Annotated in this window: 415 protein-coding genes, 2 tRNA genes, 15 pseudogenes, 1 CRISPR repeat array, 2 riboswitches and 2 other annotated features (2 of these 437 only partly in view); of the genes and pseudogenes, 145 read left to right on the plus strand and 287 right to left on the minus strand. The window is 31.3% G+C overall.

Annotated elements, in window-relative coordinates; all coding sequences use genetic code 11:
* Positions 1 to 944 carry the 3' portion of a metallophosphoesterase gene (locus ACWJKP_RS13445; RefSeq protein ID WP_165412284.1) on the plus strand. The gene continues 217 nt to the left of window position 1, outside the view, so only the last 944 of its 1161 coding nucleotides appear in the window; its start codon lies off the left edge, out of view; it ends in the stop codon at positions 942 to 944.
* Between the two features lie 240 nt (positions 945 to 1184).
* Entirely contained in the window at positions 1185 to 2405 is a 1221-nt protein-coding gene (gene fliB / locus ACWJKP_RS13450; protein ID WP_165412283.1) for a flagellin lysine-N-methylase, read from the plus strand.
* Positions 2406 to 2475: 70 nt separating this feature from the next.
* On the opposite strand, the gene ACWJKP_RS13455 is transcribed toward fliB, so the two are convergent.
* Positions 2476 to 4215 carry an ABC-F family ATP-binding cassette domain-containing protein gene (locus tag ACWJKP_RS13455; RefSeq protein WP_462961209.1) on the minus strand — a complete coding sequence of 580 codons (1740 nt, stop codon included), beginning with the start codon at positions 4213 to 4215 and terminating at the stop codon, positions 2476 to 2478.
* 310 nt (positions 4216 to 4525) lie between these two features.
* Here ACWJKP_RS13455 and ACWJKP_RS13460 point away from each other — a divergent pair, with 310 nt between their 5' ends.
* The 4 genes from ACWJKP_RS13460 to ACWJKP_RS13475 all read left to right on the plus strand — a co-directional run bounded on the left by ACWJKP_RS13460 (position 4526) and on the right by ACWJKP_RS13475 (position 6749).
* Positions 4526 to 4906 carry a GntR family transcriptional regulator gene (locus ACWJKP_RS13460; RefSeq protein ID WP_165412281.1) on the plus strand — a complete coding sequence of 127 codons (381 nt, stop codon included), beginning with the start codon at positions 4526 to 4528 and terminating at the stop codon, positions 4904 to 4906.
* Positions 4903 to 5763 carry an ABC transporter ATP-binding protein gene (locus ACWJKP_RS13465; RefSeq protein WP_165412280.1) on the plus strand — a complete coding sequence of 287 codons (861 nt, stop codon included), beginning with the start codon at positions 4903 to 4905 and terminating at the stop codon, positions 5761 to 5763. Before ACWJKP_RS13460 ends, ACWJKP_RS13465 begins: the two co-directional genes overlap by 4 nt.
* Positions 5763 to 6404, plus strand: a complete 642-nt coding sequence (locus ACWJKP_RS13470) for an ABC-2 transporter permease (protein ID WP_165412279.1) — start codon at positions 5763 to 5765, stop codon at positions 6402 to 6404. The genes ACWJKP_RS13465 and ACWJKP_RS13470 overlap by 1 nt, the downstream gene beginning before the upstream one ends.
* Positions 6405 to 6515: 111 nt before the next feature.
* Positions 6516 to 6749: a hypothetical protein gene (locus ACWJKP_RS13475; protein ID WP_165412278.1), complete on the plus strand. Its 234-nt coding sequence runs from the start codon at positions 6516 to 6518 to the stop codon at positions 6747 to 6749.
* A gap of 111 nt (positions 6750 to 6860) precedes the next feature.
* On the opposite strand, the gene ACWJKP_RS13480 is transcribed toward ACWJKP_RS13475, so the two are convergent.
* From ACWJKP_RS13480 to ACWJKP_RS13530, 11 genes and pseudogenes are all read right to left on the minus strand, one after another.
* Positions 6861 to 7067, minus strand: a complete 207-nt coding sequence (locus ACWJKP_RS13480) for a hypothetical protein (protein WP_165412277.1) — start codon at positions 7065 to 7067, stop codon at positions 6861 to 6863.
* A gap of 175 nt (positions 7068 to 7242) precedes the next feature.
* Entirely contained in the window at positions 7243 to 7413 is a 171-nt protein-coding gene (locus ACWJKP_RS13485; RefSeq protein WP_165412276.1) for a hypothetical protein, read from the minus strand.
* Between the two features lie 268 nt (positions 7414 to 7681).
* Entirely contained in the window at positions 7682 to 8068 is a 387-nt protein-coding gene (gene gloA2, locus ACWJKP_RS13490) for an SMU1112c/YaeR family gloxylase I-like metalloprotein (RefSeq protein ID WP_165412275.1), read from the minus strand.
* A gap of 765 nt (positions 8069 to 8833) precedes the next feature.
* Complete coding sequence (locus tag ACWJKP_RS13495; RefSeq protein WP_224578879.1) at positions 8834 to 9994, minus strand: cell wall hydrolase; 1161 nt, start codon at positions 9992 to 9994, stop codon at positions 8834 to 8836.
* Positions 9995 to 10275: 281 nt separating this feature from the next.
* Positions 10276 to 11229: a TDT family transporter gene (locus tag ACWJKP_RS13500; RefSeq protein WP_462961210.1), complete on the minus strand. Its 954-nt coding sequence runs from the start codon at positions 11227 to 11229 to the stop codon at positions 10276 to 10278.
* 12 nt (positions 11230 to 11241) lie between these two features.
* The gene (locus tag ACWJKP_RS13505; RefSeq protein WP_165412273.1) at positions 11242 to 11706 is read right to left on the minus strand and encodes a C-GCAxxG-C-C family (seleno)protein; all 465 of its coding nucleotides are present in this window, start codon (positions 11704 to 11706) and stop codon (positions 11242 to 11244) included.
* Between the two features lie 247 nt (positions 11707 to 11953).
* The gene (locus ACWJKP_RS13510; protein WP_165412272.1) at positions 11954 to 13366 is read right to left on the minus strand and encodes a phosphoglucomutase/phosphomannomutase family protein; all 1413 of its coding nucleotides are present in this window, start codon (positions 13364 to 13366) and stop codon (positions 11954 to 11956) included.
* A gap of 40 nt (positions 13367 to 13406) precedes the next feature.
* Positions 13407 to 15809 carry a GH36-type glycosyl hydrolase domain-containing protein gene (locus ACWJKP_RS13515; protein ID WP_165412271.1) on the minus strand — a complete coding sequence of 801 codons (2403 nt, stop codon included), beginning with the start codon at positions 15807 to 15809 and terminating at the stop codon, positions 13407 to 13409.
* Positions 15810 to 15951: 142 nt separating this feature from the next.
* A complete protein-coding gene (locus tag ACWJKP_RS13520) occupies positions 15952 to 16833 on the minus strand; it encodes a carbohydrate ABC transporter permease (protein WP_165412270.1) in 882 nt (293 codons plus the stop codon).
* A 23-nt stretch (positions 16834 to 16856) separates the two neighbouring features.
* Positions 16857 to 17726 (minus strand): carbohydrate ABC transporter permease, encoded by an 870-nt coding sequence (locus tag ACWJKP_RS13525; RefSeq protein ID WP_165412269.1) that lies wholly within the window; start codon positions 17724 to 17726, stop codon positions 16857 to 16859.
* A 108-nt stretch (positions 17727 to 17834) separates the two neighbouring features.
* A pseudogene (locus ACWJKP_RS13530) lies at positions 17835 to 19100 on the minus strand (ABC transporter substrate-binding protein).
* 360 nt (positions 19101 to 19460) lie between these two features.
* Between ACWJKP_RS13530 and ACWJKP_RS13535 the strand changes: the two are divergent.
* Together ACWJKP_RS13535 and ACWJKP_RS13540 are read left to right on the plus strand one after the other, a co-directional pair.
* Positions 19461 to 21221: a cache domain-containing sensor histidine kinase gene (locus ACWJKP_RS13535; RefSeq protein ID WP_165412267.1), complete on the plus strand. Its 1761-nt coding sequence runs from the start codon at positions 19461 to 19463 to the stop codon at positions 21219 to 21221.
* A 17-nt stretch (positions 21222 to 21238) separates the two neighbouring features.
* Positions 21239 to 22060, plus strand: a complete 822-nt coding sequence (locus ACWJKP_RS13540; RefSeq protein WP_165412266.1) for a response regulator transcription factor — start codon at positions 21239 to 21241, stop codon at positions 22058 to 22060.
* Between the two features lie 56 nt (positions 22061 to 22116).
* Here ACWJKP_RS13540 and brnQ (ACWJKP_RS13545) read toward each other — a convergent pair whose 3' ends face one another.
* Both brnQ (ACWJKP_RS13545) and ACWJKP_RS13550 read right to left on the minus strand, forming a co-directional pair.
* Positions 22117 to 23391 (minus strand): branched-chain amino acid transport system II carrier protein, encoded by a 1275-nt coding sequence (gene brnQ, locus ACWJKP_RS13545; protein ID WP_165412265.1) that lies wholly within the window; start codon positions 23389 to 23391, stop codon positions 22117 to 22119.
* A gap of 392 nt (positions 23392 to 23783) precedes the next feature.
* Positions 23784 to 25280 carry an amino acid permease gene (locus ACWJKP_RS13550; RefSeq protein ID WP_462961211.1) on the minus strand — a complete coding sequence of 499 codons (1497 nt, stop codon included), beginning with the start codon at positions 25278 to 25280 and terminating at the stop codon, positions 23784 to 23786.
* 301 nt (positions 25281 to 25581) lie between these two features.
* Here ACWJKP_RS13550 and ACWJKP_RS13555 point away from each other — a divergent pair, with 301 nt between their 5' ends.
* The 3 genes from ACWJKP_RS13555 (at position 25582) to ACWJKP_RS13565 (ending at position 27708) form a co-directional block, all read left to right on the plus strand.
* Entirely contained in the window at positions 25582 to 25980 is a 399-nt protein-coding gene (locus ACWJKP_RS13555) for a hypothetical protein (RefSeq protein ID WP_224578878.1), read from the plus strand.
* Between the two features lie 28 nt (positions 25981 to 26008).
* Positions 26009 to 26500: a hypothetical protein gene (locus tag ACWJKP_RS13560; protein ID WP_165412263.1), complete on the plus strand. Its 492-nt coding sequence runs from the start codon at positions 26009 to 26011 to the stop codon at positions 26498 to 26500.
* Positions 26501 to 26886: 386 nt separating this feature from the next.
* Positions 26887 to 27708, plus strand: a complete 822-nt coding sequence (locus ACWJKP_RS13565) for an endonuclease I family protein (RefSeq protein ID WP_224578876.1) — start codon at positions 26887 to 26889, stop codon at positions 27706 to 27708.
* Positions 27709 to 27803: 95 nt separating this feature from the next.
* Here ACWJKP_RS13565 and ACWJKP_RS13570 read toward each other — a convergent pair whose 3' ends face one another.
* Positions 27804 to 29348, minus strand: a complete 1545-nt coding sequence (locus ACWJKP_RS13570) for a M4 family metallopeptidase (RefSeq protein ID WP_165412262.1) — start codon at positions 29346 to 29348, stop codon at positions 27804 to 27806.
* An 880-nt stretch (positions 29349 to 30228) separates the two neighbouring features.
* Here ACWJKP_RS13570 and ACWJKP_RS13575 point away from each other — a divergent pair.
* Both ACWJKP_RS13575 and ACWJKP_RS13580 read left to right on the plus strand, forming a co-directional pair.
* On the plus strand, positions 30229 to 30969 hold the full coding sequence (locus ACWJKP_RS13575) for a LytR/AlgR family response regulator transcription factor (RefSeq protein WP_165412261.1): 741 nt from the start codon (positions 30229 to 30231) through the stop codon (positions 30967 to 30969).
* A complete protein-coding gene (locus ACWJKP_RS13580; RefSeq protein WP_165412260.1) occupies positions 30960 to 32237 on the plus strand; it encodes a sensor histidine kinase in 1278 nt (425 codons plus the stop codon). Before ACWJKP_RS13575 ends, ACWJKP_RS13580 begins: the two co-directional genes overlap by 10 nt.
* Before the next feature lie 6 nt (positions 32238 to 32243).
* Here the strand turns inward: ACWJKP_RS13580 and ACWJKP_RS13585 are convergent, their stop codons facing one another.
* Positions 32244 to 32393: an AgrD family cyclic lactone autoinducer peptide gene (locus tag ACWJKP_RS13585; RefSeq protein ID WP_165412259.1), complete on the minus strand. Its 150-nt coding sequence runs from the start codon at positions 32391 to 32393 to the stop codon at positions 32244 to 32246.
* Positions 32368 to 32979, minus strand: coding sequence for an accessory gene regulator B family protein (locus tag ACWJKP_RS13590; protein WP_165412258.1), 612 nt, complete (start codon positions 32977 to 32979; stop codon positions 32368 to 32370). The genes ACWJKP_RS13585 and ACWJKP_RS13590 overlap by 26 nt, the downstream gene beginning before the upstream one ends.
* A 248-nt stretch (positions 32980 to 33227) precedes the next feature.
* Between ACWJKP_RS13590 and ACWJKP_RS13595 the strand changes: the two genes are divergently transcribed.
* Both ACWJKP_RS13595 and ACWJKP_RS13600 read left to right on the plus strand, forming a co-directional pair.
* Complete coding sequence (locus ACWJKP_RS13595; protein ID WP_224578874.1) at positions 33228 to 34169, plus strand: papain-like cysteine protease family protein; 942 nt, start codon at positions 33228 to 33230, stop codon at positions 34167 to 34169.
* Between the two features lie 70 nt (positions 34170 to 34239).
* The gene (locus ACWJKP_RS13600; RefSeq protein WP_462961212.1) at positions 34240 to 34872 is read left to right on the plus strand and encodes a hypothetical protein; all 633 of its coding nucleotides are present in this window, start codon (positions 34240 to 34242) and stop codon (positions 34870 to 34872) included.
* A gap of 146 nt (positions 34873 to 35018) precedes the next feature.
* On the opposite strand, the gene ACWJKP_RS13605 is transcribed toward ACWJKP_RS13600, so the two are convergent.
* Positions 35019 to 35177 carry a hypothetical protein gene (locus ACWJKP_RS13605; RefSeq protein ID WP_165412256.1) on the minus strand — a complete coding sequence of 53 codons (159 nt, stop codon included), beginning with the start codon at positions 35175 to 35177 and terminating at the stop codon, positions 35019 to 35021.
* A gap of 278 nt (positions 35178 to 35455) precedes the next feature.
* Positions 35456 to 36931 carry a sodium/proline symporter PutP gene (gene putP / locus ACWJKP_RS13610; protein WP_165412255.1) on the minus strand — a complete coding sequence of 492 codons (1476 nt, stop codon included), beginning with the start codon at positions 36929 to 36931 and terminating at the stop codon, positions 35456 to 35458.
* Between the two features lie 289 nt (positions 36932 to 37220).
* Between putP and ACWJKP_RS13615 the strand changes: the two genes are divergently transcribed.
* Entirely contained in the window at positions 37221 to 38081 is an 861-nt protein-coding gene (locus tag ACWJKP_RS13615) for a mechanosensitive ion channel family protein (RefSeq protein WP_224578872.1), read from the plus strand.
* 455 nt (positions 38082 to 38536) lie between these two features.
* Here ACWJKP_RS13615 and ACWJKP_RS13620 read toward each other — a convergent pair whose 3' ends face one another.
* Positions 38537 to 38692, minus strand: a complete 156-nt coding sequence (locus ACWJKP_RS13620; RefSeq protein ID WP_165412254.1) for a hypothetical protein — start codon at positions 38690 to 38692, stop codon at positions 38537 to 38539.
* A gap of 305 nt (positions 38693 to 38997) precedes the next feature.
* Positions 38998 to 39252 (plus strand) — a binding site (T-box leader).
* A 111-nt stretch (positions 39253 to 39363) separates the two neighbouring features.
* Here ACWJKP_RS13620 and brnQ (ACWJKP_RS13625) point away from each other — a divergent pair.
* Complete coding sequence (gene brnQ, locus ACWJKP_RS13625) at positions 39364 to 40701, plus strand: branched-chain amino acid transport system II carrier protein (protein WP_462961213.1); 1338 nt, start codon at positions 39364 to 39366, stop codon at positions 40699 to 40701.
* Between the two features lie 465 nt (positions 40702 to 41166).
* Complete coding sequence (locus tag ACWJKP_RS13630; protein WP_165412253.1) at positions 41167 to 42552, plus strand: L,D-transpeptidase family protein; 1386 nt, start codon at positions 41167 to 41169, stop codon at positions 42550 to 42552.
* Between the two features lie 136 nt (positions 42553 to 42688).
* Here ACWJKP_RS13630 and ACWJKP_RS13635 read toward each other — a convergent pair whose 3' ends face one another.
* The 12 genes from ACWJKP_RS13635 to ACWJKP_RS13690 form a co-directional block, all read right to left on the minus strand.
* Positions 42689 to 44101, minus strand: coding sequence for an alanine/glycine:cation symporter family protein (locus ACWJKP_RS13635; RefSeq protein ID WP_165412308.1), 1413 nt, complete (start codon positions 44099 to 44101; stop codon positions 42689 to 42691).
* Positions 44102 to 44857: 756 nt separating this feature from the next.
* A complete protein-coding gene (dltD, locus tag ACWJKP_RS13640; RefSeq protein ID WP_165412252.1) occupies positions 44858 to 46051 on the minus strand; it encodes a D-alanyl-lipoteichoic acid biosynthesis protein DltD in 1194 nt (397 codons plus the stop codon).
* Positions 46051 to 46290 carry a phosphopantetheine-binding protein gene (locus ACWJKP_RS13645; protein WP_165412251.1) on the minus strand — a complete coding sequence of 80 codons (240 nt, stop codon included), beginning with the start codon at positions 46288 to 46290 and terminating at the stop codon, positions 46051 to 46053. The genes dltD and ACWJKP_RS13645 overlap by 1 nt, the downstream gene beginning before the upstream one ends.
* 13 nt (positions 46291 to 46303) lie before the next feature.
* The gene (gene dltB, locus ACWJKP_RS13650) at positions 46304 to 47449 is read right to left on the minus strand and encodes a D-alanyl-lipoteichoic acid biosynthesis protein DltB (protein ID WP_165412250.1); all 1146 of its coding nucleotides are present in this window, start codon (positions 47447 to 47449) and stop codon (positions 46304 to 46306) included.
* Complete coding sequence (gene dltA, locus ACWJKP_RS13655) at positions 47450 to 48925, minus strand: D-alanine--poly(phosphoribitol) ligase subunit DltA (RefSeq protein ID WP_165412249.1); 1476 nt, start codon at positions 48923 to 48925, stop codon at positions 47450 to 47452. It lies immediately after the preceding gene.
* A gap of 708 nt (positions 48926 to 49633) precedes the next feature.
* Positions 49634 to 51007 (minus strand): sensor histidine kinase, encoded by a 1374-nt coding sequence (locus ACWJKP_RS13660; RefSeq protein WP_165412248.1) that lies wholly within the window; start codon positions 51005 to 51007, stop codon positions 49634 to 49636.
* A complete protein-coding gene (locus tag ACWJKP_RS13665) occupies positions 50998 to 51657 on the minus strand; it encodes a response regulator transcription factor (RefSeq protein ID WP_462961214.1) in 660 nt (219 codons plus the stop codon). Before ACWJKP_RS13665 ends, ACWJKP_RS13660 begins: the two co-directional genes overlap by 10 nt.
* 117 nt (positions 51658 to 51774) lie before the next feature.
* The gene (locus ACWJKP_RS13670) at positions 51775 to 52278 is read right to left on the minus strand and encodes a NisI/SpaI family lantibiotic immunity lipoprotein (RefSeq protein WP_165413965.1); all 504 of its coding nucleotides are present in this window, start codon (positions 52276 to 52278) and stop codon (positions 51775 to 51777) included.
* A gap of 12 nt (positions 52279 to 52290) precedes the next feature.
* On the minus strand, positions 52291 to 53046 hold the full coding sequence (locus ACWJKP_RS13675) for a lantibiotic immunity ABC transporter MutG family permease subunit (RefSeq protein ID WP_165413964.1): 756 nt from the start codon (positions 53044 to 53046) through the stop codon (positions 52291 to 52293).
* A gap of 1 nt (position 53047) precedes the next feature.
* Positions 53048 to 53773 (minus strand): lantibiotic immunity ABC transporter MutE/EpiE family permease subunit, encoded by a 726-nt coding sequence (locus ACWJKP_RS13680; protein ID WP_165413963.1) that lies wholly within the window; start codon positions 53771 to 53773, stop codon positions 53048 to 53050.
* The gene (locus ACWJKP_RS13685) at positions 53773 to 54480 is read right to left on the minus strand and encodes a lantibiotic protection ABC transporter ATP-binding protein (RefSeq protein ID WP_165413962.1); all 708 of its coding nucleotides are present in this window, start codon (positions 54478 to 54480) and stop codon (positions 53773 to 53775) included. The genes ACWJKP_RS13680 and ACWJKP_RS13685 overlap by 1 nt, the downstream gene beginning before the upstream one ends.
* Positions 54481 to 54691: 211 nt before the next feature.
* On the minus strand, positions 54692 to 55918 hold the full coding sequence (locus ACWJKP_RS13690) for a D-alanyl-D-alanine carboxypeptidase family protein (RefSeq protein WP_165413967.1): 1227 nt from the start codon (positions 55916 to 55918) through the stop codon (positions 54692 to 54694).
* A 401-nt stretch (positions 55919 to 56319) separates the two neighbouring features.
* Between ACWJKP_RS13690 and ACWJKP_RS13695 the strand changes: the two genes are divergently transcribed.
* Positions 56320 to 56460 carry an aspartyl-phosphate phosphatase Spo0E family protein gene (locus ACWJKP_RS13695; RefSeq protein WP_224578870.1) on the plus strand — a complete coding sequence of 47 codons (141 nt, stop codon included), beginning with the start codon at positions 56320 to 56322 and terminating at the stop codon, positions 56458 to 56460.
* A gap of 48 nt (positions 56461 to 56508) precedes the next feature.
* Here ACWJKP_RS13695 and ACWJKP_RS13700 read toward each other — a convergent pair whose 3' ends face one another.
* Both ACWJKP_RS13700 and tlp read right to left on the minus strand, forming a co-directional pair.
* Positions 56509 to 56682, minus strand: a complete 174-nt coding sequence (locus ACWJKP_RS13700; RefSeq protein WP_165413960.1) for a hypothetical protein — start codon at positions 56680 to 56682, stop codon at positions 56509 to 56511.
* Positions 56683 to 56785: 103 nt separating this feature from the next.
* Positions 56786 to 57013, minus strand: a complete 228-nt coding sequence (gene tlp / locus ACWJKP_RS13705) for a small acid-soluble spore protein Tlp (protein WP_165413959.1) — start codon at positions 57011 to 57013, stop codon at positions 56786 to 56788.
* Between the two features lie 202 nt (positions 57014 to 57215).
* Between tlp and ACWJKP_RS13710 the strand changes: the two genes are divergently transcribed.
* On the plus strand, positions 57216 to 58274 hold the full coding sequence (locus tag ACWJKP_RS13710) for an AI-2E family transporter (RefSeq protein ID WP_165413958.1): 1059 nt from the start codon (positions 57216 to 57218) through the stop codon (positions 58272 to 58274).
* A gap of 213 nt (positions 58275 to 58487) precedes the next feature.
* Here the strand turns inward: ACWJKP_RS13710 and ACWJKP_RS13715 are convergent, their stop codons facing one another.
* Positions 58488 to 59387: a LysM peptidoglycan-binding domain-containing protein gene (locus ACWJKP_RS13715; RefSeq protein ID WP_165413957.1), complete on the minus strand. Its 900-nt coding sequence runs from the start codon at positions 59385 to 59387 to the stop codon at positions 58488 to 58490.
* Between the two features lie 265 nt (positions 59388 to 59652).
* On the opposite strand from ACWJKP_RS13715, the gene ACWJKP_RS13720 reads away from it, so the two are divergent.
* From ACWJKP_RS13720 to ACWJKP_RS13730, 3 genes are read left to right on the plus strand one after another with little or no spacing between them, the layout of a single operon-like run.
* A complete protein-coding gene (locus ACWJKP_RS13720; protein WP_165413956.1) occupies positions 59653 to 60591 on the plus strand; it encodes an acyl-CoA dehydratase activase-related protein in 939 nt (312 codons plus the stop codon).
* Positions 60545 to 61642: an acyl-CoA dehydratase activase-related protein gene (locus ACWJKP_RS13725; RefSeq protein WP_165413955.1), complete on the plus strand. Its 1098-nt coding sequence runs from the start codon at positions 60545 to 60547 to the stop codon at positions 61640 to 61642. Before ACWJKP_RS13720 ends, ACWJKP_RS13725 begins: the two co-directional genes overlap by 47 nt.
* Positions 61623 to 62579 (plus strand): acyl-CoA dehydratase activase, encoded by a 957-nt coding sequence (locus ACWJKP_RS13730; protein WP_165413954.1) that lies wholly within the window; start codon positions 61623 to 61625, stop codon positions 62577 to 62579. Before ACWJKP_RS13725 ends, ACWJKP_RS13730 begins: the two co-directional genes overlap by 20 nt.
* Positions 62580 to 62745: 166 nt before the next feature.
* Here the strand turns inward: ACWJKP_RS13730 and pcp are convergent, their stop codons facing one another.
* Together pcp and ACWJKP_RS13740 are read right to left on the minus strand one after the other, a co-directional pair.
* Positions 62746 to 63387, minus strand: a complete 642-nt coding sequence (gene pcp / locus ACWJKP_RS13735; RefSeq protein ID WP_165413953.1) for a pyroglutamyl-peptidase I — start codon at positions 63385 to 63387, stop codon at positions 62746 to 62748.
* Between the two features lie 28 nt (positions 63388 to 63415).
* Positions 63416 to 63577, minus strand: coding sequence for a 5-oxoproline transporter, DUF979 family subunit (locus ACWJKP_RS13740; protein ID WP_411955878.1), 162 nt, complete (start codon positions 63575 to 63577; stop codon positions 63416 to 63418).
* A gap of 271 nt (positions 63578 to 63848) precedes the next feature.
* On the opposite strand from ACWJKP_RS13740, the gene ACWJKP_RS13745 reads away from it, so the two are divergent.
* Positions 63849 to 64610: a DeoR/GlpR family DNA-binding transcription regulator gene (locus ACWJKP_RS13745; protein ID WP_165413952.1), complete on the plus strand. Its 762-nt coding sequence runs from the start codon at positions 63849 to 63851 to the stop codon at positions 64608 to 64610.
* A 200-nt stretch (positions 64611 to 64810) separates the two neighbouring features.
* Here the strand turns inward: ACWJKP_RS13745 and ACWJKP_RS13750 are convergent, their stop codons facing one another.
* Positions 64811 to 66226: a S41 family peptidase gene (locus ACWJKP_RS13750; protein ID WP_165413951.1), complete on the minus strand. Its 1416-nt coding sequence runs from the start codon at positions 66224 to 66226 to the stop codon at positions 64811 to 64813.
* Positions 66227 to 66476: 250 nt separating this feature from the next.
* On the opposite strand from ACWJKP_RS13750, the gene ACWJKP_RS13755 reads away from it, so the two are divergent.
* From ACWJKP_RS13755 to ACWJKP_RS13765, 3 genes are all read left to right on the plus strand, one after another.
* Entirely contained in the window at positions 66477 to 66860 is a 384-nt protein-coding gene (locus ACWJKP_RS13755; protein WP_165413950.1) for a BlaI/MecI/CopY family transcriptional regulator, read from the plus strand.
* Between the two features lie 5 nt (positions 66861 to 66865).
* Entirely contained in the window at positions 66866 to 68617 is a 1752-nt protein-coding gene (locus ACWJKP_RS13760; protein WP_165413949.1) for a M56 family metallopeptidase, read from the plus strand.
* 98 nt (positions 68618 to 68715) lie between these two features.
* Positions 68716 to 69810: a stage II sporulation protein P gene (locus tag ACWJKP_RS13765; RefSeq protein ID WP_165413948.1), complete on the plus strand. Its 1095-nt coding sequence runs from the start codon at positions 68716 to 68718 to the stop codon at positions 69808 to 69810.
* 55 nt (positions 69811 to 69865) lie between these two features.
* On the opposite strand, the gene ACWJKP_RS13770 is transcribed toward ACWJKP_RS13765, so the two are convergent.
* Both ACWJKP_RS13770 and ACWJKP_RS13775 read right to left on the minus strand, forming a co-directional pair.
* The gene (locus tag ACWJKP_RS13770) at positions 69866 to 70993 is read right to left on the minus strand and encodes an aminopeptidase (protein WP_165413947.1); all 1128 of its coding nucleotides are present in this window, start codon (positions 70991 to 70993) and stop codon (positions 69866 to 69868) included.
* Positions 70994 to 71125 carry a hypothetical protein gene (locus ACWJKP_RS13775; RefSeq protein WP_263492346.1) on the minus strand — a complete coding sequence of 44 codons (132 nt, stop codon included), beginning with the start codon at positions 71123 to 71125 and terminating at the stop codon, positions 70994 to 70996.
* 190 nt (positions 71126 to 71315) lie between these two features.
* Here ACWJKP_RS13775 and ACWJKP_RS13780 point away from each other — a divergent pair, with 190 nt between their 5' ends.
* The 6 genes from ACWJKP_RS13780 (at position 71316) to ACWJKP_RS13805 (ending at position 80693) form a co-directional block, all read left to right on the plus strand.
* Positions 71316 to 72035, plus strand: a complete 720-nt coding sequence (locus tag ACWJKP_RS13780) for a response regulator transcription factor (RefSeq protein ID WP_165413946.1) — start codon at positions 71316 to 71318, stop codon at positions 72033 to 72035.
* Complete coding sequence (locus ACWJKP_RS13785; protein WP_165413945.1) at positions 72032 to 73435, plus strand: sensor histidine kinase; 1404 nt, start codon at positions 72032 to 72034, stop codon at positions 73433 to 73435. The genes ACWJKP_RS13780 and ACWJKP_RS13785 overlap by 4 nt, the downstream gene beginning before the upstream one ends.
* Positions 73436 to 73695: 260 nt before the next feature.
* On the plus strand, positions 73696 to 75783 hold the full coding sequence (locus ACWJKP_RS13790; RefSeq protein WP_165413944.1) for an ABC transporter ATP-binding protein/permease: 2088 nt from the start codon (positions 73696 to 73698) through the stop codon (positions 75781 to 75783).
* A 12-nt stretch (positions 75784 to 75795) separates the two neighbouring features.
* Positions 75796 to 77862 (plus strand): ABC transporter ATP-binding protein/permease, encoded by a 2067-nt coding sequence (locus tag ACWJKP_RS13795; protein ID WP_165413943.1) that lies wholly within the window; start codon positions 75796 to 75798, stop codon positions 77860 to 77862.
* Between the two features lie 463 nt (positions 77863 to 78325).
* The gene (ltrA, locus tag ACWJKP_RS13800; RefSeq protein WP_165415056.1) at positions 78326 to 79735 is read left to right on the plus strand and encodes a group II intron reverse transcriptase/maturase; all 1410 of its coding nucleotides are present in this window, start codon (positions 78326 to 78328) and stop codon (positions 79733 to 79735) included.
* A 343-nt stretch (positions 79736 to 80078) separates the two neighbouring features.
* Positions 80079 to 80693 carry a manganese efflux pump gene (locus ACWJKP_RS13805; RefSeq protein ID WP_165414457.1) on the plus strand — a complete coding sequence of 205 codons (615 nt, stop codon included), beginning with the start codon at positions 80079 to 80081 and terminating at the stop codon, positions 80691 to 80693.
* 233 nt (positions 80694 to 80926) lie between these two features.
* Here the strand turns inward: ACWJKP_RS13805 and ACWJKP_RS13810 are convergent, their stop codons facing one another.
* The 4 genes from ACWJKP_RS13810 to ACWJKP_RS13825 form a co-directional block, all read right to left on the minus strand.
* Positions 80927 to 81580: a (Fe-S)-binding protein gene (locus ACWJKP_RS13810; protein ID WP_165414458.1), complete on the minus strand. Its 654-nt coding sequence runs from the start codon at positions 81578 to 81580 to the stop codon at positions 80927 to 80929.
* 338 nt (positions 81581 to 81918) lie between these two features.
* A complete protein-coding gene (locus ACWJKP_RS13815; protein WP_165414459.1) occupies positions 81919 to 82653 on the minus strand; it encodes a polymer-forming cytoskeletal protein in 735 nt (244 codons plus the stop codon).
* Between the two features lie 196 nt (positions 82654 to 82849).
* Positions 82850 to 83470, minus strand: coding sequence for a YhbD family protein (locus tag ACWJKP_RS13820; protein WP_165414460.1), 621 nt, complete (start codon positions 83468 to 83470; stop codon positions 82850 to 82852).
* A 233-nt stretch (positions 83471 to 83703) separates the two neighbouring features.
* Positions 83704 to 84471 carry a helix-turn-helix domain-containing protein gene (locus tag ACWJKP_RS13825; RefSeq protein WP_165414461.1) on the minus strand — a complete coding sequence of 256 codons (768 nt, stop codon included), beginning with the start codon at positions 84469 to 84471 and terminating at the stop codon, positions 83704 to 83706.
* 621 nt (positions 84472 to 85092) lie between these two features.
* On the opposite strand from ACWJKP_RS13825, the pseudogene ACWJKP_RS13830 reads away from it, so the two are divergent.
* Positions 85093 to 86237, plus strand: a pseudogene (locus ACWJKP_RS13830) (IS3 family transposase).
* Positions 86238 to 86301: 64 nt separating this feature from the next.
* Here ACWJKP_RS13830 and preA read toward each other — a convergent pair.
* Together preA and ACWJKP_RS13840 are read right to left on the minus strand one after the other, a co-directional pair.
* A complete protein-coding gene (gene preA, locus ACWJKP_RS13835) occupies positions 86302 to 87540 on the minus strand; it encodes an NAD-dependent dihydropyrimidine dehydrogenase subunit PreA (RefSeq protein ID WP_165414462.1) in 1239 nt (412 codons plus the stop codon).
* Positions 87541 to 87543: 3 nt separating this feature from the next.
* Positions 87544 to 88851: an FAD-dependent oxidoreductase gene (locus ACWJKP_RS13840; RefSeq protein WP_165414463.1), complete on the minus strand. Its 1308-nt coding sequence runs from the start codon at positions 88849 to 88851 to the stop codon at positions 87544 to 87546.
* Between the two features lie 293 nt (positions 88852 to 89144).
* On the opposite strand from ACWJKP_RS13840, the gene ACWJKP_RS13845 reads away from it, so the two are divergent.
* Positions 89145 to 90092: an L-lactate dehydrogenase gene (locus ACWJKP_RS13845; protein WP_165414464.1), complete on the plus strand. Its 948-nt coding sequence runs from the start codon at positions 89145 to 89147 to the stop codon at positions 90090 to 90092.
* A gap of 98 nt (positions 90093 to 90190) precedes the next feature.
* Here the strand turns inward: ACWJKP_RS13845 and ACWJKP_RS13850 are convergent, their stop codons facing one another.
* From ACWJKP_RS13850 to ACWJKP_RS13865, 4 genes are all read right to left on the minus strand, one after another.
* Complete coding sequence (locus ACWJKP_RS13850; protein WP_165414465.1) at positions 90191 to 92101, minus strand: FtsX-like permease family protein; 1911 nt, start codon at positions 92099 to 92101, stop codon at positions 90191 to 90193.
* Entirely contained in the window at positions 92088 to 92861 is a 774-nt protein-coding gene (locus ACWJKP_RS13855; protein WP_165414466.1) for an ABC transporter ATP-binding protein, read from the minus strand. Before ACWJKP_RS13855 ends, ACWJKP_RS13850 begins: the two co-directional genes overlap by 14 nt.
* A 158-nt stretch (positions 92862 to 93019) precedes the next feature.
* Positions 93020 to 94039: a sensor histidine kinase gene (locus ACWJKP_RS13860; protein ID WP_165414467.1), complete on the minus strand. Its 1020-nt coding sequence runs from the start codon at positions 94037 to 94039 to the stop codon at positions 93020 to 93022.
* Complete coding sequence (locus ACWJKP_RS13865; RefSeq protein WP_462961215.1) at positions 94036 to 94710, minus strand: response regulator transcription factor; 675 nt, start codon at positions 94708 to 94710, stop codon at positions 94036 to 94038. The genes ACWJKP_RS13860 and ACWJKP_RS13865 overlap by 4 nt, the downstream gene beginning before the upstream one ends.
* Before the next feature lie 444 nt (positions 94711 to 95154).
* Here ACWJKP_RS13865 and ACWJKP_RS13870 point away from each other — a divergent pair, with 444 nt between their 5' ends.
* Both ACWJKP_RS13870 and ACWJKP_RS13875 read left to right on the plus strand, forming a co-directional pair.
* Positions 95155 to 95661, plus strand: a complete 507-nt coding sequence (locus ACWJKP_RS13870; protein WP_165415031.1) for a flavin reductase — start codon at positions 95155 to 95157, stop codon at positions 95659 to 95661.
* A 126-nt stretch (positions 95662 to 95787) separates the two neighbouring features.
* Positions 95788 to 95904: pseudogene (locus ACWJKP_RS13875) on the plus strand (nitroreductase family protein); the annotation flags it as partial.
* Between the two features lie 35 nt (positions 95905 to 95939).
* Here the strand turns inward: ACWJKP_RS13875 and ACWJKP_RS13880 are convergent.
* Entirely contained in the window at positions 95940 to 96698 is a 759-nt protein-coding gene (locus tag ACWJKP_RS13880) for an ABC transporter ATP-binding protein (protein WP_165415029.1), read from the minus strand.
* 115 nt (positions 96699 to 96813) lie between these two features.
* Between ACWJKP_RS13880 and ACWJKP_RS13885 the strand changes: the two genes are divergently transcribed.
* Positions 96814 to 97922 (plus strand): IS3 family transposase gene (locus ACWJKP_RS13885; RefSeq protein ID WP_165415076.1). Its coding sequence is split into 2 segments (ribosomal slippage): positions 96814 to 97060 and positions 97060 to 97922, totalling 1110 coding nucleotides; the frame shifts between segments, so codons are not numbered across the junction.
* Here the strand turns inward: ACWJKP_RS13885 and ACWJKP_RS13890 are convergent.
* From ACWJKP_RS13890 to ACWJKP_RS13920, 7 genes are all read right to left on the minus strand, one after another.
* Positions 97875 to 98402 (minus strand): CatB-related O-acetyltransferase, encoded by a 528-nt coding sequence (locus tag ACWJKP_RS13890; RefSeq protein ID WP_462961216.1) that lies wholly within the window; start codon positions 98400 to 98402, stop codon positions 97875 to 97877. The two genes, ACWJKP_RS13885 and ACWJKP_RS13890, sit on opposite strands and share 48 nt — an antisense overlap.
* A 166-nt stretch (positions 98403 to 98568) precedes the next feature.
* Complete coding sequence (locus ACWJKP_RS13895; RefSeq protein ID WP_165414834.1) at positions 98569 to 99126, minus strand: cysteine hydrolase family protein; 558 nt, start codon at positions 99124 to 99126, stop codon at positions 98569 to 98571.
* Between the two features lie 403 nt (positions 99127 to 99529).
* Complete coding sequence (locus ACWJKP_RS13900) at positions 99530 to 100507, minus strand: DUF4367 domain-containing protein (protein ID WP_165414833.1); 978 nt, start codon at positions 100505 to 100507, stop codon at positions 99530 to 99532.
* The gene (locus tag ACWJKP_RS13905) at positions 100497 to 101072 is read right to left on the minus strand and encodes a sigma-70 family RNA polymerase sigma factor (protein ID WP_165414832.1); all 576 of its coding nucleotides are present in this window, start codon (positions 101070 to 101072) and stop codon (positions 100497 to 100499) included. Before ACWJKP_RS13905 ends, ACWJKP_RS13900 begins: the two co-directional genes overlap by 11 nt.
* Before the next feature lie 243 nt (positions 101073 to 101315).
* Positions 101316 to 101474 carry a DUF523 domain-containing protein gene (locus ACWJKP_RS13910; RefSeq protein WP_165414831.1) on the minus strand — a complete coding sequence of 53 codons (159 nt, stop codon included), beginning with the start codon at positions 101472 to 101474 and terminating at the stop codon, positions 101316 to 101318.
* Positions 101475 to 101507: 33 nt separating this feature from the next.
* Positions 101508 to 102203, minus strand: a complete 696-nt coding sequence (locus ACWJKP_RS13915) for an aspartate/glutamate racemase family protein (RefSeq protein ID WP_165414830.1) — start codon at positions 102201 to 102203, stop codon at positions 101508 to 101510.
* Between the two features lie 352 nt (positions 102204 to 102555).
* Entirely contained in the window at positions 102556 to 103719 is a 1164-nt protein-coding gene (locus ACWJKP_RS13920) for a dicarboxylate/amino acid:cation symporter (RefSeq protein WP_165414829.1), read from the minus strand.
* Between the two features lie 418 nt (positions 103720 to 104137).
* Here ACWJKP_RS13920 and ACWJKP_RS13925 point away from each other — a divergent pair, with 418 nt between their 5' ends.
* The 6 genes from ACWJKP_RS13925 (at position 104138) to ACWJKP_RS13950 (ending at position 109529) form a co-directional block, all read left to right on the plus strand.
* On the plus strand, positions 104138 to 104533 hold the full coding sequence (locus tag ACWJKP_RS13925; RefSeq protein WP_165414828.1) for a ribosomal maturation YjgA family protein: 396 nt from the start codon (positions 104138 to 104140) through the stop codon (positions 104531 to 104533).
* A gap of 193 nt (positions 104534 to 104726) precedes the next feature.
* A complete protein-coding gene (locus ACWJKP_RS13930) occupies positions 104727 to 105407 on the plus strand; it encodes an NAD(P)H-dependent oxidoreductase (RefSeq protein WP_165414827.1) in 681 nt (226 codons plus the stop codon).
* A gap of 122 nt (positions 105408 to 105529) precedes the next feature.
* A complete protein-coding gene (locus ACWJKP_RS13935; RefSeq protein WP_224578778.1) occupies positions 105530 to 106990 on the plus strand; it encodes an IS1182 family transposase in 1461 nt (486 codons plus the stop codon).
* A gap of 316 nt (positions 106991 to 107306) precedes the next feature.
* On the plus strand, positions 107307 to 107552 hold the full coding sequence (locus tag ACWJKP_RS13940) for a hypothetical protein (protein WP_165414746.1): 246 nt from the start codon (positions 107307 to 107309) through the stop codon (positions 107550 to 107552).
* A gap of 26 nt (positions 107553 to 107578) precedes the next feature.
* Positions 107579 to 108223 (plus strand): YidC/Oxa1 family membrane protein insertase, encoded by a 645-nt coding sequence (locus ACWJKP_RS13945; RefSeq protein WP_165414747.1) that lies wholly within the window; start codon positions 107579 to 107581, stop codon positions 108221 to 108223.
* Positions 108224 to 108437: 214 nt separating this feature from the next.
* Positions 108438 to 109529 carry a hypothetical protein gene (locus ACWJKP_RS13950; protein ID WP_165414748.1) on the plus strand — a complete coding sequence of 364 codons (1092 nt, stop codon included), beginning with the start codon at positions 108438 to 108440 and terminating at the stop codon, positions 109527 to 109529.
* A gap of 145 nt (positions 109530 to 109674) precedes the next feature.
* Here the strand turns inward: ACWJKP_RS13950 and thrS are convergent, their stop codons facing one another.
* From thrS to ACWJKP_RS13990, 8 genes and pseudogenes are all read right to left on the minus strand, one after another.
* Positions 109675 to 111444: a threonine--tRNA ligase gene (gene thrS, locus ACWJKP_RS13955; protein ID WP_462961217.1), complete on the minus strand. Its 1770-nt coding sequence runs from the start codon at positions 111442 to 111444 to the stop codon at positions 109675 to 109677.
* 39 nt (positions 111445 to 111483) lie between these two features.
* Positions 111484 to 111710, minus strand: a binding site (T-box leader).
* A 195-nt stretch (positions 111711 to 111905) separates the two neighbouring features.
* Positions 111906 to 112040: a hypothetical protein gene (locus ACWJKP_RS13960; protein ID WP_263492343.1), complete on the minus strand. Its 135-nt coding sequence runs from the start codon at positions 112038 to 112040 to the stop codon at positions 111906 to 111908.
* 74 nt (positions 112041 to 112114) lie between these two features.
* Positions 112115 to 114748, minus strand: a complete 2634-nt coding sequence (locus ACWJKP_RS13965; RefSeq protein WP_165414750.1) for an ABC transporter permease — start codon at positions 114746 to 114748, stop codon at positions 112115 to 112117.
* Positions 114745 to 115427 (minus strand): annotated as a pseudogene (locus ACWJKP_RS13970) (ABC transporter ATP-binding protein). The gene ACWJKP_RS13965 and the pseudogene ACWJKP_RS13970 overlap by 4 nt, the downstream one beginning before the upstream one ends.
* A gap of 113 nt (positions 115428 to 115540) precedes the next feature.
* Positions 115541 to 116758 (minus strand): sensor histidine kinase, encoded by a 1218-nt coding sequence (locus ACWJKP_RS13975; RefSeq protein WP_165414752.1) that lies wholly within the window; start codon positions 116756 to 116758, stop codon positions 115541 to 115543.
* Positions 116751 to 117014, minus strand: coding sequence for a winged helix-turn-helix domain-containing protein (locus ACWJKP_RS13980; RefSeq protein ID WP_224578864.1), 264 nt, complete (start codon positions 117012 to 117014; stop codon positions 116751 to 116753). The genes ACWJKP_RS13975 and ACWJKP_RS13980 overlap by 8 nt, the downstream gene beginning before the upstream one ends.
* Positions 117015 to 117220: 206 nt before the next feature.
* Positions 117221 to 119041, minus strand: a complete 1821-nt coding sequence (ltrA, locus tag ACWJKP_RS13985) for a group II intron reverse transcriptase/maturase (protein ID WP_224578720.1) — start codon at positions 119039 to 119041, stop codon at positions 117221 to 117223.
* A 693-nt stretch (positions 119042 to 119734) separates the two neighbouring features.
* A complete protein-coding gene (locus ACWJKP_RS13990; RefSeq protein ID WP_165414796.1) occupies positions 119735 to 120070 on the minus strand; it encodes a response regulator transcription factor in 336 nt (111 codons plus the stop codon).
* A 621-nt stretch (positions 120071 to 120691) separates the two neighbouring features.
* On the opposite strand from ACWJKP_RS13990, the gene ACWJKP_RS13995 reads away from it, so the two are divergent.
* The 6 genes from ACWJKP_RS13995 to pknB all read left to right on the plus strand — a co-directional run bounded on the left by ACWJKP_RS13995 (position 120692) and on the right by pknB (position 129039).
* Entirely contained in the window at positions 120692 to 122359 is a 1668-nt protein-coding gene (locus ACWJKP_RS13995) for a PTS transporter subunit IIBC (protein WP_165414797.1), read from the plus strand.
* Position 122360: 1 nt separating this feature from the next.
* The gene (locus ACWJKP_RS14000; RefSeq protein ID WP_165414798.1) at positions 122361 to 123170 is read left to right on the plus strand and encodes an endonuclease/exonuclease/phosphatase family protein; all 810 of its coding nucleotides are present in this window, start codon (positions 122361 to 122363) and stop codon (positions 123168 to 123170) included.
* 18 nt (positions 123171 to 123188) lie between these two features.
* Entirely contained in the window at positions 123189 to 124076 is an 888-nt protein-coding gene (locus ACWJKP_RS14005) for a DUF4380 domain-containing protein (protein WP_165414799.1), read from the plus strand.
* Positions 124077 to 124142: 66 nt separating this feature from the next.
* The gene (gene pgmB / locus ACWJKP_RS14010) at positions 124143 to 124790 is read left to right on the plus strand and encodes a beta-phosphoglucomutase (RefSeq protein ID WP_165414800.1); all 648 of its coding nucleotides are present in this window, start codon (positions 124143 to 124145) and stop codon (positions 124788 to 124790) included.
* Between the two features lie 23 nt (positions 124791 to 124813).
* Positions 124814 to 127111: a glycoside hydrolase family 65 protein gene (locus ACWJKP_RS14015; RefSeq protein WP_165414801.1), complete on the plus strand. Its 2298-nt coding sequence runs from the start codon at positions 124814 to 124816 to the stop codon at positions 127109 to 127111.
* 251 nt (positions 127112 to 127362) lie between these two features.
* Positions 127363 to 129039 (plus strand): Stk1 family PASTA domain-containing Ser/Thr kinase, encoded by a 1677-nt coding sequence (gene pknB, locus ACWJKP_RS14020; protein WP_462961218.1) that lies wholly within the window; start codon positions 127363 to 127365, stop codon positions 129037 to 129039.
* A 225-nt stretch (positions 129040 to 129264) separates the two neighbouring features.
* Here the strand turns inward: pknB and ACWJKP_RS14025 are convergent.
* Together ACWJKP_RS14025 and ACWJKP_RS14030 are read right to left on the minus strand one after the other, a co-directional pair.
* Positions 129265 to 129807: pseudogene (locus ACWJKP_RS14025) on the minus strand (glutathione peroxidase); the annotation flags it as partial.
* A gap of 329 nt (positions 129808 to 130136) precedes the next feature.
* Entirely contained in the window at positions 130137 to 131864 is a 1728-nt protein-coding gene (locus ACWJKP_RS14030) for an oleate hydratase (RefSeq protein WP_165413817.1), read from the minus strand.
* A 205-nt stretch (positions 131865 to 132069) separates the two neighbouring features.
* Here ACWJKP_RS14030 and dhaS point away from each other — a divergent pair, with 205 nt between their 5' ends.
* Positions 132070 to 132624 (plus strand): dihydroxyacetone kinase transcriptional activator DhaS, encoded by a 555-nt coding sequence (dhaS, locus tag ACWJKP_RS14035; RefSeq protein WP_165413816.1) that lies wholly within the window; start codon positions 132070 to 132072, stop codon positions 132622 to 132624.
* A 123-nt stretch (positions 132625 to 132747) separates the two neighbouring features.
* Here the strand turns inward: dhaS and ACWJKP_RS14040 are convergent, their stop codons facing one another.
* The 11 genes from ACWJKP_RS14040 to ACWJKP_RS14090 all read right to left on the minus strand — a co-directional run bounded on the left by ACWJKP_RS14040 (position 132748) and on the right by ACWJKP_RS14090 (position 144849).
* Positions 132748 to 134406, minus strand: coding sequence for an oleate hydratase (locus tag ACWJKP_RS14040; protein WP_165413815.1), 1659 nt, complete (start codon positions 134404 to 134406; stop codon positions 132748 to 132750).
* 234 nt (positions 134407 to 134640) lie between these two features.
* Entirely contained in the window at positions 134641 to 135006 is a 366-nt protein-coding gene (locus tag ACWJKP_RS14045) for a hypothetical protein (protein WP_165413814.1), read from the minus strand.
* A 162-nt stretch (positions 135007 to 135168) separates the two neighbouring features.
* A complete protein-coding gene (locus ACWJKP_RS14050; RefSeq protein ID WP_165413813.1) occupies positions 135169 to 135987 on the minus strand; it encodes a nucleotidyltransferase domain-containing protein in 819 nt (272 codons plus the stop codon).
* A 50-nt stretch (positions 135988 to 136037) separates the two neighbouring features.
* Positions 136038 to 137135 (minus strand): radical SAM protein, encoded by a 1098-nt coding sequence (locus ACWJKP_RS14055; protein WP_165413812.1) that lies wholly within the window; start codon positions 137133 to 137135, stop codon positions 136038 to 136040.
* 125 nt (positions 137136 to 137260) lie between these two features.
* A complete protein-coding gene (locus ACWJKP_RS14060; protein ID WP_165413811.1) occupies positions 137261 to 137506 on the minus strand; it encodes a hypothetical protein in 246 nt (81 codons plus the stop codon).
* Positions 137507 to 137518: 12 nt separating this feature from the next.
* On the minus strand, positions 137519 to 138607 hold the full coding sequence (locus ACWJKP_RS14065) for a DUF871 domain-containing protein (RefSeq protein WP_462961219.1): 1089 nt from the start codon (positions 138605 to 138607) through the stop codon (positions 137519 to 137521).
* 49 nt (positions 138608 to 138656) lie between these two features.
* On the minus strand, positions 138657 to 139967 hold the full coding sequence (locus tag ACWJKP_RS14070) for a 6-phospho-beta-glucosidase (protein WP_165413809.1): 1311 nt from the start codon (positions 139965 to 139967) through the stop codon (positions 138657 to 138659).
* A 16-nt stretch (positions 139968 to 139983) separates the two neighbouring features.
* Positions 139984 to 140292 (minus strand): PTS lactose/cellobiose transporter subunit IIA, encoded by a 309-nt coding sequence (locus tag ACWJKP_RS14075; protein WP_165413808.1) that lies wholly within the window; start codon positions 140290 to 140292, stop codon positions 139984 to 139986.
* Positions 140293 to 140342: 50 nt separating this feature from the next.
* Positions 140343 to 140642, minus strand: a complete 300-nt coding sequence (locus tag ACWJKP_RS14080) for a PTS sugar transporter subunit IIB (RefSeq protein WP_165413807.1) — start codon at positions 140640 to 140642, stop codon at positions 140343 to 140345.
* Positions 140643 to 140737: 95 nt separating this feature from the next.
* Positions 140738 to 142003 (minus strand): PTS sugar transporter subunit IIC, encoded by a 1266-nt coding sequence (locus ACWJKP_RS14085; protein ID WP_462961220.1) that lies wholly within the window; start codon positions 142001 to 142003, stop codon positions 140738 to 140740.
* A gap of 167 nt (positions 142004 to 142170) precedes the next feature.
* A complete protein-coding gene (locus tag ACWJKP_RS14090; protein WP_165413806.1) occupies positions 142171 to 144849 on the minus strand; it encodes a sigma 54-interacting transcriptional regulator in 2679 nt (892 codons plus the stop codon).
* A 347-nt stretch (positions 144850 to 145196) separates the two neighbouring features.
* Here ACWJKP_RS14090 and ACWJKP_RS14095 point away from each other — a divergent pair, with 347 nt between their 5' ends.
* Both ACWJKP_RS14095 and ACWJKP_RS14100 read left to right on the plus strand, forming a co-directional pair.
* The gene (locus tag ACWJKP_RS14095) at positions 145197 to 147125 is read left to right on the plus strand and encodes a DUF2207 domain-containing protein (RefSeq protein ID WP_462961221.1); all 1929 of its coding nucleotides are present in this window, start codon (positions 145197 to 145199) and stop codon (positions 147123 to 147125) included.
* Positions 147126 to 147162: 37 nt separating this feature from the next.
* A complete protein-coding gene (locus ACWJKP_RS14100) occupies positions 147163 to 147705 on the plus strand; it encodes a LemA family protein (protein WP_165413804.1) in 543 nt (180 codons plus the stop codon).
* Positions 147706 to 147834: 129 nt separating this feature from the next.
* Here the strand turns inward: ACWJKP_RS14100 and ACWJKP_RS14105 are convergent, their stop codons facing one another.
* Positions 147835 to 149487, minus strand: coding sequence for a thiamine pyrophosphate-binding protein (locus ACWJKP_RS14105; RefSeq protein WP_462961222.1), 1653 nt, complete (start codon positions 149485 to 149487; stop codon positions 147835 to 147837).
* Between the two features lie 576 nt (positions 149488 to 150063).
* Between ACWJKP_RS14105 and murQ the strand changes: the two genes are divergently transcribed.
* From murQ to ACWJKP_RS14125, 4 genes are read left to right on the plus strand one after another with little or no spacing between them, the layout of a single operon-like run.
* Positions 150064 to 150969: an N-acetylmuramic acid 6-phosphate etherase gene (murQ, locus tag ACWJKP_RS14110; protein ID WP_165413802.1), complete on the plus strand. Its 906-nt coding sequence runs from the start codon at positions 150064 to 150066 to the stop codon at positions 150967 to 150969.
* Between the two features lie 17 nt (positions 150970 to 150986).
* Entirely contained in the window at positions 150987 to 152348 is a 1362-nt protein-coding gene (locus ACWJKP_RS14115; protein ID WP_165413801.1) for a PTS transporter subunit EIIC, read from the plus strand.
* Between the two features lie 28 nt (positions 152349 to 152376).
* Positions 152377 to 153456, plus strand: coding sequence for a DUF871 domain-containing protein (locus ACWJKP_RS14120; protein ID WP_462961223.1), 1080 nt, complete (start codon positions 152377 to 152379; stop codon positions 153454 to 153456).
* Between the two features lie 33 nt (positions 153457 to 153489).
* Complete coding sequence (locus tag ACWJKP_RS14125; RefSeq protein ID WP_165413799.1) at positions 153490 to 154335, plus strand: MurR/RpiR family transcriptional regulator; 846 nt, start codon at positions 153490 to 153492, stop codon at positions 154333 to 154335.
* Between the two features lie 198 nt (positions 154336 to 154533).
* Here ACWJKP_RS14125 and amrS read toward each other — a convergent pair whose 3' ends face one another.
* Both amrS and amrA read right to left on the minus strand, forming a co-directional pair.
* Complete coding sequence (amrS, locus tag ACWJKP_RS14130; protein ID WP_165413798.1) at positions 154534 to 155520, minus strand: AmmeMemoRadiSam system radical SAM enzyme; 987 nt, start codon at positions 155518 to 155520, stop codon at positions 154534 to 154536.
* Positions 155521 to 155531: 11 nt separating this feature from the next.
* A complete protein-coding gene (gene amrA / locus ACWJKP_RS14135) occupies positions 155532 to 156698 on the minus strand; it encodes an AmmeMemoRadiSam system protein A (RefSeq protein WP_165413797.1) in 1167 nt (388 codons plus the stop codon).
* Positions 156699 to 157091: 393 nt separating this feature from the next.
* On the opposite strand from amrA, the gene ACWJKP_RS14140 reads away from it, so the two are divergent.
* Positions 157092 to 158552, plus strand: a complete 1461-nt coding sequence (locus tag ACWJKP_RS14140) for an IS1182 family transposase (RefSeq protein ID WP_224578778.1) — start codon at positions 157092 to 157094, stop codon at positions 158550 to 158552.
* Between the two features lie 570 nt (positions 158553 to 159122).
* Here ACWJKP_RS14140 and ACWJKP_RS14145 read toward each other — a convergent pair.
* The 6 genes from ACWJKP_RS14145 to ACWJKP_RS14170 form a co-directional block, all read right to left on the minus strand.
* The gene (locus ACWJKP_RS14145) at positions 159123 to 159410 is read right to left on the minus strand and encodes a hypothetical protein (RefSeq protein WP_165415035.1); all 288 of its coding nucleotides are present in this window, start codon (positions 159408 to 159410) and stop codon (positions 159123 to 159125) included.
* Positions 159411 to 159582: 172 nt separating this feature from the next.
* Entirely contained in the window at positions 159583 to 159855 is a 273-nt protein-coding gene (locus ACWJKP_RS14150; RefSeq protein WP_165415036.1) for a hypothetical protein, read from the minus strand.
* Positions 159856 to 160575: 720 nt separating this feature from the next.
* The gene (locus ACWJKP_RS14155) at positions 160576 to 161304 is read right to left on the minus strand and encodes a hypothetical protein (protein ID WP_462961224.1); all 729 of its coding nucleotides are present in this window, start codon (positions 161302 to 161304) and stop codon (positions 160576 to 160578) included.
* Entirely contained in the window at positions 161297 to 162223 is a 927-nt protein-coding gene (locus tag ACWJKP_RS14160) for an ABC transporter ATP-binding protein (protein ID WP_462961225.1), read from the minus strand. Before ACWJKP_RS14160 ends, ACWJKP_RS14155 begins: the two co-directional genes overlap by 8 nt.
* Entirely contained in the window at positions 162201 to 162350 is a 150-nt protein-coding gene (locus ACWJKP_RS14165) for a hypothetical protein (RefSeq protein ID WP_462961226.1), read from the minus strand. Before ACWJKP_RS14165 ends, ACWJKP_RS14160 begins: the two co-directional genes overlap by 23 nt.
* Positions 162351 to 162508: 158 nt before the next feature.
* Positions 162509 to 163228, minus strand: coding sequence for an ABC transporter ATP-binding protein (locus tag ACWJKP_RS14170; protein ID WP_462961227.1), 720 nt, complete (start codon positions 163226 to 163228; stop codon positions 162509 to 162511).
* A 224-nt stretch (positions 163229 to 163452) separates the two neighbouring features.
* Between ACWJKP_RS14170 and ACWJKP_RS14175 the strand changes: the two genes are divergently transcribed.
* A complete protein-coding gene (locus ACWJKP_RS14175; protein WP_462961228.1) occupies positions 163453 to 164127 on the plus strand; it encodes a response regulator transcription factor in 675 nt (224 codons plus the stop codon).
* Positions 164124 to 165200, plus strand: a complete 1077-nt coding sequence (locus ACWJKP_RS14180) for a sensor histidine kinase (protein WP_462961229.1) — start codon at positions 164124 to 164126, stop codon at positions 165198 to 165200. The genes ACWJKP_RS14175 and ACWJKP_RS14180 overlap by 4 nt, the downstream gene beginning before the upstream one ends.
* Before the next feature lie 299 nt (positions 165201 to 165499).
* On the opposite strand, the gene ACWJKP_RS14185 is transcribed toward ACWJKP_RS14180, so the two are convergent.
* From ACWJKP_RS14185 to ACWJKP_RS14195, 3 genes are all read right to left on the minus strand, one after another.
* Complete coding sequence (locus ACWJKP_RS14185) at positions 165500 to 166009, minus strand: Tn3 family transposase (RefSeq protein ID WP_165415015.1); 510 nt, start codon at positions 166007 to 166009, stop codon at positions 165500 to 165502.
* Between the two features lie 58 nt (positions 166010 to 166067).
* Complete coding sequence (locus ACWJKP_RS14190) at positions 166068 to 166382, minus strand: hypothetical protein (protein WP_165415014.1); 315 nt, start codon at positions 166380 to 166382, stop codon at positions 166068 to 166070.
* A gap of 298 nt (positions 166383 to 166680) precedes the next feature.
* Positions 166681 to 168441 carry a reverse transcriptase domain-containing protein gene (locus ACWJKP_RS14195; RefSeq protein WP_224578852.1) on the minus strand — a complete coding sequence of 587 codons (1761 nt, stop codon included), beginning with the start codon at positions 168439 to 168441 and terminating at the stop codon, positions 166681 to 166683.
* A gap of 1156 nt (positions 168442 to 169597) precedes the next feature.
* Here ACWJKP_RS14195 and ACWJKP_RS14200 point away from each other — a divergent pair.
* From ACWJKP_RS14200 to ACWJKP_RS14210, 3 genes are all read left to right on the plus strand, one after another.
* Complete coding sequence (locus ACWJKP_RS14200) at positions 169598 to 170080, plus strand: DUF2975 domain-containing protein (protein ID WP_165415061.1); 483 nt, start codon at positions 169598 to 169600, stop codon at positions 170078 to 170080.
* A gap of 481 nt (positions 170081 to 170561) precedes the next feature.
* Positions 170562 to 171176 (plus strand): DUF2812 domain-containing protein, encoded by a 615-nt coding sequence (locus tag ACWJKP_RS14205; protein ID WP_165413968.1) that lies wholly within the window; start codon positions 170562 to 170564, stop codon positions 171174 to 171176.
* 290 nt (positions 171177 to 171466) lie between these two features.
* Positions 171467 to 171877, plus strand: coding sequence for an alpha/beta hydrolase (locus ACWJKP_RS14210; RefSeq protein ID WP_165413969.1), 411 nt, complete (start codon positions 171467 to 171469; stop codon positions 171875 to 171877).
* A gap of 310 nt (positions 171878 to 172187) precedes the next feature.
* On the opposite strand, the gene ACWJKP_RS14215 is transcribed toward ACWJKP_RS14210, so the two are convergent.
* Complete coding sequence (locus ACWJKP_RS14215; protein ID WP_462960723.1) at positions 172188 to 172490, minus strand: hypothetical protein; 303 nt, start codon at positions 172488 to 172490, stop codon at positions 172188 to 172190.
* Positions 172491 to 172849: 359 nt separating this feature from the next.
* On the opposite strand from ACWJKP_RS14215, the pseudogene ACWJKP_RS14220 reads away from it, so the two are divergent.
* A pseudogene (locus ACWJKP_RS14220) lies at positions 172850 to 172957 on the plus strand (C45 family autoproteolytic acyltransferase/hydolase); the annotation flags it as partial.
* Positions 172958 to 173100: 143 nt separating this feature from the next.
* Here the strand turns inward: ACWJKP_RS14220 and ACWJKP_RS14225 are convergent.
* The 4 genes from ACWJKP_RS14225 to ACWJKP_RS14240 all read right to left on the minus strand — a co-directional run bounded on the left by ACWJKP_RS14225 (position 173101) and on the right by ACWJKP_RS14240 (position 175832).
* Positions 173101 to 173970 (minus strand): SPL family radical SAM protein, encoded by an 870-nt coding sequence (locus ACWJKP_RS14225; protein WP_165413971.1) that lies wholly within the window; start codon positions 173968 to 173970, stop codon positions 173101 to 173103.
* 35 nt (positions 173971 to 174005) lie between these two features.
* On the minus strand, positions 174006 to 174275 hold the full coding sequence (locus tag ACWJKP_RS14230) for a YoaP domain-containing protein (RefSeq protein ID WP_462961230.1): 270 nt from the start codon (positions 174273 to 174275) through the stop codon (positions 174006 to 174008).
* Between the two features lie 152 nt (positions 174276 to 174427).
* Positions 174428 to 174868: a GyrI-like domain-containing protein gene (locus tag ACWJKP_RS14235; protein ID WP_165413972.1), complete on the minus strand. Its 441-nt coding sequence runs from the start codon at positions 174866 to 174868 to the stop codon at positions 174428 to 174430.
* 67 nt (positions 174869 to 174935) lie between these two features.
* Complete coding sequence (locus tag ACWJKP_RS14240; RefSeq protein ID WP_462961231.1) at positions 174936 to 175832, minus strand: helix-turn-helix transcriptional regulator; 897 nt, start codon at positions 175830 to 175832, stop codon at positions 174936 to 174938.
* Between the two features lie 283 nt (positions 175833 to 176115).
* Between ACWJKP_RS14240 and ACWJKP_RS14245 the strand changes: the two genes are divergently transcribed.
* Positions 176116 to 176607: a hypothetical protein gene (locus ACWJKP_RS14245; RefSeq protein WP_462961232.1), complete on the plus strand. Its 492-nt coding sequence runs from the start codon at positions 176116 to 176118 to the stop codon at positions 176605 to 176607.
* A 232-nt stretch (positions 176608 to 176839) separates the two neighbouring features.
* Here ACWJKP_RS14245 and ACWJKP_RS14250 read toward each other — a convergent pair whose 3' ends face one another.
* Positions 176840 to 177439 carry a sugar O-acetyltransferase gene (locus ACWJKP_RS14250; protein ID WP_165413975.1) on the minus strand — a complete coding sequence of 200 codons (600 nt, stop codon included), beginning with the start codon at positions 177437 to 177439 and terminating at the stop codon, positions 176840 to 176842.
* 91 nt (positions 177440 to 177530) lie between these two features.
* Between ACWJKP_RS14250 and ACWJKP_RS14255 the strand changes: the two are divergent.
* Positions 177531 to 177623 (plus strand): annotated as a pseudogene (locus ACWJKP_RS14255) (MerB-like organometallic lyase SaoL); the annotation flags it as partial.
* 160 nt (positions 177624 to 177783) lie between these two features.
* Here ACWJKP_RS14255 and ACWJKP_RS14260 read toward each other — a convergent pair.
* On the minus strand, positions 177784 to 178986 hold the full coding sequence (locus ACWJKP_RS14260) for a NupC/NupG family nucleoside CNT transporter (RefSeq protein WP_165413976.1): 1203 nt from the start codon (positions 178984 to 178986) through the stop codon (positions 177784 to 177786).
* 384 nt (positions 178987 to 179370) lie between these two features.
* Between ACWJKP_RS14260 and ACWJKP_RS14265 the strand changes: the two genes are divergently transcribed.
* On the plus strand, positions 179371 to 180693 hold the full coding sequence (locus tag ACWJKP_RS14265; protein ID WP_462961233.1) for an IS3 family transposase: 1323 nt from the start codon (positions 179371 to 179373) through the stop codon (positions 180691 to 180693).
* 128 nt (positions 180694 to 180821) lie between these two features.
* On the opposite strand, the gene ACWJKP_RS14270 is transcribed toward ACWJKP_RS14265, so the two are convergent.
* Together ACWJKP_RS14270 and ACWJKP_RS14275 are read right to left on the minus strand one after the other, a co-directional pair.
* A complete protein-coding gene (locus tag ACWJKP_RS14270) occupies positions 180822 to 181157 on the minus strand; it encodes a cupin domain-containing protein (protein WP_165413977.1) in 336 nt (111 codons plus the stop codon).
* Positions 181158 to 181313: 156 nt separating this feature from the next.
* Positions 181314 to 181568 (minus strand): hypothetical protein, encoded by a 255-nt coding sequence (locus tag ACWJKP_RS14275; RefSeq protein WP_165413978.1) that lies wholly within the window; start codon positions 181566 to 181568, stop codon positions 181314 to 181316.
* 194 nt (positions 181569 to 181762) lie between these two features.
* Here ACWJKP_RS14275 and ACWJKP_RS14280 point away from each other — a divergent pair, with 194 nt between their 5' ends.
* Entirely contained in the window at positions 181763 to 182197 is a 435-nt protein-coding gene (locus tag ACWJKP_RS14280) for a MarR family winged helix-turn-helix transcriptional regulator (protein WP_165413979.1), read from the plus strand.
* A gap of 19 nt (positions 182198 to 182216) precedes the next feature.
* Positions 182217 to 183647 (plus strand): MFS transporter, encoded by a 1431-nt coding sequence (locus ACWJKP_RS14285; RefSeq protein WP_165413980.1) that lies wholly within the window; start codon positions 182217 to 182219, stop codon positions 183645 to 183647.
* A 254-nt stretch (positions 183648 to 183901) separates the two neighbouring features.
* Here the strand turns inward: ACWJKP_RS14285 and pepF are convergent, their stop codons facing one another.
* Positions 183902 to 185725, minus strand: coding sequence for an oligoendopeptidase F (gene pepF, locus ACWJKP_RS14290; RefSeq protein ID WP_462961234.1), 1824 nt, complete (start codon positions 185723 to 185725; stop codon positions 183902 to 183904).
* Between the two features lie 413 nt (positions 185726 to 186138).
* Here pepF and ACWJKP_RS14295 point away from each other — a divergent pair.
* Both ACWJKP_RS14295 and ACWJKP_RS14300 read left to right on the plus strand, forming a co-directional pair.
* A pseudogene (locus ACWJKP_RS14295) lies at positions 186139 to 186306 on the plus strand (IS1595 family transposase); the annotation flags it as partial.
* A gap of 168 nt (positions 186307 to 186474) precedes the next feature.
* Positions 186475 to 186810: a DUF3784 domain-containing protein gene (locus ACWJKP_RS14300; protein WP_462961235.1), complete on the plus strand. Its 336-nt coding sequence runs from the start codon at positions 186475 to 186477 to the stop codon at positions 186808 to 186810.
* Positions 186811 to 186867: 57 nt separating this feature from the next.
* On the opposite strand, the gene ACWJKP_RS14305 is transcribed toward ACWJKP_RS14300, so the two are convergent.
* From ACWJKP_RS14305 to ACWJKP_RS14330, 6 genes are all read right to left on the minus strand, one after another.
* Positions 186868 to 187152, minus strand: coding sequence for a hypothetical protein (locus ACWJKP_RS14305; protein ID WP_462961236.1), 285 nt, complete (start codon positions 187150 to 187152; stop codon positions 186868 to 186870).
* 256 nt (positions 187153 to 187408) lie between these two features.
* On the minus strand, positions 187409 to 188245 hold the full coding sequence (locus ACWJKP_RS14310; protein ID WP_462960711.1) for an ABC transporter permease: 837 nt from the start codon (positions 188243 to 188245) through the stop codon (positions 187409 to 187411).
* 7 nt (positions 188246 to 188252) lie between these two features.
* Positions 188253 to 189167 (minus strand): ABC transporter ATP-binding protein, encoded by a 915-nt coding sequence (locus ACWJKP_RS14315; protein WP_165413986.1) that lies wholly within the window; start codon positions 189165 to 189167, stop codon positions 188253 to 188255.
* 428 nt (positions 189168 to 189595) lie between these two features.
* Positions 189596 to 190234 carry a hypothetical protein gene (locus tag ACWJKP_RS14320; protein ID WP_462961237.1) on the minus strand — a complete coding sequence of 213 codons (639 nt, stop codon included), beginning with the start codon at positions 190232 to 190234 and terminating at the stop codon, positions 189596 to 189598.
* 142 nt (positions 190235 to 190376) lie between these two features.
* A complete protein-coding gene (locus tag ACWJKP_RS14325) occupies positions 190377 to 190658 on the minus strand; it encodes a hypothetical protein (RefSeq protein ID WP_462961238.1) in 282 nt (93 codons plus the stop codon).
* 84 nt (positions 190659 to 190742) lie between these two features.
* On the minus strand, positions 190743 to 191018 hold the full coding sequence (locus ACWJKP_RS14330) for a hypothetical protein (protein ID WP_462961239.1): 276 nt from the start codon (positions 191016 to 191018) through the stop codon (positions 190743 to 190745).
* Positions 191019 to 191416: 398 nt separating this feature from the next.
* Between ACWJKP_RS14330 and ACWJKP_RS14335 the strand changes: the two genes are divergently transcribed.
* Positions 191417 to 191791, plus strand: coding sequence for an Rrf2 family transcriptional regulator (locus tag ACWJKP_RS14335; RefSeq protein ID WP_462961240.1), 375 nt, complete (start codon positions 191417 to 191419; stop codon positions 191789 to 191791).
* A gap of 224 nt (positions 191792 to 192015) precedes the next feature.
* On the opposite strand, the gene ACWJKP_RS14340 is transcribed toward ACWJKP_RS14335, so the two are convergent.
* The gene (locus ACWJKP_RS14340) at positions 192016 to 192429 is read right to left on the minus strand and encodes an Lrp/AsnC family transcriptional regulator (protein WP_165413989.1); all 414 of its coding nucleotides are present in this window, start codon (positions 192427 to 192429) and stop codon (positions 192016 to 192018) included.
* A gap of 109 nt (positions 192430 to 192538) precedes the next feature.
* Here ACWJKP_RS14340 and ACWJKP_RS14345 point away from each other — a divergent pair, with 109 nt between their 5' ends.
* From ACWJKP_RS14345 to ACWJKP_RS14370, 6 genes are all read left to right on the plus strand, one after another.
* On the plus strand, positions 192539 to 193297 hold the full coding sequence (locus ACWJKP_RS14345; protein WP_165413990.1) for an MBL fold metallo-hydrolase: 759 nt from the start codon (positions 192539 to 192541) through the stop codon (positions 193295 to 193297).
* A 144-nt stretch (positions 193298 to 193441) separates the two neighbouring features.
* The gene (locus ACWJKP_RS14350) at positions 193442 to 193975 is read left to right on the plus strand and encodes a cysteine hydrolase family protein (protein ID WP_462960709.1); all 534 of its coding nucleotides are present in this window, start codon (positions 193442 to 193444) and stop codon (positions 193973 to 193975) included.
* Between the two features lie 290 nt (positions 193976 to 194265).
* Positions 194266 to 195240, plus strand: a complete 975-nt coding sequence (locus ACWJKP_RS14355; RefSeq protein ID WP_165413992.1) for a DUF4097 domain-containing protein — start codon at positions 194266 to 194268, stop codon at positions 195238 to 195240.
* A 5-nt stretch (positions 195241 to 195245) separates the two neighbouring features.
* Positions 195246 to 195791 (plus strand): RNA polymerase sigma factor, encoded by a 546-nt coding sequence (locus ACWJKP_RS14360; protein WP_165413993.1) that lies wholly within the window; start codon positions 195246 to 195248, stop codon positions 195789 to 195791.
* Positions 195767 to 196084 (plus strand): hypothetical protein, encoded by a 318-nt coding sequence (locus ACWJKP_RS14365; RefSeq protein ID WP_216303638.1) that lies wholly within the window; start codon positions 195767 to 195769, stop codon positions 196082 to 196084. Before ACWJKP_RS14360 ends, ACWJKP_RS14365 begins: the two co-directional genes overlap by 25 nt.
* Complete coding sequence (locus ACWJKP_RS14370) at positions 196068 to 196577, plus strand: hypothetical protein (protein ID WP_462961241.1); 510 nt, start codon at positions 196068 to 196070, stop codon at positions 196575 to 196577. Before ACWJKP_RS14365 ends, ACWJKP_RS14370 begins: the two co-directional genes overlap by 17 nt.
* Positions 196578 to 196741: 164 nt before the next feature.
* Here the strand turns inward: ACWJKP_RS14370 and ACWJKP_RS14375 are convergent, their stop codons facing one another.
* The 3 genes from ACWJKP_RS14375 to ACWJKP_RS14385 form a co-directional block, all read right to left on the minus strand.
* Positions 196742 to 197269: a GNAT family N-acetyltransferase gene (locus ACWJKP_RS14375; RefSeq protein WP_462961242.1), complete on the minus strand. Its 528-nt coding sequence runs from the start codon at positions 197267 to 197269 to the stop codon at positions 196742 to 196744.
* A 204-nt stretch (positions 197270 to 197473) separates the two neighbouring features.
* Positions 197474 to 198268 carry an ABC transporter permease subunit gene (locus ACWJKP_RS14380; RefSeq protein WP_462961243.1) on the minus strand — a complete coding sequence of 265 codons (795 nt, stop codon included), beginning with the start codon at positions 198266 to 198268 and terminating at the stop codon, positions 197474 to 197476.
* A 16-nt stretch (positions 198269 to 198284) separates the two neighbouring features.
* Positions 198285 to 199202 (minus strand): ABC transporter ATP-binding protein, encoded by a 918-nt coding sequence (locus ACWJKP_RS14385; protein WP_462961244.1) that lies wholly within the window; start codon positions 199200 to 199202, stop codon positions 198285 to 198287.
* Between the two features lie 268 nt (positions 199203 to 199470).
* On the opposite strand from ACWJKP_RS14385, the gene ACWJKP_RS14390 reads away from it, so the two are divergent.
* Positions 199471 to 201006 carry a transposase gene (locus tag ACWJKP_RS14390; RefSeq protein WP_224578784.1) on the plus strand — a complete coding sequence of 512 codons (1536 nt, stop codon included), beginning with the start codon at positions 199471 to 199473 and terminating at the stop codon, positions 201004 to 201006.
* Between the two features lie 322 nt (positions 201007 to 201328).
* Positions 201329 to 201604: pseudogene (locus tag ACWJKP_RS14395) on the plus strand (type I restriction-modification system subunit M N-terminal domain-containing protein); the annotation flags it as partial.
* 337 nt (positions 201605 to 201941) lie between these two features.
* Here ACWJKP_RS14395 and ACWJKP_RS14400 read toward each other — a convergent pair.
* From ACWJKP_RS14400 to ACWJKP_RS14425, 6 genes are all read right to left on the minus strand, one after another.
* Positions 201942 to 202385: a flavodoxin family protein gene (locus ACWJKP_RS14400; RefSeq protein ID WP_462961245.1), complete on the minus strand. Its 444-nt coding sequence runs from the start codon at positions 202383 to 202385 to the stop codon at positions 201942 to 201944.
* 176 nt (positions 202386 to 202561) lie between these two features.
* The gene (locus ACWJKP_RS14405; protein WP_165414617.1) at positions 202562 to 202927 is read right to left on the minus strand and encodes a VOC family protein; all 366 of its coding nucleotides are present in this window, start codon (positions 202925 to 202927) and stop codon (positions 202562 to 202564) included.
* A gap of 158 nt (positions 202928 to 203085) precedes the next feature.
* Entirely contained in the window at positions 203086 to 203955 is an 870-nt protein-coding gene (locus ACWJKP_RS14410; protein ID WP_165414618.1) for an SDR family oxidoreductase, read from the minus strand.
* 32 nt (positions 203956 to 203987) lie between these two features.
* A complete protein-coding gene (locus tag ACWJKP_RS14415; RefSeq protein ID WP_224578846.1) occupies positions 203988 to 204470 on the minus strand; it encodes a MarR family winged helix-turn-helix transcriptional regulator in 483 nt (160 codons plus the stop codon).
* Positions 204471 to 204881: 411 nt separating this feature from the next.
* Complete coding sequence (locus tag ACWJKP_RS14420; protein WP_462961246.1) at positions 204882 to 205403, minus strand: DUF3189 family protein; 522 nt, start codon at positions 205401 to 205403, stop codon at positions 204882 to 204884.
* A gap of 225 nt (positions 205404 to 205628) precedes the next feature.
* The gene (locus tag ACWJKP_RS14425) at positions 205629 to 206384 is read right to left on the minus strand and encodes a PHP domain-containing protein (RefSeq protein ID WP_462961247.1); all 756 of its coding nucleotides are present in this window, start codon (positions 206382 to 206384) and stop codon (positions 205629 to 205631) included.
* Positions 206385 to 206872: 488 nt separating this feature from the next.
* Here ACWJKP_RS14425 and ACWJKP_RS14430 point away from each other — a divergent pair, with 488 nt between their 5' ends.
* Positions 206873 to 207424, plus strand: a complete 552-nt coding sequence (locus tag ACWJKP_RS14430; protein ID WP_462961248.1) for a DEAD/DEAH box helicase family protein — start codon at positions 206873 to 206875, stop codon at positions 207422 to 207424.
* A gap of 318 nt (positions 207425 to 207742) precedes the next feature.
* Here the strand turns inward: ACWJKP_RS14430 and ACWJKP_RS14435 are convergent, their stop codons facing one another.
* The 5 genes from ACWJKP_RS14435 to ACWJKP_RS14455 form a co-directional block, all read right to left on the minus strand.
* Positions 207743 to 208123, minus strand: coding sequence for a transposase (locus tag ACWJKP_RS14435; protein ID WP_462961249.1), 381 nt, complete (start codon positions 208121 to 208123; stop codon positions 207743 to 207745).
* Positions 208124 to 208381: 258 nt separating this feature from the next.
* Positions 208382 to 209401: a sensor histidine kinase gene (locus ACWJKP_RS14440; protein ID WP_462961250.1), complete on the minus strand. Its 1020-nt coding sequence runs from the start codon at positions 209399 to 209401 to the stop codon at positions 208382 to 208384.
* A complete protein-coding gene (locus tag ACWJKP_RS14445) occupies positions 209398 to 210069 on the minus strand; it encodes a response regulator transcription factor (RefSeq protein WP_462961251.1) in 672 nt (223 codons plus the stop codon). The genes ACWJKP_RS14440 and ACWJKP_RS14445 overlap by 4 nt, the downstream gene beginning before the upstream one ends.
* Before the next feature lie 297 nt (positions 210070 to 210366).
* Positions 210367 to 212313 (minus strand): FtsX-like permease family protein, encoded by a 1947-nt coding sequence (locus ACWJKP_RS14450; RefSeq protein ID WP_462961252.1) that lies wholly within the window; start codon positions 212311 to 212313, stop codon positions 210367 to 210369.
* Complete coding sequence (locus ACWJKP_RS14455; RefSeq protein ID WP_462961253.1) at positions 212288 to 213067, minus strand: ABC transporter ATP-binding protein; 780 nt, start codon at positions 213065 to 213067, stop codon at positions 212288 to 212290. The genes ACWJKP_RS14450 and ACWJKP_RS14455 overlap by 26 nt, the downstream gene beginning before the upstream one ends.
* A gap of 545 nt (positions 213068 to 213612) precedes the next feature.
* On the opposite strand from ACWJKP_RS14455, the pseudogene ACWJKP_RS14460 reads away from it, so the two are divergent.
* Positions 213613 to 214842, plus strand: a pseudogene (locus ACWJKP_RS14460) (transposase).
* Between the two features lie 364 nt (positions 214843 to 215206).
* Here ACWJKP_RS14460 and ACWJKP_RS14465 read toward each other — a convergent pair.
* The 12 genes from ACWJKP_RS14465 to ACWJKP_RS14520 form a co-directional block, all read right to left on the minus strand.
* A complete protein-coding gene (locus ACWJKP_RS14465; RefSeq protein ID WP_462961254.1) occupies positions 215207 to 215386 on the minus strand; it encodes a hypothetical protein in 180 nt (59 codons plus the stop codon).
* Positions 215387 to 215692: 306 nt separating this feature from the next.
* Entirely contained in the window at positions 215693 to 216808 is a 1116-nt protein-coding gene (locus tag ACWJKP_RS14470) for a hypothetical protein (protein ID WP_462961255.1), read from the minus strand.
* A gap of 4 nt (positions 216809 to 216812) precedes the next feature.
* Entirely contained in the window at positions 216813 to 218030 is a 1218-nt protein-coding gene (locus tag ACWJKP_RS14475) for an ABC transporter permease subunit (protein WP_462961256.1), read from the minus strand.
* Between the two features lie 2 nt (positions 218031 to 218032).
* A complete protein-coding gene (locus ACWJKP_RS14480; protein WP_462961257.1) occupies positions 218033 to 218896 on the minus strand; it encodes an ATP-binding cassette domain-containing protein in 864 nt (287 codons plus the stop codon).
* 113 nt (positions 218897 to 219009) lie between these two features.
* Positions 219010 to 220119, minus strand: a complete 1110-nt coding sequence (locus ACWJKP_RS14485; protein WP_462961258.1) for a sensor histidine kinase — start codon at positions 220117 to 220119, stop codon at positions 219010 to 219012.
* A complete protein-coding gene (locus tag ACWJKP_RS14490; protein WP_462961259.1) occupies positions 220109 to 220474 on the minus strand; it encodes a winged helix-turn-helix domain-containing protein in 366 nt (121 codons plus the stop codon). The genes ACWJKP_RS14485 and ACWJKP_RS14490 overlap by 11 nt, the downstream gene beginning before the upstream one ends.
* A gap of 125 nt (positions 220475 to 220599) precedes the next feature.
* Entirely contained in the window at positions 220600 to 222420 is a 1821-nt protein-coding gene (gene ltrA / locus ACWJKP_RS14495; RefSeq protein ID WP_224578720.1) for a group II intron reverse transcriptase/maturase, read from the minus strand.
* Between the two features lie 693 nt (positions 222421 to 223113).
* A complete protein-coding gene (locus ACWJKP_RS14500; RefSeq protein WP_224578831.1) occupies positions 223114 to 223452 on the minus strand; it encodes a response regulator in 339 nt (112 codons plus the stop codon).
* Between the two features lie 382 nt (positions 223453 to 223834).
* On the minus strand, positions 223835 to 224098 hold the full coding sequence (locus ACWJKP_RS14505) for a hypothetical protein (protein WP_216303600.1): 264 nt from the start codon (positions 224096 to 224098) through the stop codon (positions 223835 to 223837).
* A gap of 15 nt (positions 224099 to 224113) precedes the next feature.
* Entirely contained in the window at positions 224114 to 225370 is a 1257-nt protein-coding gene (locus ACWJKP_RS14510) for a DNA polymerase Y family protein (RefSeq protein ID WP_462961053.1), read from the minus strand.
* Between the two features lie 423 nt (positions 225371 to 225793).
* The gene (locus ACWJKP_RS14515; protein ID WP_462961260.1) at positions 225794 to 226423 is read right to left on the minus strand and encodes a CatB-related O-acetyltransferase; all 630 of its coding nucleotides are present in this window, start codon (positions 226421 to 226423) and stop codon (positions 225794 to 225796) included.
* Positions 226424 to 226756: 333 nt separating this feature from the next.
* Positions 226757 to 227275 carry an AAA family ATPase gene (locus ACWJKP_RS14520; RefSeq protein WP_462961684.1) on the minus strand — a complete coding sequence of 173 codons (519 nt, stop codon included), beginning with the start codon at positions 227273 to 227275 and terminating at the stop codon, positions 226757 to 226759.
* A 19-nt stretch (positions 227276 to 227294) separates the two neighbouring features.
* On the opposite strand from ACWJKP_RS14520, the gene ACWJKP_RS14525 reads away from it, so the two are divergent.
* Positions 227295 to 227510, plus strand: a complete 216-nt coding sequence (locus tag ACWJKP_RS14525; RefSeq protein WP_462961685.1) for an Rrf2 family transcriptional regulator — start codon at positions 227295 to 227297, stop codon at positions 227508 to 227510.
* A gap of 81 nt (positions 227511 to 227591) precedes the next feature.
* On the opposite strand, the gene ACWJKP_RS14530 is transcribed toward ACWJKP_RS14525, so the two are convergent.
* From ACWJKP_RS14530 to ACWJKP_RS14550, 5 genes are all read right to left on the minus strand, one after another.
* Positions 227592 to 227828: a DUF2922 domain-containing protein gene (locus ACWJKP_RS14530; RefSeq protein WP_165414702.1), complete on the minus strand. Its 237-nt coding sequence runs from the start codon at positions 227826 to 227828 to the stop codon at positions 227592 to 227594.
* Between the two features lie 60 nt (positions 227829 to 227888).
* On the minus strand, positions 227889 to 228113 hold the full coding sequence (locus tag ACWJKP_RS14535; protein ID WP_462961261.1) for a DUF1659 domain-containing protein: 225 nt from the start codon (positions 228111 to 228113) through the stop codon (positions 227889 to 227891).
* An 81-nt stretch (positions 228114 to 228194) separates the two neighbouring features.
* Positions 228195 to 228728: a sigma-70 family RNA polymerase sigma factor gene (locus tag ACWJKP_RS14540; RefSeq protein WP_462961262.1), complete on the minus strand. Its 534-nt coding sequence runs from the start codon at positions 228726 to 228728 to the stop codon at positions 228195 to 228197.
* A 58-nt stretch (positions 228729 to 228786) separates the two neighbouring features.
* The gene (locus tag ACWJKP_RS14545) at positions 228787 to 229803 is read right to left on the minus strand and encodes a DnaD domain-containing protein (RefSeq protein WP_165414134.1); all 1017 of its coding nucleotides are present in this window, start codon (positions 229801 to 229803) and stop codon (positions 228787 to 228789) included.
* A gap of 82 nt (positions 229804 to 229885) precedes the next feature.
* Complete coding sequence (locus ACWJKP_RS14550) at positions 229886 to 230137, minus strand: hypothetical protein (RefSeq protein ID WP_462961263.1); 252 nt, start codon at positions 230135 to 230137, stop codon at positions 229886 to 229888.
* A gap of 179 nt (positions 230138 to 230316) precedes the next feature.
* Here ACWJKP_RS14550 and ACWJKP_RS14555 point away from each other — a divergent pair, with 179 nt between their 5' ends.
* Positions 230317 to 230973, plus strand: a complete 657-nt coding sequence (locus ACWJKP_RS14555; protein WP_462961264.1) for a hypothetical protein — start codon at positions 230317 to 230319, stop codon at positions 230971 to 230973.
* On the opposite strand, the gene ACWJKP_RS14560 is transcribed toward ACWJKP_RS14555, so the two are convergent.
* The 16 genes from ACWJKP_RS14560 to ACWJKP_RS14635 form a co-directional block, all read right to left on the minus strand.
* Positions 230959 to 232416, minus strand: coding sequence for a hypothetical protein (locus ACWJKP_RS14560; RefSeq protein ID WP_462961265.1), 1458 nt, complete (start codon positions 232414 to 232416; stop codon positions 230959 to 230961). The two genes, ACWJKP_RS14555 and ACWJKP_RS14560, sit on opposite strands and share 15 nt — an antisense overlap.
* A gap of 217 nt (positions 232417 to 232633) precedes the next feature.
* Positions 232634 to 232852, minus strand: coding sequence for a Panacea domain-containing protein (locus tag ACWJKP_RS14565; RefSeq protein ID WP_462961266.1), 219 nt, complete (start codon positions 232850 to 232852; stop codon positions 232634 to 232636).
* Positions 232853 to 233066: 214 nt separating this feature from the next.
* A CRISPR array of direct repeats spans positions 233067 to 235235; the repeat unit is 32 nt; unit sequence ATTTCAATCCACACTCCCATATAGGGAGCGAC.
* Positions 235236 to 235402: 167 nt separating this feature from the next.
* Complete coding sequence (gene cas2, locus ACWJKP_RS14570) at positions 235403 to 235693, minus strand: CRISPR-associated endonuclease Cas2 (protein WP_165414139.1); 291 nt, start codon at positions 235691 to 235693, stop codon at positions 235403 to 235405.
* Positions 235694 to 235701: 8 nt separating this feature from the next.
* A complete protein-coding gene (gene cas1c, locus ACWJKP_RS14575; RefSeq protein ID WP_165414140.1) occupies positions 235702 to 236733 on the minus strand; it encodes a type I-C CRISPR-associated endonuclease Cas1c in 1032 nt (343 codons plus the stop codon).
* Positions 236730 to 237395, minus strand: coding sequence for a CRISPR-associated protein Cas4 (gene cas4 / locus ACWJKP_RS14580; protein WP_165414141.1), 666 nt, complete (start codon positions 237393 to 237395; stop codon positions 236730 to 236732). The genes cas1c and cas4 overlap by 4 nt, the downstream gene beginning before the upstream one ends.
* Positions 237385 to 238248 (minus strand): type I-C CRISPR-associated protein Cas7/Csd2, encoded by an 864-nt coding sequence (gene cas7c, locus ACWJKP_RS14585; protein ID WP_165414142.1) that lies wholly within the window; start codon positions 238246 to 238248, stop codon positions 237385 to 237387. The genes cas4 and cas7c overlap by 11 nt, the downstream gene beginning before the upstream one ends.
* A 1-nt stretch (position 238249) precedes the next feature.
* The gene (cas8c, locus tag ACWJKP_RS14590) at positions 238250 to 240160 is read right to left on the minus strand and encodes a type I-C CRISPR-associated protein Cas8c/Csd1 (RefSeq protein ID WP_462961267.1); all 1911 of its coding nucleotides are present in this window, start codon (positions 240158 to 240160) and stop codon (positions 238250 to 238252) included.
* Complete coding sequence (gene cas5c, locus ACWJKP_RS14595) at positions 240135 to 240872, minus strand: type I-C CRISPR-associated protein Cas5c (RefSeq protein ID WP_462961268.1); 738 nt, start codon at positions 240870 to 240872, stop codon at positions 240135 to 240137. The genes cas8c and cas5c overlap by 26 nt, the downstream gene beginning before the upstream one ends.
* 14 nt (positions 240873 to 240886) lie before the next feature.
* Positions 240887 to 243310 carry a CRISPR-associated helicase Cas3' gene (gene cas3 / locus ACWJKP_RS14600; protein WP_462961269.1) on the minus strand — a complete coding sequence of 808 codons (2424 nt, stop codon included), beginning with the start codon at positions 243308 to 243310 and terminating at the stop codon, positions 240887 to 240889.
* Between the two features lie 645 nt (positions 243311 to 243955).
* Complete coding sequence (locus ACWJKP_RS14605; RefSeq protein WP_462961270.1) at positions 243956 to 245107, minus strand: ABC-2 family transporter permease; 1152 nt, start codon at positions 245105 to 245107, stop codon at positions 243956 to 243958.
* A 67-nt stretch (positions 245108 to 245174) separates the two neighbouring features.
* Positions 245175 to 246398 carry a hypothetical protein gene (locus ACWJKP_RS14610; RefSeq protein ID WP_462961271.1) on the minus strand — a complete coding sequence of 408 codons (1224 nt, stop codon included), beginning with the start codon at positions 246396 to 246398 and terminating at the stop codon, positions 245175 to 245177.
* A gap of 8 nt (positions 246399 to 246406) precedes the next feature.
* Positions 246407 to 246964 carry a hypothetical protein gene (locus ACWJKP_RS14615; protein ID WP_462961272.1) on the minus strand — a complete coding sequence of 186 codons (558 nt, stop codon included), beginning with the start codon at positions 246962 to 246964 and terminating at the stop codon, positions 246407 to 246409.
* A gap of 91 nt (positions 246965 to 247055) precedes the next feature.
* Positions 247056 to 247913 carry an ABC transporter ATP-binding protein gene (locus ACWJKP_RS14620; RefSeq protein WP_462961273.1) on the minus strand — a complete coding sequence of 286 codons (858 nt, stop codon included), beginning with the start codon at positions 247911 to 247913 and terminating at the stop codon, positions 247056 to 247058.
* A gap of 194 nt (positions 247914 to 248107) precedes the next feature.
* Positions 248108 to 249100: a M56 family metallopeptidase gene (locus tag ACWJKP_RS14625; RefSeq protein ID WP_462961274.1), complete on the minus strand. Its 993-nt coding sequence runs from the start codon at positions 249098 to 249100 to the stop codon at positions 248108 to 248110.
* Positions 249101 to 249106: 6 nt separating this feature from the next.
* Positions 249107 to 249472 carry a BlaI/MecI/CopY family transcriptional regulator gene (locus ACWJKP_RS14630; protein WP_462961275.1) on the minus strand — a complete coding sequence of 122 codons (366 nt, stop codon included), beginning with the start codon at positions 249470 to 249472 and terminating at the stop codon, positions 249107 to 249109.
* A gap of 155 nt (positions 249473 to 249627) precedes the next feature.
* The gene (locus ACWJKP_RS14635) at positions 249628 to 249981 is read right to left on the minus strand and encodes an HTH domain-containing protein (protein WP_462961276.1); all 354 of its coding nucleotides are present in this window, start codon (positions 249979 to 249981) and stop codon (positions 249628 to 249630) included.
* A gap of 319 nt (positions 249982 to 250300) precedes the next feature.
* Between ACWJKP_RS14635 and ACWJKP_RS14640 the strand changes: the two are divergent.
* The 8 genes and pseudogenes from ACWJKP_RS14640 to ACWJKP_RS14675 form a co-directional block, all read left to right on the plus strand.
* Positions 250301 to 250621: pseudogene (locus ACWJKP_RS14640) on the plus strand (IS30 family transposase); the annotation flags it as partial.
* 257 nt (positions 250622 to 250878) lie between these two features.
* Positions 250879 to 251091 carry a hypothetical protein gene (locus ACWJKP_RS14645; RefSeq protein ID WP_462961277.1) on the plus strand — a complete coding sequence of 71 codons (213 nt, stop codon included), beginning with the start codon at positions 250879 to 250881 and terminating at the stop codon, positions 251089 to 251091.
* A 358-nt stretch (positions 251092 to 251449) separates the two neighbouring features.
* Positions 251450 to 251938, plus strand: coding sequence for a transposase (locus tag ACWJKP_RS14650; RefSeq protein WP_462961278.1), 489 nt, complete (start codon positions 251450 to 251452; stop codon positions 251936 to 251938).
* A gap of 88 nt (positions 251939 to 252026) precedes the next feature.
* Positions 252027 to 253112, plus strand: a complete 1086-nt coding sequence (gene dndB / locus ACWJKP_RS14655) for a DNA sulfur modification protein DndB (protein WP_462961279.1) — start codon at positions 252027 to 252029, stop codon at positions 253110 to 253112.
* Positions 253113 to 253114: 2 nt separating this feature from the next.
* A complete protein-coding gene (gene dndC / locus ACWJKP_RS14660) occupies positions 253115 to 254728 on the plus strand; it encodes a DNA phosphorothioation system sulfurtransferase DndC (protein WP_462961280.1) in 1614 nt (537 codons plus the stop codon).
* Positions 254718 to 256877 (plus strand): AAA family ATPase, encoded by a 2160-nt coding sequence (locus ACWJKP_RS14665; protein WP_462961281.1) that lies wholly within the window; start codon positions 254718 to 254720, stop codon positions 256875 to 256877. Before dndC ends, ACWJKP_RS14665 begins: the two co-directional genes overlap by 11 nt.
* Positions 256878 to 256879: 2 nt before the next feature.
* A complete protein-coding gene (locus ACWJKP_RS14670; RefSeq protein ID WP_462961282.1) occupies positions 256880 to 257269 on the plus strand; it encodes a DndE family protein in 390 nt (129 codons plus the stop codon).
* Positions 257266 to 258456 carry a cysteine desulfurase family protein gene (locus ACWJKP_RS14675; RefSeq protein ID WP_462961283.1) on the plus strand — a complete coding sequence of 397 codons (1191 nt, stop codon included), beginning with the start codon at positions 257266 to 257268 and terminating at the stop codon, positions 258454 to 258456. The genes ACWJKP_RS14670 and ACWJKP_RS14675 overlap by 4 nt, the downstream gene beginning before the upstream one ends.
* Here the strand turns inward: ACWJKP_RS14675 and ACWJKP_RS14680 are convergent.
* The 7 genes from ACWJKP_RS14680 to ACWJKP_RS14710 form a co-directional block, all read right to left on the minus strand.
* The gene (locus ACWJKP_RS14680; RefSeq protein WP_462961284.1) at positions 258409 to 259116 is read right to left on the minus strand and encodes a hypothetical protein; all 708 of its coding nucleotides are present in this window, start codon (positions 259114 to 259116) and stop codon (positions 258409 to 258411) included. The two genes, ACWJKP_RS14675 and ACWJKP_RS14680, sit on opposite strands and share 48 nt — an antisense overlap.
* A gap of 454 nt (positions 259117 to 259570) precedes the next feature.
* A complete protein-coding gene (gene dptH, locus ACWJKP_RS14685; protein ID WP_462961285.1) occupies positions 259571 to 264703 on the minus strand; it encodes a DNA phosphorothioation-dependent restriction protein DptH in 5133 nt (1710 codons plus the stop codon).
* The gene (gene dptG, locus ACWJKP_RS14690) at positions 264684 to 266093 is read right to left on the minus strand and encodes a DNA phosphorothioation-dependent restriction protein DptG (protein ID WP_462961286.1); all 1410 of its coding nucleotides are present in this window, start codon (positions 266091 to 266093) and stop codon (positions 264684 to 264686) included. The genes dptH and dptG overlap by 20 nt, the downstream gene beginning before the upstream one ends.
* A 6-nt stretch (positions 266094 to 266099) precedes the next feature.
* On the minus strand, positions 266100 to 267890 hold the full coding sequence (dptF, locus tag ACWJKP_RS14695) for a DNA phosphorothioation-dependent restriction protein DptF (protein ID WP_462961287.1): 1791 nt from the start codon (positions 267888 to 267890) through the stop codon (positions 266100 to 266102).
* Positions 267891 to 267938: 48 nt separating this feature from the next.
* Positions 267939 to 268061, minus strand: a complete 123-nt coding sequence (locus tag ACWJKP_RS14700) for a hypothetical protein (protein ID WP_462961288.1) — start codon at positions 268059 to 268061, stop codon at positions 267939 to 267941.
* 227 nt (positions 268062 to 268288) lie between these two features.
* Positions 268289 to 268513 carry an HRDC domain-containing protein gene (locus tag ACWJKP_RS14705; RefSeq protein ID WP_462961686.1) on the minus strand — a complete coding sequence of 75 codons (225 nt, stop codon included), beginning with the start codon at positions 268511 to 268513 and terminating at the stop codon, positions 268289 to 268291.
* Positions 268514 to 268895: 382 nt separating this feature from the next.
* Positions 268896 to 270014, minus strand: coding sequence for a HipA domain-containing protein (locus ACWJKP_RS14710; protein ID WP_165414177.1), 1119 nt, complete (start codon positions 270012 to 270014; stop codon positions 268896 to 268898).
* Positions 270015 to 270248: 234 nt separating this feature from the next.
* Between ACWJKP_RS14710 and ACWJKP_RS14715 the strand changes: the two genes are divergently transcribed.
* Complete coding sequence (locus ACWJKP_RS14715) at positions 270249 to 270902, plus strand: pentapeptide repeat-containing protein (RefSeq protein ID WP_462961289.1); 654 nt, start codon at positions 270249 to 270251, stop codon at positions 270900 to 270902.
* Between the two features lie 24 nt (positions 270903 to 270926).
* Here ACWJKP_RS14715 and ACWJKP_RS14720 read toward each other — a convergent pair whose 3' ends face one another.
* Entirely contained in the window at positions 270927 to 272252 is a 1326-nt protein-coding gene (locus tag ACWJKP_RS14720; protein ID WP_462961290.1) for an MATE family efflux transporter, read from the minus strand.
* Between the two features lie 240 nt (positions 272253 to 272492).
* Here ACWJKP_RS14720 and ACWJKP_RS14725 point away from each other — a divergent pair, with 240 nt between their 5' ends.
* The 4 genes from ACWJKP_RS14725 to ACWJKP_RS14740 all read left to right on the plus strand — a co-directional run bounded on the left by ACWJKP_RS14725 (position 272493) and on the right by ACWJKP_RS14740 (position 274958).
* Positions 272493 to 273035, plus strand: a complete 543-nt coding sequence (locus ACWJKP_RS14725; RefSeq protein ID WP_165414180.1) for a MerR family transcriptional regulator — start codon at positions 272493 to 272495, stop codon at positions 273033 to 273035.
* Positions 273036 to 273055: 20 nt separating this feature from the next.
* The gene (locus tag ACWJKP_RS14730) at positions 273056 to 273319 is read left to right on the plus strand and encodes a GyrI-like domain-containing protein (protein WP_165414181.1); all 264 of its coding nucleotides are present in this window, start codon (positions 273056 to 273058) and stop codon (positions 273317 to 273319) included.
* A gap of 188 nt (positions 273320 to 273507) precedes the next feature.
* A complete protein-coding gene (locus tag ACWJKP_RS14735; protein WP_165414182.1) occupies positions 273508 to 274098 on the plus strand; it encodes a TetR/AcrR family transcriptional regulator in 591 nt (196 codons plus the stop codon).
* The gene (locus tag ACWJKP_RS14740; RefSeq protein ID WP_165414183.1) at positions 274098 to 274958 is read left to right on the plus strand and encodes a DUF6544 family protein; all 861 of its coding nucleotides are present in this window, start codon (positions 274098 to 274100) and stop codon (positions 274956 to 274958) included. The genes ACWJKP_RS14735 and ACWJKP_RS14740 overlap by 1 nt, the downstream gene beginning before the upstream one ends.
* A gap of 228 nt (positions 274959 to 275186) precedes the next feature.
* Here ACWJKP_RS14740 and ACWJKP_RS14745 read toward each other — a convergent pair whose 3' ends face one another.
* From ACWJKP_RS14745 to ACWJKP_RS14805, 13 genes are all read right to left on the minus strand, one after another.
* Positions 275187 to 276380: a phospholipase C gene (locus ACWJKP_RS14745; RefSeq protein WP_165414184.1), complete on the minus strand. Its 1194-nt coding sequence runs from the start codon at positions 276378 to 276380 to the stop codon at positions 275187 to 275189.
* Between the two features lie 149 nt (positions 276381 to 276529).
* On the minus strand, positions 276530 to 277126 hold the full coding sequence (locus ACWJKP_RS14750; protein WP_224578825.1) for a sensor histidine kinase: 597 nt from the start codon (positions 277124 to 277126) through the stop codon (positions 276530 to 276532).
* A 708-nt stretch (positions 277127 to 277834) separates the two neighbouring features.
* A complete protein-coding gene (locus ACWJKP_RS14755) occupies positions 277835 to 278557 on the minus strand; it encodes a LytR/AlgR family response regulator transcription factor (RefSeq protein WP_165414186.1) in 723 nt (240 codons plus the stop codon).
* A gap of 571 nt (positions 278558 to 279128) precedes the next feature.
* Positions 279129 to 280058: a glycyl-radical enzyme activating protein gene (locus tag ACWJKP_RS14760; RefSeq protein ID WP_165414187.1), complete on the minus strand. Its 930-nt coding sequence runs from the start codon at positions 280056 to 280058 to the stop codon at positions 279129 to 279131.
* Positions 280059 to 280073: 15 nt separating this feature from the next.
* The gene (locus tag ACWJKP_RS14765; RefSeq protein WP_165414188.1) at positions 280074 to 282479 is read right to left on the minus strand and encodes a glycyl radical protein; all 2406 of its coding nucleotides are present in this window, start codon (positions 282477 to 282479) and stop codon (positions 280074 to 280076) included.
* Positions 282480 to 282690: 211 nt separating this feature from the next.
* Positions 282691 to 283848, minus strand: a complete 1158-nt coding sequence (locus tag ACWJKP_RS14770; protein ID WP_165414189.1) for an iron-containing alcohol dehydrogenase — start codon at positions 283846 to 283848, stop codon at positions 282691 to 282693.
* A gap of 270 nt (positions 283849 to 284118) precedes the next feature.
* Positions 284119 to 285150, minus strand: coding sequence for a PocR ligand-binding domain-containing protein (locus ACWJKP_RS14775; RefSeq protein ID WP_165414190.1), 1032 nt, complete (start codon positions 285148 to 285150; stop codon positions 284119 to 284121).
* Between the two features lie 451 nt (positions 285151 to 285601).
* Positions 285602 to 286030, minus strand: a complete 429-nt coding sequence (locus ACWJKP_RS14780) for a hypothetical protein (protein ID WP_165414191.1) — start codon at positions 286028 to 286030, stop codon at positions 285602 to 285604.
* A 218-nt stretch (positions 286031 to 286248) separates the two neighbouring features.
* Positions 286249 to 287103, minus strand: a complete 855-nt coding sequence (locus ACWJKP_RS14785; RefSeq protein ID WP_165414192.1) for a hypothetical protein — start codon at positions 287101 to 287103, stop codon at positions 286249 to 286251.
* Positions 287104 to 287202: 99 nt separating this feature from the next.
* A complete protein-coding gene (locus ACWJKP_RS14790) occupies positions 287203 to 287517 on the minus strand; it encodes a hypothetical protein (RefSeq protein ID WP_165414193.1) in 315 nt (104 codons plus the stop codon).
* Positions 287518 to 287584: 67 nt separating this feature from the next.
* On the minus strand, positions 287585 to 287824 hold the full coding sequence (locus ACWJKP_RS14795; RefSeq protein WP_165415064.1) for a hypothetical protein: 240 nt from the start codon (positions 287822 to 287824) through the stop codon (positions 287585 to 287587).
* Positions 287805 to 289028, minus strand: coding sequence for an IS91 family transposase (locus tag ACWJKP_RS14800; RefSeq protein WP_165415065.1), 1224 nt, complete (start codon positions 289026 to 289028; stop codon positions 287805 to 287807). Before ACWJKP_RS14800 ends, ACWJKP_RS14795 begins: the two co-directional genes overlap by 20 nt.
* Before the next feature lie 85 nt (positions 289029 to 289113).
* Complete coding sequence (locus ACWJKP_RS14805) at positions 289114 to 289536, minus strand: hypothetical protein (RefSeq protein ID WP_165415080.1); 423 nt, start codon at positions 289534 to 289536, stop codon at positions 289114 to 289116.
* A gap of 470 nt (positions 289537 to 290006) precedes the next feature.
* Between ACWJKP_RS14805 and ACWJKP_RS14810 the strand changes: the two genes are divergently transcribed.
* A complete protein-coding gene (locus tag ACWJKP_RS14810; protein ID WP_165415057.1) occupies positions 290007 to 291302 on the plus strand; it encodes an IS110 family RNA-guided transposase in 1296 nt (431 codons plus the stop codon).
* Positions 291303 to 291544: 242 nt separating this feature from the next.
* Here the strand turns inward: ACWJKP_RS14810 and ACWJKP_RS14815 are convergent, their stop codons facing one another.
* The 14 genes and pseudogenes from ACWJKP_RS14815 to ACWJKP_RS14880 form a co-directional block, all read right to left on the minus strand.
* Positions 291545 to 292849 carry an HAD family hydrolase gene (locus ACWJKP_RS14815; protein WP_462961291.1) on the minus strand — a complete coding sequence of 435 codons (1305 nt, stop codon included), beginning with the start codon at positions 292847 to 292849 and terminating at the stop codon, positions 291545 to 291547.
* Between the two features lie 290 nt (positions 292850 to 293139).
* Positions 293140 to 293955, minus strand: a complete 816-nt coding sequence (locus ACWJKP_RS14820; protein WP_165413479.1) for an alpha/beta fold hydrolase — start codon at positions 293953 to 293955, stop codon at positions 293140 to 293142.
* Between the two features lie 204 nt (positions 293956 to 294159).
* Positions 294160 to 295317 carry a glycine/sarcosine/betaine reductase complex component C subunit alpha gene (grdD, locus tag ACWJKP_RS14825; protein ID WP_462961292.1) on the minus strand — a complete coding sequence of 386 codons (1158 nt, stop codon included), beginning with the start codon at positions 295315 to 295317 and terminating at the stop codon, positions 294160 to 294162.
* A 26-nt stretch (positions 295318 to 295343) separates the two neighbouring features.
* Entirely contained in the window at positions 295344 to 296879 is a 1536-nt protein-coding gene (gene grdC / locus ACWJKP_RS14830; protein WP_165413477.1) for a glycine/sarcosine/betaine reductase complex component C subunit beta, read from the minus strand.
* A 76-nt stretch (positions 296880 to 296955) separates the two neighbouring features.
* The gene (gene grdB, locus ACWJKP_RS14835) at positions 296956 to 298260 is read right to left on the minus strand and encodes a glycine reductase complex selenoprotein B (RefSeq protein WP_165413476.1); all 1305 of its coding nucleotides are present in this window, start codon (positions 298258 to 298260) and stop codon (positions 296956 to 296958) included.
* A 50-nt stretch (positions 298261 to 298310) separates the two neighbouring features.
* Positions 298311 to 298775, minus strand: a complete 465-nt coding sequence (grdA, locus tag ACWJKP_RS14840) for a glycine/sarcosine/betaine reductase complex selenoprotein A (protein WP_165413475.1) — start codon at positions 298773 to 298775, stop codon at positions 298311 to 298313.
* A gap of 25 nt (positions 298776 to 298800) precedes the next feature.
* Positions 298801 to 300087: a glycine/sarcosine/betaine reductase component B subunit gene (locus tag ACWJKP_RS14845; protein ID WP_165413474.1), complete on the minus strand. Its 1287-nt coding sequence runs from the start codon at positions 300085 to 300087 to the stop codon at positions 298801 to 298803.
* Between the two features lie 32 nt (positions 300088 to 300119).
* On the minus strand, positions 300120 to 300452 hold the full coding sequence (locus tag ACWJKP_RS14850; protein WP_165413473.1) for a thioredoxin family protein: 333 nt from the start codon (positions 300450 to 300452) through the stop codon (positions 300120 to 300122).
* 18 nt (positions 300453 to 300470) lie between these two features.
* Positions 300471 to 301391, minus strand: coding sequence for a thioredoxin-disulfide reductase (gene trxB / locus ACWJKP_RS14855; protein ID WP_165413472.1), 921 nt, complete (start codon positions 301389 to 301391; stop codon positions 300471 to 300473).
* 31 nt (positions 301392 to 301422) lie between these two features.
* The gene (locus ACWJKP_RS14860; RefSeq protein WP_187351433.1) at positions 301423 to 301800 is read right to left on the minus strand and encodes a GrdX family protein; all 378 of its coding nucleotides are present in this window, start codon (positions 301798 to 301800) and stop codon (positions 301423 to 301425) included.
* Between the two features lie 82 nt (positions 301801 to 301882).
* A riboswitch (glycine riboswitch) is annotated at positions 301883 to 301951 on the minus strand.
* A 239-nt stretch (positions 301952 to 302190) separates the two neighbouring features.
* Positions 302191 to 303336 (minus strand): double-cubane-cluster-containing anaerobic reductase, encoded by a 1146-nt coding sequence (locus ACWJKP_RS14865; protein ID WP_165413471.1) that lies wholly within the window; start codon positions 303334 to 303336, stop codon positions 302191 to 302193.
* 17 nt (positions 303337 to 303353) lie between these two features.
* Positions 303354 to 304133, minus strand: a complete 780-nt coding sequence (locus tag ACWJKP_RS14870) for an acyl-CoA dehydratase activase (RefSeq protein ID WP_462961293.1) — start codon at positions 304131 to 304133, stop codon at positions 303354 to 303356.
* 728 nt (positions 304134 to 304861) lie between these two features.
* Positions 304862 to 304996: pseudogene (locus tag ACWJKP_RS14875) on the minus strand (ATP-binding protein); the annotation flags it as partial.
* 210 nt (positions 304997 to 305206) lie between these two features.
* On the minus strand, positions 305207 to 305326 hold the full coding sequence (locus tag ACWJKP_RS14880) for a TraM recognition domain-containing protein (protein WP_165413469.1): 120 nt from the start codon (positions 305324 to 305326) through the stop codon (positions 305207 to 305209).
* Between the two features lie 283 nt (positions 305327 to 305609).
* Here ACWJKP_RS14880 and ACWJKP_RS14885 point away from each other — a divergent pair, with 283 nt between their 5' ends.
* The 4 genes from ACWJKP_RS14885 to ACWJKP_RS14900 all read left to right on the plus strand — a co-directional run bounded on the left by ACWJKP_RS14885 (position 305610) and on the right by ACWJKP_RS14900 (position 308696).
* Positions 305610 to 305795 carry a hypothetical protein gene (locus tag ACWJKP_RS14885; protein WP_165413468.1) on the plus strand — a complete coding sequence of 62 codons (186 nt, stop codon included), beginning with the start codon at positions 305610 to 305612 and terminating at the stop codon, positions 305793 to 305795.
* Complete coding sequence (locus ACWJKP_RS14890) at positions 305786 to 306007, plus strand: cupin domain-containing protein (RefSeq protein ID WP_165413467.1); 222 nt, start codon at positions 305786 to 305788, stop codon at positions 306005 to 306007. The genes ACWJKP_RS14885 and ACWJKP_RS14890 overlap by 10 nt, the downstream gene beginning before the upstream one ends.
* Before the next feature lie 31 nt (positions 306008 to 306038).
* Positions 306039 to 308027, plus strand: a complete 1989-nt coding sequence (locus ACWJKP_RS14895; protein ID WP_165413466.1) for an oxidoreductase — start codon at positions 306039 to 306041, stop codon at positions 308025 to 308027.
* Between the two features lie 192 nt (positions 308028 to 308219).
* Positions 308220 to 308696, plus strand: a complete 477-nt coding sequence (locus ACWJKP_RS14900) for a hypothetical protein (RefSeq protein WP_263492340.1) — start codon at positions 308220 to 308222, stop codon at positions 308694 to 308696.
* Positions 308697 to 308790: 94 nt separating this feature from the next.
* Here the strand turns inward: ACWJKP_RS14900 and ACWJKP_RS14905 are convergent, their stop codons facing one another.
* From ACWJKP_RS14905 to selD, 14 genes are all read right to left on the minus strand, one after another.
* Complete coding sequence (locus ACWJKP_RS14905; protein WP_165413464.1) at positions 308791 to 309297, minus strand: GNAT family N-acetyltransferase; 507 nt, start codon at positions 309295 to 309297, stop codon at positions 308791 to 308793.
* Between the two features lie 461 nt (positions 309298 to 309758).
* Positions 309759 to 310691 carry a class A beta-lactamase gene (gene bla / locus ACWJKP_RS14910; protein ID WP_165413463.1) on the minus strand — a complete coding sequence of 311 codons (933 nt, stop codon included), beginning with the start codon at positions 310689 to 310691 and terminating at the stop codon, positions 309759 to 309761.
* Positions 310692 to 310727: 36 nt separating this feature from the next.
* Positions 310728 to 312506 carry a BlaR1 family beta-lactam sensor/signal transducer gene (locus ACWJKP_RS14915; protein WP_165413462.1) on the minus strand — a complete coding sequence of 593 codons (1779 nt, stop codon included), beginning with the start codon at positions 312504 to 312506 and terminating at the stop codon, positions 310728 to 310730.
* A 7-nt stretch (positions 312507 to 312513) separates the two neighbouring features.
* Complete coding sequence (locus tag ACWJKP_RS14920) at positions 312514 to 312891, minus strand: BlaI/MecI/CopY family transcriptional regulator (protein ID WP_165413461.1); 378 nt, start codon at positions 312889 to 312891, stop codon at positions 312514 to 312516.
* A gap of 89 nt (positions 312892 to 312980) precedes the next feature.
* On the minus strand, positions 312981 to 315053 hold the full coding sequence (locus tag ACWJKP_RS14925; RefSeq protein ID WP_165413460.1) for a penicillin-binding transpeptidase domain-containing protein: 2073 nt from the start codon (positions 315051 to 315053) through the stop codon (positions 312981 to 312983).
* Positions 315054 to 316146: 1093 nt separating this feature from the next.
* Positions 316147 to 316437, minus strand: a complete 291-nt coding sequence (locus ACWJKP_RS14930; protein ID WP_165413459.1) for a hypothetical protein — start codon at positions 316435 to 316437, stop codon at positions 316147 to 316149.
* Positions 316438 to 317092: 655 nt separating this feature from the next.
* Positions 317093 to 318136 (minus strand): PTS sugar transporter subunit IIC, encoded by a 1044-nt coding sequence (locus tag ACWJKP_RS14935; protein ID WP_165413458.1) that lies wholly within the window; start codon positions 318134 to 318136, stop codon positions 317093 to 317095.
* Positions 318137 to 318163: 27 nt separating this feature from the next.
* Entirely contained in the window at positions 318164 to 319042 is an 879-nt protein-coding gene (gene sdaAA, locus ACWJKP_RS14940) for an L-serine ammonia-lyase, iron-sulfur-dependent, subunit alpha (protein ID WP_165413457.1), read from the minus strand.
* Positions 319023 to 319724, minus strand: a complete 702-nt coding sequence (sdaAB, locus tag ACWJKP_RS14945; protein ID WP_165413456.1) for an L-serine ammonia-lyase, iron-sulfur-dependent subunit beta — start codon at positions 319722 to 319724, stop codon at positions 319023 to 319025. The genes sdaAA and sdaAB overlap by 20 nt, the downstream gene beginning before the upstream one ends.
* Before the next feature lie 919 nt (positions 319725 to 320643).
* Positions 320644 to 320740, minus strand: a tRNA-Sec gene (locus ACWJKP_RS14950).
* 125 nt (positions 320741 to 320865) lie between these two features.
* Positions 320866 to 321927 (minus strand): IS30 family transposase, encoded by a 1062-nt coding sequence (locus tag ACWJKP_RS14955; RefSeq protein WP_224578705.1) that lies wholly within the window; start codon positions 321925 to 321927, stop codon positions 320866 to 320868.
* Between the two features lie 129 nt (positions 321928 to 322056).
* Positions 322057 to 323964 carry a selenocysteine-specific translation elongation factor gene (gene selB, locus ACWJKP_RS14960; RefSeq protein WP_165413455.1) on the minus strand — a complete coding sequence of 636 codons (1908 nt, stop codon included), beginning with the start codon at positions 323962 to 323964 and terminating at the stop codon, positions 322057 to 322059.
* A 25-nt stretch (positions 323965 to 323989) separates the two neighbouring features.
* A complete protein-coding gene (gene selA, locus ACWJKP_RS14965) occupies positions 323990 to 325381 on the minus strand; it encodes an L-seryl-tRNA(Sec) selenium transferase (RefSeq protein WP_165413454.1) in 1392 nt (463 codons plus the stop codon).
* 20 nt (positions 325382 to 325401) lie between these two features.
* Positions 325402 to 326409: a selenide, water dikinase SelD gene (gene selD / locus ACWJKP_RS14970; protein WP_258876006.1), complete on the minus strand. Its 1008-nt coding sequence runs from the start codon at positions 326407 to 326409 to the stop codon at positions 325402 to 325404.
* 651 nt (positions 326410 to 327060) lie between these two features.
* Between selD and ACWJKP_RS14975 the strand changes: the two genes are divergently transcribed.
* Positions 327061 to 328116: a Fic family protein gene (locus tag ACWJKP_RS14975; RefSeq protein ID WP_165413453.1), complete on the plus strand. Its 1056-nt coding sequence runs from the start codon at positions 327061 to 327063 to the stop codon at positions 328114 to 328116.
* Between the two features lie 219 nt (positions 328117 to 328335).
* On the opposite strand, the gene ACWJKP_RS14980 is transcribed toward ACWJKP_RS14975, so the two are convergent.
* The 6 genes from ACWJKP_RS14980 to ACWJKP_RS15005 form a co-directional block, all read right to left on the minus strand.
* Entirely contained in the window at positions 328336 to 329760 is a 1425-nt protein-coding gene (locus tag ACWJKP_RS14980; protein WP_165413452.1) for a YfcC family protein, read from the minus strand.
* A gap of 497 nt (positions 329761 to 330257) precedes the next feature.
* Positions 330258 to 330692 carry a hypothetical protein gene (locus ACWJKP_RS14985; protein WP_165413451.1) on the minus strand — a complete coding sequence of 145 codons (435 nt, stop codon included), beginning with the start codon at positions 330690 to 330692 and terminating at the stop codon, positions 330258 to 330260.
* 196 nt (positions 330693 to 330888) lie between these two features.
* Positions 330889 to 331725 carry a YjjW family glycine radical enzyme activase gene (locus ACWJKP_RS14990; protein WP_165413450.1) on the minus strand — a complete coding sequence of 279 codons (837 nt, stop codon included), beginning with the start codon at positions 331723 to 331725 and terminating at the stop codon, positions 330889 to 330891.
* Complete coding sequence (locus ACWJKP_RS14995; RefSeq protein WP_165413449.1) at positions 331718 to 333211, minus strand: YjjI family glycine radical enzyme; 1494 nt, start codon at positions 333209 to 333211, stop codon at positions 331718 to 331720. Before ACWJKP_RS14995 ends, ACWJKP_RS14990 begins: the two co-directional genes overlap by 8 nt.
* Before the next feature lie 248 nt (positions 333212 to 333459).
* The gene (locus ACWJKP_RS15000) at positions 333460 to 334878 is read right to left on the minus strand and encodes an IS1182 family transposase (protein WP_224578821.1); all 1419 of its coding nucleotides are present in this window, start codon (positions 334876 to 334878) and stop codon (positions 333460 to 333462) included.
* 293 nt (positions 334879 to 335171) lie between these two features.
* Complete coding sequence (locus tag ACWJKP_RS15005) at positions 335172 to 335360, minus strand: ferredoxin (RefSeq protein WP_165415083.1); 189 nt, start codon at positions 335358 to 335360, stop codon at positions 335172 to 335174.
* A 267-nt stretch (positions 335361 to 335627) separates the two neighbouring features.
* Between ACWJKP_RS15005 and ACWJKP_RS15010 the strand changes: the two genes are divergently transcribed.
* The 3 genes from ACWJKP_RS15010 (at position 335628) to ACWJKP_RS15020 (ending at position 341071) form a co-directional block, all read left to right on the plus strand.
* Positions 335628 to 337163 carry a transposase gene (locus ACWJKP_RS15010; RefSeq protein WP_224578683.1) on the plus strand — a complete coding sequence of 512 codons (1536 nt, stop codon included), beginning with the start codon at positions 335628 to 335630 and terminating at the stop codon, positions 337161 to 337163.
* Positions 337164 to 337581: 418 nt separating this feature from the next.
* Entirely contained in the window at positions 337582 to 339117 is a 1536-nt protein-coding gene (locus ACWJKP_RS15015; RefSeq protein WP_224578683.1) for a transposase, read from the plus strand.
* A 418-nt stretch (positions 339118 to 339535) separates the two neighbouring features.
* Complete coding sequence (locus ACWJKP_RS15020; protein ID WP_224578683.1) at positions 339536 to 341071, plus strand: transposase; 1536 nt, start codon at positions 339536 to 339538, stop codon at positions 341069 to 341071.
* Positions 341072 to 341287: 216 nt separating this feature from the next.
* On the opposite strand, the gene rd is transcribed toward ACWJKP_RS15020, so the two are convergent.
* From rd to hcp (ACWJKP_RS15050), 6 genes are all read right to left on the minus strand, one after another.
* Positions 341288 to 341449: a rubredoxin gene (rd, locus tag ACWJKP_RS15025; protein WP_165414173.1), complete on the minus strand. Its 162-nt coding sequence runs from the start codon at positions 341447 to 341449 to the stop codon at positions 341288 to 341290.
* Positions 341450 to 341516: 67 nt separating this feature from the next.
* Positions 341517 to 342725: an NAD(P)/FAD-dependent oxidoreductase gene (locus tag ACWJKP_RS15030; RefSeq protein ID WP_165414172.1), complete on the minus strand. Its 1209-nt coding sequence runs from the start codon at positions 342723 to 342725 to the stop codon at positions 341517 to 341519.
* 181 nt (positions 342726 to 342906) lie between these two features.
* Complete coding sequence (locus tag ACWJKP_RS15035) at positions 342907 to 345468, minus strand: RyR domain-containing protein (RefSeq protein WP_165414171.1); 2562 nt, start codon at positions 345466 to 345468, stop codon at positions 342907 to 342909.
* A gap of 36 nt (positions 345469 to 345504) precedes the next feature.
* The gene (gene ric, locus ACWJKP_RS15040) at positions 345505 to 346230 is read right to left on the minus strand and encodes an iron-sulfur cluster repair di-iron protein (protein WP_165414170.1); all 726 of its coding nucleotides are present in this window, start codon (positions 346228 to 346230) and stop codon (positions 345505 to 345507) included.
* 20 nt (positions 346231 to 346250) lie between these two features.
* A complete protein-coding gene (locus ACWJKP_RS15045) occupies positions 346251 to 347483 on the minus strand; it encodes an FprA family A-type flavoprotein (protein WP_165414169.1) in 1233 nt (410 codons plus the stop codon).
* A 629-nt stretch (positions 347484 to 348112) separates the two neighbouring features.
* Positions 348113 to 349759, minus strand: coding sequence for a hydroxylamine reductase (gene hcp, locus ACWJKP_RS15050; protein ID WP_187351448.1), 1647 nt, complete (start codon positions 349757 to 349759; stop codon positions 348113 to 348115).
* 344 nt (positions 349760 to 350103) lie between these two features.
* Here hcp (ACWJKP_RS15050) and ACWJKP_RS15055 point away from each other — a divergent pair, with 344 nt between their 5' ends.
* From ACWJKP_RS15055 to hcp (ACWJKP_RS15065), 3 genes are all read left to right on the plus strand, one after another.
* Positions 350104 to 350814, plus strand: coding sequence for a Crp/Fnr family transcriptional regulator (locus ACWJKP_RS15055; RefSeq protein WP_165414168.1), 711 nt, complete (start codon positions 350104 to 350106; stop codon positions 350812 to 350814).
* 225 nt (positions 350815 to 351039) lie between these two features.
* Complete coding sequence (locus ACWJKP_RS15060) at positions 351040 to 351597, plus strand: hemerythrin domain-containing protein (protein WP_165414167.1); 558 nt, start codon at positions 351040 to 351042, stop codon at positions 351595 to 351597.
* Positions 351598 to 351790: 193 nt separating this feature from the next.
* Positions 351791 to 353509, plus strand: coding sequence for a hydroxylamine reductase (gene hcp / locus ACWJKP_RS15065; RefSeq protein WP_165414166.1), 1719 nt, complete (start codon positions 351791 to 351793; stop codon positions 353507 to 353509).
* Positions 353510 to 353666: 157 nt separating this feature from the next.
* Here hcp (ACWJKP_RS15065) and ACWJKP_RS15070 read toward each other — a convergent pair whose 3' ends face one another.
* A complete protein-coding gene (locus ACWJKP_RS15070; protein WP_165414165.1) occupies positions 353667 to 354518 on the minus strand; it encodes a polysaccharide deacetylase family protein in 852 nt (283 codons plus the stop codon).
* Between the two features lie 424 nt (positions 354519 to 354942).
* On the opposite strand from ACWJKP_RS15070, the gene ACWJKP_RS15075 reads away from it, so the two are divergent.
* The 4 genes and pseudogenes from ACWJKP_RS15075 to ACWJKP_RS15090 form a co-directional block, all read left to right on the plus strand.
* Positions 354943 to 356127 (plus strand): MalY/PatB family protein, encoded by a 1185-nt coding sequence (locus tag ACWJKP_RS15075; RefSeq protein ID WP_165414164.1) that lies wholly within the window; start codon positions 354943 to 354945, stop codon positions 356125 to 356127.
* A 22-nt stretch (positions 356128 to 356149) separates the two neighbouring features.
* On the plus strand, positions 356150 to 357406 hold the full coding sequence (locus ACWJKP_RS15080; protein ID WP_165414163.1) for a dicarboxylate/amino acid:cation symporter: 1257 nt from the start codon (positions 356150 to 356152) through the stop codon (positions 357404 to 357406).
* Positions 357407 to 357541: 135 nt separating this feature from the next.
* Positions 357542 to 358222: a helix-turn-helix transcriptional regulator gene (locus tag ACWJKP_RS15085; RefSeq protein WP_165414162.1), complete on the plus strand. Its 681-nt coding sequence runs from the start codon at positions 357542 to 357544 to the stop codon at positions 358220 to 358222.
* Positions 358223 to 358320: 98 nt separating this feature from the next.
* Positions 358321 to 358554: pseudogene (locus ACWJKP_RS15090) on the plus strand (hydroxylamine reductase); the annotation flags it as partial.
* 74 nt (positions 358555 to 358628) lie between these two features.
* Here the strand turns inward: ACWJKP_RS15090 and ACWJKP_RS15095 are convergent.
* The 5 genes from ACWJKP_RS15095 to ACWJKP_RS15115 form a co-directional block, all read right to left on the minus strand.
* Positions 358629 to 359537 carry a polysaccharide deacetylase family protein gene (locus tag ACWJKP_RS15095; RefSeq protein ID WP_165414161.1) on the minus strand — a complete coding sequence of 303 codons (909 nt, stop codon included), beginning with the start codon at positions 359535 to 359537 and terminating at the stop codon, positions 358629 to 358631.
* A 51-nt stretch (positions 359538 to 359588) separates the two neighbouring features.
* A complete protein-coding gene (locus ACWJKP_RS15100) occupies positions 359589 to 360317 on the minus strand; it encodes an N-acetylmuramoyl-L-alanine amidase family protein (RefSeq protein ID WP_165414160.1) in 729 nt (242 codons plus the stop codon).
* Positions 360318 to 360612: 295 nt separating this feature from the next.
* Complete coding sequence (locus tag ACWJKP_RS15105; RefSeq protein WP_165414159.1) at positions 360613 to 361368, minus strand: hypothetical protein; 756 nt, start codon at positions 361366 to 361368, stop codon at positions 360613 to 360615.
* Positions 361358 to 362806, minus strand: a complete 1449-nt coding sequence (locus ACWJKP_RS15110; protein ID WP_165414158.1) for a HAMP domain-containing sensor histidine kinase — start codon at positions 362804 to 362806, stop codon at positions 361358 to 361360. Before ACWJKP_RS15110 ends, ACWJKP_RS15105 begins: the two co-directional genes overlap by 11 nt.
* A 3-nt stretch (positions 362807 to 362809) precedes the next feature.
* Positions 362810 to 363466, minus strand: coding sequence for a response regulator transcription factor (locus tag ACWJKP_RS15115; protein WP_165414157.1), 657 nt, complete (start codon positions 363464 to 363466; stop codon positions 362810 to 362812).
* Between the two features lie 267 nt (positions 363467 to 363733).
* Here ACWJKP_RS15115 and ACWJKP_RS15120 point away from each other — a divergent pair, with 267 nt between their 5' ends.
* Complete coding sequence (locus tag ACWJKP_RS15120; RefSeq protein WP_224578784.1) at positions 363734 to 365269, plus strand: transposase; 1536 nt, start codon at positions 363734 to 363736, stop codon at positions 365267 to 365269.
* Between the two features lie 661 nt (positions 365270 to 365930).
* Here the strand turns inward: ACWJKP_RS15120 and ACWJKP_RS15125 are convergent.
* Positions 365931 to 367013 carry an XdhC family protein gene (locus tag ACWJKP_RS15125; RefSeq protein WP_165414825.1) on the minus strand — a complete coding sequence of 361 codons (1083 nt, stop codon included), beginning with the start codon at positions 367011 to 367013 and terminating at the stop codon, positions 365931 to 365933.
* 268 nt (positions 367014 to 367281) lie between these two features.
* Positions 367282 to 368481 carry a DnaD domain-containing protein gene (locus ACWJKP_RS15130; protein ID WP_462961294.1) on the minus strand — a complete coding sequence of 400 codons (1200 nt, stop codon included), beginning with the start codon at positions 368479 to 368481 and terminating at the stop codon, positions 367282 to 367284.
* Between the two features lie 305 nt (positions 368482 to 368786).
* Here ACWJKP_RS15130 and ACWJKP_RS15135 point away from each other — a divergent pair.
* The 4 genes from ACWJKP_RS15135 (at position 368787) to ACWJKP_RS15150 (ending at position 370817) form a co-directional block, all read left to right on the plus strand.
* Positions 368787 to 368871 (plus strand) — tRNA-Leu (locus tag ACWJKP_RS15135).
* 17 nt (positions 368872 to 368888) lie between these two features.
* Positions 368889 to 369434: an IS1595 family transposase gene (locus tag ACWJKP_RS15140; protein WP_165414823.1), complete on the plus strand. Its 546-nt coding sequence runs from the start codon at positions 368889 to 368891 to the stop codon at positions 369432 to 369434.
* A gap of 415 nt (positions 369435 to 369849) precedes the next feature.
* A complete protein-coding gene (locus tag ACWJKP_RS15145) occupies positions 369850 to 370254 on the plus strand; it encodes a hypothetical protein (RefSeq protein WP_224578818.1) in 405 nt (134 codons plus the stop codon).
* Between the two features lie 341 nt (positions 370255 to 370595).
* A complete protein-coding gene (locus ACWJKP_RS15150) occupies positions 370596 to 370817 on the plus strand; it encodes a GNAT family N-acetyltransferase (protein WP_263492339.1) in 222 nt (73 codons plus the stop codon).
* A gap of 226 nt (positions 370818 to 371043) precedes the next feature.
* Here ACWJKP_RS15150 and ACWJKP_RS15155 read toward each other — a convergent pair whose 3' ends face one another.
* The 5 genes from ACWJKP_RS15155 to ACWJKP_RS15175 all read right to left on the minus strand — a co-directional run bounded on the left by ACWJKP_RS15155 (position 371044) and on the right by ACWJKP_RS15175 (position 377673).
* A complete protein-coding gene (locus tag ACWJKP_RS15155) occupies positions 371044 to 371778 on the minus strand; it encodes a MerR family transcriptional regulator (RefSeq protein WP_462961295.1) in 735 nt (244 codons plus the stop codon).
* A gap of 2 nt (positions 371779 to 371780) precedes the next feature.
* Positions 371781 to 372683 (minus strand): DUF2268 domain-containing putative Zn-dependent protease, encoded by a 903-nt coding sequence (locus ACWJKP_RS15160; RefSeq protein ID WP_165414821.1) that lies wholly within the window; start codon positions 372681 to 372683, stop codon positions 371781 to 371783.
* Between the two features lie 972 nt (positions 372684 to 373655).
* Positions 373656 to 375116 (minus strand): IS1182 family transposase, encoded by a 1461-nt coding sequence (locus ACWJKP_RS15165; RefSeq protein WP_224578778.1) that lies wholly within the window; start codon positions 375114 to 375116, stop codon positions 373656 to 373658.
* Positions 375117 to 375299: 183 nt separating this feature from the next.
* Entirely contained in the window at positions 375300 to 376043 is a 744-nt protein-coding gene (adc, locus tag ACWJKP_RS15170; RefSeq protein ID WP_462961296.1) for an acetoacetate decarboxylase, read from the minus strand.
* A gap of 199 nt (positions 376044 to 376242) precedes the next feature.
* Positions 376243 to 377673, minus strand: coding sequence for an aldehyde dehydrogenase family protein (locus tag ACWJKP_RS15175; RefSeq protein ID WP_462961297.1), 1431 nt, complete (start codon positions 377671 to 377673; stop codon positions 376243 to 376245).
* A 462-nt stretch (positions 377674 to 378135) separates the two neighbouring features.
* Between ACWJKP_RS15175 and ACWJKP_RS15180 the strand changes: the two genes are divergently transcribed.
* From ACWJKP_RS15180 to ACWJKP_RS15195, 4 genes are all read left to right on the plus strand, one after another.
* Entirely contained in the window at positions 378136 to 378339 is a 204-nt protein-coding gene (locus tag ACWJKP_RS15180; RefSeq protein ID WP_165414764.1) for a recombinase family protein, read from the plus strand.
* A gap of 178 nt (positions 378340 to 378517) precedes the next feature.
* Complete coding sequence (locus ACWJKP_RS15185; protein ID WP_165414765.1) at positions 378518 to 378886, plus strand: hypothetical protein; 369 nt, start codon at positions 378518 to 378520, stop codon at positions 378884 to 378886.
* Between the two features lie 7 nt (positions 378887 to 378893).
* Complete coding sequence (locus ACWJKP_RS15190; protein WP_253198308.1) at positions 378894 to 379097, plus strand: helix-turn-helix transcriptional regulator; 204 nt, start codon at positions 378894 to 378896, stop codon at positions 379095 to 379097.
* Between the two features lie 210 nt (positions 379098 to 379307).
* The gene (locus tag ACWJKP_RS15195) at positions 379308 to 381545 is read left to right on the plus strand and encodes an ATP-binding cassette domain-containing protein (RefSeq protein WP_165414766.1); all 2238 of its coding nucleotides are present in this window, start codon (positions 379308 to 379310) and stop codon (positions 381543 to 381545) included.
* A 201-nt stretch (positions 381546 to 381746) separates the two neighbouring features.
* On the opposite strand, the gene ACWJKP_RS15200 is transcribed toward ACWJKP_RS15195, so the two are convergent.
* Together ACWJKP_RS15200 and ACWJKP_RS15205 are read right to left on the minus strand one after the other, a co-directional pair.
* On the minus strand, positions 381747 to 382742 hold the full coding sequence (locus ACWJKP_RS15200; RefSeq protein WP_224578816.1) for a M28 family peptidase: 996 nt from the start codon (positions 382740 to 382742) through the stop codon (positions 381747 to 381749).
* A 291-nt stretch (positions 382743 to 383033) separates the two neighbouring features.
* A complete protein-coding gene (locus ACWJKP_RS15205; protein ID WP_462961298.1) occupies positions 383034 to 384026 on the minus strand; it encodes an alpha/beta fold hydrolase in 993 nt (330 codons plus the stop codon).
* 284 nt (positions 384027 to 384310) lie between these two features.
* Here ACWJKP_RS15205 and ACWJKP_RS15210 point away from each other — a divergent pair, with 284 nt between their 5' ends.
* Entirely contained in the window at positions 384311 to 385771 is a 1461-nt protein-coding gene (locus ACWJKP_RS15210) for an IS1182 family transposase (RefSeq protein ID WP_224578778.1), read from the plus strand.
* Between the two features lie 213 nt (positions 385772 to 385984).
* Here ACWJKP_RS15210 and ACWJKP_RS15215 read toward each other — a convergent pair whose 3' ends face one another.
* On the minus strand, positions 385985 to 386554 hold the full coding sequence (locus tag ACWJKP_RS15215; protein ID WP_202881902.1) for a flavin reductase: 570 nt from the start codon (positions 386552 to 386554) through the stop codon (positions 385985 to 385987).
* A 265-nt stretch (positions 386555 to 386819) separates the two neighbouring features.
* Positions 386820 to 387305, minus strand: a complete 486-nt coding sequence (locus ACWJKP_RS15220) for a MarR family transcriptional regulator (RefSeq protein WP_165415024.1) — start codon at positions 387303 to 387305, stop codon at positions 386820 to 386822.
* 801 nt (positions 387306 to 388106) lie between these two features.
* Between ACWJKP_RS15220 and ACWJKP_RS15225 the strand changes: the two genes are divergently transcribed.
* The gene (locus ACWJKP_RS15225; RefSeq protein ID WP_462961299.1) at positions 388107 to 389114 is read left to right on the plus strand and encodes a hypothetical protein; all 1008 of its coding nucleotides are present in this window, start codon (positions 388107 to 388109) and stop codon (positions 389112 to 389114) included.
* 274 nt (positions 389115 to 389388) lie between these two features.
* On the plus strand, positions 389389 to 389628 hold the full coding sequence (locus ACWJKP_RS15230; protein ID WP_462961300.1) for a hypothetical protein: 240 nt from the start codon (positions 389389 to 389391) through the stop codon (positions 389626 to 389628).
* Positions 389629 to 389787: 159 nt separating this feature from the next.
* Here the strand turns inward: ACWJKP_RS15230 and ACWJKP_RS15235 are convergent, their stop codons facing one another.
* The 8 genes and pseudogenes from ACWJKP_RS15235 to ACWJKP_RS15270 form a co-directional block, all read right to left on the minus strand.
* Positions 389788 to 390063 (minus strand): hypothetical protein, encoded by a 276-nt coding sequence (locus tag ACWJKP_RS15235; protein WP_165414386.1) that lies wholly within the window; start codon positions 390061 to 390063, stop codon positions 389788 to 389790.
* A gap of 118 nt (positions 390064 to 390181) precedes the next feature.
* Positions 390182 to 390373, minus strand: a complete 192-nt coding sequence (locus ACWJKP_RS15240; protein WP_165414397.1) for a PTS sugar transporter subunit IIA — start codon at positions 390371 to 390373, stop codon at positions 390182 to 390184.
* Positions 390374 to 391004: 631 nt separating this feature from the next.
* The gene (locus ACWJKP_RS15245) at positions 391005 to 391373 is read right to left on the minus strand and encodes a 50S ribosomal protein L7ae (RefSeq protein WP_224578815.1); all 369 of its coding nucleotides are present in this window, start codon (positions 391371 to 391373) and stop codon (positions 391005 to 391007) included.
* Between the two features lie 164 nt (positions 391374 to 391537).
* Positions 391538 to 392731 (minus strand): annotated as a pseudogene (locus ACWJKP_RS15250) (sugar porter family MFS transporter); the annotation flags it as partial.
* Positions 392732 to 392874: 143 nt separating this feature from the next.
* Entirely contained in the window at positions 392875 to 393771 is an 897-nt protein-coding gene (gene iolE, locus ACWJKP_RS15255) for a myo-inosose-2 dehydratase (protein ID WP_165414387.1), read from the minus strand.
* 18 nt (positions 393772 to 393789) lie between these two features.
* Positions 393790 to 394803: an inositol 2-dehydrogenase gene (gene iolG / locus ACWJKP_RS15260; RefSeq protein WP_224578813.1), complete on the minus strand. Its 1014-nt coding sequence runs from the start codon at positions 394801 to 394803 to the stop codon at positions 393790 to 393792.
* A 40-nt stretch (positions 394804 to 394843) separates the two neighbouring features.
* On the minus strand, positions 394844 to 395896 hold the full coding sequence (locus tag ACWJKP_RS15265) for a zinc-dependent alcohol dehydrogenase (protein WP_165414389.1): 1053 nt from the start codon (positions 395894 to 395896) through the stop codon (positions 394844 to 394846).
* Positions 395897 to 395981: 85 nt separating this feature from the next.
* Positions 395982 to 396809 (minus strand): sugar phosphate isomerase/epimerase family protein, encoded by an 828-nt coding sequence (locus ACWJKP_RS15270; protein WP_165414390.1) that lies wholly within the window; start codon positions 396807 to 396809, stop codon positions 395982 to 395984.
* A 278-nt stretch (positions 396810 to 397087) separates the two neighbouring features.
* Between ACWJKP_RS15270 and ACWJKP_RS15275 the strand changes: the two genes are divergently transcribed.
* Entirely contained in the window at positions 397088 to 397732 is a 645-nt protein-coding gene (locus tag ACWJKP_RS15275; RefSeq protein WP_165414391.1) for a helix-turn-helix domain-containing protein, read from the plus strand.
* A gap of 240 nt (positions 397733 to 397972) precedes the next feature.
* Here ACWJKP_RS15275 and ACWJKP_RS15280 read toward each other — a convergent pair whose 3' ends face one another.
* From ACWJKP_RS15280 to ACWJKP_RS15315, 8 genes are all read right to left on the minus strand, one after another.
* A complete protein-coding gene (locus ACWJKP_RS15280; RefSeq protein ID WP_165414392.1) occupies positions 397973 to 399169 on the minus strand; it encodes a MerR family transcriptional regulator in 1197 nt (398 codons plus the stop codon).
* 229 nt (positions 399170 to 399398) lie between these two features.
* Positions 399399 to 399845 carry a PTS sugar transporter subunit IIA gene (locus ACWJKP_RS15285; RefSeq protein WP_187351454.1) on the minus strand — a complete coding sequence of 149 codons (447 nt, stop codon included), beginning with the start codon at positions 399843 to 399845 and terminating at the stop codon, positions 399399 to 399401.
* A gap of 27 nt (positions 399846 to 399872) precedes the next feature.
* Positions 399873 to 400667 carry a PTS fructose transporter subunit IIC gene (locus ACWJKP_RS15290; protein ID WP_224579161.1) on the minus strand — a complete coding sequence of 265 codons (795 nt, stop codon included), beginning with the start codon at positions 400665 to 400667 and terminating at the stop codon, positions 399873 to 399875.
* Between the two features lie 11 nt (positions 400668 to 400678).
* Positions 400679 to 401287 (minus strand): PTS fructose transporter subunit IIB, encoded by a 609-nt coding sequence (locus ACWJKP_RS15295; RefSeq protein WP_224578811.1) that lies wholly within the window; start codon positions 401285 to 401287, stop codon positions 400679 to 400681.
* A 287-nt stretch (positions 401288 to 401574) separates the two neighbouring features.
* On the minus strand, positions 401575 to 403509 hold the full coding sequence (locus tag ACWJKP_RS15300; RefSeq protein ID WP_165414393.1) for a BglG family transcription antiterminator: 1935 nt from the start codon (positions 403507 to 403509) through the stop codon (positions 401575 to 401577).
* Between the two features lie 333 nt (positions 403510 to 403842).
* Complete coding sequence (locus ACWJKP_RS15305; RefSeq protein WP_165414394.1) at positions 403843 to 404235, minus strand: nucleotidyltransferase substrate binding protein; 393 nt, start codon at positions 404233 to 404235, stop codon at positions 403843 to 403845.
* A gap of 138 nt (positions 404236 to 404373) precedes the next feature.
* A complete protein-coding gene (locus tag ACWJKP_RS15310; RefSeq protein ID WP_165414395.1) occupies positions 404374 to 404520 on the minus strand; it encodes a nucleotidyltransferase domain-containing protein in 147 nt (48 codons plus the stop codon).
* 256 nt (positions 404521 to 404776) lie between these two features.
* Complete coding sequence (locus ACWJKP_RS15315) at positions 404777 to 405295, minus strand: hypothetical protein (RefSeq protein WP_165414396.1); 519 nt, start codon at positions 405293 to 405295, stop codon at positions 404777 to 404779.
* Positions 405296 to 405522: 227 nt separating this feature from the next.
* Between ACWJKP_RS15315 and ACWJKP_RS15320 the strand changes: the two genes are divergently transcribed.
* Positions 405523 to 406728, plus strand: coding sequence for an IS701 family transposase (locus tag ACWJKP_RS15320; RefSeq protein WP_165414941.1), 1206 nt, complete (start codon positions 405523 to 405525; stop codon positions 406726 to 406728).
* A 34-nt stretch (positions 406729 to 406762) separates the two neighbouring features.
* On the opposite strand, the gene ACWJKP_RS15325 is transcribed toward ACWJKP_RS15320, so the two are convergent.
* From ACWJKP_RS15325 to ACWJKP_RS15335, 3 genes are all read right to left on the minus strand, one after another.
* Positions 406763 to 407926, minus strand: a complete 1164-nt coding sequence (locus tag ACWJKP_RS15325) for a tetratricopeptide repeat protein (RefSeq protein WP_165413237.1) — start codon at positions 407924 to 407926, stop codon at positions 406763 to 406765.
* A gap of 19 nt (positions 407927 to 407945) precedes the next feature.
* Complete coding sequence (locus ACWJKP_RS15330; protein WP_165413236.1) at positions 407946 to 408314, minus strand: hypothetical protein; 369 nt, start codon at positions 408312 to 408314, stop codon at positions 407946 to 407948.
* A 234-nt stretch (positions 408315 to 408548) separates the two neighbouring features.
* Positions 408549 to 408872 carry a hypothetical protein gene (locus ACWJKP_RS15335; protein ID WP_165413235.1) on the minus strand — a complete coding sequence of 108 codons (324 nt, stop codon included), beginning with the start codon at positions 408870 to 408872 and terminating at the stop codon, positions 408549 to 408551.
* Positions 408873 to 408916: 44 nt separating this feature from the next.
* On the opposite strand from ACWJKP_RS15335, the gene ACWJKP_RS15340 reads away from it, so the two are divergent.
* Together ACWJKP_RS15340 and ACWJKP_RS15345 are read left to right on the plus strand one after the other, a co-directional pair.
* Complete coding sequence (locus ACWJKP_RS15340; RefSeq protein WP_165413234.1) at positions 408917 to 409108, plus strand: TetR-like C-terminal domain-containing protein; 192 nt, start codon at positions 408917 to 408919, stop codon at positions 409106 to 409108.
* A 207-nt stretch (positions 409109 to 409315) separates the two neighbouring features.
* The gene (locus ACWJKP_RS15345) at positions 409316 to 410668 is read left to right on the plus strand and encodes an APC family permease (protein WP_165413233.1); all 1353 of its coding nucleotides are present in this window, start codon (positions 409316 to 409318) and stop codon (positions 410666 to 410668) included.
* Between the two features lie 188 nt (positions 410669 to 410856).
* On the opposite strand, the gene ACWJKP_RS15350 is transcribed toward ACWJKP_RS15345, so the two are convergent.
* The 5 genes from ACWJKP_RS15350 to ACWJKP_RS15370 all read right to left on the minus strand — a co-directional run bounded on the left by ACWJKP_RS15350 (position 410857) and on the right by ACWJKP_RS15370 (position 414411).
* Complete coding sequence (locus ACWJKP_RS15350; protein WP_462961301.1) at positions 410857 to 411459, minus strand: glycosyl-4,4'-diaponeurosporenoate acyltransferase CrtO family protein; 603 nt, start codon at positions 411457 to 411459, stop codon at positions 410857 to 410859.
* Between the two features lie 396 nt (positions 411460 to 411855).
* Entirely contained in the window at positions 411856 to 412236 is a 381-nt protein-coding gene (locus ACWJKP_RS15355) for an HIT family protein (RefSeq protein WP_318038344.1), read from the minus strand.
* A gap of 404 nt (positions 412237 to 412640) precedes the next feature.
* Complete coding sequence (locus ACWJKP_RS15360) at positions 412641 to 413519, minus strand: MerR family transcriptional regulator (RefSeq protein ID WP_165413230.1); 879 nt, start codon at positions 413517 to 413519, stop codon at positions 412641 to 412643.
* Between the two features lie 225 nt (positions 413520 to 413744).
* Positions 413745 to 413975, minus strand: coding sequence for a PspC domain-containing protein (locus tag ACWJKP_RS15365; RefSeq protein ID WP_165413229.1), 231 nt, complete (start codon positions 413973 to 413975; stop codon positions 413745 to 413747).
* A gap of 244 nt (positions 413976 to 414219) precedes the next feature.
* Entirely contained in the window at positions 414220 to 414411 is a 192-nt protein-coding gene (locus ACWJKP_RS15370) for a 4Fe-4S dicluster domain-containing protein (RefSeq protein WP_202881873.1), read from the minus strand.
* Between the two features lie 185 nt (positions 414412 to 414596).
* On the opposite strand from ACWJKP_RS15370, the gene ACWJKP_RS15375 reads away from it, so the two are divergent.
* The gene (locus tag ACWJKP_RS15375; RefSeq protein WP_165413228.1) at positions 414597 to 415172 is read left to right on the plus strand and encodes a C40 family peptidase; all 576 of its coding nucleotides are present in this window, start codon (positions 414597 to 414599) and stop codon (positions 415170 to 415172) included.
* Positions 415173 to 415224: 52 nt separating this feature from the next.
* Here the strand turns inward: ACWJKP_RS15375 and ACWJKP_RS15380 are convergent, their stop codons facing one another.
* The 3 genes from ACWJKP_RS15380 to ACWJKP_RS15390 form a co-directional block, all read right to left on the minus strand.
* A complete protein-coding gene (locus tag ACWJKP_RS15380; RefSeq protein ID WP_165413227.1) occupies positions 415225 to 416409 on the minus strand; it encodes an ABC transporter permease in 1185 nt (394 codons plus the stop codon).
* A complete protein-coding gene (locus ACWJKP_RS15385; RefSeq protein WP_165413226.1) occupies positions 416402 to 417130 on the minus strand; it encodes an ABC transporter ATP-binding protein in 729 nt (242 codons plus the stop codon). The genes ACWJKP_RS15380 and ACWJKP_RS15385 overlap by 8 nt, the downstream gene beginning before the upstream one ends.
* A gap of 147 nt (positions 417131 to 417277) precedes the next feature.
* Positions 417278 to 418138, minus strand: coding sequence for an MFS transporter (locus ACWJKP_RS15390; protein WP_165413225.1), 861 nt, complete (start codon positions 418136 to 418138; stop codon positions 417278 to 417280).
* Between the two features lie 36 nt (positions 418139 to 418174).
* On the opposite strand from ACWJKP_RS15390, the pseudogene ACWJKP_RS15395 reads away from it, so the two are divergent.
* The 6 genes and pseudogenes from ACWJKP_RS15395 to ACWJKP_RS15420 all read left to right on the plus strand — a co-directional run.
* Positions 418175 to 418624, plus strand: a pseudogene (locus ACWJKP_RS15395) (class I SAM-dependent methyltransferase); the annotation flags it as partial.
* Between the two features lie 16 nt (positions 418625 to 418640).
* On the plus strand, positions 418641 to 419087 hold the full coding sequence (locus ACWJKP_RS15400) for a MarR family winged helix-turn-helix transcriptional regulator (RefSeq protein ID WP_165413223.1): 447 nt from the start codon (positions 418641 to 418643) through the stop codon (positions 419085 to 419087).
* A 622-nt stretch (positions 419088 to 419709) separates the two neighbouring features.
* Complete coding sequence (locus ACWJKP_RS15405) at positions 419710 to 420282, plus strand: MarR family winged helix-turn-helix transcriptional regulator (protein WP_165413222.1); 573 nt, start codon at positions 419710 to 419712, stop codon at positions 420280 to 420282.
* Positions 420275 to 421213, plus strand: a complete 939-nt coding sequence (locus ACWJKP_RS15410; protein WP_165413241.1) for an ABC transporter ATP-binding protein — start codon at positions 420275 to 420277, stop codon at positions 421211 to 421213. Before ACWJKP_RS15405 ends, ACWJKP_RS15410 begins: the two co-directional genes overlap by 8 nt.
* A gap of 10 nt (positions 421214 to 421223) precedes the next feature.
* Complete coding sequence (locus ACWJKP_RS15415; protein WP_462960558.1) at positions 421224 to 421967, plus strand: ABC transporter permease; 744 nt, start codon at positions 421224 to 421226, stop codon at positions 421965 to 421967.
* Positions 421967 to 422950, plus strand: coding sequence for an ABC transporter permease (locus ACWJKP_RS15420; protein ID WP_165413220.1), 984 nt, complete (start codon positions 421967 to 421969; stop codon positions 422948 to 422950). Before ACWJKP_RS15415 ends, ACWJKP_RS15420 begins: the two co-directional genes overlap by 1 nt.
* A 135-nt stretch (positions 422951 to 423085) precedes the next feature.
* Here ACWJKP_RS15420 and ACWJKP_RS15425 read toward each other — a convergent pair whose 3' ends face one another.
* From ACWJKP_RS15425 to ACWJKP_RS15445, 5 genes are all read right to left on the minus strand, one after another.
* Positions 423086 to 424819 carry a sensor histidine kinase gene (locus ACWJKP_RS15425; RefSeq protein ID WP_462961302.1) on the minus strand — a complete coding sequence of 578 codons (1734 nt, stop codon included), beginning with the start codon at positions 424817 to 424819 and terminating at the stop codon, positions 423086 to 423088.
* Positions 424820 to 425207: 388 nt separating this feature from the next.
* On the minus strand, positions 425208 to 425963 hold the full coding sequence (locus ACWJKP_RS15430; protein WP_165413218.1) for a sulfite exporter TauE/SafE family protein: 756 nt from the start codon (positions 425961 to 425963) through the stop codon (positions 425208 to 425210).
* A 217-nt stretch (positions 425964 to 426180) separates the two neighbouring features.
* A complete protein-coding gene (locus ACWJKP_RS15435; protein ID WP_224578807.1) occupies positions 426181 to 426750 on the minus strand; it encodes an acetylglutamate kinase in 570 nt (189 codons plus the stop codon).
* A 335-nt stretch (positions 426751 to 427085) separates the two neighbouring features.
* Positions 427086 to 427397, minus strand: a complete 312-nt coding sequence (locus tag ACWJKP_RS15440; RefSeq protein WP_165413217.1) for a hypothetical protein — start codon at positions 427395 to 427397, stop codon at positions 427086 to 427088.
* Between the two features lie 257 nt (positions 427398 to 427654).
* Complete coding sequence (locus ACWJKP_RS15445) at positions 427655 to 428266, minus strand: DNA-3-methyladenine glycosylase (protein WP_165413216.1); 612 nt, start codon at positions 428264 to 428266, stop codon at positions 427655 to 427657.
* A 288-nt stretch (positions 428267 to 428554) separates the two neighbouring features.
* On the opposite strand from ACWJKP_RS15445, the gene ACWJKP_RS15450 reads away from it, so the two are divergent.
* Positions 428555 to 429895, plus strand: coding sequence for a complement C1q domain-containing protein (locus ACWJKP_RS15450; RefSeq protein ID WP_462961303.1), 1341 nt, complete (start codon positions 428555 to 428557; stop codon positions 429893 to 429895).
* Between the two features lie 202 nt (positions 429896 to 430097).
* Here the strand turns inward: ACWJKP_RS15450 and ACWJKP_RS15455 are convergent, their stop codons facing one another.
* From ACWJKP_RS15455 to ACWJKP_RS15480, 6 genes are all read right to left on the minus strand, one after another.
* Positions 430098 to 430523 (minus strand): hypothetical protein, encoded by a 426-nt coding sequence (locus tag ACWJKP_RS15455; protein ID WP_165413215.1) that lies wholly within the window; start codon positions 430521 to 430523, stop codon positions 430098 to 430100.
* A 52-nt stretch (positions 430524 to 430575) separates the two neighbouring features.
* Complete coding sequence (locus tag ACWJKP_RS15460) at positions 430576 to 431760, minus strand: ABC transporter permease (protein WP_165413214.1); 1185 nt, start codon at positions 431758 to 431760, stop codon at positions 430576 to 430578.
* Between the two features lie 2 nt (positions 431761 to 431762).
* Entirely contained in the window at positions 431763 to 432452 is a 690-nt protein-coding gene (locus ACWJKP_RS15465; protein ID WP_202881874.1) for an ABC transporter ATP-binding protein, read from the minus strand.
* The gene (locus tag ACWJKP_RS15470) at positions 432442 to 433587 is read right to left on the minus strand and encodes an efflux RND transporter periplasmic adaptor subunit (protein WP_165413212.1); all 1146 of its coding nucleotides are present in this window, start codon (positions 433585 to 433587) and stop codon (positions 432442 to 432444) included. Before ACWJKP_RS15470 ends, ACWJKP_RS15465 begins: the two co-directional genes overlap by 11 nt.
* Before the next feature lie 373 nt (positions 433588 to 433960).
* Complete coding sequence (locus ACWJKP_RS15475; RefSeq protein ID WP_165413211.1) at positions 433961 to 434653, minus strand: DUF3793 family protein; 693 nt, start codon at positions 434651 to 434653, stop codon at positions 433961 to 433963.
* A 62-nt stretch (positions 434654 to 434715) separates the two neighbouring features.
* On the minus strand, positions 434716 to 435144 hold the full coding sequence (locus ACWJKP_RS15480; RefSeq protein ID WP_165413210.1) for a flavodoxin: 429 nt from the start codon (positions 435142 to 435144) through the stop codon (positions 434716 to 434718).
* Between the two features lie 189 nt (positions 435145 to 435333).
* Here ACWJKP_RS15480 and ACWJKP_RS15485 point away from each other — a divergent pair, with 189 nt between their 5' ends.
* The 4 genes from ACWJKP_RS15485 to ACWJKP_RS15500 all read left to right on the plus strand — a co-directional run bounded on the left by ACWJKP_RS15485 (position 435334) and on the right by ACWJKP_RS15500 (position 438118).
* Positions 435334 to 435978, plus strand: coding sequence for a helix-turn-helix transcriptional regulator (locus tag ACWJKP_RS15485; RefSeq protein ID WP_165413209.1), 645 nt, complete (start codon positions 435334 to 435336; stop codon positions 435976 to 435978).
* Between the two features lie 211 nt (positions 435979 to 436189).
* On the plus strand, positions 436190 to 436567 hold the full coding sequence (locus ACWJKP_RS15490) for a GntR family transcriptional regulator (RefSeq protein ID WP_165413208.1): 378 nt from the start codon (positions 436190 to 436192) through the stop codon (positions 436565 to 436567).
* A 28-nt stretch (positions 436568 to 436595) separates the two neighbouring features.
* The gene (locus ACWJKP_RS15495) at positions 436596 to 437456 is read left to right on the plus strand and encodes an ABC transporter ATP-binding protein (RefSeq protein WP_165413207.1); all 861 of its coding nucleotides are present in this window, start codon (positions 436596 to 436598) and stop codon (positions 437454 to 437456) included.
* Complete coding sequence (locus tag ACWJKP_RS15500; protein WP_165413206.1) at positions 437456 to 438118, plus strand: ABC-2 transporter permease; 663 nt, start codon at positions 437456 to 437458, stop codon at positions 438116 to 438118. The genes ACWJKP_RS15495 and ACWJKP_RS15500 overlap by 1 nt, the downstream gene beginning before the upstream one ends.
* Positions 438119 to 438285: 167 nt before the next feature.
* Here the strand turns inward: ACWJKP_RS15500 and ACWJKP_RS15505 are convergent, their stop codons facing one another.
* Together ACWJKP_RS15505 and ACWJKP_RS15510 are read right to left on the minus strand one after the other, a co-directional pair.
* Positions 438286 to 438525 (minus strand): hypothetical protein, encoded by a 240-nt coding sequence (locus tag ACWJKP_RS15505; protein ID WP_165415064.1) that lies wholly within the window; start codon positions 438523 to 438525, stop codon positions 438286 to 438288.
* A complete protein-coding gene (locus ACWJKP_RS15510) occupies positions 438506 to 439729 on the minus strand; it encodes an IS91 family transposase (RefSeq protein ID WP_165415065.1) in 1224 nt (407 codons plus the stop codon). The genes ACWJKP_RS15505 and ACWJKP_RS15510 overlap by 20 nt, the downstream gene beginning before the upstream one ends.
* Positions 439730 to 439972: 243 nt before the next feature.
* Between ACWJKP_RS15510 and ACWJKP_RS15515 the strand changes: the two genes are divergently transcribed.
* Entirely contained in the window at positions 439973 to 440713 is a 741-nt protein-coding gene (locus ACWJKP_RS15515) for a FadR/GntR family transcriptional regulator (RefSeq protein ID WP_165413205.1), read from the plus strand.
* A 70-nt stretch (positions 440714 to 440783) separates the two neighbouring features.
* Here ACWJKP_RS15515 and ACWJKP_RS15520 read toward each other — a convergent pair whose 3' ends face one another.
* The 6 genes from ACWJKP_RS15520 to ACWJKP_RS15545 all read right to left on the minus strand — a co-directional run bounded on the left by ACWJKP_RS15520 (position 440784) and on the right by ACWJKP_RS15545 (position 447772).
* The gene (locus ACWJKP_RS15520) at positions 440784 to 441719 is read right to left on the minus strand and encodes an AEC family transporter (RefSeq protein ID WP_165413204.1); all 936 of its coding nucleotides are present in this window, start codon (positions 441717 to 441719) and stop codon (positions 440784 to 440786) included.
* 39 nt (positions 441720 to 441758) lie between these two features.
* Positions 441759 to 442121, minus strand: coding sequence for a DUF1667 domain-containing protein (locus tag ACWJKP_RS15525; RefSeq protein ID WP_165413203.1), 363 nt, complete (start codon positions 442119 to 442121; stop codon positions 441759 to 441761).
* A complete protein-coding gene (locus ACWJKP_RS15530) occupies positions 442118 to 443359 on the minus strand; it encodes an NAD(P)/FAD-dependent oxidoreductase (RefSeq protein WP_263492337.1) in 1242 nt (413 codons plus the stop codon). Before ACWJKP_RS15530 ends, ACWJKP_RS15525 begins: the two co-directional genes overlap by 4 nt.
* Positions 443350 to 444819, minus strand: coding sequence for an NAD(P)/FAD-dependent oxidoreductase (locus ACWJKP_RS15535; RefSeq protein WP_165413202.1), 1470 nt, complete (start codon positions 444817 to 444819; stop codon positions 443350 to 443352). The genes ACWJKP_RS15530 and ACWJKP_RS15535 overlap by 10 nt, the downstream gene beginning before the upstream one ends.
* Positions 444820 to 445049: 230 nt before the next feature.
* Positions 445050 to 446540, minus strand: a complete 1491-nt coding sequence (gene thrC / locus ACWJKP_RS15540; RefSeq protein ID WP_165413201.1) for a threonine synthase — start codon at positions 446538 to 446540, stop codon at positions 445050 to 445052.
* Between the two features lie 14 nt (positions 446541 to 446554).
* Positions 446555 to 447772 carry a cofactor-independent phosphoglycerate mutase gene (locus ACWJKP_RS15545; RefSeq protein ID WP_165413200.1) on the minus strand — a complete coding sequence of 406 codons (1218 nt, stop codon included), beginning with the start codon at positions 447770 to 447772 and terminating at the stop codon, positions 446555 to 446557.
* A gap of 237 nt (positions 447773 to 448009) precedes the next feature.
* On the opposite strand from ACWJKP_RS15545, the gene ACWJKP_RS15550 reads away from it, so the two are divergent.
* From ACWJKP_RS15550 to ACWJKP_RS15560, 3 genes are all read left to right on the plus strand, one after another.
* Positions 448010 to 448681, plus strand: a complete 672-nt coding sequence (locus tag ACWJKP_RS15550) for a vitamin B12 dependent-methionine synthase activation domain-containing protein (RefSeq protein WP_165413199.1) — start codon at positions 448010 to 448012, stop codon at positions 448679 to 448681.
* Positions 448662 to 451043: a homocysteine S-methyltransferase family protein gene (locus tag ACWJKP_RS15555; RefSeq protein ID WP_165413238.1), complete on the plus strand. Its 2382-nt coding sequence runs from the start codon at positions 448662 to 448664 to the stop codon at positions 451041 to 451043. Before ACWJKP_RS15550 ends, ACWJKP_RS15555 begins: the two co-directional genes overlap by 20 nt.
* Before the next feature lie 560 nt (positions 451044 to 451603).
* Positions 451604 to 452940, plus strand: a protein-coding gene (locus ACWJKP_RS15560) for an IS3 family transposase (protein ID WP_165415069.1) whose coding sequence is annotated in 2 segments (ribosomal slippage) — positions 451604 to 451985 and positions 451985 to 452940 — 1338 coding nt in all. Because the reading frame shifts where the segments join, the coding sequence is not laid out codon by codon here.
* A 170-nt stretch (positions 452941 to 453110) separates the two neighbouring features.
* Here ACWJKP_RS15560 and ACWJKP_RS15565 read toward each other — a convergent pair.
* The 8 genes from ACWJKP_RS15565 to ACWJKP_RS15600 form a co-directional block, all read right to left on the minus strand.
* On the minus strand, positions 453111 to 454400 hold the full coding sequence (locus ACWJKP_RS15565; protein ID WP_165414487.1) for a homoserine dehydrogenase: 1290 nt from the start codon (positions 454398 to 454400) through the stop codon (positions 453111 to 453113).
* A 67-nt stretch (positions 454401 to 454467) separates the two neighbouring features.
* Positions 454468 to 455781 (minus strand): aspartate kinase, encoded by a 1314-nt coding sequence (locus tag ACWJKP_RS15570; RefSeq protein WP_165414486.1) that lies wholly within the window; start codon positions 455779 to 455781, stop codon positions 454468 to 454470.
* A 375-nt stretch (positions 455782 to 456156) separates the two neighbouring features.
* A complete protein-coding gene (locus ACWJKP_RS15575; RefSeq protein ID WP_165414485.1) occupies positions 456157 to 456912 on the minus strand; it encodes an NYN domain-containing protein in 756 nt (251 codons plus the stop codon).
* Between the two features lie 146 nt (positions 456913 to 457058).
* Complete coding sequence (locus tag ACWJKP_RS15580) at positions 457059 to 458222, minus strand: AI-2E family transporter (protein ID WP_165414484.1); 1164 nt, start codon at positions 458220 to 458222, stop codon at positions 457059 to 457061.
* Positions 458223 to 458302: 80 nt separating this feature from the next.
* Positions 458303 to 458398, minus strand: a riboswitch (NiCo riboswitch).
* Between the two features lie 84 nt (positions 458399 to 458482).
* A complete protein-coding gene (locus ACWJKP_RS15585) occupies positions 458483 to 459589 on the minus strand; it encodes an alanine racemase (RefSeq protein ID WP_165414483.1) in 1107 nt (368 codons plus the stop codon).
* Positions 459590 to 459737: 148 nt separating this feature from the next.
* The gene (locus tag ACWJKP_RS15590) at positions 459738 to 460556 is read right to left on the minus strand and encodes a Cof-type HAD-IIB family hydrolase (RefSeq protein WP_165414482.1); all 819 of its coding nucleotides are present in this window, start codon (positions 460554 to 460556) and stop codon (positions 459738 to 459740) included.
* Complete coding sequence (locus ACWJKP_RS15595; protein WP_165414481.1) at positions 460543 to 461361, minus strand: response regulator transcription factor; 819 nt, start codon at positions 461359 to 461361, stop codon at positions 460543 to 460545. Before ACWJKP_RS15595 ends, ACWJKP_RS15590 begins: the two co-directional genes overlap by 14 nt.
* A 3-nt stretch (positions 461362 to 461364) precedes the next feature.
* Positions 461365 to 461373 carry the 3' end of a sensor histidine kinase gene (locus tag ACWJKP_RS15600; RefSeq protein WP_165414480.1) on the minus strand. It continues 1680 nt past the right edge of the window, so the window shows 9 of its 1689 coding nt (coding positions 1681-1689); its start codon lies off the right edge, out of view; its stop codon occupies positions 461365 to 461367.

The raw sequence follows: 461373 nt of genomic DNA on the forward strand, positions 1-461373 counted from the left end.
ATATTATAGGATCATATTGGATGGCAATAATGTTTTATCTTATTTTAATATTGCCTATAATAGATTTAATAAGAGTTATAAATAGAAAAATTATAATTCTCCCAAGAAGTTTATCTGGCGATACTAATGTTTCGTTAATAGTAATGGGTCTAGTAGTTGCATTTATATTTGGTGTAATGATATATGGTACTTGGAGTGCTCGTAGCGTAAGAGTAACAAAATATGATCTAAATGTTGATAAAGTTGCGGGTAATCTAGAGACCTTGAAGGTTATTATGGTCTCGGACATTCATCTTGGAATTATGGTAGATAATAATAGGCTTACAGGTATGGTAAATAAAATCAATGATTTAAAACCTGACATTGTGTTAATACCTGGAGACATTATTGATAGTAGCATTGACCCTTTTGTAAAAGAAAACATGAGTGATAACTTTAGGCGGATTAAAAGCAAATATGGAGTGTATGCCTCCCTTGGTAATCATGATGGAATGGGAAGTAATGTAGATGATGTAGTTAAAAATTTTGAGAATGCAGGTATAACTGTGCTGCGTGATACTTCAGTTTTGGTAAGTGATAGCTTTTATGTTGTAGGTAGACAAGACCCATCCTTAGAGCGTGTTACAAAAATTAAAAGAAAAGATTTGTCATCCTTAGTAAAGGATTTAGATAAGTCAAAACCATTTTTGCTTATGGATCATCAGCCAGTAAATTTAAGTGAACCTGAAAACCAGAGGATTGATTTACAACTATCAGGTCACACCCATAGAGGTCAGATATTTCCTGCAAATATTATAACCAATGGAATTTTTGAAATAGACTATGGGTATTTAAAAAAGAACAATTCTCAATTTATTGTATCTTCAGGTTATGGAACATGGGGACCTCCAATTAGGATAGGTAGCCGCTCGGAAATTGTTGAAATAAATCTTAAACTCAAATAATAAATAGTTATTTATTATGTAGACGAAGCTACTATATTTCTTAGTTTAAAGTAATGTAGTAGCTTTTCCTTAATGGTTTATGGTTTATGGTTTAATTAGTAAGTGGGTCCAGCAAAGCATGTCCCCACAACAGGGTCAGACCCTTGGCAATGAAAATACATCTGACAGACTTAAAATACTATAGTAAAATAAATATGAAACAGAAAACTTGAAATAATTTATATACAAAGGAAGTATACAATGGAAAAAAATATAAAAATGAGATATCCGAGCTATCTTAAAGAATTTAAATGTATAGGTGGAAAATGTACAGATAGCTGTTGTATTGGATGGGATATAGATATCGATAAGGTTACCTTTAGGCAATATTATAAGGTTCAAGACAAAGAAATGAAGCGGATGATTCAAAAAAATGTACATAATAATGATGAATACCTAAGTCCTGATATAGATTATGGAAAAATAGAATTAAAAACTGGAAAAAGGTGTGCTTTTTTAGATGACGAAAATTATTGTATTATTTATTCCAAAATTGGAGAAGAGTATCTTTCAAATGTTTGCACATCTTTTCCTAGAATAATTAATAAAGTAGATACATGTTATGAAATATCACTTGATATTGCCTGTCCGGAAGCTGCAAGAATTATTTTACTAAAAGAAGAAGGAATTGTATTCAAAGAAAGTGAAGAAACTTTAGGCAAACATATACTATCAGGTGATATTGAAACCAGCTCTAAAGAATATGATAATTCAGCTTTTAAGTATTTTAAAGAAATTAGAAATCTAAGTGTTGAAATAATACAAAACAGAAAGTTCGACTTAAGTAAAAGACTTTATATATTAGGTGATTTTATAAAAACATTAGAAGAAGAACTTAAATACAAGTATGGTAATGTACCTAAATTTATTAGGGAATATGATATGAACTTAGTTAGTGATGGTTATGAAAGAGATCAATTAAGTTATATTGTTCAGATAGATTTTTTCAAAAAGATAATAGGCTTCTTAAATGTATCTAAAGAAGTGGATAGTCTTTATTTTAAGGAATATACTAAGCAAATTATAGCTGGATTCAAGTTTGATGAAGGTGGCGACATTAGTAAACATTCAGAAATGTACATAAACGCATTTGAAGATTATACTGAAAATTTTATGAATAATAATAGCTATATTTTCGAAAATTATTTGGTGAATTTTATGTATAACTATATGTTTCCATTTTCTGAATCAGAATCAATATTCGATGGATATATTATGCTTTTAGTAAGATATTCATTTATTAGATTTTATTTAGTTGGTAACTATCTATATAATAAACAGGATAACAAAGAAAATATAGTTGAATTTATTCAATCTTTATCGAAGACCATAGAACATCACAGAACTTTTTTAATTGACTCAATAAATTACATGAAAGAAAATAAACTTGATAATATACAATTTGCTAAAACACTTTTATAAAAATAAAAAATATTGAGTTCTCAATGTATATACAAGAGAACTCAATATTTCCACTTAAACTTTGCTAAATTTAGAGTAACTTAATCAGCTCTTCTAACTCCTGCGATAAAACTTTTGCAAGCGTAAAATCAGTATCTTTTAAAGCCAATTCTATTTTTGTTTCAACTAATTTTTTCTTTTGTTCAATTTCTAAATAGTCTTTGTCAAAATGATTAGCATAAATCATCTTTCTAAATTTTCGCATACTCATTTTTCTAATTGTCTTATCTTCAATGATTAAAACAAAATCCATACAGTTTACTATAGAATAGAAATCATGAGAAATCATAAGAATCGCACCTTTATAGTTTTCTATGGCTTTTTCCAGTGCTATTTGTGAATATGTGTCTAAATGACTTGTCGGTTCATCAAGAAGCAAAATGTTTGCTTTACTAGCAGAAACTTTGGCCAGTTGAAGCATATTTTTTTCTCCACCAGATAAAGCCCCTATCTTTTGATTAATGGCTTCTTCTTCGAAACCATAACCAGAAATATATGCTCTAACCTCTTGATTAGTTTTAAAACCAGCATCTAAGAACTCTTCAAGTATCGTATTAGACTCATTTAGTGTTTTGCCTTGAAGTTGAGACAAATAAGCCACTTCAACATCTTCATTTATCTCAATAGAATCATGATTGTTTTTAAATATTTCTCGAAGTAACGTCGTTTTCCCGGCACCATTTGAACCGATAAGAGCTACTTTATCAGTAGATTTAATCTCAAAGTTAACATTTTCTAGAAGCATATCATCAAAGGCAACACTGTAATCATTAACTTTTAAAACAATGGTTTCTTCGATTTCATTATCTGTAACTAAACTGATATTCGGTTGTTTAATATCTACAAATGGCGATTTAATTCTACTTTTTTCTAATCTTTCTTGAATTTTAACTCTAGCATTTAGAGCTTTCCCTTTAGAAGATTGATTATACTCAGTTGCGAGAAATCTTAACTTCTTTATTAAGATCTCGTTTCTCTCAAGTTCTTCATTATCAGTAGCAGCTAGTTCTTGTAACTCAATTTTAGTTTGAAGTAATGAGAAGTTATACTCAATATAGTTTCCATCAAACTCTTGGATCTCCATGTTTTCAAGGTGTAGAATTTTATTAAAACAATGATTCAATATATATCTGTTGTGCGTAATAATTAACATTGTTCCAATGTGCGAATTAATTAGATCTTTAAGCGAATTAAGGTTTTCAAAGTCTAAAAACACATCGGGTTCATCCATAATCATTAAGTCTGGACTATTTAGCATTTCCTTAATTACTTGAATAAGCTTGAATTCCCCACCACTAAGTTCAGATATCATTAGATCTTTATACTTGCTTAAGTTTGCAAGATTTAAGTTTTTATTAATGATGTTTTCGAAATCATCCCCATTAATTGCATCAAATGCGTCTAAAGTTTGTTGATACTTTTCTAGTAAAGAATCAATATCCGAAGATGTTTCCATTTCACTGCAAATAGATGTTATTTCATTTTGTAGTTTAATAAATTTTTCCCCTATATATTCGAAAACTGTAATTTCTTTCATTTCGCCCTGTTGCGAGAATTGACTTACATACCCAATTCTACAATTTGGGTCCATCTCTAACTTACCATCGAACATATATTTTTCTGGATCCATAATTATATCTATCAGTGTACTTTTTCCACTGCCATTTGTTCCTATAAAAGCACAATGTTGACCATCTTCTAATGTAAATGAAATATTATTATATAGATCCTTTTGCGGAAATGAGTAGGACAAGTTATCAATTTTTATCATATTATTACCTCTCTTTATCACTAAAAAAGAGCCTATAAAAATAAGCTCTTCAATATATTGTATTTTCAATTGCAACTCTACACTTGATTTTTATGTAGTAAAGACATTCTACTGAGTTTACCATTGTTAGCATAACATTTTTTACGACTAAATTCAATCATTTCATATTAAAGCTTCTCGTGATATCCGTTAATTCTAAAAAGTCTTTGCGAGCCGGGTACCCACTAACATGTTGACAAAAACACAACCTAAGTGTATAGTGTGTGTTAAGTTAATACACACTATACACTTAGGGAGGTGATAAGGTGATATGAAGATTTTAATTTCAAATATATCCAATATACCCCTATACCAACAAATAAAAGACCAACTAAAAGATATTATTTTTAAAGGTGAGATGTCTGAGGGTGATCCACTTCCATCTATCAGAAATTTTGCCACTGATTTGAAAGTAAGCATTCTTACTATTCGTCGTGTCTACAATGAATTAGAGCAAGAGGGATTTATTACAAGTCAGGTGGGCATTGGCACTTTTATTTCTGCTGGTAATTTAGAGCTGCTTCGTGACTCTAAACGGCGTATTGTTGAACAAAAAATGCAGGACTTAATTCAAACAGCAAAGACGTTAAAAATTTCTAAAGAGGAATTAAATGCAATGATGAATATTTTATATGAGGGGGATGAACAATGAACAATGTATTAGAAGTATCAGGATTAAATAAATCTTATAATAAATTTGCCCTTTCCGATGTTAGTTTTTCTTTACAGGAAGATTGTATTACAGGTTTTATAGGTATTAACGGGGCTGGTAAAACAACCACTATACAGACCATTCTTGGTCTTGTAATGAGAAGTGCCGGTACTATCAAATTCTTTGGAAAGGATATTGATAAACATGGGCATGAGTTGAAAAACCGTATTGGAGTTGTGCTGGATGATGGCTGCTTTTATGATGAATTGACAATGAAAGAAATGAAAAGCATTATTGCACCGTCGTATTCAAGTTGGAATGAGCAGGATTACAAAACCTATATGGAACGTTTTTCACTCAATCCACGCCAAAAGATTTCAACACTTTCAAAAGGTATGCGTATGAAGTTCGCATTAACTTTGGCACTTTCCCATGAGGCAGACTTACTTATTATGGATGAGCCTACAAGTGGACTTGACCCCTTAATTCGAATCCAATTCATGAATATCTTGACAGATTATATGAAACAAGGTGGCAAGAGCGTTTTCTTTTCAACTCACATAACTTCAGATCTTGATAAAGTTGCAGATATGATAATTCTTATTAACAATGGCAAAATTTTATTCGAGGAAGAAAAGGATACATTGATTGATACCCATCGATTAGTAAAAGGTGATAGCAAGGATTTGACTATTGAAACCAGAAAACTGTTCTTAAATATTCAAGAAACAGGATTTGGATTTACTGGTATCACCAATAAATTATCTCAAGTTCAAAAAAGCATAAAAGACATTTTGGTTGAAAGACCTACCATAGAAGATATTATGCTGGGCTATGTCGAAGGAGGGGGAAAATAATGCTGGTACATCTTGTTAAAAAAGATATCTTACTTATAAAAAAATATTTGCTGCTTTTAGTTACTTTTCCATTTGCTATACCCCTTTTTATGATGATACAACCATCCCAATTTTGGGGGCTTAGTGCTTTTTTGTTATCGGTGATTTTTTCGGTGTTTATGTTGTATCAATATGTTTTGATGGCCGAAATGAAATACCCTAAAGCTGAAGCTCTGCTGTGTTCTACGCCATACTCCCGCAGTAGTCTTGTAAAAGCAAGATATGCTTTTCTCCTATTGATCTTTGCTTATTGCTGTGTGGCATATAACGTATTAGCACTGCTATTTGTCAAAATTGAATATCTTACTCCATACAACTATCTTATTGCACTGCTGATTTCAGTAATCCTATTTGGCGTATACACACCTGTACAATATAAATTTGGCTTTGAAAAAACAAAGTATTTCTTCATGATATTGATCATGGGAACTCCATTTTTATTGACTGTATTAATAAAAGCCAATATTAAACTCGATTTTACGGTATTGTCTGCAATGCCTATATTGGTCCAGTACTTGATACCGATTGTGGCTATAATTGCTATCCTCTTTATTTCTATGAATATATCTATAAACATTTACTCAAAGAAAGAATTGCTATAACAGCAGTATAACTTATACATTTTGAGAAAGGAGCGATAACTATGCATGCTTTACCAACCCCAGTAGTAATAATATGTGTGCTGTTCCCCTTTGTGTATTTAACTACAGGCAATGGATTTAGTTAAATCAAAAGTAAAATTAGATACTAACGAAACTTTTAATACAACTAATCAAAGATTCCAGAGAACAGGTATTTATAATGGTGATGATTATTACGCGATAGGAAAATCTTACAAAGATCCTGTTAATCCTGAACAAGAATATTCCTTATGTTTATATTTAGTAAACATTAATACTGGCGCAATTACGCAATTTACACAAGGAATATGTACACCAATAAATTAACTTTTGTATTAATTAATTCACTATCTTGTTAATTTATATAAAAAACACAGTAGAGAAAGTATAACTCTACTGTGTTTTCACATTTTAAGATTTCCAAGTAAATTAATTCATCTAGTTTTTATTTCTAGTTCCTTGATTAGCAGCTTGCACGCTAGCATTTCCATTAACCTTATATCCATTTTTAGCATTTTCACTATCTAAACTATTAGCCATAAGGCTTTGATCTTTTTGTTTCATGGTCATATTTTGGCTCAGACTATTTTCACTATTAGGTATAATATTTTGATTGTTTTCAGCTATGGTTTTATTTTGACTCATAAAAAGCATCTCCTTTACTAATTATTTTATATTATAATGCCCATAAGTTAATGATAATATCATATTTAGTTGAATTTGAGAGTTGCTAATCAATAAAAAAAAGCCTACCCCTAGATTTCTCTATGAAATAAACTTTTAGAGTTACATATATTTTATTAATAACAAGGGAATTTATTCATTGACCCCTGTTATTTTTACCAACTAAACCTCCGCCATTACCTGATGATGCGCTTTGTGATCCATAGATTGATGCTCTCTTATTATTTTTTTGCGTGGAAGATTTTGCTTTTCTTTCTTCAATAATTTTTTTCATTATTTCCATGTTTTTGTTTATATCATTTTTCATATTTTTACCCTCTTTTTTTTATTTTTTACGGCTTAAAAAAACTTCATAACTAATACCTTCTAAATTAATATTCACGATAAATATTTTCAAGGTAGGTCTTGTTATTTTACTAATTTATTATACCCTACAAACAGCCTTTTGAGCAACACTGCTTGTCTGTTTTATCTCTGTAATGGGCCAGACCCTTGGGAAATTATTCAAGTTAAAAAAGCTCTTCAAAGATATTTATGCTATGACATACAGTTGTCAATTTTAAAATGCTATCCTACTATTTTTCATATAATTCTATAGGTAAATCATCTGGATCACTAAAAAAAGTAAATTTTTTCCCCGTAATCTCATCAATTCTAATATGCTCAGAAATTACATTCTTATCAGCCAGTTCTTTTATCGCCTCATCAATGTTATCTACCTCAAAAGCAAGATGCCTTAGTCCTCTTGCTTCAGGATAGCTCGCCCTTTTAGGTGATTGCGGAAAAGAAAATAATTCTATTTGATAATTCTCTCCAACACCTAAGTCGAGCTTATATGATTCTCTATCTTTTCTATATGTTTCTTTAATGATTTTCAAATCTAAAACATTAACGTAAAATTCTTTAGATCTTTCATAATTTGTGCAAATAATAGCTATATGATGAATCTTATTTAACTTCATTTTTTTATCTCCTTCTTTATATTACGTACGTATTTTCTTTCGGATGCACCACAGTTTAAGAATACTGTGAAGCATTTAGTTTTCTATTAATATATACATATGATATTTTAATACTAACATATATTCTACTTAAATCACTAGTTTGCAAATTTTTTCACACCAGCGTATTATTAATATAGGAGATGTAAATGCATATATTTTTTACTCATACTCATCATTATTATTTATATATCCCTCCTCCACTAACAATCATTGAAATTTCTTCTTAAATAACATTTATTATTAATTGAAAATAGTTGTTTACAAACATCTATTACTATGATATTATTAATTTATAAACAAAACAACAGAATTTAATTAGTACAAGAGATGGAAGTGATTCCACAAAGATATTAACCTTCATTAGATAAACTAAAAGAATTGCTAATAGAAAGGGGATAGTCCAATGTTTCAAATTAAGTTGTTAAAGTTTTTAGAGGTTAGTACAATTTATAAATAAGAGGTCTTTAAGATATGTGATAAGACAAAGAAAAATACTTTAGTTAAAAAAATTACTAATCTCTACTTAGTTCAAAATTAAATATTTGTATATATATAAGGGAGTTCACAAAGTGAACTCCCTTATTCATAATAATTCTCTGTACCATCCCAGTAACAACATCTGAGTTTAAGATGATTAATAATTATGTAGTCCTAAGCAATAAATATATATGATTGTATTAAAATTAAATCTTTAGTTAAGAAGTTATCAAAAATACTCTATAGTCAGTCTTCTAGCATTTTAATAAATGTTAAATCGTCTATTCTTAATGACACTGGTTGCTGTAAAGTCAAGCCCTTAGGTGCACTACCACTATAAAAAAACAGTGCATTATTTGTTGGATCATTTCCACTGAGTGCTTCATTTGCAGCCTTAACAGCACTTGCCTGTGCAGGTCTATTAATGTTACCATTTAGTATTGGAGTAAATTGATAAAAACCATTTGTTTTTTCATTAATAACAGCACTGATTGAATTTGGAAAACTGCTGCTCTTAACTCTGTTTAAAACTACAGCGCCTACAGCAACTTGAGCTTTATAAGATGCTCCTCCTGCTTCGGCAGTTATTAATCTTGATAGCAAGTCCAAATCACTTGAGTCATTTTTGATTGCTATAGGTTTAGTTTGCACTGAAGTATAACTAGCTATTTCTGGAGTTTTTACAACTTGTTTAGGAGATTCATTCCGTTTGTTATTAGCTTTTTTTGAATCAATTAATGCTTGTTTTTCTTCTGTTGCTTGTCTTGCTTCATTAGCTTGATCTATTACCAGTTGTGCGCCATATTGATTTTCTAGGGCATTCAATTTTAATGCTAATACATCTTGGTCTGATTTTTGTTCTGTTAAAATCGCTAAATTCTTTTTATTCTCAACCCTTAAAGATAGCAACTTTGTGTTTTCTGCATCTAGCGCTATCTTCTTTAAATTAATTGCTGCTTCTTTTGTTTTCATATTTTTCATAACCTTTTGATCAAATGTTACTACCCTTTTAATATTTTCTACTCTGGATATAAAATCATCCATACCATTTGAGCTTAGCATAATGTTTATATAGCTTGATGACCCATTCATATACATTACTCTCATTCTTTTATTAAAAATAATCTGTTCTGCTTTGATATCAACCTCTGCTTTTTCAATATTTATTTTTGTTTGCTTAATATTCTTTTGTGTTATAGCTATACTGCTTTCATTACTATCGATATTAGACATAATTGTTTCACGCTTATTGTTCATAATCTCAACTTTGCTTTCAAGGTCGTTTCTTTGAGTTTGAACCTGATGAATTTTTGCCTTATCTGATGCAGAATCTGCATATACGCTAGTAGAACTAGCGCTTATAATTACGCCAAGTGCCATTACGGCTGAAATAATTTTTTTGTTCAATTTTCCATTCCCCCTACATAATATTTTATTTTTAAATATATTATGTTTAAAAGTTTTTATCATCTGAACATAATAACATACAGAGATATGTTTAGCAAATATTGGTCTTTGAATTATTTGTAATATGACGCCCAGTTATCAAATTGTCTATCATATATATTCTGTTCATTTTGAGGCTTTTCTGTTAATAGCTTCTCAAGCTTTTTTCTTCCAATATAAGTAATAAAAAGACTATAATTAGCTTTATATCGAATCTAATCACAGTCCTATTTATTATATGTTTAGATCGCTTCGTCTATTTTAGAATTTTTGGAGATTTTATCCTCAAGAAAAAGAAATTTAAAGTATCTTGCTAAAACATAAATAACGATTAAAACAGCTAGTACTTCTTGGAATTTAACCAAATATTTTAACATATATATTGATTCTTTAATATTAACTAGATACCCATTAAGTTGCTTCATAGCAACTGCGCTTATCACCATTGGAAAAGTAAAAGCAGAATAACTTGGGTAAAATTTAGTTTTAAGTAGCTTTGGTAAATACAAAATCACCACTAAGAACATTATAAATGCTAGACCTCCTAAAAAGCCTAATATAAAATTATTTTTCACAGTAAAACATGCTAAATATCCAGCTAAACATAAGCTAGCTGGAGCGGCGAATATTGAAATAGTTGGTAGTGCCGGCTCTTGAATTCCTTTAATAAAGAATGTCCTATAAATCACAATAGGCAACAATAATAAATATGATATAAGGCCAAACCAGAAAATACCTTTTCCAAGACTAATTAAATTATAGGTAGGTGCAGTCATACTTGCTACCACAATACCAACATAAACTACAAAATAGCTTGGAAAAACTTTTTTTATATCAAAGTTAAAAATAAATTTTGCCGTAAAACAAATTATAAAAAAACAATGCAGTAATAAACCAAAAGACCACACACCAAAGGATATTGAATGAGCATACGGAACTATGTAAGTTGCCAAAATCATTAAACCCATAGTAAAAGTAATCATTACGCTGGCAACAACTGGGTTTTTAAAAGACTCTACTACACTTTTTGTATCAAAAAATATCTTAAATATAAGGAGTACTAATATTAATGAAGCTACAACTCCAAAGATGTTCCTGTATATATCACCATAAGATAATAATAGATTACCAGTTGCTACTAAAGCTAACATTAACCCTGCAATTGGTACAGGAGTTTTTTCTATCAGGCTTTTCATTTTTTTACCACCTTATTCATCAATATTTACAAGGCCGAGCTCTCTAACTATAATTTGCGCAGCTTTTTCAGCTATTTCCCCAGTAAAGGAAATGCATTGTGCTTGATGTTCTCCAGAAGTCATGTCCATTCCGTGAGTAAGGACTTTACAACATAACACCTTATGGTTATTTTTAAAGCTCTCTTGTAATTCATTAGCAAACTTAAGAGCATTTTGCACCTTAGGATCTCCAGCTGTTGTTCTCCCAAAGAAATAACCTATGCACATTACTCCGCCTGATACAGCACCGCAAACACATTTTGATTTTCCTATTCCAAGAGGAAATCCTGAAGACATTGCAATCATCTCATCTGGCATTGGAATTTCAAAGTTGTTTTTTATTGAGCTAACAATAGCTTCGGAACAAAAAAAATCACCTTTTCTGAATGACTCTTCTGCATCTCTTCTTATTTTTTTAATACTTACTTCATTTCTCATAAATTGCCCCCTTTTAATAAAATATTCCACATACTATTATATATGTAATATTACAGCAAGTCCACTAGTTAATTGAAACACATGGACACCACCAATGGCCGCAAACAAATTGTGAACACAATTTCTTTTGTTATGGGTAACTTTTTAAAATTAAATCAAAAAATAAAAGGTGTATTCTATACCATAATTAGGTATAAAATACACCTTTTATTAAATCATCACCTTCTGTGCTGCAATATTAATATACTTATAAGTTTAAGAATTCTCTCATAATATTACTTATTTCATTGGCCATAGCTTCATTTTCCATTTCAGAAAATACTCTTAAAAGCGGTTCTGTGCCAGAGAATCTTGCTATAATCCAGCCACCATTTCTAAAATATACCTTTAAGCCATCTTCGTAGTTTGTTTTTTCTACTTTATAACCAAAATTTGGGATTAACTTATTTATGAAAAGTTTTGTCCTAATCCGTTCCTTGTCTTCTATGCTGAATTTATAATCAGATTCTGTCATGTAGAAATATCCATATTGCTTATGAATTTCTTCAAGTAATTCCGATAAGCTTTTTCCTGTTACACTAAGCAATTCGATTAGAAGGCTAGCAGCAAATATTCCGTCTTTTCCCTTAATATGCCCACGAATAGTTAATCCACCACTGCTTTCTCCTCCGATTAATGCATTCTTTTCTTCCATTTTTGAGCTTATGTTCTTGAAACCAACTGGAACCTCGTAGCATTCCTCACCAAAGCTCGCTGCTATTTTATCTAGGAGGTGAGTGGTTGCAAGGTTTCTTACAGCTCCACCTTTCCATCCCTTGTACTTTAATAAATAGTAATATAACACAGAAAGAATATCATTTGGATGAATAAAGTTACCTTTTTCATCTATGATTCCAAGTCTATCAGCATCCCCATCTGTTCCTATCCCGATATCATATCCTTTTTCAACTACTAAATCCTTTAAACGATGTAGTGTGTGTGTGCTTGGGGAAGGTAATCTTCCACCAAATAAGGTATCGTGTCTATTATTTATTATTTCAACCTCACATCTTGCAGTTAAAAGTATAGTTTGAAGGCAAGTCTTTGAAACTCCAAACATTGGGTCAAGAGCTACCTTTAGTTTGCTATTCCTTATAGACTCTATATCTATCATGCTGATAATTGAATCTATAAATTCATTAAACGGATCTATAATTTCAATTAAACCATCTGCTATTCCTTTATCAAAGATAACAAGCTTAACATCATCTATAGTAATATTGTTTATAATTTCTTCAAGACTTCTTGTAACGTCTTCTTTAGCATCTCTTCCACCCCTGGTGAATATTTTGAGTCCATTGTAATCAGCTGGGTTATGGCTTGCTGTTACAGCTGCACCATAGTATGCATCTAAAGAATTCACAGTGAACATTATTAGAGGGGTAGGTGCAGATTTTCCTACTAAAAAAACCTTTATTCCATTTCCAGCCATTACTTCTGAAACCCATTTTGCTGATTTGTCAGATAAAAATCTATTATCATAACCTATTACAAAACCACTGCCCTCACATTTTTCATTTTTCATAAGGTTTGCAAGAGCTTGAGAAAGAAGTTGTACATTTTTTTTTGTAAAATCTTCGCCTATAAAAGCTCTCCATCCACCAGTACCAAATTTAATCATATTTTTAACTCCTTTACTAATTTTAATATACTTACTTTTATTAGCCCATTATAGCAACTATAATATTTTGTGAACCAGCTTTTTGTGGCTTAATAGCACCTTCCACTGCCGTTCCATTTAAAATTATTTCTTTAATACCCTTCTGTACTCCATTTGGATTTTTTATGGTTATATTATAAGTTGCTCCACGCCATAGACGAGTAACTTCGAATTCTGTCCAATCTCCTGGTATACATGGATCTATAATCATGCCATCAAAGTTAAGACGAACTCCTAGCATGTAGTGAGTTGCTGCATAGTATGCCCAACCAGCACTTCCTGTAAGCCATGGGTGCCTTGCTCTACCGTGAGCTGTATGATCTTTTCCCATCACGAATTGACAGTATGAGTATGGTTCGGCTTCACGAGTCTCTATCATATCATTTTGATTATAAGGTAATAAGGCGTCGTAGAACTTCATAGCACTATCACCACGTCCAATCATACATTCAGCAACCCAAGCCCAGGGATTAGGATGACTGAAGATAGCTCCATTTTCCTTAACTCCCTTGTATACACGAGTTACGAAACCTATTCCATCATTTGGTTTGGTATAGGATGGTGACGTTAAGTGTAGACCAAAGTCTGAATATAAATATTTATCTACCGCATCCATACAAGCCTTAGCCCTTTCTGGGCCCGCTACACCAGAAATAACAGCCCAAGTGTTTGACTCAAGGTGAACCTTTCCTTCTTCATCTTTTTGAGTTCCTATTTTTTCTCCATCCGATGTAATTCCACGAATATACCATTCCCCGTCCCAAAGCTCATTTTCACATATTTTTTTAACTTTACTCGCTATTGCGCTATATACCGATACATCTTCTGTTCTACCTAAGAAGTTAGCACATTCAACAAAGTTGTTTAGTGCCCAAAAATGCAGGAAAGATACTAGAGCACTTTCCCCTCCTACAAGGTTTAAGCAGTCATTCCAGTCTGCTCTAAGACCTTTACATATCCCTGTAGCTCCAACCTGCGACCTTGAGAAATCAAGTATTTTCTTCATGTGATCATATACCGTGGCTTCTCCTCCATCAGCAAAAGTAACCATCGTATCAAACAACTGGGCTTCACCAGTTTCTTGTACATATTCACATATTGCTGCAATTAGCCATAATGCGTCATCTGAGCATGCATCCTTTAATCCATGTACTACATCTGACATGTTTGGAGTAGGTAAAACTGTTGGTGATTTTGAAGGTAAAATTTTAGCAACCTCTGAATCAAACCATTCTGGTTGGAATAAATGTAATCCGTAGCCTATGCTCGACTGTGCACGAAGAAGTTCAATTATACGTTGTTTGCACTTTTTAGGATTTGTATGAGGAACACACATAACATCTTGAGCAGTATCTCTATATCCAAGTCCTGTTCTTCCACCTACTTCTATAAATGAAGCAAATCTTGAGAACACAACGTTTGTTTCTGCTTGATAAAGGTTCCATGTATTTATCATGGTATTCATGCCTTCATTTGGTGTCTTAATCTGGAATGCCGATAATTTCCTTTCCCAGTATTCGTTAAGTTCATCAAATGCTTTATCTACAGTAGCAACATTTGAATATTTAGCCTTCATTTTCATGCCTTTAGCCCTTGCACCAACACCAACCATAAATATAAGTCTAGTTTCTTCTCCTGGAGCTAAGATTACTTTTTTATGTAAAGCACCACAGTGATTTCCACCGAGTTCTGAGCTCCCACTACAAATTCCCTTTTCTACAGCTATTGGATTATCTTCAGTGTGGTAGTTTCCTAAGAATTTATCTCTTAAACAATCATAGCTCTCTGGTTTAAAACTCGATGCTATGTATTGATAACCTGTCTCACCATTATCATAAAAAAGATCATTTTCTATAACTCCATCTTCATAACTAGAACCTGATGCGTATAAGCTCATCTGGAAGTTTTCATTATCCATATCAATATTTTGGAATGAGAACTCTACATAAGAAAACACACTTAATTTACGTGGAGTTGTTCCATTGTTCTTTATCTTTACATCCCATAATTCTACATCATCGTTTACTGGAATAAACAAAATCTGTTCTGCACTTATATCGCTATATTCGCAGGAAAATTTGGAATAAGATAGCCCATGACGGCATTTATAATTTGCCTTTTTAAGGTCTTTGCCAACTGGCTGCCAAGAAATTGTCCAATAGTCGCTAGATTCATCATCACGAAGGTAAACATAGTGGCCAGGTCTATCTAGTGGTACGCCGTTTGGTCTAAAACGAGTTATTCTATTGTACTGTGGCTTTTTATAGAATAGGTACCCACCTGCATTTTGAGAAATTACAGCACACATATCCTTCACCCCAAGATAGTTCGTCCAAGATACTGGTACATCAGGGCGTTCAATAACATATTCCCTGTTTACATTATCAAAATATCCATATTTCATTTTATCTTCTCCCTTTACTATAATTTAATTGTACTACTAACTTGATTTAGTTCTTCTTTAAATAACTCCTTAGCATTGCTGGATATTTCTAAAGTACAAGCACAGTAATATTATCAAATCCTTTCAGTTAGGTTGATTTTCCTTATCCCTTAACAGCACCAGCCATCATACCCTTAATTACATATTTTTGAGAAATTACATAGAGTGCTATCACTGGAATTATTGTTATTGTGAGCGCTGCCATCATCGCACCATAATCCGTGTTAAACTGGCTTGAAATTTGTGTTAAAAGCACACTTATAGGTCTTAATTCCCCTGTAAGATATACAAGTGGGAGAAGTAAATCATTATAAGACCATAAAAAAATCATTATACCTGAGGTTGCGAGTATTGGAGTAGACAATGGGATTATTATTCTCATAAATATTTTTGGTATACTACACCCATCTATTATCGCAGCTTCTTCAAGCTCAACAGGAAGAGACTTCATAAATCCTGTCATCATAATTATAGCAAAATTTAAAAATCCAGCAGTATGTGGTACTATTACAGCTAAATAAGTGTTATTAAAATGAAAAAACTGCAATATTTTAATATTAGGAATAATAACTGCAAATTGTGGAACAAGCATACTAGCAACTAAAAGTATCATTATTGGTCCATTTAAAAAGAACTTAAATCTTGCTAGTACAAATGCAGCCATTGCTCCAAGAATTAATACTAATACAACAACAGTACCAGAAATAACAAGACTATTAAAAAACCCCCTAGGAATGTCTATTTGAGAATATTTTCCAAGCGATTTGAAGTTATCTAAATTAAATTTAGTTGGAAAACTAAGAGCGCTAGAAATTATTTCAGATGAACTCTTAAAGCTATTCATAATAACCCATGCTATTGGTGCAATGGTTGTTATACCCCATGCTATTAATATAAAATGTGTAATAATCTTCGACATCTTAACTTTTGAATTAATATGCTTTTTTTCTATATAAATATCTTTTGAAACTTTTGAATTTAACATACTCTAACACCCCTCCATAACAACTAATAACTTATTGGATCTTTCCTTGATATTAATGTAGTAATAATAGTCAAACCAATTCCTATAACAACCATAAGAATAGATAGTGCAGACCCATAGCCTTGATTCATAGATTGGAATGTAGTTTGATATATATATGTGCTCAAAACCTGACTTGAATTCATAGGACCACCCTGCGTTATTGTAAATATAATATCAAAAACCTTTATAGCTGATGTAATTACCAAAGCAATAGTTGTAATTATTACATCCCTTATAAGTGGAAGTGTTATATATATTGATTTGGTTAATCCCGTTGCACCATCCAAAGATGCTGATTCATATATATCACTTGGTATTTTTGTAAGTGCGGTCATAAATATTACAAAATAAAAACCTGTCATTTGCCAAACATACGGCATCATAGAAAGTAATGCTGAAGATTTTTCAGTTAGCCATATTGTCTTTGACATACCAAATACACCTAAAATGTTATTCAAAAGACCTGCATCATACTGATATGTAAGTGAGAACAAAAGTCCTATTGCGGAACCTGATACTACAACAGGAAAAAAGAAAACTGTTCTATAAATCTTAAAACCCCTCTTGACTCCATCCATTAACATAGCAAGGAGTAGAGCGAATCCAATTTCAAATATAATACATAATACTATTAATAATAGTGTGTTTTTAATTGCTATCCCAACTACTGGGTCATGTAGAAGTCTCCGATAATTTTCTAAACCAATAAAAGACTTTTTCATTGAAAAATAATGCCAATCAGTTAAACTAAAATATAATGTTTGGATTAGCGGATTGAATAGAAAAACCGTAATTAAAGTAAGGGCTGGCGCTAAAAATAAAAAAGCATATTTTTTATCCTTTAAAATCATATTCATTACTCCCCGAAACATTATTTTAAAATACACAATGATCAATAGAATTTATTATATATTGAGCATTGTGTATTATTAATTAGAGATATTACTACTGAGTCTTGACTATTTTACTAATTTTTGTGCCTCATCGAGTACTTGTTGTGATGTCTTCTTTCCAGAAGCTATATATTGCATACCTTTCCATATAGCTGTAAAGGCTTCCTGATTCATATTATCTCCAGCAGGACCAGTCATGCTAGTAGCTTTAGTCGTAAAGTCACCGATATTTTTTGCTAGTGCACCACCTGTAGTTGAAGCTGGTACATTTTCAAGTGGAACCCCTCCTTTTTCAGCAAACTTAGCGAGTTGTTCTGGCTCTGTCATAAACTTAACAAATTTAATACCAGCTCCATTTTTCTTATCATTAAGAGCCTTAGTTACATACCAACCTGTGCCTGTACCACCAATGATGTCATTAGCATTAGCTTTTGCACCTGGTACTAGTGGGAACGGTATTACACTAACATTTTCCATACCCTGAAATGCTCCACCTGCCCAAGAACCTGAAATAAACATTGCAGCTTTCTTATCAGCAAAAGCCTGAGAACAAGCAGCTTGTTTAATTGTTAAGGCATCTTTTGTAAATGCTTTTTTATCATAAAGGTCTTTAGTTAATGCAAGTGCTGGAGCCCAACTCGCATCAAATAATTTACTATGACCGGAAGCTCCACCTTGTGAAAGTAATAATGTCTCAATTAAATAATGTGGTTCTTAAGCAAACGAACAAGCGATTGGGGTTATGTTCTTTGCATTAAGTACTTGAATAGCCTTTATAATATCTTCATAAGTCTTAGGAATCTCAAGTCCGTTATTCTTAAATAAATCGGTATTTATCCATACTCCTTCAAAAAAACCAATGTAAGGAAGTGCATAAAGCTTACCATTATACTTTGCAGCATCTAGTCCTGATTTCTTAAAGTTTGCAGCCCAAGTAGCATCCTTAGCTAATTCATCTTCCCAAGAAATTACCTTACCGGAATCAACAAGCGGTTTTCCAGATGCGCTATTAAATCCGTATGTTACATCTGGTTCATTACCTGAAGCGAAATCAGTATTTATTTTTGTTTTAAAAGCCTCACTTGCAGCAGAAGTAGCTTCATCTATAACTTTAATTTTCGGATTTTTAGCTTGGAAATCTTTTATAGCCTGTTGCCATACTTCGGTGTATGGGTCTGCACCAGTAAAAGTTGTTTCTACTCTAATTGTTACTTCCGTCTCCTCTGCAACTGTTGTACTTGTAGCTGAATTCTTGCTACCGCATCCAGCTAAAGCTGAAGTTAAAACAGCAGTTGTCATGAGCAAACAAAACAATTTTTTGGATTTCTTCATTTTGATATCCCCCTATTTTTATTTCTACAATATTATTAAAATATTAAATTATGAGCTTTGTGCTTATTAATAATACTGATTGAATCCTTTCAAATTAGCAAGTAAACGTTTAGATGAAACCTCTTACTTACAATCATATTATAACATTCATATCAAAAACTTAAATCAGTCCATATTGGTATTTATTTGTTTATTTTGGCTTGTCTCCAAAATATGGTAATTTACACCTATGAATCAATGCTTTTTTATGATAATTTCTTTTTAATATATAATTAGTTCCGGAATTCATTCAGCCTAATATAAGGTATACTTATAGAAAACATATTAAAATTAAAATCAGCTTATGAAAGGACTTTTATTATGACAAAACATTCTATGAAATCCAAGCTTATTATTATTGCAATTCTATTCATTCTTTATCCTATAATAATTATTGGCTATTTAGGATATGTGAATTATTCAAAAACGATTAAAGAAAAAGCTATAGTGGACTATCAAAGTGCAGCCCAGCAACTGACCCATTCGCTTTCAGACAGAATGGATAAGCTTAACCTTTACTCTATACAGCTTTTTTATGATAGTAAAATAATTGATACAAACACTTTAATTAATACTAATAATTTAGATTTTATATATGAAAACAGTTTCCAACGGTATTTACAATCCTTACTTTTCTCTAAATATGAGCTAAACGAAATTCTCATTAAATACTCTGAGAGTGGAAAGGTTTTTCAAGCAAATAGAGCTTTTGTTGCTACTACGGATTGTTACACTAATATTGATAAGTTAAATGAGATAGCCATAAAAGGAAAAGGCTCTCCAGTATGGTATGTAGCAAGTAAAAACGGGAAAATAGATGGTATATACTTAGCAAAATCCATATACGATTCATTAAATGTGAATAAGGTAGTGGGTCTTTTAGCCCTTAAAATAGATAATCAATGCTTTATGGAAATATTTAACAATACTATGATTAACTCAAGGCAAACTTTGGGTCTCTATAGTAGCGATGGCCAATTAATATTTATAAATGATAGTTTTGATGTAAATACTAATAAATCCATACAATCTTTTCTTAATTCTAATTTAGACAAAGGTGAAGGAGAGATAAAGACTAAAAGTGACTCTCTATATATGATATATGACACAATTAAACCAACCAATTGGAAACTTGTTGTTGGAATTTCAGGAAACGTATTGTTTAAAGAGATACGAAAGGTAGCCAAATTTAGTATACTTCTATGTATAGCTACTCTTCCCATTTGCTTATTACTTATAAATTACTTATATAATACAATGATACATCCACTGAAGGTATTAATAAAAAGAATGAAGGAAATAGAAAATGGTAACATGGGTGTAATAATAGAAAGTGATCGCAAGGATGAATTTGGTTTCGTATTTCGTACCTTTAATAAAATGTCGAAAAATATAAAGACCCTAATTGATACAGTATATAAAGAGCAAATTGTAATGAAGCAAGCTGAAATTAATGCATTGCAAGCTCAAATTAATCCCCATTTTTTATATAATACACTTGAGTCCATTAACTGGAAAGCAAAAATTCACGGTGATGATGAGGTCAGTGAAATGATTTCTGCTTTTTCGTACATTATAGAAGCAAACCTAAATAGGAGCAACGAGAAATTTATTCCTGTTTATAAAGAAATCGAATATATCCAAAGCTATAAATTCTTAATCCAGAAACGATTTGGAAAGAAAATAGGATTTAATTTAAATATTGATGAAGACACCCTAAATAACAGGCTTCCTAAGCTTTTAATTCAACCTATAATTGAAAACACAATATACCATGGACTTGAAATGAAAAAGGGTGGTGGAACAGTAGATATTATAATAAAGAAGGAAAACAATCAACTAATTATTACTGTGGCAGATGACGGGTTAGGTATTGAAAAAAGCAAATTACTAGCCCTAATAGAAGACATGAGTGATGATAAATTTCCAGATTCAGAAAATTTCTTGGATAATTCTAAGATAGGTGTAATTAATGTGCATCGCAGAATTAGACTACTTTATGGTAAAGATTACGGACTAAAAATAGAAAGTCAAGAGGGTATGTGTACGATTGTTACAATTAAAGTACCCGCCGACATATAAAAGGGAGTGTATATTAAATGTTTAAAGTACTTATAATTGATGACGAAGAAATCATAAGAGAAGGCCTAAAAACTGTTATTGATTGGGATTCATTGGGGTGCAGCGTTATAGGTGAAGCCTCAGACGGGGATGAAGGACTAGAAATGATTTCATCAATGCAACCTGACATTGTCTTCACTGACATCAGGATGCCAGGTTTAAATGGTTTAGAAATGATCTCTAAACTAGAAAAACATAAGCATGAATGTAAAATAATAATATTATCTGGCTTTAGAGATTTTGAGTATGCCCAACAAGCTGTTAAACTTGGAGCCTTTAGATTTCTTCTTAAACCCACAAATACTAAGGAATTAATCCTCTCCATTAAAGAAGCTATTATTGAACTTAAAAAAGTAAAATCAAATGAAGAAATCTTTAAGAATTTGAAAAGAAAAGTTAAAGAAAATTACAATTTAAGTGATGACGTTACAATCATGGAAGATAACTCACTTAATACTAATGAAAAAAGTTCTAAGTTGCTTGTAGTTAAAGCCCTGTCTTTTATGAAGGAGAATGTAGCTATGGGCTTAACCTTAAAAGATGTATCAGCCTATTTATATATCAGTACCTGGTACCTTAGTAAGCTGATAAAAAAAGAGACTGGTAGTAACTTTATTGATATCTTAAGTGAAATACGTATTGATGAGGCTAAAAAACTATTACTTCAACCCCAATATAAAATTTATGAGGTTTCAGCAATGATAGGTTTTACAGACGTAACTTATTTCAATAAACTCTTTAAAAATATTACTGGTTTAAAACCTATGGAGTATCGAAATAAGATTTTTAATGATGAATAGAAATCAAAAGCTTCCAGTTTTTATGTAGTTTTTATAACTTAAAAGATTCTAGTGGATTAATCCACTAATCCTCTATTTTTAGTAATTTCATTTAATTTCACTAAATTGTTAGAAATTACAAAAGCAAGTATAGCTGGTATAATCCATGCAAATCCTAGATTGGATAAAGGAACATATTTAAAGAACCCAATGCTATTTGCTGTTAAATTATTTATAGTATTTAAAACACTTACTATTAAAACTGTGTATGTAGTTATAGCAACTACCTTATTATTTTTCACTATATCACCAAGCAAGGTAGTAACTATTAGAACAATTACAATTGGATATATAATTTGTAAAACTGGACCTGCCAATTTAATTAAACTATCAACATCCTTTGTAGCCATTACTCCACTTACTAAAGCCATACTAATAGCAATACTTTTATAAGATAATTTCCCCTTAGAAAGTTTAGCAAAGAATTTTGATCCAGCTGAAAGTATTCCTATAGCAGTCGTTAAACATGCAATAGTAACACATAAACTAAGTATAACACTACCAATACTACCTAGGTCTAATCTAACAATTTCTGTAACCAGACTAGTTCTAGATATACTTTTTGAGAACAAAGTAGTCGTTTGAGTTCCAAGGTACATAAGTCCAGTATATACAAAGGATAAACCGATTAAAGACACTACAGCCGATTTCATAGTTATCCTCATTATATCTTTTGAGCTTTCATAACCTCTTGCCCTAATAGATGCAAGAATTATTGATGAAAATATAACACCAGTCATAGCATCCATTGTTTGATATCCTTCTATTAAAGCTTTTGAGAATCCACCTTGGTAAGATGTAGATACAGTTGGCCCAATAGGATCTATTATTCCTTTAACTATAATTACAGTTAACATTAATAAAAGTGCTGGTGTAAGTATTTTACCTATATTATCAATTATTGAAGAAGGTTTAAGCGCAAATGCAAGCACTATTGCAAAAAAAGCTATAATCGATATGCTTTGTCCAATTAATGGAAATAAAGGATGTATTCCCAGTTCAAAAGTTGTTGCAGCAGTTCTTGGAATTGCGAATAAAGGTCCTATTACAAGAATTAAAGCAATAGAGACTATCACAGAAAATATTGGACCTACCCTATCTGCCATTTTTTCGAAAGTACCATTAATTTTAGCACAGGCAATTATTGCACATAGAGGAAGACAAACTCCTGTAATAAGAAAGCCTATAATTGATAATAAAACTGAGTTCCCTGCTGCTTTTCCTAATGTTGGTGGAAAAATTAGGTTTCCTGCGCCAAAGAACATTGCAAATAATGCAAAACCTATAACCATTGAATGCTTTGTTGAATTTTTGATTTATGTAACCTCCCTCTTAATTAATCTTTATAGTTTTTATAATAAATAAATCAGTACTTCTTTTAAAGATGATTTACTTTGTACATATTAACTTCATATTCATATAAATAGAAACAGAACTTGTCGGTAAATTGGAATTCAGCTATTACAATGATTACTTTCTCCTTAAATACAAACAATTACCTGTACCCCAAAAAAATTATACAATTCTCCTTTCAACTTTAGATCTAAAATTATTATTAATATCCCATCTTACCATTTTTTCAGTTTACTGTCAATTTGCCTTAGTAATGGAATTAGACTACAAAAAAAATTAAACGGCCTTAGCCCATGGAATTTAGGGCTTTATCCGCTTAAGTCAATTTTTATTATTTCACCTTAGATTTTAAGATATATTCTAAGATATTTTTGTTAATATTTGTTTTATTTATGGTAATTCGTTTATTTGATATTTTTACAATTAGAGGCAATATTAATCCTAAGCATAAAAGTATAAATGGTGTTAATAAATTAAGCACAAGTTGGAAAGTATACTCTGATGAGCTTGGTTTTACTTTTGGGAACATTCCCATAATGCATGCAAATGCAGTAAATGCAAAACACCATGAACCTATTATGAATGCTATCTTATCATTTTTTATAAATTTATATTCAGAAGAGAATTTCTTTTTAGCAAAGCCTCTTAAAGCCATGTATGATAAGAATACCCACAAATATCTTATTGGCATAACAATTGAATTTAGATCTAATAACCAGTTGTACAGGGTATTCATATCTCCAATACCTAAGGCTGGTACAATTATTAAAATTCCAACTAAAACAGCAGTCATTTTGTATCCATTAATTGGAGCTCCATATTTATTTGTTTTCATTAGACTAGCAGGAATATATTTTTTATCTCCTTCTGCAAATAATATTTTTAAAGGAGCATCAATGGAGAACGCTAATGCAGAAATTTGAGCAAGCATATTCGCAATTGCATATAAAATTAAAAATAAATTTCCTACGCCATAGTAATTACCCAATGTTTTAAATGCGTAGTACTGTCCATTCATTTTTAAATCTACTGGAATGTTATTTCCATCAAACATCATTCCCATTGCAACTGAACCTAATAATGCTGACATTGCTACCATTATTGCAAGTACAATCATTCCCTTTGGGAAATTTTTTGATGGCTCTTTTGTATCGTTAACATAAGGTGCTATTTTTTCACAGCCACCTATCGCAAACACCAGCATAGATATTGTAGTAAAGTATGCAAAGTTAAAATCGGGAATAAAAGATTTTAATGTTATGTGTGCTGTTGCAATTTTCACTCCTGTAATTGAAGGTGCTGCAATCATCATCACTATGTATAACATTGACATTACAAATACTGATGTTCCTGCTATGGTTCCTATTTTTTTCAATGAATTAACACCTCTTGAAGCAAACCATAGGAAAAATAAAAATAGTACTAATGTTACTGATTGTAGCACTAATGGGCTAAAACCATTAATGAATTTTCCATTTTGTGTTACTACCCATCCTAATGCTATTAAAATTGACTGGGGCTTTTGTGCTAAATATGGTACATGCACTACCCAATAAGTCCAGCCTGCTAAGTAAGCTAATTTTGTACCCATTGTAGATTTTATCCATGTACTAACTCCTGCTTTTCCCTCCTTAAATGTAGAACCTAATTCCCCTACCATTAATGCATAAGGTATAAAATATAATGAAATAATAATTATCCATGATCCAACAACTTTTAACCCTTGATTTGCAAAGTTATTAACAACATTTCCAAATCCCCATACCATAACAAAAGCCATCAGTGCTAGATTTTTCCAGGTAAGTTTTTTAACCCCTGTCTCGTTCATATTATGAACCCCCTCCAATTAATTAATACTACAAGAATCGTTTACAAATCTTTGATCTCCCAATATTTTCCATGAATCCTCTTCATACTAACATTATTCACACTTTATTTCAATATTTTATATAACTTTATATATTATATGAAATATAATATATCATTATTAAATTTCAGTTATAAATCGTAGAATTAAACCCTAATTGTGAACTCAATTTGTTTTGCAAATACAATCACCTAAAATTAAAAATAACAAAACCTAAAAGTAATCATATACTATATTGTAAATACTTTAAGGAGTTAGTTAAATGTATATTGATGAAGATACCATTAGATTTTATAATCCAACGTATAACTATGAACTAGAAACTCAAGATTTCCCTTTAATGTATCCATACAGGCAAATGGATGATTTTACATCCTTCGCACAAGGGCCTCAAGGTGGACCGTCTTCTGCACCTCCAAACTTTACACCATCGCAGCCTCAATCACAACAATTTGGTGCTACCCCTCTAGCTATAGACCCAGGTGCAATTAGACCTTGCCTTTATAGATTTGTATATATATGGCCAAGGAGAGAAAGAGGCTTCTGGGCATGGCTTACATTTGTTGGTCCTAGATCTATATCCGGTTTCCGCTGGAATAGAAATAGATGGAGATTTTTCGGAATGGATTTGAGAAATATTAATAGTTTCCAATGTTTTTAAAATAATAATTAAAGAATCGAGGAATAATATGGAAAAATTCCAACCTTTCCATGGTATGATTACCATGATTAATGACTTTTGGATAGGGGCAAATGAAGAAGGCGCGGGATGTTATAAATTAATGTCTGTAGAAAACGTATATGGAACTTTAGTTAATTTCGTGGTTACGCCGACTACTTACTTTGTAGACCATGTAATGGTGATACCTGGAGATATGGTAACTGGCTTTTATGATGCAAATGCACCTGTTCCTCTCATTTTTCCGCCACAATTTAGATCAATTGTTATGGCAAGAGATGCACAATATCAAAATGTGAAAGTAGACTATTTTAACGATAAGTTGGTTAGTAGCGATAATAATTTAAAATTAAACATTGCCCCCAATACTCAGATAGTTTTAGAAAATGGGCAATCATTTAGCAATAACCCTACAAATCGAAATCTAATTATTGTCTATGGCGCTACCACAAAGAGTGTACCAGCTCAGACCACACCATATAAAATTATTGTTATGTGTTAGATATTTTTTGCATTTTTAATGTCGTTGAAAAATCCACTTTGGCTCTCATAACTATATTAACATAGATTGTTCGTTTCATTTCCATTCTTTCTCTCTAAAAGATTGGTGATGTGACGGACAATTTTTTATAGCTTTTATCAACACAGCTTATCTGCATCAATTCCAATCTCTGTAAGGGAAATAAGTCATTCCCTTTGTGTTTATTTATATTATTTAATAATCAATGAAATAATTTATCACCTAAAAGCATATAGATATTTTATATGAATTAAATTTAGATGCTATTGGGAAAGTTATAAGTTTTATTAATTATGTTAAATTATTATTAGGGGGCGTTAATTTCGAACAAGAAAACTTTCAAAAAAGGAAGCTTCGTAATTAGTTTTGTGCTTATTTTATCCTTTGTTCTTTCGTCTTTTTTATTTGACTTATCATTTGCAGCTACACAAAACAACACCTTAAAAGCAGTACAAGGTCATCTAGCTAGGCAACCTACAGCTTCAAGTACTACTTCACCATACGACAGTACCTACTATGCATCTGCAATTGGTAAAACAGGCATAAGTCTTAAATCAACATTAAACGATATCATTGATAATCATACTAAGCTTTCTTATAAACAGGTTTGGGATGCATTAAGAAATACAGATGAAGACCCAAACAATGCAAATAACGTGATCTTGCTTTATACCGGACGTTCCCAAGGAGAGCTTACAAATGGAGGCGGAGTAGATAATTGGAATAGAGAACATGTATTTGCAAAATCACATGGTAATTTTGGAACTACCGCAGGAGCTGGAACGGATTTGCATCACCTTAGACCAGCCGATGTATCTGTAAACAGCGCAAGAGGAAATTTAGACTTTGATATGGGTGGTACACCTAATTCTGAAGCACCTCTATGTAAATCTGATAGTGATTCCTTTGAACCAAGAGATAGCGTAAAAGGGGATATCGCTAGGATGCTGTTTTATATGGCAGTGCGTTATGAAGGAGAGCATGGAGAAGTAAATTTAGAGCTAAACGAATTAACCAATAATAATACAGCTCCTTATATAGGTAAATTATCTGTTTTATTACAATGGAATGCCCAGGATCCAGTTGATGCTTTTGAAAGACACAGAAATGATGTAATCTATAAGAATTATCAACACAACAGAAATCCATTTATAGATCATCCAGAATGGGCAAATTTGATTTGGAACTAATTACTAAAAAAACTAACTCACAAATAAAAATTCGAGTTAGTTTTTTTAATCCTAATCTATTAAATTATCACAATCAGCATCAAATAGTCCATTCTTTACTTTACTCCTACTGCATCCCAAGATGCATTCACCGCAGCAACTTCTGATCCATCTGCACCGTAAAGATCTGTTGCGGATTGAACAAGTGCAACCCTTGCATCGTGGAAGTTAGAAGTTGCAATTAAATAATTAGATAAAGCACGGTAATAAATTTGTTCTGCTTTAGCTATCCCTACGTTAGCATTTGAAGCTATAAGATAACAAGCTTTGTTTGGAATTCCACTGTTTGTATGAACTCCACCCCAATCTCCTTCTTGCGTATTAGGAGTAACTACAAATTTACTCATATTATCTGGATCGCCATATTTAGTTGGATTGGACATATCTCTTAATGCATCACCCTCTACTTTAGGTGTCCAAACATCTTCACCCATTAACCAGTCAAATTTATCAGCTTGTCCATAATTTTCGATGAATGCACCAAAAGAGTCTGACAAAGATTCATTTAATGCTCCAGATTGAAATTCATATTCAAGATTTGCTGTTTTTTCATCTACTGCATGTGTCATTTCGTGACCCACTACATCTAAAGCTCCAGATAATTCAATAGAATCAATACCATCCCCATCTCCATAAATCATTCGAGTTCCATTCCAAAAAGCATTAACATAGTTCTTAGCGTAGTGAACTGTAGATTTAATTTCCATATCTTTTCCATCAAAACCATTTCTATTGAATTTAGTTTTATAATAATCATATACAACTCCTGCATAGTAATGTGCATCTACAGCAGCTTTATCATTAATTACGTTTGTAGTTGAATAGACTATAGAACCAATTTTGTTAGTAGTATTAGCCGCTGAAGTAGTAGTTATGCCATTACCTCTTGTGGTATCTCTTAATTGATATTGAGCCTTGTTACGTACCAAAACCTTGTCAAGATTTAATGATTTAGAATCATTAAGTACACCTAAACCTGTTCCTGTAGCAGCAACCTTAGATATTTTATTGCCTTTTTTTACTATATCTCCATTTTCAGCATTTATAAAGAACTTCCAATTTCCTGGTGTTGGTGATAGAAAGCTTAATGAAACAACATAAACTGGAACATATTTATCGTTTATATTGTATAGGTAAAGTTTAGTAGTTGGATCCGCCTCAAGCTTATCAAATTTAACTTGCGTTTTTGCAATTTCAAGAGCTTTGTTTTCACCTATTAACTGTTCTTTATTTATTTTTGCATTTTTTGCGTTAGCATCATATTTACCATTCACAGCATATACTTCACCCTTTTGATTAAAATGAACAATATATTCATTACCATAAACCGGAATATCATTTACCATTTGTTGAGTTTTGATATGTTTAAAACCCAATTTATCATCATTTGATTTTACTTCTTCCAACTTATTCACTGAATCTTCGACTACGGTTTTATTTCCCTTAAAGAATTTATGCACGCCTTTCATGTCTTTTGACAATTTTTCTGATGATTGTACCTTTACAAAATTTGCCGGCTTTCCTTGTGATGCATTTGCATTAGCTGGATTAATTAAAACCACCATTGCCATTGCAGTTAAGATTGAAATTGCTTTTTTCATATAATCTCCCCCTCTATAATTTGTATATACAGTGTTTTTATGTATATAACTACTTATATAGTAAAGAGAATATTCTTTATAGTCAACTAATTTCGCAACATAATATATGACATTTTTTTTATTATTTTAAATGATTTATAATGGAACATCAAAATTTAACTAGTAAAATGTCTATAAAATATTGTAGTCACGTTAAATCATCTTCTGCGAAGCTGCAATATTTATAAAAAGACCATTTATGCGTTAACCTGTAATAAATATATATTAGAATTGAAATATTACTCGGACCGTTTTCGTTAATAAAACTTAGAAATCCAGCAGTCAAAATAAAACTGCTGGTTTTTGCTTATTAATGTGGTTTTGCCCAAAGTAGAAATTCCCCCACTTTTTTAGAATTTATATTCATTATGACTATATAAACCTCTGGGATAAAATTCCATGAAATCAAAGTTAATAAAACATTTTGACCAATATATTTATTTAACAGAATTAGTTTCCCAAAACTTCATTAATCATTATTATGCTTCATTAATTATTTTTATGCTTCAACTAGTCACCCTAGAGATTAAAACAAGCAGGCTTATCCTATCATTATTCAACAATTTCACCTTCATACCTCTCCGTATAATTGTCAATTTTTGAAGGTATTCCAATATATCTGTAGAATATATCTATAATAGAGAAAACAAATTAGAATTCAATCCTCTATCAACATATCAATTGGTATCCTGCTGTCAAGTATATAATACTTAAACTACAGTGGATCACCCATCATTACCATAGCTCAATTTCAACGTATTAAAGAATCTAATTAAGCATATTATTCACTCTAATATCTTAATTGCAACATACTAGACATATAACAAAAGGAGGTTAAATAATGATTAATATACTTATATGTGATGATTGTCCCAAAACAGTGAGTCTGCTAAAAAATATAGTTGTGGAAACTTACGAAGAAGAAATGGATTTCAAAGATTTCACTGTGTTAACTTTTAATAATTCCACTGATGTTATATCATATGTTAAAAATAATGTTGAAAATAACATATACATATTGGATATCGATTTAAATGAAGAAAAAACCGGGTTAACCCTAGGAAGAGAGATTAGAAAATTAGATAAGTATTCAGGTGAAATGATTTTTGTTACCAATCATGTTGAATTAAGTTTTAAAGTGTTTCAATACAAACTACGTGTGATAACATTCATAAATAAAAGCATACATCTTGAAAATCAGTTAAAAGAAAGCCTTTTAATTGCTACCCAAATACTGAATAAGGAAAAAGATGAAGATCCAAAGAAATTAGTAATTAAAATAGGTGCAGAAATGTTTAATATACTGCTTCAAGATATTATTTATATTGAAACTATAAAAAATAGCCGCAAAGTGACTCTTCATAGTACCAATACTATCGTTGAATTTTACAGCACGTTAAAAGAATTAATGAATTCACTAGATAATAATTTTATTCAAACCCATAAAACAAATATAGTGAATAAGAAATATATAAAAATCGTATGTAAAAATTCTAATAATCCTTATGTGGAAATGGTGACAGGAGACAGATGCCCTATTTCTAGGACAGGTTTAAAAGAGGTGAACAATGCGTGTGGATAATAAATATAGTTCTTTTATTTATTATGTTTTATGTTCAATTATATATTGGTTGTAAATTAAAAAAATATGAATTTACTATCAATATAAACAATTTCATAATAATACTAAGTGTCTCTATATTATACTATTATGTGCTTAAGTTTAATTATTTAAATGGTTATAAGGTTATCATTACCACTATATTTCTTATGATAATTTTAGCCGTATTACTTGAACGCAATATCTTATCTTTGATTCAAACTACATTTTTTATAACCCTAATAATGACATTATCTGAATCTTTAACAATGCAATTTTTTACTAATATATTAAATATTAATCTAAAAATTTTATCTACAAACAAAATAATATTTATTTTGTTTAATATTGTAATATTTTTCATTGCTGTTTTTATAATTAACTTTAAAAAAATATTTACTATATCTTTAATTTCTAAATATAGAATTAAAGATAATGATTTTATGGTAAATACTATATTTATTACAAATTTAATGATTGTATTTATTATTATCTATTTTTTATCATATAAGTCCTTCAATAATTATACCGTTGTTATTGTACTTCTAATTTCTACTGTTTGCATAATTCTGATTTTGATCTTTTCCCATAAAAATTATATGTTAAAAGCAAAGCAACAAAAATTTATACAATTAAAAACATATACTAGTATTATAGAAAATTTAGTAGATGATGTAGCTAAGTTTAAACATGATTGTAATAATATTCTTTTTATGACACGAGGATATTTAGAAGACAATAATATTGAAGAATTAAAAAGAATTTTTAATGTAGAGTTAATTAATGAATGTGAAAACAATGAAATACTTAAGCTAAAAAAAATAAAAGATGCTGGTTTAAAGGGATTATTGACTTCTAAAATAGTAAAATTTCAATTAGATAATATAACTCTATCAGTAGAGATTTTAGATACAATAGATACTTTTCATATAGATATTATAGATCTATGTAGAATTGTAGGTATATTGATAGACAATGCATATGAAGCGGCAAAAGATAGCAAAGAGAAATTTGTATCTATATCTTTCATTCAAGATGAATGTTTAAATATAACTATTGCTAATTCTTATAATAGCAATGTAAATATAAGCAAGATATACAAAAAAAACTATTCCACAAAAGGTCAAAATCGTGGAATAGGTTTAAATAATGTAAGAGAAATTGTAAATAACAAATATCCTAATGTTTTATTAAAAACATCTGTTAAAAAAGAATTTTTTATTCAAGATTTGTATATAGAGGCTAGGTAGATAAGACTACTTAGCTTTTCTTAATAATGATTTTGGCATTTTAGGTTCTTCTAAAGCATAACCAATGCAAGCTTTAGTGGATGTATGCGCTATATTCGTAGCTATATTGCTTATTTTAATTGCTAAAATTTCAGATACTTTCTCTGTAATATTCATAATTGTTATACCTCCTGTTTAATATTTTATATGTAATCGGACATATAAGAATGGCTTCTACCAATAGTATATACATAAAGATATTAGAAAAAAATGGGTTTTTTATATATATAGAAAAAAGAAAATAAACAATAGCTGTAAGTATACTTTTTATTTTCAGATTTTGCCTAACATTTTTATCTAAATAAGGTTTTTCCTCTGTATCTGCTGGTGCATATTTAAAAAATATACATACAACAACTATAAAAATAAACGCTTTTACAATAATGGTAAGTTGAGATGCTAAAGAAATATATATGGCACCCAATATTATAAGTCCTGTAGAGATTAAGCATGTAATACTTTTTCTAGCATGGATTCCTCCTACAAAGCGACGCGAAATCCCAAAGATTATTACGGTGTACAGCGTATACCAGAATAAACCTACTCCATATCCTACAGCTAAAATAATAGGAAATTTTGTAATATTCATAAATAACACTTCTATCCCATACCTTATAATTTCTAAGTCCTCTTCTGTCTTATTAGGCACTTTTCTTTTTATATAATTTGATAATTTCATACTAAACTCTTCTGATAATCTCATGCAATTACTTCCTTAATAAAAACAATTTCTTATATGTCAAATTTAACAAGTAAATAGCTAATTGTCAATGAAATTGTATTGAACGACACGAAAATTGCATTGAATGACATTTAAACATACTTTATACCAAATAATGCAATTATTATACTATACAATTAAGGATTATACATATATTTCAACATAAATGATATTGTTGTGTAGGGATGTTCATCCCAAATTCATTAATTATATAAAGGGGGAAAATAAAATTGTTAAAACAAAAAAAGGGCTCAAAAATGAAACTAATTTATTCTAAACTAAGTCTCTATGGGGTTATATTTGTTAGTACGCTTCTAATCACTTGGCAACCCGCATTTGCAGCAAGAGCAATAAATAAGCCGATAGAGGCGAAAACACCTACCGAGCACTCTATTAAGGTGAAAGCTTTAGGTAGCTCAACCCAGGAGCATTATGTAAATTTTTCAGGTGTTACTGGATCAAAGTGTAATGTTCGAAGCGGTCCAACCCTTACATCAAGACAAACAGATAGTATTCCTGGAAATACAAGAGTCAATTTTAATGGATGGGTAGAAGGAGATTCAGTTCGAGATTATTGGTCAGGAATACCAGATACTAAATGGTTCTTTTATACAGATAGAAATAATCAAAAAGCTTATGTTACTTCTGCTATAGTATATGGTAATCCTCCGGAAGATACGAACACAAACCCACCGGAAGACCCTAATACAAACACAAGTGCAACAGTTCCAAACATTAAACAAAGAATGGACCAATGGTGTTGGGCAACTACAACAAGTGCTATTTTACAACACTATGGTTATAATGTGACACAAGAACAGGTAGTTACTTCCGTTAAAGGGAGCTTAGTCAACGAATCAGGTTATCCAAATGAAATGCTTAACGGCTTAAGAAATTTCGGATTAAATGCCAATTACAGCCAGTCTATTCCCTCTTATACACGCATTCAAAGTGAAATTAATGCAGGTAATCCAATGGAGACAATGATTTCATGGACTAGTGGTGGTGGACATGCACAAGTTTTAGATGGCTGTTATAGCAATAATGGAACAAACTATGTGAAAATTATGGACCCTTGGTATGGAGAGCACTCTGACTATGAAGTTAATAGTTACAAAAACAGTTCAAAACAAACATGGGTGGGTTACATAAATAATTTCAGTAAAAGATAAAATGTAAAAAGATTAGCTAATTACAGTCAATAATCGTTTGAAAAATTCAAAATTCATAGGAGGAACAAAAATGCTAAAAGGAACAAAAATTTTAGTCTGCATAGTAGCCGTAGCAGGTTGTATTACCATTGGATCAATGGTTACAAATGCAGCAGATAAAACAAAAGATACCATTGCAAATAAAGCATTAAATGATTATGTGGTAGGACAAGGACAGAGTACAGATAAATCCCTTCAAATGGGACAAGTACAAAAAGGTGGAGTAGACGGAGTGAAACTTTCTAATTTTTCTATTCCAATTTATGATATTGCTCAAAGCAAGGATGTTTTAGATTTTAATGGAAATACAATTTCAGGGATTTTGAAAGGAACAGACGAAAGACTTTGGTTTATGATGAATCAAGATCAGCCAAAGGGAATTGTAGTTGCAACTAATGTTAAGCCAGTAAAAATGGGTGGAGAAAATCGAAGTAAAGATTTAATGAAACTGTACTCAAGTATAAAACAAACTTTAAAAGTTAAAGAAGAAATAAGATATTTTGAATTTCAAGGACAAGGAATTTTCTATGTTGCCGGCGGCACTGAAGAACGAGTGTATTTAAGCAAATCAGCCTCACAAATATTGAAAATACCTTCTGGAAAAGAGATTTCTCCACAGAGCTTATTAGAAAAATTAAAAGGTATAATACAAGAAAATAAATAAATTTGTGTTAATTTATTATTTGAAATACTTTATAACTGGAAATTTAATTTCCAGTTATATTTTTAGGATTTTTTTGTATACTATTTATTTTCATGTATTTTAATTTGATCTTTTAAACTATGCAAAGAACTCAACCCCACATTCTTCTATAATAATTTTTTAAGTCTATCTCCCTCATTACTAAATAATATTGCGTCGTCTAAACACTCAATATCTTTATTATTTAGTTTATATAATTCAACTCCTAATTCAGATAATATTTCATTTTTATATATTTCAAGTTTTATTCCATCAATTGTATTCATAAATAATTTGTCCCTCCTCTATCATTCACATTCATTATTTAATTTACCTGACTTAGTTCTCAATTCGGTGTAATTACATATCTATATTATCTTCCATCATTCCTTGTATTTTTATACCCTTATTTCTATATTTAAAATTCCAGAAAGAAAATCTCCCACTCCTATAAGTGATAATTACCTGCTATAAAGCATATTAAAGCGACTATAAAAATAAAATTTACTGTAACAAATAAAAAAATATTGAGTTCTCAATGTATATACAAGAGAACTCAATATTTTCACTTAAACTTTTCTAATATTTCTTCCATTTCTTTAAATTCCTTATTTATAGACTCTTCTGGTTTTTCAGTTATAACGCTAACAACTATAACAGCTATGAGCGATAATATAAATCCTGGAACCATTTCATACATATAAGTAGATAATCCAGAAACAATCCATACAATAACTGTTAAGCCTCCTACAACCATACCTGATAGAGCGCCCCATTTAGTCATTCTCTTCCAATAAAGACTTAGTAAAAGAACAGGTCCAAAGGATGAACCAAAACCAGCCCATGCTTGCCCAACTATATTAAGAATAGTTTTGTTTGGCAAATATGCAAAGAATGTGGCAACAGCTGAAACTATAAGTATAGATATTTTCCCTATCTTCATTTGCTGCTTGTCTGATGCCTCTTTGTTTAAGAATGTTAAATAAAAGTCCCTTGTTATAGAACTTGAACAAACTAATAGTTGAGAAGAAATAGTACTCATAATAGCTGATAGCACTGCTGCTAATATAATACCCGTAATAAATGGATGGAATAAAACATCTCCAAGACGAAGGAAAACTGTTTCTGGATCCTTAAGCGGGATGTTGTTTTTTGTAAAGTATACAAGTCCTATAAGTCCACTTGATACAGCACCTAAAAGACCTATGGTCATCCAGGTAATCCCTATTCTTCTTGCTGACTTTAATTCCCCTGCAGATTTAATTGCCATAAAACGGACAATAATATGTGGTTGTCCGAAGTATCCAAGTCCCCATGCCAAAAGTCCAATAATAGTTGCAACACTTGTTCCTCTAAACATATCAAATAAAGCTGGGTCAATAACTTTTATTTTATTAACAAATGTACCAGCATCTACTCCTATATTCATATATGCTACAATTGGCACTACAACTAGTACAACAAACATCAGGGATCCTTGGAAAAAGTCTGTAAGACTTACTGCTAAAAACCCTCCAAAATATGTATATAGTACAACTACCGATAATGTAACAACTACACCCGCTGTATATGTAGAGTTAAATATACTTTCAAATAATTTCCCCCCTGCTACAATTCCAGATGAAACATATAGCACAAAGAACACAAGTATTATTATCCCAGATACAAGTCTAAGCATATTAGACTTATCTTTAAAGCGGTTTTCTAAATAATCTGGAACAGTTAATGAATCATTCGAAACCTCTGTATAAATTCTAAATCTTGGAGCAAGCAGAAGGTAATTTAAGTAAGCCCCTATTGTTAAACCGATTCCAAGCCAAATGCTAGATATTCCTTTTGTATAAACCGCACCAGGAAGTCCCATTAGCATCCAGCCACTCATATCGCTTGCACCAGCAGATAGTGCTGTTACCATAGGTCCAAGCCCTCTTCCACCTATCATGTAGTCTGAAATATCATTTGTTTTTCTGTAAGAATAATAGCCTATTAAAAGTAAAATAAGTATATATACCCCCATAGCAGCAACTGATTCTATTTCCATATTAATTCTCCTTTCAATACTATAATGTCATTCGTCAATTTCATAAAGTTTGTAGTATAGCATTTTACAAGACAATTGAAAATATGAGTTTTTAACAGATAATATTTGAGCGTACAAAACAATATTATACCACATATGTTTTATACGCTCACTGCCATTTTAATCTGGTTTCGTAATTTATATAATGAATTTCACAACTTTTTTAACACTGTAATTGACATAGGTACCAATTTACTTTATAGTGATTAACTATATATAGTTAAAATTGATATAAAGGAGTAGAAATCATTTGATTAAATTTTTGTTAGAGCTAGGCTTAAAGTTTGAAACCGTAGGTGTTTTGATAAAAATCATTATAACTTTAATGTTAATAATGATTTTTTATTTAGTAAAAAAAAGTATATGTTCATTTATTAATAAATCCAATCTTGATTCCAATAACATAATAAAATATAAAAAAACATCCTCGCTATCAATAAATATCTTAACTGCTGTAGTGATTATACCAATATGGATGTATGAGTCTAAGTATATACTTACATTTTTAGGATTTTTCTCAGCTGGACTAGCCTTTGCCTTTCGTGATCCTGTAGCAAGTTTTTTAGGTTGGCTTATAATTAATACTCATAAGCCTTTTAAACTTGGGGATAGAATAAAGCTTGGGGAAAGTCTTGGTGATGTAATAGCTATAGACTGGTTTTATACTACCATAATTGAGGTTATGGAAAATGACAACAAAATCTATGGACAAAGTACTGGAAGAATTACTCATATACCAAATATAAAAGTTCTCACTGAAGATCTTATAAATGAATCTAACTCATTCCCTTTTACTTGGAATGAACTTAAAATAAGCCTTACACTTAAAAGTAATTGGAAAAAAGCTAAAAGCATATTACTATCTATTGCTAATGATAAAGTAGGAGATATTGAGCAAGAAGCAAAAGATTCACTAAATATAGCCTCAAAAACTCTTCCTATTTATTACGAGAACCTTTCTCATACAGTATACACTTCTATGGAACCCGGAAAAGTTTGTTTAAACTTAAGGCTTATTTGCAAGGCGAGAAATTATAGAAACTTACAACACGCCCTAGTAGAGGATATTTTAGAGGAATTTTCTAAACATGAGGATATTGAATTATTATAATTAAGTCGGTGAATTAGGAATACCTTCCACATTAAGTGAAATTGGAATTGGTGAATAAAAATTAGAGAAAATGGCCAAGCAATCTACTGCACGAGGAAAACTTGGAAATTTCAAGCCGCTTGACCCACAAAATGTACTAAATATATATATATCTACTCTAAAATAAGGGATATTTATAATTGTTACTACTCAGGCATTTACTATATGGTATGCCTAATTAGTAACTTATTTTCTTTTCATATTATTATAAACTCATTCCCAATCAAGCTCTAATATCCCATTTATAAATATTTCTAAAGAAGATGTATCTGAAAATATCCATATTGATTCTAATTTATCTAATTTGACTATAATTAAACTCTCCTTAATCAATATTATAGAAAAAAAATAATTAACAAGGGAATTTGAACAAATCCCCTTGTTAATTATGATAACTTTCATTCTATACTTATAGATTATCTACCAACTAATCCTCCACCATTACCTGATGCTGGACTTTGTGGTCCGTAAATTGGTGGTCTCTTAGCATTCTTTTGACTTGAAGATTTGGCTTTTTTTTCTTCAATAATTTTTTTCATTATTTCCATGTTTTTGTTTATATTATTTTTCATATTTTTTACCTTCTTTTTTTTATTTTTTACATCTTTTATATAAAAAAAATTAACTTCTACCTTCTAATTTAATATTAAGAATAAATATTTTCAAGGTATGATTTATTATTTTATTAATCTATTATACCCTAAAAACAATCCTTTGAGTGACACCTATTAACTAATATTTAAAAAGTAATTATCTTTACTTCCAATCTTTATAAAGAGTCAGATTCTTGTCAAAAACTGGGTTAATTTTAATAGTAATATTATTTATTTATTGACAATTCTTTTTTAATATGATATATTCTTTTTTAATATAAATTATAAATTTGATGACGAGAAAGAGTACGTTTTAGTATCTGTTCTAAAGAGAGTTGACATTTGGTGAGAGTCAACGTTCAGTCTATATCCGAAAATCATCTCTGAGAAGTAAACCTGAAATATAATAAGGTTTAATGGTTGTCCACCATTACAAGGAACAGATATCGATTGGTATCTTGCTAAGTGCTATTAAAGTTATTCATTATAATTTTAATAGATTTAGGGTGGTAACACGTGCATACTCGCTCGTCCCTTTTATAGGGACGGGCTTTTTTTATTTTAAAGGGGGTGGTTTAGTGGATAGCGACATTGATATTAGCGATATAATACCAAAATTTAAAAAAAATAATATTTATGGAGGAATTACTATGAATAAATTATCAAGAAAAAGTTTAATGCTAGTTAGTTTAATGCTATTTTCAATGTTTTTTGGAGCTGGAAACTTAATCTTCCCTCCTGTACTTGGACAAATGTCAGGTACAAATCTTTTATTTTCGTTATCTGGCTTCCTTGCCTCTGCAGTAGGTCTACCAATCCTGGCTGTCGCAGTTGTTGCAAAAGCTGATGGTCTTCAAAATTTAGCTGGCAGAGTTAATAAACCCTTTGCGCTTATTTTCACATTATTAATATATTTATCAATAGGACCATTTTTAGGCATACCTCGTGCTGCAAGTTTGTCTTTTGAAACAAGCATAGCACCATTTTTACCACCATCAGTTATTGGTGGAGCTTTACCTCTTTTTCTATATACATTGTGTTTCTTTGGTTTAGCTTTTTGGCTAAGTATGAATCCTAATAAATTAATGGATCGTTTTGGGAAGGTACTAACCCCTGCTATCTTAATACTTATATTAATTGTATTTATAGGTAGTTTAGTAAAACCAATTGGTAGCTTCAATGCTCCAATTGGAGATTATGCTAGCTTTCCTGTGTTAAAAGGATTCTTGGATGGATACATGACTATGGATGCCATCGCTGCACTTAATTTTGGTATAGTTGTTGCATTAGTTTTAAAGAAACAAGGAATTACAGATGAAAAAGCTTTAAGCTCCTATACAATAAAAGCTGGACTTATAGCTGGTCTTGTTTTAACTGTAATATATCTAATGCTTTCATGCCTAGGCGCTGCTGCTCAAACTAGATTTGGTGCTACAAAAAATGGAGCGCAAACATTAACAAATGTAGTATCTTACCTTTTTAATGCAAATGGTCTTATAATACTTGGTTTAACTTTTGGACTTGCTTGCCTTACAACTTGCGTTGGTCTTATAACATCATGTAGTGAATACTTCTCAAGGATGGTTCCAAAGGTTAACTATAAAATTTGGGTTACTGCAATAACACTATTTAGTATGTTATTTGCAAATGTAGGCTTAACTAAACTATTAAGTATATCTGTACCTGTTTTAACAGTCATATATCCTATGGCGATAGTACTTATTGTACTTGCATTCTCCCATAACCTATTTAAAGGTTATAGCTCTGTATATTCTTTCAGCATGCTATTTACTGCTGTTTTTAGTATATTTGATTCATTAGATCAAGTTGGACTTAAAATGTCATTTTTGAGTTCTATACCTTTATTTAAGCAGGGTCTTGTTTGGGTAGTTCCATCGTTAGTTGGTGCTGTAATAGGGTGGTTTTTTAGCATGGTAAAAGATTCTTCTTTTTCAAAAGAAATCTCTTTAAATAAATATAATAAATAATGAAATTCAAGGGGATGCCACAACCGTGTGCATTCCTTTAATTTTTGTCTAGCACAATTTTCCCTTTTTCTTCATAACTCGCTAATAAAAACTTGTTGTGATATAATTAATCTATATGGTAGATCATTGCAAAGATACTATTTTAATTTCATATTGTTTAATTAACGCAGCGCCAACTAATTTTGATGTCGCATTAAATAATTAGTTAAGGGGTCTTTTTTATTATGAAAAATAACAGTATTTGTCTTACAACTGAAAATTTAAGCGAATTACTTTAGCGACATTTCAGAAGGAAAGTCCTCCACTACTGTAAGTGGGGCGTTAGAGCATCATTCGTTAATCTCTGCTTTTATTAACGAATATTTTACATGAATGTAAAAATATTCGCTAAGGTTACTTTACATTTCCTACATATTGGAATATGATTAATATGAAATACTAAATTTACATTAAAAGAGGTGCCTCATGGAAATACAAACAATAAAACGCAAAAAATCTATTCGTATTAGTATAATTTCTTTTTCTATTATCTTTGTTCTATATTTAGGTATGTCAATATATTTTAATAACCATTTTTATTTTGGTTCTGTAATTAATGGCATAAATGCTTCTGGTAAAACAGTAGATGAATTAGATAAAGCCTTATTATCAAAATGCAAAACATATACACTGACCCTTCAAGAACGAAGTGGTGTGAATGAACAACTTAAAGCTGCTGACATTGGACTTAAATATAATGCAAAGGATAAAATTCAAGTTTTAAAAGACAGTCAGAATTCTTTTGCGTGGATTTATGAAGTTTTTAATTCAAAAGCTTCTGAACTACCTGACATAGTGACCTATGATGAAAAACTATTAAAAAAACATTTTGATAAACTCTCTTGTTTTGATAACAAGAAAGCAATTAAACCTAAAAATCCTAGTTTTAAATATTCAGATACCGGCTATGTGATTGTAAAAGAAATTATGGGAAACATAATCAATAGCAAGCAAATGTATGCAACTGTAGTAAATGCAATTCTCAAAGGCGAAACAACAATAAATTTGGAGACAACAAATCAATACATTAATCCAAAATATAATTCAAGTTCCAAAGAAGTTAAAAACACTAAAATTTTGCTAGATAAATATGTAGCTTCAAAAATCACTTATACCTTTACTGGAGGTAAGAAAGTTTTAGATGGTTCTATAATACACAACTGGCTAGTAGTTAATGACAACCTTGCAATTTCATTCGATGAAAATAAAATGAAAGATTATGTAAGCGAACTGAGCAATAATTATAATACCTATGGTAATGAAAGAAATTTTGCTACATCATACGGAACAACGGTAAATGTAGGTGGGGGCGATTATGGATGGTTAGTTGATCGCACAGGAGAAGTCAATGATTTAATTGTTTCTATAAAAGGTGGACAAACCATAACAAAACAGCCCAAGTATGCCCAAACCGCAGTATCTCATGATGCAAATGATATCGGGAATACCTATGTGGAAATCAATTTGACAAACCAACATATGTGGTTTTATAAGAATGGTGCTCTTATTGTAGAAGGAGATGTTGTTACTGGTGATGTAAGCAAAAATACACCAACACCATCAGGTGTTTATGCATTAAAATGGAAAGCAAAAAATACCAGCTTAAAGGGACCGGGTTACAATACACCTGTCAATTGCTTTATGCCATTTAATGGTGGCATTGGGATACATGGTGCACCGTGGAAACACTCCTTTGGTGGAAGTATATATTTAACAAATGGTTCTCATGGTTGTATAAATGCATCAGACGATTTTGCAATGACGATATATAATAATATTGATGTTAATACTCCGGTTATTTGTTATTTTTAATGATTTGATAAAGTCTTAATTATAATTGTGTTTTCACAAAAAAATAAACTGCGATCCAAATCATGGATCGCAGTTTATTTTAATTTCCATCTTTTTTATTAGCACACATAATAAGAGTTATTTAAATTGAGGTAAATTATTCTTCATCCCAACATTCCACGTTTTTTAATCCTTCAATAGAGTTCTTTGTGAATACGGGATTCTTACCCTGCTTTTTCTGGAAGGTGTAGTCTTTTAATGCTGCAAAAGCAATTTTACCAAGTTGGAATATAGCGATTAAATTAATTATTGCCATTAAGCCCATAAATAAATCCGCTAAATCCCAAACTACTTGAATCTTTACTACAGAGCCAACAAAAACCATACCTACAACAGTAATTCTATATAATAAAACATATATTTTATTTGAGTTAATAAATTCTATATTTGTCTCGCCATAATAGTAATTTCCTACAATTGAGCTAAATGCAAATAAGAATATACATACAGCAATAAAGGTACTTCCCCAAGCCCCAACTTGTGAGCTTAAAGCATTTTGCGTAAGCTGTATTCCAGTTAATCCTTTAGTTGTATAAGTTCCAGATAATAATATTATAAATGCTGTTGCACTACATATTAAAATTGTGTCCGTAAATACTCCTAAAGTTTGAATCAGTCCTTGCTTTACAGGGTGAGTTACTTCTGCTGTTGCCGCCGCATTAGGAGCACTTCCCATTCCAGCTTCATTTGAGAAAAGTCCTCGTTTAATCCCCATCATCATTGCCGCACCTATACCACCGCCTAAAGCTTGTTCAAAACCAAACGCACTTCTAAATATAAGTGAAATTACTGATGGTAGAGAAGAAATATTTTTAAGAATAACAAATATAGCAACTAACAGGTATGCAACAGCCATTATAGGAACAATGATTTCTGTAACCTTAGCTATTCTTTGAACTCCACCAAAAATTATAATTGCTGTAGATATTGATAAAATTAAACCAGTAATTATAGTTTTAACACCAAAAGCTTCTTGAAAAGCAAGTGATATAGTGTTTGATTGAACAGAGTTAAATACAAGACCAAAACATACAGTAATTAATACAGAAAAAATAATTCCCATCCATCTTTTATTAAGTGCTTTTTCCATATAGTATGCAGGCCCACCTCTATAGCCATGTTTATCTTTAACTTTATAAATTTGAGCTAGAGTGCTTTCAACAAAGCTTGAAGCACCGCCTATTAAAGCAATTAGCCACATCCAAAATATTGCACCAGGACCACCAAGCGCTATAGCAATAGCAACTCCAGCAAGATTTCCAGTTCCAACTCTAGAAGCAGTACTTATGCAAAATGCTTGAAATGAAGATGTACCTTTCTTTTTATCAGATTTAGAAATAGATTTCCCCACACTTTCAGTTAAAAGAGAAATCATTTCTTTTAAATATCTAAATTGAACAAATTTTGTTTTAAAAGAAAAATATAGCCCCATAAAAATAAGTAGTGCAATAAGTATATAGGACCATAGAATATCATTTGTCTTGCCGATAATTGTTTGTAAAAAGTTCATCATTTTATCCTCCCCTTCTTTTGTAAATTTAATATTTTATAGATATATATGAGTTAAATTCAAATTTATTGTACCACAGAAAAACGCAAAACCCAGAAATTAGAATATTCCAAAAATAACGTTTTTAAAATTATGTTAGATAATATAGCTTCAAATTGCTTATATACAATGAATAATCTTTTTAAAAAACTTTAAACCTTTTTTCTTATTATCAAAAATATGAATATATTATTTATACAAAATTCAAAATTCTAATTAATAAAACTAAGAAAGCCAGTCCTGTTTCTATAGAAAATTAGTATATATAACATATTATTTATATGATATAAGAACATAAGGTTAAATCATCTCCTGCGGAACTACAATGTTAACGACTTCATTAGGAGATTTATACTTCCACTGAAGTTTTCTATTTGTTAGGGTATATAACTCCCACTTATAGAATTGGGAGACTTTCCTTCTGAAATGTCGTTAAACCCTATATAGTTTTTAAAAACCTATCCTTCATCATTATACTATTATATTAAGAAATTTTGCAATAAATAATTGAAAATTAAAAATAATGCAAAAACTCTCTGTAGCTGCAGAGAGTTTTTTGTATTATTTAGAATGTTACATATAGATAGTACTACATGCATAATTGTATAGCTTTAAAACTGATTATATATATATGAAATTTTAACATCTGGCTGAAATAAAAATACATAACTACAGCCTAAAATGACAATAATATACATAGTTGTCATAAAAATTATATTAGTTTTCATTTTTGTTATAAAATTTATCAATAGTTTCATTAACATATACCCAACCTTTCCAGCCTAAGTGTGAACTATCCATTAGAAAGTAATTTTCATTTTCATATTTTGAAAAATCAGCAACTTCAAATCCATAAGAATTAACCATAGTGTTTATTTTCTTATAATAAGCTAGCCTATCATTTTTATTAAATCCAGCATAGTCATACCACTTGCCGTTTACAGGGATATTTAGAAATAGTGGTTTGATTCCTTGTTCTTTACAAACATCTAACAACAATTTAAAATCTTCATATTCAGGAGATACTTTATAAGAGTCCTTTTTCATAGACCCCTTTATTTCATGAAGATTTCCTCTAATCGCGTGTTTATACGCATTATTGTCCATACCAAATTTATTATTATTAGACTTTGATTCTGCGATCTCCGTGGCTTTTTTTAATTCCGCATTCCAGTTAATATTTGTATGCTTCGTCTCATTATATTTTGCAAGTTTAGGCTTAAGATATTTAATGCTATTTATATTGTCCTTTAACATTAATTGCTCGTATCTTATCCTGTAATAAGGGGTCATTAAATATCTCTTAGATGTACTTAATAGGTCATTATTACTATAAAGAGAGCAGTAGTCTCTCATAATATCAAAGTGTTTATTTGCCTTTTTGTCAGTAATTGATATTATTCTTTTAGAAAACTCTTGCTTTGTAGTTAAACTAATATCCCTATTAAACAAAAATCCATATACCTGTGCTTCAGAAGAATTGGCTTCGAACTCATTTTCATTAATGCCGTTCTTTAAAAACCATTGTGGAGAAAGTACGAAAACCACTTTTTTCCCCGTAAGTTCCTTACCAATTGCTCCAAAATTAGCAGTATGTACTAAGGATTTATAACCTCCTTGTCCTATAATATTGATTTGGAAACCATTTTTTTTATCATTAAAAACCTTAATTGGATGAGTAGAATATGCAGTAGTCTTTACAACTTCAGAGGAACCAAACATAAAAAGATTATCACCTTGTCTTGCTCCCATGCTTTGAAGTGCTACGCTTTTAAATTTATATGCAGATAAATTTTCTCCGAATTTATCATAATATTTTTTTGAAATAAGACCTTTATAATAGCTTTGATAACAAAATAAAAAACAAATACTAATAATAATAGAACAAGCGAAAGCTATGACCTTTTTCATTACATTCTACATTCAGAGAGAGTTTGAATGTATTCAATAATTTTGTTTGGCGTTTCTATATCTCCTCTTTCAACAATTGCAGGATCAAGTTTGATTTTAGCTTTATCCTCTAATTCTACAATCAGTTCAATAATTCCTAATGAATCCAATCTTCCGCTTTCAAATAAATTCACATCACTTTCGTTATGTAAATCCTCACCAGTAATTTCTTCTAATATACTATAAATTAATTCTTGCATATAAATTCCTCCTTTATTTAAATAAATATCCTGAAAATATTAAAAAACTAAAACATATCAAATTAAAAGTTACAAAAGTTGAAGCAATTTTAAAATAACCTTTTCCTTTGATTTTTTTGTAGAGTACTTTTCTCTGAAAACAATCTGTAACTATAAGCAAAATCCCATGAAAGGCACCGTAAACAACATAATTAAACTGAATTCCATGCCATAGCCCCATGGTTATCATATTTATCATGAAACCAATGTAGGAAGCTGTATATCTACTCTTGAACCATTTTTTCTTAATGGCAGTCATTACGAATCTATTATAAATAAAATCTCTAAACCAAAAAGATAAGCTCATGTGCCATCTGTTCCAAAAATCTTTTATATCTTTACTTATAAATGGAAGGTTAAAGTTTTCAGGCGTTTTTATTCCCATTATGTAGCTTACGCCTATGGCAATCAAACTGTAACCGGCAAAATCAAAAAACAAATAAAAGCTATAAGAATACATATATTTAATTGCATTTATTAAAGTGTGTGGTCTTAATGATATTACATTAATAAAATGTTGTTGTATGTAATAACCTATTAAGAATTTGTAGCCTACTCCCTGTAGAATCTTAAATAGTCCATCACCTAAATATTCAACATATTGTCTGGGCTTTATAACCTTATTGCTTTCCTCCGTAAATCTAAGTGAACGGTCAATTGGTCCAGAACTTAAGGTTGGAAAAAACAACATAAAATAAGCAAGATCAAAAATATTTATTTTGGTAATATACCCATCAAAAATTTGTATTAACATCTGAATGACTTTGAAAGTTAAATAAGAAATCCCTAGAAATCCAAGCTCTCTGTGTATAAGTATATCGCTAAACTTTGAGTAGATTAAAGGTGACAGACCTATAAAGATCATTATCCAAAGTAACCATCTTTGTTTAAATTTTTTCACTATAAAGCTGTAAATAATAATCAACAAAAATTCCATTATAAAAAATATAATTAAATATTTAATTTGCTGTTTTGATTTACCAAAAATTAAATACATCATAAATAAGCTTGCCGGTAGTCCATACCATTTTATCCTTTTGCCAAGCAAACCAACAACAATTGCTGGAATTAGCACTAAAATCATTATATAGAAATACAAAAAATCTCCATAAGGAAGCATTTAAAATTCCTCCATTATCTTTTTTCTATCAATTTTTCCATTTCCATTTATCGGTAAACCTTCTATTACCTTTACTTTACGAGGTATCATATATGAAGGCAATAAATCCTTCAAGGAATTTTTAACTGAGGTAATTATATTTCCTTCAAATTTATCATTTAGCACTACAACTGTTGCTAAATATTTAATTTTACCGCTTTCCTTAATAGGTACTACAACTGCATTTTTAATGAAAGGAAGTCTTCTTATGTTGTTTTCAATATCTTCAATCTCCACTCTATAACCATGAAGTTTTATTTGATTATCTATTCGCCCCTCATAATATAATAGACCATTAACTATATAACCAGTATCTCCTGTCCTGTATCCCCTCTTTTTAACATCTAGAATTTCTTTTTCAAAAAATAATTTTTCTGTTAACATAGAATCAGCAAAATAGCCTATACTTACACTGTCACCTACTATTAATATTTCATTTGTATTTTCTTCTATGATTATTTCACAGTCTTTTTTTACGTACCCAACTGGAAGCTTTTCTTTACTTAAAAGCATTTCTTTCTTTATTTCAATTGCAGTTACTGCGACTGTTGCCTCTGTTGGCCCATAGAAATTTATTATTTTAATTTTAGGGAATCTTTCGAATAATTTTTTTACGCATTCCTTAGAAAGTGTTTCCCCACAGAATAACAACTGCCTCAATTTGGGTAATAAATTTTCATTAAATTGCTCACTTTGTAAACACATTTCTGCGAAGGACGGAGTGGAAACCCAAGTTGTAATTCCTGAAGACTTAAAATTTATAAAAAGCTCAGGTAAATTAGCAATCATCTCTTTATCAATACTATATAGTATTGAACCAGAAACCAATGATAAATAAGTATCCATAACAGATAAATCAAAAGAAAAAGGTGCTTGATTCATAAATATTTTATCTTTTTTATCAGTTAAATCCATACTCCAATCGATGAAGCTTTGAATACAATTCTTAGTTATCTGCACTCCCTTTGGATTTCCGGTACTTCCTGAAGTATATATAATGTAATAAACTTCTTCATCCTTAATTCTATAACCCCTACTTGGTATTTTATTCTCGTATTGTAATAAATGTTCTTCTATTTCACTCTTATTCAATATTGTATCTGCAGGAATATCAATTAAATCATCTGATGTGTTTATAATTAGCTTAGCATCCGAAATAAATAAAATATCCTTAATCCTTGTAGTTGGTGTTGAGCTATCCACTGGAATATATGCATGTCCACTTTTTACACAAGCTAAAAAGCATATAAGCATTAAATGATCTTTATGTCCAAAAACTATTATTGGAGTTTTATCTTTTCCAAATAAATCTATAATATTTACAGCAAGTGAATCAGATTTTGTTTTTAATTCCCTATAGGTTAAGTTACTATTCCTATACATATGAGCTACTTTATCGCCAGTACAATAACTTTCGATTGTATCAATAAAGTCCATAAATATGCCTCCTCTCTATATTTCAAAAATCTATTTTCTTCTTTTAATTCTTATTCGCAATCAATATTTATGTTCATTATATAATCTAAATATATTAATAACCCTAAACATTCTATTTAACATAATCCAATGTTTTTGTCTACACACATACATTCATTCATTTTTGCTTAATTATCCATTTTACCTTGCCTCCATTTATATGCACCTTTACAATTTATGGTATAAAGCTACTCCATGTAAAACTTCCCATGTAATTATAAGGCATATTGGGTACAAATGTATACATAAAAGTAAAAAAATAAATAAAATTGTAGATTGCAATATAAAATATCCGAAAATTTCAAGATAAATATAATATTAAGTTGTAATGGTTTTTGCTCCATCATGTTGGCAGATAAACCGTTGAAAATTTTTCAACAATGTAAAATGAATATTCCTTACTTTCTTATATTACAAGAAGGAGTTTAAGAAAATTGTAATTAAACCTTAAGATTTCTTAAGATTAGAGTATACAACTTACCAAAGAGAACTAAAATACTCTGTAATATCGTTCAATTTTGTAGACCCTTTCTACTTTATAGTAAAATAGAACCACAAAATAATTTATGCTTATTTTCAAAAAAAGTCCTCAAGCGATTGAAAACCAATCATTTGAGGACTTTTTTTATTATATTTCCTGAACTTGCTGTCAAAAAAATTTCCATTCCCTTATTTGCAAATTGGAATCTCTATTGTTACCTGTGCGCCATAGGTTACAGGTGAGTTAGCGATATAGATGGTTCCCCCATGCAGATTTACAAATGATTGGGTAATGTGCAGCCCTATCCCATAATGACTTTTCGATGCGCGACTACAATCACCCATATAAAATTGTTTTGTGGCTGATTTGATATCTCCCTTTGAAAAACCCTTTCCACTGTCTGTTGTAATGAATCTTATTTTATTATCCATGGATTTTACATCAAAATAAATTTTTCCGTTATTTGGGGAGTAATCCACCGCATTCGAAATAACATTCATAATGGCACGTTGAAGCAAAGACTTATCAATCATAATCGACCTAGGAACGTCACTTTTAGTAAACTCAACTTTAAGTCCCTTGGTATTGGCAATGGCTTCAAGCTGCTCGTGAATTGTGCCAATAAAATTTTCAAAATCTATCCTTTCCAGTTGTAGAAAAAGAGTTTTTTCTGAGTTTGAAATATCAATCAGTGTTTTGATATATTGATCAATCTGCCTGGTATTTTTTGAAATATAATCAATATATTCTCGTTGCTCCTTATCTAATGTTGAATCAGACAGCAATTCAGCATTTCCTTTGATAATGGTTAGTGGAGTTTTAAGATCATGGGCAAGAGCGGAAATCTGCTCCTTCTTTGCTCCCTCAATATTCCATTGCTGTTCTAATGATTTTTTTAATTCTGTTTTCATGTCTGATATTGATAAAAGTACATTATTGAATTCTTTAATTCCTGAATATTTTATGTCAAAGTCCAAATCCTGCTTCTTGATTTTTTCAGTAGCTTGCAGGAGGGGCCTTAAATGTTTATTTAATTTTTTTGCATAAATAGTGGTAATAATTAAAACAATAGAAAAATATAAGATAACAAAGATTATAATCATAATTATTTCGGGATCTGGTAAATGTTGATTTAAAAACTCAGATTGGTAGCTCATTTGAACATAGTACTGTAAAACACAAAACCCATCTTGCCTTTCAATAAAATAGTAGTACTTTTTACTTCCATTTTTCGGGTAAGTACCTTTAGCATATTCTGTTGCGTTCAGTAAGGACTGACCCTCTAAATTTGTTTTTACAACTTTGTATTTTTTATCAAAAACAGCAAATTTACATCCATAAGGTATCATATTCTCTGTGATTTTAGGTGTAGATGCAAGTAATGATTTGGATTGCCTAGCCAAATCCTCGCTGTAACTTGGTATAAGAATCACACCATTTCTTACGCCTAGATTATAAATCCCCATATTTAGTCCGGCGAAAACAATAAATGCAAGTCCTAAAGTTAATAGATATTTAAAAAAGACTGTTTTTAAAGTAAAAGCTTTTTTCTTTACTTCCATTTGTATCCTATCCCCCATACCGTCTCAATTGGGGACAGTTCAAAAACAGCTAGCTTTGCTCGTATGTTTTTAACATGTTCCGTAATAGCTGAGCTGTCACTTTCACCATCATACCCATAAACGGCCTCGTATATTTTATCCTTTGAAAAAACCTGGCCTTGATTTCTGGCAAGAAATTCGCATATATTATATTCACTTTTGGTAAAGGGAATTTTTTTATCATCTAATAAAATTTCCTTACCAGATAAATCAAACTTCACCCCGGATACGCAAAGAGTACTGCGTCTTTCGCGATTTTCACGCCTAAGGTAAGCATTTACTCTGGCTCTTAGTTCCCCCACTCCAAATGGTTTCGTAATGTAATCATCTGCGCCAAGCCCTAACCCATACATAATATCTATTTCCATAGTTTTTGCGGTAAGAAAAATAATGGGACAGTCTACAATTCCACGAATTTCTTTGCAAAAAGTAAAACCGTCCATACCCGGCATCATAACATCCAGTAAAATCAAATCAAAGTTTGAAAATTCACTAGTTAAAATTTTTTCAGGATTTACAACTGTAGTTACCAAATGATTATCTTTCTGAAGAATATTTTTAATTAAAGCCAGGATATCGGGTTCATCATCGATAACCAAAATTTTTGCCATGTTCCTCACTCCTCGTATGTTCTCTATAAATAGTATAAAGGCAAAATATCATCAATTCAACTTATATTATCCATAAATTCCAAATCATATCGAAGTTTATTATAAGCACTTTTATTTTTACTCCGCAGGAGATAATTTTATGACTGTTTTATCAGTAGACGCGCTTCCTACCGGTATCGCTTTGTAAAAGTTATTATCCACTTGGACGGCAATGGCGTCTTTAGTATCCACATCTTTTATTGAACAAACACTTAGAAAAGAGACAATAAACTTTGCATCTTTGGGGATATTCTCCTTCATATCCTTTATCGTTAACTGGGCAGACGAATCAATTTCCTTTTGTTTAAGTATACAATTATTTTTATCAACAACCGCCACTTGGTTAATAATTCCGTTCCATCCCCCAATTTTAGATTGATCCAATGAAACATTTGAAATTTGATAAGTTACTTCTTTGTAACTAATTTGAGTAGCATTTTTAACATTGACCTTGCAAATAATTTTATCTTTAATTGGATAATGCATTACTTTTTTAATTATAGTATCTTTTGCAAAATACCCTATTACTAGTGTACAAAATAAAACTGCAAGCAAAGGTATCAATATTTTTTTTATCTTCACAACAATTCCTCCTTATTCATATGACTTTCTTCCTTCCCACTTTTTGAACCAAAATAAACTTGCAACAAAGGCTATGCATACGGCAAATAACATGATAAATACTCCTTGCTTCGTATCAACCGCTATTTGAGTAGCGTAGGAATTAACTGAAGGATGATAAATAAATTTGAAAACGAGGTAATCGCAAAATCTTACACCCCATGCACATGGAATAAAATGCCATACTCTATTTCCAAGACCAGTAAGCATCAGAGCAGAAATCAGACTTTCGAAAACTCCAAGCCCTGTGGAAGCTCCTTTTCCAAATTGAAGACTTATGAACATATGCAAGATATAGATGAATATATTCCCTAGAACTAATGCTCCTGCAGCTTTCAAGTAAAATATATTGGGCGTTGTTTGGAATCCAAGTGCAAAGATTCCTACAGCAAGTATAATAGAAAAACTTCCTAATAAAAGTAAAATAATTAGCTTACTCAAATACGTGGTGCATTTTGATTTTGTACTGCACAGTAGTGTTTGAAAATTTCCAGCTTGCTCTTCCTGCTCAATTACTATCCCACTGATTATTCCTATGAGCAAAGGAAATGCAATTGCTAGGACCTCCAAATACCCACTTATTTTTTTTAATGCGCTCCATGAAGATGAACTATAATATGCCAAAAACATGAATGCTCCCGCTAGCGGAATAAGTAGATGAATCCACAGAATAGAAGTATGTCTTAATTTATAAAAATCCGATTTTATACACCTAATTAAAGCAATCATATTAATTAACCTCCTGTTTTTCAAACCAATTAGCGGTAACAATCATTAGCAAAGCAAACAGAATAATGGACAGAATAATTCCAATTGGAACTACGACCGGATTTCGCAATGGATCTCCTATGTCTGCTAGCATTCCATTTGGCAGACTCCCAACAACCGAACACATAATACGTGACGTCCAACTATAAGGACAAATCCACCACATTGATGTACTTACAGCCATAACATTTAATACAGCTCCAACTCCAGCGTTTATCAAAACCGTCCCTAGCATTCCCAGTTTCTTCGCTAAAAACATACAAAGTGGAATCTGCCATAAAGATGTAACTGCAATCAAACCAGCTCCGGCAAATGCGCGAAAAATCGGTACGGTATTGGAAATTAGATAACCTCCTAAAAGAATTCCAACTAGCAAAACCATACATGAGAAAGTCATATAAATCCCATTTGCCAAAACTTTTGAAATCCACACCTTTTTTAAAGAAATCGGCAGACCAAATACAGCCCTATAGCGTAACTTTTTTTCCTCCTTTTCGTTAGTCATTACTGCCATTATTGAAATATATCCCGGCAAAATCATCATGTACCACCAATTAAAGCTATTGAATTGAAACCCGTTTCCGGACATAAATGCAAATAGCAAAGTAACCATAGGTGCAATAAAAATCAGTTTTTTTATAAATGTTCTCTTACACTTTAAATTTTCAGCCTGTAAATATTTAAGCATTATAAATCCTCCTTCCTGTTCTTTTTCACAACCTCTGTGAAAAGCACCTCCAAATCTTCACCAGGATTAATTTTGCCGTTATATCCGAGTACCCCATTGCTTATGATGCCGATGTGGTCTGCAATCAATTCAACCTCAGACAATATATGACTGGAGAGGATGACTGTCATTCCCTGCGCCGGGAAAGAACGTATTAACTCACGTAAATCTTGTATTCCAAGAGGGTCAAGACCGTTTGTAGGCTCATCCAAAATTAGCAATTTAGGTTTATTCAGGAGTGCAATTGCAATTCCAAGTCTCTGCTTCATCCCCATAGAAAATTGTCCTGCTTGCTTTTTCTTTGTGTTTGTCAAATCAACTATTTCTAGGACTTCTTTAATACGGGAATCCGGAAGTCCTAAAAGAATAGTTCGTACTTTAAGGTTTTCAACAGCCGTCAAATTTTCATAAAGAGGTGGAGATTCAATCAAAACTCCTATATTAGAAAGATCCTTCCTGCTCCACTCATGACCTTCGAAAATTATTTCTCCTGATGTTGGATGAAGCATTCCCGTAATCATTTTTAATAGAGTTGATTTTCCAGCACCATTTGGTCCTAGCAATCCATAGACAGAATTTTTCTCAATGGACAGGGAAATATTATTTACCGCACATTGTTTTTTAAAATTCTTGCAAAGATTTTTTGTTTGTAAAATATAATTATTCATATATACTCATCTTCCTTTCGTTTACTATAGTTTTATAATACTAAGTAATTATAAGGATTCTATAAGGAGTTTATTTTTTTCTGCTATTAATTAAATTCTTAGAGTAAATACTTCGCCTTGATGACACTGAAAGTACAAGTATATCAGCCATCCACGTTAAGAAAGGCTGTATTATGGATTTAATATCCATAATACAGCCTTTTATCCACTTTTAAAAATTCCTTTTAAATTTATGGGTTCTTCTTTTTCTCTTATTTAAATTAATAATTCTTATTATAACCGCTATTCCTATTAAAAACAAAATAAATATCCCAGTAGCCATAAGATATATAGGCATATTATTTTTTAGTAAAGATCCTTTCGAAACCGTTGAATACAGCTTGTAATTTTTGACTTTCCCTTTTTCAGTTAGTGTCAAAGTTCCAACGCTCTTATTCCCTTTAAGACTAGAAACAGACATACTGGTTAAGTTTATATTTTCCTTCAACTCTTTTTTGTTTGCTTCGTTGTTATAATAGCTAACGTCTTCTTTAGCTACCAGTGGTACGTTAATAGTTTTCTCTGGACCAAAGAATACAAGCGGTTTGTATTTTAATGTTTCAGTTCTTATAACTGAATTATTTGTATGTAATACTATTGGCTGTAAATTATAGCTATAGTTAATTATGGCTTCCATATCATTGAAAACATAAGTGTCTTTGGCATCCATAACTGATCCCATAACAACTCCCATAACTTCTCTACCATTTCTTTCATAAAAGGCTACAAGACATCTTCCAGCTTGTGAAGTATATCCCGTTTTCCCGCCAATACAACCATCGACGCCAAGGAGTTTGTTGCTATTTTCAATTTTAAAAATTGTACCTTTTGATGTTGATATGGTACTTTTCTTTTTAGTCATTGACTCTTTTACCCATGGGTTTAAAAATGCAGCTCTAGCCAATATACTCATATCATAGGGCGTAGTATAATGATTGGGACGCGAAAGCCCATTAGGAGTTACAAAATGAGTTCCTGTCATGTTCAATTGGGCTGCCTTATCATTCATCGTTTTCTCAAAGTTTGTAGCATTTCCTGAAACATCGTCTGCAATCATATAGGCCAGATCATTCGCTGAATACAGTGACAGTCCATCCATTACGTCAGCACCTGACATAGTTTCATCAAGTCCAATTGGATGAAAATTAACATTTAATGAATCTGCAGGCTGGATTTTTGCACTTTGCGTATATTTTATTTCATCAGTTTTTTCCCTGTTCTCAGCGAGCAATAGCGCGGTCATTAACTTTGTTGTACTTGCTGGGTACGTTAGCTTGTCAACATTTTTCGCGTAAATTACTTCGCCAGTTGCAACATCTACAGTGATGGCTGCTTTCCCGTATATTGTTGGTAAACTAGTAGTGTCATTACTACTAGCCGCGAAAACATTTAAGTTCATAGAAAATACTAGAAATAAAACAATCAGAGTAAATCTTTTTTTATATTTCAACTTTCATCTCTCCATTACTATAATTTATTTGCATGCATTATAAAATACAATTGAAAATAAGACTTTTCAACAGATAATATTTGATTGTATAAAGGAATATTATAGCACATATATGGTTATTCGCACATTGCCATTTTAATCTTGTTCTCAATTTTAACAATAATCATCAAAAAATTAATAAAAAAAACACATTTTATTAATTTTTCATGCATTTATTATGCATGTTTATACATTTTTATACAAAATTTAAATTAATTGCAAAAAAATCCTTGAAAATAATTTCATCACAATGTATAATATAACTCATGCAAGAACTTAGTTCTTATTTTAAAGATAAGGAGAGTACGATTATGATTAGTGATAAGATTGAGAATTTAAGAAATAGATTAAATTCAATAATTTTTCAAAATGAAGAATATGATAAGATATTAAAAACAAGCCAGGAGCTTGATGAATTAATAGTACAGTACATGTATCAAAATAATAATTAAAGACAACCTAAAAAACAACATTCCTGTTTTCACTAAGGATGTTGTTTTTTAGGTTGCTTTAACTTCGATCAACTTTATTTTTACATATCCCTGTTCTTTTGATACGTCTAATGCAACAGACGTCCACTTCGCTGTGTTATTTGTTGCTGGTGGTCCACAGTACCATTTAAACTCAGCAGTTGCACCAAATGAGTCAGCCATTCCTTTAACTATTTGTAGCATTTTTTTAGGAACAAACTCACGGGTTTCGGCCTTAACATACAAAACTCATAAAAACGGTATAGCTAAGTATTGCTATACCGTTTCTGATTATTGTATTCTTACTCTATCTATATCCGTTTTTTTTATCTATTGCCTCTTCTCTAATTTCTGTCCTCATGCCTGTAATAGCTTCTTTTCTTCTCTCATTCTTTTCCTCTAGTGATTTTATAATTTTTTCATCATCTGTTTTTACAATAGCTTCTTCCGCAAGATTAAAATTTTCAATGGAATTATCAATATTCTCCTGAATTTTATCTACATTGTCTCTTCTGTCATCTGGTTTGTTTTTCATAATTTCATCTCCCCTTTTGTTTGATTTAATAAACTATCCATTAATATTATATCTACAAAAATATTTATTATACGACGAAACATTAAAAGAAGAAAGACAAAGACGTTAATGTTAAAATATATCTATTTGTTAGCAATGAATAAGTACATAGCTACATGCTCAAACTATATTATATTGAGTAAATCAAAGGAAGTGTATGACTATGCTTAAAAATAACATACTAAAAAATTTGCTGATTATTAATTTAGTTTTTTTGGCCATACTTCTTTTCAGTAAGATGTTCTTTTTTCATAAAATTATAATCATACTTTTCAAATCATTTTTAACTCCTTTTATATTTTCTGTGTTTTTGTTTTACATTATGAAACCATTAAATACAATTTTCATGAAAAATGGTTTAAATCCAAGTACCTCAGCCCTATTAACATTAATCCTTGGAGTATCCATCGGCACAGGTGTTATAACTTTTTTTAGTAATTATATTGCAATTCAGTTTAATGGAACAATAGAAGAACTAACCAATTTTGTGAGAAGCCAAGACTCTGTTAATCTAATAATGAATAAAATTAATAACTATATACCCCCTGAGGTTTATAAAACATTTGCCAATATAGCTAATACTTATACGCAGAACTTGGTTCATAACCTCATGTTTGCAGTAAAGTATGCAATGCACACATTTTCAACTCTATTTCTTGTGTTAATAATATTATTTTTTCTGCTTAAAGATAGTTGTAAATTTAAAGATAAAATCATGTGCATAATCCCTAAAAAGTATGAAAAACTTGTTTTGAAAATTCTTTCTGAGAGTAATAAGGTATTGGATGCTTATGTTACAGGCCAAGCAAAAGTAGCTCTTTCTTTATCCATTATGATATTTATTGCCTACAAAATAATAGGCATTCCCAATGCTCTACTTTTCTCCTCAATAACTTTTATTTTGGCTTTCATTCCTTTTATAGGTTTTTTTATTTCCATGATTATTCCCTCTATCATCGCTTTAAGCATGGGATTTCTCATGATAGTAAAACTTGCAATTGTATTCATCATTGTACAAACTTTAAAAGGAAGAGTTGTTGTGCCTGCAATTATGTCTCACGCAATGAAAATCCACCCTTTAACTGACATCTTCTTAGTAATAGGTGCAGTTGCAGTAGGTGGACCTTTGGCCGCCTTTGCTGTTGTCCCTATTTACGCTATTATTAAAACAATATTATCTAACTTGTATGAATGCGGCATAATTAAAAAATTCAACAACTAATTCCACTAAAATAAGGATTTTAATTAAGTACTCAACTATAATAATTACTTACTTATAGACTTTTAATAACTGTGTAATTCATAAGAATTAATAGCTCCATTATTAGCCATTAGAAAAGCACCTGTAAATTTTCTACAAGTGCCAATGAATTAAATTACTATTATGTATTGTTGTATTATACTTTTATTTTACACATCTCACTAAACTAATACTTTACTTTTTTATCAATTGTACAAATGTCATATTACCTATTATTCTGGAAACTGGTTGTGGCTCAGTCAATCCTATAGGAGTAGCTCCACTGTAAAAAAACAAAGCTTTATTTGTTGGATCATTTCCCTTAAGTGCTTCGATTGCAGCCTTCATACCACTTGCCTCTGCAGGTCTATTAATGTTACCATTTAATACCGGGGTGAATTGATAACGCCCATTTGTATTTTCATTAATAACAGCCTTGATTGAATTTGGAAAATAACTGCTCTTAACTCTATTCACAACTATTGCGCCTACAGCAACCTGAGCCTCATAACTTTCTCCTCCTGCTTCAGCAGTTATTAACCTAGCTAACAAGTTCAAATCACTATCTGTATATTTTATTGCCGTAGATTTTGTTCGAGCTGTTTGTACTGTTTGTACTGTTTTTTCTGTTTTTGTTGTTTGCGCTGCAGTAGAACTACTACCTCCTGAAATCTTAAGAACTTGTCCTGGGAAAATGGAATCATTCCATTTGTTATTAGCTTTCCTTAAATCATTTAATGATTGTCCACACTTTTTCGCTATTGAAGATAAGCAATCCCCACTTTTAACAGTATAAGTTTTAAGTGAATCACTCTTCGTTTGTGTTGTTTGTTTCACCGTAGCACTAGTTCCTCCTGAAATCTTAAGAACTTGCCCCGGAAAAATAGAATCATTCCATTTGTTATTAGCTTTCCTTAAGTCATTTAATGATTGTCCGTACTTCTTCGCTATTGAAGATAGACAATCCCCACTTTTAACAGTATAAGTTTTAGTTGTTGATGTAGCTGCAAATATATTTTGTGATGTAAGCATCGATACACCAATTGTTAATGTTGTTGTTAATAAAATAGATTTAAGACTTTTAAATTTGGTCATTATTTCCCCTCCTTTTTCCTCCCAGGCTAGTTGACAGGTTAGGGTATAGGCCCCTTAATTTCACTTAAAGCTTCACCCCAAAATTAAATCCCGTACTTCCTTTGGAGTATTATTTTATTATACCATAATAAGACAACGATAAAAATTTTAAACTGTCGTTAAACCATGGATACTAAATCCAGTTTTTTTATATTTTAGGAATACTTTTCAGCTTAATAGTTCAGAATAAAAAAGTAATAGTAAAAAAGGATGTGAGGAGGAAATTATGAAAGTTGGTATTCCTAAAGGCTTATTATATTATAAATACTTTCCTTTTATAGAAAGGTTTTTAATTGAATTAGGTGCAGAAGTAATTACATCTGCTGATACAAACAAAAACATTTTAAATGGAGGGGTTAAATACTGTGTAGACGAGGCATGTCTACCCATAAAGATATTTCATGGACACATACTAGATATAAAGGACAGATGTGATTTACTAATAATACCTAGAATTATGAGGGTCCGCGCACGCGAATTTATATGCCCAAAGTTTTGTGGACTCCCTGAAATGATAATGTATAGCATACCCAATTTGCCAAAGGTAATGACAGAACCTGTATATGCAACTAATGAGAAAGAATTATATTGTTGGTGTAAAAAACTAGCTCGAATGATTACTAAAGATAATAGTAAGGTAAGCGTTGCATTTAACAAAGCCTTAGAAACACAGAGGGATTTTAAATTTGGGATTAAAGATGAAGGCTTTAAAAAAAGTGTTGCTTTAGTAGGACATCCATATAATCTTTACGATACTTTCATTAATATGAATATAGTAAAAAAATTAAACAAACTGGGAGTAGGAGTTGTAACAGATGAATATATGGCGGAAGAACAAATTAAGGCAGAAGTAAAAACTCTTTTTAAAAGGCCCTTTTGGACTTTTGCTGCAAATTCTTATGGATTTACAACTAGTATAGCCAAAAATAATGAAATAGATGGAGCAATATACATATCCTCCTTCGCTTGTGGAATAGACTCTGTTGTACTAGAACTTATTAAAGAAAAAATTGGAGATTTCCCTCTTTTAGTTTTAAAAGTTGATGAACATACTGGTGAAGGCGGCCTAGACACAAGGATTGAGGCCTTTATTGATATGATTGAAAGGAAAAATAATAATGAAGATAACATTTCCACATTTAGGCAACACATATCTTGCAGCTAAAGCACTATTTGATGGACTGGGTATAGAATGCATAGTTCCACCATTTAGTAGTAACGAGGCGTTAGAGCTCGGTTCGAAATTTTCTCCAGAAGAAATGTGCTTACCTTATAAAATTATGATGGGCAATTATTTGCAGAGTATAGAGCTGGGAGCGGATACCATAATTATCCCTGGAAGCTGTGGTCCCTGTAGATTCGGTGAGTACTGTGAATTACAGATGAATGCGCTAAAGAAATTAGGACACGATTTGACTTTTATCGTAGTTGATAGCCCTTTTGACATAGGTAAAGAAGAATTCTTAAGTCGACTATCCAAGATCACGGGTAATCCCATATTAGGTAAAGTCCAAAAAATTAGCGCGCTAAAGGTAGCCTATAATGTAATTGAGCTAATAGAAAAAATTGAGAGTAAAGCACATTATTTAACAGGATTCGAAGTAAACAAAGGAGAATTTAAGAGACTTTTAAAAGAATGTACCCTTAATGCTTCGAAAGCAAGTTCGCCATCACAGATGGTGAATATTCTAAAAGAATATAAGAATAAAATAAGCGAAATTCCTATTAATAAACATAAATCCCCAGTAAAAATTGCAATTATCGGTGAAATTTATACTATAATTGAACCCTTTTCTAATCTTTATATAGAAGATAAGCTTATGGATTATGGGGTCGCCACTAAACGAATGCTTACTCCTAGTTGGTGGATTAAAGATACAGCACTTCGCCCTTTAAAGCTTAACTCAATTGACATAAGAAGAGCCTCTAAAGAATATCTTCCATATTATATCGGTGGGCACGCTAGAGAGTGCATAGGAGAAGTACTAATTGCAGAAAAGGAAAAATTTGATGGAGCCATTCAAATTTTTCCTATGGGATGTATGCCCGAAATTGTATCAAAAGCAATTTTGACTGCAATTTCAAATGATAAAGATTTTCCGATAATGACTTTGATAGTAGACGAAATGACCGGAGAGGCAGGATATATTACTAGAATTGAAGCATTTGTAGATATGTTAGAGAGGAGGAAAAACAATGTACTATATGGGAGTTGATGTGGGATCTGTAAGTACTAACATTGTACTATTGGATAATACATTAAAAGTTATTGAAAAACTATATTTTAGAACAAAAGGTAAACCTATAAAAGCAATCCAAGATGGACTTAAGATTCTAAGTGAAAAATACAATACTAAGCAAATAACCTCAGTTGGAACTACAGGTAGCGGAAGACATATGGCTTCTTTTTTAATAGGTGCTGACATCGTAAAAAATGAAATTACTGCTCATGCAGTGGCAGCACTCGAAATCGATAAAGATGTAAATACCATATTAGAAATTGGAGGGCAAGATTCTAAAATAATACTGTTAAAAAACGGCATAGTTACAGATTTTGCAATGAATACTGTATGTGCAGCAGGAACAGGGTCCTTTCTTGATAGGCAGGCAGAAAGGCTGGAGATACCTATTGAAAATTTTGGAGAGTATGCATTAAAGTCAAAATCTCCTGTAAGAATAGCTGGGAGGTGTGCTGTTTTTGCGGAATCCGACATGATACATAAGCAGCAGCTTGGATATAATGAGGAAGACATAATAGGAGGTCTTTGTGAAGCAATGGTTAGGAATTATCTAAGCAATGTAGGGAAAGGCAAACAAATTCGCTCAAAAATATTCTTCCAAGGTGGAGTTGCAGCGAATATAGGCATTAAAGTAGCTTTTGAAAAAGCCTTAGGCACTGAGATTCATGTTCCAGAGTACTATGATGTAATGGGAGCTATAGGAGCGGCAGTACTCGCAAATGAAGAAGTTATGAGGACAGGAAAAACAAATTTTAAAGGTTTTGAAGTAGCATTTAATGATTTTGTACCTAGAAATATAGAGTGCAATGGTTGTGGTAACAATTGTGAAGTAATTGAAATAAAAGATGGTGAAAAAACTGTAGGCTGTTTTGGAGATAGATGTGGTAAATGGAGCAGTAAGATGGTTATATGATTTTTATGCAAGTTTTCCTCTTGCATCGTTATTAAAATTTCTATCGCATTGATCTCTTATTTCTTAATATATAATTGAATAATTGAAAACGAACCACTTCTATACATTCAAATAGAAATGGTTCGTTTATAGTAAATAAGATTTTTTTATTCAAAATACATATTTACTAGCATATTTCACCAAGTACAGTTTTTAAATCTTCTTCATTTTCAATTGCCGCTTTTATTGCTAAGGTTAACCCTTCTGTAATTTTCTCGAGCTCCATATAAGGAGTATTGGGTTTACTCATTACTTGTGCTGGAATGAATGGAACATGTATAAAAGTTCCCCTTACTATTGGGTGTTTTGTGTGAATTAAATGAAGTAATCCATACATTAAATGATTACATACAAATGTACCTGCACTATTAGAAAGTGATGCTGGGATGCCGCTTTTCCGTATTTCTTCTACCATTGCTTTAACCGGAAGACTTGAAAAATAAGCATTCTGCCCTTCTTCAAAAATTGCGCTATCGATAGGTTGATTTCCCTCATTATCTGGAATACTTGCATCATCCACATTAATTGCAACTCTTTCTATTGTTAAATCAAATCTACCGCCCGCTTGCTCAACACAAATCACTATATCTGGATTTTCTTTAATTATTGCTTTTTCTAGTTCTATAATCGATTTATCAAATACCGTTGGTATTTCGACCTTCACAATTTTAGACCCAGCAATGGTATCTTCTAATTTCCTTACGGCTTCGAAAGATGGGTTAATTTTTTCACCTCCAAAGGGATTAAATCCTGTTATTAATACTTTCATATTCTCACCTCATTATTATATTTTAACCTTATGTTTTGTCGTTAAAATGCCAAAAATACATTAAAACGATATGAATACCAATCATTACAATTGCCACTGGCATTTGATATTTAATAATTCCATTCTTCTTATTTTTCATTTCTAAAATCGCTGTTGGTACAATGTTAAAATTAGCAGCCATTAGTGTCATTAAAGTTAAAAAAGCTAACCATTATATTATTATGGCTAGCTTTTTTTCAAATGTCTTAATATATAAAATATCACGCTAAGCATTACCTTATCACGCTAAATTATAACATATTTTAAATATTTCCGTTGATTAATTCAAGTTGTTTGTTATTGTTTATTATCATTGTATACTATTCAAAGTTTTTATTCAATATGTTTTGTAAATTTAGATAATAATGTTATAATATTAATCAACAACAACACTAAATGATAATAATTGATGAGGTGCTTAAATGTTTACTGAAGAAAGACTAGAACAAATCTTAAGTATACTTAATGAAACTGGTAGAATAAAAGTAAAAGAACTAAGTGAACGATTTAATGTTTCAGAAGGTATGATAAGAAAGGATCTACAAAGACTAGAAAGATCTGATGCTCTTCAAAGGACATATGGTGGAGCTATCCTAAATAGAAAGATTTCTATAAACAGCTCAATAACTACTAGAATGAACGTTAACTTAAATAGCAAAGAGTTAATATCTCAAAAAGCTTTTGCCCTTATAGAGGATGGAGATGTGATTTTTTTAGATACGTCAAGTATCAACTTTTTGTTAGCTAAATTAATATCTAATAGTACTAAGACTTTAACTTTAATAACTAATATGTCAATAATCCCACCCCTTTTTAATGATAATGACACCGTTAAGCTAATATGTATAGGCGGAGTATATAATAATAAATCTGGCGGAGTTTTTGGTTCAGAGGTAACTACGAGTATATCCAAATATACCTTTAATAAGGGTTTTGTTGGAAGTTCCGGCATAAATTTAATTACAAATAGCGTAGGTACTGTTACCCTAGAAGATGGTAATGTTAAAGAAATTATAGTCTCTAATAGTAAAGAAGTATTCTTACTTGTAGAAAAAGAAAAATTTAATGTGGATGGTACCTATAGATTTGCTGCTTTAGAGGATATAGATGTTATAATTACAGGTTCAGACCTTGCTGATGAGATTAGAGAAAAACTGTCTAAATCAACTATAAAGTTAATTTAGACAGTTTTTATTATATTAATATCATTAGCCTAGTTTCCACCTTCTGAGTAATTCTTTATGAATTTAAGTAATCTATATTCCCCATCTTTAGAATTAACCCAGAAGTCAGGCAAAACTCCTAATCCATCTCTCCATTCTAAATCATTATCTACAAAAAGAGTATTTACAAAAAAAATATCGATCTTAGAATTTGGTAGAACTTAATATCCCACATCCCCTATATTTGACATTCCGCTTGTGTTTGTACCTATAAAAAATGTGTTACTACAACTTTTTAATGCCTTTACAAAGCTTTCACCTGCTGAAGCTGTATTCTTATCCATTAAAACAAAAATTGGCTTTTCATTATTAATATGAGTTGAATCATCATGTCCTACTTCTGACCAACCGATATATTTAGGATCACTTTTATTATTTTTATACATATCATTAAGTTGCTGTTCAAATTTAGGATAATCCTTTGGTCCCACCATTTTTTTACCGTTGTAAAGCAATGCATCTTTTGAATTTTTAGTAAGTATCGTTGAACTAAAGCCCGGTGATTTGTACTCTTGATTTGTAAAATTTTTAATCCAATCGAAAGCATATAGTTCATTCCCACCGAAATTACCTCTTAAATCAATTATAACCAAATCTTTCTTGAATACTTTTTTACCATCTTCCACAAACTTTTCAAGTTTTTTAGATGGTTCAAAAGAATTTAAATCAATTACCGGTATGTTATAAATTTCTTCATATTTATAACTATTATTACTCCCTTTATGAACGTAATTTTTTGATGTGTTCTCTAAGTTAATACTTATACTATTGTCCTTATTAGCATCTTTAAATTTTAGGTCAATTGGTAACATATCTTCGTTACTCTTATATAATCTACATAATCTATATACAATATTTCCATTTTCATCTATAGAAGGCTTAATGTATTTTTCAGGCTCCTCCTTATTTATAGTAACAATACATTTCATATCATTATTCAATTTTAGAAAATAAGAGTTATCCTTTTTTGTAACTTCATATTTTTCAGTAGTGTACATAATAGACTCCTTACATGGTCTTCCACCACCTATAGAAAAATGCCCATCTTGAATAAAATCTAAATTATCACACATAACTTTTTCCAATTCGTTACATTCAATTCTACCATTCTCTTTCTGTAACTTCTTAAATTCTATTAAAATATTTCCTTTTGCTTTTAGAAATTTTTCATCTCCTCCAAAATATTGATAACCAGCATATCCGTATTTCAATTCTTTAAAAATGTATTCTACATCTTCTACAACCTTTTCTCCTTCTACTGTAATTCCTTTTTTTTCTTCATCTACTTCTATATAATCTGGGACACTTTTTAAGTTTTCATATTTATAAAGAAACTCTTTTTTAAAGTCATTAACTGTCCCTATATTTTGATCTCTTTCATTCGTTGCATCCCTGCTTTCATCAATACTCTCCAAAATATCTTTAGGAATATTATTTTTTATATTCTTAGCTTTTTCAACGTCAATATCTAAGAATTTTTTTACATATATCTTATTAGGTATATCAAACTTAAAAAGTATAGCAGCAATAATTAATAGTATACTAACGCTGACAAAAACTTTTTTCATTTTATGCATTACATTCACTCCCCCTACTATATCCCTTTGTTATGAAAATAGATATAACTTTAAATGATTGAGAATAACTCAATAATATCCTTGATTAAATTATAGAATTCTAAAGAATAGTTAACTATTCTTTAGAATGAGTTTTGTTGAAAATATTATCCTTAATCTATTTAAATAGGAATGTAATAATTACCATTTGGAGGAATATAGTATAGAATAATACAAATTACAGTTGTAATTGAAATGAGGTGGTATGGCAATGTATAAAATCCCCAAGATATCAAATGCCGAATGGGAAATAATGAAAATAATATGGATTAATTCTGAAATTTCATCAATCAATATTATACAAGAATTAAAGGATAAATCCGATTGGAAACCGGCTACAGTTAAAAGTTTGATAAACAGATTATTAACTAAAAATGCAATTGGATTTAATAAATTAGGTTATGAATATTTATATTTTCCTTTAATATCAGAAGCTGACTGTATAAAATCTGAAAGCCACTCCTTTATTAATAGGGTATTCAATGGCTCTATTAAATCTATGCTCTTAACTTTTGCCCAATCAGAAGAAATATCTGAAACAGATATAGAGGAATTAAAAAATATACTAAACCAATCAAGTAAAACGGAAGGTTGATGATTGTGGATTTTTTAAATGTTTTTGAGCTGATTGTACTTTCATCTTTAATTGGTAGCGTAATTGTACTAATGATATTAATTATTAAAGGGATATTTAGAAATAAACTAAATTTTACTTTTCACTATTATATATGGTTAATATTAATTATAAAATTAATAATTCCATTTGGGCCACAAAATCCTTTAAATATTTCTAATTTATATGAAAATTTTCATGTACAGAGTACTACAAATAACACTACACAAACTACTTCTTCAAAAGAACTTACAAATGCAACCCTAAGCAATCCAATATCAATAAGTGCGATGCACCCTTCAAACAAAAGTATTAGTAAGGCTAACAGTATACCTTTAAAACACAACGTTAACATTGAAAAAGTGTTTTGCTTTATATGGATATTTGGGTCCTCATTATCAATAGGGATATTAGTTATAGGATATAAAAAATTAAAGGATATTGTTAGAACTTCTATAAAAAATATAAACAGCACACATAGAGAAATTTTAAATAAATGCAGGTCAGCTATGAATATAAAAACTGAGGTAGAATTATCATATTCACAAAAAATAAGTAGTCCTTCTTTATGTGGGCTAATTAAACCAAAGATATTAATTCCAGTCAGAATAGCCGACAATATTGGTGATGAAGAATTTAAATATATTATAATGCATGAATTAACCCATTTGAAAAACAAGGACATATTTATAAATTGGGCTATTACTTTATTATCCATGATTTATTGGTTTAATCCAATCTTTCTCTATGCTTTTCATAAAATGAGACAAGATTGTGAAATTTCCTGTGACGGTCAGGTTCTTTCTTATTTAGGAGCTAGCGAAAACCTGCAATATGGAAATACAATAATAAAGGTATTGGAGCTCGCTGGCAAAAGCAATAGACTTATTGGCACTACTTCAATGGTTTTAAATAATTTGGAAATAAAAAGGAGAATTATTATGATTTCAAAATATAAGAAGCTAAATTTCAAAGGTATATTACTTGGGACTGTCGCTTTCATTGCTATAGGAAGCCTCGGTATTGCATTAAACACTTCAAACATGAACTCAGATAAAAATATTGCTAGAGCTACACCCTTACAAGTAGAAACACCAGTAACAACTTCTAAAAGTACAGTTAAAAATACATCAAATGCAGCCGCATCAGCCATTTTCAAAAAATCAACAAGTGATAACACTGATTCTATAGTACCATTTTCATCAGATATAGTAATTTACAATAGTCATCCTGATGAAGATTACCCCTCTGGAATGAAAGTAACTGATGTAGGTGCTTTACTGAGTAATAAACTTGTTAAAGAAGGTTTTGATAGTCATTTTATAAAGCGTGCTCCATCAACAGACTATAAAAAATCATTTCAAGATACACGTGATTTAATAACAAAAAATGTAAAGGCCTATTCAACTACTATTTTATTAGACATACATCGGGATATAAAAGAAAAAAGCAAATGTGACACGAAAAAAATCAAATTTGTACTTGCTAAATGCAACCCGCATTACGAAGCAAATAAAAGATTTGTTGACAGTCTATTAGGAAATATTGAAAATTCAAAAGAAATTAAATCAGATATATACTTTTATCAATATGGAATTTCTTATTTTAATCAAGATTTATCTAACAATTCGTCATATATTGAGCTTGGAAATAATATGTCCAGCGACAGCGATATTGAAGCTTGTGTAAATGCACTGGTTTTAGCATTAAAGAATACTCAAAATACTTCATCTAACTAAAGGATAAACCCTAATGGAACCCCACTACAGTTAAATCATCACATGCGGTGCTATTCTAAAATATATTATCAAATAAAATGTAGTGGGGGGGGATGAAGATGAGGCGTATAGTTGTTAAAAAAGATGTTAATGAACGAATGTTTTTAAGTATTTCCACGTTTCTCATTATTTTTTTATTAGGCTTAATTTTTCCTAAAAATGTTAATGCAGGCAATGAAAGAAAATCTCAAAATTACTTTTATGTTAAAGCTATTAGTAATACATTGACTTTAATTAATTCATCAAATAATGGAGAGCAGAATGTTAACAGTGAAATTAAATATACAGTCTTATCGTTTTTAGGAATAGATGTTTTGAATCCTATATCAATAGTGGTAAACGAGATTCCATACTTGGATAAAATTGAAAATAGTAGTGCTGTAAAGAATGATAGCAATAAAGAAGAAACAATATTTAATCTTACTCCCTTTAACTTAAATGATAAGCAGGTAAGTAAAAGTGAAACCCCTAATGTAATTGCAAACCTTTATAATCCTGCTTTAAAACAAACACCAAATAATGTCAAGCCTCGAGTACTTATTTACCATTCTCATGCAACTGAAGCTTATCGGACCTCAGACAAGGATACGTCCAAAAAGGGCTTTAATTTAGATTTAACAAAGAATGTATGTGCTGTAGGAGATGTAATAGAGAATGAACTTCAAAAAAATTATGGGATTACAGTTATACACGATGAGACTTTGCATAATGTAGGAGATTATAATTCGTCCTACAAAAAATCTAGAATTACCTTACAGAAGTATTTAAAGGCATATGGAAATTTCGATTTAATTATTGATTTACATAGAGATGGTGTTTCTGTAAAAAATAACAGAGTATCAAAATCTAATATAAATGGAGAAGATGTTGCTAAGTTTATGTTTGTAGTGACGCGGAAAAATCCTAGGTATGCCAAACAGAAAAAACTAGTAGACTCTATGATAGGAATATCAAATAAATTATTTCCAAGTTTTATAGACAGCAGAGAAATCTATTATCATGATTGGGGAATGAGTGGCTTTTATAATCAGAATGAAAGCGATACTGCAGTGCTAATTGAGGTTGGCGATAATAATAATACTATTGAACAAGTAAAAAATACTGGTAAGTATTTATCAAGAATTATTGCAGAGCAATTAAATGGAAAGAAGTAAATAATTATTTTATACTTTTTAACGTAAAAAAAGATAGGAAATCCTATCTTTTTTTTTATAAGTTATACTTTTCTAGTATGCCTTCAATAAACCTTCCATTTTCATAGAATAATTCACCATCCGCATAAATTTTCCCACCATTTCTCATATTACAAAGCATATCCCAGTGAATAGTAGATTTGTTTAGTCCCCCTGCTTCAGGCATTGAATCGCCAATAGCCATATGCACTGTTCCACCAATTTTTTCATCAAAAAGCATGTTTTTTGTAAAATCCACAATACCGTAGTTGGTGCCTATAGCTACTTCACCAAAGCTGCACGCTCCTTCATCAGTTTCAAGAAGTGCCTTAAGTAGGTCCTCTCCTTTCGTGGCTGATGCTTTAACTACCTTTCCTTTTTCAACCTCTAAAACTATTCCTTCAATTTCTTTACCCATATATATTCCTGGAAAACTAAAGGTAATTACTCCATCCACTCCATCCTCAACAGGTGAGGTAAATATCTCTCCGTCCGGGAAATTTTCTTTTCCATCGCAGTTTATCCACTTTCTCCCTGATATATTTACTTTGATATCCGTTCCCTCAGAAATAAACTGTAATCCTTTTTTAGTATCAAGGTATCTAACCCATCTTTCTTGCTCTGCGCTTATCCTTTTCCATTCTGCTACTGGATCTTTCTCATCAAGTAGTCCTGCACCATAAACAAAGTCCTCGTAATCGCTAAAGCTCATTGACGCTTCCTGAGCATCTGCATAAGTAGGAAATTGTGTGCCACACCATCTTAACGACCCATTACCCATCTTTTCGGAATATATTTTCCTCCAGCTTGCTTCCCCTTGTGCATATATTTTAAATTTATCTGCGTCAATTCTTGAATTTGTCTTTGTGTTTCTACTTCCCCAAGCAGAAATCCATACATCTGCTTTTTCAAGCATAGTTTTAAAAATCACATTTTCTTGAATAAGCTGATCTTCACTGCTGTATTTAAGTTTTATTTCTGATACCTCCTGTGAAGTTAATACAGTTTCCACATGAGCACCTGCCTTCACAGCTTCCTTTACTACCTCTACCATCCAAGGTTTTGCCACCTCATCACAGGATACAAACACAAAATCACCCCGTTTAACCTTGGTGGAATAATTCACAAGTAACTTTGCAAGTTTATTAAGTCTTTGATCAGCCATTTATAATTCCCCCTTTCTCTTAGCTTTGCCGAATAAGTTGCCCGTTAAAGTATTAAGTCCGGCTATTGAAGAAAAATCGAATTTGTTGTCAAAGTTCAGTTTTGCTGAATTGAGAAATACTGTATTTTCCATATGTCCCTCCTAAAATCTGTATACTACTATTAGTGTATCATATATAATCCTATTTAAAACTCTTATACTGATAATTCTAAATTATTTGCACAACAGCTTTCTGCTTGAGACAATTAATATTAATTAATTGATAATTTCTACACCCTAGTGCATAATAAAAGAGTGAATTTTAGACAGGGAGGTGGAAATTTTGAATATTTTAATAGCAGAGGATGACCAGGACTTAAGGCAACTATTGGAATTACACCTAATAAAAGAAGGCTTTACGGTATATGCTGCAGAAACCGGATTAAAAGCTTTGGAGATATTTAAGAATAACGAAATCAATTTAGCTATTCTTGACGTAATGATGCCGGGGCTTGATGGTTTCAATTTACTGAGAAAGATAAGAGAAACAAGTGAGATTCCTGTAATGTTTTTAACTGCAAGAGGTGAAGATCCCGATAAAATATTAGGGCTAGGACTAGGTGCTGATGACTATATGGTCAAACCCTTTAATCCCATTGAACTAATCGCAAGAGTCAATGCACAACTAAGAAGATCCTATAAGTACATAGCGGCGTTAAAAACTCCTGATAAGTTACTTATTCAAATAGGAGATTTAACTTTTGATAAAAATAGTTACAGTATATATAAAGATAATAAACAGTTAGAATGTAATGCAAAGGAGCTAAAGTTGCTTCAGATTTTTATGGAAAACGTAGGAAAAGTATATACAAAAAAGCAACTTTATGAAGCGGTATGGGAAGATGCTTATTTTTGCGATTGTGATGATAATACAATTATGGTACATATTAGCCATTTAAGAGACAAGATTGAAGATAATCCAAAGTCTCCTCAGTATTTAAAAACTATAAGAGGAATTGGTTATAAGCTGGAAAATAACTTAGGAATAAGGAATAAGGTATGAAGAAAAAGAAAGTTGCAAACATGCTTTTGCTAAATTATTTATTACTATTTATTTTTTCTACAATAATTTTCATTGTTGTATCTTTAATTATTTCATTAAGCTTTAAGGGATTAATAAAACATGATGAAATACCAGAACTATCAGCTTCTCAAATTATGAGAGATGACTATAAAAATATAGATTTTTCTCAGGTTTTAAAATATAAAGGTGGAGTTCAGGTAATTGACAAGAATTATAAGGTTGTTCTTTCAAGAGGAATAAATCCGAAGAATATAGAACAATATACTAAGAGTGAGTTTAGTGAATTCTTAATTAATATTAACAAGCATCAAGAAGAGTATTATTATAGTGTTCGTTATAATAGCAACGGTGATTTTTGGTTGAAAATAGTTATTCCTTATAAAACTCAATTCGTTAATGGTATTTTTTTCGATAAAAATGGAATTCCCAGAGTCATAGATAATTTTATATTTCTTCTAATTTTAGGCGGTTTAATTAATATTACTTCTTTTATCCTTGGGCTTATTATTTACTCACGGTTAACCTCTAATAATTTTGTAAAACCTTTAAAAAAATTATTAAGTGGAGTTACAACAATTGCAGGCGGTGATTATTCTGCCAGGGTTGATTTGAGGTCTACGAATGAATTTGGAGAACTTAAAGATGCTTTCAACATAATGGCAGAAAAAATTGAAAGTGAGAAAAATTTAAAAGAAAAATCTGAAGATAATAGGAGAAAGCTGATACTAGATATATCTCATGATTTAAAAACTCCCCTTTCTAATATAATGGGATACTCTGATCTACTAATGAATACCAAGGATATATCGAACTACGACAGAGAGAAATTTTTAGCAATAATCATAAATAATAGTTCAAGAGCCAATAATTTAATAGGCGATTTATTTGAACTATCTAAGATGGAGAGCTCAGATTTTAAGTTAAAGCTTAAAAGCGTAGATATTTGTGAATATTTAAGGGAGCTTATAGCCTCATTAATACCTCAAATAGAAGAGGCTGGTTTCAAATATTCTTTTGAGATACCATTCGATAAAAAGATTGTTCTTATTGATGTGAAACAAATGGATAGAGCCCTCATTAACATTCTTAATAATGCTTTAAAATATAACAAGCCAGGTACAGAAATAAAAATATTATTGAAGAGTTCTTTTAACAAAGTAGCAATAGAAATTCAGGATAATGGGATTGGAATCCCTCTTAAAATGTCTGAGGAAATATTTGAGCCCTTTAAAAGAGTGGATAGCGCAAGAAGCTCTCAAACTGGAGGTACGGGCCTCGGACTTGCAATTACTAAGACCATAATTGAAAAACATAATGGGCAAATATACCTTGAAACTGATATAGGAAAAGGCTGCAAATTTATCATTGAATTAGAATAACTAAGGGAACTTTCTCACTTTAGAATTCGTTTCTATTTTGAGAGAGTTCCTTTGTTATTTAACGACATTTTTGACGGAAAGTCTCCCACCTGTATAAGTGGCAATATAAAGCTCCGTCAGAAGTCGTTAATGCAGCGACCCAGGAGACGATTTAAGGTAGATTTAAGATTAGCACAGGGCTTATTTAAGATTCAGTTGTTATTATAAATATATAAGATCTAAAAATAGAAACACACTAATGGATTCGAAAGGAGTTATTTATGCTTTTATCATTAAACAATCTTTCAAAGGAATATATTATTGAAAAAAAGAAAAGTTTTAGCGCTCTTCGCTCTGTAAATCTTAATTTTGAAAAGGGAGAATTTATTTCAATACTAGGCCCTTCAGGCTGTGGAAAATCTACCCTTCTAAATATAATTGCTGGCCTTGATGGGCCAACTTCAGGCGATTTAATTATTGAGGGAAAATCAACTAAAAAATACAAAAAGAAGGATTGGGATTTATATCGTAAAAACAATATAGGCTTTGTTTTTCAATCCTTTAATTTAATTGAGCATTTATCCGCGCTTGAAAATGTTGAAATTGTTATGAATTTAATCGGTCTATCAAAAAAGGATCGTATAAAGCGTGCAGAAAGCTTACTTAAACAGGTAGGCCTCGAAAAACATATGGATCATAAGCCAGGTGAATTATCTGGAGGTCAAAAACAACGTGTATCTATAGCACGAGCCCTTGCAAATGATCCAGATATAATACTAGCAGATGAGCCAACAGGTGCGCTTGATAAAAAAACAGGGATTCAGATTATGCAGCTTATTAAAGAAGTTGCTAGCGATAAGTTAATTATTATGGTTACTCACAACCGAGAACTCGCATATGAATACTCTACCCGCGTTGTAGCTATTCTAGATGGAAAAATTCAAAAGGATGAGAAAATTAATGAATCTGAAACAAATAGTTTAAAATCAGAACTTAAAAAGAAAGATGGTAGTATGTCTTTTGGAAATGCCATAAAACTATCCCTTAGAAATATTAAAGAGAAAATGGGACGAATAGTCGTAACCACTATTGCTGGCTCCATTGGAATAGCAGGTATTCTATTAGTTATCGGACTTAGCAATGGGGCAACTAATTACATAGATCTTCAAACAAATTCTTTTGCTAGTGCTAACATAATACAAGCTTCTATGAAGTTTAAAGATGCGGCGCTACAAAAGACTGATTATCCAAAGAATATAAATGTCTATGATAGCATTAAGAAAAACCCTGATGTATTAAAGATTAGAGAAGACTTAAATATTAAAGGCATTACTTCCTTTGAAGCAAATAATAAAGAATTAAAAGATATTCCATTTAATTCCTTAGCTGGTGAAAATCATCTTTCAAACATTGAACATGCACTAAAAGGTAGTGTACCAAAGGACAATAAGAATGAATTATTAGTAAATAAGGATATGGCTAAAAATGTAATTGAAATGTATGGCATGAACCCAGATAAAGATGATTACACAAAAGCCATTGGTAAGAAACTCAAGGTAATAATTCAGGAGAAAACCATAAATCCAATCACAGGAGATGAAATTTTAGGTAAAAAATATACACAAGATTTTAAAGTTGTCGGAGTTGTGGATGAAATAGCCTTAAGCTCAGCCTCTGCATATTATTCTTATGATGCAGTTAATACATGGCTTAAAAATGATGGCTATTTTATAGGAAAAGAAAACCGCGACGTCACTGCAGAAGTGGTTATAAAAGACGTTCATAACAATGAAGCTGTACTCAATTACATTAATGCTAAGGAAAATGGCGGTATTGGTGGAAATAAAATGACGGAAACAAAAGGCTTTTCTGCAACCTCACAAATTGTTATGGTTAAAACTGCTATTAAGACTTTAATTAATTTGGCCCAGGCAGTTATGATTGTATTTATATCACTAGCACTCGTAGTTTCAACAATTTTAATAGGTATTGTAATTTTCTCAAGTGTACTTGAACGTAAAAAGGAAATAGGTATTTTAAAAGCTGTGGGAGCAAGGAATAAAGATATTGCTCGTATTTTCCAAGCTGAGTCTGCCTTAATCGGTCTTTTTGCAGGAGTCACTGGAGTCCTAGTAGCTTTTATAATACAGCCAATTGCAAATAGAATAATCAATAATGTATTAAATATTAATGCAGATAATATCGTAAATATTCCATTAACTGGTATACCATTTACAGATATTAAAATTCCCTTTGTAACTATTGCCGGTATAATTGTTATAAGCATCTTAGTTGCAGTTTTAGCGGGACACTTTCCATCTAAAAGAGCAACTAAAATTCAAGTTATCGACGCATTGCGTGATGAATAGGAGGAATAATAAATGTTACAAATTAAAAATTTAAGAAAAACATATAAAATTGGTAAACACCAAGTTATGGCATTAGATGATGTTTCTTTTGATTTACCTAATGGTAAACTCGTGGCAATTGTTGGACCTTCTGGTTGTGGAAAAACAACAATGATGAACTTAATAGGAGCTTTGGATAAGGATTTTCAAGGCGATGTTATTGTTAACGGAAAATCTTTAAAAAAGGCCGGAGAAAAAGATTTAGACACTTATAGAAAAAATACAGTGGGCTTTATTTTTCAACAGTTTAACTTGCTTAATTCACTAACATCAATCCAAAATATAGAACTCGCCTTAGATTTATCAGGAATATCTAAGCAAAATAAAATAAAAAAGGCACGTAGCCTCTTAGAGCGAGTTGGACTAACAAATCAAATGAAAAAGAAAGTAAACCTTCTGTCAGGTGGACAGCGTCAACGTGTTGCTATTGCTCGTGCTCTTGCTAATGATCCAGAAATAATTTTAGCTGATGAACCAACTGGAGCCTTAGACGTTAAAACTGGTGAGCAAGTTATGGAACTATTAAAAGAAATTTCAAAAGAAAAACTAGTACTCATGGTTACCCATGCACCGGACCTTGCTAAATCTTATGCAGATTTAATTGTTAAAATGGAAGATGGTAAGTTAATTTCTATTGAAGAAAATATGGCTTCCATGTCAACTGCTGCTACCAAAATCGAAAAAATAGAAACAAAATCAAAAATGCCCTTTTTATCAGCCTTAAAAATATCACTTCGTAACGCATGGCTTAAAAAAGGTAGAACCTTAGCAACAGCCATTGGTACCTCTATAGGTATTTGTGGAATTGCCTTAGCTATAGCTATTACTTCAGGTACTACTAATGCAGTTGATACTCAGGTTAAAGGTATCTTTCCAACAAATGCAATAACTGTAGGGTTAAAAGAAAATACTGATAAGTCTCTAAAAAATATTAAGCCTCTAAAATATAGTGATATAAACTCAGCTATGTCCTTAGATAAAAGTATATATGCTTATAACTTTCAAATTGGAGGCAAAGGAATTCCTGTTGCACAATTTTATTCTTTAGATCAAAGCATAATTAAAGATGAAAAATTGATGAGTAAACTGTCAGACCAAGCTACTAGAGAAAAATTGGTTATGATGATGACTCCAGGAGTGCTAGAAGATGTTAAAAATGACATTCAATATGGCAACCTTCCAAAAGCAGGTTCCACAAATGAAATTGTTATTTCACTTTCCACCGCTAAGGATTTAGAAAAAAATGGTGGTGATCTAAAGGACTTAATTGGTAAAGATATGTACGTTCGCTATTTAAAACAAGATTCTAATCCACATAGTGATCAAAGTGGTATTCCTGAAGCACCCATTGTGAAAACTTGGAAAATTGCCGGAATTGCCAATACTACAACTTTAATTGATACCTATTATGCAACGAGTGATTGGGCAATTAATTTTTATGAGAAAGAGTTTAAAATAGATAAAACAACTTTGGAAAGCCCTTCCTTAGTTCTATATTCTAGTAATACTAAAGACTTAGATTCAGAACTCCAAAAATTAAATAATTCCCAAGATAAATACAAATTTGAATTAACCGGTAAAACTATATCAGCGCAAGTTGATGGCGCAATGAAACAAGTACGTTATGCACTTATGGGATTTTCCGGAATATCCATTCTTGTAGCAGCTCTAATGATATCAATAGTTGTTTATATTTCTGTACTTGAAAGAATTAAGGAAATAGGTATTCTCCGTGCCGTGGGTGCACGAAAAAAAGATATCTTGAATATTTTCGTTGCAGAATCATTCATTATTGGTGTGTTGTCAGCAGGCATAGGATTGATATTTACTTTAGGTGCATCTAAACTCATCAATTCAGCAGTTTATGGTTTCTTAAAGAATATTTCTTCAAATGCTCCTTATATGGAAGTAGCTAAATTGCCACTTGCAGACGCTGGTTTAATTTTATTGTTCTGCGTAGTGTTAAGTATGATTTCAGGTTTCTATCCATCTTTAAAGGCTTCAAAAAAGGATCCGATAGACGCATTACGTAGTAGATAACACAAAAACTCATTGATTAGGATACTATAAATAGTATCCTAATTTTTTTAGTGTGCCCGGCATGGGCGTAATCTAACGGGTGAAAGTCCCGAGTGCGGGTTGATAGTGCCAAGCACATAGTTGAACACCAAGGGTGTCCTCGGCGACGAGGAATCTGAAGGCAGGTGTAGACAAATTTCCAGTCTGACGAACAGAAATTACATATAAGGCATGGTATACTGGGTAAAATTGCTAAACAAATTGAAGCCCAAAACTATTCAAAAAAAAAATATACTGTGTAAATGTAGCAGATACATGGAGAGAAAGATTGCGTTCTTACCCGGGGAGAGCTCATGGACATGTTAAGATGTATTTCGATACATGGTTGAAATAAGATTTATCATGAGCAGTCAGCCGACGCCATAGTACCAAAATATTTATAAATATTTTGGGAAGGGCTGAACTATAGGAGGTTTTGAAAATTTTGAAGAACTCAAAGAAATATGTAGAAATCAGAAAACTTCATAATGAAGACTATCTATGCGAGGTAGGGTTGGAAATCCAAGATAACATAGAAGTGATGAGTATTTCTTCGGCGTCAAGGAATGGAAGAGACGACAAGAAACGAGATACTAATAACCTAATGGAGCAAATTCTTCATCGTGGCAATTTGAACAAAGCATACAAAAAGGTGAAGAAAAATAAAGGAAGTAGTGGCGTGGATGGAATGACAGTAGATGAACTACTAGAATACCTAAAACGTAACAACAGCCAACTTCAAAAGGATTTAATAGAAGAAAGTTATACCCCAATGCCAGTCCGTAGGGTAGAAATAGATAAACCCGACGGTGGGAAAAGACTTCTAGGAATACCTACGGTAGTAGACAGGGTAGTACAACAGGCGATAGCCCAAGTGTTAACACCAATCTACGAGGAAAAGTTTTCAGAAACAAGTTTTGGATTCCGACCAGGAAGAAGTCAACACCAAGCGATTGAAAAATGTAAAGAACACATCAACGACGGTTATAAATGGGTCGTTGACATTGACATATCTAAGTATTTTGATACTGTAAATCATGATAAACTCATGTCCATCCTATCCAAGGATTTAGATGACAAAAAGGTATTAAGATTAATAAGGAAATATTTACAATCAGGTGTAATGATAAACGGAGTGGTCGCAGAAACAGACCTCGGATGCCCGCAGGGTGGTCCATGTAGTCCGCTACTCAGTAATATTTATCTAAATGAATTGGATAAAGAACTGGAAAGGCGTGGATTAAGGTTCTGTCGTTTTGCAGATGATTGCAATATCTACGTTAAGAGCAAACGATCTGCGGAAAGAGTAATGAGGTCAGTTACAAAATTTCTGGAGGAAGAACTGAAACTGAAAATAAATCTAAACAAAAGTAAGGTAGCTAGGCCATGGAAACTGAAATACTTAAGTTTTTCATTTTACAATGGCAAAGGTGGAATTCAAGTACGTGTACACCCGAAAGCTATAGAAAAACTTAAGAAAAACATCAAAGAAGTAACTTCAAGAAGTAATGGGAAAAGCCTAGAATGGAGATTCCAAAAACTGAATCAGAAACTTCGAGGATGGATAAATTATTTCAGAATAGCTAATATGAAAACTATAGCAAAAGAGCTAGACCGATGGTTAAGGAGAAGGATACGCCTCTGTATATGGAAACAATGGAAAAGGGTCAGAACGAGATTCAAGGAACTTAAAAAGAGAGGGCTATCAAAACAAAAGTCTTGGGAATATGCAAATACACGAAGAAGTTATTGGAGAATATCCAAGAGTCCAATTATGAATATTGCATATAAAGATAAAGACCTAGAAAGTCTAGGTCTAATCAGTATAACGAAATATTATCTTAGAACTTGTTAGTTCTTATAGAACCGCCTTGTACCGAACGGTATGCAGGGTGGTGTGAGAGGTCGGCTAATCAAATAATGATTAGCCTCCTACTCGATTTGGAGGAACTTTAAGTAATGTAATATCTTACACGCGCAGTTTAATTATTTCTATATTTTCTTTTTCTATTGGGGTTAAGATTTGTGTTTGTATATTAAAACTTGATATATTTTATATATTAATACTACTCTCATTAGTTTTTCTCATCAGATATCCCTTTTTGATGTTATACACTTTTTCCATTTAATATAAATCTTCACCTTATAAGGTTATAATCCATATATTAAAATGTAAATAATGAAAAGGGAGAACCTATATGGCATTAATTATATCAGCATTATCATTTAGCTTATCCTCTAACCTAGATAACGCAGTTGTAGGAATAGCTTACGGAATAAAGAAAGTAAGGATAGGTATAATTGCAAATCTTATAATAGCCATTGTAACATCCGTAGGAACACTTTTATCTATGTTAATTGGAGCATATATATCAAAATTTTTACCTCACTCAATAGCTAATGGTTTAGGTGCTATAGTTATTACTATATTGGGAGTATATTTTATAATCCAAAGTATAGTAAATCTTTCAAATAACACTAATTCAAAGGCACTTGCCTTGAAAAATATTACTGACATGATTGATTATGCTGAAGAATCAGATTTAGATAACTCTGGCGATATAAATATGAAAGAAGCTCTCATTGTAGCATTCGGATTAACCTTTAACAATTTAGGAACCGGAGTAGCTGCAAGTATAACCGGAGTTAATATTCAACTTACAGTCATATCTACATTTATATTAAGTATTCTTACAATTATATTTGGTGAGGCTTTAGGTAATCATGTATTAGGTGAAATTTTGGGCAGATACGCACCCTTATTTTCAGGTATATTGCTAATAATACTTGGTATTATTGAATTCGTTAATTAGCATTAACAAACTTACAAATAGGACTTTGTCAAATAAACTAACTTCAGTCAATCTAAATGACTTATATGTTCAGACTAATAAAATTTTGATAGAAGCGAATTCAGAAAACGTGCAGATATTCCATTTGGCTTGTTTTGGGACTTATCGGAGATAAAAAAAAGAAGGCCTATAATTGCCCTCGTGAGTATACTTTAAAAATAGTACCTGTTGAAACTAGTGTATCTAAAAAATTTTTAATGTTCATTTATAAAATTACTAAGTTGTCCATGCCAATCATCCGGTTCAAATGTCCCCGGTATTGTATCCTCTCCAAATAAAAGGTCTACTAAGTACCTCGGTTTTTTACCACCTATATACATTGATTTAGAACAAGAAACACAATAAACAACAACATCGCTAGCAGGCATCTCGTGAGCACGTTTTTTCATTTGCTCCTTAACCTGCTCCACAGAAAGAACACCATAAAAGCTATCTCCACAACAAGTACCATCTGTTCTCGTTTTTTCTGGCTCTACCAAAATGATATTCATTTTTTTCAATAGCACTCTTACTGCATTATGTACTCTTTCCTGATCTCGAGTAGGGCATGGATCAAGTATAGTCATTTCCATTCCCTTATAATCTGGGAATGGAAATGTTTTTATCTCAGCTAATACCTCCCAAAGTGAAATTGTCGTTACTTCTTCATAAAGTTCCCTATACCGTCTATCACAACCAGCACAGACATTTATTATTTGTGTTCCATTTTCCAAATTAGGTTTATGATTACAACAAATTAAATATTCATCTATATCTCCTAACTCACTATTTAAAAAATCCAGTACTTTTTTCCCTAACTCTGGTTTATAAATCATTAATGCACATCCCGGTGCAAATACTCTTTTCATAACACTCGCCTACCAATCTTCTAAATTTTTTCATAAACTAATTTTCTAATCCTCGTCGATTGATTAACCCTACATATTATACAAACATAACTTTGCTTAATATTTTCTTGATTTATAATAGAAATCATTGTAACTCTACCTACAAAATTCTTTAAATCTCACCCAAAAAATATTTTGTTTAATTAATAATATATTTCTGATGATATATATTATCATATTTAGAAAAGCTAAACTCATAATTTCTCCTTTTATACTTTATGACAATATCCTATGATTATACAATAAATACATACTTTTAAACACCTTCAATAGATAATTAAGTTTTACTTTAATTACATTTATAGCTTCTTTACCTCTTTAACTATGGACGCATCGGAAATATTAATCTCTCCCTTATATTCTAAAAGCCCTATATTACAACCTTCACCTACCGTAATATTATCTCCTCTTACTATTTTTACATTGGTGTTTTGGATATATATATCATCCCCTTCTATTAGCTCTGTGGTTAACTCACTTCTTGAATTAAACATTTTATCAATTACTTTTCTAACCAAAGAATTGTCAAAGAAATTAATTTTTATTTCAATATGCTCGCCACCAATTTCTTTTACAATGCATTTCCCACCTAGTTTAACATTTACTTGTCCTGCATTTAATGATCCTTGTATTTTGAAACCACCACTAGCCTTAAAACATTCCGTTTCACAATTTTTCCCTATATTCACTGAGCCCGCTACACTAACTTCTTCTCCGTATAGGCTTCCTTCTATATGAGTTGATCCACTTATTTTTATGCTTTTGCTTTTTACATTTCCTACGATATGAGACGATCCACTTATCTTTATATCTCCTACTTCTACATCACCTTCAATTTTTGCAGACCCGCTGATTTTTATACTTTCTGCTTTTAATTTACCTGCAACTTTTGATGAACCACTAGTTTTAAAGTCTATGCACTCTAAATCACCGTTAATTTTTCCTGACCCACTTATAATTACACTATTATATTTTCCACCACCTGAACTTCCTGAGCCGTTTATTTTTATATCATTATTATTCATCTTTTCCATATTAAACCTCCCATATTTTTCTATATTAAATCATCTCCTGCGGAGCTGAAACATTAACGACTTCAGAAGGAGATTTATACTCCTACTGAAGTTTTCTATTTGTTAGGGCAAGTAACTCCTACTTATAGTAGGTAACTCCTACTTATAGTAGGTACTCCCACTTATAGAAGTGGGAGACTTTCCTTCTGAAATGTCGTTAAATTTTAATTTTAAGATCCTCGATGCACTGAGAAATATTAAGCCTTAATACTATTTTTGCATCTTTTTCTATATAAACCTCATTAGGAACAGTAATTAAAAAACATAGCGCCATCCCAAATTTTCTTAAAAAAATCATCTCGCAATTTTTACCTTCTAACGACTTATAATTTCCTTCTAAAGTCTCTATTATAAGTTTACTTTCTTCTAAAGATACATTACCAGATACTAAGCTCTTTTCTAATAGTGAAATATATAAGATTTTTTTAAAAGAAAATGTTTTTATTTCTCCATAGATGTTTTTATACATTGTTAATGTCAGCTTCGTAACAATCTTCTTTTTTAATAACTCGCTCTCATTTAAAAACACATCCGCTAACTGTGGTGAAAACATTTGTGCCAGGTCATCTAATGATGCATCCCCTTTCATATTAATAATTTTTTCTATTCTATCTAATATTTCCTCCCTTGGGAAATAGGTTTCTTGACCAGTATAGCTAGATTTTTTTATAAACCATTCTTCTGGTATAAGACTTTTCCTTTTCCATCTATACAACTGCCCATAGGAAACATTCGTGACTTCTAGCAACTCTTTTTTCGTTATTAACTCTTTATCCATATTGCCACTCCTTTTATGCTTTGAGGTTATTTAACAATATTGTTTTTTTATTATACATTTAGTGTAACATAACATTGTTACGTTGTAAATAATAATTGAAGTAATTATTTGTTTCCAGATACTCAAAAAATTAACCTGTATTCACATATATATTGCAAATACAGGCTAATTAATATTGTTGAAAAAATCTACTTATCATTATGTTAAACAAATTTTCTCCCTGAGTATCCTCCCTATAAAAACATTGTCATAAAATGTACAATAGGATCCCATAATTTTGGATACTCTTCTTTGATTAAATTTTCTATCTGCGCAGCTGTAATATTGGCAAAATTACCATTAGATGATGTATCAATAATAGTTCTCACCCCATTGGCACTACTTCCTATTGCTATATGTCCCCTTGCATAATTACCTATTGCTATTTCTGATGCAATTGAACAACCACCTACTGAATACATTCCAATGGATAACCCTCCAAGGGTAATTACTCCCATTGCTACTCCTCCTATGGCAATAGTACCAATGGCAATTCCCCCTAGAGCACCTAAAATACCTATAGCTATACTTGCTATACTTATCAGCCCTATCGCTACAACCCCAAAACTTAACATGCCTAGCGAAACTATTCCTAATGATATTAATCCCCTTGAAATATTTCCCATTGCAATAATTCCTTTTGCTTCATAAATTCCTAGTCCAATATTAATATGAACTAATGGAATTCCAAAAACTTTTCTCTTGCTTTTATATTCATAATGGAACCTTCTATTAATGACTTTTGTTATCTCTTCTACTTTTTCCTGATCTCCTTTTAGTAAAACGTCTAAACTTATTCCATATAATTCACTTAGCATTATTAAATTATTAGTATCAGGATTTGATTGACCTGACTCCCATTTTGAAACAGCCTGTCTCGATATTCCTATTCTATCAGCTAACTCTTCCTGAGAAAATCCTTTCTCTTTTCTTGATTTTCGTAGTCTTTCTGAAAAATTCACTATTAACACCTCCATATCCATCCTACGAAAATAGTTATAAAAAAGCTACCAACTCCAGCTTACTTATTGTCAACTACTGGTTGCACTTATCTATTTTACTGAGATTCTACTTTATTTTCATTATTAAACAAACTAAAAATGCCCACTCATTTTCTAATCGCCTTTCATCATTATAAGATTTTTAGCTATTTATTACAATCAGTAATTACATTGATTTTTATAGCAATAAACCTGAAATTTAATGCAAAAAAATAACACCGGTATCTATCCGGTGTTATTTGTAAATATCTATTTTATAGGGGGATCCTATTCATTAATACTAGTCCTATTATGTGACAGTAACATGACAAATATGATAATAATTTATGAACAATACTATATTGCATTAAACAATCAGTAGTTTATACTCATTGTTAACATCGTCCCCTCTTTTTATTGTATGATTTTTGCTAACTAATATAATTATTATAGATTCTTTTTAGCATAAATATGTGTAGATACAATCATAGAAATAAACCCAATAATCAAAGCAAGAAAACATGGCAACTGGTATTAGTATAATATTGTAGACACGGAAAGCCGAACACATTAAAATATAAATAAGATAAGGATGTGTTTATAATGGCAAGAGGTCAAAAACACTATACAGATGAATTTAAAAATACAATAGTAGAGCTATATAACTCTGGAAAAAGCTTAGCAGAGTTAAGTAGTGAATATGCCCTTTCAAAATCAACGGTAACAGGTTGGATAAATAAAAATAAGCCAATAGCTGTGGATAAAAATATAACTTTAACAGCAGAAGGATACAAAAACTTATTAAAGAAAAATGCTAAGCTTGAAGAAGAAGTTGAAATATTAAAAAAAGCAATGGGTATATTCGCAAGGAAATAACTGCTGTATTTGAATTCATTACTAACAACAAAAAATATCATGATATCAAACTAATGTGTGAGGTTTTAGGTGTTGCACGAAGCTCTTATTACAATCATTTACACAAGAAGCCAAGCAAGTGAGAAATTGAAAACAAGAATATAGAAAAAGAAATTATAAATATCCACAGCACAATCAAAAATCGATAAGGGGCTCCTAAAATAAATAAATCACTAAATGCACTGGGGATAACTATTAGTTTAAAAAGAACACAAAGATTGATGAAAAAATTGGGGATAAGATCTTTAATAGTAAAAAAATATAGACCAACTTCATCTAAAAATAAAATAATAGAGCAGGAAAACATTTTAAAGAGAGATTTTACAGCTACTACAGTTAATGAAAAGTGGGTAACAGATATCACTTACATCCATACTATTAAAGATGGTTGGTGCTATTTAGCATCAGTCATGGATCTTTATAGCAGAAAAATAATAGGTCATGCTATGTCTAAATTCATTGATACTACATTAGCCCTACAGGCTGTTAAAAATGGTATACAGCTACAAAAACCAACTAAGCCTCTAATACTTCATAGCGATTTGGGATGCCAATATACAAGCTCCGCTTTTAAAGAATATATAGAGAGCACTAAAATTATTAAACACTCATTTAGTGCCAAAGGTTGCCCATATGATAATGCTTGCATTGAATCATTTCATGCCTCATTGAAAAAAGAAGAAGTTTACCATGTTAAATATTTTGATTATGACGCTGCAAGATTAGGAATATTTGAATATATAGAAGCTTGGTACAATCTAAAAAGGATACATAGTAGTATTGGATATATTACTCCTCAACAGTGTGAAGATTTGGCTAAAAAGGCTTCATAAAAAGTTCGACTTTTTATGTCTAAGATATTGACATAGATCCAACATATATATAAGGCACAAATTGTTACAAATTAATTTTTCTTTCTTTTTCTCCATCTTTAAACTTTATCTCACCTTTAGTTATACACTTATCTACTGGACATACTAAAGAACATAAGTGACATCCTACACATTTTCCCTTATCAAGTGAAGGCCTTCTCGCATCTTCATCCCATATAATTGCTTGATGACCCCCATCAAAGCAAGACACGTAACATCTTCCACATCCTACACAGTTTTCATGTTTAAAGTTAGGGTATACTATGTATCCACGATCTAATTCTTCTGCTGGGATTGTGTTTCCAAGAGCTATTCCTACTAAATCTTCTAGTCTATCAATTCCCTTTTCTTCCATATAGTAAGAAATTCCACTTATTAAATCTTCAACTATTCTATACCCATACTGCATAATTGCTGTAGTCACTTGAAGATTAGAAGATCCAAGCATTATAAATTCTAATGCATCCTCCCAAGTTTCTATGCCTCCAATACCGCTTATAGGGATATTTTTAAGTTTTGGTTCTTTTGAAAGTTGAGCTATAAATCTTAGTGCTATAGGTTTTACGGCTTTTCCTGAATACCCCGATATAGATGATTTTCCATTTATTATTGGTAATGCGATTCGCTTGTCAAAGTCTATTCCAGTTATACATTTTATTGTATTTATAGCTGAAAGTGCTGTCGCCCCGCCTTCAATAGCTGCTATCGCAGGGATTTCCATATTACTTATATTAGGAGTCATCTTTGCAATTATTGGAAGATGAGTCCCTCTTCTTACTGCTGCTGAATATGACTTAACTAACTCAGGATTTTGTCCAACATCTGAACCCATAGCATGAGATGTCATCTGTGGGCAAGAGAAGTTACATTCAATAATGTCTGCACCTATCTCTGTAACACGCTTTGCAAGCATAGTCCATTCTGCTTCATTACTTCCCATTATTGAAGCAATAAGCACCTTCTTGGGGTAGTTTTCTTTTAACTTTTTCATCTGCTGAAGGTTCCACTCAAGTGGGTGCTCCGCTATCTGTTCCATATTCTTAAATCCTGTAAAAGGAGTTGTCTCTTTTCTTAGAGCATCAAAACGTGGTGATACTTCTTTTGGAATAAAAACTCCGATTGTTTTAAATACTATACCACCCCAACCTGAATCTAATGCTTTTGCACACATTTCATAATTATTTCCAACTGGTGATGATGCTAAGAAAAATGGATTTTCACACTTTACTCCACAAAATTCTATTGAAAGATCTTTTTTTCTCATAACCTAAACCTCCTTAGTTGATGCTACCTGTCTGTTTAGTTCCATAGACTCTTTTTTTGCAATCAAATATCTTTCAATTTCTTCTGCAGCTAATTTACCAGACGCAACAGCCTGTACAACCGTCTTATCACCTTCAACGATATCCCCTGCTGCAAATATATCTTCAATACTTGTTCTACAGTTTTTTGTAACAACTACCCCTTTTCCATCAACTTTTACATCTGCAATCATTTTTACATCCTCTGATTCCTGTCCTACTGCAAATATAACCATATCTGCTGCAAGTTCTAATAGAGATGAATCAAACATTCCTTCAGCCTTAAAAACAGAAACCTTGCCATTCTCACCTTTAATCTCTAATGGTTTGAACCCTGTAAATATTGGGATATTCAATGATTGTATATATTCTCTTTCTGCCACATCTGCAGGCATTTTTTCTATAGTTCTTCTATACACTATTTTTACATCTTCGCATCCAAGTAATTTAGCAGTTGATGCACAGTCTAAAGCGACATCTCCACCACCTATAACTATCACATGGCTACCTATCTTAATATTTCCGTCATTAGTTTTAGCTTGGGAAAGGAAATCCACTCCATTTAAAACATCTTCTAGTTCTGCACCTTTAACGTCTATTACTTTTCCCTTTTGCAGTCCACATGAAACTAAGAATGCTTCATATCCTCGCAATTTAAGATCTTCTATTTTAATATCTTTTCCTATATTACAATTTGTCTTAAACTCTACCCCTAAGTCTTTTACATAATTCATCTCTGTTTCTACAACTGCTTTTGGCAATCTTTGAGGTGGTATTCCATAATTTAACCATCCGCCTAATATGCTTTTTTCTTCAAATACAGTTACTTTATATCCTTTTGATGCAAGTGATGCTGCTGCTGCAATTCCACTTGGACCGGAGCCTATAACCGCTATTTTTTCATTTATAGCTTCTACTTTATCTGAAACTTTCATATTTATGTTTTTTTCATAATCAGTTATATATCTCTGTAACTCACCTATTCTTATTGGCTTATCTATACCGCATCTATTACATGCTCCTTCACAATATTGAGATGAAGGACATACTCTAGCACATATTCCACCTAAAATATTGTTTGTTCTAATGGTTTCTACCGCACCCTTTATATTTTTAAAACGAAGTGAGCGAATAAATTTTGCTGGTTCTGTACCAGCGGGGCATGCCTTACTGCAAGGTGCATCATAGCATAAGAGACATCTTGATGCCTCTTCCATTGCTAAAAGAGGTGTTAACTGTGTTTTTGTTTCTTCTAAGTATTTCTTATTTTCCATTTAAGTAGTTATCCCCTTTCAAAGTTCTCTATATTTACTAATTCGTCAATACTATAACATGTTTGATAGTATTTTGACAGTGAATATATTCCTTTTTTGTTTCTATTGTCAATCATATGCATTTAATGGTTTTATTTAGTTTATATGTATTATTAATTTTAATTTTAATTTTAATAATAATTTTAATAATAATAGTAATACTAATAGTAATAGGGTTATTTCATTTACATATTAATAACAATTATCAATATATAAATGTTTACGTGATTTTAACAACGAAGGGAAGTTTTTATATGAGAACAAAAGGAAATAAAATATCTATAATTGGAGCAGGCTTTGTAGGTTCTACTACAGCCTTTGCTATAATGACTAGTGGATTGGCATCTGAAATTGTAATTGTAGATATAAATAAGGAAAAAGCTGAAGGGGAGGCGATGGATTTATCACATGGTGCTTCCTTCGTAAAGCCTATAGATATAACTTCTGGAGAATATGCCGATACAAAAGATTCAGATATAGTAATCATTACAGCAGGAATTAGTCTGAAACCAGGAGAAACAAGGCTTAATTGTATTGCGAGTAATTTTAAAGTATTCCAAAGTATAATTCCAGAGGTTGTAAAATACAGCCCCCATTCTATATTAGTGATAGTGTCAAACCCTGTGGATATATTGACTTATATAGCTTATAAGCTTTCAGGCTTTCCAAGCAATAGAGTAATTGGGTCGGGGACGGTTCTCGATACTTCCAGACTTAAATACATTCTTAGTCAGCGTTTTGAAGTTGACGCTAGGAATATACATACCTATATAATGGGTGAACATGGTGACTCAGAAATTGCTACTTGGAGTTTAACTAATATTGCAGGTATGAATGTTGATGAGTACTGTGATATTTGTTCTAAAAAATGTGATGAAGATATGAAGACTAATATACATAATGACGTAAAAAGAGCAGGATATAATGTCCTTGAAAAAAAGGGTGCAACCTATTATGCTATTGCTCTAGCCATAAAAAGGATAGTAGAAGCAATATTAAATAATGAAAACTCTATTCTTACAGTATCCTCTCTGCTTAAAGGTGAATATGGAATCCAAGACGTTTATATGGGAGTTCCAACAATTCTAGGTAGAGAAGGAGCAAAGAAAATATTACAAGTTAATCTGAGTGAAGATGAAAACAATCAACTTGTTGAATCTTCCAAGGTACTTAAGGCCATTATAAAAGATTCAAAAATATAAGCTTTAGGCATTTCATTAATAGCAGGACATAATAAAGGGCATGCTCATCACCTCTATTTAGAGGCTTTGACCATGTCCTTATATTTTAACATTCTATATTAATATGAGCCACTTACGGTTTTAATATAGGACCTTAAAGTTATTAAATAATATATACTATAAAGCACGGCATAAACCAAAATTATAATAATGAATTCTTTAGTAATATTAAATCCCAGCATTTTCCCAAGTGTAATTGATGCTACAAAAGTATTTAGTGTTGCCACAACGAAGGGTGCTCCAAATAAAATCATAAGTTCCTTTGAAACAGCCTTTTTTATTTCAGCTTTACTAACCCCTATTTTTCTAAGAATTACAAATTTGTTTTTATCCTCCGCAGCTTCCATGGACATTTTAAAATATATAATGCTCCCCGTAGCTGTAAGAAATAGTAATCCAATGAATAACCCGATAAAGGCCATCATACCCATTAATTTCAGCCCATCCGTGAAATGTTCATAGAATGTTAAAAGATTATTTTCAGAAGGCATTTTATTTTTCAAATCCACAATAAAATTTTGTGAAAGGAAATCATTATTAAGTGTATAACCCGTTACTTTACAGGTATTTTCTTTAGAAATCGTACTTTTAATTTTAGAGTATACACTATCCTTCACAACAAAAGTTTGTTTAGCGTGCTCTAATGATATAACGTATTTCATATCAGTATCAGTTATTTTTAGATTATAGTCACTACCTCCCACCGCTAATTTAACATCTTTACCAATTACACTTTTATCTGTAGCAAAGCCGGTTAATTGAAAGAAATAGCAATCCCTATCATTTTTTAAATTTATTTTTGTACCTGCTTTTTCATGACTATTAATTTCATTAAATTTACTTTCATTTAAAACTAAAAATGTACCATAAGTACCAAACAGCGGATCTTTAGTTTTCACCCGAAGAAACTCCATAGTGTCCTTATATACAACTGAAATCTCTTTATGATTTTTAATAGTATCCTCAAATATTGTATCTGTGTTATTAGTACCATTTATGTATTCTATAGAAAATGGTCTCATATTTCTTGAGTTTTCTTCCGTTTTATTAAAAAGTCCAAAGCAGACCATCATAGCACAAAGAGCTACGGTAGTTGTAACCGCTATCACACTTATGGTACCTACATTACCTTTATATCTATAGTAAAGTTGTGAAATGTGTATAAGCTTTGTTCCTTTAAAAAGACTTTTTTCATTCTTTTTACTAATGTATATAATTAAAGAAGTAAAGCTTGTAAAAAATAATATAGTGCCTATAACAACTAACAATACTACTATGGGAGCCATAAGAATATTAGCGGCAATCTTTCTAATAGCCATATAATATCCGTAGCCTAAGAAAACTATAGAAAGAATCCCTATTATCAATGTTAAAAATGATACTTTTAAGCCTTTTTCAGCTTTTTTTGATGAATTAAAAAGATCTATAAGGTTATCCCTGTATATAAGCAAAGAACTGTGAATACTAATTATTATAAACATAGCTCCAAATACTATAGCACAAACTTTTAAAGCTTCTAAACTAATCTGAAAAGACACATCACCTGTAGCTCTTATCATTACATATAATAACATTATAAAAAATCTATTGAAAATCAGACCTAAAGCAATTCCGCTGCAAAATGCGAAAGCTATAGTTATCAAATTTTCTATAAAGTTCAATGTTGCGGTCTGTTTTTTAGACATACCTAGCAACATATATGTTGCAAATTCTTTCTTCCTTGATTTTATAATGAAAGTATTAGAATACCACATAAAAAATGCAGAAAAGGCTGCAATCATATAGGAACCTATGACAAATAAAGTCATAAAGCTTTTCATATTTCCTAGTTGGATTTTTACATCTTTATTATTTACAATAGACATAAAAAGATATAATGCAAAAACACTGAATGTGGAACTTAGAAAAAATGCCCAGTAATTTTTAAAGTTTTTCTTTATATTGTTTACAGCCATTCTAATTAAGGTCATCTGTGGCACCTCCTATGACTGATAGAATCTTTAATATATTTTGATAGAAATCCTTTCTTGATTTATCCCCTTTATAAATTTCATTAAATAGTTTACCATCTTTAATAAAGATAATTCTCTTACAATAGGATGCTGCAAAGGCATCATGAGTAACCATAAGAATTGTAGCTTTATTTTTATCATTTAAATTCTCAAGACATCCGAGCAATTCTTTGGAAGATTTGGAATCTAAAGCACCTGTAGGTTCATCTGCAAGCACTAGAGAAGGCTCAGTAATCATTGCTCTTGCAGCAGCCGCTCTTTGTTTTTGTCCTCCTGATACCTCATAAGGATATTTGCTTAATATATCCTTAATGCCAAGTTTAATACTTATGTCTTGTAACTTTATCTTTATAGTATTATAAGGAGTTTTCGAAAGAGCCAAGGGCAGTACGATGTTTTCCTTTAGAGTCATAGTATCAAGCAAATTAAAATCCTGGAAAATAAATCCGAGTTTTTCTCTTCTAAATTTAGACAAATTAGGCTCCTTTAGCTTGGTTATGTCATCACCATGAATTATTACACTTCCTGAAGTTGGTTTATCAATAGTTGATATTACATTTAGAAAGGTTGTTTTTCCTGAACCAGATGGTCCCATTATTGCTACAAATTCACCATTTTCTACTTTTAAATTTATATTATCAAGTGCTGTATATTTTACACCACCAAATTTTGATCCGTAAACTTTTCTTAGATTTTCTATCTTTAATACTTCTGTCATTATAAATACCCCCCGTTAAATTATCTTCTGCGAAGCTATAACATAAACGACTTCTGAAAGTCGTTTATATTAATTATTTTGAATATGTTTTACACTCTTAGTATACAAAAAAGCAAAATATACCGCCATTGCTTCGGCTTACATTTTGCTCTTTCACCTTACATTTTTGTAACATCATAATAATTATCCCATTCTAGGAAATGAATAATTACTTTTGTGCCTTTACCATATTCTGACTCTAGGGTAATATAGTGACCAAGTTTTTTAGCAATCTTTTGTGAAAGATACAGTCCCATTCCACTGGCTTTTAATTTTTCACGTCTTCCGTTAAAACCTGTAAAGGACTTTTTAAACATTCTATTTATATCTTCACTTTTAATGCCTATTCCAGTATCTTCTACTATTAATAAAACTTCTTTTGTAGCTTTAATGTGTTTAAATATTATGCTTCCACCATTGCTGGTATATTTTAATGAGTTTGTAGCGAGCTGATCAATTATGAAGAGCAACCACTTTTTATCGGTATCTATAATAAGGTTTTCAGGGACTTTATTTATTAATTTAATATGTTTTTTTATAAATATAATTGAATGTTTTTTAATACTTTCTTTAATTAATTTGTTAATATTCACTTCTGAAAGAATATAATCCTCAGAAAAATTATTACTTCTTGAATAATAAAGTACCTTTTCAACATAATCCTCAATCTTTTCAAGTTCTTCTTTTAAGGATGAAGAGGCAACGCCTGTACTCTCAAGCAATAGCTTTGATGTAGTAATTGGCGTTTTAATTTCATGAACCCAAGCAGTCATAAACTCTGCATTTTCTTTGAAATCTGTTTCCGTGCCTCTTGTAACTTTCAGAAAATCTTCATAAAGCATCTGAATTATTTGAGCATATATTTCATCTTTATAATCTATTGGACCCGGTAAAATAGGAGTTTTATCTTCTGAATCTCTAACGAATAACAGCTTTTTAATTTGTTGAGCCTTTGCATAATAATCTATACTAATATAAATTATTAACATGAAAAAAGAAACAAATATAATATAAAGAACATTAGAAGTAAGTACGCGATTTTTTCTGTCAAAACATATAGTTAATGAAATAAAAGCCATGAGAAGAAAGTAAAATACTAAGAGCCTAAGATTTTCCTTTAAATATTTAATAAAGCTCATTTAATAACATATCCTTGATTTATAATGGTTTTAATAAAATCTATAAGGCCAATTCTCTTTAGCTTTTTCCTCAGTCTGTTTATATTAACTGTTAGTGTATTGTCGTCGATGAAGTTTTCATCCTGCCAAAGCTCCTGCATTATATCCTCGCGGCTTACTATAGTTTCATGTTTTTTCATTAATGTATATAACATTTTAAATTCATTTTTAGTTAGTTCAATTGATTTTTCGTCATAATAAAGGGTGTTATCCCTTAGTGATAGTACAACTCCCTTATAATCAATGGTATCCAAACTTGTATCTCCATAAGAATAGGTTCTACGTAAAATTGCATTTATTTTTGCCATAAGTATATCCAGAGAAAAAGGTTTTGTGATGTAATCATCCGCGCCCATATTCACGGCCATAATAACATCCATATTTGTACTTCTTGAAGATAAAAAAATTACTGGCACCTTAGAAACACTTCTAATCTTATTACACCAATAAAAACCATCAAAAGCAGGCAGATTTACATCCATTAGTACAAGTTGAGGCTTTATCTGTACAAATTCTTCAAATACATTATTGAAGTTACTAACTGCATAGGCTTCAAAACCCCATTTACAAAGGGATTCTTCTATTATATCTCTAATTTTCTCTTCATCTTCAATTACCAATATTTTATACATAATATCCCCCTTAGTGATTTTACATATTATCGTTCATACTCCTATAAGCCACCTATAATATATCATATTCTATAGATGAAATTAAATCTAAATTAAAATAACCATGAGTACTTCATAAAACAGAAGTAACCATGGCTTTTTATTCCTAAATTATTTTGTTATATATAGATATGTATCCAAGCTTCTATCTACAGCTTCTGAAATGATTTTTATAATTTCAAACATAATTTCCACTCCTATTCGTATAGTATATTACTTTCTACCTTTACCACTTGTTCAAGTATACGATCTACCACTATAATTATTCAAGCAGTTAACATAATTATATATAAATTGTATAATAAAGGTTTTAGGAGTTGGTCTGCATGTTTGTATATGTTAATATGGTTAGATAATGCATAAGTTAATTATTTGTTATAATCTATAAAAATTTACAGGAGGACAATTATGTTTAAAGAAATTAAAGTCGAGGAATTACAGTTCGACCCTTTCACAAAAATCGGGAAAGAATGGATGCTGATTACAGCAGGAAATAAGGAAAAATTTAATACAATGACTGCCAGTTGGGGTGGTGTTGGTGTTTATTGGGGAATGAATGTTGTTACAACATACATAAGGCCTCAGAGATATACGAAAGAATTTGTCGATGCTAATGACATGTTTACGATTGCTTTTTTTGATGAACCGTATAGGAAAGCCCTAAATATATGTGGTAGCATTTCAGGGAGAGACACAGATAAGGTAAAAAAAGCTGGACTCACTCCTTATTTTGTTGATGGTACCGCATCCTTTGAAGAAGCAAGCATGATAATGGTTTGTAGAAAGGTATATCATGATACCATGCCGCCTGAAAATTTCGAGTCCCAAGATAATGATACAAAATGGTATCCAAACAAGGATTATCATACAATGTACATCTCTGAAATTACAAAAGTGCTCGTAAAAGCCTAGACTTTTCTTGTATATTAAAAAAGCTGTCGTCATTGCTTACCAATTGGCGACAATTTTTATAGTATCGTATAAATATATACAATAATAATTATCAATTTTAAATATTAACAGGAGGAATCTAATAACATGATAAAAGAAATTAAAACGCGTAGAAGTATAAGGAAATATATTGATAAATCCGTTGAAAATGAAAAAATAACTCAGCTACTTGAGAGTGCAATACTTGCTCCATCTGGTAGTAACATCATCAGTAAAAATTGTGACGGTGAAATAACAAATCATATTCCTATTTCCCTCATTTTCACCGTTACTTCTTCGACCCTGCCATCAATATCCGTCCCGTCAAACTTCCCAAGCTTCAGCTCGCTCACGATTTTTCCGTCGCGCATAAACATAATACGCTCCGTCCGCGCCGCAACCTTTGCATCGTGAGTTACAAGCATAACCGCAGTACCGTCCGCGTTAATTTCAGAAAAGATGTTCATAATCTCCTGCGCGGATTTTGAGTTAAGCGCGCCCGTAGGCTCGTCGCCGAAGATGATTTTCGGGCTGTTCATAAGCGCGCGGCATATTCCCGCACGCTGAAGCTGACCTCCCGAAACCTGTGTAATGTTGCGCTTTTCAATATCCGCAATACCTGTCCTTTTCATAAGTGCTCCTGCCTTCTTCAAAATTTTTGCAGCGTTTTTTCTGTTGCCGCGCATTGACGGAAGAATGATGTTGTCGAGGATATTCAGATTTTTCAGCAAAGTCGGCTGCTGAAAAACAAATCCCATTTTTGTTCTAAGTATGTCTGCAAGCTCATTTTCCCTGAGTGCCGATAAATCCCTGCCGTCAAAATCAACCTTTCCAGCCTCAACGCCATCCATTCCGCTTAGCGCAAACATCAGCGTCGATTTTCCTGAGCCCGAAGATCCCATAACCGAAACGAACTCGCCCTCCTTTATTTCAACGGACACTCCGTCGAGAACATTGCGCTTTTCATTGCCCTCGCCGAAAGATTTTACTATATTTTCACCGATAATAATCTTCTTCATAATCTACTCCTTTATATTTTCAGATATTTTTATGGATAGGTTATAATTAGTTGTACAATAAATATTCGGACATGGTATAATATAAAAATATGAGAAAGAGAGAGTGGTTTATATCATGGGGAGAAATGGGAAAAATTATACTGAGGAATTTAAAAAACAACTAGTAGCACTTAGGAATAATGGTAAGGTTATTGCAGAAATATCAAGAGAATACGGGGTGGCTAAATCCACTATTAATAAATGGGTTGCAGATTATAGTAGTACTGGATCATTTAAAGCAAAAGATAATCGCAGCGATGCCGAAAATGAGTTGCTTAGATTGAAAAAAGAAAATGCTAGATTAGAGATGGAAAATGATATTTTAAAGCAAGCAGCGCTGATAATGGGACGAAAATAGAACTTATTTTAGCAAATAAGTATAAATACAGTATTAGCGCAATGTGCAGAGCACTAGGCATTCCAAGAGGGTTAGTTTACTATAAACGTAAAGAACGCAGGTTTAATTCAGAGTTAGAAAATGCAATTATAAAGATTTTCAAAGATAGTAAAAATAACTACGGTACAAGAAAAATAAAGGTTGAGCTATCCAAGATAGAAATTCAGGCATCAAGAGCTAAAATAGCATGCATAATGAAGAAATATGGACTAGTATCAAATTATACTATTAAACAGTTTAAAATACATAAATCTGGTTGTAACAATGATAAAGTTGACAACATCGTTAATAGAGATTTTCAAAATAGATCCAATCTAGATGTTGTTGTAAGTGACCTAACCTATGTAAATGTTGCTGGAAAATGGCACTACATATGCCTTCTTATAAATTTACATAATAGAGAGTTAATAAGTTACTCTGTGGGCAAGAATAAGGATGCTAAGCTTGTATATGAGGCCTTTATGAGGGCAGATTGTAATCTAAGCAACATAAATATATTCCATACAGACAGGGGCAACGAATTTAAAAATAAGATTATAGATGAGGTTTTAGAAACATTTAAGATCCAAAGGTCACTTAGTAAAAAAGGCTGTCCATACGATAATGCAGTTGCAGAAGCAACGTATAAAATAATAAAAACAGAATTTGCATATGATAGAGTATTTAGCAGTTTTGAAGAATTGGAACGAGAGTTATTTGATTACGTAAACTGGTATAATAACCATAGAATTCATGGTTCGTTAGACTATATGACACCAAAGGAATATAAGGTTAAGATGTCCGAATAAAGTTTGTACAAAAAAGTATTGACAATCCACTACTGCTCTAGTTCCAATAATTGCACCATCTCCAATTTTCACACCTGCCATAATTATAGCGTCATAACCTATCCACACATCATTGCCAATTACAATATCTCCTTTATTATCCCAAGCATCTGTTACATTACTGACGTCTAAACCCCATTCCTCATAAAATATTGGAAATGTATAAGTAGATATTGATTTCATTGTGTGATTTCCACTTGTCATGAGAAACTTCGCTTTACATGCAATTGAACAAAACTTCCCAATTATTAACTTATCATTGTTAACAGGATACTGATATAATACATTATTTTTTTCAAAATCCCTTGGATCACTATAATAATCATTATATATTGTATAATCTCCAACTCTTATATTATCTCTTGTAATTACATTTTTAAGATATATTGTTTGGTAATCATTACTTCTTGGATATACTTTACCTGAATTTAGAATAACCATATTTAACTCCCTTCATTTATATTGTCTTACTCTTACGACACATTTTTTTACGATTGTTCATCAATCGTATATTTAGGATTAATCTACTCTTTATGAAAAATGAGTCTTATTAAGTATAAATTTTATACTTGTACCCTTCAAAGAAAATTGTACTCTAAGGAACTCATTATTTATTTTGTTTAAACTTTTGAATTGTAGTTAAGAGTATCCCTTCGTTCTCATACTTTTCTAATATTTTTGGCATCTTCCTCATATTTGAGGTTACTATTGCATCCTCTAAAACTATTGATTTATATCCTTTATCTATTGCTCCTATTGATGTCCTGTATACACATGCAGTTGCATCTAATCCAACAATAAAGACTTCATTGATATGATTTTGTTTAAGGAAACTATCTAATTTAGGATTTGAAAAAGCATTTCCTTTATCTTTTGAATAAATATAATTATTAACAATCTTTATTCTTGAATCTATCTCACTTCCCTGCGTTCCTTTGATAAATCTGTTTCTCATTACAATTTTATTTAAAAAATTACTATTTATTTCATGCTTTATATATATAACAGTAATTCCTTTCTTTTCACTACTTTCAATAACTAAATTCACATTACTAATAAGTTCTTGTGAATTTTTATATGGTCGTTTTGCTGTTTTTCCTGTAGCATCCTCCTGTATATCTATCACAAGTAATGCTTTATTAATATTATCATTTTGATTATTCAATTCCGTCTCCCTCAATTGATTCATATTTTGACCCTAAAGTGATTTTCAATTAATCTTTTATAATAATGCCAACACTACGAAGGCCTAACAAACCCCCACCCTTATTCTCCATATTCATTCATTATCCCTGTTGTTCTTTCACCAGCCCCTGCTATAAAGACACATTTATATTCATACTTTTTCACACAGACGCCTCCTTTATATATTTCAATCTATTTTATACTTGTTTATGACACCTTCGTCACAAAATACAACTGCTTCGCAATTCTTTATGTAATATTATCATTTTTTACCACACTTTGGAACATTTCCTCATAAATAAAGATCATATATTAAAAAAATAAATAAATCACAAGTAAGCCAATATCCCTTACTTGTGATTTATTTTCATATGCCTTAATGATTATTTAATAGATTCTGCAATCTTTATTAGTTCACTCTTTTCAATTTCTCCTCTACCCGATAAACTATAAATACAATCTTTAGTTTCCCAATCAATATATCTATCATCACTTATTATAGCCTTTACCCCATTAATTTTTGTTTCTTCAATTTTACCATCTGTTCCAGATTCACATTTAGTGGTTTCATCTGGAAACCTTTGTTGCATAAATATAAACTTTCCAGTCTCCTTATTAGTAAAATACAAATCAATATATTTACTATTTTCAACTTTTGTTTCATTCTTCTCCTTGTAAACTCCTGCTCTATCAAATTTATATCCTTCTGGCAAAAACGTTGGAAGCTTAACATCAAAGCAAGTATATTCATTTAATTTACTAGAATCTTTTACTTCAACAACTACACCTTCTTCCATTTCTTTGTCCATTTTTCCTTGCTCAGCTACAGTTATTATTTTTCCATTCTGCATATGAGCAATTTTTTCACCTTTTGCTGTGAATAATTCGTTGCGATTGTCCTTCGTAACTACTTGTACTGGCTTTTTGTGTTTATCAAAAACTTTGCCTTTATACTCATCCGTAAGTCTCATCTCTTTTATTTTAGATGGTTCCGTTTGTATAACACTGAAATGTCCTAAAGATATAGTTTTTATTACTTTCTCAGCTATATCTTGAGCAAAGGATGTTTGCATTACAGAAACGCTTATTATACAAATTGCTGCTACTGCAATAGCATTTTTTTTGAATTTACTTGGTTTTTTCATAACATTCTCTCCTTTATTTTCATTTATACTTTTCAAAGTTTTATTAAATACCCCTTTTTTATTGCTGTCTTTACTAAAATCTTCTTTTGACATACTCATGCTAAATTCTAAAAGTTCGTTATATTCACTAGGTTCTATTTTTTTCTTATCCTCTATACCATTAAAATAAGCATCTATTTCTCTGGAAAATTTATCTTCAATTCTCTTATTGCTCATATCGTTTCCTCTCTTCCTCAATTTTCTTTTTTAGCTTTTTCATTGTTCTATAAAGTATTACTCCAACATTGCTTTCTGTAATATCTAATATTTGTGCTATCTCCTGATTTTTAAGATTTGCACCAAACTTAAGAGAAACAATATTTCGATCCCTTTCATTCAACATCTTCAAAGCCTTTGAAAGTTCACTGTTACTTTCTGCTGATAATATTATCTCTTCTGGAGTTTTTCTTTTTGATACCAAGTCCTTAATTCTGTCAATAGAGAATAATTTATGCTTTTTTAAACTTCTAAAATAATCATTTACTATGTTTCTAGCTATAGCAAACATCCACACCTCAAAAGGTGACTTATGTTTAGAATACATGTCTATTTTAAACATTATTTTTTCAAAAACCTGACTTGTAAGGTCTTCTGACGTTTCAATGCTATTAACACGATAATACATATAGTTGTAAACTCTTTTGTAATAGATTTCAAAAATATGAGCAATTTCTTCTTCTTTACATAATTCTTCTGTAACCTCTTTTTTATATGAAACATCACACAATGCAAGTTGCTTCATCTTTTTAAATCCCTCCCTTCTTTGTTTTTTACCCGGCCAAGTAATCTCATATGTTAATACGTAAAATTTTTCATTTCATTACATAAATTTATTATAATCTTTTTAATAGCAACCTCAGTCACAAACTATTGTTACAATAATATATTCTTATGTTATATTTAAAAAGCTCAATAAAATACTAATCTAAAAAAACAGATATAACATCATAGAATACTATGTTGCCTACCTATTTTTTCAGATTAGTTAAGTGTTTTCTGTATATACCTCAATACCATTTTTAAGTAATAGTTCTGCGGTAAAATCATTTCCTTTCTTCACTAAATCAGCTATAACTTTATTCTCTATATTTATTCCGTTATATCTACAATTAACACTTGCTAAACATGAACTTAGCAAATACATAAATCACCCTATAGTCACATGTTGCTCTACCCTCTATTTCTCTAAAGCAAATTCGACCGCAGAAATAGCATGTATTGTTGTCGTATCAAAAACTGGTATATTAATGTCTTCTTGCTTTATCAATAAAGGTATTTCTGTACATCCGAGCACTATTCCCTCAGCACCCTTTAATGATAAATTATTTATTATTTTTTTATATTTCTCCCTTGATCCTTCACTTATTAGACCTCTGCATAATTCATTATATATAATCTCATGAAGGATGTCTCTCTCATTTTCATCTGGAATAATTACATCAATATTAAATTTGTCTTTTAACACTTTTTTATAAAACTCTTGTTCCATAGTAAATTTAGTTCCAAGTAATCCAACCTTTTTCATTCCCTTTTGTATTATTTTTTCACCCGTTACTTCGGCTATATGTAAAACTTTTATTCCTACTCTGGACTCTATATCACTTGCCATTTTATGCATTGTATTAGTACATATTATAATAAAATCTGCACCACCATTTTTTAGTTTTTCAGCAGCATCAACCATAATATTAGTTAATTCATCCCATTTATTTTGATGCTGTAATCCTTCTATTTTTTCAAAATCTACTGAATACATTAAGCATTGTGCTGAATGAAGTCCTCCTAATTTTAATTTAGCAGTTTCATTTATTATTCTGTAATATTCAAGTGATGATTCCCAACTCATTCCACCTATTAAACCAATTGTTTTCAAATTAATCTTCTCCTCCACGTTTTTTTTACAATTCCGCAACAATTCACAAGTGAATTATACCATTTTTCGCCTTAATTTACCATTTGCTAGTGTGGATGAATTATAAGCTGTTTATCCATTTTATTGGGTCAAATGGCGGGTTACGAATATTACCTGTGTACAATGTGCACTAGGTTAATATCACTCATTTCTTACCCTCAAAGTATAGTTAATCCGCCGATGTTGGCGCTATACCAAAATTTAAAAAACAATTTCTATTAGTGTCCTTATATGAATATTAAAAACTACGATATGTAAAAACCAGGCACATCATAGATAATAATTCCATGATATGCCTGGCTTTTTAATATATTTATAATTTATGTTTATTTGCATATCCTGTAAGCATCAGTGTTAACGCACCATCCCCAGTAACATTACATGCAGTACCAAAGCTATCTTGCAACGCAAAAATTGTAATCATTAGTGCAGTACCCGTTTCATTGAAACCTAAAACGCTTACGATAAGACCTAACGAAGCCAAAACAGTTCCTCCAGGAACACCAGGAGCACCGATTGCAAAAATGCCGAGTAGAATAACGAATACTACCATGGATGTAGGATTAGGCAGCTTTCCGTAAAGAATTTGTGAAACAGTCATAACAAAAAAAACTTCAGTTAGAACAGAACCACAAAGGTGAATATTTGCAAATAGAGGAACACCAAAGTCTACCATATCTGGTCTCAGTGAATCTGATTTTTTTGCACATGATAATGCAACAGGTAGAGTAGCTGCTGAAGACATTGTCCCAACTGCTGTTAAGTATGCAGGTCCATAGTGCTTTAAAACAGACATAGGGTTTTTACCTGAGTATATACCTGCAATGCCGTATAAAACAGTAAGCCAGATAATATGACCAACAATTGCTATTAAAACGATACCTAAGAAAATAGGAAGTTGTTTAGTAACTGATCCCTCATAAGCAAGCGTCGCAAATGTTGAAGCTATGAAAACAGGAAGAATAGGAATAACTATTCTTGTAACAATTTCTAAAACCATGTTTTGAAATTCATCTAAAGCGGTTTCAATTGTTTTAGCACTTGTCCATGTTGCAGCTAATCCAATAACCATAGCGAATACTAATGCACTCATAACTGGCATAATTTGAGGAATATCAAGCTTGAAAATTAATGCAGGTAGCTCTTTTAATCCCTCAGTAGCAGGTGTTATTGAAAGACTTGGGATAATTGCATATCCAGCGATTGCTGACATAGTTGCAGCACCGATTGAGGATACATAAGCTATAAGAACAGCAATACCTAACATTTTTGTAGCATTGTTTTTTAGCTTAGTGATAGATGGTGCTATAAATCCAATGATGATAAGTGGTACAGCAAAGAAGATTATTTGTCCTAGTATATATTTAATGGTAACAATTACAACCATTAAGCTTTTTGGACATACTAAACCAATACCTAACCCTAGTGCTACACCGACAATTAGTTTGATAATTAAGTTATTAGATTTTTTTTTCATAGTTTTCCCCCCTACCGTTATTACGGTTAAAAAATGTATTTTTATTTCCAATTTTTAATATATCATCAAGTATAACATTAAATCATCACCTGCGGTGCTACAATCTTAACGACTTCAGAAGGATATGTATACTCCCACTGAAGTTTTCTCTTTGTTAATGTATATAACTCCCACTTATAGTAGTGGGAGACTTGACTTCTGAAATGTCGTTAAAATTAAAATAAATTCAAAATGATGGTAATTTGTTTGCTTTACGATATAATAGAGGTGATTCAATTGCATTGTATATATATAATATAATGGAAAATATAAGCCGTTTGCAACAAGGAATAAACGTAATATTGGAGTGACTTAGAGTAAAACCACTTTAAGTATTTCTGTTTATTTTAAAGTAAATGAGTGAAAGTAGAGGGTCTTTATGAAAATAAACATTAAGTATATATTGAGTTTTATTATTTTATTGATAACTGAAACAATTATTGCACTTTTTATAAATGACACCATTATTCGACCATACATTGGAGATATTCTGGTAGTTATTTTAATGTACACCTTCATAAGAGGGTTTATACAAAAAACAATAAAGTTTTTACCTATTTACCTATTCTTTTTTGCTTCAGCCGTAGAATTGGGTCAATATTATCATATTGTAGATTTGCTACATTTACAAAACAATAAAATGATTTCAACAATTATCGGAACTTCATTTGATATAAAAGATATTGTATGCTACCTAATTGGAAGCATACTTTTGGTTGTGTGGGAAAAAATCACAAGATATACTATTATAAATAAGCCTTTAGATAGGTGGTGATGTTAACGACATTTCAGAAGGGAAGTCTCCCACTTATATAAGTGGGAGTTCCATACTATAACAAAGATTAACGACTTCAGTGGGAGTATAAATCCCCTTCTGAAGTCGTTAATCTTTCAGCTCCGAAGGAGATGATTTAATTGAAGATCCTAATTATTAATGGGAGTGCACATAAAGGAAATACTGGGCACTTGTGGAAATAGTAAAAAAACATATGCAAGAACTTTCAGATAGAAATATATATTTTGACGAGGTACATTTAAAAGAAATAGGACTCCCCTTTTGTGCCGGATGTAGTTCATGCTTTATTAGAGGAAATAAAAGTTGCCCTCATCACTTGGAAGTGCAAAAACTTATTGATAAAATTGAAGAAAATGATGCGACAATTATTGCGAGTCCTTGCTATAGCAATCATGTGAGCGCATTGATGAAGAATTTTATAGATCATTTGGCTTTTAAAACTCACAGACCAAGCTTTTTCAGAAAGAAAATGCTCGCGGTATCCACTGCAGGTGGAAATGGCGCTAAAAGCTGTACCAAATACTTAAGAGAAACATTTATGTGTTGGGGATTTAATCGTGGATATGAACTTCCAGTTATATCGAATAGTTACGGAGAGTATGAACCTCCGCAAAAAGTGACTAAAAGATGCGAAAGAGTTGCTGAGAAATTCTACAAGGACGTTGATAGTGGGAAGTTATATTCTCCAACATTTGTGAATTTATTGGTTTATAATATTTTTCGTGGGATGAGCCATGCTGGAACTGAGGATGAATTTTATGACAATAAGTATTGGAAAGAAACTGGACTAGTTGATGTTGCATATGCGACAAAAATACCCCTTCCTTTTTACGAGGCCACTGAAAAACTATAAAAAAAATCGTCATCGAATTAAAGATGGCGATTTTTTTTATGTAAAAGACTAAAAACAAAAAGGAATTTTAAAAGATATGTCGAATTAGTATAGTAGACTAAAATAAAAGGGGCTATACTATTATGCTAAAAGGACAATTGGAAATAAAAATAAATACATACCATAGCTTATATTCGTTAATTATTCCGGAAGATAACATTTTAAAGCAAATTAATGACCTTGTTGACTTTTCATTTGTTTATGATGAATTGGTGGTTAACTATAGTTCATCTATGGGTAGAGGTGCTATTAACCCCATAATGCTATTTAAATATTTACTTTTGAAAGTAATATATGAATTGTCTGATGAAGATGTTGTTGAAAGAACTCTTTATGATATGTCCTTTAAATATTTTCTAAATTTAGCCCCAGAAGAAACAAATTTAATAAACTCAAGTACATTAACTAAATTTAGAAAGCTTCGCCTTAAAGACATGAATTTATTGGATTTATTAATAAACAAGACTGTAGAACTTGCTATAAAAGAGGGAGTTTTAAAAAGTAAAGCAATAATAGTTGATGCTACGCATACCAAGTCACGTTATAACCAAAAGTCAGCGAGCGAAGAATTATTGAAACGTGCAAAAAACTTAAGAAAAACATTGTATGGAGTACATCCTGGTATTAAAGAAGAGTTACCTAATAAAGTTACAACTGGAGTACTTGAAGATATTCTTGAGTACTGCAAATTATTAATTGATAGCATAAACGAGAAGCCAGAAACTGCAGCAAATCCAGCTGTGAAAACTAAATTAAACTACTTAATGGAAGCTATTAATGATGACTTAGAAAATCTAAAACTATCAAAAGATGAGGATGCAAAAGTGGGGCATAAAACTGAAGATAGTTCTTTTTTTGGATATAAATCACACCTTGCTATGAGTGAAGAACGTTTAATTACAGCAGCTGTTATTACAACTGGCGAAAAAAGTGATGGAAAGGAGCTCATAGCCTTAATAGAAAAAAGCCGTGAGGCTGGTATAGATGTTAATGAAGTAATTGGAGATACAGCTTATTCTGAAATGAAAAACTTAAAATATACAAAAGAAAATAAAATTGTATTAATTTCAAGACTAAATCCTGTAATTTCACAAGGAATGCGAAAAAAAGAAGATGAATTTGAGTTTAATAAAGATGCTGGTTTATTTGTATGTCCGGCAGGCCATATGGCTATTAAAAAAGCAAAACAGGGAAAGAAGAATGTTGGTAAAAATCAAGTGCTAACTTACTATTTTAATGTAGAAAAGTGTAAAAATTGTGTTCATAAAGATGGGTGCTATAAAGAAGGTGCTAAATCTAAAACTTATTCGGTTTCAATAAAGTCAAATACTCACAAAGATCAAATAGAGTTCGAAAAAAGTGAGTATTTTAAAAAACGTGCTAGAGAACGTTATATGATAGAGGCTAAAAACAGTGAACTTAAGCACCAGCATGGCTATGATGTAGCAACATCGTCAGGTTTAATTAGCATGCAAATGCAAGGTGCGTTATCAATCTTCACTGTGAATCTAAAGAGAATAATCAAGTTGAAAGGCATGAAATAAGGCTTTTTTAACTTAAATATAAAAATATAAAAAGAAAAAGCATGAAACATCCAAAAATATGGGTATTTCATGTTTTTTCTGTTCAAGCCTAAAAAACTTACTGAAAAGAGAGTGCTTTTTTCAGTGGCCTCCCTTTTTACAAATGTTTTTTTGGAAATATCATATATTCCTTTGCGAAGAGGATGGGGGCAAAGACAAAATTGACTTACAGGAAATAGCAATATTTGCGAAAAAAGCTCTTATTATTTTACAACTGTGGTAATATCTCTAACATATGTTATACTGTTTATAAATAGTAAGTGAGGAGGTATATAAGTTGAATTATGACTTAATAAATTTAATTCAGTTAATGTTTTTAGTTATATGTTTTGCTAGCATAGTCTCTTATACTGTATACTCCTATAAAAATCTTAAGTATAAAACTGAAGAAAATGTTGCAAGAAATATTTTAATTCAGTGGCTTGGATTTATAAAAAAAATACTTCCAGAAGATTATATTATTTATGAGAAATATGGTATGTGGATATATACAGAACGTTTTAAAATTGAAATGATGTTTTAGCCAAAATTATTCGAAGGAGGATAAATATGAACATCATTTTTAATTTTTTAAGTAGTTTATTAAATTCAATTTTTAATTTCACTGGGGATTGGGGCCTAGCAATAGTTTTACTTACGATAAGTGTAAGATTAGTACTTTCACCAATGTCTTTCAAACAAAAAAAATCCATGCAACAGCAGCAAAGGTTTGCTATAAAAATGAAAGAACTTAAGGAAAAATATAAAGATAACAAAGAAAAACTTGAAGTAGAAGTTAAAAAACAATCTGTCCAAAGTGCAAAAAGTATGATGGGGTGCTTAGTAACACTACTCCAACTGCCTATATTAATGACTATGTGGAGTGTATTTAATAAAATCCCTGTGAGCGTAGGTACATATCTTATACCTTGGGTGTCTAGTATTAAGATCTCAGACAGTTATTTTATCGTTCCGCTGATATATATGCTTGTATCCTTAACCCCAAGCCTGCTTTCATATGTAACTTTTTTAGAAATTAAAGGCCAGGCTACAATGAGCAAGAGTAATATCATAATAATGGCAGTAGTTGGTTTATTTGTTGCTAAAGCAGCTCCAATTGCAGTGGGGATATACTTGATAACCACAAGTGTGTTCAACTTTTTAGAAGAGCTTGTTTTTAGAATATATATGAGAAATTTAAAAACTGAAAATTAATAAATGTTAGAAAAAATCCTGCTAATTTATTTTATTAGCAGGATTTTTTAAATTTAACAGTCACAGTAGAAGACTTATTTCACAATTCCCTTCATATATATAGTAAAAGTAAAACATTGCTCTCCATTTATCATATATATTATTCGCTCTTTTTTATCAATTCTATTTATCTTATCCCTATTTACTATAAAATAGCGACTTGAGGTGTTGTATTTTGATACTTAGTAAAATTAAAAGTATTCTCAGTATTAAAAAAAAGCACATTGTGTGCATGTTATTAATTTTAATTATTTTCATTTCTTTGAGTGCACTGTTTGTCTATCATAAAATAAGTAATACACTGTCAAAGAACGCATTAAATTTAAGCAAGGGCGAATGGATAGTTATAACAGTTTGCAATTCTAAAAATAAAAGCGATTTATGGATGCTAAATACTAAGACACAAATAAAGCAAAAAATATTAAACAATAGAGGTGTAGTAGTAACCGGTAAAGTTAATACTAAAGGAGATATCTTACTTTATTCTGACGCCATCGGAACCAACCCATGGGATATATTTAGGCTTAATATGACTACCAAAGAAACATATCAAATTACTAATGATCCCTTAGGTCAATTTAACGTAAAATTTGGTGATGAAAAGGGAAATATAATTTTTGCGAAAAGTGGAGATAAAAACTCTCCTGTGCCCAAAATATCAAAAATAGATGTTGATAAAAAATATGGGAAAACTTTAGAATTTGGTTCTGATATTGCTGTACAAGATTTATATATATATAAAAATAAGATTATTGCACTAACATTTTCTTATAATGAATTTATAACAAAGAGGTTTGAGGAACAAAATGAATCTTCGAAAATAAAGTACACTATTATGGAAATGAATACAAATGGCGGTGAAAAAAAAGAGTTGGCTAAGATAAATGCTGTGAGATTAGATTCAATTTCTTTATCAAAATCAGGTAACTTTATAATTTTAGGAGGAGCAGGCGTAAAAAACACTGAAAGAGGATTTTATAAGTTAGTTGTAAATGGAAATAAAGTAAGTAGCTTACTAACTCAAGAACAGCTAAAAAAAACAAATAAGATTATGGAAATTTCTCAACCATATATAGCCTGTCTCAGCTCTAATGAAAAAAGTATTTACTTTGTTGCAGTTCCCAGTGGGGCTAGTGAAGCAACCTTTATGGGGCTAACAACTTATCCTAACAGCTTGTATTGTTATAACCTGAAAGAAAATAAGTTAAGTGAGGTTTTTAAAGTACCAGGTACATTTATCCCTTCGATATCTTTTACCTATCAATGAAACTGCGGTCATGGAACATCAAAGCGCTAATAAGGCTACACGCCTTTAAATTATCTTAAAGGAATGTAGCCTTATTATATTGAATAGAATGTTTTTTATTTTAAAAATAACCGAAATGGTATAATTAAATTTCATGTTTTTACAATTAATCATCTAGCCTTTTACTATCGATTTCCTGTATGATTCTTGAAATAAAGTCCTCAAGTAAGCAATTGCCCTCATCGCCATTCTTTCTACTTCTAAGGGATATACTCGCTGAGTTTTCTTCTTTTTCACCAATAACAATAATATATGGCAATCTTTCGCTTCGAGCCTCTCTAATTTTATAGCCTATTTTTTCTGCTCTACCATCTAAACTAACCCTGATATTATTTTCTTCCAGTTTATTTACTACAGCTTTTGCATAATTGTTATACTGCTCCGATATAGGTAGTATTTTAACTTGAACAGGTGATAGCCATGTTGGAAACTTTCCTGCAAAATGTTCTATCAAAATGCCAATAAATCTTTCTATACTACCAAAAATTACTCTGTGTATAACAATTGGTCTGTGCTTTTCTCCGTCACTGCCAATATATTGAAGATTAAATCTTTGAGGAAGCTGCAAATCTAGTTGTATAGTTCCACATTGCCATTCCCTTCCTATGCTATCTTGCAAGTGAAAGTCAATTTTAGGTCCGTAGAATGCTCCGTCTCCTTCATTTATCTTAAAGTCCATGTTCATTTCCGTGAGAGCGCCCTGAAGTGAGCTTTCTGCTAATTGCCACTCTTCATCACTTCCCATAGAATTTTCAGGTCTTGTTGAAAGTTCTACTCTATATTTAAATCCAAACCTTCCATAAACTTCATTTATAAGTTTAACTACACCCTTTATCTCTTCTTTTATCTGCTCCGGCAGCATGAATATGTGAGCATCATCCTGTGTAAATGCTCTAACCCTCATAAGCCCATGCAAAGCTCCAGATAGTTCATGTCTATGCACCTTTCCTAGTTCTCCAGCTCTTATTGGTAGATCCCTGTAAGAGTGAGTTTCTGATTTATATACAAGCATTCCTCCTGGACAGTTCATTGGTTTTATAGCGAATTCTTCTTCGTCTATATTGACAGTATACATATTTTCTTTATAGTGAGACCAATGCCCAGATGTTTCCCAAAGTTCCTTGTTTAATATCATAGGTGTTTCTATCTCAACATACCCAGCCTTATTATGAAGTTCTCTCCAGTACTCAATTAACTTATTTTTTAAAACTACGCCATTAGGGAGAAAGAATGGAAAACCTGGTCCTTCATCCATTAAAGCAAATAACTTTAGCTCTTTCCCGAGTTTTCTATGATCCCTTTTCTTCGCTTCTTCAAGCATATTCAAATATTCATCAAGTTCGCTTTTCCTCGCAAATGCCGTTCCGTATATTCTTTGAAGCATTTTATTTTTTTCACTACCCCTAAAGTAGGCCCCTGCAACTGATAATAGTTTGAAGGCTTTTACCTTTGAAGTTGATAATACATGAGGCCCTGCACAGAGTTCTATAAAATCTCCTTGCTTAAAGAAAACTAGTTCTTCATCCTCTGGCAAATCATTAATGAGTTCTATTTTATAAATTTCTCCCTTATCTTTCATAAGTCTTAAAGCTTCTTCCCTAGAAATCACTGATCTCTCGAGTCTTAAGTCTTCCTTAACTATTTTTCTCATTTCTTCTTCTATTTTCTCAAGCATATCCATAGTAAAGGGCTCTTCCACATCAAAGTCATAATAAAATCCATTATCTATTGCAGGCCCTATAGCCAATTTAACATTCGGATACAATCTTTTTACCGCCTGAGCAAGTATATGCGATGTGGTGTGCCTAAGTGCCCTTTTTCCTTCTTCTTCATTAGAATTTATTACACTGCCGTCTTTTATTACAACTTTTAACATGAATATTCCTCCTTCAAAAAATAATAAACCCGTCCCAAAATAAGGGACGAGTTTTATCGCGATTCCACCCAAATTACAGAAGGCTTAGTTTAAAATCACCTCTGTCACTCAATACCGCTAACGCCGGTCTGCGGAATTACCTACTTAAGTTCAGTAATCAACTCGGAGGTGGTTTTCAATAGTGCTCGCTTAAGAAACTTTTCAGCCGGTGAGTTTCTCTCTCTTTGAACAGTATACTATTTACTTTTCCTCTTCACAGTTTTTAATTTAAAATTAGTATATTCCAAAGCGTCTTCATTGTCAATATGTGTTATAATTATTATAATATGTGTATTTCATATATAAGTGATTATTTATATATTATATCCTAAAATTTTAACAACATTCTTGCAAATGATTTGATTGAAAAATATTTACTCATGATCTATAATTGAACTGACCGATAAATATTAAGAAGATAATTACATTATCCTGTATGTCCTTAAATATCGCGCTACCCCCTCTATAGGACTTAGTCCATACTCTTCAAGTAGTTCATTCATTAAACCTTGGTAGGGGTTCTTTACTTCTAGTCTTTCTGCTACCATTATTCCCATCCAGTGACCCTCCAATTCATTAGCTTTTTGCTAATTTTATTATACCTTACCCCGGGTCACCTGACCTAATAGTATTATACTATTTCGTCTTTGATTGATTCTATTACAATACTTTTTTTAACGCCTGTTGAAGAAATCCCATACGCCAAAAATATAGATGCAATTATAAGCATAGCATACGCTAAAATTGGTACAACTGGAAAAACAGACATAAACTCAGACCATGTAATTAAGGTTAATCTTAACATAAACCAACAAATAAATAATACTATTGGTATGCTAACAATAATCGGTGTTAATGCAAAGAACAAACCTTCTATCATCAACATTTTATTTAGTCCTTTTGGTGTTAATCCTACTGCCCGAAGCATAGCAAATTCTCTTTTGCGCAGTCTAAGATTATTCGAAATGGTAGAAAAAGCATTAATAATGCCAATTATTCCAAACATTAATGCTACAGAAAGAACACCAATAGAAACGGATTTTTGAACCAGTTTGTCATTATTTTTTTCTTCCAGTAGAGTCCATATACTAAAATCTTCGGATCCAAGATAAGAACTGCAAATTCGAGTTAGTTCTTTCTTAACACGTGGACTAGACTCATCACCCACAAATAAATCAATTGACATACTGCTAGATTCAAGCATGCGCTCTGGCATAAAATCACTAACTATCTTCTGATAGTTTTTCATAGGAACTATATATGCTAAGCTGTATCCACCCATGCTTAGCTCAGAGGGAGAAATCTCTGTAACATGGCCCACTTGAGCATTAAATTTATAATTTGTATTCATATCATTTTCTATTTTTTCATTTATTACTAGCTTATCGCCTTGTTTTATATTTAACAATGGTATTTTCTGCACAACTTTTGAATTCTCTGATACATAATGTGTGCTATCTAACAATACTCCTGTTGTCACACCATCCTTATAATATGCCTCCTCATCAGCACCAATTTTTTCACAATACTTTTTAAATGATTTATCGCTTAATCCAACTAAATTTGTTATAATTCTATACTTTCCATTTTCACTCAATACATTATGTTTGGAGGGTACCTTAGCAAATCCTCCATATTTAGCAAAAACATCTGACTCTTGTTTTGATGTTACATAAGTTGAAGTACGTACCTGTCTTCTAATGACACTATCCCTAACTTCAGGCAGAGAAGTAACTTCATTTATCATCTTATCACTTGGTTTATCAATCATTTTCAGGATAATCTTCATATCATGATTAGGTATTTCAGCATTCTTAGAATTGGCTAAATTAAAGATGGCTATAATGTTAAGATACCCAGCTATTAAGATAAAACACATTGAAAGAGATAGTACAGCCGTACGTAAAGCCCTTTTGTTAGCTGAAAATTGTGATATTGCTAGTTCACCTTCTATACCAAATATTTTTTTGATTATTAAGTGGGATTTTTGCTTTTTGAATTTTACTTTAGTACTATTCTGACGTATTCCAGCAATAGCTGATACTTTCATAATTTTTCTTGCGGGAATATACGCTGAAACTAAAATAGTAATCAATGAGATGATTATTGAAAAACCAACTACTACCCATGAGAAAGAAACATATGCATTCTTATAATCTTCTGTAACACTAAGAATTTTATTAACTTTAGAAAATACAATATTACTAAATAGGTATCCTATCATGATACCTATTGGTAATTGAATAATCCAGAGCAAAAGTCCTTCATAGAGAACAGAGGACTTAATTTGCCTTGGAGTTGCTCCTAAACTTTTTAGAATACTTAATTCCTTAATCCTACTGTTAGCAGATAAAGAAAATGCATTATAGATAATAAGAATAAATGACCCCATAACTAGTAAAGTAAGTGCTATTGCCATTGCTATCATCATAATGATTTGAGTGTTTTCACCACTTTTATCGCTAATTCCATATAAAGTTAATAAAGGTGTATTATACTTAACTGCATACTCTCCATGTTCATTTTTGGTTAATCCCGTAGATTTAGCAATCTGCGGTAATGTTTCATAGATTGTGCGAGGGTTCACAAAACGCATATAAACCGTAAGTTCATCTTTAGGCTTGATGCGCGAAGTATCCAAGTATCCCATGGCGATATATCCTGGGTAGGCAGAACTTACAGAAACATCTAATTCTCCAACTATGGTATATATATTAGTTCCTGTTGTCTTAAACCTCTCGCCTGATTGTTTGGACTCTTGAGGGTTAATTAGTTCACTACCAAGCATTCGATTGCCTGTGGGAAGAGTCAACTTATCACCAATTTTATATGAAGGATTATCCGAGAAGAATAATTTTGACATAACAATTTCTCCAGATTTTTTAGGAAGCCTACCTTCAGTAAGAGTATTTTTCAAACCCATGTCCAACCAAAAATTTGTATTAGCATCTCTTATTGATAGATACGGACGTTTTGTATTGGAAAGTTTAGCAGTACCCCACTGTCCTTTAATCATCGTGGTTTCAACCTCAGGATTCTCTGTGACATATTTTAATTTATCACCAGATATATAGCCGTATAATTCCCCCTGCCAATAACCTGTATTTTCAATTGTTGTGGTTAATTTTGTTTTCCATTTAGAATGTATAAATATACATAGTGAACATAGAAGTGCTGAAGCAATTATAATAGCAACTAGTATAGAAATTGTATGTCGCTTATTCTTTTTCATATGGTTGTATGTGTATTCGTTCATAATTTTCATTTCTTAATTACCTCATCTGACACAATTCTGCCATCCTCAATTGTAATCACTCTATCTGCTGATAATGCAATTTTTTCGTCATGTGTAATCAATATCATAGTCTGATTATACTCTTTATTTGAAACTCTCAACATCTCAAGAATAGCTTCCGTATTTGCCCTGTCAAGATTTCCAGTAGGTTCATCTGCTAGAATAATAGACGGTCTATAAATTAATGCTCGTGCTATAGCAACTCTTTGTTGCTGACCTCCTGAAAGCTGATTTGGTAGATGATTAAGCCTTTCGTTTAAACCAAGCATTTTTATAATCTTATTGAATTGTTCTTTCTTAGGTTTTTTACCATCTAACAGCATGGGTAATAATATATTTTTTCTACATTTAGTGTAGGAATAAGATTGTAAAACTGATATATTATTCCTACTTTTCGCCTTCTAAATAAAGCTAATTCAGTTTCATTCATTGATGAAATATCAGTGTCATCGATATATATTTTTCCTTTTGTAGGGTTATCCACTCCCCCTAACATATGAAGGAGTGTAGATTTTCCTGATCCACTTGATCCAATTATTGCAACAAATTGTCCTTTGCTTATCCTCAAATTTAAATTATCCAATGCAGTGACCTTTGTATTACCCATTCCATAGGTTTTTGTAAGATTTTCAGTTCTTAATATTTCCAAAGTATTATCTCCCCTCTTTAATAAGGCCTAATTCCATAATATTTAGTTGTTTTAGTCCTTATTTTCTTCTAAACCCATTATATCTTTGTTAAGTGACCGTTCGGTGACATTGCTTACAAATAAAACTTAATTGTGAATCGCGCTCCCCCTGTTTTTTTATTTTCTGCTCGAATTTCACCGTTTTGTTTCTTAACTATAGATTGAGCAAGAGCAAGTCCAATTCCTACACTATCTTTGGTTGAATTTTCGCCTTTGTAAAATCTAGTAAATAAGTGTGACATATCCTTTTTATGAAATCCTTCTCCATTATCTTCAATAATAATTTGTGTGCAAATAGGGTTTTGTTCATACACTATGGAAATTTCACCTCCACATGGTGTATGTTCTACACAGTTTTTAACAACATTTAAGATGGCTTCATTGCTCCAATAAAAATCTCCCATAAAAGCTACATCACTATCCTCTTGAATAGAAAGTTGTTGTTCTTTTTTTTCTATCATTAAAATTAATGGTTCAATAGAAGTACATACCAATTCATAAACATTAACCCATTTATATTCTAATGTTAAGGTTCCTACATCTAGTTTAGAAAGTATTAACAATGACGAAACCAAATGATTAAGACGGCATATCTGAGCTGAAATACGCTCAATATACAAAGCATCCTCCCCATTTACAGGCCTATCATCTAATAATTCAATCATAAGGGACATTGACGTAAGTGGAGTTTTCATTTGGTGAGAGATATCTGCAAGGTAATTTGTTAATTTTTCTTTTTCTTTCCTTTCTTTTTCTCGGTTTTCGCGAAGCAACACAACTGTTTTATATAATTCATCTTCTAAAATAGAGAATTCGTCTTCTTTCTTCTGAGTATTTATTCTATAATTTCCTTCGTTAATAGCGTAAAGATATTCTGCAAGATTATCAATACGTTTACGTTTTATATGATTTAGCCCTATCAGAAATCCTCCAAAACAAAAAAAGAGTAAAATAATCAAAAACAAAATACCAACCGTAACTATATTAAAACTTTTACGCTTATTATAAGAACCATATAATAATTCTTCACTATATCCATAGTGCTCTAATATTTTTTTCCCTTTATTAATTTCTGCTATATTATTAGTTTTTAGCGATGATATCAATACTTGTTCAATATTAGGATCAGCCTTAACACCAAACGCTATAATTTGTGCGGCTTTTTCATAAAAAATCTTCCCTGTCTGTTTAAAAATGAAATTTCCAAATATAATACAAAAAAATGTTATACATAAAAAACTAATAAACATCCATACAGTAATTTTCTTTTTATTTATATCCCACTTACTCATCCAACCTATAGCCTATTCCTCTCACTGTTTTAATAATTGTATTATTCGTAAGTTTTTGACGAAGACGCTTTATAGCTACTGATAATGTATTATCATTTACAAATTCCCCATCGATATCCCACAGTTTTTCCAATAAAGACCCTCGTGTTAAAGTACGGTTTTTATTTTCTAATAGTTGTTGAAATAGATTGTATTCACCAATTGTCAATTCTATTTCGAGATTATTTTTATATACCTTTGTTTCTGATTTAATCATTTTAATATTCCCACACCATAGAACATCCTCTTGTATCTGATGTTTTACAGTTCTCCGCAAAACAGCCAATATACGAGAATGCAAAACACTTAATTTAAAAGATAGGAATAGGTAAGACTTTGAAGTTATCTCCGCCTTTTCCCCTCCTCCACACAGTGCTTGCGACTTTCACCGCACACTGCGTTCCATCAATATTTATTACTTATTTATATCACGTAATTTCCAACAAGTTTACGAAGTATATTAATTTTAACCAAACCTATGCTATCAAGCTTTATCTTATTTTTAAGTCTTTCTATTGCCTCTTCTTTTTCTTCATGAATTAGCTCATGAACGTATCTATTTACATATGTTAAGTTATTGTAGTTGTCTTTTCCACCTTTGTTTTTAGGAATTCTACGATGAGCAACCATACTAATTTTCTTTAATGTTGCTCCCGACACTCCACATTTCCCATTCTGCCCTATATATAAGGATATTCTATTATCGTTATATTCTAGGGTTTCATTGATTACATTGTTATCCATCAAGAACTTAATGGCTTCGCCATGGTCTTTTTTCAGCTTTTCATGGATTATACTTCTACCTTCTTCAGTGTAATTGCATGTTTTGGGTGAAAAATTCTTTGCATACTTAAGCTTAACTCCATGTAAGGGAAAGATTGTTATCCCTGCAATAGTTATTGTTTTACAGTTATATCTACTATAATTTTTTTTATAGGCTTTACTTATTATATTTGGACTACCTCGTATACTTCTTGTGCCATTATATAGGTTCTTTTTAACTAAGAAAGATATTTCACTAAAATCTAAGCTAACATTTGTTGCTACATTGTAATAGTTATGCCACCCTAGTATTTTACTATTTAATTTATTTACTGCTTGGCCAGAGGGGTTTTTTCTTATGTCTTTAACCATTTTTTTAAATGTTTTTATTATTCTAGCACTTGCTTTGTCACTAACATGAGTTTTAGCAATTCTTTTGTTTCTATTAACCCTAACTTTTAATTTAAATCCTAGAAAATCAGAGTAGTTCTTTCTTAAATTCACAACCTTTGATTTTTCAGGACTAATATCTAGGTTAAGTCTTTCTTTAAGCCATTGCTTTACTGCCACAAATACCTTTTGTGCAGTTTTAGCATTTCTACAGAAAATTTTAAAGTCATCTGCGTATCTAACGATATACATTTCCTTTAAGTTGGTATTCTTCAATGCACGTATTTTATTGCTATTATCTGAGTATCTATAATAGGTCTGAAAATACTCCCATTGATTACACATCCACCAGTCTAGTTCATTTAATACCACATTAGAAAGTAACGGTGAAATTACCCCTCCTTGCGGAGTACCTTTGTTAGGAATTCCTATGCCATCTATTTCAGCTTTAAGGATTTTAGATATTAATTTAAGAAGTTCTTTATCTTTTATCCCAAGTGACCATAATTGCTTTAATAATTTATTATGGTCTACGTTATCAAAGAAACCCTTTATATCAATATCAACTGCATAATGTAACCCAGCTCTGTTAGTAAGAAACATACATCTAGCTATGGCGTGTTTCGTACTTCTATTTGGTCTAAAACCATAACTGTGAGTATAGAACTTTGCTTCGCATATAGGCTCTAATACTTGTTTTATACATTGTTGCAGATGCCTATCTTCTATAGTTGGAATACCTAGAGGTCTTATTCCTCCGCCTAGCTTTGGAATTTCTTTTCGCCTTACTTTATGTGGTGTAAACTGTTCTAATCTGTTTCTAACATACTCAATTATAGTTTCAATGTCTTTTTTAGCTATATCTATAATTGTGTTTGAATTTATTCCTGGTGTTTTACTCCCTTTATTCTTTTTAATATTTCTGTAGGCTAATAAAATGTTCTCTTTTTTCAGTATTAGTGGTACTAGATTTTTAAATTCTTTTCCCTCTTTACTAAGCTTATATAAATTATCTTGTATTGCTTGAGTATTATAATACTCATTATTTCTTAGTTTCTGATTTTTCTTATACTTCATCTGTCTTGTTGTCATTAGTCAGCATTCATTCCTTTAAATTCTTGGTTTAAGGTTTATGCTTCTCTTAGTCTTACTCGAACCTAATGGACTTACGTAATATATCTTTTCTTAAATATTAACTTGTGGCTGTCCCTCCACTAACTTTCGTTAACTTCAACGGTACTGTGCCACTACTTTCACTGATATTAAAGCAAGTTATAACTATCGTCTTTCCTTGCTACCACTTCATAGAAAATAAGTCCTCCATGTTACCAGCTTACCACGTTCCAATAACTTTATCCTTACATATACCCTTAGGTAGCTCCTCTAGTCCTGTCTGTAACATACTGCCTGTAACAGTATAAGGATTTTCATACCAAACAATCTTACTCATCCTCACAGACACTACAACTTAGGTAGTTGAAGTATTTCTACCCCCTCATCATTTAGAACCTTACATTCGGAACTTTGTCAGTCTCTTATATTTAGACATTCTTACCATAGGTATTTTATGGACTCCCGACCTATCATACACTCGACCACCTCTGGTTCGCTTTTCCATAACTTCTTACGAAGTCATTAGGGTGTACTCTCAGCCGACTTCACCGAGCTTATAACAACTTCACTCTTCTTAGTAAAGATGCTATTCGGAGTATCAGAGAAAGCCCTTCGAGGCGTTACCCTCTCATTTGACTTTTCAAGTTATTAGTTCTTAGATAGATTTGCTATCTAGGCAATATTTTTAATATTGCAACGTGTCGCACGCTTGGTGATGTAGTCATCCCCTCCAATATCTAGTCCTTTTATAATATCGCATTCTTCATCCCTGATAGTAAGAAAAATAATAGGAATGTCTTTAATTCCTTTTGCATAACGGCAAAAATCAAAACCTGAACCATCAGGTAAATTTAAATCTAGTAATATTATGTCAATGTCTGTTTTAAAAAGCTCTTTCCCTTTTTTAAAATTCTCTGCATGGATAACCTTATAACTATTTCTCAATAGAAATGACTTTATACCTAAAGCAATTGTTTCATCATCTTCAATTAAAAAAATCTTAAGCATTCTCTAACCTCCTTAACCTTTACATTTAACAAGCACACTATTTTTCTTGTTCTCTCACAATCCTCATTTGTTGTAAAAGGGGGTTGTGTAGTAGGTGTACGTAACCGATTTGTGTAAAAAACCATAGTATGAGGAACAAATTCAGGTACCTCAGGATACTTTTCTTTGTTCAATTTACAGAACTTTGGATAATTATCTTCAAATATTTGTTTTATAGTAATCTTATTTTTTTCATGATTTAATCATCTCATATTTTTCTTAAATTTTCCACCTAAGTTTCAGCTAGAATGTTATCCACAGCGGTTTCCTATATAATAAAAAAACCAACCCCAAAGTTGCTATAATTATTTCACACTATAGCACATAATTCACCTTTCATATCAGACGTCCCCCGTTTCATATATTTCCATGTGCCCATCAAATAAAATTTTCTTTCCTATTTTATTACCTTTTATTCGGAAATTTATTTTAATATTTCATTGACAATATTTTCATTATGAAATATACTCTAATAAAGAAAGCAAACGTTTGCACAAACTAAGATTAATATAAACACATAATTGCACACTGAAATTTTTATAAATACATATACATTAAATCAATATTGGAGGTAATGGGACTATGGTTAAGAACAAATCAAAAATAATTTCATTCGATTTCTGGCAAAAATTTGGTAAGGCATTATTAGTGGTGGTTGCAGTTATGCCTGCAGGTGGCCTAATGATTTCATTAGGCGTAGTTATAGGATTAATGGCACCTAATGTCTCATTTGTGCAAACGTTATCTCAAGTCGTGGGAGGTATAGGTTGGGCAATAATCGGTAATTTAGGGATATTATTTGCTATAGCTATTGGTGGATCTTGGGCTAAGGAACGTGCCGGTGGAGCATTTGCAGCACTTATTGCATTTATTTTAATAAATAAAATTACTGGTAATGTATTTAATATTACCAATGAGATGCTCACGGATGCTCATGCAACAGTAACTTCCTTAACAGGTCAGCATCTTTTGGTTAAAGATTACTTTATTTCTGTTCTTGGATCCCCAGCATTGAATATGGGAGTATTTGTTGGTATTATATCAGGTTTTCTTGGAGCAGTTTTATTTAATAAGTATTATAACTATAATAAATTACCAAATGCCCTTGCATTCTTTAATGGTAAACGATTTGTACCATTCGTTGTTATAGCAGGCTCCAGCGTTGCTGGACTTATATTTGTAATAGTTTGGCCATTTGCTCAATCAGTTATAAATGGATTTGGCAAATGGATCGCAACATCACAAAATACTGCACCATTTATTTCACCCTTTATATATGGTACCCTTGAGCGTCTATTACTACCTTTTGGACTTCATCATATGATTACAATACCAATAAACTATACAGATCTTGGTGGGGCATATAAAGTATTAACTGGAGCTAATGCAGGTAATCTTATACTTGGGCAAGATCCGCTTTGGCTTGCATGGGTTACTGACTTAGGTAACTTAAAATCATCTGGAGATATGGGTGCATACAATAACTTACTTGCAACAGTTCATCCAGCACGTTTTAAAGTTGGCCAAATGATTGGCGGAGCTGGCTCCTTAATGGGTGTTGCGCTTGCTATGTATAAAAGTGTAGCTAAGGAAAAAAGAGCAAAATATAAATCAGTATTTTTTTCAGCAGCAATTGCAGTTTTCTTAACAGGTGTTACTGAACCATTAGAATTCATGTTTATGTTTGTTTCACCAATATTATATGGTACTTATGCAGTTATGCAAGGATTTGCATTTATGTGTGCGGACATATTTAATCTGCGAGTTCACAGTTTTGGTGTTATAGAGCTTGTAGCACGTATACCGATGATTGTAAAAGCAGGAATTATAGGTGATCTTATAAGATATGTACTAGTGACGGTCGTATTTTTCTGCATAAATTATGTTGTATCTAAATTTATGATCGAGAAATTTAATATAGCAACTCCAGGCCGTAACGGAAATGAAATTGATATGGAATCTAGTTCAATAGATTCTACTGTAAATCAAAAAGTTGATGTTAGTAAGAAAGGAAGTCAAGCTGAAGCTATTATTGGATTACTTGGAGGAAATGAAAATATTGTAGATGTGGACGCATGTATGACCCGTCTTCGTGTAACAGTTAAAGATAATTTATTAGTTGCCGAAGAAAAGGAATGGAAAAAAAATAAGGCTTTAGCCTTAATAATTAAAGGTAAAGGGATACAGGCTATATATGGACCAAAGGCAGATGTTTTAAAATCGGATATTATAGATATATTAGGAGTTTAAAATGAAATTATTAACTTTAAATTGTCATTCTTGGATGGAAGAAAGCCAAAAAGAAAAGATAAGCATTATTGCAAATACTATAAAAGAAAAGAATTTTGATGTAATTGCCCTGCAAGAAGTAAATCAATCTATAAACGAAAATATAACTTTTAATAACATAAAACAAGATAATTTTGCTTTAGTTTTATTAAAAGAATTAGAGAACTTAGGATGCAAAGAATACTCAATGCTGTGGGATTTTTCTCATATAGGTTATGGAATATATGAAGAAGGGGTAAGTATTATAACTAAACATAAAATAATAGAAGAAGATTCTTACTCATTTTTCATAAGTAACAGCAAGGACATGGATTTTTGGAAAACTAGAAAGGTCGTAAAAGCTTCAATTAGAATAAATAAGGAAATTATAGATTTCTACTCTTGTCATTTAGGCTGGTGGCAAGACGAAGAAGAACCTTTCAGTCAGCAAGTAGATAAGTTACTTAATAATATGAAAAAGGACAGATTAACATTCTTTATGGGAGATTTTAATAATAACGCTTTTGCATCAGATGAAGGCTATGATTATTTAATGAAAAAAGGAATAAAGGATACTTATGCCCTCTCTAAAGAAAAAGATTGTGGTATAACTGTAAAGGGTAAAATAGATGGATGGGATTTAAATAAAAATGATTTAAGGCTGGATCTAATTTTAACAAATAAATGTGTAGATGTTAAATATTCTAAAGTAATATTTAATGGCAAAAACGACTTCGTGGTGTCAGACCATTATGGAGTAGAAATAGATACAAGTTTGGGGTTATTCCCCTAAAACGGAAGGGTTTTGAGTATGCTAAATTATTCAATAGTAAAGTGTAAAAACACACAAGAGATAATACTTGAAAACGGGATAATAAAAGTAATTATAGTACCAGAGCAGGGTGGCAGGATTTTAGAGTTTTCAACAGAAAATTTAAATGTGCTATATAGAAATGAGAATCTTATAGGAATTAAAGGTGATATAAATGCTGAATATATTCCGGAAAACTGGCTCAATTTTGGAGGATATAAAGGTTGGCCTGCGCCACAAACAAAATGGGCTTGGCCTCCAATATTTGATATTGATTTGAATGTTTTTGAATACGACATAGCTAAGTTAGAAAATTCATTAGTAGTCACATTAAGTAGTCCTATATCAAACATTGTGGGTCTTAAATTTATAAGGGAAATATTATTTGAAGATAACTGTAATCATATAACTATAAAAGAAACCATGGTTAACTTAAATGAAGAACCAGTACAATGGGCAGTTTGGGGTAATACTCAAGCATTATCTCCTGGATATATAGATATAAAACTAAATTCTGACGTATTTATAGGCGGAATAACATTTTATCAAGATTTTGATATGCCTTCAAATAATGCTTATTCTTTGAGAAAAGAAGATAAAAAAATTTTAAGATTGAATTGTAACAATGAAGAGAAGTTTAAAGTAGGTGTAGTAACAGATGATGCAATATTAAGATATTATTGCAGTGCATATAAGAATAAAACTCTCTTACTTACGCAGAAATTTCAGTATGAAGGACAAGTTGTATATCCACATGGAAGTAATGTTGAAGTTTATGTGGATGATAAGCTAGCCTACACTGAACTTGAAATCCTTGGAGGTATGAGCAGCATAATGCCAGGTGAGCGTAAAAGTATCCAAATGGTTTGGCAATTAGAATTAGTATAAATAATATAGCTTTTTAGATATAGTATTAAAAGTTTATTAATAATAAATACACGGAGGTAAAAAGCAATGACAAAGATTAAGGCTTGTTTGTTTGATTTAGATGGGGTGATTGTAGATACTGCTAAATATCATTATTTAGCATGGAGAAGACTAGCTAAGGAATTAGGGTTTGATTTTACCAATGAGCAAAATGAAAGCTTAAAAGGTATAAGTAGAATGGAATCTCTTAAAATACTTTTAAATATAGGCGGTTTAACTTTAGCTGAAGCAGAAAAACTGACTCTTGCAGAGAAAAAGAATAATTGGTATCGTGAGTATATTTTAAAGATGACTCCTGATGAAATTTTACCTGGTACAGTGGAATTTTTAGAAGAATTAAGGAATAATGGGATTAAAATCGCACTAGGTTCTGCAAGTAAAAATGCCATGACCATATTAAATAATATAAAATTAGTTAATCACTTTGATGCAATAATCGATGGAACTAAAACAAGCAATGCAAAGCCCGATCCAGAAGTTTTCTTATTGGGTGCAAAGGATCTTGGTGTATCCCCTTCTGAATGTGTAGTTTTCGAAGATGCCAAGGCGGGTATTGAATCCGCAATAAATGCTGGAATGTATAGTGTTGGAATTGGCGATCCATTGGTTTTAAATAAAGCAAATATCGTTGTTTCTTCTTTGAAAGAAATGACACTTGAAAAATTAAATTATTAAATTTATTGTAAAGGAGACTCAATATGAAACAGTATTTAAAATTAGATGAATGGAATATTATAGAGGAAGGTTTTAACCAAGATAATCATGAAGTATCTGAAGGAATATTTAGTATAGGAAATGGGTATATGGGACAAAGAGCTAACTTCGAAGAAACATACAGCGGAAAGTCTCTTCAGGGAAGTTATATGGCAGGGGTATACTATCCAGATAAAACTAGAGTTGGCTGGTGGAAAAATGGATACCCTGAATATTTTGCAAAGGTATTAAATTCTATTAATTGGATTGGAATAGATGTTAGTATAGATGGAGAAACACTAGACCTTTCAAAATGTGAAGTAAAAGATTTTGTAAGAATTTTGAATATGAAAGAAGGATATCTTCGCAGAAGCTTTACCGCAAAGCTTGCTAGCGGAAAGGAAGTAAATGTAGATGCAAAGAGATTTGTAAGTATTGCTACAAAAGAAATAGGCGCAATTAGATATTCTATCACACCAGTTAATTTTGAAGGTACATTGTGTATATCAGCTTACTTAGATGGCGATATAAAAAACGAGGATTCTAATTATGATGAAAAATTTTGGAATGAAATCTCAAAGCAATGCAATAAAGAACAATCATCTTTAATAATAAAAACAAAAAAACTTGATTTTTACATGTGTTCTTCAATGAAATTAGATATTTTTCGAGCAGATAAAAAAGTAGATTTTAATGCAAAATTTATAGAATCAGAAAAATTTGTAGGTAATATAGTTAATTTAAATGTAAAACAAAATGAAGAAATCGTAGTATATAAGTATGTTTGCAATGTAACTTCAAGAGATTACGCTGTAGAAGAATTATTGACTGTTGATAGAAAAATTTTAGATAAATCTTATGAAAGTGGTTTTGAATTATTGCTTAAAGATCAAGCAGCAGCTTGGGGTGAAAAATGGAAACAAAGCGATATTGTTATAAAAGGAGATGTTTCGGCACAACAAGCTATTAGATTCAATATTTTCCAATTAAATCAGACATATACTGGAGAAGATGATAGATTAAACATAGGACCAAAAGGTTTTACAGGAGAAAAATATGGCGGAAGTACTTATTGGGATACAGAAGCATATTGTATACCATTTTATTTAAGTACTGCTGATCCAAGTATATCTAGAAATCTTTTGCTTTATAGATATAAGCAATTAGAAAAAGCTAAGGAAAATGCAAGAAAGTTAGGTTTTTCAAAAGGTGCACTATATCCAATGGTTACTATGAATGGAGAAGAGTGCCACAATGAATGGGAAATTACTTTTGAAGAAATTCATAGAAATGGTGCTATAGCATATGGTATCTATAATTATGTTAATTATACTGGGGATAAATGTTATTTAGGTCAATATGGATTAGAAGTACTAGTGGAGATCTCAAGATTCTGGGAAGAAAGAGTTAGTTTTGCCTCAAATAAAGGAAAATATGTAATACTTGGAGTTACCGGCCCTAATGAATATGAAAATAATTCAAATAATAACTGGTATACCAATAGAATTGCTACTTGGACACTAGAATATACTACTTGTGCAATTAATTATATAAAAAATAATGAACCTGAAAGATATTCAGAGTTAGTAAATAAATTAGCTTTAAAAGAAGAAGAAGTTAGCAAATGGCAGGATATCATTAAAAATATGTATTATCCAGTGGATGAAGAACTAGGGATATTCATGCAACAAGACGGTTATATGGATAAGCAGCAGATTCTTGTAAAAGACTTAGATCATAAAAATTTACCATTAAATCAAAAATGGTCTTGGGATAGAATTCTTAGATCTTGCTTTATAAAGCAAGCAGATGTATTGCAAGGAATATATTTTCTGCAAGATAGATATGATTTAGATACCATAAGAAGAAATTTTGAATTTTATGAGTCAAGAACAGTACATGAGTCATCTTTGTCTCCTTGTGTGCATACCATCCTTGCTGCAAAATTAGGAAAACATGAAAAGGCTTATGAAATGTATCTTAGAACTGCAAGACTAGATTTAGATAATTACAATAATGATACAAAAGATGGATGTCATATTACTAGTATGGCTGGAACTTGGATGTCCATAGTTGAAGGCTTTGGCGGGATGAGAGTAAGAGATGGCAAACTTATTTTAAATCCTTTTATACCAAAAAATTGGAGTTCATTCTCTTTTAACGTTTTGTTTAGAGGATCATTACTTAAAATAAATATTAAAACACATAAAGTTATTATTACCAGCGAAAGTAAGCAACAAATAACTTTATGCGTTAACGGTAAAGATTATACAATAAACGGAGAAATTGAAATTTCCTCTTAAAAATAAAAAACAGAAGGCTATTTTACTTTTAAAAAGTAAAATAGCCTTCTGTTTTTATTTTTTATTGATAAAATTATGTTGAAAATCAGATGCGGACATTGGTTTTCCAATTAAATATCCTTGAATACACTCACATCCTAGTTGCTTTAACAAACAAAGAAAAACCTTAATAGTTTAATTAGAGATAAATGTCTCATAAGTGTTCACTATGTTATAATAAATACATTGCCGTTTTTCATGGGAGGCTAAATATGATAGGAACATTACTTTTAAATAGATATGAGTTATTAGAGAAGATTGGCGAAGGTGGTATGGGAACTGTCTATAAAGCAAAGTGCCACTTGTTAAATAGATTTGTCGCTGTAAAGATATTAAAAGCAGAGTTAAGTAATGATGAAGAGTTTGTTGTAAGATTTAAACGAGAAGCTACTTCAATCGCAAGATTGTCACATCCAAACATCGTGAATATTCATGATGTTGGTGCAGAAAACCATATTAATTTTATAGTTATGGAATACATTAATGGAAAAACATTAAAGCAATTAATAAAGGAAAATGCTAGACTTACTTCGCAAAAGGCTTTAGATATATCACTCCAAATAGCCAAAGCACTTCAGTGTGCACATATTAACAATATAATTCATAGAGATATAAAACCGGATAATCTCATGATAACAGAAGATAATATAGTTAAGGTTATGGATTTTGGAATAGCTAAAGTTACAGGTTCAAGAACCGTAACCAATTCTAGTAAAGTTATGGGTACCGTACACTATTTTTCACCAGAACAAGCAAAGGGAAATTTTGTGGATTATAGAACAGACATATATTCCTTAGGTATTGTGATGTATGAAATGATTACTGGGCAAGTACCTTATAATGCAGAAAGCTTTATTTCCATAGCTATGATGCATATTCATGAACCTGTTGCTGCACCCAAAGAAATCATTGCGGATATGCCTGAAAATATAAACCAGGTAATTTTGAAGGCGATGCAAAAAGAGCCTGTTAAAAGATACCAAACGGCTAAAGAAATGGCAGAGATAATAAGTGCAATTAAAGAAGATTCTAATTATGAAGTTAAATCATCTCCTGCGGAGCTGCATAATACCCTAGATGATGCTACAAAGCTTATGGGTGCAACCATATTTTCTGATATAAAAGATGATTTCGCAACGGTTATGAGTGGATCATCCAGCGCTGAAAAAACAGTAAATAAAAAAGATAAAGAAGTAATAATTGGAAATAAGAAGACCAACAATAATAAAAAGGCAATAATAATTATTGCATCAATTATTTTAGTTATGATTGCTTCCATTTTAGGTAAATTTATATCCAACGGGACCCCTATTGATACATCAGCTTCTATTGTAGAAACTACAGCTCTAAAAACAAATGAAAACTCACCGTCAGATGAGATACAGCAGGTTGATAAAAAACAACAGGCAGAAGAACAACTACCTGTTGTTGAAAATAAATTTGTGCCATCACTTATTGGAAGGACCCAAGATATTGCAAATCAGACTGTAGTTAATAATGGCTTTTTGCTTGGCAATATTTCAAATGAATATAGTGATAGTATTGCTCAGGGTTTAGTTATTAGTCAATCACCTGAGGTAAATACATCCTATGAAAAAGATGGCAAAGTAGATTTAGTTATAAGCCAAGGAAAAAAAATTGAACAGGTTACTGTCCCACAATTAAATGGCAAAACCCTTGATGATGCTAAAGAAATTCTAGATAACATTCAATTACAGCTTGGGGAGAAAACACCTATAAATATGGATGACAAAGCCCGTAAGAGCAATCATTCCAAAAATAACAATAAGAAAATATTCATGCAAAGTGCTAAGGCCGGTACACTTGTAGATATAGGAACAAAAATAAATGTTTCTTATTATGGAAGTAAAAAAGATTTATCTAAGTAAATTAAAGGATTAGCAATGAGGAATTTCATGTAAAATCCTCATTACTAATCCTTTTAAATTCCATTCTGAAATGTTATTAACTAACTAATCATTTTTATCATTATATACAAAGTTGCAAGGTTTTCCTTCACAATTTAAAACCTCTTCATCATCTTTGCCAGTATAAATTTCTTTATTGTCTACGTCAACTTCTGATTTGTCAATTTCAGATATATCATTCTCCGCTAATAATTTTTCAATATCTGTTGACATAGCTGACGGTTCAATTGTTGGTTCATATCTTCCGACTACATTGCCATCTCTACCAATAAGGAATTTTGTAAAATTCCATTTCACTGAATCCCCTTCTAAGAATTCAGGAAATCTTTTGTGGAGCATATCATTAAGTTTTTTTTCATTAGGCTTATTCAGATCAAAACCTCTGAAAGTTGTTTCCTCTGTCAAATATTTAAAAAGCGGAAGGGCATTTTCACCTCTTACATCACCCTTCTCGAACAATTGAAAACTCACTCCATAATTAATTGTGCAGAAATTCTTTATTTCATTACTTTCACCTGGTTCCTGCCCAGCAAATTGATTGCTTGGATAGCCTAATATTTCAAAGTCCTTATCGCTGTACTGTTCATAAATCTTCTCCAAACCCTCATACTGTGGTGTAAATCCACACTTACTTGCTGTATTAACTATAACCAATACCTTTCCCCTATATTGTTCCAAAGATATTTCTTCACCATCGATTGTAATTGCTTTAAAATCATAAATTGACATTTGCTATCCCTCCATATTATATAAATTTATCCATATTAAAATGTTATAATTAACATTATAGTATTCATATTTCAATACTTTCAACAAATAATTCTCAACTTTTATTGGTTATAACGACATTTTTTTTAATAAGCGACAATAAATATCTCCTAATAATCGTTATTACTTGTAGTGTATAAAGATATTATATCATATAAATAAACTAAAGTACACTTAAAATTCATTTTGAAAGGAAGCAACAAAGAAGGTAACAGATAGCACTTAATTTTACCCATTCAAAAAATATAAGTAGATTTTCATAAGCAAATCTACTTATATTTCCGAATTTTTTATCTAAATGAAGTTTTTAATGCTTCTTTTAATATCCTAGTATTCTTTCTATAAGGAGTTACTGGACAAATAGTTTTATCTGTTACATTAAATAGCGTATATATCGCAATTCTTGCTGCGCGTACAGAATATTCTTCTGTAAATACCATATCATCTGGGATTTCAACGAACTGGCTAATCATAGCGAAATTTGTTGAGTATTCTGGCACAACACTTGGACGATCAGTCATCTTCCGAGGCTGGAACTGAGCATCTACATATGGCATCATACATGGAATAACATTAATTACAGTGTCCATAATTTCCTCTTGCTTGTCTTCCATATGCATGTGGTGTAGAAGTTCTATTAGCATTTCCTCACCTGTACAATCACGCATTGATTTCTTTACAAAATCACCAACTTTATCAGTATATATGCTGTAGCCCCAGAACATAGTTGTATCAATGGGCTGATTTTTAAAGTGTGGTTGAGCTGCAACAACTATGCTCATTAACCAATTAGAATCCTTAAATGTCATTAATGCACCACTACCTGGAATATTAGTGGAGAATTTTTCAATTAGGTTTAAGAATTTATTACCCTTACAAGTCACGGTAAAGCTTTCCCAGTTAGTTTCATTTGCATGTCCAAAGAAGGGTTCTGGATTTCCAAGACCTCTTTTCTTTTTAGCTATTTTCGCCCAAAGTTCACCAGATATTGGTTTGCTTGGATTGTATTCTGCAGGTGTGTACATATCACCAAGAGTTGCACAGTCAGTCATGCATCCATTTGTCATAATGCAAACGTCTCTAGGGTTTAACTGAATAACCCTTTCACCTTCTTTTTCTTCTATATGCATAGCCGTTACTGTAATTTCATCTCCTGATTTGAAATCTAAATCAGTTACAGTTGCATTTATACTAAAATCAACTCCAAAGTTATCTAAGTAAGCTTTTAATGGAAGAATAACAGACTCATATTGATTGTACTGAGTACGTGTAACCCCCTCTAAAGTTTCAATACGAGAAAATTCAAAAATCATACGTTCCATGTAACGCTTAAACTCAAAAAGACTGGACCATTTTTGGAAAGCAAAGGTTGTTTGCCACATATACCAAAAATTAGTTTCAAAGAAATGTGGCGTATGACTAAACCATTCCTCAATAGTCTTATTATCTAATTTTTCTCCTGATGTAATCATAAGTTTTCCAAGAGCCATACGATCGGCATTATTAAAGCCCATACTAGTCACATCTAGAATTACTCCATCTTTATCAATTAACCGTGCCTGTGCATGTGTTGGGTGCAAATGATCAAAATTAAGAATTTCTTCTTTAACGCTTTTACCCGGCATATCTAGGGATGGTATACCTGAAAATAATTCCCAAAAATTCTCATAGGTTTCTTCATTTAACATTCTACCGCCACGGCATACATAACCATTTATGGCATCTCCTGCACCATCGTTACTGCCTCCTAAGATTTTCATTCCTTCAATAATATGAATATTTTCTCCTTTAAAGTTACAATCTCGTACAAGATAAGCAGCACCAGCTAAGGAAGCTAACCCTCCACCAATAAAGTAAACTTGTCTATCTTCATTATTTCTATTTTCTGATAAATCTATCGTTGTTTTAGAATTATTTTTAAACTTCTTTGCACTAATAGTTGCTACAGCAGCCGCACCAGCTATTGCCCCTAAAGTAAGTAATACGTTCATACCATTTTTGCTTGATTTTTTACTCATGAAATTTCCCTCCATTTTTTGTTCCGTTAATAATAAATATCTTATTTATTATTATAACTCTAGTAAAGTTAATTGTATTTACACACTTTTGAGTGTTTGTCTAAAAAGCACGTGAAATTTAATTTTCTATTTTAGAACTATCTATAAAAAATCCTTATTTATGGTGTATAATTATTATTAAAACTAATTTTTGTAGGTGATTATTATGTCTGAATCAATAATAACAGAAAAGGCTCTTGCTTTATCCTTAAAACAGTTAATGAAAACAGTTCCTTTATCAAAAATTTCTATACAAAACATTGTGGGCAATTGTAACCTTAATAGACAAACATTTTATTATCATTTTAAAGATAAATTCGACCTTGTGAATTGGATTTATTCCACTGAAGTTACAGAATGTATCGCTAACTGCAATCATTATGGAAATTGGACTGATGGTATGTATAGAACCTTGTGCTACCTAATGAATAATAATTCTTTTTATATTAATGCTCTTAACACACCTGGTCAAAATGCTTTTGATGGATATTTCTTTGACTTTAGTTGCGAACTTATTATGGGGATTGTAAATGATTTATCCTTAGGCATGAATGTTCCTGATATGGACAAAAAGTTTATTGCTGATTTTTATACCCATGCTTTTGTGGGTATAATCGTTCAGTGGATTAAAACCGGCATGAAAGACTCACCACAAATCATGGTAGAAAAGATGAAAAATGTGGTTGAAGGCAGCCTGCTTGGTGCTTTATCTAGATATTAACGAGGACGGTTATCCAATTTTCTTTTTATAGAAAACTGGACAACCGTCCCATTAATTATCATCTGCGGTGCTGTTTATCACTGCGGTGCTATTCATCTTCTTCCAAGCTGAAATGTCGTTAAATTATTTCAATATCATAGATTTAAGTGCATTTATTTCTTCACTTAAGTTATCATCCTTCATCATTTCAAGGGCAGAATTAATTAGTACACGAACATCATGCTGTCCTTTATAAATAGGGGTAATTCTTTTATTTAGATTTAGGAATTTATAAACAGCAGTTTGTGCGCCTCTTACAGAATAATCCATAGTAAATACTACATCATCTTCTATTTCACAAAACTGTCCAAGTAATGCCAAATTGGTTGAACCTTCTGGAATAACTTGTGGTCTATCGCCCTTTTCTCTAGTTAAAAATTGTGCTGTTGTAAAAGGTAGTATACAAGGTATACAAATAGACGTTTTAAGAATCTTCTCCATATCCTCTTTAAAGTTTAGGTGATATAATACCTCAGTTAATATTTCCTCACCAGTACAATCCACCATCCTCTTCTTTATGAAATCACCTTTTGCATATGGGAACAAAGAATAACCCCAGAAAGTTTGTATGTTATCAGGTTGATTAAGAAAATGTGGTTGATTGTGCACAACTATTGTCATGAGCCATGCAGAATCTCTAAATGTCATATGAGCACCAGTTCCTGGTTGATTTCCTGAGAATTCTATTATTCTTTTATACATTGTTGGGTCTTTAAGAGTAACTGTGAAAGACTGCCACATTGATTCTTCAACACGTTCATCAAAGACTTGAGGTTTACCAAACTCAGGACGACCGCTCGCAATTTTCTCCCAAAGATCCCATGCTCCACCTACACTTTTGTCGTTAATCTTTGCTGGTGTAGTCATTGAACCAAGGCTAGTACCCGCTGTTAAAGAACCGATAGTAGCAAAGGCAAGGTCTCCCTCACCCACTTCTATTCTAGTTTCTTTCCCGTTTTTTTCACATTTGAATGCTGTAACCGTAGTTTCAGTATCTGATGGTTTAAATTCAAAATCAGTTACCCTGCAATCTAATTCAAAATTAACCCCTTGCGTCTCTAACCATTTTGTCATAGGTAATAACATTGAATCATATTGATTATATGGTGTACGACGTATTCCAGATAAATCACTTAGACGTGGTAATTCTTGAATAAATCTATGAAGATATCTCTTTAATTCTTTAGCACTGTGCCAAGTTTCAAATGCAAAGAGTGTAGTCCATTGAAGCCAGAAGTTTGATTTAAAAAATGGTTCTGGGAAACATTCTCTAATAGTTTTTGTTCCCAAAGAATCTTCAGAATTAATCATTATATCCATTAATGCCATTCTATCAGCGCGAACAAGTCCCAAAGCTGATACATCAGTTATTTTAGCATCATTATCTATTAATCTAGCTTTTGCATGGGTATGCATTTTTTTATTAAAAGCATTAAATTCATCAAGTATTGAAACTTTAGGATCAGTTAATGAAGGAATACTTTCCATTACTCCAAAAGTACAAGCATAAGCTTCCCTATCAAACATTCTTCCACCACGAATTACATAACCATTCTCAGCATCACCACTTCCATCCATGCTGCCACCTGTGACGCCTAATTCTTCATATATATGAATGTTTTTCCCTGGAACATGTCCATCTCTAATTAAGAATACCGCAGCAGAAAGTGATGCGAGTCCAGCACCAACCATATAAGCATTGGTTTTTTCTACATCAATAGTTTGATCAAAATTAAATCTCATTTAAAACCCCTCCATTTGAAAAATTATGCCATAAGCTATAAGCCTAGGTCAATTTTGTATTTACCAAGTTAAGCACTTGCATGCGTTTGCAAGCACTTGCATGCATTTGCAAGCACTTGCTATAGGTACAATATAAATTCAAACGAAAGGATTGTATATAATCAAATTTGTATAACTGTCTAAAAAACATACATATGTCTTATAGTGTATAGTAAATAGAAATTAAAAATTAGTTTATTCTATAACTTTAATATTTAATAGTGGCATTGCAATTACTTCTTTATATTTTTTAGGAGCTCCACGTGCATATTTTAAATCCACATTATCACCAACCTTGAGCTTTAAAACTTCCTTTGCAACAGCCCTACCCGTGCTTGTATAATAAACTGTTTCTTTACTATCTTTACCGACAACTATAAAAACAATGTTTTCAATAGTTTCAATACTTTTTACAACGCCACTAAAAGTCTCTACCCCAGTAGTTTCTGGAAGTATAGTTTTAGGATTTTTAGTCTTAGAATTTACACTACCATACATAAAAAAAATCCCTACTAAAACTAAACTTACAATAATCAAAGCATATTTAGATTTACATGACAAATCATTCACCTCTGCATTCATATTTATTATTTTTCAAAATTCAGATTTTATTTCAACTAACATAGTTTATAAAATGCTAGCTAAAATCCAACTCTATGGAAGTTTCAAAATAATGATATTTCACTTTCAATCTTGATTCGTCGAAGGGGCTGTTAATAAGAACTATCTACCATATGGTATCCCCTCATTCTTTAGCAATATATCTAATTTATCAATCAATAAATCTATTTCTAATAATATTGTTAGATCATTTACTGCTGAATACTTTAAAATATTATTAACGTTTGTTTCCATATCTGTAGGCACCCTCAAATTATTATCTTTTATGATTTTAAGAATTTTTTTCTCACCTGGATGCGGCATTTCATTTATAGCAAATATAATATCAAAATAACTTGCAAACAAGGCTGCTACTCTATGATTTACACTAATAAAATCATTTCTTTTTAAAGCCTTCTCTATTTGGTAATAATATGAAGGCATTTGAAGCTTTAATAGTGGATAGTTCTTTTTTATTATGTTTTCCTTTAATTCATAAGGGTAGCTTATATCATATTTCTGTTTAAGCTTATTTAAATCACCATTTTTATCGTACAATATAATTGAATTTATGAAGTTAGCCCAAAAGCAAGTTGTATATCCTGTATCTGCTTCACATTTTACTAAGGTTCTATTTAATAAACCGTCAATCCAATCTAAGTCCCTATATATAATTTCCACCGGAATATTACCTTCTTTTAGAAATCCATCATCTTCGGTTTCCCAAAAGGTATTATTTAGTTCCATGTAACTACAATATTTATCAGTAATTAACTTTCTCTTTTCTAGTGGTATTTCCTTAGCTGTATAAATGTATATATCATAATCTGAATCTTTATCATTAGTTTTTGTTGCGTGTGATCCAGCTAATAAGATGCCCTCCACTTCTTCTAGTTTTGAGAAAGCATTAACCAGTGACCTTACATTTGCATTAATATTCATAAAAAATTCACTCCTTTTCATTATTAAATTTGCGAATATATGTTTTGAATTTATCTACCGCTACTAATTAATTCTTTAACTTCCTTTTCTTTTTCAAAAAGAAGGCAACCACCCGCATGTTCTCCAATCAGCATTCCTGTTTCATTAAGTTTTGTAAATAGTGGTGACTTAAGAGCCTCTCTTAAGGTATAGTCTTTTAGGTTTGTATCAGAATAAGGTGAGAAAGGACATGGTTCTGCGGAACCATCTACATTAATGTGGAAGAAGCCTCTTCCAGCTGCAAGACATCCCCCTGAGTATTTCTCATCACCAGGAAAGGATAGAAAAATAGCATCTTCATACTGCTTTCTAAGTTTTTGCTGCTCACATTCCAATTTTTTGCGCTCATTCTCAGTAGGTGCAAGCTTCCATGTTTCTTTTATCACGGGCACGTATTCTACAAAAACTAACGCCCTACAGCCTTTATTGTATAGCTTGTCGAAAAAAGCTTTACTAGAGACAGTCATGAAATTTTCAGTTGTCACCGTAGCAGAAACGCCAAACAAAATACCTTTTTCCTTAAGTTTGTCCATTACATTCATTAAAACCTCATAAGTTCCTTCTCCTCGCCTACCATCTGTCTGCTCCATATCTCCTTCAATGCTAAGTATAGGTACAAGATTTCTATTTTCATGGAATAACTTTATATACTCTTCCTGGAGCATTATACCATTGGTGAATATAGGAAACATAATCTCTTTCACCTTTGCTGCTTTTTCTATAACATCTTTTCTCATTAAAGGTTCTCCACCTGCGAGTAGTATAAAAGAAATTCCAATCTCCCTAGCTTCCATAAAGATACTTTCCCATCTTTCGGTAGACAACTGTTGTTTTTGTACTCCTTCTCCACAGGAGTTAAATTCCCTCGCATAGCAACCTTTACAAAACAGGTTACATCTACTGGTTATACTGGAAATCAAAAATGCAGGAACATTTTCTCCTTTTCTTTCAAATCTCCCCCTCTTCTTTTTTGCTTCCTTACTTGATAAGACATATTTTAATACAAATGCTGTTTCTTTTGGATTTTTAAAGGATGCCTTTAATATCCCCCTTACAACATTTTCAATCCCATTGTTCACATATACAGATAAATTGAAATCACTATTCATTCCTTCATCTCCTACATCTATACTTACTTTGTAATTTCTCTATCAAACTGTTTTACAAGCTTTATTTAAGCATCATTTTCAAGTATTACGACACAAAATTCCTATTTAATTATACCATAATTACCTTAAATTGGTGTATCGAGTTCAATCATTGCTCCTCTTGAAAATGGTGAAGTGATAGCACCCGTTATATCAGGAATTTTGCTGTAGCAGAATTCCTGAATATTCTTTATTTTGTATTTGTCTATATTATTATTAAACGCCGCAACAAAGTTTTTCATTGCTCTACTAATAATGTTTTTATCAATAGTCAAATTTCTTAACTGTAAAACTAATTCTTCTTGCCAATTGGCATTACTAATTGCAAACATCCCTTCTCAAACTTACTTGTTTTCTATTATGGCAAACTTTTGCCAAGCCTCTATGTAGCTTAATAGAAACAACTCTTCTTTTATAATTCTTCCTACCACATTGGTTTTTCCTGAATTTTTCATGTCTTTTAGTGCAATTTGAAATTCTCCCGCATAGTTACCATAAAGTGATGTATCTATAAGTAAATCCCCTCTCTTTATATCTGGGGAATTAAATGGTATAAATTCATGACCCTTATATTTTGCTCTGCTTTGAGTAGACCTAATTAAATAGTCTGATACATCCCCTCTATTAAAGTGAAATTCTTCTAATACTATTTTCTTCTCAATTTCTGGAATGCTGTCTACAAGTATTGCATCAAAAGTTAGTTTTTCTTTGTTAATTTCACTTAAATCCTTAAGTTCTTTTTCAGAAACAAAAGCATTAGCTACAATTACATCATCAATAAGTCCAGTTGCAAATAAATGCATTGCTTGTACTTTAGAAGGTAGATCCCTATGTGCTTCTAAAGTACATAGACCTTCATTTACTGGCCAAGGACCAAATGTAGCATACTTAGAAGACACAAACGCTGCTGTTCTTATTCCAAATTGTTTAAATTGTTTTGTACACTGTATAAAATGTTCATAATTCAAACCTGAATATCTATGTGGGTAGAAGTTATGACATCCTAAAAGTTTTTCTGTATTTGATTTATAACTCATTATATTTTCAAGGTACTTGCCTCCGCTACTCATGTTTATTTCAATATTAAGTCCATAAGAGTTAAATGTCATAATTGATTCTTCAAGTCCGCTAAATCCAATATCAAGCCTTATTCCGTAAACGTGTAAATCATTAAGAAAAGATAAATCATCATAATTTATTCCCAATTCTCCAAAGACCCTAGGATTAACATCTGCAATTACTTCCATACCCAATTTATTTGCTTCAACTATAATATCTTTAAATCCTTTAACTATCTTGTCTTTATCACCTTCTATTGATAAAAGGCATGTGAATACTCTTTTAAAACCATATTTATGTGCAAGCTTTAAATATGCTATGTTTTCTTCTAAACTAGCATGGCTTGGATATATTGAAATCCCCAATTGTCTCATTATTTATCTCCTCTTTCCATAAGGAATTTTTCATTAATAAGCCTTTATTTTATTTATATTGCGGCAAGTATTTTTTATTAGCATCTATTATATCATCTAATACTTTTTTAGCTGCTGATGCTGATGTTACTAATGGATGAATAGCTAATGCCTGAAGTGCTGTCCCATAGTCTCCAGTTACTCCCGCTTCCACGGTAAGCTCTTCATAGGCCTTTACTAATTGAACTAACCCCCTTATCTTGACTGGCAGATGTCCTCCACTTATAGGGTATGCACCATTACCATTAACTATAACATTTCTTTCAATAACAACATTGTCTGGTAAATCTAATAATGTACCATTATTCATTACGTTTGCCACGTGCAAATCTCTCTTATCATTATAAATAGAGTTTATGATAGAACATGCAGCATCTGAATAATATGCTCCGCCTCTTTTTTCTAATTGAGGAGGCTTAATACTTAAATTAGGATCCTTATAAAGTTCAAAAAGTTCTTTTTCTATTTTTTTAACTTCCTCTCCTCTTGTTCTTCCATCTGCAGCTGCTATTGCGGCTTCCTCAAGCATTTTATCACTCATATAATAATACTTTAAATAATCTATTGGAAACATTCCTAAAGAACGTGCAAATTCCGGTTCAAATGATATCTCTGGAATATTCTTTAAACCTTGTTGTTTTCCTTTAATAGTCATTTCAATAAAGTCATTAGTAACATCTTTACCTTTAACAAATATTTTTCTTCCATATAATAAATGGTTTAATCCAACAAAATCTATATAAACATATTCCTTTGGTACATTAAACGTTTTCGCAACTTGAAATTCCATGTTAATGGGTCCATTGCATAGTCCTATGCACTTTATTTTTGTATATTTTAGCACGGCTTCAGTTATAATTCCTGATGGGTTTGTAAAATTTATCAGCCATGCCTCTGGTGCCAACTCTTCAATATCCTTACAAATATCCAAAATGACAGGGATAGTTCTTTGAGACTTTGCAAATCCACCAGCGCCTGTTGTTTCCTGACCTATAATTCCGTGCTTAAGTGGTATTCGCTCATCTCTAATTCGAGCATCTAAAAATCCAACTCTAAACTGTGTAGTAACAAAATCAGCATCTTTTATAGCCTCTCTTCTATCAAAAGTTAAATGGATTTTCATATCTATACCAGCTTTTTCTACCATCCTTATAGCTAGGGCTCCAACTATCTCAAGCTTTTCCCTACCCTCTTCAACATCAACTAAATATATATCCTTGATTGGAAGCTCCTCGTACCTTTTTATAAAACCCTCTATTAATTCTGGAGTATAGCTTGAACCACCACCTATCGTAGCAATTTTGAGTCCTCTTTTTGTCACAAAACCCATCTCCTAATTATTTATAGTTTCGCTTGTACATCTCAATCATTTCGCTTATTAAATCTTTTGCAAGCATTGCAGTCATTAAATGGTCTTCTGCATGTACTAGTAGAAGACTAATTTCTTGTTTTTCTCCTTTTGCCTCTTTTTGAATCATAGAATTTTGAATTTCATGTGTTTCAATTAACTCATCTTTGGCTTGTTTAATAAGCCCCTCAGCCTTAGAAAACTCACCTTCACGAGCCAAATATAAAGCTTCAAAACACATAGAACGTGCAATTCCTGCATGGCTAATTATTTTAAATATAATTTCTTCTAAGTTCATATTTCGCCTCCTGGTATTTCTCAATCTTTATTTAAAACCACTTATAATTACTATAAACTAAATGCTAATTCTAAAGTTTTTTTACCATCAAACCTGCCATAAACCTGTGGTGGAATATTAGCAAATTTTTTACCTTTAGGTTCAACTATACTTTTAACCCATATTTCTTTATACCTTACCTGTGGCCCAAGTAAAAATATATCATAATCATCTACAAATTCATCTAAATCTTCAACTGATCTAGCACTTATTTGAATATCATCCCTGTTAATTTTTTTTGTGTAATCCTCCATCTTTGTAACAAGAAGACTGGTTGACATACCTGCTGCACACATTAATATTATTTTCATCTTTTACCCTCCATTTTCTATAAATAAATTTTGTAAAAATTCTATAGCTTACACCATATGATTAAGATAGTTCTAGTTCCTGCAGTTTCTAAATATTACATATTAGCTATTTCAGTTACTTCAACAACATCCTCATCTTTTTCATTTTTCAATTGCTGTTTTTCTGCTACTTTAAAGAATGGATAATAAATTATAACAGATATTCCTATTGATATAATTGACCAGACTGCAGCCTTCCAATCTCCACCTGTTACTAAGAATGGCCCAATTATTGGTGGCATCGTCCAAGGAACCAAAGCTATCGGTCTTCCAATTATATTAAAGTACATTAAGGAATAAGTAGAAATTGTTAATATCACGGGTGTTAATATAAATGGTATAAACATAAATGGGTTAAAAACTATCGGAAATCCGAAAGCCACCGGCTCGCTTATTTCAAATATTGATGATGGGAATGCCAATTTTCCAAATGCTTTATAAACTTTACTTTTTGAGGCTAATGATAGAAAGACAACTGCCATAACCGAACCAGTACCACCTATACATAAAAACATTGAATAAAAGCCTTCAGCAGTAATATATGGTATCGGTTGATGATGTGCATAAGCTTGAGTATTTGCGACTATATATTGAAGGAATATCGGTGTTGAAATACTTCCCATAACAGCATCCCCATGTATCCCCACAGTCCAAAGAAGGCAAATGAATATTACTAATACCAAAATTCCTGGTAGTGTATTAAGTGCGAATACCAGCGGGCTGAATACAATTTCCAAAAATGATGTTATATCAAACCCTAAAACAACCCTTATTAACCATACTAATAATATAACTGCTCCACCTGGAATCAGAGATGCAAAAGAGTTTGCAATAGCCGGTGGCACTCCACTGGGCAATTTAACAACAAAATCATGCTTGACGAAGAACCTTAATATTTCAACAGCTATCAATGCAATTATTATTGCTGTAAATAATCCTGTTGCACCGAAATTTGTTATGTCGAGACCATAATCCTTTGTCATTTGAGTTAACATAAAACCAACTATAGATAATATGGAACCACTTATAGGATCTAACTTATAATCTTTAGCCAAATTATAACCTATACCAGCCGTTGCTAGTAAAGATAGAATACCAAATGTTGTATTAACTGGGGCATTTAACTTAGCTGCAAAATCACCTATAAAACTCGCCCACCATGGAAAAGGTAAATTGCCCACTATTAGAAATATACTACCTAATATTATGAAAGGAATTGTGACTGATAAACCATTTCGTATAGCCTTAAGATGTCTTTGCTCTCCAATCTTAATCATTGGTGGAACAAATTTTTCTTGAAAGAAAAACATAAATTTTTCCAATCCAATACCTCCTTTTAAATATTTCCTCTTACACTCTTTTATAGAGCAAGTATTGTGCCAAAACTATTTTATCTTTAGAATCCTTATATCTTAAGACTTATAGCAACATTTATTTATGTGTATCTATGTGTATTTATATTAATAATGAGTAAATACACATATGAGTATTATATTAAATACACAATTTTTGTTATATAAACAATCTCACTTTTAGAAACTCCTATATTAAATACTTCTTCTATAGGTTTTAAGCAACTTTTAATAATATTAATTTCCTTTATGTATTCATCATAGAATTTTTCATTGTTTTTAGTTGATATTAACTTTTCTCTCTTTAATATCCTTTCAACTAAACATGATATATGTAGTATAAGGCCCACTGAATTTTTTTCATCCAAAATTACTTGATTATTCAAAAGTCTTAGGTAGAATAGCTTAAAACTTTCTATAAGTTTGTTAGCATCAATGGATACATTTTCTTCAATTACTTGTTTCATATTTTCAATAGTCTTAATTGTATCGATTGTTTCCCCTAAATACTCCAACCTTTCAGGTATAAAAATTTCATATGTGCTTAAATATAAAACACTATCATCCTCTGGCTTCACAGCCCCTATTATTCCAAGCAGGTTTCTCTCTTTCTTTATATTTTGTATATTCTTGTTAAAACTAATTTTATCATCAATATTTATAGGAATAACATCAATTCCCTTGCTTTGTAAGTTAAATTTTTGATCTAGTATATTTTTGATCTTAAGTGCTGCTCCTTGTCCAGTTAAACACGCTGTAATAATGACATCCTTCTTAATATTAGATTCAAATCTCAAAGAATCCTTATACATTTTCCCCATAAAAGGGCTTAAATTAATACAAGAATCGTACACCTCTTCAAGAGTAGAATATAAAAGTGTCTTTCTTGTTGCTTCTAAAACCATGGGGGTAGATACCATATCAATTGTTTTTACAGGTATACCTGTCTTTTCGTAAATCATATCTCCAAATAATACGAGTGACCCCATGTCAACCAAAAGTATCACTCCTTTTCCATTATGAGTAGTTTTTATAATATGAGTCAGATTTACTAATGCAGTCTCAGTCTTTTGATCCAGAGGCATATTGTATCCTACTGCATGATTTTCCCCAAGTAGCCTGTTAGTTACATCTGCAATAGAAGTCGCCGCAGATTCGCCATGCATAGCGACAACAATTCCTACTTTTCCCTCGATTTTTATTTCTTCTTTATCTATAATTAGAAACATAGTAATAAATGCAATCTCATCTTCAGGCACTAAAACATTAAATTTTTGTTCCATCTTCTCTTTTAATTCATTGGAAATTTTATATTCTAATGAATTATGTTTTTTTATTTCTTCAAGCTTATGATTTTTTATTTCTTTACCTCTATTTATTCTTTCTATTGAACATCCAACATGCATAGCCAGAGCATATAAAATCTTTTTGCTAAATTCTTTATCAAGTAACCTACTTGCATTTTCTAGGAACTCCTGCACAATATCTACCACCCGTTTATCCACAACCTTATATAACTCATCTAGGTTCTGTTTGGAAATATTAAATATATATCTTTTTAAGTACGTATCAATATCTACGCTCATAATAATTTTTATATCATTTTCATTTAAGCCTCTAGCTTCAAGCAGCTTTCTTTTTCCCTCTAAAGTTTCATAAAAATTAAATACCTTTAAATTTTTTTCTTCCGTAACATTACTTTCATCGAGAGCGAATATTATTATATCTTTCTTTGCGTATTTTTCTAATTCATCTTTAAACTCTTTAGCCTTTAGCAATCCCCTAAGTACATACCTTGGCAAATCTTCACTATGCACACAAACCTCTTTATCCCTTTTCATCATCTTAGCAAGAAAAGCCTTGGCACAAGAGATTTTTATATCACTTTTGAGTTGTCCTACGTTATTACTGCAATCATATAATAACATCCCCTTTAATGCATTGGCAGTTATTGAAATATCACCTTTTATTGCAACTGCTTCTTCTTTAAACGACTGCTTTGCAATTTGAAACCTTTCATAAATCGTCCTCTCTTTAAGTGAAGGTAATGTAATAATCATAGGTATACGTCTTGTAAAAGTCCTCAGAAGGGAGGAATCTATGTTTTCGGTAGTGGCAGCTATAATTAATATATTGACTTTATGGTAAACTTCCGTTTCACCAAATCTTCTATATATTCCTTTGTCCATTAAATAGAAGAGCATTTCCTGCCCCTCAGGTGGAAGTCTATGTACTTCATCCAAGAAAAGAACCCCATCATTTGCTTTTTCAACAAGTCCTACTCTATCTCTATCCGCACCAGTATATGCCCCTTTTTTAACTCCAAATAGCTGAGACATCAATAATTGAGAGTTATTATAATAATCAGCACAGTTAAAAATTACAAATGGTGAATTACTCTTTAACTTACCGATTTCTTTTGCATATTTAAACATTAATTCTGCAAACATGGACTTACCCGTACCCGTTTCTCCAAGTATAAGAGTATGAAGGCCTTTAGGTGGATAAATTATTGCAGCTCTGGCCTGCTCAACAGCACTTTTGAGACTTAGTCCTGCCCCAACTATACTGTCAAAAATATCAACATTTGCTTTAATAGCCAATTTCTCATAATTATTCACTGTATATAAAACTGGCTTCCCTTTAATTTTCTCTATTCTTCCTTCTCTAATTAAAGCATTTAAATCACTGCAGGCATTAGTTCTTTGTATGTTTAATTTTTCAGCTATTTCAATAGCTGAAAATCCACTAGCTTTATCGTCACTTTCATAAATGCCTTTGCATAACGTATTAAATACTAATTCAATTCTTTTCATAGTCTCTCATTCCTCCAAATTCATGAAATCCTTTACATAATTACTACTAATGATTGCATATTCTCTTGCTTCTTTTAAATCTCCTTTCATAAAAACACCTCCGTATATGGTAAAATATTCTATATGCTACATTCTACATCAAGTAATATAATTCCTCTTTATGTATATGTAAATCTAATTAAAGCAAGGAAGTGTCAAATTTTTCAAAACATTATACTCTATTTACTGATTTTAAATCTTTAGCTACATTCATAATTAAACTTTCCTTTTGAAATGTCGTTAAAATATGAAATATAGTGAATTCCTTGAATAAATTGTATATAATAAGATTATAGGAAGGTGAATTTATGAAAAAGGGTTTCACAACAATTTTTACTAAAATGTTTTTGGCAATTGTTCTTTTTACTCTCTCTACATTTGAACAACAAGTATATGCTTCGGGAACTAAAACATATAATTTATCTAGGTATGCTATTAATGTAATAGTAAATAATGACGGTTCAGCTAACTTTGAAGAGCGGCTTACTTATAATTTCGACGGTAAGTTTAATGGAGTTACTAGAGATGTTGATTTTTCTATTACAAAAGGCTTAAAAGACAAAAAAGTTTATGTACTGGAAAATGATAATTTAAAAGAACTTCAGCTAAATCCCGGTAATTCTCTTGATGCCACAGGCAAACCAGGCACCTATAACTTTATAGAGGAAGGAACCTTGGCAAGGCTTAAGCTTTTTGAGGTTTCAAAAAATCAAGAAAAAACCTTTGTTATAAAATACAAGTTAATTGATGCTGTTACAAAATATAAGGACATTGCAGAGTTTAACAGAAAGATAGTTGACTCTAGGTGGAAAACTAGATTGGATAACATAAAAATAAAAATAACACTTCCACCTGGAGCTACAAAAGAGGATTTGAAAATATTTGCTCATGGGCCCCTTATAGGCGAATCTTCCATATTAGATAACCGTACTGTAGAATTTACTGTGCCTACAGTGTCACCGGGTACTTTTATAGAAACCCTGGTTTTATTCCCTATAAATCTTGTTCCTGGATCGAGTAATGTAGTAGATGAAGCTGCACTACCTAGAATAATGGCAAATGAAGCTACCCTTGCGGATGAAGCAAATAAAACAAGAGAGGAATCAAGGAAGGAGGTGCAGCAGCAGGTTGAAATGCAAATGCAGCGTAAATCTGTAGGCAACCCTCTAGCAATAGTTCTCATACTGTTATGGTTTCCAATAATTTATTATATATATAAAAAATATGATAAAGAAATTAAACCAAACTTTTATGGCAAGTATTACAGGGAGCTTCCGGGTGATTATACCCCCGCAGAAATGAGTGTTTTAATGTCCTTTGGCAAAGTAAATACTAGAGATGTAATGGCTACCCTTATGGATCTTGCAAGAAAAAAGCAACTTATAATTTCTCAAAATAAGATTACTAAAAAGGGTTTCTTTAATAGTAAGGAGATAGATAAATATGTAATTACCTTAAATGAAAAAGCACCATCAATAACTTTAAAGACGCACGAAGAGTTTTTGATAAACTGGTTTATAGATAAAATAGGAAACGGAAATTATGTTGCCCTTGATGAAATAAAAGATTATGTTAAAGAAAAGGGTGAAGCACTAGAATTTAAGGCTGATTATGATAAATGGAATACACTCGCATGTAAGGAAGCTGCTAAAAATGATTTTTTTGATCAAACCTGTAAAAAGGGAATCTTACTTGGAACATTAGCAGGATTTTCTTATTTATTAATTGGAATAGCTGTTACATTACTACTGTTTACTCCAATTGCTGTAGTTGCCATAATTCAAGGGGTTATAATGGTGATTTTCTCAACATTAATAAAAAGAAGAACAGCATATGGAAATGAGCAGCATGCAATGTGGCAGTCCTTCAAAAACTTTTTAAAAGACTTCAGCAGATTAGATAAAGCTGAAATTCCGTCTATTATATTATGGGAACACTATCTTGTTTACGCCATCTCTCTTGGCGTCGCAAAGGAAGTTATAAAACAGCTTCCTATTGTTTTCAGCGATGAGGATCTAAATAATAATAATCTCACCTATATGTATGGGGCAAGCTATGGTTACTTCAGTGGCTTTGGTGCAATGTTTGATGATACTATCCATACCGTGGAGGGCGCAATTTCCACAGCACAAAGCGTTGCAAGTTCTGAGAATTCATCATCTTCTGGTGGTGGTGGTGGCTTTAGTGGCGGTAGTTCCGGTGGCGGTGGCGGTTGTGGCGGCGGTGGCGCATTTTAATGCGTCATAATTAAAAAAGAATAAAGGAGCGATTTTTATGTTAATTCCAGTAATTATAATATCTGCACTAGTACTGATACTGATTTTTCTTTATAATAACCTCATAATCAAACGTAATAAGGTGAGGAATTCATGGAGCCAAATAGACGTACAGCTAAAAAGAAGATTTGATCTTATCCCTAACCTAGTTGAAATTGTAAAAGGCTATGCTAATCATGAACGTAGTACCTTTGAAGAAGTAACCTCAGCCAGAACTAACTATCTTTCCTCAAATACACCTGGCGATATGATGAAGGCTAATGGTGAGTTAACACAGGTTCTTGGAAAATTGTTCGCTGTAGCAGAAGCATATCCAGAACTTAAGGCAAATACAAATTTTCTTGAGCTTCAGGGAGAATTGTCAAAAGCAGAGGATAAAATTAGCTATGCAAGGCAATTTTACAACGATGTTGCTATGGATTACAATAACTCTGTACAAATGTTTCCATCAAGCCTGATTGCAAGCATGTTTAGTTTCAAAGAAGAACCTTTCTTCAATGTGGATGAGAAAGAAAAAGCTACTCCGCAGATTAAGTTTTAACAAGACAAATTGTATTCCCAATTTGTTAATGTCCCCCGGGATATTTCCCTAAATAGCTTGAGACTGAGATTGATAAAAGAGCATCCAAACGGATGCTCTTAATTTATTACTTCTTCATTTAATTCAAATTCATCTTCTCGAATCTTCACAGCTCTCCGCAGGAGATGATTTAACTTTTTGTAATCTATCAGTATCTATAACAATTTCTGAACCATCAGTAACTAATTCAATAAGTAATGGTTGTGTTCTATTGTGTAGCAAGTCCTTTATCTTATCAACTTCATCATTTGAGGTTATCTGTATAGCTTCTACTCCCATAGCTTCTGCAATAGAAGCTATACTTTTTTTAGCAAATTTAACTTTGCCTTTGCAACTTCTACCATATAGTACATTTAATCCATTATTAACAAGCCCTAACATTGAATTATTTACAACAAAGTAGATAATAGGTATATTATATTCTTTAGCTGTTAGTATTTCCATTCCATTCATGTAAAACCCACCATCACCTACCATTACAGCATATGTTCTATCAGGACTCGCTAAGTACGAACCTACAACTCCCCCTACACCGGTTCCCATACATGCGTAATTTATACTTGTTTGAAAATCCATTGTCTCCTTTATTGGCATATACTTAAATAAATAATTAAAAAAGTCCCCCATATCACTTACGAAACAAGTATCCGCAGGTAGTAAGTCTGATATTTTTTCAGCAAATAGTCTTAAAGACATACCTGTATGGTTCTTTACATAAGGCTTATTCATCAAAGGTTTAATGAATGGATTTTCCTTTACTGATACATTGTTACTAATTAAAGTTACTGCTTGTTTTAGGTCATAACAAACAGAAATATCTTCTTTATAAACTTTATTAAACTCCGCTACATCCCAGTCAATTCTTATAACTTTTCTATCTTTAACGAGAATATCCTTGTAATCCCTTGTTGCGGCTTGTCCTAAAGATGAACCAAGGATTAATAGACAACCAAATTGTTCTTTCTCTACATACTCCACAGCTCCATCTGCTGAACAAAATCCATAATTTCCAATATAATAAGGGAAGTCTGTGTGCACAACTCCTTTACCATTGGGTGTAGACATTATAGGCCATTTAAGTTTTTCGCTTAATGCTTTTATTTCTTTACTAATACCTCTTGAACCTCTACCAACTAAGATTAATCCCTTTTGAGTATTATTAATCTCATTAATAGCTTCTTTTAAACTTTTTTTATCAAACTGCATTGGTTCAATAACTATTTTATTAGTAGGAAGAATTCCTACTAATTCATTATTTTGAATATCAAAAGGAATTGATAATGCAACGGGACCACATGGTGGTGTCATGGCAATTGTAATTGCTTTTTCAATCTCTTCAATAACTTCATCTTCATTTAAAATATTTTTCGAGTATTTTGTTAAGCTACTAAGCAATTTTATATTATCAAATTCTTGTAAAGCACCTTTTCCCATGAAAGACCTTTTTATATCCCCATTTATAACAAGCATAGGAAGTTTATTTCTTTGTGCGTCTGCAATTCCATTGATGGCATTGTTTACACCTACACCACCTGCCAACATACATACCCCTAATTTATTTGATAAATCAGAATATTTTGTAGCGCAGTAAGCAGCTCCTGCTTCATTCTTTGTTATTATAAATTCTATATCACTGTCATTTAAAGCATCCAGTATACCCGCAAATGTTGCAGATGGTATTCCAAATATGCACTTCACTTCATTAAGTGTAAGTGTCTTTATTATTGCGTCAGCTATTCTCATATGCTATATCCTCCATCAATTTCAATTAGTTTCTTTTATAAATTAAGCTATGTTAGACAATATTGAGCTTTATTTCTATGTTCCATTCATTACATAAAATCAAGCTCATATTTCCAATATATTCTATCATATGAATAATTTATACATTTTCATACTAATTGTAACATAATTTTCAAGTATTATGCATAAGATTTTTTGAAAATAATTAGGTTTATCAATGGTTACGTTATCAATGGAACTATATGCATTCCTATGGCAATCAACAAAAATAAGAATACCAAATTAGGTACTCTTATTAATAGTAGTCTTTGTCCCCCATATTATTTTGAATTTAATATTATAATTTGAGTTTCTAAAAAAATAGGATGTTGATTAAAATTGCTTATACAGAATATTTATTTTAAATATGTAGAAAATAATAATATTAATATGTTTTAGGACTTGGTTAATAAAAAATATGAAATGAAATAACTTTTTTTAAAGAAATACTTGAAATGTAATTTCAGTTATGCTAATATAATCTCATAAGATGAAACCGTACACAAAAGAAAAATGAGCAGTAATAAAGGAGGAAATATGGATATATTAAACTTAAAAAAACTAACAACAGAAAGTAGAAATGAAAATACCATGGACATAGATAAGATTTCAACCTTAGAAATGGTAAAAAAAATAAATAATGAAGATAAAAAGGTAGCAGAAGCCGTGGAAAAGGAACTTCCTAAAATAGTAGAAGCCATAGATTGTATAGTTGAAAGAATGTATAAAGGAGGGAGATTAATTTATATAGGTGCAGGAACTTCCGGAAGACTTGGAATTTTAGATGCATCGGAATGTCCACCTACATATGGAATTTCTGAAGAACTAGTACAAGGGATTATAGCAGGTGGTAAACAAGCTATGTTTAGTGCAATGGAAGGAGCTGAGGATTCTAAGGAACTCGCAGTAAAAGATTTGAAAAATAAAAATATAACAGAGAATGATACAATAGTAGGACTTGCAGCATCAGGTAGAACTCCATATGTTATAGGAGGACTAGAGTATGCAAATGAAATAGGAGCATTATCCATTTCAGTTACTTGTAATGCTAATACACAAGTTTCAAAGGCATCGAAAATATCAATAGAACCAGTAGTTGGAGCAGAAGTTGTGACAGGATCAACAAGATTAAAATCAGGAACAGCTCAAAAACTAGTATTAAATATGTTATCAACAGGAGTTATGATAAAGCTAGGTAAAGTATATGGCAACCTTATGGTAGATGTAAAATCAACAAATGAAAAACTAATTGAGAGAGCTAAGTTAATAATTTGCGAAGCAACAGGAATAGCTATTGAAGAAGCATCACAAATATTAAATAAAACAGATTTTGATGTTAAGCTATCAATATTCATGATATTATCAAATCTTAGTAAAGAGGAAGCAAAAATCATATTAGACGAAAATAAAGGATATATAGCAAAAGCACTAAATAATATCTAAAATAGGGAGGAAATATTATGGTAAATAAAGATATAGCTAAAAATTTAGTGGAGCTAGTTGGAGGGAAAAATAATATAAAATCTGTTACAAACTGTATGACGCGATGCAGATTAGAACTTAAAGATTTTTCAAAAGCTAAAATAGATGAAATAAAAAAATCTGAAGGAGCCCTTGGAGTGGTTGAGTCCGAGGGACAATTACAAGTTATTTATGGACCAGGCAAGGTAAATAAGGTAACTGAAGAAGTCACAAAAATACTTGGGGGAAATGTAGTTTTAGGGGAAGATGCAGTAGCAGAAACTAAAAGTAAATTAAAAGAAAAGAATGATACTAAGTTTAAAAACATACTAAAAAAACTAGGGAATATATTTATTCCCTTAATACCACTATTCGTAGCTTCTGGGCTTGTACTTGCGGTTAATAATATAGCAGGAGTATATTTTGGAGATGTATATAAAACCACAACTGCAGCTCAAATAATAGCTCTTATAGGCAATGGAGTATTCTCTATATTATCAATTTTAGTTGGTGTAAATGCAGCTAAAGAATTCGGTTCACAAATGCCAATGATGGGTGGAGTATTAGGTGGTATCCTTTCATCGCCAGCACTTGCAACGATAACTCTTTTTGGAACAGCATTAACTCCAGGACGTGGGGGAATTATTTCAGTAATATTAGTAGTAAGTTTAGCTTGTTACATTGAAAAGGTTTGTAGGAAGTTTGTACCCGATGTATTGGATTTATTCGTTACACCACTCGTTACACTTACAATTTCAGTTTTAGTAGCATTATTTATACTCCAACCAATAGGGGGATTTATTTCAGATAGTATAGGTTTAGTCGTAGCTCAAACCATAGCATCAGATAATATGATAATATCAGTTATATCAGGAGCAATATCAGGAGGGTTATTCTTACCACTCGTTATGACAGGAATGCACCAAGCATTAACTCCAATACATGCAGATTTAATAGCTAATGTTGGATTTACAGTATTACTTCCTATATTAGCAACAGCTGGAATGGCACAAGTAGGAGCTACTATAGCAGTACTCCGAAAAACAAAAAATGAAAGATTAAGGAAAGTAGCTAAAAATGGATTAATACCAGGATTTTTAGGAATAGGAGAGCCATTAATATATGGAGTAACATTACCACTTGGAAAGCCATTTGTTGGGGCTTGTTTTGGAGCAGCACTAGGTGGAGCGGTTATGGCAATATTTAAGGTAGGAGCAGTTGCATTAGGTGTATCAGGATTACCACTCGCATTATTAATTGCAAATGGAAAAATGCCAGTATTCTTATTAGGTGTATTGGTATCCTATATAGGTGGATATTTCTTTACTAACATGTTAGGTTTTGAAGATCCAGTAGAATAGCAATTTATGATTTGAAGGAGGGATTTTTATGAGTTATGGTTTTTCTATTTATTTTGGACTAGACAATACAAAGGAAGAAAATATAAAGTTATTAAATGATGCTCATAAACTTGGATTTACTAGAATATTTACCTCATTTCATATACCAGAGGCAAATTATAGCATCTTAAAGACTGAGGCACAAGAATTTTTCAAGTTGGCTAAAAAATATAATATGGATATAATAAGTGATATTTCTCCTAACACATTTAAGTTTTTAGACTTAAATGATATGGATTTGAAGGGACTATTTGATATGGGGGTTAAGACTATAAGAATAGATTTTGGATATACAGAAGAAGAAATATCTAAAATGAGCAAAAACACTTATGGAATTAAAATTCAACTAAATGCATCAACAATAACTAAAGATTTTTTTGAAAACCTAGATAGATATCCCCCTAACTACAAAAATATTGATGCATTACATAATTTTTATCCAAGAGTGGGTACAGGTATTTCAGAAGAATGTATGAAAGAGAAAAATACTATTTTAAGTAAAAGAGGAATAGAAGCTTCTGCTTTTGTACAATCAAATAATAGAAAAAGAGGTCCATTATATGATGGATTACCAAGTTTAGAAGATCATAGAGATATAAAGGTAAGAGAGGCTGCGAATCATTTGTTTGCATTAGGAAATAAATCTGTATTTATAGGTGATTCACTTCCAAGCAAAAAAGAACTAGAAGATTTATCTGGATTAAATCCAGATGCAGTAGAGCTTTTTATAGAATTAAAAGAATGCGATACTGTAACCCTAATGTTACTTACTGAAACTTACACCCAAAGAGAAGATGAGGCTAGAGATGCTATAAGAGCTAGTGAAAGTAGATTAATTCTTAATGAAAATAAAATAAAGGCATTAAATACAGTGGATAAAAATTATGGAGATATTATTATAGATAACGAAAATTATATGAGGTATATGGGAGAATTACAAATATTAAAAACAAGTCAAAAGAGTGATTATAGGACAAATGTTGTAGCTTCTGTTTTACAAAAGCATATTTATCTATTAAAATATATAAAGGGTGGTAGAAAATTTTACTTTAATATAGTAAATAATTAGAGCTACCATCAAATGTAAATAGGGCGTGATATTATGAACGTATTACAATATATAAGGCAAAATTACGATAGTTTTACAGATAGTGAAAAATTAATAGCAGATTATTTATTAGAAACTAAGGAAAGTATCATATCAATGTCAGCTAAGGATATAGCCTATACTACTAAAACATCAGCTCCAACAGTTGTTAGGTTTGCTAAAAAAATAGGTTTTAATAGCTTAAATGAAATGAAGCTTAAGTTATCTATAAATTTAGATAAAATGGATCAAGAAATAAGGTTTCAATACTTAGATAAAGATTTAGGAACAAAAAATATAATTCATGTAATAAAAAATTCAGTAGCCTCTATCATGGAACAGACAGTTAGATTGTTAAAGGAAGAAGAACTAGATAATGCAATAGAATTACTTATAAATGCTAAAAATATATATATATTTAGTGTAGGAGTATCAGCTTTAGTTGGTCAAGATCTTTATTATAAGTTAAGCAGGATAAATAAGAGATGTATATCACATACAGATACACATTTGCAAATAACCTCATCTATATTAATGGAGCCAGGTGATGTAGCAATAGCAATATCCTACTCAGGGGAAACAAGAGAAGTTATTAAATGTGTAGAAAATGCAAAAAAGAGGAAGGTTCCAGTAATAGCAATAACAAAGGCTAGTGTAAATAATAAGATAGCTGATATCTCAGATGTAGTATTACGTGTGCCAGCAGTAGAAAAATCTTTAAGGGAAGGTGCAATTAGCTCGAGAATATCACAGCTAGCAATAATAGATATGTTATTTATAGGCATGGTTAGAAATAATATAAAAGAAGTTGAAGAAATTTTAATTGAAACAAGAAAAGCAGTTAAAGAATTGTATAAATAGGGGAAGTTAAGTATATTGGTGTGAAAAAACCAAGATGTTATATTGAATCAAAAAAGCCACAGTACATTTTTTACTGTGGCTTTTTTATTAGTTTGAATGTAGGTGGTTGGGTACCTCAACATCTATTAAACCTCGTGAAATAAAATCTCCAAACTATATTTCTGCAAAATAAATTTAGCTTTGGATATTATTGTTAATTTAAAGTATAATATTTATTTTATAACCACACTTTTGACATATATCATCACTAGTATTAACATGGAGCCGGTATCCCTCTCTTGCAATAAGCTTGTAACTGCACTTTGGGCAATAAGTTGAGTTATCCGTGCCTGCTACATTACCTAAATATACATAGTTAAGATATTTTTTTGCTGTATACCTATCTTTATACATTACCTCAACTTTTGTAGCAGGATTATCCATCTTATAGTTTGGAAAATATCTTGATAAATGAAGTGGAATATCTTTATTTAATGAGGCAATAAATCCTGCAATTCCCTCAATTTCTTCTGCAGAATCATTTTCTCCATTTACGAGTAGAGTAGTTACCTCTACATGACACTGTTTTGATGCTATTTTAATAGTATCCATAACAGGTGTCACACTGCCTCCACATATATCCTTATAATACTTGTTATTTAACGCTTTTAAATCAATATTCATAGCATCCACATATGGAAGAAGTATCTTTAGAGGTTCTTCTTTAATATAGCCATTCGTAACCACCACTATATTTATATCTTTTACTGTTTCTTTTAATAGTTTTGATGAATTGTATACATATTCATACCAAATAGAAGGTTCATTATATGTAAATGCTATTCCAATATTCCCTTCCAGACTTTTGCATATTTCCACTAACTTTTCTGGTGGTACATATTCGCTCTTTGCTCTCCCTTGGGATATGGAGTAATTTTGGCAAAAACCACAGCTAAAATTGCAGCCAAAGCTTCCTACAGAAAGTATGTTGCTTCCTGGCTTAAAATGATATAGTGGTTTTTTTTCTATGGGATCTTGAGCCATAGAAGTTATTTCTCCATAATTTATCGTATAAAGTTTTCCCTTGCTATTTACCCGTACATTACATATGCCATGACCGCCTGCTGGAATATGGCAATTATGAGGGCAAAGTTTGCAATAAACTACCTCTCCTTGTTTTTCATAAAACAAAGCTTCTTTTTCCATAATTACCACTCCTATTTATGCCTTATAACCTCAAACTTTTCTATAGAATATTTTTCATTTGGGGAAATTGATGCTTTATTTAATACTATACTTATCTGCTCCTCTATGGTCTTAACACCAGCAAGATCTGGTAATGGTAGTCCACTCTTTCTACCGCTTCTCACAATAACTCCATATTTTTTTGGATCTAGTTGTTCTTTTAAAGCTGCTATAGGCTCCGTTAAAACATCTACGGAAAACACAATATCCTCAAGTTCTCCCTCCGATACATGACTAAACCTTGGGTCCCCTTCTCCTGCTTCAATGGCATTTCGCATTATTTCACTTGCTACACTTTCTGTTACGGGAAAAATTGTACCTATGCAGCCCCTTAACTGTCCAAATTTTTTAAGAGACACAAATACCCCTCTTTTATTATTTATCATTTCCTCTGTTACATAGCTTGGTTGATCCATGAAATTACCCTCTATTAGATAATGAGTAAGACTTTCTCTGGCAAGCCTAACATAAACATCTTCGTTATTTACTCTTTCCTCATATTTTTTTCTTTTTTCATTAGTAATTTCTGATAATATATCTCTATCACTGTTTTTAAGGTCAAATTTCATTACTGCATAGCCCACCCCGAAGGTGCCTTCATAGGAAAGGAGTTCTCCCTTTATTTCATTACCTTCCATTGCTCCAATCATTATATAATAAGACCTTAAGCCACATTCTCCAGCATTTTCAACCATTTCTGGATTTATATTAAATACCCCTGCTACATCACCTTTTGTTAATAGACTTATTATTTCGGCATCAAACACTTTTCCATAGGGATTATAATCATAAGGCCCTTCATCTTTAAGATGATGTGAAAGATCACCACTTCCAATAAATACGGCATTTTCATTGCTCTCCTCTATTGCCTCTTTAATGAGTTTACCAAATTTATATAACTGTATAGGACTAAGCCCCCCATAGGTAATATGAACAAGTTTAAAAGAATTATACCTATCAACAACAAAATACAGTGGAACTATGCTGCCGTGATCTAATTCATATTCTCTATCGTATTTTTTAAGGAAACTTGTGCTTACTTCTACCGTTGGTATATTATTACCGCGTGCCTTAGCCATAATTTTCCCTGTCAAATCCATGTCTATTTCAAAATTCATAGAAACTAGGTTTTTTAGCATTAGCTTAGTTAGTCACTTTATAATGAAATATTGTGTTTTCAATTTCCTCCACAACAACTAAGTTTTCTATTCTTATACCATGCTTTCCGTTAAGAAAAGATTAATTACCATGTGTATTTCAACTATTGTTAATATTTTTCTATTGATTTTTATAACTATTGCTATACTAAGAAATGGATACGAGAAAGTCAGTTAAATATAAAGAAGCTACAGCCCATAAAATAATATTAAAAGACCCATCTGACGCTAGGAGGCCACTGAAAAACTATAAAAAAAATCGTCATCGAATTAAAGATGGCGATTTTTTTTATGTAAAAGACTAAAAACAAAAAGGAATTTTAAAAGATATGTCGAATTAGTATAGTAGACTAAAATAAAAGGGGCTATACTATTATGCTAAAAGGACAATTGGAAATAAAAATAAATACATACCATAGCTTATATTCGTTAATTATTCCGGAAGATAACATTTTAAAGCAAATTAATGACCTTGTTGACTTTTCATTTGTTTATGATGAATTGGTGGTTAACTATAGTTCATCTATGGGTAGAGGTGCTATTAACCCCATAATGCTATTTAAATATTTACTTTTGAAAGTAATATATGAATTGTCTGATGAAGATGTTGTTGAAAGAACTCTTTATGATATGTCCTTTAAATATTTTCTAAATTTAGCCCCAGAAGAAACAAATTTAATAAACTCAAGTACATTAACTAAATTTAGAAAGCTTCGCCTTAAAGACATGAATTTATTGGATTTATTAATAAACAAGACTGTAGAACTTGCTATAAAAGAGGGAGTTTTAAAAAGTAAAGCAATAATAGTTGATGCTACGCATACCAAGTCACGTTATAACCAAAAGTCAGCGAGCGAAGAATTATTGAAACGTGCAAAAAACTTAAGAAAAACATTGTATGGAGTACATCCTGGTATTAAAGAAGAGTTACCTAATAAAGTTACAACTGGAGTACTTGAAGATATTCTTGAGTACTGCAAATTATTAATTGATAGCATAAACGAGAAGCCAGAAACTGCAGCAAATCCAGCTGTGAAAACTAAATTAAACTACTTAATGGAAGCTATTAATGATGACTTAGAAAATCTAAAACTATCAAAAGATGAGGATGCAAAAGTGGGGCATAAAACTGAAGATAGTTCTTTTTTTGGATATAAATCACACCTTGCTATGAGTGAAGAACGTTTAATTACAGCAGCTGTTATTACAACTGGCGAAAAAAGTGATGGAAAGGAGCTCATAGCCTTAATAGAAAAAAGCCGTGAGGCTGGTATAGATGTTAATGAAGTAATTGGAGATACAGCTTATTCTGAAATGAAAAACTTAAAATATACAAAAGAAAATAAAATTGTATTAATTTCAAGACTAAATCCTGTAATTTCACAAGGAATGCGAAAAAAAGAAGATGAATTTGAGTTTAATAAAGATGCTGGTTTATTTGTATGTCCGGCAGGCCATATGGCTATTAAAAAAGCAAAACAGGGAAAGAAGAATGTTGGTAAAAATCAAGTGCTAACTTACTATTTTAATGTAGAAAAGTGTAAAAATTGTGTTCATAAAGATGGGTGCTATAAAGAAGGTGCTAAATCTAAAACTTATTCGGTTTCAATAAAGTCAAATACTCACAAAGATCAAATAGAGTTCGAAAAAAGTGAGTATTTTAAAAAACGTGCTAGAGAACGTTATATGATAGAGGCTAAAAACAGTGAACTTAAGCACCAGCATGGCTATGATGTAGCAACATCGTCAGGTTTAATTAGCATGCAAATGCAAGGTGCGTTATCAATCTTCACTGTGAATCTAAAGAGAATAATCAAGTTGAAAGGCATGAAATAAGGCTTTTTTAACTTAAATATAAAAATATAAAAAGAAAAAGCATGAAACATCCAAAAATATGGGTATTTCATGTTTTTTCTGTTCAAGCCTAAAAAACTTACTGAAAAGAGAGTGCTTTTTTCAGTGGCCTCGACGCTAGATGGGTCTTTCTTATTGTTAAATATAACATCTCATCTTCAAAAGGCATTGGATGCTATCAGAAATGCAGGTCATCTATTGAAACATGATGACGTAAAGCGACTTTCTCCTCTTGGATATGAATTTCTGTACCGGGACTACACCCCCCCAGAACTTCCAAACATATATGGGATTCAACATTAGTTAACACATAAAGTACTATAATAACAACCTCTTTAGAACAAGGAGGTTGTTATTATGGTAAAAATAAAAGTCAGATATGATCGGGAAGAACTAATAATGGATTTCTTAATTAGTTGGTTTGATTTTATATCCACTTTCATCGTCTAAACTTTTTTGTCCACCCGTTTTATAAAAATTCAGAGGAGCTGTACCTATAGCTCCTTATTATCTATAGATTTTCAACAAAAAATAAACTAAAAATAAATAGATTCAATCTTTAACCTTTTTATAAATTGTGTAGTCCAATAGGTCACGTGACAATACACCTGGACCATCTAAGATAGCAACGGCTGAATTATTATCTACAATTTTATTTGAGAGAACATATCCCTCAGGACCTTTCGTAAGGCTAACTTGTACATCGGGACATGCCAACATATACATTAATGAAGAGTATTTTTCGTTTATTAAGAAATATTTCTTACCCTCTCTTTTTGCCCAAGCTTGTGAAACACTTTCTGTTAATTTATTTACATCCTCTTTTTGTGCTACATACAAACTTGATATTGTTTGACCTAGAAATGGAAAAGTTGCATAGCCGGTTTGCTTAATATAAATTTTCCCATTTATCTCTTTTACGAATTATGGATAGAAATTTACGCTATCCCAGCCTAATCCGTAGCCCAATGTATTATCAGTATCTTCTGACCAAATACCTTTTAGATATTCCTTATTCTCCATCGCCTTTAGGGATTCCATTTGAATTTTTAGTGAAAGTTGTTGCAAAAGTACATAAATCTTCTGCACTTGAATAAATCCCACCAGCACCAAAGGCATTTACGTTTTCTACTGGTAAAGCACTAGAAATTCCATTATTATATGTCTTAGCTAATCTATCTCTATCAAAGGTTTCAGCAATCTTTGTAGTTCTTTTACTTTTCGCTTTATTCCGTGTTGTACACCAGTTAGAAGTCGGCACCCTTTCGGGTATGTCATTTGACATTATCTACACAGTTATTTCTTATTTCTGTTGGTTTACACCATAGTAGCTTTTGCTTTTTCTAACGTTCCTTTACCCTCTAAAGAGTTGTATCTTCCTTACGGTCGACCTACCATTTCCATGGACTCCATAGGGCTTATCAAGTTTGACTTCCATTAGTTGCGAATGGGTTAGGTCTAATCAATACACCGACAGATATTTGGGTAGTTGCATATGCACGTCCAAAGTTGCATTTTCCTATCTGTAATGCAATATCTAATCATATCCTATCTATTGCTGCCGTTAACGACGCTTAATCATAGACCTTACCATTCTTTCCCTTGCCCATGACCATCTTGGATATTAGATAATCAATTAGGCTTTTCCTCATGCAACCCACCCCAGAGTTACTTCTGACGCAGTTTCAGATGGGAATGTCTTTACTACTAAGACAGCAGATTACTCTGCACTAATATTATTACAAGAAGAAGCCACTTCTTGTCGCACTTAGGCATCCGGCTCCCCATATGAACCAACTATCACATAAAACATAACATTTATTCGCTGGTTGTGGTAAGGATTTTATAAACTCAATTGCCATTTGGATTTTACTCATGTTTTCTTTATCGTAGATTGCAATTTTGGAATCTTTTCAAAGTCTTTAACTATTTTTATTACTATCAAGAAATTTCAACATTAGGATATAATTCTTATTACAAATACATTTTTTAATATTAATTGTTTCTATAAGGGTAAATCTTTTTTTTGAAATGAAATCGAACCGACTGTATAAGTAATTACTGCTATACAAAGAAGAAGACATATTTTCCATATCCATGCATTCCCCCCCGAAGTGATACCCTCTACATCAAATAAAGATACTATTGTAAAATATTTAAAGCTATCAAATCCTTTAACACCAGAGTCTGAGAACATTTTCAGCATATTAAACATCATAAATATTATACAAATTAATCCGCCTGAACTTGTAGCATTTTTGGAAAGATTAAATATTCCTGAAAACATAAAACAGATTCCGCCCAATGCAGCTACACATACAAATGCACCAAGATTTAGTTCAATAACTGTTTTTAATGCAATACTGTCTTGAATAACTACACTAGTAATGGTATGAACAAGTGTTGTAGATAAAAACATTACCGACAGCGAAAGAAGCATAAATATTATTTGTGTAGATGCTACAGTTGAACGTTTTGTCGGTGTTGAAAGTATATATGCCATTGAACCCTTGTCAACCTGTGCTGCAAGAAGTTTATTCGCTGTAACCATTACATAAATAGTAGGAAGTACTATACCAAGCATGCCGTAAAACATTGTATCAACCAATCCTGAACTAGCAATTCCTTCCATGGACGTAAGCTGTAAAAGAATTAAATCCATAATAACTGTCATAACAAGCCAAATTCCCCAATTTGATTTTATTGACTGCTTAAATAATGGTAAACTAAACATTTTTATTTCCCTCCTGTATCTTTATTTCCTTTTCAATAATTTGTGTATAATAGAATTCCAATGTATATGGGATATATTTGATATATCGTATGTTGTATTTTGCAAGTTCGGCAAACAGTTCATTTATGTTGCCATCATCTACAAACAGCATTAGATGTTTATAGTTATCATTCTTACGATGTATCTTAAATTTTTTGCTGTTTGCAAATTTCTCATATTCATTTGTATCCTCAAATCCAACCTTGTAGATCTTAGCCATGTCTGGATCACGCATTGACCTTTCTACAAAATTTATAAAATGGCCATTATGTATGAATGCAACAGCATCACATGTGGCTTCCAGTTCCTTAAAAATATGACTGCTCATGAATACTGTCTTACCTAAACGCTTATGTTCAAGAATAAGCTCAATGAGCATATCCCTCATAAGAGGATCAAGCCCAGTAGATGGTTCATCCAACAAAAGAATATCTGGTTTTGACATAAATGCTGCAACTAATGCAGTTTTTTGCTTCATCCCCTTACTCATTCTTCTAAGTTCTGCATCTGTATCAAGTTTAAACATATCTATAAGTTCATTAGTATATGTCATATCTTTTATACCAAGAAATTCTGCCTGGAGTTTTAAAAATGTAGTCCCAGTACCAACGTCAGGAAAATCAATTTCACCAGGAACATAACCTATAAACTTCTTAATCTCAAAAGCGTCTTTCCATGCATCCATGCCAAGTATGGAAACATTGCCCTTATCAGACTTTACGAATCCCATCATACTACGAAGTGTAGTTGTTTTTCCACTACCGTTTGTTCCTACAAGCCCATATATCTGGCCTCTCTTAACGCTAAAATTAAAATCGAAGATTCCTCTTCCATTACTGTAATCCTTGGTAATGTGTTCAACTTTTATGATTTCTTCCACTTTTAACACCTCCAAACGTTTTATCATTCTTATAGAAATGCATAAAAAAATCTTCAAGACTTATAGAAGCCTCTGAAAACCCAGTAACATTGTATTTTGCAATCGTTTCTAGGAATTTATTTGTCATTGCATCTTCCATAACTATTACAACTTTATTAGATTTATCATTTTTATAAGTTATTTCAAATCCTTCATTTAAAAAATGATTATATTCATCCTTTGTTTTGAGAATGACATTAAATTCTTTCCTTAATCCATGTTTTACATCTATTGCATTAAGAATTGTTAATATCTTTCCTTTTCATCATGAATAAAATTAATAAACTCTTCTTGCATAACTGGATCCAGACCACTTGTGGGTTCATCCAAAAGTAATACATCAGGATCACCCATAAAGGCTGCAATAACAGCCAGTTTCCTTTTTTCCCCTATACTCATAAGTTTCACATTTGGTGAAGGATCCATATGAAATCTGTCTATAAGATACTTAATTCTTTCATCATTATTTCCGTTTTTACGTAATCCCTGCATCATTTTTATGAACTGCCATCCTGTTTGTCCATCAGGAAGTGCAACTTCACCTGGAAGATAACCTACATGCTTCAATATTTCACTATACTTTTCACTGCAGTTCATTCCTAATATTTCTGCGGTTCCACTTTGCGGTTTTGAAAATCCCATAAGCTGTCTCATCGTTGTAGATTTTCCTGCACCATTTGGCCCAAGAAAACCTAAAGTCTCACCCTTTGAGACCTTAAAACTAACATCATATATTCCTCTTCCATGACCATAATCCTTAGTCAAATGACTTACTTCTATATATTCCAAATTTATTTTCTCCTTTCCTGAAGGGTCATGCCGTTCATGCCCGCTAATTTTTATTATTCCAACAGCTTGCTTTTTTTTACATTCTTTATAGATCACATCATAATAAAGCAATCTCAACATTCCACAATGAGGTTTGATGCCCAATTCATGATATGGATTTGGAAAACAAATCCTCATGACAATTCTTTCAAAATGGCAACATTTTCTCCGTTCCTATAGTTTCTTTGTACATTATTTAGTTTGAGTTCAACATAGAATTCACTTCCTTTTGCGTTATATGCATTAGTTTACTAGATAAATATCAACTGAATATCAACAAAAATCACAATTTCTGTTGATATTCAGTTGATATTTTAGAGTCATTATTTTATGCTATACTTATATAAATGGAGGTGTTCATAATGGTCAGAATATTAGTTGTTGAAGATGATACAAACACAAGAAAACTGATGTGCGCAGTTTTAAAACAAAATGGATTTGAAACATTGCAAGCGAATGATGGTGTAGCCGCACTTGAAATTATGGATAAACAGCACGTTGATCTTGTTATTCTGGATTTAATGATGCCAAACATGGGCGGATACGAGCTGACAAGACAGCTTCGACTATCGTGGAAAAACCTGCCGATTTTAATGGTGACAGCAAGACAGGCTCCGAAGGACAAACGACAGGGTTTTATTGCTGGCACAGATGATTATATGATCAAACCCGTTGATGAGCGGGAAATGGTGCTGCGCATCAAAGCGCTACTCCGCAGGTCACAAATATCAAGTGATCATAAGCTCACTATCGGCGAAGCAGTGCTTGATTATGATACGCTTACCGTATCCCGTGAGCATGAAGTGTTTACACTGCCGCAAAAGGAATTTTACCTTTTATTCAAGCTGCTCTCATACCCAAACATGATATTTACCCGTTTACAGCTCATGGATGAGATATGGGGAATGGAATCCGAAACCGATGACCACACACTTAATGTGCATATTAACCGCTTAAGGGACAGGTTCAGGGATTGGACGGAGTTTGAAATTATAACGGTGCGCGGGATCGGATATAAAGCGGTTAAAAAGGTATGAAACACCAAAATGTAATCAAAAAAAAGTTGAACCTTACCACCTCACTAGTATTGTTTGTTTTTGCAGTCATGATATCAGCACTCATGTTGACTATATTCATTATGATGGTATTTCACCATATAGGTTTGCTTTCATTATCAAACACCGACAGTACGAACATACGCGGAGACAAACTTTACGGATTTTTATTTGCACTAATCGGGTTCTGTATTTTTCTTGGAATAACAATCACCATTTTTTTTAGTAAAAAAGCGCTGGGTCCCATCCGCAAAGTGATTGACGCCACACACAAGATCGCCGAGGGTGATTTTAGCCCTCACCTGGATATCAAAGGCGTCGGCGAGTTGGAAGAATTATCACAGAGCTTCAATAAAATGATACATGATCTGTCATCCCTCGAAATGCTCCGCAGGGATTTTGTCAATAACTTTTCCCACGAATTCAAAACACCCATTGTATCCATCCGAGGTTTTGCCAAGTTGCTTAAAAACAGTAATCTCAGTGAGGAAGAAAAACAAGAATACCTTGATATTATTATTGCTGAATCTGAACGTCTGGCGGAACTTTCCACCAATGTTCTTAATCTGTCTAAATATGAATACGTTGAAATCATTTCAGATAAATCCCTATTTAGACTGGATGAGCAGATCAGAAGGTCAATTATTATGACAGAACCGAAGTGGTCTGTAAAAGAGATTTTTGTAAATGTAGAACTGGATAAAGTGATTTTTAACGGAAACGACGACTTAACACAGCAAATCTGGATTAATCTGTTGGATAATGCAGTCAAATTCTCTTATCAGGGAGGACTTATCAGTGTAAGTCTTTTAAATTCAACCGGTGGCATCCGGTTTTCCATTCAGGACAATGGAGCCGGTATGGATGAACAGACTAAAGCTCACATTTTCGATAAATTTTATCAGGGCGATACTTCTCACTCCAAAGCGGGAAATGGCCTGGGTCTTGCCATTGTAAAACGAATTGTAGAGCTGTTCGGCGGTACCATAGAAGTGCAGAGCGAACTTGGAAAAGGTAGCATATTTACCATTTTACTGCCGAATGAAAGAGTATAATATAGCTGATCATCTTGGAAATTATTTTCTCTTGTCATTGAGACCATTGGTTATATAGATAATGTTACAATAAATATTTTACTATACATTAAAAATAAAATAATTTTAAAGTAAATAATGTTCTATCATAGTAAGTTACTTTTACCTGATGTGCAATATTCTTAACTGTAAATTTTCTTCTTCATTATAGTATCCATATGATACTATAATGGGGTAGTGCTCGCAATTTGTGCAAAAGTCCCATTAAGAAAAAACAGTTACCATAAATTCAATAATTGAAATAGGTAACTGTTTTTTTATTAGATTGCTTTTAATGGTCTCATATTATTTACTAAATCATAATCATAATTATCATCAAAACTATACTGTCCAATAAAATTTATATGTTCCCATCCTAAAGGAGAAATATGCTTCATATATAATTCATTAACTTCTTCTGTTTCTTTTAGTTTCTCAATAACTTTAGGTAAATATAATGTATTCCAAAGAGTTATTGAATTTATAATCATGCTGAGAGCAGTAGCTCTTTGTACTTGTCCTTGAATATCTTTATCATAAAGCATTCCGTGTTTTCCAAAAAATAAAGCTCTAGCCAAAGCATTTATTGCTTCACCTTTATTTAATCCCGTATTGATTTTTCTTCTGAAATTCTCATCCGAAAGATAATCTAATATGAAGATTGTTTTTTCTATCTTTCCAATTTCACTTAATGCCTTCGCTAAACCATTTTGTCTTGAATAGGAGCCTAATTTACTCATTATTAATGATGCTGATACTTTACCTTGTTTTATTGAATGGGCAAGTTTCAATATATCATCAAAAGTGGATTATAAGATGCATTTAAAGTTTCAACTCCTGTTCTAACTCTTACACCATCAGATGCCCAATATCTAGCATAAGGTTGCTTATGCTTCCTTTCTTTAATTTGATTACTAAGTTATTCAAATTTTCATCTAGGTTTTTCCTATAACTTTCTTTAGTTTCCTTATCTATACCCGCAGAGGCCGAGCCATTCAGTCTATTGAATGATTCTGTTAAAGTATTCTTGTTCATTAAATAAGCCAATGAACAGAATTTTGCTTCTTTATTTCTGCGAGCTACTTGTGCTATGCTTACAAGTTTTGTTCTCACTGTTATTCCAGTTCTAAACCTGGGCAGTGTTTCTCTTTTAAGCGATTTCATATGTTACTCTCCTTCCTTCCTCCGGAATTACCCGTTATCTTTAGTACTATGAGAGTATCCGACTTCCTACTAGCATTTGCGTTCCTTACTTCTTCAGTTTGTACTGCATACTTTTCATTTGAAAAGACCAAGTAGGATCTCCCCGAGTTTCCGTATATTCTCAATGTTTAGCTAGGTAGGGCCTCTGACTACGGATGCGTTTATTTGCACTCGCTTTAACGCACAAATAAATGTTGCTTTCCACGTACGTGAACGTTTCTGCCACATCATTGACCAACTTTTCGAAGCTCAATACCATTCACTGCTGGGTTACCATGAGAATAGGTAAAGCTCCGATATTTTTACCTCGGCTTTTTCCCCTCTCCCAAACTGTACGGGTAAACGTATCTTTGCCGTTTTTACCACGTGGTGTTTTATGGTGACAATGATATTCTTCAACAGACACAAAATCGCCCGACAAATAGCTTTTACCTTTGCAACTACTATATTTGCTAATTCTAAACTCACAATACTTACTGCTCTCATTTGACCACTTCGAATTTTCTACTAGATATTTTATATCTTCCAGTGAAACTCCAGGTTTATGATTTTTCTTTTCTCCATAATCATATGGGTTAGGCCTAGTTACTTTACCTCTAATAGCATGTGTTAGATTACTATCCCAATTAGCCCAACCTATCTGCACTATAGGAATTTTACTACTTCCATACAAATAGTATCCAGTTTTACCCCAACTATTATATTTTCCATTCATAAAGTTATCCTTAAATTCTTGATTAGTTGTAAATGTAGTTTTATCCTCCATTGTGTTATAAAATTTCTTGTAAATCCGCCATCCTAGCTTTCCAAAGCTTTCGTTAAATTCATTCATCCCTCTAAAATAGTTATGTAACCCTATTATATAGATATTCCAAGCCATTATGTTTTCATATTTAGGTTCTTTCTTAATCTTACTCAACTTTATTCTACATTCATTAACAATTATATCTGCTTTATCTTCTGGTAAGTCATTGACACAATGCATATTTCTAGTCTTATTATATTTATTATTCACTTTCCTTAAACTAAAGTTATATCCTAGATATTTCATTTTATCATTATTCAAATCATATATTTTCGTCTTATTTTGATTGATTTTCAATTTCAAGTTCTTTGTTAAGTACCTATTTACGCTATATTTAAATTTTTCAGCGTGATATTTACTTTCACAAAGTATAAGTATATCGTCAGCATATCTTACATGAATACCAATTTTCAAATTAGTATATCTCATATTTCTTCTACAGTTACCATTACTATTAACAAACTTTTTCGTACTCTTATCATGCCAATCATCACCTTGGTCTCTTAACCAAACGTCAAATCTATGCAAATAAATATTAGATAGTAAAGGTCCTAATATACTTCCTTGTGCACTTCCTTTAGGGTCATATATCTTACACCCTTTTTCAAAGTATCCTTTTTTAATGAAACGATATATATAATTCAAAATCACTTTATCTTTAATACCGATACTCCATAACTCTCTATACATTACATCAGCATCTAATGTTCCAAAATAGTCTTCCATATCAACTGATAATACATAAGGCATAGTTGTGCATTGATTTTTAACTTTAGCTATTGCATTATGTGTAGATACTTGCTCCCTAAATCCAAATGAACTAGGAACAAATTTAGTTTCGCAGTACGGTTCTAGAACTAATTGTATACATTTCTCAACTAGTTTGTCCCACACACTGCAAATACCTATTGGTCTTCTCTTTCCATTCCCCTTAGGAATATACACTCGTTTTACATAATCCATTTTCTTGTTATATAGTCTCTCTCTAACTATTACTGCTAGTTCACAAAAACATCGTTCCGTTAAAGTATCATAGTTTGAGCCATCAGGGCCTTTTGTCATACGACCTTTACTTTTCCCTAATTGTCTTACTGCTAACATAACATTCTCTTCCGAGCAAACTAATTCGTGCAGTTTACGCATATCTATTCTATTATTCTGGAAATTTTCAAATCTTTTTTTCATATCTACATAATAAATATTGTTTGTACTCATAGGAGTCTCCACCTCCTTTCTGTACGAATAGTCTCTTTCATCTAATTTGGCGAATTAGAATTTACAAAAATAATTTTATACACTAAAACGTCTAAGGCCCTTTCCTTTACCACATTTCTTGATATGATATCCAAGCGGTACTACGGCCCCTCTGTTAACCTATTAATATTCTTTCTTAGCTTACCCTTTCGGTGCAACTAGTCCTCAAACATTACAGAATCGACTTATTAATCCTTATCCGTTAGGTCAATCACCTTTACCGATATATTTTCCTTAAATATTGCACTTAGAACTCCTCTTTACTCCGTTTTTCTCAGTTCTTACCTGGTTAGGTTTTACACCTAATCTATAACCACCATAAGGCTATCCTCCATCTGTACCCAGGTATATACATTGAAGTAGAAAAATTAATTCAACCTCCCATCTGAACTAGGGATAGGCATCATTGATTACGAAATTTAACAACAAGGAAATTATATTCATATGCAACAGTACCCGAAGTGTGACTTTACAGCCAGTGTCTCCGTCTTCACCTATGCTTCGCAACATTACATTACTGCAACGCTGGCAGGAGTATTAGTAAGCCTCAGTATCCATAAGATTATTGGCTCCTATGCCGGACTCGAAAATATCAGTTAACTAACAGAAACCATTTCTTAAGTAACTATTCTATCAGCCTAGAAAGCTTATCATCACTACTACACAACGTTTTCGCTAACTAAAAAGGTCGCACACCCAGTCAATTCTACCTCGCTAACTTTCTGTCTACGCTTAAAATGTTACGTTACCGCAACATCTCTAAGACTCGATACAAAGCGATTTGCTAAATCTTACCTTGACAGGATTCCCACCTGCTAGAATATACGCCCTGTCGGGACGCACCACGTATGTCAGCTGTACCCGAATATAAGGTAGTCCAATATCGGACTACCTTATTGTCACAATTAAAGAATATTATAGCTAACTAAAATCTAACTTACAATTTATACAGGCAAAACTTATTTTATTTTTGTCAAAATTAAAAGGATATAATACAACAATAATAATAATATAATAAAAAGCGATATCAATATATTGTAAAACGATATCAATATATTGTAAAACGATAAATTATGTGTTAAAATCATTTTAGAATAAAGTTAGTGAGGTGCTTTAAATGAATGTTAAACATGGTTCAACCACTTTCTTAAAGGTAATTATTTTTCTGATTGGAATTGCGGTGCTTGCTTTGTGTATCTTTTGGTTACCTAGGCTAGCCATTAGAGAACCAAAAGCACATCCAAGGGACTACTCGCTATATCCATTATTAGGATATGCTTATGGATGCTGTATTGCGTTTTCTGTTGCATTGTATCAAGCTTTTAAACTATTAACCTATATTGAAAGGAACAATGCTTTCTCCGAGTTATCACTTAAATCTTTGAAGGTCATAAAGAAATGTGGTTTAACAACCATCTTCTTCATCGTGTTAGGGATAGTAACCTTAAAGGTAATTGCTAAAGTCTCAGGGGATGACCCAGCAGGTCCTATATCATTAAGTCTAATGGGTATTTTAGCAACAAGTATCATCACCGCTATTGTGGACGTGCTTCAAAAACTATTAAAAAATCTTCTAGATACAAAACCAGAAAATGATTAACGTTTTGATAAAATTCAATTAGTGATGTTCTTTTTATGAATCAAGTTACGACACACTTTTTAAAGCTAGCTGCTATTTTTATAGGAATCCTAGTTCTTGCATTGTGCATATTTTTGGTGCCTGAGCTGGCTTTTTCGGTGATTTGACGGTCTGAGGTAGCACATTTTTAGGTGAATATACTCATATCAACATTATTGTCTAACAGAGCCTAAATTTTATATACAAATATATTATATAAAATTGAATATATTTCCTTAAAAAAATTATAACGCATGTATTTTTTTGTTAATACATGCGTTATTTCCATTAAATATTGTGCTATTTTAAGTGCTAAAGATCAGTAGAAAGTGAAGATAAACGAAGAAAAGTGTATGTGCTTACTGATGAGGGAAAAGAGGTATTAAACCTGGAGATTGCTAGAATGAGGCATTTAATAAATATCTCTCAAAATGTAGTTTAATAGTAGAAGGGAGCAAAAATCATGAGAAAATTTAAGACGTTCGTAGACATGGATAAAGAGGAAGAATACTTAAATGAAATGGCTGAATGTGGATTTGTGCTTAAAAAATATAGTTTTTTTGGAGTTTATACCTTTGTTAAAGAAGATTCTGTAGATTTACATTATAGAGTTGATTATCGTGTATTCAAAAGTAAAAGACAATTTGAGGAGTATAAAATTTTATTTGAAGATGCTGGTTGGGAGCATGTTTCAGGAACACGATTATCATTATCAGGAGGACAATATTTTATTCCTAAGTTATCAAATATAGGTTTGTCGGATATTTTTTCAGATACAGAATCAAAATTGGCAAGATACAAAAGATTTATTGATCAGTGTATTTGTAGTTGTGTGTGTATGTTAGTTTATATGTTTAGTTTAAAAACCAATAATTTGAGATACTTAACACCTGGACTATGGGAGAAAAATGGAGATGACTTTTGGAGAGCTTTTATTTTTGAAACCCCAGTTGTAATTTTACGATTTCTGCCTTTTATAATTCTTCTTATATTATCAATAATATACGGTAATCGGGCCTTTAGAGCAAAAAAAATGTACAATGAAAGTCTAACTGAAAATAAAAACAATTGTTTATAATGTTAATAATTAAAGGAAAAAGACATGAAATTTAATTTTCACGTCTTTTGTTTTTCCCATTCCTAATATGTAAAATATTTTTTATTTTAAACAAACGAGCACATCCCAAATATCTAAACTATATTTTTCCTAATTAAAACCCTCTTCATTTTAAAGTCATTTAATGAACAATAAATTACCATTATGAACCAACTTATAAGTAAAGTATACCATTATGTACCATATATCACTATTATTCAGAGTAAATTCAAATATAATATGTATAAAAATGGGAGGTGGCCCGTTTTTACATGAATGGTTCCCGTACACCAAAAAGGCAAGCCATATTTACCTTCGGAAATATCATAGTTAAAGAAATAATTCCATGGGTCAGAGATAATTATAATATTTCTACTAAAAGTTCTGAGTCCATAATCGGTGAATTTAGTTTAGGTGGGTTAGCTGCGGCTTACTTAGGATTAAAACATTCTGAAGTTTTCGGTAACGTGCTTTCTCAGTCTGTTTCCTATAGTTATTGCCCAAAAGGTTATGAAATCCAGTGTTGGCTAGCTACCCAATACGAAGCAATAGATAAATTACCTTTAAAGTTTTATTTGAATGTAGGCGTTATTGAACTTAAAGAACAGATAATTTATACAAATGTAAAATTAAGAAATGTACTACTAAAAAAAGGCTATACGGTTGACGGGGAGAAACTTTAGCAAATGGTTTAATTTCACTCATTGGAATTAAATAGGATTTTATAATAAATATCGGAAATTTATTTTGCCTAATTAATATGAAATTTATGATTTCGTGCAAAAAAATTAAAAGGTCAAAGAAGTTAAATTGGGTAGTTTTGCCTATCCCGCCAAAAAGGTATATTAGCATATTATAAATAACCTACAACAAGGTCCAGCGTACCTGTAAGCCCTAGTTATCATAGATGACAAAACCATAAAAGGCGTATCACTTTGTTAGGCGCCTTTTAAGAATGATGTGCATCAGTAAATTTATATAATAACAGTTAAATTACCATAAATAATCAATAATCTTAGGTACCGATGATACAAGAATTACACCTATAATACTCACTAAAACAACTTTAATTAAGTCTCTTTTTACATCCTTTTTATTTTTATCCATTAGTACACCTATGACTATCCCAAGAAGCATACCCAATCCAGCTCCAATAGCTATATTATTAAATAGTACTCCAAATGCTGCCCCAAATGCTAATCCAATTCCAATTCCAGCACCAAGATAATAATTCTGTTTATCTTGTTTTTCATTATTATTGGGATTCTCATTATTAATATTATTTTTATCAGACATATTTAATCAACTCCTTCTAACCTCAACTTTTGTTACTGCACATTATCTAACAACTGCGTCGTAACTCTTATACATAATATTATCATTATTTATCACACTTTGTAATAAATTTTTACAATCAATATGATTTTAGTAGATTAATAGTGCTAAAAGTAGTAAAAGCATGTACCCGAAATGGATATAATGCATGTTTAGCGCCACAAAATGGACAAACCAAAGTCTCTGTATTAATTGAGCTTACATATTCATCAAAGACAGTTATATCATTTTTAAAAGAAATTTTCTTAAAATACTTGCATAATATCGAAAATAATCTTATCATAATAATAGTTTCATAAAGCTATATTTTGACTCACTACACCGTTTGGTCGTCAATTTATGATTTAACAAACAATAGAGTTTACAGGGTTGAGGGCAACCCCTCAAGAAAGATATTTAAAAACGATAAACGAATGAATCTTAATTAATATATTTCAGATCCACACATATTAACATGTGATGGATCTGTTTTCTTTCCTTACATGCCCAAAATAGTCCAGAGTATCCTTTCATAAAGTCGATATTTACTAATATACAAAACTGGACGAGCTAATCTAGTCCGCCCAGTTTATCAAAATAAACTAATCTGATCATTTGAATTTTTATCTTCGTATGAATTCAAGTAGGAAAAAACATTATCTACTCCCACTAAAATACTATGTTTTTTACATTCGTAATACAAAATTTTCATAAGTTTACTGTGGTTATCGCTGTGACACTCATAAGAATTACCAAACGTTTTAATATACTTTTGCTTCATATAGGGGAAACACTCATCTAATTTTTCATAAAAATATTCTCTATTTCCCTCACGCAACGTTAACCCAATTCCAAAACACATAATCCCATAAACCTTTGCTTCAATACAGTAATCTAATAGTCTTTGGAAATTTTCTTCGCTGTCATTTATGAATGGCAAAAATGGTGATAACCAAACCACCGTAGGAATTCCATTTTCACTCATTATTTTCAAAGTTTCAAAACGCTCTTTTGTAGTTGAAACGTTAGGTTCTATGGTGCTACACAACTTTTCATCAGATGTAGTTAAAGTCATCTGCACAACACATTTTGATTTTTTATTTATACTTTTAAGCAAATCTAAGTCACGTAAAATTCTATTTGATTTAGTTAATATAGAAAGTCCAAAGCCGTACTTATCTATGATTTCAAGGCATTTGCGAGTATACAAAAGTTCTTCTTCTACGTGAATATATGGGTCACTCATAGCACCTGTACCAACCATACATTTTTTTCGTTTGCGTTTTAATGTCTCTTCAAGCATTTGGGGTGCATTTCTCTTAATTTCAATATCACAAAAATCATGTTTCATATTGTAACAGCTACTTCTACTATCACAATAAATGCACCCATGACTGCAACCTCTATATATATTCATTCCGTTTTTAGGCGAAAGAATAGATTTGTATTCTTGGTAATGCATTAAACCACCCCTAAATCTCTTAATCAAATAATTCCTTACAAACCCTTTTCAGTTAATATCTTTTCAAACTTTTTCTCTGACAGTATTTCGTTTGTCAGAAATTCACCATTGTAAAACAGACTATATGTGGTAAACGGAGCAGGAGCATTTTGTGCTTGCTCCGTTGTTTCAAAGAGGATACTCTTGAACGGAATTCCTTTTTGCTTTGCCACATTTTCAATAAGTGGAACATGCTTAATTGTAAAAGGACATTGATTTGAGTAATACAAAACAAATCCTCGCTCTATAATTTGTGGTGTTTTCACATGAGGTTTGAACTGGGGCTTTGATATATTTTCTTTAAAAGGTAAATATAAAAGTTCATAAAATGGTTGTGATGTATCAGCGAGAAGAAATCCTTTGTTAATGTTATAATCTCCATATTATCACACTCCTTTCACACCCACTAAATTGGATTTTATTTTAATGCAATGTAAATATCAATGTCTGCATTCTCCCAATCACTGTTATGATATTCCTCGAAATCTCCAGTAAAACTTCTGTTCAAGTCCATTTTCCAGATTTCGCCCCAAGCCTCGGCAACTACTTTTTCCATATGTCCGTGTACTGAAAACTTTGCATATTTTCCTGCAGGAATAATTTTTACAGCCAGTTCATCATTCTCTGGTTTTGAAACCTCATTGCCTGCAGTCACACAATATTGGTCATTTGAGTAGTCAGAATAAAGTCCAATAGCGTACTCATTAATCTTATTTTTGATTGCAGGATTCACTCCACCTTGATATAACTTTTCCCAAAGTCCACCAATAACTGCACTCATTTTAGGATCACTGTTACTAGTAATTGCGCTAACACCGACAACTGTTTTTTGCTCTAAATTTACCATTTCATAATTCATTTTTAATAACCTCCATTTATTTGATAAGGCTATTATACGACACTTACTCTGACAACTGTATGTCATATTATAAATAGTTTTTAAGAGTATTTTGAAGCTTTGTTTTCACATCAAGTCTAACTTCTTCAGTAGATAACACTTCACAATCCTCGCCAAAAGAAGTGATATAGTTAAAAATCAAATCTCCCTTTGGAAAAATAATTTCTGCAATAAAACTACCATCTTCAAGCTGTTCAAAAGTGTTAAATTCATCATATATACGATAAGCCATCTTTTTTGATAGTTTGAGCGTTAGTGTAATAAAATCTTCTTTTAACATATCTTTTTTACTAAACACTTGTGTGGGTGGTCGTTTATGAAAAGTTTCATCAAGAACAGATAACGATTTCATTCGTCTTAACTTGAAAAATCTATTATCGCACCTTGTTTTGCAGTATCCGTACAAATACCAACTTTGTCCTTTAAAACACAGTTTTAGAGGATAAACTTGACGTTTTGTATTTTCACCCTTGCCACTAGAATAAGAAAATGAAATGGTATTTTTACTCAGTATCGCAGATTTCAAGTTGCAAAACAGCTCTTTTTCTTCTTCTGCATTATGCCAAGATGTAAAATCCACCTCAATCCAGTCTGTATTAGTTTCCCCAAATAAACTGCTTAGTTTTTCAAGTGCGGTATCTGTTTCACTAAGATTGACTGAACTTACAGCCTTTAAAGAAGATATAATATTCGCTTTCTCTTTCTCAGTTAAAACAGCTTTGTTAAGCACAAAATCAGATAAAAGAGAAATTCCTCCTCCTTTACCTTTGCTCATATATACAGGAATTCCCGCAGAGGACAGCGTTTCAATGTCACGATAAATTGTCCTTGTTGATACTTCAAATCGCTCTGCAAGCTCCTTAGACGTTACTGTTTTTTTATCAAGCAGGATATATACGATTTCGAATAATCGGTTAATTTGCATTTTATCACCCTACTTTAGTATACACTTATAATATGACACCATCAAGTCATATTATAAGTGATATATAACTCAGCATGGTTAAAAGTTACCACATCCCCTCTGTTAACCTATTAATATTTTTTCTTAGCTTACCTTTCGGTGCAACTAGTCCTCAAACATTTTAATACTAGATAATTAATCACAATATATCTTTATCTGAATAACATAGAGTAGCAGTTAGAAAAACTGATACTGCTAGGAGGTAAAACTATGTATAGTTATTGGCACGCTGATATGAGCGAATATGATAAACAACAACGTAAAAAGTCCCTCATACACGATTGTAATGAATGTAAAAGACTCGAATGGAATGAGTGTAAAAGACATGATTGCGATGAATGTAAAAGACACGAATGCAATGAATGTAAAAGACATGAATGCGATGAATGTAATAGACGCGAATGCAATGAATGTAAAAGACACGATTGTAATGAATGTAAAAGACACGAATGCAATGAATGTAAAAGACACGATTGCAATGAATGTAAAAGACATGAATGCGATGAATGTAAAAGACACGAATGCAATGAATGTAAAAGACACGATTGTAATGAATGTAAAAGACATGAATGCGATGAATGTAAAAGGCACGAATGCAATGAATGTAAAAGACACGATTGTAATGAATGTAAAAGACACGATTGCAATGAATGTAAAAGACACGATTGCAATGAATGTAAAAGACACGAATGCAATGAGTGTGATTGACCATCTTAAAAAATTTGGCAAGTTATAAATGTATTCATAAATAAGACCTATTATTCTATTTATGAATGATTGATATAGATAAGGCCTGTAAATAATTTTGTGTAAACAGAATAAAAAGTACTCTTTCTTGGCAATAATTGAGATAAGCTAATTATCAAAAATTGCAAGGAGGAGTATTTTTATGTCAAACATTTCGAAAGATATTTATCAATTGCTATCTAGCCGGTGTTATTTGTAAACACCTATTTTATAGGGGTATTCTATTTATTAAATTTTAAAGTTTTAAAGTAGTATTTCTTATCTTCCTCTGTAACTTCTCTTATTATTTTACAAGGATTACCTACAGCTATAGAATTAGATGCAATATTTTTAGTTACAACGCTACCAGAGCCAATCACTACATTATCACCAATAGTAATTCCTGGATTCACTATAACACCGCCTCCTATCCAAACATTATCGCCTATATTAATTGGAAATGCATATTCAAGTGCTGCATTTCGAGGTTCAAAATGAATAGGATGACCTGCAGTAAAAAGGCTTACGTTTGGTGCAAACATAACATTATCACCAATTGTAACCTTAGCGCAATCTAAAATAGTACAATTGTAGTTACTATAAAAATTTTCTCCAATAAAAATATTATATCCATAGTCACATCGAAATGGTGATTCTATATGGAACCCATTTCCAACTACACCTAATAATTTTTTTACAATTTCCTTTTGCTTCTCACATTGACTTGGGCGTAGAGTGTTATAGTCAAATATCATTTCTTTTGCATATTGGCGTTCAGATGATAGTTCTTCTTCGAATGCTTTATATGGTTTCCCACTTAACATTTTTTCCTTTTCTGTCATAAACTCTTCCCTCCATATTCTATAACGTCTAAAAATCGCATTTTCTTTTATTATTTTACCATATTTGCTAATGCCTTACAACCGCTCTGGAGATATCTTTGTTGAGATAAAAAATGGGCAACTTGCTAGTTATAGTCCAGAGCTTACGCATGTACTCCATGTAGATTTGAATAAAAATCAAAACTAGTCAGGAAGCTGCTGAAAAAAACTTCAATTTACAAAAAAAGATATGGGCTTCATTTTAAACTATGAAGCCCACATCTTTTTTTATATTATTATTTTATATAACTAACTTTGTAACTGCTTGTTTTAGAAACATTGACTCTCATCATTGTTATAATATTTTAAATTGCAATAATCAAGCCTACAATTAATGCACTTAATACACTTACACAGAAACCACCTATCATCCCTCTAAAAGCAAGTTTTGATAGTTGTCCTCTCTTATCTGGACAGAATACTGATATTCCTGATACACAGATTCCCATACTTGATATATTTGCAAAACCTGTTAATGATACTGCAAGCATAAGTCCTGTTCTATAATCTAATGTGCTTATTACTTTACCAAGTTGTCCAAATGCTACAAACTCATTTAACGCCATCTTACTTCCAAGTAATTGCCCTGCAAGTAATACTTGGTCATTCGGAACACCCATTAAATAACCTATTGGTGCAAATGCATATCCGAGTATTCCTTCGAGTGATACTCCAAAGATTCCAAGGAACCCATTAAGCATTGCAACTAGTGCTACTATTGCTATAAGCACTGCACCAATTCCAAGAGCCATATTAAGTCCTGCAGATGCGCCTTCTGAAATAGCTGATATTAAGTTTTCATTATCACCCTTATTATCTATTTTTAAATTATCTATTTCACTCGCCACTTCTACCTCAGGAATTAATATTTTAGAAATAATTATACTTCCGAGTGGCACTAATGTACTACCAATTAAAAGATATTCCATAGGTATTCCAAGACCAACATATCCCATTATTACACTAACCGACATACTACCCATACCTGATACAAGCACTAGCATTATTTCACTTTCAGTCATTTTAGGTAGATACTTGCTTACAAGTAATGGTGAATCTGTTTGCCCTAAAAACATATTTGCTACTGCCACAAAACTTTCTACCTTGCTTGTTCCAATAACTTTTCCTATCGCCCCACCTATTATCTTAATAATAAACCCTAAAACTCCTAGATAAAATAAAGCTGAAACCAATGCTGATACGAATATTATGTTACCTAATACTTGTATGCCAAATACCATTCCTGTTGGTGCTTTGCCGTCTGCTAATGATCCAAATACAAAATTTAGTCCCTCACTACCATAGTTTAAGACATTACTAACCCCATCCGATACATTTTGTATAATTACTCTTCCCAATGGAACTTTAACTAATAAGATTGCCACTACAAATTGTATAGCAAATGCCTTAATAATTAATTTTTTATTAAGATTAGCCTTATTATTTGATACTAGATATAAAACACCAAATAACATTACAATCCCTAATAAGTTTCTTATTATTATCATAAATTATTACCCCACTCTCTCCTTACTCTTATATGATTTTATTAATTATTGATAATTTAACCCTTTAGAAATCTTCAAAAAAATAACAAGTTAATGCGCTAGTCTATTTTCAAGATGCTTTATTAGTTTATTTTATACAACCATTTTTAAAATCTTACACTTTATTATACCGTAGGATAGTAGCTAGTAGTATCTTTATTTAAATAATTTGTCGAATTTAATAAAATAGATTAAGTTTCTTAAAAAATAGGATATTGCTTTAGAATTCCTAAAAACAAAAGCACTAAAAACTAATTAAAATGGATCCTATATGATAGACACTAAAAAAGTCTATTCATATGGGATTTTTTTTTGTACAATTAAATTAGAAAGGTTGTGAGCATTATGAGTAAAAAAGTATTTACTAATGAACAAATTTTAGCGCTCTCAAAAAACAGATATATTAAACGAGTTAGTGAAAAAGGAATTACATATACAGATGAGTTCAAATCCTTATTTGTAGCTGAGCATATAATGGGGAAATTATCGTCTCAGATTTTTCAAGATGCAGGGTTCGATATAGAAACACTTGGTAATACTAGAATCAAGTCTTCTAGTAAGAGGTGGCGCAAGGCTTATAAGGAATCTGGCGAATTAGGCCTTAGAGATACTAGAAAATTCAGCAGTGGACGCCCACTTAAACGTGAATTAACCCTAGAAGAAATAATCACAAGAAAAGATGCTGAGATTGAATACTGGAAGGCAGAAGCAGAACTATTAAAAAAAATCGAGCTGCAAGAAAGGCAGGTGAAAAACGGTAGTTTAAGGATCTCTTCAATTTTTGCACTTATTCAGAACATTCTCTCTAAATCTAAATATAAAAATATGATTAGACATCTATGTGGTGTAATTGGAGTATCAAGATCAGGTTATTATAATTACCTAAAATCAGAATCTACACGTAATATTCGAGAACAAAGAGATTTACAATTAAGGAAAATAGTTCTTAAGGCATTTGAACATAGGGGTTACAAGAAGGGTTCACGTTCTATTAAGATGGTACTCGAGCAAGAGTTCAATTTAATTATTAATAGAAAATGTATTCAAAGAATTATGCGTAAATATAATATCAAATGTCCAATTAGGAAAGCAAATCCTTATCGTAGGATGATGAAAGCAACTCGAGAACATACTGTTGTACCAAATCTTTTAAATAGAAAATTCAAACAGGACATAGCTGGAAAGGTTTTGTTAACGGATATCACTTATATGCCATATGGAGCTTCTTGTATGGCTTATTTATCAACAATTAAAGATGCTTCTACAAACGAAATACTTTCATACCACCTGTCTAAGCGCATTACATTAGATATTGCAACGGAAACGATTGAAAGATTAATTAGACGTCATAAGAAATTATTGACTTCAGAATCGTTTATACATTCTGATCAAGGGGCTCATTATACCAGTCCCAAATTTCAAAAACTACTTAAAAAATATAAACTTGGACAGTCAATGTCTAGAAGAGGAAACTGTTGGGACAATGCCCCACAAGAATCATTTTTTGGTCATATGAAGGATGAGATTGACTATAAAAGTTGTGATACATTTACTGATTTACAGAATCTAATTGATAATTATATGGATTATTATAACAACTATAGATATCAATGGGAATTAAAAAAGTTGACTCCTGTACAATACAGAAATCAACTTTTAGTTGCATAGTCTTTTTTAAATGTCCTTGACATAGGATCCATTTTAAATCAACAGAAAAGTTTTTAGTGCTTTTTTTTTAATTAAACTAACATCTATTATGTCCACCACATAACTGCCATTGCTACAACCTTAATTATTTAACCTTTTATCACCGTTAAAAGCATTTGGAATCTTGCGCGAGCTTCAAGTCCATGAGGAACATTAGAAGGCATGATTATTGTTTCGCCTGCCTTAACATTGAAAATATCATTATCGATGGTAATTTCCGCTTCACCATCTAATACTTGAACCATAGCGTCTCCAGGAGTTACGTGGGTGCTGATACCTTCTCCTTTATCCAATGAGAATAATGTAATACTCACAGATGGTGTCTGCGCAATCGTTCTACTTATAACCTGGGCCTCTTGATAAGATATTAAGTTCTTTAAATCAATTACTTTCGAGAATTCTATATTTTTAATTAAGCTTTTCATGCTGTTACCCCCTTAAATTTCTTGATTACAGTATATTACTATTAGTGATAAAAGTCCGTAACTTACGTTACCTTTTATAATAATTATCCGCAGTTGCAGTCTCCTTCAGAAAATTTCCCGGGGTATATTAACAAATTGCGGGCACAATTTATTTTGCTAACTTTCTTCTACATGATCAATATAGTCAGCATTTTTCAATTCAGATAAAGCATCTTCTACTGATATATCATCTATGATTCTGGCAGTAAGAATCAAACCTCTCTCCATATCTTCATCCCACTGAAAATCAGTCATCACGGCATCAATGCCTAAATTTTCAGCCATGTCTTTTGCACTAATCGTATCACGGTTATAATTTTCAAGCCCCTCTTCTGTTATTGTAACTTCATAAATTGTACTTTTCGTTGACATTTTATACACCTCCATAGCACATAATATTTTTTAACCTACTATATATATAATGTTCTACAGAAGTTTTAAAATATACCTGTATTTTTGGTTTAAATATATAGTTGACGAGTCAACAAAATCGTTCTATAATAAGGTTGACTTGTCAATTAAAACAAGAAGTTTTTTAAGATACTTGAGTATAAGGAGGTTAAATTTTGAAAGAAGATATAATGCATTTAATTAAACTCAATAATAAAATTTTTAGAACCACCCAGGTTTATTTGGATAAGGTGTTAAAGAAATATGAATTAAGCAGTGGTTCTTACCCATATTTACTTGCATTAAATGAAAATGAAGGTATAAGCCAGAATAAAATAAGTAAAGAATTAGGTTTTGATAAGGCAATGTCAGCTAGGACTGTCACAAAACTTATAAACCTTGGATACTTAGATAGAAAAGAGGATGAAGCCGATTCTAGAGCATATAAATTATATTTAACACGGAAGGCTAAGATTATAATTCCAAAAGTGCTCAATGAAATTCATAAGTTGGAAGGTCTAATAACAAATGATTTAAGTGAAAAGGAGAAAGTTATTACCCTAGATTCATTGAATAAAATTTTAAATAATATGAAAAATTTTAAATTATAAGGATAAAAGGAGAATATAAATGAAAGTAACAAATAATATCAGTAATAAAAACAGATGGGTAATTCTAGTTATAATTGTAATGGTAGTTTTTATGTCTACCCTAGATAGTAGCATTGTAAATGTAGCTTTACCTGTAATGGCTAAATCTTTAAATGTAACATCAGCAGGTATTCAACTGGTAGTAACCAGTTATTTAATTATAATTTCAGCAACTATATTAGTTTTTGGAAGATTGGGGGATATAACTTCTAAAACAAAGATATTCAAGTTTGGAATAGCTTTGTTTACACTTGGTTCTTTATTTTGTGGAGTAACAAGCTCACTGTTTGTTTTAGTTCTCGCTAGAGTAATACAGGCAATAGGAGCCGCAGCCACTATGGCAAACAGCCAAGGGATTATCACTGCAGTATTTCCATCAAATGAAAGAGGGAAAGCACTAGGAATCTCAGGAACCTTCGTGGCACTTGGAGCTTTAGTTGGACCACCACTGGGAGGATTTATAGTACAAGCCACTAGTTGGGAATATATTTTTTTAATAAATGTACCAATAGGTATAATAATTTTATTTTATAGTTTTAAGGTACTTCCTAAAGAACACAAAAAAGCAAATGGAAAATTGGATGTACTAGGAGCGTTATTGTTTATGTTTGCTATAGTTTCTCTATTTGTAGCTTTAGGTAAAGGTCAAGAGGTTGGATTTACTCAGCCCATAATTTTATTAGGGTTTTTAATTGCAATTATTTCTTTTATTGTATTTGTTATGGTGGAAAAGAAATGTGAAGACCCTTTATTACAGCTAGAAATTTTCGAAAATAAATTGTTTTCACTCAGTATATTTTGTGGATTCATATCCTTTGTAGCCATCTTTTGCTCAACTATTATTCAACCTTTTTATCTTCAGGATGTGATGAATTTTTCACCTTCATCTACTGGTTTATTACTTATGATCTATCCATTAGTTTTGTCTGTAGTGGCACCTCTTAGTGGACATTTATCAGATAAAATAGGCTCAGAAATTTTAACTTTTATTGGGTTAGTAGTTTTAAGTTTAGGTTTAATATTAATGTCAACTCTAAATGAGAACTCTTCAACTATAAGCATGGTAATTTTCATAGGGGTTATGTCACTGGGTAATGGGTTATTCCAATCACCTAATACTTCTTTAATAATGTCAACAGTATCAAAGGATAAGCTGGGTATTGCAGGAAGTGTAAATGGACTTGTAAGAAATTTGGGAATGGTATGCGGCATAGCTTTATCCACAACTCTTTTGTATAGCATGATGAGCTATAAAATTGGATACAATGTAACAGATTACGTAGTAGGAAGAAATGATGCATTTATTTACGGCATGAAAGCTGTATATATAGCTGCGGCAGTTATTTGTATGATTGGAGCAATTTTAACCTCTTTAAGATTATTTAGTAGTAAATATAAATTAGAAAACTAAAAACACCTGATCTACACAGCTTCTTATAAATCTTCTTAACATGTATTTAAAATAGTTAAAAGAAAAAGTGACTTAACAGATTCTTCAAATTTTCTATTAAGTCACTGTATATTTATTTACTTACTTTTCACTTAAATAGCTAAGGTTTTAATTAATTTTTTTATATTAGGTGATCCCAATCCAGTTATAAAATCCCATCCTATTGTGCAAGAAAAAGCACCCCTGGGATATTTGAGAGGACGAAACCACTGTGCTTATGCTTTCAATGCATATTCCTCCATATTTTCTGTAAGTTTTATTATTTCATCAATTATATTTCCTATATGCTCTATAGTATCTAATAGCGGTTTTTCTGTTGTTATATCTACTCCTGCCATTTTAGCAAGTTCTATTGGCGACTTAGTTCCTCCTGCTTTTAGTACTTTCCTCCAGTCATCAACTGCTGGTTGTCCTTCTTTTAAAATTCTGTTACTTACTTCTGTAGCTATTGTAAGTCCAGCACTATATGTATATGGATAAAGTCCCATATAATAATGTGGCTGTCTCATCCAAGTAAGTTCTGCACCATCAACTATTTTCACAGAATCTCCCCAGAACTTTTCTAGCACACCTTTTTTTATTTCATTAAGATTTGAAGCTTGCACGCTTCCACCTTCATCTATTACTTTATAAACTTCTCTTTGATATGCAGCCTCTAATAAATGAGTTACAAAATTATGATAATAAGTACGGCTAATAACAGAAGATAATACCCATCTCTTAAATCTAGGTTCATCATTTGTTTTCATAAGATAATTTGCCATAAGTAATTCATTCATAGTAGATGGTGATTCTACAAAATATAAAGATGGTTCTGCATCAAAAATATTTTGATTTTCATTAACTAGCTTAAAGTGACCTGCATGACCTAATTCATGAGCAAGTACAAATACTTCTCTCATTTTCTCAGACCAAGATATCAAAATAAAAGAATGACTTCCATAAGGAGTAGTACAAAAAGCTCCTGTTGATTTTCCTTTGTTTACAGCAAAATCAATCCACCTTTCATCATAACTCTTTTTAACCATTTCTAAGTAATCTTCACCTAATACTGATAATGCCCCTTGAATGTATTTCTTAGACTCTTCTACGGATACATTTGGCTCAAAATCAGGGTCTACTTCAAGCTTTAAATCTGCAAAGGTCATTTCATCAATTTTATGAATTTTCTGAAGCAGTTTTGCATATTTTCTCATATGTGGTGCTAGCTTTTCCATGATTATATCTATTTGTCTATCATATAATTCCCTACTTATCTGTTGGGGAAATAATAAACTATCTATAACAGAATCAAAGCCTCTAAGAGTTGCTAATGTCTTTTCTTTTTGAACATGAGTCTGATAAAGTGCAGCTACTGTATGTTGATATTCTCCGAGTTTTGAAGAAAAAGCTTCAAACGCTGCTCTTCTAATTTTAGTATTAGTTTCAAACTCCCATTCATTTTCAAAATTCACAAAATTAAGAGGATATTCAGTACCGTCTACATTGAACTTTTTAAAATCCATATCACTGGATATAGTTGTACCATATATGGAATAAGGAGCATCTAAAGTTCTTGATAAAGATGATAATACCTTTTCTACTTCTGGATGTAGTGAATGTTTTTTAATTCTTTTTAATTCACTTAAATAATGGCTATTTTCTTTTGATTTTTCTATTGCTTCATCTATTATTTTTTCGTCTGCTTCATTAATTTCACTTGTTACAAAGCTTAATTTACTTTGTAAATTTGATGCTATGTTAATAAACTTCATATATCTAGCTTGATTTTCTATATTAGTTTGATCTGTAGAAACTGCAAGACTTGCATAAGTTTCTAAAATATTTTCATTTTCCATTACCATTCTCATTTTATCCAAACACTCATTTATCATCTTAGCTGAATTTAGTTTTTCTTTATAGTTTTTTTCTATTTCCAACGTAAGCTCTTCTAAACCTATTATAGCTTCATTATACTGTCTATCTGTTTGGTACAATGAGGATAAATCCCAAGTAAGCGAGTTATCTACATCTTTTCTTTCTTTTATAATTGTTTTCATTGTCAATCCCCCTTTTTTAGTTATACGCTTGCTTTGAAGTGCCTGAATATTATAAAATGTATCTTAATTATACATTCTATAATTAAAGGAAGAAAAAACGATATGCTCATTCACCTAATACAAATACGTGCTAAACTAGCAAATAACAAACGTGACCTATGAGAAAAGCTCCTAAGCCAATAACAATCTAAAAAATTTTATCTTTATTTAATTTTATAAGCTTCATCTATTCCCTACCTTTTTAATATAATTGTTTTAAATATTATATTAAATAAAGTTTTATAATAGACCTTAGTTAACTATATTAGATAAGATGCAAATTCTTCAGTACATCTTATCTAATATAATTTCAGAAAAAAAATAACACTATGTACAAAAATGCTTATACCTCGTGTTATTTCTTAATCTTTTGTGAGTCATTTAAAGGGAATCATAAGAAAAGCACTACTTTTATAATGCCACGAGAACCACATATGCGTGGGGTTAAGGGTAGTAGAAGTAGTAAAGATGAAAAGAGAAAAAGAGGTATATCAAAGGAACAGATTTGCGTACTATGTGCTATTGATAGGGTAGGAAACATTTATTAGTTCAGTCACATACATCTCTTTCAGATACAAAGTTAAAGGATTTTAAAGTTAGGGAAGCAATTTATATATAATTATGTTAAATGTTTGAATAATTATATTGATATACTGTATAATTGAATAAGGACACAATTATAAAATAGTTTGGTGGAGGGTGAATTAATTATGATGATTATTTTTGGGATAGATGTACTTTTTTTTTCAATTGTGGGTATTTGTCTTATCTGCGGAAAAGGTAGTTGGATGATTTCAGGTTACAACGCTATGAGTAAAGAAGAAAAAGCGAATCGTGATATAAAGAAAATTTCTCGTGCTATAGGGATTTTCTTATTGATTATTGCGGTTCTTACAGGCATTATGTCCTTTGTTACCCAATATGCTATTAAAAATGATGTTAAAAATATCATTGGTTATGTAGGAGGTTTTTTTGCTTTCGTTGTTGCTGTAGGAATCATTATATTAATTGTTATCATCCAGAAGTATGATAACAATAAAAAGTAGAAATACATTTTTATTGTTATATTAAGCATAATCCATAGTAGTTATTTAATTATGTTTCTACCTTCTTTTCCTTCTTGATTTTTCTAAGTTAATGAGCATTATATCCTTATCAAAATCTCCCAAATACTTTCTTAGATAATCAAACTCTTCAATAAATTCGGGTGTTTCAAATAAATCCTTTTCTAATAAAACTAATACTTTTTCAATCCTTGCTGAAATATCATCATTTCTCACATTTTCTAATTTCATTGTAGTTTTTAAGATATTTTCAATAGTATGACCATAGGTCTCATCTATTTTATCATTATCAAATAAAGATACTCCATTTTTATCTTTAATCAATATTCTTAGCTGCTCTGCTTTAATATCTCCCACTATATGTGGGGAATGAGTTGCAATTATTAATATAATTTCATAAAAAAAATAACACAATGTATAAAAATGCTTATACCTCGTGTTATTTCTTAATCTTTTAAATTAAATCATCTCCCGCCGAGCTGGAATGTCTGTTAAACTTAGCAAAAGCATCAGTCATAGCAGAACATATAGGTTTATCTTTATTACTTTGCTTAGCTAATACTCATTGCTCATATTATTACTAACTCCATATATCAGCTTCTTTACTTTTTGAGCGATTAATTCTTGAAAAATCCACCCTTGAGAAAACATAAGTTGATAATAGTAAAAATATGAGCCCGAAAATGATTACAATCGCCATGCTGATAAGAGGCGTAATCACAAAATTTCCTATTTTAAAAGCAAGCTGTTCCGCCACCATTTGATCGGTTGTTAAAGACGTCTTTTCCAGTATGATAGTTCTAAAAAACGCTGTTGTATATGTCATTGGATTGAGATAAGCAATATATTGCATTGTTTTTGGTAACATTGAAAGCGGAATATATGCGCCACAAAGGAATGTCATCGGCATTGTTATCGCCGTTATTACAATTTGAAAAGTTTGTGAATTTTTAACCAGAGCTGCTAAAAACAATCCTAACCCCGAAAACACAAGTCCAACAACAATCATCACGCAGGTTACCGCAAATGGTGTTATCCAGGATGTGAATTTAAGCCCTATAAAATAACCAATGATTAGAATAATAATACCCTGCATGGTTGCTATTGTTGCTGCTGATAATAGCTGACCAGCGGCAATCTGGATTCGTTTAACGGGACTTACTAGCACCTCCTTCATAAATCCCGAAACAATATCTTCAATTGTACTGGTCGCAATAGTAAGGGACGTTTGAAAGACGGTCGTTATTACAATACCTGCGAGCATATAGTTTACTGGATTTTGAATATTGTCATTTTTAAATATCGAACTAAACACATATAAAAAGAAGAATGGCATGATAATCGTGAAAACAAGCTGAACACGATTGCGAGCAAAAATTTTAATGTTTCTAAACCATAAAGCTACTATAATATCCATAAATTCCTCACTTTCTTATATCTTTCCCCGTAATTTCTAAGAATACATCATTCAATGTGCCTTTATTAATTTCCAAATCTGTTATCGAAGCTTTATGCTCACTTATTATCTCCATTAATTTTGGTATACTATTAACTTCAATCGAATAATAGCCGGTTTTTTTCTTGTAAATGAACCCTAACCTGTCTAGCAGTACCTCCAGCCCTTTCCCATCTAGGGTTGTTATATTTGCTTTATCCTTTGTATATTGCTGTTTCAAATGATAAGGAGTGTCTATTGCAACGATTTTACCACCATCCATAATTGCAACTTTACTGCAAATCTCGGCCTCTTCCATGTAATGTGTTGTTAAAAAAATGGTAATATTCTTCTCCTTTTGCAGTTTTACAATATATTCCCACATATGAGCCCTTGTTTGGGGGTCAAGACCTGTGGTTGGCTCATCTAAAAACAATACTTTTGGGTAGTGCAGCAGTGCTCTTGCTATTTCCACACGCCGTTTCATCCCACCGGATAGACTGCTTACCATTGCTTTTTTCCAATCCAATAAATCCACTAAATTTAAAACAAATTGTATACGCTCTGTTACTTCACTTTTGGGTATAGCATAAAAATGACAATGCATAATTAAATTTTCTAGGACAGTCATTTTATTATCCAATGTCGTTTCCTGAAAAACAACCCCAATAACACTTCTAACATCATCCTTTTCATGCGTTACATCTTTTCCGTCAATAGTCAGAGTTCCTGATGTCTTATCAAATATGGTACACAGTGTATTGATGGTTGTGCTTTTACCTGCTCCATTTGGACCTAGAAATGCAAAAATGCTTCCTTCTTCTACCTCAAATGAAACATTATCTACTGCTGTAAATTTATCATATTTCTTTACAAAATCCTTAACTTCTATTATGTTTCTCATGGTATCACTCCTATCAACTGAATAATTACAAAGCTAACATAACGAGCAGATGCATAATGCTCAAAGCGAAATTTGCTTCACTTACATGATTGGCTTTCCTATGTAAATTATACCGCTAATTCGCCTAAATACAATTTATTTTATAAGAAGTATAACCCTTCCCAATAGACTAGACACTCTAAACTTGTATTATCTTTTGTTTTCATAAATAGTTCAAACTTATCCCAGTTAAAACTTTTTCGCTGAATCACACCAACAGGAATTAAAAAACAGCCTAAATCCAATTAATATCAATACATAGACTAATCCAATTTATCTATTAAAAATGGGTTTATCATCAATCCAAGAAAAAGAAAAAAGGCATTGCTGCCTTTTGGGTTGATGTACAATATAAAAGAAATATGCTCATAATAGGAATCTTCTATAAATTAAATTCTAGTATCTAAACGCCCATTTGATACTATCTTGTTTTCATGCTTTGCAGCATTATATGTACTATCAAATATTTTATTAAATTCATTTTTCTTTTCCATTTCTGCCGGTGTCATAGTAAAAGTCCAACCTCCAAGGCCTTGATTAGACGATAATACAGTATTTCCGCCTACACTAACATCATAATCATAACCGCCTCTTGAATTACAAATTGGTGTAATAGAACCACCTGAAGATAGAGGATATGGCTTACCATTTTTAAGACTGACAACACCATCTTCTTCATTTAAATAATCAATTAAAATCTTTTGACTTTCAATGTTTTCTTTATTATGCTTTTGACCTCTTATCGTTTGTACGCCCTCTTTATATAAAGTTTTTCTATCCGGTGAAACAGAAGAAAGATATTGTGCAGATAACTTTGCTTCTTGATGATTTACATATGCAAAATCTTTATCTGTTACCGCTTCGGCACGCTTTGTGGCGAGCTCTTTGATTTGTTTGATTAATTCATCTTTTGATGGCGTTTGCATACCTTTATAGGGAACTAGTTCCCAATTAGGGGCTTTAATTGCATCATTATTATTAAAGCTAACAGACTGTATTTTATTTGAACCCGATATTGAAATACTCATATTAACCTCTTTCTAAATGTAATGGCTAACAAAACTCATTAGGAATAGTTATAGCAACAGTTATTCTAAATAATTATTTATATTCAATAATCATTTACTTTTAGATAACACTTTTTACAGGTATTTCAGCGGATGCCATATATCAATACTTATATAAAAACCAAATAATTATAAAATTAATAACTGAGATTAATAAAATAAAAATTGACCCTACAATATTTTTATTTTTATTTGTAAGCTTATTTTTATTAAATTCTAAAATTGCGATAACAACAATAAATATGTTACCAATTGTTCTTAGAATTTTTATATATATAATTTCAAACCCATTAGTATCTAAATACATTGCTATAACATTAAATAATCCCATTAAAAATAAGGATACAAAAAATATAATATAATATATGTTTTTTTTATTAATCAAATTAAAACCTCCTTATTATTAATTATTTAAACAGGGAAGTGCTCGCAAAGCGTAAATTTATGCTTTGCGGTTACTATCCCAAAACTATCTGGAAGTTTCTTTTGTAAATGTTTTGAGATAATCACTCCAGTTTATATCAACATATACATCTGATACATATCTAATTCCAGTTTTCCAAATTCCGTTATACCTCGAGCAATAATAACTTCTTTTAGTAGCACTTATCCAAATACTTGAAGCATAAGCAATTGATACTACTGCAAGAACAGCAGCAACTGGCGCTGCAGCAAAAACAGCAATTGAACTTGAAAAAAGAACAACTAAACACACTAGACCTGAAACTACTTTTTTAAATTTCATAATTAATACAACCCCTCTTCGTTGAGAAATTATATTTTTCATCGTTTCTTAATTTTAACATATAAGTTAAATAATTTCAATGAGATTTGTCTTATATGGCGTCCTAAGTTAGGAGAAGAAGGTAGTTAATTGCCGAAAGTTTTGGTATTTCTAAAGAAGACTTTGAGAAAAGATTTCCTTCACATGAATTACAGGAAGAAGCTTTTGAATACTTTAGTAAAGGCCAAAAATTGGGGGCACGGAGTTTTCCAACAATTATTCTTGAAAAAGAAAATAAAAGAACGATCATAGCACAAGGCTATAGCAATTTTGAGGAACTTGATAAAATTCTATTGAATGGATAAGTGTCTATGTGATAGGATCCAAAAGCAGTATATAGATAAAAAGGGGGGCTGGTCATGAAAATAAGTAGTCGATTCTCGGTAGCAGTCCACATACTATCTATTCTATTCATTTATTCAAATCCATTGCCCACCTCAGATATGATTGCAGGATGTGTGAATACCAACGCAGTGGTAATTAGAATAATACTTGGAATGCTTAAAAATGCAGGGCTTGTTGATATGAAACGTGGAACTGGCGGTTCGTATCTTACTAAGCATATTGAAGAGATAACTTTATTAGAAGTATACAAAGCGGTAGAGGTAGTGGACGATGGTGGTTTGTTTCAAATTCATCCAACTCCAAATCCCAATTGTCCCATAGGTGCAAACATTCAATCCGTTATTGAAGTCACTTTGTTCAGTGCACAAGAAGCATGGAAAATGTTCTAAGAAAGGTTACTATGCTTGATATCGTTGGCGATATCAATAAGAAAATTAAATAATGCAGAATGATTTTACTGTAATTAAAATGCCGTATAGATTGCATATTTTTATGCTATCCATACGGCATTTAACGCTCTACTTAACTATGGTCGCTTTTTTCCCTTCTTCATCTGCAAATTGCTAATTTCTATTATGTTGAATGGCTTTCATCGTTTAAATGTAAATAATAACTACTTTATATTCTGTACTGATAAATTCAATTTATAATTTCCATATTTTAAAATTTCATCTAAGAAGTCTACAATTTCAGCTTGAGTAGAAGCAGTTAATTTTAATATATAGCATCCATCTCCACTTATTCTATGAGCTTCCGTTATTAGTGGATTATTATATATATATTTTTTAAATGATAAATGGTCCGTTGTTTTCATAAAAACGGTTATAAAAGCAGTTAATTCTTTACCAAGTATTGCAGAATTAATCTTTACAGTATAACCTTCAATGACACCTGCCTTTTCCATTTTGCTTATTCTGTTTTTAACTGCCTGTCCAGTTAAATGAACCTCTTCACCAATTTCTTGCCACTGCATTCGTGAATTTTTTATAAGCAGATTTAAAATTTGTATGTCTGTTTGATCAAGCATAATTACACAAATCCTTTCATGACGAAATCATTTTCACTCTTATGATTTCTCTAATCAAGTAATATCTATTATATAATAACTATATCATAAAAAACTGGAGGGATACACATTGAAAATCCAATTGATTCGTCATGCTACCTTAATAATATCAGTAAATAATAAAAGGATACTTGTAGATCCCGTATTAAGTGAGGCTGGCTCTATGACCCCTATTAAAAATGTGCCAAATCAAAACTATAATCCGTTAGTTGAATTGCCTATAGATATTGATACCATTACTAATTGTGATGCTATACTTGTTACTCATACTCATAGAGATCACTTTGACGACGCCGCGGTAAAATTACTTTCTAAAAACATTCCTGTATTTTGTCAACCTGAGGATGAAATAAAATTGCAATCCTATGGATTCACTGATGTACATCCTATTAATACCACTTTTATTTGGAATGATATTATTTTTAATCGTACCAATGGAAGGCATGGACATGATGAACTCGCTATAAAAATGGCACCAGTATCAGGTTTTGTTATTTCGTGTTCTGAAGAACCCACTGCCTACATAGCCGGAGATACGGTCTGGTGTGAAGAGATTGAATCATCAATAGAAAAATTTAAACCTGAAATAGTTGTTTGTAATTGCGGATGCGCACAATTTGACTACGGAAAACCTATAACCATGTCAACTAAAGATATATATGAATTATGTATTAGGTATTCAAGTCTAAAGTTAGTCAATGTACACATGGAAGCATGGAACCATTGCAGACTATCAAGAAAAGATTTAATTAATTTTATTAATATCAATAATATTAATACTAATGTGTTTACACCCAAAGATGGAGAAGAATTAAGCTTTGAAGTTTAATTTAATTTATTCCACACCCTAGTTTGGAGCAAAAAAAGAAAGCCATTCAAGCTGATCATATTTTTCTATGGAATGTACATTATTAATAGTATAATTAAGGAAATATTGGTCTTATATAGATTAAATTAAAAAGGAGATATAGCTATGAGAAATACAGCACTTTTAGTTGTAGACGTTCAAAATGCACTAGTCTTAGCCAAGCCTTTCGCAGTAGAAGAGGTTATAAGTAATATAAAAAAATTAATTAAGACATGTAGAGAAAAAAATGTAGAAGTAATTTATATTCAACATACTGATAAAATTGGGGGTGAATTAGAACCTAATTCGGAAGGCTGGAAAATCTATGGAGAAATAAGTCCTGCTATAAATGAAAAGGTAATACGTAAAACCTATAATTCTGCTTTTAAGGAAACAATTTTAAAAAATTATTTAGATAATAAAGGTATAAACAAATTAATTATGACAGGTATGCAAACAGAGTATTGCTTTGATACTACTTGTAAAGTTGCATTTGAGTATGGTTTTAAGTTAATTATACCTGAGAAAACAAATACAACATTTAATAATGGAAATATATTAGCTAAAGATCTATATGAACATTATAACTTTAATATATTTAATGGTAGATTCGGTATTGTAGAATGCCTAGATAATACAATAGAAAGATTAATAGGTTAACTAATAAAAAAACCATACAGTATAATGAAATTTATATTGTATGGCTTTTTTATTTTATTTATAGCTAATATTTGATATTATAGCCAATTTGCCTCTAACCCCAATATCGGAATTAGTGATGGATAAGAAGTTGTACCTATTATGGCATTCTATTAGTAACTATTCCCAAGGGTCAGGTACCTATATTTTAATAGTATAATAAAAAATTCCACAAAATTTAAAAAAATCCGTGGGTTTTTTCATAGTATATACGTCTAAACCTATGAGAACTAAATTAAAGGGGGATTTTTATGAGAAAAATAGGTACGATTACTTCTTCAATAGGGCTAATTTTTCTTGGTATCTGGATGATTATATATATGAATAATCCAGAACTTGGTAAGCAAATTTTTATATGGTGGCCTGGAATTTTCATTCTACTGGGAGTAGAGATATTAATACAGTCTAATAGAAAGCATGAGAGCTGTAGAAATCAATTTAATTACTTGACGATTTTAATTATTTTTTTGTATTTAGGAATAAATGTATTCCTTAATTTATCCGGAAAATTTGGAAGCATAATAGATAAAGTTGGGTCTGGCATTGAATTTAACGACGGAAACTTTAAAATAGGCTCTTTAAATAACACAAAAAAAATAAGTGCATCTAAAACCTTATCTATTAATGGAAATAGACTTGTATTTAAAGTTCCAAATGCGGATATTAAGATTTGTAGATCACAAGACCAAAATATAAAAATCCAAGCAGATATCTATGTGAAAGAAAATAGTTCTGTTAATGATTATAAAATAGCTGAGCAAAAAACTATGGAGGGGTATGAGGTTAATATTAAAGAAAGTTATATTAAACAAGTTAAGGCATATATATATGTACCTTATGGATACAATTTAAAAATCGATGCTGCTAATTGTCAAATAAAAACTATTGATTCAAATATAAAATCTAATATAGATATCGATGCAAGTAATGCAAATATTTCCTTAGAAGGAGATATTGAAAAAAGCAATATAAATGTTTCTAATGCTAATATATATTTTAGAAATAAACTTTGTAAAGATATAAATATGAATGCAAGTAATGGTAAGATTACTGTATACACAGAGAATAAGAACTTAAATGTAGACGCAAATATAAATAGTGGAGCATGTATAGTAAATGGAGAGAAAAGAGTAAATAAAGGAATATCAACAAAAATTGGGAATGGGGAAGGGAAATTAAAAGTTGATATTGCTAATGGGGTAGTGAGTGTTAATAGTCAGGAGTGATTTTTTTGGAAGAACATCAAATGGTAGAGAGACTTAGAAATAAGGATAATGAGAGCTTTATTGAAATAGTAAATGAGTACAAAAGAAAGGTTATATCTTTATGCTATGCATATACTCAAGATTACTTTGAAGCTGAAGATTTGTCACAAGAAGTATTTATTGCCTTGTATAATAATATAGTAAAATTTAGAGAGGAATGTTCGTTATCCACATATATTTATAAAATATCAATATCAAAAGCTTTAGATTATAAGAGAAAGAGAAATCTAAAGGGATTTTTAACCGGACTTTTTACTAATAATATCCAACCGACGGAATGTGACATAGATGAGAAAAATCATGTCAGGAAATGCATATGTAGCCTTCCACGAGATTTAAAAGAAGCTGTAGTATTATACTATTATGTAGGGTTAAAAGAAAAGGAAATATCTAGAGTTTTAAATGTATCTCAAAAAACTGTAGAGGGAAGAGTTTATAGGGCAAAACAAAAACTGAGGATAGAAATTCAAAGGGGGGATATCGAAATATGCACGAAAAGTGGGATGATTTAGATAGGCTTATACTAAATTCCTTTGAAGAACATGAGCTAAGTAGCAATTATAATGAGAAGCTAATAAACAGAATTGAAAAGAATAAAAAAAGTTCAATAGATATTCCTGCTATGTCACTGATTGTTGCAGGGCTGACTATGATGCTGATAATTAGTACTAACTTACAATATAAAATAATTAAAACACAATGCAGATTAAAAACAGAAATTATGGTTGTGCAATATAAATATAATGAAAACATGAATGATTTAAAATATTTGATTGGAGATGGATATAATGCAAAAAAGAAATGATTTTTTAACCTTTATGGCAGCCTTAGTTCCTGGGCTTGGATATATGTACTTAGGACTTATGAAAAAAGGAATACAAGCAATGGTTATATTTTTCATGGTAGAACCCTTATTTAGATTTATTGGGTTAGGAGGATTAACAAGCGTAATTCAAATTCCACTTTGGTTCTATTTGCTCTTTGACACATTCAATATCGCTCATAAGCTTGATCGCGGAGAAAATGTATGTGACTCTGACTTTATATTTAGTAATTATCATAATTTCAATAAGAAAGAAAATCTAAATAATGATACTATAGAAAACATGAAAGATAAAAGTGGGCTAATAGTCGGCTGTGCATTGGTGATAATAGGTGTTCTTTCAATTATTAATAAATTATTTGGAAGTAATGCAATATATGATTTTATAAAACAGAGCATAGGAATATACTTTGTACCAGTACTTTTTATATTTGTGGGGGTATATCTTCTAGTGAAGCCACATCAAAAGAAATAGTATAATTCCTTTATAATATTCCTATATGTCATCCCAAGCTATTTCCTATACAATAAAAAGTTGCGTCATAAACGAATGTACGATTTTATATTAAATCGCACATCCGTTTATGACGCAATTTAAGAAAATACCGAATTAACTCAACTTCATATCATTCTCATTTTCTATAACTTCAAAATGTACTCTTTGCCCTCATATATATTTTCCCCCCTATTACATTCATATGGTATGTCCTTAATATATGCAAATCCCAACTTTTTCAATATTTTTCCGGAAATATGATTTTCTTTTGCATGTCTTCCCATTATTTCTTTTATCCCCAGTTCTTCCTTGGCAACTTTTATAACTTCCTGCATTGCTTCTGTTGTGTACCCAAATCCCCACGCTTTTTTGCCAAAATTATAAGCCATTTCAAATTTCCCATACTCTTCTTCAACATAAAGTAATCCAGTTCCAAGCAAATTTCCCGTTTCCTTCGATAAAATTGCCCATCTGTACCAATCATCAGAATCTATTTTGCTTAATTCTTTTTTCACCCAGTTAACAGTTTTGTTTATATCATTATGACTGGTCCAAAACATATATTTTGCTACCTCAGGATCACTTTCCCAACACTCAAATACTTCCCGTGCATCTTCCATACAAAATGGCCGTAATATTAATCTATCCGTTTCTAATGTTGGTGTTTTCATACCTATATACCCCTTTCACTATGTTATATATGAATAATCTATAATTCGCAATTTATTACCATTACGACGTAAAATACTTAATTAATCATAACATTATTACCGTAAATTGATATAAAAAAAATCAATGGTCGATTTTAGCCAAAAGATTAAATGGATAACAAATGCAAGTGATAGTGGGAATGTAAATAGAACAATACCCTATATTTAAATCAGCTTCTCAGGAATAAATTTAGAAGAAATTCTCTTTATTAATATATAATCAATTATCAGGAGAACAGCACCCGCTGTAAACATAATAAGGTTATTGAGCATAATTACACCTGTCATTTGACCTACCAATAGAAGAATTACAGGAAGAACAAGGATGCCGCTTACCTGCTGTGCTTCCTGAAAGGTTTTTGATTTTGCTGATACCATCACAGTGAAGGTTAAGGATAACAAATTAATAGCAGGTGAAATCCAAAGTATTATAATGAGCCATTTTATATCTGGAAAAATAAGTCCTCCAAAATATATGAAGCCACCTATATTGATTATTATGCCAAAAGCTATAAATGAAAGCAGAGTTATAATATAGGATGGTATAAAAACGCCTAAAATCTTTGCCCTTAGCAGTTGTTCCATGGATATTGGTGTATAAAGTAGTGTCTCCATTGTCTTATGTTCTTTTTCGCCTACTAAACTACTGGCGCCAATAATTCCTGAACACATTATAGGAATTATAAGAAAGTATGATGGAAATAAATAATTTATAACAATTTTTATTACAAGTTGTGCAGGGCTATATGCCTTATATTCAGAAGGCAGCTTTTTTAGAAGAGATCCGAACCCTCTTAAAACATCTGAAGCATTCCCGATATAATTGACACCGATAATTAATGCCAAAGGTATAAGTACGGTGAGAACAATTGGTACAATAGCCATTGGCACAATTACCCGCTTTGAACTTGTTATCTCATTTAAATCTTTTTTAATTAATACTTTTTCATTTCTATTCATATTAATCCCCCCATTATTACAATAATACACCGTCGGCTGTGCCTTTTATATACATAAAATACAGCTGCTCCAGGGACCATTTCTGTTGTACAACCTCATAAATTTCTCCACCGTTTGCTATTATATTATGTATAATAGCATTCACTTCTTCATCCCCTGAAATAGATTTACTATATAGATTATGATCTTCATGAATAAGTCCAAATTTCTCAGAAATATTTTTTCCCCTGATTTTTAATTGAAGACTTGCATTTTTCTTTGACGCAAGTTCATCAAAAGTACCGAATCCAAGAATATTACCATTATTTATAAAGCCATACAATGTGCAAATATTTTCAGCGTATTTTAACTGATGAGTGCAAAGAAAGATTGTAACTTCATTTTCTTCTGCAAGTTCTTTTATAAGTTTTGAGACATTAAGTGCATTTTCTGGGTCCAAGCCAGAAGTAGGCTCATCAAGAAATAAAATTTGAGGATTGTGAATAATAGCTATAGCTAGAGAAACTCTCTTCCTCATCCCTGTACTTAAAGCTTTAACCTTCTTATTTCTTATATCTAGTAATTCCAGCCTTTTTAAAATGAAATCTATGCGTTCCTTCAGCAGCTTTTCTTCCATACCATGCATTCTTCCAAAGAATATTAGATTTTCCTCAGCGGTAAGATTTTCATAGCAGGAAGAACTTTCGGTCATAACTCCACATAATCTATGGAGTTCAAGATTATGTTCATTCACAGGCTTTCCTAAAATTTCAGCATGACCTGAGGTTGATGAAAGAATTCCATTGAGAATTCTAACAGTAGTAGTTTTTCCCGAGCCGTTAGGACCAAGAAATCCAAATATTTCACCCTTGGGTATACTGAGACTTATATTATTTAAAGCATTATTATTTCCATCATAAGATTTTCTAAGATTCGATATATTTATTGCATTCATTTTTTTCACCTCACAATTATTAAACGTGCACTCTCGGAAACTCTTAAGGTACTGCTAACTCTTGATTCATTTTGCTCAAAAATCAACTTCACCTCAAAAATTCGTGGTGCCTCATATTGTACGAATAACCTAGAAAATTTAAGCTATTCGTATTACTTTTAATCTTTTTTACTTAAACATTGTGAAATAAGACTTGACAGCTAGTAAAAATTCGCAAAATTAAATATGTATATTTTTTTACATTATTTCATTTGCGAGGAGTGTTTTTATGTTAACTGTTAAGGTTTCTCATTCTCAATATCAATATTTTCTTGAAACATTTTTAGAAAAATTCTATATTCAAACCAATCAACAAATCACTTTGTTTGAGCGTAGTTCACAAATAACTAAAATCTGGTCTACCGACCTAACCGGAATTGTCCCTCTAATAGAAAGTACTTACTCTAAATCTAATCAAGGGGCTCCGCCCAAAGATGCGGTAGCATTACTCAGGTCACTTATTATCATGGCTTATTGTAAAGAAACTAGTATATCATCTTGGGTAAAAACATTACGTTCAGACCCTTTCTATTCAATTTTATCTGGCTTTATACCCGCTTGCTATTCAGACTCTAAAGCCGAAGGCATACATGTTGACCGAATTCCTGGTGTAGGTACTTTTTATGATTTTATGGATAGGCTGATTCATAAGGATAAGATCCTTAATAAATCCAAACTGCGTAAAATTAAACGTAAACCACGTAAAAAACAAAAGAAAAACCAAAAGATGAATAACTCCAAGTCTGGTGTAGTTGACCGTTTAGTTAAAAGAATCTTAAAATATGATAATTCAAAGCTCCTTGACAGAAGCGAATCCAAAATGAACAACATACTTAAAGAATTATTTGTTATTCCTTCTTTATCAATGGGTATTTTGGGCGATCCTTCTAAACTAAATATTGCTGGCGACGGAACCTGTATGCCAACACAGGCTTCGCCTTACGGTAAAAAAGTTTGTGATTGCAAACTTAAACCAGGAGAACATTGTGACTGTTATCGAAAGTTTACCGACCCCAGTGCTAGCTGGGGTTGGGATAGCTTTAATGAACATTATTACTATGGTCATACCTATCACGGATTTACTGCCTGTGATAGCTTTTACAGCCTACCTATCCATATTAAATTTGTTAGCGCGGCACGCCATGATGCTGTTACTGGCGTTTATGCACTTAAAGAACTTGTGGATTTATATCCTGAAATTAAATTTCATTCTGTAGCCTTAGATTCTGCTTATGATGCTAATGCTTTTTATCTTTTATGCATGCATTATGGAATAAATCCTATTATTGATTTAAATTCACGTTCTTCAAAACCTTCATCAAATAGTGAATTTGTTAAACTTGATAAGAATGCTATTCCACACGGAACTGTTTGTGGACATCAGCTTCGTAATTGGGGAATTATTAGTAAACAATATAGACATAAATGGTTATTCCCAGTTCAATGTGAAAACTGTGAAAAATGTCCTATGAAAAGCAATAAATCTTATTACACTAAAACATTAGACAACCCAAGGTATTTCACTCCAATATTAAGAGGTTCAAAACAATGGAAATCTCTTTATAAAAGACGTTCAACTACTGAAAGATGTTGGGATAGAATAAATAACAATTTTCATGCTGAAGATGCAATTATTTATTCTGTTGGGTGTAGAATAACAAGGGTATTTCTTGGTGCATTTTGCTGTTTCATAGATGCTTGGGCATCAGAAAGATTAATAGCCCTTGCCGATATTTTCCCAACTCTTAAAAATATAGCTGCGTAATTTAAAATAAATTTCAATTCAATAACCAGCCTACGGCTTTTTTAAAATAGTGTATAAAAAAGTCTTTTTGTCATATCCGTAATTAATTCAAATATAACTTTTCATTCAAATAAGCACTTTTAATACTTAAATATGGAAATTGTTAATTATTGTTTTCCGACTATACTAATTAAACGTAGACTGGGACAAAAAGTTCAAAAAATTTACTGCAAGTAAAAAATTTTCATTTATTAAACGAAGGGGTAAAATACAACCACAGTATTTGGGAAATAAATGATATAATTGAGGCAACATAAGATTAAATACATGGAGATCATAGACTATATCAGAAAATACAACAACAGTAGGATTTGAAGATAAATTATGGTTAGCAGCAGATAAACTTAGAGGAAGTATGGATGCATCTGAATATAAGCATGTAGTACTAGGTTTGATATTCTTAAAATATGTATCAGATTCTTTTTCAGAAAAATATGATGAGCTAGTAAAAGAACATGAAGACTTTGAGGAAGATAAAGATGAATATACCGCTGAGAGAATATTTTGTGTACCGTTAGAAGCTCGGTGGAGTGAAATAGCAACACATGTTACTTCTGTAAATGCAAATTATCAATAGATATATCCGTTTTCTCTGAAACTTCTTTAATCATCATATCTAATTACCCCTTTAATATAAACTTTGTTTTAGAATATAAAGCTTCAACATAATAAAATATACAACCTATACATCTAGCAGTATATTATTAACTTAACTATAACCCATGAAGTCAACTTCATGTCAAGTATATATTTAGCGATTTAGCGTATCTTCTCGGTTTAATTAAGTAGTTATCACACCAGGGCTTTGCGGATATATTCTCCGAAGTTCTCAGAGTGTCAAAAAGGCAAAGTGTGTTGGCTATCAACCATTCACCTTGCCTATACGAGACTTTGTTTTATCTACCCACCTTTGCAACTGCATTTTTAGCATATTTGCGGACCTTGCTTAAATCGGTTTCGTTTGGGAGATTCCGATTTATGAATACCCATGACTGCCCTTTACAAGTAAAAGGCTCATCAACAACCCTTATTCCTTTATTCTGTACGAGCTCTTTTATGTCAGTGCCGATTTTAGCTTGACCTCCATATGTGGCAAAGATAGCTGCGTTTTTTATCATTTTCGGATCTAATCGGTCAATTAAGGAGAGTGTCCATTTATTTGCTTTTCCAAAATATAACCCATCTCCAATGAAAAGTAAATCGACAGGCTCAGAAAAAGAAATAGGGTCTTTTCCTAACAGTTCAGCTTGGATACTTAGCGTATCAGCTATTGCGCGTGCGAGTTTTTCCGTATTGCCTGTTGACGAGTGATAAATTACTTTGATATTCATAGTTGCCATATTAACCTCCATTTTATAAACTCTGAATCTCTTGTTTCAGAGAAGCGATAAACTCCGCCTTATGCAATGTCTTCTAATTAACTGATCATGGGCATCGCCAATTTGGCACTACCACAGGGGTTGCTATAATCAATACATAATTTGACCACAAAAAACTCCCCTGACAAAGCTCTATTTTACGCAATATTCTCCACCAACTGTATTCTCATACCATTTGGATCCTTTATAAAGAAATATCTAACATGCGGGTTAGGCTGGGTCGGCCCGCTGTCAACATTGATACCTTTTTCTTTAACCAAAACAAGCATCTTATCAAGAGACTCGACTTCAAATCCCCAGGAAATATCGTTGCCGACAACTGTATCCCTTCTCTCATCGTCGCAAATGAGCTCAATTTTTGTTTCTCCTTTGCCTAAAAATGCAATCTCCACTCCAGGCCCTGCGTTAAATTTGCTAACCACCTCAAGCCCTATGATGTCTGTATAAAACCTGATTGATTCTTCTAAGTCCTTTACGTTTAGGGTACTCCAACAAAATCTCATAAAACCACCTCACAAAATTATTATAGTGTAAAAATAAATCGCTAACCCTTTAAAATAATTCTCACAAGTATTATACAAGGTTAAAATTGTAGGGATTTGTTACATAAAACTATATAATTTTACGCTTATTTCAATATTTATTTAGTTATAATTGGCAACTATGATCTTTTACTTTGTATTATTCTAAGAATAAAGGATGAAAAATTATTTGGCTTTCGACCTAATATCCAAGTTAAAACATTTGGATTACCGACAAATCCATGTTCATTATAATGCTTAAACATCTTTAATAGTGTATTTACTTTATAGTCCCCTAATCCAACCTTTTTTAATTGTGCTGCAAACATTTCGTCCTGAGGCGTTTCAACTATTATTTCACGACCAAAATGTTGTTCCATAGCTGCTATCATATCAGACAAAGATAAATTTTCAGGTCCACAAAGTTCATATGTAGCCCCCTTATAAGCTGGACTTGTGAGAATTATAGAAACAGCCTCAGCTAAGTCTTCTAAGTCAAGCAAACACATGCGAGTTTCTGATGAAGTAAAAAATTTTTGTTGAAATATACTTTTTTCAGTAAGTGACTTCCAAGACTCGAGGATATTCTGCATAAACACTGCTGGCTGAATAATAGTATATGGGATCCCCGAATTCACTAAAAGCTCCTCAACCATGAGTTTCTTCTGATGATGTGGCATATCTTGAAGTACAGAATGCAACACTGAATGGTATACGAAATGCTCCACTTTAGCCTTGCGAGCAGCGTTTATTATCATTTGTCCTATCGCGACTTCATCGGGGTTTACAGCAGAACATATGTGATAAACCGTACTGATTCCGCTTAATGCTTTATCAACCGCCTTTTGATCCATCATATTTCCTACAACTACTTCCATCTCGCCTAAGGATTTAATTTCCTCAACTTGTTCGGTCCTAAAAACGAAAGCCCTAATCCGCTCTCCTTTAGATAATAAAGCCTTAATGATTGCACGGCCAGTTTGGCCATTTGCTCCAGTAATAAGTATCATAAATATATCTCACCTTTCAATATTTTAATATTTTAATATTTTAATAAATTCTTTGATAGTAAATTTAGTAAAGAGGTTAATTCCTTCAAATGACCATCCTCAAGTCCAGACATTAGGTTAGTAATTAAGGTGTAGTGCACTGGCAGAATCTCCTCCAGTATTTGTAATCCTTTTGAACTAAGGTGAACCAAATAACCTCTCTGATCACAAGGGTTGGGGATTTTCTCTATGAATCCTTGATTTTCAAGGCCTGCTAATAATCCTGTCATAGTTCCCTTAGTAACCTCAGCCTTTGTGCTAAGCGATATTGGAGATAATTGATAATCACTCTGCCTATACAAAAGCATTAAAATAGTAAATTTCCCTTCCGAAATACCATACTTAGAAAAATGCTCATCAAATATTTCTAAAATATCAGAAGCCGTTCTGAGAAGTGCTATACAAGTTTCAACTGCTTCTACATTTAGACTTGAATAATGGCTAGAATATTCTTTTAAAATCTCCTGTTTTGGCATATCCCTAAGGCTAAATTTATATCCTTTAATAATAAAACCCCCTCATATTTATATAGTAAGCCACCTTACTTCATTTGTAAAGATATATTTTATTATAAAAAGAAATATATTTCAGCTTCTTAATAAAATTTACTTTCCTTCTATTCTCGGGGTGCAGTTTTTGATATATCTGCTCTATGGCTACATCACTTAGCTTTCTGGTTTGACATATATCGCTACGCGTCTTCGGAAGAAGGGCATCAAAACCAAATCTATTATATTCTGATTCCCAATTAGAAAGTGTTAATAAAAAATGTTCCTTGAAAATTAAATAGTGTGATATTTAGGCATAACAGTATCAATTACTTTCCCGTTTTGAAATAAAAAGTTACATCAGCTTTTTGTTGATGTAACCCGTATAATAGTTAAAAATCATTTTTTCTTAAATTCCTTATTATCTAAAATAATAACCCCTAACTTATCTTCCTTTGCTTCCTTTGCTGCCTTCTTTGTGTGATTTACAAGTTTTATAACGTCCTGGTATGATTGTTTTACTCCCTTTACAAGCAAGGGCACTCCTATAAAATCAATTCTTAGCCATCTAGAAAATAATCCACCAAAGGTCATTGGTAATGGAACAGTTGGTGACGTATTGGAAAATATAATTTTCTCATTTAATAGATTTTGTTTATGAAGCATAGAAGCTAAATTATATAATCCAGGAATCAAAACCTTTGAACGTCCCCTACCTACAACATAGACTTTATTTCCATCTTCATCACTTCCATAATAAAAAAGTTCTCCACGATTTCCATATACTAACTTATTAAAGTTAGGTAATTCCAATATTTCATCCTTAGTCGGTTCTCGGGTTTCATCTAGCATTTTTAAGTGATAGGCAATTGCTAAAATAGATGAGTGGGTTCCGCCATAACAATTATATATGTATATCATTTAAATCACCTGATTTCTTATTTTTTAGCTTTGTTTTAATAATTGTAGTATATGCATTAAACATTGATATTAAACATCCTTTGAACACACTTTCTCAAATGCCTTAAATGTTTCTACAATCCTTTATACATAAAATAAATATAATATGTTGCAACGAAAAAAAGGTAGCTCTTAATGACTCTAAGATTAATTGTCGGAATGTAAATAAAGTTTAATCTAGCCAAACTAATCTCTTAATAATTTCATTGATCTATGTGCACTTCCATCAGCATTAACAATATCATCATCTGTAAGACCTGCCTCAACTGCAATATTATAAGCCTTACCAAAATACCCTACATCCTCCGATTTGTGTGCATCACTTCCCAATGAAAATTTAACACCCATATTCTTTAACTTTTTTATTGTTTCAATATCCATATTCCTATGACCTCTGTTAATCTCCAAAGCAGTATTTCTTTCAACAGCAACCTTTCCAATTTCGATAATATCTGGATTAACATGCTCTAAAGGATGATTTAATATTGCAATTTCATATTTTTTAATGGCATTAATTGCAGCTTCTGTATAATTCCTCAATAAAAATGGATTTTGTACTGCTCCAGGATGATAACCCACACAAATTATATCCAGGTAATCAATTACTTCATCTTTAATATCTATATCCCCTTTTTTATTAACAATATTACATTCTACGCCAAGAAGAATCTTAAAGTCATTCTCCTCCAATAATGAACTCTTATTAAGATCATCAATTGATTTGCGTAATTTTTCATATTGATATAGTTTCATCCCGAAGGTAATATGTTTATAACCATGGTCTGTTATGGCAATTTCTTTTAATCCTCTTTTTATTCCAGCTTTAACATTTGATTCAATACTTCCTTTTGCATGTTCTCCTAAAATAATATTAAATAAGGGAATATGTCCCTTTGCAATATTAGTATGAGTATGATAGTCTGCAATAATCTTAAAACTCATTTTATCCCCTCCATGGTTTAACATCTTTTAATTAGCCGCTTCATTATCAAATTGAAAAGCTTCTTGTGTCCACATATGTAAATTCCCTATGGCATGTTTATCATCCAGTTTTAGTTTGCCCATATTACTGGATAATACTTATCTCCTATTGGTGGTAAATCATTATTTAAAAAAGACAGGAAAATCAATTGCAGAAGCTACATTAACACCTGCAAGTGAAATTTTGAGGGAAATAAAGGGTTTTCGGTATGAACAATCAGCTTAAAACTGTAAATGAACCGACAGAGCTTACAGGTATCACCATTAGAGGTAGCGCCAATTTTTCCGACAACAACCCCTCTAATACATAAAACGGATAAATATCTTATAATTTACCCACTCTAAGAAATAGTAGTCCATGGTACTTAATGGTATAATTGACTTAAAATTATTGCGTAATTGTAAAATATTGTGGTGCGATGTTTATATTTGAGAAAAGAGGTGCTGTTTTGAAATTAGTATTTTTAATTGGAGATACTGCTGTCGGTAAAATGACAGTTGGACAGGAACTGACCAAAATTACGGATTTTCGATTATTTCATAATCATATAATTATTGAACCTGTAATAGAGACATTTGGATATTTTTACGGAAAAGCAATAACACGAATGAGGGATGTTATTTTTGAGGAATTTGCAAATTCTGATTGTTACGGATTAATTTTCACATATATGTGGGCATTTGACCAGAAATCCGATTGGAATTATGTAGAACATGTCTGTGATATTTTTAGAAAACATAGTGCGGATATATATTATGTAGAACTTGTTGCACCTCAATCTATCAGACTACAAAGGAATGCTACTGAAAATCGTTTGAAGCACAAAGCAACAAAAAGAGATGTTGAAATGTCAACCCAAAGACTCATTAATGATGACAACAACTATCGTTGTGTCAGCAATGATGGCGAAATTCCATTTGAAAATTATATAAAAATTGACAATTCCAATCTTCCAGCAGAAATTGTTGCAAAGATGATAAAAGAACGATTTGACTTATAATATCTTAGAATATAAATATTAGTTATACATTGCAACAGTAAGACATATGACGAATTAAAAAAAGTGGTGGAAAGAAATGAACTGGATTGGTATATTACCCGTTTTAATGGTAGTATTTATTTAATATATAACGTACTTTTCCCCTCCCTAAATAAAGGCTTTATGCTATTTTTTTGTTTCTCCTGGCGGAGTATAGTTTTGGCGATTCAACTTCTCTTTTGTAATCATTTTGCTAATTTAACTTCTGGCATAATGAAACAGATGGACGATGGGGAACGTTATGAAATTAAGGATGTCTATGTGGGTAAGGAAAAGACGCTAAGAACAAGGCTTAGTCTGCCTTGAAATTTCTATTCCTAGTCTTTCAAACTCTTTTTCTTGGCGATATAAAGGCATCGCATTAACATATTTTTGAGCCATAACGTATGCTACTGTTGATGACGAAGCCATACTTCCTTTAATAACAGGCTCTGATACTACTGATTTAACAATAGGAGTTCCATCACTATATTTTTCGCAATCTCGGCATGAATATATATATTGTATATTCTCTAGTACCTTTGCTTGGGCTGGAATTATTACTAATTCTCTTCTCACAGTTTTGCCCATAATGTGCATATCACCGCCGCATTCAGGGCAGAATTGTTCCTCCGCAGGAAGATAGTATTCCACCACTTCTACAGGTAAATGAGATAACATTTCATCCTTTTTACCAATGCGCTTCTTTCTCCTAATCTTGATTTCTTCAAATTCAGGCTCAGGCTCAGGCTCAGCAACACGTTCATCAGCTTACTTTTCAGCCTCATCAAATAAACTTAGTTGGTCATACTCACTTTTTTCACTTGAAGATCCAAATCACACATGCTTCAATAAGGTTATCTGCTCCATCATCCAGACTATCTTTTTTTCTAATAATTTAATTTGGGCTTATTGTGATTTAATTTTAATAATTTATCCTTAGTCATCTGTAAAATTTACCATACTAGACAAAGGAAATATTAATGTAACTTTAGTTCCTTTATTCTCCTCAGAATCAATAGTAATTTTTAAGCCCAGTTTTGAACATAGTTTTTCACATAAATACAATCCCATTCCTGTACTTTTACTAAATTTTCTTCCGTTTTCACCAGTAAATCCTTTTTCAAACACTCTATTTATATCTTTATCTATTATACCTACCCCATTATCCTCTATAGTTAACATTACTGAATTAGCTTTCTTAATTGAATATATACTTATTATGGGCTCTTTACTACTTGAGTACTTTCTAGAGTTTCCTATTATCTGATTAATAATAAATTCAGTCCATTTCTTATCACTATATACAATTTCATTTATATCTTTTATATCTAATTTTATTTTCTTATGAATAAAATCTCTATAATTTCTTTTAACTACATTCCTTACTACATTATCAAGATTAATTTGTTTTATAATATAATCTTTACTAACATCATCGCTTCTAGAATAATAAAGCACCTGTTCTACAAACCCCTCAATTCTATCTATCTGGAAGTCTATTTTATTAGTTACTTCATCTCGATTATTTCCAATTATTAGCTTTGTAGAAGCTATTGGTGTTTTAATTTCATGTACCCATGTCTCTATGTATTCTCTATATTCCACCTGTATATCCTTATAATATTTTACATTTTCGTGCATATCTCTGCTTATCTCTTTAAGTATAGAATTTAACTTTTTCGCTTGTATAAAGTTCGCTTCCTTTATTACCGCGGGAAGTAGATATTTCTTATCTAAATTTTCTAATATGTTATTAATTTCATCATAATAATTTTTAAAGTTTATAAATTCTAACGCCATATAAGAAATTAATGGCAAAAACCAAATACAAAAGGCAAATGAAATTATAATGACATTAACATTAATAATAATCATTATAGCTGCTAATATGATAAATAGCAGCATGTTAGATATTATTACCACCATTTTTTCTTTAATAAATTCACCTATACTCATGGCATTATATACCCTAACCCTCTTCTTGTTTCTATTGGATTTTCTATGCCTGTTTCTTCAAGTTTTTTTCTTAATCTATTAATATTAACAGTTAAGGTACTATCATCTACAAAATAATCTGATTTCCACAGATATTCCATAAGCGAATCTCGTTTTACTATATTCCCCTTATTGTTTATTAAGTAAGAGAGTATCTTAACCTCATTTTTCGTTAATTCCAAGCATTTATCCTTATAAATAATCGTTGCATTTGAGAGATCTAAATTAAAATCTCTATAGCTTAATATATTATTAGTTTTTGAACTTCCACCTGTTCTTCTTAAAATATTAGTTATCCTTGCTAATAATATTTCTATATTATAAGGTTTTGTTATAAAATCATCTGCTCCTAAATTCATACTCATTAATTCATCTAAATCACTATCTCTACTTGTAACTATTATAATTGGAACATCTGAAGTTTTTCGTATTTCTCTACATATATAATAACCATCAAACACTGGAAGATTAATATCTAACAATATAAGTTCTGCATTCTCATTTTCAACATATTGTATTATATTATTAAAATTTATAGGAGCTTTTACTTCGTATCCATATCTTTTTAAAAAAATTTGTAATTCTTCTCTTATAACTTCATCATCTTCAATAATGATAATTTTTTTCATATGTACTCGTGCCTCCCTACTTATTTTATCCTGTACCCTAATATCATAACATATTCTAAATTTTATAAAATATAAGGCTATATATATATCTTAAATATTAAAGTACATATTCAGCTCTAGCAAAATCCTAATCGGGACTTTTACCCGTTAGATTGTGCCCATTTTGGGAGCACCTTAAAGAGGTACTTACTTTTCAGTAAATACCTCTTTAATTTATTACTTATTTTATTTGCATCATTCTTCATTGGTTTATATACATCAACACAAAGCTATGCATTAAGTCTAAAATAAATCTCTTTATAAGTTACTCTTAACAATATTTTTATATCCTACGTATGTTGTATAGAAGTATCCCGCATAAATTACAATAAATATTAAAGCTGCTACTAATGCTGAAGAGTTAATATTTGTTTTTTGTAAGCTATTTAATAAATCACTAGTTACTTTAATTCCAACCACTGAATGAATTAATGCAAGACTAACTGGAAGACTAAAATATATCAATGTTTGAACAAAAATTGTTTTATCTATCATTTTTTTGTTTGCACCAAGTCTCCTTAAAGCTTTATATCTTTCTATACTGTCACTAGCTTCTGATAATTGTTGAAGAGCGAGTACTGCCATGCTAGTTATTAAAAATACAATACCTAAATATATTACGACAAATATCAATACACTTGTTGATACCATACCTTCTGAATGAACCGCATCCTTTGAGATACCGAGTATAAAACCACCTTTACCATAGTCCTCGCGTTTTTGATATTTTTTATTATATTTTTCTCTATTTTTATCTAAATAATTTACATTAATTACTGAGTTACTAATTTTGTAACCTGATAAAAACTCATCATTTATAACTATTGTGAAAAAACTACTTGTAAAATAAGCAGTTTGAAGATTTTCTTCTATAGCTTTAGGGTTTTTTATTAGGTATTCTTTACCTTTAATATTAATTTTATTATTATTATTTTTTATTTTTTTATTTATTGGCTTCATAAACTTATTAGTATTTGATAAAATTAAAACTTCATCCTTAGTTAAATTTACTTCTTTTTCATTCTTAAATTTTAAAATTTTATTATAATCAGATATTTTAACAAAAACTACATAGTCTTCTTTAAAATCTCCTGTTGTTAAAAACTCACTAGCTTTCATACCTGTAAGATATTCATTATGAGCTACGGATTTTTCATTTTTACTTATTTTCAAATTAAATTTATTTAGAACATCTTCTATATTGTAGTCTCCATTCATTTTTTTTACTGATATGCTGGCATCAAAGGGCGTTGACTTTTTAATTCCTGCATCCATAACTGTTTTAAATCCTATTCCCATAGATAAACTTACTATTGTGAAGAATAACATTAAGCAAATTAAAGACATTGATATGAAGTTTGTATTAACTTTACTATTTATCTGTTTTACTACAAATATATTTAACCCTTTAAAATAAACCTTTTTATTTTTCTTTACCACATATAATATAAGTCCAGATAAGCTAAAGAAAAATAACACTGTACCTAATATTCCAAAAGCTATTGATATTAAGACCATAGGGTCTAGTACATTTAAACCTATTTTTAGTATCGATTTATATGCAAATCCAAGTGATACTACGCATAAAATAAATGCTATTAAATATATACTAGAATTTTTGAATTTGATATCTTGATTTCTTTTACCTGCTGTTAATAAATCGATTATCTTGTATTTAGATATAACAAATACATTAAATATCATAACAAGTAAAAACATTATTCCAAAGTATAATACAGTTTTACCTATTGCACCTGTTGAAACTGTAAACTTATATTCATTAATCGGTACATTAAATAACTTTAATGCAAAGGTGGCTAATCCTTGTGATGCTCCAATTCCTAGTATAAGTCCACTAATTAAAGATATAACTCCAACTAGAAAAGTCTCCATTACTAATATTATAGATATTTTTCTTTTTCCCATACCTAAAGTCATGTATATTCCTAATTCTTTTTTACGTTTTTTTATCAAGAAATTATTTGCATATAATATTAAACTACCTAATATTATAGATATAAATACTGACACATAAGACATAATTTTCATTAATTTAGATACAGATTTCATTTGTATAAGTGCCTTTTGTGACCCAATTGAGTTGAAGCTATAAAATATACAAACTGCTAAAGTTAGTGTTAAGAAATATATAGCATAGTCCTTAAAACTCTTCTTTACATTACCTACAGCTATTTTGGAATACATTATCATCACCTCCAAGTAGGGTTATAACTTCTATAATTTTATTAAAGAATTCTTTTCTAGTATCCTTACCTCTTACTAACTCACTAAAGATTTTTCCATCTTTAATAAAAAGGATTCTATGAGCATAACTTGCTGTAAAAGCATCATGGGTAACCATAAGTATTGTGGTCTTTAACTCCTTATTTAAGCTTTCAAGTTTTTCAAGTAATAATCTAGCTGTTTTAGAATCTAGCGCCCCTGTTGGTTCATCAGCAAGTACTAAGGATGGATCTGTTACTATTGCTCTTGCAGAAGCAACTCTTTGCTTTTGTCCACCTGACATTTGATAAGGATATTTATTTAGTTCTGGTTCAATGTCTAAATATTTTGCTACTGATTTTATTTTCCCGTCTATTTCTGAACTTTTCTCCCCTTTTATTGTTAATGCTAAAGCTATATTTTCATAAGCAGTAAGGGTATCTAGTAGGTTAAAATCTTGAAATATAAAACCTAACTCATTTTGTCTAAACTTATCTAATGCTTTTGATTTCAACCTAGTAATATCACTATTATTTATTATTATTTTCCCTGTAGTGACATTATCAATAGTTGATATACAATTAAGCAATGTTGTTTTACCACTTCCTGAAGGTCCCATTATCCCAACAAACTCACCCTCATCTACCTTAAAACTGATACTATCTATAGCCTTTATTACATTATCTTTATTTCCATAATACTTTTCAATTTTTTCTACACTTAATATTGTTTTCATTTATAACTCTCCCTTTTTTCTTTATTTTAAATTTAATTGCTTTAACTCCATCTGATGTACTTATTATATACAATTTTATTTGCAGCAACCATCGATGTATATTTCATTAACATTACATTTTTGTTATGTTAACATAAGTTTGATTATTTCAATGATAAAAAACCGCAAAAAAATTTTCTCGGACACTTTAAGTCTGAGGAAACATAAAACACACTTCAATATTTACTTTAAAACCTTCAAAGCCTTTGATATCAGCTTATTTCTTTACTATCTTCACCTCCGTCTCCACATGATCTGTATATGGAAACATAATTTATTTAAATTCTTGTCTTCTTTCTCGAGTTCACACTTCATTATACTAATTCAACTAAATTAGGGCATAAGAAAACCCTCGACTAAATAGAGGCCACTGAAAAACTATATGAAAAATCGTCATCGAATTAAAGATGGCGATTTTTTTTATGTAAAAGACTAAAAACAAAAAGGAATTTTAAAAGATATGTCGAATTAGTATAGTAGACTAAAATAAAAGGGGCTATACTATTATGCTAAAAGGACAATTGGAAATAAAAATAAATACATACCATAGCTTATATTCGTTAATTATTCCGGAAGATAACATTTTAAAGCAAATTAATGACCTTGTTGACTTTTCATTTGTTTATGATGAATTGGTGGTTAACTATAGTTCATCTATGGGTAGAGGTGCTATTAACCCCATAATGCTATTTAAATATTTACTTTTGAAAGTAATATATGAATTGTCTGATGAAGATGTTGTTGAAAGAACTCTTTATGATATGTCCTTTAAATATTTTCTAAATTTAGCCCCAGAAGAAACAAATTTAATAAACTCAAGTACATTAACTAAATTTAGAAAGCTTCGCCTTAAAGACATGAATTTATTGGATTTATTAATAAACAAGACTGTAGAACTTGCTATAAAAGAGGGAGTTTTAAAAAGTAAAGCAATAATAGTTGATGCTACGCATACCAAGTCACGTTATAACCAAAAGTCAGCAAGCGAAGAATTATTGAAACGTGCAAAAAACTTTAGAAAAACATTGTATGGAGTACATCCTGGTATTAAAGAAGAGTTACCTAATAAAGTTACAACTGGAGTACTTGAAGATATTCTTGAGTACTGCAAATTATTAATTGATAGCATAAACGAGGAGCCAGAAACTGCAGCAAATCCAGCTGTGAAAACTAAATTAAAGTACTTAATGGAAGCTATTAATGATGACTTAGAAAATCTAAAACTATCAAAAGATGAGGATGCAAAAGTGGGGCATAAAACTTAAGATAGTTCTTTTTTTGGATATAAATCACACCTTGCTATGAGTGAAGAACGTTTAATTTCAGCAGCTGTTTTATTTGTATGTCCGGCAGGCCATATGGCTATTAAAAAAGCAAAACAGGGAAAGAAGAATGTTGGTAAAAATCAAGTGCTAACTTACTATTTTAATGTAGAAAAGTGTAAAAATTGTGTTCATAAAGATGGGTGCTATAAAGAAGGTGCTAAATCTAAAACTTATTCGGTTTCAATAAAGTCAAATACTCACAAAGATCAAATAGAGTTCGAAAAAAGTGAGTATTTTAAAAAACGTGCTAGAGAACGTTATATGATAGAGGCTAAAAACAGTGAACTTAAGCACCAGCATGGCTATGATGTAGCAACATCGTCAGGTTTAATTAGCATGCAAATGCAAGGTGCGTTATCAATCTTCACTGTGAATCTAAAGAGAATAATCAAGTTGAAAGGCATGAAATAAGGCTTTTTTAACTTAAATATAAAAATATAAAAAGAAAAAGCATGAAACATCCAAAAATATGGGTATTTCATGTTTTTTCTGTTCAAGCCTAAAAAACTTACTGAAAAGAGAGTGCTTTTTTCGGTGGCCCCACTAAATAATGTGGATTTTTAACATATGATCATGTATCATTTAACTATAGTTTTTTGATACGCTTATTGTAACTTTATTACAAAGCTACAACTTGTTTTGAGTAAAAAAACAAGAGCTTCATCATTTAGTGATTAAACCCTAGATATATCACTGCTTTACACTGATGTTATATATTTTTTCGAGTTAGAACTATTATATTCAGTATGTCCGAAATGTCCTAATTTAACATTTATTATATTTTAGGCTCAACCGTTTTAAATATAAATCTTAATGTCATTATTACTGATGCAAGCTTATATTTTATCTCAATTGGAACTGATAGACATTCTGTGCTCATTCCATAATCCTTCGTCAATGAATCTAATATTTCTCCTATTTCTTTACCTGTAATCATCTGAATTTCATTTATCATTATTATCACCTCTTAAATTTAATCCGTAGTTTTCTACCAATCTGACGTAACTTTTAGGAATATTATACCATTATGTGTTTTATATTCAAACTGTCACTATAAGGGTGTTTTGCCCATCCCCTTTTTGTGTGTCATAAGTACATCTTATTTATTTCTGACATGTTTCAAATACTTAGTACATATTTTGAAATACAACTATAGGCAATTAGGTATGGAATGGCTATAGTTCAGATGTTACCTAACAAGTAATTTGCTTATTCACCCTTTTCGGGGGGCTGGGCAAAAATACCCGTATAGAATAATTAGTTATATTTTATTTTTGCAGATTGCACGATATAACAAAAAATAAAAAACAAAAAACACCACAACCATACTCACCATAACTGCATATGGTCTCCAAATCCCCATGTCAAACTGAAATCCAGACACTTCATTTATAATTTGTGATGATGCCAGTGGCAATGCATTTAAGATAAATTGGAAAAATTTCCACGGAAGCTTAATAAATAAAGCCATGATGATATAGAAAATATTTATTCCTATTCCTATTGATGTAGCAAGGCTTGTACTTGCTGTTTTGTAGGATATCCATCCCATAATAGTTGTTAACGATAGCACCCCTAAAAGTTCACTTACAAACATTAAGAGTATTCCACTTCCTAATGTAAAGTTACCTATAGAAAATAATGCAAATACCTTTAAACTACTCTTTAAAGTCTGAAGTCCAGTAGCTGAACCTAAAATTAATACACTGCAAAGTGTTGCTGCCAAAGTTAAAAGCAAACCATATATCATAACAGGAAGAAGGCGAATGCCCATCATCTTTTTGCCAAAAACTGTTGCATACATAATTTCCATACTACCGTCTTCCATGCTATCAGAATAGGTGGATGCCGCAAAAAATGTTACCATAAATATAATTATTAGATAAAGAACCTTAAGAATATTAAAGCTTTCAGTCCAAAGATAATAGCCTTCATATTGATAAAAAGGTGTTTTCACCTTAGCTAGTTCTTCCAATGCTTTTGCTTGATTATTTTTAGGTATTTTTTCTATAAGTGCAGTAGATTTTTTTTCCCAACATGCATAAAAATTTTTAGCATAATAATCAGGAAATTCGGTTAGTTTATCTTCATTGTATAGTATTCCGGGATGAGAATAAACTAACCGACTTATAAAAGCTATAAGTGGGCTATATTTTATTTCATCTGACTTTTTGTCCCGCACTTTTTCTAGACCTAGCCATAATTTATCTTCAGTCATTTCACCAGCATATACAGACTCTTCTTTAATGACTTCATGTAGATTTTCATTTATTGCTATAGTGCGTAGATTTAATACACATGTAAGCAAAAGTAGACCTATTATTGAGAAGAAAACATATCTTGTAAAAAGGCGACGCTTTAATTCTTGATATATCATCTCCTTACCTCCTTCTATAGTTAAGTGTTGTAAAAATGGTACTAAGTAAAAATATAATTGAGCTTGCTATGAGCAAAATGGATGGCATCCATAGAGTCTTCCCTAAAATTGTAATGAATGGAAATTCTGTAGATTGTAAATATGAAAATACTATTCCTCCTGGTATAATCATCTTAATTATATCCATATTCCTAGAGTGACTAGTGATAGATACGCCTAAAATAAAAGAACCTAATATTGTAAGTATCGAGAATTGGATGGCTTTTGAGGATTTTTTAGATATAGATGAAATCCAAGTAGAAAAGCTTGACACTATTAAAATTCCTATCCAGCCTATGATAAATACATTTCTAAGTAAGTCACCTTGAGTATATGGAAGAAAACTTCTACTTGAAACCTGTATTGAAGTATTTAAAGCATCAGCAGGTAATGAGTACTTTAATAGCAAAACATAAAGACCAACTCCACAAAGATATATAATAGATGCCATAATTAAAGGTATACTAATTTTTGCTATAGTGAGGCTTTTCCTGCCATTTACTGTAGTAGTTATAATTTCATCCATTCCATTTTCTTTATCATTAGTTATTATGGAACTTGAAAAAATCCCTAACATAACCATAAGTACAAATGAGAAAAACATCATATGACTAATTCCATCATTCCATTGGTTAAATCCAGTGTAATAAGTATAAGGTTTTTTCACTTTATCCAATAGAGAGAGCGCTAAGGTCTTTTCATTTTTATTAAGTGCATTTTTATCAATATAATTACCATAGAATAAATCTTCATTTTCATAAAAATTCATTCCTGCATCCTTAGGAATATGCAAAAGGTCACTTGTTGATTCTCCTATCATAGTTTTCAAGCGAAACTCCTGGAGAATTAATTGGTCAGCATAGACAGTATATTTCAACAAGTCTTTAGTAATTACTACATCCCTGTCATTATCACCTTTTAATGACTTTAGAAAAATATCACAGCCACTTTGAAATTTATCTAAAGTCATTTTCCCTTCAGTGCCTACTCTATCCTTACCTGCTGCTTCTATTGCTGATCTACCTTTATATTCTTTGTAAACTCCTTGCTGCAAAAAGTCTTCAGTAGCTCCCCCTACAATAAACCATGTCCATAATCCTGCCAAAGCAATTGCAATTAAAACATATGTTAGAAGCCTTTTAAAATTTAGTTGTCTTTTTAACTCTTGAAAAAACACATCCATTTTTATACCTCCTTAACTTTTGAAAGGTAAAAATCATTAAGAGAAGGTGAAACTAATTTACTATTTTTTAATGGAATATCTGCAACATAACGAATTGAAACCTTCCCACTAGATTCATTACGAAAATTCATAATTTTATATTCATTTTCTAGCCGTGAAAGTTCATTTTCATCAATAACAGTCTCAAACACATTACCATCAAGTGTTTCAATTAAAGAATGAGCTTCTCCTGCTGCAATTACTTTACCTTTTTCCATAAGCACAAGGAAATTAGCAATAAATTCAATGTCTGAAACAATATGTGTAGATACAATAATGATTTTTTCTTTGCTTATTGCAGTTAAATACTTACGAAATTTGTTTCTTTCCTCAATATCTAAACCAGCAGTTGGTTCATCTACAATTAAAATATCAGGATTATTTAACATAGCTTGACATATTCCAACTCTACGCTTCATACCTCCGGAAAGTTTATCAATCTTTTTCTTTCTAACTTCTGATAAATTAAACTTATTTAATAATTCACTGATTCTTTTATTTCTAATTTCTTTATTAAGCCCCTTTAAAGATCCAATATAATGGAGAAAATCTTCAACAGATTGATTTTTATCATATCCAAAGTGCTGAGGCAAATATCCTATTTTATCTAGATACGACGCCTTAAGGCTGGCTATATTTACATCGTCTAACATTACTTTACCCTTACTTGGCTTTATATTAGAAGCCAGCATTCTCATTAATGTGGTTTTCCCCGCACCATTTGGTCCTAAAAGTCCCCAAATCCCTGGAGTAAATTCAAGCTCTATATTATTCACAGCCATTAAATCTTTAAACTCCTTAGAAATATTATAAGCAAATAATTTCATATTTTTCCCCCTTATTAAAGCAAAAGCAATAAAAAACCTTTCTTCTATCTTCAGTATAACCGAGATAAAAGAAAGGTTTATTCATAAATTATTTAGTATTTATAAAGATTTTATTAAGAATTGGGTAGAGTAATAATAAATACAGTATGTCCATCCTGACTTTCCGCGTCTATTGAGCCCTGATGCTTTTGTACAATTTCCCTTGCAATAGCCAAACCAAGTCCTGCCCCGTTTGATTGACTTCTTGACTGATCTCTTCGATAAAACTTTTCAAATATAAGTTTTAATTCCTGCTGATTTATTACGTCACCATCATTTTCTACAAACAATTTCATACTACATTTTTTCATTTCGGCCTTTATTTTTATGACAGAATCCTTGTGGCTATATGCTATAGCATTCTTTAATAAATTGTTTAACACCCTAGCAAATAGTGATCCGTCGGCATAAATCTTAATACTCGGAGTAAGATTTATATCAAATTTTAAGTTTTTCTCCTTAAGTAAAGGATATAGTTCCTCAGTCAACTGTTCTAGGAAAAACTCTGCATCTAGTATACTTTTATTCAAAGGGATTTCCTGAAGACTAAAGCGAGTAATATCAAAAAACTGATTCGTTAAATCTTCCATTCTATAGGATTTTACCAAAAGTTTCCTTATATACTCCTTACGAACCTCCTCTGGCACCTCAGATTCATCTAAAATTGTAAGATAGCCAACGATGCTTGTTAATGGAGTTTTTAAATCGTGTGCTAAATAGGTTACAAGGTCATTTTTCTTGCTCATCTCCATTAATATCTCCTGCTTCACAAGTTCATTCTCATGTCTAATTTCATTTATCTCAGAATCAATTAGTTTTAGTTCTTGAACTTTTTCAGGTACCTCTCCCTTGCTGAGCAAAGATATTCTTTGCTCTAACTGAGTTATTATCTTTTTTCGTTCCTTATTTTGTGAGTACCTTGATGTAAAGTAAACAACAATCTCTAAAAGAACAAAACCTCCAATAACCATATTTTTCAATATATCTCTAAGTCGTGGCCAATAAAAGGTTCCTCTGGTACTATCTATACCAACAAACAACACCTTTTCTTTATTAAATAATATTTGCCTTTCAAAAAATTCTGCCACAGTTCCTTCTAATTTTATATCAATAAATAAAATTAATCCTATAAATATAAAAAAAGCTAAAATATAATAATTCCATTTCCATTTTTTAATCTTCAATGATATAGCCTACCCCCCAAACAGTTTTAATATATTCCGGATGTTCAAACGACTCCTCCATTTTTTCTCTTAAGTTTCGAATATGAACTGTTATTGTATTTGTAGATTTTGAATAATACTCATCATCTCTCAACAAATGAAATAACTTTTCTCCATTTAAGACATGTCCTTTGTTTAATAGTAATATTTCAATAAGGTTAAATTCTGTAGGTGTTAGTTTTAGTTCCTTGCCATTGAAATTAACATATCTACTATTTCTATCTAAGATTAATCCTTTATAATATATAGTATTATTTTCCTTTGTACCTTCCCCATATTCCTTGTATCGCCTAAGCTGAGCTTTAACCCTTGCCATGACTTCCAAGGGATTAAAAGATAGGAATAGGTAAGACTTTGAAGTTATCTCCGCCTTTTCCCCTCCTCCACACAGTGCTTGCGACTTTCACCGCACACTGCGTTCCATCAATATTTATTACTTATTTATATCACGTAATTTCCAACAAGTTTACGAAGTATATTAATTTTAACCAAACCTATGCTATCAAGCTTTATCTTATTTTTAAGTCTTTCTATTGCCTCTTCTTTTTCTTCATGAATTAGCTCATGAACGTATCTATTTACATATGTTAAGTTATTGTAGTTGTCTTTTCCACCTTTGTTTTTAGGAATTCTACGATGAGCAACCATACTAATTTTCTTTAATGTTGCTCCCGACACTCCACATTTCCCATTCTGCCCTATATATAAGGATATTCTATTATCGTTATATTCTAGGGTTTCATTGATTACATTGTTATCCATCAAGAACTTAATGGCTTCGCCATGGTCTTTTTTCAGCTTTTCATGGATTATACTTCTACCTTCTTCAGTGTAATTGCATGTTTTGGGTGAAAAATTCTTTGCATACTTAAGCTTAACTCCATGTAAGGGAAAGATTGTTATCCCTGCAATAGTTATTGTTTTACAGTTATATCTACTATAATTTTTTTTATAGGCTTTACTTATTATATTTGGACTACCTCGTATACTTCTTGTGCCATTATATAGGTTCTTTTTAACTAAGAAAGATATTTCACTAAAATCTAAGCTAACATTTGTTGCTACATTGTAATAGTTATGCCACCCTAGTATTTTACTATTTAATTTATTTACTGCTTGGCCAGAGGGGTTTTTTCTTATGTCTTTAACCATTTTTTTAAATGTTTTTATTATTCTAGCACTTGCTTTGTCACTAACATGAGTTTTAGCAATTCTTTTGTTTCTATTAACCCTAACTTTTAATTTAAATCCTAGAAAATCAGAGTAGTTCTTTCTTAAATTCACAACCTTTGATTTTTCAGGACTAATATCTAGGTTAAGTCTTTCTTTAAGCCATTGCTTTACTGCCACAAATACCTTTTGTGCAGTTTTAGCATTTCTACAGAAAATTTTAAAGTCATCTGCGTATCTAACGATATACATTTCCTTTAAGTTGGTATTCTTCAATGCACGTATTTTATTGCTATTATCTGAGTATCTATAATAGGTCTGAAAATACTCCCATTGATTACACATCCACCAGTCTAGTTCATTTAATACCACATTAGAAAGTAACGGTGAAATTACCCCTCCTTGCGGAGTACCTTTGTTAGGAATTCCTATGCCATCTATTTCAGCTTTAAGGATTTTAGATATTAATTTAAGAAGTTCTTTATCTTTTATCCCAAGTGACCATAATTGCTTTAATAATTTATTATGGTCTACGTTATCAAAGAAACCCTTTATATCAATATCAACTGCATAATGTAACCCAGCTCTGTTAGTAAGAAACATACATCTAGCTATGGCGTGTTTCGTACTTCTATTTGGTCTAAAACCATAACTGTGAGTATAGAACTTTGCTTCGCATATAGGCTCTAATACTTGTTTTATACATTGTTGCAGATGCCTATCTTCTATAGTTGGAATACCTAGAGGTCTTATTCCTCCGCCTAGCTTTGGAATTTCTTTTCGCCTTACTTTATGTGGTGTAAACTGTTCTAATCTGTTTCTAACATACTCAATTATAGTTTCAATGTCTTTTTTAGCTATATCTATAATTGTGTTTGAATTTATTCCTGGTGTTTTACTCCCTTTATTCTTTTTAATATTTCTGTAGGCTAATAAAATGTTCTCTTTTTTCAGTATTAGTGGTACTAGATTTTTAAATTCTTTTCCCTCTTTACTAAGCTTATATAAATTATCTTGTATTGCTTGAGTATTATAATACTCATTATTTCTTAGTTTCTGATTTTTCTTATACTTCATCTGTCTTGTTGTCATTAGTCAGCATTCATTCCTTTAAATTCTTGGTTTAAGGTTTATGCTTCTCTTAGTCTTACTCGAACCTAATGGACTTACGTAATATATCTTTTCTTAAATATTAACTTGTGGCTGTCCCTCCACTAACTTTCGTTAACTTCAACGGTACTGTGCCACTACTTTCACTGATATTAAAGCAAGTTATAACTATCGTCTTTCCTTGCTACCACTTCATAGAAAATAAGTCCTCCATGTTACCAGCTTACCACGTTCCAATAACTTTATCCTTACATATACCCTTAGGTAGCTCCTCTAGTCCTGTCTGTAACATACTGCCTGTAACAGTATAAGGATTTTCATACCAAACAATCTTACTCATCCTCACAGACACTACAACTTAGGTAGTTGAAGTATTTCTACCCCCTCATCATTTAGAACCTTACATTCGGAACTTTGTCAGTCTCTTATATTTAGACATTCTTACCATAGGTATTTTATGGACTCCCGACCTATCATACACTCGACCACCTCTGGTTCGCTTTTCCATAACTTCTTACGAAGTCATTAGGGTGTACTCTCAGCCGACTTCACCGAGCTTATAACAACTTCACTCTTCTTAGTAAAGATGCTATTCGGAGTATCAGAGAAAGCCCTTCGAGGCGTTACCCTCTCATTTGACTTTTCAAGTTATTAGTTCTTAGATAGATTTGCTATCTAGGCAATATTTTTAATATTGCAACGTGTCGCACGCTTAGTGATATAATCATCTGCACCATAAGTAAGACCTATTATTTTATCTTGATCCGCTGTTTTTGCAGTCAGCATTATTATAGGAAATTTGTATTTGGTGCGTATATTTTTACAAATGTTTAGCCCACTTATATCTGGCAGCATTAAGTCCAAAATAACTAAATCCAGCTCTTTATCTTCAAGAACTTCAAAAGCTCTCTTACCATTTTCAGCTTCCCATATTTCAAAAGATTCAGCTTTTAAATAGATTTTTAATATATCTCGAATATCTTTATCATCTTCAACAATCAAAATTCTCTCCATTTAATTCCTCCATATGTTTATATTAAAAAACTTATAATATTCTCAATTCCATTTAAACATATTATACCAAATAAAATTAGTGTATTCATGCTTATTTATATTTTTTACTAAGTTCAACATGGATTCATCACAATTCTCTCTGCGGCCTATATAGTTCTCTGTGTACGCTTCATCTTGCTGTTACTAGCTTCAACGCAATACTCGATATGAGTGGTTGGTTAGACCCTTCTCAACAGGGACTTTCACCCTGCAAGTAAATGCCAAGCTTTGCTTCTCTCCTTAATGATTAAAATAACATTTAATCACAATTCATAATATGAGAAACTGAAATAATATAAAATGTGTACAGGCTATATTATTTCAGTAATTGATAGTCTGACATCTAAATTTTAAATAATATCCACCTACAAGTACCCATCTCATATTTTAGCTCATATAACTTTTCAGCTCCGTCAATTACACTCTGACACTTATAAATAATCATAATATTACCTGCCAATTTCTCAGTATCTTTTACTATAACCTTATCTATTTTTATAACTTGCATAGGTTCATCGCCTACTTGCATTCTAAACCTTATAGGCTTTATATCGCCTTTATTATCAGTGTATGAAACCATTTCTATAGGTAATGCTAAAACCTTCATTTATTATAAACCTCCTTAAAGCATTGCGCTCATTAATGGATAATCTTCCTCACCATCTGCCATTCCACCACACATACTATTTAGCCCTGAATGAAGAAAACAAGACCTAACTACAGCTTTTGGCCCATATTTTAATCTTATTTTATCAACGGTATCATTTATCTTTTTATCTTTTTCATAATCAAAACTATCTAGCAAAGAACACTGATAAAACTCATTACTACAAAAGTCTGTGATATGTATCCCCAATTGCCTTATTGGATTACCTTTCCAAACATTATCAAATAAATAGCATGCTATTTCATATATTTTGCGAGTAGAGTCAGTTGCTACAGCTACTTTCTTTTGACGAGAATAAAATATTAAGTCGCTCCCCCTGACGCTTATACTTATCACAGTACAACAATTGTGTGAATCTCTTAAACGCATGGAAACTGTTTCACACAAGGATAGTAACACTTTATGAGCCGTGTCTTTATCTTCCACATCAAAAGCTATTGTTGTAGAATTACCTATACCCTTCATTTTAATATAATTGCTCTTGCGGACTTCTGAAAATTCGATGCCATTGGCGTAATTCCAAATAACTTGACCATGACTCTTTAATTTATTCTTTAAAATATCCAAATTATAATTTGCTAATTCTCCAATAGTATTAATATTTAAATTGTGCAATTTAGGTGCTGTGGCTCTACCTACCATAAATAAATCTTCAACAGGTAATGGCCACATTTTATGTTTTATTTCATTTGGGAAAAGTGTGTGAATTCTATCTGGCTTCTTAAAATCCGAAGCTACCTTTGCAAGCAATTTATTATTTGATATCCCTATATTCACTGTAAACCCAAGCTCATTCTTTATCCTCTCTTTTATAGTTTCAGCGAGTTTCAAATAGTCAGGATATAAATGTTCCATATTAGAAAAGTCCAAAAAACTTTCATCAACTGAAAAACGCTGAATACTTGGAGTGTATTCTAAAAATATTTGATGCATAGCCTCGCTACACTTCATATATAATGAATATCTTGGAGGTACAATTATTATTCCGGGACACTTAGCCCTTGCACTATATAAAGTCTCTCCTGTGTGAATATCAAATTTTTTAGCAGGCATTGATTTAGTTAAAACAATTCCATGCCTGCTTTCTTCATCTCCGCCCACTACAGATGGTACCGTTCTAAGATCTAACTCTTCCCCTTGTTGAAGTCTATATGCAGCTTCCCATGATAGATAGGCACTATTTACGTCAATATGAAATATCAATTTACTCATAGCATAAATCATCTTCCTTTTTATTAATCTTAATTTACTCATATTAGAACATCAGTTCGTTATACTTATTATATACTACTTGCTTACTTTTTAGAAGCAAATTCGCATATTTTTTTTGTAATATATGTATTTCACATAGATTATTTCACTATGATGGGAATTCTATTAGTAACTATTCCCAATGATCAGGTACCTATTCATCAAAAAATCAAAAAGAACCAGCTAAATTGCGCCAGTTCTTTACTAGTTCCATATATATTTAATTAGCTGAGCTTATGCTTTTAATGCATGTTCTTCCATATTTTCTGTAAGTCTTTTTAATTCACTTAAATAATGGCTATTTTCTTTTGATTCTTCTATTGCTTCATCTATTATTTTTTCATCTGCTTCATTCGGATTATATGAACAATGCGTCGCTAAACCTTAAACTAATTTATTAATATTTCCTGATTGAATGTACTTAATATTTGCTTGAATTTTTTCGTATGACCAATCCCACCACTTAATTTTCAGCAACTTTAAAATTACATTATCACTAAACCTTTTCTTTATAACTTTTGCTGGTACGCCCCCAACAATAGTATACGGTGAAACATCGTTAGTAACTACTGCTCTGGTTCCAATAATTGCACCATCACCAATTTTCACACCTGACATAATTATAGCGTCATATCCTATCCATACATCATTTCCAATTACAATATCACCTTTGTTATCCCAAGCATCTTTTGGTTTTAATGCTTCATCCCATTCTTCTTTGAAAATAGGAAATGTATAAGTAGATAGTGATTTCATTGTGTGATTTCCACTGGTCATGAGAAACTTTGCTTTACATGCAATTGAACAAAACTTCCCAATTATTAATTTATCATTGTTTATAGGATACTGATATAACACATTATTTTTTTCAAAATCTCTTGGCTCATTATAAAAGTCATTATATATTGTATAATCTCCAACTTCTATATTATCTCTTGTAATTACACTTTTAAGATATATAGTCTGGTAATCATTACTTCTTGGATATACTTTGTTTGAATTTGGAATAGTCATGTTTAACCCTCTCCTTTGTATTATGCTACTTTTCTGACTATCCCATTATTACAATACATTTCTTCATAGAATCACTCCTTAAATATTCTTTATTTTTTAATTCAGGCTCTAGTATTCTATCTTCAAGAACATATTTCTACTTATGCCGTATTTTTCTACTATCACGCAACAATTTCAAGTCAATTATACCATTATGTACCATAGATTACTATTTTTTAGCGTGGACGCGCTAAACTAGCAAAGCCCATTAATAAAAGTCTTTATCTTACTCTTAATATTCCCATTAAGAAGAAAATTTGGTTCTGTATTTTTATAAACTCTTAACATTGGTTTCTACCTTCTTTTCCTTCTTGATTTTTCTAAGTTAATGAGCATTATATCCTTATCAAAATCTCCCAAATACTTTCTTAGATAATCAAACTCTTCAATAAATTCGGGTGTTTCAAATAAATCCTTTTCTAATAAAACTAATACTTTTTCAATCCTTGCTGAAATATCATCATTTCTCACATTTTCTAATTTCATTGTAGTTTTTAAGATATTTTCAATAGTATGACCATAGGTCTCATCTATTTTATCATTATCAAATAAAGATACTCCATTTTTATCTTTAATCAATATTCTTAGCTGCTCTGCTTTAATATCTCCCACTATATGTGGGGAATGAGTTGCAATTATTAACTGATTGTTAGTTCCTATATTCTCATAAACCTTTATTATTTTTTGCTGCCACTCTGGATGTAGCGATATTTCAGGTTCATCTATTAATATGATTGAATTATTAACCTCTAAGAATTTCAAAGATAATCCTCTTAAAAATAGTTGTTTTTCGCCAGAAGACAGTCCATTAATATCTAATCATATTGAATAGATAACTTTATTAGAAGTATACAAAGCGGTAGAGATAGTGGACGATGGTGGTTTGTTTCAAATTCATCCAACTCCAAATCCCAATTATCCCATAGGTGCAAACATTCAATCCGTTATTGAAGTCACTTTGTTCAGTGCACAAGAAGCAATGGAAAATGTTCTAAGAAAGGTTACTATGCTTGATATTGTAGGTGATATCAATAAGAAAATTAAATAATTCAGAATGATTTTACTGTAATTAAAATGCCGTATAGATTGCATATTTTTATGCTATCCATACGGCATTTAACACTTTTCTCTAAGCTACATCAACTTCATTAGTATCAGTAGTAACTACTTTAGCATCTTTCTTGCCAGTTAAGCTACCATTCGCTGATGCAAAAATGTTCTTTGCAATAACTAAATCCATAAGAGCATTTACCTCAATGTCTGTTATAGTTGGCACTCCCTCTTCATCAGCTTTAATATCATCTACGCTTAAAGTGAAATATTTACCTTCTATAGATGTTAAAAATCTCATAACTAATTTATGCATATGTCTTTTCCTCCTTTTAATTATTTAACTTAATTTAACTCTAAGTTCTAAACTGAAAACCTATTCCTGAACTAAGCTGAATTGATCTTGTCTGTCTAGTGTAAATAATGGATAAGTCTTAATGTTAGATATAGCTTTTCCTATTGCAAAAATGTCCTCATCCACTGCAGTAACTTTTAAATTACCTAGTGTCTTTGTTGCAAATTTATCATTACCGTCGATGTCCACGCCTACTTTCATAGTGAGTTTTAGCGCACTTGCTACTTTTGTAGATACAACTGCCATATTGATTGCCCCCTTTATTTTGTTTTCACTGAATATATATGCTGCTCTGAAATTTTGTGCGTTCTTTTAAATTATATAAATCTACATAAGTGTTTTGAGTTTTTCTAAGGCTTTTTTCTTAATTCTTGCAAATTGATAATAGCTTTTATCACTATCACAGGCTATCTCTCCCAGAGACTGGTCCAAAATATAATATCTCTCTAGTATTTCCCGCTCTAGGGGCTCAAGTTTATCAAGAGCAACGTATAATTTTTTCACTTCATCATAGGCTATTACTTCATCCTCTAAGGTGAATTCATAATTTCCTACAGTATCAAAATCTAGCATTTCATTGTTTGGAACTTCTCTAAAATGCTTTATCTGTCCTTTTAGAAGGGCTTTAAAGTTCAATTTTATAGAATTTATGCAATAGCCGTTAAAGCTGTTGCTGCCTAGCTTATACATGGCTATAGCTTTTATAACAGAAAGATAACCATGTTGGACCAAATCTTCTAGTTCGTATCCTGGAATGTGATACCTCGAAGCTTCCTTAAATATAAGGTATTTGAATTTTCCCATTACCTCCTCTGTTGCTCCACTCTCTTTATTTTTAGCCTTTTCAACTAATTTTTCCATGATAAAAGCACCGCCTTTTCAATTTTTTATATAGAATACATTCAAAAATAACTAATTATTAAGCTATTCCTAGCAGCTGCTTTTCTAAGGCATCAAAATCATACGTCCTTTGCTCATAGTCACAGAATCCACTCTTTTTCACTTTTTTACCTAGGTAACCATTTTTTTTATTAGCCCATTGTATTTGATATGCTCTTACCTCATAATCAGTTTTTAAACCATTACTAATCCAGCTATTGAGTATTTTAGTTATATACTTCATTGTTTTTGCATTATAATTAACAGCTTCTTCTATTGCCATAATGATAACTTCATTAGTTACATTGTTTGTGAATCCCAGTATTTTTTCGTATTCTAAAGGGCTAATAGCATGTACATTTTCTTCAAATATTCTAATTATATTTTTTAACCCCTCATAATCAGACGAAGAATTGTTTTCATATTTTATTTCTTGTTTTTTGGTTAATGCTTCTTTTTTAGTTATTACTTGTACTTCTTCTTCTTTATTTATTGTTTCTTGCTTTTTATTTATTGTTTCTTCTTTATTACTTCTTATTCTATTGCTTGGTAGCATCTTACAAGCCCCTTGTAAGCCCCTACTAAAAATTTTATCAGTTTGAATTTCAACTACTTCCACACCACTATCAAAAGATTCATTTATAATAAGGCTCTCAAAAATTTTCTCTACATCTAATTTAGCTCCCACACATTTTTCAAATAGAATTTTAACAAATTTTTTATTTTTCACTTTAATTACCTCTTTATTCACACATTTTATAGAATTTGGGCTGTTAGGAACATTGTATTTTATCCAATTTAACACCATAATCTCTTTTGTCTCTTCACAGTATAAGATTTTATTGTGCTCACAGAATTTTTTAATTAATTTATCTACGGTTTCCTTGTTAATCCCTGTTTCTATCTCTATAAACCTTTTGGACAGCTCATAAATACCGCTTTGCGTTGTTTTGGTATTTGTTAAAAGATATAAATAAAAAAACTTTTCCTCCGAAGTAAGTTCAAGAACAAAGCTATCACTCCAAAATTCTGTATAAAGCTGTCTATATTTAGCCATTATTATTCCCCCATGATTTTAATTTTACAATTACGAGCAGCTTAATTTTCTACTCTCAGCATTTAGTTTCGCCTGTTTTTGTTTACTGTGCTTTTGCTTTACTGTTAACTGTATTTAATGGTTCAGGTAAAAAAATATATTCTCTATAATCTAACTGGTTATCTGTACACCATTTCATTATCCCATTAAAAAACTTAATCCCTGGAGTGTTATTCTTAACCAGAACTCGATACACATGTGCTACATCTACACCAATAGCCCTAGAAAGCTTTGTATAACTTCTATTAAACCGTTCATCCATTAAATGCCTCAATGCTAATTTATTTAAACCCATCTATATTTCCCCCTTAAATTAATTACATTGTTTGTAGTTAATTACATTATCTGTAAACAATATATCATATCTGTTAAATATTCGCAATACTCTTTTAAATGTAATTATATTTATTCTCTATATTTTATTGACTACAAACAATAGAAAATGGTATAATATTCATAAAAAGAGGTGATTATATGATTGACTACAGCAATTTTGATCTAGTTACATTTGCTATATTATTAGAAAAAGCTAAAGGTGATCGTTCAATTAATCAATATGCAAATACAATTGATGTAAGTGCAGCTCACATCTCACGGCTACTTCGAAAGCTAGTAAAATCGCCTCCCGCCCCAGATACAATTAATAAATTAGCTGGTGGTGCCTACAATGGAGTTACATATAGTGAATTAATGTTAGCTGCTGGGCACATAGATGATAATACAGAGGAAATCTCTACAGATAATAAACGAATGCAAATCATAGAAAGTGAAAAGAAATTTTTTCAAGTTATTCTATCTGATCTATATACTCGTGATTTTGAGTGGAGTTTAAATAAAACCATAACCGGTCCTGCTGATTTAATGCTTGAAATAACTAACTGGGAGTATTCTAAATGGTTTATTCAAATTAAACCTTTTGTTACCTCCAAAACAATTTATAATATTTATGGCCAAATAGCTTCTATTGAACTTACATCAGATACAAAAATATCTATAGCCGTTGGGAGTAAAAATGAATTTGACCTTTTCATTAGTAATCCTCCGAAGTCCTTAAGAGCCAATCTTTATATAATTCTAATAGATTTAAACTGTGGAAAAATAATAAAAGAAGAAAAGCTATGCCAGTATTAACTGGTCATAGCTTTTTCTTCTACCCATATCATGCATAACTCTATTTTGTCTTTCTAAAATGCCCGAAACTAAAATATTCCAATTTTCTAAAATGATTATATCTTCTATATCATTTGCCGATATTTCTTGGTTACTTTTATTTTTACATACTATTTTATGAAGCTCAGCATCATAATTTCCTTTTTTATCTTTAGTAATTTTTGATAAATATGCATTATCAAAAGATGAAAATATTTTTTTTACCATTGTTGTTTTGTCAAATTTACACACATGTCTTTCATAACTCACTTGAGTTTTTTCTAATTTACCAATTAAGTTGTTATGAGTGGTAACAAATTGTTCCTTTAAACCCTCTATAAAACCCTCATAATTGTTTTGTGTATATTCCGCATATGAGCTTGCCTTATCAATCTTTGTTATTACCACTATACTTTCTTTTGGCTCTGATATAATAATATTTTTTAACTCTTCTACAAATTTATCATCAACTAATTCTCCAGCAGTAGCAGCCGGAATAAGTAGTATATTACAATTCACCTCAGGATTAGTTGCTGCGTTTTGTTCCTCTGTTTTTTTATGGCCCTGTAATTCTCTAAACACAACTCCTTTTTTAAACTTTTCCGGTAAATTCTTTTTAGCTTTTTCATCACATTTTAACACCAATATTGCCTGTTCAAAAATCAATCTAAATGATACTATTTCATGAAATTCTTCCAATCCTTCCTTGTATTTATCAAATATCTTTACAGGTATGATAGTTTTCTCTAAAATATTCACCTTATCCAGCGAAATTTCATGACGGTATCCGTAAAAATTATTTATCTTTAATTTTGAATATATTATATCATCAAGAAGTTTAGTGAGATTCTCATTTTCTATGTTATTGTTTATATACTCTTGAATGCTACCCTCGTTTATAAAATTCAATTGCAAATCTTTTGCTATTTCCTGAAACTTTCCAAGTAACTTAGTAGTCCTAAATAGATTGTACACATTCTGAAATAACTCAATATTAATCACAATTTCCTTCCCATTATTTTTCTTTATTCCTGCTTTATTAACACTATCTACAATGTTTTTTTTAACATCAAATTGATACTGCGTATCTATATTTAAAGCGACTAAAATTAAGTCTCTAATTATGTCACTTTTAGTTCTCGCTTTTAAAAAAAGCCTGCTCTTCGTATCTTCAAGAATAACTATATCTGTCTGGATTATAGTGCTATTCCCAGAAGTCGAAATAGTTTTACTTAACACTTTTTTCCCTTCTTCATCTACAAATTGCTGGCAAAAAGTAGTTTTCCCTGCCCCTGCAGTTCCTACTAACTCAATAATGGTAGGGTTCGAAGCTTTAAATACTCGTTTATAAAATGTTATAATGTCACTATCTTGATTAACTCTACATAAATCGTCAACGGTTCCTTTCAATTCTTCATATCCCATTTTAGTCCCCCCACTTCAAATATTTTTAGATTGTACATAATGGCTCATATATATTCATAATATTTGATATTATGTAATTATATTCTACATAAGTTTTATATCACCTTTATTCTGAAGTAAAATCAACCAATTGTTCTTAATTCATGCAATGATTCCTTCTAAAACGGGAAAATGATGTGGTAAGTACGGATAATCTCTAGTAGATTTTTAGCTATATTCAGCGTAACTTGTCCTTTGATACACATCTCCCCCAAATGCATTCTATTGGATTGAACCTATATTTCCTATACTTAAAATACACATTTCTGTAAACAGGGCCATGTACCCAAGCTTCACAGTTTTCTTCAAAAATAAAACGATTCGTAAAAGCATAGTAAAACCCCTGAACGTAGTATACTAATTTTTGCAAAGCCAATGATGTAATATCTTCACGCATACACAAAAGACAATTAATAGTAACATCTTTTTTGCTGTTTCTGGAATCCGTTAAATCCCCAAAATAATTTGTGTACCAATCTTGCTTTTTTCATAATCCAATTTCAATTTTAAATAATGATTCAGAGTAAGAGACTTCTCTCGTAAAGTCTATACTGTATAGTATACTATATTTCTCTCTACGACAACTATCTTAGCACATAGTGATGTACTGTATTTCAATCCACACTCCCATATAGGGAGCGACCCTACATCCCCTGTAGGTTTTGCTAACCTTAATTCTATTTCAATCCACACTCCCATATAGGGAGCGACTATTAATAGTATCACTATTATTTATATCAATTTTAAATATTTATTTCAATCCACACTCCCATATAGGGAGCGACGTAAACCTTTATTATATGATGGTATCACTGTCATTGATTTCAATCCACACTCCCATATAGGGAGCGACGATATAAATGATTTTGATTATTGTATTTATATCGAATTTCAATCCACACTCCCATATAGGGAGCGACTCCAATACTTTATGTTTCTATTCGTGCAGTAAATTATTTCAATCCACACTCCCATATAGGGAGCGACCTCGTCTTTCTTTTCTTATTGCTCTTAATTCTTTTATTTCAATCCACACTCCCATATAGGGAGCGACTTTTAAAGCTTTAATTAAACTTAACAATAGATATATTTCAATCCACACTCCCATATAGGGAGCGACATATAAGGTGTTGAAAGTGGTATGAGAAACTCAAAATTTCAATCCACACTCCCATATAGGGAGCGACTAGCAATTGCAATTCCTGCCGTCTTTGGAGTTTATTTCAATCCACACTCCCATATAGGGAGCGACTTCCGCTCCTGCAGCAGGTGGCAATGATTGGATTAATTTCAATCCACACTCCCATATAGGGAGCGACAGTTACTATGGGTGTGCTATTAGACCCAACAACGATTTCAATCCACACTCCCATATAGGGAGCGACTGAATATCACTCTGATTAGATTTAGTCCATGTTGATTTCAATCCACACTCCCATATAGGGAGCGACAACAATTGTTGTATATAAATCTCCACCAAACTCTATTTCAATCCACACTCCCATATAGGGAGCGACAATAACTGTCGGTGATGTGACTATTTGTGTAAGTATTTCAATCCACACTCCCATATAGGGAGCGACAAAGTCTTACTAAGTGCAGTTTTAAAGGCATATGTATTTCAATCCACACTCCCATATAGGGAGCGACTTCTCATATCCAATTTTATCCTCTAATGATTTATATTTCAATCCACACTCCCATATAGGGAGCGACCACCACTTATTTCAACTTTAGTCACATCTACAGTAATTTCAATCCACACTCCCATATAGGGAGCGACCACATATGCAACAACTACCGCAGAACTTAGCTTCAATTTCAATCCACACTCCCATATAGGGAGCGACCAAATAATGCAGACTACACATCCCAAACAATATATTTCAATCCACACTCCCATATAGGGAGCGACCTATGCTTCCATCCGACCTTAGTAAATCGTATAAAATTTCAATCCACACTCCCATATAGGGAGCGACGCTATTAAGCTTACTGTCTCTTTTACTATATTATTATTTCAATCCACACTCCCATATAGGGAGCGACCTTGTACATATTCTTTAGCTGCTGTATTTCTGTAGATTTCAATCCACACTCCCATATAGGGAGCGACCTACGCTTAAAAAATTGTCGACTTCATCCTGGCTTATTTCAATCCACACTCCCATATAGGGAGCGACATATGTGTGTGTTTCTTTTCATCATAAAATTTGGATTTCAATCCACACTCCCATATAGGGAGCGACAAGACTTAAAAATGACACAATTGGAATTTAGCAAATTTCAATCCACACTCCCATATAGGGAGCGACATAGTAAATTTAACAATGAGGTAAACAAAGGTCTATTTCAATCCACACTCCCATATAGGGAGCGACAGGAAGTTTATAAAGCTTGGAGATTAGCAACAGAGATTTCAATCCACACTCCCATATAGGGAGCGACACAAGCATACTACCAGTAATGGTTGTTCCAGGAGATTTCAATCCACACTCCCATATAGGGAGCGACCTGAACCTGAAAAAGCAATTCCGAATATAGTGCTATATTTCAATCCACACTCCCATATAGGGAGCGACGTTGTTGCTTGGCATTTACCATTTATATATATTATTTCAATCCACACTCCCATATAGGGAGCGACCATTATACATGATTTTGTCTATAAGCTGAGAATAATTTCAATCCACACTCCCATATAGGGAGCGACGATGAAAAATATATTTGCCATTCATGCTGCCCAAAATTTCAATCCACACTCCCATATAGGGAGCGACAGCAAAATTCACCTAAAAACTGTTAATTTCATTGAGTTTATAAGTGAATTTTACATTTTTAATACCCAAGCAACCAGCTCCCATCAAATATTTTATTTTTTATAAGAGATTTCTATTATATTCACGGTGCGAAAGCTCCAGCATTTTATGTTTGCTAAATATCCGCACTAAATTATAAGTGTACCCTCAACGTCAAAGGATTCCTTTGCACCTATATGCTCAACCTTACTTTTATAATTGTTCCCTAAATAATAAAACCGCAAACTATCTGTATCCTTATTAATAATCTGCTCAAGCTTATGTTGAACCTCGCGGCATTTAGCTGCATCTAGTACACACTCAAACACTGAATTTTGAACACGCTGACCATAATTCACACATTGCTTTGCAACCTGGCGCAGACGTTTCCTACCAAGTGGCGTTTGTGTATTTACATCATAGGTTATTAATACTAACATTTTATCACCTACTTCCACATAAAGGTTGGATATCCATCCAAATCGCCACGAATAAACCTTGCCAATAACATTGCCTGTGCATAAGGTACAAGGCCCCATTCTAATTTTTCTTGTAAAAATGGATGTGTAATTTTTTCTTGCTTCTTACCCTGCCAAGCCTTCAAAACGGTTTTTCTTGTATCATCGTCCATAATGACTGCGCCATTTTCCTTTTTGGTAAAACCCTTTGCATTCACTTCTCTTTTATTAATCAACGAAATAACAAATCGATCTGCATAAACCGACCGTAACTCCTCCATCATATCAAGAGCAAGTGAAACTCTCCCAGGTCTATCACGATGCAAAAATCCCACATAAGGATCAAGTCCAACTGTTTCTAGTGCTGCTGCAACATCATGTGCTAAGAGTGTATATACAAATGATAGCATTGCGTTAACATTATCAAGAGGGGGCCGCTTATTTCGACAATGAAAATAAAAAGATTCTTTTTGTTGAAGAATTAAATCGTCAAATACGCTAAAATATTGTGATGCCGCTTCACCTTCATACCCTCGAAGTTGTTCTAGATCATGACTTTGCTGGACTAATTTTATAGAATTCACAAGAACTTTAGAAACCCCTTTTAACTTATCAACATCAAGTCGTATTGCATAGTCGCGAGTTGCGCGTTCAATCACCCAACGTGCATTATATATTTTTCCTATAATGAAATTTTTAGCAATTTTATTGCTCTCATCTGTGTTATCCGAAATCCTATATTGAGCCTTTCTTAAAGTAACATTACCCCTTACCTCACCAACTACCCTTGCAAGAAATCGACCACTTTGTTTCATAAAACTTAATGCAATATTACGTTTTGCACATGCACCCATTAATGCCGGGCTAGCGCCTGTATAACCAAAAGCAACAATACCTTCAAGATTATGTAATGGAATTCTTGAGATTTCTATGTTTTCTTTTAAAATAACAATATTTTCTCCATCAAGTGATAAATAAGTATTTGGAGAAGTAACATAGAGTGTATTTAGTAATTTTCTCATTCCTCCACCTCCATAAGATTTTTTTTAATATAATCAATAACGGAGAGGTTTTTACATAATTTCGGCATACAAACCTCAGCAAGTGAACATGCTTTGCACCTTTTAGATATCTTTACTTTAGGTGTATATCTCTTGTCATACAATTCATGCATTTCTTTAGCAATTATCCTTACATGCTCCCTTAATTCATCGTCAAGTATAATCTTTAGCCTGCGTTTTGTTTCCCAATAGAATAAAAATGCTTCGGGAATTTTACACAATAACATTTCCTCAAGACACATAGCCTGTGCACATAATTGCAGAACATCTGATTCATCTTCTTTGGGTTTACCCCGTTTATACTCAACAGGAATTGGCTTATAAGTTCCATCCCTACCAAATATATTTACCCCACCGGAAGATTTATGTAGTTCAACAACATCACAAGCCCCAGTTATTCCTAGTGTACGTGAGAATATTGCCATGCCCCGTGAAATAATTAAATCACCACGTTTTTCTTTTATGGTTTCATCATGTGTTTTCTCATGGAGGATTTCGCCCTCAATTGTGCGAAGGTTTTCTTGCCATTGCTGTTCAATGTGTATTAATGACCACTGACGCTTGCAAAATGCAAAATGTTGCATTCCTGACAACAACAAAAAATCTTCTTCTTTATATTCCATCATATATTTCAGGGGTTAGTCTGTCTAATGTTTCATTAGAAATATCGTAATCATCAATACTTTTAGGAATATCAACTAATGGTACAACCTTCAAGCTTCTGTGTACCTTTGCAGACGAATATTGTCCCATCTGTGCATTATGTTTCCACCAATACAACTTACAAACCTCCATACTGCCATCAGGTCGAGCAGAAGAACAATCATTCTCAAAAAGTGTAATTAATGCTTTTTTAATAAGATCACTATCCTCTTCGCTAAAACCTGTCTTTGTTGCTAGTTGTGTATTAATACTTCCATAAATCACATAAACTCCAAACTCAACCCTATGCTTCATACCCATTGTATCCGAACTTTTCTTGTCAGGATCCTTTTCCGTTTCTCCATTAACACTTTTTGTTATTTGCATACTTGATATTTCAATTGGAGAGATACTTACTGCGCAGTGGATTGAAACTGGTCCTCTTATACCTATTGAAACAGCAGCATCATCATCCTTTCCTTTCTTAAATGCAAATACTTGTCCGAAACTTCTAACATCGATCCATTTTTCACAAGCTATTTTTGCATAGTTTTCCTTATCTTTGCTTGATTTTTTAAGCTCTGCACATCCCTCAGCTCTATCCTTTAAACTTCTAAAACCATCCACTCGTCTCTCATCAGATTGAACAAATATCGCTTCCCCCATATCCTGCATGCGGTTACGAATTTTTCTTTTGATGCAAACATCAGAAATTTCTCCAAACCCATCGTAATTTTCCCTAGGTCTATTTCCATTTAACGGATCTCCATTTGGATTTGCATTTTTAGCAGAAACAATAACTGCGAAATCAATTTTACTCACAAAATTACTCATATTAATTCTCCCCTTCGTTTGTTTTTTGTAATTTCTTTTTTGCACTTTCTTCTATTCTTTTATTTTTCTCATCAATAAAAACTTGTCTTTGACAATAATATCCTAAAATATAGCTGTCATCTAATTTCTTTTGGCTTGTAAACTCCTCGTAAGGCATCATAGAATTAACCTTTGTCATTAGTTCAGTTAGACTTGTACCCTTTAACCCTAATCTTGCCATATATGGCTTAAGCTTATCCGTAATAATACCCCATGTTTTATAAGGATGAATTTTAAATTGATGCATTAATCTTTCTGCATTAGTATCTCTTTTCTCACCTGCTGTATATAACGCATATTCTTCAATTTGTTGTGCTATAGCTATTAGTCTTCCAAAAATATAACTCCTATCCTTTTGATTTTCATCAAGTGCCATTGACCATTCCTCCTTCTTAACTTTATCATATCTATCTTTTCTCACTAGTGCACAAGCTATTGTTAATGCTTTTTCCCATTCCCATTTTTCCATTGCTACCGGATTCGAAGCCCTATTTACTGTTGAATTCACAATATCATATGGTAACCTAGCACCATCAATAATACATGGTAATAATCGCTCTACTGTTGACTTTTTCAATTTGTCATTCACTTTTTCCCCATAAGATGCTAAGGTTATGTCTTTAGGGGAAGGGGCGCCTATGAAAGTAATGTGTTTGAGTTTTGGTTTCCCTTTCTCGTCAAACCCATCTTTAACTTTTTTATACGTATGTTTCCAAATGCAAGTCTTATGCCAATGCTCAATCCTATTTAGAAAATCCATACCATCAAATTCTCGGTAATAAGTTATGGATAATCGTCCTATTGTTGCGGCATCTAGTCCCATTATCACAATTTCAGCCTTTGTATCTAAGTCACACCCGTAACCTGCAATAGCACTACTCAACCTCCCTGCAAATTCCTTTTCAGTCGAAATCGCAGCTGGTTCTTCTTTTCCGAACATACTATCTTGGGTATCGCACAGAGGGTCAGGAATATCTTGATTATTAGTGCCCCAAGCAATTACCACCTGATCACCATTTTTATATCCTTGCTTTTCAATAAGCCAACGTAATGCATTATGTGCCTTTTGTGTTGTTTCATAACCAATACTCACAACTTGTTTTTTGTCTGCAAACCGTCCCCGATAAGTAAACCCACTAGTATCATTTGCCGAAATCAATTTTGCCTTATCTCCTGTGTGCCTAACCTTTGCAGGGTGTTTTTCTGAACACGGAATGTCTTTCCCACTTACATAACACAAGTCTATCTTTTCTTGAAGACTTAAATAATAGTTAATATAGCTTTCGTATACCTTTGGATCAAGCCATACAGACGATTCATCTTCACCATAAATCTCCACCTTAAATCTTATAAAAGCATCACTTTGGTCAATTGTTCCAATTTTCACTCCCTTAGTAAGGGGGCCATTCTCATCACATACCAATATCTTCTGCCCTACTAAATCTGAAATAAGCATTTTCTTTTTTAAGTAACATAAAATTGCATTAACTTTTTTATTGCAGTCGGGCGAATTGCACCAACCCCCAAGTTGCTTTATGTACTCATTATAGAATTTTTCGGCATTTTTCTTATCTACATAATTCACATAATCCCCTGCAACATATTGTAATTTATCACAAAGTGGGTGTGGTACTACCCCATTACTCCGAGTGGCTGAATCTTCAGTTACAGGAATAATTGTAACCACCTCGTCTTTTTCCAGCACCCTTGCCCTTCGAAATTCTCCATTTCCATTAATAACAATCTCTATCTGTGCATTTTGGGTTGAATGAGCAATAGGAAGAAGTGTTATTCGCCTCTCATCTGTACCTTGAACACCTACTTCACTCATGCTGTTCTCATAAGTATCATAAAGTTTCTGAATCCAACTCAATAATCTCTCCCTCCTTTTCAAATTCCTTAAGACCACTGAAATTATTTTCATCAAATACCTTTGGGTTCATTGATGAAAGCTCACGTCTTATGGTGCATTCATCAGGTTTTCGAAATTTAATATAGCCATCATTCATTACTGGCGTCCAAAGCCTAGCTGTTAGCTTGTCTTCTCCACTTTCATCAGGATAATCAAATCCATGAAACATTAGTCCAAATGAAAGTGATCCGTAGTTATCATATGCACCCTCATCCTCTCCAAATTTACATGGTTCAACATAAGCTTGGCACTCTCTAGTTCCTAGGAAAACATCTCGTCTACCACCACATTTAATCATTCTTTTAGCAATTAAATAATGCTTATGCTCATTTCTATCTTGCGCTAGATTTGGACGATTATAATTCCATTCAAAATGGGCCCTTACTTGATATTCAACATTAACTAAATAAGTATAAATAGATAGTGTATTTCCTCCACTGAAATTAACGGGTCGTATTCCCTGTGATTGTGTTTTAATCAAATTCATAACCCTAACTTCATCAATTATCCATATTATTGTTGGCTTCCAGTATACACTTTCGAGTATTCCCTTAAGAGCTTGATAAGTTGGTACTTGATATGAGAACTTTTCTCCTCCAATCCTATTTATAGGATCGCTAAAAAGTGCATATCTCCCACTAACTTTGAATTCAACAATATTTTTTCTCTCCAATTACCTCACACTCCTCAATAATTACAAAATTCCATTGGTGCCTCTTCAAGCGTGACCCCTCCATCTTCTGTATAAAATTCTTTTCTAAGAGCGAGCACTGCACCATCCTTTAATGCAACAATACCATTCATTTGTTCCAATTTTCTTTTATCCGTTTCAAATAAATTTACTGAAAACTGCTGTGCTTTCTTTAGATACTGCTTTAATTCACTTAAATTACATTGACCATTTATAAGAGTTATAAGTTCCTCACCCTCTCCATACTGAACAATTACACTTGTTGTATTCTGATCAATTACTTGAAAATTATTTCCTGCAGTTTTAAATCCTTGCTTTAACATTAATTTTGATTTACAACCATTTCTGCTATTAAATGCTATCCCAGCCTCATTATTTGCTGATAATAAATCATACATTGATTTACCGTTAGCTAGCTTAGATAATGCATAGTCCATCTCTTCACTTCTACTATGGTAATAGTATTTATAATACATTTCCATAGTTTTTGGCGAAAGCAGATCATTATCAAATATATTTGGATTTTCTTTAAATTCATCAAGAACTCTCTTTGTACATTCCTGTCCCTCTTTAATATCTACCAATTTACTAACATTTTCTTCCTGAGCATTAACTATATAAACATCACTGCAAAGGCTCTCTCCATGACGGTTACATCTACCTGCGGCTTGAGCGATACTATCAAGTCCAGCAAGAGACCTCACCACGCACCCAAAGGAAATATTAACACCAGCTTCTATTAACTGAGTACTGATACAAATTACCCTCTGATGTCCCAATTTCTCTCTCATCTCTTCTAGAATTTTCATTCTATGAGAAGGACACATATTAGTACTTAAGTGAAAAATTAAATACTGTTTTTCTTTAGGTAAATCAGCATTTGCTTTTTTCAACTCATTAAAAACATCTTTTGCAACATTCTTAGTATTAAAAATTGCTAATACACTAGGTAGCTTGTCCATAACCAATACGCTATCTAATTTTTTCATAATTTCCAAAATAAAATCCTTTAGTGTAGATACACTGTACCCTCCAACAATCCTTTTATCAACTAAATTCACACGTTTAAATTGTTTGAATTTCTCATGTATATCCGTAATTATATTAGCATTTCCACTCAGCATTAAAGGCATTTTTGTTTTTGATAAGAGTGGTTGTGTAGCTGTACAAAGTATAATTGTCACATTGCAGATATTTGACAGAAAATTAATTGCACTATTAAACATATTAATACACTTAATAGGAATTGCCTGAATTTCATCAAATATTATAATTGAATTTGCAAGGTTATGCATTCGCCGAACGCCTTGTGTTCCTCCACTAAATAAAGTATCAAGGAACTGCACCATTGTAGTAAGAACAATAGGACTATCCCATCTCTCCGTTAAAAGTTTATAATCCTCCTGCTGGTTATCAACAACAAGATTAGAATGATGTTCTAGAATTATATCATCACGGCACAAAATATCTTTTATATCCTTAGCGTTTTGATCAATAATTGTAGTAAAAGGGATAATATAAAAAATTCTATCTTTATCAAATTTATTTGCATGTCCTAACGCATATCGCAAACTGGAAAGGGTTTTTCCTCCTCCTGTTGGCACTGCAAGTTGATATATTCCTGGTTTATTTTCAGCAAAATTTTTACATGTTATGGAGACTTCTTCTCGCAATAAATCTATTCTAGTTGATTTGGGATAGCTTTCTAGTTTAGTTTCTAGTTTATCCGCAAGTTCCTTCCATAAAGCTGATTTATCAATACTCTGCTTCTCATCCTTTCCTTCCATAAAAGTATATGTATCGTATCTATCTGCATCAATAACGCAACTAAAAAGGTATTTTTGAAGCATTCCAGCTGAGAAATGTCCAAATTTAGCATATCCATCTATCTTGTTAATGTTAGTAAAAATAACTCTTATTTCTTCTTTTGATTTATTGAACAGATCTTTAATATGTTCAATTTCCGAATATTCCGACTTAAAATTACATAGCGCCTCATCATACGAAATATCTTTATCCGTTTCCATCTTATTAGTAAATATATCAATGCCCTTCAAGTCTAAACAATCTATAAGTCCACCATGATGAGAACAAATAGCCAATGAAATAATCTGTGCTGTGAATTTTTGGTACTGGTCAGTTGTATTATAGAAATTATCATAAATAAACTTTGCACCTGCTGTGGAGTGATTTATCGTCCCCCTACGTGATTTATCATTAGGGTTCAACGAACCCCAATGTATATAATCATTAAATTCATTTGTTTCCTTTCCCATATCATGAAGAATACCAATTAATTCTCCTGTAGCTTCAAGTGAGATTTTCGCACCATACTCCATAGCCATCTTAGAAACATTGTGTAAGTGTTCCATAACACTTTGTTCCTTTAAAGTTGTTGGATTAATGTGAGCACATAACATATAGTTACTCCTTTGTTAATTGACATGTTTTATCATAAATTTAACACTGGTTACGATATTTACTATATTATACACTTTATTGTTGGATTTTCCCATTATTTTAAACAATATTCTATTGTATTCCCTTTATTAAAATATTAAGCTCTTCTCAAAAGTAAATGTGAGTAACCATTTAAAATAATAAGATACTCCAAGCCCTTATTTTTATAACCTACCCATAAATAATTGCTTGCAAACTTATTATATTCCTCATCCACAGTTGTTGCAGGATTTTCACTTTCTTGTATCACATAAATACAGTGGGATATAAATCGCCTTTTGAAGTCGTTAATTTATCTTCTGCGAAGCTATGCATCATCTAAGAATATGAGCAGCTCCGCAGGTGATAATTTAATCTAACTCCATAAACAATATTGTAATCACAAATGTAAAAAAGCTACACATCCCAATAATAATTAGGAGTGTAGCTTTCTCATGTTAAAAAACTAAAATTTTACAATATCTATTTAAGTTTTAATAATACCCGCTAAAATCAATCTCTGTCAAGCTGTGTTTTCATGCAGATTTGCACCAAAGTTAATTAAACACATTGATTTTAATACATTTCTCAGTATCCTACTTATCTTACTTATAAAATTTTATATATTATTTTAACTTGCTTGCTAGTTTTATATTTGATATAACCACTGTACAAGTAGTTAATATTGTAAAAACTATAAATGATACTAAAATAACTAATACATAAGTAGGAATAATTTCACCTGATATATTATAAATCTCAGGGTGAATATAATAACTATTAAAATTAGTCATATTGTACGGTAAGAAGTTCTTAAAAAAATGATTTAAAATAAAATTGTTATTAGGTAAACTAGTCATTATAGCTAAAAGGAATATTACAAATACTGCTGATGATAGAATCTGCTCCGCTATCACTGTAAATAAAAGTGTTATAGACACCATTACTATAATTGCCATAAACCCTATTGTTACATTTAATAAATACTGCTGTAAATAAGTTATATTATAGGGGAAAAATAAATAATTAACACTATTTTGAATAGGTAAATTTGCTCCCTTAAATCCAAGGATTGATAACTTTGAAAGTGAAAATATCAATATAGCCACACCATAAATTATTGAACTTACTTCAAATCCTGCTATGATTCTAGATTTAACTAAAGTTTTTTTACCATGTTTAGTTGCAGTATATAATTGTTTCATCCTTGTTTTTGGATCTTCTCCAAATACAGGTAAAATGATAAATGGTACAATAAATATGATAATTGTCACAAAGTCTATCATATCATTATTTAGGTTTTTCCAACCTTCAGCATATCCTAGTTGCATGGGTGTATTAAGTTCTTCACCCTTAGATGCTAATTTGTCTATATCATCTACCATAGCAGTTCCACCTAAATTTACTTTTACATTTGATAATCTTTGTTTGTAAAAATTACTTATATCATCATCTGTAAGCTCTTCTATCTTTTTTTCATAGTTTGAAGCAACTAATGTCACTAAATTTGAATTATATAAATACTTACTTTTATCTTTTCTCTCTACAACATCTTTTATAGCCTTTTCATCCAATAGTGTCTTGTGTTTATCTAGTTTTGATTCTTTTAAATTGTCTTTACTAGATATTACAATGTTTCCTGATGAATCATATACATTGTAATTATTCAAAGATCCTAAACTACTAAACATAGAAAATATTAAAATAACCGCAGAGATTATAAGGAAATTTCTTAGACTTAATATTCTTTTTCTTTCAACTCTTATAATTTCTTTCATTTAATTTAACCACCTATCCTAATATTTAAAGTTTTATATTTCAATATGCCATATACCGTTATTTCATCTAGCTTAACGTATATCTTTTATACTGCCTTGCCGTTAAAATTCTTATAGCTAACATATATACACATGCTAGTACTACAAATACTAATGAATATGGAATCATTATATTATCTATAAAATAATATATTTCAAAATCCATTATAGTTAGACCAGCAAGACGTGTAGCAAAGTAAATAGGGTTAAGTTGCAATTGTAATGAATTAGCTGTGTATACTAACCTTATAAGTATATATATACTAGATAAAGATAAAAGTGTAGCTAATTTTGAATATCTAACTTTTATAGATATGTACATAACTAGATTTGCAACTATTAATACTCCTAAAAGCCCCTGTAAAATCATAATTAATATACCTGTACCTAGATTTATATCATATAAGCAAGTAACCCATTGAGTTTGTATAGATTGACCCCATCCATGTAAAGAAAGTACAGCTCCATTTTCTATTAAAAGTGTCCCTATAAATATTATATAAACTGCTACTGCAAACATATTTCCCGCTATGATTCTTGCATTCATATTTTTCTTTCTTCCAAACTTAGAAGATAACGTAAGTTCATCTATCCCATTATTACTATCTTTTGAAAATAATGAACTTAAAGCAAATCCTATTGGAATAAGAACAATCCAATAATGCATTCCATATGTAGATACAAAATAATCTGATCCTTCTTTATAATCTACCTTAAAAGGAGTTTTTACCTTATCTATTTTTTCATTTATCTTATTCATCTGGCTATCTGTATATTTAAACCAATTCCGTTCGTTATTTCTTTTTATAACATCAGTTACAGATTTTTTATACTGATTGTAAAACTCTTTTTCTGACTTTAAAAAATCAAAGTCTAAACCCATCTTATCACTAAGGAAATCATCACCATAGTTAGCAAAATTTATAATATAATTTGAGGACCTATATTTCGTAAGAATATCTCCACGAGAATACTCAATTTCTGGTTTTTCTTTACTTGAATTATATTTTCCAACTAAATTATCTAAGTAATCTTGATCCATTACTCCTTTTATATCTTTTGATTCATTTTTAATTGATCTATAAGAGTTCAGTCCTCGTATTTCCTTACCATCACTAGTAACAGCTCCACTAGTAGCAATATAAAATGAAAAGTTAAGTATTGTAGTAATTACAACCATTGATATTACAGCTATTATAGTAAGTTGACTCCATATTTTTTTAAATTCATATTTTAATAATGCTTTCATCATATTAACTCCTACTCCTTATAACTATTTCCATGATGTATTACTTTCCATGGACTATCCTTTGAATCTCTTACTAAAAATATATAGCTATATACATCATCTTTTTCAGTTTCATATTCTTCTATATATATATTTTCATTATCATATCCATCAGCAACCCCTTTATCTTTATCATCATAAATTGCATTTATTCTTGGATCAAGACAACGTGACATATCTGAATTTTTAGGAATTTTTAATTCATTTTCAATATAATCCAATATAACTTCAAAATCTTTTTCTTCTAAATCATCAATTATGGGGATATTTTTGCTTTGATCTGGTAAATTAGTACCTGTTCCTGCATATGATTCTTCCATACCATTCTTAACTGTAACACTTTCTTTTCTTGCCTTTCTAATACTTTTAAGAGCCTTATCTAATTCTGTATCTTTTTGATCTTCTGGAAGTCTGTCTATAACCTTTCCATCTAAACTATTTACATCACCACTTCTTGGGCTACACCCTACAGAAAATGTCAAACTCATAAGTATAGCTCCCATTATCATTAATTTTTTTGTTCTTTTCATTACAATCACCTCGTTATTTTTTTAACAAATGTATCTATATTATTAGCTTAAAAATATAGATAACCTTATAATTAAACTATTGAAGGTCTATCTAAAGACATTTAGATACATAATAATCTTCTAAACTCGGTTCTAACGATTTATTTGTAACACCTTCATATTCATCTCCTACATATCTTACACGTATGATTTGCTTTTCTTGTTTTCTATGTATTACTTTTCTTTCTTGACTTATTTTATTAAATGTATCTTGGTCAACTAATGCTTCCCAAACTCTACCTCTCACTTTTTCAACTAAGTTATCAATATTGTCTGCTTCTACTACTTCCCCTTTATTAATTATTATTAAGTCATTTGCTATTGCTTCTATATCTGATAGAATATGTGTTGATAATATAACTATCTTGTCTTTTGACATAGCACTTATAATGTTAGAAAACCTTATTCTCTCTTTTGGATCAAGTCCTGCCGTTGGCTCATCAAATATCAATATCTTAGGATCATTAAGTATTGCTTGTGCTATACCTACTCTTCTTTTCATACCTCCTGAAAAGGACTTTACTTTTTTATTTGCTACATCATCTAAATTTACAAACTTTAAAACCTCTGGAATCTTTTTATCTAACTCATACATTGGAATACCTTTTAATGTACCCATATATTCTAAGAAGTCTTTTGCTGTAAAACTTGAAAATACATTATAATCTTGTGGCATATATCCTATTATATCTCTGTACTTTTCATCAAGCTCTACTATATCCTCTCCATCGAAAGTTACATTTCCCTTAGTTTGAAAATCAATAGTAGTAAGTATTCTCATAAGAGTACTTTTACCTGCTCCATTTTCTCCAAGTAGCCCATATGTACCTGATTTTATTACAATATTTATATCTTTTAGTGCTTCTTTATTTCTATATGTTTTATATAGGTTTTCGATTTTTAATTCCATCCTTACCTCCTTATTGTATCTAACTTAAAAGTATTTTTCCTATTAAAGCTTAATAACTTAGATCAATTACATAAGTATCTAAGTTATTAAGTTTTATTTTTACAGTTTATTAATTACTTTTAATCATCTAAGTTTATGATAGATATTGTTTTACTTTCACTTACAACGCTAGGAATTATATTATTTTGTATTAACTACAAATTCAGAGTATTTATTTCTGAATTGAATGACGGATGAATCCGGTAAACATCTTGGCGAAATGATACTATTGATGCCATAATAGCTACAACTAAAACTATTGCAGCAATTTTTCCATTTTTACGTTTTTTATTACTTAAAATTTGATCTATTCTACTTTTTATTATATTAGATTTATTTAAATTTAAATATGATACAAACATAGATGAATTAAGTTTATTTTTATACTTCATAGTATCTAATAAAAGGAGTGCATACTCTTTGGTTTCATTAAGTTTAAATTTCTTTGTTACTAATTCATCACAAGATAGTTCACACTGGTCATTAAAGTATTTTTTAAATAAATGTATATTTGGATTAAACCAATGAATAATCGTTGCTAATGTTAAAATTACTTTTAATATATTATCTTTTCTTTTATAGTGAATTAACTCATGTATAAAAACATAGTTTAAATCATTGTATGTATAATCTCTATTTGGAATTACTATCTCAGATTTTATAAAACCTACAATCATAGGAGAGTAAATTCCATCTAATTTATATACTTTAATATTTCTTTTTATATTTAAATCTTTTTTATGTTTTTCTAACAGGTTATAAATACTATTATCAGTAATTTCTTTCTTTAAGTTATTTAAGTTTATATAAAGTTTAAAATGATAACATGTGTAATACATTGAAGTTAATATTGCACCTATTATCCAAATACAACATATTATTTTTAAATAATCAATGTTATTATTTGGCTCAACAATAGTACCTATACTAATAGAGTTCTCTATATAACTTATTGATTTTAAGAATTTTGGCATTGGTATACTTATTTTTCTAATAAATATACACCTTAATGCTATACCTATACATAAAATATAATTAAACGTTGATGTATACTTACTTAAAAACTTTTCTTTTAATACTATTACTATAAGTATTAATATACTCACATAAAGACTTATATTTAATACTTCTTTAAATATACTAATCATTTGTTATCACCTATTTTTTATCCATTTTTCTAACTCTTTTATGTCTTCCTCGCTTATATCATCACTTTCTCCAAGAGTACTTACAATACTAGTTAGAGATTTGTTATGGACAAAACTAAAGAACTCTTTAGTTTCAAACTTTATATATTCTTCGCTACTAATTAGCACAGTATATATTGTGTTTCTTCCATCCTTTTCTGACTTTAAAAAATTCTTATCAACTAGTCTTGAAAGAACCTTTCCTGTAGTCGGTTTTAACCAAAAAAATGTTTTAGCCATATAATCTGCAACATCTTTTGATGCTACCTTAGTCGTATTTTGAGCCCATATGTATTTCATTGCTTGATGCTCTGTTTTAGGAAGTTTTTTCATAATTTCACCTCTTTTCTAAGACAATTGTCTAACTGTTTAATTCAATTATATTAGACAATTGTCTTATTGTCAATAATAATTTATTTTATATAGAATAGTGTTAATTTTAAAGGGCAGTTCCTAACTGCTTAGTTAGCTAAAGTTTCATGCTTAATTTAAAACTCACTTATTAATACATCTATTACTCCTTTAACTCTGTCATCTTCATTTATCATAACTATCCCTTCAGATAGCATAAAAATCATGTTTGATAAAGATAAAGGATTGGGAATATTTACGTTCTCTTTGTTATTCTCATTAAAATTCATCATATTAGTGTAAAAATCATTTAAATTGGTTTTTCCATCAATATAATCTTTTAACCAAACATAATCTACCCCTATCATTTTACTTAAAGATTTCAATTCAATTTTATAATTTCTAATCAAATTTTCTATATTTTTTCTTAAAACATCATCATTATGATTTAAGTTTTTAGAAACTACAGCTCTAATTATATTAATTTCCATTATAGTCTCCTTTCACAATATTTATAAATTATCCTTACTTCATACTTTGAATAGGTTTGGATTCAGATGTTGACCCGATAAAAACTATCACCCTAAGTATATACTTAAATGATGATAGCCACTAAAATTGCTCAATTTCTGAAACAAGCTATAGAACGATGCCGCGTTTGCACTGCTATGGAGATTCAATCTTTTCCATCTTTCTGAAATTAGCTTTAAACTTAAGGTTGTTAACTGTAATTCCCACAAATGTATCTAAAATCCTTCTAATTCATATTGTTTTCTAAAAATAGACGTACTTTCCCACTCCCCTAAATTGCATTGGGAAATGGACACTGTGGTAGGGAAACAGGGTACAAAGACTGTGTTAATGGTGTTAAGCGAAAGGGTAACTCGCAAAGAGTTGATCTTTAAAATACCATCTAAATCGCAGGTAGATGACGTGAAGGTATTAGACAAATTGGAACGTAAAATGGGAATGTTATTCTCTGAAACATTTAAAACAACCACCTGTGATAATGGCTGAGAGAACCTTAATTTTGAGGGTATTGAAAACTCCGTAAGGAATAAAGGAAAAAGAACCAAAGTGTATTATGCCCATCCTTACAGTTCATGGGAACGAGGCACAAATGAGAACATCCCTATGTGTTAAGATAGTTGTCGTAGAGAAAAATATAGTATACTATACAGTATAGGCTTTACGAGAGGAGAAAGATAACATGGTGAGTAAAATTGGGTACTCTGAATAAATAAGGAAAGAAATACTTGTAAGAGTAACTGGTTCTGAAAAAAAAAGTATAAGTAAAGTGTCTCTAGATAAGAAAATAAATAAAGGTACAATTTATAAATGGATTAAAGACGCTGAGAAAAAAGAAGGAATAAAGATTTTAAGGCTAAATGGCGATTTGGACATCAGAGGAAAAGTTTCAAATGGTTCTTGAGGCGGCTACTTTAAGCGAGCAAGGACTTGGTGAATACTGCCGAAGGAAAGGTACCTACAAAGATGATATAAAGGCATGGAAATCACAATGCATGAATGCAAACAACGGCATCATCGAAGATCCTAAAAAATTAAAAACTGAACTAAAGAAGAAAAAGATAAAGTCATAAAGATTCAAAAAGAGCTTAGATTTAAAGAAAAAGCTTTAGCTGAAACTGCGGCACTTTTAGTACTAAGAAAAAACGTTCATACGATTTAGGGGGACCAAGAGAAAGACTAATCAGTGCCTCAGATCGCATTAAAGCTTTAGAACTGATTAATGAAGCGGTACATTTCGGTGCTAGGTTAAGCCCCTGCTGCAATGAAGTTGGAATATCGGCTAGGACTTATGAACGATGGTCACTAACGCCTGAATCAACGGAAGATAAGCGGCCCCTAACACATAGGAATCCTCCTAAAAATAAACTTAGTGATGAAGAAAGAGCTGAGATTCTTCAAATTGTAAATAGTCAGGAGTATGCAGATCTAGTGCCTGCACAAATAGTGCCAAAGCTGGCCGACCAGGGAATTTATATTGCTTCAGAATCTACGATTCATAGAATACTTAAAGAAGAAAAGCAAAACACATATAGATTTAAAACGAAGGCACCTGTGAAAAGAGTTCCTCCTACTCACATAGCTACCGCACAAAACCAAGTTTGGACGTGGGATATCACATGGCTTGATGGGTCTGTGAAAGGTCTATACTTTAAGCTATACCTAATACTAGATATGTTCAGCCGTATGATTGTTGGTTATGAAGTTTGGGAAACAGAGAATGCACAATATGCTACAATTCTTGTTAAACGCGCGCTCCTTTCTCAGAAAATATCAGGTAAACCTCTTATACTTCACTCTGATAATGGAAGCCCTATGAAGGCTGCAACTTTCCTTGCTACCCTAGAAAAACCCAGTGACATAGTTTGGATCCTCCTTACTAATTTGCACTCAAAAATCTCTAATTTTTGCGAACTTTAGTTCTCTTTTCAACACAAAACCCCTTTACTTATTTATACGTACGTAATATAATGCTTATGAGTACTTATACGTACGTAGGAGTAATATTATGAATAAAAATTTTTTCTATACATTCCCTGCAATTAAAGGAAATCAAGCAACTAGGGACTTCTTCGTTATAATGTGTCCCCTATCAATTTTATCAAAATTATTTACATTTAACGATGATGAATTACCACCTGAACATAGATCTCAGAGAGTTATTAATAAATCTAGGATTCCTGAGATGGCCTCATATATAGTAAACCATCCCAAGGATTATGTCTTTTCATCTGTTACCGCTTCTATTGATGGTGAATTTGAATTCTCACCCTTAGATGAAAACTTTGATGAAAAAATAGGCAATCTCAAAGTTTCTATGAACAGTCGATTACTAATTAATGATGGACAACATAGACGAGCTGCAATTGAAGAGGCTTTGAAAGTTTCTCCTCAGTTGGGCTATGAAACAATTTCTGTTGTTTTATTTATTGATGAAGGATTAAAGAGAAGCCAACAAATATTTGCTGACTTAAACAAACATGCTGTTAATGTATCTAAATCAATTGGAATTTTATATGATTCAAGAGATCCTATAGCTATGATTACAAAATCACTACTTGAAAAGAACAACTATTTAAAACACTATACAGATAAAGAAAATCCATCTCTATCTAAGTTTTCACCTAAGTTGTTTAGTCTAAGTAGCATCAATGAAACTAATAAAAAATTATTAAATAAACTAAATGTTAATGATCAAAAAATTATTGATTTTGTAAAAGATTTTTGGGATGTATTATGTGAAAATATGAAAGAATGGCAATCTGTATTTACTAAGAGTACTAATCCTCACTTTTTTAGAACTAGTTACATAAGTTCTAATGGTGTTGTTTTAGAGGCTTTAGGATTAGTTGGAAACTACCTATATATAAATAATCTATCCAATTGGAAAGAAATACTTTCAAATGTTAAAGATATAGATTGGCACAGATCTAATTTAGATGACTGGCAACACAGGGTCATAGGTCCAAATGGACGTATTGTTAAAAGTGCAACTTATGTAAGATTAACAAATAATTTAATAAAAACCAAATTAACCATTCCTTTAACTAAGGAAGAATTAAAATTAGAAAAAGAATGCACAAAGGAAGGCTAATTATGAATATAGAACTACAAAAAACAGTCAATAATATACTTAAAGAAATGAAAAGAGTATACAAAAATGATAAAAGACCTTGGGTTATAGGTTATAGTGGTGGTAAAGATAGTACCACTGTAGTTCAGTTAGCATTTATGATGCTACAAAATTTATCTCCTGAAGAAAGACATAAGGATATTTATATTGTTTCATCTGATACTCTAATTGAAAATCCTATAATTCTTGGATACTTAAAACAAAACTCTAAATTAATAAATGATGGTGCTAAAGCTCAAGGACTTCCATTATATACTCATATTGTTCATCCTAATTATAACAATACATATTGGACTAATATAATTGGTAAGGGATTACCTACGCCTACATCTGTAAGATTTAGATGGTGTACAGAACGACTTAAGATTAAACCATCTAATACATTTATTGAAGATAAGGTGAAAGAAAATGGTGAAGTTATTGTACTTCTTGGGGTTAGAAAGTCTGAAAGTATAGCAAGAGGTATAAGAATTAAAAATAGAGAAATTGACGGTTATCTTTTAACTCCTCATGTCTCTCTTCAAAACACTTATGTCTATAACCCAATTGTAGAGTTAACTACAGATAATGTTTGGGATATATTGCTTAGCAATAATGGAGATACACCTTGGGGGACAAGTAATAATGATTTATTTAAATTGTATAGGGGCGTAGATGGTGGTGAATGTCCATTTACTATTACTAATGATAAGGAAACTCCTTCTTGTGGTAATTCAAGATTTGGATGTTGGATTTGTACAGTAGTTAATGAAGATAAGTCTCTAATTGGACTTATTGAAAATGGTGAAGATTGGTTACAACCTCTATTAAATTTTAGAGCATGGATTTTAAGTATTCGTAATAAACATGAATATAGAATGCAATATAGAAGAGATGGAAACCATTACTATAAGAAGGTATATTTAGAAAAACTTCCTTTATTAGAAAATTACACTTTAGATGAAGATTATATTTTTAATAATGAGGATGGTCAATTTTATGTAGATTTTAAAAATTCTAAATCTTTAGTAAAAGAAGGTAAGCATCTTAATTCTACTGATAAAGATAAAATTTATCTGGAGCTTCTACCATTAACAGACAAACTACAAATAGACCCTTCAAAAATACAGTCTGATGATAATGGTGAATTTATAAATGTAATTGGATACGGACCATTTAACTTTAAGGCTAAAAAATTAATATTAAGGAAACTTTTAGAAATCCAACAATCTCTAAATGAGGAATACGAAATTGAACTTATAACTAAAGAAGAACTTGAGGCTATTGATAAAATATGGGATGATGAAGAAGATTTAACTTGTAGATCATTAGTTGATTTGTATTATGATGTTATGGGCGAAAAACTTCCTTGGGATAATTATAAAAAACCTATTTTTGATAATGATACATTAAGTGAAATAACAAATTTATGTGATAAGCGCGAAATTGATCAAGACTTAGTTAATAAGCTTTTAATTGAAACAAATAAATATAAATACTTTACAAATAAGACTATATTAGATAAGTCAATTAGCAAAATTCTTAATCAAAGGCATTTACATAAGGCAATTGTTGAGGAGATACAAAATGATAATTAATAGCATTATACTTAAAAACTTTAGATCATATGAAGATGAAACGACTTTTTCCTTCGCTCCTAAAGGACCTAAAAATATTGTTTTAATCGGTGGCGAAAATGGAGCTGGTAAATCCGCCTTATTTGAAGCAATAAAATTATGTATTTATGGTCCTACTACCTATGGATACTTAGGACAGAATCATAATTACTTAACTAAGATTGAGAATAATATTAATGACAATGCATTTAAAAATAAAGAAATAGAATGTTCCCTTGGGTTGAGTCTTTCTTTTAAAGAAGGAACTGAGGTAAAAGAATATTATTTAAAACGTTCATGGAATTATGAAAAACAAAAGATACATGAAAATTTCAAGGTATCCTTACATGGAGAATATTTAAATGATGAAGATAAACTTTACTTTGATAAATATTTAAAATCAGTGATTCCGCCATCATTATTTGATTTTTTCTTCTTTGATGGTGAAAAGTTAAGTGATTTCTTTACAGGTAAAAGCGCGAGCACTAATTTAAAAGAATCAGTGCTTGAATTACTAAATTACGATACTTGTGAAGTATTAAAGAAGCAATTACTAACTTATCAAAGAGCTCAATCAAAATCAAATGACAAATTAGAAGAATCACAAAGAACCTTTGATAAACTCTCTCTCTCTACTACTAATATAAAAAAAGAAATTGAAGAATTAGAAAAAAAACTTGTGTTAAATGAAGAGCATCTTGATAATCTGTTTGTTAAAAGAAATAAATCAGAAGAAGATTTTAAAAATAGCGGCGGTCTTTTAGAATATGAAAAAGCTGCTTTAAATTCTGAAATAACTAAACTTGAAAATGAACGTACTGATATACATCAATCTATTAAAGATTTTTGTAATGATACTCTTCCATTCTTATTAGTAACTAATATTTTAAAAGATACCAAGGAGCAGATATACAAGGAAGAATCCTTGAATTCTTATAACAGTATTAAACATAAACTATCAGGTGGAATTGTAAAACAATCATTATCAACACATCAGCTAGCTCATAATAAATCAGATGATATTTATAATGAAGTAGCTACTACACTACTTTCAAATATGTTTAATACAACAGAATTAGAAAATGTATCATGTATTTTAGAGTTATCTCCAGAACAAAAAAATTCAATAAACTTTACCCTTGATGAAATCTTATCAAAAGAAGAATTATACAAGATAGAAGTTAAAAATAAGTTTAGCAGAACCTCAAAAATAACATCAAAATTAAAAACTTTAAGAAAACATTTAAGCTCAACTATTTCAGAAGATATTTTAAACAGCTACTTAGAATCAATACATTCCATAAATAAAGAAGTAACCAAAGTTCAAAATACTTTAGCTGTTACAAAATCAACTATTGAGCGAAAGCTTGAAGATTTGAAGAACAAGGAATATCATCTTACTAGAGCAAGAAATGAATACACTACTTTGCTTCAAAATTCTAACGTTTTAAATATTTCTACTGATCTTATTTCATACTTAGATGAATTACTTGCAAACTTAACTAGGGATAAGATATTAATAATACAAAATGAATTTATTAAAATATTTAGTTCAATAATTAGAAAAGATAACTATGTAAACAGTATTATTATTGATGACAGCTTTAATTCTACCCTCTACATTAATAAATACTATAACACTATTGAAATATTAAATATGATAAAGAATCGTGGTTTTGATGGTTTATCTAAAAAGTATGGTCCTAAGTTCTTAGAAGATTTATATAATCATTATGATGTAACAGCTAACAAAGAACTTAAAGAAAAAGTAACCAATGATGTCTTAGGTTCAATTAACTTAAGCACAAAAGTAAATATAAATGATTTTTCAAATGGAGAAAAACAAATTTATATTCTTTGCTTAATTTGGGCTATTATTAAAACATCCGGTGTTGAAATACCCTTCATAATTGATACACCTTATGCTCGTATAGATGAAACCCATAGAAATGCATTAAGTACTACATATTTACCAAATATAAGTAAACAAGTAATCATTCTTTCTACTAATAAAGAAGTTGATAGTGAATTATATAAAGTTATTAAACCTTACATATGTGATGAATACTTGCTTTTATATAATACAAATTTAAGAAAAACTGAAATTAAAAATAGATATTTTGAGGAGTAATTATGGGATTTAGATTAAACACATCAAAGGAAACAAAAGACATATTTGAAGAAATAAGTAAAAGTTCTAGCCTTAAACCATTTGCTTTAAGTAAAATAGCAGTTTCTATGTCATTAAATGATCCAACTTCTATTTTAGAATATAAAATTAAAAATACACAAGGATTAGAATTACAAAGAGCTACTGTAACAGGTGAATTTGATTCAATATATAAATCACTTATAGAAGTAAACCTTGGTAGACATATAACTGATGATGAATATTATCCATATTACATGAAACTTCATATGGATAGAGGTGCTGAGCTTCTATCTAATAAGTATAAATATGCAGGTGGTAATTTAGAAAAGTTTCTAACTAACTTACTACAAAAAGGAGATGCTAGTATATGATATATTTAGATAATAGTGCTACTACTCCAATTGATCCTGAGGTATTAGATGCAATGTTACCATATTTAAAAGAGGAATATGGTAACCCCTCTAGTAGATACTATACACTAGCTGTAAATGCTGATAAAGCTGTAGAAAAAGCTAGAGGACAAGTTGCCGCTTTAATAAATGCAGAACCAAAAGAAATAATTTTTACTGGTGGTGCTTCTGAAAGTAATAACTTTATTATTAAAGGTGTAGCTGACTATAAAAAATACTACGAAGAAAAAGGTAATCATATACTTACTTCTACTGTAGAACATAAATCAGTACTCCAAACATGTAAGTTCCTAAATGGTGATGTTTTTTGGAATAAATCCGAAAAATCAATTGCAAGCAAATTCTTAAAGAAAAAAAGTACTGATAAAAAAATAAACCGTGGATATGAAGTATCTTTTCTTCCAGTTAATAAATATGCTCAAGTTCAAGAAGATACTTTTAAAAATGCAATAAAAGAAAATACTATACTTGCATCTTTCATGTGGGGAAACAATGAAATTGGATCATTAAACAATATAGAAAGTTTATGTGCTATAGCTAAAGAAAAAGAAATACTTTTTCACTCTGATGCTACTCAAGTATTAGGTAAAATAGATATAGATGTTAAGAAAATCCCTGTAGACTTTCTTTCCGTATCAGCTCATAAAATATATGGACCCAAAGGCGTTGGAGCTGCATTTATAAGACAAACTGGATTATCTGACTATAAACTTACATCGTTAATACATGGTGGACTCCAAGAAAGAGGATATAGAGCTGGAACATCCGCTGTTCATAATATCGTTGGCTTTGGTAAAGCTTGCGAAATCGCTAAAAGAGATATGAATGAATATATTAAGAAAATTTCTGATTTAGAAATTGAAACCAATAAAATGCTTACTGAAAAATATCCTGGGGTTGAATTTCTAGGAGATCTTAATAATCATATTCCCGGAGTTATTGGAGTTATGATTCCTGATATTGTTAATGATATGCTAATTAAGGATATGGCTGATAAAGTTGCTATTTCTTCTGGGTCTGCTTGTGGAATTGGGGAACCTTCTTATGTTATTAAGGAAATTGGCAACTCTAACAAAAGTAGTAGTTTTCTCAGAATTACATTAAGTAAAAATAACAGATTTAGTGATATTGAAAAAGCGAGAATTTAATTCTCGCTTACTTTCTTTTACTATCTGGGTTATTTCTTGTTCATACTTTTCATATATTCCATTTTCTAGTTTTTTCGAATAAATAGTTATTATCTTCCCTTGAGCGTATGATTTACAAGCAGGTATACTTTTTATCACAACACTTTGCTCATTTAAATGAATTGTATGTGTAATCGCACCATTAAATAAATGTATTTGCAAATTATTATTTAGTCCTGAATTAACATATATGTTTTTCCATTTCTTTAATACTTCTTGAGTTTTCATTTTTACATTATTGCCCATATGGTTACTGTAAAATTTCATAGTTATATCATTATTAAAATCAGACATAATAACCCTAACTTGCACTTTATTTTTTAGCGCTTGAGTTAACATTATTTCATTATCTCTCGTCCAACCATCGCCATATACATGTAAAATATCTATATGTTTTTTGGCGCATTTAATTATTTTTTCTGGGGTCAGTGCTCTTTCATTATTTATATCTATTTTCTTTATTCCTAACTTCATAGCATCAATCTCACTATTAATTCCACTACTAATGTCCTCTATCAAATTTTCTTTTTTAATGCATTTATCTAATATATCTAATAAACAGCTTACTATACATTTATAAGAATTATTTAACTTATTCTTTAGACTATTTTTTTCATTCATTCTTATTTCTCACACCTTTCTAAAAACAATATTTATTTAAGACTAATTTATATATGTGCTTTCATATATTTCAAACTAATATTTTTTTTTTATGTTACAGCAATAGTGAATTGCAAAATCTACCTAATTATTTGTGATGAATGGGAATATGCCCCCCACTAAAAAAAGAGAGATCTGTCCATATAGTTTTACCGGTAACAACTAGTTTATCACAGCCATTTATTAGTTTTTAATAGCCCAATCAATTATTAAGTTCCGCGGTGCATGTTTTTATACTAGACAAAAACAGTTATTTATGTTGAAAATCAAATTTTCAACATAAAACTATCATCATAGTATGGAGTTCTTTTCTCAATCAATTATCAATGCTGTTTTTTCTGCAAAGGCTCTTATATGTAAATTATCAAATCTAAAAATACAGCCTGGTTTCTTAGGCTGTATTTTTAGATACATTTTATTTTCCCTTCATCAATTCCCAAAATGCCTTATCCCTAACATAAATAGGCCTGTCTGCATTTCCAAACTTAACTAAACTATGATGTTTCTCCAGTGATTTTATCTTACTATATATATTGTCTTCTTCTGCCTTATTTTTAGCGTTAAATATAAATTTAACATCCTTATTATTTAAGTCAGATACATTATGAACTATCCAAGATAGAATATAGTTTGCATATTCATTATCTCCTGTGGAGAAGTGACTTAATAACTGAGTAGAAAGTATTGTTCCTACACCAAACATTCTTCCTTCTTTTAGTATTTTCTTTAAGCTCTCAAAGTTCTTACCTAAGAAGTTATCTGCTTCATCTACTAATATTAATTTTGTTAATTGTCTATACTGCCCTTCTGTTTTACTTTCACCCAAGACAAGCATTTGAGTGTAGAATATATCAAGCGTTATCGCTACTATTAAATTTTGTATACCAGTATCATAACCTGCTAAATTAATTACTGTTACTCCATCTATTAGTTCAAACAAGGATTTAGTTTCTCTCATATCTGGCTCAAATATTTCGAACTCGTATATATTCATAAGTGCTGCATAAAGACTATCTTCTCTCACATCTTCATTTTCTAAATACAGCTTGCATACATCGTTTAATGTAGGCGCTGGTTTACTCCAAGTGTTTTTATCTACTTTACTTATTCCTCTTCTCTCATATGCCTCCATTATTTTATCTCTAAGCAACGTTTCTTGCTTAATTCCTAATCCAAAGGCTTTCGAAATAGTTTCTTTTAGAGTATTAGCAGTATGAAGTGGTAAAAGAGGCTTTGGATTCTCCGTTAATACTAATGCTAATGGGTTATATGGCAAATGAAAAATATTATATACTTTAGCATTAGTGGCTTTTACAAATTCACTCTCTATATAATCACCCTTGTAATCAAATATTAGTAGGCCTAATTTTTTACCTCCTACATTATATTTATCATTAGCATGAAGCTGATATATTAATGATTTTGTAAACTGAGTTTTCCCAGTCCCCATGGTTCCAATTATACCAGTATTGGTATGGAAGGTTTTATTTGTATCTGTTGGATACCATTTTATCTCTTTATTAGTTGACGCATTATACCCAAATAAAATCTCCATAGGCTTATCACTATCTGTTTTATATGTAGGAGATATAGGCCCTGGATCCTGAACTCCATACGTATTAAATAATAGTTCTTCTTTTACAAAATCAGTGTGTCCATTAACAATTTCATCTTTTAATTCATTAACATTAGATACAATATGCCTGTAGCCTTCTTCTTCCGAAAGATTAATAACGTTAAAATTTTGGCCTTCGAATTCTTCAAATTTTGAAGCAGTGCTATATATTACCCCTTCTTTAAAAGACATTACTGCTCCACGTCCTATATGCATATCAAGTTCGTTGCTTATAGTATAATCATCATTTAGAAGTTTAGTTCTAACTTCCGATTCAATTATTTCATCCCAATGCTGTTCTTCCCAAATATTATATAATTTCATTTTCTCTGCACTTACTATAACTAGTTGCATTATAAAGTTTCTATAAATTTTCTTACTTGCTCTTCTCTTATCATTTTCTTCATCTATAAGGTTTATTTCAAAAAACTCTCTTGTTTTAAATGCTTGTTCTAATGCTTTATCTATAACCCCTGGTTGATTTTTACCTATCTTAACTTCTATTGGGTAGAAATGAATCTTTAGTTTTTTAGCAGTGTTTTCTATTCCTACAAGTAATAAATCATCTGAATATTTCCCTTTTCCGCCTAGATTTTTAACTGAGAATAAACCATCTGATTTATTTAGTCCCGCTCCACCAGATACTCTTAGAATTTCTTCTAATGAAATAGGTACCAATATTATATTAGGATTATAGAAATATGCAAGACTTAATTTTATAGCAGAAATTATACTTAACTTCTCTCTTGGAAATTGTGAGTTGCTCGATATTAATCTTAGTAACCAATCCCCATTTACAGCATTAAAACAATTTATGACATCTATAGCTGCACCTTGTTTACAATCTATGTTCTTTCCATGTAAGAACTCATTTATTATGGCTTCATACTGTTTGGATTTACGTGTAACAGTAATTGCATCATATCCGCTTGAGGAAGTATATTGATCACTATAATGGATAATTAATAAGTCTTTTGCTTCTTCATCATTTTTAAAAAAGTTCAAATCAACTTTTGGATCTATGAATGTTACCCAATGTGACGAATCATATATTTTGTCTAACAACTTTTTATTTTCCTCTGATATTGAGGTTGTTCTGCAAATATTTTCTTTATATGGTGAATTAGTTTTTATAACTTTCACTAAAGAATTTAATTTTATTGCTAACCTTAATAAACTATTATTTTCATTTAGTTCCATATACTTGCTTCCAAATCCAGTTCTATAAGAGCTCCCCAAAAATTTTGAAGGTACCCCTGATATTAATCCTTCCAAAGAAACTCCTGTTTTTATATCATTCATAGTACTGTCTTCTTCAACAGCATATTGTTCCATCTCATAAAAAGATACATGACAATATTCATAATTATTAGTTTCATTATTTTTCTTATAGAAATGAACCTTGTCTCTATAAATACTTAATACATCTTCCTTTGAGTAGTCATTACTATTATCATTGAATTTAAAGTCTACACCTATGTTTTCTTCTGTTTCTGTTGGTGTATTGTAAAATGACATTTCTTCAAATACATTGGAAGTGTCTTTCTCAGAGTATATATTTATATCTATAGGAAGCAAGTCCTCTGGCTTTACTTTCTTCAAAAGCTTAGTAGTATAAAACTCAATTATACCTTGTAATATCTCCTTACAGTCTCCTGTGTTTATAAGATTAATTTTAACAGCAGACTTTGCTGAAAGTTCAAACATATAAGAAAAGTGTTCGATGAATTCATCAATTTTTTCTCTAACTAACTTTGAAACAAAGTTTCTTGAACCTTTATATCTAGGTAATCTATAATCAACATAATACTTCCATTCTGGCGAATGTTGCTGCTCCACTGGCTTATAAAGATTTCCTTCTCTTGGACAAAGATACGGAAGTAAATATATCGATTCTAATTTTCTAGTTAATTCATCAGGAATTTTCTCATTACCTACTACTTCATTTAATCTAATTTGATAAGCAACATTTAAAGGATGTAGAGGTGTTAATATTAATTCTTTATCTCCATCTTCTTTACTTATTGTGCCTATCTTTAATAGATTTATTTCTTCTTCATTTTCTATGTAGTCACCATTTTTAATTTTATCTGCCACTTCTAAATACTTGTTTACATAGTTTTCACTTAATTTAGTTAATTCTTCGTTATAATATGACACACTTGGTATTAGTTCATTAACTTTATAATACTCGATTAATTGCATATAAGATACTTTTAAATCTACATCTATATCAATATCTACTAAAGTTAATTCATTATCTCTTTCAGTAAAATACAATCCACCACTTTTGATTATTGCTTTTTCTTTTATTAGATTTTCTCTAAACTCATCCCTTGCGTAATACTCCCTGGTACCATGTATTAGTTTATTATTAATATATTGGAAACTACTTTTCTTTTCTCTTTTTAAACACCATACACTTTGACCAGTTATTACTACCGCTTTGCTACCTTCATCTTTAATTGCTAAAGGTATAATTGTTCCATCAATGTTTAAATTGAATTTGCTAATTCCAGTGGTTTCATCAGCCACTAAATCATTAAATATCTCTATCCTTTCATCTAGTGAAGATATTATTACCTCGCCATTTGTCTCAGATAATGTTATTTTATTAATAGATGCTGCTGTTGGATTTAAAACTATTTCTTTATCTTCTACATTAAGAAGTAATAGATTTACTTTCCCCTTCATATAAACATTATAATTAGTTTTTATTACTTCATTTCGAAACAAGCTGCTATCAAAATCAATCACTAATATTTTAAATTCAAATTTAACCTTACTACTATCTTTATCCTCATATTTTACACTATTAAAACATACTCGGTTCATTTCATGATCTATTTCAACTAATAACTTTTTCCCAGAAGTTTTTGCTGATGCTTCTTGATTTTTTCCTATCGTAATATTTCTTTGCTTTAGTGTATCATCAAAAATATACTCTAATCTAATTTTATCTAATTTATTTTTATTGAAAATTAATATATTTCTAATTCTCCGTTTAGCGACACCTGAGCCTTCTTCTTTATCCCAATATTCGCTTTCATCCAGGTCATATAACTTATGCCCTTCATATTCTAATTTCTTTTTATTGATTATTATGTCCATAGAATGTTTAACATCTTTATACTTAACATCTTCCCAATTGGAATTTTTTAGTTTTTCAACACCTTCATCATCAAAAAGCTTTTCTAATTGCTGTTCTGGATCACCATACTTATGTATATTATCTACCTTAGTAAATATATCTGCATTATTTCTTAATCTGTTAAAAGCATCTTTTTCGCTGATAATTTCATCATTTAATTTTCGGTCATAAAATAAACCAAAACTTCTATATTCCTCTTCTTTTATTCCATTACTATTTAATACTTTTAAAATATCCTCATACTGAAATAAAGACGTATTTTCTTCATAAACTTGATTCGTTCTTTTATCTAAATCATACTTAATTATAAGTTTATCTGACCGTGCAAGGTTACTCTCTTTTATTTCTGATGCTATATCTTCAACTATAGACTTTATGTGAAAAGGCATTCCTTCTCTTTGGAAGCTTACAGTCCCCCCTACAATACTATCTAGTGTAGTATTGTGAATAAATAATATTGCTGTATTTTTAAATAGATGCTCTTCATTACTTCCGGCTTTATTACGTAACAATGTTAAAAAATCAGGCTTAATGTTATTAATAGTTGCCGCAACAATAATCTTTATATCATTAACATTAAAACTAAACGTTATATATTCATCTGTACTTGCTGTATATTTAAATACTTCTGAAGAACAAACATTTTCTAACTCTTCATATAAACCCTTTACCTGCTCTTCTTTTTCAAATTGTATATTAAACTTGTCACCATTTTTAATGTTTACTTCATTAAGGTAGATAACAATTTTTTTTGATAAATAATTATAAAATTGATTTAACATATTGTGCATCACCACTATCACTCTTCTTTTCTAATATATTTAATTTCTCAAATAACTGAACTACCTTATTTTGCGAATCTCTATCGAAGAAAATTCCACGTCGTTCATACTCTTTAAATAAATCCTTTAACTTTAACTTTCCTTTATCCTTTATACATAAATTAGTCATAAAAATTAAGTTGTCTTCGGTAAAATTCAAAGTATATCCCAACTGTCCTCTTCTTCTTAAAAAATTCACTTTACAAAACTCTGTGAACCAAGTGCTATAATCAAGCTGTCTACCTTTTCTTCCAGAATTAACAAATTGATAGTTAATTAACTTATATAATTCAAATATATGTTGATACGCCTCATTATTTTCATAATGCTTTGCAATATTGTATGTTATAAATTCTACATCATCCACATGTACCTTATAAATTTCAATTAGCATTTCCAAATTTGAATTAAATTCTTTTAATTCTTCACTATCCATGGTATCAATAATTTCTTTTAAATCTAAATATGTGGAATTTTCTTCGTAATCGTTATGATTTAATAATTCCAAACAGTTAGCATGTGAAAATAATGTAGTTATAGCATTCTCTATAACTTTCCAACCAGAATTGTAACTTATCCTAGATTTAGAGGTATTCTCCCAATCTAAATTAAAATATATCTCAACTGGTTTAGATATATCAGCTTCAAACATTCTATTTAAATTAATAGATAATTGTGAAACATAAAAGAAGTAATAATATTTCAATAATTTTTCTATGTTTTCAGTATAAAATTTAGGTTTATCTAGCATATACTTAAGGTCTTCCATAAATAAATTTGATATATATGGCATAAAATTTCTATATGTGGTTTTATTATCAGTATTTATTTCTCCTAGTTCAGGCAAACATCTTACAATAAGTCTTAAAAAAATATTTTCTGGTTCATCAATATATGCTGACTTTATTTTAGTTATAACTTCTTCATCTTTATTTACAAGTACATCAAATAAAAACTGCCCAAGTTTTTTATTTGTAATGTCTTCAATAGTGACGTAGTTTAAAACCTGAGGATGGAAAATTTCAATACTATCATATTTATCAAAAAATAATTCTTTCATCATACCCTTAAATACACTTCTATTTTCTTCTTCCATTTTAACTTTATTCATCACATTTTTTATTAGCTCTTCATTTATATCTTTCTTATATTCTAATTTATTGGTAAGCCTTCTAGAAAATTCTCCTATGCATGAAGAGAAATTTATTACCTTTGTTTTAAATACTGCTTTATATTGTGTTGTATAAGGCAAAATAGATATTTTCTTACCTGCATTATGTTGTAATGATTTCTTTTCATCATTAAGCTTGTAATCACTTCTAATTTCATCAAAATTTATCGTATATCTCATAATTTATCACTCCAAAAAACAATATTCTCCATAATCATCAAACTCCAACTTGTATTTTTTAGTTATTCCCGCAATATTATATTCAAATGCTAACTCTTGATTTTGTGATCCTAATAACATAATATTATTCATGAATTCGACAAAATTAATATAATTATTCTTTTCTTTTTTATTAGGCCTGTACCCATTTTTAATATTCATAAGTAATTTATATAGAGAATAATCTATCTCAATTTTATAAACTATATTTTTATTGTTATTTTTATTTTCAAATTCCAAAATCAATTCTGGAATAAACTTAAATAATTCTTGATCATTTTTTTCAACATAATTTTTAATATTACCTATAACATTTAATTTTTGACTTATTTTATACTTACCTTGATTTTTACCGATGACTATATTAATTCTTTCTTTGTCATTATTGTCGCCGTTCCATTTGTATATTGCTTCTTTAACATCAAGAAGTGTTTTTTTAAGTTCATTCTTATTTCCATTATTCCAGTAATATAAGTTCTTTATGAAATCATAATATAACTCATCTCTAAAAGAATTACTTTTATCTATCGATTTAAAAGAATATAATCTTAAGAAATACTTTATTATATTTATTCTTAAAGCATCTTTGTCCTTAATTGTATCAAGCTTTTCTTCTTTTATAGAATTGTTATTCAAAGCTAATGTTAAATAATCGTTATCTTTAATATTAATATTCTGGTTGAATACATTAAATAAGTTAGTAGTATTATTCAATTTAATAATGATTGCATCCATTTCTTCATCTCTTAAATTTATGGGATCAACCTTTTTTAATGCCTCTAATATCTTAGATAAATCCTTATGATCAAAAATTATATTAGGCATCATACATTCTAAATATTCTTTAAAGTTTAATTTTTTCAATTTATTTTTAATTTTTAATAATGTTATATTATCAAAACGGCTATCTACAATAACATCATACATAAAGTTTAATAGAGCTCTTGTAGAAATAATTATTTTTTCTTTGATTATTACTTCCACCAATAAATCTATAATTTTATTTTTAGTTTGTTCGTTCATTAATAATTCGTAATTATATTTAACTGGACATCTTTCATTTTGTTCACAGCTATTGCAACATTTTTCTTTGTAGCTAATATAAAATGGATTCTTATCATTTTCCCCAGTGATTTTATTTATTATATCTTTTATGTATTGTGACCTTCCACCTTGATTGGTTAGCGTATACATATGATAATCACTAAAGTTTATAAACTGGAATAAACTATTTTCAGCAAAATAATTTTCAGTTATATTAGCTTCTAATATTTTCTCATCTGCTACATACTGCGTTAATTTTGTGTAATTTGATCCATATTCCGAATCAATAAAGTTATTTAGAGTTCCTAAATTTATAGCTAATATACATTTTTCAATTACGCCATTATTTAATTTTTCATCCGAGAAATTTTGTAGTACATCATTTAAAGTATCAATTGAAGTCTTTTCTGGATCTAAACTTTCGGTGGCATCATTATGTAAAATAAATTCATTCATTAAGCCTGCATATTTGTTTTTAAAATATGATATTAAGTGAGATTTCCCATCACCAACCCCACCGCAAACCAATATTAACTGAGATTTATTTGATTTTGATGATTTCTCTATTAAGTCATATAATTCATCTTGAACTTTCCTTTTTACATGCATGTACTCTTTAAACTCACTAAAAGAATCTAAATTTTCTACCGCTTCCTTTGATGATTCTTTTAATCTCTTTAATTCTTCTATTAAGCATTCTTTTATCTGACTCACTATATTGCCTCCTTCTTGGAAGTTTATACTTTATTATACTATACTTTACTATTTATTTAAAATTAAAACATGGCAACTTTGCATAGCCTCTATCAATAACACATCTTTTAAAATGTTTTCTTTAAATGCAGTAGAATCACTGGTGATTATTCTTTTATTAAATTTAACCATCTTACTCCACCCCTATAATCATCCACATCCACTATACATCTAGGAATCAAAAACATGCATTTCCTTCACTTAAATCAATTTTTATTAGTAATCCCTCCCAGTTTAACCGATAGCGTTTACACTATCTTTATTTATATAAATTCTTACATTAGCAATGGCTTAAACTGTTTTTATACCAATAAATTCAAGCTATCATACTCCATATTAAATGCCCTAAATCAGAATTATTATTCCCCTCTATTTATAATCTCCAATATTCCATCGCCATACTTCTCAATTTTTTTCAGCCCAAAGCCTTTAACTTGTTGAAGCTCATCTTTTGTTATTGGTTTACTCTGAATTAATAACTCTAATACTTCATTATTAAATATAAGGTATTCATATACATCAATATCTTTATACTTGTCATCTTGTAATACATTTTGAATTAAATATTTGGTTGAATGACCTATCCCCCCATTATCATTATATCTTTAGCTAAATTATTTTTGTAAGCTTTTGCTCCTAATTCAGCTATATATGAAATACTGTTTCCTAAAATTATTATCATATCGACTTGCGAGATTCCATTTAGAAATTCTCATTTGCTAACAACTATTTTTATGCGCAAAAAAAGTATATATTACGTATAATGCATTTTAAATAGTAATATATACTTTTTTCTTTTTTCTTAATTTTATATTATATGTAAGTAACCTCTAATGGATTTCTATCAACTAATTTAGTTAACATTTCTCTTGATACAGGTTTATCTTTATAATTTCTTTTAAGTTTCACAAGTTAGATGAAGTTTAGCTTTTATACATATTTTAGGTTTTTTTCTCCAAAATGTTCTTACTTTAATAATTCTTCATAATTATTTTTTATTATTTTAAATACAATTTCACTAAATCCAGATTCTGACCTTAGTATAGGAAAATCTTCCAATGTATCATTTATAATTCTTTTTATCTCTTCTAAATCAATCTTAGGTAGATCGTAATCATACTCTTCTAATATTGGCTTATAATTATTCCTTGTAAACGCTGTTGAATACCAGGTATTTTCTAAACCTTTATTATTAAGAACTCCTGATAATCCTAAATTATTATCAAAATTTGGTGCAAGGCCTATTAGTTCTCCATCTTTTCTTAATATACCAAAGTTAAATGTATGTCGATCTATGTTGTAACACAACGCATCCATAAATGTAATATTTAAAAAATCTTCTATATAGCCAAGTTCTTTTATAATACTTATAGAATCATCAATTTCCCAATAGTCACGAACAAAGCTGAACATTGGCTCGAAATCCACTTCGCAATTATTAGTAAAGTCTTTACATTTAACTAATGCTCCATCTTCAATCGCTTCATATTTAACAGCATTGAATCCAAGCGTAATAGCAATATTTCCTATTAATACTTCAGCAAAATTTTCCTTCAAAGTACCTTTTTTTATCATGTACCAGTATCCATCGATGAGCTTCCAACACTTCTCAAAACTTCCTATGTTGGTTAATTCAGGACTTATATCTACATCTTTAAAGTTTATTTCTGTAGCATTACCGTATAAAGCAATAGTATTTAGTCCATCAGATAACCTACTTCTCACTTCACTATAAGTTATATCTTCATTGGTCCATTTTAACCAATAACTATCTGTAATACTTATAGCTCTAGCTTTAATAACTATTTCCTTAGGCACCTCTGATTTAACACTTAATCTTCGCCTTACTTGTCTTGAATTTGTCCTATGAGTGTCTATCACTCTAGTTTGTAGCCAGGCTTCTAAAGCACCTACATTCTTATTTATCATTATTGCTGGTAATAGGTTATCATCCATAGACTTTACAAACTCTGTATCTTTTATTTCAGCTACTTGTTTGTCCTTATACATCAAATACCCAGTAAAATTATTTTCTTCCTTCTTTGAATATTTTTTTGCTATGTCTATAAAATCTATTTTTTTCATATATTCCCTCCATACTTTAATGAATATTCTAATTCTCTTATATTATAACCAAGCTTTGTATTTTAAACAACGACCATCGCTAGCTTAATAATTCTACAATCCTTTAATTTTTTATTTAGAGAAAAAATGTTATAATTATATTTGTAATTATAAAAAAGAATAAATGAAGTGTTCGTTTAGAGCATACCTTTACGTAGGGTTGTTTGTTTTTAAATTAAAATGGAGGTATTACACATGGAAAACAATAAAATAAAAACGAAAGTTTTAAGACCTAAATTTGATAGCGATTTAGATATCATAGAGTTATCTAAGGAAAATATAGTGGATGAAGATATATTTTCTTATGGAACTATTAGTGATTGCTCTTTAGAAAACCATAAAGCAGACATGGTAAATTTTAAACAAGTTATATTTAAAAAAGTTATTTTTAATAAGATAGCTTTTAGACGTATAGAACTTGTGGATGTGAGATTTGAAAATTGTGATTTATCCAATGTAGATTTTAATGAGGCTTCATTACATAGAGTAGAATTTGTGAACTGTAAGATTATTGGTATTAATTTAAATGAAGCCACCCTTAGAAATGTGATTTTTGAAAATTGTAACGGTCAATTTGCTTTTTTTAGTTATTCTAATTGTAAGCAAGTTGCATTCCTTCAATGTCAATTACGATCTTCCGACTTTCAAAATTCAAAATTTTTAAAAGTTGAATTTCAAGAGTCTAATCTACTCCATGCTCAAATGAATTTTACAAGTCTTAAAGGAATAGATTTTACTAGTTGCGATCTTGAAGGTATAGGAGTAAATATTGCTGATGTTAAGGGTGCAATAGTTAACACTATGCAAGCTGTTTCTCTATCGAGCATACTAGGTCTCATTGTTAAATAATCACCTTTATAACCCTGTCATGAACTAATACATGTAAACTTGCTTATATTTCTTAATAAATAGAATTGATAGTCCTATTGTTATAAACTCCGCAAAAGGTACTATAATCCAAACACCGTTTATACCTAGCATGTTAGGCAAAAACATGAACCCTATAATCACAAAAACAAATGCTCTTGAAAAAGATACTATAGCTGAAATCTTCCCATTTGAATATGCTGTAAAAATTCCTGAAACATAAATATTTGCTCCTACAAATAAAAATGCAACTGAGAAAAGTTGAAGACCATTTAATGCTATATCAAAAACATCACTATCAGGACTTGCAAAAAATCCAACTATAAAAGGTGCAAATGCTAAGCATACTATAAAAATCAAAACTGAAGATATCAAAATAAACTTCTTTGAATGACTATGAATTTCTTTTAACTTATCTTCATTTTTAACACCATAATTAAAACTTACCATTGGCGCTACTCCACACACAAACCCTAAATAAGTAGATGTCATTAAGAAGTGAGCATATAAGACTACAGTAACAGCCGCCACTCCATCTGCCCCTGCAAATTTCATAGCAACAAAGTTAAATAAGATTGTTGTTATAGCCGCAGAAAGCTCTGTAACCATTTCCGATAATCCATTTGTGGCACTTTCTAATATAATCTTAAAATTAAACTTTGGAATTACATATTTTAAAGTAGATTTGCTAGACATAAAATAGAAAAATGCAATTATTAATGTAATAAACGCCCCTAGTATAGTTGCAAGTGCTGCACCTACTATTCCCATATCAAATATAACCATAAATATATAATCAAAAATTATATTAATAATTCCACCTAGTATAGAAATAAACATACTAAAATTAAAGGCTCCTTCTGCTCTAAGGAAATATTCAAATAGTATCTTGACTATGAAAATTGGTGCAGTTACCAAAAAAATTATGCCATAACCCTTTACATAAGGCATTAATTCATCTGTAGCACCTAATAATTTAAATATTTCTTCTTGATAGATATATCCAAAGACACTAATAAATACTCCTATAACTAAAGTTACTAATAGCATTAAAGAAAATCTACTATTAGCTTCCTCATACTTATTCTCACCCATAGATATAGATATAAGTGCACTACCACCTGTTGCAAACATGATTCCTATACCACACAAAACACTTATTATTGGAAGCACTATGTTAATGCTTGCCAAAGCATCCGATCCCACAAATTGTGCTACGAAAATACCATCTATAATTGTATATAACGATATAAAAACCATTGAAATTATAGCTGGTGAAACAAATTTAATAAATTCCATAAAACTTAACTTTTTTGAAAACAATTTCTCCATAAATATCCTCCATATTTTAAATTCATACTATTTAACGACAGTTCAGAAGGTAAGTCTCCCACTTCTATAAGTTGGAGTTCTATACTATAACAAAGAGAAAACCTCAGTGGGAGTATAAATCTCATTCTGACGTCGTTAATATTTCAGCTCCTCAGGAGATGATTTAATGACACTTTGTATTCTAAGGTATATAGTTACTATATACGCAATAGCTTTATTAAAATAAAGGAGAACTTTAAAATGAATGATAATAAATACTTTTCAACTGGAGAGTTTGCAAAACTTGCAAATATTTCAAAGCAAACTTTAATTTTTTACGATAAAAAAGGAATCTTTTCTCCTGAATATAAAAATAATAACAACTTTAGATATTACTCTTTAAAGCAATTTGATACTTTAGATTTACTAATTACTCTAAGAGATATCGGTTTATCACTTGAGGATATTAAAAAATATTTAGATACTAGAACCCCACAAAATGCTATCAATATATTAGAAAAAGAAAACAATTCATTAAAAAAACAAATAGAACATTTAAAAAATATTGAAAAAAAGATTGAGAATAAAATAGATATAACAAAAAAAGCTATAGAATCTGAATATATTTCAGAACCATATATCAAAGAATGTGATGAAGAATTTATCATAAAATCAGAACAAGTTGAAAGTAATGACTTTAAGATTATAACAATGGAAATGATAAAATTTATGAATTTTTGTAAAAAAATCTCTTTTTTAATAATGAAAACCCCATTGGCGCAATTGTTGAGGAAAAAGATATAAAAAATAATAATTTTACAAACTTGCACAAATTATATATTAAAATTAACTCTAATATACATAATGAGTACTTATATATAAAACCAAAAGGGACTTATGCTTGCATAAATCACAAGGGTAGCTATGAATCATCGAGTACATCTTACTATAAATTATTAAACTTTATAGCACAAAACAACTATGAAATACTTGATGATTCTTATGAGGATTGTTTGCTAGATTCATTTTCTTGTAAGATGAGTAATGACTATTTAACTCAAATCTCTATTCTGGTAAAATTTTATTAATTACTCTTATTTCTAGCTAGACACATAAGCCCATTACTGAATTACTTTTATATTGTCAATAGAAACTTTTTATAAAGAAAAGGATAACAATTTAAACATCTTTATTTACTACGTTAATTTATTGACATTTTTGAACAATGTTATTATAATAAACAGTGTTCACTGACCAACATATAGGAGGTGCAAATTTGGGGATAACCAAAAGACGCGAAGCAGATAAAAAAGTACTAAAACAAAAAATATTCGATAGCGCAAGTAAACTGATAATAGAGCATGGTTACGAGAAGCTGTCTATTAGAAAACTAGCAAATGAAATTGAATACTCCCCTGCTATGATTTACAACTATTTTAAGAATAAGGATGACATTATAAAAGCGATTACCCTTGATAACTACGATAGAATATTTAGAGAGCTTTTATGTATTGATTTTGAAAGTATGACACCTAAAATAGCTTTAAAAACAGGCCTTTTAACACTTGCACAGTTAATACTAAATCACAGAGAACAATTTAAGGCTACGCTTTTAAGTGGTGTTAATACTACAGGTGAGATGGCAAGTGATAACGGCGCTATGGATCTGATTATAAACATACTGAATAAAGGGGTTTCATTAGGGAATTTTGTTATAGATAATACCAAGTTTACAGCATTTCTACTAACTACAGGCATCTTTGGTGTGGTGAATATGTTTGTGTTAAATAATATTTATGATGAAAATATGATAAATGCAACAATAAACGCTTATGTAGAAATACTTGTTAAAGGAGTTACTAAATAATGAAAAGAGGTAAAAAAATTATAATTTGGATTTTAGCAGTTATTGCTTTATTTATTTTAGGTGTATTAATATGGTTTAAGATTCCTTATTCACCCATAAAATCAAATTTCTCAAAATTAACAAATTATCAAATAGCAAATATGAAAACACAAAATGGGATTTTTACCACAGAGGATATTTCAAAACTACCCTCACCAGTGCAAAAATATTTTAAGTATTGCGGATATATTGGTACACCTAAAATGTCAAACATGAAAGCCTATTACTACGATGTTGATTTTGTATTATTAGGTAAACCGAAGCTCAAAATTAAATACACCCACTACAATTTTGTAGATAAACCAGAGAGGATTGCATTAGTTGACACAAGCATGTTTGGTATCCCTTTTGAGGGTATTGATAAATACCAAGATGGCATAGGTTCTATGAAAGGCGTTATCGGAAAGGCTATAACTTTATTTAATGAAAAGGGTGAAGGCATGGATAAATCATGCCTTGTTACCTACCTTGCAGAAGGTTTATTAATGCCAAACAGTTTTTTGCAAGACTTTATTAATTGGGAAGAAATTGATGAAAACCACGCAAAGGCTACTATAACCTATTATGGAATATCAGCAAGTGGAATCTTCGCATTTGATGATAATGGTGCAATCACAAGTTTCACTACAGATGATAGATCATATAGCGATGTAAATGGTAACATACAAAAGGTAAAGTGGTCAGCAGTTTGCGAAGAGTATAAAGATATGAACGGAATAAAGCATCCAACAACTCTAAAAGCTATATGGCACTTAGAAACAGGAGACTTTATATACTTTGATAGTAGGAATATAGCAGTAAAATATAACGTTACAAAGTAAATCTAATATTGTTATTACATAACGAATATAACACAACTACAATGAACATAGTCCTATAGTTATAAACTCCGCAAAAACTTTTTATAAAGATAATGATTTAACATCTTTATTAATCTAATGCATGTAAAAGGGATTTCCATATTTAGAAATCCCTTTTGCATAATATTTTTTTTGAAAAATTCTTTTCAACTTTTATAAAATACTAAATACATAGCATTTCTAGCACTCTTATTTTAAGCTAAAAGGCATCGTATATTTAACGTCTCCACTTAACACTGAAGTAATATTTAAATCTTGTCTTACCTCTCCGCAAATGATTACCTTTATATTTTCAGGCTTCCAATCATCTCCCGGAGCGGTGTATATAGCTTTTCTTAACCATGTATTTGTAATAGTATCTGCATTAATAGTTTTAGGTAAAGTCAAATTATAGCTGTCTGTTTGATTTCTTTCAAAATCATTTCCCGGATTGTCCAAGGGCAATTCAAATTTCTGCCCATCCTGTGTTTCAATGCCAAAGTATACATAATCGTTGGTACTTGCATAATCAAAGTCTGCTGTTTTAATAACAACTTGTAATTGATTAAAGTTAAGTGATCCTACTGGCACAGTATTCGATGCTTCATTTATAAACCTATATAGGAACATTGCTATACTTTTTTGAGAATTTGGTAATGCTTGTCCCAGAGAATAATCCCAATCTGCATATGAGTTAGACATTGTAGATTTGGAAAAATATAATGATTTTGAAAGCTTTCCCCAGTAAGTATTGTTTTTTGTAATCCAATTTGAAAAATCAGCTGTTGTAATAACATTTGCATATACTGACTCCTTAGTCGTTCCATTCATTGTATTAAGAAGGTACTTGCCTATGTTATTATCGGCATATGTCTCATATTTGACATGTCCTACGCTATCTACCGCTGTAATATTCGCAGCATGATAAGGGCAGTTGATATCTCCTAGGTAGTGAATAGCTTGTCCAAGTAGTTTTGAAGCATCTTGGTAATTCCCCTTTTTCCATTCATTTAAAGCCAGTGCTGAAAATTTTCTACTTTGACTGTCTGCTGTTTCTGTAACAGTATAACTAGTATACCATGGCGCCGTATGAGTGAAATTATATCCTGTATCTGGATCCCAGAAGTGGTCTTGATACAAATCATATCCATTTGGATCAAAATCTGGGAAAGTAGACCCAATTCTCAAATCATTAATATATTGATTTAAAAGTTCTATATTATCTTTTACTTTCTGTGGTTCACCTGGATCTAAGTCGTTATTTAACATTTCCACCGCTTGATCCGTAATCACTGCATGAGTTCCCGTTCCATCCTTATTACCATTCCAACCGTAAGCTGTACCGGTCATAAAAAATGTTGCAACTGTAAAGATTAATATAATTAAAGGTTTTGTTTTCTTCATAATTACATTTCCCCCTTTTTTACTTTCAAAATTTTGCTTCTTTTATTATAATTATACACATTTATGTAAAGGTTTAAATAGCATTTGCATGATTGGTTGTTGAAATGTCATAATCGAATATTTTTTTGTATTTACAGGTAATTTTTTTATCATTTTATTAAAAGAGCAATGTTCAGTATAAATAAATTTTCTTTTTCTTCTATTTGTATTAAACCATCATATTTGTTTACTATGTAATTTATATTTTCAAGTCCGAACCCATGGTTTTCCTTATCGGGATGTGTTGTTTTATGTTCCTCTGTACCTTCCTGTTTTGCTCTGTTTGTGGTATTTGTAATTTTAATGATTAGATGTACCTTTTCTATATACATTTTGATTCGAATGAACTTATTTCCATCTGCTATATTTTCACAAGCTTCTATGGCATTATCTAGTGCATTTCCTAAAAGTATAGAGATATTCACAGGATCTATTTTAATATCTTTAGGTAAATTTATATCTATATATAATTCAATTTTTCTTTCTTTTGCGATAGATAACTTGAAATTTAACAATGCTGCAATAATAGGAATATCTATGTTTAGAATAGTATTAATTTCTGATGTTTTACTTGCTAGTTTTTCAGAATATTCTTTTGCGACATTTATTTCTCCTGTCTTTAAAAGCCCGTAGATACAACTGATATGGTTGTTAAAGTCATGTCTCTGTGCTCTTAATGTATGAATTAACTCTTGTATATTGTTCATATAAAAGATCTGCTTTTTATATTCTATTTCTTGTAGAGACCATTCTACCTCTTTTTTTGAATAGATTAAAATTTGTTGGATAATTTTCATGATAACAAAACTGAAAAGTATTATACAGAGGGTAATGAATCCTATAAAAAAATTAGTTTTAAAAAAAGTTTTCCCCTCATATATATTAAAAAAAATAGAATTGAAAAATATATTTATCATTAAAACAATAGTAATTTGGTAAATAAGAATTTTTCTAATATAAGAAGTACTCACTTTAAATTGTATAAAAAATAACATGACTATTCGGGTGGTCACTGCACTGATTACTCTATAAATGTTTTTTTGCACAAGAAGACCCGGAGAAACGTGAAATACCATACTTGTAATAATAACACCGAGAAAATCAAAGGTTGCCAGACATCCCATAAACAGAATCATTACAAAAAATAGATTTCTTAAGTTGCAATTAAGGGTTATAAAATAAATTACAATAGTAACACATAAAATAAGGATAACCCCTAAAAAGTTTGCATGCCCTAACCCTTTATTTATAAGTTGAAGAAGGATGCTTTGAAATAGAATAATGAAAACAACCGTATACTTATTTTTAATTTTTTTTTGAAGAACTAGAGTAAGAAAAAAATACAATATGTAACATTCTAGTAGATTAATTGAGAATTTATAAGCTCCCCATAAAAAGCACATGTATCCCACCTCCTAACGGAATAAATTATGACAGGAAATTCTCCTAACTTCATTCACACATGCTCTGCTTACAGGAATATATAGATTTATTTTTTCCACACAAATTTGTTGATTTTTGTAAAATGAAATTTTCTTATTATTTACAATAAATCCTTGATGACATTGTGTAAAACAGGTCATATCTAAATGATCCTTTAGATTTTTAAAACTTTCATTAAATTCTAAATTTTTTCCCTTGCACACAGCAACGATTTTCCTCAAATGTTTTTCAAAATAGTAGATGGAATCGTATTTAATGTTGTAGATACCTTCCTTAGTTTTGATAGTTAGGTCTTTTTCCTCTTCTGCATAACGATAGGTAATTTTCAGCTTTTCGGATATTTCTTGAAATAAATTTTTAAATCTCTCTTCTGTAATCGGTTTGATAATGTAGTCAAAAGCCTTTATGCCAAAAGCATGCAATGCATAATCTTTAAATCCTGTAATAAATATAATGATTGCATTTTTATTAAGTTCTCTAATTTTTTTTCCTATTTCCAGTCCATTCATTCCTTTCATTTGGATATCTAAAAAGCAAATGTGTGCAGGCTTGTATTGTATTTGGGAAAGTAATTGTTCACCACTGTTAGAACAAATGATATGAAATTTTTTTTCTTTGTTGAATGATTCCATATATTTTTCAATAACTCTTACTTGAACAGGTTCATCATCACAGATTGCAATTGTATATTTCATAAAAATCAACTCCTTTTATACGTTACCATACAATGTCAACATCGTACTTCTTATTAGGTATCCCGCTGGTCCGCATTGAATATCAAACATTTCTTTTAGCGATATAAAGCGGCGTATCACCTTTTTCTATGAATTTATTTATTGAAACATTTTTCCTGGGAATTACAGAAGAAATCTCAACCATTCTATCATAATAACTTTGCTAAATTAGGGGAATGCTGTCATATTGTATATTAAAAATAATGCTACCCTACTGACAATTGACACAAAAAATAATGGATAAGCAATAAATGCCTATCCATCATACTCAACTAAAGCTTCTTTCAATTAATACTAGAGTCTTTTGACATCTATTTTCCAAGTAATAAATTAACATAAATAATCTTTGCAATATAATACAACTTCATGATTATAAAGTAAATCTAATTAATAAAATACCAGCTACAAATGTAGCTGGTATTGGTAAATTATTATTAAGATTCAATCAAGTATTAATATTTTTTACTATAATTATTAAAACTTTGATAATTCATTAAATGCTTCATGCATAATTTCTGCATTTTTATTATCTTCAGCCTCCAATAGAACATTCCAATCCATATTCCTCTACTACTTTTTTAAAGTTATTCATAGTATCCTCATCTGGCGTTTTAATTTCCTGTCCCATTATATAATCTAATCCTAGGTTCTCATACTTATTAGCCCCAAGCTTATGATATGGTAATAAATCTAAGTGCTGTACTATCCCTAAACTTTTTGCAAACTTAGCAATATCAGATATACTGTTTTTATCACAATTAAATTGTGGAATAACAGGTACTCTTATAATAAGCTCTGTGCCAAAAGCAGCAATTTTTTTAGCATTTCTTATTATTATTTCATTACTTACATGAACATGTTTTTTATGTTTTTCATCATCTAAATGTTTTATATCTAAAAGCACTAAATCAACCAAAGGAATTATCTTATCTATGGTCTCTTCACTAGCATAGCCTGTAGTTTCTATTGCAGTATGCCATCCCATTGACTTGCAAGCTTTTAAAAGTTCAATTGCAAATTCTGGTTGCATAAGCATTTCTCCTCCAGATAATGTAACTCCACCTCCAGAACGTCTGAACTGAATAGTTTCTTTCTTTAGTTCAGTCATTACCTTCTCTACAGTAGTTTCTTCCCCAGATTTCACAATACCTCCTGGATAACAATTTTCAGCGCAAAGTCCACAACTTGTGCATTTTTCTCTATCTATTCTTCCAGGTCTTAGCATATCAATTGCGCCTGCTGGACAATTTTTTTCACATTTTTTACACTCAATACAATTTTTTTCATTAAACATAATTTGAACTAATGGATCCTGTGATTCTGGATTACTACACCAATCACATTTTAAAGGACAACCTTTAAAAAACACTATTGTCCTAATCCCAGGTCCATCATGAATAGAAAAGCGTTGCATATTAAAAATTTTGCCTTTTTGCTTATAATTAATTCTTCTTATCGGCATCTGCTTTTCCTCCTTTTAGAAAGTTTGTTCAGTTCTCTTTATAATATCATCTTGAATTGCTTTATCTAATGTTATAAATTGCGCACTATAACCGGCAACACGTACTACTAAATCTCTATATTTGCTTGGATTCTTTTGTGCTTCAACAAGAGTTTCCTTATCTATTATATTGAATTGTACATGCATACCCTTTTGATCGAAAAAGCTTCTAACAAGTGACGCTAAATTATTTAATCCAGTACTTCCTTGAATTGAACCTGGATGGAATTTTTGATTTAATAAAGTACCATTAGATGCAATAAAATGATCTAATTTAGCTACTGAATTTATAGCAGCAGTTGGTCCATTACTATCTGCTCCTCTAACTGGAGATACACCATCTGCTAATGCTTCATGTGCTTTTCTACCATCTGGAGTTGCTCCTATAAGATCACCAAATAGGATGTTAATTGCTGCTGGATATAATCCCGCATGGAAATTACCGCCTCTTGGATTTTTATGTTTTGCAACTTCTTTGCAGTAAATATATGCTCCTTGACTTGCTAATTCATCAACTTCATCAATATCATTACCAAACTTAGGTGCTCTATGAATTAACATTTGTCTTAAGTCCTCAAAATCTATCTTTGAAGTTGAATCTTCTTGACCAAAGTTAGTATCTAAAGCTTCTTTTAAATCTTTTAAAGTTATCATTTTAGTATCAAATACAAGCTTTTTAATAGCTGCAAAAGAGTCTCCTACATTCGCAACACCAACACCTTGTGGTCCTGTAAAGTTATAATGTGCTCCGCCTTCTTGAAGTGATTTACCATCTGTTATACAGTCATCAACCATACAAGATAGGAAAGGTAATGGAGCTCTTTCTGCATGAGCAATATCAATAGAATTGTCTGCCACTGATAATTGATAAACAAAGTATTCCATTTGTTTCGTATAAGCTTCAATAATTTCTTCAATAGACTTGAACTGTGTAAATTCCCCAGTCTTAGGTCCAATTTGTTTTCCATTACTCATACCATTATTTATAGTGACTTCTAATAGTCTTGCTAGATTAAAGAAACCTGAATCATGCCATCCCTCTGTTTTACCTGGTTTTTGCGGTTCAACGCAACCAATAATTCCATATTCTCTAGCATCTTCAATTGTTAATCCATTACTAACTAATGCAGTAATTACAACTTCATCATTATAAAATGCTGGCATACCGAGGCCTAATCTGCTTAACTCACAACATCTTAATAAGAATTCATCTGGAGTTTTGTTCCATATTCTTACTGAGAATGAAGGTGCTGCTAATCTTACATGAGCTGTAGCATCTATACACATGTATGATAAATCATTTGTAGAATCTTTGCCTTCTCTAGTTTGTCCACCTACACATAGGTTTTGAAACAGTGGATATCCACCAAATGCTCTTGTTGATACTTCATCACGAACTTTGTTAATATCATTTAATTTAACCCATACACAATCAATAAGTTCTTGAATTGCATCTATGTCAAAATTTCCTGAATTTAATTCTATTTCATAATATGGATACATATATTGATCAAATCTTGTTGGAGAAATAGAATGTCCATTTGATTCTATATTTATAACTGCATGTACAAACCAGAATGATTGGCAAGCTTCATAAAAATTAGTTGCTCCATTTTCAGGTACTGTTTCACAGTTTTTAGCTATTTGTAATAATTCTTTAGCGCGCACGTCATTAGATTCTTTTGAAGCCATTTCTCTAGCAAGCTTTGCATATCTATGTGCATAATTTATTATGGCTTTGCAAGAACATATGATAGATTCCCAAAATAGTTTTTGCTTAATATATTCAGGATTTTCTTTATCAGCAGATGCAATTGCACATTCAACTTCTTCAATAATTCCTTTATATCCTTTAGCTAAAACCTTAGCGTAATCTACAGATACATGTCCTACTCCATTAAGATAATAGTTTGCAACTGTAAATACATTTTCATTAATTGCATCAATAGTTTCTGGATACATATATGAAGTAGCAAGTTCATTAGTAGTTTTGCCTTCCCAATAATTGAAGACTTCTGTAAGTTGTCCTTTTGCCTTTTCGGTAATTTGGAATGAATCACCTTTTCTCTTTCCTATGGTTTCAAATTCATCTTTAATCCATTTATTTGAGAATTCAGGAAAAATTTGAGCTGATCTTGCTTCCTGAGTAAGACTTCCAACTACTAGCTCTTCATCTCTTATAATAATAGGAATTTCATTTAATATCTTTTCAAGTGCTCTAGCCCTACGAACTACTGCAGGTTGTCCTTCTGTCTCTTTAAATGATTCTGTTATTAATAACGCTCTATCAACTTCAATACATGGAACTGCTAAAAGTATTTGTTCCTTTAATGCTACTATCCTCTTTGTTGGTTTACTAAATCCATCTTGTAGAATATACATATTAAAACTTCCTCTCTTAATATAATTTTTTTATTTAACTACTGTTTACAATTTATTAAAACATCTTCTAAAACGTAAGAATTTGTTAAATTTATAACTATCAAAGACATATATAATTTATAATATGTCCTCGATGATTGCATCAAGGACATATTATAATTGTTTTAATTTATATTAAATTATCTTCTTCGAAAATATCGTTAAAGAGAATTTATAATGCTGATTTAAATAATTCAACAATATCTTTCTTGTTTCCTTTTCTTGGGTTACTGAATGCATTACCATCTTTTAATGCCCATTCAGCCATATATTCGAGGTCTTCTTCTTTAACTCCTTGTGATCTTAAGTTAGTTGGAATTCCAACATCATTTGCAAGTCTAAACATAGCATCGATAGATTTCTGAGCTGCATCTAGTACTGAAAGTCCTTGTATGTTTTCACCCATGAATTCTGCTATATCAGCAAATTTCTGTGGATTTGAAATAACGTTCCATTTTTCAACGAATGGAAGTAATATAGCGTTAGCTACTCCATGAGGCATATCATAAAGTCCACCTAATTGGTGAGCCATTGCATGTACATAACCTAAGTTAGCATTATTGAATGCCATACCAGCAAGCAGTGAAGCATAACACATATTTTCTCTAGCTACTAAGTTTTCGCCTAGTGCATAAGCTTGTCGTAAGTTGTTTGATATTAATTTAATAGCTTGGATAGCAGCAGCATCTGTAACAGGATTAGCATCCTTTGAAACGTATGCTTCTATAGCATGAGTCAAAGCATCCATACCAGTTGCAGCTGTAAGTCCTGCAGGTTTTCCAACCATTGTTAGTGGATCATTGATTGAAACTGATGGTAAGTTTCTCCAACTAACTATAACAAATTTAATATTAGTTTTAGTATTTGTAATAACGCAGTGACGAGTAACTTCACTAGCTGTTCCAGCTGTTGTATTAACAGCAATGATTGGAGGAAGTGGATTTGCAAGAGTTTCTATACCTGCATAGTCAACTAATTCTCCTGGATGAGTTGCCAATATACCGATACCCTTACCGCAGTCATGTGAGCTTCCGCCACCAACTGTAATAATCATGTCACATTTTTCATCTTTAAATATTTTTACGCCTGCAATTGCGTTTCTATCCTTAGGATTTGGTTCAACATCATCATAGAATACAAAGCTAATTCCTGCTTCCTTTAATGAAAGTTCAACTTGTGCTACTGCACCGCCCGGAAGACTACGAAGAAACTTATCAGTCACTATTAACGCTTTTTTTCCACCTAAAATCTTAGCTCTTTCGCCTACTACTTTTACAGCTCCTGCTCCCATAAAGTTAACCGCTGGTGCTAAATAATCATACATTCTCATATATTATTCCTCCTTAGTTTTTTTAAACATTGTAATTTGTTGAATTGTAACCTGAACTCTATTTTAAGGTGATATTAACATTTTCTTCACTGTTAACACAACCCTTGTTAATTTACTAACTATCTAAAGTATAAGCTTGTATAATTAAATTTTCATTGAAAAATATTGCATTCTTGTAGAAAAACATTGCTCACTTTATGTAAATTCCCACAGTAATTTGTCGCATTTAGTGTTTTACACGAAAAAAATAGCACTAGTTTTAGCCTAGTGCTATTTTTCTACATTATATTCATTTCTATAAACCGCCGGGGTTACCCCTTCAATCTTTTTAAATACTTTTATAAAATAACCACAATCCTCAAACCCTAAATCCAATGCTAAATTGCTTACTGGGACATCAGACGCCTCAAGCAACTCTTTAGCTTTTTTAATTCTCACTTTATTTATATAACTCGAGAAATTATCTCCAATACTTTTTTTAAAAAGCTTACTAAAATAACTAGGACTAATGTTACACAAGGATGCCATACCATTAAGGGTAATTGCGTACCTATAATTCTTTTGTATATAATCTAATGCTGGTTTTAAAATAATATCGCATTTGTTCTCACATTTTATATTATTTTTATCTTCACTAAAATCTAAGTTAACATTATTCTTTAAATTTTCTTCCACTGTTTTCACTTTATTAGCCTTTTTAAATTGTAAATTTGTCGTCTTAAATGAACCCACAGTTAAAATTTTATCATTATGTTTATTTGAAGTTATTTTTAATAAGGCTTCTTCTACAATATAGTTACTAATATGAAAAATCATGTTAGCGACAGATTTAACCCTGTCCAAAGTCATCATAGGTAACTTTTCATATAAAACTTTAAGTTCGCCTTCTTTTTCTAATTCCATATTAAAATATTTATTGTTAACTATTTGTTCTAAATCTTCCTTTTCTTCATCTTTAATAATAACTTGTCCTGCCATTACCGCACCAAAGTATTGCCCATCTATTACAATAGGAATTGCAAGGTCTATTACACCTACATGACATATATATAGATATGGTTGTTGTAATCTAGCAGCCTCGAGTCCTCCTCTAGCGTCACATTTCTCACAAAGGTGACCCACGTCTAGATGCAATCTTACAAATTTACAAAATTCACTACACTTACTATGTGTAGTAATCCTTTTACCTTTATAATCAACCGTCACCATAGCAATGCCGGTTACCTCCGCTATATTATCCTGGATTTTTTGAAAATTATCTACATTAATAATATTATCTAGATGCAAGAAACCATTCCGCAAAATACTTCCTCCATTCATTTATAAAGGTATTATAATTAAATCATCTCTAAATTTCACATTATACGTTTTGGATCTTAGAAAAAGTCGAAATAGAAATATTTTGTGCTTTTTTTACGACTATTTTTCTATATAAGTATATTACCATCAAAAACAAAAAAATAGAAGCTAATTTTTATTAATTACTTATATCAGTGTGTATTTCTACTATAACATCACCACACTATTCACCGTTCTTAACGCAGTTTTTTTATATTAGTTATTTTAATGAAAATTCCTCCCCAAATTTCATAAATAAAAAACCCATAAAGAACATAACTAAAAGTATGCCCTTATTGGGTTTCATTTACTCTAAAATAATATAATCCATTATATAAACTTATATATATCACATGATAGAAAGTACCTGGTATTAGAACTTACATTTAAAGAAAATTGTGATACACCATTTTTTTTATGTTAGTTTAATTTTAATATGACCTTTAGCCTTTTTTCCTATAATTTCAATCTTTACATTTTTACTATCATCATTTGAAATTGTTATAGTTTTATTCATAGTTCCATTTTTTTCAAATAATATTTTTTTATCGTTATAAATCTTAATTTTTAATTCCCCCTTCTCAGCAGTAGAATTAATTTTCATAGCATAAGTAGATTTTTCAGAAGTTATCTCTTTTAAATCTGTTCCATCAAATATTTGAAATTTAATATCATAAATGTTATTTTGAGTATTATCAGTCCAAATTTTTGTGTCGCCATTCCAACTTACTTGACTTATCTTAAAGTTATTCTTTTGATTAATATTTATATACTCATAAGCTCCAATTATGCAAACTAAACAAATTAGTATACATCCAATTATAATTTTTTTCTTTCTTTCCATTGTTAGCAACCTCCTTTTTTTACGTTAATATTTCTTGAAAATATTTAACTATTACGACACAAAATACCTATACAATTATACGATTATTACCTTAAATCGGATAATTTTAAAAAGTTTCTCCATTTTAAAAACATTGAACTATGAAAGTTATGCAAAATTATTTAATAGTAATGATAAGTTATGTTACTTTTCTCAATGGCAACAATAAAAATTTCCATCTATATTATTACAATTTCAAAATAATGATTTATATATTCTTTAATATCACTGAATCCAAGTCTAAACACTTTATTAATATTATTTTCATAACATATATTCTTTATTATTTCACAACCATAATAATATCCTATTCTATAAAAAGTAATTTTTTTAGATTTAATACAAAATAATTTATCATATATATTCTTATCAAATTTTTTATCAGCAATTAATCCTTTAAGATTTATCCCTATAGCTGTTTTCATTTTTTTACAATTATAGACCCATTCATTAACTTCATCGTTTTCTAAAAATCCAAACCAATATCCTAAATTTTCTGATATTCCAAATATAAACATACTTATATATGTAGCCACACCTTCTACAATTAACGTTTTTAAATATTTATCCTCTGTTGAATTATAGTTTTTTAAATAGAACTCTTTATTTAAATCATAATGTACTGCATGAATTATTTCATGAGATAGAAAAACATCTAAATCATAATTTTTATTAGAACGTGAAATAATTGCTTTTATATCAACAAAAACATAAGATGAATTATTTAAAATAATACTATGACCATCTATTTTACCATCTCCAATAAAAATAATTAAACCAATATCATTTTTGATTTCAATTTTGGATAAGATACTAGCTTTATTTTCAAATATACTAATTAGGGTGTTAGATAATGTAATTACATTATTTATATCTAACTCATGCTGTATAGAATTAATAATATTTTTGTCAAATGGTTTATTCCCACAAAATACTTTAAAATACTCTTCAAAAAAGGGTTCTTGATTAAATATTTCATTTATTTTATCAGATTTCATTTGCTTAATTGCAAAATTCATTATTTTGTTTTCCATATAAATTCTCCTATTAATTAAAGGAATCCCAAAATTAATAGATTCCTTTAAAAATTGCCATATTATCAAGACTAGAGTTCCATGCCCATACGTGTTATATCATTTTACTAATTTTAAGAGATTTCGCTCTTCTAATTCACCTTTTATAATATTAGAAATAGCATTATTATTTCCTATACTATTAATATATTTAATAAACTTTCTATTTGCATTAGATAGGGTGATATTGAATATTTTTAAAAAATTCACTTTAAAATCTTCTTCTTTTAGTGAGCAATAGAATAGCTTGAATTTGTCGATACCAAAAAGTGAAATAAGATACTCTACAAATGCCCCCGCAATAGGATAAGTTATTAAATCACTATACTTATAAAAATTCTCATCAATTACTAAATCTTCTATCTTTGCATACAAATCGTTATCAAGAACAAAATCTCCCTACGGTCGAGTATTAAAGTGATGCTCCACAAATAGTGTGGCATCACCTCTTAATTATCATATCTGAACCACATTCTATACACAAAACAATAGGACTACCACTTTTCTTGTCATATTCTTCAGGCGTATAACATTCAAACGCAACAAAGTCAGGCACTTCTTCTTCAAACCCACATTTTTTACATTTAAAAAGTATCATTTTATCACGTTCTTGTGGTCGAAATGGTATGCTATCCTCATTCACTTTACCTTTAAAAATTCTTTTAATACGTTCCCATATCATATATATACCCATACTTTCTATGCCATATTTGCCACAATTCCATTAGCTGGCCGCATTTTAAACACTTTCTCGGATCTTTGGAAAAATTAATAATCATTAATTCTCTATAAGTCATTTTTCTTGTTTCCTTTTTCCAATTTATTTTTAGTGTGAACTGAATTGCCTTAAGACCACTTTTTATGTATTGCAAAAGACCAAAACACTTCCGAACTTTTACACTTATACTGCCTGAATATACTCCGTATAGTCTAACCATCTTGAAATATTTAGGGGTAATATGCATTAATAATCTACCTACGAATACTTGCGCTGTAACTGTTTCTTCTACTCTCTCATTGGTTTCATGACTCTTATACCAAAACGTTACATTTTTCTCATCATAACTAAGTATTCTATATTCTGCTATCGCAGGCCTTGCTAAGTATCTGCCTATATATCTTGCTGCACCTCTTGCACTTTTCATTCTTGATTTTGCATTTATATAGAATCCATCAGGATAATCTTTAAACATTTTTAAGTATTCTGCGTTCTTCTCTGGCTTTTTACTTATCATATAATTTATTAATTTAAACTGCCAAACTTTTCTGAAATATTTGTAGTCAAGGTATTCCATCTCCTTAACTTCATTGCCTTTTGTTTTTATTTCTGGAACCAATGCATGGACATGTGGATTAAAACCTACATTCCTTCCAAATGTATGCACTACTCCTATCATTCCACTTTGCCAAAGTACTCCTCCTTTTTTACCCCTTTTCTTTTTCTGATACTCTTCTCTATTTTTATAGTTTACACCATTCGCAAACTCGTTTATAGCCTCATATACCATGTCTTGTAAATCTTTTAAGCACTCCCTATTCCAGTAAAAATAATTCCTATATTCAGCTGGTATTGTGAATACACAATGTCTATGCGGTACATCTAAAATCTTGTTTACTTGTTTTTCTACCCATTCACTTATGTACTTTTTCCCACATTTACTGCAAAATCTACTTTTGCATGTAAACCCTATTTTAAATACTTCTAAACATTTTAAGCATATATACGCAACAAAACCTAATGAAATATCTCCACATCCTATCATTTTCATTACTTCGATATTCATATGTTCTCTCATCTTTTCAGGATACTTTTCTTTATTCAATTTCCAAAACTCTGGATAATTATCTTCAAATATTTGTTTTATAGTAATCTTATTTATTTTCATGATTTAATCATCTCATATTTATCTGATTTTTTCTATCTATTTTTTAGCTAGAATGTTATCCACAGCGGTTTCCGCAAGCTGTTTCCTATATAATAAAAAATTTTACCCAACTGTAATTAGGTATACCCAAGGAAACTTTGTCAAAACACATTGCCAGTCCTTCTCTTATAAATGTTTGAGGAGGCATTGATATATTATATGAAATTATATGTGCATCTTCATGAAATCCTACACACTTAACTTTCTTATTATATACAGCATATATTTCATTTGGTTCACGGGAAAATCCATTGCATGGTTCATTGTCTCCATACAATTTGCCAACTTCTATAGAAGACTCACATAAATAGTATTTAATTTTAGTTCCCATTTTAATAGTTAAACAGTTACAAATAAAATCATAACAAGTTTCCTGTATGTCAATTATTTCTTCTATGTCCTTTTCTGCAATAGAACCAACATGATAATTAAATATATAATTATCACTTTCTATTTTAATCCATTCCATAATTTATCCCCCTCATGCAACACAATTTTACCTTAACTATAATTTCTACAGATGTATCTACACTCCTCGTATAATGTAGTTGTAAGCATTGATAATAAATCAGTCATAATAACTACGAATGTTATCACTAATCTCTTATCTAATATTCGCAACTCATAATTTTACTTTGTTTAATCTTGTCTCAATTCTGATTACTGATTACTGTCAATTACCAATATTGGATACTAGGAACCAGTTAGTCCACAATGATATAATATCTCCTGAATAGAGAAGATAGATGTTTCACTCCTGAGCGGTAAGTAATTACCAATACTCGTAAAAAAGCGTATCATTCCATCAGTGAGTTTTCTGTGTTTTAGCTGGTTGGGTTTCCAATTTTGGAACTACCCGTGTCACAAACGAGGTTACAGCCTCATTGATAGAAGTGGAATCTTTATTCTATCTCACTTTTACAAAAGGAGATGTTATATATGTCAAAATACTTAAATAGTCTTGTAGTAGGCATTGATGTTGCTTCTGAATTCTCTTTTGCAGCATTCCTTGCGCCTGACGGCAGTAAATATCGGAAGCCTTTTAAAATCTTCCATACTGCTGAGGGTTTTAAATACTTTATTGAGCAAATAAAAAAAGCAGAAGAAGAGTTTTCCACAAAGCCTGTGTTCTTTATGGAGTCCACAGGCGTGTATCATCTAACTCTTTTCCACTTTCTAAAGGATAACAATTTCGAAACCTTTGTTATCAATCCTCTTGTTACTAATTGTAACAAAAATAAAGACATTAGGAAAGTGAAAAATGATAGAAATGATGCATTATCTATCGCAAGTTTAGGAAAATTTGAAGATATCAAGGTATCATCCGACTCTGACATCAACATTCTCACTTTAAAGCTATTAGTACGCGATTACTATAAGCTTATTGATACTAGGTCAGTATTTAAAAAGAAACTTAGTAGTTCTTTGTGCATAACTTTTAATGGATATCAAAATGTATTTTCTAATACCTGTGGATTAGTTTCAATTAACATATTGAAAAAGTATCCTAATCCACAGGCAGTTATTTCAGCTCCAAAGCAAGATATTATAGATATTTTGATTAATTCCAGAAAGGGTATTAAGTGGGCTGAAAAAAAATACACTAAGCTCATAGAATCGGCTGAGAATGCTCAATTTGTTAGTTTAACATCACCATGGTTATCAGTTTCTATTACCACTTCTATATCTATCTACGAGGCCATTGATGGTGAAATAGCTACGCTTTTAGCAAAGATTGAAGGGTTCATAAACAGTGATCAAATGTCTCCTGCTTTTCGTAAAAATATATTATTACTAATGTCGATACCAGGTATTGGATATAATACAGCAATAACAATATTAGCCGAAATTGGTGCCATTGATAGATTTATCACGCCTAAGCAGCTTGTTGCTTTCTTCGGAGTTGATCCTGCTGTTAATGAATCAGGTAAGTTTAAGGGCGATAGAGTTAAAATATCCAAACGTGGTACAAGGTTTGGTAGACGAGCTCTATATGCTGTTGCCTTAGCTTCTATTAGGATGAAGCGTAATGGAGAAGCTACTAATCATATTTTACTTAAATATTACAAAGAAAACTTAAAGGGCAAGAAGGCAAAAGTAGCTTTAGTAGCAGTTATGCACAAGCTTATCAAATATCTATTTGCGGTTTTAAGAAATCAACAAGAGTACCAAATTAGAGACCCTAAATTACACCAAAAGATGTTTTTAGAAAATAAAACTGTTCTAGCTGCCTAATTAACTATACCACCTCCCTTTTTTTACCATCATTCGTGTTTCGAAATGGTCTTTTTGTTGAGCCTAAAATTAAACTAAATAAATTTCAAATTAATAGTTGACTTTAACTAGCTGGTCTTCTAAATTCTGATTTTTTTCTAATAGATATACTTCCTTATTTCACCCATAAAGGTTTAAAGGAAATGTCCATTTTAAGAAAGAAGTATCTTAGTTAATTAAGATACTTCTTGTGGTATTAAAATCTATTTTATTAATTTTTCTTCGTGTTGGTTGAATAATACAGATTTTTCTGATGGTCTAAATTGTCCTAAGTTTTCGTCTATTCCTTGCAATAAGTATTTTTCATTATCTTTACCTATTGTTTCAGATGCAATTTTACTTATTTCTCCTGTTTTGCCGCCCTTGACTCTATTTAACACTAATCCTAATTTAGTAGTTTTAAAGTCTTTCAACATATAAACGTCTCCGTCACTGTCTCCAGAAACCATTATAGGTTCATACCCATATTTAGATACTAAGAACTTTTCAATAGTTTTAGTTTTTCCGACACTTTGAGTTTGGTCATATCCTTTTCTAAATTCATTTTTAATTATTCCATTATCGTCTCTTTCTAACTCCATAGCTAGTACATTTTGTTCAGGAATATTGTACCCATAATTAGGATTTGAAGCAAATTCTTTTACTAAGTCTACAAATGACGCTGAACAGATATATACATCAATGCCATTTGACATTAAAGTTTTGTATAAATCTTGCTGTTCTTGAAATGATCTCAGACCATGTGTGACTGTAACTGAAACTACTCCTGCCTTACCAGGTGCAGAGCTTAAACTTTGTATCGTCTCTTTTGATACTGTGTCAGCTAAATTAAAGTCCAATGATTTTCGAGCTAAAATTCTTGCTTCCTTTTCATTCATTCCAGTAAACAAATAAGTAACCCAAGGATAACTTATATCTGAACTAAAACTCTCACCAATAGCTTCATACAGGTATCTTGTTTTTGCTACAAAGTTTTGATATTCAGGAGTTGCCTTTATTTCATCTAAAGATTTTTCACCTGCAAGACCTTTGTAATTTTTATAAAGATATTCATAATCAGAATTTATGTCCTGTGCAATTAAATCAATATTTACAGGTTTTCCATCTTTATTGTTACATTCCTTAGCGAAATTATCTTTAGGTATGTTTGTGCGGATTACCTGAGCAAATTTCTCAGGGGTCATTTTGAATTCTAAATTTCTTAATTGATACATCAACAATGTCTCTTCTGCGTCATTAAACGCAGTAGTATTGTCCCAATCAGAAACTAAGTATGGCCTCTTATCCTTGTTATAGCCTGGACTATTAATTCCATTCTCAACAATTAATTTATTTATCTTATTATAGTTATTTTCAGACCAATTGTTTTTTTGTAATTGTTTAATCGAGCCTTGCTGTAAAGTGCTAACATTAGTACCTTTAGGAACTTCAGCACCACACCCAGCGAAAGTACCTATAGTCAAGCATACGAGCGTAGCGATTGTCAATACCTTTTGTTTGTTCATCATTACACTTCCTTTATTTAGTAATTTATTATGTTTTATGTACTATATACCAAAAAATGGTCCATACATTATATGCCTATAATAACATCATCATTAAGTATCGTCAACAATAATTTTAAAATCAAATCACTCATGCTCGGTGCAGTCACTAGCCCAGATTACCAATGTTCTTTTTCACTCCAGGTTATGAACCTCGTGTAATTATAAGAAAGAAGTATCTTAGTTAATTAAGATACTTCTTATCGTATTAAAAGCCTATCCATCATACTCAACCATTGCCTCTTTTAAATTTCTTACTCCTCAATAAATAAAGCCAATTCTTTGTTAAATCTATCTTTCTCATCATAGAATAATGCGTGGCCACTGAATTCAAATGGTACAAGTTTAGAATTTTTAATGCCTTGTCTTTGTGCCTGCCCTAATGGGAAGAGACAGACTTTGTCATGAATACCATGAAGAATTAAAGTTGGAACACTTATTTTAGAAAGATCAAAAAATAAACGTTCCTCGCCGAGCCAACTGGTTGAAGTTGCCGCAGTGGCCCAACCTGCTGCTTGTAGCCCCAATTGAAAAATCCAATCTGAAAATGCCTGGGTTATATGCTGAAAGAAAAACATGTCTCCAAATCCCCTCAACATTTTAGGTCGATCATTATATGTTTCCTTAATCATATCTTTGACAACTTCCTCTTTCAATCCGTAAGGAAAATATGGACGCTGGATAAGGCTTGGTGCTGCTGCTGCAAAAAGAGCTAGTTTGGATACCCCGTACTCATTGTGCCTGGACATGTATCTAATAGCAATTGCTCCTCCTGTTGAATGTCCCGCTAGTGTAAAATCCTTTAATTTAAGTGCATCTACTACCCCTCGAACATCGTCTGATAATCTATCATAGTCATAGCCCTCGAACGGCTTATCGGATTCACCGAATCCCCTCTGATCTATACCGATACACCTGTAGCCCATCTTTGGAAGTTCATTAAACTGATATTCAAACAACTTATGACTTCCGGGCCAACCGTGAAGAAACACTATTGTCTTTTCACCCTTAGGGTTAATATCCTCTACATAGATTTTTACATTTTCTTCTACTCTAATATAATATCCCACTAAATACCTCCAATAATAATCTTACATTGATATATTATTCCATTAGATATAATTATGTTAATTAATTATTTGGGGTTTATTATCTCAATGCTTTTAGATGATAAATTTCACTGGCGCATTCCTAATGTTATCCCGTATATTCATAAAAAAGAAAGATGCATAACATTATTTGCTACACCTCTTTCTTCTCTATAACTAATATTTTTATTTATAACCACATTTTACAAGTATCTTTGTGCCATTCTCAGAATTTTTCTCATTTATCATTAATACAGGTCCAGTACAACCCATTCCACTTTCGCAGTATATGCCTTTCGTCCTGAGGGCAGCACATGCATCATCGAGTTCTAAAATGTCTATACCTGGTATAGCAAAAGTAACTACTTCCTTTGAAGGCATCGTAACTTTTTCTTCTGATGCTTTTCCACTTTTACTTAGTATCCCATCAATTAACTTTTTAATTCCAGCTTTTTCTGCATCTTTATATTCATTTCCCGCTACTATCATAAGGTTATTTTGTGCACACTCAAAGCAATATTTAAGTGCTTCACAAATAAGAGGTGCACCAGATGCCCTTGATATTATGTTAATAATCTTATCATAGTTTTCTCCAACTCCTGGACCATATCCATAACCTGAAGTTTCATAATCTCCACCAGTTGTATAAGATGAAAGCATTTTAATAAGAAGGTTTCCAGTAAGTGAATCGCAAATTAGTACATCTGGAGTTCCTGCAAGTACATCATTCCCTCTCATCATTGGTCCACCATCTGCTCTTAATGAATCGGCGAATTCAAAATTATAACCAGACTTTTTTAATTCACCTAAACTTCTTTCAACTTCCCTTGCTCCATCTATATTTAAAATTCCTACTTTAGGATTTTTTATTCCTGTAGCTTTTGCAACTGCAATTCCACCTATAACATTTTTAAGCATGGCTTCTACTCTATTAGTTGAAGTCGCCCCTGTAGTTGTAGCTATTATCATGTCGCGTCCTTTTGCTGGAGTAACAGCCATTCCCACTGTAGAAACTCCTATTGGAAAATTAAAATGTTGTGTAACACAACCCTGGATTTTCCCTTCCTCCAAAAGTTTTAACATTTTATTGTGCCCGTCCTCTGCAGAAGCTACTTCAACTACTTCAAATTCACAGTCAACCTTTTCACCTATCAGTACAATATCAAAGCTGCCATACTTTTTTGATGCTAGTGTGCATGCTTTTACCATTTCAGAAATACCATGCTCCGAGCCATATGTTGTTAGGCCTATTTTAATTCTCTTTTTAAAGCTTCCACTTTTAATCCCATCTGCTATTTCATTAAAAGCCTCGGCTATGGCCTTTTTTGTTTTTATGTTTCCCATAAAATCACTCTCCCTACAATCATCAATTATTCGTTCATTAGCATTTCCGCAAATTTTTTCATGCTGCCGGCTATCATAAGCTTTAGTTCTTCATTTGAAACTTCAGCTCCATCATCTTGCTTTCCGGAATTCTTTTGCACAAGTACTGAAACTCCATCAAATAAATTAGTCATTCTTCCAAGGAACAAGCTTCCTTTGCCAATTAACATAAAATTATTCATTCTCCCTTCCAATATTGCACTAATTCCATGTCCAACTATTGGTACTGCTGATGGAATATGTCCTTGTGTTGGAGCAAATCCGGGATAGCCATGCTTTTTCACAAAGCTTGGAAGTTCTTTTCTGTCTAATTGTCCGTTTTTAACAGCAAGAGCACCGATCATTTTATAGTTTTGAGTTGGTACATCTCCGGCTCCAGCAGGCTCCGTTATATCGGGAGTTTGAAGCTCTGGAGCGTATTTATCAACATCAGTTATTTTCATTGAAGCATTAGTTAACGGTTTTAATACTAAAGCTTCAAGTACAGCTTGAGGTGCTGAGCCATCTCCAATTGTATGTTTTCCAATGATATCTGTTCTTATTTCAGGGCTTATGCCATCATTTTCTGTTATAAGTAGTGCGAATCCTCCAAGGCAATCCTCAAGAATTGGAAGTCCTTTTTTTACATGGTCTCGTCCATTCATTCCAAGCTTTGAAGTACATCCGCCTGCAAAAACTATAACATTTTTGAATATTCGTGATTTTACTAGAGCAGACGCATTTATTATTGCATGAACAGGTGCAGCGCAAAAACCTCTCATGTCAATACCAGTTGCTCCTTTAATACCAGCAATTTCGCCACATGCTTTGGCAAGATTGCCTCCCCCTCTTTGATTCATATCTCCTACTGCTTCTTCAGAGCATTCAATTAAGTAATCAACTTCGCTTACATCAATTCCGGTAATCTTAACTAACTGCATTAATGCAAGAACACCTGAAGCCTTAACAGCAAGGTTTTCAAGCATAACATGTGCTGAAAGATTTATATCTACATCATGGGCTTTTTTTACACACCCAATTAGATCATCACAAAGATACAACCCCTCTGCATCTTGAGTATCGACTAATTCTTTTATGTTGACTATATCCTCGCCAATGCCAAGTGCTTCAACTTTTACATTAAGCAATTCATGATTCGCAAATTTTTCTCTAACCCTTTGCGTAAAACCTTTTTCTAAGACTACTAAATCGAATACATCTGAAACCTTAAGCAATCCGTAAAATTCATCCTGAGGCATTATTTCTCCGAATTTTCCTGTTTTTTGAGCACCTTCAATTTTTGAATTGTTCCAAGGTCTTTTAATTTCTAAAAGCTGCTCTGGAATTATGTTACCTATATAAGTTTGATTAGGAGGATATGCTACTACATCCTCAAAAGTTCTTAAATGATTTTTTGCCTCTTTTAAGAATTCTGAATCCGGATTGTTTTTTCTCTCAACTGCAGCTGTTGTTCCGCAATGCATTACCATATCTGGAGTGTTAATAAGAATATAAGATGCTTTTTTAACTACTGGAAAGCTCATTATTTCATTCCTCCTTTATTTAAATTAACAAAAGTGAAGATAAACACCTTCACTTTTGCATTTTTTAATAATAGTTTTATTCTTCAAAAACCTTTTGCCCATCAACTTGGGTTTCTAATGCTTTAAGTGCTTTAGCTACCAGTTTATATCTAAGCTTCATTTCAGCTTCCTTCTCTAAACTAGGGTTTCCTAGTGGATGTGGGATAGCTATTGTCGGTACTATTCTATTTGCTCCAACTGTAAGTGAAATTGGAACTACTGTGCACATGTGGACTACTGGAAGTCCTCCACGCTCTATTTCTTTAACGAGTGTTGCACCGCAACGTGTACAAGTTCCTCATGTTGACGTTAATATAACAGCATCCACACCATCAGCTAACAATTCCTTTACAATTTGTGCTCCAAATTTCTTTGAATTGGCAACGGATGTACCATTTCCAACCGTAGAATAAAAATATCTGTGAAGCGAACCTATTTTTTCTTCTTTTTCCATTTGTCTTAATACATCTACTGGAAGAACCCTATCACAATCAGAATTGGCATAAGTTGGATCAAATCCACCATGTGCAGTTTCATATGTTGCCTCTGTTAAATCGTCAACACCGAAAATGTCATATTTACCAAACTTTGAAGCGCTTGAGGATTCAATATGGTCAGGGTTACCTTTTGGAACTATTCCACCTGATGTAACTAATGCAATTTTAGCTTTGGTTATGTCTTTTATAGCTGCATTTGGCTCTACCCTATCAAATACAGGCATTACAAACTCAGTTGCAAATTCCTCTCCTTTAAGCTTCTTAACGAGCATATTAACTGCTCTTTTTGAACCTCTAACTGTATCAAAATAATTCTTTCTTATTCCTCTTTCAATATAACCTTCCTCTGCAGGTGATCCTATTTCTTCACCGTGAACAAGTTTTAAACCAAGCTTTACCATAGCGGGAAGAGCTTGCCTCATGCCAACCGCACTATTTCTAGTCTCAATTATATATGCGTCCTTTTTATATATATCAGCACCAGGATTTTCAATATACATTGCTGTAAGCACAGGAACATTTAATTTTTCTTTAACTTCTTTTGCAACAGCACCACATGCCATTCCGTATCTTCCTGCATTGAAAGCTGGGCCTGCAATTACTAAATCAGGGTTGTAACTTTTTATCATTTCAATTACTTCAGCTTTTGCTTTTTCTAGATTTTCATTGAAATATGAATCTCCGCAAATAACAGTAGCAACTATTTCAGCTTCACCTTTAAAAATTTTGTTTAGCCCCATTCCAGGACCAACGAAACCTTCTCTTACTTCTGGTTTATAATTTGCCTCTTCTTCTCCGCCTATACCAGCATAAAACTGATTTATATAATGAACTACCTTAATCAATTGGGTTTCCCCCTTTTCTCATATTTTGAATTTACTTTTTAAACTTAAAATTAATATTTTGAAAACTCATCTCTTATTGTCTTTACTTCCTTAATTATATCGTCAACGTCTAGAACCATTTCCATCATTCCACACTGCTCATCATAAACCGTCGCATCACATTCATCCTTTATTTCTGGCTCAATCATGTGATAAACAGCAAGACCAAGTTCAATTCCTGCAAGTGGGCCTGCAAATGTAGGGTCCCCTGCAGCTACTGTTTCAGCTGAAAGTCCTGAAGCTTCTGCTTCTGCTCCACCAAGTATAACTACAATGTTTTCTGCACCATTCTTGTCTGCTAATTCTTTAACTCTTTTTTGGATCTCCAGATCCATAGCACCAGCGGCAGTTCAGACAAAGCATTCTGTTGAAGCAAATATTACTTCTGCTCCTGCAGTTTTTACGCTTTCTTCGATTGCTTGACCTGGTATTCCATCTCTATCACCTATAGCAATTACTTTTTTACCTTTTAACATTTATATCATCCTTTCTATAAAAAAATTAGTACCCTCTTGTACTTAAAGTATTATATCCAACTTCGCTTGTTGCTCCAGTAATTACCTGGATTTCAGCTTCAATTGAGCCGTCCTCTCTCAAACTTCCGAAATGTCCTCCAGCAATAACATTTGCATTTTCCGGATGACCGATAATTTTCTTCATTGTGGGAAGTACAATAACTTCATTTGCATTTCCAGCAGTTACTACTGCATCGCCCTTAGGAGTTGAATCTGCAAGTGATTGTGAAGCTCCATCTTGACCAGCATATTCATCGGTTATTAGTACTGTTTTAATTCCTAGTGCTGAAATCTTGTTACAATTCATAACTAAATCTGCGTCTGGATTTCCAAAACCCTCCTCAGAAATTATTACTGCATCTGCACCTAAATATTCAACTAATTTTGCAGTATAGCTTGAAGATCTTTCTTTATCTGCAAGGTATACAGTTTCATTAGTTAATACACATCCAAGGAAATTGTAGTCAATACCATGTCTCTCATACAAATCCTCAATTACAGGATGATTCATATGAACATACGATGGGTTCTTATCACAAGCTGAAACACAGTTTCCTGAAACAATAGCACCATCAAATATTTCCGTTGGGTATATGAATGTAGGTATTATTTTCTTTGCATCAACTCCATATACATAAGTGTCATGAAGAAGCCCCTGACTTTGAAGCATATATACATATATTACTTTAGGAAGATCAGGATACTTTTTTACCTGTTCTAAAAGAGGAAGTGTTTCGAAAGTCTTAATTTCATCAGCCTCAAGTTCTCTTGCACATTCACCAAGATATGTTGCAGCCTTAAATCCAACCATTCTAACAGCTTCTTCGTGATCATGTGGAAGTACGCTTTTCTTTGTTTCACAGGTTATTACAACGTTGTTTAATTTTGAAAATGGTGTATATTTAGCACCAATTCCACTCATGTCAATGATTCCTTCCTGGAACCCAACAATATTTCCAGTAGTTACAACAGCAGCGCCTTTCAAAACATTTGTTCTTCCATTTCCAACTGTATCAACCTTGCTTATAAATCCTGGAAATATCCCACCGCTACCTGATACCTTTACCCTTGGCTCAATAACGTCTTTAACTGGAATTATTCTTGTCTCATCTCCGGGTCTTGCAATTTCAATGCTAATACTTTCAATTCTTTCATCTCCGCCTATCCGTGCAAGCAGTTCTTCTTTATTTACAAAAAGAACTCCATTTTCAACCTTTGTGCAAGTGCCAAATTGAACATCATTAATTTTAATTTCACCAAGTTCTAAACGCAAAATTTCCACCTCCGAAATAGTTTAGCCATTTATTACAATGTTTCATAAACGCTTTTAATAAAATCCTCTACATCATCAATTGTTTCGATATTTTCAGGGGTAATAGTGCTTATTTTTTCGTTATTTTTATAAATTATCATCGTTGGGAGTCCAAGTACTCTTTGAGATATAGCGAGTCTTCTAGAACCACCGATATTAAGACTTGCAAATTTGATTTTATCGCTATATTTGTTTTCTAGTTCGTGTACTCCAGGCATAAGTTCCTTACATACTTCACATTTGTCACCCCAGAAATCAACGAATACTGCTTTTTCAGAATAAGATACTACTTCCTCATCAAAATTTTCCTTTGTCAAACTAATCATTTTAAATACCCCCTAATTCTATTTATTTGCTATATATACTTCTGCAGAAGTTGCTGCTATTGCGCCATCAGCTGCTGCAGTTATAACCTGTCTCAAATTCTTGACCCTAATATCTCCAGCTGCGAAAACGCCTGGAATGTTGGTTACCATATCATCATTCGTCATTACATAACCACTTTCATCCATATTGACCTTACCTTTGAAAATTTCTGAAATAGGAATGTATCCGACAAATACAAAGCATCCATCAACCTTAACTTTTTGAACTTCGCCTGTTTTAACATTTCTGACCTTAAGGCCTTCAAGTATTTCATCGCCTTCTGCCTCATCTATAACTGAGTCGTATATAAACTTGATTTTTGGATTAGCAAAAGCTTTTTCTTGAATTGATTTACAAGCTCTTAATTCATCTCTTCTATGAATTACTGTTACACTATCTGCAAACTTCGTGAGATAAATTGCTTCAGTTATGGCGGAATCTCCACCGCCATTTACGGCTACATCGAGCTCCGTAAAAAAATCAGCATCACAGGTAGCGCAATATGAAATCCCCTTACCCCGTAGCTCATTTTCATTTTTAAAACCTGCTAATCTGGGATAAGCGCCTGTTGCAATTACAATAGTTTTAGCCTTATATGTTTCTTTTTTGCATTTAACAGTTTTTATTTCACCTTCAAGCAAAATATTTTCTACAGTATCTTTTGCAAACTTTGTACCAAATTCCTCGGCTTGAGTTCTCATTCTTTTAATCAATTTTGGACCAGTGCACCCTTCAATTGAGCCAGGATAATTTGCAAGTTCATCTGTTATTGCGGCCTGTCCTCCAAATTTTCCTCGTTCAATTATTATAGAATCAAGTTTTGACCTTGATGCGTAAAGTCCTGCCGATAGCCCAGCTGGGCCACCTCCTATAATTATAGTGTCATAAATATGTTCCATTTTAAGCCCTCCCAGTTTATTGCATTTATTTTCAATTTAGACCATGACTTATAATATCGTAATCTATTAACATGAAATCATTTCGCACCGCATCTGACCATGCTGGTGTTCCCCTATCTTTAATGAATTTTTCAGTTGTGTGTATTGATTCTTCAATAAAATTAACTGACTGTAAATCTATTACTTCTTTTTTTGATTTTGTTATTATTACAGTTTTGTAGGGCGTTTCATTTGGCTTTATGCTGCTAGAAAGCGGATGTGTGAGCAAAAGGTGTCCCTTATGAATATGATTTCTTACAGCTTTTAGTACATTCATTATTCCAGTACTTAAAAATTCGACTTTATATTTTTCACCAAATTTGTCTAGACATAATGGGTTATTAGTTACAATCAATACTTCTTCTATCAATTAATCCCCCCCTTACAAATACATTAATTCAATTTATTTCCGCTTGCGCATAAAAAAAGACAAAGATAAGAAGCTCATTTAAGCCTTTATCTCTGTCTTTTTACCTGAGAGAATTACTCCTTCGGTGCAATTGCTTTCCAGAGGTATATCAATCTTCGGTCCTTTTGCCTGAGATATTCATATTACAGTGCATGTAATACTTGGCCCTTCGGCTATCCATTTAAGGATGTTATATTAAATAACTAAGCTTAAGCTTAATCTCCCGAAAACATCATCTATCAATATTTAAAAGTTATTACAATTTTATTATAATCTTTTTCTTAACAATGTAAAGCTTTTAATTCAAATACTATCTATAAATTCAAATAATATCCACTTAAATCCTTTATATTATAACATCTCTATAAATGCTGACATTCTTGTATTAATTTGTCCTATATCTGCTTGAGAATAATCCGTTTCAATACTCATATATGGAATGTTTCTCTTGTTGAAAACTCTTTTTAATCTAAGAGTTTCTACATTATACGTATGACAAGCTTGAAGTATTACATCGACTACTCCATCAGCTTTATATTCTTTACATAACTTTCCTAATAAATCTATTCTGTTATCATTTGGTGTCATACAAGAGCATCCAATATTTAAATATTTTTCTGTTAAAGCGTAAATAGGTTCCTTGTTTTCATCAACCAATGTCTCGGTTGTTTTAGCTCCACCGCAGTTTTCATAGCATACCACTACTCCACCATTCTCTTCTATGGCCTTAATTATTTTTTCAGTTCCTTGTCCTAGAGGACATCCGGTAATAATTATTCTCTTTGCCTCACTCGAAACTTTTCTTTCCCCCATATCGTAGCTATCTAGTGCTTCACTTGTTATGCTTTCAAGATCTTTTATCAATACCTCTTTATCCAATTTAAATCCTGCTCCAGATAAAACCTTATGCATTTCATAGCCTGTAATTGCTGGTGGCTCTAGCTGTCCTAGCTCATAAAACTTTCTTAGAGCTACTCTTTCCCTATTTTTAAGCTTAATAGCTATTTTAAGCTTCTCATCTGTAATTTCAACACCATAAAAATTTTCTACACACTTCTTTAGCTTTACTAATTCATTACTCCATAGTTTATAAGAATCCTCATCATTACAGTTTTGAGGAAGCTGCATAATATGAGTCTTCTTAATATCTGCTAAATATTCATACATCTTCTTTTTCCCATCACAGGTAGTTTCTCCAACAATCATATCGGAAAAATAAAAAAAAGGACATTTATCTGTAATTGCAAAGCCATAAGATGCTTTAATTAATGGGCATAGATTTCTTGGTAAATCCCTTTCGGCATCAGCTATAGGTTCCTCTGTCATACTGCATAATGAAACTGCAATAGCATCTGCGGCCATTATTATTTCTGTTGGTGTGAAAGTACAAAATACACCCACAACCTTCTTGCCTTCATCTTTTAAATTCTTGATGCTTAAAAAAGCATTTCTTCTTGCTTCACTAAAATCTTCAAATTTTTCTGGTAGGTTATTCATTAATATATCCCCCTCCGTTATAATGCTTCATTAGAATTTCCTTCAATTCTGCTTGCCATTATAGCCGCTCCAATAGCACCTGCATATCTTGCCCTCTTTTGAGTAGCTACAGGTGAACCTAGTTTTTCTGAAAGTTGATCCACAATAAATGGGCTATCGCAAAGTCCTCCTGTTAAGAAATAATTGTGTGAATCAGAATGTTTTTGACACAGCGATTTTACTTTACCAGTAATAGATTCTATTACACCAAATGCAATATCTTTACGTTTTTTACCACTACCAATAAGACTAATGACTTCAGATTCTGCAAAAACGGTACACATCGAACTGATAGTTGTTCCACTTCCCCTTGCGGCTTCAGTGCAAAGTTGATCAATATCGAATCCTAGTGTTCCAGCCATTAATTCTAAAAATTTACCAGTACCAGCTGCACACTTATCATTCATAGAGAAGTTTGTAACCTTACCACTTTCAACAGTTATAACTTTTGTATCTTGTCCACCTATATCAATAACTGTACAATCTTCATGTAATAAATAATACGCGCCAACTGCATGGCAGGTTATTTCAGTTATTGTTTTATCTGCATAGGGTACAGAAACCCTTCCGTAACCTGTTGCAACTATTTTACTATTACTAGAGATCATTCCTAGTTTTACTATTGCTTGTTTTATTTCCTCAGCTGTTTTGACACTACTCCAACCTGTTGGGTAAATAAAAGTATTTTTAATTTTATCATGTTCAAGAATACATACCTTAGAAGCAGTTGATCCAATGTCAATTCCTATGTATAGCATATCCTTCACCTTCACTTTCTTATTGTACATAATTAAAAAAATAATAAACCTCTAAACTAATCAACACACTTATATGACTAGCTTAGAGGTTTCAACATCGCAGATGATGTGCTCATCACCTGTGCTGCTTAACTTTGGCGGGAATATATGGGGATTGTTTTAAAGACTATTATAAAGCATGATGATATTTAAATATTTGTATTACATCCTATTTTCAAATGCCAAAATTCACATACTCATTACTTAATCTTATTTATATTTTTCCCTTTAATTAATTGTACATCATATTTTTTGTTTTTACTAGTATTTGCAAGTTTTATAATCAAATTCTATATTTTGAAATTTTTAATCTTAACCTTTCACCATTTTGGACTCTAACTGCTATTATTTTTGTGGCGTTATACTAGTCTTCTTTTCTTATACCTAGGGATTCCACCTGTTCAGAAATCACTTTTAATATTTACTTAAACACTATGATGGATATTCTATAACTGTCATTGGATTATATTTTGGCGACAAAAAAACATCAAAATATATGTTTCAGCAGTCGGTAACTTAAAGTTACTGCCTTGCTCATTTTCATTTACACATAATTATATGGTTCGTGTAACATATAAATAAAAGCTTTAATCGAAAAAATAAAATTACTAACCCTCAAAAGTTAATAATTTTATTTCTTACACAAAATTTATTATTTGTAACATGTCCAAAAAATACTTAAAGAGTTTTTAAGATATCTTCAATTTAATAAAAAATCTTATATTTTCATCTTCACATTCAGCCCATATTTTTCCTCCATGAAGATTTACTATATTTTTTGCGATAGCCAGACCAAGACCACTTCCTCCAGTTGAAGAAAACCTTAGGAAAACCTTAATAAAACCTTAATAAATATAATATTTTAGATATTGGCGCTACCCTCTAGCTGGGTATACAATATATTCGCACCCTAAAACTGTACTGTTCCTAATAAAATTGCTGCGGATTACTCCTAAAACAGCTATAGTATCAAACTGCGCAATAAAAGTTTCAGCTCCATTATTTCCATACATGTTTTTTAATTGTGCTAAACTTTACAATATTGCCATTTGATAAACTCTTAGACCTCTCATTGTTCCCAACATTTCAAGCATTTCTGGTATTCTTCCTATGTTAGCAAATTCTTCTAATAAAAAATACACTGGGGAAGGCAATTTATCTCTAGTTTTATGACCTCATTTGCATTAAGAATTACGGGGGTTAGGGCTCACAATCCCTTACTGAGGCTTTTATTGAACCTGGCAAGTTTGCTGAGTCCATAAATTACAATTAAATTTGCAGCGTAAATTTAATTGTAATTTATGGTTTTAAATCATATTATTTACATTTTTTTTATCATTGTTATAGAATATATTTACATAATGCATTCGGTGAATATGTTATGTAAATATTCTCTATGGCGTATGTTGTTAAAACAATTAGAAGGTGGCAATTATTATGGAAAGGAAATTTGAACATTTGGTAGTTAATGAAATTTGCTGGCAAGAGAGTCTTCCAGATCACGAGGGTTCCATAGGAGGTAAGGTATTTCCTGTGATTATGAGCTCTAGCATTGTTCCAGAAGCTAAAGCACTATGGGAAAGGCAACTCCACATATTCATTATGGAGATGAAATGTATTTAATCTTAGGAGAAGAAAATGCAGCTACTATCGCAGTAACTTTAGGTGATGACTATTACGAAATTAAAACTCCAGGTGCTGTTTATATTCCAGCAGGTGTTCCTCATTCAATTAAGATGATTGATGGTGTGGTTATTAAATTTGGTGGTGCTTGCCCTATATTCTCAGGAACTGAATACATCACTAAGCCTGTACCAGAAAACTGGGATAAATAAAATTCAACAATTGAAAAGGAGAGTAAATAATATGAGTAAAGTAGATAGATTATTTGAACCTATTAAAATAAATAAATTAACCTTGAAAAATAGAATTGCTATGGCACCTATGGGGTTAATTGCCTATTCAGATTCCAATGGTGGATTTAATGAAAATGCACAAGAATACTACGTTGAACGTGCAAAAGGTGGTACAGGTTTGATAATTACAGGTATCTGTGCCGTAGACTACAATGAAATTCCAGAACAAGGACTTCCTTGCCCTACTTATAATCCACTATGCTTTAATATGTCAACAGCTCCAATGAATGAAAGAATTCATTCTTATAATGCAAAAATATTTTTACAATTGACAGGTGGTTTAGGACGTTCTGCAATACCTGGACTATATAAAAAGCCAATTGCTCCTTCAAAGGCAGAAAACCGCTTTGACCCAAGATTAACTCATGAAGCAATGACTACTGAAGATATAAAAGTTTTAATAGAAAACTTCATAAAATCAGCAGCAGTGGCAAAACAGTCAGGTTTTGATGGAGTTGAGGTCCATGCTGTACACGAAGGATATCTTTTAGATCAATTTGCAATCGGTTTCTTTAACAAAAGAGTTGATGAATATGGCGGAGACTTAAGAGGCCGTTTGAAAATCGCAACTGATATAGTTAAGGGAATCAAGGCACAATGTGGTGAAGATTTCCCAGTTTCACTACGTTTCAGTGTTAAGAGTATGATGAAGGGACTTCGTCAAGGCGCATTACCAGGAGAAAAATTTGATGAAGTTGGTAAGGACACAGAAGAAGGATTTGAAGCAGCTAAAATATTAGTAGAAGCGGGCTATGATATGCTAAATGTTGATGCTGGGACTTATGATTCTTGGTATTGGAATCACCCACCAATGTATTTTAACGATAAGGGAATGTACAGAGAATTCGGTAGACAAGTTAAGCAGGTTGTGGATGTTCCAGTCACTATTTCAGGTAGAATGGATGATCCTGACGTGATTAATGACTCATTTGATACTAATTCTTGTGATATTGTTTCCTTTGGACGTCCACTTTTGGCTGACCCATATCTACCTATGAAGGTAAAAGCGGATGAGTGGGAAGATATTAGGCCATGTCTATCTTGTCATGATGGGTGTATGGGAAGAATTGCTCATGGGCTACCATTATCTTGTGCAGTAAATCCTCAATGTGGTCGTGAAAAATCATATCACTTAACACCAGCGATGAAAAAAAAGAGTGTTTTAATAATTGGTGGTGGACTTGCAGGTATGGAGACTGCAAGGGTTTGCAAGTTGAGATGCCACCATGTAACATTGCTTGAAAAGAGCGGTAAATTAGGTGGAACCTTAATACCAGGTGGAATACCTGATTTCAAGAGCGATGACCGATCTCTATGCAAATGGTATCAAAGACAAATGAATATATTAGGGGTTAACGTTCAATTAAATACAACTGCTGATGAGTCGATGATTGAGAAAACTGATGCTGATGTTATTGTAATTGCAACAGGTTCTAAGGCGTTTATCCCTAAATTTGACACAGATAGAAAGATCTTAAATGCAGCTGATGTATTAATGGATCCATCCTTGGCTGGTAAAGATATTGTAATAATAGGTGCAGGTCTTGTTGGTTGTGAAACCGGTCTTTGGTTGTCAAAAATGAGCAAAAATGTTAGCATAATAGAAATGCTTCCGGTTATTTGCGGTGGTCCTCACAATATGCCATTTATGAACTGGGATATGATGAAGGATTTACTTCCATTCAACAATATTAAAGTAATGACTAGCACAAAGATTGAAAAAATAGATTCGAATGGTGTTAAAGTTTCTAATAAAGATGGAGAAAGTATATTAAACGCAGACACAATAATAGCTGCAGCAGGGTACGAGCCTCATAATCCACTACAAAGCATACTTGACAAAAGTAAAAAGGAAACATATAATATTGGGGATTCTAGGGAAGTTAAGAACATTATGAAATCTATTTGGGACGCATTTGAAGTAGCAATGAATATTTAATAATTAGTAGCTATTTATCTACTCCCTTGAGTTGCGGAGGTTATATTATGGAAGAGATGACAAACAGACAAAAACTGGCTATTAGCACTAAAACCCACATTTTGGATATCTCTTTGAAATTGATGAAAGAACAAGGCCATAAAACAAATATGTGAAAAATCAGGAGTGTCAACGGGAGCTTTTTATCACCATTTGAAGGGCAAGGAAGATATAATAATCGAAGGCTATTCTGAATGTGATAAATATTTTGATGAATATGAGGTTAATCATTTGGAGGCCGAGGACATAATTGATAAGATAATAGAGTATATTGGTTATCAAACGAAATATGCTAAGATGCTTGGAGTAGATGCTATTACTCAAATTTACAAAGCTCAATTGACACATGGTAATGAATTTTTCCTCTCAGATAATCACGCACTTTCAAGCAATTTGTTGATACTCATACAAAAAGCACAGGATGAGGGTGTTTTGAGAACTGATTATCGAGCAAATCAAATCCGTGATGAATTGCTTCTAATCTCAAGGGGGACGATATACAATTGTTCCCAAAAATGGAGAATTTGCTCTTACAGATTATATAAAGATATAGGGGTACATTTTCTATCCAATGTTAGATTTCAAGTAAACTTCCCTCTTTTGTTCTTCAGTAATTCCAATGTATCTTAAAGTCTGTGATTTTGACGAATGATTAAATATATCCATAAGTAATTCTAATGAAGATCCATTAATTAAGATTACTCATGATTTTGTGACTATTTTTTTAGTATAGTGTTTTCTCAAAAGCTATTCTTTTATTTCCATCTTCTAAATAAATTATTCCACAATACTGAAATTTGTTTTTCTTAAGCAGTTTTTGCATAGATAAGTTTTCTTCATGTGTATCCACTTTTATACTGTACACACCTTTATTCAAACAAATCTGCTCTATATTTTTGATAATCTGTGATGCTAATGCTAATCTTTTATAATTGTTGTCAATAGCGATTCTATGAATAACCGCATATTCATTATCACTAATCCACTGCCCCTCATAAATAGAGTCATATGTTTTTTCTCCCTCAAAAGAAACTGCTGCAGTAGCAACAATATTATCGTCTCTTAACAGTACATAACCATTTTTATTATCAATATCATTACTTATTATTTCAACATTGGGATAGTTATTCTGCCATTGGTTAATCCCATGTTTTTTTAAGTATGCTTGTGCCTGCATAATAATACTCATTATATCATTAGCATCTGTTTCAACTGCTTTTCTAAATTCCATTTCAATCCTCCTTACAGCTACAAATAGCCCCTGTTTTGCCTATATATAAACTTCTGTATTAGTTACCATATTTCTACTTTGTTAATCTATTACCCCCAAATATTACCTTGAATTATTTTGCTTTGCTAACACTGATTTATTTTTTATATCGAGCCAATATTTTTCTATATTTCACTCATTCTTTTTACTAATTCAGTTGCCATTTGCTTTTCTTGTTCACTAAAACCTTTAAATGATATTTTTAACTGTTTAATTTCTTCATCCATTATAAATTCATATAATTTAGTTGAAAGTTCAACTTATTTATTTGCCATTTTAATCTTTCCTTTTAATAATATTGAGTTAAATATATTAAATTTTATTTTCCATTTTTATCATCTGCACTTTTCTTTTCCAGTTCAGCAGTTCCTGTTTTACTTGCTAGAGCTTTTCTGCTAATTTAATACATAGGCGAACTTACTTTAATTGTTATTTTCAGTTGTGGTAAAAGAATCGAATACAATTTTAGAAGCTTGAGCAATTAGTTCGTCATCATGTTTAGCCTCTTTTGTATCGTGAGTTGACAATATTGCAATAATTATAGGTTTTTTGTTTGGGGGCATTACTATGGCAATATCATTTCTTGTTCCGTAAGAACCACTTCCGCTTTTGTCAGCAACTACCCAGCCCTCTGGTGCTCCTGCACGAATTAGTGTATTACCTGTTGCATTACATGTCATCCAATCAATAAGAATTTTTTTCTTATCGTCTGTTAATATATCTCCAGTTGTGTATGCTTGTAAATCAGTTGCCAATTGTCTTGGTGTGCTAGTGTCCCTAATATCTTCAGGTATGGCTTCGTTTAGATCTGGTTCTATACGTGTAGGTTGCGTAACGTTATCTCCTAATTGATTAAGTGATGATTTAAAACCATTAGGTCCACCTATATGATCAAATAAAAGATTTGCAGCTGTATTATCACTAAAACGTACTGCTGCATTGCAAAGTTCTTCAATGGTCATGCCTTTATCAACGTTATCTTTTGTAATTGGAGCATAAGAGAGAACATCTTCTTTGTTATATTTAACTACTTGTTTAAGCTGCTCTAATGAATCTTGTTTTAAAACAGCACCAGCGGCTAAAGCTTTGAATGTAGAACAGTAAGCAAAGCTATCATCAGCACGATATACGACTTCTTTATGCGTCTCTGTATCAAAAGCATATACACCAAGTTTAACACCATAATCACTTTCAAGTTGTGAAAATGACGAATTATATTGTGTGTCAGACTTCGTGTTTACAGGTGGCTGAGTTGCTACCTTTCCACAGCTAGTAAGAGAAAAGATCATAATCGGCATAAGTATAGCAATTTTAAACTTATTTACCTTGAATTTTGAATTTACTAATTTTTTCATATAAATTCTCCTTTGTTATTTAATCGATCTGTTAAGTTATTTTTTCATAACATTACCTAAATCTCTTAATATCTGTAATGTTATTTCCTTGGCCTTTACGCCTGTAGCACCATTTTTTCCTTCAATATTTGTCGCGAAAAAATACATATCATTATTTTCTTCTATATATCCTACAAACCAACCATTAACTTCTTTATTATTTTCAACACCTGAACCGGTCTTGCCATACATTACTCTTTCCCCATCTTCCATTATTTTTATTGAATTTCTTACTATGTCTATATTTTTCTTGGAAAAAGGCAATTCATAATTATACATTTTTTTTAGCATTTCCACCTGTTCTATAGGTGAAATTTTTAAAGAAGCTTGAAGCCAGTAATCAGCTTGTAGAGAATAAATATCCTTGTTACCATAATCCATCTTATCTATATAGTACTTCAATTTATTTTTGCCTATTTTTCTATCTACTTCTTCAAAATACCAATTTACAGAATATTTCATTGCAGAAAATAATGTATTATCTTGATTCCACTCCCTATAAGGATATTTGCTACCATCCCATTTGAAAAGTTCTTTCTCATCTTTAATAACACCTGTTTCTAAACCTATCAACGCTTCTACTATTTTATAGGTTGAGCAAGGTGATACTCTTTTTTCACTTTTCTCTTTGTTATAAACTATATAGTCTCCTTTATTAACATCAAACAATACAAAGCTTCCTTCAAAGCCCTTATAAAATCTGCTTAAATCTTTTTGCTCACTATTTTTTTCTAATACTTTTTTATCCTTTACTATAGCATTTCCTTGTGTACTACCTAAAAACATACATGTTAAAATAATAAAAACAACTGTTTTAGTCAACACTATACCTTTTGAATCTTTCTTAAATCCAGCTATCATTTTTATTCTATTTCTTGCATTCTTTTTGTTTTTTATAATACCAAGTGTGAAAATATTATTTTTATTATAAGCAATTAACTCTAGAAGTTTAATAATAGTAAGGCCATAGCCTTTTATCTCTTCCTCATTTATTTTTGAAAGAACATGTCCATCACAAGCTATTTCCATATCTTTTTTCATAAGATAAAAACCATAATATATAATAGGATTAAACCAATAAATTAATTGCAGTAGACTTATTAACAAACTTACGGCCATGTCCTTTCTCTTATAATGAGCTAGTTCATGTAGCAATATATATCTCATCTCATCCTGTGTAATTTTATCTTCTATTCCATCAGGAATAAGAATATAGGGGTTTATAAATCCAAAAAGTGCTGGACATCTATCACCATCTATTCTTACAATATTTATGCTGCAATTTATATTTAGATCTTTTTTACAGCCTTCCAATAAAACCTTAATATTTTCATCATAAATTTGTGGTCTATCTTTTATTCCTGCCCTAAGCTTAATATTGGTTATAACAATTAAGGCAAAGCCTATAAGAAAAACCATTAACCACAGAATATAAAATATTGAATAATATCTATTTATAGAAATAGCATAGTCCTTCGTTGAATCCATTAACATAGATAATTCTTTATGTGAATTATTTGAAACTGTTACATTGGTAATATTCATACTTTTGTGTGCAATATTTGAAAAAAAGCTTATAATTCTATCTATACTTACTGGGCTTTGAGGAAAATAAGGAATTAGTAATTTTAAAATTAGTATAAACCAAATATAATAATTCCATCTTGCCCCCAATTTCTTATTAAATAAAATTTTAATTAACAATATGCCAAATATCACTATGCTACTAGCAATGGAATAATAAATTAAATAAGAAAAAAACTTAGATATTAACATAATAAATTTACCTATCTTTCTTGCAATCAAGAATTTTTTTAAGGTCCTCTATATCTTCTGTTGATAAATTTTCATCCTCTATAAAATTTAAAAGCATTTCTTTAAATCCCCCATTATATATCCTATCAAGAAAGGAGTTACGTTCAATTTTTACACATTGTTCTTCAGTAAAAATAGGGTAATATTTATATATTCGTCCTTCCTTTTCATAGGAAATAATATTTTTATTTAGTAACCTGTTAATCAACGTTTTTACAGTCTTAGGTTTCCAACTAACATCACCACTTAATTTTTCTATTACATCATTTGCTGTCACTGGAGCACCAGACCATATAATCTTCATAACCTTCCACTCAGTTTCAGCAATTCTTGGTATTTCTTTCATTCTTCTTAACTCCCCTTATAATTTATATTAATACAACTATATATATTTACTAGAAACTTATTAGAGTTCCTTCTAAAATACATCCTCTATTATTTAACAGGATGAAATTTTTCGAATACCTTTCTTACCATTGGCACTATATAATGGCTTCCACCTCTTTCTTTTACATCCTCAGCCATAGCTATTACAAGAAGATCAGGACTATCCGTATTAACTGCCGCAAACCATCCTAATTCTGTACCATTAACATCATCTTGAGATAGCTTTATTTCTGCAGTTCCAGTCTTTCCTGCTAAGCTTAGTCCTTTAATATATGCTTGATGTCCAGTACCTCTAGGATTTTCAACAACCTGAGTTAAATCCTTTAAAATTGTGCTTGCCACCTCTTCTGAAAAAACATTAGACTTCCACATTTCTGACTTTGCAGTTCCATTATATTTAATATATGGTTTTATCATACTGCCCTTATTAACAAAGGAACTATAAATAGCTGCTAAATGAAGAGGATTTATCAATACTTCACCTTGTCCATATCCACTATCTGCTAGCTGAACTTCACCTTTTATATCTCCATCTGCATCAAATTGAGATTTAGACAATCCATATTCAAAAGGAATTTTTTCACCTAAGCCAAATTCTTTTAACTCTGCTTGAAGCGTATCCTTGCCGATATCTAATGCTGCCTGTGCAAAATATATGTTGTCCGAATGAATAAAAGCATTTCTTAGATCTGATGGTTGTCCATAATCTACAACTCTTGTAACAAAATAATTCCCAAAGCTTTTATCCTTCTGCCATCTAAGTCCTGAAATATTCTTAGAAATTTCTGCATCAATCTTCTTTGTTTTAAGTCCTATGGCAGCAATTACTGGCTTAAAAACTGATCCAGGACATAAATTGCTTTGAAATCTGTTATACAAAGGCTTTTTCTTATCTTCATTTAAACTTTTCCATAAATCTTGCGACATTCCCATGACAAAATTATTAGGATCATATGAAGGGGTACTAACAAGAGCGAGTACTTCACCAGTTTTAGGATTCATTGCTACTGAAGTTCCTGCATCTTTACTTAATTCATCATAAAGAAGACTCTGCATATCAGCATCTATGGTTAACTTTAAATCTTCACCATTTTGTACTGCTTTACTAATTAAAGACTTTTTCTTTTTATTATTTTTATCTACTACATATATTTCATATCCATTTTTTCCTCTAAGTGTTTTTTCATATATTTTCTCCAAACCAGTTTTCCCAATTATATCATCCTTTCTATAGCCTTCCTCCTTATTTTTTTCAATTTCCTCCGCACTTATTGCTTGAATATATCCTATTAGATGTGCAGCTTTTTCCTTTAACGGATATACTCTTGCTTTCTTCTCATTTACCATTACTCCTGGTATTTCTAATAGCGCACTTATTTTTTCTGTTTCATCCTCAGATATTGTTTTTATAGGAATAAACATGTCTGGTTTTACATATGTAGCTGACAGCTTTTTATTAATATCTTCTAGGGAGACTTGTAGTATTTTTGAAACATTTCCCTTTGATTTAGCTGCATCATTACCAAGCTTTTCTGGTATAATATCTATTTCAGCTACTGTACCATCCAGTGCCAAGGATTTATCATTTTTATCCTTTATTTCACCTCTTTTAGCATACAAGGTAGCTACACGTATCTTATCTTCATTCTCAAGTTCAGGGAAAATCATCTTGCTGCTCCATAGAATTTTCCATGTTTTATTCTTGCTATCTTTAATTAATTCACCAGTATTATCAAAAGTTAATTTACCTGCTATCGTATCCATTATAACCTCAAACTTAACACTCTCTATGCTTGAATCATATTTCTTTTTTTCTGAATCCTTAATTTTAACATCAATTTCTTTTAATTCAATTCCACTATAAATATTTTTATAACGCTGAACAAAATCTGCTTCACTAATCTTTTTTCTACTTTCCGCATCAATCATATTGTACATTAATGCAAAATCTTTTTTCTTCCATGAATTCACATAACTATCAAAATATTTATTCGCTGAAATGGTTTTAGTTTTATTCCACCATAGGAAATATATACCTGATACTAGCGTAACTATCACTAAAATAACTAAGACTAATTTTTTACATCTATAAAACTTACCATTCAAAAATTTGTTTTTCATTTAATAAATACCTCTCCTTTAATATTGTACTTAATTCAATATAACTTTTACTTTCTTTCTATAGATTACAGTAGTAATCTATAGAAAGATTACTACTGTAATTCATAAATGTCAACTGTTTTTTTATACCTGGACATAGAGACACAACATACTTCTGACATCCTCTTTCAATTACAACAAAAACCGCACTAGATCTCTCCAATACGTTAATATGTATTCGTGGGTTTCATTGGCGGTGGCGAAACTCCGCTCCCCCTATTGGGGTAGTGGCAGCAAATAAAACGTTATACAGACTCAAAACATTTACTTTGAATTATTTACCTTAGGGGTAGTAACCGCGAAACGCGGATTTTATAAGTTAAGACATATATTACTAAAATAACGATAACTTCAGGGGGAATATTAAATATACTCGTGTTATTTTAATATTTTTCTCAAAGATCTTAAATTAGCTAATATATATTTTTTATTACCTTTTTAGTTAACATTATCAATACTATACTTCTACTTTAACTAACTTGTTTTGAGCAAAAAAATAACGTTTAATGATTAAACCCCAGATATATCAATGCTTTACATTGATGTAAAAATTTCATAAATATACATATTGTAAGAGTATCAATTCTTCCATTAAATCAGTTTCATAAAATGCCTTGTAGCCCTATCGTTTGAAGGGATACAACAATCTTTAATAATTTTACATAATTAGTATTAATCAATAGAATATTAGACTCAAAATCCAGTGTTAGAAATACCAGCTCTGCCACCCGTAATATAAATGGTTTTAGTGAATACCAATATGTTTGTTTGAAATAAAAGACTTGTGTAAATAAATGTTTATTAAAAAAATTGCAGCGACGCTCCCTTTCCATATCTTAAAAATTAAAATATCACTTGATAACCATTCCACCCAATTAATTAATAGATATCATTTCTACAGTTACCATCTACATATACAAAAAATAATATAAGTACATTTCAAATAAACATTTATTCTTTATTCCGTTTTTCTGTTTTTTCTAACAATCCTTCTCTCACTGCTTTTTTCTATATTTACTGATAGTAGAAACAGTTATGCCTAATGTTTTGAAATTTACGGAAGAAATTTTCCATCTTTTGCTAACCTAGTTACTTTTTGAGTAGCATACTTGGGATTTAGCCTTACATGTAATTTATCGTCTTTATGTATGCCTAATTTCTTTTTAAAGTTAAATATAGCAGCTAAGCCTTCTTTGGATAAAGTCGAAATGAATGCATCATAAATATGAATGGGCTGCAATTCCCCTATAGATCTAAGCCCTTGTGATTCAAGAGAACAAAGGAACTGCGTACAGTATACTCGTCGTACATTTATAGTTGATTCTTTGTTTCCATGCTTTCGCATAAAGGACAGATAATCATTCAGATAGGAACGTAAAACAGCAGGATATATCAACCCTTTCGAAGAATGCATACGAACATAGGGTTTTTCATCTAAGATATCATTTAAACGATTAATGATTGTCTTTACATAATTGTACCAGCTTGATGACGGATTATTCTGTTGCCTCCACTCTTCAATAAAATGCGAACATATCTCTAAATATGTGTGAATCGAACACACCCAAGCTGGTCTTAGCAGGTCAACACAGTTTTGAAGACTGTTTAAATGCTTATCTATAACAAATTTTATTATAATATAAAGCACTCAAAAGTTAGTGTTTTGAGTGCTTTAACGTCTTTTTACATTGTTTTGATACCAGTATGAAATAGTATGGAAATATATGCAGCGTTGTCAAAATGCAGTCAAGAGAGATACCTTAGCAATGCAATCAAATTATATTTTACGAAGAAAAACTGCCAAAATATATATAAATAGTTATCCTCACTGGCTTTCGCCAAACTGTCGCTTTGCTCCCTTTTTTTAGTTTGCTGTCCAGACCCCTTAGGCGGTAACTGAAAGTTACCTCCTTGATAATTTTACAACACCTAAAAAAAGGCTGAGTTTTACATAAAAGTAAACTCAGCCTTTTCTTATATTGTTTTAAAAAAACATATATTTATGATACTTCTTTTAAATCGGGGATAATCTCTCCACGAATTTCTGCAGCAGTATGTATTTTATAATTTTTAAACATAATAGACCCTACGTAACCACTGAAAATACTAACTATAATACAACCTAAGGCTGTTATTAGCACTTTAGAAGCTGGATTATATGCAAACATTACTGCGAACCCTGCTATAGGGGTTGCTGTTCCTGGAGAATTATTTACAAGTCCCATTAATGCAATTATTACTCCACATAAAGAACCACCTATAAAATTAGTTACATAAATTGGTATGGGATTTGCTGTGGTTATATCAGCTTGTGTTAGAGGTTCTATAGCTACTGCAATTGTATCTTTTTTACTTCCAAATTTCATTCTTGTAAATAATACGAAATTCATAAATGATGAACCAAATACTGCTAATGCGCCTATAGCCATAGGTGCACCGGTAAGCCCAAGCATTGCGGTTAAAGCCATTGAACTAAGAGGTGCAGTGGCAACAACGGTTATTGTTCCTCCAAGTACTATACCCATTATTATTGGACTAGAACTTGACGCAGAAGTTAAAATTCTACCAATATTTAATAGTGTGCCATCTACTACAGGAGTCATACAGTTTCCTATAAATCTAGTTAATGGAGCTGCAAAAACAATTATAACTATTAAGTCTAAGCCTCCTGGTAATTTCTTTTCTAGATATTTAACTACAAATGACATAAGGTATCCAGCTATAAATCCGGGTAAGATACCAATACCAGAACAAGATAGCCCAATCAATACTGCATATATTGGTGAAACTCCAAGAGCTAGAGGTACAAGTATTGCAGCGGCTACTCCTCCTAAACTACCATTAGATAAACCAACTTCTTTCAAAAAATTTAATTTTAATACATCACCAAAAAATGCAGACTGAAAAGCTTCAACTAGAAAGCTTGCACAGGCAGCACTTGCTAGTGCACCCATCGCTTTCATTCCTTCAGGTGCTTTGCAACTAAAAAGTGTAAATAAAGCTAATACTAATAATAAAAGACCAGTTCCTATTAAAATATTCATTGTTTTTTTCTCCTTATAATTCCAAATTTATTTTTTTGAAAACACCTTATCTTTAAGTGCTAGACCAGTTTTAGTAACAGCAAGGCCACCAAGAGCTGTTTCTCTTAAGGAAGCTGGTAATTCAATGCCGATTTTATACATTGCAGATAATGTATCATCAAATGGTATTTTTGAAGAAACACCAGCCATAACTAAATCAGCGGTAGAAAGTGCACTAATTGCACCAGCTACATTCCTTTTTGCACAAGGAATTTCAACTAGCCCTGCAACTGGATCACAAACAAGTCCTAATACATTTTTAAATACGATGGCACCAGCATTTAAGCTCATCTCTGGTGTTCCTCCCATCATTTCCACAACTGCAGCTGAGGCCATGGCAGCTGCAGAACCACACTCTGACTGACAACCACCTTCTGCACCTGCAAAGGTTGCATTCATTCCAATAATCATACCAACTGCAGAAGCTGCAAATAATCCGTCAATCATTTCATCAGTACTTTTTCCAAGCTTTTCACCAGCAGTTAATATTACAGCTGGAAGTATCCCACAGGATCCAGCTGTTGGACACGCTACTATTTTACCCATAGAACCATTGACTTCTGAAGAAGATAACGCCATAGCCATAGCTTTTACAGCAGTGTCTCCTAAAAGTGATTTACCAGATTCTAAATATTTTTGCAGTTTATAAGCATCTCCACCTATAAGACCACTTAATGAATAAACTTCTTTTTCTCTTCCAGAAGTAGCACCTTGTCTCATTACATCAAGGATTTCTTTCATATGCTGAAATAATTCTTCTCGTGAAATATCCTTTTGTTCAATTTCAAGATTTATTGCATATTCACTTAATTTTATATTTTCTGTTTTACATATTTCGATAAGTTCACTAGCTGACTTCGCTATCATTATGTTTCCTCCTTGTTTCTGGATTAATAACTATTACTTTGTTTATTCCAGTAATTTTTTTTATATCTTTTACTAAAGAATCGCTAATAGTACTATCTACTTCAAAAGTCATAGTTGCAGATTTTCCTTTTTCGCCTCTAACAAGTTTTAAAAAAGCAATATTAATTTTATCCTCATAAATAAGGTCTGACACTTTTGCTACTGTTCCCGGGATATCATCATGACAAGTGATAATAGTAGGATATACACCGGTTATAAGAACACTATTTCCGTTTATTTCATTTATTTCTACATTACCGCCACCAATAGACGAACCCATTATTTCAAAATAATCATTATTAACATCTGTTATTAACAATTTAACTGTATTGGGATGTACTTGTCCAAGATCATACTCAATAAATTTTATTTTTAAGCCTTTACTTTCAGCAATTGAAATAGAATTTCTAAGATCATCATCACTTGGTTCCATTCCAAGTATGCCAGCAACTAGTGCTCTATCAGTTCCATGACCTTTGTAAGTTTTACCAAAAGACCCATGAAGTAAGAATGTAACCTCTTTTATATCAGCTCCAACAATAGTTTTTGCTATTTTACCAAGTCTAGCAGCACCCGCTGTATGAGAAGATGATGGACCGACCATTATAGGACCTATAATATCAAAAACACCAAAATTTTTCATGTTAGGTGTTCCTCCTTTCGTCAATATAATACAATTTATTTTACATTTTTAATGTTAAACGATTTCAATTTAAAAGTCAAGAAAACATGATTATTAATTAATAAGGGAGCTGAAAGAAAATAACAAGTCAAAGATTATGTGAATGTTTTGTGCCAGGCAAAGAACATTCACATTTACATAGCTAGGCTATGTAAATGTTGTGGTGATGAAGCATAGTGCAAAATATGGCGGAATATGACTTGTTATTTTTTTGAAACTCCCTTATAAAAATTATTTGCATATAACTGTCTATACTTGTCTATATTTCTTTATTAAAAAACATTAAAATAACTTATACCTTTGTGGAATTTAGAACATATTTTACTTTCTGTACCAATTATATAAATGTTATTTAAACACACATATCAAAAGAGCATACGAATTGTATGCTCTTTTGATATGTTCTTTCCGTTGCTATTCTATTTTTTTAACCTATTTATCTCACTTTTTTCTATATTAAGTTCGTAGCATTACATACCCTACAATATACTTTAATCTTCAATACTTCTTTAATTACATATTTGGCATTATCTGAATAAACATTTAATCCCGTAGCTAAATATCTATTCGTTACCCCTTTTATTGAACTATCTATATCAAACCATACTGCTAATAATTCTATCTTTATGCCTTTAAATCTATCTAATATTCTAAGGTGACTTGTGTTTTTTATTTCTACCAGAGAGCCACTTATAATTCTACTTACATGTGGTTATTTGATACGTACTCTCACGTTCTACCAAACATGAAAAAGGAAGCTGTAAAAAAGCTTAATCAGATTTTCGAAAATTAATCTAAAAATTTTGTTGTCAAAGCCAAAATAAAACGCGGCTCAGATAACATAAAAATATGTATCTAAGCCGCAGTCTGCCTATTTAATTGGCGGGAATATGTGTGAATCGAACACACCCAACCTGGTCTTAGCAGGTCAACACAGTTTTGAAGACTGGCAGGCACACCAGCACCTATCTACTCCCATAAAAATTTAACTCTAGTACCATTTTATCACAAATAATCATACTATGATATCTTTTGTAAAATTAAATTTTATTTCTGTAGATTGCAATATAAAATGTCCGAAATTTTCAAGAAAAATATAATGTTAAGTTGTAATGGTTTTCCGTTCCATCATATTAGCAGATAGACCGTTAAAAATCCTTCTTGGATAATTGTTGATCCAGTGCTGTATTTGCATAATTTGTTTTTTAGAGAATGCTGAAATATCCACACCTTTTGGGATAAATCGTCGTATCATTTTATTGATATTCTCGTTTGTGCCTCGTTCCCATGAACTATATGGATGGGCATAATATACTTTAGTTCTCTTTTGTTTATTCCTTACTGAGGTCTCAATACCCTCGAAATCAAGGTTCTCACAGCCGTTATCACAGGTGATTGTTTTAAATGTTTTTGAGAATGCCATTCCCATTTTACGCTCCAATTTGTCCAATTCCTTCACAACAGCGACCTGTGATTTAGAAGGTATTTTAAAGATTAACTCCTTGCGAGTTACTCTTTCGCTTAACACCATTAATACAGTCTTTGTACCCTGCTTTCCTACTACGGTGTCCATTTCCCAGTGCCCTATCTCATCACGTGCAGCTACCGCTGTAGGTCTTTCTGATATGCTTGTCCCTTTGGTATTGTTATACGCCGGCCTTATTTTTTTATAGTTTCTCTTTTTGGCATTCTTTTTAACAGGCAGATCTTTGTTACTTATGTTTAAGAATAAATTATTATCCAAATAGTTATACACAGTTTTGAAGCAAATAGTTGTTTCGAATTGTAGATCTTTATTTGTTATATTTTGAATAGCTGCATACGGAGATTCGCCATATTTACCAATGGCTTTTTCTAAGTACTTCACCAATTTGTGATCTTTCCCTATTTTCAATGCAGGCCCTTTTGCTGTGCCTTGTCTGTCATGTTCTGACTGCCCAATTTCTGCGCTATATTCCATTCGAGTGGTTAAATCACTATTCAATAATTCTACTATTCCTTTAGCAATTTCACGCCTTATTGTACGCTCTGAACGTCCACCTATTTGCTCCGCAATACAGCTTGAATTTAGCCCCATTTTGTATAATGTCTCTATCTTTATACGATCCTCATATGTTAGGTGTTTACCTTTTTTGTTCTCTGTGATAAAATTTGATTGACTCATTTGAAATCCTCCTGTACTTGTGTTGGTTTAGTCACTTAACATTGTACAAGATTTTTTCTCTTGAGTCTTTATTTTTTGTTCTATGGTCATTTCATTTTACAACTTACCATTAAATTTTATTTCCAACTGCTATAAAAGCACCCTACTATCTCCCACACGTTTAGTGAATTTTATTCCATCTAAATGTTCTAGTAAAATAAGTCCATATTTTCTATTAGTATTCATCATGTCTTTAAACTGTGCAATAGTAATGCTTTCATTTTCATCAATATAATTTTTAACTTTATGTTTTATTTCTTTATAATAATCATTTAATAGGTAGCATTCTGTGTTTATTTTAAAGAGTATTTCTTCATCAAGTAGTAGCTCAAATACCATAGTAAAAATCTTTTTCTCCTTTGAAGCCTCGAGTAATTCACCATATTTTGGTGGGGCATAGTATGCATCTTCAAAGACTTTTATAATTGTGTTTCTTACTGATTGTTGCTCTTTGGTAAGTACTATTTCATAACCATATTCACCTATAAACTTGCTTTTAAGATTAATTACTTTTTTTTGCTCAAGCCCAAATAGCAAATCATCATATGTCTTCTGTTTTATATTTTTTCCAAATACTTTTATTTTAATTTCTTCCTTTGAGATTCCAAGCTTGAGCGGATTAATTTTATGATAATCCGAAGTAAGCTTTAAAAGAGTATTTACCTTTTTATTTAAATAGTTTATATGAATATAAACTGGAGAATCTCCACCTTTAAGCTTTAGTAGCTTTTGATTTAAAACTAAAATATTAAGCTTTTCCTGAACATCTCCTTCATTTTTACCTAGTGATTTCAATATGTCAGAAATTTTTGGATATTCTGAGCTTAATTTTTCTACAGTTTTTTCAATAATACTCTCAGAGTGCCCACTTTCTTTTATTTTAAGATCTTCTATGTAGTCCCAATGAAACCTCTTAGCCTTTGGCGCTGAGGTCTCTATTATCGAGCCTCCACCAATCGTATACATTGGTGAATAATTTCTAATTACAAATCTATCATTTCTTTGAGCTGTAAGAGGCTTTTCAAGCCTAAGCTGTACATATGCTTCCTCTCCCGGATTTATTTCCTCAAGGTCAAGTATTACTACTCTGCAAATAATTTCACTTGTTCCATGGTACAATCTTACCCTTTGTCTATTTACAAGAGGTTTTGAATTGCTCAATAAATAGTAAAGCTTACAATCTACCATAAGAGATGGTTCCATTACGCTTTCTATTGAAATGACATCTCCTCTTTCGATATCTTTGATTTTAACATTTGCAATGTTTAAAGCACACCTTTGACCTGCCTCTGCAATTTTAACTGGATTATCATGCACTTGAATTCCTCTTATTTTGGACATTAATTTTGAGGGGTACATCATAACTGTTTGCCCTTCCTCAATTTTACCGCTAATAACAGTACCAGTTACAACAGTTCCAAACCCACTTACCGAAAACACCCTATCAACAGGAAGCCTAAAATGCCCTGTTATATCCTTTGAACGTACCTTCTGCGTCATCGTATCTATCTCACATGCAAGTTCCGATATTCCTTGCCTAGTTTTAGATGATACGCAATGGACTTGTGCATTCTCTAGGAAACTGTCTTTAAATTGCTCCTTAACGTCATCTTTTACCATTGAAAGCCATTCTTCTTCCACCATGTCAATTTTAGTAAGCACAATAATTCCTTTTTTTACATCAAGTAGTTGAAGTATTTCAAAATGCTCTTTTGTCTGAGGCATAATACCCTCATCAGCAGCAATTACCATTAAAACTATATCAATAGAACTTACACCCGCCAGCATATTTTTAATAAATTTCTCATGACCAGGAACATCTATTATTCCTGCTCTTCTTCCAGACGGGAGATCAAAACAGGCAAACCCTAAATTTATCGATATTCCTCTGTCTTTTTCTTCCTTTAAGGTATCAGTTTCTCTACCTGTAAGTGCTTTTACAAGTGATGTTTTACCATGATCTATATGCCCCGCTGTACCAATTATAATATGTTTCATAGTTATCACCACCCCAAATAAAATTTCAATTTAGATCCATTTTTTTAAAAGCTTCTGATATTACTTCAAAATCATTATCAGCAATAGTCCTTAAATCGAGTATGACCTCATCATTACTTACGCGTACTATAATCGGAACTTTATTTAGCCTAAGCCTCTTTTCAATTTCCTCTGAGGGTAAATTACTACTTTTAACTTTAATTACAAAGGTCGCTATCCGTGCCTCGGGCATTGAACCCCCACCTACCATAGAAAAATCTTCGCAAACTTTTAATGTAAAATTTTCTGAATTTGAATTAAGTTTTCTTTTAAGCTTCAACGCTCTTTTTTTATGAAGCTCCTTAGAGCTTAATATCATATAAAGTGTAGGAATGTTTTCCACAGCTTCATTTTCATCAAAGTAATATTTAAGTGTGCCTTCAAGCGCCGCAAGAGTCATTTTATCAATCCTAAGTGCTCTAGTAAGTTGATTTTTTTTCATCATATCTATGTATTTCTTTTTACCTACTATAATCCCTGCTTGAGGTCCTCCGAGCATCTTATCTCCGCTAAATGTAATAACATCTACCCCTTTTTTTACACTTTCTTGAACTGTTGGTTCATGAGTAAAACCGTACTTTGAAAAATCAACGAGAGTTCCACTACCAATATCTTCAATTACTGGAATGTCATTCTTAAGTCCTATTTCAACTAATTCCTCATTAGGAACCTCAAGTGTATACCCAAGAATTTTAAAGTTTGAAGTATGTACTTTTAATAATACCCCCGTATTTTCATTTATGTTACTCTCATAATCATGAGGGTGGGTTCTGTTAGTTGTTCCAACCTCTATTAGCTTTGCACCGCTAAATCTCATTACATCTGGTATTCTAAAAGAGCCCCCAATTTCTACAAGCTGTCCTCTTGATACAATTGCTTCCTTCCCGCTGCACAGTGTATTTAATGTCAAAAGTACTGCTGCGGCATTATTATTAACAACCAATGCAGCTTCGGCCCCCGTAATTTTCGTAAGGATATCCTCAACATGACTGTATCTAGATCCCCTTTTCCCATCAGCTAAGTTATATTCAAGATTGCTATAATTGTTAGCTATATTTAATACACCTTCTACTGCATTTTTCGAAAGCCTCGACCTTCCCAAATTTGTATGAATAATTACTCCAGTGCAATTGATTATCTTTTTTAAACTTACAGATTTTTTTTCCTCTATATTTCTTTTAAATTGCTGAAGGATATCTTTTGTTTCAAAGTTTTCTAAATCTCCAGATAAAATGTTTTTTCTAAATAGATCAATTGTTTCCCTAAGTGCATCAACAACCTTGACTCTCGATGTTTTTAACAAAACATCAATTACAAAAGCTTCATTTAAAAGACCATCAATTTTTGGTAATTTTCGTAGCAGTAAATTTTTTTCCATTTTTATTCTCCATTCTGTTTTTACTCTACAATAATATATTTATCTCCATATTCAAGAACTTCACCAATAATTTCAGATTTCAATTCAAGTTCTGAAAGTTCTTCAATTAGTTTTTCAGCTTCTCTTTTAGTACATGAAACCAGTAGTCCTCCAGATGTCTGAGGATCAAATATAATATCCTCCAGCCAAGGTTCAATATTTCTAAGCTCGTATTCCTCTTTTATATAATCCCTATTTTTATAAGAACCTGCCGGTACTAAACCCATTTCAGCGTACTCTTTTGCCTCTTTGATATATGGTATTTTATTCTTCCAAAGCTTTAGTGTAACTTTTGAAGCCTTAGCCATTTCAAAGCAGTGCCCCATAATTCCAAATCCAGTTATATCAGTACAGGCGTTTATTTCATGTGATGCTATTATTTCTCCAGCATATTTATTCAAAGTAGTCATAACCTTTACTGCTTGATTATATGCATTAACAGACGCGACGCCTCCTTTTATTGCAGTGTTCACTATACCCGTACCTAAAGGTTTTGTAAGTATCAGTACATCGCAAACCTCACATCCATAATTTTTCAGAATTTTATCCGGATGCACAAAACCAGTGACTGATAAGCCATATTTGGGCTCATTATCATCAACTGAATGTCCTCCTATGACAATTGCTCCTGCTTCAATTACTTTATCTGCTCCACCTCTAAGTATTTCTCCAAGTATATCCATAGAAATGCAGGTCGGGAAACAAACTATATTAAGTGCAAGCGTTGGTTTTCCTCCCATTGCATATATGTCGCTTAAAGAATTCGCCGCTGCAATTTGTCCAAAAGTATATGGATCATCCACTACAGGAGTGAAAAAATCCAAAGTTTGTATCATTGCCATTTCATCATTTATCTTATAAACAGCTGCATCATCGGAAGTTTCAATTCCGACAATCAAATTTTCATCCACCATTTTAGGTAATTGGCTTAATATTTTAGAAAGAGCCTCCGGCCCTATTTTAGCTGCTCAACCAGAGGATCTTGTCATTTCTGTTAGTTTTGTTGTCAAAATGATCCCTCCTTTTTTACTCTATATTTAAAATCTTTATTATGTAAAGTATTATATAGTACTTTACATAATAAAATAATTTGATTCAGTTACTAAATAATCTTTATCCATATAATCGCCTAATAAGAATATATTACCATGCTACTATGACTAGGTCAATATTGAATGCTGGTCGTAGTCCACTATGAAAATGAGCTTTTAGACGAATTATAAATAGATACTACTTTTATATTTGTAACTTAACTCTATAAACTAAAAACCTCACATTTTGTGAGGTTTCTAATGATTACTATGCTATAACTACATTTCTGCAACCATTATACGTCGCTATCTCTCCTAATTCCTTCATGATTTCCTCCTTAGGAGTGTAACTGTTTATAATTTCAGATCGTACGCCCATTTTCCTATATTTTATAATTTTATATCTTATAGCTGGGTTTAATAGCGCAATAAACTTGCTAATTTTATCTGCGTTTTTCCATAAGTCCAGCTAGATTTAATCTAGATAAAGTTCAACTTCGCCCACCTATGGTTAAATAAAGAAAATTCTCTGCATATTCTTATTGTTATCTGCATAAAATAGTGATACGATTTATGCAGATAACAAATAGTTAATGTAGGAGGAGTGCCATGAGAATATTTAATTACTTTGCAATAGATTCAGAACTTTTTACTCCAGATATAGTAAACCTTCTTTCTGCTATTCATGAATATAAAGGCAAGCAGGAGTTGTTTATTGAAGCCCAACCAGATATTTTAAAAGCTATGCTTCAGGTTGCAAAGATTCAAAGTACCGGTGCTTCAAATCGAATTGAAGGGATTTATACTTCGGAAACCCGTTTGAATGAATTGGTAATAAACAAAGCTGAACCGATAAATCGAAATGAACAGGAAATAGCTGGATACCGTGAAGTGTTAAATACCCTCCATGAAAATTATGAATATATCACTCCACAACCCAATGTTATTCTGCAACTACATCGCGACTTATATTTATACAATCCATCTTCTATGGGTGGACGATGGAAAAATACAGATAATATTATTGAGGAAGTAGACTATGAAGGAAAGCATCAGATACGTTTTCAGCCTTTACCAGCTTATGCTACTGCTGATGCAATGGAATCACTTAGCACTGAATTTTTAAAAGCTATAGATCGAGGCGAAATAGACCCACTGCTGCTTATTTCAAAATTCATTTTAGATTTTCTTTGTATTCACCCCTTCAATGATGGAAATGGGAGAATGAGCAGATTATTGACGCTACTGTTGCTTTATCAACAGGGGTATATTGTTGGTAAATATATAAGTATTGAGATGATAATTGAAAAGACCAAAGAAACCTACTATGATACTTTGAAACAAAGTTCAACCCTATGGCATGAAGGAAAAAATAGCTATGCACCATTTGTAAAATATTATCTTGGTGTTATTTTAAGTGCTTATAAGGAGTTTGCAAGTCGAGTAGAAACAGTCCTTAATAAAGGACTTACAAAGTCTGAGCGAATTCGTTATATTTTTTCAAATAAAGTAGGCAAGATTACAAAATCAGAAATTGCGGCCTTATGCCCAGATATTAGTGTTACAACAATTGAGAAAGCACTTTCAGATTTATTAAAAGAGGAATACATTATAAAAATCGGTGTTGGTCGTAGTACATCTTATATTCGAAATCACAAGTCATGAGAGTCAACTGCAAACCTTACATCCATAATTTTTTAGAAGGTGAATAGGTTTAAAAATTTCCATACCCTGAGAAAATTCATGTAAATATGTTTAATTATATATAAAAGTACCCTATAGGGTAGGCTTTTCTAGCTGTCTACTCTATAAGGTACATTATACTATTGCCTAGTGGTCTTCATCATTTTCATATAAATACATCTTACTATTAAAATATATTATTTATCTATATACAAACATAGATAATACTAAAAGTACAAGTGTAATAACAAATGTTATTACTATCAACTTCCATATGAATTTAACCCATCTCTCATATGGTACTTTACCCATAACTAATCCAGCCATAATAACCGGACATGTTGGTGAAAATAAGCTTAACAATCCATTTGCAGCTTGATAAGCAGTTATTACTATATGTCTTGGCACAGCAGAAAAGTCGGCTAAAGGTGCCAGAATTGGCATCGTAACAGTTGCAAGCCCTGATGTTGAAGGTATTAAGAATGACATAGGTAAATAGAATAAATAAGTAAATACAGTGAACCCTATTGATCCTTTTCCTTTAAGACAAATTTCGCCCAAATGTAAAACTGTGTCAGAAATATGTCCTGCATCCATTACAACAGTAATACCCCTTGCCAGACCTATTATTATCGCAACCCCTAACAAATCACGTGCACCGTCTATAAAAATAGGAAGGAATTTTTCCTCTTTATATCCTGCTATTATAGCTATAATTATACTAGATACAAGGAATACTCCTGCGAGTTCACCAAACCACCAGCCTAGTGTTGGAATGAATTTAATACCTAAATCACTAAACGGAATAATTCCCATTACCATTACTACGAAAGTTAACCCAAAAACAGTAAGTATAAGTTTTCTTCTACCTGTTAATTCAGGGATATCGTTTTCATTCCTATTTCCAAGAAAATGCTTCTTGTGTCCATTGTGCAAATCATAAATCAATGATTTAGTAGGATCTGCCTTAACCATTTCACCATATTTCATAGTCCAGAATATACCTAAAGCTACAAAAGTAACAAGAAGTACCATTCTTATTCCAATTCCTTCACCAATGGAAATGCCGGCAAATTTACATGCTATACTAATAGCAAATGGGCTAGTTAAAGATGCCATAGCTGCCATTCCTGACCCTAGCTTTATAACGGCAACTGCTGTAAGCGTGTCATACCCAGCTGCAAGAAACACTGGTATTAATATTGGGAAGAATGCTAGTGTTTCTTCATCCATACCGAAAGTTGTTCCCCCTATTGTGAAGAATAGCATTATCAATGGTATAAGCCATCGTTCTTTTCCAGCTAGCTTTTTAACAAGTCTACCTATACCTGCATCTATTGCCCCAGTCTTCATAACTGTTCCTAAGAATCCACCTATTACAATAACAAATAATATAACATCTACTGCGTCATAGAATCCAATTATAGGAGCTAAAACAATATCTTTAAAACCCTGTGGGTTTGAAGGAACTGCGTGATATGTTCCTGGGATAAGCTGTAGTTTATCAGCGTTTGGATCTAGAAAGTTATATTGTCCTGCTGGCACTATCCATGTAAGAATCGCTACCATTACAATTATAATAGCCAAAATAGTATAAGCCGTTGGCATCTTGAATTTCTTTTTCATATGTTAGTCCTCCTATCAATTACTTGCTTTTATTACCCTCTTTCTTTGCTGCTTTCTCTAAACATATTAAAATGTAGAGTTTCTTTAAATTTATTAGTATCAACTGAATAATCTCTTACCTCTTAGTTATTTCCCTATGTATTATTTACAGTTATCGTAAGTCTTCCAAGAATATCATCCCTTGAATGAAATACTGGAAGCTCTCTGTCAATTATTGACACAATTATACAATAAATTTAGACCACTAGTATTTATATTATATCGTAAATCAAATAAATTACCACCATTTTTAACCAATTAATTAATTGAAATACTTTTAACTAATTCAATTAGCACCAGATGATGTAATTAATATGATTATTTTACACTAAACCAGAATAGAAATGTTATTATCCATGCTAAATTAAGAGAAAAAATGAAAATGGATAGAGGCCTAGCACGTGGGAAATAAGATGATTTGAATAATAAAGAGCATCCAAGCGGATGCTCTTTATTATTTAATTGATTGTTTCTTCATTCATAGTTATTATTTCTTCATTCAATTCAAATAAATCTTCAAAAATTCCATCAATAGTATTTTCATCAATAAATGCTCTCAATTTTGGGTTACGCTCTTCCGTATTAATATACTGAATAAAATAACCTCCTACTTTTTCAGCAATACTTAATTTAATAGATATGTTTTGCTGAAGCCTATCTTTGTTAAATAAAATAAAAGTAACATTTTTATCAGAACATTCTATTTTGATTTTTTTATAATACTTTATATCTATATATTCATTTGAATCTGTTGTTGCTCGAATATTCTTTATATTGTATTTGTCTAGATTACTATTAAATACCTCAACAAAGTTTTGCATTGCTCTGCCAATAATGCTTTTATCAATAGTCAAATTTCTTAATTGTAAAACTAATTCTTCTTTCCAATTCATCTTATTCACCGCCCCTATAAGATATTACCTTCTATTAAATAAGGTAATATCTTATATCGTTAGAAATATAAAGGTACCTACATTATATCTCCTACTATTAAGCTATTCCAGAATCTAAAAAAGATACCAATTTCTCAGTATCCAACAACGGTAGATAAACTAAAAACCTCACATTTTGTGAGGTTTCTAATAATTACTATACTATAACTACACTTCTGCAACCATTATACGTCGCTATCTCTCCTAATTCCTCCATGAATTCCTCCTTAGGAGTGTAACTGTTTATGATTTCAGATCGTACGCCCATTTGCCTATATTTTATAAGTTTATATCTTATATCTGGATTTAACGACACAATAAACTTGCTGATTTTATCTACATTATTGTGATTCTCTAAAACTTCTGGTACAACAACCGTTCTAATTTCATAAATTTTATTTAACTTAGCTAAATATTTTACATTTTCTATAACAATAGTATTTTCCATACCCGTAAGTCTCTTATGTTCCTCGTTAGTATAGGATTTTATATCTACCATTGCCATATCCATTACATCCACTAGCTCTTCATGTTCCCATAAAGGTACCGAACCATTGGTATCCACAAAACATGTTAAATTCATTTTTTTAACTTCTCTAAATAAATGTATTAAAAACTCACTTTGAAGGGTGCACTCACCACCTGAGACTGTAATTCCAGAGATAAAAACTTTATTCTTCTCTACCTCGCGTACGACTTCTTCTACAGTCATGCTTTGTGCTCTAGGGGAGCTATTCCTTTTGCAAAATCTTATACATTCATCACATTTACTACAGGCTCTTTTATCCCATACTACATTAGAAGCCTTAAATTGTAATGCATTATAATGGCAAGCATCTATGCATTCCCCACAACTATTACAAATATTTATAGTCTCTGGGTTGTGACAATAAGAACAGTTAAAATTACACCCTTGCAAAAATATGGCAGTCCTATTTCCCGGTCCATCCACCGAGCTAAAGGGAATAATTCGGTTAACTAATCCCTTAATCATTTTTTCTTACCTTTCTTTCCAGTACCTTTTGATTCAGAACTGCCCCAAGTCCTAATGCTACTGTATCCTGTAACACCTGATGCCCCTCTTGTAATTTTTTCATTTCTGATCTTTTAACAAGATATCCAGTAATTCTTATTACATCACAATCAGTAGAATATGCTGAAAAATATCTCATTTGTTTTTTAAAAGCACCCTTGATAATATCAAGCACATACTCCGGATTACTTTTAACCGTGCTATCAAAATTAAATATATCGCCTATTCCTGAGGGAAAGAACTTATGAAATTTAGCAGACTCTACTATATGCTGTGGAAGTTCAGGTTCATCTCCAATTGGAATCCTGCATCCTGGACTTATTCCCATATCAGAATCAATACCCACTTGAGCATGTAACAGATATCTACCTTTCGATATATTGCAGTGAGGATCATTATATTTATTAACCTCAGATTCTAACTTTTCAATAATTCTATATCCTAAAGTATTAGCTATTTCACTATGGCCAAACCTATTTTCTAATTTAGAAGAATCAATAAAACAATTTACACATTCAGCAAGTCCAAACATCCCAAACATGCCTGTGAAGTTATCTTTACTTATTAATCCTTCCCTTACTAAGAAATTGGTCTCAAAGAAACCACTTTCCTCCACTAAAAATCTAATTCTTTCACGCATATACCTAGCCATTTTCTCTACTGCATCTGGCAATATAACATTTATAAATTCATCTTGGTTTTTTGCTTTTTTAGCAAGTCCAGCTAAATTTAATCTAGATAAAGTGTAACTTCCCCCACCTATAGTCAATCCATTATAGCAACTAACTATTCCGTAATTCCCAGTAAACTCATTTGAGAACATTTCATGATTAGCAAAACTTGGTTTTGCAGTTATTAAGGCAGTGTTAATTGCATCAATAGCAAAATCATCTGGAGTACTTGTACTATATTTTAAAGTTAAGTTAGGAATTGCATTTTGCAGTTCTCTTTCTGCTCTTAATATTAATCTTCCTGCCTTAGTATCTTCTGGCCCTATATTTGCATGACAAAAAGAATCTGTTATGGTTCTGTCTATATGTGTTAAAAATAATTTTATAGCATGAAAAGCTTCTTCTTCATCTAAGACAAACGGTTCCAAGAGATAATCAATATTCCCTATATATACTGGGAATGAAGAAATTGATGGCACATGTCTGTATAATATTAATAAACTATTTGTAGCCTCCCAAATATCCTTTGGTGGCGTGAGTCCTAAAAATTCACTTCCATTTTTCATGAATTTCTGATAGTTAGGTACTATATACCTAGGTCTATACGGTGCATGGCCTTCAAAAAGATCACATATTATTCCCTCATCGCGAAGCATCTGAGTATCCCTTCTAATATTTAGAACGTCTATACTGTCTTCCGCTGCTCTAGCAAGGGTTAATACCTTTTGCTCGTAGGTTAAGGTCCCGTTTTTAATAATTTCTAAAATGTTGTTCATTATAACACCACTCCATTTAAATTATTTTAACCACATTTTCAAATTGGTTGTTTAACATATAAGTATGTTAATTTGTTATATGCTGTTATTAATATTCTATATTGAATGTCTTTCTTTTGCAAAGGTTTTCTACTCCCTAACCCTTCCATAAATCTTTTGGATATGCATATAACTAGAGCCCTAGGGCTCTTCAGGTTGTTTACAAACCCAGTATAATTTTTTTATTATACTGGGCTTTTTACATGCAATTATGCGATAGCATTTTGAGTTATGGATAAATTTAAAATAACAACTATCTTCTTAGTTAGAAAATCAAAAAACAGTAAAGATAGCAGGCTAGCTATCTTTTTCATATTCTGCACTGCTGCTGTAAGCAGACACTGCTCTTGCACATTTTCTAATCCACGCATATGGCAATAGCGAAGCCCATGCAGTTGTTTTGAATCTGCGAAGCTTCGCTCTATAGTTTCTTTTCTTCTTCTATATATATTTCTGCCTTTATCTGTTCTGGTGAACTTTACAACATCTTCTTTATACGTTTCCCAAACATGTCTTCTAATAGTTTTAAACTTGCTTTTTGCAGAAAAGCATTGAGCTCTGTTTGGACATATGTCGCAATATTTTGCATTACCAACATATTCTTTATATCCTTCTCTTGTTGTTGTTTTATAATGTAAAGCCCTTAAGTCAGGGCATACGTAAATGTCCTGCTCTTTAACATATTGGAATTTATTTTTTGTGTACATTCCTTTTGTATGTGGAGACCTACGGTATCCCATTACAGATTTTAATTCCCTCTCATATAGTTTTTTACATATAAGATTTGTAGCATAACCAGCATCTGCACCAACATATTTTGTATTAAAATTAAACTTTTTTATTTGCACATCTAATCTATCGATATAAGGATCAACATCATTTATGTTTCCAGGAGTAACATACACATCAGTAATTATATTATGTCTGCTATCGACAGTTCTGTGATCTAAATATGAGAAGCCTTCCGGCTTGCCATCTCTCATCATATATCCACTGTCAGGGTCGGTTGTGCTAACTTTAGTTTCTTTTATTTTGGTAACAGGTTCTTTTTCTTTTAAAGGTTTTTTACCATGGTTTATTCTATCTTCTTCTACTGCTTTATTAAGTTCAGCTATATATTCTTTCGGCGTTTTTTCAACTTCAATTTTCACAAGCTTTCGCTTATTAGCATTTGCTTTTAGGTGTGTAGAATCTGTGTAAAGTATTTTACCGGTTACCATCTTAAGATTTATAGCCTTAAATACTACTTTGTCAAATATTTTTTGAAACACATCTGTACCTTTAAACCGTCTACGTCTATTTTGGCTAATTGTTGAATGATCTGGAATAGGATCAGTAAGACTTAGTCCTAGAAACCATCTATAAGCCACATTTACTTCAATGTCCTTTACAAGTTGTCGTTCAGATTTTATTCCAAATAAGTACCCAATAAACAGCATTTTAAAAAGTATAATAGGATCTACGCCAGGTCTTCCATTATCTAAGCAGTAATATTTTTTAGTCAGTTCTCTTATAAAAGAGAAATCCATGTATTTATCTATATTTCTCAGAATATGGTCTTTAGGAACTAAATCTTCTAAATACACCATTTCTAGTTTTTGTTGTGTGAAGTTCTTTTCATTAATCATAATAATGCCCTCCGAATTATAAAGTTTGTATACTATATATATTCGACATTGATGTCCTAAAATCCTTTTTGAATATGAAAAAAACACTCCAATTTTAAATTAGGGTGTTTTACATTTTATGTTTGTCAACGGTCTGTAGAGCCCTAGGGCTCTTCTTCAGTTTTATTATATTTTAAATGCACTAAAGTCAAGGAGATTTAATCACTTTGTGATTAAATCTCCTTGACTTTCAATATGATTTTCTTGTTGACAACACAAGTTTTCAGTTTATTATATTTTTTATTATGATATTACTATTCTACAGAAATTGCATCAACAGGGCATTGTTCTTCTGCTTCCTTTGCACTACTTACGAGATTTTCTGCCACTTCATCTGGCGATGCCACAGCTTTTCCGTCATCTTCCATTTGAAAGATTTCTGGACATACCCCTGGGCATAATCCACATCCAATGCATATATCTTTATCAACGTGAGCCTTCATTAATATCACCCCTTCAATATAGTTTAGTACTCTCGGAAACTCTCAAGCCATTGCTAATTCTAGGTTCATTTTTATTCATATATCAACTTCACCCCAGAATTTCTTCGAGTTTTATATCTTTCGGGTAGCATAGATAGTCTAAGCTATCCCTAGTATTATCGATTTTTTTTAATTAAATAGTTTTAAATAAGACTTGACAGCAGTAAAAATTTCGCAAAATGAATTTTGTATATTATTACCATTTTTCATTTATAAGGAGTGATTTTTATGTTAACTGTTAAGGCCTCACATACTCAATATCAAAATTTTGTTGAAACATTTCTAGAAAAATTCTTTATTCAAAATAATCAAGAAATTACTTTGTTTGAGCGTAGTTCAATAATAACAAAAATCTGGTCTGCCGACCTAACCGGAATTGTCCCTCTAATACAAAGTGCTTATTCTAAATCCAATCAAGGGGCTCCGCCCAAAGATGCGGTAGCTTTACTCAGATCACTTATTATTATGGCTTATTGTAAAGAAACCAGCATATCATCTTGGATAAAGACATTACGTTCAGAACCGTTTTATGCAATTCTGTCAGGCTTTATCCCTGCTTGCTACTCGCCTTTTAAAGCCGAAGGCATAGTTGCTGATCAAATACCTGGCATAGGTACTTTTTATGATTTTATGGATAGGCTGATTCATAAGGATAAAATCCTATATAAATCCAAACTGCGTAAATTGAAACGTAAACCAAGTAAAAAACAAAAGAAAAACCAAAAGATGAATAACTCCAAATCTGGTGTAGTCGAACGTTTAGTTAAAAGAATCTTAAAATATGATAATTCTAAGCTTTCTGACAGAATAGAATCCAAAATGAACAACATACTTAAGGAATTATTTGTTATTCCTTCCTTATCAATGGGCATTTTGGGTGACCCTTCTAAACTAAATATTGCTGGTGATGGAACTTGTATGCCTACACAGGCTTCGCCTTATGGTAAAAAAGTTTGTGATTGCAAACTTAAACCAGGAGAGCATTGTGCTTGTTATCGAAAGTTTACCGATCCCAGTGCTAGCTGGGGTTGGGATAGCTTTAATGAACACTATTACTATGGTCAAACTTATCACGGGTTCACTGCCTGTGATAGTTTTTACAGCCTACCTATCCATATTAAATTTGTTAGTGCAGCACGGCATGATTCTGTTACCGGTGTTTATGCACTTAAAGAGATTGTAGATTTATACCCTGAAATTAAATTCTATTCCGTAGCCTTAGATTCTGCCTATGATGCTAATGCATTTTATCTTTTATGCATGCATTATGGAATAAATCCTATTATTGATTTAAATTCACGTTCTTTAAAACCTTCATCAGGCAGTGATTTTGTTGAACTTGACGATAAGGGCATTCCTCATGGGAAAATTTGTGGACATCAGCTTCGTAATTGGGGAATCGTCCGTAAGGAATTTAGGCATAAATGGTTATTCCCAGTTCAATGTGACCACTGTGAAAAATGTCCTATTAAAAGCAAGAAAATTTATTACACTAAAACATTAGATAATCCAAGATATTTTACTCCTATACTAAGAGGTTCAAAGCAATGGAAATCTCTTTATAAACGACGTTCAACTACTGAAAGGTGTTGGGATAGAATAAACAACGACTTCCATGCTGAAAAAGCGATTATCTATTCCGTTGGTCGCAGAATAACAAGAGTATTTCTTGGTGCATTTTGCTGTTTTATAGATGCTTGGGCTAATGAAAAAGAGGTAACAATTGCTGATATCTTCCCGGTTTTCAAGAAAATAGCTGCCTAATTTATAATCAGTTTTAACTCAATAACCAGCCTACGGCTTTTTTAAAATAGTGTATAAAAAAGCCTTTTTATCATGCCTACTATTAATTCAAGTATAGCATTTCATCCAAATAAATACTTTTATTCCTCAAATATGGGAATTGTTAATTATTGTTTTTCGAGTACACTCATAGTTATAGTACTCTCGGAAACTCTCAAGCCATTGCTAATTCTAGGTTCATTTTTATTCATATATCAACTTCACCCCAGAATTTCTTCGAGTTTTATATCTTTCGGGTAGCATAGATAGTCTAAGCTATCCCTAGTATTATCGATTTTTTTTAATTAAATAGTTTTAAATAAGACTTGACAGCAGTAAAAATTTCGCAAAATGAATTTTGTATATTATTACCATTTTTCATTTATAAGGAGTGATTTTTATGTTAACTGTTAAGGCCTCACATACTCAATATCAAAATTTTGTTGAAACATTTCTAGAAAAATTCTTTATTCAAAATAATCAAGAAATTACTTTGTTTGAGCGTAGTTCAATAATAACAAAAATCTGGTCTGCCGACCTAACCGGAATTGTCCCTCTAATACAAAGTGCTTATTCTAAATCCAATCAAGGGGCTCCGCCCAAAGATGCGGTAGCTTTACTCAGATCACTTATTATTATGGCTTATTGTAAAGAAACCAGCATATCATCTTGGATAAAGACATTACGTTCAGAACCGTTTTATGCAATTCTGTCAGGCTTTATCCCTGCTTGCTACTCGCCTTTTAAAGCCGAAGGCATAGTTGCTGATCAAATACCTGGCATAGGTACTTTTTATGATTTTATGGATAGGCTGATTCATAAGGATAAAATCCTATATAAATCCAAACTGCGTAAATTGAAACGTAAACCAAGTAAAAAACAAAAGAAAAACCAAAAGATGAATAACTCCAAATCTGGTGTAGTCGAACGTTTAGTTAAAAGAATCTTAAAATATGATAATTCTAAGCTTTCTGACAGAATAGAATCCAAAATGAACAACATACTTAAGGAATTATTTGTTATTCCTTCCTTATCAATGGGCATTTTGGGTGACCCTTCTAAACTAAATATTGCTGGTGATGGAACTTGTATGCCTACACAGGCTTCGCCTTATGGTAAAAAAGTTTGTGATTGCAAACTTAAACCAGGAGAGCATTGTGCTTGTTATCGAAAGTTTACCGATCCCAGTGCTAGCTGGGGTTGGGATAGCTTTAATGAACACTATTACTATGGTCAAACTTATCACGGGTTCACTGCCTGTGATAGTTTTTACAGCCTACCTATCCATATTAAATTTGTTAGTGCAGCACGGCATGATTCTGTTACCGGTGTTTATGCACTTAAAGAGATTGTAGATTTATACCCTGAAATTAAATTCTATTCCGTAGCCTTAGATTCTGCCTATGATGCTAATGCATTTTATCTTTTATGCATGCATTATGGAATAAATCCTATTATTGATTTAAATTCACGTTCTTTAAAACCTTCATCAGGCAGTGATTTTGTTGAACTTGACGATAAGGGCATTCCTCATGGGAAAATTTGTGGACATCAGCTTCGTAATTGGGGAATCGTCCGTAAGGAATTTAGGCATAAATGGTTATTCCCAGTTCAATGTGACCACTGTGAAAAATGTCCTATTAAAAGCAAGAAAATTTATTACACTAAAACATTAGATAATCCAAGATATTTTACTCCTATACTAAGAGGTTCAAAGCAATGGAAATCTCTTTATAAACGACGTTCAACTACTGAAAGGTGTTGGGATAGAATAAACAACGACTTCCATGCTGAAAAAGCGATTATCTATTCCGTTGGTCGCAGAATAACAAGAGTATTTCTTGGTGCATTTTGCTGTTTTATAGATGCTTGGGCTAATGAAAAAGAGGTAACAATTGCTGATATCTTCCCGGTTTTCAAGAAAATAGCTGCCTAATTTATAATCAGTTTTAACTCAATAACCAGCCTACGGCTTTTTTAAAATAGTGTATAAAAAAGCCTTTTTATCATGCCTACTATTAATTCAAGTATAGCATTTCATCCAAATAAATACTTTTATTCCTCAAATATGGGAATTGTTAATTATTGTTTTTCGAGTACACTCATAGTTATAGTACTCTCGGAAACTCTCAAGCCATTGCTAATTCTAGGTTCATTTTTATTCATATATCAACTTCACCCCAGAATTTCTTCGAGTTTTATATCTTTCGGGTAGCATAGATAGTCTAAGCTATCCCTAGTATTATCGATTTTTTTTAATTAAATAGTTTTAAATAAGACTTGACAGCAGTAAAAATTTCGCAAAATGAATTTTGTATATTATTACCATTTTTCATTTATAAGGAGTGATTTTTATGTTAACTGTTAAGGCCTCACATACTCAATATCAAAATTTTGTTGAAACATTTCTAGAAAAATTCTTTATTCAAAATAATCAAGAAATTACTTTGTTTGAGCGTAGTTCAATAATAACAAAAATCTGGTCTGCCGACCTAACCGGAATTGTCCCTCTAATACAAAGTGCTTATTCTAAATCCAATCAAGGGGCTCCGCCCAAAGATGCGGTAGCTTTACTCAGATCACTTATTATTATGGCTTATTGTAAAGAAACCAGCATATCATCTTGGATAAAGACATTACGTTCAGAACCGTTTTATGCAATTCTGTCAGGCTTTATCCCTGCTTGCTACTCGCCTTTTAAAGCCGAAGGCATAGTTGCTGATCAAATACCTGGCATAGGTACTTTTTATGATTTTATGGATAGGCTGATTCATAAGGATAAAATCCTATATAAATCCAAACTGCGTAAATTGAAACGTAAACCAAGTAAAAAACAAAAGAAAAACCAAAAGATGAATAACTCCAAATCTGGTGTAGTCGAACGTTTAGTTAAAAGAATCTTAAAATATGATAATTCTAAGCTTTCTGACAGAATAGAATCCAAAATGAACAACATACTTAAGGAATTATTTGTTATTCCTTCCTTATCAATGGGCATTTTGGGTGACCCTTCTAAACTAAATATTGCTGGTGATGGAACTTGTATGCCTACACAGGCTTCGCCTTATGGTAAAAAAGTTTGTGATTGCAAACTTAAACCAGGAGAGCATTGTGCTTGTTATCGAAAGTTTACCGATCCCAGTGCTAGCTGGGGTTGGGATAGCTTTAATGAACACTATTACTATGGTCAAACTTATCACGGGTTCACTGCCTGTGATAGTTTTTACAGCCTACCTATCCATATTAAATTTGTTAGTGCAGCACGGCATGATTCTGTTACCGGTGTTTATGCACTTAAAGAGATTGTAGATTTATACCCTGAAATTAAATTCTATTCCGTAGCCTTAGATTCTGCCTATGATGCTAATGCATTTTATCTTTTATGCATGCATTATGGAATAAATCCTATTATTGATTTAAATTCACGTTCTTTAAAACCTTCATCAGGCAGTGATTTTGTTGAACTTGACGATAAGGGCATTCCTCATGGGAAAATTTGTGGACATCAGCTTCGTAATTGGGGAATCGTCCGTAAGGAATTTAGGCATAAATGGTTATTCCCAGTTCAATGTGACCACTGTGAAAAATGTCCTATTAAAAGCAAGAAAATTTATTACACTAAAACATTAGATAATCCAAGATATTTTACTCCTATACTAAGAGGTTCAAAGCAATGGAAATCTCTTTATAAACGACGTTCAACTACTGAAAGGTGTTGGGATAGAATAAACAACGACTTCCATGCTGAAAAAGCGATTATCTATTCCGTTGGTCGCAGAATAACAAGAGTATTTCTTGGTGCATTTTGCTGTTTTATAGATGCTTGGGCTAATGAAAAAGAGGTAACAATTGCTGATATCTTCCCGGTTTTCAAGAAAATAGCTGCCTAATTTATAATCAGTTTTAACTCAATAACCAGCCTACGGCTTTATAAAATAGTGTATAAAAAAGCCTTTTTGTCATGCCTACTATTAATTCAAGTATAGCATTTCATCCAAATAAATACTTTTATTCCTCAAATATGGGAATTGTTAATTATTGTTTTTCGAGTACACTCATAGTTATTAGAAAAGATTTAATCCGTAACTTTAAAAGTAGACGAAACTTTATTCAACTTTTTCAAAGTCTGATTTTGGAACTCCACATAATGGACAAACCCAATCTTCTGGTATATCCTCAAATTTAGTACCTTGTTTTATTCCACCATCTGAATCTCCTTCTTCTGGATCATAAATGTATCCACACACTAAACAAACGTATTTATCCATAAAAACATCTCCTTTAAATTTACTTAATATTATAGTCTCCCCTATAATTTTCACTATACTCTTACCATTATTTATTGTTCTTCAACTTATCCAACAACTCATCAACAGATAGATCAACATCACCTACCGTTATTCCCTTTTCTATAGCTGATTTAAGAAGTGGCGATCTTTTCATATCACCTATAACAATCGCACCGATTACCTTATTATTTTTTATAAATATTTTTTTATAAATTTTAAGATTAGTATCTTCATCTATTAGTACCTTTGTAGACTCTAATTCATCAATGCACCCCATAGAAAATAACGAAATGCCAAAAGCATTTAATGTTGTAACTGGGATTATTTTTTCATAAACAGTTTCCTTCCCAGCAATGTTGTAACCTGCAACTTTTCCTTGTGCTATAGCAATATTCCATAGTCCATTAACTTCATTATCATATTCAGCAATATCTCCTGCTGCATAAATATTTTCTATGTTGGTTTCCATTTTATTGTTTACTAATATTCCTCTTACTGCTTTAACTTTAGTATACGCGATTAGTTCTTTATTAGGTTTAATTCCTGTGGAATACACAATCATATTACATTTTAATTCCACTTCTTTGTCTATAAGAATGCCTGCTACTTTAGCATCTCCTGTTATTTTAACTACACCAGTATTGGTTAGTATTTCTATCCCATAACCATGCATTATATCCTTTAATATTTCTGATGCTTTATTATCTAATTGGAGAGGCATAAGCCTTGATTGCAATTCAATAATCGTAACCTTTTTGCCATGCTGATGTAATATCCAAGCCATTTCAATTCCTTGTATTCCACCTCCAATAACTATCACTTGTGCACTTGCATTGAGGCTATCTTTAATATTTAAAGCATCATTAAGGCCTCTTAATGTGTAGACACCTTCTTTACCTATACCATCAATTGGTGGTATAGTATTGCTGGATCCAGTTGCTATTAGCAATTTATCATACTTTATTTTACGTCCATCGCATAATATTAATTCAAGGCTATCTGTATTTATATTCAATACCTTTGTATTAATAAATATTTTTACTTTATTTTGTTCATACCACTCTTTTTTTTGAAGAAGTATGTTATTTTCCTCCAGATCATCAAATATACCCTTCGACAGCCTTATTCGGTTATATGGATAAAATTTTTCTTGTCCGATCAAATATATCTCTGATCCTAAATCTATTTCTCTAATTGCCTTGATTGCTGTTACTGATGCAATACCAGTCCCTACGATTACAATTCTTTTAGCCATTTATATCACCCATCTTATTCTAATATTTATTTTTTATTATTCCCTTTTTCATTTAAAGTTATTTTCTAGTTAAATCATCTCCTGCGGAGCTGCAACATCTTCGCAGAAGATGCATTGACGACTTCAGAAGAAGATTTATACTCCACTTATAGAAGTGGGAGACTTTCCTTCTGAAATGTCGTTAAAGTATAGTCTCACAATGACATAGACTCTTTAGTGGTTCTATCTTAAAATTTGATTTGGCCAATATTTCTGGCCAAATCTTAATCATTTGGCATACCTTATTTTTCTTCTCTTCTGTCAGCTTGTCCCAAGGTACAAGTGCAGGATTAGTTTTTTTCTTATTATCTTCAACTTCACCATACTTGAAGCCAACCTTTTTTCTATGATAATACCAACGCATATGCTCCTTTTTAGCTAAGGTATTTAATTCTTTAATTGTAAATTCTATAAATGCTGGTTTTTCTTTAACAGAAACAACATCATAATTAATTTTAAGTAAGGCATTAGGAATATTTTTAGCTTGATCACGGTTGAAATTTTTAAGCCCTTCACGAAGATCCTGCCATGGCATTATAAAATCCCCATTCATATTTCTGTTATTTTCATAAATAGCAGTTGCAAGACTTTCAATTTTTTCACTATAGAATGCATCATGCATTAAATGACGTAAAAATTGTTCTTCATCTACATGTAGTTGTAGCTGTTCTTTAGAAGGTAGATGAGATTGTTCCCATTTTTTCGCATTAGTTAACATGCTCATCTCGAGTATTGCTTCCATAGACCTTGATTCATGCTTATACCTTGGAATTTTAAGAAGCGCCCGTAATACCCCATTATCAATTTGAGCCTCTTTTTTATCATTTATAAGATGAGGTACTTTACGCTCCAAAAGTGAACGTAATAACATCGCTCTTCGAATTATAAATAAAGAATCCAACTTATTATCAGTTTGATTTGGTCCAAGGATATTTACGTAACCCCTTAAACGACTTAAAAAGTCAGGACCCTTCGCATTTTTAAATTCAAGTAAAAACTGTTTTTGTTCTTTTTCATTTTCAAGGTCTTCTCCACAAAATCCTTTGAGAGTACTGCTTGTTCCTCCAGCAAATACAAAAATAGCTTTTCCAATAGGATGAATAGAATCTCCTTCTCTAAATACACCATCCTGCATAGGTGCTAAGAAATATTTTAACCATCCAAGTTTTCCTTCGATAACAGAATCAAATTCATCAAAAAACACTAATGGAATTTTTCCTTCTAATGCAATATCACTTACTTTACGGAAAGCAATTGCTAAATCTAATGGTGTACGGAATTGAGATAAATTAAAATCTAATTTTTTAATTAAATTTGACGCAATGCTATTAGCTACTTCAAGGATTCCAAAAGATTTCCCAGACCCAGGCGTTCCAAATACTGCAATTGAAAGAGGCCGAACTGTGTTTTTAGTTGAGATATACTCAAGCATAAGATTTTTAATGCTCCTATAGCTTTCTATTTCTGCCTTATCAACTGTTGTTAGCTTTCCAAATCGGGCTATTGGTATAAATTCAAGTGCATTTTTCACTCCATTTTTAACAATGTCATAAGCTATCTCTGCTAAGTTAGTAGCGCTTTTGTCTTTTAAAATATACCAACAAGCACGACAATTAGGATTAGTTGAAGTAGGTACTAATACATCCTGTACATGCTCCGTATGTACAAAATCATTTTCCTTTTCAACAAATATATCTGAACTTAGAAATTGAGATTTTTCAACATTTTCACCAAATCCCTCAATAAAATATTTTTGAGCAGAAACAGTCCCTTTGCGTATTCCTATGCTTATCAATTCAGATAATTCTTCATTATCTTGATTTCCTGAAACAATAGTGCTTGCAAGTCCTGCAACAAAACTGGAGGTAAGTCCGTACATTTTACCTTGGGAGTCTTTAATAAAGCCTCCTTCAAATTCATATGGTAGGAAATACAATTTAATTTCAGGCACACCTTCATTTTTATAATAGATGGCACCTTCAAGACCAAAAGGTACTATAAGATGGCGGCAGCTTGCGAGAAAAGCAAGATTTGGATTATTATTTATTTGCCAAACAAAATCTTGCGCTGTCCTTTCCCAAGAAAGACTTTTACTTATATTAACTCCCTTCGAACGCAAATCATCACCATTTATAATTACTATTGTCTTTTCTTTATGAAATTTTTGTAGGCATTTCCAAAGTGCACTAGAATCAATAGGATTAACCATTTTATATAAGATTATTGGTGATGTTTCGGATGACTTTAAAGCTAAAGGCCAAAATTCTTTATTAGAGTTAAATCCATTATTTTCGTCATCTAATATAATTATATCTGCATTAGCGTCGTCGTTAATAATCGGAAGTAACCTCGGCACACCAGAAACCGGCCCTGTAAAACCCATAAAACGCCTTATTCTATAAACTTTTTCATTATTGTTTTTATCATGAATTTTCGGAAAAAGCTCTAACTCTGCACTAGAGCTAAGAACCTCTCCTGGTAGAATTAATTCTATATCATGCATCTGTGGTGAAAGTACAGATGCTCCCGTTGCCAAAGATACAAGTTTTGATAGAAGCAAAGCTTGCCCTGGTTTTAAAGTACTATGCATATTTAAATTAGTTTGCCAATTGAAACCAGTATTATTCTGAGGATATGTTATCCTTTGCAACAAATTTACACATATGTCTCCTGATACAACAACTTTTATATTTTTATTTTCCATATTTGAACTCCTATTATAATAATTTTACTCTAAAAATTAATTTATAGTGCAACTCTTTTTCTGCCCAAGCATATTAAACAAAACACTGTTTTCCAGATAAATATGAATAAATAAATCTTTTTCTAAGTCATGAAGTTTTGTATATACAAGTTTGAAAGAAGTGCAAGCCCCTTCTGGAGCACTGAAATCCCTGGTTATCTTCTCTAATTCTTTAATTATATTTCCAGCAGCATCATGCTCATCCTCTGTATCCTTTATTACCTGATGTATTTTTGATAAGACACTATCATCCTTTGTTATTTCAAAATTTTCAATAATGGGAAATAGATTCTCCTCTTCTTTGATAAGGTGTTCTTCTAGCTCTGTTTTCAAGGTTCCAAAATATTTGTGCACCTTTAATAGTTCTTCACTATGAAGCTTAAAATGTACCTTGAGTACTTTTAATAATAGAGTATCTATTTCTTTAAGCTGTTTTTTGGTAAATTCATGATGTGTTTCTACTATGTGTTTTATTAAGGTGGAAGGTTTTTCTTTTCTCCAGTCTTTATACTCTGAATTAGTTTTTATAAACTTCTCGTACTCGTTATTAAGTTCTTCAATAATTTCATCATGTTCTAAGTCTATGACCTCCAAGGCTTCTGCTAACGTATCATGTCCACCACAGCAATAATCTATTTTATACCGGTTAAAGGTCTCTGTAGAACCTGGAAAAATTGAAACTATTTCTCCAAGGCTTTGATTTTTATTTATAATTTTTTCCATAATAAATACCTCCTCATATTTTAAATTGTACTAAGTAATAAATCAGCAGTATAGACAACTGCCCTTTCAATGCTCTTTATGTTATCTTCGCTTGGTGAAAACCTAATCCTTAGTGGGAATTCTATATCGACCATACCAGTCGACTTAATTACATCAGAAGTATTCAAAACTTTAATATCGGTTTCCTTCAAGTAATCCTGAACTACTTCCACAGCTTCTCCACTCCAACCATAAGAACCAAATGCCGCCCCTATCTTATCTTCTAGATTTATTGCATGAAGATTCTTCAATATATCTTCCATGTTTCCAATCATATCTGCATATTTGGTAGAGCTGCCAAAGAAAATTGCATCGGCTTCATTGATAGCCATCATTACTTCTTCTCTTGGTATTTTATTTACATCCACGATTTCGCAAGCTATATTTTGCTCCTCAAATTTTCCCTTAAAAATATCAGCAATTTTTTTTGTCCTACCTGTCATAGTAGAGTATAAAATAAGTGTTTTTTTACCTACCTCTGTATTCTTACTCATATTATCATAAATATCTATAAAACTTTGAACGTTATTTCTAATAATAAATCCATGGGATGGTGCTATTATCTTTATGTCTAAATCTCTAATTTTTTCGATCATATTCTGAACATATCTTCTATGTGGGTGCATTATTAATTTGTAGTAGCCAATATAGTCATCATTAATATCGTCTTTTGCCATATCATTAAAATACTCATAGTTAGCTACGTGGGTACTAAAGATATCGCAAGGGAATAAAATTTTATCATCGATGCAATAAGTTATCATAGTCTCCTGCGTATGAAGATAAGGCGTCTCTATGAATTTTAGGGTCTTGCCGCCTATATCAAGAGTATCCCCATCCCCTACAACTAAAAATTCTCTATTATGAAGATTATACATTTCCTTAAGTTCATCTACAGCCAGCCTTGTGCACACAATTACTGCATTTTTAGCTCTAGCCGCCAAACTTCCAAGGGCACCAGAATGATCCGGTTCAGTGTGATTAATTACAATGAATTTAATTTTATCAAGTTCAATTATATTCTTTAAATTTTCTACAAATTCTCTACCAAAGCTTATATCAACAGTATCAATAACTGTAGGTTTTTCAGTCATTAATAAATAACTATTATAAGTGGTTCCTTTAGTTAATGTTAGTCTATGGAAAGGTACCTCTCTACCATCAACCTTACCAACCCAAAATATTTTTTCACTTAGCATAATGTTTTTCTTCATAATGTGTCCCTCCAATATTAATTTATTTTCATATGTTCTTGCTTTCCTATGGCTCTATTCTATATTTATTCTAATTATAAAAATATGATTTAAATCAAAATTTAAAAATAATGAAGTTATTTAATAAGTATCATTATGATTGAATGCAATAAAGTCAAGAAGCTCTAATCACTTTGTGATTAGAACTCCTTGACTTTCAATATGATTTTCCTATACTCTTACCGAAATCTTTACAAAGTCCCTTTATGTGTAGAGTACCCTTTACCATGATAATCTCTTATCTCCCAATCTATTTTCCCAACCTAATCAACTTTATCACTAATTTTAAATGACATAAAAACCATCCCTTCTCATATTTTTTTTAATAAGATATTATTCTTAAAATGAATATCCTAAAATATAGTTTTGTCTGTTACTTACATCTTCGACTTCGATTATAAATCACTTGTTTTTATAATGAATTATTTATTACTGACACTATATTATTTTCATTATACATATTTGTTTTTCATCAGAATATGATCGAAGTCACAAAAAATCTAAAAACGTAAAATAAGAGGCTGCTAAATGTATTCAAATTACATTTAGCAGCCGCTTATTTTAAATTATAATTATAAAATTAATATTTCTTATCCGAGTATTTGTTTTAAATCATCTTCTGGATTGCTTATAGGTCTAATATCAAAAGTATCAACTAAAAATTGTAATACGTTAGGGCTTAAGAAAGCTGGAAGCGTTGGTCCAAGGTAAATCCCTTTTACACCAAGTGAAAGTAATGCCAATAGGTCAGCGACAGCTTTTTGCTCATACCAACTTAAAACAATTGCCAGTGGTAGATCATTAATGCTGCATTTAAATGCATCAGCTAGTGCTGATGCTATTTTAACAGCAGAATATGCATCGTTACACTGACCCACATCTAATAATCTTGGAAGTCCTGCTACCTCACCAAACTCTAACTTATTAAAACGATATTTTCCACAAGCTAAAGTAAGAATGATACAATCCTTAGGCACCTGCTGTGCAAATTCAGTGTAATAATTTCTTCCTGGTCTTGCACCATCACATCCTCCAATTAAGAAGAAGTGTCTAATCTTTCCTTCCTTAACTGCATTTACTATTGTTTCAGCATGACTTAAAGTTGCTTTATGACCAAATCCTACTAGAATTTCTTTAACTTCTTCATCTTTTTCAAATCCACCGAGTTCTAGTGCTTTATTTATCATTTCAGAGAAGTCTTTATATCCATTCTCATCATTAGATACATGTTTTAGACCATCCCAACCAACAACACTTGTTGAGTATATTCTATCTTTATAAGAATCTCTTGGTTTCATTAAGCAATTTGTTGTCATTAAAATACAACCAGGTATACCATCAAATTCTTTTTGTTGATCTTGCCATGCTCCTCCAAAATTACCTACTAAATGTTTGTATTTATTGAGCTTTGGGTATCCATGCGATGGTAACATTTCACCATGTGTATAAATATTTATTCCCTTGCCTTCTGTTTGCTCAAGTAACATTTCAAGATCCCTTAAATCATGACCAGAAACTACAATGAATGGACCCTTTTTAATGTTTACATTAACCTTTGTAGGTGTTGGAGAATTATATTTCTCATTATTGGCTTTATCTAATACCTCCATAACCTTAACACACATATCTCCAGTTTTAACTAAATACTTGATAAGATCTTGTAGATTTAAACTATCATCAGTCATTACTGCTAAGCCTATAAAATAAAAATCATCTACTTCATCACTATTATATTTAATACATCTAGCTTGGTGTGCATAAGCTGCAATCCCTTTCAATCCATATTTTATAGTTTCGCGAACTGAACGGATATCAGCATCTAAGTCTTCATTATACATAATGCCAGCTTTTTTAGCATCTTCAAGTATCTGCTGCTTAGTATCACTTAAATTATATAAAGCTTCCTCAGAATTTACTTCTTCCCCTGCTGCTTTTTTCCTGGCATCCTCTTTTATTACTTGAGATCTTTTAAGCATATCCATATGAGATCCAGGATCAAAATTTACATTAGTTAATGTCATAAACAATGAATTTTCAATAAATGAAACCCATGACTTATCAATTTTTTCGCCTTTGGCTAAAAGTTTAGTAGCATAACAGCTTATTCCTTTTAACTGATAAATGAGCAAATCCTGCATTGCTGCAATTTCAGGCGTTTTTCCACAGACTCCTACTTTGGTACAACCTTTTCCGCCGAAAGTTTGTTCACATTGAAAACAAAACATTTTTCCTTGCATATGTAACCCTCCTAATTTTTAAAACTTCTATATAATATTTTGCACATTACTGGCATGATTATACACGATATTAATGAGAATATTCATATACCCCTTCCGAATCATTGAAATCTCTGGTTATCTTCTCTAATTCTTTAATTATATTTCCAGCAGCATCATGCTCATCCTCTGTATCCTTTATACCCTGATGTATTTTTGATAAGACACTATCATCCTTTGTTATTTCAAAGTTTCAATAAGGGGAAACAGAAAATCAAAATCTTTAAGTACTAAAAAAGTATATTGATTATTATTTGACTGGGCTAAATTAAAGATGTTATTATACTAAATGGTAGGTGATATATATGAAAGAGTGTAGTTGTGGAAATTGTAATCATAGCCTATGTGCTAAGAAGGTACCTATATTTTCATTCCTCTCTGACGATGAACTTATAAAAATTGTTGATATGACAGGGCATAAATTCTATAAAAAAGGAGATATGCTGTGTAGCCAAGGACAAAAATCAGATACATTATTTATTATTAATGAAGGTCAAGTAAAAATATCTAAGTTAACAAAAGAGGGTAAAGAGCAAATAGTTCATATCTTCACTAGTGGAGATTTCTTTGGAGAACTAAGCCTGTTCAGTAGTGATGAAATATATAATTTTAATGTTTACGCCATATCAGATGTTAAAATATGTACATTAACCAAACAAGATATGGATAAAATTATCATGAGCAACCCAGGAATATCAATAAAGCTATTACAAGTTATTTCAAAGCGTCTAACTCAGACTGAAAATCTTGCCCAAAATCTGGCTACTAATGATGCAGAAATAAGAGTTGCGTTTATGCTTTTAGAGTTTGGTGAAAAGTATGGAGTTGCTACAAATCAGGGTTTGCAAATCAACTTACCTATAAATAGGGAAGAGATGGCAAATTATGTTGGGGTAACGAGAGAAACCATAAGCAGGAAGCTCAGTATATTTGAAGAATCGGGTATTATCAGCCTTAAGGGTAATAAAGTGGTAATTATAAAACAATTAGATATATTAAGATCATATGTAGAATAGTAATTTTCAAGCAACCTAAGGCCTATTACATAAGCCTTAGGTTGTTTTTTTATAATTTTGATTTAAATCATATTTTTTCAAATTAAAGTTAAGTAGAATTATAACATAGGAGTATGAAATCTACTGTTTTACACTATAAGGACTAGTATTATATTATTAAACAAGTTAATAATATAATTATAATTTGAAATAAGTATTGAATTGAAAAAATTAGGAGGATTAATTATGGATGCAATAGATTTAATGATGGACGAACATAAATATATTTTACGTGGATTAAAATTATTTAAGAAATTAAGCGTAGAAATATTAAATAGCAATACTGTTGATTTTGTATCTTTTGAAAAGATGATTCTATTTGTTAGAAACTATGCCGATAAGCATCATCACAATAAGGAAGAGGTTGTCCTTTTTAAGAAGATGGAAACTCAACTAGGGCAAAATATGGTAAAAGGACCCTTATCTGGAATGTATATAGAACATGATTTAGGAAGGCAACATATAACGCTTTTAGAAGAAGCTCTTTTAAGAGTTAAAAATGGTGACTTAGATTCACGAGTGGATATAATCGCAAATTCCGTATGCTATGCTGATCTGTTAACAAGACATATTGATAAAGAAGATAAATTGATATATACCTTTGCTAGAAGAGCATTAAGCCAAGTGGACATGGAGGACGTAAATGTAAGTTGTGAAAATATTGAATTAGAGGCAACTAAAAATCAATTACAAAAAGAATATATAAGTGTTTTAGAAGAATTAGAGAAGAAGTATTTAGATTAATTTTAAACATACATAAAAGAGGCAAGTGTTGTACACAGAAAATTAGAAGAAACAAAAATACACTAGACATCGTATAGTAATAAAATAAGTTAGTAACATATGTTACCGACAACATGATTATATATCAGTATAATAATCACATAGAACAGGCACAACCAGTGCTTACAAAAGAGAAAAATGGAGGTTTATTAATATGGCTATGTTTTGTTATCAATGTCAAGAAGCAGCTAATTGCAAAGGTTGTACGGTAAAGGGAGTTTGTGGTAAGACTGAAAGTCTCGCAAAAGCTCAGGACCTGCTAATTTATATAACTAAAGGAATATCTATATACAGTGTACGTGCTAGAGAGAATGGTATCGTTAATAAAGAAGTAGATGATTTTATAATGGAAAGTTTATTTGCAACTATAACTAATGCAAATTTTGATAGAAATGTATTTATTAAAAGAATAAGAGAAGGTTTAAGATTAAGGGAAGAAGTAAAAGGTCAGCTCCTTAAAGCTGGAATTAAGTTAAGTGATAAAGGCGAAAATGCTAGTTGGCTTACAAAGATCTTTAATACGTTTGGATTTGGCAAAGAGGAGGAATTAAACTTACCCGATGCAGCAGTTTGGTTTTCTAATGACTTAAAAGCATTTGATGAAAAAGCTGGAAAAGTTGGAGTACTCTCAACAGAGAATGAGGATGTAAGATCTTTAAGAGAATTACTTATTTACGGACTGAAGGGAATGGCTGCGTATGCTAAGCATGCGAGTAGTCTTGGATACAACGATGATGGGCTTCATGCATTCACTCAAAAGGGGTTAGCTTCAACGCTTAACGATAATTTAAGCGTTGATGAACTTGTGGCCTTAGTACTTGAATGTGGTAAGTATGGTGTTGATGCAATGGCTTTACTTGATAAGGCGAACACTACGAGTTACGGGAATCCTGAAATAACAAAAGTTAATATAGGAGTTAAAAATAATCCCGCTATATTAATTAGTGGACATGATTTAAAAGATATGGAAGAGTTATTAAAACAAACGGAGGGCACGGGAGTAGATATATATACTCACAGTGAAATGCTTCCAGCTAACTATTATCCTTCATTTAAAAAGTACAAGCACTTAGTTGGAAATTATGGCAATGCATGGTGGAAACAGAACCAGGAATTTGAAAGCTTCAATGGACCAATACTTATGACTACAAACTGTATTGTAACTCCAAAAGCATCTTATAAAGATAGAATATACACTACAGGAGTAACAGGTTTTGAAGGCGTTAAGCATATAGCAGATGGAATAAATGGAAAATCAAAAGACTTTTCTAAAATAATTAAACAGGCTAAAAAATGTGCGGCACCTAAAGAAATTGAAAAAGGTGAAATAATAGGAGGATTTGCTCATAATCAAGTAATAGCTCTTGCGGACAAAATTGTGGACGCTGTTAAATCTGGAGCAATAAAGAGATTCTTTGTAATGGCAGGCTGCGATGGACGAATGAAAAGCCGCGATTACTACACAGAATTTGCTGAAAAGCTACCAAAGGATGCAGTTATACTTACAGCCGGTTGCGCAAAATATAAATATAATAAGTTAAATTTAGGTGATATTGGTGGAATTCCAAGAGTATTGGATGCAGGACAATGTAATGATTCATACTCATTAGTAGTAATTGCACTTAAACTAAAAGAAGTATTTGGATTAGATGATATAAATGAACTTCCGATTTCTTATAATATTGCATGGTACGAGCAAAAGGCAGTTATAGTATTACTTGCATTACTGCATTTAGGAGTTAAAAATATTCATTTAGGACCAACCCTACCAGCATTCCTATCACCAAACGTAGTAAAGGTATTGGTTGACAGCTTTGGTATTGGTGGAATAAGCAATGTAGATGATGATATAAAAATGTTTATGGGAGCATAATACTTAGAATTACCTTTATTCTTGATATCAGTAATAAAAAGCACTCATTTATGGGTGCTTTTTTATTTATTATTTAATTTGTAATTTTCGTATTTCCCTACAATTAGGCACACTTCTAAGTTGTTTTATACCATTATATTTCAAATAATGCCTTAAGTTATTTTATAATCTTAAATTCATATCCATTTATTTTTAGATAGTCTATAATTTCAGGTAATGCTTTTACAGTTTCTTCCTTACCGTAGGTATCGTGCATTAATACTACTACTTTTTCTTGTGTACTTACAGACTCTTTAAATGCCTCTACTAATTCGGGTGCAGTTTTCTTTTTACCCTCAGCATCGAAAATATATGCATTCCAATCTATACTATACAGATCTTTTTCTTTTAACTTAGCGTTCAATTCAATCAACTTAGGATCCTTATAGTACACTCTAGACATATAACCACCTGGCATTCTTATTGCTCGGTCATTAAAATCTTGTCCTAAAATATCTTTTAAGATATTGTTAGTTTTCTCAATTTCAGCCATATAAGTACTTACATCAAGTCTGTTATGGGGATATAAGGTTTTCAATGAGTGACTATAACTATGATTTCCTATAGCATGTCCCTCTTTGAAAATTCTTTTTATAATCTCTTTACTCGAATTATTAGATTCTATAAATTTTCCAACTGTAAAGAAGGTCGCTTTTATGTTATTATTTTTTAATACATCTAGTACTTGAGGTGTTACCGTAGTAGACGGCCCATCATCAAAAGTAAGAAATGCCATTTTTTTGCCATCCTTCTCCCCTTTGCAACTAGCTATGGCCGATATTTTTTGTATATCATAATCAGCTGCAACATTTGCAGCATTAGTGGCATTAGTGGCATTAGCGGCTTTAGCGGCTTTAGCCCCTTTAGAAAACCATGTATAGCTTGTATAAAATAAACTGCATAATACAATAAAAAACACTATACTTACAGTGCTACTTGTTGTATTAAAATCATTACTTTTTCTTCTCATAATTCTTTTCTCCCCCTGTTATATCTAACCATTAATTCTAGTACAAAAACTAAATAATCTTCAGCCAATATTTCATCTTTCACATAACCATATGCTTAGCATCCATAAATTATTCTAAAATAAATTACTTAATTCTAGATAAATACTCACTTTTAACTAAATAAGTCTTTGTAAACTGTAAGCAAGTTGTAAAGTTATATATACAAGAACAGCCATTTCGCATATGGAATACTTTATTCGAAAATTTTAATAAATATTTATCATCTTTGAAATTAATTATTATGTTGACGTTTTTTTACAGCTATGATAATATATTGTTATAATAAATTAATGGCTATTTAGTTTATATAATATTGTAAACGTATAAAAAGTATTAGTCGAAGCTGACGCAATAGCTAATTTATAAAAAAAAGGAGCTTTTATAATGAATATCAAGGAATTTTGTGAAAAGTATTCAATAGATAGGTTAGGGACAAACTCCTTAAAATGGGATGCACTAGATAAGCGTTATGGTGATAAAGATTTAATTGCTATGTGGGTTGCAGACATGGAATTTAAAACTCCCGAAGTTGTAATTGATGCACTGAAGAAAAGAATTGAACACGGAATATTTGGATATTCTTATGTACCTGAATCCTATTATGATGCCTTCATTAACTGGGAAAAGAATGAACATAATTATGAGATAAATAAAGAATGGATGCGTTTTTCAACTGGTGTTGTTCTTGCCTTATACTGGTTTGTTAATGCTTTTACAAAACCCAATGACTCAGTAATGATTATTACTCCAGTTTATTATCCCTTCCACAATGCGGTAAACGATAATGGAAGAAAATTGATTACATCGGAATTAATTAATACTAACGGAGTATATACTATTGATTTCGAGAATTTTGAAAAGAATATTGTTGAAAACGACGTCAAATTATTTATCCAATGTTCTCCTCATAATCCAGTTGGTAGAGTTTGGACAGAAGAAGAATTAGATAAAGTTTTGTCTATATGTAAAAAACACAATGTTCTTGTTGTTTCAGATGAGATTCATCAGGATATTATAGTTGGAAAAAATGTTCAAATCCCAGCAGCGATTGTAAGTTGCGGAAAGTATGCAGATAATCTAATAACAGTTACAGCACCGTCAAAAACTTTCAATCTAGCTGGGTTATTAAATTCCCATATAATCATATCCAATGAAGAAATAAGAGCTAAATATGACGCTTATGCAAAAACTGTTAATCAAACAGAAGTAAATATCATGGGACTCACTGCAGCAGAAGCTGCTTATAGTCATGGAAAAGAGTGGTTAGATTCTTTGCTAGATGTAATACGATATAATTATAACTATGTTAAAACCAGACTAAATGAAAAAGCACCAAAAATAATTATTACGCCATTAGAAGGAACCTATCTTGCTTGGTTAGATTTACGAGAATATATAGATCCTAAGGACACAAAAACCTTTATACAGGACAAATGTAGACTTGCTGTTGATTTAGGTGAATTGTTTAGTAAAGATTGCAAAGGTTTTGTTAGACTCAATATGGCTACTGATCCCAAATATGTTGAAATGGCTGTAGACAACATCATAAAGAATATCAATTCTTTGTAAAAATAGAAGGCGAGGAACACTAATGAAGTTTTTAAAGAATTATAAATTTTCTTTTATCCTCCTTGGGGGAATGTTAGTAGGGTCCATTGTAGGATGGATACTTGGACCAAAAGCTGTACTTCTTACTCCTATAGCAGATGTTTTTCTAAATTTATTATATTGTTGTGTAGTCCCTATGATTTTCGTATCGTTAGTATCTTCCATTGCTAATATGGAGAATTTGCACAAGCTTGGTAAAGTATTATCTATCATGATGGTATTGTTTATTGTAACAGAAATCATAGCCAGCGTTTATATGGCTGTCATCTGTGGGGTGTTTGATCCAGCTCATGGAGCAAATATCGTTATGAATGAAACAGTAAAGGATATGACGAGCAGTAGTAATTTTTTATCGATGTTTACAGTAAATGACTTTTCACTGTTATGGTCAAGAAAAAATTTGATGGCTTTAATTGTTTTTTCTATGTTTTTTGGAGTATCTACTGTTGCTATAGGAGAAAAAGGAAAACCTGTAATGCAATTATTTGACTCACTATCTAGTGTTATTATGAAAATGGTTGGATATGTCATGCTTTTAGCCCCAATAGGACTAGGTGCATTCTTCGCTACTTTGATTGGGCAGTATGGTGATGAAATTGCAGGACCACTATCAAGAGCATTAATAATATATTTTATAGCGGCTCTAATATATTTCTTTTTAGCAAATACTATTTTCGCTTTCATTGGTGATGGGAATAGAGGAATTAGAAATTTTTGGAAACACATTATTCCGCCAGCTTTAACATCTTTAGGTACGTGCTCTAGTGCTGCAAGTATTCCGAGTAATCTTATTGCCTCAAAAAACATTGGCATTCCAGAAGATATTAAGAATATTACTATTCCTATGGGTTGTAATCTTCATAAAGATGGAGCGTGTTTAATTTCAATTTTAAAAATTGCATTTATGTGTTCTATTTTTAACATTAACTTTCTGGATCCTAAAAACTTATTGACTGCTATTGTAGTATCTGTAGTAGCCTCATCAGTAATGGGTGCAATACCGGCAGGTGGCTATGTTGGAGAAATATTTATTGTAGCTGCTTTTGGATTTCCGGCTGTTTCAATTCCAATTATGGTTTTAATTGGAACAATAACAGACGCACCAGCAACAGCAATTAACGCTACTGGTGATACTGGGGTTGCAATGATTATTTCTCGCATTATTGAAGGTAAAAACTGGGCTGATAAAAAAATTGCCACTAACAAAATATCTCATATAGAAACAGAACCATTTATGTAAGTTAGGAGATAGCACTATAATTCCAGTGAAAATATAACACTTACTGGAATTATATCTCTTCAGTTAAAATTCTATAAAGACAACACTTTGCAATATGCACAAGGCTAAATATAAAGATATTTATGAGGTGAAAAAATGTCATCTAAACTTATACAGAATAAATTAAATAAATATATTCCGTTGGTAGATTTTATTGCTGGGATTTTGGGTAAAAATAGTGAAGTGGCTTTACACGACTTAACAGATTTAGACCATTCTATTATTAGTATAAAAAATAACTATATTTCCAAAAGAGAAGTTGGTGCTCCTGCAACAGATTTAATTTTAAAAATACTAAAAGAAAATTCAAATGAAAAAAATGATTTTATTACTAACTATAACGGAGATAATAAAATGAATAACTCCCTACGTTCATCAACTTTTTTTATAAGAGATGATGATATGAATTTAATTGGGCTTATATCTGTGAACACTGATGAAATAGCCCTTAATACTTTGATGGAAACTGTTTCAAAGGTATATTCTCTTTATAAAAACGAATCTGAATTAGAACGTAAAGATGATAGTGAATCAGAAAATCTCTCTTCAATCATTGAAGAATTAGCTCAATGTTCAATTAATAAAATAACCTCTGCTAAAGGTATTACTATTGAATATTTAAAACAAGAAGATAAGATTCACATAGTTGAGGAACTTCATCAAAAAGGGATTTTTCTATTAAAAGGTGCCGTTAAACAACTTGCTAAAACATTAGGGTCATCTGAAGCCACCATTTATAGATATGTTCAGAAAATAAAAAACCAAGAAGAGGATTAAGACTTATAGCTTTTGTAATTATTTTAATTGTAACCTTTAGATATGGACAAGTATATTTTATTTAACTAAAAATAAATGCAACCGTTATCGTGATATAAATAATTAAACAGGCTAAAAAATGTGCGGCACCTAAAGAAATTGAAAAAGGTGAAATAGTAGGAGTATTTGCTCATAATCAAGTGATAGCTGTTGTGGACAAAATTGTGGACGCTATTAAATCTGGAGCAATAAAGAGATTCTTTGTAATGGCAGGCTGCGATGGACGAATGAAAAGCCGTGATTACTACACAGAATTTGCTGAAAAGCTACCAAAGGATGCAGTTATACTTACATATTCATATTTTCCTACAATTAGGCAACACTTATAAGTTGTTTTATACCATTATATTACAAATACTGCCTTAAGTTATTTTATAATCTTAAATTCATATTCATTTATTTTTAGATAGTCTATAATTTCAGGTAATGCCTTTGCAGTTTCTTCCTTACCATATGTATCGTGCATTAATACTACTATTTTTTCTTGTGTACCTACATCTTTTTTAAATGCCTCTACTAATTCGGGTGCAGTTTTGTTTTTACCCTCAGCATCGAAAATATATGCATTCCAATCTATACTATACATATCTTTTTCCTTTAACTTGGCATTCAATTCAATCAAATTAGGATCATCGTAGTACACTCTAGACATATATCCACCTGGCATTCTCATTGCTCGTGCATTAAAATCTTGTCCTAAAATATCTTTTAAGATATTGTTAGTTTTCTCAAGTTCAGCCATATAAATACTTACATCAAGTCTGTTATGAGGATATAATGTTTTCATTGAATGACTATAGCTATGATTTCCTATAGAATGTCCTTCTTTGGAAATTCTTTTTATAAGCTCTTTACTTGAATTATTAGATTCTATAAGGTTTCCAACAGTAAAGAAGGTTGCTTTTATTTTATTATCTTTTAATACATCTAGTACTTGTGGTGTTACAGTAGTAGATGGGCCATCATCAAAAGTAAGAAACGCGGTTTTCTTACCATCTTTCACGCCTCTACCGCTAGATATATCTGATATTTTTTGTATATCATAATCTGCTGCAGCATTAGCGGCTTTAGTATTTAAATCTTTAGCTTTCTTATCCGCTTCGTCTTTTTCCTTTATTTCCTGTGCCTTAGCCTGTAATACCTGATTTTCCTTGGCTTGAACATTCACTTCTGAAACCCATGTATACCCTGTATAAAATAAAGCACATAATATAATAGAAAATACTATAATTACAGTGTTTCTTATTGTCTTAAATTTATTGCTTTTTATTCTCATAATTTTTTTCTCCTTTGTTATATCTAAACATTAATTTTAGTGTAAAATTAATTACTTTTTAACTGATGACTTATAATTTAAAATTCCTTTTGCTATACTATTAGCACATACATCTTGTCCACTTTCAGATGTTACAAAATTAGCATCTGAAGAATTACTTAAAAAACCTATTTCAATTAATGCGGAAACAGAATTATTAAGCTTTAATACAGCCAATGAGTATCCATTAGATTCATATTTTAAACCTCTATCGGCGGAGTACTTACTATTACCAAGCTCCTTTTGGATACTTTTAGCAAGTTTTTCACCATCAGTATTAGGAAACCTACACCAGGTTTCTACTCCATGATAACTAGAGTCAGTAGCCGCATTACAATGTATAGATACAAATGCATCTGCTTTGGCTTCATTCGATACTTTAACTCTTGCTCTAAGATCTAGCTCATTATCAGAGGGCCAGGACACTTTATCAGTAGTCCTTGTATATAACACCTTAATACCATCTTTTTCTAAGAGAGCGCCTACTTTAAGAGCAATTACTAATGTTACATCCTTTTCAAAAATATTCGATGAGTTTGTAGCACCAACATCATATCCGCCATGGCCTGCATCAATACATACTGTAAAATTAGAAGTATTACTCTTTTGCTCGTGGTTATTAATAATCTGTGGATTAGCATTCGCTCCTTTTTTTACTTGATTACTAATAAATAGCAATCCCAAGATTAATAAGAATACAAAGAGTGCTTTTATACTTATTTTCGACAACTTTTTTTTCATAGATTTCCCTTCTTTCTACATTGTTTTTGCTTTTTATCGTTTATCTGATATATTTAATTATAATAGGAGAATATATCAGAAGTTTTTAATAGTTGTAAAGTATATGTAAAGAAAAGAATTATCTAGTTCTAAAAAAATACTCACTTTTAACAAAATAAGATTTTGTTAAAAGTGAGTATTTTGTAAACTGATATATATAAGAAAAAGCATTCCGAATATGGGATGCTTTTTCTTATTTATGTCACTTACACTAAAGGTAGTAGGTTTTATAATTTTATTCCATTTGTTTATTTTCTTACCAACTAGTATTAGATTGAATTATCGCCATTACTCCTATTGAGAAACTGTATATTTTTTTAGTGCTTTCATCAATAGAAATTATTACTTTATTACTAGCTACGTCAGCATCCTCGTATACTAAACTGCATCCAACTGGCTCCTTTACGCTTTTCGGATTTTGATTAACGAACTTTATATTTTTAATATTACCAATATTATTTTTTAGTATAAATTCTTTTGCTATTTTTTTTGCTTCGGTTATATCAATACTACTGTTTGAAGAAGGTATAATCTCACTATCATAACTTTTAAAATATATACATTCTCCTGTTTTTGAATCTATTTTCATAAAATAGCCTGTGTAATTTGTATTTTGTGTTTTCTTTTCTACTCTTGTAAAAAATTCCACATTATATAAACCGTTTTCTAACACAGATTTACTATATTCCAATTGCGTTTTTGAATACTTACTTGGCTTTATCAGCTCTAAATCTTTTTTTAACATTGATGAACTAATGAACTGAACATTACTTCCAACCTCTGTCAGGTAAAGTTTCACATTAAAATATTTTTCTAAAATTTCTAGAGCTTTTAATTTTGCTCCTTCCTCTGTTAAGATTTTTTTTCCATTCACTATATCTGAAGTAGATATAGTATTTTTATCAAGCTTTATAACTACCAGTTGATTTTTTTTTATGTTACTAAAATCACTACAGGAAGTTAAAAAAATACTAGAAATCAATAATACGAGAAGTATTATTTTATGTTTCATGAAAGGAGTCACCACCTTTACAAGTATTAAATATTAATTTAATTGAAGTTCCCTTATCTATTTCACTTTCAACTACAAAGCATCCACTATGAATATCCAATATCCTTTTACATATTGATAAACCTAATCCGGCACCATTACTTGCCCTAGTTCTTGCTTTATCAACCATATAGAAGGGTTCAAAGATCTTATCTATATGTTCCTTAGCAATCCCTATGCCATGATCTTTTATTTCAACTTCATATTTATATTTGTTAATACCAATGTGAATTTCTGATTTAACCTTAGAAGCTTTTATAGCATTGTCTATAAGATTAGTTAGTAGTACCTTCATTAAATCACGTTGCATCATCATTTCAAAACCATTATCCTCTATTACTAAGCTTATGTTTTTTTCAATAAGTTTTGGAAGCAATGACCCTTTTACTTCAAGAACAATGTTTTTTATGCTTTCATTTTGCAGCTTAAACTCTTCTTTTCTTAATAGTATTAAGTCCATTAGCCTAAAAGATAATTCCTCTAACCGCTTTCCTTCTCCATATATATAGCCAAGACCGTCTATAAAAATTTCCTCATTATATTTGGTGGTACGAAGTAAATTCGCATACCCTATTATAGAAGTTAATGGTGTTTTTAATTCATGGGCCAAGTTATCGATGAACCTCTGTTTTTCATTATTATTTCTTTCTAATTCATTTATTTTTTCTTCAACAACCTCAGCCATTGTATTGAAATTTTCTGCCAGCACGCCAAATTCATCTTTAGATTTTATTTCTACCTTTTCTGAAAAGTTTCCTTTAACTATTCTTTTAGTAGCCCCAATAAGATTCTGGATTGGTTTTGTTATATATTTACTTGCAAAATACATAAACGCCATGAAAACTAAAGATACTACTACATCTAGTTTAAAAAAGAAAATATACTGATTTCCTCTTTCTTTATAAATTCCTGAAATATTTCGCGCATAAGTAAATTTATAGGATTTATTGTTTATATTTATCAAGTTTGATATAAATATATATGATTTATTACCTATATCCTTAATTATATATTGTCTTTTATCTGGTTGAAGTGAATTGATTTCTTCTCTTTTATCAGGCATTTTAAAATTCATATTACTAAACACACTTTTATTATTTGTATCTAAAATCTCTACATAAACATTTTTATCATTGTATTTTTTGTAATAATCATTGATGGCATTAGATAAAATTTCATCATCCGAGCTGGTATTACGGGAATACCTTCTTAAAGTGTCATACACCGGAATACTTAAATTCACTCCTGAATAAATACTCAAATGTTCACTTAAACATCTATCTACTTCTCTTTTTAATGTTTCATTATGAATCTTTTCTATTATTAAAATTCCTGCAAAGCTAAAGGTTAAAATAAATAAAGTCAAAAATAAAATGTATATTCTTTGCCAAAATTTCATCTATTAGTCCTCCAACCTGTAGCCAATTTTATAAACCGTCTTAATATTATCATTTAGGTCTAATTTTTTTCTAATTGAACCTATATGCATATCAACAGTTCTAGTTCCTCCAAAGTAATCATATTTCCATACGCTTTCTAATAGTATATCTCTAGTTAATGCTATATTTTTATTTTGCACCAATATACATAATAATTCAAATTCCTTAAGAGTTAAATCTACTATTTTGCCACTTTTTTTTACTATTCTTTCTTTTAAATATATTTTAATATCTTTAAATTCCAAAGCATCATTAGCTTTTCCATATCTTCTAAGAACAGTTTCAATTCTTGCTAACAGTTCTAGAGCCTCAAAGGGCTTTACAATAAAATCTTCTGCTCCTAATTTTAATCCAGTTACTTTATCAATAACTGAGTTTTTAGCAGTAAGAAATATAACAGGAATATCTAAATATCTTATTTTATCCATTATAGTAAAACCATCAGCATTTGGAAGCATAACATCCAGTAGTATTAAATCAAAAGGTTGATTTTCAATAATATTAATTGCTTCTAAGCCATCATAAACTTCTTTAGTTTCGTAATTTGCTATATTTAAATTTAATCTGATTAAGTTTGATATTGCTAAATCATCTTCTACTATTAGAATCTTTTGTTTCAAACAAATCACCTCCAATAATATTATGTGCACTCTCGGAAACTCTTAAGGTACTGCTAACTCTTGATTCATTTTGCTCAAAAATCAACTTCACCTCAAAAATTCGTGGTGCCTCATATTGTACGAATAACCTAGAAAATTTAAGCTATTCGTATTACTTTTAATCTTTTTTACTTAAACATTGTGAAATAAGACTTGACAGCTAGTAAAAATTCGCAAAATTAAATATGTATATTTTTTTACATTATTTCATTTGCGAGGAGTGTTTTTATGTTAACTGTTAAGGTTTCTCATTCTCAATATCAATATTTTCTTGAAACATTTTTAGAAAAATTCTATATTCAAACCAATCAACAAATCACTTTGTTTGAGCGTAGTTCACAAATAACTAAAATCTGGTCTACCGACCTAACCGGAATTGTCCCTCTAATAGAAAGTACTTACTCTAAATCTAATCAAGGGGCTCCGCCCAAAGATGCGGTAGCATTACTCAGGTCACTTATTATCATGGCTTATTGTAAAGAAACTAGTATATCATCTTGGGTAAAAACATTACGTTCAGACCCTTTCTATTCAATTTTATCTGGCTTTATACCCGCTTGCTATTCAGACTCTAAAGCCGAAGGCATACATGTTGACCGAATTCCTGGTGTAGGTACTTTTTATGATTTTATGGATAGGCTGATTCATAAGGATAAGATCCTTAATAAATCCAAACTGCGTAAAATTAAACGTAAACCACGTAAAAAACAAAAGAAAAACCAAAAGATGAATAACTCCAAGTCTGGTGTAGTTGACCGTTTAGTTAAAAGAATCTTAAAATATGATAATTCAAAGCTCCTTGACAGAAGCGAATCCAAAATGAACAACATACTTAAAGAATTATTTGTTATTCCTTCTTTATCAATGGGTATTTTGGGCGATCCTTCTAAACTAAATATTGCTGGCGACGGAACCTGTATGCCAACACAGGCTTCGCCTTACGGTAAAAAAGTTTGTGATTGCAAACTTAAACCAGGAGAACATTGTGACTGTTATCGAAAGTTTACCGACCCCAGTGCTAGCTGGGGTTGGGATAGCTTTAATGAACATTATTACTATGGTCATACCTATCACGGATTTACTGCCTGTGATAGCTTTTACAGCCTACCTATCCATATTAAATTTGTTAGCGCGGCACGCCATGATGCTGTTACTGGCGTTTATGCACTTAAAGAACTTGTGGATTTATATCCTGAAATTAAATTTCATTCTGTAGCCTTAGATTCTGCTTATGATGCTAATGCTTTTTATCTTTTATGCATGCATTATGGAATAAATCCTATTATTGATTTAAATTCACGTTCTTCAAAACCTTCATCAAATAGTGAATTTGTTAAACTTGATAAGAATGCTATTCCACACGGAACTGTTTGTGGACATCAGCTTCGTAATTGGGGAATTATTAGTAAACAATATAGACATAAATGGTTATTCCCAGTTCAATGTGAAAACTGTGAAAAATGTCCTATGAAAAGCAATAAATCTTATTACACTAAAACATTAGACAACCCAAGGTATTTCACTCCAATATTAAGAGGTTCAAAACAATGGAAATCTCTTTATAAAAGACGTTCAACTACTGAAAGATGTTGGGATAGAATAAATAACAATTTTCATGCTGAAGATGCAATTATTTATTCTGTTGGGTGTAGAATAACAAGGGTATTTCTTGGTGCATTTTGCTGTTTCATAGATGCTTGGGCATCAGAAAGATTAATAGCCCTTGCCGATATTTTCCCAACTCTTAAAAATATAGCTGCGTAATTTAAAATAAATTTCAATTCAATAACCAGCCTACGGCTTTTTTAAAATAGTGTATAAAAAAGTCTTTTTGTCATGTCCGTAATTAATTCAAATATAACTTTTCATTCAAATAAGCACTTTTAATACTTAAATATGGAAATTGTTAATTATTGTTTTCCGACTATACTATATTATTGTTTTATTTATTCAAATTTATTAATATAAATAATTAGCAAGTAAAATTATAAACTATTTTTATATGAGAAGATTATCATATATGTAAAGTTGTTGTAAAGTTTTAGATACTTATCTAATAAATTATTATATTTTAAGCCTATGGTCTGATATGTACTTTAACTTTTTTCCTTGTATAGGTAAATCTTAAACTTTTTACTTTATCCCAAAGTTTCAATAATATTTATCATCGTTAAAATTAATTGTCGTTTTGACGTTTTTTACAGCCATGTTAATTAGTAAAGATGATAGTGAATCAGAAAATCTCTCTACAATCATTGAATAATTAGGCTCATCAGAAGTCACCATTTATAGCTATGTTCAGAAAATAAAAAACCAAAAAGAGGATTAAGACTTATAGCTTTTGTAATTATTTTAATTGTAAACTTTAGATATTGACAAGTATATTTTATTTAACCAAAAATAAATGCAACCGTTATCGTGATGTTTAAAAAGACTCTATTATTACCTCCATGATTCCCCCACATACCATCCCTTCATCTTCAGCGATGGCGCCTGTCATATCTATGCTTTGAATTTGATATCCACCACTTCCGAGTAAGTTACGGGCATCATTAATTATCGTGCCTTCGCTACACCCTCCGCCTATACTCCCTAAAATCTTACCATATGGCCATACAAGCATTTTAGCTCCTGCATTTCTTGGAACTGAACCTTTCGTAGAAATGATTGTAATGATCGCCTTTGGAGAATTTTCTTCTTTGCACAATTCCATTAACACTTCATTGTCAAATTCTGGCCAATTAGTTTTCGTTTGCCTATTAATAACATTGGTTATATCACCGAGTCGTCTATAACTGATGACCTGAGATATAATAGAAAACGCTATCTCTTCTGGTGTAACTGCTCCTATCTCAAGACCTATAGGGGCATTGACTTTGTTTAACTCCTCTTGAGGATATCCTTCACTTAGCATTTGCTCCATGACGCTTTTAACTCGCCGTTTTGAACCAATCATTCCAACATATGCAGTATTATGTTTTAAAACTTGTCTTAGACAATCCATATCATGCCTATGACCTCTAGTTACAATAACAACGTAAGCAGATTTATTTAAACTAATTAAGTCGAAACAGTTCTCGAAACTCTCACAAATTACTTTTTTAGCAGTAGGAAATCGTTCACTATTAGCAAATGAGGGTCTGTCATCGATAACTGTAACTGAAAAACCTGCTTTTGAACCAAACTCAGCTAAGGGCTTAGCTATATGTCCACCACCTAAAACTATTAAGCGTGGTTCTGGAAAATATGGTTCAATTAAATAAGCTTCACTTTCACTAATTTTAACAAGCTGAAGAATTCCAGTTTCTATTGCATAGTTTGCCTTTTGGTAAAGTAATTCATCTAAATCAGATATTCGATTATGGGAATTCAGACTTTCCTCTGTAAAAAGTGTTTTGTTCTGATATGGTTTATTTCCACAATTTTTGTTATCCAACATTGTAATAATAACAGCATTATTTCCTGAGCCCACTTCATCCAGTAAATTTTTATAGGTATCTACATTCATGATTTCATTCCTCCAAGTTTATTATCATTTGAAATTCACCTTTGATAAGTTATTTATGTCTATAAACAAGCGAATTAACCAACAAACTATTACTTCATTATAACAATATATCCTAAAATCTCAATAACATTGCTGGATATATTGTTAACAACAAAAACTGAAAATTCATTTCCAATAAACCTTTCACCATATAATTAATACTATTTCTTTGAACCCATATCTCTGGAATACAAAATTCGTTATTAAGGGAATATCCAAAGATAACTAATCAGTATACTTGTCCTAATAGCTGTTTTTCTAGAAGATCGAAATCATATGTTCTTTGATCATAGTCGCAGAAGCCACCATTTTTCACATTATGGCTTGAGCTGCCACTCTTTTTACTAGCCCACTGTTTTTGATAGAATTTTACCTGCTCAGCAGTTTTTATGCCTTTACTTATCCAGCTATTGAGTACTTTAGTGATGTACTTTATAGTTTTAGCATTATATTCTACAGCCTCATCAATAGACATAATGATAACTTTGCTACTTACCTGCTTTGCAAAATCTAATATTTTTTCATACACCAAAGGCGTGATAGCATGTACATTTTCTTCAAATACCTTAAGTACACTTTTTAAGCCCTCACCATCAGCACCAGCAGCAGAATTATTTCTATATTTTATGACTATTGCTTCTTCTTTAGTTACTGCTTCTTTCTTAGTTAATGCTTCTGCTTCTTTCTTAGTTAATGCTTCTTCTTCTTTATTTATTAATTCTTGTTCTTTATTTATTAATTCTTCTTTATTACTTCTTATTCTATTACTTGGTAGCCCCTTATAAGGGCTTTGTAAGACCCTACTAATATACTTGTTATTTATGAATTCACGTGACTCCTGAATCTCTTCCTTTTTCAGAAAATCATTATTATCTTGGTCTTCTATATTTTCCATGGGAATTACATCAGAGCTGCTTTCTAAAGTAAAGTTTATAGGATGATTGTCCACTTTTTCTAAGTAGCAATTTACAGAAGTTCTATCATCAGTAAAATTAATATCAAAAGATTCCTCTATAATGAGGTTCTCGAAAATTTTCGCTACATCTAATTGAGCTACATCACATTTTTTAAATAAAATTTTAAGAAATTCTTTATTTTTAACCCTGGATAACTCGTGATGAACACATTTAATAGCGTTTATATTGTTAGGTACGTTGTATTTCATCCAATTTAACACCATAATCTCTTTCGTATCATCACAGTATAAGATTTTGTTATACTCACAGAATCTTTTAATTAGCTTGTCTACAGTATCTCTGTTGTACCCAGTTTCTGTAGCTATAAATTTTTTTGATATTTCATAAATACCGCACTGCGTTGTTTTGGTATTTGAGATAAGATATAAATAAAAGTATTTTTCCTCTGGTGTAAGTTCAAACACAAAGCTATCACTCCAAAATTCTGTATAAATCTGTCTGTATTTAGCCATTAGTTAATCCTCCTTAATATTAATTAAATCATCACCTGCAAAGCTGCACTATTAACACCTTTTAATTAAGCCCTATATATAATAGCCACGAGAATCGCAAATCCGAACCCCCTAATATTAAATATTTTTAAGTTTTTTATAAATCTTTTTAAATTTACGTCCAGATTATGTTACATAATAATCCTGAATTAGATAAAACGTATATAATATACTTATTATACTAATTTAACTTTAGGTTTTCTTTATTTAGTTTAAGCAAAACAAAACATTGTAGAAATTTGATTGCCATAAGGCTCACCATTTATGCAGATGAGGTGGAATTGGCAGACGCACTAGAATCAGGGTCTAGCGCTTTACGGCATGCAGGTTCGATTCCTGTCATCTGCACCAAAAAAAACACTCATTTTATGAATGCTTTTTATTTTTTAATTAAATTAACAAATCGTAATTTAAGGCGAGTTAAAATAGGCTTAGGGGGTAGTTTTGTAGGTTCAATTTACGCAGAAAATTTCATCATCAACATTAAGAAATATATTAAAAAGTGGATATTATATTCTAAATGTATGATAAATGGTTATTCCATAAGAAAATGTGCCGAGATAGTCGAAATTAGTGTGCCTACATCTTTTTATTGTAGGCATAAGTTTTTAGACGCTATCAGAGTATATATGGGTATTGGAAATGTTGGTGGAGTTATAGAAGTTGATGAGGCATTTTTCAGAGAATCCTTTAAAGGAAATCATAAGAAAAGCACTACTTTTACAATGCCACGAGAACCTCATAGACGTGGAATTAAAGGTAGAATGAATCATACAGATTTAGAAAGACTCTTTGCAGGTAGGATTGAAGATAATTCAACCATCTGTACTGACTCTCACAAGAGTTATATTAAGTTTGCCAAAAATTCGGATGTAGAACTACAGCTGGTTAAGCGTGGTAAGCATAGAGAATGATGCTGAAAAGACTAAACATCTTTTAGTTCAGTCACACACATCTCATTCTGATACAAAGTTAAAGGATTTTAAAATCAGAGAAGCAATTTATATATAAAGATGTTATGATATTTGCTCATTTATAGTACTATATTGTATAATTGAATGAGGATACAATAATAGAATTAAGCATAAATTTCTGTATATATCCAAATTAGAAGGGTGGCGTAATGGTGGGATTAGTATTTTTCTTAATAATGGTTGTTGTATTTTTTTAGCATTGTTCTTTATAATGCTAAACGTAATATTTATAATTATATGGAGAGTAAAAAAGCGGAAAGGCAAGACTACTAAAAAAAGATATATTGTTATTCCGATAATTTTTTTAATCATAAGTCTTTTAATAGAGCTGATTCCTATTGGTTGGATTGGTGCAGTGAGGTCAGGAAACAAAAGTAGCTCAAAAGATGTTATCATAGCAGAATCGGGCAAAATTGTATACTGGGGATATGATGGTGATAGAATTGAGAATTTTAAAATGGATGGTACTACCTACGTTGCTATAGTAGTATATTCAGGCTCATCGGATACATGGGAGCTTGGGAAACCAGTTGCTAATATCAGGTATAAGTCAGCCGATGAAACATTAGACAAAATTATGAGTTCACTATCTGCTCGTGATGATACTTCAACATTATATCCAGTTATTAATGAAAAGGGATTTAAGTTATATACTATAGAAAGTACTATCGCTATAGGAAGTACTATTACTATTTACTGCCCTGATAATCAGAAGGATTTGGTTTTAGCGTACTATAAAGAGCTTTCTTATGTAAATTAAGGGAATCCATTTTTGGTTTCCCTTAAAAATTGTCATATTATCAACATTGTTATTAAACATGGCCTAAATTAAAAGTTCCGGTTTTTATTTTAGAAAGTGAACTAAGGTATATTATAACCATTTTGTTGAGTATTTTAGGTCGATATATATACCCCCTTGCGGCAGTTTCTATATACAGTCCGTGTACTCAAAATACCTGAAATTAGTGTATACATCGATGATTTTCTTAAAAAGAAGGACAATCACTGCTTAGTGGCAGATGTTGAAGGTATTAAAATGGTGCTGTATGGGTTAGGATTTTAGCAGGTGAAATAAAAGGCTATGAGAACATAGATGATAAAATGCCAGAGTTTTCTATTTCGCTGATAAAAGAATATCAAAATCAAGGGATAGGAACATCTTTGATGAAAAAGATGATAGAATACTTGAAGGAAAAAGGATACAGCCAAACATCATTGAGTGTATCCAAAGGCAATTATGCAGTGAGAATGTATAAGGCTGTAGGATTTAAAATTATAGCTAAAAAAAAAGATGACTATTTAATGCTACTAAAATTAATTTAGGTACAGATGGTTCTCGATATTTTTATATTGTTTTAGGGGACCAGCCAATCTTTCCTATAAAATACACATTAAGACACATATCCCCGAAACAAATTTTATAAACGTATATATCCATTATTCTATAGTTCGCTACACCAACCTTAGTTTTTGAACTGGAAGAAATTCACCCTTTTAGTTTGCCGAAATCTTCCCCTTTGTGATTGCCGGTTACAACTAAAAGTTATACTTATTTTGTGCAGTAAATCGCAATTGCCTGTGAGAGGAATTCTGCTGTTCCCTCACCATTCTGGTCAATGTTTTTCTTAAAACGTTCATCTCCAGCATACATAAGACCAAGGCACTGCAAAATTTCATTTGTACAGTTGTACCATCTTGCTGTGATAAAACTCTGCCACTCTTTAACAAGTGCTTGAACCTCTTCGCTGCCTTGAGTTTTATTATTCATATTGGTAGCGAAGGCTTTTAAAATATCTCTGAATTCCTCGTTTATTTCCTGCCACTGATTTTCACTATAATTGTTACATTTTTTCTCACTTTCGCTATAGGCATCAGATTTCCCCCAACGTTCTTTAACCTCTTTTGCATATTTATTTTTGGCACTTTCAATTTCTGTCATATCAAATTCTTTAAAACTCATGTTATTTTCTCCTTTTATTGTATTGTCTACAAGAGTTATCAGATTATCAATTCGTTCACGCTTTTTAATAAGTAACTCTTTGTGATTTTTTAGTGCTTCTGTTTTATTGAATGTAGGATTTGTAATAATATCCTTAATTTCACTAAGCAAAAATTCCAACTCTTTGAAAAATAATATCTGTTGCAATTCAGCAATGTCATTTTCATCATATAAGCGATAACATGCTTCAGTAATTTGGCTCGGTTTAAGCAATCCTATTTCATCATAATAATGCAATGTTCTTACTGTAACTCCAGTTAATTTTGCAATTTCATTAATCTTCAATTTTAAAAATCCTCTGTTTCCTTTAAAATATAAACAGTTGGTGTAATTGTAGCTTCAAATATTGTTTTACCAGTCTTTTTAAGATAATGCTTGATTAGATAATAGCCACAAGCATATCCTGCGCAATAAGGCATACCAACTGGCTTTACACCACGCATGGCCATAATTTCATCGCCATAGAGAAATGCTGAAAGTTTATTGAAGTCATTATTGTTCAAATTCTCCTTAATTGCAGGTTTAATAACAGTTGCAAGCGTTTCTGCTGTTGTGTTTTTAACCCACATACCGATTTTATCCTCTCCGAACATAAAGGCGGCGAAGTTTTCTGCTAAACCTTCGCTAACAATCATATCTCCCAATGTAATTCCATTACTCCAATGCATAAACTGCCATCTTACATTATGATTGGTTTCGTGGGCAAGCGCGACAGGTAGCATTTTAATCGATTGCTCATTGGGGATAATTGTTCCGATGATATAACCAGGAATTCCCCCATCGCCACAATAATCACCAGTCATTTTTGACATTGGGTTTAGTGGATCATTCAGTAAAACAGTAAAGATATAATCTTTTGTAGGAAGTGAAATACCATTATCCTCAAACTCATTAAGCGTTTTTGTAATACTCTCCTCACAATCACTCCAAAATCTTTCATCACTGATTTTTTCAACATCATTAATTCGTTCACTGTTAATTTGGCTTGGTGAAAATCCACCACCCATACTGCTTGCCATAACAACATCGTAACCACCTGACTGATCCGATTTAATTGGAATACCAATACATGACCACTTAAATTCAAATGGTTTCATCAGTTCATATCGATAGATGTCATCTCGCTGCTCAAGCTTTGAGGAAATCATTTTTTTATAGATTTCATCTGATCTAATTGCTGTAACTTTCATTTTCTTTACCTCTTTTCTTTTTGATATAGTTATACAATAAACTATTACGTTACGTTAGAGTCAATAACAAAATTAAATCTAGTGATGCTTTTAAAACTATTAAAGAAGTTATTGAATATATAGCTTTAAAAATATAACCAGATACTTATGTGAATTATCAGGATGTCTAGCTCTTGGCTTGTTAGTACCTTTTTTTTAGAATATCCTTGACATAGGCGCCAATTTAGAAGAGTCTACATTTATAATATTAGCGAAATTTGCAAAATAGTTATCATTAATTAAAACACAATATTACAAAAAAATTTCATATTTTATGATATGATTTTATTATAAAAGTTAGATAAAGGCTCTATAACGTGCTCTTTTAAATTCATTCCACAAATAAATGATACTAACATTTCCTATAGGAATATAAAAAAGAGGAGCGAGGTGGTTTAGATATTAATAACTTATAAAATTAAGAATGGAACTCAAGCTAATATTAAAATTTTAGTTAAAATGGCACGAGCTAAAACTAGTTGGAGAAAAAGACTTGAAGCCGCTCCTGAACTAAAAAGATTGAATTATGAGCAATCAACAGGTATATTAACAAGATCAGTACTACGTGATCTACTGTTTAATAACAGTTAGATTAACTGTAAATTAACTGTAAACGTTTTATGAATTAAACAATTATTTAATTGAAACGACAGGGATTTTCGTTCCATTACTACACATATCCCAAAGATTGATTTATAGAACAAATGTTAATAACATTATTGCAAATAATAGATTAACAACAATTAATATTTTTGTTAATCTATTATTTAAAAATGCAAAAAAAATACCACCTGCCAGTTGGGAGGCCACTGAAAAAAGCACTCTCTTTTCAGTAAGTTTTTTAGGCTTGAACAGAAAAAACATGAAATACCCATATTTTTGGATGTTTCATGCTTTTTCTTTTTATATTTTTATATTTAAGTTAAAAAAGCCTTATTTCATGCCTTTCAACTTGATTATTCTCTTTAGATTCACAGTGAAGATTGATAACGCACCTTGCATTTGCATGCTAATTAAACCTGACGATGTTGCTACATCATAGCCATGCTGGTGCTTAAGTTCACTGTTTTTAGCCTCTATCATATAACGTTCTCTAGCACGTTTTTTAAAATACTCACTTTTTTCGAACTCTATTTGATCTTTGTGAGTATTTGACTTTATTGAAACCGAATAAGTTTTAGATTTAGCACCTTCTTTATAGCACCCATCTTTATGAACACAATTTTTACACTTTTCTACATTAAAATAGTAAGTTAGCACTTGATTTTTACCAACATTCTTCTTTCCCTGTTTTGCTTTTTTAATAGCCATATGGCCTGCCGGACATACAAATAAACCAGCATCTTTATTAAACTCAAATTCATCTTCTTTTTTTCGCATTCCTTGTGAAATTACAGGATTTAGTCTTGAAATTAATACAATTTTATTTTCTTTTGTATATTTTAAGTTTTTCATTTCAGAATAAGCTGTATCTCCAATTACTTCATTAACATCTATACCAGCCTCACGGCTTTTTTCTATTAAGGCTATGAGCTCCTTTCCATCACTTTTTTCGCCAGTTGTAATAACAGCTGCTGTAATTAAACGTTCTTCACTCATAGCAAGGTGTGATTTATATCCAAAAAAAGAACTATCTTCAGTTTTATGCCCCACTTTTGCATCCTCATCTTTTGATAGTTTTAGATTTTCTAAGTCATCATTAATAGCTTCCATTAAGTAGTTTAATTTAGTTTTCACAGCTGGATTTGCTGCAGTTTCTGGCTTCTCGTTTATGCTATCAATTAATAATTTGCAGTACTCAAGAATATCTTCAAGTACTCCAGTTGTAACTTTATTAGGTAACTCTTCTTTAATACCAGGATGTACTCCATACAATGTTTTTCTTAAGTTTTTTGCACGTTTCAATAATTCTTCGCTTGCTGACTTTTGGTTATAACGTGACTTGGTATGCGTAGCATCAACTATTATTGCTTTACTTTTTAAAACTCCCTCTTTTATAGCAAGTTCTACAGTCTTGTTTATTAATAAATCCAATAAATTCATGTCTTTAAGGCGAAGCTTTCTAAATTTAGTTAATGTACTTGAGTTTATTAAATTTGTTTCTTCTGGGGCTAAATTTAGAAAATATTTAAAGGACATATCATAAAGAGTTCTTTCAACAACATCTTCATCAGACAATTCATATATTACTTTCAAAAGTAAATATTTAAATAGCATTATGGGGTTAATAGCACCTCTACCCATAGATGAACTATAGTTAACCACCAATTCATCATAAACAAATGAAAAGTCAACAAGGTCATTAATTTGCTTTAAAATGTTATCTTCCGGAATAATTAACGAATATAAGCTATGGTATGTATTTATTTTTATTTCCAATTGTCCTTTTAGCATAATAGTATAGCCCCTTTTATTTTAGTCTACTATACTAATTCGACATATCTTTTAAAATTCCTTTTTGTTTTTAGTCTTTTACATAAAAAAAATCGCCATCTTTAATTCGATGACGATTTTTTTTATAGTTTTTCAGTGGCCTCGCCAGTTGGTGATATCTTTTTATGCAGTGATATATTATAATTATTTTTTTAGATAATCATATACAACTTTAGGAGTAGGAAGTGTTAAGTTCGTAAGAATATGAGAACAGGATACTATTTCTTTTACAGGTAGGTCATTAAATGGTGCCATAGCATGATCGAATAATTGTAATCTTGCAGGACCAGTCCATGCCTCATGTATAGTAACCTTCGTAATTTGTGAAGATATGAGCTCGCAAATTCTTTGAGTTCCATCATAATTAGGTATAATTTTTAGCATAAAATTAGGACGGCAAATTTCATTGCGTGCCTCATTTATATCTAAAGATTGGTGTTTATATCCCATCGTAGCAGTTAATACTCTTAATTTTCCGTAATCTAATGTACCAACTAATGTATCTGAATCAACAAATAGTTTTGGATAACCAAGTTTTTTAGGGTAGGCACTAAGTTCTCTACCAACGGCAATAGCTGGATAATTATCTAAATACATCATATGCAAATAGTCACCTTTTATACCATTAAAACTTACAGGAATAACCTGGCCACATTCTGTATAAGCACCTAATCCACTTACATCCGGCATATACATCATTTCAACTCTAACTAAAGGTTCATCTAAATCTAAAGATAAAGGTTCCGGTACAACTTTTAGTAAGGCATCAGCACTTGTACGGTATACTATATTAAGATATTCACGGTTATGAAATCTATAGGGTCCTCTAGGAAATGATGGAGCAGTAAGTGGTGTTGTAATGTGGTTAGTTATTTCACTTTCTAACATAAAATAATCACTCTCTTTTCTTATTTATTACTATCAACATATTTTTTTACAAGTACTATATTTTGAAGTGTAAATTTTTATACATCCATAATCTTTATATCATTTGGAATAATTAAATTTGCTTCTGTCACGAAATTAATTTCATCAATGGTTGTATCTCCCTGCCATGGTTTGTAAATGCACCGGCTCCATTAAAAAGTTAGTTTGCAAGCACACATCTCCTTTGTTTTGTAAAATTTCTTGCAGAGGTTATTCCTTCACCAGTAGGTCCCGCAATAGTGAAAGTTGTAAATCCTTCTGCACCAAAGCCTACTCCAGCAAAGGATTTAGCATTCTTTACAAAAATAGTTGTATCTATTTCTTTTTCAAATCTATTTAAATTATCAATATTTTTTGAATATATATATGCACTATGTCGTTTGTTTTGTTCCGCTATTTTTGCACACTCTATAGCTTCATCAACATCTTTAACTCTTACAATTGGAAGTATTGGCATCATAAGCTCTGTCATTACAAAAGGATGATTTGTATCTACCTCGCATATTATACATTTAACGTTAGTAGGGGCTTCTACATCTATTTGATCTAAAAATAATTTTGCATCTTTTCCTACCCATTTTTTATTTATATCATATTCTAGTTTTTTGTTGCAATTATAACTTTTCTCATCTTTCTTTATTAGTATTAAATCTAATAACCTTGATACTTGCTCTTTGTTTAGAAGTACAGAATTGTTTTGAATCATATTATTTATTAAATCATTTGCTACATTTTCAAAAACAAACACTTCTTTTTCTGCAATACAAGGTAAATTGTTATCAAAAGAACAACCTTCTATGATGCTTTTTGCGGCTTTCTCTATATCTGCAGTATCATCTACTATAACAGGAGGATTTCCGGAACCTGCACCTATAGCTTTTTTACCTGAATTTAAAAGTGTTTTTATTAATCCTGGTCCTCCAGTCCCACATAAAAGTTTTATATATGGGTGTTTCATAATTACACCTAAGGATTCCATAGTTGGGTTTTCTACAGTAGTTACTAAATTTTCTGGACCACCAGAAGAGATGATGGCTCTATTTATCATATCTACAGCAAATGCAACACATTTTTTTGCCCCTGGATGTCCATTAAACACGACAGAATTTCCGGCAGCTATCATACCTATACTATTGCAAATAACAGTTTCCGTTGGATTTGTGGAGGGTGTTATCGCACCTATGACCCCATATGGAGACATCTCTACTACGGTAAGCCCGTGGTCTCCAGACCAAGCTGTAGTAGTTAGATCTTCTGTACCCGGAGTATATTTAGCTGCCAATTCATGTTTTAATATTTTATCTTCATATCGTCCCATTTTTGTTTCTTCTAAAATCATTCTTGAGAGTATCTCTTTATTTTCCAATGTAGCCTTTCTTATACTTCTTATAAGTCGTTCTCTATCTTCTTTATTATAAGAAATAGTCAACGCCTTTTGTGCATATATTGCTTTGGCAATAGCAATTTTAACGTCTTCGAACACTCCTAAATATAAACCCTCATTGTTAGCTTGTTTAAATTTGGTACCTTCAACATTTGTTATTACATTTAAATCTTTTGTTTGTGGTGATACTAATACATCTTTCATCATAGTTTTCCTCCTCGAATAATTAATTTTAATTTAGTTTTTAATGAATTCCCAGTATTTCAACTAACTACAAAATGATAAAGATAACTGGAAATTATAATAATAGTATAGAATTATTTCTAACCATCGATATTCAATAAAAAATTGGCGTAGGGCTATTCATTTTATAACAAACATGTTTTAGTGAATAAGATATTTTATTTCTGTACAAATAGGATATTACCACTAATTAATACAAAAATAGTATATAAATGTAATAAACGCAATAACAAGTATTTTAAACGATACCAAACTACACTGAGGTGAGATATTTTTATCATATGATCTGTAAAGAATGATTCTTCCTAAAAATTCATAGTTTTTAGGCAACTAGATTTTTAATGATTTAAACAAATGTGGTTTGATATGTTTTATGGTACCCATTACAATAAAATCATGGTAAATAATTCGTGGGAGTTGTAAAGGATGAAAAATATATTTGCTTATATAAGAGTTAGCACCAAGGAACAAAACACAGACAGGCAACATGAAGCCCTAGAACAATATGCTGTATCTAATAACATTGAATATAAAGTTACATTCGAGGATAGAGCAAGTGGTAAGGACTTTGAAAGAAAACAGTATAAAGTATTAACAAGGAAAGGAAAAAAATACATGGTAGAGTTATAGAGATACTAAAGAATGCTAAGGAGAAGGGAATTAAGTTGGGTAGACCTAATTTAAAATTGTCAACTCAATAGAACTAAAATAAAGTGATAAATCAATCACATTTGTATTGATATATCTTTCAATATGTGATTTAATTGTAACATAAAGTGATAAATTAATCACATATAGGAGGGAACTTATGAAAGACTTAAAACAAAAACATTTTTTAATTGCAGGTCTATCCATCATTATGGGAGTTTTGTCAGTAATACCAATGGAAAGACCTATTAGTATTATAGTATTAGCAGAAATCGTTTTTTATACGGTGTTTGTGTTTGTGGGGGAATATGAAAAAGCAGATGAACTGGTAGAATCAAATATTAATAAAGCAAATAAGATAATAATAATTTTAATGTTAGTAGCTTTCGTAGTATTTCATTTCTTGACATTGAAAGAGGTCATAATTCCAGCTAATGTTTTTGGATGTGTTGCATTTGCTGCTATAGCTGCAAAAAGTATATTATTTTTATGGTTCGACCGCACAATAAGTGATAGTGAAGGGGAGTAATTAAATAATGTTAGTAACTAAATTAAAGGAATATCGGGCAAAAACCAATATGAAACAGGATGAATTAGCTGCTAAAGTTGGAGTAAGAAGAGAAACTATAATCCGGTTAGAAAAAGGGCAATATAACCCCTCTTTAAAACTTGCTATAGGTTTGGCTAAAGTCTTTGAAGTAAGAGTTGAAGAATTGTTTGAATTTATAGATGAATTATGAGTAATACCTGTAACATTATATATAGGATTACTTGCGACGAAATATATAAAAAATCTATGACCTAACTAATTATGGTATGATGTCTATATTTAAAATGCTTTATCAAATAAAAGTTGGCAACTAGGATTATTTAAAAGAAGTTATAGAAACACTAGATATAAATGTAGATATAGTAAGAGCAACAGAAGAATGATCGATGGAGGAGATAAAATGAAGGAAGAGTTTATAATCTTAAAAGGATGTAGAGAAAATAATTTAAAAAATGTTTCATTAAATATACCTAAAAGAAAAATCACTATATTTACTGGGGTATCTGGTTCAGGAAAGACCTCTATTGTTTTTGATACAATAGGAAAGGAAGCAAAACGTCAGTTAAATGAGACATTTAGTGCCTTTATTAGAAACTTTTTACCAAAGTATGGCGAAGTGAAAGCTGAATATATAGGAAATTTATCTACACCGATAATTATTGATCAAAAAAGAATTGGTGCGAGTTCAAGGTCAACCCTTGGAACGATTACAGATATCAACCCATTCATTAGAATGCTCTTTTCTAGAATAGCAATTCCTCATATAGCTCAACGAAATAAGTTTTCTTTTAATGATATAAGTGGTATGTGCCCGGAGTGTGAGGGCCTTGGCATGAAACTAACTGTAGATATGGATCAAATTGTAGATAAAAATAAATCAATTAATGAAGGTGCTATATTGCTCTCAGGGTTTGGTATTGGTTCTTGGCCATGGAAAATATTCGCTGAATCTGGATTTTTCGATAATGATAAGAAGCTATGTGATTATACAGATGAGGAACTAGAGAAATTTTTATATGGCCCCCCTGAAAAGATAAAAGTAAATGTTATTGGAACAATGAATATAACTTATGAAGGGTTAATTCTAAAGTTTAATAGATCATATTTAAATAGTGATAAAGAAATGTCTGAGGCTTCAAAGAAAAAGCTTAGTAAATTAACGATGTCAGCAGAATGCCCTCTGTGCCACGGTAAAAGACTAAATCAAGAAGCATTAAGTTCTTTAATTAATGGTTATAACATTTCAGATTTTATGTCAATGCAAATTGATGAGCTTATTAATGTTATAGACGAAATTAATTTTAAAGAAGTCTCCACGGTAATTGAGAGTATAAAAGAAAAACTCAATAATATTATTGATATAGGCCTGGGGTATTTAACCCTTGATAGGGAGACTTCAACACTATCAGGTGGTGAATCTCAGCGCATAAAGATGGTTAAGCATTTAAATAGTAATCTTATAGATTTATTGTATATATTTGATGAGCCAAGTATTGGGCTTCATCCAAGGGATGTTCATAAATTAAATGATCTATTACAAAAGCTCAGAGATAAAGGAAATACAGTTATTGTAGTTGAACATGATCCAGATGTCATAAAAATCGCTGATTATGTTGTTGATGTTGGTCCATATGCAGGTACCAAAGGCGGTAATATAGTATTTGAAGGAAGCTATGATGAATTACTCACATCTGGCACACTTACAGGAAATGCCTTAAAGAGTAGTCTTTCAATTAAAAAAGTTACAAGAAAGCCTAATGGATATCTAGAAGTTAATAATTGCAATACAAATAATCTAAAAAACATATCAGTTAAGGTCCCCAAGGGGGTATTAACGGTTATAACAGGTGTTGCAGGCTCGGGGAAAAGTACACTTATGAAACAGGAATTTCCAAATCAAAATAAAGATGTTATATTAATTGACCAGAGTGCGGTTTCCGCAAATTCTAGATCAAGCCTAGCCACTTATGGTGGAATAATGGATAACATAAGAAAGGTCTTTGCAAAAGATAATAACGTCAATGCATCACTATTTAGTTATAATTCAAAAGGTGCCTGTGAAAATTGTAATGGCACTGGAATAATTGAAACAAACCTTGCTTTTATGGAGAATACTAAAAACACTTGTGAAGAATGTGCTGGTAAAAGGTTCAAAAAAGAAGTTTTAGAATATACTATCCAAGATCAAACAATAATTGATGTTCTAGATATGACTGTTTCGGAAGCTTTAGTATTTTTTAATAATAAACAAATTAAGACAAAGTTACAGTCAATAGAAGAAATGGGAATTGGATATTTAACTTTAGGTCAAACACTTGATACATTATCCGGTGGAGAATGCCAAAGGTTGAAACTTGCTAACGAATTACATAAAAATGGTTCAATATATGTTATGGATGAACCATCAACTGGACTTCACATGTCTGATATAGAAAAATTCATAGGCATAGTTGAAAATATTGTTGATAATGGAAATACTGTTATTATAATAGAACACAATATGGATATTATTAGGAGCGCAGATTGGATAATAGATCTTGGACCAGAGGGTGGTATAAGAGGCGGAAATGTAATTTTTGAGGGGACACCTTTAGAGTTAACTAAATGTAAAGAATCTCTTACTGCTAAATATATATAGTTTAGAGATAAAGTGCATTTTACTAAATATTGTTATTATAACATACAGTACAAATTCTAGTGTTACATTCAGAACATCAATATAATCTAAATATATTAAACCCCCTATCATTAGATATGGGGTTACTTGTGATGAAATATAAATATAGTTGCGACGCAACTATATTTATATTCTTTTATTAGTCTCCTTTTTCAACAATAACTATTGTATAAATATTACTCCATCATTTGCCCCTATAAAATCACTTATAGCATTTGCAATTTTATCTATTTGCCCATAATCTAAAGTGTCCGGAGTATCTGTGGGTTTATGGACTAAATTCTCAACATTTTCTTGTGCTATAAAAACACTGGGAATCCCCATAGATTGAAAATTGACATGGTCACTTAAACCATGCACCACAGTATCTGCAAATCCAATGTTATCCTTTTTAAAAGCAGTTTTTACTGCGCCATATAACTTATTGGAAAGCTCGTTCTTATTCTTTAGAGCAAGTTTTCCTCCTTTTTTAGCTCCTACACAATCTATATTAATGTTATAGAAATTATAATTAGTAGATGTAACAGCATTGACAAAAGCTTGACTCCCCTTTAATCCAACTTCTTCTCCATTAAAGGCACAAAAAATTATATCCGTATCAAATGGTTTTGCTTTAGATTTCTCTTTTAGTTTATGTGCTACTTCTATTAAGGCTGATACCCCCGAAGCATTATCTAATGCTCCCCTAATAATTGTTCCATCCACATATCCTAAATGATCAAAATGAGCTGATATCACTACTGCATTTTCGCTTTTTTTACCTTTTATAACTCCTACAACATTATTAACCATTTTAAGTTTAATATTATTTTCTCCGCCTCTATAACTGCTGTTAACTCCCAGATAATATTTTTGATAATAACTATCATCAAAAAAAGGGTCTAATCCTATGTCTTTAAAAGTTTTCACAATATATTCGCCAGTTTTTTCATTTCCTTTTGAGCCAGTTAATCTCCCCCGAAACTCATCTGAGCATAAAGTAGCAACTGTTTCTTTAATAGTTGGAATCTTTACAGGAGTTTGAACCTGCGATACTTGTACTGATTGTCCATGGTTTCCAGTAGTTGTCTTAGAATTTTGGCTAACTTCTGGAGAAGAACAAGATGAAAAAGTTAGAACCATGGCCAATATAACACTTAATTTTAGTATAGGCTTCATATAAATTCCTCCTAACAGTTTTATATTTATAATTCTTTCCAATATTATTATGGCTATTCAATCATTTCTGTAAATAGTCCTCAAACGAAATTTTATAATCTGGGTAATCTCCCTTTCTATCATCATCTTTACAATATAAAATCCTTGTTTTCTCAAGATTCAGCTGCAATCCTGAAAATGACCCCCTTAGAATGGCCAATAAAAAAAGATAACTCCTGTTCACAATACAGAAATCATCCTCTTAATCTAGCGCAAACTTTACTTGAATTGACCTTAACAAAGTACCGATTATTATTTCATAATCTTTTGATTATCATCCTTGTGTGGTGAATTTTTATTTTCTATAGTATTAATCATGTCTTTAATTGCGTTTACTACGTACTGAGGTTGGTCTATATATATATAGTGTCCAGAATTTGGAACTGGTATTCTTTTAGAATAATTAGAGCAGCTAAGCCAATCTTCTTGTTCTGCGTTTACAACTGCTTGATATATGGGTCCCATACCTTCATAATCTGCTGATAGGTAAGTTAATGGTACATTTCTAAGTACATCTCCTGCTTGGTACACCTGCTGCTCACTTTGTAATACTTCATCTATTGTGCCATCCGCTTTAGTAAACTGACCTAAGAGAGATTCTTTCAGTTCTGGCATATTTGAATTAATGAAATTTATCGCATCCCCCATAACATTCTTTCCTGAACCATCTACCATAATTATGCCTGCAACCTCTTTTCGATACAATTTTGTAAATTCAACAGCATCTAAACTAGCTATTGAATGAGCTACTAAAAGATAAGGTGCTTTAACACCTTTTGCTCTTAAAAGGGCATGTAAGTTACGAGCTTTATCAATGGCTGTTTTGCCATTACCTTTTTCAAATATTGAGCTATCATATGATACTGAGCAAAAATTATTATTCATCAATAGTTGCCTATCTTTATCATTTAATGGTTCTCTATTTGCAGTATCATCACTTTTTCCAAGCCCCGCTCTATCATATGTTACTGTTCTTGCATATTTAGATATTTCCTGTTGAATTTCTCCCCAACCTTTTTGGGGATCACTTTCAGTATTTATACCATCATTATAACCTGAATCAAACACTACAGAAACCTTGCCCTCTCCCGCTATTTTAGTATATAGCCCGAAATCGCCTATGCTTACCTTACCTTCAAATTGATTATTATCTTCCTTAGCATATGCATTTATTGAGAATGACCCCAACATTAGTGTAGCCGCTACTACAGTAGATATAAGCTTTTTTGATACATTTCCTCTCATTTTAACTCCCCCTTATATTTTTAAAAATAAGATAGTTAAATATACCTTACACATAAGAATATACCATATTTTATACTTTAATTTCATAAAATTGTATGTTTTTCAAATTTTGGGGAAGCAAAAAAAGAGTTGTTAAAAAACGAGGCCACTGAAAAACTATATGAAAAATCGTCATCGAATTAAAGATGGCGATTTTTTTTATGTAAAAGACTAAAAACAAAAAGGAATTTTAAAAGATATGTCGAATTAGTATAGTAGACTAAAATAAAAGGGGCTATACTATTATGCTAAAAGGACAATTGGAAATAAAAATAAATACATACCATAGCTTATATTCGTTAATTATTCCGGAAGATAACATTTTAAAGCAAATTAATGACCTTGTTGACTTTTCATTTGTTTATGATGAATTGGTGGTTAACTATAGTTCATCTATGGGTAGAGGTGCTATTAACCCCATAATGCTATTTAAATATTTACTTTTGAAAGTAATATATGAATTGTCTGATGAAGATGTTGTTGAAAGAACTCTTTATGATATGTCCTTTAAATATTTTCTAAATTTAGCCCCAGAAGAAACAAATTTAATAAACTCAAGTACATTAACTAAATTTAGAAAGCTTCGCCTTAAAGACATGAATTTATTGGATTTATTAATAAACAAGACTGTAGAACTTGCTATAAAAGAGGGAGTTTTAAAAAGTAAAGCAATAATAGTTGATGCTACGCATACCAAGTCACGTTATAACCAAAAGTCAGCAAGCGAAGAATTATTGAAACGTGCAAAAAACTTAAGAAAAACATTGTATGGAGTACATCCTGGTATTAAAGAAGAGTTACCTAATAAAGTTACAACTGGAGTACTTGAAGATATTCTTGAGTACTGCAAATTATTAATTGATAGCATAAACGAGAAGCCAGAAACTGCAGCAAATCCAGCTGTGAAAACTAAATTAAACTACTTAATGGAAGCTATTAATGATGACTTAGAAAATCTAAAACTATCAAAAGATGAGGATGCAAAAGTGGGGCATAAAACTGAAGATAGTTCTTTTTTTGGATATAAATCACACCTTGCTATGAGTGAAGAACGTTTAATTACAGCAGCTGTTATTACAACTGGCGAAAAAAGTGATGGAAAGGAGCTCATAGCCTTAATAGAAAAAAGCCGTGAGGCTGGTATAGATGTTAATGAAGTAATTGGAGATACAGCTTATTCTGAAATGAAAAACTTAAAATATACAAAAGAAAATAAAATTGTATTAATTTCAAGACTAAATCCTGTAATTTCACAAGGAATGCGAAAAAAAGAAGATGAATTTGAGTTTAATAAAGATGCTGGTTTATTTGTATGTCCGGCAGGCCATATGGCTATTAAAAAAGCAAAACAGGGAAAGAAGAATGTTGGTAAAAATCAAGTGCTAACTTACTATTTTAATGTAGAAAAGTGTAAAAATTGTGTTCATAAAGATGGGTGCTATAAAGAAGGTGCTAAATCTAAAACTTATTCGGTTTCAATAAAGTCAAATACTCACAAAGATCAAATAGAGTTCGAAAAAAGTGAGTATTTTAAAAAACGTGCTAGAGAACGTTATATGATAGAGGCTAAAAACAGTGAACTTAAGCACCAGCATGGCTATGATGTAGCAACATCGTCAGGTTTAATTAGCATGCAAATGCAAGGTGCGTTATCAATCTTCACTGTGAATCTAAAGAGAATAATCAAGTTGAAAGGCATGAAATAAGGCTTTTTTAACTTAAATATAAAAATATAAAAAGAAAAAGCATGAAACATCCAAAAATATGGGTATTTCATATTTTTTCTGTTCAAGCCTAAAAAACTTACTGAAAAGAGAGTGCTTTTTTCAGTGGCCTCTAAAAAACAACCCTGTTTTTAACCCCTACGACTTAAAGGCAGAGAATGACTTATTATTCTCTGCGTTAATTCTGGTTTCTTCTTATTTCTTTACCCAAACATGGGTGATTTCCCCAAATACAAATTTGCGATAATGGTTTGCTTCTTTGTAAGCTTCGTTTATATAGTCTTTAGTTTCTTGTGTGTAAAAGTCACTGGGATTGGGGGTAGTAAGTTGCGTTAATTTACATTCAATAATTAGTCTGGCTTCTTTGAAAGACATATCTCCGGAAGGAGTTTTAACACTTGTCAATTCAACTTCTTTCATTTTCTCACTATCTCTTCCTGATTTACTTCCCAAAAAGAGCATTTGTTCCTTATATTCATTCGAGAAGTAAGACAGCGTATATGTTTGCTCTTTTTGAATTATTTCAAGTGTATAACGGTCTGCTCGAAGAATACACCAAGTGTTGGTTTTTTTGAAAAGAGTTCCGAAGCCACCCCCACTGCCTATCATGGAATTATAATGATCTTCCTTGCCCGCAGTAATAACCGTAAAATCTTTTCCTACCAACGTAAGTACATTGTCGCATATCTCTTCCGTAGACATTTGTTTAAATAATTGATCAAAATTCATCTCTTTGACATTTACATGATTTATTTTTTCCTTCATTTTTTCTCCTTTTATGTCTGGTCTATTTATAGTATTATTATATATACTATATAACGGTTTGTTCTGTAGATTGTGTATTGATTTACTTAAATTTACACACTTAAAATTCTCACCTCTCGAAAAAGAATAGTTATGTTTCCTTGGCAACATAACTATTCTATCACTTTATTGTTTCCTTGTCAATAATAAAGTGGGGCTGTATCATACGCTGATGTTTCAGCGTTTTGATACAGCCCCCTTTAGGCTACTTTTTTATACAACCCCATTATTCAGAATCATTTCGATTTGTTATATCTACACCTTGCTTCTTTATTTCTGCATCCAAATGCGTACTATACTTTTCCACGAAGCTAAGCATGATATCAAATTGTTCCTCGGTTACCTGCTCAAATACGGCTTTATCCCGCTCTTGAAACTCTTTGTGCAGTTCCTCATGGACTTTGTTAATTACTTTCCCTTGCTCAGTAAGCCTAAAATAGATTTCTTTCTTATTATCCGGTTTCTGGTAGCTTTCGATAATGCCTTTTTTTATGAGCTTCTTAGTCATTTTACTTATGGCACCCCTAGTCATATAAAAGGACTCCGCAAGTTTTGTCACGTTTGAATCTACATTTCTTCCAATGTATTCGATGCAATGTACTTCAGAAGACTTATAGCCCTTAAGACTGTCTTTCATCTTAAACTTATTAAGCGAAACTATCTTGTTTAATAAGTCCCTGAAACCCATTATGACCTGTTCTTCTTTGTTCATGGCCTAACCTCCCACCCGTTAGTGTATTAACAATATTATATTATACTTTTGTTTCTATTTCAACAATGTTAAAGTAATTATTCTAAGAATTGAGCTACATCTGAAAAAATAGAGACAAAGTCGTATAACCATTCATCATTCGTGTTATTTCTATGATATTAGCAGATTATATAGAAAAAAGACATTACTGCCTTTTTAAGTTGATGACCAATATATGAAAATACGCCGATAAAAAAGGTATCCATATTTCTAATAAACAGCATAATTTAGTTATTCTTCATTGGCTAATTAAGAAACTTAGAAATAGTATATTATTTAATTAAATGCATTATTTCAAAGAAGTATTTTGCATTATGAGTCCTATAAAGTTGTTGCCACGAATCTAATACTTCTGGTAAAAATACATCAAGCTTTCTTAATACATGTACAGTGAAATCAAGTGGGGCAATTCCTGAACTTTAATCTAATCCAAAAGTATCAGATATATTGCCTACTTTACTATTGTCATTATAAATCTTACTCATAGTATTATTACCACATCCAACAAATAAGATAATTATCATAATTGTCATAGTCACATATTATATAAAGTAGAGCTTTTTATTAGAATTAAGGAGGAAAATATTATGGGGATTAATCAAAGACCAAACAGTAGGTATTATTGGCATTCTATTGATGAGAATGATATTGTAAGTTGTAAAAATTGTACAAATTATAAAAAAAAATATTGTGAAACTTGTTGTAAACCAAAACCATGCCACCACAATGTCCACCTGGTCCACAAGGGCAAGGTGAAAGGTGATGGAGCTCAAGGACCTGCTGGTCCACAAGGACCTAAAGGAAATACTGGGACTCAAGGACCTTCCGGGCCACAAGGACCGAAAGGCGATACTGGAGCTCAAGGACCTTCCGGGCCACAAGGGCCGAAAGGCGATACTGGAGCTCAAGGACCTTCCGGTCCACAAGGACCGAAAGGCGATACTGGAGCTCAAGGACCTTCCGGGCCACAAGGGCCGAAAGGCGATACTGGAGCTCAAGGACCTTCCGGTCCACAAGGACCGAAAGGCGATACTGGAGCTCAAGGACCTTCCGGGCCACAAGGGCCGAAAGGCGATACTGGAGCTCAAGGACCTTCCGGTCCACAAGGACCGAAAGGCGATACTGGAGCTCAAGGACCTTCCGGGCCACAAGGGCCGAAAGGCGATACTGGAGCTCAAGGACCTTCCGGTCCACAAGGACCGAAAGGCGATACTGGAGCTCAAGGACCTTCCGGGCCACAAGGGCCGAAAGGCGATACTGGAGCTCAAGGACCTTCCGGTCCACAAGGACCGAAAGGCGATACTGGAGCTCAAGGACCTTCCGGGCCACAAGGGCCGAAAGGCGATACTGGAGCTCAAGGACCTTCCGGTCCACAAGGACCGAAAGGCGATACTGGAGCTCAAGGACCTTCCGGGCCACAAGGGCCGAAAGGCGATACTGGAGCTCAAGGACCTTCCGGTCCACAAGGACCGAAAGGCGATACTGGAGCTCAAGGACCTTCCGGGCCACAAGGGCCGAAAGGCGATACTGGAGCTCAAGGACCTTCCGGTCCACAAGGACCGAAAGGCGATACTGGAGCTCAAGGACCTTCCGGGCCACAAGGGCCGAAAGGCGATACTGGAGCTCAAGGACCTTCCGGTCCACAAGGACCGATTCTCAAGGACCTTCCGGGCCACAAGGGCCGAAAGGCGATACTGGAGCTCAAGGACCTTCCGGTCCACAAGGACCGAAAGGCGATACTGGAGCTCAAGGACCTTCCGGGCCAAGTAGTTGTGAATGCTGTTTACCAAGTTTAAGAGTAGTTTTAGGTTATCTATTTAGCGTTAGTGCAACTAAAATAAGGGTTGAAACAGTAGCACCACAACCACCTGTAACTAATGACAGCATAGATAGATTTTATCCTGATGCAAATGATGCATCCACAGCGGTATTAGTTCAATTTAAAGATGGAACAATTGTATCTCTTTGTGAAATTGAGTTAATACAAGCTTCCGCTTTAGTAGATAGTTCTTCCGATAAAGTACCAGATGCATTGAAAGTTGCTTTGGATAAAACTATTAAAGATATGTCAGATGCTTGTAAGCAATGTTGCTCTGAACAGCTAAGATTATTGTTTGAAGATAATATTAGTAAAAGTGTTGCTAATATAGATTCAAATAGAGACAATATAATATCAGGCAACAACACTGTTTTAGCAACTGGTGCAAGTTTAGCATTAATTGACATTCCTGGAACCGGTGGAGCTGCAGTTAATTTATGTTTTGTGTCTTCAGTAAAATTCTAGTATAAAATATTTTGTATTTACTTAGTAATAGATCATTAATACCTTTAAAATATCTATTTTGGTAGATTCAAATAGGATGCAATGGACATAATTGTAAAAATGGTCACATGCTGGAACTAATATTCAGCATGTGCCTAAACACTTCTCAAATTTATTAGATCAAAAGATCTTATATCGTTCATGTAAACATAAGTACGAAGGAATGTTGATTTTTCTTCCAATAATTTTCTTCCATATTTCCGAAAACCATCTAATAAGTTCAAAAGAATCTTCTTCATAGTAATTGATCCCCAATTTCTCATAATACTCGATCTCATCATAGGAAAATATATGTTCCACTTCTTGAAACAAATCATATCCTCCAGAAAAATAAATATCTCCATCAATTCTTTTGTCATGGAAAAACTCATTAGCATCTCTTGTCATAGAAAACATACGGACAGAAAATCCAGACAAGCTTTATTAAACATTCAATCTGTATCTAATTTAGTTATTATTATATAAAAAAGCTATGAATTTAGAAATTTTCTACATTAATAGCTTACTATTTTACTTATTGCTCTGTATTGCGATTTAATAATTCTTCTATAACTTTTTTATCTGTTGCATTTACTATTTCTTCTTTAATCTCATCGTCCATTAAGCTTATAGCAAGTCTTTGAAGAATCTTTAAATGTTCATTCTTTCCATCTTCTGGTATTGCTATTTGCCAAAGGTTGAAACTTGCTAACGAATTACAAAAAATGGTTCAATATATATTATGGATATTATTAGGATCTCAGATTGGATAATAGATCTATGATTTCTATGATATTAGCAGATTATATAGAAAAAAGGCATTGCTGCCTTTTTAAGTTGATGAACAATATATGAAAATACCCCAATAAAAAAGGTATCCATATTTCTATAAACAGCATAATTTAGTTATTCTTCATTGGCTAATTAAGAAACTTAGAAATAGTATATTATTTAATTAAATGCATTATTTCAAAGAAGTATTTTGCATTATGAGTCCTATAAAGTTGTTGCCACGAATCTAATACAATACATCAAGCTTTCTTAATACATGTACAGTGAAATCAAGCGGGGCAATTCCTGAAGTGGTGTGTCCTTTTATTGTCTCTTTAATAATAACATTTTTACAAATGGGGAAATTTATTTTTATAGAGTTTTCTTAGCTTGATGGCTATGTTGCCATACCCCTATTAAGATGACATATAAGAATAATCTTTATTATTAATGACTAGAAATCACACTAATTAAGAACCTATTTTTTTAAATGTACCTTTGTCTATATGTAATTCAATATCAATATCTGCTTTTTCATAACCTACTACCTTTATACGATTATTACCCCTCTTAATTGGTACAGTTAATTATGTTGCTCCCTTTATAGTAGCCTTGTCTGTATTTTCTACAAGATTAACAACTGTATTGTCAGGCGATATTAAAACAATTTTTGCCTTTTCACTATTTACTGATAATGTATATGGAACTTGCAAATCAAAATCTGTACTACTCTCATATGCCCAAATAGTTCCACTTCCACTTAATTTCAACTTTCCTTTATATATTCCCGATTCTATCGTTTCCTTACTTTGATCTAATCCAAAAGTATCAGGTACATTGGCTATTTTACTATTGTCATTATAAATCTTACGCATAGTATTATTATCACATCCAACAAATAAGCTAATTATCATAATTGTCATAGTTAGCAATACTATTCTTTTTTTAGAAGCCATTTTCATTCTCCCTTCACTTAATTTAAATAGTCTTCATCATTTTCAACGATTACGATATAAATAATTACTCAATTATACTATTTTTACTATTAATTGTATATAAGAAAACAAAATAGGTTTTATTAATATTGAGATAAAAAAGCATTACCTGTAATTCCTACTATTTATTTTTCTATAGTTATCCCTGTATTTTTTGTTTTATAATTCTTAAAAGTTTTCTCTAATTCTTCAAGAGATATACCAAGTGTTTCTGGTACACATTTATATACAAATATCATACCCATAGCGCCTAACACTACAAATACCATAAATGAACCAGATAAACCTAACCCTTTTAATATTGTAGGGAAAAGAAGGCCAATAAAAAAGTTAGTGGTCCATAGGAAAAATACTGCAATACCCATTCCTAATCCTCTTATTCTTATCGGAAAAATTTCGGCTAGTAATAACCAGACTATTGGTCCAAGACACCCTTGGAAGAAAGCTAAGAAAATCACAGTAAATATAAGTACAACGTATGGAAGCATACTTGAACCCGCTAACGTATTTGTAAGAATAGACATTGCAAGCATAGTTAAGGTAGTTCCAGAAAGTCCTATTAATAATAAGGGTCTTCGACCAAATCTATTTGCAAAAAATTTCATATAGATAACTGCCGAAATAACAGACATTAATCCATTTGCTATATTAGCTATTAATGCCATTCGAGTTCCAAAACCGGCTTTTTCCAAAATTGTTGTTCCATAATACATCATTATATTAATTCCTGGGATTTGTTGTGTAACGGCTATTCCGATTCCAATTAATACAATGTGGCGAATCCATGGAGTATTTAAATCTTTAAAAGTAGCACACTCTAAATTTTTTTCAGATTGAATAATTTGTTCTATTTCCTTAATTTCCTCCTCTGCATCTTCTTCATTACGAATTTTTCTTAAAATCTCCAACGCTTGGTAAAATTTTCCTTTAGTAGCTAACCATCTTGGGGTTTCAGGAACTGTTAATATTCCAACCCATAAGATAAGTGCTGGGATAGTAGCAATGACTATCATATAGCGCCAAATACCAGGAGTGTCAAAAACATTTCCTAAAATAGCATTCAATATATAAGCTAATAGTTGTCCAATAACAATCATAACTTCATTTTGGGTAACGATACTTCCCCTTAAGTGTGTAGGAGATATTTCAGCTAAAAATGTTGGTACAATAACTGATGCTCCTCCCACAGCTAGTCCTAATATAAATCTACAAAAGATTAAAATTGATGCACTAGATGAAATTGAGCAACCTAAAGTTGCAAAGACGAAAACTATAGCAAGAAATTTAATTATTGTTTTTCTACCGTATCTATCAGATAAACGTCCTCCTACTTCATAATTAGTAGCTTGCTAAATTCAGAAAGCATTGGTTTCCCTAACTTTTAACCGGTAAACTTTTATATTTCCCTTCATTATAGTATAATAAAAATACACCACATAAATTTAATATACTTACATGGAGATTATAGTCCGCATGTCTCTTTAATATATTTTCTTGCCTTTACTGCATATTCAAATGGATTTGCCTTTGCAGGGTCTTGCTCTGCTTCCACTAGAAACCAACCCTCATAATTATTTTTTGCTAAAATTTTGAATATTGGCTTAAAATCAATGCTTCCATCACCTGGTACTGTAAACGCTCCTAATCGAACTCCTTTTAAGAAACTAAGCTTTTCATCTTTAACCTTTTTTGCTATCTCTGATCTAACGTCTTTTAAATGAACGTGCTTAATTCTGTTTATATATTTTTTAAGTATTGCTATATGATCTTCACCTGAATATACTAAATGACCTGAATCAAACAACAAGTAAACTAAATTTTCATCAGTAGTGCTCATAAGCTTGTCGATTTCTTCTGTTGTTTGTACTCCTGTTCCCATATGGTGATGGTAAACCATTTTCATACCCTTATCTTGGGCCAACTTTCCTAACTTGTTTAATCCATTTCCAAGTAACTTCCATTCTTCCTCATTAAAATGGTACTTTTCATCAAACACTGGAGTATCTACTTCACCTTGTACGCTATGTCCCTGCTCAGCTACAACGATTATATTAGCTCCCAAAACATGTAGAAAATCTCTATGCTTAATGAATTCCGCCTTTGTTTCTTCATATGGTTTCGTAGTTAAGAATAAACTAAACCAACCGCTTGCAATTTCCAACCCTCTAAGCTCTAAAGCCTTTTTTAAGACTTTAACATCCTTTGGATACTTATTTCCTACCTCTGTTCCTTGGAAACCGGCTAATGCGACTTCACTCAAGCACTGATCAAAAGTATTTTCTTTTCCTAAATCTGGCATATCATCATTTGTCCATGCAATTGGAGCAATACCTAATTTGACCTTTTTACTATTTAACATAATTACCACCCCTCATAATTAAAATTTAATTTCAGATAATTTAACTGGTCTGTTCTCATGTAATGATTTTGTAGCAGCTTCACCAATTAATACAGCTTGTAACCCATCTTCGGCATCTACAGGTGTATCTGTATTATTTACGATTGCGTCAATAAATTCTGTTACTTCCTGCGCATAGGCCTGCATATATCTTTCTAGGAAGAAGAATAATGGTTTTTCTCCTGTAACACCATTTTCATTTGATATTACTGCCGATGAAGTGCTATCATTTGCTATTGAAACTTGACCTAATGATCCAAACACTTCAGCCCTTTGATCATATCCATAAGCTGACTGCCTTGAGTTATCAATTACTGCTAAAGTTCCGTTTTGCATCTTTAATGTTATAATAGCTGTATCAATGTCCCCAGCTTCGCCTATAGCGTTGTCTATCAATACATTACCGACTGCATAAACTTCTTCAACTTCACTATCTAAAAGATATCTAGCCATATCAAAATCATGAATTGTCATATCTAAGAACATGCCACCAGAAATCTTCACATAATCTATTGAAGGTGGCTCAGGATCTCTTGAAGTTATTTTCAAAATATGAGGTTCTCCAATTTTTCCACTAGCAACCGCATTCTTAACTGATTTAAAGTTATGGTCAAATCTTCTATTAAACCCTACTTGATACTTAACCTTAGATTTACCTAATTCATTAATGACTTCTTTTATTCTAGTTAAATCATGATCAATTGGTTTTTCACAGAAAACATGCTTTCCTGCTCTTATTGCTTCTATTGAGATTGGTGAGTGTGTATCTGTTGAGGAGCAAATTAATACTGCATCAATTTCTGGATCTTCTAATATTTTTTTATAGTCAGTATATACCTCAAGTATTCCCTTACTCTTTGCCCATTCTCTTGTAGCATCGTTTAAGTATGCATCAGCAATTGATTTAATTTCAGCATTTTTAACATATTTTGATATACTTTCTCCATGTACCTTCCCAATTCTTCCTACACCAATAATTCCAACCTTTAACATATTGCCCCGTACCCCCTCTTAATCAGCATATGATATTTGTTTATACTTGTAAATTTATCACAATTTTAATATTATCTGATATTTTTAATCCATCAATAAACTCTTTTTCAACGTCGTCCAATAGTATTATCTCAGTAATTACTTTTGAAATATTTTCACTGTTCTTCTCTATTATTTGTATTGCTTTTTCAAACCCTCCTGTACCGCCAATACTTCCATAAACACTTAATGATTTTTTAATAACTGTTCCAAAATCTAAATCAATATAGTTCTGATGACCAATGCAAATGACAGTTCCACATCTTTCAGCTAGAATAAGTGCTTTCTTAAACGCTTCTCCACTTCCAGTAGCCTCAATGATAAGATCATAACAATTATTTAAATCCCCTATACTATCCTTAAAATCCATGTTAACTGTATTTACATTAGAATAATTAAATGAAGAAATCAACTCTAGTTTCTTGCTTTCTATATCTGCCACTGTAATATTAGGGATACCTAGCTCTCGTAATACAAATAATGACATCACGCCTATCCCGCCGGCACCTAGTACCAAAGCATTATTAATTTTTTTTAATTTTGATTTTTCAATTCTGTTGGTTATTGCTTGTACAGCAACAGCCATAGGTTCTGCTAGAACAAACGCCTTATGTTTGTTAATTTTGGGACAATGATAAATATACTTCTCATTTTCAATAATATATTGTGCACATGCTCCGTCAATTGTTATACCTCTTTTTTCTACATTGTCACATTGATTTTTATTCTCTTTACAGAGAGTACATTCATCACAATAGATAGAACAATCTCCAGTTACTAAATCTCCAATATTCCAATTTCCTTTTACATTTTCCCCAATAGAACTTATTTTTCCTACCCATTCATGTCCCAAAATGATGGGATAACTATGTGGACCTAAGTATTTTCCTTCATATAGTTTTATATCGGAACCACAAAGGGCTACATAATTAACCTTTATGAGTATTTCACCATCCTTGATTGGGTTTAATTTTATTTCTTTAACTTCTATCTTTTGGGGACCACTTAACATTACAGCTTTGTTTTTAAAAAGCTCCGTTTTTTCTAAAACCATATTTATTACCCTCTTCCTTTATTTGTTTATTTGTTTTGAGACCATCTATATATCCTTTTATATCTAATAATCCATTCCCACTATACTAAAAACTATTGATTACGTTAGTTAGGTACTCTTTACTTTCCTTTAATGCCTTATCACACATTTCTGAATGGTTATATAACTCTACACTAACATAATCTTCATAGTTATATTTCTTTAGGATTTCAAACACCTTTTGAAAGTTTATATCTCCTTCTCCAGGTATTTCATGATAGTGTACCTTATTCTTAATATCTTCTATATGAATATGGCGTGTATATTGCAAAGAATTTTCTAAAGCTCCATAAAAATCATTTTCACAGCAATAAACATGTCCAATATCTAAATTCAGCCTAAATCTTGGATTATTTATCTTTTTAATTAATTCTACCGCGACAGCTGATGTACCAACAAAAAAATTAGGTTCTGGTTCTATTGCTAGTATTATTTTGTCATCTTCTTTTAATAAGGTATCAATTCCCTCACAAAGATACTCCATAGCTTTTTCTTTATCCATACCTTCTTTTAATTTTCCACTTGCAAAATTTAAAACAGGCACTTCTAAATATTTAGCTATAGCTATTGATTTTTTTAACAAATCAATTCTTTTTCTTCTACCCTCCTTTTCAGTATTTATTAATGATGGTTCAAATGGTTCATAACTTAATAACTTATCCGCTCCAGTAGCAATACATACGATATCTATATCTATATCTTTGCATGTTTTTTTCACTTGCAATAATCGCTCTCTACTCACCTTTAATGGGTTAATATGGTTGTCGTGAAAGGACATTTCTAAGCCATCGTAGCCAAATTTCTTTACCTTGTTGATGGCTTCAATCAAATCCAGCTTTCTTAATCCATTAGTGTTATAACTTATTTTAGGCATGCACAATCACCTCTTTCTTAGTTCCACTCCAATAAATAATTACTAAATTTTTGATTATTTTCCTCCTCTTAATAATATTATATACATTCATATTCCTATTGGTATAGTAACTGCTGATAATCCTTTACCACCTCATCTTTCTTTATTATAGAGAACAATTTTATTTATATTTTTTATTGTGTTGATATTGATTATCGTTCTTATTTACATTATAATGGTTTTAAATTAGATTTTTTTAACATTATTACTATATTTTTTTAAAATATTAAGGAGATGCTATGAAAAATTTACTCAATCACACAGAACTTGCCTTAAACATTAAGAATAATAACTTAGAAAATGCCAATATAATATATATGAAAAAGGTAAAAGTACTTTTAGTATTATCCAGTAATACAAATGAATTAAGGAAACTGCTCTACTCAATCAACATCTTTATATATACCTATTTCTGCAACAACAATTCAGTAACCTTGGAGGATCTATGCTATGAAAATCTTAATCTCATGGACAATTATCACTTGAAGGAAGATTTAATTTCTTTAGGGAAAGCAATTATTAAGAGCTACATAAAAGTCATTAATCATGATAAATCAATATCAGAAAACGAAATTATAAAACATACTTTGACCTATATTCATTCAAATATTGAAAAAAAGATAACCTTACAAAAAGTTGCAACTCACATTCATATAAGCAGAAACTATTTATGTTATCTTTTTAAAGAGAATACTAGTTTTAAATTTTGTGAATACATAAACATATGTAGAACAAATGTAGCAAAAAACTTCTTAGACAACTCATCCTATCCACTAGATGTGATTTATTTTAAATCTGGGTTTAATAGTCAAAGTCATTTTTGTACTACATTTAAGAAATATGTGGATGTTTCCCCTAATGAATATAGAAAAAGAACACGGTAATAGACTTAAACATTAATATCTCATAATAAAATAGGTGCAGAATTTTATTGCATTAAATACAATTATCGTAAAATCGAAATAGAAAAATAAATAAGAGGGGAATAGATATAACTATTTGTTCTTGCTGTGGCAAGGGTGAACTGGTTACAAAAGAGGAGAAAGATTGAATCTCCATAGTAGAGCTAACACGGGATCGTTAATGAAACATCTCAAGGCATTTAGAGTGATTGGAATAATGCACTACTTATTATTTTCAGAATAAAATTTTAAAGCTTCTCCGATAAATTTAGATGCACCACTGCCATATTTCTTGTCCATTACTTTTATATACGTAGGATTTGATAAATAAAGTTCTGCTGTATAACCCCAATGATTTTCTCCGTCATCTACTTTTAAAGCTTCATTTATTTTTCGGTTCTCATTTACTATTTCAGAAACAATTTGTTGAATCTCTTTTGAAGTAGGGTCTTTACTTAAGTCAGATCCAAGTTTTTTATATAGTGTTTCTATTTTAGGCTCATAATCTCCCAAATAAATCTTTAAAGCTTTTCCGATAAATTTAGATGCACCCTCTCCATATTTTTTATCCATTGATTCTATCCACGACATGCCACTTCCATCATAGTTTTTTTCTAAGCCCTTAGGAAATTCCAACCAAAATTTTACTATAGTGTACCAATAATAATCTCCAAGCTCATTTTTAAAAACTTCATAATCTCTTTTAGCTATACTCGTTATTTCACCAGCAATATGTTGAATTTCATCTGAAGAAGGATCTTTACTTAAGTCGGCTGTAAGTTTTTTATATAGCTCTTTTAATTTAGGATGTCTATCATAAAGACAATCTTTTTTAAAATTATCAATTTGTTCTGCTTTAGTCATTGCATCACTATTAAAATTTTTCTTCATAGCTTTAACATATTTTTTTATACTTCCATATTCCTTTATAGCCATTTTAGCAATTTCAGCTTCCTTAGATTTACATGTTTCAATTAATTTATCATATTTATCCATACTACCAAAAGATTTAATTATATTATCTTCATGTTCAGTTTTAAACTCTTCTAGTGCATTATAATATTCACTCATATCAAATTCTTTAAAACTCATTGTGGTTTCTCCTTTTAATGTTTTATTTACAAGCTCTATTAAATCATTCAATCTGTTGCGTTTTAAAATAAGCAATTTTTCATGACTTTTTAGTGCTTGCATTTTATCAAAGTGGACACTAGCCATAATTTCTTTAACTTCTTTCAAAGGTATATCAAGTTCCTTGAAAAATAAAATCTGCTGCAAGGTTTCAAGAGCTTCATCGTCATAAAGTCTGTAACCTGCGTCTGTGAAGTTACTTGGTTTTAACAATCCGATTTTATCGTAGTAATGTAGCATACGCACACTTATTCCTGTCAAATCCGAAACTTGTTTTATTGTCTTCATTGCTACGCCTCCAACTTTGATTTTAGAGCTATCAATACTGTTTAACACTCGCCGGCTATGAGTTTTTGTCAATATAATTAAACTCTATTTTTATATTACACTATGACATAGTGTCAGGGTCAACACTTTTTATAATTTTTTTAAGAGCATAGAGCATATAATTTAGTTACTATTATATAAAAAAGCTATGAATCTAGAAATCTCCTACATTCATAGCTTACTATTTTACTTATTCTTGTGTATTGCGATTTAATAATTCTTCTATAACTTTTTTATCCGTTGCATTTACTATTTCTTCTTTAATCTCATCGTCCATTAAGCTTATAGCAAGTCTTTGAAGAATCTTTAAGTGTTCATTCTTTCCATCTTCCGGTACTGCTATTAGGAATACAATGTTCACCGGCTCATCATCAAGACTTTCCCATTCTATTCCACTTGAACTTTTCCCCACAACAACTGTTGGTACTTTAACCCAGGATGACTTTGCATGTGGAATAGCAACTCCATCACCTATTCCTGTTGTTGATATTGATTCTCTTGCTTTAACATCTTCTACATATTTATCTACGTCTATTAATCTTTCATCTATTAAGCTTGCTAAATGTTTTATAGTTTCAAACTTTTCACATGTATTTAGATCTAAATCCATATATTTCACATCAAATAATTTACTCATGTTTTTTCTCCTTATATTCCTTATTTTTTAAGCTTTTTGCTCTTTTCTTATTTTCATACCTTTTAGATAGTTAATCATTAATGCTGTAACAATTGAGCCTACAATTATTGCTATTAAAAACATTAATATTCCGTCAATACCACCCATTAAAGCAACTATTGGGCCACCGTGTGGTACTCTATCAGCAACTCCACCTAACATAGCTATGTTAGCGCCAACTATTGAACCTACCATTAATGATGGTATAACTCTTAAAGGATCAAGTGAAGCAAATGGAATTGCTCCTTCTGTTATTCCACAAAGCCCCATTGCGAATGCTGCTTTACCAGCATCTAATTCTTCACCACTGTAGTATTTCTTTTTTAAGAATGTTGCAATACCCATTCCTATTGGAGGAATTGCTATTGCTGCTGCAATAGGACCCATTATTTCTGGATTGCCTGCTGTTATCATTGAAACACCAAATAAAAATGCTGTTTTATTTACTGGTCCACCCATATCAAATGCGACCATTGCACCTAATATAGTAGCTAAAATTACTGAACTTGTGCCCGACAAACCTACTAGAAAACTTTTTAATGCTTCAAATGTTATTGTTATTGGTCCACCTACAACTAATATAAATACTAATCCCGTTACCAATGTTGATATAATTGGAATTACTATTATTGGCATTATTGGCTTAATCATGTCTGGAACTTTAATTAATTTTAATCCCTTAACTATATATCCAGCTAAAAATCCTGTTACTATACCGCCTAAAAATCCAGCATTCGCTTCTGACCCATAAAAAGATCCATTCGATGCAATATATCCACCAATTAGTCCTGGTACTAAACCTGTCTATCACCTATTGAATACGCAATAAATCCAGACAATACTGGTACCATGAATAGGAATCCTGCTCCACCTATCTTCTCTATAATTTTCCAAAATGATTCATCTGGTATTACAAGTCCTGCATTAGTAGGTTTTCCACCAAATGCAAGTGCCATTGCTATTAATAGTCCTGCAACAACTACAACTGGAATCATATATGAAACGCCACCCATTAAGTGCTTATAAAAAGTTGGTTGCTTAGATTTTAATTCCTTCTTACTTTCATCAACACTCTTCATCCTTTTTTCTTTCTTCTTTTCTACTTTTCCATCTAAAAACATTTGTATTAGAACATCTGGTTCTTTAATAGCTCTAGTTATTGGACACTCTATCATTGGAAGCCCTTCAAATCTTTCTAAGCTTACTGCTTTATCAGCTGCAATTATTATTCCATCAGCTTCTCTTATATCTTCTTCTGTTATTACATTTTCTGCGCCTGTTGCTCCTTGAGTTTCAACTTTAATTTCTACTCCCATTTTCTTTGCCATCTTACTTAACTTTGCTGCGGCTATATAAGTATGTGCAATTCCAACTGGACATGATGTAACTGCTAATAATTTCATATCTTTCATCCTCCGTTTACTTTATTAATTAAGAAACTTCAAATGCTTTATTCATTTCTTGTCTTTATTATATATTGGATGTAAACATATTCATAGATACACTTTTTCCTGTTATAGCGGAAATTAAATATCTACTTTTAGTTAATTACAATTCTTTTAAATCATCATCTTAGATGCTGCAAAAATAAAACTTCAGAAGGAGATTTAGGCTCCCACTGAAGTTTTCTTTTTATTATAACACGGAGCTCCTACTTATAGAATTGAGAGGCTTTCCTTCTGAAATATCGTTAAAATTTGCTTATTATCTTATTTAATTCTTCAAAATCATTACATTTAATAATATTTTTCACAACTTCAATGTCTATAATATTTTTATATAAATGCTCTAAACAATTTTTCCATTCATACCTATCTTTAACCGCCATACCTATAAGTAAAACTAATTGTACTTGTTCTTTACTCCAAGTAATTCCCTTCTTTAATACAGCAACAGCAATAAAAGACTCATTTATGTCCTCGCTCATATGATGTGGCACCGCAACTAATTCGCCTATTTCTGTACTAGCTATTTCCTCTCTTTTAAAAATACTTTCTCTTACATTTTCATTTATATACTCTCTTTTAATTAATTCTTTTGTCATAAAATCTAGTAAATTGTCTCTATTACTAGCCACAACATTCTTAAAGAATAAATTTTCTTTAAGTTTACTTACAAGACCATTTGTATTATTAATGTTATTGTCTATCTTTTCTTCAATTAGCTTAATTTCTTCACTATCTAATAAGCTTTTAATATATATAACCTTATCTAATCTAATATCTAAAGGAACTGTAGATATTATTAAATCTGCTTTTTCTATTACGTCATCATTTAATTCATATCGCGGAATAGTATCTACAATATTTAACCTATTTTTAAAATGGGATTCTAACTTTACTTTAAGAAGCAGAGATGTCCCAACACCTGTTGTACATACTATTATGACTTTCTTTGCAGTAGATTCTCTGTTTTTATTTTTTCTTTCAATGGCTGCTGCAAAATGTAGAGCAATAAATCCAATATCATCTTCTGTTAAATTAAGGTCTGTTTCCTCTTTAATAATCTTGTTTGCGAGAAGTGAAAGCTCTAATGCAAAAGGATAGTTATTTTTTATTACACTCAGCATAGAATTTTCTACCCTAATTCCATATCTCGCTCTATTTATTGATACTTTAAGATGATGACCTAAGAAATTGATAAGCATATTATCATTAGTAAAATTGATATTAAAACTATTATTTATTGATGCTAATATTTTTCGTAGTATTGCATCTTCCTCTACATAATATTTTTCTGTTTCTTTGCTTGTTTCCATATGACTACTTGCCATTATATGTTTAGTCAGATATAACATTTCCTCTTCGATTAAATCAATTCCAAATTCATCCTTTATTTCATTACATATACTTTTAGATATCTTAATTTTTGATTCTCTTTTTAACTTTTTTCTAATATCCGCATCATAAGAAATATTCTTATGATAATAGTTTCTAATAATTATTATTATTAAATAAGATTGTATATCTCTATATGCTATGTCCGATAATCTAAAATTAAATTTAGAAATATTATTTTTAATTATATAATTTATATATGTATTTTTTTCTCTTAAAATTTTCTTTATTAAGATATCCAGATTATTTTTTATTTCTTTATTACTAGCTAAAACATATCTATTGATACAATAACGTATATTCTCTTCACTTCCAGTAATTTTAATTCCCTTATTACCAATCTTCTCTATATCAGCACTAAATTTTACTAGAGTATTTTTTGCAAGTTTAATATCATTCTTTAATGATGATAAACTTACATATAATTCATCTGCGAGTTCAATTTGAGTTATTCCCTCCATTCCTTTTAACTCATTTATTAATAACCTTGTTATAATATATTCTGCCCTTTCTATAGCTGTTAAATTATTAGATATATTCTTTTCTTTGTTCTCACTTAAGAACTCCTTAAATGTTTTCTCTTTAAGAATTTCAATTCTATACCCTCTTGATTTTTCGGATAAAATAATTGCACCATTATCTTCTAATATATAGTTTAATTCCTTTATATCACTTCTTATAGTTCTAGATGAGACGCCTAATGTATTACAGAGATATTCTCCAGTAACTATCTTATCAACACATAATAATATGTGTAAAATCTTTTGCAATCTTAAATTACATATCATGTTTACCACCCTTATATTAATATTTAATTGTTTTTTATTCCTCTCATTCTTAATCTTCTATAATGTATACTTTTTATACATAATAACATATCTATTACACCTCACAAATTATATTATACCAAAACCCATCTTTATAATATCTCTAATATAAACATATTCAAATTTACACTTTTCCCATAAATCAGTATATTAAGATAATAAAAAAAGAACCTTCCAAACATTTGTTTTGTTTGCTCTGGTTCAAGTTTATTTTTCTTAAATATAAAGATAAGTTATCCTCTATATAAAACAATTTCACAAAATTAAATGACGTTCTTGCTTCGCGACATCTCATTAATATGTTTGCAAAAAAGCTTTTAAATTATTAAATTCAGCAATATAACTTTTTCTAATTCGCTCAACTATATTTCTACCTATTGTTTCATCATGCATATGTGATGTTCTATTCCTATCCAACATCATTTCGATCCAAATTTCCCCATCAACAATTATCTTATGCTTATATGCTATCTTAATAGTACTCCGTGGAGATATTTCCTCGTCTATTATACCCTGTTCTTCTAAATACGACTTCATAACTTTCCAACTTTGCTCAAATGTAAATTCAAATCTTTGAATAATTCCATCAATTATTATATCATCTGTAATATCCTTTTTTAATGCTTCGTCCAATCTAGCTAAGGCTTTTACAAAATCGCTTACTTTTTCGCCTAATCTCTTTCCCATTGTATATAACGACCCCTTCCTTTAATATATTCTTTATTAATTCTTCTTTATTTAACTCATTAAATGATAATATATCAAAACTTAAAGGCGTATTTATTTCCCTTATATCCATATTAATATTAGCTAATGTCAAGTGCATCATCCTGCTCCAACTATACAAATATCTATATCTGAATTATATTTATTATCGCCCCTCGCTCTCGAGCCAAATAATATTACTTTTTCAATTTCTTTATACTTTTCAAAAATTTCTTTTAATTTAACAACCAATTTTTCATCAATCATTTTATTATTACCCTTCTAGATATATTTCTTGAATTTTATGCATTTTTTAGATACTAGTTTTCACCATATTTATTATTTTAGCACATATAAAATTATTTAAAACTAAAATATTGAAAAACACTTAAAAATAATAAACTATAAAAAGCTTTTAGGTGAATATATAAATGCTTTAATAACTTTTACACTATTGACTACATTCATTATTTGGTACTGGGCATAAATCACGTTAATTGAATTTTCTATCCATAAGAAATTTTTAATTGCATAAATTAATAGCAAAAGGCATTTCTTTTGTTCCATCAAGATTCGACCAACTACCAATGTACTCCCCGTTTGAAAAAATCTTCCCTTTAAATACGCCTGTAATATTTTCATTATTATCCAACTCATTCATGGTAACATTATTGTCCATATCATAAACGCCTTTAAGTATAATATCCGTTTTATACCTATCATAATAATATGTTCCTGAAACCTCATTGCTATTAAAAAAAAGTTTCATATGAACATTTAGATTCCTATTTATCGTCCCACTCATGGATAACTCTTTTTGATCTAAATTATCTAAATCAAATTCTTTTAATTCCCCATTGCTGTTATTATTAAACTTATTTGCTAAGCTTACCTTTAACTCTATATTATCTTCTGCAATATTGCTATTAATTGTACTCTTCAATTTTTTAGCATCAGCACTCTTACTATCCAATTTTAAAAGTTCATTTATATATTTCTCAGCATTATCATATTCCTTGCTACTTATAGCCTTATTTGCCAATGTTACATTTAACTTTATAAATTGTTTTTTACATTCTTCTATATTTTCTTGTGCATTAGAATAAAATTCAACATTTCCTTTTGTTATTTTATTGAAATTTTCTATACTAACTATAAATGAGCGAAAATGTTCCCATTAATTTCCATATGTTAAAAAAGAAAAACATCTATGCATTCTCCTGTTATAATTAAGTCACGACACAAAACATAACTAAGGAGAAAACATAAATGTTTAACAACTCAATTGTAACAAAATCATCGGCAATATACAAATTTTTAATTGAATTAAAAATAACTCTTTATCTCACAACGCCTCAAATTCATCATCTAATATTATTTATAAATTCTATGGTGACAAAAGGCTACTGTGGAAAAGTAACTGACGTCTCAGACTTTATGCCGGTTAGGCATCGGACTAATATTGGAAAGTTTTTATCGGAGAGTCCATGGGACGAAAACTTCGTTGAAAAAGCCCTAAAAAAACGTGTTATTATGAGAATATGGGAGATGTCTAAAACAACTGGCAGTCCTATTTATATTGTAATAGATGACACAATTTCAGAGAAGACTGTGCCCTCGTCAAAGGCTAAGAAACCTACTGAAAAATGTGGATTCCACCATTCTCATTTAAAAGGTAAAACAGTTTATGGTCATCAATTAGTTACAGTTATGTTATTGTGCGATACTCTTGTGCTGCCATATACTATGGCGATATACAACAAAGAAAATATGAGTAAAATCCAAATGGCAATTGAGTTTATAAACTCCTTACCACAACCAGTAAATAAAGGCTATGTTTTATGTGATAGTTGGTATAGTAATAAAAAATTGTTCGCTGTTTCTAAAGAGGCAGGCTACGCCTATATTGGTGGTCTAAGAACAAATAGAGTAGTATATCCAAAAGGTCGTGAAAAACTTGGAATTAAGCTTAATCATATGTGCGAGATATTAACTAAGGATGATGTCGACCTAGTCAAAGTTGGCAATAATGAATATTATGTCTACACATATAGAGGCAAGCTTAATGACGCAAAGGATTCTTTGATAGCCCTTTGTTGGCCTAAAGAAGCTCTTTTCAAGCCTGGTTGTTTAAGAGCATTCATAAGTCTAGATACCACTATTACAACTGAAGAACTTCTAAATCACTATAAACATAGATGGCCAATTGAAACTTTTTTCAGAGAAACTAAAAAACATCTTGGTTTAAATCATTATCAAGTAAGAAGTGATCGTAGTATTAACAGATACTTCTTGTTACTAATGATTACCTACGTATACTGTGAATTAGAGATAAGCAATGGTACGTTGAATTTCAACGCTGGAATTAAAAGTGCAAGGAACCAATCTAAAAAGGAACGAGTATCTTGGATTTTTAATCAAGCTGACTTAGGAATTCCTCTTGAAGCTATTTTTAAAACATTAAAGATAGCTTAGAATAGTTGGTATTAATTTTAAATGGAATAAATTTCTAACTAATTCGCTCATTTATAGTACTAATTAAGTAATCTTTATCATTCATTAATTTTCTACCAAATTGATAGTGTGTCTTATCTATTAGTTTTTTACTATCTTTATATTTCAATATTTGCTGCAACTGCGACAATGCTTTGTCAAATTCATTGCTTTTTAATAGCTCTGTTCCATATCTGTAATGTGTTTCCTTAATTTCTTCATCAGCATTTTTATAATGTAGTAAATCTCCAAATATTAGCAATGCTTCATTATACTTTCCACCGTTTAATAACTTTATTGCATTTCCATATTGTTGTTTTTTTATTACCATTGGTTTTATATACCTAATAGATGCAAAAATAATAAAAAATAATAATATTGTCAATAGAGAACTAACTTTAGCTGTTTGAAGCATTTTGTATTTTTTCTTTTGTACTATATTTTTTTGAATTTTAATTTGTTCTTCTCTTTCTTCCTCATCTCTTTCTTTTTCCTTTTTCACTTTTAACCTTATTTTTTCTTGGTAAATTTGATAATCATTATAGGACTTTTCTAAATACACTTTATTGATAATATCAAACTGCCATGTTTTATCTCGTCCACATCTGCAACACGCTAAGTTAGAGATATTATTTAATCTTCCGCAGCAACATAACCAACCTAAACCTTCTAAAGTTTCTGGAATGAACTCAATACTGAAAGAATTTCCTTCTAATTTAATTCTTTTTAATTCGCCAATTAACATGTCCCCTAAAACATTTATCCTAGTTCTTTCGATTATTTTATTTGATTGGCATTCTTTATTTATTTTCTTAATATCTCCATTTTTATAAAGAACTTTTTGAACATGTATGTTAACTTTTCTTACATTTTTATTTATAAGTGGTACAGCCACATTTTCACCAAAAGTATTATTGGGTTTTACGTCCAAGTCTTGATAAGAATGCATAACGATATTATTGTTTTCATTCATTTTATCTCCAGCATCATCAAAACATTCAACTGAAATATATACTGATGAAATATTTTCATTTGATATATTACATATTTTTAACTGAAGAACAACATTATCGTAAGCAACATCATAAAGTAAAGAACCGTTAATTATTTCTATTGGCCAATCTTTAAACCAATAATTAAGATCTATATACCTGATATTTGTATATCTATTTCCAGCCATTATTGTCCCCCCCGATTTATTACAGTGGTGGTAGAGTATTATTTAAATTATCGTTTTTAGGTCCACTATTTTCGTTTAAACCCTCTAAAAGATTGATGATTCTCTCGCTTTGCTTTATATTGCTGATTTTATCCAAATATCCAATCATAATGAAGCTAACTCCAAGGATAGCAAACATTGTTGCTAAGACAAAAAAAGAAGTTGACCTAGTCCCATTAATAATATAATTGTATGCATCTCCTCCAACATAAGAATTTTTGGTTAAAGATGACACATCACTAGAGTAATAGTTTGTAAGTTTATCATATCCTAAATAAATCATAACTGATGACACAATGAACATAACTGCAGATAATAAATTCCACTTTTCTTGTTTACTTTTATTCATTTCTAATACTTCCCTTCACTCAGAACATATTATGAGGTCCTTCGAATCATATTTAAATATATAAAATACATTATACTGACTATCTTAATACTATTTATAAGTAAGTCTCAATATGCCATATATTACACCATACTGATATTTAGAAGCTAAAAACTTAGAATAACTTGCAGATGTGATGGAGGTTTTATTGCTCCTTTTAATCTAACTTCGTAAAGAATATTATAATCACACTGGTCAAATACTACTAGTTTTTGTACTTTCAAAAAAATCTTTCACCAATGAAATATATGAATCTATTTTTAAAAACAAAGCGAGATGTCCACCACTTAAATAATCACATATTTTCGGATTTGGCATTAATTCAATCAATCCCTGCTTTATTCCCCCACTAAATGTCTCATCATCCTTGGATAGAATCAGTAATACTTTCCCATCGAGATATGCAAAATCATTTCTACTGATTCTCTTTAAATTCAATAAGTCTATCATTAGGCTACACATATGGCGTTCACTTCGATTAGTCAATCTATGAAACATTATCTCAAATAGCTCTTGCATATACTCTTGCTCTTCTTCTGTACATCCCTTTAAATGTAACTGTTATGCCCGAAATCAAAGAATCTTCCATTACAAAGGAGGAACATTACGCCCTAGCCTTTCATATTGGAGGATTTTTCAATCTTTTAGCAAAATGGTTATCACAAGGAGCAGTAGAATCCCCTGAAGAAATGGCTGCTATTATGAAAACCCTATTTCCAACTCAGTTGAACCACGAGCAGGACACCTTTTCTTAATCATGTCAGTTTTTACCTATATTTATAATCTTCAATATCCCCTCATTGGTTGCTCCTGTTTAATATCTATCAAAATACAAATTTGAAGGATATATAAAGATGTAAATATTGGCAACAATAATATTGGTTTTATCCCTGTAAAACAGTAAAATATAATGATATAATGAATTATCTGAAAATTATAAATTACGAAAGGAATGGTTTTCTATGAACCCAAAATTAGTAAAAAAGTACGGGCTAATTACTGCAATAGCAATGGTTGTTGGCATCGTAATCGGCAGTGGCGTTTTTTTCAAGGCAGAAAAAGTATTAACTGCAACTGGGGGAAGTCTTCCACTAGGTATTTTGGCTTGGGTTATTGGCGGTATTATTATGATTTCTTGTGCCTATACTTTTGCTGTAATGGCAACTAAATACGAGAAAGTAAATGGTATAGTAGATTATGCAGAAGCTGCTATGGGTGAGAAATATGGATATTATGTTGGCTGGTTTATGGCACTAATATACTATCCAACATTGACATCAGTTTTAGCATGGGTTTCAGCTAGATATACCTGCGTATTATTTGGATTTCCAATTACAGGTGGAGAGTGTATGACTATCGCATGTCTATATTTGATAGGTAGCTATGCTTTAAATGCATTATCACCAGTTTTAGCTGGTAAATTTCAAGTTAGTACAACTATTATAAAACTCATCCCACTGATTTTAATGGGTATAATTGGGACAATCGTAGGTATTAATAGTGGTATGACTATGTTTAATTTTACAACAGTAGTAAAAGAAGTAAATACTACGAATGCATTATTTACAGCAGTTGTTGCTACAGCCTTTGCATATGAGGGTTGGATTATTGCTACAAGTATCAATGCTGAATTAAAAGATGCAAAGAGAAATCTTCCACTCGCTCTTATCGGAGGAACTTTTCTAATTATGGCTGTTTATATTCTTTACTATATAGGACTAGCTGGAGCTGTAACAAACGAAGTTATGATGAAAGGTGGAGAAGCTGGAGCTAAATTGGCATTTCAAAAAACATTCTCCTCTACATTTGGTTCTCTAATATTTGTATTTGTTATTATTTCTTGCCTCGGAACTTTAAATGGATTAATGCTCGGATGTACTCGTGGTATTTATTCATTAGCAGCAAGGGGCTTTGGACCAAAACCAAAAATATTTAAACAAATAGATAGTGAGACTAATATGCCAACAAATTCATCTATACTGGGACTACTTCTTTGTGCTATATGGTTATTATACTTCTATGGCGCTAACTTAACAAACCCATGGTTTGGATTCTTTTGTTTTGATTCATCAGAATTACCTATAGTTACTATTTATGCATTATATATTCCTATTTTTATTATGATAATGAAAAAAGAAAAGGATTTAAGCTCATTTAAAAGATTCGTAATGCCTATTATTTCATTAGCAGGATGCATATTCATGATAATTGCTGCTTGTTTTTCTCATAAAATGGCAGTTGTTGCATATCTAATTATCTTTATAATTATAATGGCTATTGGTTCTATGTTTTCAAACAAAACAAAACTTAATTAGAGGCTAATATCTAATTAAAGGCTGTTGCTAATGAAGATAAGCTTCTGATCACGGTTATTGATATACCATATTAACAACAGAGCTTGTCCGCTTAGCTTTCACAATTTGTTAACATCCCCCCCTCGGGACATTTTCTGAAGGAACTTGAGACTGAGGTTGCTAATAATTTTATATGATACAAATAATACCTAGTAATAAAACTTCACTAAATTATCAATTTCTTTAGCAAAATTAGGATGTTTTAATTTATGTTTATTAATCACTCGCCGTACCCGTGGCCGATTATACCGCTGGACAATAATAGGGTATATGTTAAGAAATATATTAAAAAATATTAACCATATTGTTTGCTTAAATGAATATGCCATACAAACATATACGGTAATGATTGCAATTATAATAGATATAATTCCGTGTCCAAATTCAGAAGTCCGGGTTCTGTATTCATAATATTCTAATAAAATTAAAGATTTTCTGATAGGAGTTTCCTTTTTTCTACTTCTCTCCCAATTACTTAACACTAGTAATTTTCTAAAAAAACGAACACCAAGATACTTGTATATTTTACCTTCATCCTCAATACGGTGACAATTAAAATAAGATGATTTGAGTTCCGGCCTCAATAATGTTTCCACTATAGACATCCAAATCATCAGTAAGAAGTTTAGTGAAATACTATATGTTAAGGAACTCATGCTCATAAAAGGGAATAAAATTAAATACCCTACCGCACATGTGGTCGTCACTACAATAACACGCTCGAGAAATGTGTTTTGATTTACTTTGATCATGTTGTATGCACCATCCTTCTTATATAAAGTATTATATCTAAGCAACCTCTAATGAATTCATATACCCTTCTTTTATACGTAAATATCTGATGCTACCCAATAGCTTTATAATTTAATTCATGACAAAACATTAAAAAAAAATGAGAAATCTTATAATGACAATACACATGTTAAATACTCTAAATCCTAGCTATAGATTATTTAACATGCATATACGCAAAAAACGTTATGGAAGTTTTGATTGGTCTTGCAAGTGTTCTTGGATATTCGCAGGAAGATTTGATTAACAAAAGATCCACTGCATTGGAAGGTTTAGTATAAAAATCCCTAAAGCTTTGAAAAATACTTTCTTAATCTATTTTCAAATTAATGTTACCATTATTAATTACATCTACTTCAACCATCATACTCAACCAAAGCCTCTTTCAAATTCCTTACCCCACCCCTTGGATTAGTTACATCACCTATATACCTAGGAATCAAATGAACATGTAAATGGTTTATAGTTTGTCCAGCATAAGTCCCTACATTTATACCTATATTATATCCAGCTGGTTCATATTGAATATCAAACATTTCTTTTACCTCGTGCATTAATTTATATATTGATTTAACCTCTTCCTCAGTTGCCTCAAAGAAGTTAGCAAAATGCCTCTTTGGTATTATTAAACAATGACCATTATTTACTGGAAAATGATCTAGTATAGCAAAGGCCAATTTATTCTCTACTATTATTTCTGATTCATCGTAGTCGCAAAATATACATTCTGACATTATTATCGCCGCCTTTTTTTATATTAAGATATGAATCCATACTTTTTAATTAAATACTCCTTTTTTCCACTGTCAATGAATTAGCTAAAATTAGTTAAATTTAACTAATTTTAACTAAAACTTAACTCCATAGGAATCAATGGTTTCAGCATGTTATTAGATAATGCAGTTAAGTGTTTAATTAAATTCTTGTTAAATTATACAAGATTCTAATTAAGTCATATCAATACAATACATCTAAAATCATCCGTTGGTCAAGCATATCTAAACTATTTATATATATATGAAAACTCAACTTTTATTCTGTGTGCAAAATCGTTTATACTATTATCATAATAATAACAAATAAAAATAAAGGCAAGGATTATCCCTGCCTTATCATAATATAATCTTAAGAAAATGGGTACCTAATTTTCAGTAATAGCTGAAGCACGTAAAATTTTATTGAACCTCTCAAATCTAGTGCTTAAAATACATAAATATATTTCAATCTCATTAAAAATAGGAGCTATATTATCCATCATAAACCGCTGAATTTTTAAATCTTTTTTATATTGTGGCGTTTTTTCATATTCTATAATTTGTGCTTTCATCTCGTTTTTTACTTCCTCACTGACTTCCGCATCTCGTTTTAATATTTTGTTTGTTACACTTTTCGATTTTTCATTTAATTCCATCAAATCTTTGTCGCTATACTTTCCAAACATTTCATCAATTAGTTCTTTTATATTTTCTGCATATTGAACCTCTTCCTTAGCATCTAATAAATTTATAAGGTTCATCCAAGCCTTCTCTTTTTCTTTAGTATCTAGCGGTTCGTCCAAAAACTGTCCGTAATGAATCGCAAACATTTTCCCCATATTACCTGGTAGCATCCTATGAAGTTCTTTTTGCATATATCCAGCAATATTTTTAGATTTGGCTTCTAAACATTGAATTGACACCCTTAAATTATCAATATTTGAATCTATTCCTTTTTCAATCAAATTTTCTAACACTCCTTTACTGTTATCGAGCAGTTTAATTTTTTCATTGATGATGTCTAACTGTTTTTTTATAACCTGTGGAACATCCTGTTTTTCTAATAATATAAGTTGAATATCCTTAATAGAGAAATCCAATTTTCTTAAAGCATTAATAGTAATTAGTATATTGATATCATCCATAGTATAAATTCTATAATTGCTATCTTCCTCTTTTTGGGGTCTAATAAGTCCCACCTCTTCATAGTAATAAATTGCCTTTTTAGTTAGTCCTATTTCTTTCATTACTTCATTAATTTTCATTATCATCGCCTCCTAAAATTGAGTTTAAACTATCCTCTAAGGTAACTGTCAATAGGCAATTGACAAAAAATAACGGATAAGCACTAAATGCCTATCCATCATACTCAATTAAAGTTTCTTTTAAATTCCTTATCCCACCCATTGGATCAGTCACATCACCTATATATCTGGGAATCAAGCGCACATGAAGATGGTTTATAGTTTGTCCAGCATAAGTTCCTACATTTATAATTCTTTAAATTGAATTGTATCGTTATCATCATAATGAGTATTATTATTAACTGGCAAAACAACACAACATATTATATAAAATAATATACCTATACCATATATTAACGTTAAAAGTACCCAAGCTAATCTGATAACTGTAGCATCTATATCAAAATACTCAGCAATACCACCGCAAACCCCGTCTATTTGTTTATCTGTGGTAGACTTATATAATTTTTTTTGCATATTTATTCCTCCAATTTTTGATTTTTAGAATGTCCCTATATTAACTTTTTTTATAATTTTATACTATACAAATAATTTAATTATCACTACTATCAAAAATATCATACATACTTACCAACTTATATTAATATGTACCAATTATATCATAAATGTTTATTATATAATTTTCAAAACTATAAAAACCCGCAAAAATGATTTTTAAAGAGAATGTTTAAGCACACAGTACAATATATATAAGCCCTAATCAATGAAATTTATATTGCCCACTGATTAGGGCTTCCCTCGGGCATATAGCAACACAATGTCCACAGGCAATGCAAGTGGTATTTGCTACTTCTTCTGGTCCCTTTTCTCCCATCTTTAGAACATATGCTGGACATTCCTTAATGCATTGTTCGCATAATACATTTTTTTCATTTACAGTTATCAAATCCATTTTGTCCGTCCCCTTTTAAAAAATTCACATTTTATTATCTAAACCTTCATTCGACCCATTCTACCATATAATCTTTGCTAAATTAGGGTTTTGTTTTTCTAAACATTTTAGAATATTTTTAGAAATGATACAGTAATTTAATATAAGGCTATAGCTATATTAAACATTGTAGTGTGGGGGGCAATATGAGAAAATCTTTTAATAAAAGGAATCCAATAAGACTTTGGTTAATAATGTTAATTATTTTAGTAGTAACAATAGTATATATGATTTTTGTTATTTTTTCGAATTTTGAAACACCATTAAACAAAGCTAAATATATTAAAAATGGGCAACAATATGAAGCCTTAATAAATGGGAATGATTTAGTGTCATATTCAAATACGTTTTTAGGAATGAAATACTTATTTGGTGGCACAACTCCCGCAATATTAGATGCTACAGGTAAATATGTAAAAGGTGGATTTGATTGTTCTGGGTTTATTCAGTATGCTTATAAGCATTTTGGTATAAATTTGCCCAGAACAACTATGGACCAAATAAATAAAGGTGTTTCTATTAATATGAATAATCTTGAAAATGGGGATTTAGTCTTTTTTATGACAAATCCAGATCTGCCATCTCAAGTATCCCATGTAGGAATTTATATTGGAAACAGTAAATTTATACATTCTCCTAAAACTGGTGATGTTATAAAAACATCTGAATTAACTGGATATTATAAAGAAAAATTTGTAATAGGTAAAAGGATAATAAAATAATTGTACAAATTTAAAAAGGAAGTCAAAAATCGACTTCCTTTAATTTGAATTATTAAGATCTAAATATTACACTTTCCTTATTAAACATATGTTTTGCTATAATAATAGCAACTATCGTATAAACTATGGACCATGCTAATGTTATTCCTATATGACCATAATTATAAATTCCACTTGTAAGTTCCTTAACCACTGAGCTTATACTAAGCAATGGTATATTAAAATAAAGAAAAGGTATGTTTTTCGCATCCATAAACATAGTTCCATAAGCGGCAAATATCGGAATTATTGAAAATGGCACCAAATAAGTTTGAGCTTCCTTGAAAGAACGAGCATATATACTTACTGCTAGTTCAAGAGCACCAAAAAACATTGTCGTTATTATTGCTATTACTCCAATTAAGGCTATTGCTTTGTAACTTAGGCCAACTGATGAACTTCCATTTCCGAACATTCCACCAGGTATTTTCATTGAAATTATAAGACCAATCATTGAACATACGGATACCATAAATCCCATTATTGTTATTGCAAAGAGTTTTCCTGTTAATATATAATGTCTCCCAGCTTTTGTTGTTAAAAGTGGTTCAAGTGTTCCTCTTTCCTTTTCACCCGCTCCTAGGTCTGTGGCTGCTGCAAGGGTTCCTGTTGCACTGTACAGGAGTATAAACATAGGAATCATCATACCTAATAACATTTGAGCTTGAGCATTTTCTTCCTTTTGAAAACTTGATTCAGCAATTTTTATCGGCGTTAATATCTTTGCATCAATATTTATTTTTTTTAATCTATTTGCAACTATTTGTTTACTTAATTTATCTACTGTTTCCGTTACCTTGCTAAGTGCAATAGATGATTTTGTATTTGTATTATCATAAAAAATCTTTAAATCAGAAACATTACCACTTGAAATAGATTCATCAAAATTCTTTGGTATTTCTATAAAAAGCAGTGCCTTTCCATCCTTTACTGCGGCTTTCCCATCAATGCCCGTTTTAAATTTAATAGTTTTATCCCTTTTTAATATCTTTGCAATGCTACTATTTCCCTTATCGACCATCACAATATTTATATTTTTTTCAACAGAATCCTCAGCGCTATTCATAGTTTTCCCCATAATAAAGCTAAGTATAGGCATTAATAAAAGAGGAATTAACAAACTTACTATTATTGTCTTTTTATCTCTAAGCATGTCCTTAAGTTCTTTAAACAATATTACACTAACTAATTTATTCATGATTACCTCCAATAAGATTAACAAAAATATCTTCCATGTCTTCATTATTATATTTAGCCTTTAGTGAACTTATTGTTCCCTGTTCCACAACTTTTCCCTTATGGATTATTACAACTCTATCACAAAGCTTTTCAACCTCTACCATACTGTGACTTGAGAAAACTATAGCCTTACCTTCTGACTTACACTTAAATATAAAATCTTGAATAAGTCTTGTGGCAGAAACATCAAGTCCGGTGCTTGGCTCATCAAATAACATAACTGAAGGCTTATGGACAATACTTCTCGCAATTGCTACCTTTTGTTTCATACCTCTTGAAAATTTCCCTACCCTTTTATCTATAAATTCACTCATTTCAAGTTCTCGCGTAAGCTCTTCAATGCTTTTCTTGGCATCGCATGCGTTCATCCCATTTAATTGAGCAAAATACATTATATTTTCTCTCGTTGTAAGCCTGTCATATAGGCCAACCTCTCCACCAAATAAAATTCCAATTTCCTCTCTAATACTCTCAGGCTCATTTACTAAATCATGTCCTGAAATTTTCCCTTCTCCCTCTGTTACCTTAAGCATAGTTGCAAGCATTCTCATTATAGTTGTTTTCCCAGCTCCATTTTCTCCGATGAGACCTAATATTTCTCCCTTATTAACTTCAAAAGAAACTCCATCCACCGCTGTAAAATCTTTAAACTTTTTAGTAAGGTTTTTTACCTCTAACAATTTAATTCCCCCTTGCGTAAAATCTTATTGATATATCTTTAAACTTACCCCTTTCAACTGTATACCTTCGTAAGTTCTGACAATTTGCAACAATTTATAAGTAAATTATACCATAGTTTACTATTTTTTAGCGTGATTTTTTCCGACTTATCTATCCCCAAGGGTATGGTGCGTAATCTTTTCATCCTCTCGTAGTTTTCTATCAGTAAATAGCCCACATATAGACAATATAAAAACTATAGTATAGGAAACTACAAACGTATTATCAAAAGCTTTGCTTTGTTCCTTACTTTTAATATCTTGAATGAAGTTTATTATATATTCTACTTTATTCTTTTGTTCCTTTAGCGTAGTTAATACTATTGCTTTTTTATCATTAGGTACCTTAGCTATCATCATTTTACCTTGATTATCAATATCCTTAATGACGTCTTCCTTTGAAAATGACGTTGAATTTTGATTTAAATTATTAACTTTACTTAACATTTTTTCTTTAATAATTGGATCTAGATTTACTTGTGAATTTATTTTGGTCGTAACATCCTGTTTAATATTATTAGTTGCATTTGTGACATTACTGTTTAATATACTCACAAGAACTGCAATGCCTACACACATCCCAATTTGTCTTGCAGCATTAATAACTCCTGATGCCATACCACTTTTTTCTACAGGTAGGTATTTTATTGATGAAGCGATTGATTGTACTGAAAATCCAAATCCAATTCCCATAATAACAAGTGTTGTTCTCATGCTTGTTATTGAAGTGGTTATATTTATCTGCGATAACAACACTGTACCTACTCCAACAATAAGTATTCCTGAGAAATTAACAAGTCTTGCTCCAATCTTTTTAACCAAAATACTACCTAGGGGAATACCTAATACCGAAGCTAGTGAAAGAGTCATCAGTACAAGTCCAGATTTAAGAGGAGAATAGTTAAATATCTGTTCTAGGTAAAAATTTAATAATAAAAGTGGCGAAGCTGTTGCAAATCCTGCTGCCATATATAAAATGCAAGAGGCCGTAAAGGTAGTGGCACAGGAAATGTATTGATGAAATTAGTTGAAAATAATAATATAGAATTATCTGGCTTAGATATTTCAGAAAAAATGATTGATGTTGCAAAAAAAAATCTTGGTAATAGAGCAGATTTAAAAGTTAGCGATTCAGAATGTATTCCTTGGGAAAATAATACTTTTGATGTAATTGTATGTAATGCATCATTTCACCATTATCCGAACCCAGATAAAACATTATTGGAGATGAAAAGAATATTAAAATCTAATGGAACATTAATTATTGGAGATCCAACTGCACCAGTAGTTATTAGGCAAGTATTAAATTTATATTACAAACTAAGTAATACTGGTGATTATAAAATATATCATAAGAATAAAATCGAAGAACTCTTAATAAAGTCTGGATTTAAGCCATTTAACTTTAAAAAAATAAATCATAAAAGTTTTGCTATTAATGCTAATATAAAATAAATTTTGGAGTGATAATATGGATAAAGAATATAAAAAGCAAGTAGATGAATTAAATAAATTATGGCATTTTATGCTAGTAGCCTCCAATTATAAGGAAATAGAATCAAAGTTTTTGAGAATACAAGTACTAAGAACTAATGAACTTACAATACTTAGAATTGTTTCTGAAAAAGAAAATATTATTATAAAAGATATATTAGAAACATTAAATGTACCTAAAAGTACATTAACCAGCATGATTGATAGATTAGAAAAGCGTAATCTTATTATTAGAGCTATTAGTAACAAGGATAGAAGATCCTATAAACTAGAACTTACGCAGGAAGGTCACATGGCACAAGAGGAACATATTAAATTTGAAGAAGAGCTTTACGGAAAGATAATGCTTTCTTTAGATACTTATGAAGATAGAGAAAATTTATTAAAACTTATAAGAAAAATGGCATACAATATTTCTAACTAATAGTAGTAAATTATCGTGAAATTTTAAAATTTAATAATAATTTATAGAAAGGTGTGATTTTGAACGGAAAATAGTTTAACTACACATATATACCCTCGTCAGAAGATATTTGGAATAATACATATAAATTTAAGCCCTATAAATTGGTAATTAAAAATTAATTGCTTTTAGCGTAGATTTCATCAAAATGCCGGTAGTTCTATTATTTAGGTTACACCTAAAACTAAAATATACAAAATAATAAAATGCTATCTTCAACCAAAGAAAAAACCATCTGAGCTCAGCTCCAGATGGTTTTTCTTAATGACTGGAGTTATATACATTTCAATGCCTATTGCTACCCTACTTTTCTAGCCATGTTAGCTTCCTTTATAAAAGGTAAAACAGTAACTTTATAAAAATTATAGTCCTTGATAGCATGTACTGAACTATAACTACGATACAGAACTCACAGGCGGTTTAAATCTCTTTTGAGGTTCTATATCTCAAACTACTAATAGTCGTTTGAGATATAGATTATAGTTTGACTGTATTCACAAAAAATAGACAGTATATTGACAAATTTAAAGTGTTCTGTTACTATTGTTTCGACAGTATAATGTCTTAATAATAGGAGGTATTTATGGATAACTATAGAGATTTATTTTTAATGCAGCAAACTTACGCTACACTTTTTTCTCTTAACAATAAGCTTCAGGTACAAGGCGATAAATACTTTGAGAGCTTAACTTCAAGACAGTTTATGGCAATGATTGCAATTATTCATTTGCCGGAGGATGGAACTACGCTGAACAATATTGCGAGAAAGTTAGGTACCACCAAACAGAGTGTGAAACAACTGATAACGATTATCGAAAATAAAGGTTACGTTGTCACGATGCCGAGCCAGAAGGATAGGCGCGCGGTAAATGTTAAAATTACAGAGTCTGGGAAACAGGTCATGATGGAATGTGGTGAAAAAGGAATGAACTTTTTCGCAGATGTTTTTAAGGATTTCACCACGAAAGAAATGGAAATATTGTGGAACCTATTAAAGAAACTGTATAGTTTCAACGGTGAAGAGCAGGATGGATTTGAAGAAGATGCTGGTTTTGGAGGGGAAGAAGAACTAAGTGACGATCAAGCGAGGGCATTAAAGGAATTTGAAAGACGAAGAAATCATTCTCGAAATGAGAGGACAGATAAAAATGAATAATATTGTTACCGTTAAAAATTTAGAAAAAAGTTATAATACGAAAAAAGCTGTTTATGGAATAAATTTTGTAGTAAATAGAGGTGAAATTCTTGGACTCTTAGGTCCTAATGGGGCGGGCAAGAGTACAATTATCAATATCCTTGCCACCATATTATCACCTGATAATGGCGAAATAACTATTTTGGGGCATGATTTAAAAAAGGATGTAAAAGCCATCAAACTAGGAATTGGAATAGTTCCTCAGGACCTGGCCATTTATGAAGAAATTACTGCCGAGAAAAATGTACGTTTTTTTGCAAGTCTATATAAACTCAAAGGAAAGCAGCTGGAAAAACAGGTCAAGGAGGCCCTTGAATTAGTAGGTCTTTACGATAGAAAAGATGATAAGCCAAAAACCTTTTCAGGCGGCATGAAAAGAAGATTAAATATTGCTTGTGCCATTGCCCATAAGCCAAAACTTATTATCATGGATGAACCCACAGTTGGTATCGACCCCCAATCAAGAAATCATATATTGGAATCGATTAAAATCCTGAAAAATGAAGGTGCAACAGTTATCTATTCCACACATTACATGGAAGAAGTGGAAGCGATTTCTGATAGAATCATTATTATGAACGAAGGAAAGATTATTGCTGAAGGTACAAAAGAAGAATTAAAACAGGAAGTGAATGATGAAATCACATATTCTTTTCATGTAAACAATTTAAATGAATTAAGCAATAATCAATTTTCCGGAATTGATGGCATAACTAAAATTGAAATTACTGAAAATGTGTTTAAAATAACTGCCGAAAAGTCAAAGGATAATCTCAATGAAATCATATCCGTAATCATAGCAAAGGGCTGTAAGATTGAAAGTATGAGCAGTAAAGAGGCATCTCTAGAAACTGTATTTTTAGAACTTACCGGAAAGAATCTAAGAGATTAGGAGGAAATACATGAACTTTATAAAAATAGTCAAATTTGATTTTATGAATATCATTAGAAACCCAACTCTGCTAATGTTTAACACTGTATTTCCAATAATAATGATTGCGGTTATGGGTTTTGTGACAAAAGGTAATTATGGTGCAGGGCATGTAAGTTCCTATGATTATTATGGAGTCACAATGATGATTTTTACAGCGTTATTCATTGCCATGACAGCTTCCAATACATTTATGGAAGAAAGGGTAAAGGAAGGTAATACTCGCATAGTATATGCTCCGGTTTCAAAAACAGAGATATATCTATCTAAATTGATTGCTACTTATATTTTGGGTACGGTTTCATACAGTGTTTTATTGCTTGTAGGACAATATATTTTTCACATTAACTTTGGAGGAAAAAACATTCTGTATATTATGTTGTTAATCAATGTATTTTCGTTATTTGGCTGCTCTCTCGGCACCATGTTCTGCTGTATTTTCAAAAGTGAAGAAGGAGCAAATTCTGTAATGCAAATATTTTTGTTTTTGTTTATATTTTTGGGTGGCTTGTTTTTTTCTGTAGCTAGTCTTGGAAATATAGTGGAGAGAATATCTTATTTATCGCCAGTCAAGTGGGTTACAGAATGTACATTTAAGGTCATTTATGATAATGACTTCAGCATATACCTCCCTACTCTTCTCATTGTGTTGTTTAGTAGTATCATCTGTATAATAATATGTCAAATCACTTTTAAACCGGAGGAATATGTATAATGAATGTGCTCAATCTATTTAAAAATAATTTAAACAGGATTTTAGCAAAAAAAGAGATAGTTATAATTGCAGTGGTCGTTGTACCCCTTATGATTGGAGTTGCTGTATTTTTTTCTGGAAAAATGGAGATGAAGGAACATATTGCCTTGGTAACAAATTATGCACAGAGCATTCCAAAAAATGATAGGATTAAAATTGATGTAATGAATGAAAAACCAGCTACTTCAAATCTCCTTTTGGGTAAATATGCTGCCGTTGTGGAAGAAAAGAACGATGGAACCTATGAGGTAACAGGTATAAAAAGCAAAGCTGATAAGGAACTCATAGAAAACTTTTTTAACTTCGGTAAAATTCCCAAAAGCGATCAAAGTGGACAATCGAAAAGAGGTGTTGGAACAAATATTTTAGGATTTATTCTAATGATTGTTTTAATGCAGGGGGTTGCTTTGACAATCCTTTATCCAGAAGATAGAACCCTAAAAACATTTAGGCGGATATTAACATCATCAGTAAACGAAAAGCAATATATTTTTGCACAGGGAATTTTTACATTTTTATGTCTTTATATACCCACCTATCTAGTAATTGTTATCACAAAGGTGTGTTTTAATATAAAGATTGGATTTGGCCTTTTAATGCTAGCAATGTTAATTGGAATTCTTACTGCTCTCTCAACATCACTTGCTTTATTTATTTCATCAGTGCTAGAGAGAAACATCTCTTTAGTGGCCAGTGCTATATACGTAATAACTTGTATATTATCAGGCTGTTTTTATTCCTTTACGGGGAACAATAAAGTTTTTGATACTATTTGCGGTATCCTCCCACAAAAATCATATATGACATTGATTCAAGGGATAGAGAACGGGAATAACATGTTTTATTTCAAAGGACAGCTTATATATTTACTTATTTGGATTGTTGCATTTTGGCTCTTAGGAAGTATTATTACTAAGCGGAAAATGAGGCAAGGCATCTATTAAATGATATCTCAAGTATGTATAAAATCAAAAGATAGATAAAGCTGCACAGATTATGTGGCTTTGTCTATCTTTGTGGAAGTGAGCTCTTGAAGATTCTGCTTGTCAAAATGGAATAGGTATTAAATCCAGCATGTCCTATTTATATACATCTGAAAACTCAATTTTTATTCTTTGCTCAAAATCGTTTATGCTATTATCAATAGCCTTAATACTTTCTTCTCTGATATCATGCTTCAATACTTTAACAGGAAATTTTATAAAAAACTTAGTGCCAACTCCATATTTACTCTCAACTGTTATTGTCCCACCTTGTATTTCTACCAGCGATTTAACAAGCGATAATCCAATACCACTTCCTTCATAATTCCTTGTAAACGATTTATCTACCTGCCGAAATCTATCAAATATTAGATTTACCTTGTCGCCCGGTATACCTATTCCTGTGTCTTCAATTGAAATAGTTATATATTCTTCACCATCAGATATATTAACAAATATGCTTCCACCAGGATTTGTAAACTTTATAGCATTGGATAGCATGTTAAGCATTATTCTTTCAATTTTATATAGATCGCAAGCCACTATCTTTTCCTCTATATCAGTATCAAATATGAGACTTAAGCCATTATTATTAATATACTCAGCTACAGATAAAGTAATTTCCTCCACTATATTAACAATATTACAATTGACCCTATTCAGTTCATAAAACCCTGCATCTAATTTAGTTAAATCAACTAAATTGTTTATTACTTTTAGCAATCTAAAGCAATTATGTTTTTCAATATTTATATTATTAATAATCTTTTCCCTATTAATAAGGTTTTCTTCATCATTAATACACATTCCAATAATTTGTATTGTACCTAATATTATATTTAAGGGAGTTCTTAGCTCATGAGAAACATTTGCAAAAAATTCAGATCTTAACTTCTCTATCTCAACAGCTTCATTCTGTAATGTTAATTCACTCCGTTTTCTTTCTGTAATATCTTGCACTGTTGCTATAATTATTTCATCTTCATGAATCTTTGTAGCATAACTATTAACTTCTACCCAAAACTCTTTGCTACTTTTATTTTTAACTATAAACTCTTGTATCAAATGGTCATTACTGCTTAACGATGCTATATCAACTTTAGTATTACCAGATTTTTTTGAGATGATATCGTATACATTCATACTTATTAAGTCATTTCGCGAATAACCAAACATAGTGGTAGCAGTTTCATTTACATCCGTTATATTTCCATAAACATCATGAATAAATATTGAATCATTTACGGAATTAAAAATTGCGCTTAGATATTTTTGGCTTTTTTCAAGTTCATTCTGAGAATTTTCATACGTAAGTTGCCTTAAACCACTTTCAGCAAGCGTCATAATAAGCCCTGAATAATATTCAATTATATGCTCAACCTTCTTTTTAGAATAAACAGGCACCTTGCTTAACGCATCTAGATACTCTTTTTCATCAAAACCTAATTCTAATGCTTGTGCGGCAAAATATTCTTTATCTATTACTTCATCTTCATAAAAAAATTGGCTAAAAAAAATCGTAGCCAAATGTTCTCCTGAAATAACAATAGGAAATGCAATATCCCTCATATTATTTAGACACTTATAAGATATATATACACCATCCATAATATGATCACTAATATATTGATCACTAATGGAGCATTGCATGCATGTAACTGGATGAACTCTATGAAACTTAGTGCATATATCCTGCCATCCCGTTGCAATAATAATTGTGCCGTCTATATCCACAATTCCAAAATTAATGCCTACAGCAGCATAAATATTTTCAGCCATCTTTTTTAGTGAATCAATATTTATTAGTTCTGAAAATTTAACTTCCCTCATAAATAATTCCTCCTAAGTAACGTACCCTCTTATAAAAAATAATGTGCTCCACTCTACTTTACCTGTGTTAAACCTTCTATTTTATTCTTAACCATATCTACCTCAGTACAAAATTTTACATTTTTATTTTTAAAAACTTCATTAAAAACATTCTATCATAGTAACTTTGCTAAATTAGGGGAATACTGTCGTATTGGATATTTAAAATTATAAAATTCTATAGCTAATATTAAAAGCTGTGAAGTAATTACTTCACAGCCTTTTCATTTATTTAATAATTTTTATTTATCAAAATTGGAAGAAGAAAAAATTTCATCTAAATCATTAAAGATACTATATCCTTGTGCGTAAAATATGATTATAAATCGGATTACTGTTTTTTCTAAACTTATACCAACAGTCTTACTGCTGCTATAAATGTCATGATTATAATAATATATCTGAAGTTTTTTTCATTAATTTTTTTAATCATAAGCATCCCTAAGAGTGCTCCTACTGCAATTGCTGGTATCATACCAATGCTAAGTAAAATAGTTTTAAATGAAATATTTTGCCAAAATAAAATTTGCAATGGTAATTTGGCCAAATTAACAAGAAAGAAAAACCAAGCCGTTGTGCCCATAAAATCATTTTTTTTGAAGTTCATAGATAACAAATACACACTGAATATAGGGCCTGCAGCATTACCAATCATGGATGTAAAGCCAGTAGCAATTCCAGCCATTGCATAAAACCATTTATTTGTTGGGACTTTTATATTTCCACCTTTTTTTTCAGTATAAATTAAAGCGACTAAGCAAAGTAAAACTGAAATAGATATAACCGCCTTAAATTGTTTATCATTAATAAAGTTTCCAACTATAACGCCTAGTAGTAAACCTATGATTGTCCATGGCAAAAGTTTTTTTATATTTTCCCATTTAGCATGTCGATTATAATAGTACACTGCAAAAACATCCCCTACTACTAATATAGGAAGTATAACACCTGTAGATTCTTTCCCTCCAAAAACACTAGCAATAATTGGTATAACAGGCATCAGAAATCCGCTTATTCCTGTCTTTGAAACTCCTACTAAGATTGCCGATATTATTAAACATGACCATTGCATCGTTGATAAATTAAACATATGAATGATTCCCATTAATATTTAAAGTCTGATCTTGTGGATTGCGTTCCACTGGTGCCAATATTCTTTAATAATTGTGATATTTGATTAATCTCCAAAATACTCCTCCTTTGTTTAACCATAAAGTGCCATATTTTTAATTTTACCCTATATGCCTTTAATTATCTATACTTTTTATAATTAAATTATCTCCTGCAGAGCTGCACAGCTTTGCAGAAGATGAATTGATAACTTATTTTGAAAATTGTTTAACAATGCCCTCTGCCATAACGTCTGCCATCTTTAGAGCTTGATTTTCAATTTCATCGTATACTGTGATGCTTCTTTCGTAATTGTTGGTAAGTATATCGATTGCCTCTGCTTTGGTCATAGCCAAGTGTTCATATAACATTGTTTTCCAATTTTCTTGAGACCAATAAGGATTGATTCTAGCAAGGAAAACTGCGATTTCATCTGCATTTGCGTACCATCTTTTCTCAGCATCTGCTGCCTCTTTACTATAGCCAGCTTTGGCTGCTTTAACAAGCTGTGCGGCGATGACAAGATGACTTTTAAATAACTCACTAAATTGAGAAGCAATTTCATCCCCATATAAAGGTTTTAATACTAACTTAAAATCTGTTGGATTTCGAAGAAGTCGCTTAGTAACAAAATCTACATCTGGTAAATCTTTTATTATGCTTGTTATTGTCATCCTCGTCCAGACAATATGTTGTTCCCAAAGTATACGCATAATATTTCTTAAATCTACTTCTGCTTCACTAATTATCTTAGGCTCAGTAATGTGCCGTTGCGCCACCATCCAAGATGCATCATATGGAAATAAATACATTGTTATCACCACTTTCTAATTTTTATACTATAATATGCTTATGTGAGCAATAAGTACCCATAAAAAAAGGAATATAGAAGGGCATAACAAATTGAGGTTAGTATACGATATACTAACCTCTCTATTATTTCAACACAATGCCACTAAACATTATTACACTTTTTATCATATCTAAATTTTTCATATTTATATTTTTCCATAAACAATGAATAAATTAGTATAAAAATATTCCTGTTATGATTAATCCATCTATTTCCAATATTTTTCGTGAATACGGTGAAATTCTTTTCATAATCTACATAAAATTACAAATAGTATATTGTCCCAGTGAAGTTTACTTCTGAATCTTCTTCATAGTCAATATACGCCCCTTTAAGATCTACTACATTTTCATGTATATCAAATCCCTCTATGCTTATTGTTTCTATTACATTATTTTCATTAACACATGTTGCCAATGTATCATAATAATCTTCTTCATCATTATATATAATTGCAGTACTTAATATTCTAAATGTTGCCTCCCTTATAATTTTTCTATTTTTATTTATAATTTTCCCAAACTTAATTTCTTGTACCCCATCTTTTTTATCATTGTCTTTAAATAAAAAACTCATTCCGATTACTTCCCTTCATTTTTATTATAATGATTCAATATCAATATTATTATAGTCAATTTTCTTATCAAAAGAAACATTCCCTATTCAGCCAACTAACCAAGATTTAAATAATAATCATATAACTATAATAGAAGTTTTGATACTTATTAGCGAAAGGAAGTATATAAATGGTGGATATGCATTATAATCTTGTAAAGACATGATTAAGAACCCTTCAAAAAATACCCGATTAGCTTAGAGATGATGTAATTGCTCTATTTTACAGATACCCAAATATTGTTTTTAATGTAAAATCTCCACAGAAAGTCCTTTGCTTCTTCTGCATAATCAATTCCAATTCTCTTAGCTTCTATAATTTCAATTTTTTCTTTTTCCACTGCGTCTTCAATATATAGTTCACTTATGCACAAATCATGTTTGTTATTTTCTTTATTTATATTCATAGCTATACAGAGCTTAGAGGGGCCTGTGGTTAAATTTTTAATTTGAGCTTTTGTCAATTCATTATAACCTTTTTTAAATCTTAGCTTTGACATTTCGTCTAGACCTTCTATTGGCTGAATAGCTCTAATTAAAACCCCTTCAGCAATTCCTTCTTCTTTTGTTATTACATTAAAGCAATGATACATCCCATAAATAAAATATACGTATGCGATGCCAGGCATACCATATAGAGTCTCAAGTCTTGGTGTATGTTTTCCCCCGTAAGCATGGCAAGCCTTATCTATTGATCCAATATATGCTTCTGTTTCAACTATCTTTCCTCTTAACTTTACTCCATTAACTTCATGTACAAGTGTTTTTCCTAAAAGTTCCTTAGCAACCTGCAAAGCTTCTCTGGCATAAAATTCTCTAATAAGTCTCATTGCAACCTCCTCCTAAAACCTATAATAAATATCTATTTTTAACCATATCTTTATATTATATATAAGTAACCATTTTTAATCAATGACGAACATAACTGTTTTTTGCAAAACACATAATTTTCACATCAATAATTGGAATAGTACTTTTTCAACTAAATTTTTAATGTATATCTTTAACACAAAACAAGGCATCTGCATATTATGTATAGAAAGTGTGAACATCTTAAATAAGAGAAAGTACAAGCTCTTTAAATAGAAAAAATATTATTAATAAGGAAGGTATCTATATTGAATAAATACAATGATTTTTCTTCTGAAAAATATCAATCTGACGATGAATATGAACCTTATGACTTTTTAATTCCTAAAAAGCACAATTGTGATGACAAACCACACTGTAATGATAAAGACCACTGTGACGATAGACCACACTGTGATGACAAACACGATCGTTGTCATCCTTGCTGTATAAAATGCATAGTTGGACCAACTGGAGCTACTGGAGCTACTGGAGCTACTGGACGAACTGGAGCAACCGGTGCAACTGGACGAACTGGAGCAACTGGAGCAACCGGAGCAACTGGACGAACCGGAGCAACTGGTGCAACCGGTGCAACTGGACGAACCGGAGCAACCGGTGCGACTGGTGCAACTGGACGAACTGGTGCAACTGGTGCAACTGGAGCAACCGGAGCAACTGGTGCAACCGGTGCAACTGGACGAACCGGAGCAACCGGTGCGACTGGTGCAACTGGACGAACTGGTGCAACTGGTGCAACCGGAGCTACTGGACGAACTGGAGCAACCGGAGCTACCGGAGCAACTGGACGAACTGGAGCAACTGGTGCAACCGGAGCTACTGGACGAACTGGTGCAACTGGTGCAACCGGTGCTACTGGTGCAACCGGTGCTACTGGAGCAACCGGTGCTACTGGTGCAACCGGTGCTACTGGAGCAACCGGAGCAACTGGTGCAACCGGTGCAACTGGACGAACCGGAGCAACCGGTGCGACTGGTGCAACTGGACGAACTGGTGCAACTGGTGCAACCGGAGCTACTGGACGAACTGGAGCAACCGGAGCTACCGGAGCTACTGGAGCGACCGGTGCAACTGGACGAACTGGTGCAACTGGAGCAACCGGTGCAACTGGAGCAACCGGAGCTACTGGACGAACTGGAGCAACTGGTGCTACTGGAGCAACTGGTCCAAGTTTTAATTCGTATGCAAATGGTGTTATAACAACAAATAAAATATCAATTCCAGTTGGCGGCACTATTATTTATGATACTGTAGATATTGTAGGACCTGATTTAAGTTATGATCCAACAACAGGTATATTTACAATTAATACAACGGGTGTTTATGTAATCGACTGGAAGTTTGCTGTTACTCCAGATCCTTTAACCTTTGCTTTACAACTTGATTTAGAAGAATCCCCTAGTGGAGTTGTTATTGGCGGTATATCTATTTTAGTAACAAATCCAACTGTAAATGGCTCTAACAAGGTTTATGCCGCAACAGCAGGACAATCTTTTAGATTTGCTAACAATTCAAATGGTCCTATTAGTATAGTACTTGCAGGTCTAGCTGGGGCTATTGGAACTATATCTGTCTTCAGAATTGTTTAACAGCAACAGATTATAACTAATTTTATTACCTTAACTGGCTGCCTATAGACGGCAGCCTTTTTACATAATTAAAAATATTTTAGTAATGGCATTATACATCTTTTTATTGTGACGTCAAATGCTAAAAATCCTGTTAACAAAATAAGTTAACAGGATTTTTAGTCTAATATTTATTATTTTTTGTTCTTATTAATAACAGTTACTATATATCCATATTATCAGATTTAGTCTCAGTACTGAATATTTCTTTTTTCTTCCAAATAAAGAATCCCATAAGTGCAGGCATTATTAAACTAACAAGTATCATCCAAGGTTTAGTTCCACCAGCTACAATTGAATATGCTATTTGGGCAACTATAGCAATAAAATAAATATATATCCCTAATTCCTTTTTCATTAAAATCAAAATAACACTTATAGCTAATATTACTGAGAATACCAACCCAATAGTTATACTTAAATTCGTGATTTCAGGCATTACAATATCCAATGCTTTATATGCAGCGTTAAGTTCATCTTTCTTAGAAAAGTTTCTTATACTAAATAATCCAAACACACTAACAACTAATTGAATAATTGACATTGTTTTTATACCTGCTCCTACTTTTGGTTTTTTAATGTTTTCCATAATTTTACCTCCGACAAATATATTTTTAAAATAATATGGCTTTCACCAAAATTTAATTGTAAATCGCCTCAATTGGATCCATTTTCGATGCATTAATTGCTGGTATAATTCCAAAAATTATTCCAATAATAACAGATATTGCAGTTGCTCCTATAACGCTTTCTCCGCTCATAACTGGAGGGAATGGCATAAATATACCAATTATTTTACAAAAAATAAATCCGAATAATATACCAAGTAAACCACCAAGCCCTGTCACCATAATCGCTTCTATAAGAAATTGGAGTAATATACTTTTAGGTTTTGCCCCAATAGCCCTACGTATACCAATTTCTCGTTTCCGCTCAGTTACAGAAACATACATTATATTCATTACACCTATTCCCCCAACAAATAAGGAAATACCACTAATCAATGCTATGAAAGCAGTTAAATACCCAATAATTTGTTCAAATATCTTAGTACTTGCCTGAGGATCCTGTAGCTTATACTCACCTTTTAAATTAGGATGAGACACTATAAGCTCCTTTTTTATGTTTTCAAAAACCTTATTTTTATCTTCACCAGCTTTAAGATAAACATCTAAGCTTGAAATAGCGGCCTCTGTATTCATATCTTCTTTTGACTCCTTTGAAATTAAACTTGTTCCACCTGTTAGAGAGAATGCACCCTCTTTTTCTAGAACTCCTGCTACCTCGTATATAATTCCATTTACTGTTATTCCACTACCTATTGCCTTTTCTGGAGATTCGAAAAGTTTTTCTGCTGATTTATAATCCAACATAATTAACTTTTTAGAATTTTCACTTTTTTTGAAAGAACGACCATACTTAATATTTATTTCTTTATCATCATAATCTTCTAGCCCAATGTATGCTTTTTTATCAAAATACACAGCCTCGCCTGATGTATATCCGCCCATTCCTTGCATATCCTTTGATTCCTCAACCTTTTCTACTCCAGCCACTGTTTTAAGAGAATATGGGTCGGATTTGCTAAAGGGTTCAATCAAGGTTAAATCCGCATCAACGTTTTCTGGTTCAAAATTAACATTTATTTTATTTGCGCTTGTATCCGCCATAGATTCATTCATTTTTACCTTTAACCCATTACCAACTGACATAATGGATATTACAGAGCTTATACCTATGATTATTCCTATCATTGTGAGAAAAACTCTTAATTTATGTGATTTTAGACTGTATATTGAAGTTTTGATTAAATTTATTATAGACATATCTAATCCACCTTTGTTATCACTCCATCTTTTAAATGGATTACTTTGCTAGCATATTTAGTTAAATCGTCATCATGTGTTACCATTATTATTGTTTTATTTTCTTCATTAAGTTTCTTTAGTATATTCATAATTTCCTCTCTGGTTTTACTGTCTAGAGCGCCTGTTGGCTCATCAGCTAAAATCACGTAAGGATTATTAATGAGAGCTCTTGCTATTGCAATACGCTGTTGCTGTCCTCCAGATAATTGTGAAGGTGATTGCTTCTCTTTATGAAGCAATCCTACCGTATCTAAATATTTTTCTACAAGGTGTGCTCTTTCTTTTTTAGGTACATCAGTGCCTTCTTTGTAAAGCAAAGGAAGCTCAACATTCTGACCAATAGTCAATGAATCTATCAAATGAAACTGTTGAAATATAAACCCCAGATAACTATTTCTAAGTTCTGATCTTTCATTTTCACTAAGATGAGTAACATCCTTGCCATTAAACGCATATTTTCCATTATCAAAATGATCAAGAAAACCAAGAAGGTTTAAAAGTGTAGTTTTTCCGCTACCTGATTTCCCCATTATCATAACAAAGTCACCTTGCTCTATAGTTAAATTTATATCCTTCAATACGTGTAATTTAGAATCCTTTAACTTATAATACTTATTAATATTTGTTAACTCAATAAGATTACTCAACAGAAATACCTTCCTTCATTTCTTTAGTAGTTTTCGCTATACGGTCATTTTCATTTAGCCCACTAAGTACAACAACTTCTGATTCCACACCTTTTTTATAAGTAATTGCTTGTTTTTTTAACTTTTTATCCACAACTTTAAACACGTATTGCTTTCCAGCTTCCTCAAGTATTGCACTCTTTGGTATTTTCATATCTTCTTCTTTAAGTTTCACTGTGGCTTGTACATGAAAACCATTGATAACATCTGTTTGTGAATCCAAGGATACATTTGCATCATAATAAGATATAGCAGAAGCTCCACCTGTAGCACCTTGCGCTCCAGCCGCTACATCTGGCGCTGCTGGACTATTTCCTACACTTTTCACCTTTCCTGTTATAGTTTTATTTATAGCGAATATAAGTATATCCACTTTTTGATTTTCCTTTACCTTTGTTTGATCCTTTTCATTAATATTTCCTTTTACATAAACTGTAGTAGACTCTATTACAATATATGGTTTCGTCATATCTTTAGAATCATTTAATATTACTTTTCCATTTATCGGAGCTTTTATATAAGTGTATTCTTTCTCTTTTGAATTTTTAAGCATCCCTTTTGAAGTATCAATTTGTGCTTGCACAGCATCTATTTGATCTGAGTAGCCACTAATTTGAGCCTCAGTACCTGCTGCAGCCGATGCACCCATGGCAGCGGGATCGACACCAGCCTGTTCTGCTTGTTGTTTTGCTTCTTCCTTCTGCTTTTCTAAAAGTTTTTTTGCTTCTTCTTGTTTATCGACTAATTTCTTTTTTTGATTGTTGGCATTAGTAATTTCTTGGTTTCCCTTATCTATCTCATCCGTAACCAAACTGTTCCTGTATGTAAAAAGAGCATCGCCCTTATTTACTACTTGTCCATTCGTAACCGAAACCTTATTTATTGTTCCTTTTGTTTCATCTCTATATATATTTTCCGTTTTTTCAGGAACAACAACACCGTTTACAAATATTTTCTCTTTAGCCGGTATTGTATATAAAGCTACTTCTTTACCTTTATTACCTGCTGAATCTTTATTGTTCTTAACTACATAGGCAATGATTCCAAATAGTATTATTACACCAATAATACTTAAAAAAATAATATGTTTCTTTTTCATAGATTTCCCCCCTATAAATACACTTTAAATAAAAAAATTTGTTAAATTAATAACAACTTTCAGAATTAGTTTACCACATTCTTCTTTGATTTACAACATTTGCAGCAAAAACTTTGTTTTATGATTTTTTTGCATCCATAAATATGGTTTTATTCCTTATTTAAGCATGCTTTATTTATATCATATTTCATAAAGATCTATAATTCAATACAAAATGCATTAATCGTCATTATTTAGACATAAACGGAATTTAATCTAATTATCTCCTTCTGAAGTCGATATTAAAATTAAATATATAAAAGTTAAAGGTGAAATTTTATTTAAAAAATTTCACCTTTTATTTTACTCTAGATTCACTATATACTAATTAATATTATTGAACTCTATACATATCTTTGCTTTCCATATATTGAAATATAGATTCTCCACGCTTTTGTTCTTCTATTTGTTTTAATCGATTATCTTTATTTAAAAGTTCTGTTGGTTTCATCCCTTTCATCATTAATCTCATGATGGTAAATTTAATTTCATCATATTTATTAAAAATAATTTCTGCTTTTTCAATATCATGATATACCTTCCAATAACCTACCATTTTACATTTAGCGTTTGGATAATCAACAAATGATACTACATCTTCTAGAGGATAGCCTAAAAAAATCCCAATTTCGTGAGGGCATATATTTTCGAATCTTTTGCCTAAAAGCAATAAACATTCCTTTATATTCATTTTTTCATTGTATCCAAATCTTTTTAAAAATTCCATGTTTTTATTATCGCTTATACTTAACTTGATTTTTTCTTTATTATAAAATAGTACAAACGTATTTGTTATATCCTTTTTTAATTCAAAATAATCAATATCTAGTTTAGCTTTCACTTCATCTTTATATCTTTCCCATATGTTATTTAAGTTTCTATTACTATTACTAAAATTAATTAGAGATGATGTCTTATGCTTTTTAATAGTTGGTCCTGCATTACGTATTATTACTGAAAATAAATACTCCAAATCATCATAACCATCTATAATTTCTAACAATCCCCTTAACTCCACTATTCCCATAAAACACCCTCCATTAACTTCACAATAGTGTTAACACTATCAACTTCATATTAAGTTTACTTTTATTTTTTTGATAATAAAGCACCTATTTCCTTACACCTTTCAATACCTTCTTTATCAGCATCGTTATTAATTATTAGTCCATCAACTATAATGTTAGCACCATATGTTTCCATTCTCTCTTGCCAATCCTCCATCCATTCTCCATTGCCCCATCCATAAGAACCAAATAAAATAGTGTTTTTGCCGCTTATCGCGTTCGCAATTGACTCAATAAATGGTTCCATTTCTGATTCCTCAAGCTGCTCTGAGCCCATAGATGGACATCCCAAAGCTACTCCATCTGCATTTATTACGTCCTCTACTTTTGCATCGTTCACATTAAGTAGTCTAACGTTTGCATCTACATTTTTTGCCCCTTCCATAATCCCTACTGCCATAGCCTCTGTATTCCCTGTTCCGCTCCAATAAATAATAACTACATTTTTCAAATCAATCTCCTCCTCATATAAAATATTTTGTACATTCATGTGGTAATAATTTCAATGCATTTTTAGACTTAATTTATATTATCTTATTGCATTGATATTGATTATCATTCTTGATTATATTATAATATATTTAAGTTAGAGGTTTTTTAAAATTATTATTGTCTTTTTTAAAAATATTAAGGAGATGCGATGAAAAATTTACTCAATCACACTGAACTGGTCTTAAGTATTGGAAATAACAACTTAGAAACTGCCAATGCCATATATATAAAAAAGATAAATATACTTTTATCTTCATCGAGTAGCTCAGATGAATTAAAAAAACTAATATATTCAATTAATATCTTTATATACACCTATTTCTGTATTAACAATTCAATCCCCTTGGAGGACTTATGCTATAAAAATCTTAAGCTCATGGACACTTGTCATTTGAAGGAAGACTTAATTTCTCTAGGAGAAAAAATTATTAAAAGCTACACGGAAGTCATTAATAATGGTAAAAAAGCATCAGAAAATGAAATTGTAAACAATGCTTTGGCTTATATTCACTCAAATATTGAGAAAAAAATAACCCTAGAAAAAGTTGCAACTCACATTCATATAAGTAGCAACTATCTATGTTATCTTTTTAAAGTGAACACCGGTTTTAAATTTTGTGAATATATAAACATATATAGAATAAATGTGGCAAAGGATATCCTAGATAATTCCTCTTATCCTTTAGATGTGATTTCTACTAAATCCGGGTTTAATAGTCAAAGTCATTTTTGTACCACCTTCAAGAAATATGTAAGTGTTTCACCTAATGAATATAGAAAAAGGACATGTTAATAGGAACTAGAATATCATAAACTGCAATGCTGTTTCAAATATAAATTCTCCATTTCTATTTATACGGTCAACCCATATAGCATTGAAATATACGGTCTTATTGTATATTTCAATGCTAAAAAATATTTATGACATCTTTTGTTGACATTAAATGCTATACCGCTTATACTGATTATATAGTATATATACACTATGTACAAAGGAGTTAAATATGAATATTATAATTTCTAATTCATCACAAGATCCAATCTATGAGCAAATAGTAACTCAGATTAAAACCGCCATTATGAATGATGAGCTTTCAGAGGGAGATGTCTTACCTTCTATAAGAAGTTTAGCAAAAGAACTTCGGATAAGTGTTATAACAACTAAAAGGGCCTATGAAGAGCTTGAAAAAGAAGGTTTTATAGAAACTGTTCCTGGAAAAGGTTCCTATGTCTCTGGTCAAAACAAAGACCTAATAAGAGAAAAACGATTAACAGCTATAGAAGGAAAACTAGCTGAGATTATATCTGAAAGCAAATTTTTAAATTTAAGTTTGGAAGAATTACAAAGTATGCTGGCACTACTATATACAGAAGAAAATTAAAAACTGAACTAATTAAGGAGGAATAAACATGGATAATATTTTAGAAATAAAAAATTTAAAAAAGACGTACAAGGATTTCACTTTAGATAATCTAACTTTTAATCTTGAAAGAGGCTCTGTAATGGGATTTATAGGTCCAAATGGTTCAGGCAAGAGTACCACCATAAAACTTATAATGAATCTTATTAAAAAAGATAGTGGAGACATAAATGTTTTTGGACTAGATAATTTAAAGCATAATAAAGAAATTAAACAGAAAATCGGTTTTGTTTATGACGAAAATTATTTCTATGAAGAATTAAACATCATAGAAATGAAAAATATCCTTCGCCCTTTTTATAAAAGCTGGAATGACACCTTGTTTGAAAAATATATAAAAGAATTTGAATTACCTAAAAAAAATAAAATTAAAACCCTATCAAAAGGAATGAAAATGAAATTTTCTCTAGCGTTAGGTCTTTGTCATAATGCAGAGCTTATTATAATGGATGAACCCACTTCTGGATTAGATCCAGTATTCAGAAGTGAACTTATGGATATTTTATATAATATAATTCAAGACGAAAATGTAAGTATATTCTTTTCAACTCACATAACTACTGACCTTGAAAAAATAGCAGATTACATAACATTTATCAATAAAGGTAAATTAGTTTTCTCCAAAACCAAAGATGAAATTGTTGAAAATTACGGTTTAGTCAAAGGAAGTAAAGAACTTTTAGACAATGATACTAGACGTGAATTCGTAAGTATAAAAGAAACTAATTTTGGATTTGAGGCCCTAACAAAGGATATTATTAAAGCTAGAAAAATATTTAAAGGTAAGGGCATTATTGAAAAAGCTTCTCTTGAAGATATTATGGTGTATACAGTTAGGGGGAATGTTTAATGTTAAATTTGATAATAAAGGATATTGCTATTCAGAAAAAGACCTTGTTATATGCTCTTCTTTATACTATTTTTGCACCGATTGCTTTTTTTTCCATGGGCCCGAGCGGCTTCGGCTTATATGTGTTGTCACCTGTCGCAATTACCTATATGTTCATAACTCTTGCTGTACAATATGATGATAAAAATAAAAGTGAAATTGCATTAAATAGTTTACCAATTAAAAGAGATGATATTGTTATATCAAAATATATATCAACCTTTGTTTTTGCAATTCTAGGCATTGTTTATTCTATAATAATTGGATTTATAGGAAAAGCTACTGGACTTCCAATGTTCACTAGATCAATTTCTTTATTGGATGTTGTTTCAGTTATAAGATCTGTATGTATATTTAGTTCTATATTTTTTCCTGTGTATTTTAAATTTGGAACTATAAAAATGAAACTATTTAACGTTATACTGCTTATGTTAATTACTTTCTTACCAACGACAATTATTGACTATTTTGCTAATAATCCAAATAATATTTTAGTTCAAAAATTCACTTATTTTATAAATAATACTTCTAGTTTTACACAAAATTCTTTAGCTCTAATAACGGGCTTGATTTTCTTCTTGATTTCTCTAATTATCTCTATACGCATTTATAATAATAAATAGTTTTAAACTAAAAACATTTAACACTAAAAAAAGCTCAGTAAATAAACTAGGAATTATCGCCTATGGTATTTCGTCTATATCATTAATTATTTGGACAATAATTTTCATTAAGAACAAAATCTCCCTACGGTCGAGTATTAAAGTGATGCTCCACAAATAGTGTGGCATCACCTCTTAATTATCATATCTGAACCACATTCTATACACAAAACAATAGGACTACCACTTTTCTTGTCATATTCTTCAGGCGTATAACATTCAAACGCAACAAAGTCAGGCACTTCTTCTTCAAACCCACATTTTTTACATTTAAAAAGTATCATTTTATCACGTTCTTGTGGTCGAAATGGTATGCTATCCTCATTCACTTTACCTTTAAAAATTCTTTTAATACGTTCCCATATCATATATATACCCATACTTTCTATGCCATATTTGCCACAATTCCATTAGCTGGCCGCATTTTAAACACTTTCTCGGATCTTTGGAAAAATTAATAATCATTAATTCTCTATAAGTCATTTTTCTTGTTTCCTTTTTCCAATTTATTTTTAGTGTGAACTGAATTGCCTTAAGACCACTTTTTATGTATTGCAAAAGACCAAAACACTTCCGAACTTTTACACTTATACTGCCTGAATATACTCCGTATAGTCTAACCATCTTGAAATATTTAGGGGTAATATGCATTAATAATCTACCTACGAATACTTGCGCTGTAACTGTTTCTTCTACTCTCTCATTGGTTTCATGACTCTTATACCAAAACGTTACATTTTTCTCATCATAACTAAGTATTCTATATTCTGCTATCGCAGGCCTTGCTAAGTATCTGCCTATATATCTTGCTGCACCTCTTGCACTTTTCATTCTTGATTTTGCATTTATATAGAATCCATCAGGATAATCTTTAAACATTTTTAAGTATTCTGCGTTCTTCTCTGGCTTTTTACTTATCATATAATTTATTAATTTAAACTGCCAAACTTTTCTGAAATATTTGTAGTCAAGGTATTCCATCTCCTTAACTTCATTGCCTTTTGTTTTTATTTCTGGAACCAATGCATGGACATGTGGATTAAAACCTACATTCCTTCCAAATGTATGCACTACTCCTATCATTCCACTTTGCCAAAGTACTCCTCCTTTTTTACCCCTTTTCTTTTTCTGATACTCTTCTCTATTTTTATAGTTTACACCATTCGCAAACTCGTTTATAGCCTCATATACCATGTCTTGTAAATCTTTTAAGCACTCCCTATTCCAGTAAAAATAATTCCTATATTCAGCTGGTATTGTGAATACACAATGTCTATGCGGTACATCTAAAATCTTGTTTACTTGTTTTTCTACCCATTCACTTATGTACTTTTTCCCACATTTACTGCAAAATCTACTTTTGCATGTAAACCCTATTTTAAATACTTCTAAACATTTTAAGCATATATACGCAACAAAACCTAATGAAATATCTCCACATCCTATCATTTTCATTACTTCGATATTCATATGTTCTCTCATCTTTTCAGGATACTTTTCTTTATTCAATTTCCAAAACTCTGGATAATTATCTTCAAATATTTGTTTTATAGTAATCTTATTTATTTTCATGATTTAATCATCTCATATTTATCTGATTTTTTCTATCTATTTTTTAGCTAGAATGTTATCCACAGCGGTTTCCGCAAGCTGTTTCCTATATAATAAAAAAAGAGAAAAATGATTAACTGTATTGTTTATTTTTTTCTCTTATTAATATAATATATAGACATCTAAAGCCCACCCCTTTAAAATAGAAGGAGACGCTACAATAGATAATTTTATATGAGTATATAGGGGATATGAGGAGACAATATGAACAAAATAGATATCAAGCCTGTAAAAAATAAAAAAGCATATTTTCAAATAATTGAGACTTTTATTAATTTAATCGTCACTAACCAGGTTGAATATGGAGAACGGCTATATAATGAAATAGAATTAATGGAGATTTTAAATGTTAGTCGGCCAACTTTACGTGAAGCCTTGCGAGTTATGGAGTTTTTAGGAATCATAACTGTATCACCAAAGAAGGGAATTATCATTAGTGATCCCAAAAACAATGACTATTATTTACCACTTTCCTATATTTTAGCCTTCGAAAAAACAAGTAATACAGATCTTTTTGAACTTAGAATGGCTATAGAACTGCAAATGGTAAGCCTTGCAACCTCTAGGGGAACAGTTGAAGATTTTGCTGAGTTAAAGCAAATTTTTGATGAAATGGTTAATCTTCCTGATGGAGATATTACAAACTTTACTAAATTAGATCAATTATTTCATACCCAAGTCTTGAATTGTGCTAAAAATGAACTATGCTCTAAATTAATGAATACTCTTGATGCGTTAATTTATAATCAATTAGAACAAATACATAAAACTTTAACAAATGATGATAGAAAAAACACCATACAAAAACACTATCGTATCTATCAATCATTAATAGATAGAAATGAAGAATCGGCAAGGCTTTCAATGAAAAACCATCTAGAGCATGCCTATGGTGTTACTAAGCAACTCCCAAGCATTTTTTTAGGTACCTTTGAAACAAAATAAAATTTTATTAAAAAGCCTTCTTTTCACTTATTTAAATGAAAAGAAGGCTTTTTATATATTTTTTGTTTTGTTAAAGGAGTATTTTATATATAGGAATTATAAATAGACTTAACAACGTGGATAGAGCAATCATAATAGCAGCATATTGGTAATCTGCATCGTAAGATTTAGACACTATAGCAGTAGTAGTCATTACTGGCATAGCTGCTTGAATAATAAATATATTTTTCATGATTTGAGGCAAAGGAATGAATTTACATATTAACACTACCAGTAGTGGCGATATTATAAATCTTCCCAATAAAACGCCCCACATATCCTTATTAAAACGTATTCCTTTTAAATTTACATAATAAATTGTGTTACCTATAAACAACATAGATAGAGGGGTAGTTAAATTTCCGAAATATTTACAAGTATCCATTAGGAATGCAGGTACAGGAATAGCTAAAAGTATTAATATTATAGCTACTACAAATCCCATTAGAGGAGGTGAAAATATTCTTTTTAAAGTATCCGGTGATGCAAATTTATTAGATCCTCCATTCCCATCTTTACTTATTTCAAAAACACCTATAGTCCAAAAGAATGTAGTATTAACTATATAGTATATCAAAACATAAGGAACACATTTTGAACCAAATAGAGCTAAATTTACTGGCAATCCAATAAATATACTATTAGATACAAAGAACATAGATGCAAAGGAACCACGTCTATTTTTCGTAACATTAAAAACTTTTACAAAGGTCTTGCCAATTAAATAAGTAAGAGCTATTGAAATTATTGGAACTATAATACCCTTCCCTAAACTTAAAAGCTTTGCCCTGTCAAAATCCTTCATAAGATTGCTAATCATCAAAGCCGGTAACGCTACATTGATAACAATTTTTGCGAATAGCTTTGCACCGGACTTATCCATCCAATTTTTTTTCGTTAGCCACCATCCAATAGCTATCATTATAACAATACTAAATATACTACCAAAAGCATTTAAAAGTTCCATAAATACCCCCCTTTTAATTGTCATATTAATTATAATGATTTATTTCTTACATATAGACTTTGTAGCAATAATATCTACGCCAAGACCCAACACATTGTTAATAATCACTTGTTCAATTTCTATAGGTGCATCAGCTTCTATATTCTTAATTTCTTTCATAACATCAAATATCCTGTTTTTAGGAATAGATGTTGTTGTCCTTACACTAACCAGTGGCATTTCTCCATTATTTACTTTAACTAATGATGAAATAGTTCTCCTAGGATTTTGTATTTCTTGCGTTGCATATGCTATTCCTTTTTTACAGGAAGCTCCAGTTACATTTTTGATAATGTTTTCTTCTAGTTCTAAAGTTAATTCACAACCATTAGGACAAACTATACATGTCATTTCTCTATTCATTGTGATACCACCACCTTAATGTTTTCTTCACTAATAATATCCTCTTTTTTTAATGTTAAGCGTATCATTTCTGCAGGATTCAATTTTTTAAAGTTCCTTGATTTAATCACTTTTTCGCCCTGCACAATTTCTATAACTCCATCTCTTGAGGGCCTACTAACCCTTAAAGTTACTTCTACATCTTGCTTCCCACTTATTTTTTGTGGAACTACATTGTTAATAGTTTTATCTGTTGTTATTAAAATATGACTTTCATTTTGTTTTTCATTTCTTATATATTTTGCTGATGCCCTAGCAAGCTTTTCTCCTTCATCAGATACAAAATCCACTAAATCATGCACATGAAGCACATTGCCAGCTGCATAAATTCCTTCTACGTTAGTTTTTAAATTTTCGTCCACAATAGGTCCTTTAGTTCGTTCATCAATTTTTACTCCAGCTTTAAGCGATAACTCATTTTCAGGAATAAGACCAACAGATAGTATTAATGTATCACATTGATATTCTATTTCTGTGCCTGAAATAATTTGTCCATTCTTATCTAATTCACTCACTGTTACTGCTTGCAATCTTTCTTTTCCTTTGATGTTTGTTACCGTATGACCTAAATATAAGGGAATATTATAGTCATTTAAACATTGTTCTATATTTCTTGGCAATCCACTAGGATAAGGTAGTTTTTCTATTACGGCCAATACTTTTGCTCCTTCTAGTGTGAGTCTCCTTGCCATTATAAGTCCGATATCTCCAGAACCTAGTATAACAATTCTTTTTCCAACCATAATATTTTTTAGGTTCATATAGCTTTGAACTACTCCAGCAGTAAATACACCTGCAGGTCTTGTCCCAGGTATGCTTATAGCTCCTCTTGTTCTTTCTCTACACCCCATGGTGAGCACCACTACTTTAGCTTTATATTTTTTTAGCCCTTCCCTTGTAACTGCTGTAACCTCCTTGTTATTTGTAATATTTATTACAGTCGCTCCTGTTTGTAATTCAATATTCGCTTTTTCTACCTGCTGCACAAATCTAGCCGCATATTCAGGACCGCTAAGCGCCTGCTTAAATCTTTGTAAACCAAAACCATCATGAATACATTGTTTTAATATTCCACCAAGCTTTTCTTCTCTTTCTAATATTAAAACATCTTCTATACCTTCTTCTTTTAGTTTTAGAGCTGCTGCAAGTCCAGCTGGGCCACCACCAATTATAACTGCTTCCTTTTGAATTACTTCCATTGTCTTACCTCCCCAGAAAACATTTTTCCATTTTCTCTTAAATAAGTTATTTCAGCTACTTTTTTATTTTTTTCTTTCATAATTATTTCTGCAATTCTAGTTTGACAATATCCACCTTGGCATCTTCCCATCATAGATCTTGTTCTATATTTAATGCCTGTTAATGTATCTACTCCTAATGGATTTCTTATTGCTTGTATAATTTCTGCTTTTGTAACGTTCTCACATCTACAAATAATTTCTCCATAATCTGAATTTTCTTTTATAAGTGCATCTTGTTTTTCTTCAGATTGTTCTATAAACTTTACTACTGCATTTCTTATAGGATTGAATTTTTTATTTTCTTTTAAATTTTCCTTGTTCTTAATTTTTTCTACTACATATTCTGCAATTGGGACTGCTGAAGTGAGTCCTGGCGATTCAATTCCAATTAAGTTAATTACATTAGGGATTTCCTTTCTTTCTTCTATTACAAAATCTGCATATCCACCTTTTTCTTTACTAACAAGCTTTGGTCTAATGCCTGTGAAATTTCTAATAAAATGTTCTCTTTTAATTTGAGGCAATATTTTTGTGCCTTCTTTTATAAGCATGTCCATAACATCCTCAGTTGATGAATAGTTATCATTTTCATCTATATACTGAGCACTTGGTCCGATAAATATATTGCCATGAATTGAAGGCGTAAGATGTACACCAAGACCTCCCTCTTTCTTATTAGGAACTGGATAGGCTGGAATTTCAAGAAACTTGCCTATGCTTTGATCAAGAATAAAATATTCTCCTCTACATGGATATATTGTATAATCTGTAACACCAACCAGACCTGCTATTTTATCAGAATTTAATCCAGTACTATTAATTACCCATCTACTATAATAAGTTTCTCCATTTTTTGTAGTAATTTTATAACAACTTTCTTTTTTTTCAATGTTAATTACTTCTCTACCTAAATAAAAATCCACACCATTTTGGCAAGCATTTTCTGCTAATGCAATTGTATATATAAATGGATCCAATACACCTGTCATTGGAGAATATAAAGCTGCTGTCCCTTCTACATTAGGTGCTAATTCTTTAATTTTTTCACGACCTACAATTTCAAGACCTGGAACTCCATTTTTTTCTCCTAGTGCTTTTAAATCTTTTAATCCTTCCATATCTTCTTCACTAAAGCCTATTACAAGTTTCCCCGTTCTTTTAAAGGGTATATCTAATTCTTTTGCAACTTTATCAAATCCTAAGCATCCTTGTACACAAAATTTTGCCATAAGTGTTCCAGGTTTGCTGTTAAATCCTGCATGAAGCACTCCACTGTTCCTACCACTTGTCTCACATACTACATCTAGTTCTTTCTCTAATACACCTATATTAATTTCATATTTTGAAAGTTCCCTTGCAATTGCACTACCAACTACTCCTGATCCGATAACGATTACATCATATTGTTGCTTTTTCAATTACATCACCCCTTACTCTATTTTCAATAATATAAATATTTAAGTTTTCATATTAAGTTGATTGAGTATACTAAATTACCTCAATACTATTCTAACTATTTATAAATATATTGTCAATAAATCCTTTCAATATTTAACCAATTATGTCTAACCCTGTTATTAATAAAAGAAATCCCTCAAACTAATTAAATAGTCTGAGGGAATGTAATATTAACAATAGGTTGATCCTACTATATTTTAAGAATCTTTTCAAGCTGTATTTGCATCTCATTCTTTGCGCATTTAGTTTTATGAAGTACTGGTCTTGTTTCTAAATCTTTTATCCCTACTGGAATATCGACCTTTGTTATTTTACTAAGTTCCACTATTAATTCAAAGTCATTTAGCCCTGTGTATTTTGCATCTATTGATTTCATAACATCTGGCGTAAATTTATATGGGCTTGCCGTCGACACAATAACTGTCTTCGCACTATCCTTTGACTCTTTTAAATATTTTTGATAAACCGCATAGGAAACTGCAGTATGTGTATCAATTACATAATTAGTAGTTTTATAAACCTCAGTTATTGCCTTTGCCGTATCCTCCTCACTTGCATAGCCTCCAAAGAAATCCTTTAGCCCTTTTTTCATATCATCATCAATCTCATATTTACCATCTTTTTTAAGCTTATTCATAAGGTCTTTTATCTTACTTGAATCTTCCCCACTTATAGCATATAAAAGTCTTTCAAGGTTACTTGAAATCAATATATCCATTGAAGGGGACATAGTAATTACAAAATCCCTTACCCTATCATATGTGCCTGTATTTATAAAATCAAATAATACTTTATTTTCATTTGAAGCACAAATTAGCTTTTTAATTGGTAATCCCATTTTCTTTGCATAGTATCCTGCCAATATATCGCCAAAATTACCAGTAGGAACACAGAAATTTATCTCTTCCCCTATTTTTATGTCTCCCATATTACAAAGCTGAGCATATGCATAGAAATAATATACAACCTGTGGTATTAGTCTTCCAATATTTATTGAATTAGCTGATGAGAACATTTTATTATTTTCTTCTAATCTCTTGAGAAGGCCCTCATCTGTAAGCATCTGCTTAACTCCATTTTGTGCATCATCAAAGTTTCCATCAATTCCTATTACAAAAGTATTATCCCCAGATTGCGTTAACATCTGCCTTTTTTGAATCTCACTAACACCTTCCTGTGGGAAAAAGACTATTATCTTTGTGCCTTTTACATTTGCAAAACCTTCAAGTGCTGCTTTTCCTGTATCACCAGATGTGGCCGTAAGAATAACCATTTCTTTATCAATGTTTAACTTCTTTACTGCATTTTTTAAAAGATAAGGTAATATTGATAAAGCCATATCCTTAAATGCTAAAGTTGGTCCATGGTATAATTCTAAAAAATATAATCCACCATGCTTTGAAATCGGCGCAATAGCTGACACATCAAACTTTTCATCATAAGCCATATCTATAGCCTCTAATAAATCCTTTTCATCGTAATCAGTTAAAAATTCTTTCATTATAGTAAATGCTAATTCTTTATAATTCATATGACATAATTCGGCAAGTCCTATAGTTAACTTTGGTATTGATGTTGGTACAAAAAGTCCCCCATCCTCGCTTAGTCCTCTTGCAATAGCTTCTGCGGATTTTACTTCTTTTTCATTTCCGCGAGTACTCTTATAATATATTTGTTTCATAAATTTCTATCCCCCTATATACTACCTTTTATAAAGTAATCCATTAACTTATATCCTTCCGGAAAATATAGTCCTGTCTCTTTAGCCGTGAATTCATTATAAGAGCCATTTAGGTTGTCCTTTTCTTTATTACTTTCATATATTAAAAACGGAACCGGCTCTCCTGTATGAGTCCTAAGTACAAGTGGTGTAAGATGATCTGGTAGTATTATCATTTTATAATCTTCACCAGTTCTATCCATTTCATCTTTTATAACCTTTACTATTTGATTGTCTATATACTCTATGGCTTTATATTTATTTTCTATTTCACATCTATGTCCACATTCATCTGGAGCTTCAACATGAATATAAACAAAATCATTCCCCTTTGCCATTTCGCCTAGAGCGGCCTCTGCTTTACCTTTAAAATTAGTATTAATATTTCCAGTAGCCCCTTCTACATCAATAATATCCATCCCTGCACACATTCCTATTCCTTTTATTAAATCAACAGCAGAAATTACTGAGCCTTTTAAATTATATTTTTTATAAAAGCTAGACAAGAGCGGCTTCTTTCCTTCACCCCAGATCCATATTGAATTAGCTGGCTTTAGTCCCCTCGCTACTCTCTTTTTATTTATATCATGCCCTGATAAAAATTCGAAGCTTTTTTTCGTCATTTCTTCAAATATTTCACTACCAAGTCCTTTAGGCATATAATCCTTTACCTTTTTACCTAGAATGTCATGTGGTGGTGTAAGTTTCCAAGAGTATGGTCCGTTATCCCATATCATAAGATGCCTATAGCCAATACCTGGATAAAACTTTATTGCCTCAGCGTTTAAATACTCACTTAATGCTTTTATTAATATTCCTGCCTCTTGCGTTGTAATTTCATCAGAACTATGGTCAATCATAGTTTTTTCTTCATAGGGCCGGTCGTCAGATACCGTTACCAAATTACATCTAAATGTTACATCTGTATCTAACATTTGGACTCCCATGCTTGCTGCTTCAAATGGTGAACGTCCACTATAGTACACAATTGGATCATATCCAAAAACAGCCATGTTTGCTGTATCGCTTCCTGCCGGCATACCCTCTGGCACAGTTTTAGCTAATCCTTGAGTGCCGTGCTTTGCCATATAATCTATAGTAGGCGTATTAGCGTATTGAAGAGGTGTTTTGTCGTTAAGCTCCTTCACAGGATAATCTGCCATTCCATCTCCTAGTACTACAATATATTTCATATTAACGCTCCTTTTTATAATTATTTATTATATGAATTCACCATAAGCATCTGACTATTATTCTTTATACTACTATACGTAAAAAAGAGCTTTATCAAATTATTGTTTTTTATTGTAACTCATATAAAATCAAATGTCAATGCAAACATACATTTCATAAATATTCATAAAATATATTATATTTGCAATTATTGTGTTTATACTTTATTCTAAAAGTAAAACTGATTGGAGCGTACTATGGTAATTGATAAACAAGAAGTATTAAGATATTTGGGCTATAAAAATCAAATTATTAATAAGAGTATAATTGATTTAGTTGATGAATGTTGCGATGAGATTATTGACATATGTAAAGAAAGTTTTGTATATGAAATTTTTGATATTGAAAGAAAAAACGATCAGATTTTTCTCTTGGGTAGTACGTTAGTTTTAAAAGATGCAGATATAATAAATCTCCTAGTAAATTCAAGAAAATGTGTGGTTATGGCCGCAACATTAGGGATAAATGTGGATAGTAGAATATCTTACTATTCAAGATTTAATATTACAAAGGGTTTAATTATGGACGCCTGTGCAACCACCGCAATAGAAACCTTATGTAATGAGTTGCAAGATGAGATTATGAAAAATGCTTTAATAGATAATTTGCATATTACAACTAGATATAGTCCAGGATATGGAGACTTCTCTATTGATAATGGGTCAGAAATATTAAATGTTTTAGATGCTTATAAAAAAATAGGACTATCTATTACTGAAAATAGTATTATGATACCAAGAAAATCGGTAACAGCACTTATAGGACTTAGTGAAGTTGCAAGTTTAAAACCAGTAGATAAATTACAAAAATGTAAAATTTGTAAAAATAAAAATTGTGAATTCAGAAAGGATGGTAGGTATTGTGTGTAGAAAAATAAACTTTAATAACTTTTTATTATTTGATGGAGCTATGGGAACAATGCTACAAAAATACGGAATTAAGATGGGTGAATTACCAGAAAGCTATAATATATTGCACCCAGAAATCATTGAAAAAATACATGGAGAATACTTAGATGCAGGAAGTGACGTTATTACCACAAATACATTTGGTGCAAATAGTTATAAGCTTAAAGACACGCAATATACCGTTGAGGGTATTGTTGGAGGTGCTGTGAGAATTGCAAGAAAAGCGGCTGGTGATAATCTTGTTGCACTTGATATTGGCCCTATTGGTCAATTAATGGAGCCACTTGGAACATTATCATTTAATAATGCATATGAGGCTTTTGCAGAGCAGATTAAAATTGGCTCTAGGGAAGGCGCTGATATAATTCTTATTGAGACAATGTCAGATATTTATGAAGCAAAGGCTGCTATTCTTGCGGCAAAAGAAAATAGTTCTCTTCCAATAGTATGTACAATGTCATATCAAGGTGACGAGCGCACATTAACGGGAACAGACCCAATAACTATGGTGAACGTACTTCAAGGTCTTGGAGTAGATGCAATTGGAGTAAATTGTTCTTTAGGACCAAATGAAATGCTTCCAATAATAACAAAAATACTTAAGTACTCAAATATTCCTGTTATAGTCCAACCTAATGCGGGGCTTCCTAAACTTGTAAATGGAGACGCAGTTTTCGATGTTCAGGCCCATGAATTTGCGCAGTATGCAAAAATTATGGCAGAAATGGGTGTTACTATTTTCGGTGGATGCTGTGGTACCGCTTGCGAGCATATAACAGCTATAAAGGCTGAGCTTAAAAAATTAAAGCCTGTACGCCGTGATGTTAAAAGAATAACGGCAGTAAGTTCCCCCTCTTTAACAGTAGTCCTTGGAGGACAAATAAAAATTATCGGTGAGCGAATAAATCCTACAGGCAAAAAGAAACTTAAAGAGGCTTTAAAAAATAATAATATGGACTATATACTCTATGAAGCTATTAATCAAAGAGATGCAGGAGCAGATATACTAGATGTAAATGTGGGACTTCCTGAAATCGACGAGCATGAGGTTATGATACGAACAATAAAAGAACTACAAAGTGTAATAAATCTTCCCCTTCAAATTGATAGTGTTAGATGTGACGTAATTGAGTCAGCAGTGAGAATATATAACGGAAAACCACTAATAAACTCTGTTAATGGTAAAGACGAAGTAATGGCTTCCATATTTCCAATTGTTAAAAAATATGGTGCATGTGTAATAGGCTTAACTATTGACAAGGATGGCATTCCAAAAACGGCTGAAGGCAGGCTTAAAATAGCCCAGAAAATTGTACAAAAGGCTGAAGAGTACGGAATAGATAAATCAGATATTATAATAGATTGTCTTGTTTTAACTGCATCAGCGCAGCAAAGTGAAATTAAAGAGACAATTCGAGCAGTTGAACTTGTTAAATCTAAGCTAGGAGTTAAAACTACTCTTGGAGTAAGCAATGTATCATTTGGTTTACCACAAAGAGAACTATTAAATAGAACGTTCCTTGCTGCAGCATTAACCGCTGGCCTTGATGCACCAATACTCAATCCTCTATCCCCCGATATGATGGCGACTATTAATGCATTTAATGTTTTATGGAATAAAGATAAAGCTTCAAAAAAATATATAGATGCTTATTCATCATTTGAAGGAAAACCAGTTGGTAAAGAAGTTGTAAATGCTAAAGATTTAAATCAAACTATTATTGATGGTTTGAAAGAAGAATCTTCGAAAATAACAAAAGAACTTTTGAAAACTATGTCAGAACTTGAAGTTGTAAACAAATATCTAATTCCATCACTTGATATTGTGGGCCAAAAATATGAAAGCGGAGAAATATTTCTTCCTCAATTATTACAATCTGCAGAAGCAGTAAAGAAATCTTTTGAGGTAATCAAAGAAAGAATGATGGCAAGCACGGATAAAAAACTTAGCAAAGGTACAATTGTGCTTGCAACTGTTAAAGGAGATATACACGATATAGGAAAAAACATAGTGAAAATCCTACTCGAAAACTATGGATTTGAGGTAATTGACCTTGGTAAAGATGTACACGAGGATATAGTTGTTAATGCAGTTCGCAGCGGAAACATTAAATTAGTTGGTTTAAGTGCGCTTATGACCACAACAGTTAGGAGCATGGGTGAAACAATAAAAGCACTTAGAGACAATAACTTGGATTGCACTGTTCTTGTTGGAGGCGCTGTCTTAAATGAAGAGTATGCAAAAATGATAGGAGCAGATTATTATGCAAAAGATGCAACTCAAACTGTAAAATTTGCAAGAAAGTTATTCGAATGTGAATAAGAGTGCATCCTATGAACCTTCTCCTGCGTGATTTAAAATAAGAGATTGAAACGTGAAATTCCATTAAGGAATTCTAGTGTTTTGCCAATATTAAACTCTAAATGGAATTTCAATGTTTCTGCTCTTCTTATTTCAAATCGCTTTCGGAGAACGTTCATACTATTATGCATATCTATATTAAGATGAATTTAGCAGGAACAGTTGACAAAAATACAAGAAAAATCTTAATAATCCACGCCCAAAAATCTTTTAGCCGTAGGCTGCGGATGTCATTAATAATCTTTGAATTTTCAATCACCAAATGCACTGTTAGGTACGAACCTAGTCTTATCATTTGAATATTAGATCTTTTTCTTAGATTATGCTAACAAAAGCATATATTGCGTAAAATGCATTTGAACTCGCCTTAGTAATTCTTAATCTATTTTATTTACAGATGCGTGAAAAAAAATACATGTTCGAGCGATAGTAAAATGTACCCTATAGAGTAGACGATTTAAAAAAACCTACGCTATAGGGTTTTTCTATGTATAATGGAATAAAAGATTAGAGGTGTATAAATGAGTATTAAGAATTTTACAGAAAAAGAAGTCAAAGTGTTATCCAAAAATAAATATGTAACAAATGTTAGTATTAAAGGAATAACCTATACTGATGAGTATAAACGTATTTTTATAACAGAGAATGAAAAGGGTAAATCTATAAAAGAAATATTTAAAGAATATGGCTTTGATATAGATGTTCTTGGAACGGATCGAATTAGATCAGCAGCTTACAGATGGCGGAATGCATATAGAGAAAAAGGTGTAATAGGACTGAATGACACAAGGAAATTAATGTGTGGAAGATCAAGTGGGAAAGATCTTCCCATAGAAGAAAGATATAACCGTCTTAAGGTCCAGGTTAATTTACTTAAAGCTGAGAATGAATTACTAAAAAAAATCGACATACTAGAAAGAAGGATGATAAAGAAAAAATAATATTAGCAGCAGAAGAAAAGTACCTTCTTATCAATTCACAAATTAAAAAATATAAACTCAGAAATATGATTAGCCATTTATGCAACGTGTCTGGGGTATCCCGTTCAGGGTATTATAACTATTTCTCAGTTAGTGCACAGGGCTTTAGGGATAAGCGTAACAATTGTGATAAAGCAGTTGGAGATACTATCTTAAAGGCATATAACTTTAAGGGTCGCAAAAAAGGAGCAAGGCAAATCAAAATGACATTAGAAGGCGAGTTTGGAATCGTATACAACTTAAAACGTATCCGTAGGATAATGAAAAAATATCAAATAATATGTCCTATTAGAAAAGCAAATCCTTATAAAAGGATGATGAAAGCTACCCTTGAACATGCGGTTTTACCAAATCTATTAAATAGAAACTTCAAGCAAAATATACCTGGCAAGGTATTGCTTACAGATATAACTTATTTGTTTTATGGAAAGGGTAATAGGGCATATCTATCAACGATTAAGGATGCCTCTACAAATGAAATACTGGCATATAATGTGTCAGCTAATATTAAGATGGATATAGTTACTGATACTATAATAAAGCTAAAAAAGAATAAAAATATTAAAATATCTAAAGATGCATTTATTCACTCAGATCAAGGATGTCATTATACAAGTCCAATCTTTCAAAAGCTCGTTAAAAGTTGTGGAATAGGACAATCTATGTCGAGACGTGGTAACTGTTGGGACAACGCTCCACAGGAATCATTCTTCGGTCATTTCAAAGATGAGGCAAACATAAAAGAGTGTCAAACATTAGTAGAGTTAAAAAAAGAAATTAAAAAATATATGATCTATTATAATAGATATAGATATCAATGGGATTTGAAAAAGATGACTCCTGTTCAATACAGAAACCATCTCAGTAATTTAGCATAGTTTTTTTCAAACTGTCCTTGACAAAGGGTACAGATTATAGCGAGTTTGTATTTTTTAGCATCTGCAAATAAAATAGATTTTAGAATTACTTAGCGATGTGAAAGCAATTAGCAATATATGCTTTTCGTTACAGCATAATTTAAGAAAAAATTTATTAAATCATATAAATTTTAATTAAATGATTCTATTCTTATTATACTTTCTATTTTGTTTACATTTTCTAGTTCTTTTATTTTTTCTAATGAATTTCGTATATTCTTTTCTTCACTCTTATGTGTAATAAATGCCAATATTACATAATTTTCAAGCATTACATCTTGAGTAACTGATACGATGCTAACATTGTTATTTCCAAAAATTTTTGCTGTATCTCCTAAAACTCCTGCCTTATCTTTAACGTTAAGTCTGATATAGAATTCTGATTCATTTTCTTCTGATTTTTTCACTCTTTTAAAATCACCTTCGTCACTTAGGGCCCTTGCATCAGAAGGCTTTACATTGTTTCTTAATATGGATATTATATCACCTACAACTGCACTCCCAGTTGGTAAATCTCCAGCGCCTTTTCCATATAGCATTAATTCTCCAACTGCATTTCCTTTTATCATAATCGCATTAAATGCATCGGCTACATTTGCCATTGGGTGGCTCGAATGTATCATTGTTGGATGTACTCTTAGTTCTAATTTGTTATTTTCTTCTTTAGCTATTGCTAAAAGCTTTATTGTATAACCAAATTTTTTAGCATATTCTATATCTATATCACTAATACTTCTTATTCCTTCTCTGTAAATACAATCATGATCAACCTTAGTTCCAAATGCTAGAGAAGACATTATCGCAAGCTTATATACAGCATCAAAGCTATCAACATCAGAGGTTGGATCTGCTTCAGCATAACCCTTTTCTTGAGCCTCTTTTAGTGCCTCATCAAAACTAATTCCATCCATTGTCATTTTGCTTAATATGTAATTAGTTGTTCCATTTATAATTCCAATTATCTGTTCAATCCTATTGGCTGTAAGACTCTCATTTATTTCACGTATTATTGGAATTCCACCAGCCACACTTGCTTCATAATAAAATAATACGTTTTCTTCCTCTACTGTTTTAAATAACTCTTCGCTCCAGTTCGCGATAACTAATTTGTTAGCAGTTACAATATGTTTTTTAGCTTTCATTGCGCGTATCATATACTCCTTAGCTTCTTTTCTTCCACCAATAAGCTCAACCACAATTTTTATACCTTCATCATTTATAATATCATCAATATTATCTGTTAATATTTCCTTAGGTACATCTATATCTCTTTTTTTATTTATATCTTTTACGAGTATTTTAGCAACTTCTATTTCATAATTTGAACGTTTCATTATTTCTTTTCTATTTTCGTGAAGTATTTTCCATACACCTGTCCCAACATTTCCAAAACCTAAAATCGCTATTTTTACCTTTTCCATATTAATTTCCCCCTTTTAAATTGTCTCTTGCGGCTCTTAAATATTATTGCTTTTCCACAGGTAATGATTAATTTTCAAATGCTTTATAAACTGCCCTAATTGCATTTTCAAGATCCTCATTTTCTATACCAATAATTATACTTAACTCACTTGACCCTTGATTAATCATTCTAATATTTATATCATATTTTGATAATGCGCTAAGCACTTTAGCAGATATCCCCTTCGTTCTTATAATACCCTCTCCAACCACTGACATTAAAGCCATATTTGGGTGAATTATTAATGAATCTGGACTACATTGATTTTCAATTTCTTCTAATATTTCATCAATTTTATTTTCTAATTCAGAATCGTCAATTACCAATGAAATTGAATCTATCCCTGATGGGATATGCTCAAAAGATACATTATTACTTTCTAGAATTGAAAGAATCCTGCGACGATATCCTATATCTTTGTTCATAAGTGTCTTTTCCATTGCTATTACTGTAAAATCTTTTTTTCCTGCTATCCCTGTAATGTTTCCAACTTTAATTTCTGATTTATTACTTAAAATAAAGGTTCCATTATCTGTTGGCTTATTAGTATTTTTTATGTTTATTGCGATTCCATGATTTTTAACTGGAAAAACTGCCTCTTCATGAAAAACATTTGCACCCATATATGAAAGTTCCCTAAGTTCTTTATATGTTACCTCTTCAATAAGTTTGGGATTATTAACAATACTAGGATCCGCCATTAAGAGACCTGACACATCTGTCCAGTTTTCATATAGCTTCGCACCTACACCTCTAGCAATTATTGCCCCGGTAATGTCTGAACCACCTCTTGAAAAGGTTCTTATTTCACCATCTTTGGAAGAACCATAAAATCCTGGAATTACCGCTTTTTCTACTTTTGATAACCTAGTCTTTACGGCGTCGTAGGTTGCCTTTTCATCCAATCGTCCACTTTTCTTTAAAAAAATAATCTCAGCAGCATCAATAAATTCGTACCCCAAATATTCAGCTAATATTAAAGCATTAAAATATTCTCCCCTACTTGCTACAAATTCTTCTGAAGCTCCATTAATTATTTTTTCTTTAAGTTCTCTTAAATGTTTTGACATATCAATAGAAATCTTTAATTCACTACATAAAACAGTATATCTTTCTTCAATTAATTTAAATAATTCATCAAATGGTAGTGATTTTTTTACATGCTCATGGCACAAATATAAAAGATCTGTAATCTTATAATCACCTTTATTTCTTTTCCCGGGAGCCGATGGCACAACATAACGCCGCCTAACATCCGACAATACAATATCTTTTACTTTTTGAAATTGTTTACTATCGCATACTGAACTCCCACCAAATTTTGCAACTATAACCTCCATAATTTTTACCCCCTAAATGTCTTAACTTAAAAAAACTTATGAATTCCAACTTACAGAAGGCGCCCATATATATTACCTTTTATAAAAAAATCTATTAACCCATATCCTGCAGAGCTGAAATATTCACTTATATTCCTTTCAGAAAATATCGCCCTGTTTCCTGTACTATGAATTAATGGTAATTTAGTATTGAATTAATTATACTCGTTTTTTACAAAATGTCACCTGATTTTCGACATTTTTATGCCACATAATCTATTTTTTTTTAATAATAAAAGCTGTGAAGTTAAACTTCACAGCTTTTATTATTATTTTGATTATAACATTACATACAATTACTGGATATGAAATTCTTCAAACCCATTCCTCCTTGGGTTAGCACTCTTTATTTCTAATATATTTAAGACTTATACTTGGATTGCTAGTTTTTGTTGATCTAATCTCAAAATATTTTAAAGAGGCTACAAAAGGTGTAAGCTTTGCATAACCATAGTTTCTAGTGTCAAAATCAGGATACCTCTTATTAAGAGTGCTACCTAGTTCTCCTAAAAATGCCCAACCATCTTCATCTGAAATCTCAGTTATAATAGTTTTTATAGCCTCTACTAATTTACCGGGACTTATCATGCCACCTTTTGATTCTTCTTGTATTTGTGCTCCTTTAACAGTCGCTATTTCAGTATGTCTTGGCGCCATTGAAGCTAATACTTCAAGATATTTAAATTTCTCACAAGCTGAAATGAAAGGTTTTGGAGTTTTCTTTTCTCCCATACCAATAACATACATACCGGCTTCGCGAAGTCGAGCTGCTAGTTTAGTAAAATCACTATCACTCGATACAATGCAAAATCCATCAACATTGCTTGAATAGAGTATATCCATAGCATCTATTATTAGGGCTGCATCCGTAGAATTTTTGCCTGTAGTATAACTATATTGTTGTATTGGACTAATAGAATAATTAAGCAATACATTCTTCCATGAAGCTAGTTGAGGCTTGGTCCAATCCCCATAAATTCTTTTATATGTAGGTGTTCCATGATTTGAAATTTCGTCAATTATATACCTTATATATTTATCAGACACATTGTCAGCATCAATCAAAACTGCAATTTTCATATCCTTTTCCATCTTTATCTCCTTTACACCTTAATGTCTTTAAATTATTTTATAATAAATCTATTAACTCATTACTTTAAAATAACATACTAATTATAACATTCTACAAAATTCCAAATATTCCTTCTATATTTCAATAATTAACTATTATCCTGGTTTTAAACTTCGCTACTCGTTTCATCTGTTCGCTTTCTTATAATTTTTATTAAAAATAGTTTAATTATGCCGGCAATAGGTACAGATAAAAGCATTCCAATTATACCTGCTAAACTTCCCCCTATGGTTATTGCCATGATTATGAAAATCGGATGTAGACCCATGCTATCTCCTACAATTTTTGGTGATATAACGGCACCATCAAGTTGTTGAACCGCAAGAAGTAGAAGTACTGCCCATAAAGCCTGCATAGGGTTCGGGCTAAGAATACCTACAATAATTGCTGGAATACAACCAATTAGTGGACCAACATAGGGTATAATATTTGCAATACCTGCAGTAAATCCAATAAGAATAGCAAAATCAATGCCTACAAAAGACAGGCCAATACTGCTAATTAATCCAACTATTAAACCATCAAGGAGCTGTCCTCTTATGAACCTAGATACAATATAATTAATTTCAAGAAGGGTTTTATTAAGGCTCTTAAATTTACTTTCCTTCATTATAAGACTCACATAATTTAAATATATCTTTTTAAAAAATTCATAATCCTTTAATAAATAGAAGGAAATAAACAAACCAATAAAACTATTTATAATACTGTTGCTTATACCTGCAAATATTTTGATTGTACTATTTATAGAAAGTGATAAATATGAGTATATCTGCTGTATAGCTTGTGATAAATACCCCTTTATATCGAGAGAGAGACCACTTTGCGTGATTTTTCTGTTAATATAATCATAGAGCTCATTATAGCGTTTTATATAATCACTAATAGTTTCGAACATAACTGATAAGGTTTCATTGTGACTAATTTGTCCACCAATCATCGCATAGATGCTATAAATAAGTATAATAAATAATAAAATCACTACTAAGTATGTTAGTATAATGCTGATTAAATGGGGCTTATATTTAAGTTTTAAGTGCTTAACAAGAAAAGCATTTATAATCTTTGATAATGGATATAATAGATAAGCAATTATACAACCAATAATGAGTGGAGAAATCATTGAAAATAAAGAATTGATTGTACTAGTAATATTACTAAAAACCTCTTTGAAATTAAATACTACATTATAGCTTATAAAAATCAAGGTTGCCGTGAGGGCAACATATAGTACATACTTAAGATACTTTCTGTCTAATCTGTTTTTCATGATTATATCCCCCTTAGTAATTAATTATCTTTGCATTTGTCATATTTATTTATACAAATAAAAAAGCCCGTAGAACTATAAACTGTCCCACAGGTGTATAATTTTAATCCTATTGCCATTTAGGCCCAACTTCACGAACTTTTTTACAAGTTCATCACCTGCTCAGTTTGTACTGTTATTTATATACAATACAAAGAGATTCCCTTAAATTTATCATACAAGGCTATTATATGTCAATATTTTTATTTTTTGTACATGGCTTATATTAAAACCTTTGATATACCTGAATATCCACTTAAACACATCATTGGCGGGTAGTACATTTGAAAATCAAGTATGTCCCCTAATTTAATTTCACTATCACACTCTTCAATATCTACAATTAAGTGATCTGAACTACTTCCTATAATTTTAACACCTTGTCTTTGCGGGATTAGCTTGTCGTGTAACCCAAAATCCTGTTTTCCCACTGCAAGTAACGCCTTTTTTCTTATTCCTTTATCCTCATAGGTTGGTTTATTGCCGAAAGCATCAATAAACACTTTCCCAACAGGATGTGTAGGCTTATCTTTTATTTCCACAACCTGCGCTTTTAGCACAAAAGTATCCTTATGCATATGTCTCATATCATATCCCCAGTACTCATCTAAATCTTGTGCTAATAGTACTCCCTCGCCTATTCTTAAATTATTTACTCTTTTAGGCATTTTCCCATCTATTACTAAAGGCAGTGAACTTGTAGCTCCCCCTGAAATCATTTCTAGTCTCCTGTTTATTTTACCCTCAATTATTTCAGCAATATTACAAAGCCTTCCTAAATTCTCTTCTGTAGGCATTATTGCTCCATAACAACCTAAATTTGTTCCTACTCCATATAACTCTATATTTTCAAGATGATTTTCCACATATTCCGCTAAATTTATGAATTCGTTTTCATAGAAGACGCCTTCCCTTAAATCTCCAAGGTCAAGCATTAAAATCACCTTATGTTTTTTACCTTGTAATTCACATTCATTTTCAATCATATTCAATGTTTCCATTTCAGAATTTAGACTAATATCAGCATATTGTACCAAGTCTTTTATTTCACTAAACATTGGAATTCTAATCATCATAAAAGGTTTCTCTATTCCATATTCCTTTAGTTTAATTATTTGGTCCATTCTTGAACTTGCTATATATGTACACCCTGCATGTGCAAACTGTTCTACGACCTCTGGTATTGCATTAAACCCCTTAACTACTCCAGCAATGCTTATCCCCTGAGATCTACATAAATCTACCATGTATTCAATATTTTCGCGTACATTTTTTAAGTTAATTTCTAATATTGGATATTTAATACTTGGATAAGTTTTTTGTTTCATGTCAATTCCTCCTAAAATATTTTATGTTTAGAATATATTTACTAGTTTTTAAATAAGTTTTTTATATGCAACTAGTATAAACCATAATAGGAATAATTTAAATAAGCCAGTCAAAATGAATATACATCATCATAACTGGACAATTAATTTAAAAATGGATTAACTCATCACAAGCATATGCAAACCCATTCTCATCGTTTGATTTTGTTATAAAACCAGCATACTTTTTCAACTCCTCATGAGCATTTTCTACTGCTACACCAAATCCAGAGTTTTTTATCATATCTAAATCATTAAGGTTATCCCCTATCGCCATTACATTGGATATATCTATGTCCTTTAATTTACAAAGTTTTACTAGAGCATTACCCTTCGAAACGCCTGTTTTAACAATTTCCAAAAAATAATCATGGCTTTTAAAAAAATTAAATTTTTTAGAATCGATTTCTGCTAACTTACTATGTATATCATCTACTATGCATTTTTCTCCAATTATCATTAGCTTTGCATATTTTTTATTTATTGCTCTACTAAAATCGCTTATCTCACTTACACCATATCCATTTACTTCACATTCGATATCTGTATAAGTAGTTTTTTTATTACAAATCAAACAATTACCCTCATGGACTGCAAATGAGACATCATAATCTTTATAAGCATTATAAACTTCATTAATAATTTCCTCATCTACATACCCGAAATCGTAGGTTTCCCTAGATTTAGTATCGAAAATACTTACTCCATTCATGCTTATAATATAATCTACTTCATCTATCAATTGATATTTTCCTAGAAATTTACACAGAGAGCTTCTTGACCTTCCAGTAGCAACAGCAAACTTAATATTATTTCTTTTAAGTTTTTTAATAAAGGACAGGTTCTTTCCTGATATTTTGCTATCATTATCTAATAATGTTTTATCCATATCTGTAATTACTAATGAAATATTTTTACTCTTCATCATTTTCATTATCCCCCTTGATGTATAAATTAGCTTTAGCAAATTCTAATGGTGAAGCTTTTATATATTTTTTAAATACAGTAGAATAGTGTTTATAATCAGTAAAACCTACCATAGAAGATATCTCATAAACCCTATACTCCCCCCTCATAAGTAATTCAATTGACTTTTGTACTCTATATCTATTTAAAAAGTCATGAAATGTTTGATTTGTCTGTTCCTTTAAATTTCTACTGAGGTAGCTTGAGCTTACTGCTAACTTTTCTGCGATATCCTCAATACTAATCTTTTTTGCGTAATTGTCTTTTACATAGTTAATTACTGATTCAGTATATTGAGATTTTTTTTTATCAGATTTTAAATAGTACTCCAAATTTAGAACATCAATATTTTTGTAACCCTTAATACTTTTTTTAAATTCATTATATATTTTTTTCTCATCAATTTTATTCTTAACCTTTCCGATTATCTCTTTAAATTTATCTTCATCAATTGGTTTTAGTACATAATCAAAGACTTTCAGATCTATAGCTCTTTTTGCATATGGAAATTCTCCGTAGCTAGTTAAGATAATCTTTTCAAAATCATAAATTTCACTAGCTTTCTCCAACATATCCACGCCGTTCATTATTGGCATTTTAATATCTGTAATGACTAAATCGGGCTTGATTTCTATAATCGTTTTTAGTCCTTCTTCGCCGTTCGCAGCTTCCCCTGAAATAATACAATCCATACTCAGCCAGTCGATAGTGTTGACTAATCCTTTTCTTATAAAATTTTCATCTTCTACAATAAGCACTTTAATCATAATCTACTCCTC

The organism is Clostridium sp. CM037 (assembly GCF_055081095.1).

Excerpts from the sequence above, each read along its gene's own strand:
- fliB (WP_165412283.1), top strand. The coding sequence starts at position 1,185 with ATGGAAAAAAATATAAAAATGAGATATCCGAGCTATCTTAAAGAATTT.
- ACWJKP_RS13455 (WP_462961209.1), bottom strand. The coding sequence starts at position 4,215 with ATGATAAAAATTGATAACTTGTCCTACTCATTTCCGCAAAAGGATCTA.
- ACWJKP_RS13460 (WP_165412281.1), top strand. The coding sequence starts at position 4,526 with ATGAAGATTTTAATTTCAAATATATCCAATATACCCCTATACCAACAA.
- ACWJKP_RS13465 (WP_165412280.1), top strand. The coding sequence starts at position 4,903 with ATGAACAATGTATTAGAAGTATCAGGATTAAATAAATCTTATAATAAA.
- ACWJKP_RS13470 (WP_165412279.1), top strand. The coding sequence starts at position 5,763 with ATGCTGGTACATCTTGTTAAAAAAGATATCTTACTTATAAAAAAATAT.
- ACWJKP_RS13475 (WP_165412278.1), top strand. The coding sequence starts at position 6,516 with ATGGATTTAGTTAAATCAAAAGTAAAATTAGATACTAACGAAACTTTT.
- ACWJKP_RS13480 (WP_165412277.1), bottom strand. The coding sequence starts at position 7,067 with ATGAGTCAAAATAAAACCATAGCTGAAAACAATCAAAATATTATACCT.
- ACWJKP_RS13485 (WP_165412276.1), bottom strand. The coding sequence starts at position 7,413 with ATGAAAAATGATATAAACAAAAACATGGAAATAATGAAAAAAATTATT.
- gloA2 (WP_165412275.1), bottom strand. The coding sequence starts at position 8,068 with ATGAAGTTAAATAAGATTCATCATATAGCTATTATTTGCACAAATTAT.
- ACWJKP_RS13500 (WP_462961210.1), bottom strand. The coding sequence starts at position 11,229 with ATGAAAAGCCTGATAGAAAAAACTCCTGTACCAATTGCAGGGTTAATG.
- ACWJKP_RS13505 (WP_165412273.1), bottom strand. The coding sequence starts at position 11,706 with ATGAGAAATGAAGTAAGTATTAAAAAAATAAGAAGAGATGCAGAAGAG.
- ACWJKP_RS13510 (WP_165412272.1), bottom strand. The coding sequence starts at position 13,366 with ATGATTAAATTTGGTACTGGTGGATGGAGAGCTTTTATAGGCGAAGAT.
- ACWJKP_RS13515 (WP_165412271.1), bottom strand. The coding sequence starts at position 15,809 with ATGAAATATGGATATTTTGATAATGTAAACAGGGAATATGTTATTGAA.
- ACWJKP_RS13520 (WP_165412270.1), bottom strand. The coding sequence starts at position 16,833 with ATGTTAAATTCAAAAGTTTCAAAAGATATTTATATAGAAAAAAAGCAT.
- ACWJKP_RS13525 (WP_165412269.1), bottom strand. The coding sequence starts at position 17,726 with ATGATTTTAAAGGATAAAAAATATGCTTTTTTATTTTTAGCGCCAGCC.
- ACWJKP_RS13535 (WP_165412267.1), top strand. The coding sequence starts at position 19,461 with ATGACAAAACATTCTATGAAATCCAAGCTTATTATTATTGCAATTCTA.
- ACWJKP_RS13540 (WP_165412266.1), top strand. The coding sequence starts at position 21,239 with ATGTTTAAAGTACTTATAATTGATGACGAAGAAATCATAAGAGAAGGC.
- brnQ (WP_165412265.1), bottom strand. The coding sequence starts at position 23,391 with ATGGTTATAGGTTTTGCATTATTTGCAATGTTCTTTGGCGCAGGAAAC.
- ACWJKP_RS13550 (WP_462961211.1), bottom strand. The coding sequence starts at position 25,280 with ATGAACGAGACAGGGGTTAAAAAACTTACCTGGAAAAATCTAGCACTG.
- ACWJKP_RS13555 (WP_224578878.1), top strand. The coding sequence starts at position 25,582 with ATGTATATTGATGAAGATACCATTAGATTTTATAATCCAACGTATAAC.
- ACWJKP_RS13560 (WP_165412263.1), top strand. The coding sequence starts at position 26,009 with ATGGAAAAATTCCAACCTTTCCATGGTATGATTACCATGATTAATGAC.
- ACWJKP_RS13570 (WP_165412262.1), bottom strand. The coding sequence starts at position 29,348 with ATGAAAAAAGCAATTTCAATCTTAACTGCAATGGCAATGGTGGTTTTA.
- ACWJKP_RS13575 (WP_165412261.1), top strand. The coding sequence starts at position 30,229 with ATGATTAATATACTTATATGTGATGATTGTCCCAAAACAGTGAGTCTG.
- ACWJKP_RS13585 (WP_165412259.1), bottom strand. The coding sequence starts at position 32,393 with ATGAATATTACAGAGAAAGTATCTGAAATTTTAGCAATTAAAATAAGC.
- ACWJKP_RS13590 (WP_165412258.1), bottom strand. The coding sequence starts at position 32,979 with ATGAGATTATCAGAAGAGTTTAGTATGAAATTATCAAATTATATAAAA.
- ACWJKP_RS13600 (WP_462961212.1), top strand. The coding sequence starts at position 34,240 with ATGCTAAAAGGAACAAAAATTTTAGTCTGCATAGTAGCCGTAGCAGGT.
- ACWJKP_RS13605 (WP_165412256.1), bottom strand. The coding sequence starts at position 35,177 with ATGAATACAATTGATGGAATAAAACTTGAAATATATAAAAATGAAATA.
- putP (WP_165412255.1), bottom strand. The coding sequence starts at position 36,931 with ATGGAAATAGAATCAGTTGCTGCTATGGGGGTATATATACTTATTTTA.
- ACWJKP_RS13620 (WP_165412254.1), bottom strand. The coding sequence starts at position 38,692 with ATGAAAAATAATATAAACAAAAACATGGAAATAATGAAAAAAATTATT.
- brnQ (WP_462961213.1), top strand. The coding sequence starts at position 39,364 with ATGAATAAATTATCAAGAAAAAGTTTAATGCTAGTTAGTTTAATGCTA.
- ACWJKP_RS13630 (WP_165412253.1), top strand. The coding sequence starts at position 41,167 with ATGGAAATACAAACAATAAAACGCAAAAAATCTATTCGTATTAGTATA.
- ACWJKP_RS13635 (WP_165412308.1), bottom strand. The coding sequence starts at position 44,101 with ATGAACTTTTTACAAACAATTATCGGCAAGACAAATGATATTCTATGG.
- dltD (WP_165412252.1), bottom strand. The coding sequence starts at position 46,051 with ATGAAAAAGGTCATAGCTTTCGCTTGTTCTATTATTATTAGTATTTGT.
- ACWJKP_RS13645 (WP_165412251.1), bottom strand. The coding sequence starts at position 46,290 with ATGCAAGAATTAATTTATAGTATATTAGAAGAAATTACTGGTGAGGAT.
- dltB (WP_165412250.1), bottom strand. The coding sequence starts at position 47,449 with ATGCTTCCTTATGGAGATTTTTTGTATTTCTATATAATGATTTTAGTG.
- dltA (WP_165412249.1), bottom strand. The coding sequence starts at position 48,925 with ATGGACTTTATTGATACAATCGAAAGTTATTGTACTGGCGATAAAGTA.
- ACWJKP_RS13660 (WP_165412248.1), bottom strand. The coding sequence starts at position 51,007 with ATGGAAGTAAAGAAAAAAGCTTTTACTTTAAAAACAGTCTTTTTTAAA.
- ACWJKP_RS13665 (WP_462961214.1), bottom strand. The coding sequence starts at position 51,657 with ATGGCAAAAATTTTGGTTATCGATGATGAACCCGATATCCTGGCTTTA.
- ACWJKP_RS13675 (WP_165413964.1), bottom strand. The coding sequence starts at position 53,046 with ATGATTGCTTTAATTAGGTGTATAAAATCGGATTTTTATAAATTAAGA.
- ACWJKP_RS13680 (WP_165413963.1), bottom strand. The coding sequence starts at position 53,773 with ATGCTTAAATATTTACAGGCTGAAAATTTAAAGTGTAAGAGAACATTT.
- ACWJKP_RS13685 (WP_165413962.1), bottom strand. The coding sequence starts at position 54,480 with ATGAATAATTATATTTTACAAACAAAAAATCTTTGCAAGAATTTTAAA.
- ACWJKP_RS13690 (WP_165413967.1), bottom strand. The coding sequence starts at position 55,918 with ATGAACTTAAATGTTTTCGCGGCTAGTAGTAATGACACTACTAGTTTA.
- ACWJKP_RS13695 (WP_224578870.1), top strand. The coding sequence starts at position 56,320 with ATGATTAGTGATAAGATTGAGAATTTAAGAAATAGATTAAATTCAATA.
- ACWJKP_RS13700 (WP_165413960.1), bottom strand. The coding sequence starts at position 56,682 with ATGCTACAAATAGTTAAAGGAATGGCTGACTCATTTGGTGCAACTGCT.
- tlp (WP_165413959.1), bottom strand. The coding sequence starts at position 57,013 with ATGAAAAACAAACCAGATGACAGAAGAGACAATGTAGATAAAATTCAG.
- ACWJKP_RS13710 (WP_165413958.1), top strand. The coding sequence starts at position 57,216 with ATGCTTAAAAATAACATACTAAAAAATTTGCTGATTATTAATTTAGTT.
- ACWJKP_RS13715 (WP_165413957.1), bottom strand. The coding sequence starts at position 59,387 with ATGACCAAATTTAAAAGTCTTAAATCTATTTTATTAACAACAACATTA.
- ACWJKP_RS13720 (WP_165413956.1), top strand. The coding sequence starts at position 59,653 with ATGAAAGTTGGTATTCCTAAAGGCTTATTATATTATAAATACTTTCCT.
- ACWJKP_RS13725 (WP_165413955.1), top strand. The coding sequence starts at position 60,545 with ATGAAGATAACATTTCCACATTTAGGCAACACATATCTTGCAGCTAAA.
- ACWJKP_RS13730 (WP_165413954.1), top strand. The coding sequence starts at position 61,623 with ATGTACTATATGGGAGTTGATGTGGGATCTGTAAGTACTAACATTGTA.
- pcp (WP_165413953.1), bottom strand. The coding sequence starts at position 63,387 with ATGAAAGTATTAATAACAGGATTTAATCCCTTTGGAGGTGAAAAAATT.
- ACWJKP_RS13740 (WP_411955878.1), bottom strand. The coding sequence starts at position 63,577 with ATGACACTAATGGCTGCTAATTTTAACATTGTACCAACAGCGATTTTA.
- ACWJKP_RS13745 (WP_165413952.1), top strand. The coding sequence starts at position 63,849 with ATGTTTACTGAAGAAAGACTAGAACAAATCTTAAGTATACTTAATGAA.
- ACWJKP_RS13750 (WP_165413951.1), bottom strand. The coding sequence starts at position 66,226 with ATGCATAAAATGAAAAAAGTTTTTGTCAGCGTTAGTATACTATTAATT.
- ACWJKP_RS13755 (WP_165413950.1), top strand. The coding sequence starts at position 66,477 with ATGTATAAAATCCCCAAGATATCAAATGCCGAATGGGAAATAATGAAA.
- ACWJKP_RS13765 (WP_165413948.1), top strand. The coding sequence starts at position 68,716 with ATGAGGCGTATAGTTGTTAAAAAAGATGTTAATGAACGAATGTTTTTA.
- ACWJKP_RS13770 (WP_165413947.1), bottom strand. The coding sequence starts at position 70,993 with ATGGCTGATCAAAGACTTAATAAACTTGCAAAGTTACTTGTGAATTAT.
- ACWJKP_RS13775 (WP_263492346.1), bottom strand. The coding sequence starts at position 71,125 with ATGGAAAATACAGTATTTCTCAATTCAGCAAAACTGAACTTTGACAAC.
- ACWJKP_RS13785 (WP_165413945.1), top strand. The coding sequence starts at position 72,032 with ATGAAGAAAAAGAAAGTTGCAAACATGCTTTTGCTAAATTATTTATTA.
- ACWJKP_RS13790 (WP_165413944.1), top strand. The coding sequence starts at position 73,696 with ATGCTTTTATCATTAAACAATCTTTCAAAGGAATATATTATTGAAAAA.
- ACWJKP_RS13795 (WP_165413943.1), top strand. The coding sequence starts at position 75,796 with ATGTTACAAATTAAAAATTTAAGAAAAACATATAAAATTGGTAAACAC.
- ACWJKP_RS13805 (WP_165414457.1), top strand. The coding sequence starts at position 80,079 with ATGGCATTAATTATATCAGCATTATCATTTAGCTTATCCTCTAACCTA.
- ACWJKP_RS13810 (WP_165414458.1), bottom strand. The coding sequence starts at position 81,580 with ATGAAAAGAGTATTTGCACCGGGATGTGCATTAATGATTTATAAACCA.
- ACWJKP_RS13815 (WP_165414459.1), bottom strand. The coding sequence starts at position 82,653 with ATGGAAAAGATGAATAATAATGATATAAAAATAAACGGCTCAGGAAGT.
- ACWJKP_RS13820 (WP_165414460.1), bottom strand. The coding sequence starts at position 83,470 with ATGGATAAAGAGTTAATAACGAAAAAAGAGTTGCTAGAAGTCACGAAT.
- preA (WP_165414462.1), bottom strand. The coding sequence starts at position 87,540 with ATGAGAAAAAAAGATCTTTCAATAGAATTTTGTGGAGTAAAGTGTGAA.
- ACWJKP_RS13840 (WP_165414463.1), bottom strand. The coding sequence starts at position 88,851 with ATGGAAAATAAGAAATACTTAGAAGAAACAAAAACACAGTTAACACCT.
- ACWJKP_RS13845 (WP_165414464.1), top strand. The coding sequence starts at position 89,145 with ATGAGAACAAAAGGAAATAAAATATCTATAATTGGAGCAGGCTTTGTA.
- ACWJKP_RS13850 (WP_165414465.1), bottom strand. The coding sequence starts at position 92,101 with ATGACCTTAATTAGAATGGCTGTAAACAATATAAAGAAAAACTTTAAA.
- ACWJKP_RS13855 (WP_165414466.1), bottom strand. The coding sequence starts at position 92,861 with ATGACAGAAGTATTAAAGATAGAAAATCTAAGAAAAGTTTACGGATCA.
- ACWJKP_RS13860 (WP_165414467.1), bottom strand. The coding sequence starts at position 94,039 with ATGAGCTTTATTAAATATTTAAAGGAAAATCTTAGGCTCTTAGTATTT.
- ACWJKP_RS13865 (WP_462961215.1), bottom strand. The coding sequence starts at position 94,710 with ATGTATAAAATATTGGTAATTGAAGATGAAGAGAAAATTAGAGATATA.
- ACWJKP_RS13880 (WP_165415029.1), bottom strand. The coding sequence starts at position 96,698 with ATGAAGAAGATTATTATCGGTGAAAATATAGTAAAATCTTTCGGCGAG.
- ACWJKP_RS13890 (WP_462961216.1), bottom strand. The coding sequence starts at position 98,402 with ATGGTTATTCTAAATTCAGGTAAAGTATATCCAAGAAGTAATGATTAC.
- ACWJKP_RS13900 (WP_165414833.1), bottom strand. The coding sequence starts at position 100,507 with ATGAGCAATAAGAGAATTGAAGATAAATTTTCCAGAGAAATAGATGCT.
- ACWJKP_RS13905 (WP_165414832.1), bottom strand. The coding sequence starts at position 101,072 with ATGAAGCAACTTGCATTGTGTGATGTTTCATATAAAAAAGAGGTTACA.
- ACWJKP_RS13910 (WP_165414831.1), bottom strand. The coding sequence starts at position 101,474 with ATGTATTTGCTAAGTTCATGTTTAGCAAGTGTTAATTGTAGATATAAC.
- ACWJKP_RS13920 (WP_165414829.1), bottom strand. The coding sequence starts at position 103,719 with ATGAAAAAAAAATCTAATAACTTAATTATCAAACTAATTGTCGGTGTA.
- ACWJKP_RS13925 (WP_165414828.1), top strand. The coding sequence starts at position 104,138 with ATGAAAATAAACATTAAGTATATATTGAGTTTTATTATTTTATTGATA.
- ACWJKP_RS13935 (WP_224578778.1), top strand. The coding sequence starts at position 105,530 with ATGCTAAAAGGACAATTGGAAATAAAAATAAATACATACCATAGCTTA.
- ACWJKP_RS13945 (WP_165414747.1), top strand. The coding sequence starts at position 107,579 with ATGAACATCATTTTTAATTTTTTAAGTAGTTTATTAAATTCAATTTTT.
- thrS (WP_462961217.1), bottom strand. The coding sequence starts at position 111,444 with ATGTTAAAAGTTGTAATAAAAGACGGCAGTGTAATAAATTCTAATGAA.
- ACWJKP_RS13960 (WP_263492343.1), bottom strand. The coding sequence starts at position 112,040 with ATGGGAATAATGGTAGCAGAAAGACTAGAAGTAAAGAACCCCTACCAA.
- ACWJKP_RS13965 (WP_165414750.1), bottom strand. The coding sequence starts at position 114,748 with ATGAAAATTATGAACGAATACACATACAACCATATGAAAAAGAATAAG.
- ACWJKP_RS13975 (WP_165414752.1), bottom strand. The coding sequence starts at position 116,758 with ATGAGTAAGTGGGATATAAATAAAAAGAAAATTACTGTATGGATGTTT.
- ACWJKP_RS13980 (WP_224578864.1), bottom strand. The coding sequence starts at position 117,014 with ATGATTAAATCAGAAACAAAGGTATATAAAAATAATCTCGAAATAGAA.
- ltrA (WP_224578720.1), bottom strand. The coding sequence starts at position 119,041 with ATGACAACAAGACAGATGAAGTATAAGAAAAATCAGAAACTAAGAAAT.
- ACWJKP_RS13990 (WP_165414796.1), bottom strand. The coding sequence starts at position 120,070 with ATGCTTAAGATTTTTTTAATTGAAGATGATGAAACAATTGCTTTAGGT.
- ACWJKP_RS13995 (WP_165414797.1), top strand. The coding sequence starts at position 120,692 with ATGGTTAAGAACAAATCAAAAATAATTTCATTCGATTTCTGGCAAAAA.
- ACWJKP_RS14000 (WP_165414798.1), top strand. The coding sequence starts at position 122,361 with ATGAAATTATTAACTTTAAATTGTCATTCTTGGATGGAAGAAAGCCAA.
- ACWJKP_RS14005 (WP_165414799.1), top strand. The coding sequence starts at position 123,189 with ATGCTAAATTATTCAATAGTAAAGTGTAAAAACACACAAGAGATAATA.
- pgmB (WP_165414800.1), top strand. The coding sequence starts at position 124,143 with ATGACAAAGATTAAGGCTTGTTTGTTTGATTTAGATGGGGTGATTGTA.
- ACWJKP_RS14015 (WP_165414801.1), top strand. The coding sequence starts at position 124,814 with ATGAAACAGTATTTAAAATTAGATGAATGGAATATTATAGAGGAAGGT.
- pknB (WP_462961218.1), top strand. The coding sequence starts at position 127,363 with ATGATAGGAACATTACTTTTAAATAGATATGAGTTATTAGAGAAGATT.
- ACWJKP_RS14030 (WP_165413817.1), bottom strand. The coding sequence starts at position 131,864 with ATGAGTAAAAAATCAAGCAAAAATGGTATGAACGTATTACTTACTTTA.
- dhaS (WP_165413816.1), top strand. The coding sequence starts at position 132,070 with ATGTCTGAATCAATAATAACAGAAAAGGCTCTTGCTTTATCCTTAAAA.
- ACWJKP_RS14040 (WP_165413815.1), bottom strand. The coding sequence starts at position 134,406 with ATGAGATTTAATTTTGATCAAACTATTGATGTAGAAAAAACCAATGCT.
- ACWJKP_RS14050 (WP_165413813.1), bottom strand. The coding sequence starts at position 135,987 with ATGAATATTAATGCAAATGTAAGGTCACTGGTTAATGCTTTCTCAAAA.
- ACWJKP_RS14055 (WP_165413812.1), bottom strand. The coding sequence starts at position 137,135 with ATGAATAGTGATTTCAATTTATCTGTATATGTGAACAATGGGATTGAA.
- ACWJKP_RS14060 (WP_165413811.1), bottom strand. The coding sequence starts at position 137,506 with ATGTTTGCAATTAGTAATGCCAATTGGCAAGAAGAATTAGTTTTACAG.
- ACWJKP_RS14065 (WP_462961219.1), bottom strand. The coding sequence starts at position 138,607 with ATGAGACAATTGGGGATTTCAATATATCCAAGCCATGCTAGTTTAGAA.
- ACWJKP_RS14075 (WP_165413808.1), bottom strand. The coding sequence starts at position 140,292 with ATGAACTTAGAAGAAATTATATTTAAAATAATTAGCCATGCAGGAATT.
- ACWJKP_RS14080 (WP_165413807.1), bottom strand. The coding sequence starts at position 140,642 with ATGAAAATAATATTAATGTGTGCAGCAGGTATGTCAACCAGTCTTCTT.
- ACWJKP_RS14090 (WP_165413806.1), bottom strand. The coding sequence starts at position 144,849 with ATGAAAAGAATTGAATTAGTATTTAATACGTTATGCAAAGGCATTTAT.
- ACWJKP_RS14095 (WP_462961221.1), top strand. The coding sequence starts at position 145,197 with ATGAAAAAGGGTTTCACAACAATTTTTACTAAAATGTTTTTGGCAATT.
- ACWJKP_RS14100 (WP_165413804.1), top strand. The coding sequence starts at position 147,163 with ATGTTAATTCCAGTAATTATAATATCTGCACTAGTACTGATACTGATT.
- ACWJKP_RS14105 (WP_462961222.1), bottom strand. The coding sequence starts at position 149,487 with ATGAGAATAGCTGACGCAATAATAAAGACACTTACACTTAATGAAGTG.
- murQ (WP_165413802.1), top strand. The coding sequence starts at position 150,064 with ATGGATATATTAAACTTAAAAAAACTAACAACAGAAAGTAGAAATGAA.
- ACWJKP_RS14115 (WP_165413801.1), top strand. The coding sequence starts at position 150,987 with ATGGTAAATAAAGATATAGCTAAAAATTTAGTGGAGCTAGTTGGAGGG.
- ACWJKP_RS14120 (WP_462961223.1), top strand. The coding sequence starts at position 152,377 with ATGAGTTATGGTTTTTCTATTTATTTTGGACTAGACAATACAAAGGAA.
- ACWJKP_RS14125 (WP_165413799.1), top strand. The coding sequence starts at position 153,490 with ATGAACGTATTACAATATATAAGGCAAAATTACGATAGTTTTACAGAT.
- amrS (WP_165413798.1), bottom strand. The coding sequence starts at position 155,520 with ATGGAAAAAGAAGCTTTGTTTTATGAAAAACAAGGAGAGGTAGTTTAT.
- amrA (WP_165413797.1), bottom strand. The coding sequence starts at position 156,698 with ATGCTAAAAAACCTAGTTTCTATGAATTTTGAAATAGACATGGATTTG.
- ACWJKP_RS14140 (WP_224578778.1), top strand. The coding sequence starts at position 157,092 with ATGCTAAAAGGACAATTGGAAATAAAAATAAATACATACCATAGCTTA.
- ACWJKP_RS14150 (WP_165415036.1), bottom strand. The coding sequence starts at position 159,855 with ATGTCAAATGACATACCCGAAAGGGTGCCGACTTCTAACTGGTGTACA.
- ACWJKP_RS14155 (WP_462961224.1), bottom strand. The coding sequence starts at position 161,304 with ATGTTTAGTTTACCATTATTTAAGCAGTCAATAAAATCAAATTGGGGA.
- ACWJKP_RS14165 (WP_462961226.1), bottom strand. The coding sequence starts at position 162,350 with ATGACAAATAAATTCCTAGAAACGATTGCAAAATACAATGTTACTGGG.
- ACWJKP_RS14170 (WP_462961227.1), bottom strand. The coding sequence starts at position 163,228 with ATGAGGATTTGTTTTCCAAATCCATATCATGAATTGGGCATCAAACCT.
- ACWJKP_RS14175 (WP_462961228.1), top strand. The coding sequence starts at position 163,453 with ATGGTCAGAATATTAGTTGTTGAAGATGATACAAACACAAGAAAACTG.
- ACWJKP_RS14180 (WP_462961229.1), top strand. The coding sequence starts at position 164,124 with ATGAAACACCAAAATGTAATCAAAAAAAAGTTGAACCTTACCACCTCA.
- ACWJKP_RS14190 (WP_165415014.1), bottom strand. The coding sequence starts at position 166,382 with ATGAAATCGCTTAAAAGAGAAACACTGCCCAGGTTTAGAACTGGAATA.
- ACWJKP_RS14195 (WP_224578852.1), bottom strand. The coding sequence starts at position 168,441 with ATGAGTACAAACAATATTTATTATGTAGATATGAAAAAAAGATTTGAA.
- ACWJKP_RS14200 (WP_165415061.1), top strand. The coding sequence starts at position 169,598 with ATGAATGTTAAACATGGTTCAACCACTTTCTTAAAGGTAATTATTTTT.
- ACWJKP_RS14205 (WP_165413968.1), top strand. The coding sequence starts at position 170,562 with ATGAGAAAATTTAAGACGTTCGTAGACATGGATAAAGAGGAAGAATAC.
- ACWJKP_RS14210 (WP_165413969.1), top strand. The coding sequence starts at position 171,467 with ATGAATGGTTCCCGTACACCAAAAAGGCAAGCCATATTTACCTTCGGA.
- ACWJKP_RS14215 (WP_462960723.1), bottom strand. The coding sequence starts at position 172,490 with ATGTCTGATAAAAATAATATTAATAATGAGAATCCCAATAATAATGAA.
- ACWJKP_RS14225 (WP_165413971.1), bottom strand. The coding sequence starts at position 173,970 with ATGCATTACCAAGAATACAAATCTATTCTTTCGCCTAAAAACGGAATG.
- ACWJKP_RS14235 (WP_165413972.1), bottom strand. The coding sequence starts at position 174,868 with ATGAATTATGAAATGGTAAATTTAGAGCAAAAAACAGTTGTCGGTGTT.
- ACWJKP_RS14240 (WP_462961231.1), bottom strand. The coding sequence starts at position 175,832 with ATGCAAATTAACCGATTATTCGAAATCGTATATATCCTGCTTGATAAA.
- ACWJKP_RS14245 (WP_462961232.1), top strand. The coding sequence starts at position 176,116 with ATGATAAACAACAACGTAAAAAGTCCCTCATACACGATTGTAATGAAT.
- ACWJKP_RS14250 (WP_165413975.1), bottom strand. The coding sequence starts at position 177,439 with ATGACAGAAAAGGAAAAAATGTTAAGTGGGAAACCATATAAAGCATTC.
- ACWJKP_RS14260 (WP_165413976.1), bottom strand. The coding sequence starts at position 178,986 with ATGATAATAATAAGAAACTTATTAGGGATTGTAATGTTATTTGGTGTT.
- ACWJKP_RS14265 (WP_462961233.1), top strand. The coding sequence starts at position 179,371 with ATGAGTAAAAAAGTATTTACTAATGAACAAATTTTAGCGCTCTCAAAA.
- ACWJKP_RS14270 (WP_165413977.1), bottom strand. The coding sequence starts at position 181,157 with ATGAAAAGCTTAATTAAAAATATAGAATTCTCGAAAGTAATTGATTTA.
- ACWJKP_RS14275 (WP_165413978.1), bottom strand. The coding sequence starts at position 181,568 with ATGTCAACGAAAAGTACAATTTATGAAGTTACAATAACAGAAGAGGGG.
- ACWJKP_RS14285 (WP_165413980.1), top strand. The coding sequence starts at position 182,217 with ATGAAAGTAACAAATAATATCAGTAATAAAAACAGATGGGTAATTCTA.
- pepF (WP_462961234.1), bottom strand. The coding sequence starts at position 185,725 with ATGAAAACAATTATAAAAGAAAGAAAAGATGTAGATAACTCGCTTACT.
- ACWJKP_RS14300 (WP_462961235.1), top strand. The coding sequence starts at position 186,475 with ATGATGATTATTTTTGGGATAGATGTACTTTTTTTTTCAATTGTGGGT.
- ACWJKP_RS14310 (WP_462960711.1), bottom strand. The coding sequence starts at position 188,245 with ATGGATATTATAGTAGCTTTATGGTTTAGAAACATTAAAATTTTTGCT.
- ACWJKP_RS14315 (WP_165413986.1), bottom strand. The coding sequence starts at position 189,167 with ATGAGAAACATAATAGAAGTTAAGGATTTTGTAAAGAAATATGATAAA.
- ACWJKP_RS14320 (WP_462961237.1), bottom strand. The coding sequence starts at position 190,234 with ATGAGTATTTCAATATCGGGTTCAAATAAAATACAGTCTGTTAGCTTT.
- ACWJKP_RS14330 (WP_462961239.1), bottom strand. The coding sequence starts at position 191,018 with ATGAAATTTAAAAAAGTAGTTTCAGGTCTAGTGTGTTTAGTTGTTCTT.
- ACWJKP_RS14335 (WP_462961240.1), top strand. The coding sequence starts at position 191,417 with ATGAAAATAAGTAGTCGATTCTCGGTAGCAGTCCACATACTATCTATT.
- ACWJKP_RS14340 (WP_165413989.1), bottom strand. The coding sequence starts at position 192,429 with ATGCTTGATCAAACAGACATACAAATTTTAAATCTGCTTATAAAAAAT.
- ACWJKP_RS14350 (WP_462960709.1), top strand. The coding sequence starts at position 193,442 with ATGAGAAATACAGCACTTTTAGTTGTAGACGTTCAAAATGCACTAGTC.
- ACWJKP_RS14355 (WP_165413992.1), top strand. The coding sequence starts at position 194,266 with ATGAGAAAAATAGGTACGATTACTTCTTCAATAGGGCTAATTTTTCTT.
- ACWJKP_RS14365 (WP_216303638.1), top strand. The coding sequence starts at position 195,767 with ATGCACGAAAAGTGGGATGATTTAGATAGGCTTATACTAAATTCCTTT.
- ACWJKP_RS14370 (WP_462961241.1), top strand. The coding sequence starts at position 196,068 with ATGCAAAAAAGAAATGATTTTTTAACCTTTATGGCAGCCTTAGTTCCT.
- ACWJKP_RS14375 (WP_462961242.1), bottom strand. The coding sequence starts at position 197,269 with ATGAAAACACCAACATTAGAAACGGATAGATTAATATTACGGCCATTT.
- ACWJKP_RS14380 (WP_462961243.1), bottom strand. The coding sequence starts at position 198,268 with ATGAATAGAAATGAAAAAGTATTAATTAAAAAAGATTTAAATGAGATA.
- ACWJKP_RS14385 (WP_462961244.1), bottom strand. The coding sequence starts at position 199,202 with ATGAATGCAATAAATATATCGAATCTTAGAAAATCTTATGATGGAAAT.
- ACWJKP_RS14390 (WP_224578784.1), top strand. The coding sequence starts at position 199,471 with ATGTTAACTGTTAAGGTTTCTCATTCTCAATATCAATATTTTCTTGAA.
- ACWJKP_RS14400 (WP_462961245.1), bottom strand. The coding sequence starts at position 202,385 with ATGGCAACTATGAATATCAAAGTAATTTATCACTCGTCAACAGGCAAT.
- ACWJKP_RS14405 (WP_165414617.1), bottom strand. The coding sequence starts at position 202,927 with ATGAGATTTTGTTGGAGTACCCTAAACGTAAAGGACTTAGAAGAATCA.
- ACWJKP_RS14410 (WP_165414618.1), bottom strand. The coding sequence starts at position 203,955 with ATGATACTTATTACTGGAGCAAATGGCCAAACTGGCCGTGCAATCATT.
- ACWJKP_RS14415 (WP_224578846.1), bottom strand. The coding sequence starts at position 204,470 with ATGCCAAAACAGGAGATTTTAAAAGAATATTCTAGCCATTATTCAAGT.
- ACWJKP_RS14420 (WP_462961246.1), bottom strand. The coding sequence starts at position 205,403 with ATGATATACATATATAATTGTTATGGCGGAACCCACTCATCTATTTTA.
- ACWJKP_RS14425 (WP_462961247.1), bottom strand. The coding sequence starts at position 206,384 with ATGAGTTTTAAGATTATTGCAGACTATCATACTCATACTAATATTGCA.
- ACWJKP_RS14435 (WP_462961249.1), bottom strand. The coding sequence starts at position 208,123 with ATGTTATCTCATTTACCTGTAGAAGTGGTGGAATACTATCTTCCTGCG.
- ACWJKP_RS14440 (WP_462961250.1), bottom strand. The coding sequence starts at position 209,401 with ATGAGTATAGGTGAATTTATTAAAGAAAAAATGGTGGTAATAATATCT.
- ACWJKP_RS14445 (WP_462961251.1), bottom strand. The coding sequence starts at position 210,069 with ATGAAAAAAATTATCATTATTGAAGATGATGAAGTTATAAGAGAAGAA.
- ACWJKP_RS14450 (WP_462961252.1), bottom strand. The coding sequence starts at position 212,313 with ATGTATTCCAAAATAGCTGTAGGTAATGTAAAGAAGAGTTTTAAGGAC.
- ACWJKP_RS14455 (WP_462961253.1), bottom strand. The coding sequence starts at position 213,067 with ATGAAAACAATATTAAGTGTAGAAAAAATTGAAAAGTATTATGGAAAT.
- ACWJKP_RS14465 (WP_462961254.1), bottom strand. The coding sequence starts at position 215,386 with ATGATAAATGAAATTCAGATGATTACAGGTAAAGAAATAGGAGAAATA.
- ACWJKP_RS14470 (WP_462961255.1), bottom strand. The coding sequence starts at position 216,808 with ATGATATATCAAGAATTAAAGCGTCGCCTTTTTACAAGATATGTTTTC.
- ACWJKP_RS14475 (WP_462961256.1), bottom strand. The coding sequence starts at position 218,030 with ATGGATGTGTTTTTTCAAGAGTTAAAAAGACAACTAAATTTTAAAAGG.
- ACWJKP_RS14480 (WP_462961257.1), bottom strand. The coding sequence starts at position 218,896 with ATGAAATTATTTGCTTATAATATTTCTAAGGAGTTTAAAGATTTAATG.
- ACWJKP_RS14490 (WP_462961259.1), bottom strand. The coding sequence starts at position 220,474 with ATGGCAAGGGTTAAAGCTCAGCTTAGGCGATACAAGGAATATGGGGAA.
- ltrA (WP_224578720.1), bottom strand. The coding sequence starts at position 222,420 with ATGACAACAAGACAGATGAAGTATAAGAAAAATCAGAAACTAAGAAAT.
- ACWJKP_RS14500 (WP_224578831.1), bottom strand. The coding sequence starts at position 223,452 with ATGGAGAGAATTTTGATTGTTGAAGATGATAAAGATATTCGAGATATA.
- ACWJKP_RS14505 (WP_216303600.1), bottom strand. The coding sequence starts at position 224,098 with ATGAAGGTTTTAGCATTACCTATAGAAATGGTTTCATACACTGATAAT.
- ACWJKP_RS14510 (WP_462961053.1), bottom strand. The coding sequence starts at position 225,370 with ATGAGTAAATTGATATTTCATATTGACGTAAATAGTGCCTATCTATCA.
- ACWJKP_RS14515 (WP_462961260.1), bottom strand. The coding sequence starts at position 226,423 with ATGACTATTCCAAATTCAAACAAAGTATATCCAAGAAGTAATGATTAC.
- ACWJKP_RS14530 (WP_165414702.1), bottom strand. The coding sequence starts at position 227,828 with ATGCATAAATTAGTTATGAGATTTTTAACATCTATAGAAGGTAAATAT.
- ACWJKP_RS14535 (WP_462961261.1), bottom strand. The coding sequence starts at position 228,113 with ATGGCAGTTGTATCTACAAAAGTAGCAAGTGCGCTAAAACTCACTATG.
- ACWJKP_RS14540 (WP_462961262.1), bottom strand. The coding sequence starts at position 228,728 with ATGGAAAAATTAGTTGAAAAGGCTAAAAATAAAGAGAGTGGAGCAACA.
- ACWJKP_RS14545 (WP_165414134.1), bottom strand. The coding sequence starts at position 229,803 with ATGGCTAAATATAGACAGCTTTATACAGAATTTTGGAGTGATAGCTTT.
- ACWJKP_RS14550 (WP_462961263.1), bottom strand. The coding sequence starts at position 230,137 with ATGGGTTTAAATAAATTAGCATTGAGGCATTTAATGGATGAACGGTTT.
- ACWJKP_RS14555 (WP_462961264.1), top strand. The coding sequence starts at position 230,317 with ATGATTGACTACAGCAATTTTGATCTAGTTACATTTGCTATATTATTA.
- ACWJKP_RS14560 (WP_462961265.1), bottom strand. The coding sequence starts at position 232,416 with ATGGGATATGAAGAATTGAAAGGAACCGTTGACGATTTATGTAGAGTT.
- ACWJKP_RS14565 (WP_462961266.1), bottom strand. The coding sequence starts at position 232,852 with ATGCGTGAAGATATTACATCATTGGCTTTGCAAAAATTAGTATACTAC.
- cas2 (WP_165414139.1), bottom strand. The coding sequence starts at position 235,693 with ATGTTAGTATTAATAACCTATGATGTAAATACACAAACGCCACTTGGT.
- cas1c (WP_165414140.1), bottom strand. The coding sequence starts at position 236,733 with ATGAGAAAATTACTAAATACACTCTATGTTACTTCTCCAAATACTTAT.
- cas4 (WP_165414141.1), bottom strand. The coding sequence starts at position 237,395 with ATGGAATATAAAGAAGAAGATTTTTTGTTGTTGTCAGGAATGCAACAT.
- cas7c (WP_165414142.1), bottom strand. The coding sequence starts at position 238,248 with ATGAGTAATTTTGTGAGTAAAATTGATTTCGCAGTTATTGTTTCTGCT.
- cas3 (WP_462961269.1), bottom strand. The coding sequence starts at position 243,310 with ATGTTATGTGCTCACATTAATCCAACAACTTTAAAGGAACAAAGTGTT.
- ACWJKP_RS14605 (WP_462961270.1), bottom strand. The coding sequence starts at position 245,107 with ATGAAAGAAATTATAAGAGTTGAAAGAAAAAGAATATTAAGTCTAAGA.
- ACWJKP_RS14610 (WP_462961271.1), bottom strand. The coding sequence starts at position 246,398 with ATGATGAAAGCATTATTAAAATATGAATTTAAAAAAATATGGAGTCAA.
- ACWJKP_RS14615 (WP_462961272.1), bottom strand. The coding sequence starts at position 246,964 with ATGAAAAGAACAAAAAAATTAATGATAATGGGAGCTATACTTATGAGT.
- ACWJKP_RS14620 (WP_462961273.1), bottom strand. The coding sequence starts at position 247,913 with ATGGAATTAAAAATCGAAAACCTATATAAAACATATAGAAATAAAGAA.
- ACWJKP_RS14625 (WP_462961274.1), bottom strand. The coding sequence starts at position 249,100 with ATGATTAGTATATTTAAAGAAGTATTAAATATAAGTCTTTATGTGAGT.
- ACWJKP_RS14630 (WP_462961275.1), bottom strand. The coding sequence starts at position 249,472 with ATGAAAAAACTTCCTAAAACAGAGCATCAAGCAATGAAATACATATGG.
- ACWJKP_RS14635 (WP_462961276.1), bottom strand. The coding sequence starts at position 249,981 with ATGGAAATTAATATAATTAGAGCTGTAGTTTCTAAAAACTTAAATCAT.
- ACWJKP_RS14645 (WP_462961277.1), top strand. The coding sequence starts at position 250,879 with ATGGCGATTTGGACATCAGAGGAAAAGTTTCAAATGGTTCTTGAGGCG.
- dndB (WP_462961279.1), top strand. The coding sequence starts at position 252,027 with ATGAATAAAAATTTTTTCTATACATTCCCTGCAATTAAAGGAAATCAA.
- dndC (WP_462961280.1), top strand. The coding sequence starts at position 253,115 with ATGAATATAGAACTACAAAAAACAGTCAATAATATACTTAAAGAAATG.
- ACWJKP_RS14665 (WP_462961281.1), top strand. The coding sequence starts at position 254,718 with ATGATAATTAATAGCATTATACTTAAAAACTTTAGATCATATGAAGAT.
- ACWJKP_RS14670 (WP_462961282.1), top strand. The coding sequence starts at position 256,880 with ATGGGATTTAGATTAAACACATCAAAGGAAACAAAAGACATATTTGAA.
- ACWJKP_RS14675 (WP_462961283.1), top strand. The coding sequence starts at position 257,266 with ATGATATATTTAGATAATAGTGCTACTACTCCAATTGATCCTGAGGTA.
- ACWJKP_RS14680 (WP_462961284.1), bottom strand. The coding sequence starts at position 259,116 with ATGAATGAAAAAAATAGTCTAAAGAATAAGTTAAATAATTCTTATAAA.
- dptH (WP_462961285.1), bottom strand. The coding sequence starts at position 264,703 with ATGTTAAATCAATTTTATAATTATTTATCAAAAAAAATTGTTATCTAC.
- dptG (WP_462961286.1), bottom strand. The coding sequence starts at position 266,093 with ATGAGATATACGATAAATTTTGATGAAATTAGAAGTGATTACAAGCTT.
- ACWJKP_RS14700 (WP_462961288.1), bottom strand. The coding sequence starts at position 268,061 with ATGGTTAAATTTAATAAAAGAATAATCACCAGTGATTCTACTGCATTT.
- ACWJKP_RS14710 (WP_165414177.1), bottom strand. The coding sequence starts at position 270,014 with ATGAAAAAAATAGATTTTATAGACATAGCAAAAAAATATTCAAAGAAG.
- ACWJKP_RS14715 (WP_462961289.1), top strand. The coding sequence starts at position 270,249 with ATGGAAAACAATAAAATAAAAACGAAAGTTTTAAGACCTAAATTTGAT.
- ACWJKP_RS14720 (WP_462961290.1), bottom strand. The coding sequence starts at position 272,252 with ATGGAGAAATTGTTTTCAAAAAAGTTAAGTTTTATGGAATTTATTAAA.
- ACWJKP_RS14725 (WP_165414180.1), top strand. The coding sequence starts at position 272,493 with ATGAATGATAATAAATACTTTTCAACTGGAGAGTTTGCAAAACTTGCA.
- ACWJKP_RS14740 (WP_165414183.1), top strand. The coding sequence starts at position 274,098 with ATGAAAAGAGGTAAAAAAATTATAATTTGGATTTTAGCAGTTATTGCT.
- ACWJKP_RS14745 (WP_165414184.1), bottom strand. The coding sequence starts at position 276,380 with ATGAAGAAAACAAAACCTTTAATTATATTAATCTTTACAGTTGCAACA.
- ACWJKP_RS14750 (WP_224578825.1), bottom strand. The coding sequence starts at position 277,126 with ATGAACAATATACAAGAGTTAATTCATACATTAAGAGCACAGAGACAT.
- ACWJKP_RS14755 (WP_165414186.1), bottom strand. The coding sequence starts at position 278,557 with ATGAAATATACAATTGCAATCTGTGATGATGAACCTGTTCAAGTAAGA.
- ACWJKP_RS14760 (WP_165414187.1), bottom strand. The coding sequence starts at position 280,058 with ATGCCGATAAGAAGAATTAATTATAAGCAAAAAGGCAAAATTTTTAAT.
- ACWJKP_RS14765 (WP_165414188.1), bottom strand. The coding sequence starts at position 282,479 with ATGTATATTCTACAAGATGGATTTAGTAAACCAACAAAGAGGATAGTA.
- ACWJKP_RS14770 (WP_165414189.1), bottom strand. The coding sequence starts at position 283,848 with ATGAGAATGTATGATTATTTAGCACCAGCGGTTAACTTTATGGGAGCA.
- ACWJKP_RS14780 (WP_165414191.1), bottom strand. The coding sequence starts at position 286,030 with ATGGAAAGAAAGAAAAAAATTATAATTGGATGTATACTAATTTGTTTA.
- ACWJKP_RS14785 (WP_165414192.1), bottom strand. The coding sequence starts at position 287,103 with ATGGAAAACAAAATAATGAATTTTGCAATTAAGCAAATGAAATCTGAT.
- ACWJKP_RS14795 (WP_165415064.1), bottom strand. The coding sequence starts at position 287,824 with ATGATATGGGAACGTATTAAAAGAATTTTTAAAGGTAAAGTGAATGAG.
- ACWJKP_RS14800 (WP_165415065.1), bottom strand. The coding sequence starts at position 289,028 with ATGAAAATAAATAAGATTACTATAAAACAAATATTTGAAGATAATTAT.
- ACWJKP_RS14805 (WP_165415080.1), bottom strand. The coding sequence starts at position 289,536 with ATGGAATGGATTAAAATAGAAAGTGATAATTATATATTTAATTATCAT.
- ACWJKP_RS14810 (WP_165415057.1), top strand. The coding sequence starts at position 290,007 with ATGTCAAAATACTTAAATAGTCTTGTAGTAGGCATTGATGTTGCTTCT.
- ACWJKP_RS14815 (WP_462961291.1), bottom strand. The coding sequence starts at position 292,849 with ATGATGAACAAACAAAAGGTATTGACAATCGCTACGCTCGTATGCTTG.
- grdD (WP_462961292.1), bottom strand. The coding sequence starts at position 295,317 with ATGGGAAACATAAAAACAAAAAAGGCCATAGCCGAGGCTTTTAATGAA.
- grdC (WP_165413477.1), bottom strand. The coding sequence starts at position 296,879 with ATGAGCTTTCCAGTAGTTAAAAAAGCATCTTATATTCTTATTAACACT.
- ACWJKP_RS14850 (WP_165413473.1), bottom strand. The coding sequence starts at position 300,452 with ATGATTAGTTTGACAAAGGAAAATTTTGATGAGGAAGTAGTATCTTAT.
- trxB (WP_165413472.1), bottom strand. The coding sequence starts at position 301,391 with ATGGAACATATTTATGACACTATAATTATAGGAGGTGGCCCAGCTGGG.
- ACWJKP_RS14865 (WP_165413471.1), bottom strand. The coding sequence starts at position 303,336 with ATGAATAACCTACCAGAAAAATTTGAAGATTTTAGTGAAGCAAGAAGA.
- ACWJKP_RS14870 (WP_462961293.1), bottom strand. The coding sequence starts at position 304,133 with ATGCTATACATAGGAATTGACATTGGATCAACTGCTTCTAAGGTATGT.
- ACWJKP_RS14885 (WP_165413468.1), top strand. The coding sequence starts at position 305,610 with ATGGAAAGGAAATTTGAACATTTGGTAGTTAATGAAATTTGCTGGCAA.
- ACWJKP_RS14890 (WP_165413467.1), top strand. The coding sequence starts at position 305,786 with ATGTATTTAATCTTAGGAGAAGAAAATGCAGCTACTATCGCAGTAACT.
- ACWJKP_RS14895 (WP_165413466.1), top strand. The coding sequence starts at position 306,039 with ATGAGTAAAGTAGATAGATTATTTGAACCTATTAAAATAAATAAATTA.
- ACWJKP_RS14905 (WP_165413464.1), bottom strand. The coding sequence starts at position 309,297 with ATGGAATTTAGAAAAGCAGTTGAAACAGATGCTAATGATATAATGAGT.
- bla (WP_165413463.1), bottom strand. The coding sequence starts at position 310,691 with ATGAAAAAATTAGTAAATTCAAAATTCAAGGTAAATAAGTTTAAAATT.
- ACWJKP_RS14915 (WP_165413462.1), bottom strand. The coding sequence starts at position 312,506 with ATGTTAATATCTAAGTTTTTTTCTTATTTAATTTATTATTCCATTGCT.
- ACWJKP_RS14920 (WP_165413461.1), bottom strand. The coding sequence starts at position 312,891 with ATGAAAGAAATACCAAGAATTGCTGAAACTGAGTGGAAGGTTATGAAG.
- ACWJKP_RS14925 (WP_165413460.1), bottom strand. The coding sequence starts at position 315,053 with ATGAAAAACAAATTTTTGAATGGTAAGTTTTATAGATGTAAAAAATTA.
- ACWJKP_RS14930 (WP_165413459.1), bottom strand. The coding sequence starts at position 316,437 with ATGCGAAAGCATGGAAACAAAGAATCAACTATAAATGTACGACGAGTA.
- ACWJKP_RS14935 (WP_165413458.1), bottom strand. The coding sequence starts at position 318,136 with ATGAATATTTTAATAGGAACTGGTCTTTTATTATTAGTATTAGCTTTA.
- sdaAA (WP_165413457.1), bottom strand. The coding sequence starts at position 319,042 with ATGATAGCGAAGTCAGCTAGTGAACTTATCGAAATATGTAAAACAGAA.
- sdaAB (WP_165413456.1), bottom strand. The coding sequence starts at position 319,724 with ATGAAAAATTTTGGTGTTTTTGATATTATAGGTCCTATAATGGTCGGT.
- ACWJKP_RS14955 (WP_224578705.1), bottom strand. The coding sequence starts at position 321,927 with ATGAGTCAATCAAATTTTATCACAGAGAACAAAAAAGGTAAACACCTA.
- selB (WP_165413455.1), bottom strand. The coding sequence starts at position 323,964 with ATGAAACATATTATAATTGGTACAGCGGGGCATATAGATCATGGTAAA.
- selA (WP_165413454.1), bottom strand. The coding sequence starts at position 325,381 with ATGGAAAAAAATTTACTGCTACGAAAATTACCAAAAATTGATGGTCTT.
- ACWJKP_RS14975 (WP_165413453.1), top strand. The coding sequence starts at position 327,061 with ATGAGAATATTTAATTACTTTGCAATAGATTCAGAACTTTTTACTCCA.
- ACWJKP_RS14980 (WP_165413452.1), bottom strand. The coding sequence starts at position 329,760 with ATGAAAAAGAAATTCAAGATGCCAACGGCTTATACTATTTTGGCTATT.
- ACWJKP_RS14985 (WP_165413451.1), bottom strand. The coding sequence starts at position 330,692 with ATGAATTGGAAAGAAGAATTAGTTTTACAATTAAGAAATTTGACTATT.
- ACWJKP_RS14990 (WP_165413450.1), bottom strand. The coding sequence starts at position 331,725 with ATGATTAAGGGATTAGTTAACCGAATTATTCCCTTTAGCTCGGTGGAT.
- ACWJKP_RS14995 (WP_165413449.1), bottom strand. The coding sequence starts at position 333,211 with ATGAACAACATTTTAGAAATTATTAAAAACGGGACCTTAACCTACGAG.
- ACWJKP_RS15000 (WP_224578821.1), bottom strand. The coding sequence starts at position 334,878 with ATGATTAATGAAAAGAACTTCACACAACAAAAACTAGAAATGGTGTAT.
- ACWJKP_RS15005 (WP_165415083.1), bottom strand. The coding sequence starts at position 335,360 with ATGAAGGCTCACGTTGATAAAGATATATGCATTGGATGTGGATTATGC.
- ACWJKP_RS15010 (WP_224578683.1), top strand. The coding sequence starts at position 335,628 with ATGTTAACTGTTAAGGCCTCACATACTCAATATCAAAATTTTGTTGAA.
- ACWJKP_RS15015 (WP_224578683.1), top strand. The coding sequence starts at position 337,582 with ATGTTAACTGTTAAGGCCTCACATACTCAATATCAAAATTTTGTTGAA.
- ACWJKP_RS15020 (WP_224578683.1), top strand. The coding sequence starts at position 339,536 with ATGTTAACTGTTAAGGCCTCACATACTCAATATCAAAATTTTGTTGAA.
- rd (WP_165414173.1), bottom strand. The coding sequence starts at position 341,449 with ATGGATAAATACGTTTGTTTAGTGTGTGGATACATTTATGATCCAGAA.
- ACWJKP_RS15030 (WP_165414172.1), bottom strand. The coding sequence starts at position 342,725 with ATGGCTAAAAGAATTGTAATCGTAGGGACTGGTATTGCATCAGTAACA.
- ACWJKP_RS15035 (WP_165414171.1), bottom strand. The coding sequence starts at position 345,468 with ATGGAAAATAAAAATATAAAAGTTGTTGTATCAGGAGACATATGTGTA.
- ric (WP_165414170.1), bottom strand. The coding sequence starts at position 346,230 with ATGGAAAAAATTATAAATAAAAATCAAAGCCTTGGAGAAATAGTTTCA.
- ACWJKP_RS15045 (WP_165414169.1), bottom strand. The coding sequence starts at position 347,483 with ATGAAGAAAAACATTATGCTAAGTGAAAAAATATTTTGGGTTGGTAAG.
- hcp (WP_187351448.1), bottom strand. The coding sequence starts at position 349,759 with ATGCAAGGAAAAATGTTTTGTTTTCAATGTGAACAAACTTTCGGCGGA.
- ACWJKP_RS15055 (WP_165414168.1), top strand. The coding sequence starts at position 350,104 with ATGAAAGAGTGTAGTTGTGGAAATTGTAATCATAGCCTATGTGCTAAG.
- ACWJKP_RS15060 (WP_165414167.1), top strand. The coding sequence starts at position 351,040 with ATGGATGCAATAGATTTAATGATGGACGAACATAAATATATTTTACGT.
- hcp (WP_165414166.1), top strand. The coding sequence starts at position 351,791 with ATGGCTATGTTTTGTTATCAATGTCAAGAAGCAGCTAATTGCAAAGGT.
- ACWJKP_RS15070 (WP_165414165.1), bottom strand. The coding sequence starts at position 354,518 with ATGAGAAGAAAAAGTAATGATTTTAATACAACAAGTAGCACTGTAAGT.
- ACWJKP_RS15075 (WP_165414164.1), top strand. The coding sequence starts at position 354,943 with ATGAATATCAAGGAATTTTGTGAAAAGTATTCAATAGATAGGTTAGGG.
- ACWJKP_RS15080 (WP_165414163.1), top strand. The coding sequence starts at position 356,150 with ATGAAGTTTTTAAAGAATTATAAATTTTCTTTTATCCTCCTTGGGGGA.
- ACWJKP_RS15085 (WP_165414162.1), top strand. The coding sequence starts at position 357,542 with ATGTCATCTAAACTTATACAGAATAAATTAAATAAATATATTCCGTTG.
- ACWJKP_RS15095 (WP_165414161.1), bottom strand. The coding sequence starts at position 359,537 with ATGAGAATAAAAAGCAATAAATTTAAGACAATAAGAAACACTGTAATT.
- ACWJKP_RS15100 (WP_165414160.1), bottom strand. The coding sequence starts at position 360,317 with ATGAAAAAAAAGTTGTCGAAAATAAGTATAAAAGCACTCTTTGTATTC.
- ACWJKP_RS15105 (WP_165414159.1), bottom strand. The coding sequence starts at position 361,368 with ATGAAACATAAAATAATACTTCTCGTATTATTGATTTCTAGTATTTTT.
- ACWJKP_RS15110 (WP_165414158.1), bottom strand. The coding sequence starts at position 362,806 with ATGAAATTTTGGCAAAGAATATACATTTTATTTTTGACTTTATTTATT.
- ACWJKP_RS15120 (WP_224578784.1), top strand. The coding sequence starts at position 363,734 with ATGTTAACTGTTAAGGTTTCTCATTCTCAATATCAATATTTTCTTGAA.
- ACWJKP_RS15125 (WP_165414825.1), bottom strand. The coding sequence starts at position 367,013 with ATGAATGTAGATACCTATAAAAATTTACTGGATGAAGTGGGCTCAGGA.
- ACWJKP_RS15130 (WP_462961294.1), bottom strand. The coding sequence starts at position 368,481 with ATGGCTAAATACAGACAGATTTATACAGAATTTTGGAGTGATAGCTTT.
- ACWJKP_RS15140 (WP_165414823.1), top strand. The coding sequence starts at position 368,889 with ATGAATGCTTTTTATTTTTTAATTAAATTAACAAATCGTAATTTAAGG.
- ACWJKP_RS15150 (WP_263492339.1), top strand. The coding sequence starts at position 370,596 with ATGCCAGAGTTTTCTATTTCGCTGATAAAAGAATATCAAAATCAAGGG.
- ACWJKP_RS15160 (WP_165414821.1), bottom strand. The coding sequence starts at position 372,683 with ATGAAAGTTACAGCAATTAGATCAGATGAAATCTATAAAAAAATGATT.
- ACWJKP_RS15165 (WP_224578778.1), bottom strand. The coding sequence starts at position 375,116 with ATGCTAAAAGGACAATTGGAAATAAAAATAAATACATACCATAGCTTA.
- adc (WP_462961296.1), bottom strand. The coding sequence starts at position 376,043 with ATGTTAGAAAGTGAAATAACTAACCACATTACAACACCACTTACTGCT.
- ACWJKP_RS15175 (WP_462961297.1), bottom strand. The coding sequence starts at position 377,673 with ATGATGAAAGATGTATTAGTATCACCACAAACAAAAGATTTAAATGTA.
- ACWJKP_RS15180 (WP_165414764.1), top strand. The coding sequence starts at position 378,136 with ATGAAAAATATATTTGCTTATATAAGAGTTAGCACCAAGGAACAAAAC.
- ACWJKP_RS15185 (WP_165414765.1), top strand. The coding sequence starts at position 378,518 with ATGAAAGACTTAAAACAAAAACATTTTTTAATTGCAGGTCTATCCATC.
- ACWJKP_RS15190 (WP_253198308.1), top strand. The coding sequence starts at position 378,894 with ATGTTAGTAACTAAATTAAAGGAATATCGGGCAAAAACCAATATGAAA.
- ACWJKP_RS15195 (WP_165414766.1), top strand. The coding sequence starts at position 379,308 with ATGAAGGAAGAGTTTATAATCTTAAAAGGATGTAGAGAAAATAATTTA.
- ACWJKP_RS15200 (WP_224578816.1), bottom strand. The coding sequence starts at position 382,742 with ATGAAGCCTATACTAAAATTAAGTGTTATATTGGCCATGGTTCTAACT.
- ACWJKP_RS15205 (WP_462961298.1), bottom strand. The coding sequence starts at position 384,026 with ATGAGAGGAAATGTATCAAAAAAGCTTATATCTACTGTAGTAGCGGCT.
- ACWJKP_RS15210 (WP_224578778.1), top strand. The coding sequence starts at position 384,311 with ATGCTAAAAGGACAATTGGAAATAAAAATAAATACATACCATAGCTTA.
- ACWJKP_RS15215 (WP_202881902.1), bottom strand. The coding sequence starts at position 386,554 with ATGAAGGAAAAAATAAATCATGTAAATGTCAAAGAGATGAATTTTGAT.
- ACWJKP_RS15220 (WP_165415024.1), bottom strand. The coding sequence starts at position 387,305 with ATGAACAAAGAAGAACAGGTCATAATGGGTTTCAGGGACTTATTAAAC.
- ACWJKP_RS15225 (WP_462961299.1), top strand. The coding sequence starts at position 388,107 with ATGGAGCTCAAGGACCTGCTGGTCCACAAGGACCTAAAGGAAATACTG.
- ACWJKP_RS15235 (WP_165414386.1), bottom strand. The coding sequence starts at position 390,063 with ATGTTTTCTATGACAAGAGATGCTAATGAGTTTTTCCATGACAAAAGA.
- ACWJKP_RS15245 (WP_224578815.1), bottom strand. The coding sequence starts at position 391,373 with ATGGCTTCTAAAAAAAGAATAGTATTGCTAACTATGACAATTATGATA.
- iolE (WP_165414387.1), bottom strand. The coding sequence starts at position 393,771 with ATGTTAAATAGTAAAAAGGTCAAATTAGGTATTGCTCCAATTGCATGG.
- iolG (WP_224578813.1), bottom strand. The coding sequence starts at position 394,803 with ATGTTAAAGGTTGGAATTATTGGTGTAGGAAGAATTGGGAAGGTACAT.
- ACWJKP_RS15265 (WP_165414389.1), bottom strand. The coding sequence starts at position 395,896 with ATGGTTTTAGAAAAAACGGAGCTTTTTAAAAACAAAGCTGTAATGTTA.
- ACWJKP_RS15270 (WP_165414390.1), bottom strand. The coding sequence starts at position 396,809 with ATGCCTAAAATAAGTTATAACACTAATGGATTAAGAAAGCTGGATTTG.
- ACWJKP_RS15275 (WP_165414391.1), top strand. The coding sequence starts at position 397,088 with ATGAAAAATTTACTCAATCACACAGAACTTGCCTTAAACATTAAGAAT.
- ACWJKP_RS15280 (WP_165414392.1), bottom strand. The coding sequence starts at position 399,169 with ATGAAGACAATAAAACAAGTTTCGGATTTGACAGGAATAAGTGTGCGT.
- ACWJKP_RS15285 (WP_187351454.1), bottom strand. The coding sequence starts at position 399,845 with ATGAGTAAATTATTTGATGTGAAATATATGGATTTAGATCTAAATACA.
- ACWJKP_RS15295 (WP_224578811.1), bottom strand. The coding sequence starts at position 401,287 with ATGAAATTATTAGCAGTTACATCATGTCCAGTTGGAATTGCACATACT.
- ACWJKP_RS15300 (WP_165414393.1), bottom strand. The coding sequence starts at position 403,509 with ATGATATGTAATTTAAGATTGCAAAAGATTTTACACATATTATTATGT.
- ACWJKP_RS15305 (WP_165414394.1), bottom strand. The coding sequence starts at position 404,235 with ATGGGAAAGAGATTAGGCGAAAAAGTAAGCGATTTTGTAAAAGCCTTA.
- ACWJKP_RS15310 (WP_165414395.1), bottom strand. The coding sequence starts at position 404,520 with ATGATTGATGAAAAATTGGTTGTTAAATTAAAAGAAATTTTTGAAAAG.
- ACWJKP_RS15320 (WP_165414941.1), top strand. The coding sequence starts at position 405,523 with ATGTTTAACAACTCAATTGTAACAAAATCATCGGCAATATACAAATTT.
- ACWJKP_RS15325 (WP_165413237.1), bottom strand. The coding sequence starts at position 407,926 with ATGGCTGGAAATAGATATACAAATATCAGGTATATAGATCTTAATTAT.
- ACWJKP_RS15330 (WP_165413236.1), bottom strand. The coding sequence starts at position 408,314 with ATGAATAAAAGTAAACAAGAAAAGTGGAATTTATTATCTGCAGTTATG.
- ACWJKP_RS15335 (WP_165413235.1), bottom strand. The coding sequence starts at position 408,872 with ATGCAAGAGCTATTTGAGATAATGTTTCATAGATTGACTAATCGAAGT.
- ACWJKP_RS15340 (WP_165413234.1), top strand. The coding sequence starts at position 408,917 with ATGCCCGAAATCAAAGAATCTTCCATTACAAAGGAGGAACATTACGCC.
- ACWJKP_RS15345 (WP_165413233.1), top strand. The coding sequence starts at position 409,316 with ATGAACCCAAAATTAGTAAAAAAGTACGGGCTAATTACTGCAATAGCA.
- ACWJKP_RS15350 (WP_462961301.1), bottom strand. The coding sequence starts at position 411,459 with ATGATCAAAGTAAATCAAAACACATTTCTCGAGCGTGTTATTGTAGTG.
- ACWJKP_RS15360 (WP_165413230.1), bottom strand. The coding sequence starts at position 413,519 with ATGAAAATTAATGAAGTAATGAAAGAAATAGGACTAACTAAAAAGGCA.
- ACWJKP_RS15365 (WP_165413229.1), bottom strand. The coding sequence starts at position 413,975 with ATGCAAAAAAAATTATATAAGTCTACCACAGATAAACAAATAGACGGG.
- ACWJKP_RS15370 (WP_202881873.1), bottom strand. The coding sequence starts at position 414,411 with ATGGATTTGATAACTGTAAATGAAAAAAATGTATTATGCGAACAATGC.
- ACWJKP_RS15375 (WP_165413228.1), top strand. The coding sequence starts at position 414,597 with ATGAGAAAATCTTTTAATAAAAGGAATCCAATAAGACTTTGGTTAATA.
- ACWJKP_RS15380 (WP_165413227.1), bottom strand. The coding sequence starts at position 416,409 with ATGAATAAATTAGTTAGTGTAATATTGTTTAAAGAACTTAAGGACATG.
- ACWJKP_RS15390 (WP_165413225.1), bottom strand. The coding sequence starts at position 418,138 with ATGGCAGCAGGATTTGCAACAGCTTCGCCACTTTTATTATTAAATTTT.
- ACWJKP_RS15400 (WP_165413223.1), top strand. The coding sequence starts at position 418,641 with ATGGATAAAGAATATAAAAAGCAAGTAGATGAATTAAATAAATTATGG.
- ACWJKP_RS15405 (WP_165413222.1), top strand. The coding sequence starts at position 419,710 with ATGGATAACTATAGAGATTTATTTTTAATGCAGCAAACTTACGCTACA.
- ACWJKP_RS15410 (WP_165413241.1), top strand. The coding sequence starts at position 420,275 with ATGAATAATATTGTTACCGTTAAAAATTTAGAAAAAAGTTATAATACG.
- ACWJKP_RS15415 (WP_462960558.1), top strand. The coding sequence starts at position 421,224 with ATGAACTTTATAAAAATAGTCAAATTTGATTTTATGAATATCATTAGA.
- ACWJKP_RS15420 (WP_165413220.1), top strand. The coding sequence starts at position 421,967 with ATGAATGTGCTCAATCTATTTAAAAATAATTTAAACAGGATTTTAGCA.
- ACWJKP_RS15425 (WP_462961302.1), bottom strand. The coding sequence starts at position 424,819 with ATGAGGGAAGTTAAATTTTCAGAACTAATAAATATTGATTCACTAAAA.
- ACWJKP_RS15430 (WP_165413218.1), bottom strand. The coding sequence starts at position 425,963 with ATGGGAATCATTCATATGTTTAATTTATCAACGATGCAATGGTCATGT.
- ACWJKP_RS15435 (WP_224578807.1), bottom strand. The coding sequence starts at position 426,750 with ATGGTGGCGCAACGGCACATTACTGAGCCTAAGATAATTAGTGAAGCA.
- ACWJKP_RS15440 (WP_165413217.1), bottom strand. The coding sequence starts at position 427,397 with ATGAGTTTTTTATTTAAAGACAATGATAAAAAAGATGGGGTACAAGAA.
- ACWJKP_RS15445 (WP_165413216.1), bottom strand. The coding sequence starts at position 428,266 with ATGAGACTTATTAGAGAATTTTATGCCAGAGAAGCTTTGCAGGTTGCT.
- ACWJKP_RS15455 (WP_165413215.1), bottom strand. The coding sequence starts at position 430,523 with ATGGAAAACATTAAAAAACCAAAAGTAGGAGCAGGTATAAAAACAATG.
- ACWJKP_RS15460 (WP_165413214.1), bottom strand. The coding sequence starts at position 431,760 with ATGTCTATAATAAATTTAATCAAAACTTCAATATACAGTCTAAAATCA.
- ACWJKP_RS15470 (WP_165413212.1), bottom strand. The coding sequence starts at position 433,587 with ATGAAAAAGAAACATATTATTTTTTTAAGTATTATTGGTGTAATAATA.
- ACWJKP_RS15475 (WP_165413211.1), bottom strand. The coding sequence starts at position 434,653 with ATGGGAATAGTGGAGTTAAGGGGATTGTTAGAAATTATAGATGGTTAT.
- ACWJKP_RS15485 (WP_165413209.1), top strand. The coding sequence starts at position 435,334 with ATGAAAAATTTACTCAATCACACTGAACTGGTCTTAAGTATTGGAAAT.
- ACWJKP_RS15490 (WP_165413208.1), top strand. The coding sequence starts at position 436,190 with ATGAATATTATAATTTCTAATTCATCACAAGATCCAATCTATGAGCAA.
- ACWJKP_RS15495 (WP_165413207.1), top strand. The coding sequence starts at position 436,596 with ATGGATAATATTTTAGAAATAAAAAATTTAAAAAAGACGTACAAGGAT.
- ACWJKP_RS15500 (WP_165413206.1), top strand. The coding sequence starts at position 437,456 with ATGTTAAATTTGATAATAAAGGATATTGCTATTCAGAAAAAGACCTTG.
- ACWJKP_RS15505 (WP_165415064.1), bottom strand. The coding sequence starts at position 438,525 with ATGATATGGGAACGTATTAAAAGAATTTTTAAAGGTAAAGTGAATGAG.
- ACWJKP_RS15510 (WP_165415065.1), bottom strand. The coding sequence starts at position 439,729 with ATGAAAATAAATAAGATTACTATAAAACAAATATTTGAAGATAATTAT.
- ACWJKP_RS15515 (WP_165413205.1), top strand. The coding sequence starts at position 439,973 with ATGAACAAAATAGATATCAAGCCTGTAAAAAATAAAAAAGCATATTTT.
- ACWJKP_RS15520 (WP_165413204.1), bottom strand. The coding sequence starts at position 441,719 with ATGGAACTTTTAAATGCTTTTGGTAGTATATTTAGTATTGTTATAATG.
- ACWJKP_RS15525 (WP_165413203.1), bottom strand. The coding sequence starts at position 442,121 with ATGAATAGAGAAATGACATGTATAGTTTGTCCTAATGGTTGTGAATTA.
- ACWJKP_RS15530 (WP_263492337.1), bottom strand. The coding sequence starts at position 443,359 with ATGGAAGTAATTCAAAAGGAAGCAGTTATAATTGGTGGTGGCCCAGCT.
- thrC (WP_165413201.1), bottom strand. The coding sequence starts at position 446,540 with ATGAAACAAATATATTATAAGAGTACTCGCGGAAATGAAAAAGAAGTA.
- ACWJKP_RS15545 (WP_165413200.1), bottom strand. The coding sequence starts at position 447,772 with ATGAAATATATTGTAGTACTAGGAGATGGAATGGCAGATTATCCTGTG.
- ACWJKP_RS15550 (WP_165413199.1), top strand. The coding sequence starts at position 448,010 with ATGGTAATTGATAAACAAGAAGTATTAAGATATTTGGGCTATAAAAAT.
- ACWJKP_RS15555 (WP_165413238.1), top strand. The coding sequence starts at position 448,662 with ATGGTAGGTATTGTGTGTAGAAAAATAAACTTTAATAACTTTTTATTA.
- ACWJKP_RS15565 (WP_165414487.1), bottom strand. The coding sequence starts at position 454,400 with ATGGAAAAGGTAAAAATAGCGATTTTAGGTTTTGGAAATGTTGGGACA.
- ACWJKP_RS15570 (WP_165414486.1), bottom strand. The coding sequence starts at position 455,781 with ATGGAGGTTATAGTTGCAAAATTTGGTGGGAGTTCAGTATGCGATAGT.
- ACWJKP_RS15575 (WP_165414485.1), bottom strand. The coding sequence starts at position 456,912 with ATGGAAAAGGATATGAAAATTGCAGTTTTGATTGATGCTGACAATGTG.
- ACWJKP_RS15580 (WP_165414484.1), bottom strand. The coding sequence starts at position 458,222 with ATGAAAAACAGATTAGACAGAAAGTATCTTAAGTATGTACTATATGTT.
- ACWJKP_RS15585 (WP_165414483.1), bottom strand. The coding sequence starts at position 459,589 with ATGAAACAAAAAACTTATCCAAGTATTAAATATCCAATATTAGAAATT.
- ACWJKP_RS15590 (WP_165414482.1), bottom strand. The coding sequence starts at position 460,556 with ATGATGAAGAGTAAAAATATTTCATTAGTAATTACAGATATGGATAAA.
- ACWJKP_RS15595 (WP_165414481.1), bottom strand. The coding sequence starts at position 461,361 with ATGATTAAAGTGCTTATTGTAGAAGATGAAAATTTTATAAGAAAAGGA.